This window comes from Vaginella massiliensis, assembly GCF_900089075.1.
Classification (GTDB): domain Bacteria; phylum Bacteroidota; class Bacteroidia; order Flavobacteriales; family Weeksellaceae; genus Weeksella; species Weeksella massiliensis_A.
Map to the genome: position 1 here is coordinate 229773 of NZ_LT593747.1, position 461373 is coordinate 691145.

Annotated in this window: 420 protein-coding genes, 8 tRNA genes, 7 pseudogenes and 2 riboswitches (2 of these 437 running past the window's edge); of the genes and pseudogenes, 224 read left to right on the forward strand and 211 right to left on the reverse strand. The window is 37.8% G+C overall.

Annotated elements, in window-relative coordinates; genetic code table 11:
• The 3 genes in view from BN8061_RS08465 to BN8061_RS08475 are tightly spaced (at most 18 nt apart) and all read right to left on the reverse strand, a layout consistent with a single transcriptional unit that may run on beyond the window.
• Positions 1-365, reverse strand: partial view of an undecaprenyl-diphosphate phosphatase gene (locus BN8061_RS08465; protein WP_068598383.1) — the 5' portion only. The gene continues 514 nt to the left of window position 1, outside the view; only the first 365 of its 879 coding nucleotides appear in the window; it begins with the start codon at positions 363-365; its stop codon lies off the left edge, out of view.
• Positions 366-374: 9 nt separating this feature from the next.
• A complete protein-coding gene (locus BN8061_RS08470) occupies positions 375-677 on the reverse strand; it encodes a DUF3098 domain-containing protein (RefSeq protein WP_068598385.1) in 303 nt (100 codons plus the stop codon).
• A gap of 18 nt (positions 678-695) precedes the next feature.
• Positions 696-1586, reverse strand: a complete 891-nt coding sequence (locus tag BN8061_RS08475) for a cell division protein FtsX (RefSeq protein ID WP_068598387.1) — start codon at positions 1584-1586, stop codon at positions 696-698.
• 94 nt (positions 1587-1680) lie between these two features.
• Here BN8061_RS08475 and rsmA point away from each other — a divergent pair, with 94 nt between their 5' ends.
• Positions 1681-2442, forward strand: a complete 762-nt coding sequence (gene rsmA / locus BN8061_RS08480; protein ID WP_068598389.1) for a 16S rRNA (adenine(1518)-N(6)/adenine(1519)-N(6))-dimethyltransferase RsmA — start codon at positions 1681-1683, stop codon at positions 2440-2442.
• A gap of 7 nt (positions 2443-2449) precedes the next feature.
• Positions 2450-3811, forward strand: a complete 1362-nt coding sequence (gene mgtE, locus BN8061_RS08485) for a magnesium transporter (RefSeq protein WP_394330305.1) — start codon at positions 2450-2452, stop codon at positions 3809-3811.
• A 144-nt stretch (positions 3812-3955) separates the two neighbouring features.
• Here the strand turns inward: mgtE and BN8061_RS08490 are convergent, their stop codons facing one another.
• Positions 3956-5107 carry a sensor histidine kinase gene (locus BN8061_RS08490; protein ID WP_068598393.1) on the reverse strand — a complete coding sequence of 384 codons (1152 nt, stop codon included), beginning with the start codon at positions 5105-5107 and terminating at the stop codon, positions 3956-3958.
• A gap of 155 nt (positions 5108-5262) precedes the next feature.
• On the opposite strand from BN8061_RS08490, the gene BN8061_RS08495 reads away from it, so the two are divergent.
• From BN8061_RS08495 to BN8061_RS08505, 3 genes are all read left to right on the forward strand, one after another.
• Positions 5263-8028 (forward strand): 2-oxoglutarate dehydrogenase E1 component, encoded by a 2766-nt coding sequence (locus BN8061_RS08495; RefSeq protein WP_068598396.1) that lies wholly within the window; start codon positions 5263-5265, stop codon positions 8026-8028.
• A gap of 14 nt (positions 8029-8042) precedes the next feature.
• Positions 8043-9275 (forward strand): 2-oxoglutarate dehydrogenase complex dihydrolipoyllysine-residue succinyltransferase, encoded by a 1233-nt coding sequence (gene odhB / locus BN8061_RS08500; protein ID WP_068598397.1) that lies wholly within the window; start codon positions 8043-8045, stop codon positions 9273-9275.
• A 211-nt stretch (positions 9276-9486) separates the two neighbouring features.
• Positions 9487-9981 carry a transposase gene (locus BN8061_RS08505; protein WP_068598399.1) on the forward strand — a complete coding sequence of 165 codons (495 nt, stop codon included), beginning with the start codon at positions 9487-9489 and terminating at the stop codon, positions 9979-9981.
• A 214-nt stretch (positions 9982-10195) separates the two neighbouring features.
• Here the strand turns inward: BN8061_RS08505 and BN8061_RS08510 are convergent, their stop codons facing one another.
• The 3 genes from BN8061_RS08510 to BN8061_RS08520 all read right to left on the reverse strand — a co-directional run bounded on the left by BN8061_RS08510 (position 10196) and on the right by BN8061_RS08520 (position 16159).
• Positions 10196-11329, reverse strand: a complete 1134-nt coding sequence (locus tag BN8061_RS08510) for an efflux RND transporter periplasmic adaptor subunit (protein ID WP_094745921.1) — start codon at positions 11327-11329, stop codon at positions 10196-10198.
• Entirely contained in the window at positions 11326-15642 is a 4317-nt protein-coding gene (locus BN8061_RS08515; RefSeq protein WP_068598403.1) for a CusA/CzcA family heavy metal efflux RND transporter, read from the reverse strand. The genes BN8061_RS08510 and BN8061_RS08515 overlap by 4 nt, the downstream gene beginning before the upstream one ends.
• A gap of 124 nt (positions 15643-15766) precedes the next feature.
• Positions 15767-16159, reverse strand: coding sequence for a hypothetical protein (locus BN8061_RS08520; protein ID WP_068598404.1), 393 nt, complete (start codon positions 16157-16159; stop codon positions 15767-15769).
• Positions 16160-16629: 470 nt separating this feature from the next.
• Here BN8061_RS08520 and BN8061_RS08525 point away from each other — a divergent pair, with 470 nt between their 5' ends.
• On the forward strand, positions 16630-16872 hold the full coding sequence (locus BN8061_RS08525) for a TolC family protein (RefSeq protein ID WP_094745922.1): 243 nt from the start codon (positions 16630-16632) through the stop codon (positions 16870-16872).
• Positions 16873-16928: 56 nt separating this feature from the next.
• Here the strand turns inward: BN8061_RS08525 and BN8061_RS08530 are convergent, their stop codons facing one another.
• From BN8061_RS08530 to BN8061_RS08550, 5 genes are all read right to left on the reverse strand, one after another.
• A complete protein-coding gene (locus tag BN8061_RS08530) occupies positions 16929-17930 on the reverse strand; it encodes an acyl-CoA dehydrogenase family protein (RefSeq protein WP_068598408.1) in 1002 nt (333 codons plus the stop codon).
• Positions 17914-18513: a nicotinamide riboside transporter PnuC gene (pnuC, locus tag BN8061_RS08535; RefSeq protein ID WP_068598410.1), complete on the reverse strand. Its 600-nt coding sequence runs from the start codon at positions 18511-18513 to the stop codon at positions 17914-17916. Before pnuC ends, BN8061_RS08530 begins: the two co-directional genes overlap by 17 nt.
• A 16-nt stretch (positions 18514-18529) precedes the next feature.
• Positions 18530-18634, reverse strand: a riboswitch (TPP riboswitch).
• 121 nt (positions 18635-18755) lie between these two features.
• A complete protein-coding gene (locus BN8061_RS08540) occupies positions 18756-19457 on the reverse strand; it encodes a formyltransferase family protein (protein ID WP_068598412.1) in 702 nt (233 codons plus the stop codon).
• A complete protein-coding gene (locus BN8061_RS08545; RefSeq protein ID WP_068598414.1) occupies positions 19444-20319 on the reverse strand; it encodes a BadF/BadG/BcrA/BcrD ATPase family protein in 876 nt (291 codons plus the stop codon). The genes BN8061_RS08540 and BN8061_RS08545 overlap by 14 nt, the downstream gene beginning before the upstream one ends.
• Positions 20320-20665: 346 nt before the next feature.
• The gene (locus tag BN8061_RS08550; RefSeq protein WP_068598416.1) at positions 20666-22453 is read right to left on the reverse strand and encodes an aminopeptidase P family protein; all 1788 of its coding nucleotides are present in this window, start codon (positions 22451-22453) and stop codon (positions 20666-20668) included.
• Positions 22454-22644: 191 nt separating this feature from the next.
• Between BN8061_RS08550 and mce the strand changes: the two genes are divergently transcribed.
• The 10 genes from mce to BN8061_RS08600 all read left to right on the forward strand — a co-directional run bounded on the left by mce (position 22645) and on the right by BN8061_RS08600 (position 29279).
• Positions 22645-23043 (forward strand): methylmalonyl-CoA epimerase, encoded by a 399-nt coding sequence (gene mce, locus BN8061_RS08555; protein WP_068598418.1) that lies wholly within the window; start codon positions 22645-22647, stop codon positions 23041-23043.
• Between the two features lie 77 nt (positions 23044-23120).
• A tRNA-Ile gene (locus BN8061_RS08560) sits at positions 23121-23194 on the forward strand.
• Between the two features lie 107 nt (positions 23195-23301).
• Positions 23302-23676: a hypothetical protein gene (locus BN8061_RS12030; RefSeq protein ID WP_068598420.1), complete on the forward strand. Its 375-nt coding sequence runs from the start codon at positions 23302-23304 to the stop codon at positions 23674-23676.
• Complete coding sequence (locus BN8061_RS12035) at positions 23643-23963, forward strand: hypothetical protein (RefSeq protein WP_204207200.1); 321 nt, start codon at positions 23643-23645, stop codon at positions 23961-23963. The genes BN8061_RS12030 and BN8061_RS12035 overlap by 34 nt, the downstream gene beginning before the upstream one ends.
• 304 nt (positions 23964-24267) lie before the next feature.
• Entirely contained in the window at positions 24268-25008 is a 741-nt protein-coding gene (locus BN8061_RS08575) for a DNA cytosine methyltransferase (RefSeq protein ID WP_262509383.1), read from the forward strand.
• A 1-nt stretch (position 25009) separates the two neighbouring features.
• On the forward strand, positions 25010-25219 hold the full coding sequence (locus tag BN8061_RS08580) for a hypothetical protein (protein WP_094745975.1): 210 nt from the start codon (positions 25010-25012) through the stop codon (positions 25217-25219).
• Complete coding sequence (locus BN8061_RS08585; RefSeq protein ID WP_068598426.1) at positions 25206-25973, forward strand: HNH endonuclease; 768 nt, start codon at positions 25206-25208, stop codon at positions 25971-25973. The genes BN8061_RS08580 and BN8061_RS08585 overlap by 14 nt, the downstream gene beginning before the upstream one ends.
• Positions 25974-26073: 100 nt before the next feature.
• Positions 26074-26505: a DNA cytosine methyltransferase gene (locus BN8061_RS08590; protein WP_317039023.1), complete on the forward strand. Its 432-nt coding sequence runs from the start codon at positions 26074-26076 to the stop codon at positions 26503-26505.
• Entirely contained in the window at positions 26505-27581 is a 1077-nt protein-coding gene (locus BN8061_RS08595; RefSeq protein ID WP_068598428.1) for an HpaII family restriction endonuclease, read from the forward strand. Before BN8061_RS08590 ends, BN8061_RS08595 begins: the two co-directional genes overlap by 1 nt.
• A 210-nt stretch (positions 27582-27791) precedes the next feature.
• Positions 27792-29279 (forward strand): type ISP restriction/modification enzyme, encoded by a 1488-nt coding sequence (locus tag BN8061_RS08600; RefSeq protein ID WP_068598430.1) that lies wholly within the window; start codon positions 27792-27794, stop codon positions 29277-29279.
• Positions 29280-29287: 8 nt separating this feature from the next.
• Here the strand turns inward: BN8061_RS08600 and BN8061_RS08605 are convergent, their stop codons facing one another.
• Both BN8061_RS08605 and BN8061_RS08610 read right to left on the reverse strand, forming a co-directional pair.
• Entirely contained in the window at positions 29288-30379 is a 1092-nt protein-coding gene (locus BN8061_RS08605; protein WP_068598432.1) for a DUF3810 domain-containing protein, read from the reverse strand.
• Complete coding sequence (locus BN8061_RS08610) at positions 30363-31331, reverse strand: bile acid:sodium symporter family protein (RefSeq protein ID WP_068598434.1); 969 nt, start codon at positions 31329-31331, stop codon at positions 30363-30365. Before BN8061_RS08610 ends, BN8061_RS08605 begins: the two co-directional genes overlap by 17 nt.
• Before the next feature lie 86 nt (positions 31332-31417).
• Between BN8061_RS08610 and BN8061_RS08615 the strand changes: the two genes are divergently transcribed.
• The 4 genes and pseudogenes from BN8061_RS08615 to BN8061_RS12215 form a co-directional block, all read left to right on the forward strand.
• Positions 31418-32461, forward strand: a complete 1044-nt coding sequence (locus BN8061_RS08615; RefSeq protein WP_068598436.1) for an endonuclease — start codon at positions 31418-31420, stop codon at positions 32459-32461.
• A 153-nt stretch (positions 32462-32614) separates the two neighbouring features.
• Positions 32615-33742 carry an endonuclease gene (locus BN8061_RS08620; RefSeq protein ID WP_068598438.1) on the forward strand — a complete coding sequence of 376 codons (1128 nt, stop codon included), beginning with the start codon at positions 32615-32617 and terminating at the stop codon, positions 33740-33742.
• A gap of 196 nt (positions 33743-33938) precedes the next feature.
• Complete coding sequence (locus BN8061_RS08625) at positions 33939-35570, forward strand: glycoside hydrolase family 10-like protein (RefSeq protein ID WP_068598441.1); 1632 nt, start codon at positions 33939-33941, stop codon at positions 35568-35570.
• Between the two features lie 109 nt (positions 35571-35679).
• Positions 35680-35805, forward strand: a pseudogene (locus BN8061_RS12215) (30S ribosomal protein THX); the annotation flags it as partial.
• 271 nt (positions 35806-36076) lie between these two features.
• Here BN8061_RS12215 and BN8061_RS08635 read toward each other — a convergent pair.
• Together BN8061_RS08635 and parS are read right to left on the reverse strand one after the other, a co-directional pair.
• Entirely contained in the window at positions 36077-36526 is a 450-nt protein-coding gene (locus BN8061_RS08635) for an RES family NAD+ phosphorylase (protein ID WP_068598444.1), read from the reverse strand.
• Positions 36523-36972 (reverse strand): type II RES/Xre toxin-antitoxin system antitoxin, encoded by a 450-nt coding sequence (parS, locus tag BN8061_RS08640; RefSeq protein WP_204207201.1) that lies wholly within the window; start codon positions 36970-36972, stop codon positions 36523-36525. The genes BN8061_RS08635 and parS overlap by 4 nt, the downstream gene beginning before the upstream one ends.
• 86 nt (positions 36973-37058) lie before the next feature.
• Between parS and BN8061_RS08645 the strand changes: the two genes are divergently transcribed.
• Positions 37059-37505 carry a hypothetical protein gene (locus tag BN8061_RS08645; protein WP_154662297.1) on the forward strand — a complete coding sequence of 149 codons (447 nt, stop codon included), beginning with the start codon at positions 37059-37061 and terminating at the stop codon, positions 37503-37505.
• Complete coding sequence (locus BN8061_RS08650) at positions 37506-38729, forward strand: TCR/Tet family MFS transporter (RefSeq protein ID WP_068598448.1); 1224 nt, start codon at positions 37506-37508, stop codon at positions 38727-38729.
• Here BN8061_RS08650 and BN8061_RS08655 read toward each other — a convergent pair.
• Positions 38726-40225 carry a GH3 auxin-responsive promoter family protein gene (locus tag BN8061_RS08655; protein ID WP_068598451.1) on the reverse strand — a complete coding sequence of 500 codons (1500 nt, stop codon included), beginning with the start codon at positions 40223-40225 and terminating at the stop codon, positions 38726-38728. The genes BN8061_RS08650 and BN8061_RS08655 overlap by 4 nt on opposite strands.
• A 9-nt stretch (positions 40226-40234) precedes the next feature.
• Entirely contained in the window at positions 40235-41020 is a 786-nt protein-coding gene (locus tag BN8061_RS08660) for a M23 family metallopeptidase (protein WP_068598454.1), read from the reverse strand.
• Positions 41021-41120: 100 nt separating this feature from the next.
• Between BN8061_RS08660 and porW the strand changes: the two genes are divergently transcribed.
• Entirely contained in the window at positions 41121-43511 is a 2391-nt protein-coding gene (porW, locus tag BN8061_RS08665) for a type IX secretion system periplasmic lipoprotein PorW/SprE (protein WP_068598456.1), read from the forward strand.
• 15 nt (positions 43512-43526) lie between these two features.
• On the opposite strand, the gene def (BN8061_RS08670) is transcribed toward porW, so the two are convergent.
• Together def (BN8061_RS08670) and BN8061_RS08675 are read right to left on the reverse strand one after the other, a co-directional pair.
• Positions 43527-44201, reverse strand: a complete 675-nt coding sequence (def, locus tag BN8061_RS08670) for a peptide deformylase (RefSeq protein ID WP_094745927.1) — start codon at positions 44199-44201, stop codon at positions 43527-43529.
• Complete coding sequence (locus BN8061_RS08675; protein WP_068598458.1) at positions 44198-44608, reverse strand: DoxX family protein; 411 nt, start codon at positions 44606-44608, stop codon at positions 44198-44200. The genes def (BN8061_RS08670) and BN8061_RS08675 overlap by 4 nt, the downstream gene beginning before the upstream one ends.
• Before the next feature lie 110 nt (positions 44609-44718).
• On the opposite strand from BN8061_RS08675, the gene BN8061_RS08680 reads away from it, so the two are divergent.
• From BN8061_RS08680 to ffh, 3 genes are all read left to right on the forward strand, one after another.
• On the forward strand, positions 44719-45528 hold the full coding sequence (locus BN8061_RS08680; protein ID WP_068598461.1) for a hypothetical protein: 810 nt from the start codon (positions 44719-44721) through the stop codon (positions 45526-45528).
• A 117-nt stretch (positions 45529-45645) separates the two neighbouring features.
• Positions 45646-46029: a hypothetical protein gene (locus tag BN8061_RS08685; RefSeq protein WP_235802722.1), complete on the forward strand. Its 384-nt coding sequence runs from the start codon at positions 45646-45648 to the stop codon at positions 46027-46029.
• Between the two features lie 135 nt (positions 46030-46164).
• A complete protein-coding gene (ffh, locus tag BN8061_RS08690; protein ID WP_068598466.1) occupies positions 46165-47541 on the forward strand; it encodes a signal recognition particle protein in 1377 nt (458 codons plus the stop codon).
• Positions 47542-47594: 53 nt separating this feature from the next.
• Here the strand turns inward: ffh and BN8061_RS08695 are convergent, their stop codons facing one another.
• The 7 genes from BN8061_RS08695 to gldJ all read right to left on the reverse strand — a co-directional run bounded on the left by BN8061_RS08695 (position 47595) and on the right by gldJ (position 55915).
• The gene (locus tag BN8061_RS08695) at positions 47595-48416 is read right to left on the reverse strand and encodes a flavin reductase family protein (protein WP_068598468.1); all 822 of its coding nucleotides are present in this window, start codon (positions 48414-48416) and stop codon (positions 47595-47597) included.
• 49 nt (positions 48417-48465) lie between these two features.
• Positions 48466-49713, reverse strand: a complete 1248-nt coding sequence (fahA, locus tag BN8061_RS08700) for a fumarylacetoacetase (protein WP_068598470.1) — start codon at positions 49711-49713, stop codon at positions 48466-48468.
• A 96-nt stretch (positions 49714-49809) separates the two neighbouring features.
• Positions 49810-50940, reverse strand: a complete 1131-nt coding sequence (gene hppD, locus BN8061_RS08705) for a 4-hydroxyphenylpyruvate dioxygenase (protein ID WP_068598472.1) — start codon at positions 50938-50940, stop codon at positions 49810-49812.
• Between the two features lie 28 nt (positions 50941-50968).
• Positions 50969-52126, reverse strand: coding sequence for a homogentisate 1,2-dioxygenase (locus BN8061_RS08710; protein ID WP_068598474.1), 1158 nt, complete (start codon positions 52124-52126; stop codon positions 50969-50971).
• Between the two features lie 274 nt (positions 52127-52400).
• Positions 52401-52934: a hypothetical protein gene (locus tag BN8061_RS08715; RefSeq protein ID WP_068598476.1), complete on the reverse strand. Its 534-nt coding sequence runs from the start codon at positions 52932-52934 to the stop codon at positions 52401-52403.
• A complete protein-coding gene (locus BN8061_RS08720) occupies positions 52931-54211 on the reverse strand; it encodes a UDP-N-acetylmuramoyl-tripeptide--D-alanyl-D-alanine ligase (RefSeq protein WP_068598478.1) in 1281 nt (426 codons plus the stop codon). The genes BN8061_RS08715 and BN8061_RS08720 overlap by 4 nt, the downstream gene beginning before the upstream one ends.
• Positions 54212-54271: 60 nt before the next feature.
• Positions 54272-55915 carry a gliding motility lipoprotein GldJ gene (gene gldJ / locus BN8061_RS08725; protein WP_068598480.1) on the reverse strand — a complete coding sequence of 548 codons (1644 nt, stop codon included), beginning with the start codon at positions 55913-55915 and terminating at the stop codon, positions 54272-54274.
• A gap of 152 nt (positions 55916-56067) precedes the next feature.
• Here gldJ and porU point away from each other — a divergent pair, with 152 nt between their 5' ends.
• The 6 genes from porU (at position 56068) to BN8061_RS08755 (ending at position 65173) form a co-directional block, all read left to right on the forward strand.
• Positions 56068-59925, forward strand: coding sequence for a type IX secretion system sortase PorU (gene porU / locus BN8061_RS08730; RefSeq protein ID WP_162270416.1), 3858 nt, complete (start codon positions 56068-56070; stop codon positions 59923-59925).
• 20 nt (positions 59926-59945) lie between these two features.
• Positions 59946-61118, forward strand: coding sequence for a type IX secretion system outer membrane channel protein PorV (porV, locus tag BN8061_RS08735; RefSeq protein ID WP_068598485.1), 1173 nt, complete (start codon positions 59946-59948; stop codon positions 61116-61118).
• 264 nt (positions 61119-61382) lie between these two features.
• Complete coding sequence (locus BN8061_RS08740) at positions 61383-61829, forward strand: Fur family transcriptional regulator (protein ID WP_068598487.1); 447 nt, start codon at positions 61383-61385, stop codon at positions 61827-61829.
• A 3-nt stretch (positions 61830-61832) separates the two neighbouring features.
• A complete protein-coding gene (locus BN8061_RS08745; RefSeq protein WP_068598489.1) occupies positions 61833-63494 on the forward strand; it encodes an OstA-like protein in 1662 nt (553 codons plus the stop codon).
• 11 nt (positions 63495-63505) lie between these two features.
• On the forward strand, positions 63506-63982 hold the full coding sequence (locus tag BN8061_RS08750; RefSeq protein WP_068598492.1) for a hypothetical protein: 477 nt from the start codon (positions 63506-63508) through the stop codon (positions 63980-63982).
• Positions 63983-65173: an aspartate aminotransferase family protein gene (locus tag BN8061_RS08755; RefSeq protein WP_068598494.1), complete on the forward strand. Its 1191-nt coding sequence runs from the start codon at positions 63983-63985 to the stop codon at positions 65171-65173. It begins immediately after the preceding gene.
• Between the two features lie 43 nt (positions 65174-65216).
• Here the strand turns inward: BN8061_RS08755 and BN8061_RS08760 are convergent, their stop codons facing one another.
• From BN8061_RS08760 to BN8061_RS08775, 4 genes are all read right to left on the reverse strand, one after another.
• On the reverse strand, positions 65217-65543 hold the full coding sequence (locus BN8061_RS08760; protein ID WP_068598497.1) for a single-stranded DNA-binding protein: 327 nt from the start codon (positions 65541-65543) through the stop codon (positions 65217-65219).
• A 231-nt stretch (positions 65544-65774) separates the two neighbouring features.
• A complete protein-coding gene (locus BN8061_RS08765; RefSeq protein WP_068598499.1) occupies positions 65775-67298 on the reverse strand; it encodes a T9SS type A sorting domain-containing protein in 1524 nt (507 codons plus the stop codon).
• A gap of 60 nt (positions 67299-67358) precedes the next feature.
• A complete protein-coding gene (locus tag BN8061_RS08770; protein ID WP_068598501.1) occupies positions 67359-67742 on the reverse strand; it encodes a DUF3037 domain-containing protein in 384 nt (127 codons plus the stop codon).
• Complete coding sequence (locus BN8061_RS08775) at positions 67720-68505, reverse strand: HipA family kinase (RefSeq protein WP_068598503.1); 786 nt, start codon at positions 68503-68505, stop codon at positions 67720-67722. Before BN8061_RS08775 ends, BN8061_RS08770 begins: the two co-directional genes overlap by 23 nt.
• A 41-nt stretch (positions 68506-68546) precedes the next feature.
• Here BN8061_RS08775 and BN8061_RS08780 point away from each other — a divergent pair, with 41 nt between their 5' ends.
• Positions 68547-69260 (forward strand): SanA/YdcF family protein, encoded by a 714-nt coding sequence (locus tag BN8061_RS08780; protein ID WP_068598505.1) that lies wholly within the window; start codon positions 68547-68549, stop codon positions 69258-69260.
• Here the strand turns inward: BN8061_RS08780 and BN8061_RS08785 are convergent.
• The 3 genes from BN8061_RS08785 to dnaA are packed head-to-tail and all read right to left on the reverse strand — an operon-like array spanning position 69246 to position 71845.
• Positions 69246-69959 (reverse strand): SAM-dependent methyltransferase, encoded by a 714-nt coding sequence (locus BN8061_RS08785; RefSeq protein ID WP_317038985.1) that lies wholly within the window; start codon positions 69957-69959, stop codon positions 69246-69248. The two genes, BN8061_RS08780 and BN8061_RS08785, sit on opposite strands and share 15 nt — an antisense overlap.
• A complete protein-coding gene (locus BN8061_RS08790) occupies positions 69956-70405 on the reverse strand; it encodes a low molecular weight protein-tyrosine-phosphatase (protein ID WP_068598507.1) in 450 nt (149 codons plus the stop codon). The genes BN8061_RS08785 and BN8061_RS08790 overlap by 4 nt, the downstream gene beginning before the upstream one ends.
• A gap of 12 nt (positions 70406-70417) precedes the next feature.
• A complete protein-coding gene (gene dnaA / locus BN8061_RS08795) occupies positions 70418-71845 on the reverse strand; it encodes a chromosomal replication initiator protein DnaA (RefSeq protein ID WP_068598509.1) in 1428 nt (475 codons plus the stop codon).
• Positions 71846-72330: 485 nt separating this feature from the next.
• Between dnaA and BN8061_RS08800 the strand changes: the two genes are divergently transcribed.
• Positions 72331-72861, forward strand: a complete 531-nt coding sequence (locus tag BN8061_RS08800; RefSeq protein ID WP_068599499.1) for an adenine phosphoribosyltransferase — start codon at positions 72331-72333, stop codon at positions 72859-72861.
• A 64-nt stretch (positions 72862-72925) separates the two neighbouring features.
• Here the strand turns inward: BN8061_RS08800 and BN8061_RS08805 are convergent, their stop codons facing one another.
• Genes BN8061_RS08805 through BN8061_RS08815 form a run of 3 tightly spaced genes read right to left on the reverse strand, consistent with a single transcriptional unit; the run spans position 72926 to position 75008 of the window.
• Positions 72926-73531, reverse strand: a complete 606-nt coding sequence (locus tag BN8061_RS08805; RefSeq protein WP_068598511.1) for a fumarylacetoacetate hydrolase family protein — start codon at positions 73529-73531, stop codon at positions 72926-72928.
• Positions 73528-74289 carry a 3'-5' exonuclease gene (locus BN8061_RS08810; protein WP_068598513.1) on the reverse strand — a complete coding sequence of 254 codons (762 nt, stop codon included), beginning with the start codon at positions 74287-74289 and terminating at the stop codon, positions 73528-73530. The genes BN8061_RS08805 and BN8061_RS08810 overlap by 4 nt, the downstream gene beginning before the upstream one ends.
• Positions 74286-75008 carry a CDP-alcohol phosphatidyltransferase family protein gene (locus BN8061_RS08815; RefSeq protein WP_068598516.1) on the reverse strand — a complete coding sequence of 241 codons (723 nt, stop codon included), beginning with the start codon at positions 75006-75008 and terminating at the stop codon, positions 74286-74288. The genes BN8061_RS08810 and BN8061_RS08815 overlap by 4 nt, the downstream gene beginning before the upstream one ends.
• A gap of 105 nt (positions 75009-75113) precedes the next feature.
• Between BN8061_RS08815 and BN8061_RS08820 the strand changes: the two genes are divergently transcribed.
• Positions 75114-76208 carry a putative type IX sorting system protein PorV2 gene (locus tag BN8061_RS08820; RefSeq protein ID WP_068598519.1) on the forward strand — a complete coding sequence of 365 codons (1095 nt, stop codon included), beginning with the start codon at positions 75114-75116 and terminating at the stop codon, positions 76206-76208.
• Between the two features lie 24 nt (positions 76209-76232).
• Here BN8061_RS08820 and uvrA read toward each other — a convergent pair whose 3' ends face one another.
• Both uvrA and BN8061_RS08830 read right to left on the reverse strand, forming a co-directional pair.
• Positions 76233-79028: an excinuclease ABC subunit UvrA gene (gene uvrA, locus BN8061_RS08825; protein ID WP_068598520.1), complete on the reverse strand. Its 2796-nt coding sequence runs from the start codon at positions 79026-79028 to the stop codon at positions 76233-76235.
• A gap of 117 nt (positions 79029-79145) precedes the next feature.
• Entirely contained in the window at positions 79146-79478 is a 333-nt protein-coding gene (locus BN8061_RS08830) for a DUF3060 domain-containing protein (RefSeq protein WP_068598522.1), read from the reverse strand.
• Positions 79479-79543: 65 nt separating this feature from the next.
• Here BN8061_RS08830 and prmC point away from each other — a divergent pair, with 65 nt between their 5' ends.
• The 4 genes from prmC to BN8061_RS08850 all read left to right on the forward strand — a co-directional run bounded on the left by prmC (position 79544) and on the right by BN8061_RS08850 (position 83545).
• Complete coding sequence (gene prmC, locus BN8061_RS08835) at positions 79544-80374, forward strand: peptide chain release factor N(5)-glutamine methyltransferase (RefSeq protein WP_235802723.1); 831 nt, start codon at positions 79544-79546, stop codon at positions 80372-80374.
• Positions 80375-80431: 57 nt separating this feature from the next.
• On the forward strand, positions 80432-80920 hold the full coding sequence (locus BN8061_RS08840) for a hypothetical protein (protein WP_154662299.1): 489 nt from the start codon (positions 80432-80434) through the stop codon (positions 80918-80920).
• Positions 80921-81040: 120 nt separating this feature from the next.
• On the forward strand, positions 81041-81601 hold the full coding sequence (locus tag BN8061_RS08845; RefSeq protein ID WP_235802724.1) for a GNAT family N-acetyltransferase: 561 nt from the start codon (positions 81041-81043) through the stop codon (positions 81599-81601).
• A 198-nt stretch (positions 81602-81799) separates the two neighbouring features.
• A complete protein-coding gene (locus BN8061_RS08850) occupies positions 81800-83545 on the forward strand; it encodes a DEAD/DEAH box helicase (RefSeq protein WP_068598528.1) in 1746 nt (581 codons plus the stop codon).
• Positions 83546-83633: 88 nt separating this feature from the next.
• Here the strand turns inward: BN8061_RS08850 and BN8061_RS08855 are convergent, their stop codons facing one another.
• A complete protein-coding gene (locus BN8061_RS08855) occupies positions 83634-85331 on the reverse strand; it encodes a B12-binding domain-containing radical SAM protein (protein ID WP_235802725.1) in 1698 nt (565 codons plus the stop codon).
• Positions 85332-85401: 70 nt separating this feature from the next.
• Here BN8061_RS08855 and BN8061_RS08860 point away from each other — a divergent pair, with 70 nt between their 5' ends.
• From BN8061_RS08860 to BN8061_RS08905, 10 genes are all read left to right on the forward strand, one after another.
• Positions 85402-86349 carry an LLM class flavin-dependent oxidoreductase gene (locus BN8061_RS08860; RefSeq protein WP_094745929.1) on the forward strand — a complete coding sequence of 316 codons (948 nt, stop codon included), beginning with the start codon at positions 85402-85404 and terminating at the stop codon, positions 86347-86349.
• Positions 86350-86441: 92 nt separating this feature from the next.
• Positions 86442-87413: a polyprenyl synthetase family protein gene (locus BN8061_RS08865; protein WP_068598533.1), complete on the forward strand. Its 972-nt coding sequence runs from the start codon at positions 86442-86444 to the stop codon at positions 87411-87413.
• Between the two features lie 3 nt (positions 87414-87416).
• Complete coding sequence (locus BN8061_RS08870; RefSeq protein WP_068598535.1) at positions 87417-88409, forward strand: GSCFA domain-containing protein; 993 nt, start codon at positions 87417-87419, stop codon at positions 88407-88409.
• Positions 88399-89169, forward strand: coding sequence for a TatD family hydrolase (locus BN8061_RS08875; protein WP_068598537.1), 771 nt, complete (start codon positions 88399-88401; stop codon positions 89167-89169). The genes BN8061_RS08870 and BN8061_RS08875 overlap by 11 nt, the downstream gene beginning before the upstream one ends.
• A 56-nt stretch (positions 89170-89225) precedes the next feature.
• Entirely contained in the window at positions 89226-89936 is a 711-nt protein-coding gene (pyrH, locus tag BN8061_RS08880) for a UMP kinase (protein WP_068599502.1), read from the forward strand.
• A gap of 9 nt (positions 89937-89945) precedes the next feature.
• Positions 89946-90500 (forward strand): ribosome recycling factor, encoded by a 555-nt coding sequence (gene frr / locus BN8061_RS08885; RefSeq protein WP_068598539.1) that lies wholly within the window; start codon positions 89946-89948, stop codon positions 90498-90500.
• 102 nt (positions 90501-90602) lie between these two features.
• The gene (locus BN8061_RS08890; protein ID WP_068598541.1) at positions 90603-93029 is read left to right on the forward strand and encodes a DUF5686 family protein; all 2427 of its coding nucleotides are present in this window, start codon (positions 90603-90605) and stop codon (positions 93027-93029) included.
• A gap of 138 nt (positions 93030-93167) precedes the next feature.
• On the forward strand, positions 93168-94616 hold the full coding sequence (gene asnS, locus BN8061_RS08895; RefSeq protein ID WP_068598543.1) for an asparagine--tRNA ligase: 1449 nt from the start codon (positions 93168-93170) through the stop codon (positions 94614-94616).
• A gap of 27 nt (positions 94617-94643) precedes the next feature.
• Positions 94644-96119 carry an RNA polymerase factor sigma-54 gene (gene rpoN / locus BN8061_RS08900; protein ID WP_068598545.1) on the forward strand — a complete coding sequence of 492 codons (1476 nt, stop codon included), beginning with the start codon at positions 94644-94646 and terminating at the stop codon, positions 96117-96119.
• 250 nt (positions 96120-96369) lie between these two features.
• Complete coding sequence (locus tag BN8061_RS08905) at positions 96370-97701, forward strand: MFS transporter (RefSeq protein ID WP_068599509.1); 1332 nt, start codon at positions 96370-96372, stop codon at positions 97699-97701.
• Here the strand turns inward: BN8061_RS08905 and BN8061_RS08910 are convergent, their stop codons facing one another.
• Both BN8061_RS08910 and pafA read right to left on the reverse strand, forming a co-directional pair.
• On the reverse strand, positions 97702-98535 hold the full coding sequence (locus BN8061_RS08910; protein WP_068598547.1) for a sulfurtransferase: 834 nt from the start codon (positions 98533-98535) through the stop codon (positions 97702-97704).
• Between the two features lie 62 nt (positions 98536-98597).
• Positions 98598-100238 carry an alkaline phosphatase PafA gene (gene pafA / locus BN8061_RS08915; protein ID WP_068598548.1) on the reverse strand — a complete coding sequence of 547 codons (1641 nt, stop codon included), beginning with the start codon at positions 100236-100238 and terminating at the stop codon, positions 98598-98600.
• A gap of 82 nt (positions 100239-100320) precedes the next feature.
• Here pafA and BN8061_RS08920 point away from each other — a divergent pair, with 82 nt between their 5' ends.
• Positions 100321-101721 carry an aldehyde dehydrogenase family protein gene (locus tag BN8061_RS08920; protein ID WP_068598550.1) on the forward strand — a complete coding sequence of 467 codons (1401 nt, stop codon included), beginning with the start codon at positions 100321-100323 and terminating at the stop codon, positions 101719-101721.
• A gap of 8 nt (positions 101722-101729) precedes the next feature.
• Complete coding sequence (locus BN8061_RS08925; protein WP_068598552.1) at positions 101730-102095, forward strand: cysteine-rich CWC family protein; 366 nt, start codon at positions 101730-101732, stop codon at positions 102093-102095.
• A 67-nt stretch (positions 102096-102162) separates the two neighbouring features.
• On the opposite strand, the gene BN8061_RS08930 is transcribed toward BN8061_RS08925, so the two are convergent.
• A complete protein-coding gene (locus BN8061_RS08930; RefSeq protein WP_068598554.1) occupies positions 102163-102642 on the reverse strand; it encodes a hypothetical protein in 480 nt (159 codons plus the stop codon).
• Positions 102643-102802: 160 nt separating this feature from the next.
• Here BN8061_RS08930 and BN8061_RS08935 point away from each other — a divergent pair, with 160 nt between their 5' ends.
• From BN8061_RS08935 to BN8061_RS08950, 4 genes are all read left to right on the forward strand, one after another.
• The gene (locus BN8061_RS08935) at positions 102803-106264 is read left to right on the forward strand and encodes a methylmalonyl-CoA mutase family protein (protein ID WP_394330301.1); all 3462 of its coding nucleotides are present in this window, start codon (positions 102803-102805) and stop codon (positions 106262-106264) included.
• A gap of 210 nt (positions 106265-106474) precedes the next feature.
• Positions 106475-107395, forward strand: a complete 921-nt coding sequence (gene miaA / locus BN8061_RS08940) for a tRNA (adenosine(37)-N6)-dimethylallyltransferase MiaA (protein ID WP_068598556.1) — start codon at positions 106475-106477, stop codon at positions 107393-107395.
• Positions 107396-107448: 53 nt separating this feature from the next.
• The gene (locus BN8061_RS08945; RefSeq protein ID WP_068598558.1) at positions 107449-108996 is read left to right on the forward strand and encodes a M20/M25/M40 family metallo-hydrolase; all 1548 of its coding nucleotides are present in this window, start codon (positions 107449-107451) and stop codon (positions 108994-108996) included.
• A 102-nt stretch (positions 108997-109098) separates the two neighbouring features.
• Entirely contained in the window at positions 109099-109863 is a 765-nt protein-coding gene (locus BN8061_RS08950; protein WP_235802726.1) for an isocitrate lyase/PEP mutase family protein, read from the forward strand.
• A gap of 33 nt (positions 109864-109896) precedes the next feature.
• Here BN8061_RS08950 and BN8061_RS08955 read toward each other — a convergent pair whose 3' ends face one another.
• From BN8061_RS08955 to BN8061_RS09005, 11 genes are all read right to left on the reverse strand, one after another.
• Positions 109897-110925, reverse strand: a complete 1029-nt coding sequence (locus BN8061_RS08955) for a WD40/YVTN/BNR-like repeat-containing protein (protein ID WP_068598562.1) — start codon at positions 110923-110925, stop codon at positions 109897-109899.
• Positions 110926-110984: 59 nt separating this feature from the next.
• Entirely contained in the window at positions 110985-112055 is a 1071-nt protein-coding gene (locus BN8061_RS08960) for an acyltransferase family protein (RefSeq protein ID WP_068598564.1), read from the reverse strand.
• Positions 112048-112659 carry an IMPACT family protein gene (locus tag BN8061_RS08965; protein WP_068598566.1) on the reverse strand — a complete coding sequence of 204 codons (612 nt, stop codon included), beginning with the start codon at positions 112657-112659 and terminating at the stop codon, positions 112048-112050. The genes BN8061_RS08960 and BN8061_RS08965 overlap by 8 nt, the downstream gene beginning before the upstream one ends.
• Complete coding sequence (gene ribD, locus BN8061_RS08970; RefSeq protein WP_068598568.1) at positions 112649-113689, reverse strand: bifunctional diaminohydroxyphosphoribosylaminopyrimidine deaminase/5-amino-6-(5-phosphoribosylamino)uracil reductase RibD; 1041 nt, start codon at positions 113687-113689, stop codon at positions 112649-112651. Before ribD ends, BN8061_RS08965 begins: the two co-directional genes overlap by 11 nt.
• A gap of 2 nt (positions 113690-113691) precedes the next feature.
• Positions 113692-115557, reverse strand: a complete 1866-nt coding sequence (locus BN8061_RS08975) for a DUF349 domain-containing protein (RefSeq protein WP_068598570.1) — start codon at positions 115555-115557, stop codon at positions 113692-113694.
• A gap of 66 nt (positions 115558-115623) precedes the next feature.
• The gene (locus BN8061_RS08980) at positions 115624-116349 is read right to left on the reverse strand and encodes a shikimate dehydrogenase family protein (protein ID WP_068598572.1); all 726 of its coding nucleotides are present in this window, start codon (positions 116347-116349) and stop codon (positions 115624-115626) included.
• The gene (locus tag BN8061_RS08985; protein WP_068598574.1) at positions 116346-117023 is read right to left on the reverse strand and encodes a VTT domain-containing protein; all 678 of its coding nucleotides are present in this window, start codon (positions 117021-117023) and stop codon (positions 116346-116348) included. Before BN8061_RS08985 ends, BN8061_RS08980 begins: the two co-directional genes overlap by 4 nt.
• Positions 117024-117044: 21 nt before the next feature.
• On the reverse strand, positions 117045-118352 hold the full coding sequence (gene murA, locus BN8061_RS08990; RefSeq protein WP_068598576.1) for a UDP-N-acetylglucosamine 1-carboxyvinyltransferase: 1308 nt from the start codon (positions 118350-118352) through the stop codon (positions 117045-117047).
• Between the two features lie 15 nt (positions 118353-118367).
• Positions 118368-119006, reverse strand: coding sequence for a DUF4290 domain-containing protein (locus BN8061_RS08995; RefSeq protein ID WP_068598578.1), 639 nt, complete (start codon positions 119004-119006; stop codon positions 118368-118370).
• Positions 119007-119101: 95 nt separating this feature from the next.
• A complete protein-coding gene (locus tag BN8061_RS09000; protein WP_094745931.1) occupies positions 119102-120769 on the reverse strand; it encodes a PNGase F N-terminal domain-containing protein in 1668 nt (555 codons plus the stop codon).
• Positions 120770-120780: 11 nt separating this feature from the next.
• A complete protein-coding gene (locus tag BN8061_RS09005) occupies positions 120781-121944 on the reverse strand; it encodes an acyl-CoA dehydrogenase family protein (protein ID WP_068598582.1) in 1164 nt (387 codons plus the stop codon).
• A 140-nt stretch (positions 121945-122084) separates the two neighbouring features.
• Between BN8061_RS09005 and amaB the strand changes: the two genes are divergently transcribed.
• Genes amaB through BN8061_RS09025 form a run of 4 tightly spaced genes read left to right on the forward strand, consistent with a single transcriptional unit; the run spans position 122085 to position 127010 of the window.
• The gene (gene amaB / locus BN8061_RS09010; protein WP_068599516.1) at positions 122085-123620 is read left to right on the forward strand and encodes an L-piperidine-6-carboxylate dehydrogenase; all 1536 of its coding nucleotides are present in this window, start codon (positions 122085-122087) and stop codon (positions 123618-123620) included.
• 19 nt (positions 123621-123639) lie between these two features.
• A complete protein-coding gene (gene lat / locus BN8061_RS09015; RefSeq protein ID WP_068598584.1) occupies positions 123640-124941 on the forward strand; it encodes an L-lysine 6-transaminase in 1302 nt (433 codons plus the stop codon).
• Between the two features lie 45 nt (positions 124942-124986).
• Positions 124987-125427 (forward strand): nuclear transport factor 2 family protein, encoded by a 441-nt coding sequence (locus tag BN8061_RS09020; protein WP_068598586.1) that lies wholly within the window; start codon positions 124987-124989, stop codon positions 125425-125427.
• A 59-nt stretch (positions 125428-125486) separates the two neighbouring features.
• Positions 125487-127010: a bifunctional GNAT family N-acetyltransferase/carbon-nitrogen hydrolase family protein gene (locus BN8061_RS09025; protein WP_068598588.1), complete on the forward strand. Its 1524-nt coding sequence runs from the start codon at positions 125487-125489 to the stop codon at positions 127008-127010.
• 33 nt (positions 127011-127043) lie between these two features.
• On the opposite strand, the gene BN8061_RS09030 is transcribed toward BN8061_RS09025, so the two are convergent.
• Together BN8061_RS09030 and BN8061_RS09035 are read right to left on the reverse strand one after the other, a co-directional pair.
• Positions 127044-128510: an alanine/glycine:cation symporter family protein gene (locus tag BN8061_RS09030; protein ID WP_068598591.1), complete on the reverse strand. Its 1467-nt coding sequence runs from the start codon at positions 128508-128510 to the stop codon at positions 127044-127046.
• Between the two features lie 122 nt (positions 128511-128632).
• Complete coding sequence (locus BN8061_RS09035) at positions 128633-130957, reverse strand: ATP-dependent helicase (RefSeq protein WP_068598594.1); 2325 nt, start codon at positions 130955-130957, stop codon at positions 128633-128635.
• A 446-nt stretch (positions 130958-131403) separates the two neighbouring features.
• Here BN8061_RS09035 and BN8061_RS09040 point away from each other — a divergent pair.
• Positions 131404-132282, forward strand: a pseudogene (locus tag BN8061_RS09040) (IS982 family transposase).
• Positions 132283-132308: 26 nt separating this feature from the next.
• Here BN8061_RS09040 and tamL read toward each other — a convergent pair.
• The 26 genes and pseudogenes from tamL to BN8061_RS09170 form a co-directional block, all read right to left on the reverse strand.
• Entirely contained in the window at positions 132309-134645 is a 2337-nt protein-coding gene (gene tamL / locus BN8061_RS09045; protein ID WP_094745976.1) for a translocation and assembly module lipoprotein TamL, read from the reverse strand.
• A gap of 15 nt (positions 134646-134660) precedes the next feature.
• Positions 134661-139658 (reverse strand): translocation/assembly module TamB domain-containing protein, encoded by a 4998-nt coding sequence (locus tag BN8061_RS09050; RefSeq protein ID WP_068598598.1) that lies wholly within the window; start codon positions 139656-139658, stop codon positions 134661-134663.
• 82 nt (positions 139659-139740) lie between these two features.
• Positions 139741-139902 (reverse strand): annotated as a pseudogene (locus BN8061_RS12450) (IS982 family transposase); the annotation flags it as partial.
• The gene (locus BN8061_RS09055) at positions 139871-140377 is read right to left on the reverse strand and encodes a hypothetical protein (protein ID WP_068598599.1); all 507 of its coding nucleotides are present in this window, start codon (positions 140375-140377) and stop codon (positions 139871-139873) included. The pseudogene BN8061_RS12450 and the gene BN8061_RS09055, both read right to left, overlap by 32 nt.
• Before the next feature lie 154 nt (positions 140378-140531).
• Positions 140532-141281 (reverse strand): M48 family metallopeptidase, encoded by a 750-nt coding sequence (locus BN8061_RS09060; RefSeq protein WP_235802727.1) that lies wholly within the window; start codon positions 141279-141281, stop codon positions 140532-140534.
• 291 nt (positions 141282-141572) lie between these two features.
• Entirely contained in the window at positions 141573-144890 is a 3318-nt protein-coding gene (locus tag BN8061_RS09065; protein WP_068598602.1) for a DEAD/DEAH box helicase family protein, read from the reverse strand.
• Positions 144891-144905: 15 nt separating this feature from the next.
• Positions 144906-145805, reverse strand: a complete 900-nt coding sequence (locus BN8061_RS09070) for an Abi family protein (protein ID WP_068598604.1) — start codon at positions 145803-145805, stop codon at positions 144906-144908.
• A 249-nt stretch (positions 145806-146054) separates the two neighbouring features.
• Complete coding sequence (locus BN8061_RS09075) at positions 146055-147383, reverse strand: restriction endonuclease subunit S (RefSeq protein WP_068598606.1); 1329 nt, start codon at positions 147381-147383, stop codon at positions 146055-146057.
• 79 nt (positions 147384-147462) lie between these two features.
• Positions 147463-149565, reverse strand: coding sequence for an HsdM family class I SAM-dependent methyltransferase (locus tag BN8061_RS09080; protein WP_094745932.1), 2103 nt, complete (start codon positions 149563-149565; stop codon positions 147463-147465).
• A gap of 100 nt (positions 149566-149665) precedes the next feature.
• Entirely contained in the window at positions 149666-154798 is a 5133-nt protein-coding gene (locus BN8061_RS09085; RefSeq protein WP_068598608.1) for a DEAD/DEAH box helicase, read from the reverse strand.
• The gene (locus tag BN8061_RS09090; RefSeq protein WP_068598610.1) at positions 154795-155631 is read right to left on the reverse strand and encodes a hypothetical protein; all 837 of its coding nucleotides are present in this window, start codon (positions 155629-155631) and stop codon (positions 154795-154797) included. Before BN8061_RS09090 ends, BN8061_RS09085 begins: the two co-directional genes overlap by 4 nt.
• Before the next feature lie 4 nt (positions 155632-155635).
• Positions 155636-157369: a GumC domain-containing protein gene (locus BN8061_RS09095; RefSeq protein WP_068598612.1), complete on the reverse strand. Its 1734-nt coding sequence runs from the start codon at positions 157367-157369 to the stop codon at positions 155636-155638.
• Positions 157356-158885: a hypothetical protein gene (locus BN8061_RS09100; protein ID WP_068598614.1), complete on the reverse strand. Its 1530-nt coding sequence runs from the start codon at positions 158883-158885 to the stop codon at positions 157356-157358. Before BN8061_RS09100 ends, BN8061_RS09095 begins: the two co-directional genes overlap by 14 nt.
• 315 nt (positions 158886-159200) lie before the next feature.
• A complete protein-coding gene (locus tag BN8061_RS09105) occupies positions 159201-159590 on the reverse strand; it encodes a hypothetical protein (RefSeq protein ID WP_154662300.1) in 390 nt (129 codons plus the stop codon).
• A 947-nt stretch (positions 159591-160537) separates the two neighbouring features.
• Entirely contained in the window at positions 160538-161125 is a 588-nt protein-coding gene (locus BN8061_RS09115) for a hypothetical protein (RefSeq protein WP_068598619.1), read from the reverse strand.
• 68 nt (positions 161126-161193) lie between these two features.
• Complete coding sequence (locus BN8061_RS09120) at positions 161194-161409, reverse strand: hypothetical protein (RefSeq protein ID WP_068598621.1); 216 nt, start codon at positions 161407-161409, stop codon at positions 161194-161196.
• Between the two features lies 1 nt (position 161410).
• On the reverse strand, positions 161411-162817 hold the full coding sequence (locus BN8061_RS09125; protein ID WP_204207202.1) for a DUF6965 family protein: 1407 nt from the start codon (positions 162815-162817) through the stop codon (positions 161411-161413).
• A gap of 3 nt (positions 162818-162820) precedes the next feature.
• Positions 162821-163048 (reverse strand): hypothetical protein, encoded by a 228-nt coding sequence (locus BN8061_RS09130; RefSeq protein WP_068598623.1) that lies wholly within the window; start codon positions 163046-163048, stop codon positions 162821-162823.
• Positions 163032-164435 (reverse strand): YfjI family protein, encoded by a 1404-nt coding sequence (locus BN8061_RS09135; protein WP_068598625.1) that lies wholly within the window; start codon positions 164433-164435, stop codon positions 163032-163034. Before BN8061_RS09135 ends, BN8061_RS09130 begins: the two co-directional genes overlap by 17 nt.
• The gene (locus BN8061_RS09140; RefSeq protein WP_068598627.1) at positions 164432-164749 is read right to left on the reverse strand and encodes a hypothetical protein; all 318 of its coding nucleotides are present in this window, start codon (positions 164747-164749) and stop codon (positions 164432-164434) included. Before BN8061_RS09140 ends, BN8061_RS09135 begins: the two co-directional genes overlap by 4 nt.
• A complete protein-coding gene (locus BN8061_RS09145; RefSeq protein ID WP_068598629.1) occupies positions 164739-165098 on the reverse strand; it encodes a helix-turn-helix domain-containing protein in 360 nt (119 codons plus the stop codon). The genes BN8061_RS09140 and BN8061_RS09145 overlap by 11 nt, the downstream gene beginning before the upstream one ends.
• A gap of 78 nt (positions 165099-165176) precedes the next feature.
• Entirely contained in the window at positions 165177-166052 is an 876-nt protein-coding gene (locus tag BN8061_RS09150; RefSeq protein WP_068598632.1) for a hypothetical protein, read from the reverse strand.
• A 21-nt stretch (positions 166053-166073) separates the two neighbouring features.
• Positions 166074-167231: a site-specific integrase gene (locus tag BN8061_RS09155; protein WP_068598633.1), complete on the reverse strand. Its 1158-nt coding sequence runs from the start codon at positions 167229-167231 to the stop codon at positions 166074-166076.
• 58 nt (positions 167232-167289) lie between these two features.
• Positions 167290-167850, reverse strand: coding sequence for a helix-turn-helix domain-containing protein (locus BN8061_RS09160; protein ID WP_094745933.1), 561 nt, complete (start codon positions 167848-167850; stop codon positions 167290-167292).
• Positions 167851-168109: 259 nt separating this feature from the next.
• Complete coding sequence (gene mnmE / locus BN8061_RS09165) at positions 168110-169501, reverse strand: tRNA uridine-5-carboxymethylaminomethyl(34) synthesis GTPase MnmE (RefSeq protein WP_068598638.1); 1392 nt, start codon at positions 169499-169501, stop codon at positions 168110-168112.
• A 279-nt stretch (positions 169502-169780) separates the two neighbouring features.
• Complete coding sequence (locus tag BN8061_RS09170) at positions 169781-171121, reverse strand: NAD(P)/FAD-dependent oxidoreductase (RefSeq protein WP_068598640.1); 1341 nt, start codon at positions 171119-171121, stop codon at positions 169781-169783.
• A 135-nt stretch (positions 171122-171256) separates the two neighbouring features.
• On the opposite strand from BN8061_RS09170, the gene BN8061_RS09175 reads away from it, so the two are divergent.
• The 12 genes from BN8061_RS09175 (at position 171257) to BN8061_RS09230 (ending at position 183509) form a co-directional block, all read left to right on the forward strand.
• On the forward strand, positions 171257-172336 hold the full coding sequence (locus tag BN8061_RS09175; RefSeq protein WP_068599521.1) for an NADH:flavin oxidoreductase/NADH oxidase: 1080 nt from the start codon (positions 171257-171259) through the stop codon (positions 172334-172336).
• The gene (gloA2, locus tag BN8061_RS09180) at positions 172333-172722 is read left to right on the forward strand and encodes an SMU1112c/YaeR family gloxylase I-like metalloprotein (RefSeq protein WP_204207203.1); all 390 of its coding nucleotides are present in this window, start codon (positions 172333-172335) and stop codon (positions 172720-172722) included. Before BN8061_RS09175 ends, gloA2 begins: the two co-directional genes overlap by 4 nt.
• Positions 172723-172725: 3 nt before the next feature.
• A complete protein-coding gene (locus BN8061_RS09185; RefSeq protein WP_068598645.1) occupies positions 172726-173883 on the forward strand; it encodes an MFS transporter in 1158 nt (385 codons plus the stop codon).
• Positions 173876-174835 carry an aldo/keto reductase gene (locus BN8061_RS09190; protein ID WP_068598647.1) on the forward strand — a complete coding sequence of 320 codons (960 nt, stop codon included), beginning with the start codon at positions 173876-173878 and terminating at the stop codon, positions 174833-174835. Before BN8061_RS09185 ends, BN8061_RS09190 begins: the two co-directional genes overlap by 8 nt.
• 145 nt (positions 174836-174980) lie before the next feature.
• Positions 174981-176261, forward strand: a complete 1281-nt coding sequence (gene brnQ / locus BN8061_RS09195) for a branched-chain amino acid transport system II carrier protein (protein WP_235802728.1) — start codon at positions 174981-174983, stop codon at positions 176259-176261.
• A 97-nt stretch (positions 176262-176358) separates the two neighbouring features.
• A complete protein-coding gene (hemW, locus tag BN8061_RS09200; RefSeq protein ID WP_068598651.1) occupies positions 176359-177483 on the forward strand; it encodes a radical SAM family heme chaperone HemW in 1125 nt (374 codons plus the stop codon).
• Positions 177484-177504: 21 nt separating this feature from the next.
• Positions 177505-178323 (forward strand): glutamate racemase, encoded by an 819-nt coding sequence (gene murI, locus BN8061_RS09205; RefSeq protein ID WP_068598653.1) that lies wholly within the window; start codon positions 177505-177507, stop codon positions 178321-178323.
• A gap of 73 nt (positions 178324-178396) precedes the next feature.
• Positions 178397-179632: an ornithine--oxo-acid transaminase gene (gene rocD, locus BN8061_RS09210; RefSeq protein ID WP_068598655.1), complete on the forward strand. Its 1236-nt coding sequence runs from the start codon at positions 178397-178399 to the stop codon at positions 179630-179632.
• A 90-nt stretch (positions 179633-179722) separates the two neighbouring features.
• A complete protein-coding gene (locus BN8061_RS09215; protein ID WP_068598657.1) occupies positions 179723-180685 on the forward strand; it encodes a hypothetical protein in 963 nt (320 codons plus the stop codon).
• 507 nt (positions 180686-181192) lie between these two features.
• Positions 181193-181972: an NYN domain-containing protein gene (locus BN8061_RS09220; RefSeq protein WP_068598659.1), complete on the forward strand. Its 780-nt coding sequence runs from the start codon at positions 181193-181195 to the stop codon at positions 181970-181972.
• A gap of 148 nt (positions 181973-182120) precedes the next feature.
• Positions 182121-182261, forward strand: a riboswitch (adenosylcobalamin (AdoCbl) riboswitch).
• A gap of 48 nt (positions 182262-182309) precedes the next feature.
• Positions 182310-182723: an acyl-CoA thioesterase gene (locus tag BN8061_RS09225; RefSeq protein ID WP_068598660.1), complete on the forward strand. Its 414-nt coding sequence runs from the start codon at positions 182310-182312 to the stop codon at positions 182721-182723.
• A 42-nt stretch (positions 182724-182765) separates the two neighbouring features.
• Positions 182766-183509, forward strand: coding sequence for a hypothetical protein (locus BN8061_RS09230; protein ID WP_068598662.1), 744 nt, complete (start codon positions 182766-182768; stop codon positions 183507-183509).
• Between the two features lie 111 nt (positions 183510-183620).
• Here BN8061_RS09230 and BN8061_RS09235 read toward each other — a convergent pair whose 3' ends face one another.
• Entirely contained in the window at positions 183621-184967 is a 1347-nt protein-coding gene (locus BN8061_RS09235) for a DEAD/DEAH box helicase (protein ID WP_068598664.1), read from the reverse strand.
• Between the two features lie 129 nt (positions 184968-185096).
• Here BN8061_RS09235 and BN8061_RS09240 point away from each other — a divergent pair, with 129 nt between their 5' ends.
• On the forward strand, positions 185097-185603 hold the full coding sequence (locus tag BN8061_RS09240; RefSeq protein WP_068598667.1) for a DUF6973 domain-containing protein: 507 nt from the start codon (positions 185097-185099) through the stop codon (positions 185601-185603).
• 48 nt (positions 185604-185651) lie between these two features.
• On the opposite strand, the gene BN8061_RS09245 is transcribed toward BN8061_RS09240, so the two are convergent.
• Positions 185652-187256, reverse strand: coding sequence for a S8 family serine peptidase (locus BN8061_RS09245; RefSeq protein WP_068598668.1), 1605 nt, complete (start codon positions 187254-187256; stop codon positions 185652-185654).
• A 74-nt stretch (positions 187257-187330) separates the two neighbouring features.
• Positions 187331-188245 carry an N-acetylmuramoyl-L-alanine amidase gene (locus tag BN8061_RS09250; RefSeq protein ID WP_235802729.1) on the reverse strand — a complete coding sequence of 305 codons (915 nt, stop codon included), beginning with the start codon at positions 188243-188245 and terminating at the stop codon, positions 187331-187333.
• 142 nt (positions 188246-188387) lie between these two features.
• Between BN8061_RS09250 and BN8061_RS09255 the strand changes: the two genes are divergently transcribed.
• From BN8061_RS09255 to BN8061_RS09280, 6 genes are all read left to right on the forward strand, one after another.
• Positions 188388-188471 (forward strand) — tRNA-Ser (locus tag BN8061_RS09255).
• A 42-nt stretch (positions 188472-188513) separates the two neighbouring features.
• Positions 188514-188588: transfer RNA gene (locus BN8061_RS09260), tRNA-Pro, on the forward strand.
• A 24-nt stretch (positions 188589-188612) separates the two neighbouring features.
• Positions 188613-188686, forward strand: a tRNA-Arg gene (locus BN8061_RS09265).
• 29 nt (positions 188687-188715) lie between these two features.
• Positions 188716-188799, forward strand: a tRNA-Ser gene (locus BN8061_RS09270).
• 19 nt (positions 188800-188818) lie between these two features.
• Positions 188819-188893, forward strand: a tRNA-Pro gene (locus BN8061_RS09275).
• Positions 188894-188917: 24 nt separating this feature from the next.
• Positions 188918-188991: transfer RNA gene (locus tag BN8061_RS09280), tRNA-Arg, on the forward strand.
• Between the two features lie 66 nt (positions 188992-189057).
• Here BN8061_RS09280 and BN8061_RS09285 read toward each other — a convergent pair.
• From BN8061_RS09285 to BN8061_RS09300, 4 genes are all read right to left on the reverse strand, one after another.
• The gene (locus BN8061_RS09285; protein ID WP_068598672.1) at positions 189058-190245 is read right to left on the reverse strand and encodes an ABC transporter permease; all 1188 of its coding nucleotides are present in this window, start codon (positions 190243-190245) and stop codon (positions 189058-189060) included.
• A 6-nt stretch (positions 190246-190251) separates the two neighbouring features.
• Positions 190252-190611, reverse strand: a complete 360-nt coding sequence (locus tag BN8061_RS09290) for a ribosome-binding factor A (protein ID WP_068598674.1) — start codon at positions 190609-190611, stop codon at positions 190252-190254.
• Positions 190612-190648: 37 nt separating this feature from the next.
• A complete protein-coding gene (locus BN8061_RS09295; protein WP_154662301.1) occupies positions 190649-191221 on the reverse strand; it encodes a hypothetical protein in 573 nt (190 codons plus the stop codon).
• Positions 191222-191483: 262 nt separating this feature from the next.
• Positions 191484-192587 (reverse strand): M28 family metallopeptidase, encoded by a 1104-nt coding sequence (locus tag BN8061_RS09300; RefSeq protein ID WP_068598678.1) that lies wholly within the window; start codon positions 192585-192587, stop codon positions 191484-191486.
• Between the two features lie 102 nt (positions 192588-192689).
• Between BN8061_RS09300 and BN8061_RS09305 the strand changes: the two genes are divergently transcribed.
• From BN8061_RS09305 to dnaB, 3 genes are all read left to right on the forward strand, one after another.
• Positions 192690-193868, forward strand: coding sequence for an acetyl-CoA C-acyltransferase (locus BN8061_RS09305; protein WP_068599524.1), 1179 nt, complete (start codon positions 192690-192692; stop codon positions 193866-193868).
• A gap of 132 nt (positions 193869-194000) precedes the next feature.
• Positions 194001-194954: an acetyl-CoA carboxylase carboxyltransferase subunit alpha gene (locus BN8061_RS09310; protein WP_068598680.1), complete on the forward strand. Its 954-nt coding sequence runs from the start codon at positions 194001-194003 to the stop codon at positions 194952-194954.
• Positions 194955-195044: 90 nt separating this feature from the next.
• Positions 195045-196625 (forward strand): replicative DNA helicase, encoded by a 1581-nt coding sequence (gene dnaB, locus BN8061_RS09315; RefSeq protein WP_068598682.1) that lies wholly within the window; start codon positions 195045-195047, stop codon positions 196623-196625.
• Between the two features lie 73 nt (positions 196626-196698).
• On the opposite strand, the gene BN8061_RS09320 is transcribed toward dnaB, so the two are convergent.
• The 5 genes from BN8061_RS09320 to BN8061_RS09340 all read right to left on the reverse strand — a co-directional run bounded on the left by BN8061_RS09320 (position 196699) and on the right by BN8061_RS09340 (position 205276).
• A complete protein-coding gene (locus BN8061_RS09320) occupies positions 196699-199314 on the reverse strand; it encodes a T9SS-dependent M36 family metallopeptidase (protein WP_068598684.1) in 2616 nt (871 codons plus the stop codon).
• A gap of 85 nt (positions 199315-199399) precedes the next feature.
• Positions 199400-200515 carry a molecular chaperone DnaJ gene (gene dnaJ / locus BN8061_RS09325; protein ID WP_068598686.1) on the reverse strand — a complete coding sequence of 372 codons (1116 nt, stop codon included), beginning with the start codon at positions 200513-200515 and terminating at the stop codon, positions 199400-199402.
• Between the two features lie 14 nt (positions 200516-200529).
• Entirely contained in the window at positions 200530-201078 is a 549-nt protein-coding gene (locus tag BN8061_RS09330; RefSeq protein WP_068598688.1) for a nucleotide exchange factor GrpE, read from the reverse strand.
• Between the two features lie 126 nt (positions 201079-201204).
• Positions 201205-203634 (reverse strand): TonB-dependent receptor plug domain-containing protein, encoded by a 2430-nt coding sequence (locus tag BN8061_RS09335; protein WP_068598690.1) that lies wholly within the window; start codon positions 203632-203634, stop codon positions 201205-201207.
• Positions 203582-205276, reverse strand: coding sequence for a M23 family metallopeptidase (locus BN8061_RS09340; protein ID WP_094745935.1), 1695 nt, complete (start codon positions 205274-205276; stop codon positions 203582-203584). Before BN8061_RS09340 ends, BN8061_RS09335 begins: the two co-directional genes overlap by 53 nt.
• Positions 205277-205614: 338 nt before the next feature.
• On the opposite strand from BN8061_RS09340, the gene BN8061_RS09345 reads away from it, so the two are divergent.
• From BN8061_RS09345 to BN8061_RS09365, 5 genes are all read left to right on the forward strand, one after another.
• Complete coding sequence (locus BN8061_RS09345) at positions 205615-205911, forward strand: hypothetical protein (RefSeq protein ID WP_068598692.1); 297 nt, start codon at positions 205615-205617, stop codon at positions 205909-205911.
• Positions 205911-206204, forward strand: coding sequence for a cell division protein ZapA (locus BN8061_RS09350; RefSeq protein WP_068598694.1), 294 nt, complete (start codon positions 205911-205913; stop codon positions 206202-206204). The genes BN8061_RS09345 and BN8061_RS09350 overlap by 1 nt, the downstream gene beginning before the upstream one ends.
• A gap of 263 nt (positions 206205-206467) precedes the next feature.
• Positions 206468-208039 carry a ribonuclease Y gene (gene rny / locus BN8061_RS09355; RefSeq protein WP_068598696.1) on the forward strand — a complete coding sequence of 524 codons (1572 nt, stop codon included), beginning with the start codon at positions 206468-206470 and terminating at the stop codon, positions 208037-208039.
• A gap of 295 nt (positions 208040-208334) precedes the next feature.
• Positions 208335-209309: a ribonucleotide-diphosphate reductase subunit beta gene (locus BN8061_RS09360; protein ID WP_068598698.1), complete on the forward strand. Its 975-nt coding sequence runs from the start codon at positions 208335-208337 to the stop codon at positions 209307-209309.
• Positions 209310-209335: 26 nt separating this feature from the next.
• On the forward strand, positions 209336-211045 hold the full coding sequence (locus BN8061_RS09365) for a ribonucleoside-diphosphate reductase subunit alpha (protein WP_235802730.1): 1710 nt from the start codon (positions 209336-209338) through the stop codon (positions 211043-211045).
• A gap of 53 nt (positions 211046-211098) precedes the next feature.
• On the opposite strand, the gene BN8061_RS09370 is transcribed toward BN8061_RS09365, so the two are convergent.
• Together BN8061_RS09370 and miaE are read right to left on the reverse strand one after the other, a co-directional pair.
• Complete coding sequence (locus tag BN8061_RS09370) at positions 211099-212133, reverse strand: Atu2307/SP_0267 family LLM class monooxygenase (protein ID WP_068598700.1); 1035 nt, start codon at positions 212131-212133, stop codon at positions 211099-211101.
• A gap of 90 nt (positions 212134-212223) precedes the next feature.
• Entirely contained in the window at positions 212224-212805 is a 582-nt protein-coding gene (miaE, locus tag BN8061_RS09375) for a MiaE family protein (RefSeq protein ID WP_068598701.1), read from the reverse strand.
• 93 nt (positions 212806-212898) lie between these two features.
• Between miaE and BN8061_RS09380 the strand changes: the two genes are divergently transcribed.
• From BN8061_RS09380 to BN8061_RS09395, 4 genes are all read left to right on the forward strand, one after another.
• Positions 212899-214116 carry a glycosyltransferase gene (locus BN8061_RS09380; protein WP_068598702.1) on the forward strand — a complete coding sequence of 406 codons (1218 nt, stop codon included), beginning with the start codon at positions 212899-212901 and terminating at the stop codon, positions 214114-214116.
• 55 nt (positions 214117-214171) lie between these two features.
• Positions 214172-214459 carry a GNAT family N-acetyltransferase gene (locus BN8061_RS09385; protein ID WP_068598703.1) on the forward strand — a complete coding sequence of 96 codons (288 nt, stop codon included), beginning with the start codon at positions 214172-214174 and terminating at the stop codon, positions 214457-214459.
• Positions 214460-214527: 68 nt separating this feature from the next.
• Positions 214528-215241 carry a CoA transferase subunit A gene (locus BN8061_RS09390; RefSeq protein WP_068598704.1) on the forward strand — a complete coding sequence of 238 codons (714 nt, stop codon included), beginning with the start codon at positions 214528-214530 and terminating at the stop codon, positions 215239-215241.
• A gap of 20 nt (positions 215242-215261) precedes the next feature.
• Positions 215262-215921, forward strand: coding sequence for a 3-oxoacid CoA-transferase subunit B (locus BN8061_RS09395; protein WP_068598707.1), 660 nt, complete (start codon positions 215262-215264; stop codon positions 215919-215921).
• Positions 215922-216130: 209 nt separating this feature from the next.
• Here the strand turns inward: BN8061_RS09395 and BN8061_RS09400 are convergent, their stop codons facing one another.
• From BN8061_RS09400 to BN8061_RS09410, 3 genes are read right to left on the reverse strand one after another with little or no spacing between them, the layout of a single operon-like run.
• Positions 216131-216466: a helix-turn-helix domain-containing protein gene (locus BN8061_RS09400; RefSeq protein ID WP_068598709.1), complete on the reverse strand. Its 336-nt coding sequence runs from the start codon at positions 216464-216466 to the stop codon at positions 216131-216133.
• A complete protein-coding gene (locus tag BN8061_RS09405; RefSeq protein WP_068598712.1) occupies positions 216459-216971 on the reverse strand; it encodes a hypothetical protein in 513 nt (170 codons plus the stop codon). The genes BN8061_RS09400 and BN8061_RS09405 overlap by 8 nt, the downstream gene beginning before the upstream one ends.
• On the reverse strand, positions 216971-217771 hold the full coding sequence (locus BN8061_RS09410) for a helix-turn-helix domain-containing protein (protein WP_068598714.1): 801 nt from the start codon (positions 217769-217771) through the stop codon (positions 216971-216973). The genes BN8061_RS09405 and BN8061_RS09410 overlap by 1 nt, the downstream gene beginning before the upstream one ends.
• Positions 217772-218103: 332 nt before the next feature.
• Between BN8061_RS09410 and BN8061_RS09415 the strand changes: the two genes are divergently transcribed.
• From BN8061_RS09415 to BN8061_RS09440, 6 genes are all read left to right on the forward strand, one after another.
• On the forward strand, positions 218104-218529 hold the full coding sequence (locus BN8061_RS09415) for a hypothetical protein (protein ID WP_068598716.1): 426 nt from the start codon (positions 218104-218106) through the stop codon (positions 218527-218529).
• On the forward strand, positions 218510-218920 hold the full coding sequence (locus BN8061_RS09420; protein ID WP_094745937.1) for a hypothetical protein: 411 nt from the start codon (positions 218510-218512) through the stop codon (positions 218918-218920). The genes BN8061_RS09415 and BN8061_RS09420 overlap by 20 nt, the downstream gene beginning before the upstream one ends.
• 522 nt (positions 218921-219442) lie before the next feature.
• A complete protein-coding gene (locus BN8061_RS09425; protein WP_068598718.1) occupies positions 219443-219724 on the forward strand; it encodes a hypothetical protein in 282 nt (93 codons plus the stop codon).
• Positions 219725-219730: 6 nt separating this feature from the next.
• The gene (locus BN8061_RS09430) at positions 219731-220594 is read left to right on the forward strand and encodes an RHS repeat-associated core domain-containing protein (protein ID WP_068598720.1); all 864 of its coding nucleotides are present in this window, start codon (positions 219731-219733) and stop codon (positions 220592-220594) included.
• A gap of 9 nt (positions 220595-220603) precedes the next feature.
• Positions 220604-221005 carry a hypothetical protein gene (locus BN8061_RS09435; protein ID WP_068598722.1) on the forward strand — a complete coding sequence of 134 codons (402 nt, stop codon included), beginning with the start codon at positions 220604-220606 and terminating at the stop codon, positions 221003-221005.
• A 49-nt stretch (positions 221006-221054) separates the two neighbouring features.
• Positions 221055-221933 carry a hypothetical protein gene (locus BN8061_RS09440; RefSeq protein WP_235802731.1) on the forward strand — a complete coding sequence of 293 codons (879 nt, stop codon included), beginning with the start codon at positions 221055-221057 and terminating at the stop codon, positions 221931-221933.
• 469 nt (positions 221934-222402) lie between these two features.
• Here the strand turns inward: BN8061_RS09440 and BN8061_RS09445 are convergent, their stop codons facing one another.
• The 6 genes from BN8061_RS09445 to BN8061_RS09470 form a co-directional block, all read right to left on the reverse strand.
• The gene (locus tag BN8061_RS09445; RefSeq protein WP_235802732.1) at positions 222403-222996 is read right to left on the reverse strand and encodes a hypothetical protein; all 594 of its coding nucleotides are present in this window, start codon (positions 222994-222996) and stop codon (positions 222403-222405) included.
• 133 nt (positions 222997-223129) lie between these two features.
• Positions 223130-223214, reverse strand: a tRNA-Ser gene (locus tag BN8061_RS09450).
• A 169-nt stretch (positions 223215-223383) separates the two neighbouring features.
• A complete protein-coding gene (locus BN8061_RS09455; protein WP_068598727.1) occupies positions 223384-224796 on the reverse strand; it encodes an efflux transporter outer membrane subunit in 1413 nt (470 codons plus the stop codon).
• A complete protein-coding gene (locus tag BN8061_RS09460) occupies positions 224796-227984 on the reverse strand; it encodes an efflux RND transporter permease subunit (RefSeq protein WP_068598729.1) in 3189 nt (1062 codons plus the stop codon). The genes BN8061_RS09455 and BN8061_RS09460 overlap by 1 nt, the downstream gene beginning before the upstream one ends.
• Positions 227985-227996: 12 nt before the next feature.
• Positions 227997-229235 (reverse strand): efflux RND transporter periplasmic adaptor subunit, encoded by a 1239-nt coding sequence (locus BN8061_RS09465; RefSeq protein WP_068598731.1) that lies wholly within the window; start codon positions 229233-229235, stop codon positions 227997-227999.
• Between the two features lie 11 nt (positions 229236-229246).
• Positions 229247-229720 (reverse strand): hypothetical protein, encoded by a 474-nt coding sequence (locus BN8061_RS09470; RefSeq protein ID WP_068598733.1) that lies wholly within the window; start codon positions 229718-229720, stop codon positions 229247-229249.
• A gap of 178 nt (positions 229721-229898) precedes the next feature.
• Here BN8061_RS09470 and BN8061_RS09475 point away from each other — a divergent pair, with 178 nt between their 5' ends.
• The 4 genes from BN8061_RS09475 (at position 229899) to BN8061_RS09490 (ending at position 231939) form a co-directional block, all read left to right on the forward strand.
• Positions 229899-230468: a YceI family protein gene (locus BN8061_RS09475; protein ID WP_068598735.1), complete on the forward strand. Its 570-nt coding sequence runs from the start codon at positions 229899-229901 to the stop codon at positions 230466-230468.
• Positions 230469-230478: 10 nt separating this feature from the next.
• The gene (locus BN8061_RS09480) at positions 230479-230982 is read left to right on the forward strand and encodes a YceI family protein (protein WP_068598740.1); all 504 of its coding nucleotides are present in this window, start codon (positions 230479-230481) and stop codon (positions 230980-230982) included.
• A gap of 102 nt (positions 230983-231084) precedes the next feature.
• Entirely contained in the window at positions 231085-231360 is a 276-nt protein-coding gene (locus BN8061_RS09485) for a Sec-independent protein translocase subunit TatA/TatB (RefSeq protein ID WP_094745938.1), read from the forward strand.
• Positions 231361-231363: 3 nt separating this feature from the next.
• Positions 231364-231939 (forward strand): phosphatase PAP2 family protein, encoded by a 576-nt coding sequence (locus BN8061_RS09490; protein WP_068598742.1) that lies wholly within the window; start codon positions 231364-231366, stop codon positions 231937-231939.
• 10 nt (positions 231940-231949) lie between these two features.
• Here BN8061_RS09490 and ligA read toward each other — a convergent pair whose 3' ends face one another.
• Positions 231950-233941 carry an NAD-dependent DNA ligase LigA gene (gene ligA / locus BN8061_RS09495; RefSeq protein WP_068598744.1) on the reverse strand — a complete coding sequence of 664 codons (1992 nt, stop codon included), beginning with the start codon at positions 233939-233941 and terminating at the stop codon, positions 231950-231952.
• A gap of 265 nt (positions 233942-234206) precedes the next feature.
• On the opposite strand from ligA, the gene BN8061_RS09500 reads away from it, so the two are divergent.
• From BN8061_RS09500 to BN8061_RS09525, 6 genes are all read left to right on the forward strand, one after another.
• Entirely contained in the window at positions 234207-234443 is a 237-nt protein-coding gene (locus BN8061_RS09500; protein WP_068598746.1) for a hypothetical protein, read from the forward strand.
• Between the two features lie 119 nt (positions 234444-234562).
• Entirely contained in the window at positions 234563-236812 is a 2250-nt protein-coding gene (locus tag BN8061_RS09505) for a RelA/SpoT family protein (protein WP_068598748.1), read from the forward strand.
• A gap of 142 nt (positions 236813-236954) precedes the next feature.
• Positions 236955-237932, forward strand: a complete 978-nt coding sequence (locus BN8061_RS09510; RefSeq protein ID WP_068598750.1) for an amidohydrolase family protein — start codon at positions 236955-236957, stop codon at positions 237930-237932.
• A gap of 57 nt (positions 237933-237989) precedes the next feature.
• Positions 237990-238913: a dimethylarginine dimethylaminohydrolase family protein gene (locus BN8061_RS09515; protein ID WP_068598755.1), complete on the forward strand. Its 924-nt coding sequence runs from the start codon at positions 237990-237992 to the stop codon at positions 238911-238913.
• Positions 238903-239838, forward strand: coding sequence for a citrulline utilization hydrolase CtlX (gene ctlX / locus BN8061_RS09520; RefSeq protein WP_068598756.1), 936 nt, complete (start codon positions 238903-238905; stop codon positions 239836-239838). The genes BN8061_RS09515 and ctlX overlap by 11 nt, the downstream gene beginning before the upstream one ends.
• Before the next feature lie 87 nt (positions 239839-239925).
• Entirely contained in the window at positions 239926-240411 is a 486-nt protein-coding gene (locus BN8061_RS09525; protein WP_068598757.1) for a hypothetical protein, read from the forward strand.
• 205 nt (positions 240412-240616) lie between these two features.
• Here BN8061_RS09525 and ung read toward each other — a convergent pair whose 3' ends face one another.
• Positions 240617-241282, reverse strand: a complete 666-nt coding sequence (gene ung / locus BN8061_RS09530) for a uracil-DNA glycosylase (RefSeq protein WP_068598758.1) — start codon at positions 241280-241282, stop codon at positions 240617-240619.
• A 44-nt stretch (positions 241283-241326) separates the two neighbouring features.
• On the opposite strand from ung, the gene BN8061_RS09535 reads away from it, so the two are divergent.
• Together BN8061_RS09535 and BN8061_RS09540 are read left to right on the forward strand one after the other, a co-directional pair.
• Complete coding sequence (locus BN8061_RS09535) at positions 241327-243474, forward strand: endonuclease MutS2 (protein WP_068599538.1); 2148 nt, start codon at positions 241327-241329, stop codon at positions 243472-243474.
• A gap of 59 nt (positions 243475-243533) precedes the next feature.
• The gene (locus tag BN8061_RS09540) at positions 243534-243848 is read left to right on the forward strand and encodes a hypothetical protein (protein WP_068598760.1); all 315 of its coding nucleotides are present in this window, start codon (positions 243534-243536) and stop codon (positions 243846-243848) included.
• Between the two features lie 71 nt (positions 243849-243919).
• Here BN8061_RS09540 and BN8061_RS09545 read toward each other — a convergent pair whose 3' ends face one another.
• From BN8061_RS09545 to BN8061_RS09570, 6 genes are all read right to left on the reverse strand, one after another.
• The gene (locus BN8061_RS09545) at positions 243920-244603 is read right to left on the reverse strand and encodes an HAD family hydrolase (protein ID WP_235802733.1); all 684 of its coding nucleotides are present in this window, start codon (positions 244601-244603) and stop codon (positions 243920-243922) included.
• 368 nt (positions 244604-244971) lie between these two features.
• Positions 244972-245988: an AMP-binding protein gene (locus BN8061_RS09550; protein ID WP_068598762.1), complete on the reverse strand. Its 1017-nt coding sequence runs from the start codon at positions 245986-245988 to the stop codon at positions 244972-244974.
• Positions 245989-245999: 11 nt separating this feature from the next.
• Positions 246000-247040 (reverse strand): o-succinylbenzoate synthase, encoded by a 1041-nt coding sequence (locus tag BN8061_RS09555; RefSeq protein WP_068598764.1) that lies wholly within the window; start codon positions 247038-247040, stop codon positions 246000-246002.
• Between the two features lie 71 nt (positions 247041-247111).
• Positions 247112-247792, reverse strand: coding sequence for a metal-dependent hydrolase (locus tag BN8061_RS09560; protein WP_068598765.1), 681 nt, complete (start codon positions 247790-247792; stop codon positions 247112-247114).
• Positions 247793-247829: 37 nt separating this feature from the next.
• Positions 247830-248750 (reverse strand): 1,4-dihydroxy-2-naphthoate octaprenyltransferase, encoded by a 921-nt coding sequence (gene menA, locus BN8061_RS09565; RefSeq protein WP_068598766.1) that lies wholly within the window; start codon positions 248748-248750, stop codon positions 247830-247832.
• Positions 248751-248828: 78 nt separating this feature from the next.
• Positions 248829-250082, reverse strand: a complete 1254-nt coding sequence (locus BN8061_RS09570) for an MFS transporter (RefSeq protein ID WP_068598767.1) — start codon at positions 250080-250082, stop codon at positions 248829-248831.
• Positions 250083-250268: 186 nt separating this feature from the next.
• Here BN8061_RS09570 and BN8061_RS09575 point away from each other — a divergent pair, with 186 nt between their 5' ends.
• Positions 250269-251975, forward strand: a complete 1707-nt coding sequence (locus BN8061_RS09575) for a T9SS type A sorting domain-containing protein (RefSeq protein ID WP_068598769.1) — start codon at positions 250269-250271, stop codon at positions 251973-251975.
• Between the two features lie 113 nt (positions 251976-252088).
• Here the strand turns inward: BN8061_RS09575 and BN8061_RS09580 are convergent, their stop codons facing one another.
• Genes BN8061_RS09580 through BN8061_RS09590 form a run of 3 tightly spaced genes read right to left on the reverse strand, consistent with a single transcriptional unit; the run spans position 252089 to position 255270 of the window.
• Complete coding sequence (locus BN8061_RS09580; RefSeq protein ID WP_068598771.1) at positions 252089-252922, reverse strand: 1,4-dihydroxy-2-naphthoyl-CoA synthase; 834 nt, start codon at positions 252920-252922, stop codon at positions 252089-252091.
• Positions 252923-252928: 6 nt separating this feature from the next.
• The gene (locus BN8061_RS09585) at positions 252929-253741 is read right to left on the reverse strand and encodes a WG repeat-containing protein (RefSeq protein WP_068598773.1); all 813 of its coding nucleotides are present in this window, start codon (positions 253739-253741) and stop codon (positions 252929-252931) included.
• A gap of 38 nt (positions 253742-253779) precedes the next feature.
• A complete protein-coding gene (locus BN8061_RS09590; protein WP_068598775.1) occupies positions 253780-255270 on the reverse strand; it encodes an aminotransferase-like domain-containing protein in 1491 nt (496 codons plus the stop codon).
• Positions 255271-255340: 70 nt separating this feature from the next.
• Between BN8061_RS09590 and BN8061_RS09595 the strand changes: the two genes are divergently transcribed.
• On the forward strand, positions 255341-257200 hold the full coding sequence (locus BN8061_RS09595; RefSeq protein WP_068598777.1) for a TonB-dependent receptor plug domain-containing protein: 1860 nt from the start codon (positions 255341-255343) through the stop codon (positions 257198-257200).
• 90 nt (positions 257201-257290) lie between these two features.
• Here BN8061_RS09595 and BN8061_RS09600 read toward each other — a convergent pair whose 3' ends face one another.
• Entirely contained in the window at positions 257291-257497 is a 207-nt protein-coding gene (locus tag BN8061_RS09600) for a hypothetical protein (RefSeq protein ID WP_068598779.1), read from the reverse strand.
• A gap of 133 nt (positions 257498-257630) precedes the next feature.
• Here BN8061_RS09600 and fumC point away from each other — a divergent pair, with 133 nt between their 5' ends.
• Positions 257631-259025 (forward strand): class II fumarate hydratase, encoded by a 1395-nt coding sequence (fumC, locus tag BN8061_RS09605; RefSeq protein WP_068598781.1) that lies wholly within the window; start codon positions 257631-257633, stop codon positions 259023-259025.
• Between the two features lie 80 nt (positions 259026-259105).
• On the opposite strand, the gene BN8061_RS09610 is transcribed toward fumC, so the two are convergent.
• Together BN8061_RS09610 and BN8061_RS09615 are read right to left on the reverse strand one after the other, a co-directional pair.
• Entirely contained in the window at positions 259106-259459 is a 354-nt protein-coding gene (locus BN8061_RS09610) for a YkvA family protein (protein ID WP_068598783.1), read from the reverse strand.
• 74 nt (positions 259460-259533) lie between these two features.
• Entirely contained in the window at positions 259534-259752 is a 219-nt protein-coding gene (locus BN8061_RS09615; protein WP_068598785.1) for a hypothetical protein, read from the reverse strand.
• Between the two features lie 101 nt (positions 259753-259853).
• Between BN8061_RS09615 and BN8061_RS09620 the strand changes: the two genes are divergently transcribed.
• Genes BN8061_RS09620 through BN8061_RS09630 form a run of 3 tightly spaced genes read left to right on the forward strand, consistent with a single transcriptional unit; the run spans position 259854 to position 262337 of the window.
• Positions 259854-260183 (forward strand): translation initiation factor, encoded by a 330-nt coding sequence (locus BN8061_RS09620; protein ID WP_068598787.1) that lies wholly within the window; start codon positions 259854-259856, stop codon positions 260181-260183.
• Between the two features lie 38 nt (positions 260184-260221).
• Positions 260222-261097 (forward strand): nucleoside phosphorylase, encoded by an 876-nt coding sequence (locus tag BN8061_RS09625; RefSeq protein ID WP_068598789.1) that lies wholly within the window; start codon positions 260222-260224, stop codon positions 261095-261097.
• A gap of 46 nt (positions 261098-261143) precedes the next feature.
• Entirely contained in the window at positions 261144-262337 is a 1194-nt protein-coding gene (locus BN8061_RS09630; RefSeq protein WP_068598791.1) for an MFS transporter, read from the forward strand.
• An 86-nt stretch (positions 262338-262423) separates the two neighbouring features.
• Here the strand turns inward: BN8061_RS09630 and BN8061_RS09635 are convergent, their stop codons facing one another.
• The 8 genes from BN8061_RS09635 to BN8061_RS09670 all read right to left on the reverse strand — a co-directional run bounded on the left by BN8061_RS09635 (position 262424) and on the right by BN8061_RS09670 (position 269696).
• Positions 262424-262711, reverse strand: a complete 288-nt coding sequence (locus tag BN8061_RS09635) for a hypothetical protein (RefSeq protein WP_068598793.1) — start codon at positions 262709-262711, stop codon at positions 262424-262426.
• Positions 262712-262925: 214 nt separating this feature from the next.
• Positions 262926-264539, reverse strand: a complete 1614-nt coding sequence (locus tag BN8061_RS09640) for a S8 family serine peptidase (protein ID WP_068598795.1) — start codon at positions 264537-264539, stop codon at positions 262926-262928.
• Between the two features lie 5 nt (positions 264540-264544).
• On the reverse strand, positions 264545-265144 hold the full coding sequence (locus tag BN8061_RS09645; RefSeq protein ID WP_068598797.1) for a WbqC family protein: 600 nt from the start codon (positions 265142-265144) through the stop codon (positions 264545-264547).
• The gene (lepB, locus tag BN8061_RS09650) at positions 265144-266715 is read right to left on the reverse strand and encodes a signal peptidase I (protein ID WP_068598799.1); all 1572 of its coding nucleotides are present in this window, start codon (positions 266713-266715) and stop codon (positions 265144-265146) included. The genes BN8061_RS09645 and lepB overlap by 1 nt, the downstream gene beginning before the upstream one ends.
• 7 nt (positions 266716-266722) lie before the next feature.
• The gene (gene dapB, locus BN8061_RS09655) at positions 266723-267433 is read right to left on the reverse strand and encodes a 4-hydroxy-tetrahydrodipicolinate reductase (RefSeq protein ID WP_068598802.1); all 711 of its coding nucleotides are present in this window, start codon (positions 267431-267433) and stop codon (positions 266723-266725) included.
• A 21-nt stretch (positions 267434-267454) separates the two neighbouring features.
• Complete coding sequence (locus BN8061_RS09660; protein WP_068598804.1) at positions 267455-268033, reverse strand: DUF5683 domain-containing protein; 579 nt, start codon at positions 268031-268033, stop codon at positions 267455-267457.
• Positions 268017-268916 (reverse strand): ParB/RepB/Spo0J family partition protein, encoded by a 900-nt coding sequence (locus tag BN8061_RS09665; protein WP_068598806.1) that lies wholly within the window; start codon positions 268914-268916, stop codon positions 268017-268019. The genes BN8061_RS09660 and BN8061_RS09665 overlap by 17 nt, the downstream gene beginning before the upstream one ends.
• Before the next feature lie 6 nt (positions 268917-268922).
• Positions 268923-269696, reverse strand: a complete 774-nt coding sequence (locus tag BN8061_RS09670) for a ParA family protein (RefSeq protein ID WP_068598808.1) — start codon at positions 269694-269696, stop codon at positions 268923-268925.
• Between the two features lie 403 nt (positions 269697-270099).
• Between BN8061_RS09670 and BN8061_RS09675 the strand changes: the two genes are divergently transcribed.
• The 3 genes from BN8061_RS09675 (at position 270100) to BN8061_RS09685 (ending at position 274137) form a co-directional block, all read left to right on the forward strand.
• The gene (locus BN8061_RS09675) at positions 270100-271491 is read left to right on the forward strand and encodes a type III PLP-dependent enzyme domain-containing protein (protein WP_068598810.1); all 1392 of its coding nucleotides are present in this window, start codon (positions 270100-270102) and stop codon (positions 271489-271491) included.
• 12 nt (positions 271492-271503) lie between these two features.
• Complete coding sequence (locus tag BN8061_RS09680) at positions 271504-272478, forward strand: deoxyhypusine synthase family protein (protein WP_068598811.1); 975 nt, start codon at positions 271504-271506, stop codon at positions 272476-272478.
• A 129-nt stretch (positions 272479-272607) separates the two neighbouring features.
• Positions 272608-274137 carry an IS1182 family transposase gene (locus BN8061_RS09685; protein WP_068596427.1) on the forward strand — a complete coding sequence of 510 codons (1530 nt, stop codon included), beginning with the start codon at positions 272608-272610 and terminating at the stop codon, positions 274135-274137.
• A 115-nt stretch (positions 274138-274252) separates the two neighbouring features.
• Here the strand turns inward: BN8061_RS09685 and BN8061_RS09690 are convergent, their stop codons facing one another.
• Positions 274253-274633: a PH domain-containing protein gene (locus tag BN8061_RS09690; RefSeq protein WP_068598813.1), complete on the reverse strand. Its 381-nt coding sequence runs from the start codon at positions 274631-274633 to the stop codon at positions 274253-274255.
• A gap of 94 nt (positions 274634-274727) precedes the next feature.
• Here BN8061_RS09690 and BN8061_RS09695 point away from each other — a divergent pair, with 94 nt between their 5' ends.
• Positions 274728-274907, forward strand: coding sequence for a hypothetical protein (locus BN8061_RS09695; RefSeq protein WP_041942005.1), 180 nt, complete (start codon positions 274728-274730; stop codon positions 274905-274907).
• A gap of 122 nt (positions 274908-275029) precedes the next feature.
• On the opposite strand, the gene BN8061_RS09700 is transcribed toward BN8061_RS09695, so the two are convergent.
• Positions 275030-275452 (reverse strand): hypothetical protein, encoded by a 423-nt coding sequence (locus BN8061_RS09700; protein WP_068598815.1) that lies wholly within the window; start codon positions 275450-275452, stop codon positions 275030-275032.
• 196 nt (positions 275453-275648) lie between these two features.
• Here BN8061_RS09700 and BN8061_RS09705 point away from each other — a divergent pair, with 196 nt between their 5' ends.
• Positions 275649-275852, forward strand: a complete 204-nt coding sequence (locus BN8061_RS09705) for a hypothetical protein (protein ID WP_068598817.1) — start codon at positions 275649-275651, stop codon at positions 275850-275852.
• A 107-nt stretch (positions 275853-275959) separates the two neighbouring features.
• On the opposite strand, the gene BN8061_RS09710 is transcribed toward BN8061_RS09705, so the two are convergent.
• From BN8061_RS09710 to holA, 4 genes are all read right to left on the reverse strand, one after another.
• Positions 275960-276184, reverse strand: a complete 225-nt coding sequence (locus tag BN8061_RS09710; RefSeq protein ID WP_068598818.1) for a hypothetical protein — start codon at positions 276182-276184, stop codon at positions 275960-275962.
• A gap of 9 nt (positions 276185-276193) precedes the next feature.
• Positions 276194-277045 (reverse strand): hypothetical protein, encoded by an 852-nt coding sequence (locus BN8061_RS09715; RefSeq protein WP_068598820.1) that lies wholly within the window; start codon positions 277043-277045, stop codon positions 276194-276196.
• A 203-nt stretch (positions 277046-277248) separates the two neighbouring features.
• Entirely contained in the window at positions 277249-278193 is a 945-nt protein-coding gene (gene trxB, locus BN8061_RS09720) for a thioredoxin-disulfide reductase (protein WP_068598822.1), read from the reverse strand.
• Between the two features lie 65 nt (positions 278194-278258).
• Complete coding sequence (gene holA / locus BN8061_RS09725) at positions 278259-279269, reverse strand: DNA polymerase III subunit delta (protein ID WP_068598825.1); 1011 nt, start codon at positions 279267-279269, stop codon at positions 278259-278261.
• Here holA and BN8061_RS09730 point away from each other — a divergent pair.
• On the forward strand, positions 279251-279721 hold the full coding sequence (locus tag BN8061_RS09730; RefSeq protein ID WP_068599543.1) for a type I restriction enzyme HsdR N-terminal domain-containing protein: 471 nt from the start codon (positions 279251-279253) through the stop codon (positions 279719-279721). The two genes, holA and BN8061_RS09730, sit on opposite strands and share 19 nt — an antisense overlap.
• On the opposite strand, the gene BN8061_RS09735 is transcribed toward BN8061_RS09730, so the two are convergent.
• The 9 genes from BN8061_RS09735 to BN8061_RS09775 all read right to left on the reverse strand — a co-directional run bounded on the left by BN8061_RS09735 (position 279712) and on the right by BN8061_RS09775 (position 287253).
• The gene (locus BN8061_RS09735) at positions 279712-280419 is read right to left on the reverse strand and encodes a ZIP family metal transporter (protein WP_094745939.1); all 708 of its coding nucleotides are present in this window, start codon (positions 280417-280419) and stop codon (positions 279712-279714) included. The genes BN8061_RS09730 and BN8061_RS09735 overlap by 10 nt on opposite strands.
• A complete protein-coding gene (locus tag BN8061_RS09740) occupies positions 280416-281153 on the reverse strand; it encodes a class I SAM-dependent methyltransferase (protein ID WP_068598829.1) in 738 nt (245 codons plus the stop codon). The genes BN8061_RS09735 and BN8061_RS09740 overlap by 4 nt, the downstream gene beginning before the upstream one ends.
• Positions 281141-281515, reverse strand: a complete 375-nt coding sequence (locus tag BN8061_RS09745) for a Fur family transcriptional regulator (RefSeq protein WP_068598831.1) — start codon at positions 281513-281515, stop codon at positions 281141-281143. The genes BN8061_RS09740 and BN8061_RS09745 overlap by 13 nt, the downstream gene beginning before the upstream one ends.
• 87 nt (positions 281516-281602) lie before the next feature.
• Positions 281603-282829: a porin gene (locus BN8061_RS09750; protein WP_068598832.1), complete on the reverse strand. Its 1227-nt coding sequence runs from the start codon at positions 282827-282829 to the stop codon at positions 281603-281605.
• A 92-nt stretch (positions 282830-282921) separates the two neighbouring features.
• Positions 282922-283434 (reverse strand): IS1096 element passenger TnpR family protein, encoded by a 513-nt coding sequence (locus BN8061_RS09755; RefSeq protein ID WP_068598834.1) that lies wholly within the window; start codon positions 283432-283434, stop codon positions 282922-282924.
• 6 nt (positions 283435-283440) lie between these two features.
• Entirely contained in the window at positions 283441-284859 is a 1419-nt protein-coding gene (locus tag BN8061_RS09760; RefSeq protein WP_068598837.1) for a CCA tRNA nucleotidyltransferase, read from the reverse strand.
• 33 nt (positions 284860-284892) lie between these two features.
• On the reverse strand, positions 284893-285447 hold the full coding sequence (locus BN8061_RS09765) for an L-threonylcarbamoyladenylate synthase (RefSeq protein WP_068598838.1): 555 nt from the start codon (positions 285445-285447) through the stop codon (positions 284893-284895).
• 70 nt (positions 285448-285517) lie between these two features.
• Positions 285518-286444: a glycosyltransferase family 2 protein gene (locus BN8061_RS09770; RefSeq protein ID WP_068598840.1), complete on the reverse strand. Its 927-nt coding sequence runs from the start codon at positions 286442-286444 to the stop codon at positions 285518-285520.
• Positions 286441-287253, reverse strand: a complete 813-nt coding sequence (locus BN8061_RS09775) for a glycosyltransferase family 2 protein (RefSeq protein ID WP_094745940.1) — start codon at positions 287251-287253, stop codon at positions 286441-286443. The genes BN8061_RS09770 and BN8061_RS09775 overlap by 4 nt, the downstream gene beginning before the upstream one ends.
• 53 nt (positions 287254-287306) lie before the next feature.
• On the opposite strand from BN8061_RS09775, the gene BN8061_RS09780 reads away from it, so the two are divergent.
• The gene (locus tag BN8061_RS09780; RefSeq protein ID WP_068598842.1) at positions 287307-288086 is read left to right on the forward strand and encodes a Kdo domain containing protein; all 780 of its coding nucleotides are present in this window, start codon (positions 287307-287309) and stop codon (positions 288084-288086) included.
• A gap of 6 nt (positions 288087-288092) precedes the next feature.
• On the opposite strand, the gene BN8061_RS09785 is transcribed toward BN8061_RS09780, so the two are convergent.
• Genes BN8061_RS09785 through BN8061_RS09795 form a run of 3 tightly spaced genes read right to left on the reverse strand, consistent with a single transcriptional unit; the run spans position 288093 to position 290650 of the window.
• Positions 288093-289004 (reverse strand): GYDIA family GHMP kinase, encoded by a 912-nt coding sequence (locus tag BN8061_RS09785; protein WP_068598844.1) that lies wholly within the window; start codon positions 289002-289004, stop codon positions 288093-288095.
• 1 nt (position 289005) lies between these two features.
• Positions 289006-289884: an ACP S-malonyltransferase gene (gene fabD, locus BN8061_RS09790; protein WP_068598846.1), complete on the reverse strand. Its 879-nt coding sequence runs from the start codon at positions 289882-289884 to the stop codon at positions 289006-289008.
• Between the two features lie 7 nt (positions 289885-289891).
• Positions 289892-290650, reverse strand: a complete 759-nt coding sequence (locus BN8061_RS09795) for a glycosyltransferase family 2 protein (protein WP_068599549.1) — start codon at positions 290648-290650, stop codon at positions 289892-289894.
• Between the two features lie 85 nt (positions 290651-290735).
• Here BN8061_RS09795 and BN8061_RS09800 point away from each other — a divergent pair, with 85 nt between their 5' ends.
• A complete protein-coding gene (locus BN8061_RS09800) occupies positions 290736-291560 on the forward strand; it encodes a glycosyltransferase family 2 protein (protein ID WP_068598848.1) in 825 nt (274 codons plus the stop codon).
• Positions 291561-291583: 23 nt separating this feature from the next.
• Here BN8061_RS09800 and BN8061_RS09805 read toward each other — a convergent pair whose 3' ends face one another.
• Positions 291584-292651, reverse strand: a complete 1068-nt coding sequence (locus tag BN8061_RS09805) for a glycosyltransferase family 9 protein (protein ID WP_068598850.1) — start codon at positions 292649-292651, stop codon at positions 291584-291586.
• Positions 292652-292739: 88 nt separating this feature from the next.
• Here BN8061_RS09805 and dnaG point away from each other — a divergent pair, with 88 nt between their 5' ends.
• Positions 292740-294671, forward strand: coding sequence for a DNA primase (dnaG, locus tag BN8061_RS09810; RefSeq protein ID WP_068599551.1), 1932 nt, complete (start codon positions 292740-292742; stop codon positions 294669-294671).
• Positions 294672-294783: 112 nt separating this feature from the next.
• On the opposite strand, the gene BN8061_RS09815 is transcribed toward dnaG, so the two are convergent.
• The 5 genes from BN8061_RS09815 to BN8061_RS09835 all read right to left on the reverse strand — a co-directional run bounded on the left by BN8061_RS09815 (position 294784) and on the right by BN8061_RS09835 (position 300725).
• Positions 294784-296313: an IS1182 family transposase gene (locus BN8061_RS09815; RefSeq protein WP_068598857.1), complete on the reverse strand. Its 1530-nt coding sequence runs from the start codon at positions 296311-296313 to the stop codon at positions 294784-294786.
• Between the two features lie 135 nt (positions 296314-296448).
• Complete coding sequence (locus BN8061_RS09820; protein ID WP_068598867.1) at positions 296449-296697, reverse strand: hypothetical protein; 249 nt, start codon at positions 296695-296697, stop codon at positions 296449-296451.
• Positions 296698-296760: 63 nt separating this feature from the next.
• Positions 296761-297258, reverse strand: a complete 498-nt coding sequence (locus tag BN8061_RS09825) for a DinB family protein (protein ID WP_068598872.1) — start codon at positions 297256-297258, stop codon at positions 296761-296763.
• A gap of 76 nt (positions 297259-297334) precedes the next feature.
• Positions 297335-299380 carry an insulinase family protein gene (locus tag BN8061_RS09830; RefSeq protein WP_068598874.1) on the reverse strand — a complete coding sequence of 682 codons (2046 nt, stop codon included), beginning with the start codon at positions 299378-299380 and terminating at the stop codon, positions 297335-297337.
• A gap of 16 nt (positions 299381-299396) precedes the next feature.
• Positions 299397-300725, reverse strand: coding sequence for a M16 family metallopeptidase (locus tag BN8061_RS09835; protein ID WP_068598876.1), 1329 nt, complete (start codon positions 300723-300725; stop codon positions 299397-299399).
• An 83-nt stretch (positions 300726-300808) separates the two neighbouring features.
• Here BN8061_RS09835 and BN8061_RS09840 point away from each other — a divergent pair, with 83 nt between their 5' ends.
• From BN8061_RS09840 to BN8061_RS09850, 3 genes are read left to right on the forward strand one after another with little or no spacing between them, the layout of a single operon-like run.
• Positions 300809-301609: a sulfite exporter TauE/SafE family protein gene (locus BN8061_RS09840; RefSeq protein ID WP_068598877.1), complete on the forward strand. Its 801-nt coding sequence runs from the start codon at positions 300809-300811 to the stop codon at positions 301607-301609.
• A gap of 4 nt (positions 301610-301613) precedes the next feature.
• Positions 301614-302210: a methyltransferase domain-containing protein gene (locus BN8061_RS09845; protein WP_068598880.1), complete on the forward strand. Its 597-nt coding sequence runs from the start codon at positions 301614-301616 to the stop codon at positions 302208-302210.
• Positions 302207-303619 (forward strand): MBL fold metallo-hydrolase, encoded by a 1413-nt coding sequence (locus BN8061_RS09850; protein ID WP_068598882.1) that lies wholly within the window; start codon positions 302207-302209, stop codon positions 303617-303619. Before BN8061_RS09845 ends, BN8061_RS09850 begins: the two co-directional genes overlap by 4 nt.
• A gap of 50 nt (positions 303620-303669) precedes the next feature.
• Here the strand turns inward: BN8061_RS09850 and BN8061_RS09855 are convergent, their stop codons facing one another.
• From BN8061_RS09855 to BN8061_RS09865, 3 genes are all read right to left on the reverse strand, one after another.
• Positions 303670-305424: an AMP-dependent synthetase/ligase gene (locus BN8061_RS09855; protein WP_068598884.1), complete on the reverse strand. Its 1755-nt coding sequence runs from the start codon at positions 305422-305424 to the stop codon at positions 303670-303672.
• Between the two features lie 121 nt (positions 305425-305545).
• Positions 305546-305791 (reverse strand): hypothetical protein, encoded by a 246-nt coding sequence (locus BN8061_RS09860; protein ID WP_068598888.1) that lies wholly within the window; start codon positions 305789-305791, stop codon positions 305546-305548.
• Between the two features lie 12 nt (positions 305792-305803).
• Positions 305804-307213: an MATE family efflux transporter gene (locus tag BN8061_RS09865; RefSeq protein ID WP_094745943.1), complete on the reverse strand. Its 1410-nt coding sequence runs from the start codon at positions 307211-307213 to the stop codon at positions 305804-305806.
• Positions 307214-307335: 122 nt separating this feature from the next.
• Between BN8061_RS09865 and BN8061_RS09870 the strand changes: the two genes are divergently transcribed.
• Entirely contained in the window at positions 307336-308301 is a 966-nt protein-coding gene (locus BN8061_RS09870) for an NAD(P)H-dependent flavin oxidoreductase (RefSeq protein WP_068598890.1), read from the forward strand.
• A complete protein-coding gene (locus BN8061_RS09875; protein WP_068598894.1) occupies positions 308301-309161 on the forward strand; it encodes an acyl-CoA thioesterase in 861 nt (286 codons plus the stop codon). The genes BN8061_RS09870 and BN8061_RS09875 overlap by 1 nt, the downstream gene beginning before the upstream one ends.
• A 93-nt stretch (positions 309162-309254) precedes the next feature.
• On the opposite strand, the gene BN8061_RS09880 is transcribed toward BN8061_RS09875, so the two are convergent.
• A complete protein-coding gene (locus BN8061_RS09880) occupies positions 309255-309623 on the reverse strand; it encodes a hypothetical protein (RefSeq protein WP_154662303.1) in 369 nt (122 codons plus the stop codon).
• 10 nt (positions 309624-309633) lie between these two features.
• Entirely contained in the window at positions 309634-309846 is a 213-nt protein-coding gene (locus BN8061_RS09885) for a hypothetical protein (RefSeq protein ID WP_068598896.1), read from the reverse strand.
• A 229-nt stretch (positions 309847-310075) separates the two neighbouring features.
• On the opposite strand from BN8061_RS09885, the gene BN8061_RS09890 reads away from it, so the two are divergent.
• Genes BN8061_RS09890 through BN8061_RS11915 form a run of 5 tightly spaced genes read left to right on the forward strand, consistent with a single transcriptional unit; the run spans position 310076 to position 312617 of the window.
• On the forward strand, positions 310076-310960 hold the full coding sequence (locus tag BN8061_RS09890; protein ID WP_068598898.1) for a hypothetical protein: 885 nt from the start codon (positions 310076-310078) through the stop codon (positions 310958-310960).
• Between the two features lie 4 nt (positions 310961-310964).
• On the forward strand, positions 310965-311567 hold the full coding sequence (locus BN8061_RS09895) for a hypothetical protein (protein ID WP_068598900.1): 603 nt from the start codon (positions 310965-310967) through the stop codon (positions 311565-311567).
• Between the two features lie 40 nt (positions 311568-311607).
• Positions 311608-311802, forward strand: coding sequence for a hypothetical protein (locus tag BN8061_RS09900; protein WP_068598902.1), 195 nt, complete (start codon positions 311608-311610; stop codon positions 311800-311802).
• Between the two features lie 3 nt (positions 311803-311805).
• The gene (locus BN8061_RS09905) at positions 311806-312447 is read left to right on the forward strand and encodes a hypothetical protein (protein ID WP_068598904.1); all 642 of its coding nucleotides are present in this window, start codon (positions 311806-311808) and stop codon (positions 312445-312447) included.
• A gap of 29 nt (positions 312448-312476) precedes the next feature.
• Positions 312477-312617 (forward strand): hypothetical protein, encoded by a 141-nt coding sequence (locus tag BN8061_RS11915; protein ID WP_154662304.1) that lies wholly within the window; start codon positions 312477-312479, stop codon positions 312615-312617.
• 280 nt (positions 312618-312897) lie between these two features.
• Here BN8061_RS11915 and BN8061_RS09910 read toward each other — a convergent pair whose 3' ends face one another.
• Positions 312898-313461 carry a DUF4126 domain-containing protein gene (locus tag BN8061_RS09910; RefSeq protein WP_317038988.1) on the reverse strand — a complete coding sequence of 188 codons (564 nt, stop codon included), beginning with the start codon at positions 313459-313461 and terminating at the stop codon, positions 312898-312900.
• Between the two features lie 173 nt (positions 313462-313634).
• Between BN8061_RS09910 and udk the strand changes: the two genes are divergently transcribed.
• From udk to BN8061_RS10000, 21 genes and pseudogenes are all read left to right on the forward strand, one after another.
• Entirely contained in the window at positions 313635-314255 is a 621-nt protein-coding gene (gene udk / locus BN8061_RS09915; RefSeq protein WP_068598908.1) for a uridine kinase, read from the forward strand.
• Positions 314256-314260: 5 nt separating this feature from the next.
• Positions 314261-314632 carry an FtsB family cell division protein gene (locus BN8061_RS09920; protein WP_094745944.1) on the forward strand — a complete coding sequence of 124 codons (372 nt, stop codon included), beginning with the start codon at positions 314261-314263 and terminating at the stop codon, positions 314630-314632.
• Positions 314622-315902: a methylmalonyl-CoA mutase family protein gene (locus BN8061_RS09925; protein WP_068598912.1), complete on the forward strand. Its 1281-nt coding sequence runs from the start codon at positions 314622-314624 to the stop codon at positions 315900-315902. The genes BN8061_RS09920 and BN8061_RS09925 overlap by 11 nt, the downstream gene beginning before the upstream one ends.
• A gap of 1 nt (position 315903) precedes the next feature.
• The gene (locus BN8061_RS09930; protein WP_068598913.1) at positions 315904-317073 is read left to right on the forward strand and encodes an RsmD family RNA methyltransferase; all 1170 of its coding nucleotides are present in this window, start codon (positions 315904-315906) and stop codon (positions 317071-317073) included.
• 64 nt (positions 317074-317137) lie between these two features.
• Positions 317138-319288, forward strand: a complete 2151-nt coding sequence (locus BN8061_RS09935) for an FUSC family membrane protein (RefSeq protein WP_068598915.1) — start codon at positions 317138-317140, stop codon at positions 319286-319288.
• An 85-nt stretch (positions 319289-319373) separates the two neighbouring features.
• Positions 319374-319877, forward strand: coding sequence for an ABC transporter transmembrane domain-containing protein (locus BN8061_RS12220; RefSeq protein WP_235802752.1), 504 nt, complete (start codon positions 319374-319376; stop codon positions 319875-319877).
• Between the two features lie 116 nt (positions 319878-319993).
• Positions 319994-320212 (forward strand): hypothetical protein, encoded by a 219-nt coding sequence (locus BN8061_RS12225; RefSeq protein WP_235802734.1) that lies wholly within the window; start codon positions 319994-319996, stop codon positions 320210-320212.
• Between the two features lie 10 nt (positions 320213-320222).
• On the forward strand, positions 320223-320372 hold the full coding sequence (locus BN8061_RS12230) for a hypothetical protein (RefSeq protein ID WP_235802735.1): 150 nt from the start codon (positions 320223-320225) through the stop codon (positions 320370-320372).
• A gap of 54 nt (positions 320373-320426) precedes the next feature.
• A pseudogene (locus BN8061_RS12235) lies at positions 320427-321085 on the forward strand (ATP-binding cassette domain-containing protein).
• 49 nt (positions 321086-321134) lie between these two features.
• The gene (locus BN8061_RS09945) at positions 321135-321812 is read left to right on the forward strand and encodes a hypothetical protein (RefSeq protein WP_068598917.1); all 678 of its coding nucleotides are present in this window, start codon (positions 321135-321137) and stop codon (positions 321810-321812) included.
• A gap of 105 nt (positions 321813-321917) precedes the next feature.
• Positions 321918-323315, forward strand: a complete 1398-nt coding sequence (locus BN8061_RS09950; protein WP_235802736.1) for a TolC family protein — start codon at positions 321918-321920, stop codon at positions 323313-323315.
• A gap of 7 nt (positions 323316-323322) precedes the next feature.
• Positions 323323-324312, forward strand: a complete 990-nt coding sequence (locus BN8061_RS09955) for an HlyD family secretion protein (RefSeq protein ID WP_068598918.1) — start codon at positions 323323-323325, stop codon at positions 324310-324312.
• A 3-nt stretch (positions 324313-324315) separates the two neighbouring features.
• Positions 324316-325500: an ABC transporter permease gene (locus tag BN8061_RS09960; protein WP_068598922.1), complete on the forward strand. Its 1185-nt coding sequence runs from the start codon at positions 324316-324318 to the stop codon at positions 325498-325500.
• A gap of 18 nt (positions 325501-325518) precedes the next feature.
• Positions 325519-327402, forward strand: coding sequence for an ABC-F family ATP-binding cassette domain-containing protein (locus tag BN8061_RS09965; protein WP_068598924.1), 1884 nt, complete (start codon positions 325519-325521; stop codon positions 327400-327402).
• Between the two features lie 110 nt (positions 327403-327512).
• Entirely contained in the window at positions 327513-328085 is a 573-nt protein-coding gene (locus BN8061_RS09970; RefSeq protein WP_068598927.1) for an RNA polymerase sigma factor, read from the forward strand.
• A gap of 6 nt (positions 328086-328091) precedes the next feature.
• Positions 328092-328289: a hypothetical protein gene (locus BN8061_RS09975; protein WP_068598929.1), complete on the forward strand. Its 198-nt coding sequence runs from the start codon at positions 328092-328094 to the stop codon at positions 328287-328289.
• 6 nt (positions 328290-328295) lie between these two features.
• Complete coding sequence (locus BN8061_RS09980; RefSeq protein ID WP_068598931.1) at positions 328296-329102, forward strand: mechanosensitive ion channel family protein; 807 nt, start codon at positions 328296-328298, stop codon at positions 329100-329102.
• A gap of 254 nt (positions 329103-329356) precedes the next feature.
• Complete coding sequence (rpsO, locus tag BN8061_RS09985) at positions 329357-329626, forward strand: 30S ribosomal protein S15 (RefSeq protein ID WP_068598933.1); 270 nt, start codon at positions 329357-329359, stop codon at positions 329624-329626.
• A gap of 141 nt (positions 329627-329767) precedes the next feature.
• Positions 329768-331951 (forward strand): polyribonucleotide nucleotidyltransferase, encoded by a 2184-nt coding sequence (locus BN8061_RS09990; RefSeq protein WP_068598935.1) that lies wholly within the window; start codon positions 329768-329770, stop codon positions 331949-331951.
• A 135-nt stretch (positions 331952-332086) separates the two neighbouring features.
• Complete coding sequence (locus BN8061_RS09995) at positions 332087-332539, forward strand: GNAT family N-acetyltransferase (RefSeq protein ID WP_068598936.1); 453 nt, start codon at positions 332087-332089, stop codon at positions 332537-332539.
• Positions 332540-332626: 87 nt separating this feature from the next.
• Positions 332627-333577, forward strand: a complete 951-nt coding sequence (locus BN8061_RS10000) for an isopenicillin N synthase family dioxygenase (protein ID WP_068598937.1) — start codon at positions 332627-332629, stop codon at positions 333575-333577.
• Between the two features lie 47 nt (positions 333578-333624).
• Here the strand turns inward: BN8061_RS10000 and BN8061_RS10005 are convergent, their stop codons facing one another.
• Together BN8061_RS10005 and BN8061_RS10010 are read right to left on the reverse strand one after the other, a co-directional pair.
• Positions 333625-333960, reverse strand: a complete 336-nt coding sequence (locus BN8061_RS10005; protein ID WP_235802737.1) for a rhodanese-like domain-containing protein — start codon at positions 333958-333960, stop codon at positions 333625-333627.
• A 1-nt stretch (position 333961) separates the two neighbouring features.
• Complete coding sequence (locus tag BN8061_RS10010; protein WP_068598939.1) at positions 333962-335971, reverse strand: M13 family metallopeptidase; 2010 nt, start codon at positions 335969-335971, stop codon at positions 333962-333964.
• Positions 335972-336081: 110 nt separating this feature from the next.
• Here BN8061_RS10010 and BN8061_RS10015 point away from each other — a divergent pair, with 110 nt between their 5' ends.
• Together BN8061_RS10015 and BN8061_RS10020 are read left to right on the forward strand one after the other, a co-directional pair.
• Entirely contained in the window at positions 336082-337038 is a 957-nt protein-coding gene (locus tag BN8061_RS10015) for an NAD-dependent epimerase/dehydratase family protein (protein ID WP_068598940.1), read from the forward strand.
• Between the two features lie 64 nt (positions 337039-337102).
• Positions 337103-338461 (forward strand): acyl-CoA dehydrogenase family protein, encoded by a 1359-nt coding sequence (locus BN8061_RS10020; RefSeq protein ID WP_068598941.1) that lies wholly within the window; start codon positions 337103-337105, stop codon positions 338459-338461.
• A gap of 105 nt (positions 338462-338566) precedes the next feature.
• Here BN8061_RS10020 and lpdA (BN8061_RS10025) read toward each other — a convergent pair whose 3' ends face one another.
• The 5 genes and pseudogenes from lpdA (BN8061_RS10025) to BN8061_RS12050 form a co-directional block, all read right to left on the reverse strand.
• Entirely contained in the window at positions 338567-339967 is a 1401-nt protein-coding gene (gene lpdA / locus BN8061_RS10025; RefSeq protein ID WP_068598942.1) for a dihydrolipoyl dehydrogenase, read from the reverse strand.
• Positions 339968-340177: 210 nt separating this feature from the next.
• Positions 340178-341191 (reverse strand): 3-oxoacyl-ACP synthase III family protein, encoded by a 1014-nt coding sequence (locus BN8061_RS10030; protein ID WP_068599564.1) that lies wholly within the window; start codon positions 341189-341191, stop codon positions 340178-340180.
• A gap of 381 nt (positions 341192-341572) precedes the next feature.
• Positions 341573-341935: a serine hydrolase gene (locus BN8061_RS12310; protein WP_204207204.1), complete on the reverse strand. Its 363-nt coding sequence runs from the start codon at positions 341933-341935 to the stop codon at positions 341573-341575.
• A pseudogene (locus tag BN8061_RS12315) lies at positions 341881-342384 on the reverse strand (serine hydrolase); the annotation flags it as partial. The gene BN8061_RS12310 and the pseudogene BN8061_RS12315, both read right to left, overlap by 55 nt.
• A 56-nt stretch (positions 342385-342440) precedes the next feature.
• Complete coding sequence (locus BN8061_RS12050) at positions 342441-342692, reverse strand: hypothetical protein (RefSeq protein ID WP_204207206.1); 252 nt, start codon at positions 342690-342692, stop codon at positions 342441-342443.
• Positions 342693-343186: 494 nt separating this feature from the next.
• Here BN8061_RS12050 and BN8061_RS10050 point away from each other — a divergent pair, with 494 nt between their 5' ends.
• Positions 343187-343744, forward strand: a complete 558-nt coding sequence (locus tag BN8061_RS10050; RefSeq protein ID WP_068598948.1) for a lipocalin family protein — start codon at positions 343187-343189, stop codon at positions 343742-343744.
• A 68-nt stretch (positions 343745-343812) separates the two neighbouring features.
• On the opposite strand, the gene pepT is transcribed toward BN8061_RS10050, so the two are convergent.
• On the reverse strand, positions 343813-345048 hold the full coding sequence (pepT, locus tag BN8061_RS10055; RefSeq protein ID WP_068599569.1) for a peptidase T: 1236 nt from the start codon (positions 345046-345048) through the stop codon (positions 343813-343815).
• A gap of 61 nt (positions 345049-345109) precedes the next feature.
• Here pepT and BN8061_RS10060 point away from each other — a divergent pair, with 61 nt between their 5' ends.
• Entirely contained in the window at positions 345110-345973 is an 864-nt protein-coding gene (locus tag BN8061_RS10060) for a beta/alpha barrel domain-containing protein (protein ID WP_068598949.1), read from the forward strand.
• 100 nt (positions 345974-346073) lie between these two features.
• A complete protein-coding gene (locus BN8061_RS10065; RefSeq protein WP_068599572.1) occupies positions 346074-347429 on the forward strand; it encodes a peptidylprolyl isomerase in 1356 nt (451 codons plus the stop codon).
• A gap of 191 nt (positions 347430-347620) precedes the next feature.
• Here the strand turns inward: BN8061_RS10065 and BN8061_RS10070 are convergent, their stop codons facing one another.
• The 4 genes from BN8061_RS10070 to BN8061_RS10085 form a co-directional block, all read right to left on the reverse strand.
• The gene (locus BN8061_RS10070) at positions 347621-348004 is read right to left on the reverse strand and encodes a hypothetical protein (RefSeq protein WP_068598951.1); all 384 of its coding nucleotides are present in this window, start codon (positions 348002-348004) and stop codon (positions 347621-347623) included.
• A gap of 9 nt (positions 348005-348013) precedes the next feature.
• Positions 348014-348715, reverse strand: a complete 702-nt coding sequence (locus BN8061_RS10075) for an NUDIX hydrolase (protein ID WP_068598953.1) — start codon at positions 348713-348715, stop codon at positions 348014-348016.
• 28 nt (positions 348716-348743) lie between these two features.
• Positions 348744-349214 (reverse strand): Lrp/AsnC family transcriptional regulator, encoded by a 471-nt coding sequence (locus BN8061_RS10080; protein WP_068598955.1) that lies wholly within the window; start codon positions 349212-349214, stop codon positions 348744-348746.
• 208 nt (positions 349215-349422) lie between these two features.
• Positions 349423-354078: a translocation/assembly module TamB domain-containing protein gene (locus BN8061_RS10085; protein ID WP_154662305.1), complete on the reverse strand. Its 4656-nt coding sequence runs from the start codon at positions 354076-354078 to the stop codon at positions 349423-349425.
• Between the two features lie 57 nt (positions 354079-354135).
• Between BN8061_RS10085 and tsaD the strand changes: the two genes are divergently transcribed.
• Both tsaD and BN8061_RS10095 read left to right on the forward strand, forming a co-directional pair.
• The gene (gene tsaD, locus BN8061_RS10090) at positions 354136-355155 is read left to right on the forward strand and encodes a tRNA (adenosine(37)-N6)-threonylcarbamoyltransferase complex transferase subunit TsaD (RefSeq protein ID WP_068598968.1); all 1020 of its coding nucleotides are present in this window, start codon (positions 354136-354138) and stop codon (positions 355153-355155) included.
• Positions 355155-355865: an RsmE family RNA methyltransferase gene (locus tag BN8061_RS10095; protein WP_068598970.1), complete on the forward strand. Its 711-nt coding sequence runs from the start codon at positions 355155-355157 to the stop codon at positions 355863-355865. The genes tsaD and BN8061_RS10095 overlap by 1 nt, the downstream gene beginning before the upstream one ends.
• Here BN8061_RS10095 and rmuC read toward each other — a convergent pair.
• Genes rmuC through BN8061_RS10110 form a run of 3 tightly spaced genes read right to left on the reverse strand, consistent with a single transcriptional unit; the run spans position 355862 to position 358845 of the window.
• On the reverse strand, positions 355862-357193 hold the full coding sequence (gene rmuC / locus BN8061_RS10100) for a DNA recombination protein RmuC (protein ID WP_068598972.1): 1332 nt from the start codon (positions 357191-357193) through the stop codon (positions 355862-355864). The genes BN8061_RS10095 and rmuC overlap by 4 nt on opposite strands.
• Positions 357194-357249: 56 nt before the next feature.
• Positions 357250-357957: a DsbA family oxidoreductase gene (locus BN8061_RS10105; protein ID WP_068598974.1), complete on the reverse strand. Its 708-nt coding sequence runs from the start codon at positions 357955-357957 to the stop codon at positions 357250-357252.
• Between the two features lie 18 nt (positions 357958-357975).
• Positions 357976-358845 (reverse strand): cupin-like domain-containing protein, encoded by an 870-nt coding sequence (locus tag BN8061_RS10110; protein ID WP_068598976.1) that lies wholly within the window; start codon positions 358843-358845, stop codon positions 357976-357978.
• Between the two features lie 114 nt (positions 358846-358959).
• On the opposite strand from BN8061_RS10110, the gene BN8061_RS10115 reads away from it, so the two are divergent.
• From BN8061_RS10115 to BN8061_RS10145, 7 genes are all read left to right on the forward strand, one after another.
• The gene (locus tag BN8061_RS10115; protein ID WP_068598978.1) at positions 358960-359400 is read left to right on the forward strand and encodes an META domain-containing protein; all 441 of its coding nucleotides are present in this window, start codon (positions 358960-358962) and stop codon (positions 359398-359400) included.
• 81 nt (positions 359401-359481) lie between these two features.
• Positions 359482-360222, forward strand: coding sequence for a lysophospholipid acyltransferase family protein (locus BN8061_RS10120; protein WP_068598980.1), 741 nt, complete (start codon positions 359482-359484; stop codon positions 360220-360222).
• A 5-nt stretch (positions 360223-360227) separates the two neighbouring features.
• Positions 360228-361226, forward strand: coding sequence for an acyl-ACP desaturase (locus BN8061_RS10125; RefSeq protein ID WP_068598982.1), 999 nt, complete (start codon positions 360228-360230; stop codon positions 361224-361226).
• A 130-nt stretch (positions 361227-361356) separates the two neighbouring features.
• Positions 361357-362595, forward strand: a complete 1239-nt coding sequence (locus tag BN8061_RS10130; protein WP_068598984.1) for an MFS transporter — start codon at positions 361357-361359, stop codon at positions 362593-362595.
• Entirely contained in the window at positions 362592-363158 is a 567-nt protein-coding gene (locus BN8061_RS10135) for a cob(I)yrinic acid a,c-diamide adenosyltransferase (RefSeq protein WP_068598985.1), read from the forward strand. Before BN8061_RS10130 ends, BN8061_RS10135 begins: the two co-directional genes overlap by 4 nt.
• Positions 363159-363764 carry a thiamine diphosphokinase gene (locus tag BN8061_RS10140; RefSeq protein WP_068598986.1) on the forward strand — a complete coding sequence of 202 codons (606 nt, stop codon included), beginning with the start codon at positions 363159-363161 and terminating at the stop codon, positions 363762-363764.
• Positions 363765-363787: 23 nt separating this feature from the next.
• A complete protein-coding gene (locus BN8061_RS10145) occupies positions 363788-364522 on the forward strand; it encodes an SIMPL domain-containing protein (RefSeq protein WP_068598988.1) in 735 nt (244 codons plus the stop codon).
• A gap of 79 nt (positions 364523-364601) precedes the next feature.
• Here the strand turns inward: BN8061_RS10145 and BN8061_RS10150 are convergent, their stop codons facing one another.
• Together BN8061_RS10150 and BN8061_RS10155 are read right to left on the reverse strand one after the other, a co-directional pair.
• Positions 364602-367223: a valine--tRNA ligase gene (locus BN8061_RS10150; protein WP_068598991.1), complete on the reverse strand. Its 2622-nt coding sequence runs from the start codon at positions 367221-367223 to the stop codon at positions 364602-364604.
• Between the two features lie 81 nt (positions 367224-367304).
• Positions 367305-367967: a metal-dependent transcriptional regulator gene (locus BN8061_RS10155; protein ID WP_068598993.1), complete on the reverse strand. Its 663-nt coding sequence runs from the start codon at positions 367965-367967 to the stop codon at positions 367305-367307.
• A gap of 98 nt (positions 367968-368065) precedes the next feature.
• On the opposite strand from BN8061_RS10155, the gene BN8061_RS10160 reads away from it, so the two are divergent.
• From BN8061_RS10160 to BN8061_RS10175, 4 genes are all read left to right on the forward strand, one after another.
• Positions 368066-370120, forward strand: coding sequence for a TonB-dependent receptor plug domain-containing protein (locus BN8061_RS10160; protein ID WP_068598995.1), 2055 nt, complete (start codon positions 368066-368068; stop codon positions 370118-370120).
• Positions 370121-370132: 12 nt separating this feature from the next.
• A complete protein-coding gene (locus tag BN8061_RS10165) occupies positions 370133-370588 on the forward strand; it encodes a thioredoxin family protein (RefSeq protein ID WP_068598997.1) in 456 nt (151 codons plus the stop codon).
• A gap of 110 nt (positions 370589-370698) precedes the next feature.
• Positions 370699-371067: a DUF1573 domain-containing protein gene (locus tag BN8061_RS10170; RefSeq protein ID WP_068598998.1), complete on the forward strand. Its 369-nt coding sequence runs from the start codon at positions 370699-370701 to the stop codon at positions 371065-371067.
• Positions 371068-371114: 47 nt separating this feature from the next.
• Positions 371115-371915 carry a glycoside hydrolase family 25 protein gene (locus tag BN8061_RS10175; protein ID WP_068599003.1) on the forward strand — a complete coding sequence of 267 codons (801 nt, stop codon included), beginning with the start codon at positions 371115-371117 and terminating at the stop codon, positions 371913-371915.
• A 96-nt stretch (positions 371916-372011) separates the two neighbouring features.
• Here the strand turns inward: BN8061_RS10175 and BN8061_RS10180 are convergent, their stop codons facing one another.
• The gene (locus BN8061_RS10180; RefSeq protein ID WP_154662306.1) at positions 372012-373646 is read right to left on the reverse strand and encodes an LIC_10190 family membrane protein; all 1635 of its coding nucleotides are present in this window, start codon (positions 373644-373646) and stop codon (positions 372012-372014) included.
• A gap of 239 nt (positions 373647-373885) precedes the next feature.
• On the opposite strand from BN8061_RS10180, the gene BN8061_RS10185 reads away from it, so the two are divergent.
• Together BN8061_RS10185 and BN8061_RS12320 are read left to right on the forward strand one after the other, a co-directional pair.
• Entirely contained in the window at positions 373886-376492 is a 2607-nt protein-coding gene (locus BN8061_RS10185; protein WP_068599007.1) for a copper-transporting P-type ATPase, read from the forward strand.
• Positions 376493-376580: 88 nt separating this feature from the next.
• Positions 376581-376712: a hypothetical protein gene (locus BN8061_RS12320; protein ID WP_262509384.1), complete on the forward strand. Its 132-nt coding sequence runs from the start codon at positions 376581-376583 to the stop codon at positions 376710-376712.
• A 33-nt stretch (positions 376713-376745) separates the two neighbouring features.
• On the opposite strand, the gene BN8061_RS10190 is transcribed toward BN8061_RS12320, so the two are convergent.
• The 6 genes from BN8061_RS10190 to nhaA all read right to left on the reverse strand — a co-directional run bounded on the left by BN8061_RS10190 (position 376746) and on the right by nhaA (position 380373).
• The gene (locus tag BN8061_RS10190; protein WP_068599009.1) at positions 376746-377180 is read right to left on the reverse strand and encodes a BamJ family beta-barrel-assembly machinery protein; all 435 of its coding nucleotides are present in this window, start codon (positions 377178-377180) and stop codon (positions 376746-376748) included.
• A 137-nt stretch (positions 377181-377317) separates the two neighbouring features.
• The gene (locus BN8061_RS11980) at positions 377318-377650 is read right to left on the reverse strand and encodes a T9SS type A sorting domain-containing protein (protein ID WP_094745947.1); all 333 of its coding nucleotides are present in this window, start codon (positions 377648-377650) and stop codon (positions 377318-377320) included.
• 279 nt (positions 377651-377929) lie between these two features.
• Complete coding sequence (locus BN8061_RS10195) at positions 377930-378238, reverse strand: NHL repeat-containing protein (protein WP_068599011.1); 309 nt, start codon at positions 378236-378238, stop codon at positions 377930-377932.
• A gap of 86 nt (positions 378239-378324) precedes the next feature.
• Positions 378325-378510 carry an NHL repeat-containing protein gene (locus tag BN8061_RS10200; RefSeq protein WP_068599013.1) on the reverse strand — a complete coding sequence of 62 codons (186 nt, stop codon included), beginning with the start codon at positions 378508-378510 and terminating at the stop codon, positions 378325-378327.
• Complete coding sequence (locus tag BN8061_RS11920; RefSeq protein WP_154662307.1) at positions 378491-378631, reverse strand: NHL repeat-containing protein; 141 nt, start codon at positions 378629-378631, stop codon at positions 378491-378493. The genes BN8061_RS10200 and BN8061_RS11920 overlap by 20 nt, the downstream gene beginning before the upstream one ends.
• A 404-nt stretch (positions 378632-379035) precedes the next feature.
• Positions 379036-380373: a Na+/H+ antiporter NhaA gene (nhaA, locus tag BN8061_RS10205; protein WP_068599015.1), complete on the reverse strand. Its 1338-nt coding sequence runs from the start codon at positions 380371-380373 to the stop codon at positions 379036-379038.
• A 267-nt stretch (positions 380374-380640) separates the two neighbouring features.
• Here nhaA and BN8061_RS10210 point away from each other — a divergent pair, with 267 nt between their 5' ends.
• On the forward strand, positions 380641-382392 hold the full coding sequence (locus tag BN8061_RS10210; protein WP_235802739.1) for a TrkH family potassium uptake protein: 1752 nt from the start codon (positions 380641-380643) through the stop codon (positions 382390-382392).
• 30 nt (positions 382393-382422) lie between these two features.
• Positions 382423-383118 (forward strand): potassium channel family protein, encoded by a 696-nt coding sequence (locus BN8061_RS10215; protein ID WP_068599016.1) that lies wholly within the window; start codon positions 382423-382425, stop codon positions 383116-383118.
• A 63-nt stretch (positions 383119-383181) separates the two neighbouring features.
• On the opposite strand, the gene BN8061_RS10220 is transcribed toward BN8061_RS10215, so the two are convergent.
• The gene (locus BN8061_RS10220) at positions 383182-383499 is read right to left on the reverse strand and encodes a cupin domain-containing protein (protein WP_068599018.1); all 318 of its coding nucleotides are present in this window, start codon (positions 383497-383499) and stop codon (positions 383182-383184) included.
• A gap of 191 nt (positions 383500-383690) precedes the next feature.
• Between BN8061_RS10220 and dcm the strand changes: the two are divergent.
• Both dcm and BN8061_RS10230 read left to right on the forward strand, forming a co-directional pair.
• Positions 383691-384927: pseudogene (gene dcm, locus BN8061_RS12420) on the forward strand (DNA (cytosine-5-)-methyltransferase).
• Between the two features lie 223 nt (positions 384928-385150).
• Positions 385151-385444 (forward strand): response regulator, encoded by a 294-nt coding sequence (locus BN8061_RS10230; RefSeq protein ID WP_068599019.1) that lies wholly within the window; start codon positions 385151-385153, stop codon positions 385442-385444.
• Positions 385445-385614: 170 nt separating this feature from the next.
• Here the strand turns inward: BN8061_RS10230 and BN8061_RS10235 are convergent, their stop codons facing one another.
• Entirely contained in the window at positions 385615-387144 is a 1530-nt protein-coding gene (locus BN8061_RS10235; protein WP_068599021.1) for an IS1182 family transposase, read from the reverse strand.
• 176 nt (positions 387145-387320) lie between these two features.
• The gene (locus BN8061_RS10240) at positions 387321-387758 is read right to left on the reverse strand and encodes a hypothetical protein (RefSeq protein WP_068599023.1); all 438 of its coding nucleotides are present in this window, start codon (positions 387756-387758) and stop codon (positions 387321-387323) included.
• 546 nt (positions 387759-388304) lie between these two features.
• On the opposite strand from BN8061_RS10240, the gene BN8061_RS10245 reads away from it, so the two are divergent.
• The 7 genes from BN8061_RS10245 (at position 388305) to BN8061_RS10275 (ending at position 396129) form a co-directional block, all read left to right on the forward strand.
• The gene (locus tag BN8061_RS10245; RefSeq protein ID WP_068599576.1) at positions 388305-389594 is read left to right on the forward strand and encodes an adenylosuccinate synthase; all 1290 of its coding nucleotides are present in this window, start codon (positions 388305-388307) and stop codon (positions 389592-389594) included.
• Positions 389594-390493 carry a fructosamine kinase family protein gene (locus BN8061_RS10250; protein ID WP_235802740.1) on the forward strand — a complete coding sequence of 300 codons (900 nt, stop codon included), beginning with the start codon at positions 389594-389596 and terminating at the stop codon, positions 390491-390493. The genes BN8061_RS10245 and BN8061_RS10250 overlap by 1 nt, the downstream gene beginning before the upstream one ends.
• A 22-nt stretch (positions 390494-390515) precedes the next feature.
• Positions 390516-391946 (forward strand): adenylosuccinate lyase, encoded by a 1431-nt coding sequence (gene purB, locus BN8061_RS10255; protein ID WP_068599025.1) that lies wholly within the window; start codon positions 390516-390518, stop codon positions 391944-391946.
• Positions 391947-392099: 153 nt separating this feature from the next.
• A complete protein-coding gene (gene queA / locus BN8061_RS10260; RefSeq protein WP_068599581.1) occupies positions 392100-393149 on the forward strand; it encodes a tRNA preQ1(34) S-adenosylmethionine ribosyltransferase-isomerase QueA in 1050 nt (349 codons plus the stop codon).
• A gap of 2 nt (positions 393150-393151) precedes the next feature.
• Complete coding sequence (rlmN, locus tag BN8061_RS10265) at positions 393152-394198, forward strand: dual-specificity RNA methyltransferase RlmN (protein ID WP_068599027.1); 1047 nt, start codon at positions 393152-393154, stop codon at positions 394196-394198.
• Complete coding sequence (locus tag BN8061_RS10270; protein ID WP_068599028.1) at positions 394195-395142, forward strand: hypothetical protein; 948 nt, start codon at positions 394195-394197, stop codon at positions 395140-395142. The genes rlmN and BN8061_RS10270 overlap by 4 nt, the downstream gene beginning before the upstream one ends.
• 54 nt (positions 395143-395196) lie before the next feature.
• Positions 395197-396129 carry a polyprenyl synthetase family protein gene (locus tag BN8061_RS10275; RefSeq protein WP_068599584.1) on the forward strand — a complete coding sequence of 311 codons (933 nt, stop codon included), beginning with the start codon at positions 395197-395199 and terminating at the stop codon, positions 396127-396129.
• A 27-nt stretch (positions 396130-396156) separates the two neighbouring features.
• Here BN8061_RS10275 and BN8061_RS10280 read toward each other — a convergent pair whose 3' ends face one another.
• Positions 396157-397416 carry a metallophosphoesterase gene (locus tag BN8061_RS10280; protein ID WP_235802741.1) on the reverse strand — a complete coding sequence of 420 codons (1260 nt, stop codon included), beginning with the start codon at positions 397414-397416 and terminating at the stop codon, positions 396157-396159.
• Positions 397417-397523: 107 nt separating this feature from the next.
• Here BN8061_RS10280 and BN8061_RS10285 point away from each other — a divergent pair, with 107 nt between their 5' ends.
• Positions 397524-398747: a CobW family GTP-binding protein gene (locus BN8061_RS10285; RefSeq protein ID WP_068599031.1), complete on the forward strand. Its 1224-nt coding sequence runs from the start codon at positions 397524-397526 to the stop codon at positions 398745-398747.
• A gap of 75 nt (positions 398748-398822) precedes the next feature.
• The gene (locus tag BN8061_RS10290) at positions 398823-399158 is read left to right on the forward strand and encodes a DMT family transporter (RefSeq protein WP_068599033.1); all 336 of its coding nucleotides are present in this window, start codon (positions 398823-398825) and stop codon (positions 399156-399158) included.
• Between the two features lie 542 nt (positions 399159-399700).
• On the opposite strand, the gene BN8061_RS10295 is transcribed toward BN8061_RS10290, so the two are convergent.
• Positions 399701-400516, reverse strand: coding sequence for a 2,3,4,5-tetrahydropyridine-2,6-dicarboxylate N-succinyltransferase (locus BN8061_RS10295; RefSeq protein WP_068599034.1), 816 nt, complete (start codon positions 400514-400516; stop codon positions 399701-399703).
• An 86-nt stretch (positions 400517-400602) separates the two neighbouring features.
• Here BN8061_RS10295 and ruvX point away from each other — a divergent pair, with 86 nt between their 5' ends.
• From ruvX to BN8061_RS10335, 8 genes are all read left to right on the forward strand, one after another.
• Positions 400603-401013: a Holliday junction resolvase RuvX gene (ruvX, locus tag BN8061_RS10300; protein WP_068599036.1), complete on the forward strand. Its 411-nt coding sequence runs from the start codon at positions 400603-400605 to the stop codon at positions 401011-401013.
• Positions 401014-401049: 36 nt separating this feature from the next.
• On the forward strand, positions 401050-401622 hold the full coding sequence (gene def, locus BN8061_RS10305; protein ID WP_068599038.1) for a peptide deformylase: 573 nt from the start codon (positions 401050-401052) through the stop codon (positions 401620-401622).
• Positions 401623-401645: 23 nt separating this feature from the next.
• Positions 401646-402248 (forward strand): DUF5606 family protein, encoded by a 603-nt coding sequence (locus BN8061_RS10310; RefSeq protein WP_068599040.1) that lies wholly within the window; start codon positions 401646-401648, stop codon positions 402246-402248.
• A gap of 3 nt (positions 402249-402251) precedes the next feature.
• Positions 402252-403019: a nucleoside triphosphate pyrophosphohydrolase gene (gene mazG, locus BN8061_RS10315; protein ID WP_068599042.1), complete on the forward strand. Its 768-nt coding sequence runs from the start codon at positions 402252-402254 to the stop codon at positions 403017-403019.
• 314 nt (positions 403020-403333) lie between these two features.
• A complete protein-coding gene (gene uvrB / locus BN8061_RS10320; RefSeq protein WP_068599044.1) occupies positions 403334-405322 on the forward strand; it encodes an excinuclease ABC subunit UvrB in 1989 nt (662 codons plus the stop codon).
• A gap of 31 nt (positions 405323-405353) precedes the next feature.
• On the forward strand, positions 405354-406124 hold the full coding sequence (locus BN8061_RS10325) for a DUF4846 domain-containing protein (protein ID WP_068599046.1): 771 nt from the start codon (positions 405354-405356) through the stop codon (positions 406122-406124).
• 70 nt (positions 406125-406194) lie between these two features.
• Positions 406195-407355, forward strand: a complete 1161-nt coding sequence (locus tag BN8061_RS10330; RefSeq protein WP_068599047.1) for a cysteine desulfurase family protein — start codon at positions 406195-406197, stop codon at positions 407353-407355.
• A 33-nt stretch (positions 407356-407388) separates the two neighbouring features.
• On the forward strand, positions 407389-407892 hold the full coding sequence (locus BN8061_RS10335; protein ID WP_068599048.1) for a CvpA family protein: 504 nt from the start codon (positions 407389-407391) through the stop codon (positions 407890-407892).
• A gap of 83 nt (positions 407893-407975) precedes the next feature.
• Here the strand turns inward: BN8061_RS10335 and BN8061_RS10340 are convergent, their stop codons facing one another.
• Entirely contained in the window at positions 407976-408713 is a 738-nt protein-coding gene (locus BN8061_RS10340) for a DUF2911 domain-containing protein (RefSeq protein WP_068599049.1), read from the reverse strand.
• Positions 408714-408761: 48 nt separating this feature from the next.
• Here BN8061_RS10340 and BN8061_RS10345 point away from each other — a divergent pair, with 48 nt between their 5' ends.
• From BN8061_RS10345 to hemL, 4 genes are all read left to right on the forward strand, one after another.
• Positions 408762-409106: a hypothetical protein gene (locus tag BN8061_RS10345; protein ID WP_317038991.1), complete on the forward strand. Its 345-nt coding sequence runs from the start codon at positions 408762-408764 to the stop codon at positions 409104-409106.
• The gene (locus tag BN8061_RS10350; RefSeq protein WP_068599051.1) at positions 409106-410002 is read left to right on the forward strand and encodes a 1-aminocyclopropane-1-carboxylate deaminase/D-cysteine desulfhydrase; all 897 of its coding nucleotides are present in this window, start codon (positions 409106-409108) and stop codon (positions 410000-410002) included. The genes BN8061_RS10345 and BN8061_RS10350 overlap by 1 nt, the downstream gene beginning before the upstream one ends.
• Before the next feature lie 14 nt (positions 410003-410016).
• Positions 410017-411066, forward strand: a complete 1050-nt coding sequence (locus BN8061_RS10355) for a glucosaminidase domain-containing protein (protein WP_068599052.1) — start codon at positions 410017-410019, stop codon at positions 411064-411066.
• 72 nt (positions 411067-411138) lie between these two features.
• Positions 411139-412419: a glutamate-1-semialdehyde 2,1-aminomutase gene (gene hemL, locus BN8061_RS10360; RefSeq protein WP_068599054.1), complete on the forward strand. Its 1281-nt coding sequence runs from the start codon at positions 411139-411141 to the stop codon at positions 412417-412419.
• 25 nt (positions 412420-412444) lie between these two features.
• Here hemL and BN8061_RS10365 read toward each other — a convergent pair whose 3' ends face one another.
• Positions 412445-412765: a DUF4286 family protein gene (locus BN8061_RS10365; RefSeq protein ID WP_068599056.1), complete on the reverse strand. Its 321-nt coding sequence runs from the start codon at positions 412763-412765 to the stop codon at positions 412445-412447.
• A gap of 92 nt (positions 412766-412857) precedes the next feature.
• On the opposite strand from BN8061_RS10365, the gene BN8061_RS10370 reads away from it, so the two are divergent.
• Positions 412858-414240: a dipeptidase gene (locus tag BN8061_RS10370; protein WP_068599058.1), complete on the forward strand. Its 1383-nt coding sequence runs from the start codon at positions 412858-412860 to the stop codon at positions 414238-414240.
• 130 nt (positions 414241-414370) lie between these two features.
• Here the strand turns inward: BN8061_RS10370 and BN8061_RS10375 are convergent, their stop codons facing one another.
• The 3 genes from BN8061_RS10375 to BN8061_RS10385 form a co-directional block, all read right to left on the reverse strand.
• Complete coding sequence (locus tag BN8061_RS10375) at positions 414371-416578, reverse strand: M12 family metallo-peptidase (protein ID WP_068599060.1); 2208 nt, start codon at positions 416576-416578, stop codon at positions 414371-414373.
• A 32-nt stretch (positions 416579-416610) separates the two neighbouring features.
• The gene (locus tag BN8061_RS10380; protein WP_005807145.1) at positions 416611-417519 is read right to left on the reverse strand and encodes an IS1595-like element ISBbi1 family transposase; all 909 of its coding nucleotides are present in this window, start codon (positions 417517-417519) and stop codon (positions 416611-416613) included.
• Positions 417520-417668: 149 nt separating this feature from the next.
• On the reverse strand, positions 417669-418424 hold the full coding sequence (locus BN8061_RS10385; protein ID WP_068599062.1) for an acyl-CoA desaturase: 756 nt from the start codon (positions 418422-418424) through the stop codon (positions 417669-417671).
• Positions 418425-418514: 90 nt separating this feature from the next.
• Between BN8061_RS10385 and BN8061_RS10390 the strand changes: the two genes are divergently transcribed.
• The gene (locus tag BN8061_RS10390; protein ID WP_068599064.1) at positions 418515-418964 is read left to right on the forward strand and encodes a DUF4442 domain-containing protein; all 450 of its coding nucleotides are present in this window, start codon (positions 418515-418517) and stop codon (positions 418962-418964) included.
• Positions 418965-419009: 45 nt separating this feature from the next.
• Here BN8061_RS10390 and BN8061_RS10395 read toward each other — a convergent pair whose 3' ends face one another.
• Together BN8061_RS10395 and BN8061_RS10400 are read right to left on the reverse strand one after the other, a co-directional pair.
• Complete coding sequence (locus BN8061_RS10395) at positions 419010-419828, reverse strand: enoyl-ACP reductase FabI (protein WP_068599066.1); 819 nt, start codon at positions 419826-419828, stop codon at positions 419010-419012.
• Positions 419829-419875: 47 nt separating this feature from the next.
• Positions 419876-420265, reverse strand: coding sequence for a YopX family protein (locus BN8061_RS10400; protein WP_068599067.1), 390 nt, complete (start codon positions 420263-420265; stop codon positions 419876-419878).
• A 74-nt stretch (positions 420266-420339) separates the two neighbouring features.
• On the opposite strand from BN8061_RS10400, the gene BN8061_RS10405 reads away from it, so the two are divergent.
• The gene (locus tag BN8061_RS10405; protein WP_068599069.1) at positions 420340-420861 is read left to right on the forward strand and encodes a class I SAM-dependent methyltransferase; all 522 of its coding nucleotides are present in this window, start codon (positions 420340-420342) and stop codon (positions 420859-420861) included.
• Between the two features lie 3 nt (positions 420862-420864).
• The gene (locus tag BN8061_RS10410; RefSeq protein WP_317038992.1) at positions 420865-421770 is read left to right on the forward strand and encodes a glycosyltransferase family 2 protein; all 906 of its coding nucleotides are present in this window, start codon (positions 420865-420867) and stop codon (positions 421768-421770) included.
• On the opposite strand, the gene BN8061_RS10415 is transcribed toward BN8061_RS10410, so the two are convergent.
• Positions 421721-422608: a DMT family transporter gene (locus tag BN8061_RS10415; RefSeq protein ID WP_068599071.1), complete on the reverse strand. Its 888-nt coding sequence runs from the start codon at positions 422606-422608 to the stop codon at positions 421721-421723. The two genes, BN8061_RS10410 and BN8061_RS10415, sit on opposite strands and share 50 nt — an antisense overlap.
• 122 nt (positions 422609-422730) lie before the next feature.
• Between BN8061_RS10415 and BN8061_RS10420 the strand changes: the two genes are divergently transcribed.
• Both BN8061_RS10420 and BN8061_RS10425 read left to right on the forward strand, forming a co-directional pair.
• On the forward strand, positions 422731-423528 hold the full coding sequence (locus BN8061_RS10420; RefSeq protein WP_068599073.1) for a TerC family protein: 798 nt from the start codon (positions 422731-422733) through the stop codon (positions 423526-423528).
• A 40-nt stretch (positions 423529-423568) separates the two neighbouring features.
• Positions 423569-424369 (forward strand): Cof-type HAD-IIB family hydrolase, encoded by an 801-nt coding sequence (locus BN8061_RS10425; RefSeq protein ID WP_068599074.1) that lies wholly within the window; start codon positions 423569-423571, stop codon positions 424367-424369.
• Here the strand turns inward: BN8061_RS10425 and BN8061_RS10430 are convergent.
• On the reverse strand, positions 424366-424719 hold the full coding sequence (locus BN8061_RS10430) for an arsenate reductase family protein (protein ID WP_068599077.1): 354 nt from the start codon (positions 424717-424719) through the stop codon (positions 424366-424368). The two genes, BN8061_RS10425 and BN8061_RS10430, sit on opposite strands and share 4 nt — an antisense overlap.
• 39 nt (positions 424720-424758) lie before the next feature.
• Between BN8061_RS10430 and BN8061_RS10435 the strand changes: the two genes are divergently transcribed.
• From BN8061_RS10435 to BN8061_RS10450, 4 genes are read left to right on the forward strand one after another with little or no spacing between them, the layout of a single operon-like run.
• Positions 424759-425157 (forward strand): DUF6146 family protein, encoded by a 399-nt coding sequence (locus BN8061_RS10435; RefSeq protein WP_068599596.1) that lies wholly within the window; start codon positions 424759-424761, stop codon positions 425155-425157.
• 27 nt (positions 425158-425184) lie between these two features.
• Positions 425185-426285, forward strand: coding sequence for a peptide chain release factor 2 (prfB, locus tag BN8061_RS10440; protein ID WP_068599079.1), 1101 nt, complete (start codon positions 425185-425187; stop codon positions 426283-426285).
• A 1-nt stretch (position 426286) separates the two neighbouring features.
• Entirely contained in the window at positions 426287-427654 is a 1368-nt protein-coding gene (gene trkA / locus BN8061_RS10445; protein ID WP_068599081.1) for a Trk system potassium transporter TrkA, read from the forward strand.
• Positions 427651-429186, forward strand: coding sequence for a TrkH family potassium uptake protein (locus BN8061_RS10450; RefSeq protein ID WP_068599082.1), 1536 nt, complete (start codon positions 427651-427653; stop codon positions 429184-429186). Before trkA ends, BN8061_RS10450 begins: the two co-directional genes overlap by 4 nt.
• A gap of 112 nt (positions 429187-429298) precedes the next feature.
• Here BN8061_RS10450 and msrA read toward each other — a convergent pair whose 3' ends face one another.
• Positions 429299-429826, reverse strand: a complete 528-nt coding sequence (gene msrA / locus BN8061_RS10455) for a peptide-methionine (S)-S-oxide reductase MsrA (RefSeq protein WP_068599084.1) — start codon at positions 429824-429826, stop codon at positions 429299-429301.
• Positions 429827-429850: 24 nt separating this feature from the next.
• Positions 429851-430315: an Lrp/AsnC family transcriptional regulator gene (locus BN8061_RS10460; RefSeq protein ID WP_068599086.1), complete on the reverse strand. Its 465-nt coding sequence runs from the start codon at positions 430313-430315 to the stop codon at positions 429851-429853.
• 312 nt (positions 430316-430627) lie between these two features.
• On the opposite strand from BN8061_RS10460, the gene metK reads away from it, so the two are divergent.
• The 3 genes from metK to menD all read left to right on the forward strand — a co-directional run bounded on the left by metK (position 430628) and on the right by menD (position 434471).
• Entirely contained in the window at positions 430628-431887 is a 1260-nt protein-coding gene (gene metK / locus BN8061_RS10465) for a methionine adenosyltransferase (RefSeq protein ID WP_068599087.1), read from the forward strand.
• 84 nt (positions 431888-431971) lie between these two features.
• Entirely contained in the window at positions 431972-432715 is a 744-nt protein-coding gene (fabG, locus tag BN8061_RS10470; RefSeq protein WP_068599089.1) for a 3-oxoacyl-[acyl-carrier-protein] reductase, read from the forward strand.
• A gap of 85 nt (positions 432716-432800) precedes the next feature.
• Positions 432801-434471 (forward strand): 2-succinyl-5-enolpyruvyl-6-hydroxy-3-cyclohexene-1-carboxylic-acid synthase, encoded by a 1671-nt coding sequence (gene menD / locus BN8061_RS10475; protein ID WP_068599598.1) that lies wholly within the window; start codon positions 432801-432803, stop codon positions 434469-434471.
• An 8-nt stretch (positions 434472-434479) separates the two neighbouring features.
• Here the strand turns inward: menD and BN8061_RS10480 are convergent, their stop codons facing one another.
• The 5 genes from BN8061_RS10480 to fsa form a co-directional block, all read right to left on the reverse strand.
• The gene (locus BN8061_RS10480) at positions 434480-435499 is read right to left on the reverse strand and encodes a PTS sugar transporter subunit IIC (RefSeq protein WP_068599091.1); all 1020 of its coding nucleotides are present in this window, start codon (positions 435497-435499) and stop codon (positions 434480-434482) included.
• Between the two features lie 72 nt (positions 435500-435571).
• Positions 435572-436216 carry an OmpA family protein gene (locus tag BN8061_RS10485; protein ID WP_068599093.1) on the reverse strand — a complete coding sequence of 215 codons (645 nt, stop codon included), beginning with the start codon at positions 436214-436216 and terminating at the stop codon, positions 435572-435574.
• Between the two features lie 12 nt (positions 436217-436228).
• Complete coding sequence (rimO, locus tag BN8061_RS10490) at positions 436229-437533, reverse strand: 30S ribosomal protein S12 methylthiotransferase RimO (protein ID WP_068599095.1); 1305 nt, start codon at positions 437531-437533, stop codon at positions 436229-436231.
• Positions 437534-437653: 120 nt separating this feature from the next.
• Complete coding sequence (locus BN8061_RS10495; RefSeq protein ID WP_068599097.1) at positions 437654-439066, reverse strand: L-serine ammonia-lyase; 1413 nt, start codon at positions 439064-439066, stop codon at positions 437654-437656.
• 178 nt (positions 439067-439244) lie between these two features.
• Positions 439245-439901 carry a fructose-6-phosphate aldolase gene (fsa, locus tag BN8061_RS10500; protein WP_068599100.1) on the reverse strand — a complete coding sequence of 219 codons (657 nt, stop codon included), beginning with the start codon at positions 439899-439901 and terminating at the stop codon, positions 439245-439247.
• 159 nt (positions 439902-440060) lie between these two features.
• Here fsa and BN8061_RS10505 point away from each other — a divergent pair, with 159 nt between their 5' ends.
• From BN8061_RS10505 to BN8061_RS10525, 5 genes are all read left to right on the forward strand, one after another.
• Complete coding sequence (locus tag BN8061_RS10505) at positions 440061-440852, forward strand: hypothetical protein (RefSeq protein ID WP_068599102.1); 792 nt, start codon at positions 440061-440063, stop codon at positions 440850-440852.
• Positions 440853-440892: 40 nt separating this feature from the next.
• Positions 440893-443001: a S9 family peptidase gene (locus tag BN8061_RS10510; RefSeq protein ID WP_068599103.1), complete on the forward strand. Its 2109-nt coding sequence runs from the start codon at positions 440893-440895 to the stop codon at positions 442999-443001.
• A gap of 87 nt (positions 443002-443088) precedes the next feature.
• The gene (locus tag BN8061_RS10515; protein WP_068599106.1) at positions 443089-444954 is read left to right on the forward strand and encodes a RecQ family ATP-dependent DNA helicase; all 1866 of its coding nucleotides are present in this window, start codon (positions 443089-443091) and stop codon (positions 444952-444954) included.
• 7 nt (positions 444955-444961) lie between these two features.
• Entirely contained in the window at positions 444962-445894 is a 933-nt protein-coding gene (gene fmt, locus BN8061_RS10520; protein ID WP_068599600.1) for a methionyl-tRNA formyltransferase, read from the forward strand.
• 142 nt (positions 445895-446036) lie between these two features.
• Positions 446037-446321 carry an HU family DNA-binding protein gene (locus tag BN8061_RS10525; protein ID WP_068599107.1) on the forward strand — a complete coding sequence of 95 codons (285 nt, stop codon included), beginning with the start codon at positions 446037-446039 and terminating at the stop codon, positions 446319-446321.
• A 51-nt stretch (positions 446322-446372) separates the two neighbouring features.
• Here the strand turns inward: BN8061_RS10525 and pdxH are convergent, their stop codons facing one another.
• On the reverse strand, positions 446373-447017 hold the full coding sequence (gene pdxH, locus BN8061_RS10530) for a pyridoxamine 5'-phosphate oxidase (RefSeq protein WP_068599109.1): 645 nt from the start codon (positions 447015-447017) through the stop codon (positions 446373-446375).
• A gap of 80 nt (positions 447018-447097) precedes the next feature.
• Between pdxH and BN8061_RS10535 the strand changes: the two genes are divergently transcribed.
• Positions 447098-447640: a YqgE/AlgH family protein gene (locus BN8061_RS10535; protein WP_068599111.1), complete on the forward strand. Its 543-nt coding sequence runs from the start codon at positions 447098-447100 to the stop codon at positions 447638-447640.
• Here BN8061_RS10535 and BN8061_RS10540 read toward each other — a convergent pair.
• From BN8061_RS10540 to BN8061_RS10550, 3 genes are all read right to left on the reverse strand, one after another.
• Positions 447637-448440, reverse strand: a complete 804-nt coding sequence (locus BN8061_RS10540; RefSeq protein WP_235802742.1) for an aminotransferase class IV — start codon at positions 448438-448440, stop codon at positions 447637-447639. The two genes, BN8061_RS10535 and BN8061_RS10540, sit on opposite strands and share 4 nt — an antisense overlap.
• A gap of 15 nt (positions 448441-448455) precedes the next feature.
• Entirely contained in the window at positions 448456-448839 is a 384-nt protein-coding gene (locus BN8061_RS10545) for an START-like domain-containing protein (protein WP_068599113.1), read from the reverse strand.
• 150 nt (positions 448840-448989) lie between these two features.
• Entirely contained in the window at positions 448990-449838 is an 849-nt protein-coding gene (locus BN8061_RS10550; RefSeq protein ID WP_154662308.1) for a DUF6515 family protein, read from the reverse strand.
• 217 nt (positions 449839-450055) lie between these two features.
• Here BN8061_RS10550 and BN8061_RS10555 point away from each other — a divergent pair, with 217 nt between their 5' ends.
• Positions 450056-451105 carry a nucleoid-associated protein gene (locus BN8061_RS10555; protein ID WP_068599116.1) on the forward strand — a complete coding sequence of 350 codons (1050 nt, stop codon included), beginning with the start codon at positions 450056-450058 and terminating at the stop codon, positions 451103-451105.
• Positions 451106-451207: 102 nt separating this feature from the next.
• Complete coding sequence (locus BN8061_RS10560) at positions 451208-452737, forward strand: IS1182 family transposase (protein ID WP_068597500.1); 1530 nt, start codon at positions 451208-451210, stop codon at positions 452735-452737.
• 135 nt (positions 452738-452872) lie between these two features.
• On the opposite strand, the gene BN8061_RS10565 is transcribed toward BN8061_RS10560, so the two are convergent.
• The 5 genes and pseudogenes from BN8061_RS10565 to lpdA (BN8061_RS10585) all read right to left on the reverse strand — a co-directional run bounded on the left by BN8061_RS10565 (position 452873) and on the right by lpdA (BN8061_RS10585) (position 458715).
• Positions 452873-453367, reverse strand: a complete 495-nt coding sequence (locus BN8061_RS10565; RefSeq protein ID WP_068599118.1) for a hypothetical protein — start codon at positions 453365-453367, stop codon at positions 452873-452875.
• Complete coding sequence (locus BN8061_RS10570; protein WP_068599120.1) at positions 453368-454552, reverse strand: sigma-54-dependent transcriptional regulator; 1185 nt, start codon at positions 454550-454552, stop codon at positions 453368-453370.
• 48 nt (positions 454553-454600) lie between these two features.
• A pseudogene (locus BN8061_RS10575) lies at positions 454601-456240 on the reverse strand (AMP-binding protein).
• 97 nt (positions 456241-456337) lie between these two features.
• The gene (locus tag BN8061_RS10580; RefSeq protein WP_013598725.1) at positions 456338-457153 is read right to left on the reverse strand and encodes a T9SS type A sorting domain-containing protein; all 816 of its coding nucleotides are present in this window, start codon (positions 457151-457153) and stop codon (positions 456338-456340) included.
• 173 nt (positions 457154-457326) lie between these two features.
• Complete coding sequence (lpdA, locus tag BN8061_RS10585) at positions 457327-458715, reverse strand: dihydrolipoyl dehydrogenase (protein WP_068599122.1); 1389 nt, start codon at positions 458713-458715, stop codon at positions 457327-457329.
• A gap of 241 nt (positions 458716-458956) precedes the next feature.
• Between lpdA (BN8061_RS10585) and BN8061_RS10590 the strand changes: the two genes are divergently transcribed.
• The 3 genes in view from BN8061_RS10590 to BN8061_RS10600 are tightly spaced (each overlapping or abutting the next) and all read left to right on the forward strand, a layout consistent with a single transcriptional unit that may run on beyond the window.
• Entirely contained in the window at positions 458957-459967 is a 1011-nt protein-coding gene (locus BN8061_RS10590; RefSeq protein ID WP_068599605.1) for a FecCD family ABC transporter permease, read from the forward strand.
• Positions 459964-460911, forward strand: a complete 948-nt coding sequence (locus BN8061_RS10595; protein ID WP_068599124.1) for an ABC transporter ATP-binding protein — start codon at positions 459964-459966, stop codon at positions 460909-460911. Before BN8061_RS10590 ends, BN8061_RS10595 begins: the two co-directional genes overlap by 4 nt.
• Positions 460904-461373, forward strand: the 5' portion of a protein-coding gene (locus BN8061_RS10600; RefSeq protein WP_068599125.1) for an SDR family NAD(P)-dependent oxidoreductase. 223 nt of this gene lie beyond the right edge of the window; 470 of the gene's 693 nt are visible here — the first part of the coding sequence; the start codon lies at positions 460904-460906; its stop codon lies off the right edge, out of view. The genes BN8061_RS10595 and BN8061_RS10600 overlap by 8 nt, the downstream gene beginning before the upstream one ends.

Below are 461373 nucleotides of genomic sequence, written 5' to 3' on the forward strand. Positions count from 1 at the left end.
CATTTGTCACAAAAAATAAGCACAATCCCGCCGATGACCAATACCGATGAAATGGCGATTTGGTTACCCAAAACCTCTTCGATCATATCATCGAAAAGATAACCGAGAATAAGTGCTGGAATCACTGCGATTGCAAGTTTTAGATAGAAATTGAGGTTAGAAAAATCGAAAAATTTTTTCCAATACAATACCACTACGGCCAAGATGGCACCAAATTGTATAGAAACCTGAAACATCTTCAGGAATTCGCTTTCTTCTAAACCCAAAAGTGCTGCTGTGAATCCCATGTGGGCAGTAGAAGAAATGGGTAAATATTCTGTAAGGCCTTCTATTATAGCGATAATGATGGCTTGTAAAGTATCCATAAATAGAGATTATTTGCTGTCTTTATTGGGTATTAATATGGCGTAGACTTCGATTGCAAAACCAAGAACAATCAAGATTGGCGCGAGCCTGATTCGGGTAAAAGAATAGATATTCTCGTTCCAATAAGTAGGGTCGTATGTGCCGTCTGGTCTGGTATTGGCATCGTGTCCCATCATCAAGAAAAATCCTAAAATGATGCATGCCACACCAATAAGCATGAAATGATAATTTTTTTTACCGAATAAAAAGGTAAAATCTGTATGTTTTTCAGCATCAGATTTTACGGTATTGATATTTTTGTTTATTCTCATATTTCGTCATCAAAAGTTTTAGTACAATTGATCTGTTTTCAGTTTCAGGTATCGCCAAGAAGCCAACAAGGTGCTCATTACTGCGATTATAACGCCAATGCCAATCAAGACCAACATCAAGTAGCCGTATTTTTCGTTCCACAAAGCATAGTTCACCGTATTGGCAAAATAATACCACAAACCAGCCAGCATGGCAATCGCGATGATAGCGCCAATTAAGCCCAATAATGCACTTTCTAGAATGAAGGGCTTCATGATGAAGCGTCTTCTAGCTCCAACCAATTGCATGGTTTTGATACTGAATCGTTTAGCGTAAATCTTCAAGCGCAATGAGTTGTTGATTAAGATAATCACAATGATCAAAAAAACAGTAGCAAATGCCATCAGCCAAAAGGTAATTTTATCGATGCTGTTGTAGACTTGCACCATCAATTGGTCGTCGTTCACGACTTCGTCGATTATAGGATTTGCTTGGATGATTGATTTTATACTGTCGATTTTCGTTGGGTCTACATAATCAGGTTTCAAGGTGATTTGCACAGAAGCCGGGTAAATATTTTCTTCGAACAACGAGGTGTCATCAATCCCCAATTCTTGTTTGGCAATTTTCGAAGCCTCTTCTTTACTGATGTATTTGGTAGATTCTACAAAAACATGTTGCGATTTCAACGAATCGATATAATTAGCCTGATTTTCTAATGTTTTGTCTTGTGCCTTCGGATCGTATTCATTCGTAAAAAAGGCTTCTAATTTTAGCTCTCGTTTAATATATTCAGCATAACTTTGAGCATTGATAATTATTAAACCAAATATTCCTAACAGAAGCAAAACTAATGAAATACTAATCACAACGGTGATATTGGATGAACGTAGTCTTTTCTTCTCGAATTTCTCGTTTGTTTTTGACATTTGAGCTAATTTTGGGGCTAAGATAAAAAAAACTTGATAGGAAAGAAAAGATTAGCAATCGAAGTTGGTTAAACTATTCATAAAATTTTGAGAATTGAAAGTAAGAGCAAAAAAACACCTAGGTCAACACTTCCTCAACGACGAGGATATAGCCAAAAAAATAGCCGATGGATTGTCTTGGAACAACTACCAAGAAGTATTGGAAATTGGTCCTGGAATGGGCGTGTTGACCAAATATATTCTCGAGCAGAAAAGAAAAATTTCGGTGGTAGAAATCGACACCGAATCGGTGGCATATTTGCAAGAAAAGTACCTTCCTTGGCATCCAGATTTTAAAATCTACGAAGAAGATTTCTTGAAAATGGATTTTTCCAAATTCTCTGATGCTGTTGCAATTCTTGGCAATTTTCCGTACAACATTTCTTCTCAAATCATCTTCAAGGTTTTAGAAGAAAGAACACAAATACCAGAAGTGGTTGGGATGTTTCAGAAAGAAGTTGCAGAGCGCATTGCTGCCCCAAAAGGGAACAAGGTTTATGGCATACTTTCTGTACTGGCTCAGGCCTATTACGAGGTAGAATATCTATTTACGGTTCACGAAAATGTATTCACACCGCCTCCCAAAGTAAAATCGGGTGTTATACGAATGACGCGTTACCGCGAACATTTGAATGTAGACGAAGCCAAATTTTTCGAAATCGTAAAGGCAGGATTCAACCAACGCCGCAAAACCTTACGCAATGCGCTGAAAACGGTTGGGATTCCAGAATATTTGAACGATCATGCGTTTCTCAATTTGCGTGCAGAACAATTGGGAGTAGAAGATTTTATAGAACTTACAAAATTGATGATTTAAGCTTATGATAAACAACGACAAGATGACAAAAGATTTCATTGGCGACTTGAGTGCGAAAATCCAAGCACAAAACGCCCGTGGAGTCAAAGAATTGATAGGTGATTTACACCCAGCCGATATTGCCGAAATTTTCGGTGAGCTTTCCACCGATGAGCAATCGTATGTCATCGATTTGTTGGATAACGAGATTTCGGCCGATATTCTTTTAGAACTAGAAGAAGAAGACCGCCGTAAAATCTTGCGCACATTCTCGGCCAAGGAAATCGCAGATGAGGTCATTACCGAAATGGATACCGATGATGCAGCCGACATCATCAGCGAATTGTCTGATCGCCAAAAGGTCGAAGTAATCTCCCAAATAGAAGACCAAGAACACGCCAAAGAAATCGTTGAGTTGTTAAAGTTTGACGACGATACTGCTGGTGGTCTGATGGGAAAAGAATTCATAAAAGTAAACAAAGACTGGTCGATACTGACTGCCGTAAAACAAATGCGTCGTCAAGCAGAAGAGATGGAACAGGTTTTCTCGATCTATGTCGTGGACGACGAAGACAAACTGCTCGGTATCCTGAGCTTGAAAAAACTCTTAACCACCTCTTCCAATACCAAAATAGAAGACGTCTACAACGACAAGATACAATACGTCAATACTTTTACCAAAGACGTAGAAGTTGCTAATATCATCACGAAATATGACTTATACGAAATCCCTGTGGTCGACGAGTTGAAGCGTTTGGTAGGTGTCATTACAGTCGATGATGTGATCGATGTCATTCGTGAAGAAGCCGAAGAAAACTACCAATTGGCAGCCGGTATTACTCAAAACGTTGACACCGACGACTCCATTTGGCGACTTACTCGTGCTCGAATTCCATGGTTGCTCATCGGGATGTTTGGTGGGATAGGTGCAGCCGGAATCATGAACGGACTGAATGACGAATTGGCTCAATATACCATTTTGCTAACCTTTGTGCCGCTTATCCAATCTACCGCTGGAAATGTAGGAATACAGTCTTCTGCCATCGTAGTACAAAGTTTGGCAAACGGCTCGCTGAAAAACAGCAGTGTAGTGAAACTTTTGAGCAAGGAGTTTTTGCTCGGATTGCTCAATGGACTCATCATTGCTGTCGTGGTACTCAGCATTAGCCATTTTGTTTTTGGGACAACCTACAAAATCTCTATTACCATCTGCTTGGCGCTGATCACCGTAATCATCAACGCGGCAATCATAGGTACTTTTATCCCGATGTTGTTGCACAAACGTGGTATGGATCCGGCCGTTTCTACGGGACCATTCATCACCACAAGTAACGATATACTCGGAGTTTTTATCTATTTTATGATTGCAAAAGTAATCTTAGGATTTTAGTTAGAATTAGTTAGAATAATTATGTTCGAATAATATATTTTTTATAAACTAAAACAATCAATATTTAATTTTTTTTACGGATTAAAATCAGATAGAAACAGTAAAGCATCCCTCCGATAATTGATAAGAAAAATTAGAAAATCTCTACTTTTTCAAGAGGATTGTAAATTCTGTTCCTTTTTCTTTAGACGAATGTTCGATATAGATTTTGCCTCTGTGGTAATCCTCTATGATGCGCTTGGCTAGTGACAAACCAAGTCCCCAACCTCTTTTTTTGGTTGAGAAACCAGGCTCGAAAACTTTTTTTTGCAATTTCTTGGGTATGCCAGCACCAGTGTCTTGCAGACTAATGCTCACCACATCTTCTCGATCTTCGAGGTACAACCCAATGAGTCCTTTGTTTTCCATGGCATCAGCGGCATTTTTGATGAGGTTTTCCAATACCCAACTAAAAAGCGGTTCGCTTAGGTTAACGAAAATCTCTTCGTCTGAGGTGTGAAAAGTAAACTCTATATTTTGCGAAAGCCTGTGGCGCAAATACTCCATGGTTTTTTTAGAAACCTCTACAATATTGGTCGTTTTCAGGTCGGTAATCGACCCGATTTTTGAGAAACGATCTGCAATTTGTTTCAGTCGGTTCACATCTTTTTCGATTTCATCTACCGAAGTTTGGTCTATATCTTCCATTTTCAACAACTCAATCCAACCCATGAGCGAAGACAGTGGCGTGCCAATCTGATGCGCTGTTTCTTTTGCCATTCCGGCCCAAAGATTGCTCTCTTCAGTTTTGCGAATCGTTCTGAAATACCAATAACTGAAAAGCGTGAAAATCGAAATCAGAAATACTAAAATGATGGGATAATATTGCAATTGATTGAGTAAGGAAGAATTTTCGTAATAAATAAAATTTTTACCCGCAAACAAATCAATTTCGATCGGATCGTGTGATTTCCTGATTTTTGTAAAGTATTTTTCCAAACGTTTTTCATCCTCAACAATCTCTTCTCTTATGTTTTTGGTATCGAGAATTTCGTTATTTTCATCGGCGAGAATTACCGGAATGGTCTGATTGTTTTCGATAATTGACAGTAGAAATTCTTGAGTATTCGAATCGATGAAGTCTGTGCCACCCATCAATTCAAGAGCTCTTGCATACGATTGAACCTTGATTTTTTCTTCCTGCTTCAGTCTATTGACAAAAGAAGTACTGATGTATAAGGTCCCACCGAAAAGAAGACTTATAAAAAGGAAAATCAACCAACGCGAGAGGGTGTTATTCTGAAACAAATTTTTCATCAAATCTTATTAAACAATAAAAAATATGCACCAAAAGTAAACTATTTATTTCATTATTTATTTTTTTTGATCGGACTGAAAAATGATAAATGTAATTTTTTTTAACGCATTATAAACCTTATTTTTGTCGTTCAAACTCAGAGAGAGTAAAATTTATGGATCGTTTTTCATTTTTAAATGCCGCTCATATCAATTATATAAGCGACTTGTATGACCAATATCTCCAGTATCCAGATAGTGTGGATGCCAGTTGGAGAGTTTTTTTTCAGGGATATGATTTTGCTAATCAAACCTATAATGGTGAACCATTGTTGGGAGATTCGCATCAATCTTCATCAAATTCAAATACCTCTTCGCAAATTCCAGAGAATGTTCAGAAGGAATTTAAAGTGATCAATCTTATCGATGCTTACCGCACAAGAGGGCATTTGTTTACCAAGACCAATCCTGTAAGAGATAGAAGAAAATGGGAACCCAACTTAGATTTGGCAAATTTTGGGTTGAGTGATTCTGACCTCAGTCTCACCTTCAATGCAGGCAGTGTTTTAGGGATTGGTGGTCCTCGCACCTTACAAGAAATTATCCAACATTTGCAAGAGATGTATTGCGAATCTATTGGGATTGAATATATGTATGTGCGTGATCCAGAGAAAATAAAATGGATACAAGAATGGTTGAATCAAAATCTCAATAGCCCACAATTGCCCAAAGAAGAAAAAAAACGCATCTTGCTCAAATTGAATGAAGCAACTGTTTTCGAAAACTTCTTGAATACAAAGTTTGTGGGACAAAAACGTTTTTCTGTAGAAGGAAACGAATCCCTCATACCAGGTTTGGATGCTTTGATCAACACCTCTGCCGACAAACATGGGGTAGAAGAAGTAGTTTTGGGGATGGCTCACCGAGGTCGTTTGAATACCTTGGCGAATGTCTTTGGTAAATCATACTCGCAAATCTTCAGTGAATTCGAAGGAAAACCATTCGATGACGATTTGGTGGCAGGTGATGTGAAGTACCATATGGGCTCTACCAACGACATCAAAACTGTTGGAGGTAAAGACGTCCGCATCAATCTTTGTCCGAATCCATCGCACTTAGAAACCGTAGATCCTATTGTCTTAGGGATTTCTCGTGCAAAGGTTGAACAAAATTACGACAACGATTATTCTAAAGTTTTACCAATCAACATCCATGGTGATGCCGCTATTGCAGGGCAAGGAATTGTCTATGAAATCGTTCAAATGATGAATTTAGACGGTTATAAAACAGGTGGAACTGTGCATATTGTGGTGAATAACCAAATCGGATTTACCACAAACTACTTAGACGGACGCTCGTCGACCTATTGTACAGACATCGCAAAAGTTACGCTCTCGCCCGTAATGCACGTCAATGCAGACGATGTAGAAGCTGTTGTACGTGCAATGCGTTTTGCTGCAGATTTCCGGGCACGTTTCCAACAAGATGTTTTCATCGACCTGTTGGGGTATCGTAAATACGGTCATAACGAAGGAGATGAACCAAAGTTTACACAACCCAAATTATATTCTGTAATTGCAAAACATCCGAATCCTAGAGAAATCTACAAAGACAAATTGTTGAAAGAAGGATCGATTGGAGAAAATATCGTTGCCGAAGCAGAAAAGGAATTCAAAGAGCTATTAGAAGAAAAATTCAACGAGTCAAAAAATATTGAGAAAAACACATTAGACCCGTTCATGCCAGAAGTTTGGAAAGATTATACCATTGCGTCTACCAACGAACAGATTTTTGCCAAACTCGATACCAGCTATCCTAAAGAAAAACTAGAAGAGATTGCAAAAGTGATCGGTTCGGTTCCAGAAGGTAAAAAGCTGATTCGCAAAGTGTCTCGTTTGATCGAAGCCAGAGCCAAAGGCGTTGCAGAAGACAAAGTCGATTGGGGAACTGCAGAATTGTTGGCGTACGGTTCGGTACTATTAGACGGAAACGATGTTCGATTATCGGGTGAAGATGTCGAGCGCGGAACCTTCTCTCATCGCCATGCGGTGATCAAAACAGAAGATACCGAAGAAGAAATCATTTTATTGAACAATGTAAAAGACGATCAAGGTAAATTCAGAGTTTACAATTCTCTTTTGTCAGAATATGGAGTACTTGGATACGATTATGGCTATGCCATGGCCTATCCGAAAGGACTCACCTTGTGGGAAGCGCAATTCGGTGATTTTGCCAACGGTGCACAAATCATCATCGACCAATACCTGTCGGCTGCAGAAGACAAATGGAAGCTACAAAACGGTTTGGTGATGTTGTTGCCACACGGATACGAAGGGCAAGGAGCAGAACACTCTTCTGCACGCATGGAAAGATTCTTGCAAATGGCTGCCGAAAACAATATGTTTATCGCAGATATTACCACGCCAGCAAACTTCTTCCACGCATTGCGTCGCCAAGTAGTAGCAGATTATCGTAAACCTTTGGTTGTATTCTCGCCAAAATCACTGTTGAGACATCCTGAAGTAATTTCGACCATGGACGAAATCGCCCATGGCGAATTCCAAGAAATTATTGATGATGTAACAGTTGATCCAGAAAAAGTTACTAAATTAGTTTTCTGTACAGGTAAATTCTATTACGAATTGAAAAAATATCGAGACGAAGTCAAAGATGAGCAAACCGCATTGGTGAGATTAGAGCAATTGTACCCAATTGACGAAACAAAAATCAATGCGATTCTTGCAAAATACAACAATCACAAACAATTGATTTGGGCTCAAGAAGAACCAGAAAATATGGGAGCTTGGGGATATATTTTACGTAAATTCAGAAAATTACCTTTCGATGTGGTAGCACCAGCAGAGAGCAGCTCAACCGCTCCAGGCTCTAGCAAAGCATCAGCCATCATCCAACAAAATACAATAGAACGAGTTTTTAAATAAAGATAATAAAGCTAATAGATATGTTAGAAATGAAAGTCCCTTCACCAGGGGAATCAATAACAGAAGTAGAAATCGCAACATGGTTAGTAAAAGACGGTGACTACGTAGAAAAAGATCAAGCAATTGCAGAAGTTGACTCAGACAAAGCAACATTAGAATTACCTGCAGAAGAAAGTGGAATCATCTACCTGAAAGCAGAAGAAGGAGATGTGGTAGAAGTAGGACAAGTGGTTGCACATATCGATACTGCTGCAGCAAAACCAGAAGGAGCAGCAAAAGCTGAAGAGAAAAAAGAGGAGGCTAAAGCAGAAGAGCCAAAAGCAGAACCTGCAAAAGAGGCTCCAAAGCAAGAAACGCCAAAAACTTATGCGAGCGGAACACCTTCGCCAGCTGCCAAAAAAATATTAGACGAAAAGGGAATTGATGCTGCGCAAGTTACAGGTTCTGGACGTGACGGTAGAATCACCAAAGAAGATGCCATTTCTGCAACACCATCTATGGGTACACCAACTGGTTATGGTTCTAGAGCAAGTTCATCAAAACGCATGTCGAGCCTCAGAAGAAAACTATCGCAACGTTTGGTATCGGTAAAAAATGATACTGCTATGTTGACCACTTTCAACGAAGTCGACATGTCAGAAATATTCCGTTTACGAGCAGAATACAAAGACGCTTTCAAAAACAAACATGGTGTAAGTTTAGGCTTCATGTCGTTCTTTACCAAAGCGGTAACGCGCGCATTAGAATTATTCCCAGAAGTAAATTCGATGATCGACGGCGACAATATCGTATCTTTTGATTACAACGATATTTCGATTGCAGTTTCTGGTCCAAAAGGTTTGATGGTTCCCGTATTGCGCAATGCCGAGAATTTGACTTTCCGTGGAGTAGAGCAGGGAATCAAAGACTTAGCAACCAAAGTACGCGATGGTAAAATCACACCAGACGAGATGACTGGTGGTACCTTTACCATTACCAACGGTGGAGTATTTGGATCTATGATGTCTACCCCAATCATCAATCCGCCACAATCGGCTATCTTGGGTATGCACAACATTGTAGAGCGACCGATTGTAAAAAATGGAGGAATCACCATTGCCCCAATGATGTACATTGCCATGTCTTACGACCACCGAATCATCGACGGTAGAGAGTCGGTAGGATTTGTAGTAGCCGTGAAAGAAGGGATCGAAGATCCAGTAAACGTATTGATGGGAGGTGACCCTAAACGTGCATTAGAATTATAAAATAGTATTTATTGGTTTTGTCCCGTCCTGAAAAATGATACAGGATTAAACAAATAAAAAAGTAAACGAAACCGTCTCACAACTGAGGCGGTTTTTTATATAAATAATGGATTGATTATTAGGTGATTAATAAAGAATTCACGATAGTTAACTACTTAATTGTCAGCGAAATGACCTATAGAATTAAAGAATATAACCCATCCGGGAGAAAATGATCAAACAATTAGAGGATATGTGGCAATACGCGCAGTGCGTTGCTGATGAAGAAGACCAAGATCCCGAGCCACCGGAGTTCAAAAAACTTGATCCAAAGAAAAAAGCCAACTCCCGTTGCATTCAAAAGAACTTTGCCCCGAACTTAAAGAAATACCAAGAACAAAAAAAGTTACTACAAGAACGCAACTCCTACAGCAAAACCGATCCCGATGGTTGTCCGCTCATAAGCCAGTGCTTCAAGGGGAAAAACAACACGACAGTAGAAAGGAACCATAAATTAGAATACCACAAACAAAAAGCAACAGAACTTCTCACATCCAAAATAGGCCAAATCAGACGAAAACAAAGAACTGCTGATGTCGAACCTACATTTGCCCAACTCAAACACAACCGAAACTTCAAAAGATTTCCCCTAAAAGGAATTGAAAAAGTGGAAATAGCGTTCGGATTGCATGCTTTAGCTCATAATCTGAAAAAGATGAGTGCGTAAACAAGAATAATCACTCATCTTTTTCTAAATTATTAAATAGCGTTGGTTTTTGACCTCAATTTTTTAATCATAAAAAAACCGTCCCGATTTTATAAACGAGACGACTTCTTTGTTTTTTAAAAGAGTAGAAGATCATCAATAGAGAATTGTTGAATTTAATTATCGATAAACGGTCTAAAAGATAAATCGCTTTAATCAAACTCAGAATTTTTTATCACTCTTCTTCGGTGTTTTTCATCGCCATAAGTAAGGCATATGCTCCTTTTGAAACATAGTTTTGGGTAGGATTTAATGGCGTTTCAATCGCTATTTTATTTTTTTCTGTCTTGCCTATTTTCACTTCTTTCATCCGATACGAATTGTTTTTTAGCGCTTCAAATACATAGTTTTTTCCTTCAAAATGCACCACAGAATCTTCGGGCAATGCTTGCACAGCCTGATTGGAAACCGTTAATTCTACCGTAAAATACATCTGAGAAATCAAGGGTTGTGGCAAAGCAGAATTCAGCCGAGCCAACACATTCACCGACCCGTCCGGATTTACTTCCTTTCCGATCGAAATTACCTTTGCTTCATATTTTTGTTCTGGGTTTTGATTGGTTGACGCCAAAATTTTCTGTCCGATTTGCAATGCAGTTAATTGATTTTCAAATGTTTTTATTTCCAATAATGGTGTTGAAGATTGGATAATTTCCAACAAAGGTTCCGAAGCTGAAACATATTGACCACGATTTACAGAAACCTCATTTATAACGCCCGAAACCGGCGAAACCACTGTCAAACTTCTTTTGATAGTATTTACAGAAACCGAATTGGGTGACAGATGTATCAAGTGTAATTTCTCTTCCAAAGCCCTTTTCTTGATCAACAATAATTTTCGTTCGGATTGTGCTTCTTCCAAAATTTTGGTGCTTGCTGCCTGCGCTTCATTCAGTTCTTTTTGTCGTTTAAAATTAGCCTCAGCCTTCTCCAACAAAGCTTTTGTTGTGAGGTATTCCTCTTGTATTTGCACATATATTGGATCTTCCAACACCGCCAAAACTTGTCCTTTTTTCACATATGTCCCCGGAATTACCTGGATCGATTTCACAAAACCGCCCAACATATGTGTCACCGAAACCCGGTCTTGTGGCAAGACTTGAGTTCTTGCGCTCAATTGTATCGTAGAATTCATGCCTACCGTTTCTACGATCACGGTTTCGATTGTGAGTTGTTTTTGTTGCGCTTGGGTTAACGTAATTTCTTCTCTATTTTCGGTTTCTTCAAGCGTATTTTGCTCTTCTTTTTGCGAGGTACAAGCACTGAAACTCATCCCGATAATCAGTGCCCAAATATAGTTTTTCATCATTCGTTTGCTAAAAAATTAAAAGTTATAACCGATTGATTTCGTTGCAAAAGCTGGTCTGCAAATTGATTTTGAATTTGAACCACTTGATCATTTTGCACCACCCAATCGAGATAATTGATTTCGCCGCTCAACAATTGTTGCGAAATGGTTTGTTGCAAAAGTTGCGTTTCTGGCCACTGAACCAATTGGTACGAACCAAGGACTTCGTCTAACGCGTCTATTTCGTTGCTGATTTGTTGCACTTGGTTCAACCAGTTTTTTTGTTCGATTTGCAATTGATTTTCTTGCATTTGCACCAAAACTTCTGCCGATGCTATGTTCGATCGAATGTTTCCAGAAAAAATCGGAACCGCCAAACCAACCATCATACCTTGGTAGCGTTTGTCATTCATTTCCTTAAAACTCTGATTAAAATAGCCTACCGAAAACTCCGGCAAACGCTTTGTTTTCTCCACCTCTACTTGCATATGAGTGGTTAGAAGTTTCTCTTTTTCTACTTCAATTTGTGCCGATGTTGTACCGATTTGTTTTTTGGGTAGAAAAAAATCTTGTTCGGTTTTGGGTTCGATAGAGGTTTTGATTTGCAACAAATTCTGAAGGTTCAACCGAATAGATTGCAATTGAGTTTCGATAAAAAGTGCTTCATTTTTCAAGTTCTGAAAACGAATTTTCGCCATCGAAACTTCTGCTCGATTGTTTTCTCCCTTCTCGAAACGCAAGGAAGCTTTCGCCAAAAAATCTTCATAAATCTTTAGATTTTTTGTGAGAATAGCTCGTTTCAATTGCCAATACTGCCAAGTAACATATTCTTCTGCAATGTTTTTTTCGAAAATTTGTTCGCTTAATTTTTCTTGTATTTTCGCCGTTTTGATTCGTTGCTGATTTACATTTCGTTGTTTCTGAAAATAAGTCGGAAACGGAATTTTCTGAGAGATACTAATTTTTTCATCAGACAAATCGCCATTGATTTTTCCGAATTCAACCGAAAAATCTGTAGGCGCTAACCCTAAATTGGCACGACTATTTTTTTCATGATAAGCGGTTTCAAAACGAGCTTGCTTCAAATGTAAATTCTGATTTTTTCCGACCGAAATCAATTCGTCGTACGTCATAATTTGTTGCGCGCTAAGCGAATTTCCTATCAAAATAAACAAGAAAATACTGAGCGATTTTAGCGGTGTTGATATTTTGGATTTCATATGAGTTTTTTCGAATAAAATGTATAAAATGGGTAAAACAAAAAGGGTGAGAAAGGTGGCAATCAATAAACCTCCGATGACCACCGTTGCCAACGGACGCTGCACTTCTGCTCCCGAACCCTGACTGAGCGCCATGGGTAAAAAACCAAGCGAGGCAACCGAAGCCGTCATCAACACAGGGCGTAAACGCGTACGAGTTCCCATCAGAACAACGCGCGGAATATTGTGAATACCTTGTGCTTTGAGACGATTGAATTCGGATATCAAAACAATTCCGTTGAGTACTGCCACGCCGAAAAGTGCAATAAAACCAACGCCCGCACTAATGCTGAAAGGCATGCCTCTAAGAACTAAAAAGTATATGCCACCAATCGAAGATAATGGAATGGCGGTATAAATCAATAAGCTGTATTTGATGGATTTGAAGGCAAAATACAACATCAGAAAAATCAACGCCAAGGCAATCGGAACTGCAATTCCTAAACGCGCTTTGGCTTGATTGAGGTTTTCGAATGCGCCGCCATAGGTTGCATAATATCCAAAAGGAAATTGAATTTTAGCGGCGACTTGTGCTTGTAAATCTTCAACAACGGTTTGCACATCTTTATCTTTCACATTGAAACCTACAATAATTCTTCTCTTGGCATCTTCTCGCTGAATTTGGTTTGGCGTGTTTTTATAATCCACTTCGGCAACTTGAGAAAGCGGAATTTGCAATCCAGTCTCGGTAGGAAGCAACAGATTTTGAATATCGGTTATGGATGCTCTACTCTTTTCATCCAAACGAACCGTTAAATCAAAACGTTTTTGTCCTTCGAAAACATTTCCAGCGGTTTGCCCTGCAAACGACATGTTAATAATCTTATTCGCATCGCCAATACTCAAGCCATGTTGAGCCAATAACGCACGGTTGAATTTTATCACCACTTGTGGCGTTCCGCTAACGGGTTCGATGTACAATTCGTATGCACCATCAACTTGCTGGATAACATTGCCCAATTTTTGCGCATAATGAGCCAAACTATCCAAATTTTCTCCAAAGATTTTTACCACTACATCTTGGCGCGCGCCCGTCATCAACTCATTGAAACGCATTTGTACTGGATATTGAAAACTTGTACTTAAACCAGGAACTTCTGCAACAGCAGCGCTCATTTTTTCGGATAATTCGGGAAAAGTTTTGGCAGATGTCCATTCTTTTTTAGGTTTCAGCACCACAATCATATCGCCGGTATCCATTGGCATAGGATCGGTCGGAATTTCACCACTTCCGATTTTGGTCACCACCATTTCGACTTCAGGAAAACGATCTTTCAGTATTTTAGCGGCTTTGTTGGTGTATTCTATCGTGGTAGATAAATTACTACCGGGCAAAACGCGCGCTTCTACGGCAAAGTCGCCTTCTTCTAAAGATGGGATAAATTCGCCTCCTAATCGGCTTAAGAGAAACAAAGCAAAAGCGAACATCAACACCACAGCAGACAATACGATTTTTCTTTGTTTGATGGCTTTCAGCAACCAATAATGATGAATGTTTTCTATCCTATTCATCACTCGATCGGAAAGATTGGGTTTGATTTTTTTCTTTTTACTCAACACCAAAGAAGTCATCATCGGCACGTAGGTCAAAGACAAAATAAAGGCTCCGACCAAAGCCAAAGAAACGGTTTGTGCCATGGGTTTGAACATTTTACCTTCGATACCTTGCAAAGAAAAAATCGGGAGATACACGATGAGGATAATGATTTGTCCAAAAACGGCAGAGTTTACCATTTTTTTAGCAGCCGATCCTACCGTAGCATTCATGTTTTGTGTAGAAAGTCGTTGATTTTTATCAAAATGTTTACTCAACATCAATTGATGCATCGCGGCTTCTACAATAATCACAGCGCCGTCAACGATCAAACCAAAATCAAGCGCTCCCAAACTCATCAAGTTTCCGCCAATTCCTAAAAAATTCATCATCATAATGGCGAAAAGCAACGACAGCGGAATGACTGAGGCAACGATGAAACCGGCCCGAAGATTTCCTAAAAATAAAACCAACACAAAAACAACAATCAGCGCACCTTCTAAAAGGTTGACCTGAACGGTATGAATAGTATTGTCGACCATTTTTTTACGGTCGAGAAAAGCTTCGATCACCACGCCTTCGGGCAATGTGTTTTGGATCATGTCGATCCGATCTTTTACCCGTTGCACCACTTCATTACTATTTTCTCCTTTGAGCATCATGACCACCGCGCCCGAAACTTCGCCCTGATCATTGTAAGTCATGGCGCCATAACGCGTTGCGTGGCCAATTCTAATTTCGGCTACATCTTTCAGCAATAAAGGCAAACCGCCCGAAACGCGTTTTACCGCAATATTTTCTATGTCTTGAATGGAACCAATCAAGCCTTCGGAGCGAATAAAAAGGGAGGTCGGACCTTTTTCGATATATGCACCGCCGGTATTTTGATTGTTCTTTTCTAAGGCATCAAAAACATCGTTTATGGTGAGATGATGCGCCTGCAAACGGTTCGGTTGTAAGGCAATTTCGTATTGTTTCAATTTTCCACCAAAACTACTGACATCGGCAACGCCAGGAACGCTCATCAATTGTTGACGAACAATCCAATCTTGAATGGTGCGTAATTCTGTAGCATCAAAACGATCTTCGTATCCTTTTTTCGAACGAACAACGTACTGGTAAATTTCTCCCAAACCAGTAGAAATTGGGCCTAATTCTGGCTCACCAATTCCGTCTGGGATTTCGTTTCGTACTTGCAGCAAACGTTCGCTCACTTGCTGTCTTGCCCAATAAACATCGGTCTGATCGTTGAAAACAATCGTTACCAAAGACAAACCAAACCGAGAGAAACTCCTCAATTCGGTAATTCCTGCAATGTTTGCCGTTGCTTGCTCGATCGGGAAGGTGACCAATCGTTCGATATCTTCTGCTCCAAAAGAAGGCGCAACGGTAAGAATTTGAACCTGATTGGATGTGATATCAGGTTGTGCATCAATAGGTAACTTCTTCACCTCGTAAATTCCGAAAACGAGTAAAGCAAGTGTAAAAAGACCTATGATGAATTTATTTTTGATTGAAAAATCAATGATTTTATTTAACATCATTTTCTTTTTTAACCCAGAAATAACTTCATTATCAGTAAGATAAATCAAACCGAATAATGAAATTTCTAGATAAATTAACTACTAAGTGAAATTTGAATTCTACCGAAAATAGAATTCTAAATTATGCGAAAATGTGTGGCTGTTTTGGCGGTTGCCAAATGGCTTCGAGATAAGAAGATGGAACGAATTGATCGGTCCACACAACTGTGGCTTGCGAATAAATTTCTATGTTGTGTTCGAGTATACTGAGTTGAAAATCAGGTACAAAACAAGGGTCGAGGTGAACGCGATCGACGGTCATGAAGGGTAATTTTTGATCCGTTTCCCAATCATCGTCCATTTCATGACCACCATAGTGTAAGACAATGAAACTCTTGAGTTCGGAGATCGACCAAAAGTTTTGGCTGTGTTCGATATAGTGCGAAAAGAACAGCGGAAGCTTGTACAGCTGCGAGAATTGCGAGGTAGAAGCCAACTGCAAAAAGGCAATCGTTATGATCAACCATCTTTTCATACGACAAAATTAGCGAGATTATCACAAAAAATGATAAGGAGAATGTCATGAAAAGGTTTTTTTAGAATTAGATTAAATATAGAGTTGGAATAGGTTAGTCTTTTATTCATACAATTCCATTAAAAATTCATAATAGGGCAGCCCCTTCGGGCGGGCTTTTGCTACTCGCTTTTGTTTTTTGAAATCCAAAAAAACAAAGAGCTCAAACACGCCGCTCAATCCCTGCTGCATTTCTGCAGGCTCAAAAAATCCTTTTCTATTAAAATTCTAATATTTTTCTAAAAGGTCTCTAATGCCTTTCCACACCGACCATCCGTAATTTTGCATTATAATAAAAACAACAAATGGAACACGATCCTAGTAGGTTTCATTTGGCAAAATAATGCAACGTTTTTAGAAGTCAGCAAGTCGAAAAAGCATACGATCAATTGGCGTTGGAAATCAAAACACAAGTGCAATAAGCTTACCGATTGTACCAAGGTCTGTCCAGACAAGTGCAACAATTTGATGCGAATTTATTGCAAGAAGCACAACACATTTTAGAGGCCAAAACCTATAGTTACCAACGCGGGAATACGTCTTTGCTCGAAGTGCTAGATGCGCAACGAGCGTACAACGAATTGCAAGAAAACTACCTACAAACGATGTTGAATTATGCAGAATCTTTGGTAGAATTAGAGCGCGCTGTTGGAATTTGGGATATCGATTTCTAAAATGTTAGCAGAAACCCTTGAACAAAAAATCAGTTCGAGAATACAAACTGATTTTTTTATTTTCTAAAATTGGCATGTTGCGTAGCCGTAAAAAAATCTCGAAATATTTGGTGCAAAACCTCATCGTTTTTTGTGGCCTTCATACCTAAAATCAAATATACATCCAGCATCAAATGGGTTAAATGATGTAGAACATCGGTGCAAAATTGATGCACTTCCTCTATAAATTCTACTGAAATAATCTTCTTATCCATCAAACTATTTTCGCTCTGTTGTGCAAAATTCAACAGCTTTTCTGAAGACTGATCTACAAAATCTTTCAGAAACTGAATCTCTTCATCGGATTTGTATTTCGCTGCTTCTTCGGCAAAATGCGCAGACATACCCAAATAATTTACCATCAAAGTCGCATCAGCAAACAAACGAAACGGCAAGTGACTGACTAAATCTTGGGTGTAAAACACATCATACACAAACGAATCTTCTGAAGAAATAGCCGCATTTTTCACTTCAAAAGCGTAGGTGTGTGTGGCGCGCATTCCCATAAAAGGCCAAGACGGATGAAGGTTTACTTTTTCTTTTGGGACGATAAACGAGCGAATAATCGGCTGCTGATTGTCATCAAGGCAAGCTTGTCCGTTTTCGGTGAGTTGTGCATTCAGGGTAAAATGCGAAAGATAGGTTGAGCCCGTCGCGTGAGTCCATTGACCATTTAGGATAAATCCAGAAGACGTTTTTTCGGCTGTTCCGCCTATCAAACCACTTCCGCCCACAAAAATATCAGGAGAAGAAAAAAGCTCTTTGGCTTTGGCAGGTAAAAGATTTCGGGCAAAATAATGAGCGCCAGAACATAAGGTTATTGTCCAACCGAAACTTCCGTCGATGTTGGCTAAAGATTGTAAAAGTTGTAAGCCATCAACAAAAGAAAGCTCTCGTCCGCCATAGATTTTGGGCACCCAAATTTGCAAATATTTTTGTTGATGAATTTCGGAGATAATTTTATCGGACAAACCCTCGGCAAGAAACAATTCGTTGCGCATTTCATTCACGGACAGCATGAGGCGAATTTTTTAGAATTTTTGACCATTTGAAATAAGCTGAAACTGCCACGATAAACAAAAAAGCACTCAAAACCGCGTAGAGGTAAAGATCTTTATGAATCATAAGCGGAATAGAAATGAGGTTACTGATGTTGAGTAAAATCCAATTTTCTATTTTGCGTTTTGCCATCAACCACATACCAGCCCAAGCGAATGCGCTCACGAGAGAATCCCACAAAGGCACATCAGAATTGGTAAAATGCGTAAGTGCGAAATAGAAAATGAGAAAGCTGACGACCACGATGCCCACTACTTTGGTCCAATCGTTTTTGGTAGAAGCCGAGATGGGCGTTTCGTGTTGTTGTTTGCCGAATTTCCAGAAAAACCAACCGTAAATACTCATCACCAAATAATAAATATTGAGGGTGAATTCGGCATAGAGTTTTGCGGTGAACATGACCCACAACGTGAGGGAAATTCCAGCAATTCCGAACAAATAATTAATCGGTTTGTTGAGTCGTGCCAAGAGCACTTGAGCGACAGAAAAGCCCACTCCGAGCCATTCTATCCAGGTGATTTTCGATAAAATTTCCTGCATGATTTTATTTTTTTACAGGAGATGATGTGTTTTCAATCCCTACGCCGGCATTATCCGGATCAGGTGTTGCACTCGGTGCATGGGTATCATCTCAGCCAATTTTTAGGCACCCCATTGAACAGGCAAAAGTCGGATAATTTTTAGGAATAAAAAAATGCTTTAGTCAATAATCATGAGCTATTTCGGTAGGAGAGAAGCCATTTGACCAAGTTTTTTAATTCGTTCTAAAAAAAATAATTTTAGAATCAAGCCTCAGCGAATCTACTTTTATACAGCTCGAAAGTTTTCATCAGATTTTCTTCAATTGCTTTTGGCATTCTGCGTGTAGCCTCATATTTCGTTGTGGCTAAGGATGGAAAATCATTTCGTTTCGGAATCAGATCCAAGGCTTCGATCAACATTTCGATTTCCATTTCGTATTGGCGATAAGCTACCGAATGAAATGTATCGTTGGCATAGATTGGCACATATTGCTGATCGATCAAGAAACCTGCATCGGCTTCTGTATCAACAAAATGCGTGGTTATGCCAATGCGTTCGTTTTTCATAATTGCCCATTTCAACGAATCCAATCCGCGTGTAAAAGGCAAATATCCGGGATGCGCATTGATCAATCGATGATTCAAAACCAATTCGTCTGGCAACAAACCAGCGCCTGCAATGATTACGAAATCGGCCTTCAATTCGTTCAGTTGTTTATTCAAAGTTTCGGCCGTTGTAGTCTCGAATGTATAACCTAAATTCTCGCAAAGTGTATTCGGCTTCACATCGATTGCTTTGCTTGGGCGATGCTGATACAAAGGTTTGAATGGATTTTCTCGATGCACAAAAGGCAATGCAAAAGCATGCACATCATGATAATTTTTGGCTTTTAATTGGAACAACACATCTTGGGATTTTCGGTGTGGTGTGTTGTAGGTGATTACGGCAATTTTAGGCTGTTGCATCGTCGTTCAAAAGGTATTTGATATGATAATTTACGAGATTGTCGATGGGCTTACGAATGATGTGCCCAACGCTTAAATGAAATTCGGCTGCTGCTGCTCTGATGATATTTTCGTAAAAATGGGCAATAGAGCCGATGAAATTCAGTTCGGAGCTACGCGCTTGTGCATAGGGTAAAATTTGGACTTCTAGAAAAGCACGCATCGAATCGTAGATCAATCGTTGGATATAAGGGTCTTGCTGATGTTCACCGGCAAATTCGCTAAAAGATGCCAAGTAGGCATTGGCAAATTGGTTTTGGTAAACTTTTTTGTTCAGTTCTTCTACCGTCAAATGATGATATTTCTCTTCGAAAGCTTTTGCTAAATGTTCGGGCATTTTTTTGTTGAAATACGCTCTGAGGATTTTTTTACCGATATGATTTCCGCTTCCTTCATCGCCCAAAATATAGGCGAGCGATTTGGTTTCTTCGTGTAAATTCTTCCCATCGAAATAGCAAGAGTTCGAACCCGTACCCAAAATACAAACCATGGCAGGTTTACCCTGATAGGCCGCATAGCACGCCGCCAACAAATCGTGGTTGCAAACGATGGTATGGGCATGAGTGAAAAAGTTGCTGAGTCCCAAGCGGATCACTTCTTTGTTGGTGAGGGTAGAGCACCCTGCTCCGTAAAAATAGATAGCTTTTACCCGATCTTTTACCTCACACAGTGTTGCGTTTTTGTTCAATTCTGCTGTCACTATATCCGAACTTACAAAATACGGATTCATCCCAATGCTGTTGGTCCTGAACAATTCTTTCTTTTCGTCGTTCAAGACTACCCAATCTGTTTTGGTCGATCCACTATCGGCAATTACAATCATGTTTTTGATTTGATTTTTCTTGGTTGCTAATTTAACAATTTCACATTTGATTACTTGCAGAGGCTAATTTATAAATTTTTCACCTATTTAGGTTGGGCAACACAGACAAGGTGTTACCAAAAAAGCGTGTGAAGTGCTCAATAAAACTTTGATCCAATTTATTTGCCACTACGCCAATGCGTTTTTCGTTGAGCAACATACTAAAACAAACAGTTTATTGTTTTGATTTAAATTTAAAACGTTAAAGTTGTTTTTTTTAGTACATTAAACAAAAGTACAACCGAAAAAAATGGTCTTACAAAAGACTGCGCCAGCCACAAAACTCAACGACAGCAATTCTTTTAGCTTAGTTTTTTGCGATTGTTCGACATTTGTTTTGTAGCCATGCCTTTTCATCGTTGGACAGCGAAGGAGCAAGCCGCTCGAATACCATCTTGTGATAGCGGTTGATCCAGTCGATTTCTTCTGCAGTCAACAGCTCGACATCCATCAAACTTTGATCGATGTAGCAAAGAGTTAAAGTTTCGAATTCATAAAATTCACCAAATACCGTTTGATCAAACGGTTTCACCAAAATCAAATTCTCTATCCGAATTCCGTAAGCATGATCTCGATAAAGGCCGGGTTCGTTAGAAATAACCATACCTGGCTCCAAAGTCGTGGAGTTTTCTTCCATTCGTATGCTTTGCGGTCCTTCGTGCACGCAGAGAAAATGCCCAATTCCGTGCCCTGTTCCATGCCCAAAGTTGTAAGCGTTTTGCCATAGAAATTGTCTTGCCAAAACATCGAGTTGCGAACCTCTGGTATTCTTCGGGAATTTGGCTTGTGATAGGGCAATCATCCCTTTCAATACCAGCGTATAATCTCTTTTTTCTTGGTCGCTTGCCTTGCCCAATTTCAAGGTTCTGGTGATGTCGGTTGTGCCTTCTAAATATTGTCCTCCAGAATCGATCAACAGCATTTCGTCGCGTCCAATTGTCGAAGACGAATCTTTTTTTGCACTGTAATGATTCATGGCCGCGTTGGGTCCGTAGCCACAAATAGTATTGAAACTTTCTCCCTGAAAATTCGCTTGCGCTTGCCTCAATTCTTTCAGTTTTTCACCTACCGTATATTCGATAATACTGTTCGAATCTACCTGCTCTTCTAGCCATTTGAAAAACTTGGTGAGCGCCACACCGTCTTTGATCATCGCTTTGCGAAAACCGGCAATCTCGGTTTCGTTTTTTATACTTTTCAACAATTTTATAGGCGAAGCCAAATCCACGATGCGTACCGTTTTGGGCAGACATTCGAATAAGGATTGATTCAAAACTTGTCCGTCTATCCAAACCGATGTTTGAGGGGCTAAATTTTCGAGATAGGCAGTAATCTCTTGATAATCGAAAAGCGAAATTTGCGCTTGGTCGATATACGAGCGACTTGCCGCGTCTAATTTTTGTTGATCGATAAACAACAAAGCCTCCGTTTTGGTCACCACAGCATAAGCCATCACCAACGGGTTGAATTTGATGTCGTTGCCTCTGATGTTGTACAACCAAGCCAATTCGTCTAATGCAGAAATCACCAAAACATCTGCATTTTGCTCGCTCATTTTGTTGCGTACCGAAGCCAATTTTTCGGCAACCGTTTTACCCGTAAATTCAGTATCGAACAGCATAACGGGATTTTGCGGCAATCCTGGACGATCGTTCCAAATGGCACCGATGAGGTTGATGGATTCGATTCGGATGTTTTTCGTTGCAAAACGTTGCTGATAATGCACGATGGTTTGATGCGAAAACAACCGCAAATCGAGTCCGACTGTATCATTTTCTTGCAAAACATTCAACAGCCAAGTCACGATATCGGGGGTTTCGGGTAGGCGATCTTTCATCAGCTCGAATCCTGTGCCAGCGAGTTGAATTTCGGCTTGTATAAAATATCGAGAATCGGTCCACAACAAGGCTTTATCCAAGGTGACGACCGCCGTGCCTGCCGAGCCCGTGAAACCAGAAATCCAGTTTCGTACTTGCCAATGTTTGGCTAAATATTCGCTGGCGTGCGGGTCTGTCCCAGGGATGATGGTTGCTTGAATTTTATTTTGTCTCATTTCTTGTCTCAATGCTTCGAGACGTTGCGCGATCGCATTCATTATTTCAAATTTTCTTTAGCATTCAACGATTAAAAAAAATGTAAGCAACCGCCTTGGCATTTGCTTGGTTTACAATGGGCATTTTGTGCTTACCTTCTTTTGTTGGGTAAATGTAAAAACTTTTTGAGGACAAAAGTGACGAAATTCGTCAAAATTGTATTGTGCTTGCTATCTTTGGAAAAACTAAAAACATGAAAATCGAACATATTGGCATTGCGGTAAAAAATCTTGGCTTTTCGAACGAGCTATTCGAAAAATTGATGGGAAAACCGCCTTATAAAGAAGAATTTGTAGAAGCCGAAGGGGTTCGCACTTCGTTTTTCGAAATTGGCGAATCGAAGATAGAATTGGTCGCATCGGAACGTGAAGGCAGCGCCATCGAAAAATTTTTAGAAAAAAACAGAGAAGGCATTCATCACATTGCGTTTGGCGTCGAAAATTTGGAACACGAAATCGAGCGTCTTAAAAATCAGGGCTTTACTTTTATCTCCGAAACGCCCAAGTTGGGAGCCGATAACAAACGAATTGTTTTTTTGCACCCAAAAAGTACAAACGGTGTGTTGGTCGAGCTTTGCGAAGATGTAAAATAATTTTGTTTTTTTAAAAATATGCTTTAATATTGCACTCGAATTGAGCCAATCTCCTCAGCGAAATACGCTCAAATTCTGGTCCCATAACTCAGTTGGTTAGAGTAGCTGACTCATAATCAGCAAGTCGTTGGTTCGAGCCCAACTGGGACCACTTCCTTAGAATCGGGCACTTGCGGCAACGCAGGTGCTTTTTTGTTTTGGGCATTTTACAATCTGCATTTTTTAATATCTTTGAAAACTAACTCGATTTTTGTAAAAATGACAACCCAACAATATATCGATAATTTAGACCGACTTTTTCAAACAGGTAATGCCCGAGAGCACTCGTATAGAGGTGATTTACAAAATTTGTTAAGTACTATTCTCCCCGATATTTTGGTAACAAACGAACCTGCAAGAATCGAATGCGGCGCGCCTGATTATGTGCTGACGAAAGGAAAGGCAAACATCCCGGTCGGCTATATCGAAGCGAAGGATATAGGTCTGAATTTGGATTCGAAAGCACTGAAAGAACAATTTGATCGATACCGCAATGGATTGTCAAATCTTATCATTACCGATAAGCGCACCCAGATTCAGGGACTTTATTCAGCTCTTGGTTGTCGGACGAGAGTACACAAGCCAATGCCGTAAAACGGGATACACCTGTAATGGTTGTTATCGGTAATCCGCCTTATAGTGGTGAATCTGCTAACAAAGGGAAATGGATTATGGACTTGATGGAAGATTATAAGAAAGAACCAGGAGTGAAAGAAAAATTAAAAGAACGTAATCAAAAAATGATTAATGATGATTACGTAAAGTTTATTCGTTTTGCGCAATACTTCATCAATAAAAATGTTACAGGCAAGCGTAAGAGCGACCGTGCTAACATCAAACTTTCGGACAGAAAGAAAATCCAACTGAAACATATTGACTAACTTTGTAGCTTAAAGAACATAAAAATTCGCTATCTTGCGAGTTACAAATTTAACGTGTATAATAAAGGATTTGAAAATGGATTTTAAAGAGAAAATATCTTTATAAACGTTTGGGAACAAGCAATTTAGAATAAAGCTTATTGAACCTGAGAACAACCAAAAGGCTGTTCTAACTCATTATTTACATAACTCAAAAAATGGAGTTTCAAGGTTTTATAAGAAAGATGCAATTGCATTTACCAAAGAAATTTTAGAACATAAATATCCTGAACACGAAATATCAAACGAAGCTGCGGAAGAAGCTTTGCAATATGGGATTTTTGACACTTTTGATGTTCCATTTCTTCCAATTGATAAACCAAAATTTAAATTTATAGACCTATTCGCTGGAATCGGAGGGTTTCGCTTGGCATTACAAAATTTAGGTGGAAAATGTGTATTTACAAGTGAATGGGACAAAGATGCAAAACGAACTTATAAAGCAAATTTTGGAGAAACTCCATTCGGAGATATTACCAAAGAAGAAACAAAACGATATATTCCTGATAATTTTGACGTTTTGTGTGCAGGTTTTCCGTGTCAAGCGTTTTCAATTGCAGGAAAGAGAGGAGGATTTGAAGACACAAGAGGAACGCTGTTTTTTGACGTTGCTGAAATCATCAAAAGAAAACAACCAAAGGCTATTTTTCTTGAAAACGTAAAAGGTTTGAGAAACCACAACGGAGGAAAAACTTTGGCTACAATTCTTAATGTTTTAAGAAATGATTTAGGTTATTTTGTTCCAGAACCCGAAATTGTGAATGCTAAAGATTTTGGAGTTCCACAAAATAGAGAAAGAATTTATATAGTTGGCTTTCATTCAAGTACGGGTGTAAATAAGTTTAATTACCCAAAGCCTTTGAATAAGAAAGTAGCTTTTGCAGACATTAAAGGAAATAATTATTTGGGCGTTTCCCTATCGGGTCGGGCTTTTCGTTTCAATCTTTTTGCTCGTTCCTCACAAAAAGGATTTCCACTGCAATCCCTAACGCAAAATGCAGCATAAAATGGAAGATTATCAAAAAATAACAAGAGAGGATTTTATGAAGTTTTTTCGTGATGATGAAAAATTAAACGAATTAACTGTTGATGACAGAATTGAAATTTTCAGAACAATTCTTCTAGGTAATTCTGATATTACAAAAGAATTATTAGATGATATATTAACTGATTATTCAGTTACAAACCTTGAAATAATAGATAATGGCGAAAAGTAATAATTGGACAAAAGAAGAAACAATTATTGCTTTTAATGTTTATTGTAAAGTTCCATTCAAAAGCAGTAGTAAAACCAATCCTACAATTATAAAATATGCTAATATAATTGGTAGAAGCCCTTCTGCATTGAATATGAAAGTGGGAAATTTTGGACGACTTGATCCTGAATTAAAAAAACAAGGAATAACAGGTTTGGTTAATGGAAGTAAGTTAGAAGAAGTTGTTTGGAATGAATTTAATGGAAATTGGGATAAATTGGCTTTCGAAAGTGAAAAGTTAATTGCAGAATTTCAAAACAGAACTATTGAAGAAATTGAAACAATAAACATTGAAAATTTACCAAAAGGGGAAGATAGAGAAACTATAATTAAAGCAAGAGTTAATCAAGGTTTTTTCAGAAGCACAATTTTATCATCTTACAATTTAAAATGTTGTATTACAGGCTTATCAATACCTGATTTTTTGGTTGCAAGTCATATAAAACCTTGGTCAAAAGATAAGGATAATAGAACAAATCCTCACAATGGACTTTGCTTAAATTCAATTCACGATAAAGCATTTGACAGCGGTTTTATAACAGTTACACCAGATTTTAAAATTTTAGTTTCCAACTATTTTGATGACTATTCTAATGATAATGCTGTAAATGATTTCTTCAAAAAGTATCAAAATCAGCCTATCATTTTACCCGATAGATTTCTTCCTTCAAAAGAATTCTTAGACTATCATTTTAACGAAGTTTTTATTAAGTAGTTCGCTTCTGCGTGAGGGATAGTAGCGAAAAGCCCACAGCGAGGAACGAGCGAGGACTTGTAGCGGATAGCCCGACCTTTTGTGCCTATTCTAAACCTCAATTGTTGCCAAAACTTTATGGCACAAAAGGGCACGCCCAAAATACTATCTGTCAACCCAATATCCACAAACATTAGAAAACCACAAAGCAAGACACGAAAGCAAAGGAAACGGCTTTGGTTACGCTATAATTCCCGATGATGGAATTAGTAATGCTATTGTAGTTGGAGGAATGGGGCGAGAAAGAAATTTGGTTTTAGACCATAGAATTACGGATTTTACACCAACAACACACATAAAAGGAACAGTAAACCGAGAAGGCATTAGAAAAATGACACCAAGAGAATGGGCAAGGTTACAAGGGTTTCCAGATAATTTTGTAATTCCCGTTGCTGACTCATCGGCTTACAAACAATTTGGCAACTCCGTTGCCGTTCCTGCAATCCAAGCAACTGCAAACGAAATATTAAAATTAATCGGCATTAAAAACTAATGATAACAGGAAATAAAGGAGAATGGAGTGAAATTTATACACTTCTAAAAGTAATTGCAGACAAGCAACTTTTTGCTGGAGACAGTAACTTAAACAAGATAGAAAATCTTATTTTCCCAATTATCAAAGTGCTTCGTGATGAATCAAATGGGACATTTGAATTTAGTTATGACAACGATTTGGTAATTGTAAAAAACAATAACGAAGAAATTAGAATTTCGATCAATGAGTTCAAAAAACAAGCATATTTTTTACTTTCAAAGCTCAAAGAAAAAACAAGTGCAACTTTTTCAATTCCTGAAATCGAACAATTTATAAATTCATTCAACAGTCATTCATTAAAGGCAAAATCAACTGTAAAAAGTGACATCAAAATTGTTATTCACGACCAAAGAACAGGAACAAATCCTGAACTTGGTTTTAGTATAAAATCTCAGCTTGGAGGAGCTTCTACTCTATTAAATGCGGGTAAAACAACAAATTTCATTTACAAAGTAAATAATTTAAATCTGTCAGCAGAGGAAATTGAAGAAATCAACGCTATTGATACAAGAAGTAAAATCAAAGATAGAATTGAAGAATTGAAAAAACTCAAAGTGAAATTTCAATTTAAAAATCCAGAAAGTTCCGTTTTTGAAAACAATCTTGTTTTAATTGATAGTGCTTTACCAAGAATCATTTCGGAGATTTTACTTTTGTTTTTTACTTCAAATTTTTCAAAAACTTCTGACTTGGTTTCTGAAATTTCAAAAGTAAATCCGCTTGGCTACAACTTGGAAAATAATCATCCTTTTTACACCTACAAAATCAAGCGTTTTTTGACAGACATCGCATTAGGAATGATGCCATCGAAAGTTTGGACAGGTGAACTTGATGCAACAGGTGGTTATTTAGTTGTGAAAAATGATGGAGAAATTTTGTGTTACCACATTTACAATCGAAACGAATTTGAAGACTACTTGTTTACAAATACAAAATTAGAAACTGCAAGTAGTAAAAGGCACGAATTTGGAACAGTTTACGAACAAAACGGACAGCTTTATTTCAAACTGAACTTACAAATAAGGTTTTTGTAAATTACGCCAGCCTGTAACAAAGGTTTTGCAAAAGAGCGGGTTAAGGGGTTAATTCAAGGTTAGTGCATTTAATCCGCAAAACCATTTTTATTTGCTTTTAAACTGTATATTAGCAAATATAAAAAATGGTTTTACTAACGTTTGTGCTAAATTGAAAGTTTAGTCTTTCTAATCCGCTCCTTCGCAAAGCCTCGAAACGGTAATGGTGTAATGGCTTTTATCAATCCACACGGTTTCTTAGATAACCCTACCTTTAGAGGAATGCGATGGAATTTATTACAAGAGTTTGATAAAATCTATACCATTGATTTACACGGAAATTCCAAAAAGAAAGAAACAGCTCCCGATGGCTCAGTCGATCAAAATGTATTCGATATTATGCAAGGGGTATCAATTAACCTATTTGTAAAAACAGGAAATAAAAAAGCGAATGAATTAGGTCAAGTTTTCCATTATGATTTATATGGAAAACGCGAGTTAAAATATGATTTTTTAAACGAGAATTCTATTCAATCAATTCCATTTAACACTTTAGAAAATATTGCACCAAATTATTTTATGGTACAAAATGATTTTGGTGCGCAAAAAAAATATGATAATGGATTTAAAATTAATGATTTATTTCAATTAAATAATGTAGGAATTGTTACAGCTAGAGATTCATTTACTATTCATAATTCTAAAGAATTAGTAAAACAAACGATTGAAAAGTTCCTTTCATTAGAAGATGAAGATGCAAGAGAGTATTTCAAGTTAGGAAAAGATGTAAGAGATTGGCAAGTAGGTTTTGCAAAAAATGATTTAAAAATGAATTTCAAGAATGATTCACAAATTATAAAAGTTTCTTATAGACTTTTTGATGATAAATGGAGTTTATATACTGGAAAATCAAAAGGTTTCCATTGTTATCCAAGAAATGAAGTTATGAAACATTTTTTAAATGGTAAAAATTTAGGGATATCACTTTGTAAACAATTTAAATCAGGTGAAACATATCAACATGTATTTATTACAAATAAAATTATTGAAAGTTCATTCGTTTCAAACAAAACAAGCGAGATAACATCAGTTTTCCCATTATATCTTTACAGCGATACAACTCAAACAAGTTTAGAAGAAGCACCAGAACGCACACCAAATCTAAATATGAAGATTGTAAATGAAATAGCTGTAAAATTAGGCTTAACTTTCACCAACGAAAAAGAAACAACAGAAGGGACTTTTGCGCCAATAGATCTATTAGATTATATCTATGCTGTATTGCATTCGCCAAAGTATAGAGAAACCTACAAAGAATTCCTTAAAATCGATTTCCCACGTGTGCCTTACCCAACAGATCAAAATCAATTTTGGGATTTAGTAGCATTAGGAAAACAAATCCGTGAAATCCATTTATTAGAATCTCCTAAAGTAGAAGATTTCATTTCTTACTATCCGGTAGAAGGTACAAACATTGTTGGTAAACCTAAATACGCAGAGGGTAAAGTATATATCAACGATACCCAATACTTTGACAATGTACCAGAAGTTGCTTGGCATTTCTATATCGGAGGATATCAGCCAGCGCAGAAATGGTTGAAAGACCGTAAGAATATAGAGCTGTCTTACGACGATATTTTGCATTACAACAAAATCATTGTTGCCCTCACCGAAACAGATAGACTAATGAAAGCAATCGACAACATTTGGCATTGGTAAGCCTCGCTTTAGTTTGCGTTTTTCCAGCGATAATATGCCGATACCAGCAATACATATCGGCTATAGGTTACAATACCATCTTGCTGATTGGCTTTGAGGTAAGCATCGTTGAGGTTGGCGAAAACGTCGTTGGCTACGCCGCTGTATTGGGCATGATGAGCCAGCTCGTGTTCGCGGTCGCGTTGCATACCGTCTGACAAGTTGCCCATGATTTCTTGTACAAATTCGGGATCCAGCGGCACAAGTTGACGCAAAACTGCCATCAAAGTTTTGTGGTGTGCCGAGTATTTGAAGTCGGCATCGTTCGACAAGTCGGCCATGATATACGCCATGAAATTGGCTTCGTTCTCGGGTGCATAACCAATCTGGTGTGCGAGTTCGTGAGCCATGGTAAACGGTCGGTTGAGGTCTGTTGCACGCGCATTGTAGTTGGCTTCTGCGGTGAATGGGTTGTAATAACCCAAAATTCCGAGGTAATTCGACAATTCGCTAAAGTACGAGGCTTTGATGTTGGGTTTTTCTACAAAGTATTGGCTGTTGAGAAAAGCTAAGTTGTACAAACTCAGCTGATGTTGCACAATAGCATGTTTCAGATCTTCGTCTGTAGAGCTCAACCGAAAAACGCCCTGTTGATTCTCTTTCACCAAGCCTCGGTAGTGTTTTGCCATCATCAATTCGTTTTCGGCAATTGCCTTCAATTCGGTGGCCGACACTTGTTCGATGTAAAACTCGGAGCTGAAAGATTTTTTGGCATAATTCAGTCCCCACGAGCAGTTGAAGAGTAGGTAGAATAAATTCAACATCAACAGCAGTGCAATTGTCGCTTCTTTGTACAAAATTTTCGAATTGAAAAACCAATGCCACGCGCCACGAATGAGCACATACAGCAAAGAAAAGCCGATGATGGCATAAAACCATTCGCCAATTGGGAAGCTGAATTTCGAAGAAAAATTGAGCAATTTTTGATTGTAAAGCGGGTAGAGGTATTGGGCATAAAATTGCAAAAACGATTGCGAGCTTTTGGCAATTTGTACCAAAACGAATTGTAGAATGAACAAAAGTATAAGAAAAACGATCTGTAGATTAAGCTTCTTTTGCATACCTCTCGGCTATAAAACTGATGATAAACAACTGAAAAGTATGGTAAATCATTACCGCCAGCAAATAGATTCCCACATTTTCGGTAAACAATACACTGGCAAATACCGAACCATGTACGAGCGATTTTTTGGTTCCACAGAATTGTATGGTGATTTGGTCGGCCCTGTCAAATCGCATTTTTCGTCCAATCCATCGACTGAAGTTGAAGACCACCACAAACAACAAAATCACCAATACCGCAATGAACAAGGTTTTGTCTAAGCCCAACAACCCAAAAGAACCGTCGTGAAAGGTGTGGGCGAAGCTGCTGTAAACGATGAACACAATCGTAAGTTTATCGAGTTTTGCAATGCGGTGATGATATTTTTTGTACCAATTTCGCAACCACGGTTGTAGAATAAGCCCCAGCACAACTGGCAAAACAATCTTTATAATGAGGTCGATAAAAATAGTTGACAACTGCAATTCGCCCTGTTTTTGGACAAACAAGCTCATCCACAACGGCGTAAGAATGATGCCGATGAGTCCCGAAAGGCTGGCGTTGAAAATTGCACTGCTGATGTTGCCCTTGGCAATAGACACCATAACGACCGAAGACGAAACCGTACTGGGTAGACACGCAAGGTAAAAAAGACTGATGAAAAGCAATTGGTAGGACGGATCTTGCGGAACCAACGGATAGAAAATCAAAACCAATAAGGGAAACAAGACAAATACCACGCCTTGAATCAACAAGTGCATCGGCCAATTTTTCAGGTCGTTGACGATGGATGATTTGTCCAACTTCAATCCGTAAAAAAAGAAAATAAAAACCACTCCCAAATCGATGAGCGTACCGAGATTTAGACCATTATATCCAAAATCAGCCAGTTGCGGAAAGAAATAGCCTACGCCGATAGCCGCAAAAAGTTGCAGGATGAAAGGATCTGGTATGTAGCTTGACCACTTCAAATGTTAAGGTTTCATTATGATTGTGCAAATCGACTTTCAAAGCTAATGAAAAGTATTAGTTTTGCACCCTTGAAAATATAAAAGTTATGAAGAAATTTTTACTATTGGTAAGTTTGGTGGTTGGTATCAGTAGTTTTGCTCAGCAAGAATATTACAACGAAATCGACCTTACCAAAAGAGGAGTAGCATTGAAAAAAGAACTCACCGATCTTTTAAAATCTACACACACCAGAGAATTGACTTACAAACAGATTTGGGACGCATTGAAGAAAACAGATTTGGATCCAACCAACTCTTCTCGTGTTATTTTGATATACGGTTACAATCGAGAGTCCAACGGTAAAGATGCGTATTACCGCGATGTGAATCAGAATGGAGGCCGTTCAACAGATTGGAATCGCGAGCACACCTATCCCAAATCGTTGGGAGTCCCAAATCTTGGTGAGGTTGGTGCTGGAGCAGATGCACACCACTTGCGAGCAGCCGATTCTCGAACCAATAGTACGCGCAGTAATTTGAAGTTTATCGACGGAAGCGGAAACGCCAGAAGAATATCGGGCGGATGGTATCCGGGTGATGAATGGAAAGGCGACATCGCGCGCATGATGATGTACATGTATGTACGATACGAAACCCAATGTTTGCCAAACAATGTTGGATTTGGTAGTACAACGGCTACACCCGATGGGATGATCGATTTGTTTCTGAAATGGAATGCAGAAGATCCAGTGTCTGAAATCGAAAGACAACGCAACGAATATTTGGGTAATATCGAGAATCCTTTTGCGCAAGGAAATCGTAATCCATTTATAGACAATCCGTATTTGGCAACTTTGATTTGGGGCGGACCAGCTGCCGAGAACCTTTGGGAGAACCTCAATGGCGTAGAATACATTCAAGATTTGAACAGTATTCAGGTTTATACCAAACATCAGAATATTTTGGTTTCGTCTAAAATCAACAAAATTTTACGCTTAGAGGTATATAATTTGAACGGACAAGCCGTACGCATTTATGACAACGTGAAGCAATTGAATACGATAGAGTTACCACACTTCGAGAAAGGAATCTACATCATCAATATCTTTGGTGAACAATTCCACACCAGCAAAAAAGTAATGGTACAATAAAACTCAATTTTATAAAAGGAAAGGGCTATTGATTCAATAGTCCTTTTTTTTTGTTGATTTTTTTAACATTACTAAATCTTCATATCGTTTGGATTTTAACGCTTTATCCTATTAAATTGCTTAACTTTACCACACTTTTTAGGATTAAAAAATATGAAAAAAATTATATTTTCTTTCGGATTATTGTTGAGTAGCGGATGGGCATTTGCCCAAATTCCAGCAACGTATTACAACAACGCCACAGCAGAGGGGTATACCCTGAAAACGCAGTTGAAAAACATTATTTCTGCAGGCTACAATCAACGATCTTATGACGCTTTGAAGTCATTGTACACCAACAACAGCGCGAAAAATGGTTTCAAAGACAAGTATTACGAAAACGACAATACGATTTTGGATATTTATTCCGAAAACCCAACAGGAAGCGATCCGTATAACTTCGTACCAGGACAAAAAGAATGCGGAAATTATTCAGGAGAAGGATCATGCTACAATCGCGAACATTTGATTGCGCAATCATATTTCAATCAAGCATTGCCAATGCGTTCAGACGCTTTTCATGTCTGGCCAACCGATGGATACGTGAACAACAGAAGAGGCAATTATCCTTTTGGTGTGGTGGCAAATGCGACTTGGACTTCTCGCAACGGCGGAAAACTTGGGGTGAATGCAAATGCTGGATATTCTGCTGGGTACAGTGGAATGGTTTTCGAACCGATAGACGAATTCAAAGGCGACATCGCTCGTGCATTTTTCTATTTTGCAACCCGCTACGAAGATCGCCTGCCAAATTTCTATAGCAATAGAACTTCTACCAACGTTGGGCAGATGTTCGACGGCTCTTCCAACAAATCATTTACCGATACTTTTTTTTCAATTTTGTACACTTGGCATATCATGGATCCGGTGAGCCAGCGCGAAAGAGACATCAACGACCTGATTTATTACGAGCATCAAAACAATCGTAATCCGTATATCGATCATCCAGAATGGGTAGAAAAAGTTTGGAAAACCAATTTGGCAGTAGACGACATTACCTACCAAGATCGCCACGATATAAGCGTTTATACCCAAGCCAATAAAATTGTGGTGCGATTAGAAAATGCTTCAAAAGCCATCGATCAAGTGACGGTGTACAACCTCAACGGACAGGTGGTGAAACAGGTGAAAAACACTGCAAAAGTAAAGGAGGTCAACGTAAGCATGGATTCCAAAGGGATCTTCATTATCAAAGTCGAAGGACAAGCCATGGAAATCAATAGAAAAGTTGTGTTGAATTAAGCTTCAATACGATTTTAGGTAAAAAATAAATCCGAGAGTGAACAGCTTTCGGATTTTTTTGTGTCGGAAATTGATTTTTTTATTATTCAACGGACTTTAATTCATTATTAATCAAAAAACTATAGGAGTAGGGCAAAAGTTCAGGTTAATTTAAATTTTAATGGTAATTTTGTAGATAATCCGATTTATATTTCACATGAAATTGAATAAATATATAGCCGTTGCAGGACTTTTTGCATTAGCCATGAGCTCGTGTACCACAACAAGAACGCATAAACCCATCTATCGCAAGATAGAGACCAAATCACCTGTTGTAACCGCTCCTGCGCCCGCAAGCTCTACAACACCTTCGACCTCTACAACACCTACAATCCAAACCCCAAAAGAAGAACCCAAGATTGCCAGTACATTGTACCGTGTGAGCTTGCCCGAAGTCAATCGCGAATTCAGGGCCGCGTGGATTGCAACCGTTGCCAACATCAATTGGCCATCGCGTCGCGATCTCTCTACCGATCAGCAAAAACAGGAAGCAATTCGCTTGTTGGATATGTTGCAAGAAGGCAATTTCAATGCCGTCATCTTCCAGGCCAGACCTTCGGCAGATGCCTTGTATCACAGCAATTACGAGCCGTGGTCGTATTTTCTCACAGGCGAAACTGGGCGTTCACCTTACCCATATTACGATCCCTTGGCGTTTTGGGTAGAGGAGGCGCACAAGCGCGGAATGGAGTTGCATGTTTGGTTGAATCCTTATCGAGCACATCATTCGAGTGGCGGAAGTGTCGGCAGCCAATCTATGGTAAACAAAATGCCCAATCATATCGTTCGGTTGAGAAATGGTATGTATTGGTTCGATCCGGCAAGTAGAGAAACCCAAAATCACGTATCGAATGTTGTACGCGATTTGTTGAAGAATTACGATATAGACGGTATCCATTTCGATGATTATTTTTATCCTTATGCTTCCTACAATGGTGGGAAAGATTTTCCGGATGATAAAACTTGGAACGAATATGTGCGAAATGGCGGAAAACTCACGCGTGCCGATTGGCGCCGAGACAATGTAAATCGATTCATCGAACGCATTTATAATGAAATAAAATCGGAAAAGAAATATGTAAAATTCGGAATCAGTCCGTTCGGAATTTGGAAGCCTGGCTATCCAGCTGGAATTACAGGTTCTTCGCAATACGACGAACTCTATGCGGATGCCAAACTGTGGTTGAACAAAGGTTGGATCGATTATTTTTCACCCCAACTGTATTGGCCTATCAATTCTACAGGGCAAAGTTTTCCAAAATTACTCGAATGGTGGAAATCAGAAAATACTTACAATCGTCACCTATGGCCAGGTCTGAATACGGTAGAGGTGAAAGCATCCGACCGAACTTCAGAGATTGTGAATCAAGTACAATTGTCGAGTCAGATCTTGCAAGACAACGTTGGCGTGATCCATTGGAGTATTGCCGGACTCATCAAAAATCCATCGATGTTGAACGCCCTGAAAAATGGTCCTTATGCCAAACCAGCACTCATCCCAAGAAGTACTTGGATTCATGCCGATCCTTTGGATAGACCAGAATTGAACTTGTCTAAACTTTCAGATAAAATTGCTGCACGATGGTCGAGTAATCAACAAAAAGATGTTTTCCGATGGGTTTTGTACAAACAATACAACGACGAATGGGAAACAGAAATCCTCGACCGATTTACCAATTCTACGATGATCAACACTCAAAAATTTGGCAAAAAACTAAAAGTTGTAGCCATAAAAGCTGTAGACCGATTGGGCAACGAAAGTGATTATTACGCCGAAGAAATCAATTGAAAATAGAGCCCTTTTCAGCAATAGTTTGATTGATAATTTGTTTAGGTTAATTTTTTTGTTTAAATTGGAATCCGTAACACATTATTTATTAATCCTTAATTGAAAATTTATGGGTAAAGGAGACATCAAGACAAGAAGAGGAAAAATCTCTAATGGAAGTTATGGCGTAAGAAGACCTCGAAGAGTTTACCGCTATGTAGATGAGGTAGAAGTAGAGGAAAAACCAAAGGCTAAAAAAACGGCCGAGCCGAAAGAAGAAAAACCAAAAGCTAAAAAGACGACTGCCAAAGAAAAAGGGGAGTCGACAGCAAAAACATCAACAAAAAAGAAAGAGGAATAACTCAAACTTTTTTAGTAAAAGAGAATGAGGCTGTGTCAGAAATACACTCAAGCACGTTCAGCAGAGCGGCGAAGTGAAGTGATACAGCTTCATTTTTATTTATTCTTTAGAACTTTGTTTTATCTCGGTGAATACACCAAAAAACTTTTATTGTAGACTTTTGGAGTTAAATAAATAAGCGTTGATCGAAATGATAATCTGTAATTTCGACGATTTTTACTTTTTCCATTTCAGGATGTGAAGGATTGATGAGGTAATTATACTCCCCGTCGATAACTGCCGAAGGAACCTTCAAAACCAAACCTTTGCTTTCTTTTACAAATTCATTACCAATCAGTTGTGTGGCGCGTATTGGCGGAATCGCATTCCATTTCTCAGGTAATTTTTCTAAATTTAGAATTCCGTTATCTGGAATTTCGATGCTAATCAATTGATAATCTTTTGGCACCATGCCCAAAGGAACGTGTACAGCAACTTCTACCGTACACAAAGCCCTGGATTCTGCCGTATAGACGAGCGGAATTCCTTTGCTATTCCACCTTCCACCTGCAATTTCGGCACCCTTACCCGAGAGGTCTCGGGCGTATGCTTTTCGGCTCAGACGATAGATTATCATGAGAAAATACCGTATTCGATTCGAGTGAGTTCGTCGTTGATCAAGTTGATACCGAAGCTCGTATCCATCAGGCTTTTGGGCGTGATGCCACCCAAAGCTACACTTTCGATATTCAACCATTTACTGAAGCGTCCCATCGTTTCGAAAATTTCTGTTCCACGTTTGATGAGCATCGTGATTTGTAAAATTTTTTCGGACTGTATAGAATCAAAAATTTTTTTATCGGTCTTGTATCGTAAAAGTGTTCGTTCTGAAATGTGTAAGAATTGCGCCCACTCAACAAGACTGAACGGACTGTTTTTTACAATTCGGTCGAATGTCGCATACCGTATCCCTTCTCTAGAAATGCTGATGAAATCATAAATCGATTTTTCTTCGATATTGTTGTAGGTGAGTTTCTCGTTGATGGTAAGCATATCGTGATATTTTTGATAAATATACGACAAATGTCTTAATTTTTTAGACAACAATCCTAAAAACTTTTCGGACCTAAAGTTTTCATTTCAAAGTTTAATGTAATTTTACACGCGAAATGATGATCGATAAAACAGAAATATTGTCCCATCTAAGAGCACATTTGAATCAAAAGTTGAATCGGATAAACAAATTGATTGACGATAAACGTGCCTCTAATACCGACACCAAAAGCAGCATGGGAGACAAGTACGAGACGGCTAGAGAAATGCTCAATCAAGAAGTAAATCAATTGTTGCAACAACAGCGATTGATCCTCGAGCAGCAAGAATTGCTTCAGTTGTTCCAGTCTAAAACGTCAACAAAAGTTGAGCAAGGTACCATTGTTTTTACAAGTTTTCAACCTTTGATTGTGGGAATTGGGTTGGGCGCAGTTGATATTTTGGGGCAATCGTATTTTTGTATTTCATTAGAATCGCCTTTAGCACAGCATTTGATAGGTCTCCAAGTTGGCGATCATTTTCAAATCAATCAGGTTCAACATCAAATTTTAGCCGTTTATTAAATGAAGCATCAAACCAAACAACCAGCCGTTGGGTTCATTTTTGCCACTATGCTGATCGATATTATCGGAATTGGGATTATCATTCCTGTTATCCCAAAATTGCTAGAAGAACTCATCCAGTCTGACTTGAGCGAAGCTGCAAAAATAGGCGGATGGCTTACATTTTCGTATGCATTTGTTCAGTTTTTGTTTGCTCCGCTGATTGGGAATATCAGTGATAAATTTGGGCGAAGACCCGTGTTGCTTACCTCCTTATTTGCCTTCAGTATAGATTACCTCATTCTTGCTTTAGCGCCTTCGATAGTTTGGTTGTTTATTGGGCGTATCATGGCCGGAATCACAGGGGCGAGTGCTTCTACAGCATCCGCTTACATTGCCGATATCAGTACATCAGAAAATAAGGCTAAAAATTTTGGTTTGATAGGAGCAGCGTTCGGAATTGGGTTTATCGTAGGACCCGTTATCGGTGGTTTTTTGGGGCAAATCGGTTCTAGAGTTCCGTTCTATGCGGCAGCAACATTGTGTTTTGTGAATTTTTTATGGGGTCTAATTTATCTACCAGAATCTTTACCCAAATCGAAACGTCGAAATATCGAATGGAAAGCGGCAAATCCCATAGGTTCACTCATTCGCCTGAAAAAATATCCTCAAATTATACTGCTGATCTCGGCAATGTTTTTCATGTATCTGGCTGGACATGCTGTGAATAGCAACTGGACTTTCTTTACGATGTACAAATTTGGATGGGACGAGCGTATGGTTGGCCTTTCGCTTGCAGCAGTCGGCATGTGTGTCGGATTGGTGCAGGGATTTTTGGTCCGGTGGTCGAATCCGAAATTTGGTAACGCCAAAAATATTTTAGCTGGACTTACCATTAATATGATCGGACTGATTTTATTTGGTTTTGCTGAACATTCGTGGTTGATGTTTGTTTTTCTTATACCATATTGTATCGGTGGGATTGCCGGACCTGCACTTCAATCAGAAGTGACCAGCTATGTCGATGAGGACGAGCAAGGACAATTGCAAGGAACCATTACCAGCATCAACAGTTCTACTGCAATTTTTGGTCCCGTTCTGATGACCAGTGTTTTTTATTATTTCACTCACGATCAGGCACCTTTCCATTTTCCTGGAGCTCCATTTGTATTGGCAGCATTTTTTCAGTTGGTTGCGGTGTTTTTATCCTATTTTTCACTCAAAAAACACAGCAGTTCTTTTTAGCGTTCGATCAAATCCAAGTCGTAAAAAGCATTGGCAATCGTGCGGTCATTCGACAGGCGAGGCACTTTATTTTGTCCGCCCAATTTTCCGATCGATTTCATATAGACCTGAAAGCCGTTTGGTTTTACGAAAGCGATTTTTAGAGTACGCAACACATTGCCATCGATTAAATCTTTGTAATAAGGATTCAGTTGTTTCATTCGATCATCCAATTCTTTTTCAAACTTTTCCAAATTTTCGGGTAGTTCTCCAAACTCAATCAGCCATTCATGATAAGGCAAACCTTCGGCAGGTGTAACCTCAGGAGCTACCGTAAATTCGATGATAGATGCGGGATGTTTTTGAATCGTTTGTTGCAAGGCAGTTTCCACTTCGTGTGCAATCACGTGTTCGCCAAATGCCGAGGTGTAATGTTTGATACGACCCGTGACGATGATTCGATAAGGTTGCAAGGAAGTAAATCGAATCGTATCACCAATCGAATATCCCCAAAGTCCAGCGGTCGTGTTCAGTACAAGCGCATAGTCTTGATTGAGTTTTACATCTTTTAACGCTATGCGAGTCGGATTTTCATCAAAAAATTCTTCTACAGGAATGAATTCATAAAAAATACCGTTGTCCAGCAAAAGCAACAATGATTCTGACTGTTGCGAATCTTGGTAAGCGATAAAACCTTCGGACGCGGGATAAGTTTGTATGCTGTCTATTTTTTTACCAATCAAGGCGTTCATTTTATCTCGGTATGGATCGTAGTTGACGCCCCCCGTTACAATCAGGCTCAAATTTTTGAAGATATTGAGCACTCTGGTTTCCTTGTTTTTATCCAACAATTTTTCGAAATACATGATCAGCCATGGCGGTATACCACTGATGAGGGTCATGTTTTCGTTTTGAGTTTCTTCTACAATCGTTTCAACTTTGGTTTCCCAATCTTCGATGCAATTGGTTTCCCAACTGGGCATGCGGTTTCGTTGTAAATATTGTGGTACAAAATGAGCAGAAATACCAGATAATCGCCCAATATTGATTCCGTTTTTTTCTTCCAAAACGGGGCTTCCTTGTAAAAAAATCATTTTACCATTGAGAAATTCAGCATTTCCTGTTTCGTGGATATACGCCAATAAAGCATTTCGAGCCGATTTGATATGCGTGGGCATCGAATCTTTGGTCAAAGGAATCATTTTTGCGCCAGAGGTTGTCCCCGAAGTTTTTGCCAAATACAAGGGTTTGCCAGGCCATAAAACATCGGCTTCGCCATTGGCTGTTGCATCGAAATAGCTTTTCAGGCCTTCGTAGTCTTGAACCGCAACCTGTTGTTTGAAGTCTTCGTACGAAGCAATTTTATCGAAATGGTGGTCTTTACCAAACCGTGTTTTTCTTCCATTTGCCATTAAATATTCGAAGACTTTTTCTTGTGTTTTGATGGGATTATTGATCCATTTTTTATTTTGTTTATCAACAAATTTTGCAACAAGTTTAGCCAAAAATGATTTCATCGATGATTGTTATTTGTTTAATGGGATGTATTTCTGTGGGTCTACAGCATTTCCGTTTAGCCAAAGTTCGAGATGCAAATGGGGACCCGTGGAAAGCTCACCCGTATTACCGACCGAACTTATGACTTCGCCTTGTTTCACTTTTTCACCCATTTTCTTGAAAACGTCTAAATTGTGTTTGTAGACCGATATAAACGAGTTGTGATGATCGACCAAGATGACAAAACCAGTTTCGGGCGTCCAATCGGTGAAAATCACCGTTCCGTCTGCAATTACTTTTACAGGTTCGCCCGATTTAGATACGATATCCAAGCCGATATGATTTTCTTCTTTGTTGAATTTTCCAGACACAAAACCCTCTACCGGCGCAACAAATGTTGTGTTGTTTTTCTTGTTTTTCGCTTCAATTTCTTTCAGCGTTTGTTCTTCTCGCGATTCGATATCGATGAGCAAGGGCAAAATGTTTTTTTGTTGTAAAGGTTTCAAATCGTCATAAAATTTTTTCTGATTCGTCAAATCTCGATTGTAGAGTTCCAGATTTTTATTAGCCCTTTCCAATTTAGAAATTTGCATTTTTTGGTCTGCGATCAACGAGTCGTTTTGTGCGACAGTTTGCTGAAATTGATGAATATTTTTTCGAACAATTTGGGTATAATAAAACAAGGCAGATATCAAAACCACGCTCAAAGCCAAGATTATTATACGATACACTTTAGAAATATCCAAGCCTGCAGAAACTTTAGTTTTTGATTCTGTATGCGTTGACGGTATGATATGCTGTTTCTGATCGTTCATAAATGCTTTACAAATATCCTAAATGTTTTATGAAATAAATACTTAGGATAACATTTTTTCAAATCTCACGTTTTTTAGTAGATTTGCTTTTATTGATCTTATGAAAAAAGTTTTACTCAGTTTAAGTGTTATTGCGGTTCTCGGAAGTTGTTCGGTAAAGAAAAACAATTTCAAAAATCGCACATTCCACAAGATGACATCATGGTACAATGCTTTGTTCAATGCCGAAGAAGAATTAGACAAAGTGAGAGAAGATCATCTCAAGACTTATGCCTACAATTGGAGTCAGATCTTGCCTGTAGATCCTGCTACGCATATCCCATACGAAAAAAAACAAACCCATAATGTAAATCCGAACCAGCCAACAAAAGTGGTGACCCCAACAGGTTTGGATGCGGTGGAAGAAAAAGCCATGCGAGTGATCGAAAAGCATTCGATGATGATCAATGGAGTAGAACACAACACCATGATTGGTCGAGCGTATCTCTTGATGGGAAAGGCGCGTTATTACAAAAAAGAATATTTTGAAGCTCTGGATGCGCTCAATTTCGTAAAAACTCAATTGCCCAATTCCAAATATGCCGAAGAAGCCAATGTTTACCTCACCTTGGCAGAACTAAAAGGAGGTAATTTTTATGAAGGGAGAGAGCAACTGGCGACCCTCTACGAAGAGGGCGTTTCGAAAAAGAATTTGCAATTAGAAGTTGCCAAGAATTTCGGGCAATACCTTATCGATACCCAAAAATATGATTTGGCAACAGAAGTGCTTACCCACGCCGAAGCGCTTGCCAAAAATAGACAAGAAAAAGCCAGAATCAATTTCATTTTAGGACAATTATACGCCAAGTTAGACGGAAAAGAAGAAGAATCAAGAGCCCATTTTATGCGGGCTTACGAGCTGAAACCTGGCTACGACATGGAAATAAAATCGCAAATTGCCATCGCCGAAAATTATAAAAAAGCCATTCACAACTACGACGAATACAAAAATCATTTTACATCAATTGCCAAGAAACAAGTCTATAAATCGCGTGTAAACGAATTGGATTATGCCATTGCCAAAGTTGCACTGAAAAATGAAAACTTAGAAGAGGCAGAGCATTATCTGAAAAAAAGTTTGAGTGAGAAAGAAAATTTCGAGCCGTTTACGCGTTCTCGAGCCTACGAAGCTTATGGCGATTTGTATTTCGACAAAGGGAATTATCTGTATGCTACGGCTTATTACGATAGTGCGGTAACGCAAAACGCTTTCGAAAACGAAAAAACACGAATCAATGTGCGCAACGAATCGTTGAAAAAGCTAATGGAAAAATACTATTTGGTGCAAAAAAACGATAGTATTCTGAAAATAGCTTCGATGACAAAAGAAGAGCAACAGACGTTTTTTCAGAAATATATCGACGATTTGAAGGCGAAAGAAGAACGCCAACGCCAATTAGAAGAAGAAATGCAAGCCAAAAACAATTCGTCTTCTGATTTTCTTTTCGGAAACAGACAAAGCAATTTTGCTTCGAATTTTGCCGACGAAAGTGGTAAATTTTACTTTTACAATGCAGGGTTGAAAGGCGAAGGAATCAATGAATTCAGACGAATTTGGGGAAATCAAACTTTGCGAGACAATTGGCGAAGCTCAGAAGGCGGAACATCAGCTTTGGAACAACGTGAGTTGGAATTAACTGGAAAATTGGAAGAAGGAAATCCGAGACGATTCGAATTGGATTTTTATATCGAAAAAATTCCAACACAAGCCAAAGTGCTCCACGATTTGAAAATCGAGCGAGATACAACAGAATTGTCGCTTGGGACAGCTTATTATGACCAGTTTCAGAACTCGAAATTGGCTTTGAATACGTTGGAACATTTGGTCGGTACACCACCCAAAAACATCGAGACCAAAGCCAACGCAATCTATCAGATGTATCGCATTGCAAAAGCCGAAAATCTTGCTTCGCAAGAGCAGTATAAAAATCAAATTCTCACCGAATTTCCGAATTCGCTCTACGCAGGCTATATCAACAATCCGATGGAAGATTATTTGACACCAGAAACCAAAGAAGCTCTGGCAGCATACGAAGTGGCTTATAACCTTTATCGCGATGGAAAATATGCCGAAGTAAAAACGAATGTAAAACGAGCGATTGAGCAATTTCCGACCCAAATCATCATTGCAAAATTTGCCTTACTCAATGCTTATGCTGTTGGGAAATCAGAATCTGAAGAAAATTTCAAAAATGCATTAGAGGTAGTAGCGGTTGCCTATGAGGGAACAGATGAGGCGAAGCAAGCCAAACGATTGTTGGAGAAGTTGAAAGCTGGGAAGCAAGGAACAAATGCAAATGCGCAAAAAGAAAACGCGCCAAAGGCTAATACTATAAATACTCCCAAAATACCAGACGTCGAAGTGGAAGACAACAGCTTGATCACGCCCGATCGAAATCCGCTACAAGAACCGCAAATAGACACGAGTGGCTCTACAGATGAGTTCAGATAATAAAAAAGCTTCAGTTTATTCTGAAGCTTTTTGCTCGTATAAAAGTTTGGTGTTTTTTTCGGCCAAATCAAATGTTTTTTGCTCCTGTTCTTTCAGACGATCTGGAAAAAGCTTGCCTAAGAGATGATCGTATTCGTGCTGAGCAATAACTGCTGTAAAACCTTCTAAAACTTCATCATAGAAATTCCCATTCAAATCGTAATACGTGATACGAACAGCCAAACTACGAATCACTTCGCCCGTAATATCGGGTATAGAAAGACAACCTTCGCGGCCTTCTCGTTTGATGTCGGAATACCAAATGATTTTCGGATTGATGAAAAACTCGAATGGCGCAGACGCCTTGTCGAACCGTTGAATCCAAAAAGCATTGCGGTTAATTCCGATTTGTGGAGCAGCAATCCCAACACCTCTAGAGTCTTTATCCTGCACCGTCACCAACATACGTTCGGCGAGTTTTTTTGTCGCAGGATCTGTTGGGTTGAGATCTTGATTTTGAGCACGTAAAATTTTGTAATCAATAGCATTCGTTGTTTGTAAAACCCTGAATTTCATTACGTTAGATTTTTGGTTAATCAATGCTAATTCGTTTTTGGTGTAATGTAAATGCTCAATCTCCATATTGGTGCTTTGAGCTTGAACAAAAAGTGCAGATGTAATTGTCAATATAAAACCAATTTTTTTTATCATTTTCTGTTGATTAAATAGTCTATTGAAATTCTTCCTGGTCCGCTTATCATCAAAGCCAAATAGTTCATCAGATAGAAAATTCCTAATTCTTTTTTTCCAAAATCATGCTCGGCGTGTACCACAAACACCGCAACAACCATGTTGATGATGAGCGGGATAAGTGCAGCTCTTGTCCACAAACCAAGGATTACAAAAAAAGCGCACACTACCTCTGCCAATACAGCCAGAATAAGGGAAAGCTCGGGGCTCAGCCCAAGAGGATCGCCAAATTGTATCGGGTCAGAAGAGATCAAGTTCATCAACTTTGGCATGCCGTGCGTCAACATCAATCCGCCAGCGCAAAACCTGATGATGAAAAAAGTCCAATTCACCTTGGTAGGATATTTTCCAACATAAAAAAATTTCATACGCATAATATTCTTCCCAAATATATTTCAATTCATAATTAATCAATCGTTGACTACAAAAAAATGCACGAATTTTGAGAATTTGACGTTAAAAATATAAAATTAGAAAGATGAAGAAAATATTAACACTCATTTTATGCGGATTTTCGATTTACGGATTTTCACAAACCGATCTTGAAAAAAATGATTTGAGAGGAAAAATTAAAATGTTGGAAGAAAAAAAATCCAAAGCCATGATTCGAATGAATCATGTCGAAGGCTATCAGCAAGAATACCACAAGAAAGTAGACTATAACATTGCTGGATTTTTGGTTTCTGAACAGTTTTTTGATGAAAAAAATTTGCCAACTTATACCGCGACCTATACCTATGATAGCGATGGAAAGTTGAAAGCAAAGGATATGGATTCTTATAACAATTTTCTGAAAATTGACGAACGTTACGAATACGACGGCCAAACCATAACCATCAAAACTACCGAAAATGACGTGCCTGTGTTGGAGAAAAAATTGCTCTATGAAGGCTCCAATCTGGTAGAGGATAGAAGTAGAAATCTCGAAGAGGAAGATATTTTTATCAACGAAAAAAACGAATACAACGCCAAAAATCAATTGATAAAAAAAACGGTAGATTACGATAACGGAAAATATGAAATCAACTATCGCTACAACGATTTGGGCTTGGTTGTAGAAGAAGAGATGAAAAGTGGAAATGCTTTGGTTTCTAAAAAAATAAGACAATTCAATGAAAAAGGCGATATGACTGCCGAAAAGATGTTCGATAAAGATTTGAAACTGAAATACGACGTCTCGATACTGTACGAATACGATGCGCAAAACAATTGGGTAAAACGTACGCATTACAACGCAAACCTCGACGCACCAATCACCAACACAACAAGAAAGATTGTTTATTATTAAAAAAAAATTAACACCATCTTAAAGATTTTATAAATTAATCGAACAGCAACGTTTCGGCAACATATTTGAAATTATTCAGGATGAGAATTTAAAAACTAAATATTTATGAAAAATGTAATGAAATTTTTAGGAATATGTTTATTTGCAATTTTTGCTTTTTCGTTTGTATCGTGTTCAGATGACGACGATCCAGCAGATAATGATTTTTTCATCGGGAGTTATACAGGTAGCATAGGATTTAATGACACGGCCAACGAAGATTTACCAATTGCAAGTACAGATGGTAGAGTAACAGTAGTGAAAATCGGAGACAAATACAACTTCGATTTCAGTAATGGTATTCCATCTGTTACTGGGATCGAATTTCGTAAGGATGGTGACAATTCTTGGATCAATGTAGACGGAACAGATATCAGCTACATCCGAATCAATGCAAAAAAATTGACCATGTTTTACAACAAAGGTACAAGAACTTGGACTGCCAATGTAGAGCGTAAATAAAGATGTGAAATAAAAAAGTAATGAAGCCTTCATCATGTGAAGGCTTCTTTTATTTCTGAATGTCCATCGCCCAACGAACTGGATTATTTTTGAGAGAATTATTATATTTGCACAACTTAGAAATTTAAGAAAAAAATGTTTCAGAATCTTCAAGATAAATTAGACAAGGCACTACATACACTGAAAGGTAAAGGACAAATTACAGAAGTGAACGTTGCCGAAACGGTGAAAGAGGTGAGAAGAGCCTTGGTTGATGCCGATGTAAGCTATAAAGTTGCAAAAGAATTTACTGATACTGTACGTAAAAATGCTATAGGTCAGAATGTACTCACTTCGCTGAATCCAAGTCAGTTGATGGTAAAAATTGTACACGACGAATTGGTCGCTTTGATGGGTGGAGAACATTCAGAATTGACGATTACAGGAAATCCGGCCATCATCTTGATTGCAGGTTTGCAAGGTTCTGGTAAAACAACTTTTTCGGGTAAACTAGCGAATTATCTAAAGACGAAGAAAACCAAAAAGCCATTGTTGGTTGCAGGCGACGTTTACCGTCCGGCTGCAATCGATCAATTGAAAGTGCTTGGTGAGCAAGTAGGAGTTGAAGTTTTTTCAGATGAAGGAAATAAAAATCCGGTAGAAATTGCTCAAAAAGCATTGGCTCAAGCAAAACAAAACGGAAACAATGTACTTATCATCGATACCGCCGGTCGACTGGCTGTAGACCAAGAAATGATGGACGAAATACGTCGAGTACACCAAGCAATGCAACCAACAGAAACATTGTTTGTAGTAGACTCGATGACGGGTCAAGATGCGGTGAACACTGCCAAAGCCTTCAATGATGTGTTGGATTATGATGGCGTTGTTTTGACCAAATTAGACGGTGATACACGAGGAGGAGCAGCATTGACGATAAAAACAGTAGTAGACAAACCCATAAAATTCATCTCGACAGGCGAGAAGATGGAAGCCTTAGACATTTTCTATCCTGCCCGTATGGCCGATCGTATTTTGGGCATGGGTGACGTTGTATCTTTGGTAGAGCGCGCTCAAGAACAATTCGATGAAGAAGAGGCAAAACGATTACAGAAAAAAATCGCAAAAAATAGTTTCGATTTTGATGACTTTCTAAAACAAATCCAGCAAATCAAACGCATGGGGAACATGAAAGATTTGATTGGCATGATACCAGGTGCTGGTAAAGCGATGAAGGATGTCGATATAAATGATGATGCATTCAAAGGTGTAGAGGCCATCATCTATTCGATGACTCCAGCAGAAAGAAAAAATCCTAAACTGATCGATAATTCGCGCAAAAAAAGAATTGCGAATGGTTCTGGAACAAGCATTCAAGAAGTGAATCAATTGTTGAAACAATTCTCAGAAATGGGTAAAATGATGAAGTTCATGAATTCATCACAAGGAAAACGCATGATGGAAATGATGTCTAAAAATATGCCTGCCGATGGTAGTTTGCCAAAATTACCCGGAGGTTTTCCTAAGTTCTAAAATTTAGAAAAAGTACTACATCATAAAAAAATCCACTCAACGAGTGGATTTTTTTAATCTTTTAGAATTTGCCAAGCTTCATCAATTTTATTTTGCAACAACATTTCTTTGGCTTTTTGATGTATAGCTTTGTCATCAGAAAAACGATTTCCTTCTAATTTTTCTACATTTGCCAACATTCCTAAATCATTGCCACTAAGTATTTTACTGTTTTTTATTTCAAGTGGTAGTTGATCTATTCCTATGCCTTTTGTTGCCAAAGGTTTTGGAACTTCGAACAAGTTTTCGGCGTTATTTCGAGCATAATAATTACGACCTAATCGCGCAACTAAATCTAATTTCTTTTGATCGAGATTGCCGTCTTGATCTAAAAATTCTTCTCGAATATGAATTTTCTTCACCTCGCAAATCACCAAATTTCCAGAACCACCTTCATTGCCAAGCGATTTTACTTCTTGTACCTTGCATTCGAAATTTACGGGGCATTCAACTATTAATTTCGGTTTTACCAAATCAGCGTCTTCCATGGTCAAGCCCGATTTTACAAATTCATTAACTCCTAAATCATATTCGGTAGACGATAACGAAACTTGCTGTACCATGTCGTAATTCACAATTCCGATCACGACTTCTGGCACTTCTAATACATTTTCTAAAGTATGTTTAGTGGTGTTGTCTCGCACTCGACGCGATGGTGAAAAAATTACAATTGGCGGAACCGTTGAAAACATATTGAAAAAGCTGAAAGGTGAGAGGTTGGGATGTCCTTCTTTATCTACAGTCGAAGCCAATGCTATTGGCCTTGGTGCAATGGCAGTTTGCATAATTTGCTGTAAAAGCACAGCTGGTGTTTCTGATGGTATAACGGTTTTCATAAAATGTTACATTTTTTCTTGAGTGTTTTTCGTTGGATGATGGAAAGGATTATTTTGCGGGTAAAATTTTCCCTGTAACCTCACCAAATCCAACGCGAACACCGTCTTTTTCTGCAAAGGCTTTCATTGTAATCGTATCGTTATCTTCGATGAATTTTCGTTCTTCACCGTTAGACAATTTCAAAGGGTTTTGTCCGCGCCAAGTCAGCTCGAGCATCGAACCGAACGAATTTGGAGAGCTTCCAGAAATGGTACCACTAGCATACAAATCTCCAACTTCTAAATTACATCCGTTTACGGTATGGTGTGCCAATTGCTGACACATATTCCAATACATGAATTTGAAATTGCTTTCGCAGATCAAGTTTGCCTGGTCATTTTCTGGTTGCAGATAGACTTCGAGGTTGATGTCGTAATTCTTCTCACCGTCAACTTTCAAATAATCGAGCACTTCGGGATCTTGCTGTGGCGATGCAGTTCTGAAGGGTTCTAAAGCTTCCAACGTTACCACCCAAGGCGAGATCGATGATCCAAAATTTTTACCCAAAAATGGCCCAAGCGGAACATATTCCCAAGATTGAATGTCTCTTGCCGACCAGTCGTTGAAAATCACCATTCCAAAGATATAATCTTCTGCATCTTTGGTTGACACTGAGTCTCCGAGATCGGTTTGTTTGCCTACAACAAAAGCCATTTCCAATTCAAAATCGAGTTGTTTCGATGGTCCAAATATTGGTTTTTCTGCATCGGCAGGTTTCGATTGTCCTTTTGGTCTGTGAATTTCGGTACCCGAGATGACGATAGACGAGGCTCTACCATGGTAGCCTACAGGCAAATGTTTCCAGTTTGGTAACAAAGCATTTGCAGGGTCTCGGAACATTTTTCCTACATTGGTCGCATGTTCTATGCTGCTGTAAAAATCGGTGTAGTTCGGAACGTGAATCGGCAACATCATTTCGACTTCTTCAAGCGAGAAAAAGGCTTGATCTTGCGTTTGTTGATCTTTCGCCAAATCAGAATTTTCTAACAAAAGCTCTTGAATTTTTAATCGCGTCGCTGTTGTTACCGATTTTCCCAATTCTATAAACTCATTAAGCACGACAGATTCGAATACGTTTTCTTCTAATTCTTCGATCGAATCGAAATAGCCCTGATTGTACAAATAAGACAAATCGATAATGGTATCACCGATTCGCGTACAGGCAGCAACAAATTGATTGTCGAAAACACCTATCCCAAAAGGGATGTTGTGAATACTAAAATCTGAGTTTGAATCGTAGGTTATGAATGATTTCATTTTAAATTTTTAAATGTAATGATTGGATAGTTTACTAATCTAAAAAGTTTTGCCAAGCGTTTTTAGACTTGGCAAAACCGGTATTTGATGTTCGAGTTATAAATTTCCTCTTCGGGCTTGTTCTTTTTCTAAAGCTTCGAATAATGCTTTGAAATTACCCGCTCCGAAACTTTGAGCACCATGTCGCTCAATGATTTCGAAAAATAAGGTCGGACGATCTTCCACGGGTTTGGTAAAGATTTGCAACAAATATCCTTCTTCGTCACAATCGACCAAAATCCCTAAATCTTGTAATTTTTTGATGTCCTCATCAATTTCTCCCACACGTTCCGGAATCATTTCATAGTATGCTTCTGGTGGTGCTGATAAGAATTCAACTCCTCGTTTCTTGAGTTCTGTAACGGTATGGATGATGTCTTTGGTTGCAACAGCAATGTGTTGTACACCTTCGTCTTCATAGAAATCCAAGTATTCTTCTACCTGCGATTTTTTAAGTCCTTCGGCTGGTTCGTTTATCGGGAATTTAGAATATCCATTTCCGTTCGACATTACTTTAGACATCAAAGCAGAATATTCTGTGTTGATTTGTTTATCATCAAACGATAAGATATTGACAAATCCCATTACGTCTTCGTACCATTTCACTACTGGTAACATGCGGTTCCAACCTACGTTTCCTACACAGTGATCGACATAGAGTAATCCAACATCGGTAGGGTTGTAATTTGATTCCCATTTTTCGTATCCTGGCATGAATGCACCTTTGTAATTTTTACGTTCAATGAACATGTGTACTGTTTCACCGTAGGTATAAATTCCAGACATTTTTACTTCACCAAATTCGTCTGTCAACGTTTGTGGTTCCATGTATACTTTTGCACCTCGTTTTGTGGTTTGTTCGAACGCATCATAGGCGTCATCAACCCAAAGGGCTAAAATTTTCACGCCATCGCCATGTTTTTTTGCATGCTCACATATTGGGCTGTCCGATTTCAAACCTGAAGTCAATACCAAGCGAATTTTTCCTTGTTGCAAAACGTAAGAAGCTCTATCGCGTACGCCTGTTTCTGGTCCTGCATAGGCTACCGATTGGAATCCGAATGCTGTCTTGTAATAATGGGCAGCTTGTTTGGCATTTCCTACATAAAATTCGATATAATCGGTACCGTTGATTGGTAAAAAGTCTTGTGCTTGTGCTATTTTTTCTGCAAATGTTTGTGTACTCATATTATTTTGTGTGTTTTAAATTATTTTTCTAGGAAAGCCAAGATTTGTAATAATCTGGATCTTCTATTGCTAATGCTTCCTCAGTAAGCATCAATGGTCTGAAAGGGTCAATCATGACGGCTAGTTCTTCGGTTGCTTTTTGCCCGATAGATTTTTCAACCGTTCCAGGATGTGGTCCATGTGGTATCCCTGCAGGATGCAAGGTAATCTGACCTCTTTCTACAGATTTTCTACTCATGAAATCTCCATCGACGTAATATAAAATTTCGTCTGAATCGACATTGCTATGGTTGTAAGGCGCCGGAATCGCAAGTGGATGATAGTCGTACAAACGCGGTACAAAACTACAAATCACAAAGCCTGCACCTTCGAAGGTTTGATGCACTGGCGGTGGTTGGTGCAAACGCCCCGTAAGCGGTTCGAAATTATGAATCGAAAAGCCCCAAGGAAAATGATAACCATCCCAACCAACGAAATCGAATGGGTGAGTGCCATATACATAGGGATAGATCAATCCTTCTTTTTTGATTAAAATTTTGAAATCTCCAAATTCATCAAAGGTTTCTAAATTTTTTGGTTTCTTGATATCGCGTTCGCAGAATGGCGAATGCTCCATCAGCTGTCCGAAATGATTTCGATAGCGACGTGGTGTTTCAATCGGACTGAATGATTCGGTGATGAATAATCGATTGTTGCGATCGTTGAAATGAAGTTGATAAATGATTCCGCGCGGTATCACCAAATAATCTCCATACTCGAATTCGATTTGTCCGTAACCCGTTTTCAAAACACCAGAGCCTTCGTGAATAAAAATCACCTCGTCGGCTTGCGAATTTTTGTAAAAATAATCAGTCATCGACTCTTGTGGAGCAGCCAACGAAATGTGTAAATCGTTGTTGACCAAAATAGGAACCCTCGATTCTAAATAATCTTTTTTGGGTTGAATATTGAACCCTTTGAGCGAGGTATGCTTGAGGTGCTTTTTGCGTGCTATTTTGGGTTCTACCGAATAGGGTTCATTGATCTCTTTGACCAAAGTTGGCGGATGACAATGATAAACCAGCGAATAGGTACTAGAAAAGCCATGCGTAGAGACCAATTCTTCTGCATAGAGGCTACCATCTTCTTTTCTAAAAACGGTATGACGCTTAGGCGGGATCTTCCCTAAAGTGTGATAAAATGGCATATTGTAATCTTATTTTTTGTGGTTCTTTTTTATTAATACTTTCTACACTTCACCTAGGTTCGAGGCAAGTCAAGTTACACGAAGGAGCTAAAAAGAGTATTGAGCAAATACTATTTTAGATAATAGCGCTGCTTTCAATTTGGTCATTCCTATTGTTTTTTGAGTCAAGCGTATCATAACGGCATGTTTCAAAATTGAAATCTACCAAATATAAAAAAAATAATTTGAATTTAAAAGATAAAAAAACCGCTTTGATCGAAACGGTTCTATAGGATTATTGTACTGCAAATTCTTTGTAAATCTTTAAGGAGTCTTGATATGACTTATTTACAATCTCCAACAGTTTAGGTTGTTCTGCTAAAAGGTGTTGGTATTTCGCATTGATTTTTTCTTTCAAACGAGTGTTTTTTAAAATTACCGATTTATATTCATTGTCATTTTTCACTTTCTTTTGATTCAATTCTCTGAATGATTTTCTGATTTTTCGAGCATACAATTCAGCAATATCAAACTGTAATTGTTTTTGAGCCAACATATCGGGGTCTTTTCTATTGATCCAAGATTTGGTCTGATCCATTCTGTTGACGATGGTATATCTTGGTACTTCATCTCCCTTTTGGCTTCTTGTATAGCTAAATTCGGTGTATAAATTGCCACCTGTGAGTTTTATATCTTTCGGCGCTTTGCCTTTAAAGTCATTATAATCTAATTTTTGATTTTCATTCCAAATCAAATATTGTTGTTGAACAAACGACCAGCAGCTTATTGCTACCATAAAAAATGCAATGAGTCGAATAATTTTAATCATACTATATTTTCTAACAAATCTAAGCGCATACCATGCGAACCTTTGATTAAAATATATTGGGTTTCGATGGGCTTTTGGGATAAGTAATTTTCTAATTCTAAACGAGTTGAAAATTGTTTTATTTTTTCATCCTCAAAAAATAGCATTTTAAAATGAGATCCGACCAAAAATATTTCATCAACATTCAAATCGATGGCTAATTTTGCGATTTTTTTATGATTTTCTAAACTTTCTTCGCCCAACTCGAACATATCGCCCAAAATCACAGTTTTGGAACCATTAAATTTAGAAAAATTATTCAAAGAAGCCTCCATACTGCTAGGATTGGCGTTGTAGGCATCCATTAAAATGGTGTATCGTTCTTTTTTTATCAATTGTGAGCGGTGATTGTTCGGATGATAATTTTCTATTCCTTTTTTGATGCGTTCATTCTCCACCTCAAAAATCTTCCCGAAGCTAATGGCAGCAGCAAGATTGCTCCAATTGTATTCTCCTGTAAGATTCGACTGTATGGTCAAATCTTCAAATTTTACAGCCAACAAATCGTTGGTGGTTTCTAGTAGTTTTATGTGATAATCTGCAGTCGTATTGCATGCAAATGTTATGGTGTCGATACCTTGTGTTTTTTCTTTTTGGATGGGATCTTCCGAATTTACGACTGCTTTTTTGTGATGATTTCTGAGGTAATCGTACAATTCAGACTTACCCTTAACCACGCCTTCGAATCCGCCAAATCCTTCGAGATGGGCGTGTCCAAAATTGGTGATGTAACCAAAGTCGGGTTGGGCTATAGAAGCAAGCAATTCGATCTCTTTTTGATGATTGGCTCCCATTTCGATCACCGCGATTTCTGCATCGGGTTTGATTCCAAGAATGGTTAGGGGAACGCCGATATGATTGTTGAGATTTCCTTGCGTATAATGAACCTTATATTTTTGTTGGAGTACAGCGGCAATCAACTCTTTGGTTGTCGTTTTACCGTTGCTTCCGGTAAGACCAACAAAAGGGATTTTTAAATATTCTCGGTATTCTCGAGCGAGATTTTGTAAGGCTCGCAATACATTTTCTACATAGACAATTCGGTCGTCTTCAAAATGTTGTTGTTCGTCTACTACAACCAACGAAGCGCCTTTCTCTAGAGCGTCTTGAGCAAAATGATTCCCGTTGAAATGCTCGCCTTTCAGGGCAAAAAAGATAGAGGCTGTTGGGATGTTACGTGTATCGGTTGTGATTGTTTTTAATTGTAAAAACGCTTCGAATAGTTTTGCTGATTCCATGGTGTAAAAATAAAAAAAACTCGAACAGTGTCCGAGTTTTTTTAGTTTATTCTAGCGAGATTATTTCGAACCTCTTTTCGTTCTTTTCGACTCAAAATTGCCTTTGTAATCTTGTGCAACGCGGAAACCGATCCAGCTTGTTGCTTCGGCTTGATGCAAGTATCGACGTTGTCCTGGATCTAGCCAATAGATTGGGTCTTTCCAAGAACCACCTTTTACTACGCGAACTTCATCAGAGATGTTGGTTGTTCTTGTTTGTGTATCTTTTTCCAAGATTACTTTTCCTTTTTCGTCAACTCTGAATTGGCGTTTTGGCGCGTTGTACATATCGCTGGTGTTTGCAACCGTCTCGGTAGTAACTCTTGTGTCCAACGATGACATGGCATCACCATCTCGGTAGTTGGTATAGTCGTATTCTACTTCTTTTTTATATGAACCTGGTAAACCTCTGTAAACCAATTTTCCATTGTTCAAGGTATCGAATTCGATGTCAGCTTCACCGTATTTTACGAAACCACCATTCGGGTCATCAATTGTGGTTTTGAATACGTTACCACGGAAGTAGTTGAAATCGTTGGCTTCGTCGTCTATCATTGGGCGATAAACATCTGCAGTCCACTCGGCAACGTTACCGTACATACCATAGAGTCCGAAATCGTTCGATGGGTATTTTTTCACATCGTTGGTAATTGCAGAACCGTCGTTTCCGTAACCTCCAATACCACTATAATCCCCGCGACCAACTTTGAAGTTGTCTAAGTATTGACCACGATGTTTACCTTTCACGCCACGCAGGTCGTTTTGTGCAACTTGTTTTCCTTTGTATTCGTTGTATTCACGATTTTCTGGTAAAGCCAAAGCTGCGTATTCCCACTCGGCTTCTGTTGGTAGGCGGAATGGTTGAACTTCTAACGAGCGTGTTCCACGATTTGCGTTCAAAATACGAGAGTTGGTGACACGATTTGGAATTTTAGATTCTCTTGCAATTCTGGTCGTGTCTATCGCATCTTGTACGTTGGTGTTGTTGTTTTTGTATTGCTCTGCGCTGAAGGTTTTATCTTTAAAGTTCCATTCTTCGTTTTGGTAGTAATCTTTACTCAAGATTCCTTTTTCCATCAATTTCGCTTCATTTGCACGGTCGGTTAACCAATCGCAATAGTTGTTGGCTTGTAACCAAGTCAATCCTACAACTGGATAGTAGCTAAACTCTGGTGACATTAAATAGTTTTCGGTAGAGAAACTATCTGCAGATAATTTGTTAGAAAAAACGGCTGGGTCTGGCAAAGCTCCTTCGTATATGGCTTTGTACATGGGTTCGTTTGTTGGGAAAACGACTTTCAGCCAAGTCAGGTACTCACGGTATTCGTAATTGGTAACTTCGGCTTCGCCAATGAAGAATGAACTCACTTGCATTCGGCGTGGCGAGTTGTTCCAATCTTTCATGACATCGTCTTTTACCAATCCCATAGTGAATGTTCCACCTTCTATGAAAACCATATTTTGCCATGGTTTTACATTGGGTTTTGTTTTGTTTCCGTTGAAAAACCATCCGCGTTGGTCGTTTACTTTGAAACCAGAGGTGCTGGTGAATTTTTTTGTTCCACCACCAGCTTTCTTTCCACTGCTGCTTCCACAACCGACGAAAATCATCATGCTCGCCGCAGTAAACAATACTGTTAATATTCTACCTTTTATCATTTTCATAGAATGCTTCTGTTCTAAATTCGAAAAATTATATGCAAATAAAATCAATTCAAATGAAATAAACAATTTTGATCTTGCTTTAGTTTAACGAAGACTTTTATTTTTTATTTTATAGAATGAAAATATATTTGACGAAATTTCGTTTTGAGGGTATGAGGAGAATATTTGTACTTTTTTTTAGTCTATTCGTTTTTTCGAATCTTTTTTCACAAAGCTTTACTTTACATTGGAAAGGACACCAAGAGGTTCCTTTGACCAATGGCGAGGTAAAATCGGTTTATAGCTTCGACAGCGACCAGAATTTTATGGTTGGCGAATCTTTTCGTCCTTATTTTATTCATACTGAAGTCAATAGTTCGCAGTTCGAATATCAGGTATCCGCTATTCAGAAAACCGAATTGAAAGGAAATGATCGAGGTTTTGTTGATTATTATCCAACCTCTTTGCGCGTTTTGCAACATCACTTTGAAGAAGGAAATCGCATAAATCATATGCTGAAGATTTATCCTTTTGTACAAGAAGGAAACAAATATTATAGAATTGATGGGTTTCGAATCGATAAAAAAAGTATTTCGAAAAGAAGCTCGAGGGCAAAAAGAGCCTCTACGAATAGCGTATTGAGTGCAGGCGATTGGTACAAAATAAAAGTAAACAAAACTGGAGTTTATCGATTGGATCGATCTTTTTTTCAGTCGAATGGAATTCCGACTTCGATAGATCCAAGAACGATCAAAATCTACGGTAATGGCGGTGCGCAATTGCATGCAAATCCGGGCGATTTTCGATACGATGATTTACAAGAAAATGCTATTCGAGTGGTTGGCGAAGAAGACGGAAGTTTTGATGCGAATGATTATGTGATTTTTTATGCACAAGGCGCGCATAACTTATATCGAGACCACAATACGACGCTCCAGAATTTATCGCATCGTTATCATCAGTTCGATGAAGACGCCTATTATTATATCACCGTGGGAGGTGATCGCGGAAAAAGGGTAACGGAAGATCGTATTGATGAAGCACCGTTGAAAAATTTTTCGAGTTTCGATGATTATGTTTTTTTCGAACGAGATTCGCTCAACATCAACGAAATGGGTAGGCAATGGGTGAGCCATCCGTTTTTCAACAAACCCAATCAGACTTTTGACTTGAAGTTGCGCAATCCGTTATCATCTTCGAATGCTTTTTTACGAGTAAGTGTAGTGGGGAAACTCGCTAAAAACAATACCATGCAACTCTCGGCTCTTGAGTTGAATGAGAATTTTCCGTCTTTTACCAATTCTCAGTTCGATCGAAAAGAAGTGCAATATGCCGTATCGCCTTCTGGGGCTAATTTCACGGTAAACCTGAATTATAACAACAATGCAAATCCGGCTGGTTTGGCATTTTTAGACAAAATATCGTTGGCTTATAAAGCGAATTTGAGTTTTGCCAATGAACAGTTCAATTTTAGATTTTTAGAGGAATTGGCAGCTGTCAATAGTTTTAATTTTTCGGGTATTGCCACCATCTGGAACGTGAGCGACCTTACCAATGCTCGCGAGGTGGTAGACAATAAATTCAGGCAAACAGAGGATTTTTTTAATGAGTTTGTCGCTTTCAACGAGGCAACTTTGTACCAAGATGTGCAGTTTGTAGAACGAGTGGTCAATCAAAACCTGCGTAGTCAGAAAGATGCGACGGCTGTTGTCATTGCGCCCGAAGAGTTTTTGGCAGAAGCACAACGTTGGGCAGATTTTAGAAGACGAAACGATAAAATTGAAGTGGCGGTAGCGACCACCAAACAAGTGTACAATGAATTCTCATCGGGTTCACGAGACGCATTTGCCATTCGCGATTATCTAAAATTTTTGAAAGAAAACAACAATCCCAACTTGCAATATGTTTTGTTGTTGGGAGATGCAACCTATGATCCTAAAAACAGAATCAATATCGGGAAGAATTATATTCCGACCTTTATTGGATTAAATTCATCAGATTTGAATACTACCTATTCGACAGACGATTATTATACCATGATTGGTGAGCAGGCACAAATTGTGCCAGCCAATCAGAACGATGTGGTAGAAGATTATATCTATCATGCCCGACATTTAGCCCTATCGATTGGACGTATACCAGCAGAAAATCTTAGCGAAGCTCGAGCGATGATCAGCAAGGTGATTTCGTATTACGAAACCATTCCAGGAAAGGGAACTTCTTTTGGCGATTGGCGTCTGAAAGTGATTACGGTATTGGATGATGAAGCAACGGGTAAAAAAGATATCGAAAATCCAAGATTGGATCGACAGTTCGACACAGTATTAAATCCAAGCAACAATGATTTAAATCCAAGCAACAATGATTATTACGTTGTAAAGAAATTGTATATGGACGGTTTCGAGCCAGAACAAACTTCGGCAGGAGTGCGGTATCCAAATGTAACGCAGGGTGTGGTCAATGGTTTTGAATTGGGTGCCAATTTCATTTCATATTTCGGGCATGGTGGTCCAAGTAGTTGGGCACAAGAGCGGGTGATTGCTTACGAAGACATCTCGAATCTCAGCAATTTCAATGTGGTATACAGCCGTTTGCCCATTGTTTCTACTATTACTTGTGATTTTACCGTTTGGGATTTGCCACAATATAATTCAGCAGGAGAAGCATTAGCCAAAAATCCGAACGGAGGCGCTTTGGTGATGCTCACGACAAATCGCCCCATTGGTATTGGGTATGGTCATGATATCAATGAGCATATCCTAAAAGAATTATTCAAAAAATCGGGTAATCAAAATGTACCAATTGCTGATGCATTGCGCAGCAGTAAACAAAACTATTCACCGCAATCATCCGACCACAAAGAAGTTGCCATTATTGGAGATCCGATGATCGCCTTGGCTCGACCAAAGTTAGACATTAGAATCAATTCTATAAAAGCCAACGGAGAAGAGGTTTCGCAATTGAGAGCGCTCGATTTTATAACCATCGAAGGAGAAGTGTTGAATGAAAACGATCAGGTATACCAAGGCTTCAACGGAACGGTCACCAACATCATTTACGAAAAAGAAATCACAAAACCATTTCTGCGCGTATGGAGTCCGGAAACCTTTAAAGAACAATCGACCATCATCTATAAGGGAAGTGCAAAAGTAGAAAATGGAAAATTTTTGATGGAATATTATATTCCGAAAGACATCAATTACGAAGTAGGAGAAAGAAAATTTGTATTCTACGCCCACAACAACGAGATCGATGCGGTGAAAGTAGAGCATTATAAATTGGGCGGTCTCAACGAAGACAATATGAATGATGACGAATTGCCACAAGGAAAATTGTACATGAACAACCTGAATTTTGCAAACGGCGGTATTACCGATCGCGATCCCTACCTGGTAGGATGCCTTACCGATAACATGGGCATAAGTGCAACAGGCGCATCTATTGGGCATGATATTGTCGCAACATTGGACGGAAATATCCAAAACTCATACGTGTTGAATGAATATTATGAGGGGGGTGATAACAATCCTTGTGTCAACAAAAATTTCAAAGATTATCAAAAGGGTCAAGTGGTGTATCAATTGAAGAATTTGGAATTAGGACAACACACAGTGACCTTAAAATTTTGGGACATCAACAATAATTCGAACACCGCTTCGTTAGATTTTGTAGTAATGGAAAACGGAAGTGGACAATTGCATATCGATAAGTTACTCAATTGGCCAAACCCTTTTACCAACAACACCTATTTTCATTTCGAGCACAATTGCGATAGTGAGTTAGAAGTGTTGGTGCAAATCTTTACCGTGTCGGGTAAATTGGTAAAATCCATCAAACAATATGTAACATCAGAACCCTTTAGAGAAGGGTATCGAACCAATAAATATGCAATTCCTTGGGACGGATTGGATGATTTTGGTGACAAAATCGGAAAAGGTGTTTATATTTACAAGGTTAATGTAAAAGGAGTGAACGGCGAGGTTTGCAAAGGAAGTGCACAAGCCGTAGAGAAATTAGTAATTTTGAAATAAAAGAGGAAATATTATAAAGCATGAAAAAATTTACCACAAGTTTAATGATCTTACTAGCAGGTGTTTCATTTGCTCAGAATGTAAATAATCCAGTGTTAACAGGTGCACCTTTTCTTCGTATCTCGCCAGATGCAAGGGCAGGAGGTTTGGGTGACCAAGGTGTAGCAACATCTGCAGATAATCATTCACAATATTGGAATGCTGCAAAATATGCTTTCAGTAAAGATTATTCAGGAGTAGCATTGACCTATACACCCTATATGAATAGTTTGGCAGATGATATCTTTTTGATGAATGCCACTTTCTTTACATTTTTAGGTGCTGAAGAAAGAAGTACCCTATCGGCGAGTTTGTACTACTTCAAAATGGGCGATGTTGATCTTTCGCAATTAGTGGGAGAAGACATCGTAGGTATGGGAACAGCCAAACCTAATGAATTCTCGTTCGACGTAGCGTATGGGCTACGCATGAGCGACAATTACTCTATGGCTGTAACGGGTCGTTTTATTCGGTCAGATTTGTTCAACGGCGTTAGCGACGGCACAGTTCAACCAGCCAATTCGTTTGCAGTAGATATCGCAGGTTTTTATGAGTCACCAACTATGAGCCTGAGCAACATCGAAGGTAAATTGCGTGCAGGATATCAAATCTCTAACTTGGGGCCAAAATTAGACTATTCGAACAGTGAAGAGAACGCTTCTTATTTGCCAACCAATCTAAGACTTGGAGTTGGATACGATTTCAAATTTGATGAGTACAACAAAGTAAGCGTTTCTACCGAATTTGCAAAATTGTTGGTGCCAACACCTCAATACGAATTAGACAATGATGGGGAGATTGTTCCAGGATCATATTACAGACCAAACAAAGGAGTTTTAGAAGGAGTATTCAGCTCTTTTGGTGATGCGCCAGGTGGCGGAAAAGAAGAGTTTCAAGAAATTACCTATTCGGTAGGTGCAGAATATTCTTACAACGATGCACTATTCGTTCGTGCGGGTTATTTTCACGAGAGTCCGTACAAAGGAGATCGTCAACACGTAACATTGGGTCTAGGGCTTAAATACAATGCATTCTCGTTCGACGCCTCTTATTTGATTCCTACCTCGAATACCAACAACGCATTAGAAAATACATTGCGTTTTGGTATCGCATGGAATTTTGGTGGAGAAACGCAAAATGTTTACGATTATTAATCATTATTCATATTATACAATTTTATTGTTCACAAAACAGTTTTCGTGTCACGCGAAAGCTGTTTTTTTATGATGGATGTTCAAAATTTTAGAAGTAAAGTTAACGATTGTCTGAAGTGTATTTTTCTAAACCTATTATACCAAATCAGCGTTTAGTGACAAACAAAGCTTGTCCAAAATGCCAACTACCCTTGCCAAAATCATAAGGTGCTAGGTATTCACGATTTACGGGAAGTTTACTATATTTACACAAATTTAGAAAGAGTGGAAGATTCAGTAAAAACAGATAATTACGAAATTGTAAAACAAGTATTTACAAAATTTTTAGAAGAAAAAGGACACCGCAAAACGCCTGAGCGATATGCCATATTAGAAGAGATCTACTATACAGATGATCATTTTGATATCGATATGTTGTACATCAAAATGAAAAACAAGAAATATCGGGTGAGTAGAGCAACGCTGTACAATACGATAGAATTGCTGATGGAGGCAAAATTGGTACGTAAACACCAATTTGGTGACCAACAGGCCCATTACGAAAAATCGTATTTCGACAAAAATCACGACCATATCATTCTTACCGATACGGGCGAAGTGTTAGAATTTTGCGATCCACGAATTCAGACCATCAAAAAAACAATCGAAGAGATTTTCAATATCACGATCGAGAATCATTCCCTTTATTTTTATGGGAAAAAGAATAGTTAACCGATGAGAATTTATTTCACCTTTTTGGTTCTATGCCTAGGCTTTATCATGGCTTTTGGGCAAGCTAAACCTGGGAAATCTAAGCTGAAGATTCTAAGCAACGAACGCATCGAAGTCGATAAAGACAAGTACAAAGGAAATCCTTTGCTGGTGGGCAATGTTGTATTGGAACACGAGGGCACAACCCTTGCCGCAGATAGCGTGGTCTATTACAGAGAAGATAATTTTGCAGTTGCTTGGTCCAACGTTCGCATCAATCAACAAGACAAAACGATTACGGCAGATTATGTAGAATACGATGGCAACACCACCATTGCCAAAGCCAAAGGAAACGCAAGGTTTACAGATCCAGCCAATACCATTACAGCGCAGGAGATGGATTACAATCGCACTACACAAATTGCCAACGCTCGTGGAAATGTAATCATGATCAATCCAGAACAGCGAATCGAAACCGAATGGATGGAATACAATCGACTTAGCGGTATTGCACGTTCTACCAGCTTTACGCGAGTTATAGGCAACAACGGCGATATTATAGAATCGCAACAGCTGATTTACAATACCAATACGCGGTCTTCAGATTTCGGAGCAGATGTTTACATCACCAATAAAGATTACCTTATATTCTCGAAAAGCATGTCGAACAACCAACAAACGGGGGTTACGACTTTTAGAGATTATAGTAAAATTACGAATCGGAAAAATCCAACGCAATACATCATTACCTCTAATGGTAATTTCAACAAAAATACGGGAGAGGCGAATCTCTATCAACAATCTCAGGTTTTTTCGGATGGAAAAATGCTCACAGGCGATACACTTTTTTATAACGAAAAAACGGGTTTTGGTCGCGGAAAGGGAAATGTTTGGATTGATGATCCACAGGAAAAACGATTCATCAGAGGCGATTACGCTGAAGCTTACCGATTTCTAGACTCGGCATTTGTGACGAAAAATGCTTACGCTGTGAGGGCGTTCGAAAAAGATTCTTTCTACTTGCATGCCGATACCTTGTTGGTAGTTCGCAGACCAGATTCTACCAGCCTTGTAAGAGCATTTCACAAAGTGAGATTCTTCAAATCTAACATCAACGGAAAAACCGACTCTTTGGTTTACAATCAGAAAAATGGCGTGTTGGAGTTGCTGAAAGATCCGATCGTTTGGAGTGGCGACAATCAAATTACAGGCGATGTGATTTATGGCTACACCAATACCGAGAAAGAAACCCTGGATTCGCTGTATGTTTTGGGCGCTGCTTTTGCTATAGCCAAGGTCGACTCACTCCAAGACAAAGAATTCAATCAAGTAAAAGGGCGAAAGATTTTGGCGTATTATCTCAACAACAATCTCGATTATGTAAGTGTAGAAGGCAATGCAATGGGATTGGCTTACATGGATGAAGAAGATCCGAAAACCAAAACCAAAGAACGCATAGGCATCAACCATTCTACTTGTGGCATCATCGAGGCAGATTTGGTCGGAAGAGAATTGCATATTGTAGCATGCCGAATACAATCGAACGGAAAATTATATCCCGAATCTCAATTTCCTGAAGAAATACGCTTCCTGCAAGGATTCAATTGGCGAGGCGAAGAACGGATGTTTCACTGGCGAGATATTTTCTTCGATTACGAATCCGCTCCAAAAAAAGATAAACCTTAACACAGAAATCCATGAAAAAAATTACATTACTCACTTTTATCGTGTTCCTGAGCAGTTGTTATTCTTATCAACTCATCGATCCGACCAAAGAAGTTGCAACATCTATGACCAAAGAAACACTCAATACCAACCCCAATATCAGCAAACGCTCGGCAATGCGGGCAGAGAAAATGGAAATAATGGGCGAAATTTCTAAGCCGAAAACAACCGAAACAAAAAGCGGTGATCTAAAATTATACATCAAACCAAACGGAATATACAAATTGACTGTACAACAAAAGCAGCATCATATTGTAGCGCAGAGTTGGATAGGCGATACCTTGGTAGCATCTCCAAAAGGCAAAGAAAAACAAACCCTCAAATTTCATAAGAACGACATCGATCAGACGCAAATGTACGATAGAAAATTCAGCAAGCGCAAATCCGACATCATTACGGTAGGCGCATATGCGGTAGCACTTGCTGGACTAATTTTTTTGATAATATAAATGAACGGATTAAAAGAACGATTTTTCAAATATCAGGCTCAAACCACCAATTTTGCTTCTGGTTTCGAAGTCGATTATGCCAAAGGTTCTTACATCTACGGCAAAGACGGAAAGGCGTATTTAGATTTTGTTGCCGGCGTTTCGGTCAATACGTTAGGACATTCGCATCCGCACATCAATCAAGCGATCAAAAATCAGGTCGATCGTTATATGCATGTAGCTGTTTACGGAGAATATGCGCAAGAAGAACCCGCAAAACTTTGTCAGCGACTTGTGGAGAACACAGCCGAAGGATTGGAGCAGGTTTACCTCGTCAACTCTGGAACAGAGGCGGTAGAAGCTTCGCTAAAATTAGCAAAACGTTTTACAGGTCGTCAACAAATCATATCATTTCACAAAGCCTATCATGGTAATACACATGGTTCACTAAGCGTTTCGGGAGACGAGCGAAAGAAAGCAGCCTTCCGTCCTTTGTTACCCGAAGTGTATTTTATTCATTTCAACGATGTTGATGATTTACAATATATTACCGAAAAAACTGCTGGAGTAATTCTAGAAACGATTCGTGGAGCTTCGGGGTTTAGATTACCTGAAAATGACTACCTGAAAAAACTGAAACAACGTTGCGACGAAGTTGGAGCATTGTTGATTTTCGATGAAATACAACCAGGTTTCGGACGCACGGGCAAATTATTCGCTTTCGAACATTATGGGGTCACGCCTCACATTTTGGCTATGGGTAAAGGCATGGCGAGCGGTTTGCCAATAGGCGCATTTATGAGTTCTAACGAAATTATAGGGACGCTAAAAGAAAATCCGCAATTGGGACATATCACGACATTCGGTGGGAATCCTGTGGTTGCGGCAGCAGCCAATGCCTTATTGGATGTGTTGTTGGAAACCGATATCATGCAAGATATCGAGCGTAAAGAAAAATTGTTTCGTACCCATCTGAATCATCCTAAAATAAAAACCATTCACGGTAGAGGTCTCATGTTGGCACCAGAACTTTCTTCGCCAGAATATGCTCTGCGCGTCGCTGCCGAATGCATGAACAGAGGGCTGATACTTTTTTGGTTGATGTACAGTATAGAAAATTTGCGCATCACGCCGCCGATCAATATTTCGGACGAAGATATCATAAAAGGTTGTACCATCATCCATTCGGTGTTGGACGATCTTGAGGAATAAAAAAATCGGCAAGTGAAAACTTGCCGATCTTTGTTTTTAAAAACTACAAAAGCAGCAATTCGTTTACCACGATTTCGGTGAAATTACGTTTTTCGCCTTTGGCGTCTTCATAATCGCGGTAAGTCAATTTACCTTCCACAGCAACTTCTTTCCCTTTGGTTAGATGTTTTTCTACAATTTCGGCAAGTTTGTCCCAAACGACCAAGTTGTGCCACTGCGTATTGGTGATTTTCTCTCCGCGAGCATTCACATACGACTCATTGGTTGCGATGCTAAAACGAGCTAACTTTTTGTTATTTTCAAAAACCTTCACTTCAGGAGCATTTCCAACGTTCCCGATCAATCTTACTGAATTTCTTAATGTTTGCATGGCGATAAAAATTTAATGTTATTGTGCTGCCAATTTACTAAATAAAATGATATAAATCAGTATTTTAACAAATTTTCAAGCAATCCTATAGCATTTGATGAAATGTTCGACTTACTGATTTTATTTTTAAGGTAGAAAATAGAGGTATAAAAAACATCGGTTGTTTTGGCGAATGCATCAACAACCGATGTTCAGAGTTCAATCGAAATAGTTAGTGTCTAGGCAGAGCGATTATTTTTTAATGAACTTTTGGCTAACTGTAGAAGTATTATTTTTTAGTTTTAAAATATATACTCCCGAAGCCAAATCAGCAACATTGATGGCTTTTTTGTTGGTCATTTTCGCACGTTTTACCATTCGACCGTTGCTATCGTAAATTTCGTAAGTGGTGTCTGTATTACTTAGCAAGCTCCAATTTACATTTAGTTCTTCTGAAGCCGGATTTGGGTAAATAGAAAATTCGGTTTTAGAGAAATCGGTAACTGCCAAAATATCGTTGGTATAGCGTGCAATGAAAAAATTTGTAGGGTCTACCATATTCGAGGTGTAACCCGATACTACAAGTTTGCCATCTGTTTGTAGGGCAATCGATGTAGCCATATCGCGCGTTTCCCCAACATTCGCAGTGACTTTACCTTGCGTGCCAAAAGTGTTGTCTAATTTTCCGTCTGCATCGAATTTTGCAATAGCAAAAACTTCGGATGTATTTTCATATCCTCGTCCCGATACCAAAATTTTTCCGTCGTCTTGTAACAACATATCGGTGATGTTGTTTTCACCATTTTCTACCCAGCGAACTTTAGTGTTTCCGCCAGTTCCGTATGTGGTATCCAAAGATCCGTTGGCGTTGAATTTTGATACCACAACCTCGTAGCGCAGAGGTCTTGTGTCGTAATATGAGTGGCTGCCAATATACATTTTTCCGTCGTCCAACAAGATTCCTCTTATTGCAAAATCGTGAGCAATGCCTATCGAAAGCATCATTGTGCCGTTTTCGCCAAAATTAAAATCGATATTGCCGTCTGCGTCATATTTGGCAAGACCTACTTTCCAATTGCTATAAGGATTCATTGCCATTCCGGTAACTAGAATCTCTCCAGTGCTGTTGACATGGATATCATTGACAGAACTCCATATTGGGAAGCTGGTGCGTACCCAGCCGTTTGTGCCAAAAGTGGTGTCTATTGTACCGTCTGCATTTACACGACCCATAGTAAATTGATCGTCTGCATCACCTGCAATGATGATTTTGCCGTCTGCTTGTAAATGAATCGAACTTCCTACCTCATTCATTCCATTGTTGTCGAGAACTGCAATTCCTTGATTACCGAAAGAAGTGTCGAATGAGCCGTCGGTATTGAGTCTCACCAATATAAGATCTCCGGTTGAATTATCCCATTGATATCCACTTAAAATAATTTTTCCGTCTGGTTGTACTATGCCATCTCTCGCAAAACTTTTCGGCATGGTTGTGGTAATGTTTAATTTTCCTTCGTTACCAAACGAGGTATCGATAGAGCCGTCTGCATTATAGCGGGCAACTGCCATTTTTCTGATGCTAGCAAATCCTGTGTCGCCCATTACGAGAATTTTGCCATCGGCTTGGAGTACGATTTTTTCTGCTGAATCGTAATCTGGACTGAAACTGTCTACTACAAATCCATTTTGCCCAAAGCTGCTGTCTAAATTTCCCGATTGTGCGTGCATCAAGATTGATGATAATGCAACTGCTAAATAAGTAAAAGTTTTTTTCATTTTTTTGTGTTATTTTTTTAAAGTGTTTAAAACTACAAATAAAAATTAAAATCTAATGGTCTAAATTACATATTCGTTAAATAAATGGTTCAAAGCTTCTTCCAAATCATTGGTTTTGCCCACGTGTGGTCGCGAGGTCTGGATCACCGAGCTTTTTACGGCAGTCAGCCACCGGAAACGTTCGGGCGAGACCAATTTGGCAATTTCGCTATTGTTACAACGCTGTTGAGCAATTTGTTGTAATCCCTTCAAATTATGTTCGATTTCATCTAAATCCAATTCGTGCTCAAAGGCATTGATTCGGTCGCGATTCAATCGATATTTTAGTTGAAGATAATCCGCTCTTTTAGAGAATAAAATAATCCCTACATTGATGAATTCTTCTCGTTCTACTTTGGGTACAACCCGAATTACCGCATACTCATATAAGTGATTTTCTGACATCGATTGCTGTATTTACAAAGTTAGACGAATGATTCAAACGGATTTTCAAAAAGTCTTTATACACCGATTTCATTTCTTCTTTATACTCGGGCTCATCATGGGTTTCCAGCCATTCGTAGGGGAGGAGATCAACAATTTTATTCAAAATTTCTCCAGATAATTTTGCCCGAAATTCTTCGTCTATCTCGTGTAATCGACTTGCTTGTTTCAACAATACATGATCTTTTATTTGCTCGAAATTACTGGTCGCATGTTCTTCCCAACCGTACCAAGAATGATGAAAATAAAAAGAAGCACCATGATCGATCAACCATAATTCTTTGTTCCACATCAGCATATTGGTATTGCGAAAGGTACGATCGACATTGGTAATAAAAGCGTCTAACCATACAATTCTACTCGCCAAATCTTCTCCAATCTGGTTTGCGCTTGGGTCGTAGGTGGTAGACCCAGATAAATAATGCAAACCCAGGTTGAGTCCTTGGCTGAATTTTAATAAATCCTGTATTTCTTCATCTGCTTCGGTTCTACCAAAATCTTCGTCTAAATTGACGAAAACTATTTCTGGTACCTTCAACCCCAAATATCGCGCGATTTCGCTCCCCAAAAGTTCAGAAATCAACATGCGAGGACCATGCCCAGCACCCTTGAATTTCAGTACGTATTTGAAATCGTCATCTGCTTCGATCAGAGCAGGTAAAGAGCCGCCTTCTCGCAAGGGTGTGATATATCGAGTGGTATTGACGGTGCGTATTTCTGGCATTGTTAACACGTTTTTATAATTATTTATAAAAATTTTAAAATTTGATTTTGACCTTAGGAAAAGTTTTTGCTTCCGAGCCCATGATGCAAAAGATTAATGATTACATACGTTTTTTTACAGACACTAAGTTAAGCTATTTTTTCAAAGCCATCACTTTTACACTTTTATTCCTCTTGGTAATCAATGGGGGAGTGAAGTTGTGTTCGAGAAACTATATTGTGCATCAATCGATTGCCTTGCACGAAGACGCCAAAGTGGCTGTTGTTTTCGGGGCGCGTTTCGAACGCGATGGGAATCCTTCTGTCATGCTGAAAGATCGTTTAGATTCTGCAATAGACCTGTATACATCGGGTAAAGTTGAATATTTGCTGCTGGCAGGCGAATCGTTAAGACCCAATTTGACGGAGGTAGATGTGATGGAAAAGTATTGCGTAGAACAGGGCGTGCCGGTAGAAAAAATCATCATCGATGGCGCTGCTTTGGATACTTATTCTACCGTTTATCGCGTAAAACACATTTACCGAATAAAGAAACCAATTTTCATTACGCAAGATTTTCACATGAACAGGGCTTTGTTCATTGGTCGGATGATGAATTTAGATTGTATTGGTTATACAGCAGATTTGCAGCCTTATAGAAGAGAGCATCATGATCGAATGCGCGAAATGGTGTCGAACGTAAAAGCTATTTTAGACGTGTCGCTCAATCGTATTCCGCCCTATGTCATCAAAGAACGCTCATCAATTGACTTGTAAAATAAAGATTGCAGGACGTTTATGAAAATCATATTTCCTGGTTTTCCATTCTTTTATGCTTTTGGTCACAACCGTTTCCGAAGGCAAAGTAAGGTCGCATGCCACACAAAGCAAGGTAGATGAAGCCAGTGTTTTGTTTAGATCTTCTATCAATTGGTTGTTGCGGTAAGGCGTTTCCATAAAGATTTGAGCAGTGCCGTGTAGAGCACTTTCTTTTTCTAATTGTAGAATTTTTTTCTTGCGCTCGTTTTTATCGATGGGCAAATAGCCATGAAACGCAAATTTTTGTCCATTCATACCCGAAGCCATCAACGCGAGCAGGATGGAAGATGGACCAACCAACGGAACTACCGGAAAGTTTACTCGCTGTGCTGCTTCTACCAATTTGGCACCAGGGTCGGCAACCGCAGGTAAACCCGCCTCCGAAATGATTCCGATGTTTTGATTTCGGCTCAGCAATTCCTCAATTTCGAGTAAATCTTCGCCTTCTGTATTTTTGTCAAGAATATAGATTTCGAGTTCAGCTTGTTTTTTTTCTGGACAAATGAGTTTGATGAATTTTCGGGCAGATTTTTCGTTTTCTACCACAAATAAATTTAATTTTCGAATGATTTCGATATTAAATGGTGGAATAGAACTTTGCGGATTTGCCTCTCCCAACAAACTGGGAATCAAATACAATTTTGCTTGCTCGATCACGATAATTTATATTTTTCGACGAGTCGATTGGTGGCATCGTCGATGAGTTGAAAAACATGAACAAAATCGCTTTCTCCTCCATAATATGGGTCGGGAACATCGTTTGGTTCGCCTAAAGCATCTTCTAAAAACAAGTGCAATTTGGACAAATGTTCTTCGTTCTGCGCCATTTTTTTCAGGTCGGAATAATTTTGCCCATCCATCGCAAAAATCAAATCAAAATCGTCGAACATCGCTGGAGTGAAATGTTGAGCGCGTTGTTGACTTATATCGACACCGTGTTGTTTTGCGACCAAAATAGATCGTTTATCTGGAGCTTCACCCACATGCCAATTTCCTGTTCCGGCAGATGCTACCTGTACATCATTGTTTACTTTATGTCGCAAAATGCCTTCGGCCAAAGGCGAACGACAAATATTTCCGAGGCACACCATCAAGATTTTCATGCTAAAAAAGTTTTAGAACGTGAGTTTTTTACTGATATCTTCGATATAACCTCTGAATATTTTATCGGTATCAGAGAGATTCGAAACCGTTTTGCAGGCATGCAAAACAGTTGCGTGATCGCGATTTCCGATTTTGTTCCCGATACTTTGCAACGAAGCTTTGGTGTATTTTTTTGCGAAAAACATCGCCAATTGTCTGGCTTGTACCACGTCGCGTTTTCGGGTTTTCGATTGCAATTGCTCGAGCGGGATTTTGAAATAATCACAAACGGTCTTTTGAATATAATCGATCGAAATTTCTTTTTTCGAATGGTTGATGAAATTTGCAAGTGTTTTTTCGGCCAATTCGAGCGTGATTTCTTTACGATTGAGGGTCGATTGTGCGATGATCGAATTCATAGATCCGATCAATTCTCTGGTGTTTGCTTTTACATTATCGGCAATATACTCCAATACTTCGTCGGGCATTTCGATACCATCTTTCACGATTTTGTGTTTGATGATGTCCAAACGCGTTTCGTAGTTGGGCATCTGCAATTCAGCATTCAATCCCCATTTGAACCTCGAAACCAAGCGTTGCTCAATATCGCTAATATCTACCGGAGATTTATCAGAGGTTAAGATAATTTGTTTTCCGTTTTGATGCAAATGGTTGAATATATGGAAGAATGCTTCTTGGGTTTTGGCTTTTCCAGCCAAAAACTGAATGTCGTCTACAATCAGAACATCGATCATTTGATAAAAATGTACGAAATCGTTTTGGCTACGATTGCTCACCGCATTGATGAACTGCATGGTAAACTTCTCGGTTGAGACGTACAAAACCGTTTTCTCTGGATGTAACTCTTTTATTTCTAGTCCTATAGCGTGACAGAGATGGGTTTTACCCAAACCCACGCCTCCAAAAATAAAAAGTGGGTTGAAAGATGTTCCACCAGGTCGTTTGGCAATGGCTTTTCCGGCCGAACGTGCCAAGCGATTCGATTCTCCTTCTATAAAATTGTCGAAAGATAAATTGTCGATCAGTTGCGAGTCTATTTTTATTTTTTGTAAACCTGGAATCACAAACGGATTGACCACCTTGCTCGTCTCCAAATTGAGCGGTGCATCTATTTCATTGGGTTTTACCTTTTCTTTATTGGTCGATGGAATTTTTACGGTATCGGGTCCGTTGATTTTATTTTTCTGATTGATCACAATACTGTAAACCAATTTTGCATCCTTACCCAATACTTTGTGCAAGGCACTTCTTAGAATAGCAATATAGTGTTCTTCTAACCATTCATAGAAGAATTTACTGGGAACCTGAATCGTCAATACATTCTCGACAAGCTTGATCGGTTGAATAGGAACAAACCATGTGTTGTAAGCATCCTCCGGAATGTTATCTTGAATATATGAGAGACACTTGTCCCAAACAGTAATTGCATTATTGTTCATTCTAAGTTCAAAAATTTACAGGTTAAACAGTTTATTGTAGCTTTATGTACTTGTCTTCGAGATGGTTGGTTTTTTCCATCTGTGCAGGCAAATATGTGGACAAAGTTTTAATAAAAAAAACATCTCAACTCTTGATTTAGACAAAAATAAATTGTATATAAATCTCGTTTTTTTGTCCCAATTTTCTTGTAATCGGCTACAGTAAATGGTTTGCTAAAGATACGAATTTTTTTATTCTCTTATAGTTTATTGATTTGTTGTTATAAGCCCTTGATAATCATTTGATATACTTGTTTTCAATCCCTTCAATTGATTTTATAATTTTTTTGTAATTATTTAAATATCAATTTTTTATAATGTTTATTTAAAGTAATTTATCAAAAATGTTAAAGTTTGTTTTTGACTTAATTTGTTAAATACACAAAAGTTTTATCATTTAAAATTTAACATTGCGTAAATTGCATTGAAATTAATCTTTTTTAATGATGAAAACCTTAGCTCAACGCATCGATGATACCTTGGTAAATGTAGCAGATTTTCCAAAACCTGGTGTGCTTTACAAAGACATTACTCCATTGTTTCTCAACCCAGATTTGTCCAACGATATCATTGCCGAATTTGTAGCAAGAGCCAAAGGTAAAATAGACGTTGTTTGTGGCATAGAAAGTCGCGGATTTTTGTACGGTATCCAGATCGCTCATCAGTTGGGTGTGCCTTTTGTTCTGATTCGCAAAGCCGGAAAATTACCTCCGCCCACGATTGCGCAATCTTATGATTTGGAATACGGTTCGGCAACAATCGAGATCAATAGTAATTATATCCAACCGCATGATCGGGTGATGATTCACGACGATGTGTTGGCAACGGGTGGTACGGCAGAGGCTTCGGCGAGGCTTATCGAGCAATGTGGAGCAAAAGTGTGTCAGTTCTCTTTCATCATTCAATTGGATTTCTTGGATGGCGTTTCGAAATTGAAATCTTTTACCGATGATATAGTGACGATGATTTCGTATTAATTTTTTTAGATCGCAGAGAAATAGTTTGTGAAAGGGCAAACGCAAATAAGCTGATAGTTACGTTTTACAAAACTTTTAGTTCAAATACTTGTGTATCATTTAAATAGCCTTTTATTATATCTTTAGAGGCTAAGGATCCAACGCCTTTTGGGGTTCCAGTAAAAATCATATCGCCTGTTTTCAAGGTCATGTATTTCGAGATTTCTGCGATCAGAACATCGTAGGTAAACAGCATATCTTGGGTGTTGCCTTGTTGCATCCATTCATCGTTTTTCTTCAAACCAAAAGAAAGATTGTCGATCGGAAGCGATTCTTTAGGGAAAAACTTCGAGACGTAAGCCGAATTGTCGAATGCTTTGGCTTTTTCCCACGGAAATCGTTGCGCTTTCAGTTCGGTTTGCACATCTCGCGCTGTAAAATCGATGCCTAGACCAACCTCTTCGTAATAGCGATGTGCAAATTGTGGTTGGATCATTTTACCAACTTTCGAAATTTTGATGACGACTTCTACTTCGAAATGAATTTCGTTGCTGAAGGGCGGAATAACGAACAAATCGTTTCGCATCAGTGCTGTATCGGGTTTCAAAAAAAACATCGGTTCCGATGGGATGTCGTTGTTCAGCTCCTTGGCATGTTCGGCGTAATTGCGACCTATACAGAAGATTTTCATTGGAAACTCGATTTTAATTTTATTCGGGTAAAAACTTTTTTGGTGTACAACGGAAAATCAGCATTCTGAATCCAACTGTAATAACCTGGATCCTTTTGAAAAACATCGGTTACGCGCTGCCCTTTGTATTTGCCAAAACTGATGATTTCTTCATTTTGATCATTCAATACAATAAAGCCTGCAAAATCTACCGATTTTCGCTGCGAAGAAAAATCGCTTAGAAACTGATTATCATTTTTCAGCTCATCGTATTTCGCAATTTGAGCCATCAAAATTTCATACGTCGCCAAGGTATCGGCTTCGGCAGAATGCGCATTTTCCAAATCTTTGTCGCAGTAGAAACGATAGGCTGCCGACAAATTTCGAGGTTCCATTTTATGAAAAATCACTTGCACATCTATCGGGCGATGTTTTTCCATGTCGAAATCGATATCATTTCGTAAAAACTCTTCTGCAAGCAACGGAATGTCGAATCGATTCGAATTGAATCCTGCCAGATCGGCATCTTTCATCATCTGCAGAATTTGTGGAGCGATTTCTCTAAATGTCGGAGCATCTTGCACATCCTCGTCATAAATTCCGTGAATCAAAGAAGCTTCGACAGGAATCGGAATTTGAGGATTTACGCGCCAAGTTTTTACTTCTTTTTCGCCGTTTGTCAAGGCTTTTACAATCGATATTTCGACAATGCGATCTTTCGCAATATTAGTTCCGGTCGTTTCTAAATCGAAGAAACATATATTTTTAGTTAATTTCATTTGATGATTTCCTTTCTGAAAATGATTGAAAATAATAGATACAATAGGATGATTAGCGGAATCGCAAAGATTTGAAACACGAGGATTCCAATCAGACTAATGATCAAAAAAATGTATTTATAATAATTATCTTTCCAAGACAACTCTTTGAATTTCAGGGAGAAAAGTGGAATGTTCGAGATTAATAAAAAACTACAACCAACGGTCAGAATCACCAACAACACCAAATCTACGGTAGGATGGAATAAACCTTGATTTTGTTGATGAATATAAAAAATAGAAAACAACAAAAGCGTATTGGACGGAGTTGCCAAACCTTTGAAATAGGTCGATTGCTCATCATCTAAATTGAATTTTGCCAAGCGCAAAGCCGAAAAAGCAGGAATCATCAACCCTAAAAGTGACAACCAACTGAGCGTTGCATTTCCTGTGTTGAATACCGTTGGCGAATCGTAATTGAGCAACAGCACCATCATCATCAGACCAGGAGTCAATCCGAACGAAATTACATCTGCCAAAGAATCCAATTCTTTACCCATTGGCGAGCTTATTCGCATTGCTCTAGCCACCAAACCATCTAGAAAATCGGCGATGAGCGAGATGATGATCATGAGCAAGATGAGCTTGATATTTCCGCCACTGATGACCAATATAGAAGCTAAAACTCCGCAACATAGATTGAGCAGCGTGAGCAGGTTGGGCAAATTGAATAATTTCATAAAACAGCTTTGTTGAGGCAAAAATACAAACTTTCGATGCAAGGCGCATAGAAATACAATAAAACCTTTATTTTTGAGTTTAGTTTAGCAAAGTAACAAATCATTTTGAAAAAGTTTATTTTCTTCATCGGCATTTTGACCTTTCATTCGGTTTCGGCGCAAACCGCCCGTAAATACTCCAACGAATTTTTGAATATCGGGGTTGATGCTCGAGCGTTTGGAATGGGGAATGCTGTGGTGGCAAATATTGGCGATGTGAATGCAGTTTATTGGAATCCAGCAGGTTTGACCGATGTCGTGCACGATATTCAATTTTCGGCAATGCACGCAGAATATTTCCAGTCGATTGCCAAATACGATTATTTAGCCGCGGCATTTCCGTTGCAAAACAATTCTACCTTTGCCGTTGCGCTGTATCGTTTTGGGGTTGATGATATTCTCAATACAACCGAATTGATCGATAATCAGGGAAATATAGACTACAATAAAATCTCGAAATTTTCGACTGCAGATTATGCCTTATCGGCGTCTTATGCGGGCTATTTTTTGGGGAATAAAGACATCCAAGTTGGTGCAAATGCCAAGTTGGTTTACCGCCATATTGGTAAGTTTGCCAATTCGTTTGGTTTCGGAATCGATTTGGGATTGCGCTACAAAACCGAAAATGGTTTTTACTTTGGAGCCATGGCGCGCGATATTACCACCACCTTCAATGTCTGGAAGATCAATTACGAAAAATTGGGATCAATCAGCATAGACGAACCTAATAGTACAGATGTTGTGACGGTAAACGATTTGCCAGCAGAAGATATCGAACTCACCTTACCGAAACTCAATCTCGGGGTAGCGAAACAATTTGAATTGAACGATCGATTCAAAATTTTGGGAGAGGTAGACCTTAATATGCATTTTCAAGAATCGAATGATATTTTTTCGATGAAAGGATTCAGTTTGTCGCCAGCGGCTGGTGTAGAAATTTCGTACGACGATATGATTTTTTTGCGTGGCGGTGTAAACAATTTTCAGAAAGAGATGCAGTTCAACGAAAAGTATAAAAATACCTTTCAGCCCAATGTCGGAGTAGGATTCAAGTACAGAGGAATCAACATCGATTATGCCCTTACCGATATTGGCGATCAGTCGGTTGCATTGTATTCCAACATTTTTTCGGTAAAAGTAGATTTATCAGAATGGCGATGAAAAACGTTCAATCAACGTTTTTCATCATAACTTATCTTTCAAAAACTCTCCAGTAAACGATTCTTTTACTTTTGCAATTTGCTCTGGCGTGCCTTCTGCCACCAAATGTCCTCCACGTTTTCCTCCTTCTGGACCCAAATCAATCACCCAGTCGGCAACTTTGATGATGTCCATATTGTGTTCGATGACAAAAACCGAATGACCGATTTCGATCAAAGCGCGCAAAGCTTTTATCAACTTCTGTATATCGTGGAAATGCAAACCCGTAGAAGGTTCGTCGAAAATAAATAAGGTGTTGTTTTTGGTTTCGCCTTTGGTTAAGAAATAAGCAAGCTTGATTCTTTGTGCTTCACCGCCCGACAAGGTGTTGGATGATTGTCCCAATTGTACATAGCCCAAGCCCACATCTTGCAAAGGTTTCAGTTTTTGTACAATCTTGTCTTGTTTGTTTTTGGTAAAAAAAGAAATTGCATCGTCTACGGTCATTTCGAGGATGTCGGCGATGTTCTGTTCGTCGTATTTTACCTCTAAAACTTCTTTCTGAAATCGTTTGCCATGGCAAACTTCGCATTCCAATTCTACATCGGCCATGAATTGCATTTCGATCGTGATGGTGCCTTCGCCTTTGCAATTTTCACATCGTCCGCCTTCGACATTGAAAGAAAAGTGCTTTGCTGAAAATCCCATGAGTTTGCTCGCTTTCTGATTGGCGTATAACTGACGAATGTCGTCATAGGCTTTCACATAGGTTACGGGATTGGATCTGGACGATTTTCCAATCGGATTCTGATCGATGAGTTCGATCGCTTTTATTGTCTTCACGTCGCCTTGCAACCTATCAAAATCACCAATTCTGTTTCCGTATTGGTCGAGTTGTCTTTGCAGAGCAGGAGTGAGGATATCTTTCATCAAAGTAGATTTCCCAGATCCGCTTACACCCGTTATCACCGTCAGCATATTGAGCGGAAAAGTGACATCAATATTTTTTAGATTATGCTCTCTTGCACCTTCAACCCGAATTGCATTTTTGATCGGAATTCTTTTTTTAGGAATTTCTATTTTCATTTTCCCGTTCAGGTATTGAGCGGTTAGGGTATTGGCTTTCAACAGCTGGTCGTAGGTGCCTTCGAATACTACTTCACCGCCATTTGTTCCTGCTTCTGGACCGATGTCGATGATGTAATCTGCTTCTTTTATGATGTCTTCATCGTGCTCGACTACAATCACCGTATTGCCCAAATCGCGGAGGCGTTTGAGAACACTTAAAAATCGTACGGTGTCTTTAGAATGCAATCCAATCGAAGGTTCGTCGAGTATGTACATCGAGCCTACAAGGCTAGAACCCAACGAGGTTGCTAAATTGATTCTTTGGCTTTCGCCACCCGATAAGGTGTTCGATGCGCGATTCAAAGTCAGATAATCCAACCCAACGTCTAATAAGAACGATAAACGGCTTTCTATTTCGTGTATGATGCGTTTTGCTACTTGCTTTTCGAAAGGGGTGAATTCTATCTGGTCGAAAAACTGTTTGAGTTCGTCTAACGGCAAATCGACTAGGTCGACTATCGACCTGTTGTTGATTTTTACCCATGTCGCTTCTTGGCGTAATCGTTTCCCTTTGCAACTTGGACACTTGGTTTTTCCTCGATAACGAGAAAGCATCACACGGTACTGAATTTTGTATTGGTTGCTTTCGACCATATCAAAAAATCCGTCTATACCTTCCCACGACTTATCTCCGTGCCAAAGGTAATCTTTTTGGGCTTCGGTTAATTCGTAATAGGGTTTGTGAATAGGAAAATCTTTCTTCGTTGCTTCTTTGATAAAATAATTTTTCCATTCGCTCATTTTCTCTCCTTTCCATGCTACCACCGCATCTTCGTAAACGGATAAATTTTTGTTCGGAATCACCAAATTCTCATCAATGCCGATTACTTTTCCGTATCCTTCACAAGTCGGACAAGCACCGTACGGATTGTTGAAACTGAAAAAATGGACATTGGGTTCTAAAAACGAAATGCCATCCATCTCGAATCGTGACGAAAATACTTGGGTCGAATGATGATCGAGATTCGAAAGGAGGAGTTCTCCGTTTCCTTCGAAAAATGCAACTTCGATGGCGTCGCCCAAACGATGATAAAAAGCCTCGTCGTCTTGGGTGTTGATGCGATCGATGACCAATTCTAATTTGTTTTGTGGCGTTGGTTGAAAATTGAATTCAATCAGATCCGAAATCTTCACCTGTTGGTCATCAACCATTATCCGATTGAATCCTTGCTGATTCAAGATATGAAGATGCTCGGTAAAACTTCGATCTTCTGGAATTTGCAACGCAATCAACAACAGCAATTTGCTCTGTAACGGCAATTGTTTGATGTAATCGATAACATCGGTTACCGAATCTTTTCTCACTTCTTTCCCAGAAATTGGCGAGTAGGTTCTACCGATTCGGGCGTAGAGTAATTTTAAGTAATCATATATTTCGGTCGTTGTCCCAACCGTTGAGCGTGGATTGCTGCTGATTACTTTTTGCTCAATGGCAATCGCGGGCGCAATACCTTTGATATAATCAACTTGTGGTTTGTTTAGTTTCCCTAAAAATTGCCGTGCATAAGAAGATAAACTCTCAACATATCGGCGTTGCCCTTCGGCGTACAAGGTGTCGAATGCCAAGGTCGATTTTCCAGATCCTGACATGCCCGTAATCACCACGAGCTTATTTTTGGGGATGGCTAAATCGATATTTTTTAGGTTATGCAGTTTGGCTCCTTTGATGAGGATAAACTCCTTCGGATCCAATTTGTCAAAGTCTTTTTTCATCAGTTTGCAAAGATAATCAATAATTCTTTCATCTTATTTCAAACCAAAAAAAAGCTCTTATAAAACAAAGAGCTTTTTGGGTTCTGACTAAAATGTATACGTTACAAATTCCAACTCTTACTGAGTCACGCTGTTATCACGTCCAATCAATTCAGATTTTAGTTTTTGATTTGGTGTCGAGGTGCCGGTATAAGAAAGGCTGTTGCCATCGCCATTGATATAAACGCCGTCTACTTTGCTTGCGCTTATTTTGTTGTGGGACCCAATCACTTTTATTTCTTTACAACTTCCTTTTATGGTCAGAACGTTTTTGCTTCCTGTAATGAAAACCATATTCTGATTGCATTCTAAGGTTTTTGTTTGGTTGTTGCCAATAACTTTTATGTTGTTACTTTGCCCAAAAGCAAATCCTGTCAACAGTACAAAGGCACTCATTAAAAATTTTTTCATCTTCATAAATATTTGAAACAAATCACTCGAAACTATAACAAGTTGAGTAATTTTGAAATATGGAAATGCAAAAACTTCGCCAACTTTTTCAGTCCGAATTACAACATGATTTTTCGGATGAAGAGATTCAGCTATTTTATCATTATTATTTGGATGATAAACTCGGCGTCAAATTAGCTGAAATCGAGCCGAATATTGATTTTTGCGAAGCAGAAATTTTAAAAGATCTCGAAAAACTCAAAAACAATGTGCCTTATCAACAAATTGTAGGGTTTGCCTATTTTTTCGATTTGAAAATTAAGGTGAATCAGCATACCCTCATCCCACGGCCCGAAACCGAAGAATTGGTCGATTGGATTGTGAAAGATCATCAAGAAAACCAAGCAATACGAATCCTTGATATCGGTACTGGAAGCGGCTGCATTGCCATTGCGCTGAAAAAAATGATGCCAAAAGCAACGGTGATTGGAATGGATATTTCGCCAGATGCCATCGAAATCGCTAAACAAAATGCAAAACTGAACGAGGCAGAGGTTGAATTTGTTGTACAAGACATTTTGTCACTTTCTCGTTTGGAGCAAGCTTTCGATCTGATTGTTTCGAATCCGCCTTACATTCGAAACTTCGAAAAATCGAGCATGCACCAAAACGTTCTGAAATACGAACCTTCTACTGCGCTTTTTGTATCAGACGAGCATCCTTTGGTTTTTTATGAAAAAATAGTACAATTAGCTCAGCGTGCTTTGCACAAAGATGGCGCACTTTATTTCGAGATCAATCAATATTTAGGAAAGGAAATGAAAGAATTAGTCGCGCCATATTTTGAGTTGATCGAACTCCAAAAAGACATTTCTGGAAACGATAGAATGTTGAAAACATCTAAAATAAAAAGATGATTTGGCTCAGTTTTTGAAACACGAACAGATGTTAATTAAAACTAAAATTAAGATAAAATGAAAAAATTAGTATTCGGAATCTCGCTAATGGGATTGGTTTTCGCAACCGCTTGTACCAATAAAGAAGAAAAAACAGTAATTACCGATGGTACTGGTGATTCTATAGAAGTATATACCGAAACAACTGTTGAACCTGCAATTACAGAAGCAGAAGCGCAAGCCAGAGTAGACCAAGCGCAAAAAGATTTGGACGAGGCAATTGCCAAAGGAGATAAAGCCGCAGAAGAAGCAGCACGCAAAACATTGGACGATGCAAAAGTTGCATGGGATAATGTAAAAACAGGTGTGAGCAACGTGGCACATGATGTAAAAGAAGGTGTGTCTGATGCTGCACAAAAAACAGGCGACGCCATAGAAAACACTGCAAAAGATGTAAAAGAAGCATCGAAAAATGCTGCTGAAGATGTAAAAGAAGCGACAAAAAAAGCAGCTGATGATGTAAAAGAAGGCTATAACAAAGCCTTAGAAGGTGCAAAAGCTAAATAAGAAGCAAGATTTTGCAACATACCCTACAAAACCGAACAAAAGTTTGTTCGGTTTTGTAATTTTCAGGAATCAAATTTGGCGAATGTCATTTTTCAGGTTTAACTTTGAATAAAAATATTAATGATGAAAATTCGATCGGCAACCAAAGGCGACGCTTCGGCTATTGCCCACTTGTTGTTCATGGCAATGGAAGATATTGTGTACGCGTTTATCAATCAGAAAAAACACGGAGAAGCTTTGGCGTTTTTAGAATATTTTGTGTCCAAAGAAAACAATCAATATTCTTACGAAAATATTTTTGTGGCAGAGGTAGAGGGCAATGTTGTCGGCGCAATCAATGTTTACGATGGTGGTAGGTTAGATGAATTGAGGCAACCAGTTTTGGAGCATCTCGAACGTCATTATTCCAACAAAATAACGGTAGAAGATGAGACCGAAGCCGGTGAATGGTACCTCGATACATTGGGTGTGAACCCAGAATATAGAGGGATGGGAATAGGCGGCAAGTTGATTCATCATGTGATTCAGCATTTTCGCGATTCTAAAAATTCTAAACTCGGTTTGTTGGTAGACGAAGACAATCCGAGAGCTTTTCAGCTTTATACCAAATTAGGATTTGCACAGCAAAAATCTAAAACTTTGGTAGGCAAAAGATTGAATCATTTACAATACACCTTATAGTTGTTTTGTAATTAAAATAATTGTTGTAAATTTGCACCGCCTTTTTCAAAGGAAGAAGGTCGGATGTTAAGAATTTCATTTAGGGATTTTTGGGGCTGCTTGGCCATTTTAATTTTTATTCTTCATATCCGTTGTTTAATTAATTAAATTTACCGGTATGAATGATAAATGGATTTATCCCGGTTACATGATGTAAAAATGATAACATTCAAAGATTTAGGTCTTCGACCCGAACTTCTTTCTGCCGTCGAAACGATGGGTTTTGTAAGTCCTTCACCAATTCAAGAAAAAGCAATTCCACAAATTTTGTCATCAGATCAAGATGTGATTGCATTAGCACAAACTGGTACAGGCAAAACTGCCGCTTTTGGTTTGCCTATTCTCGACCGTTTGGACATGAGCAAACGCAATGTACAGGCAATTATTTTGTGTCCAACACGCGAACTTTGCCTACAGATTACCAAAGAAATGGAAAGCTTTGCTTCGAATCTCAAAGGTGTTCGTATTCAGGCTGTTTATGGTGGCGCAGACATCGTAAAGCAAATCAAAGGACTCAAAGATCATCCGCAAATCGTTGTTGGGACACCTGGACGCACCATGGATTTGATCAACCGTTCTGCACTCAAAATTCATGACATTACTTGGACTGTTTTAGACGAGGCAGACGAAATGTTGAACATGGGTTTTCGTGATTCTATCGATGAGATTCTAGAGTCGACGCCACAAGAAAAACAAACCTTGTTATTTTCGGCTACTATGCCAAAAGAGGTAAGACGAATTGCGTCACAATACATGCAAAAACCAGTAGAAATTGCGGTGAGTAAGGTGAATATGGCATCTAGAAACGTAGAACACCAATACTTCATGGTGCGTTCTAGCGACCGTTATTTGGCACTGAAACGTATTTCCGATTACCACCCAAGTATTTACGGTATTGTATTTTGTAAGACAAGAAGAGAAACCAAAGAAGTTGCAGATAAATTGATGCAAGACGGCTACAATGCAGATGCATTGCATGGTGATTTGTCGCAATCACAGCGCGATCATGTGATGGAAAAGTTTCGCAACAAAAATATTCAATTGTTGGTAGCGACCGATGTGGCTGCCCGCGGAATTGATGTAAACGAATTGACGCATGTCATCAACTACAGTTTACCCGACGATCCAGAGGTTTATGTACACCGTTCTGGTAGAACAGGTCGTGCTGGTAACAAAGGGATTTCGATTATCATTGCGCACTCTCGAGAGGGGCGTAAAATAAAAGATGTCGAGAAATTCATCTCTTCACCTATTGAGTTGAAACGCGTGCCATCTGGTGAAGATATTTGCGAACGTCGCATGTTCAATTTGATCGAAAAAATTGAAAATACAGTCGTAAATGAAGAGCAAATCGAGCCGTATATGGAGACCGTTTACGATAAGTTGCAAGGGTTGGATCGTGATGAAATCATCAAACGCTTTGTTTCCACAGAGTTCAACGAGTTTTTGAACTATTACAAAAATTCGCAAGACATCAACGTAAAATCTGATAGCCGTGGCGTAGGACGTGAAAGAGGGCGTCGCTCGAACAAAAGCTTTACCCGTTTCTATATCAATCTGGGAGAAAAACATCGAGTGAAAGCTCCGAATTTGATTGGCATGATCAACGAATTTACAAGAAATCGAAACATAGAGATTGGTAAAATCGAAATCTTACGAAATTTCTCATTCTTCGAAGTAGATGAAGAACATACCGACACCATTTTGACTGCTTTTGATGGGCAAGATCGCGACGGTTACGAAATCGATGTACAAATTTCTAAACCAGAGCCAAGTAGATTTAGAGACAATGATCGCAGTGGACGCAGAGATCGCAAAGGTTCAGACAGCAGAGCCAAGTCAAACAATAACCGCAGCAATCGTAAATCTTTTAGTGGTGGGCGTCGCGATAGAGGAAGACGTTAATATGGTATTTTTCAATATCAATAGGAGTTAATTTGATAGGTGTTTTTCGAATAAAACACCTATTTTTTATTACACTTTCCAAAGTTTTTTATAAAGATTCTGAATATAAAAAACTTGTTTTGAACTGTTTTATACAACCAAATTCAGCTTGCGTGCGACCATCATATTTTACGATCATCAAGTTTTTTTCTCGACGAATGCGTTTGCTTTCCTTCCAATAATTCCAGTCAAAATCAATCGGAATTGCATGGTATCTAAAATTTTTATCCAATCTATACTCCGAAACCAAGCGCTTTACCTCAACTTTAGACAGCATCATACCTTGAATGGATGAGGGAATTGTTTTTGGAAAAATCGCATAGTCAATCACCGTCATATTGTGCAAGACAGGATCATCGAATGTAGAAATATAGTCGAACAAAGCATCATAAATTTGTGCAAGCGAATGCTTGTGTTCGTGATACTTTTGAGTGAAATATTGTCCTAACCCCATCAAAAAATCGAAAATTGAATGATGCAATGCAATATATGTCAGTGTATTGACGGCTCTAGGCTTATTCCAATAGACTTCTAATGCAACCTCTAGTTTAGAAATGTCATCCAATTCTTTTTTGCTCAAAAAATCGCTTTTTATGATCTGATAGGGTGGATTTGGATCGAATTCGTAACCGTAGTTTTCATATTTTTTGCGAACAGGAGTTCCTTTCAAAAATTTCAAAAAACCCAGTTGTAATTCGGGTGGAAAAAGTTTGAAAGTTTCTTCGAAACTATATTTCAAATCCGACATATATTCCAAAGGCAAACCCACAATCAAATCAAGATGCATTTCGATTTTATCTTGCAATTGCCGAATAACGTGTGCTGTTTTTTCGAAATTTTGTTTTCGACTTACCTCTAAATTACTCGCTTGATTTACGGTTTGAATGCCAATTTCGAATCTAAATAAACCTTTTGGAACTTTTTGATTGATAAAATCAATAATTTCTGGATGAACAATATCTGCTGTAATTTCGAATTGAAAAACATTTTCAGGCCGGTGATGATCTAAAATGAATTGAAATAATTCTAGTGTAAAAGCCTTTTTCACATTGAATGTTCGATCTAGAAACTTAATTGTTTTGCCATGTTGCATCAAATACAACAAATTCGATTTTATGGTATGCATGGGTAAATATCGAACTTTGTTGTCGAGGCTAGCCAAACAAAACTCGCATTTATAGGGACATCCGCGGCTGGTTTCGATATAGCAGACTTTGTGTTTCAGATTCTTAGGGTCATCATATTGGTAAGGATTTCGATTCTCTAAAAGGTTGATGTCGAATTGCAGGTGTGCTTTGTTGAATTTCACCTCGTTGTGAAGTTTGTAGACCAAATTCGGAACATTTTCCACCTGAGGATAGTGCTCTACAAATTGCTCAAATGGTATTTCACCTTCACCAACAATGATGTAATCAACATCGTTTCGAGCAATGATTTCATCAAACTCATAACTTACTTCTGGACCTCCTAATAAAATTTTTGTTGTAGGATTCAGAGCTTTGATCTTGGTACACACCTCTAAAGTTTGCGTGATATTCCAAATATAGCAACTAAAGCAAACTACTTCATATTTAGAACAAAAACGCGCAACTTCATCAAAATCAGATTTAATTGTAAATTCTTTCCAATCGATTTTATCTTGTTCTGAATTGAGGTCGTATAGCAAGCGAATTGCTAGATTCAGATGGATGTATTTTGCATTGAGCGTGGTAAGTAAAATCGGGTGTTCCATGGGTGCAAATTTCATGATTTTTTTTTATTGATTGGGATAGATAACAACATTTTCTAAACCGTATGCAATGCCTTATCTTTGTTTCATGGTTTATTCAATTTTAGATTTGGCTTACGTTATGAAGGGTGATAGCTTTCATCAAACCTTCGAGAAATCAGCCAAAGCAGCACGTTTTGCTGAAGATTTAGGCTATACACGATATTGGGTTTCTGAGCATCACAACATGCCCAATGTAATCAGTTCTGCCACGTCGGTACTTATCGGATATTTGGCAGCACATACCCAAAAAATCAGGGTGGGTTCTGGCGGCATCATGTTGCCCAATCATACGCCTTTGGTAATTGCCGAGCAATTTGGAACTTTAGAAGCGATGTATCCCAATCGTATCGATTTGGGATTGGGGCGAGCTCCAGGTACAGATATGAAAACGGCGACCATCTTGCGAAGAGGAGAAGCTGCTTTGCATTATGATTTCGAAGCGCATATCAAAGAACTGGAAAAGTATTTTGCAACCACCAACAATCAATCCGATGTGCGGGCATTGCCTGGTGAAGGAGCAGAGGTTCCGCTCTACATTTTAGGCTCGAGTATAGACTCGGCTTTTTTGGCAGCAAAATTGGGCAGACCTTATGCTTTTGCAGGGCATTTTGCGCCATCGCAGTTTTTTACAGCCTACGAGATTTACAAAGAGCACTTTCAACCTTCTTTTCATTTAGAAAAACCTTATATAATGTTGTGTGCCAATTGTATAGTTGCCGAGCAAGATGAAGAGGCACATTACCTTTCACGGAGCATGTTTCAGGCTTTTGCAAATATCATCAGTGATACTCGACAACCGATTTTGTCGCCAGATGAATGTGCATTGGATAATTTGGGAAGTCAACACCTAGATTTGTTGAAGAAAATGACGGCATTCACCTTTATAGGTTCACCAGAAACCGTGAAAAATCAGCTCAAAACCTTGTTAGAAGATACAGCGATTGACGAATTTATCGTGTCGACTAATATTTTTGATCATCGGATGAAATTATAATCATACCAACTGACGGCTGATATTTTTCGCCAATTATAAAAGTGTAGAATGACGATTAAACTTTATATTTGCTTTCTGTAATCAAACAAATCATGCATTCAATAGAAGAATTACATCAAATCATCAATCGATCATTTGATCGGTATACCATCAAACAAGAACCAAAAGAGTTATACGAACCGATTTCCTATATTCTAGATTTGGGAGGAAAGCGCATTCGACCATTGATTGTACTGATGGGGAATCAAATGTTTAATGGGGACCTAGAAATGGCAATAAAACCAGCGTTGGCTGTAGAATATTTTCATAATTTCACCTTGATGCATGACGATATTATGGATTCTGCTCCCTTGCGTAGAGGGAAAGAAACCGTACATCTCAAATACGATGTGAATTCTGCAATATTGGCAGGGGATACCATGCTCATCAAATCGTATGAGTTTTTGGAAGATTTGCCAGTTGGGATTTACAAACCAGTGAGCAAACTATTTACCAAAACGGCTTTGGAGTTGTGCGAAGGACAGCAGTACGACATCAATTACGAGTCGTTGAAAGACATTTCGTACGATGATTACATCAAAATGATTACAGGGAAAACCGCTGTTTTGGTTGGTTGTTGCCTCAAAATGGGCGCGCTCATTGCAAGTGCGCCAGAAGAAGAAGCCGAAAAATTGTATCAGGTCGGAATCAATTTAGGAATTGCCTTTCAGCTGAAAGATGACTATTTAGATGTTTTCGGAAAAGCGGTGAAAGTAGGTAAAAAACATGCTGGCGATATTTACGAAAACAAGAAAACCATTCTTTTTGTAACCGCAATGCAAGAGGCTTCGCCAGAAGAACGAGATGAATTGTTGTATTGGTATAATATAAAAGCCGAAAATGTAGACAAGATTTATGCGGTAGAAAAGCTTTTCAGAAAATTGAAGGTGAATGTAGCAATTTCTAAACTGATAAAAGAATACACCGAAAAAGCCAATCAATTGATTGATGAGATCAATATTCCAGATGAGCGAAAATTTTATTTGCGCGAGTTGAGTGCGATTTTAATCGATCGACAAGTTTAGACCATGCAATTTCGTACCGAAGTCAAGATTCAGAAAGCGCCTTTCAGTATTCAACATCACCATAAAGTGTTGTCGATAGGATCGTGTTTTGCCGAAGAAATCGGTCAACAATTACATCAAGCTAAATTTACTGTCGAGACCAATCCGTTTGGCAATTTATTTCATCCGTATGCCATCGAGAACGCTGTGGGACGCGTACATTCTCGTATTCATTATATTGCCAACGAAATTTTCGAGTACAATCATTTGTTTTTTTCGTGGGATCATCATTCAAGTTTTAGCAATCCTTCGAAGGTCGATTGCCTTACGCATATCAATCAGACCATCGATAAATTCAATGTTTTTGCGCGCAATGCCGATTTTTTTATCATTACCCTGGCGACATCTTGGGTGTATAAAATAAAATCAAACGGTTTAATTGTAGCGAATTGTCATAAATTTCCGCAACGAGAATTTCAGAAATTAATCCTCACAACACAAGAAATCTACGAATCGTTGTTGCGAACAGTGAAATTGATTCTGGATATTGCGCCCAACGCAAAAATCATTTTTACCGTAAGTCCCGTAAGGCATATAAAAGACGGAATTGTAGAGAATAATGTGAGTAAATCTCGCCTGATAAACGCTGTTTACCAATTGGTTTTGCAGTACAACGAGTTGCATTATTTCCCGTCTTACGAAATCATGATTGATGATTTGCGAGATTATCGATTTTATAAAGAAGATATGATTCATCCCAACCAATTGGCAGTAGATTATATTTGGCAAAAATTTCAGGAGACTTGGATGGATGAAAAAACGATACAACTCAATCAGCAAATTCATAAGGTGAATTTAGCCATGAATCATCGCCCATTCAACCCCAATACGCTACAGCATCAAAGTTTTTTGTATAACACTTGCAAAGAAATGAAACGGTTGAATTCGTTTCTGAAAAGTAATAACTTCGATAATGAAATCGAAATTTTAGAACAAAAAATAAGAAATGTTAATTGATACCCATACGCATTTATATTCTGATCAGTTTGATGAAGATCGAGCCGAAATAATTCAGCGAGCCTTAGATGCTGGTATAGAACGATTCTATTTGCCGGCTATAGATTCTACTTATACCGAAAAAATGTTGAATTTAGCGGCTATTTATCCCGAAAAATTGTTTCCGATGATGGGATTGCATCCAACATCTGTACATCCTGATACAGTGGAATATGAGCTGAATCATGTAAAGCATTGGTTGAATAGTAGAGAATTCAAAGCAGTGGGTGAAATTGGGATTGATTTGTATTGGGAAAAAGCTTATTTGCAAACCCAACAAGATGCATTTCTTACCCAAATCAATTGGGCAAAAGAGAAAGAATTGCCGATAGTTATTCATTGTCGAGAAGCTTTCGAAGAAATTTTCGAGGTGTTGGAACAAGCAAAAGACGATAAATTATTCGGTATTTTTCATTGTTTCACCGGAACCAAAGAAGACGCGCAACACGCCATAGATTTCAATATGCATTTGGGTATAGGCGGAGTGGTTACCTTCAAAAATGGAAAAATTGATCAGTTTCTCCACGAAATTCCTTTAGAAAAAATTGTACTCGAGACCGACAGTCCATATTTAGCACCAGTTCCGTATCGAGGAAAACGCAACGAGAGCAGTTATCTCACCAATATTGTAGATAAATTGGTCACTATTTATCGAAAAACACCTGAAGAAATTGCAACGATTACCACGCAAAACGCGCTTTCTATTTTCGAAAAAATCTAACGAAGTCCTTTAACATTTTGGCAAATCCTTTATATTTGCAAAGAAATCCTTTAAAAATGAAATATAAAAGAATACTCTTAAAACTTAGTGGCGAAGCCTTGATGGGTGAATTACAATACGGTATAGACCCCAACGTACTCAAACGATATGCAGAACAAATACAAGAAGTAAGTGATTTGGGTTGTGAAGTTGCAATCGTCATCGGAGGAGGAAACATTTTTAGAGGAGTTCAAGGCGTTGCGTCGGGCATGGATCGCGTACAAGGCGATTATATGGGGATGTTGGCAACCGTGATCAATAGCATGGCGTTACAAGGCGCTTTGGAAGATATTGGATTGAAAACCCGCTTGCAAACGGCAATTCGTATGGAGCAAATCGCAGAACCCTTCATCAAAAGACGTGCAACACGGCACTTAGAAAAAGGGCGAGTGGTAATTTTTGGAGCAGGAACAGGAAATCCATATTTCACTACCGATACCGCAGCGGTATTGCGTGCTATAGAAATCAATGCCGATGTAATTCTGAAAGGTACACGTGTTGATGGAATTTATACCGCTGATCCAGAAAAAGACCTAACAGCGAAAAAGTTCGATAAAATTTCGTACGAAGAAGTTTATACAAAAGACCTGAAAGTAATGGATATGACCGCCTTTACTTTGAGTGATGAAAATAATTTGCCTATTATTGTATTCGATATGAATACCAAAGGTAATTTGAAAAATTTGATATTAGGAGAAAACGTAGGTACATTGGTAACCAATAATTAAATCGCACTTATGGAAGAATTAGATTTGATCATAGATGAAGCAAAATCGCAAATGCAAAAATCATTAGACCACTTAGATGTAGCATTTGGCAAATTGCGTGCTGGTAAAGCAAATCCGGCAATGTTGAGTACTGTAAAAGTCGACTATTATGGAAGTTTAACACCTCTAAGTCAGGTTGCAAATGTAAACACACCAGACGCCATGACTTTGAGTGTACAACCTTGGGAAAAGAATTTGATAGGGGAGATCGAAAAAGCCATCGTCAACTCTAATCTCGGTTTTGCGCCATCGAATAATGGCGATATGATCATCATCAGCATTCCACCATTGACCGAGGAACGAAGAAAAGAACTCTCTAAAATAGCAAAAGCTGATGCAGAAAATGCGAAAGTAAGCATTAGAAATGCTCGAAAAGACGCCAACAATAATCTGAAAAATACCAAAGATATATCGGAAGATATGATTAAAGATTACGAAGGTCGCGTACAAAATCTTACCGATAAATACATCAAACTGGTAGATGAAGCTTATGCAAAAAAAGATGCCGAAATTATGAAGGTTTAATTACTTTTAATTTTAACATTCAAGCATTCGAAAATATTTGAAACCTAAGCAGCCATTGTGCTGCTTTTTTTAGTTACTTTACAAAAAAAATTATAACCAGGAATGAATAGATTTTTACTTTGTTTTGCGATTTTCATTTCTTCTTTTAGCTACAGCCAGCAAAGCATACGCGTGTTCGACGCGTCGGATGAATTTCGGGTGGCAAAGGCAAAAATTTTGACTGTTGAGAATGAGTTGATAGGGCTTACCGATCAGCGAGGTGAATTTGTTCTTCCAAAATACTATTCGAAACTCTTGATTTTTCAAGACGGATACGACACCCAAATCATTTCGATTGCCGAGAATCAAACCCTGATCGATGTTTTTTTAGAACCGCTATACATCGAGCTCGATGCTGTAGATTTGGTGAAAATCGATCAGAATATCAATGCTAAAAAATTGATAAATGAAGTCTTGCTCAAACAGAAGCAAAACGACGTTTCCAATGTAGAAAGCTATTTTTTCAAATCGTATACAAAATATTGGAGTGGAATCAACAAAGATTCGATACCCTATATTCAGAATCCTCAAAACTTAAGAGATTCGTTGAACAACCACTGGAAAAAAATTTTAGAAAAAAGTCATTTGTTCTTCGGCGAGCGCGCGATGGATCATAAATTTTCTAAGCGATACGGACGCAAAAACATTGTGCAATCGTCCCGTATTTCTGGATTCAATTCGCCTATTTACGAATACATGGCAATTCAGCCAGTTGCATTGCAATTCAATCAGCCAACGATAAATTTCTTTTTCAGAGATGTTCTAAACCCCGTATCTTACGAAGGTTTGGAGTATTATCGCTTTTCTATAAAAGAAAAAATCGAATTCAACAATCGTCCGACAACCATCGTTTCGTTTATTCCAAAAAAGCGTTCCAATGAAACGCAGTTCAAAGGGTTGATGTATATCGACGACCGAACGATGGCAATTGCCAAGTTCAAAGCAGAAAATTATTTATCAGACAATATCGCAGAAATCGATGCAGATTGGCAATATCGAAATGGTTTTTGGTTTCCCAAAAAACAAAAATTTGTATTGGATGCTGGGAATTTTGGTTACAATGCCAACGCAAATATCGATGGTGCAGAAGTAGAGGAGAAGAAAGAAAAGATTTTGGTGAATATGGAAATGATTATTTCTGATCTGAAATCTCCGCTATTGTACAATCGAAAAGAGTTTGCGGGTTATGAAAACGAAATTGCTTTCTATAATATGAATGAGCCAAAGCGCGATAAGGTATTGAATGATTATCGGTATTTTCCGTTGACCGAGATTGAGCAAAATACCTATCCGGTAATGGACAGTTTGAGTGGCGACGAATACCAAAACAAAGAGCGTTTGTTGCGTTTCATATCTACAGGCGGAAAGCTGAAATTCGGTAAATTGGATGTCGATACCACGAAATTTTTCGATTTCAATAATTATGAAGGTTTGCGCCTTGGAGCAGGAATTTCGACGAACGAAAGTTGGAGCGAAGATTATAATCTGAACTCTTATTTCGGATATGGATTCAAAGACGAAGCGTTAAAATTTGGTGTCGGAGCCAACGCTTTTGTCAATAAACCTTATTCTGGTCGATTGTTTTTCAATTACGCTCAAGACGTGGCGGCAGCTGGTAGAATACCGAATATTCTATTGAGCAATTACAATCGATTCATCAATAGAACGCTTACCAATATCTACAACGACGATTATTTTTTCTATCATCGGTATACGGTAGGTTATGAGCAAGATTTGTTCAGAAATTTTACTTTCAACTTCTCTACAAATTTCGACAAACAGAGTATAAATTTCGATTATGCCTATCGAGGCAATCAGGCTTCTTACAATTTGTTTTACACCCAATTCGGACTGCGGTGGGCGCCAAAAGACGAGTTTGTTCGCACGCCTTATGGCAAAGTAACGCTGAACAAAGGTATCTCGCAATTTTATCTCTATGCCACCAAGTACTGGAGCATTTTTGGAGGAGATTACGATCCTTTCAAAATTCATTTCTCTTATTACGATATTTACCAAAATTATTTTGGTGAAACGCATCTCAATATCAATACAGGAAAGGTTTTTGGCGAAGTTCCAATCACAACGATGTTCGAGGTGATGGGAAATGCAAAGCATGGTGGTTTTCCAAAAAATCTACAACTTGCCGGAATTCATAATTTCGAGACGATGCATCCGGGAGAATTCTATTCGAGTGAATATTTGTCTTTTCATGTCAAACATATTTTTGGAGGTTTTGCATTGTTCCGTAAGCAAATTTTTCCGATGTTTATCTACCGCGGTGCAATCGGATATATGGTTGACAAAGAAGATCATCAAATTCTGAATTTTAACGAGCTCAACCATTTTTACCAAGAGAGTGGAATTGAGTTTAATAATCTTATTTTCAACAACTTAGGATTCGGGGCTTATTATCGTTTCGGAGCTTATCAATATCCTGAATTCAAAGAAAACTTATTTTTGAAATTGACCTTTCGGATGAACTTGTTTTAGAATTTTCTAAAATAAAAAACAAAACAACTTCTGTATGAATGCATTAAGAAGAAATCCAAGATTAATAATCAAAAATTATGCCTTTCATTTTTAAAGGTAAATAAAACATTATAAATTTGTGAATATATAAAACGAATTATGCAATCATACGATGTCAATACCCTATTGCAAAAAGGGAAAGATTTGGCTTTACAAAAAGTTACGGTAAACGGATGGGTTAGAGCATTCAGAAGCAATCGGTTCATTGCGCTCAACGATGGTTCTACTCTCAAAAACATCCAAATTGTAGTCGATTTCGAAAATTTTGATGAAAATCTTATCAAACAAATTACGACAGCAGCTTCTTTGCGAGTTCAAGGAGAAGTCGTTGAAAGTCAAGGCAAAGGACAAGAAATCGAAATCATTGCAAAGGATATTAAGATTCTTGGGATAGCAAATTCAGACGACGTACAAGAAACGATTCTACAGCCCAAAGCGCATACTTTGGAAAAACTGCGAGAGCAAGCACATTTGCGTTTCAGAACCAATTTGTTTGCGGCAATCATGCGCGTGCGTAACAGTTTGATGTTTGCGATTCACAAATTTTACAACGAAAAAGGCTTTGTATACATCAATACGCCCATCATTACAGGTTCTGATGCCGAAGGTGCAGGGGAAATGTTTCGGGTAACCAATTTGGATCTCGACCATATACCGCGGGACGAAGAAGGCAAAATAGATTTTTCTAAAGATTTCTTTGGCAAATCGACAAACCTTACCGTTTCTGGGCAATTGGAGGGCGAGGCTGCGGCGATGGGACTTGGTAAAATTTATACTTTTGGCCCAACTTTCAGAGCAGAAAATTCAAATACTACTCGCCATTTGGCTGAATTCTGGATGATTGAGCCAGAAATGGCTTTTTACGATTTGGATCAAAATATGGATTTGGCAGAAGAATTCTTGAAATATGTTATCACTTATGCGATGGAGCATTGTAAAGATGACTTGGAATTTTTGACAGAGCGATTCGATAAAGAACAAAAACAAAAACCAGCTGAAGAACGATCAGATTTAGGTTTGATGGAACGCTTGAATTATGTTTTGAAGAATAAATTTGTTCGCCTATCTTACACAGAAGCAATCGAAATTCTAAAAGAATCGAAGCCGAATAAAAAAGGAAAATTCAAATATCCGATCGAAGGTTGGGGAGCCGATTTACAGTCAGAACACGAGCGTTATTTGGTTGAAAAACACTTCAAAATGCCGGTAATTTTGTTCGATTATCCACAAGAGATCAAAGCATTTTATATGCGTTTGAACGATGATGGAAAAACCGTGCGTGCAATGGATGTTTTGTTCCCAGGTATAGGCGAAATCATTGGCGGTTCGCAACGAGAAGAACGCCTAGAGGTCTTGGATCAACGCATTGCACAATTCGGAATCGACCAAGAAGAAATTTGGTGGTATCGAGACACAAGAAGATTTGGTAGCGTACCACACGCTGGGTTTGGACTTGGGTTAGAACGTCTGGTATTGTTTGTTACCGGTATGAGTAATATTCGCGACGTAATACCTTTTCCAAGATACCCGAAAAGTGCTGAATTTTAATAATTTAATTATCTTAAATTAAAGCTTATGTTGAAGCAGGAATTAAATCTAAAATTACAACAAAAATTATCTCCGCAACAGATTCAATTGATGAAATTGGTTCAGTTGCCAACCGTTGCATTCGAACAACGGGTAAAAGAGGAATTAGAAGAAAATCCTGCCTTGGATGAAGCTTCTTCGAGTTTCGAAGAAGAATACGAAAATGGAAGTGAGAGCGAATGGGAAAATGGGAACGAAGAGTTTCAAGAGAACAATGTAATTGACACCAGCGATATCAACATCGACGAATATTTGAGCGATGACGATATTCCAAATTATAAAACCTATACCAACAACTACAGCGACGACGATGAAGAAAAATCGGTGCCGTTTGCACAGGGAGATTCGTTTATCGATATATTAGTCAATCAGTTGTATACCAATCGCCTTACAGAAGAAGAATATCAGTTGGCAGAATTTCTTATCGGAAATATCGATGAAGATGGCTACATTCGTCGAGATCTAAAATCTTTGGTTGATGATTTGGCATTCTCTCAAAACATTATCACAGATGAGAAAACCTTAGAAAATTTATTGGTCAATTATATCCAAAAAATGGATCCTGTAGGTGTAGGAGCACGAGATTTACAAGAATGCCTGATGATTCAATTAGAAGCCAAATCACCAACAGAATCGGTAGAATTGGCCGAAAAATTAATCAGTGAATCATTCGACGCCTTTACCAAAAAACATTACTCGAAATTGATCGCTAAATACGATGTAGATGAAGATGAATTGCGCGATGCCATTAGCGAAATCGAACGCTTGAATCCCAAACCTGGGAAATCTTTTTCGAGTAGCAGTAAAATAGTTGAGCAAATCACACCAGATTTTACTATCACTATCGAAGATACAGAACTCAACTTGTCTTTGAATGGTCGCAATGTTCCTGAATTGCGTATCTCCAACGCTTACGCTGAAATGTTGGACACCTACAAAAAAACCGAAAACAAATCGGCCGAACAAAAAGAAGCCGTTCTGTTTGTAAAACAAAAATTAGATTCGGCAAAATGGTTTATCGATGCTGTACAACAAAGGCGAAATACCTTGATGGTCACCATGGAAGCCATCATGAAATTTCAGCAAGAATATTTCTTAACAGGCGATGAAACCAAGATAAAACCAATGATTCTGAAAGATATTTCTGATCTTATCGGTATGGATATTTCTACGGTTTCTCGCGTGGCAAATAGTAAATATGTACAAACGCCTTATGGAACTTTTTTGATCAAAGATTTGTTTTCTGAAAGTCTAACGAATGACGACGGCGAAGAGGTTTCTACAAGAGAAATCAAACGAATTTTGCAAGATGTGATTTTGGATGAAAACAAACGTTCACCGTTGACCGACGAAAAATTAACCGAAATCTTGAAAGAAAAAGGTTATCCGATTGCGCGTCGTACGATTGCAAAATATCGCGAACAATTGAATATTCCAGTCGCGAGGTTGCGAAAAGAAATCTAACGATAAATTAGACTGAATTTTAAGAATATAATCATTCGATTGAAGGTATAGTGTCTGACAAAATAGCAGAAAATCATTTCCGTTTAGTTTTTATCAGATGCTATATTTTTTTTGACTAATCCTTCCCGATTTTGGATGGATTTTGCAAAGTGGTGAGCGTTAATCTGTAGAAAGTTCACGAAAAATTAATCGATTTGTTGTTATTTTTTTGGTAGATTTAGACCAATTTTTCAATAGCGTCGAGACGAATATGATACAACAAATAGAGAAAGACAATCCGAAATTTATTAGAGCTTGGGTTTCCTACGATTGGGCAAATAGCGTGCATTCTTTGGTGATAGCTTCGGCAATTTTCCCGGTTTATTACAGTGCGATGACCACCAATAATTTGGGAGAGCAGATCAAATTTTTGGGACTTTATCCAGAGGCTACGTTCAATTTTTCTTTAGCAATCGCTTTCTTTTTTGTCATTATTTTATCTCCAATATTATCTTCTATTGCCGATGTAATCGGTAACAAAATCAGATTTTTACGGTTTTTCTGTTACCTTGGAGCTTTTTCTTGCATGGCGATGTTTTTCTTCAAAGATGCCAGTTTGGTGTGGTTGGGCTTGTTGCTCAATATTACCGCAAGTATTGGTTTTTGGGGTAGTTTGGTGTATTACAATGCCTATCTGCCAGAAATTGTTTCAGAGGCAAAAATGGATAAAGTTTCTGCCTGGGGCTATATGTATGGCTATATTGGCTCGGTAATCTTGTTGACCATTTGTTTGCTGATGATTATGTTTTTACCAGAAAAATCAGCAGATGGCGAGCTGACCGCTGTTGGGCAACAACAAGAATTGTTTTATACTCGTTTATCTTTTCTATTAACAGGAATTTGGTGGATAACGTTTGCCCAATATGCACTGCGAATATTACCCAATTCTCGAACCAATCAGCAAATTTCAGAAAATATCATTTCGATAAGTTTTAAAGAATTGGGAAGAACGTTTAAGAAATTGAACCAATTCAAAAATGTGCGCATCTTTCTAGGCGGATTTTTCTTTTATAGTCTGGCGATGCAAACCATTTTTCTGGTAGCAGCTTTGTTTGGTAGTTCGGAAATTGGTTTGGAAAGTGCTGAACTGATTTTGACAATCTTACTTATTCAGCTCGAAGCCATTTTAGGGGCTTGGTTGTTTTCATTTTTGTCGGGTATTATGGGAAATAAGAAAACCATTTTGGTGGGATTGCTCATTTGGATTATTACTTGTTTTATTGCTTATTTTATGACTAAAGATGATCCCAGTGTAAAAACAAAATTTTACCTGATGGCGGCTTTGGTTGGATTGGTAATGGGCGGTTTGCAAGCGTTGTCTCGCTCTACTTATGCCAAATTGTTGCCAGATACAAAAGATACCACAACCTATTTTAGTTTCTACGATGTGTTCGAAAAAGCAGCCTTGTTCTTTGGTTTGGTGATCTATGGCGTTTTGATCGAATTTTCTGGTAGTATGAAACTTTCTGCACTTGCTATGGGCTTGTCTTTTGCCATCAGTTTTGTGATTTTGTTGTTCTTCAGCATGGATAAATCAGAATAATCAAGACTTTGCAATGGGCAAGGATTCATCTTTTCCCCATTCGGACCAAGAGCCATCGTACACCCTGATATTTCGATATCCAACAACGTAAGCTGCCAAAGCCAAAATACAGGCTGTAACGCCAGAACCACAGGTGAAAATAAGTTCGTTTTCTTGGGATGAAATACGTTCGAAAGTTTTGATCAATTCAGCCGCTGTTTGGTATTGATTCTGATTCAACACGTCTTCAAAAAACAATGAATACGAATTCGGTATATGACCACTTCTCAGACCTTTTCTCGGTTCTAGACTTGTACCGTTGAATCTTCCAGGTGATCTAGCATCAATCGTGACCGAGTTTGCATTGTCTATTTGCTCCAATACATCTTTTGATTTTGCCAGCCATTGTTTCGCAAATTTTATTTCGATCTGACTGTTATTTTTCGGTTGTTGATGTTTTGTATCTACTTTATAATGGGCATTTTTCCAACTCATCAAACCACCATTTAAAACATAAACTTTATCAAACCCAAACAATTTCAGCGTCCACCAAGCCCGCGGCGACGAATAGACACCCCAACGATCGTAGACTACAATTGTCTTGTCGTAATCCAAACCTAAGGCTCTCGCATAGTTCTGAAAGGTTTTGGCATCAATAATGGTATGAGGCAAGTCGCTATGATGATCTGATAAACGCTGCTCGATGTCGAAAAAAAACGAGCCAGGAATCACCTCTAAGGGTTCATTTTTTAGCGTTGCATTTACCTTATCAATGGTTGCATCGAGTAGGATCAGATCGTTATGTTGAGTTAAATTGTAGAGTTGTTCGGCAGAAATTAGTACAGATTGGGTCATAAAAAAATACCTTTAAAATGACTTTAAAGGTATTTAATATTTTTGAAAAATTAATGCACGAGTTATTTTGCAAAGGCATCGCTTCTTGCGTCACCAATATTTCCGTTCGGAGCTTCGATTTTCAATAAAGAAGAAATGGTAGGCGCGATGTCGGTCATATAGACTTCATCGTACGATTTTCCGTGTTTTATGCCCCATCCCATCAAAACAAATGGAATGTGTGCATCATAAGAAGCCCATGTACCATGCGTAGTTCCCGTAGAATTTTGTTTTCCGCTATACCATTGAGGATCTACGATGTATTGGATTGCACCACTGCGTTTTTTATGATAACCGTTAACAATTCGTTCTCTCAATTTTTGTGGCACTGACGCATATCCAATTCTTTCAGTATCCACGGCAAAAGAAACACCATCAACTTTTTCCATAAATTTGATAATAGCATCTTTTAATTCGATTTCGTTAATTTTGTTTGCCTCTACGATAGGATAATTGAGATGAATTTGATAGTTGTATAACGAGCGAACCAATTCATCTGCACCAAATAATTGAGCCAAGTGTGCATTGAGGTTTTTCTTCACCTCGCCGATCTCGAAATAGCCCGCATTCCCTTTTTTGTCTTGGAAATAGCGTGGATTATGCGATGCTCCATGATCGGCAGTTAAGAAAACAAGGTATTCACCTTTACCAATTTGTTGGTCTAAATAATTGAAAAACTCTTCCAATTCACGATCCAATCGCAAATAAGTATCTTCAATCTCGATGCTATTGATCCCAAATTGATGCCCAATATAATCGGTAGATGAAAAACTCATCGCAAGAAAATCTGTAATTCCCTTTTCGTTTTTACCCAATTTCTCATGCTCGATGACTTGTTTTGCCAAATCTATGGTAATGGTATTTCCGTAAGGTGTGGTGCGAATCAGTCCGTAACCATTGTCTTTTTGTAACGCTTTTAGGTTGCGTGGGAAAGTAGGTTTTTTCTCGCCTTTGAAAGTTCCTTCATAAATATTGTCATCAGCATCGCTATTCACATAGGTTTTTATCGGATAGAGCGTATTCCATTCTTTCAGATAATGATCAGTAAATTTTGATTGGTTCAATTTCACCAACCAATTGGGTAGTTTGTCCATATAAAACGTACTGCTGATCCAATTTCCTGTTTCGCCATCGAACCAAAAAGCCGCATCTGCAAAATGTCCTGCAGGTAAGATTCCGCCTCGGTCTTTGATGGCAACACCAAATACTTTTGATCGAAAATTGGTTGCCAATTTCAATTGATCGGTTACGGTAGAAGTCAAGAGGTTTTTGGGAGACATTTTCCCAGCTTTCCCCGTCGATCCAACTCCGTTCACGCTGTCGTCTTGTGTACAATACATTTCTTCACCAGACAATTGCATGATAAAATCGTTACCCGCAATACCATGAATCGCTGGTACGCTACCCGTATAAATTGTAGCATGACCAATTGCAGTAAAGGTCGGAATATAATTGATGAGGGTATTTTCATAAGAAAAACCTTCGTTCAACAGTCGATTGAAACCACCTTTACCATATCGGTCTTGGTAACGGTATAGATAATCCCAACGCATTTGGTCAACCACAATACCGACTACAAGTTTCGGACGCTCTACTTGCTGCGAAAAGGCATTTACCGTCATTAAACTCAGGGCGAATCCTAAGAAAAATTTTTTCAAATTCATTTTAATCTTTTTTTACAAATTTAGGGTATAAAGCACGAATTAAAAGATTAAATTTGGTTTAAATCTCGAAAAACAAACCAGCATGTCATATCAAGAATCAATCGATTACTTGTACCAAATCCAAAAAGCGTCAAGACCGCAAATCGCGCAACTTACCATAAAAGCAAGAAAGCAGTTTTTGAAGAAGCTGAAAGAAGAAATCTTGGCTCATCAGCCACTGATTGAAGAGGCTTTGTTTTCAGATTTGCGAAAACATCCTACCGAGGCTGTGCTTACCGAAATTTTTCCGCTGATCACCGAAATCAAAGATTATCTGAAAAATTTAGAATCTTGGGCAGAAGAAAAATCAGTACCCAACAGCATCCATTTTATTGGAGCAGATGCCAAATTGATGTATGAACCAAAGGGCATGGTGCTCATTCTTTCGCCCTGGAATTATCCTTTTCAAATTCCTATTATGCATTTGATTGCCGCTGTAGCTGCCGGAAATGTAGTGCTGATAAAACCATCTGAATTCACGCCAAATATCAACAAGGTACTGAGAACAATTATCGAAAAAGTTTTTGAGCCCAAACACGTGGCGGTTGTAGAAGGAGCGGTAGATGAAGCCACTTATTTGTTGGCCAAAAAATTCGACCACATTCACTTTACAGGATCTCCAAAGGTTGGTAAAATTGTAATGGCAGCTGCCGCACAACATTTGGCGAGTTGTACATTGGAGTTAGGCGGAAAATCTCCGTTTGTAATCGATGATAAAATCAACCTGAATTTCGCCATCAAAAAACTGATGCTCGGAAAATTCATCAACTTGGGACAAACGTGTATTGCTCCAGATTACGTGCTCATTTCCAAACAAAGAAAAGATGAGTTGATACAAAAGCTAATTGCAAAAATAAAATCGACTTTCAGCGAGGATATTTCGACCGATGAAAATCTTGCGCGAATCATTAATTTGCAAAATCATCAACGTTTGGTGCAAATGCTCGACGATGCAAAATCAAAGGGGGCTACTGTTGATTTCGGTGGAAATTATTCCGCTGAAGATTTGTACTTTTCGCCAACTATCGTTTCGAATCTTAACCCTGATTCTCGTTTGTTGCAAGAAGAAATTTTTGGACCAATCATTCCGATTGTTTGTTTCGATTCCAAAGAAGAAATGGCAGCGTTCATCAACAAGAAAGAAAAACCCTTGGTGATGTATGTGATGAGCAATCAAAAAGCTTGGCGAAATTTTTTTGAGCAAAACACCTCTTCTGGGGCATTGTTATTCAACGATACGATGTCTTACATAATGCATCCCAATCTGCCTTTTGGCGGAGTGAATAATTCTGGAATGGGACAAGCCACGGGTAAATTTGGTTTTTACGATTTTTCGCATCAAAAGCCCGTTTTGCGTTCGAGCAGGATATTTTCGCTCACTCGTTTCATGCGCATGCCTTATCAAACATTTGTGAAGAAATTACTAAGTTTGTTGATGAAGTAAAAAATCTAATGAGTATAAAGAATTGTCAGCGTTGCCACCAAGATTTTGAATGTCTTGCAGACGATATCCAGAAATGCAATTGTAATTCCCTCGAATTGAAACCCGAAACACAAGCTTTTTTGGGGAAGACTTATTATGATTGTCTATGTGAGAAATGCCTCAAAACATTGGACGGTTATGCCGATTTAGCCAAGCAATATCCGTTTCCGCAAGACCGAAGCATGTACATACCCGAAGTGCATTATTATATCGAAAATCAGTATTGGGTTTTTACAGAATTCTTCCATTATCAAAAAGGTCGATGTTGCGGTAACAACTGCAGGCATTGTGCGTACGGATTTAAACAAAAAATAAAAAAAGGCGGTTTTTATTAATTAAAAAAACCTTCTGTACAAAAAATCCGAAGCTCGATCGAGTCTCGGATTTCTAATTTTTAATACATTATTTCAACACAAATTTGAGTCCGAATGAAAATCTACCTGCTTCAAAATTGGTATTATTCGATAAATTCCACCAAGGTTTCCAATCGAAATGCATCCCAAGTGGCGTAGAAGGTATTCTGTATTCCAACCCAACAGCAGGTCGAATTCCGAAATAGGTTTTATCGTGATTGCCATGGTCTACAAATGCTACTTGAGGCCCTACACCAGCATACCAACCCAAGCCATTGGCACCACTGATCGGGCTGTTGTACGAGTAATCTACCCCAACAACGGTGATGTGATTTCCAAATAAAACCTGTGCATTACCCGCATGTGGACCGTTGAAATTATGTTTGATTTGTGGTCCTACTAATGTTTCGCCATCTCCAAAATCAATTCCCAAACCCAACGCAGTTTTGTAGGGAGTCTGTGCGTGTGCGGTTTGTAATCCTAAAAAAATACTTCCCGCTAAGGATAATTTTAAAAATAAGTTTTTCATAATTTTTATATTTTTAAGGTCAAGTGTGCAAAAAGTCTACCGTTATTGGGTTTTTTACGAAATCAGCAAAATAAGTGTTTATTTTTCTAAAATAATAAGCTCGAAATAGGGAGATGAATAGCGTTTTACAGTATATTAGCCCTAATGAAAAAAATACAAAATGTCAGAAGTAGTTAACGATCAAAATAATACCAAGCAGATGCCTTTTCAACCGAAAATATACCAACCCAAAAATAAAGTCAGGGTTGTGACTGCCGCGGCTTTGTTTGATGGTCACGATGCCGCTATTAATATCATGCGCCGCATCATTCAATCTACCGGATGCGAAGTGATCCATTTGGGTCATGACAAATCAGTAGAAGACGTGGTGAACACAGCGATACAAGAAGATGCAAACGCAATTGCGATGACTTCTTATCAGGGTGGTCACAATGAATATTTTAAATATATGTACGATTTGCTTCAGGAAAAAGGAGCAGGACACATCAAAATTGTTGGTGGTGGAGGCGGAGTAATTCTTCCGACCGAAATCAAAGAATTGATGGATTACGGAATTACCCGTATTTATTCGCCCGATGATGGCCGTGAAATGGGTTTACAAGGGATGATCAACGATATGGTCGAGAAATCCGATTTTCCAACAGGTAATTTAGAGTTGCCCGAAGGTAAAGATGTGTACCAATCGTTACGAGACAAAGATGTTACAACCATTTCGCGTTTAATTTCTTTGGCAGAAAATAGAGAAGAAGACTTTCTGAAAGTTTTTGATTATGATAAAGTAACCGATAAATCGGCGCCAGTTCTCGGAATTACTGGAACTGGTGGAGCAGGAAAATCGTCGATGGTCGATGAAATTGTTCGCCGTTTTTTGATTGATTTTCCAGAAAAAACCATCGCTTTGGTTTCGGTAGATCCATCTAAAAAGAAAACAGGCGGTGCTTTATTGGGCGATCGTATTCGTATGAACTCGATCAATAATCCGCGTGTCTATATGCGTTCGTTGGCAACACGCCAATCCAATTTGGCTTTGTCTCGCTATGTAGAAGAAGCTTTGCAGGTTTTGAAAGCGGCTAATTTTGATTTGATCATTTTAGAAACTTCCGGAATCGGACAATCTGACACCGAAATTCTCGATCATTCAGATGCATCACTTTATATCATGACACCAGAATTTGGTGCGGCTACTCAATTAGAAAAAATTGATATGTTGGATTTTGCTAACATTGTGGCCATCAATAAATTTGATAAAAGAGGCGCTTTAGATGCTATTCGCGATGTGAAAAAGCAATACCAACGCAACCATAATCTCTGGGATGTAAATCCGGATGAAATGCCTGTTTTTGGTACGATTGCTTCTCAATTCAACGATCCAGGAACCAATCAACTCTACAAAGCCATCATCGATAAAGTGGTAGAAAAAACGGGTGCAGATTTGACTTCATCGTTTGAAATTACAAAAGAAATGTCAGAAAAAATATTTGTTATTCCTCCGGCAAGAACACGCTATTTATCAGAGATTGCTGAGAATAATCGCGCTTACGATGCCAAAGCATCTGCACAAAAAGAAGTGGCACAAAAATTATACGGAATTTTCAAAACCATCGAAACTCTTTCGGGAAAAATGCCGCAACTGACGCAACACGGAATTGAAATTATCGGAACCGAAAACGAAGAATTGTCAAAAGTTCTTTTGGCGGAATTCGATAAATTAAAACGAAATTTAGATCCTTTCAATTGGGAAGTGATCATTACTTGGGACGAAAAGGTAAATAAATACAAAAATCCAATTTATAGTTTCAAGGTTCGTGACAAAGAAATCAAAATAAAAACCCATTCAGAATCCTTATCACACTTACAAATTCCAAAAGTAGCTTTACCAAAATATGAAGCTTGGGGCGATTTGTTGCGTTGGGTTTTGCAAGAAAATGTACCAGGAGAATTTCCGTTCACTTCGGGCTTATATCCATTCAAACGCGAAGGAGAAGATCCTACCCGAATGTTTGCTGGTGAAGGAGGACCAGAGCGTACAAACCGTCGTTTCCACTATGTTTCGAAAGGAATGCCTGCCAAAAGATTGTCAACGGCGTTTGATTCGGTAACACTTTATGGAAATGATCCAGGGCACCGACCAGATATTTACGGAAAAATCGGAAATGCTGGTGTGTCCATTTGTTGTTTGGATGATGCTAAAAAATTATATTCTGGTTTTGATTTGTCGCATCCGATGACGTCGGTTTCAATGACCATCAACGGACCAGCACCGATGTTGTTAGGCTTTTTTATGAATGCAGCCATCGATCAGAATTGCGAAAAATACATCAAAGAAAATGAATTAGAAGCTGAAGTAGAAGCCAAAATAAAAGCGATTTACGAAGATAAAGGCTTTGAAAGACCAAGATACAATGGCGACTTACCAGAAGGCAATGATGGTTTAGGACTGATGTTGTTGGGCGTAACCGGTGATCAAGTTTTGCCAAAAGAAGTGTACGAAGAAATCAAAAAACATACTTTGGCGCAAGTGCGCGGAACCGTTCAGGCAGATATCCTAAAAGAAGATCAGGCGCAAAATACCTGTATTTTCTCTACCGAATTTGCTTTGCGTTTGATGGGCGATGTGCAAGAATATTTTATCGATCATAATGTTCGAAACTTTTATTCCGTATCTATTTCGGGTTACCACATTGCCGAAGCTGGGGCAAATCCGGTGACGCAATTGGCCTTTACATTGGCAAACGGCTTTACGTATGTAGAATATTATTTGTCGAGAGGAATGGATATCAATGCATTTGGACCAAACTTATCGTTCTTCTTTTCTAACGGAATCGATCCGGAATATTCGGTGATCGGACGAGTAGCAAGAAGAATTTGGGCGAAAGCATTGAAACAAAAATACGGCGCAAACGAAAGAGCACAAATGTTGAAATATCATATCCAAACATCTGGTCGATCGTTACATGCACAAGAAATTGATTTTAATGATATTCGAACAACTTTGCAAGCGCTTTATGCGATTTACGACAACTGTAACTCATTACATACCAACGCATACGATGAAGCGATTACGACGCCAACAGAAGAATCGGTACGTAGAGCGATGGCCATTCAGTTGATTATCAATAAAGAATTAGGATTAGCGAAAAACGAAAATCCAATACAAGGTTCGTTTATTATCGAAGAATTGACCGATTTGGTAGAAGAAGCCGTTTTAGCCGAATTTGATCGAATTACGGAGCGTGGAGGCGTTTTAGGTGCAATGGAAACCATGTATCAACGTTCGAAAATTCAAGAAGAATCGTTGTATTACGAAACCTTAAAACACAACGGAGATTATCCTATTATTGGTGTGAATACGTTCTTGAGTTCGACTGGTTCGAAGACTGTTATTCCGGCAGAAGTGATTCGGGCAACCGAGGAAGAAAAGCAATTCCAGATTCAGACCAAAGAAAACCTAAACAAACGCCAAGCAGAAGCGGTAGAAAAAGCATTAGAAGCAGTGCAAACAGCAGCAATCAACAACAAAAATATTTTCGAAGTTTTGATGGAAGCCACAAAAGTTTGTTCGCTCGGGCAGATTACATCCGCATTATTCGAGGTGGGAGGACAGTATCGACGAAATATGTAAAACGAACATTTCTAAAAATAAACGTTGAAAACCGAAGCTATTGTTTCGGTTTTTTTTTGATTTTTACCTAATATATTCTGTTCCAGTTTTTTGTTGAATGATTTTTATACCTAATAAAAAAAACAAGAAGTAAACAAACATTATAATTCCTAGGCTAGTAATTTTTAAATTCAAGTTTAGAGCTTAACTTGCAACGTATTTGAAATCTCAATGGAATCATCACAAACAAAATACCTCATTAGTATCGTTGGTCCTACGGCAATAGGCAAAACAAACCTTTGCATAGCTTTGGCAAAGCGATTTGATGCTGAAATTTTTTCTAACGATTCTCGCCAATTTTATCATGAAATGAAAATAGGAACGGCTGTTCCGACAAAAGAAGAGTTGAAAGCTGTAAAGCATCATTTTATACAACACACTTCCATTCATGACACCTATACGGTTGGAGATTTTGAACGCGACGCACTTCAAAAATTAGAACAATATTTTAGGAAGAAAACCATCGCTTTTTTGGTTGGAGGATCAGGATTATTCGAACGTGCCTTGACCGAAGGTTTAGATCATTTCCCAACTATTGATGCTGCGATTCGCACAACCCTGAACAAAGAATTCGAAGATTTAGGAATCGAGCCTTTGCAGCAAGAACTAGCCGAAAAAGATCCAGAATACTACGAGCAAGTCGATTTGCACAATGGAAAACGCGTCATTCGAGCTTTAGAAATCATACGCGGAACTGGCGAGAAATTCTCATCCTTCAGAACACAAACCAAAGCGAATCGATCTTTCGAAATCATCAAAATAGGATTAGAATTGCCCCGAGAAGAGTTGTATCAACGCATCAATCTTCGAGTAGATCAAATGATGGATGAAGGACTTTTGGAAGAGGCTAAATCATTGTACCCTTTGCGCCATCTGAATGCTTTACAAACGGTAGGTTACCGTGAGTTGTTCGACTATTTTGATGGGAAAATCGATTTGGAATTGGCGATAGAAGAAATCAAAAAGAATACTCGACGATTTGCAAAAAGACAGATGACTTGGTTCAAAAAGGATGAAGCTGTACAGTGGTTTTCGCCAAAAGACTTTGATTCGATTTTAGCTTATATCCAAAAACAAATTCATATCCGATAGAAAAATTTGTCAATTACAAATTTCTACATATTTTTAAAAAAAAAAATTAAAACATGAGTTTAAAAAATCATTTTCAAACCACAATTTTGGTTTGTGCTACGGCTTTCGTTACTGCACAAACACCTGATGCACAGCAAAAATTTATCGAAAACATACAACAAGAAGTCTATACTTCTACCCATCTAGAGCAGATGGCTTTTGAATTATTAGACGGTATTGGACCGCGATTGGTCGGAAGTCCACAAATGGAAAAAGCCAACGATTGGGCAATGGCAAAGTTCAAAGAATGGGGAGTTCGAGGCGAACGACACAACTATGGGCAATGGCGGGCGTGGGAGCGAGGTACCTCATCGGTTACCATGACCTATCCTCGAGTATTGTCGCTCAACGCAACCCAGTTAGCTTGGAGTCCGGCAACCAAAAAACCAGTAGAAGCAGAGGTTATCATTTTACCAAAAAATGCAAACGATTTTGAAGCTTGGACCAATCAGGTAAAAGGCAAAATTGTTTTATTATCACCCTATCTTCCATCTGGTAGACCAGACTATCAGTTGAAAGAATTTGCAACGCCAGAGACCTATGAGCGTTTGACGAATGAAGCGAAAGAGGCAAAAAAAAGGCACGATGATTATTTGAAAGCAATTGGATACAACCAAGCTCAATTGGCAGAATTTTTAGAATCGAAAGGTGCTGTTGGAATAGCGATTTCTAATTGGTCGGGTATAATGGGAGCCAACAGAATTTTTGATGCCAAAACAAAGAAAATCCCAATGATTGATATCGAATTCGAAAATTACAGCATGCTGTATCGATTGGCTTCGAACAACAAAAAAACAAAAATAAAACTAGACGTTCAGTCGAAAGATTTGGGCGTAGCCAAAACCTTCAATACGCTTGGATATATTGAGGGTAAAGAAAAACCCCAAGAATATGTGATTCTATCGGCACATTTTGATTCTTGGGACGGAGCACAAGGAGCAACCGACAACGGAACTGGCGTAATCACCATGATGGAAGTAGCTCGATTGATCAAAAAATATTATCCCAACAACAAACGAACCATCATTGTTGGCCTGTGGGGATCAGAAGAGCAAGGCTTGAACGGTTCTCGAGCTTTCGTGAAAGATCATCCAGAAATTGTGAAAAACACTCAAATAGTTTTCAATCAAGATAATGGAACAGGTAGAGTAGTCAATATCAGTGGACAAGGATTTGTAAATGCCTACGAATATTGGTCTCGATGGTTGAATGCTGTACCCAAAGAAGTGAGCAAACACATCGAAACAAATTTCCCTGGCATGCCGAGTGGAGGAGGTTCTGATCACTCATCTTTTGTCTCTGCGGGCGTTCCAGCCTTTATGTTGAGCTCGCTCAATTGGGGATATTTTGGCTATACTTGGCATACCAACAAAGATACTTACGATAAAATCGTTTTTGATGAGGTTCGCAACAATGTGGTATTGATTGCAAGCCTTGCTTATTTGGCGTCTGAAGAAGAAGGTTTAATCGATCGAGAAAAACGTGTCTTGCCAGTTGTCGACGGAAAAGTTGCGACTTGGCCAGAAGTGAAAGAACCCAATCGAAAAGGTCGTTTGGATTAATTCTTAGAACTTTAACAAATATTTAAAGCCTTGAAACCAGGTTTGGAATACATTTCTCTATACGATTATTGAGTATTTATTAATCTTAAAAATCATTCGGTGATGGTCGAAAAATTCAGAAAATTACATCAACAAGATAACCCACTTTTTATTGCCAATGTATGGGATGCTATAAGTGCCAAAGGCGCAGAGGAGGCAGGTTTTAGAGCTATCGGAACTTCGAGTCATGCAATTGCCAATGTTTTGGGCTACGAAGATGGCGAAAATATGTCTTTCTACGAAATGTTGTATATGATCGAGCGTATTGCCGCTTCTACAGACTTGTTGCTAAGTGCCGATATCGAAACTGGATTTACCAATGATCTTACGACACTCGCCGAAAACGTAGAAAAGCTGGTCGACGTAGGAGTAGTCGGAATAAACTTGGAAGACGGTAATATCGAATCTGCTGAACGCAAGTTGGATGATATGCAAGTTTTAGCGAATAAAATCAGCGCCATCAAAACTCACCTGAAATCCAAAGGGAAAGATATCTTCATCAACGCCCGCACCGATACCTATGTTACCGAACATCCCCAAGCACTCGAAGAAACATTGGTGAGAGTGAAGGTGTATGAAGAAGCAGGTGCCGACGGAATTTTTGTTCCGCTAATCAACACAGAAGAAGATATCAAAAAAGTAGTGGCAGCCAGCGCTTTGCCTTTGAATACCTTTGTTACCATTAAATCGTTGGATTATGCAGCACAAAAAGAATTAGACGTGAAACGAATCAGTAGTGGTAACGCAGTTCATGCAAAGGTTTCCGACTTTACTAAATATTTTTACAAACATTTGAATGATTCCAAATCATTTTATTTCTTGTTTTAAATATAAAAAAGCGACCGAAAGGTCGTTTTTTTTTTATAATAAAATTTTTCCCACATTTCCTTTCGGACCAACCAAAAGAATATATTTTTTGTCGGGCGATACTTTGCAAGTATTGTAAGCATCTTTGGTCAGGTATTTCCAATTGATACCATTGTCCGAAGTGTATTGTACACCTCCTGGTCCGCACACCGCAAATGTATCTTTGTTCACGATACTCACACTCGACAAATAGCCTTTGGGTATCGAATACATATTAGTGAATACTACTTTGTTATTTTCAATTTTGAATTTATAAAAGTTATTATCGTCTGCATTAGGCTTGGTATAATCTCCACCCACAAGAATTCCGAAATTCAATGTTGGGTTGTAATCCATGCCATAAATACCAGAAGTAGGACTGTTGGTTTTGTCTAACTGATACCCTTGGACTTCCTTTTTGGTATAGCGATAGAGTAGGGATGCTGCACCGCCAGAAACCAATAAAATCTGATGCTCATCGGCATACAAATTGCTTCCACTTGCTGCAAAAAAAGCTTCTTTTGGATTGGCCAATCGTAGGTATTGATTGTTCAATTTCTTCAAGATTGTCCATTCTTTGGTATTCGATGCATTGGCGTGGACAATAAAAGGCATTTTGCCATCGAGTGGATCTCCCACAACAAAGACATCTTTTGATTTTGGATGATAATACATGGCATCTAAAAATATACCTTTGGTCGAATTCTCGTAAACGGTTGTCCATGTTTTTCCACCATTTTTCGACTCTACAATATAAGCAGGCGAATCGATTGCCATGGCCAAATAATGTTGGGCTTGCAGTACTTCTATGTCTCTAAAATCGTGCTTAGTTTCGAGATGATGAACGCTCAACCATTCGATTGTTTTTCCTGCGTCATTCGATTTTCCAATGGTGTTGTTGGTGCCAGAAAATACAAAGGTATTGGCAGATTCGAAACTGATTCCTCTGAAACTTTCGGTGTTTTGGATAGGAAACTTTTCGTAAATTTGGGCTTGAAGCGCAGAAGTGATTATACAAAAAAAACTTATTTTTAGGATGTTCATCGTGCTATTTTTTAGATGCAAGTTAGGCGTTAAATCTTTATTTAAAACTGAAAAAACAATTAGGATGGAACTGTTTTGGATGCCAAATGTTGCTTATACTTTTTCTTGATCCATCGGTTAATCGGTTTTTCGAAATATTCGAAAGTAATAAAACTCAAAAACAACGAAACCAAAAAATAGATTCCAATCTTCACAAAATCGTTGACATTTACCAGCCAAAGGTTACCGTATTTGATGACAATCATGTGAATCATATAGAATCCGAAACTTATTTCGCCCAAATAGATCAGCCAGCGATGGTTGAGTATCCTCGAAATGAAGCCTTTTTCGATCGAAAACGTAACGATGATGAGCGACATGGGCAACCAATAATAAATGCCGTATCGGAAAACGCGATTCACATCTTGGTGAAAAATAAAGAACAGCAAAAGTACAAGAAAAGCGCAAGCCTCGATCAGGCTTCCGACCGTAAAATTAACATTTTTCAGAGCGTAAGAAAACCTTCGGTATTCGTTGTACAAAATAATTCCCAACAAAAAATCAAGACTTCTCACCAGCGGATTGATGTAATAAATTCCTTTTTCAAAATCAATATCAACATAAGGTGCCGAAAAGATAATGACCGGAATTGCAGCCAGCGGAATGTAACGGGTAAATTTGTAGCGATAGAGCATCATCACCAAAAAAGGAAAGAGGATGTAAAAGAAAAACTCGGTAGAAATACTCCAAGAAGGATTGTTGATAGAAAAGTAAATTTCTTGAATCGGAACGTAGGCTTGTAGCAAGAAAAGGTTGAGTAATGCAGCCAAGGGATTCCATAAATCTTGAAAAATAACATACGGAATCATGAGGGCAAAGGTGAGCAAATGCAAAGGGTAAATTCTTGCAACTCGATTGATATAAAAATTTTTTAGACTGAATTCGTGCGGTTTGTTGATTTTATTCTGATAATTCAACGCCAAAACAAAACCACTCAAAATAAAGAAAAATCCTACTCCCAAATACCCTTCGAAGAAGACTACATTTTTCAGCCAATTGTACCAGTGCAAATCGGTTTTTACAAAAGTCAAATGACTGAGAAACACAGCAAATGCAAAGAAAAAGCGTAGCGAGGTTAAAGAATTAATCATCGAGTTCGGTAAACTTTAATTGATACATCTCATCAAATTGGTTTTTGAATTCTTCCATCAAACTTGCTCGTACTTCCACTGTAAATCGACACTTTTCGGTAAATTCTCGGTTGATAATTTCACCTTTTACACGTTCGATGTTTCGCTCTACAATGCCTTGTTGATCGTAATTGAATTCTAATATAGCACTTTTTGTGAGATATCGGGTAATAATTTGTGCGTTTTCTATTGCCAACTGCGCAGCATATTTATAAGCTTTTACCAATCCTGGAACGCCCAATTTGGTTCCTCCAAAATAGCGAACAGAAACCACCAAAATATTGGTAAGCTCGGCCGATAATAATTGATTGTAGATGGGCAATCCGGCAGATCCGCTGGGTTCGCCATCATCATTGGCACGATAATTTTTCCGGTCTATGCCCAAGATATACGCATAACAATGATGGGTAGCATCGGGCCAACGTTCGTACAAATAGTCCAATTTTTGTTTAACTTCTTCTTCATTTCGAACGTAGAAGGCATAATTGATGAATTTACTTCCCAATTCTTTAAAAACGACTTCTTCTACGTCTTTTTCTATCGTTAGATACGCATCATCTCTCATTTCGAATTACCGTTAAATGATCATTCAGAATCGTTTTTTCTTGTATTATTTTACCCTTGATTTCTGGTGATTTTATCCCATCTTGCCAACGAATTGCTGATCTGAAAATTCTCGCCTCATCCCAAAGGTTTTGTTTTATAAAAGAATTTAGCGTTTTTACGCCTCCTTCTACAATGACCGATGTTATATTTTCTTGGTATAGTGTTTCGAGTATGGATGGGATGATTTCTTGCTCGAAATCTAATTTCACAAACGAAATATTGCCAAGCTCAGCCGATTTTATTTCATTAAAAATAATGGTTCTAAAATTCGTATCATAAAGGTGATGAGTTGTTGGAATTTCTAAGCTTCTATCGATCACCAAACGGATTGGGTATTGAGCATTGACCAATCGTGCATTGAGTTGCGGATTGTCTATAATGGCTGTTTTCGTGCCAATCAAAATGGCTTCTTCCTGCGTTCTCCACCAATGCACCAACTGTTTGCTGTAGATATTGGTAATCCATTTTTGTTCGTGTTGCACAGGCGCAAAATAGCCGTTGAAAGTTTCGGCCCACTTCAAGATGATATACGGTCGTTTTTTTTGGTGAAAGGTAAAAAAACGTTTGTTGAGTGTAAGACATTCTTCTTGCAATACCCCAACAATGACTTCTACGCCTTGTTCGCGCATACGCCGAATTCCTTCGCCATTCACTTGTGCAAAAGGGTCTACGCAACCCACGACAATTCGCGGAATTTTTTTTGTGATAATCAGGTCGCAACAGGGTGGGGTTTTGCCAAAATGTGCACAAGGTTCTAGGGTTACATACAAAGTAGAATCAGACAAAAGAGATTTGTCTTTTACATTTTCTATGGCATTGACTTCTGCATGCGGGCCGCCGTATTGCGACGTATAGCCTTCACCTATAATCTTGTTTTGGTGTACGATAATAGAACCAACAAACGGATTGGGGTAGGTGTTTCCCAATCCGTTTGAAGCAAGTTGTAAACAACGAGCCATAAAAAACTCGTGCGTAGGCTTATCAAACATTTTTATTCTTCGGTTGACTGTTCTTCTTGTTGAGCTTCGTTTGAGTTGTATTGGTATAATTTTTTGAGCTTTTGTTCCAAATCTGCCAACTTGCTTTTTTTCTCGCCGAGTTGTTGATAAACATTTTTCAGCAACGGATTGTTTTCATCTGTATCATTGAAAAACGAAATGTTGTTTTCCAACTGATTTACTTCTTTTTCCAACTCTTCGATGAGTTTGCGTGTACGGATGATTTCGTTGTCGATAAGATCAGCATTATTTTCTGATTTAGCTTTTTCGAAAATAGAATTCAAACGGTAATCTTGTAATGCCTCATCAGCGATGCCAAATTCTTGAACTTTGCGCTCCAACTCTTTTTGGAAAGCAGTGGCTATGTTCATTTTCTTTGCAGGCACTTTTCCAATGGCATTGAATTTTTTTTCTAACGCGATCAAAGCTTCAATATCCTTGGTAGTGTCGTTGACAGATGCCAAGGTTTTGAGTTGTGCTATGATTTGATTTTTAGCGGCTAAATTTTGCTCAAATTTTGCGGTTTCTTCTTCGTTCCTTTTTTTGTAACGGTCAAAAAAGTTATTACAAAGCAATTTGAACTCTTTCCAGACTCGATCTGATTGTTTGCGTGGAACATGACCAATGTTTTTCCATTCGTTTTGGATGCGTTTGATGACCTTTACCGAATTGTTCCAGTCGGTACTCTCGCTGTGTTGACGAGCAATCTCGATCAATTCTAATTTTTTCTTCAGATTGATGTCTTGCTCATTTTTCATGTTTTTGTAAAACGAGTTTTTTTTGTGGTTGAATTCTTTGGTCGTTTGTTTGAATTTATCCCAAACTTCGTTGTTTACATTTTTCGGAACTCGACCAATTTTCAAGAATTCTTCTCGTAATCCATTGATTCGTTTTATTGCAATTTGCCATTCGTTGTGGCTTTGTTCGTCTTTCTTCGCGATTTCGGCAATTTCGTCTATTATTGCGAGCTTGCGGGCATAATTATCTTCCTGCGTTTTCTTGATCATTTCATTCAGCTCGGCTTTGCGATCATGAATTTTATTGGTCAATTCCTTGAAACGATTCCACGTAGGTTCTCGATGCTCTTCTTGTACAGGTACAGCTTCTTCTTTCCACAACCGGTGTAAATATTGCAGTTCGTTGAGTGCCTTTTGTACGTTTTCTTCGCCAACCAATTCTTCTGCTCGCTTGATGATCGAATGACGAACTTCTAAATTGTGATTCATATCCATCTCGCGAAGTTCTTTGTTAAGGTCCAAATATTTGTAGAAATTATCGAGGTGAAAATAATAAGTTTTGAAAATATTATTGGCTTCCGAAGCTGGGATACGTCCGGCATTGTGCCAACGTGTTTTGAGGTCTCTAAATTTCTTGAACAACAAACTGTTTTGCTCATTAGGATCCTGATACAAAGCTTTGAGCTCTTCTACTATTGCTTTACGTATTTCGAGATTGTGTCGCTCTTGTTTTTCGTTTTCTTCGTAATACGCTGCTAATTGTTTTTTGTAATCATTGTAGATGAGGTAAAAGTCTCTTTTGAGTGGACTATCGAATCGGAAATCCAATTCATTTCCTCCATCGGCTAAGAATTGTTCTCTTTTTTCTGCTGCTTCCAAAGCGAGTTTGCTTGTTGCCGCTTCTCGTATTTGCAAAAAATGTTCTCTCAACTCTTGCACTGGATATGTTTTCAACAAGTGTTTTGCCTCATCCAAAATAAGGTCGAGACTTAACTTATCGTAATCCTTTGCAGGAATTATGGGTTGTAAATTTTCTTCTGTGGTCGATTCTACCTTGTACGATTCGTTGTTTTCGATGCTTTTTCCATCTGCATCATGCAGGTTATCCATTGCTGTTGCCATAACAAAAAGAGTTTAGTTGCTAACAAAACTAAAAAAAGTTTGGCAGAAAATCAACCTTTAACGTGATTATGAATTCCAAATATCCCAAGCTTTTTCAGCTTGTAGGTGCAACATTTCTAATCCGTTTTTGGTTTGAGCGCCTTTCGAAGTCCCATTTTTCAGAAATTGAGTTTCAATCGGATTGTAAATCAAATCGTAAAGCAAATGGTTAGAATTGAGTAGCCGATAAGGAATGTTGGGAGCGTCTGTGATTTGAGGAAAAGTTCCCAAAGGCGTGCAATTGACAATGAGGGTATGCGACTCGATAATGGCTGCGTCGATGTCGCCGAAATTCAGGTTTTCGTCTTCTTGTCGAGTTACCAAACGATAATCGATTCCCAACGTATTGAGTACATATTTTACCGCTTTTGCAGCTCCGCCGTTTCCAAGAATCAAGGCTTTTTGATGATGAGGTTTCAGCAGCGGCGTCAACGATTCTTTGAATCCGTATGCGTCGGTATTGTAGCCTATTTTTTTTGAATTTTTTATATGGATAGTGTTCACAGCTCCAATGACTTGCGCTTCATCACTTAACTCATCTAAATAAGTCAAAATTTCGGTTTTATATGGAATGGTAACATTCAGTCCGAGCAGTGATTTGTTGTTGAATAAGGTGGTTACTTCTTCAATTTTTTGCAGATCAAAAAGGCGATAATCATAGATTTCGAGATTTAAAATTTTAAACTTTTCCTGAAAATATTTTTCCGAAAAAGAATATGCAATATTTCGACCTATCAATCCCAATTGAATCATTTCGAATCTGTTTTCTTTTGAAGTCTAGCTTTGATTAGACGGATAATCAAAGGCGAGTTTGCAGCAATGATGATTCCGAAAATGAACAGTTCTAAATTCTCTTTTACGAAGGTAAACTGACCTAAAAAATAGCCTAATATCGAAATGGCACCCACCCAGAGAACAGCGCCTATGAAACTGTAGGTGATGAAGGTGCGGTAATCGAGTCGCGTTGTTCCGCAAATGAATGGGATAATGGTGCGTACAACCGGCATGAAACGTGCAATGATAATGGCTTTTTTACCATTTTCATTAAAAAAATCGGTGGCTTTGCTTAAATGTTGAGGTTTGATGTAGAATCGGTTTGGGTTCTCCAACAACCAATTTCCAAATTTTCGGCCAATGTAATAATTGACATTATCGCCCAATATTGCGGCAATCATGAGCAATGGAATGATGTATTCGATGTGCAAATGGTTTTGTTCGTCACTCGCAGCAATCATCCCAATTGCAAAAATCAACGCATCACCTGGCAGGAACGGCATGATGAAAGACATGATGATGAGTCCTGTTTCTGCAAAGATGATGAGGAACAAGATCACATAAATCCAATAGCCATAGTTGTTGATAAAATCCATAATGACTTTATCTGGACGATGAATAAAATTGGTGAAAAATTCAATTATACTTGACATCAAGTTTGTTGTGTTGGAAGATTAAATTCTAGTTATATCTGCCCCAATAGCTTTCAGACGTTCATCAATATTTTCGTATCCGCGGTCGATTTGATCGATGTTGTGAATGATGGTTGTTCCTTTGGCAGAGAGTGCTGCAATTAGCAAAGACATTCCAGCACGAATGTCGGGTGAGGTGAGCTCGGATGCTTTTAGAGGAGTTTCTTGATTGAGCCCGATAACCGTTGCCCTATGCGGATCGCACAAAATGATTTGAGCGCCCATATCGATTAGTTTATCGACGAAAAATAAGCGAGATTCGAACATTTTTTGATGAATGAGAACGCTGCCTTTAGCCTGTGTTGCGACGACCAAAATTATCGAAAGCAAATCGGGCGTGAAACCTGGCCATGGTGCGTCGGAAATGGTAAGAATAGACCCATCAATAAAACGTTCTATTTCATAATTATCTTGTTTTGGAATATAAATATCATCGCCTCTTCGCTCCAATTTTATTCCCAATTTTCTGAAAATATCTGGTATTATTCCCAAATTTTCCCAAGAGACATCTTTGATGGTGAGCTCCGATTTCGTCATAGCTGCCAATCCAATCCAAGAGCCTATTTCGATCATATCGGGTAAAACAACATGTTCTGTTCCACTCAAAGATTCAACTCCTTCTATGGTCAACATGTTAGAGGCAATACCCGAGATTTTCGCGCCCATTCGGTTGAGCATTTTACACAGCTGTTGCAGATAAGGTTCGCAGGCTGCGTTGTATATAGTTGTTGTTCCTTTTGCCAACACAGCTGCCATTACAATATTTGCAGTACCGGTTACAGAGGCTTCTTCCAACAGCATATAAGTGCCAGTGAGGCCGTCTTTTGCTTCTGCACCGTAGAAATCTTCTTCTGGATTGAATCTGTATTTCGCACCAAGGTTGAAAAATCCTTGAAAGTGCGTATCCAACCGTCTGCGACCTATTTTATCGCCGCCTGGTTTCGGCATATAAGCTTCACCAAAACGAGCCAACAGCGGTCCCATGAGCATGATAGACCCTCGGAGCGATGATCCATCTTTGCGAAAAGCTTCACTTTTTAGATAATCTAAATTGAGGTTGTTCGCTTGAAAAGTATAATCGCCTTTGCCATTTTTCTGAACTTTTACTCCCAAATTCATCAAAATTTCTATCAGTCGATTGACGTCTCGAATATCGGGAATGTTGGATATTCTTACTTTTTCATCGGTAAGTAAAACAGCACATAATACTTGTAAAACTTCATTTTTTGCTCCTTGAGGTCTAATTTCACCACTCAATGGTTTTCCTCCTTTTATCTTAAATATCGACATTTTGTAAAGCAGAAATTATTTTTTGTAATTGTGATTGTTACGGTTTTTGTTTTGATTTTTCTTGTTTTGATTTTGATATTGATGTGGAGATCGAGTTGCATTTATTCGATCTGCTGCGACCAAACTTTCTTCGGTATTTCTTAGATCAATTTTTCCTTCAGATAACTCGTATAAGTGATTGAAAATCACATCGTCTTCAACCGTGTCTTTATTCCAGGTCAGATAGCTTTTTTTCATCTGATTGGCAATTGCAAACACCAATCCTTCGCGTTTTTCATCATCTTCCCAAGTGAGGGCTACATCGATCATTTTGCGAATATTGTTTCCGTAATAGCGGTACTTTGCAATACTCACTGGGTAAGGAACTCGATTTGGTCTGCTGTTGATGGTGTTTTTAGCATTAGGAATCGGATAGGGCGATTTTACATCCAACGCAAAACCAGACATGATGAACATCTGATCCCACAGTTTGTGTTGAAAATCGGGAACATCTCGCAAATGCGGATTCATTTCTCCCATCACTTCGATGATGATTTGGGCAAAACCATTGCGTTCTTCTTCGTCTTCTATTGTCATGCAATGATTGACCATTTCTTGTATATGTCTTCCGTACTCGGGGATTATAAGTTGCTCTCTGGCTGTATTGTATTCCATAGAAAGATTTTCGATTGTCGAATTTAAGTTAACAAAATTACAATTTATATTTCGGAAAGCTCAATTGTTGTAAGATTTAATAAAATTTTAAAGATTTATTCGCCGATTAATACACCAGAAACCGACCAAAAACTAAAACTATTGCCTTCGACACCGCCTTGTGGTATTTTAATTTGTAAGGTATGTTTTCCTGCTTTGAGGTTTCCAATTGGGATGTAATACGGATTGGTCACTGTACCCGGGCACCAATTCGATCGGCTATAATCAGAAGAAGACAATCCGTTTTCGAAATTGCCCGATGCCGGATTTGCATTGCGGTAGCTGCCACACTCTGTTCGCCAAGGAATCAGGTTGAAGATTTCTTTATCATCGAGTTTGATGTGGTTTGGTTTTGGTAGAAATTCATCTCCATTTTCCCAACCGCCGTGTCCACTTGTTAGGTATCGCAATTGGGCATTTTTCAATTCTTCTTTGAGTTCGAATTCGACCACCAATCCTTTCGAATCTGCAAACATGCTTCCATATTCTTGTCCGCCCATTTCCATCACGTTCAAAGTATTGAATAAAGGGATGACTTTGGACGATGGAAACAATTTTTTCAGTCCATGATGTATCGTAATTTCTGCATCGATCATATGGCCGCCTTGGTCATAATTGCCGATAAAAACGCCGATATAAACCGTCTGATTCGATAAAAGCGTTCGCAATTCCGAAATATCTTGGCGATAATCTGCCTGACGAAGCCACGTTCTATCTTTGAGTTCGATATGATTGAATTTTTGTATGCCGAATGGCGTGAAAAAACGCATCAGCTCTACAATTGGTTCGTATTGATCTTTTCGCACAACTCCCTGATACTTTTTCCCATCTCCTGTGGAATAGAACGGAAGGGTGTTCACCCCCTTTTGCATTCCTTCTAAGAAATTGGGCGAATGCTGGGTAGGTATCAAAAAAATAGACCCCGTGCGATCGTAGGCATCACCGTTGGAATGTTGATTGGCTTCTAAGAAAATTTGCTGATTTTCGGTAATTTCTGGAAAGCTAATTTTTTTTACCGCAACAGTTCCGTTTGCAAACCGAAGAATTTTGGTGTCGGATGTCGAAGAAGGATCGAAATGAATTTTTTGATGGTCGAAAATAGGTATACTTGTGAATTTGCTTTTCCAAATAAGATTCGAATAATCGAGTGGGTCGAGGTAATACTCCTCCAGATTTTCAGCTAAAACTGGCACTGAGTTCGAGTTTTTTTCTTCTTCAATTTTGGCTACCCGAATCGAATAATTGTTGTTTCGCTCGTATTCGAGTACAAAACCGAGTGGCAATCCAATTCCGTTGGGTGCAGCTTCTATTTTCATATTGTCTACATACCACAGGTCTATTTTATTCGAATTGATGTTGATTTCGGCGTGTTTTGCCTTTATCCCAAGAATTCGTTTTGTTTTAGAGGTCTTTTTGAAATTAGACGCTCGAAAAGCAATGTTTTTTTTGGTCGAAATGATCGAATCTTGCGAAAGGTAGGTCATGTAATGCAAAATAGAATCATGTTTTTGGTAGATAATCAACTCCTGAGGGTATTGTTTTTTACCCTCAAGAGTCGCCTTAGTGGTCATGATGCTTTTTTGTTCATTGGCCCAAACGGCAATCGGATTTTCTTCTTCTATCGTGATTCCGTTCGAATACTTTTCGTAGAAGATTTTGTACGAATTTTGTCCGTAACCCCAAAATCCACATAGCAAGAGCAATGCAACAAATCTATTTTGCATGTTGTTTTTATTTAAAAAGCGTTGATTCCGGTGATGTCGTTTCCAGTAATCAACAAATGCACATCGTGAGTACCTTCGTAGGTAATTACCGATTCCAAATTAGCAGCATGTCTCATCATCGGGTATTCGCCAACGATTCCCATCGCACCTAAAATTTGTCTCGATTCTCTTGCGATATCCAAAGCCATTTTCACATTGTTGCGTTTTGCCATCGAGATTTGAGCTGGCGTTGCGCGGTCTTCGTTCTTCAACGTTCCTAATCGCCAAGCCAAAAGTTGAGCTTTAGTAATTTCGGTAATGAATTCTGCTAATTTCTTTTGTTGTAATTGATAAGACGCAAGGGGTTTGTTGAATTGTTGACGCTCCAAAGCATATTTCAGGGCGACTTCGTAACAATCGATTGCAGCGCCTATCGCACCCCAAGAAATGCCGTAACGAGCAGAGTTGAGGCAAGACAATGGTCCTTTCAGACTGTCAACGTCTGGAAAAATATTTTCTTCCGGAATTTCGACATCTTCAAAAACCAGTTCACCAGTTCTAGAGGCTCTTAGCGACCATTTGTTCATGGTTTCTGGTGTGGTGAAACCTGGCATACCACGTTCTACAATAACTCCTGCAATTTTGTTGTCTTCTGTTCTTGCCCAAACAACGGCAAGATCGCAAACGGGCGCGTTCGTTATCCACATTTTCGCTCCGTTCAGTACATATTTATCACCTACTTTTTTCAGACGAGTTTCCATTCCTGCTGGATTCGATCCGTGGTTAGGCTCGGTGAGTCCAAAGCAACCGATAAATTCTCCCGAGGCTAATTTTGGTAAGAATTTGCGTTTTTGCTCTTCAGATCCGTAAGTGAAAATTGGAAACATCACCAATGACGATTGTACCGATGCCGCCGAACGCACTGCAGAATCGCCCGCTTCTAATTCTTGCATAATCAATCCGTAGGAGATTTGGTCCAATCCAGCTCCGCCATATTCTTCTGGTATGTAGGGTCCCAAAGCACCAATTGCTCCCAATTTTTTCATCAAATCAGGAATTTCGGTGTGATCTTGAGCATGTTTGTCGATTACGGGTTTGATCTGCTCTCTCACAAAATCTTTTACGCTATTGCGAATCAATTTGTGCTCATCAGTCAATAAGTCATCAATTAAGTAGTAGTCTGTCGTATGATTCATATTTGTAATTTTGAGTGCTTAAAACTAAAAAGATTTATCCACTTGATAAAGGGTTTAAAGGAAATATTTACAAGTTTATCATTAAATTAAAAAGAAAATTAGTTAATTTGGTGAACTCAAAACAACAAATAAATAGTGAAATGACATTACAAAATGAATTGAAACAATTAGGATTAGCAGAAACAAATCTAGGTGGTTCTACTGGTCTTGATTGGTTTGCTAATGGCGAATTTATCACCTCTTATTCGCCGGTAGACGGAAAAGAAATCGGAAAAGTAAAATCGAACACCAAAGAAGATTACGAAAAAATCATACAAAAAGCCCAAGAAGCATTCAAGTCTTGGCGATTGGTTCCCGCACCGAAAAGAGGCGAAATCGTTCGTCAGTTGGGCGAGAAATTGCGCGAAATGAAACCTGTACTTGGTAAATTAGTCTCATACGAGATGGGAAAATCGTACCAAGAAGGTTTGGGCGAAGTGCAAGAAATGATCGATATCTGTGATTTTGCAGTTGGTTTGTCTCGTCAATTATATGGTTCTACCATCCATTCAGAAAGACCAGGGCATCGCATGTACGATCAATATCATCCTTACGGAATTTTAGGCGTGATCACAGCCTTCAACTTCCCAGTTGCTGTTTGGTCATGGAACACTTGTTTAGCATTGGTTTGTGGAGATGTTGTGGTTTGGAAGCCAAGCGAAAAAACACCTTTATGTGCAGTAGCATGTCAGAAAATATTAGCAGATATCCTACAAGAAAACAATTTACCCGAGGGTATTTCTTCTATCGTCACAGGCGATAAAGCAGTAGGAGAGTGGTTGTCTAAAGATGAACGTGTACCGTTGATTTCGGCTACAGGATCTACTCGTATGGGGAAAGAAGTGGCGGTGACGGTTGCGCAGCGTTTGGGCAAATCGCTTTTAGAATTGGGTGGAAATAACGCCATCATTGTTACGCCGAATGCCGATATTAAAATGACGGTGATCGGAGCTGTTTTTGGTGCAGTTGGTACAGCAGGACAACGATGCACCTCTACTCGTCGTCTGATCATTCACGAATCGTTGTACGAACAAGTGAAAAACGCTTTGGTAGACGCCTACAAACAACTGAAAATTGGAGATCCGCTCGATACCTCGAATCATGTTGGACCATTGATCGATAAAGATGCGGTGAAGATGTATCTGAATGCATTGGATCAAATCAAAAAAGAAGGCGGTAACATCATCATCGAAGGTAAAGTTTTGGAAGGCGAAGGTTACGAAAGCGGTTGTTATGTGCAGCCTGTAATTGCAGAGGTAGAAAATCATTTTGAAATTGTACAGCACGAAACTTTCGCACCGATTTTATATTTAATTAAATATTCAGGTGATGTACAACAAGCTATTGATATACAGAACGATGTAAAACAAGGTTTATCTTCTGCAATCATGACTGCTAATCTACGCGAGGCAGAATTATTCTTGAGTGCTTCGGGATCAGATTGTGGTATTGCGAATGTGAACATCGGAACTTCGGGAGCTGAAATTGGTGGAGCTTTCGGCGGCGAAAAAGATACAGGTGGCGGCAGAGAATCAGGATCTGATGCATGGAAATTTTACATGAGAAGACAGACCAATACGATCAATTACACCACCGACCTACCATTGGCACAAGGCATTAAATTCGATTTAGGATAATTAAAACAACGACTACAATATGAATACAATAGACTTTTCAAAAACAGTACACGATAGATTAGGACAACACATCTTGGCAGATGGCTATAATTTGGTAATGGATATCGAGAACTCTCATGGTTCTTATTTAGTAGACAAAAACGGCAAGCAATACCTCGATTTTTTCAGTATGTTTGCCTCTTCACCCATTGGATACAATCATCCGCATTTGGTAAAACATCAAGATTTTCTTGGTAAAATGGCGGTGAACAAATTGGCAGTTTCGGATATTTATACCGAAGAATTCGCCGATTTCGTCGACACTTTTGCGCGCGTGGCAATGCCAAAAGAATTGCAATACAGCTTCTTTATTTCTGGTGGAACATTGGCGGTAGAAAATGCTTTGAAAGCGGCATTTGATTGGAAAACTCGTTTGAATTTTTCTAAAAATATCGAAGTCGAAGCTGACCAAGTTATCCATTTCAAACAGGCATTTCATGGTCGTTCTGGTTATACATTGTCTTTGACCAATACCGAGGATCCTCGTAAATATCAATATTTTCCGAAGTTCGATTGGCCTCGCGTTCAGAATCCGAAATTGTATTTTCCGCAAACCGACGAAAATCTGAACACGACTATCGAAAACGAAAAATTGGCAATCAGCCAAATTCGTGAAGCATTGACACAACACAGCAATCGAGTGGCTTGCATCATTTTAGAAACGATTCAGGGCGAAGGTGGCGATAACTATTTCCGTAAAGAATTTTTGCAACAATTGCGAGAAATTTGCGACGAGAACGAAATTCTACTCATATTCGACGAAGTCCAAACAGGCGTTGGAATGACGGGAAAAATGTGGGCTTTCCAACATTATGATGTGATTCCGGATATTATTTCATTTGGTAAAAAATCTCAGGTGTGTGGAATTTTGGCAAACAAAGAAAAACTCGACCGTATACCGAACAACGTATTCAAAGAATCGAGCCGAATCAACTCAACTTTCGGAGGGAATTTTATCGATATGTTGCGTTTCAAATTAATTCTAGAAGTTATCGAGCAAGAGAATTTGGTTGAAAATGCACGCGTGCAAGGAGAGTATTTTTTATCACAATTAGAAGAACTCAAACAGCACAATCCTTCGATCTCGAATATCAGAGGAAAAGGACTTTTCATTGCTTTCGATTTAGAAGACAAAGAGCAGCGCAATCAATTCATCAGAGAATGTTTCGAGCGACAGTTGATGGTTTTGCCTTGCGGTGAGAAGACAATCCGTTTCCGTCCGCATCTCACGGTAAAACGAGAAGAAATCGACAAAGCGATCGACATTATAAAATCAATTTAAATTCAGTTTACAACCCGAAATCTTGATTTCGGGTTTATTTTTAATATGAAAAAATTCCTACCTTTTTTATGCCTATTATTTTCGATTTTTGGGCAAGCACAAACGCAGCAAGACAGCCTTGCGGTAATCGAAGCCATCGCCAAACTCGAAGAAGCTTTAATCCAAAAAGACACCCAAAAATTAGAGCAAATTTTGCATCCCAAGCTTAGCTTGGGACATTCGAACGCTTGGATAGAGGATAAGATGAGTTTGCTAGAGAACCTCCCGACAAATGCTGTTTTTTATAAAAAATTTTGCAGTTTAGGATCTTTGCAAATGCAATGGATAACGTCCAAAGTAGTTTGGGTAAGAAGGGAAATAATTGCAAAAGGAACGTATAAAATATTTGATTTCGAAATGAAACTTAATCTGTTGGAAATTTGGATCAAAAATGAAAACAATTGGCAGTTAGTCGCCAGACAAAGTGTGGAAATAAAACCTGAATAAACTAAATTTGGTAAATTTGTTGCAGCTAGAAAGAATCTGACAATTATAAAATACGATTTATGGATATTGAAGTGAGGCGGTTGACGATAGAAGATTACGAAGATCTTTTGCAATCTGAACAAGAAGCCTATAAAAATATTGAAGAAGACGATTGGAAAAAGCAAGACATTTTAGAATTACTCAAAATATTTCCAGAAGGGCAATACTGTGTAGAAGTAGACGGGAAAGTCGTGGCATCGGCATTGGCGATCATCGTAAACTCTAAGAAAACCAATTTTACCTCGTCTTACGAACAAATCACCTCGAACGGAAAGTTTACAAAACACGATCCGGAAGGCGATGTCTTGTATGGAATCGAAATTTTTGTTCATCCACAATATCGACAACTTCGATTGGGGCGACGCCTGTACGATAAACGCAAAGAGCTTTGCGAGGAAATGAACCTGAAATCCATCGTAGCTGGTGGGCGAATTGCGAACTATCATCAATATGCCCATGAAATTTCGCCCAGAGAATATGTAGAAAAAGTAAAACGCAAAGAAATATTAGATTCTACGCTTACATTTCAGTTGGCTAATGATTTTCACGTGAAAAAGATTTTGAAAAATTATTTGAAAGACGATTCAGAATCTTTGGAATACGCCACGCTTTTGGAGTGGAATAACATCTATTACGAACCCGAATTAAAATCAAGTTCGCCCACCAAACGCATCATTCGCTTGGGCTTGGTACAGTGGCAAATGCGCCCATTCAGAGATTTGCAAGATTTTTACGATCAAGTCGAATTTTTTGTGCAAACGATCAGTGCTTATGGATCAGATTTCGTATTGTTTCCAGAGTTTTTTAATTCGCCCTTGATGAGTCCGTACAACCACCTGAAAGAGGTCGATGCCATGATGCGTTTGGCCGAGATGACGGATGAAATTGTGAAGAAAATTCAAGAATTTGCCATTTCGTATAATGTCAATATCATTGCGGGTTCTATGCCAGTTTATGATAATGAATTGTTATATAACGCATCGTATTTGTGCCACCGCAACGGACAATTAGATTCGTACCGAAAGGTTCACATTACCCCAAACGAATTCAAATATTACGGGATGATGGGAGGCGATGAAATAAAGGTTTTTGAGACCGATTGTGGCAAGATAGGGCTGTTGATTTGTTATGATGTAGAATTCCCAGAATTGAGTAGAATTTTGGCAGATCAAGGAATGGAAATTCTTTTTGTTCCATTTATGACCGATACTCAGAATGGTTATACCCGCGTGCGAAGCTGTGCACAAGCCAGAGCGATAGAAAACGAATGTTATGTAGCTATTGCAGGCTCTGTAGGCAATTTGCCAAGGGTAAACAATATGGATATTCAGTTTTCACAATCGGCTGTTTTTACTCCTTCGGATTTTGCTTTTCCGACCAATGGTGTGAAATCGGAGGCGACCCCAAATACCGAAATGGTTTTGATTACCGACGTCGATCTTTATCATCTGAAAGAATTGCACGAATATGGTACTGTAAAAACTCTGAAAGACAGACGGCATGATTTGTATAAGGTGCATTTGAATAAGAAACAGTCAAAATAATTTAACTAGGAAAGTCACTGAAAAGTGACTTTTTTAGTTTTCATCTTTTAACTTTTCTTCCCAAAAATCAGCATTTTTTATCCCTAATTTTTTCGGGTCGAATATTGGCGATCGGACACCCGTTTTTAACTGGTTGCGATAGTCTTTCCAGATTTTCATCGCAAGACCACTCATCAGCAAAATTGCAATCACATTCACCCAAGCCATGAGTCCCACACCAATATCACCGACAGCCCAAGCGGTATCTGCCGTTTTGATTGTGCCGTAATAGACCGCTGTTAAAAAACCTATTCGCAAAATCCAAATCGCAATTCGTTTGTTTTTTTTCTTTAAAATGTAAGTGATGTTCGTTTCTGCGTAATAATAATACGCCATAATCGTAGTGAAGGCAAAAAAGAAAAGCGAAATGGCAACAAAACCGTTTCCGATTCTGGGAAAATGATTGGACACCGCGGCTTGTGTAAATCCTGTATAATCCACTCCTTTTAGATTTTCTACGATGAGATTTCCGTCTTCACCGTTGACGTTGTAGTGCCCAGTAAACAAAATCATAAATGCTGTTGCTGTACAAATGAATAGTGTATCGATGTAAACCGAAAAGGCTTGTACCAGTCCTTGTTCCACGGGATGATTGACTTCTGCAGCCGCAGCAGCATGAGGCGCAGTTCCTTGCCCAGCTTCGTTGGAGTAGATTCCGCGTTTGATTCCCCAAGCGATCGCCATTCCGAAAATTCCACTAAAGAGCGATTCTTGATTGAAAGCAGAACGAACGATTAGGCTTAAAACAGTCGGTAATTTCTCGAAATTCAGGAATATAATGACCATGACCATTAGAATATAAGCGCACGCCATAAACGGTACGATGAATTCTGATGCCTTTCCTAATCGTTTTACACCTCCGAAAATAATCAACGCCAACAAACCAATCACGAGTAATCCCGGATAATTTATAGGAATTCCTGCGAATTCTGTCGCCGGTATTTGGAATGCGTTGTTGAGCGAAGAAGAAATGCTATTCGATTGAACTCCAGGTAATAAAAATCCGCAACTCAAAATCGTGATTACAGCAAATACGATTGCATACCATTTTATTCCCAAACCTTTTTCGATGTAATAAGCCGGTCCACCGCGATATTCTCCGTCAATTTTTTGCTTATAAACCTGTCCCAACATCGCTTCTATGAAGGCAGATGCACTCCCCAAAAAGGCGATGATCCACATCCAAAACACCGCTCCAGGTCCGCCCATTGCAATTGCCGTAGCTACACCAATGATGTTTCCGGTACCAACACGCCCAGAAATCGCCAACGAAAATGCTTGAAAAGGCGTGATGCCACTTTCTGATTCGTTACCCGAAAATAGCAGTCGAAGCATTCGTTTGAAATACGTAATTTGTAAAAATCCTGTTCGGAAGCTAAAGTACAATCCAGCAGAGACACAAAGGAAAATGAGGGCTTGTGACCAAACCAGATTGCTAATCGAATTGATAATTTCGTCCATCTATGTGTTATTTGAATTGCTAAAATGCTAAAAAAAATCAAAACTTTTGTTCTAATCAGCGTAATTCCATAAAAAAAAGTTGAAGGATGCCTTCAACTTTCGGTTTTAATCGTTCTGAACAATTATTTCAAAATCTTCAACTTTGCAAAATTCAGCAAGAGTTTTTTCTCACCAGCATTGTCAAATAAAATGATTGCTTTTGCGTCTTGCGGCTCGCCTTGTATTTCTTTCACAATTCCTTTCCCAAAACGGTCGTGTACTACGACATTTCCGATTTGTAAGTTGAGATGATTCGCAGCATTTTGTGGCTTAGATTTTACTTTGTCGATTGGTTTTAGATTGGTTTTTTGTATTGGTTTCGGACGAGAAGCGTTTGGATTTTCGCGTGCAATCGTAGGTTTACGAGGAGCAGGAGTATCACCAAACAAGTCGGCCGATAGACCGCTCGCATTCGAAATTGGCAATCCAACATTCAAATTTAGCCAATCTAAATGATGATCGTCTATCTCTTCTAAAAACCGAGACGGTTCACTGTCGACAATTTTACCCCATCGAAAACGCGAAACAGAGTAGGTGAGGTAGGCTTTTTTTTCGGCTCGCGTGAGGGCTACGTAGAACAATCTTCGCTCTTCTTCTAGGTCTTGTCTAGAGTTGAGATTCATCATCGAGGGAAACAAGTTTTCTTCCAATCCGGCAATGAAAACGTGCGGAAATTCTAATCCTTTTGCCAAATGCACCGTCATTAAACTCACTTTATTCGGGTCGTCGTCTTCGTTGTCTGCATCGGTAGCCAAGGCGATATTCTCCAAAAATCCGCTAAGTGAAGGGTCGCCATCTTCCAACTGATTTTGTTCGTCTACAAAACCTTGTATCGAGTTCAAGAGTTCTTGTACGTTTTCTAACCTCGAGATGCCTTCTGGCGTATCGTCTTCTTTTAGCGTACTCAACATTTTGGTCGTCTTTGCCATATCCATGGTTACCTCGTAGACATCATGGTTTTTCAGCATGACTTGATAGCGTTGAATCAGCAATACAAAATCGTTCAGTTTGTTTGCCGTTGAAGTATTGATGCTGATGGTAGGCGCATAAAAATGTATATTTTCTAACACCTGAAAAACCGAAATTTGATGTTGATCGGCAGCGATGAGCAACTTAGAAATAGTCGTTTGTCCAATTCCTCTCGCCGGATAATTAATGACACGCAACAAGGCTTCTTCATCGTTCTGATTGATCAACAAACGCATATAGGCGACCAAATCTTTTATCTCTTTGCGCTGGTAGAACGAGATTCCGCCAAAAACGCGATAAGGAATTCCTTTTTTGCGCAAAGCCTCTTCGAGGGCACGAGATTGAGCATTGGTACGATACAAAATCGCAAAATCGCTGTATTTCAACTGCTGCGTCATCGAGTTTTCGAAAATACGCGAGGCGATATAGCGCGCTTCGTCTGCATCGGATAAGGCACGATAAACCGGAATTTTTTCGCCCTCTTCGTTGGCAGTCCAAACGTTTTTTTTGAGCTGATCTTGATTATGAGCAATGATCTGATTGGCTGCATTGACAATGATTTGGGTAGAACGGTAATTTTGTTCCAACGGAAAAACTTTGGCATCGGGATAATCTTTCTGAAACGATAATATATTTCGAATGTTCGCTCCGCGAAAAGCATAAATTGACTGAGCATCATCTCCCACAACACAAATATTTTCGTATCGTGACGCCAATGCTTTTACAATGAGGTATTGCGAGTGGTTGGTATCTTGGTACTCGTCTACCATGATGTATTTGAAGCGTTCTTGGTATTTTGCCAATACGTCTGGGAAGCGCGTTAAAATTTCATTTGTTCGCAACAGCAAATCATCAAAATCCATTGCGCCCGATTTGTAACAACGATCGACATAGGCTTTGTAAATATCGCCCATGCGTGGTTTCATCGCTTCGGTATCTGCCTCGATGAGTTGCTGGTTGTTGAAATAGGCACGCACTGTAATCAAATTATTTTTGTATTGCGATATTCTGCTCAGCACTTGTTTGGGTTTGTAAATGTCTTTGTCTAGCTGTAAGTCGTTGATTACTTTGGTCATAACGCTTACGGCATCTTGTTGATCGTAAATGGTAAAATTTGACGGATAGCCGAGTAGTGGAGCTTCGGTGCGTAAAATACGAGCAAAAACAGAGTGGAAGGTACCCATCCAAAGATTTTTGGCTTCACTCGCGCCGACCACCGCTGCAATACGTTCTTTCATCTCACGCGCTGCTTTGTTGGTAAAGGTAAGCGATAGGATATTGAATGCATCAACTCCTTTGTTCATCAGGTGAGCAATGCGGTAGGTAAGTACTCTTGTTTTGCCAGAACCAGCCCCTGCAATAATCATGACAGGACCTTCTGTGGTTTCTACAGCTTGTCTTTGAGGTTCGTTGAGTAAATCTAGATATTGTTGTTCCATTAGGGCAAAGATAATTCTTTGTCTTCAGATATAAAATGTTAGAATTTACTTGTTCGAATAATCGGTGCGATGAGCGTTAGAAAAAATGGCGTATTTTCTAGAAAAGCACTTGAAAGAAAGTTAACGACTTTATCTGCAAAAATATAAAAATATTCTCCGCATAATTTGCGGTGATTAAGGTGTTTTTTCTCTGCAAGAGTATTAAATAATCCTTTCTGCAACTTTGTCAATGGTACTGCGGAAAAGCTTTTGTGTAGCGATTACTTCCCGATGCAGAATGTAAAATTTCGTTTATTAATAGTAGTTTTAGAGTATTGAGGTGTACGAAAGTAGTACATAATTTATAATTATAAACCTGTTGTGCATTTAGGAATTAAAAAAGAAAAAGATTGTCCATTTGATTAAAAAAAACCGTATATTTAATTGATTACCAAGTCATTAAATATATCAACAATCTTATTCAAAACTACAAAATTATTTTAAAAGAATTGACACACACCTGTAAATATATTACTGCAAGTAAGCAAATAGGCTTCCAAAAATGTCTGATTAGGAACTTGTGGCACTCAACCTCACTGCAGAATATATGTCTATTAACTCTGAACTACAGTTATTTAGATACATTTCAGGGACTGATTTGGAGGAAAGAATTGAAAGGAGTGTCTACAATAGAAGGAAAAGAAAACTTTTTCCCTACATTGAAAAAATCAGAGAAACCTTGAGCAGCAAGTTTTCGGATTTCACCGATGTCTTTATTGTGGATTCCACGCCAATTGAAATCTGTAAAATAAGTCGGGCAAATCGTTCTGCAATCTGTTCCACGGATGAGATCAAACCTGCATATGGATATTGTGCCGCACAAAAATCTAGGTATTTTGGCTATAAACTTCATGCGGTTTGTGACAAAAATGGAATCTTCCACTCGTTTGATTTTTCCCCTGCAAATGTTCACGACGTGAACTATCTGCACGACATTAAGGAGAATTTTGAAAACTGCTTATTAATCGGCGACAGAGGGTACATCAGCAAAGAACTCCAACTGGATTTATTCAACTATTCCAAGATAAATCTTTCGGTTCCAATGCGTAAAAACCAGCATAATTTTGTGGAATTTTCCAAGACAAAACCAAAAATCAGGAAGAGGATTGAAACCAATATTTCGCAACTGTGCGGACAGTTCTTAATAAATATTAACCTCGCAAAAACCTTTCAAGGTTTGGCAACAAGAATAGTATCAAAAATAACTTCTTTTACCATGATTCAATATCTAAATTTTTTCGTTCTTCAAGAGAAGTTTGAATAAGTTAAAAATTAATTTGTGCTAAATGCACAACAGGTAAATTTAAACTGATTAAAAAGGATAACCAATCGCAATATTCAAAACTAAATTTTGTCGACGCCAATCTTTATTCCCAAAATCGATTTTATCGAACATCCAACGATCATTTTTCTCGTAGTAAGGTACCCGCAACGGCATTGCCAAATCTAGTCGAAGAAGCAGAATAGAAAAATCCAAACGCAGTCCAACGCCCGCTCCTACCGCCATTTCGCTCAGCCAATCTTTGGAAAATTTCGCTCCTGGGCGCGTTGCATCTTCATTGACCAGCCAAACATTTCCTGCATCTGCAAAAACACCTACATTCAAGAATCTATAAATATTGGCGCGATATTCCAGATTGGTTTCCAACTTAATATCTCCGGCTTGATCGAAAAATAATTGGCCGGTTTGCGTTCGCGGATCATAACTACCAGGACCTAAAGTTCTAGCCCGAAATGCGCGAATACTATTGCTACCTCCGGAAAAAAATTGTCGGGAAAACGGAACCGTAAGCGAATTTCCGTACGGATACGCAATTCCAGCAATTACCCGCGCGGCAACACTTTGTTTACTGGAAAGCTGATGGTAAAATCTAAAATCGTTTTCCATTTTGGCATATTGACTGAAAGGCACACCGAAAATCTGCTTTTCCTTGCCTTCTTTAGCATTAGCTCCGGTGATTAATCCTGTGAGATTCCCGGCCAAATCAACATAACCTCGATAGTACATCGTGTTGGTTTTAGGCAGCATCGTATTAGTGTAGGTGTACGAATAAGTTGGCCCGTAAATTAATTGCTTCTGGATTGCCTGCTGCAAATACGGTTTGTCCTGAATATAATTTTGGTAAACTTCGGTCACATTTTCAGGTGCTACCAAGGTAACATCTAGCAATTTCAATTCATGTTCCTTTCGGATATTTTCTTTCCATAGATATCCAAACGACGCATTGAAATTGTGCAAAGTGTACCATTTGCTACGGCTTACATATTCATAACCGATTCCGGCATTGGTACGCGGAACAAAAGCGCTTGAGGATTGAAAATTAAATGGTGTCAACAACCTTGGAACAGACAATTGAACATTCGCGCCCGCTCGATAGATATTGCCTTCCCCTCGTTCGTAAACGGAAGATCTCCCACCCATCTGCATATCAAAAGAACCGAAAACAGATGCCTTCAATTGCTCCGCACCTCGGAAAATATTTCGGTGAGTCCAATTGAGATTGATCTCTGAACCTGCATAATTTGCCGAATTGGTTTTACCTAAGGCTTCCGCTCTTAAAGATTGAAATTCCTTAGGAGTAAGCAAGTAATAGGCATCAAATTTATTCGTTAAGCTATCGGAAATTACAAATTCATTTTTTACAAATTTGAAAACTCCAAGACTGATCAATCGGTTCAAAGTCAAATTATGGTCCGCACGATTGTAGATGTCGCCTTTTTTAAAATACAGCGCCCTTTCAAACATGACCGGACGAAATTTTTTCTTAGGATCAACATAATAAAAATCCTTGTAAGCTTCAATGGAATCTATATTTACAGGGATTTTATATACATTTTCTTTCACATCGCGCAAGTTGTAATCGGCATACACAATTACATTATTGATGCTGAATTGTTTTTTGGCCAGTTCTGGCGTTTCCTCTTTCAATTTTACAGCAAGTTCGACCTCCGGTTTGCTGGTAACTGTACTGTCGGCCTGAACAATGATATTATCCGGATGAAAGTAATAAAAACCATTTTCCTTCATCCGATTATCAATTCTTTCACGCTCAGCTTTGATGACATCGAGGTCGAAAGGTTTCCCCTTTTTCAGTAATGTTTGATCTTTTACCAATTGAATTTCACGGTTAATTTTGGTGCTGTCTTCCGGAAATTTCACATCGCTGATGAGATATCTTGCTCCGGTTTTCACATCATAAACCACTTTTGCAGTTTTCCCATTGATAATGGTATCGTACTGAGCTTTCGCATTGAAATACCCTTTATTTTCAGAGTAGTTTTCAATTATATCTTTGTTAAATTCCCGGTCTACATCGCCCAAAAGAACAGGTTTCTGCCCCACTTTATTTTTCAGCCAATTGGTAATTCCTTTGTCTTTTTTGGGCTCCGGGGTAATATTGTAAATCCAAACACGCGGTCGCAAACCCAAAATTGAAGAATTGGGTTTTGGGGTGAGATTATCCTCCAAGCCGTCTTTCAATGAAGATTTTTCTTTTTTGGAAATCGTGTCATTAATGATATTAATTTTCGCTCCAGTGTAGAGTTTTTCGTTGGGTTGTAATCTTTCGGTTCCGCATGAAAAAAGAACTGCAGCGACAGAAATACCTGTTGCTATTTTAATATTTTTAAACTGAATTGTATTTCCCATAAATTTCATCATCAATTATTTGAATTCAACTGCGCTATTTTTCTGCATTGCTTTTTTGGTTCTTCGGATCTCACGGTTTTGTTTCGCTCGTTGGAAAATATCTTTGAATTCAGTATAATCCAAAGTGATGACAAACCCAACTCCAGTTTCGATAATTTGTCCTTGCAAAGCTACTTGATACTGATTTTTCCGATATGCACGAAGGGTATATCTGCCATCTTTCGATAAAGCGTAATCTGCAGTAATATTACCCGCAATATTAGTCATTTCCTCATTTTGGCGTGCTTCTCCTTCGATTCCGAAATTGCTTCCAACGGTGATCTTCAGGCGGTCATTTAATAGTTTCTTACTTAAATTTACATTTAAATCGGTTCTTGTATTTTTGTTTCCCGATGAATATTCTTCATAACTGTCAAAATCGAAGGTCAGATCTACACCAGCTATTAAATCCTGTGCAATATTATTGAGCTGCTGGGACAAGATTTGGCTCACACTCTGTCTCGCCATCGTTCCGGCAGAAATTCCGCTTTGACTTTGGAAAGGATTATCGCCTATGAAACGATTCAAAATCAACAGTGCAAAAACCTGTTTGTTGAGTTCCGATTCATCGCGACGGAGCTGGTTCAGCTTAGTTTCAACATTGTCGATGACCTCTTGATTAACCGCATTGTTATTTTCATCGGTTTGAATATCAAAAGTAATCACCGGTTTCAGCAATTCTCCTTTTAAAACCAATAACGTATTGAAAGGAATCCTCTGTTTATAGTAGTTCAGCTGATCTTCGGAAAGTTGCTGCTGCACCAAATCAATCGGCGCTGCATTGGTTTTATAAATCGCGGTAAAATCCAGGTTTGCGGTGGTTGGTTCGCCGGTCCAGGTGATGGTACTACCCTTTTGGATATCGAATTTTCTTTTAATCATGTTAAAAGACATTTCATACGCCCCACTTTCTACCTGATAAACGCCTACCAGCGTAGTTTTTCCCGATGGATCCACACCTCCCGTCAGTTCTGCTTCCCCTTGAAGTTTCACGAAATCTCCACTGGCTTTATCGATCAATAATGAAATTTTAGCTTCTTTGGTTAAAGAAATATTCACATTAACATCCATTCCTTTGATGCCGGTTTTCGCATCGATGCTGTCGGCTTTTATGGTTTTATTGAGGACAATTTGGTCCTGATCGATAAATTCCACAATACCTTCTCGATCTTTTATAGTAGGTGATGTTTGAGGAATCACAAAGGTAAAATCGGTTTTGTCGGTGACTGCTAATTTACCATCAACCTGTGGCAAATCCAAATTTCCGGTAATACCAAGATCGGCATCAATTGCCAAAATTCCAAACATCATCTTATCGTTATCCGGTTGAGAATCTACCGCCATGAAATCTCTTGCCCTAAGTTTTAAATCAAAAGCAAAGTCCTTGTAATTTTGGGTTAAAATGTCGCCATCAAAAGTCAATGCATTTCCTTGTGAATCCTTCACTTTAAAATCATCAAACACAATTCCTCTCGGTGCGAATCTTATCTCATCATCAAGATGTCTGAAATTGCTTCCGGTTTTCACAATTTCTAAACCAACATCATTGAATTTCAACTTCCCTAATATTTTCGGACTTTCGGTTTTCCCCGTGATGTCGAAATTTCCGGAAAGGTAACCTTCAGTATTTTCAATGGCATTTAGGGTAAACCCTTGAACCGATTTCATTTGCAGACGATTAATTTCCGCTTCTAAATCAAGAAGTTGCGATTCTATATCATAATCTCCGGTAATTTTCACATCATTTTCAAAACCAGAAAGTGCAACATCGGCATACAAAAGTTTTGCAGTTTTAGTATTCACCTTTGCTGCGATATTTCCGATTGGATTTCCATACATCACCAAATCTGTAACATTTAGATCCGAAGTGAAATTGAGGTTTTTATAATCCTTTAACCTCACGTTTCCATCGATGGTTCCTTTCGCCAAAAGAGAATCTTTTTTCAGCATTTCGGTGATGGTTTCTATTTTAAAATTTTTCAAATCAACATTCAGCGGGCTATTCGCGTTTTCATTTTCAGAATTTATGGCAAGACTGCTTTCCCCGTTGCTGAGCAAAAAATTGCGAGCGAAAATTCCATTATTTCCGAAACGCAGCACATTATCTGGCGCGACATTCCAGTTAGTGTAATTTAACTTTAAACCATCCGGATCCAAAGAAATTTGTGTTGCATTTTTAAGCGATTGGGCACTTCCGGCAATCAAAAATTGTTCAACATTTTTCTTGTCTTTTGTTGAAACTCGATATGTGATGAGATTGTTTGCAACGTTTCCGGTTGCAGCAAATTGATTTAGAGCCAATTTTTCACTTGAAATCTTCTGCGCCTTAAGCTGATATTGCAATGCGTCATTATCATTAGAAACTTTAAACGAAGCATTTTCAATTAAATTTTCTCCATATTTTAAATTCGGAATTTGCGCATCAACATTGATGTTTTGGGAATCTGCATTGTAATTTACGTTCATGGTAATGGTCTCAAAACTTTTGAGTTCCGGAACGAATTTTCTAATTAAATCATCATCTTTCAAAGTCGCCGTAAAATCGAAATATTGATGCGGATCGATTCGCTGCTTTTTCTTGCCCACATCATAGTAATTGCTCACTGTATTTTGCAGCGCACCGAAAATTTGCGATAGTTTGTATTTTCCGGTCATGGTAAAATCCGCAACTTGAGAATTGAAATATAAAGCGTTTGAATTCGCAGTAGTTTCAGCTTTCAGACGCATTTCCTGAATCGGTAAAACTTCTTTGGTGTCTGAAATTGCAAACTGATCCAAATTCAAATAACCATTCAAGAAATCAGGATTCAAATTGGTGAATTCGCCATCAATGTTTCCTGCCAAAATTAGCGGATCTTGGTAGAAACCTAATTTGTAAAGATCAAGTTTGGTGATCGTTCCGCCCAATTTTACGCTAGAATTTTTATCAGACAATTTTCCGGAGGCCAATAAATTGAGATTTGCATTGGGATCATGTGAGAGAAGATGAATATTATATTTACCAGAATTCAATTTGCCGGAAAGACCAACGTTTTGATAGCGGTAATTTTGATAATCAAATGCTGCCAAATTTCCTTTAAAATCCAAGTTTCCATTCTTAAAATTAAAGCTTCTTCCTTTTGCACTCAACCTTCCTCGAACAATCCCCAGGTCTTTATTTTGGATGATTTTTCCGATTTGCAAATTCGCCAAATTGGCATTAACAGCATACGTTTCTGCATTTTTTCTGCGCATATCGACCAGTGCGTTCAGCACAACATTTCCCAAAGTTGAAACCATTTTCAGTTTCGTATCGACCACTTTTGTTGTTCCGCGGGCGACTCCCGAAATAGCAAAATATGAAGGCAAAGAAATATTGGAAGGAACGGTATTTTTCGGCAAAATCTTCAATATAGTTTTTGCGGAGGAACCTAAATTTCGAATTTTCAAGTCATAAAATAACTTATTGGGATCGGTTGCATTTCTTACCACTCCAGAAAGCGCCAACTTCAAGTCACCCAATCCGGATGCTTGTAAATTGGCAATCTGCATCTCATTCATCGTTCCTTTTATCCTTGCGTCCAGATTGATAGTACCATTAGGATAAGTATTGAAAGGTGGTGTGTTTCGTAAATCCGGAGCGAAATTCAACAAATCTGCCAAACCAATTTTTGAATTGTAGATATTTGCTGAAATACTTACTGCACCAAGATTTGCGGATAATTGTTCGATGGAATTGTAATTTAAAACGATTTCGTCACGCAAGACCGTTCTGGAAGTTTCTAAATAAAGGTTTTTTAGGTATGCTTGCTTTTCGCCATACACAAAATCGGTATTGAATTTTCGTATTTCAAGGTTGTTCTTCTCCTTAATTTCAGCTTTTTTTACTGTTCCTGCGAACGTTCCATTCTGCATTTTAAAATCTCTCAAATCGAAATTCAGTTGAGAAAAATCGAGATGGTTGAAATCCATTCCCCAAGATTTTTTGGGCATCGCGGTATTGTTGTATGAAACCTTTACATCATCTAAAATAGCTTTACCTAGAAGCAGATCCAGCGATTTTTCGGCAGGTGATGGAAGATCAGAGTCTTTCGCTTCTTTTTGAGGTGCCGAGAACATTTTCGCATCAATATTTGCACCTTTCAAAAGAAATTGATCGACCTCATAACTCTGGTTTTCAATATCGAGTTTATTGATTTTTGTATTCAGTTCATTAAAGAGAATTTTGGCATAAGTTTTTGAATTATCGTCGCCATAATCTACATTAAAATTGGTGAATTTTATTCCATTTAATGCTAATTTCATTGGTTTTTTTGCTCGAAGCGAATCCGCCTTTTCATCAACCGTTTCTGCAACTTCTTCCAATAAATCTTGCTTCAATTTTAACTTCAATCCATCCAAAACAATATTTCCCACGGCATACGAATTGCGATCAAGATCGAAGGTTTTCACCCGGGTATCGAAATACTTGAATTTAAGATTAATATCATTCCTGGCTTGGTTATCTATAAATGAAACATTGATATTCTGCAACTTAATTTTGTCTAAAGAAATGACGAATGGCTTACTTTCACTTTCCTGCGAATCTTTTCGGGCAAAAGCATCGATAAAATAATCGAAATTAAAAGAACCATTTTTGTTTCTTACAACATTAGCTTTCACTCCATCTAAATCAATTGAAGTAAGATCGACGGTGTTTTTTAAAAGCTTGGGAATGTTTAATCCGACATCAAACTTTTTGGCATACAGCAACGTATCCACGGTTTGGCCTTGCAGATACAGATTTTCCATCACCAAACTATTCGGAAACGTAACATAGAACCGATCGAGAGAAACTTTGGTTTTTACCTTTTTCTCTAAATATATTACCAACCGGTCCTTTAAAAAATTTTGAATTACCGGTAATTGTAAGCTCAAAACACCTGCGCATAAAATTGCTACAAATATTCCGACACCGATGAGAATTTTTTTGAAGTATTTTTTTGTGTTTCCCAAACCTTTGTTTTTACAAAAATATTTAATCTTAAATGAAATATGTTCAAAATTTGCTAAAATAATTACACCACCTGTTGTGCATTTAGCACAAATTAATTTTTAACTTATTCAAACTTCTCTTGAAGACGAAAAAATTTAGATATTGAATCATGGTAAAAGAAGTTATTTTTGATACTATTCTTGTTGCCAAACCTTGAAAGGTTTTTGCGAGGTTAATATTTATTAAGAACTGTCCCGCCAATTTCTTCCAGAGAAGCAATCCGCATTTCTATTTCTTTTCGCGGATCGGTATCTTTATGGATGCGAAACATTTGGTTGAGGCCATCCACCAAGGCCGGTTTTGTTTTGTCGGCAAGCATCAGAAAAGCAGAAAATTTAAAATCGGGAAATGCTTTCTGCGCTACATATTTCTGAAAAGCCAAATCAAACAAGTAAGCTTTCCAGCCTCCGGCCATTCCTCCCTTTTTCCCCACAAAGGTGTAATCGTCCTTCGGATCATAAGATTTCGCTTTAACCTCGATCAGTTTTACGTTTGAACCTTTTTTATCTACAATATCGGTTCTTACGAACAGGTTTTCTGAGGCAAATGCTGCTTCGAAAAGGCAGATATTCCCCTGCTCAAAAGCTTTTTTGGTAGCATTGACGGCTTTGTCATATTCATAATTTTCAGCATCTACAAATCTGCCGGACGGATAAGAAAGCCGCGCCAGTGCTTCCACCTGAAAGCCGCCTTTTGCAGTGCTTCCAGAAACGGATCCTCTACTTTCTTATTGGCATACCCGCTGTTATCCGTAAAATACAGTTTGTTGGGGCATTCCAGGCCGAGTTTGAAACGGGATTTGGTGAGGGATATCATTAGCAATGTAAAATTCATTAATCAATGATTTCATTTCCTGCCACAGGAAGCGCATTAAGTTCACGCTGATATTCCCGCCAGTTGGGCATATACCGATCAAGTAACGCCCGGAATTCATCATTATGATTCCGAACTAAAAGATGTAATAATTCATGCAAAATGATATATTCCAGGTAAGGCCGGGGTTTTTTTGCAAGTTCGAGATTCAGGATGATCTTTTTCTTTTTTTCATTGCAAGAGCCCCATTTGGTCTGCATTTTTCTTATCTCCCAGCTTTCACACTGCAATCCCGTAATTTCCTCCCATTTCTTCAACAGTGCCGGCACGGTTGCCTTCAGATAGTTTCTGTAAAACTCGGTAAATACTCGCTGTTTAGTTTCTTTATCCGCTCCCGAACGGACATACAATTCCAAGTATTTTTTATTCTTTATTTTGATTTCTGCCTTTCCGGAATGATCGATTACTTTCAACAAATAACGTTTTCCATCAAAGAAATGGCTTTCGCCAGTGATATACTCTCTTGGCAATTCACGCTGCTGTTCCTGAAAAAGCTTCTGTCTTTTTTTTATCCAGTGAATTTTCCCAACCACAAATAGCCGTACGGCTTCGTCCGGAAGATCCGAAGGTGCAGAAACACGCACCCTTCCGTTCGGCGGATATACCGTCAAGTGCATATTCTTGATGTCTTTTTTTACAACATCCACCGTAATATTGGAAACTGTGAGCCGGTACTCGCTAATACTCATCCTGGTTTTTAATGATTTCAAAAATTTCATCAATGGAATAACCTTCCGGAAGATGATGTCTTATCGCAATTTTAATCTTCTTTTCCTTTATCGCATTACCCCGAAAACCGTCCATCTTACTGTACCGCACGGCTTCATCCATCAACACCGCCAGTTCCTCATCTTTTCCTAAGTTGTCGTACAGGGCCTGTTTGGCTTTAGTATTAATGGTTTCAGGATAATTACTATTAGTTTGCCAGTAAAAGATATAAAGGATTATTCTTGTAGAGAAATAGATATTTAAAAAGGAGCAAAATTTGCTCCTTTTGTATATTAATCCTCTGCTGCTATATGAATAGCTGTTTGTTGTTCTGGATATGGTTTAATTAAATATTTCTCAAAATCATCACATAATTGCGATAGTATATCTTTTGTTTCTCTTTTAAAGAATTCTCCCAAATCCTTGTTTTTAATCGTGAACTTACGATATAGCTTTGAGAAATCTTTTAATATTTCTTCGTGTGAAAATGAAGAACTTGTTGATGTCATTTTAGCTATTAAGCGTTTACCATCTGCATCTGACTTAATGTATTCAAAGAATAAAGTTATCTTTTCTTCAAAATCTTTGATTAATGCATCTATTTCTTCTTCTTCTTCTTGATTGCGTTTTTCTATAACCTTTAGGATGTTGTATTTAAACTTATTCGGTTTATCACTATCAGTCGGTGTAGGATTCTTGGTTTTAGATTCTTTCTGTTTGTATTCTTTTGGAGCGACAATCCCAATTCTGTTGTCAAAATAGATTTCTACATCATCAATAATTTCTTTTGTACCATTAATTTGGTTATAAATTACATTGTATCTATGCCAAAATTCTAAGAAAATATCTTCTGAATATTTTTTGTCCAACTCTATCACAAACTCTATCAAGTTTAGGATTTTGAAGTATTTCAGTATTTTAGATTTTATTGCTTTAGCCTCTTTTTCATTATTGCGAATAAATGTATCTAAATCATTTTCTAATTCTACAATAGTCTGTACTTCTAATTTCCCTTCTTTATAAGATTTAAAATTGGCAAAATGCTTTTTGAATAAATCTTCTGCTTTTAATTCTTTAAATATTTCTACTAATCTTTCTTCATCTCCTAATGGATCAAAATCTGAAACCACTACATTAGAAAAATGCTCAAAAGCTTCTTTTATATTTTTTACATTAATGTTTTTATAAGAGAAATCTACAATCTTACAATCGTTTTTATATTTCGCTGTACGATTAACTCTTGAAATCGTTTGAATAGCGTTAATTCCTCTAATTTCTTTATCTAAAAATAAAGTATGTAATTTAGGTTCATCAAATCCTGTTTGCAATTTATCTACAACGATGATAATCCCATTTTTAGCTATTTTAAAATTTTGTAAAACACGTTCTTCACTTAAACCACTATTTAAACCACTACAACTTTGATACTCTTGGCTATCTGAATAAACGATATATACAGGAGCATCTGCAAAGCGTTCGTATTTTGGTTGTTTGGTTATTTCAGCATAATATTTTGATATAAAGTTTTTATACTTAATAGCCGCTGGAATAGATGATGCAGAAAGCATTGCTTTGGCTTTTCCTCTTATTTGATGATAAACCGTAGTTACTAATCTTTCTACTATAAATTTTGAAATGGCTTCTATACGTTCAGTATTTAGATAAATTTTCTTTTTACGAATTGCATATTTCTTTCCATATTCATCAATACCTGTATCGGTGTCGTCAGGTATTAGGTCAAAACCATATCCCATATCTCTTTCAAATCCTTCTAAAAAATTATCCGGAAACTCAAAATACATTTTGGCTGAAACAGGAACAATCCCTCTAATTGGATTCAAAATATACCCATCATCAATAGCCTCTTTCATTGTATAACTATCAAAAGGAATCCATAATTTTTCAGCTTCTGCATAACGATTGTATTCACCAAATCTGGCTAATGTATGGTCGCTTGGTGTTGCTGTAAAACCAATGATTAAATTCTTTTTGGTACGCTGTTGTGTATAGGCATCATTATTATCGAAACTTGCTTGTAATTCGTCAAAAACGCTTAACATTTCTTCGTGTTGTGTACCACTATTGCTACGGTGTATCTCATCAATCAAAAATGCTATTCTTAGATTGGCTAAATTTTTAACAACCGTTTCATCTAATATGGTATTGACAGAACCAAACTTTTGTAAGTTGACTACTACAATTCTTTTGTCTGAACTTAAAGCATCAATAAAACTTTTGCGGTCTGTAGCTTCTATAAACATTGCTTTTTGAATGTTCATATTGTGCATTTTAGAATCTAATTGATCTCTTAACTGCAAACGGTCTACCACCAGCATTACTTTGTCGTACACATATTCGCCTTCTTTGCGTAAGTCTTTTAATTGTAATGCTGTCCAACCAATAATATTTGATTTACCAAAACCTGCTGCATACTGTAATAGTAACGAATACACATTTTTGTTGTTTTGGTATTTTAAACGCTTATTAACTAATTCTTGTACACGTTCTTCTCCAATTCCTTTTTCTCGTAATTCGGTTTCTAATTTTTTGATAAAATAGTCTGGTTCTTGCTCGTGTTTTAAAAATTCTTCTACTTTGGCTAAAACCTTATCTGTACCGAATTTTTGTTTAGGACGTGGCGAAATTAAACGACCGTCATTATGTTTGTATTCTTTGGTTTTGCTTCCATCTTTTTTGATTAACTCACGCTCGATAAAGTTGTAATACAGAATTTCTTTTTCTATCATTTTTTTATCGTACAAGGCTCTAAATACTTCTTCGAAACGTGCTAACTTATCCGCATTAGGATTAACTAATGGATAGGGTTTAAAGTCTTTCAGCATTTTCTTTTCGTAATCCGAAAAGTCATAATCACCTTTGGTATCGGTTGCTTTAATATCATCAAAAAACGTAGCTATGTTTCTGATGACAAAGGTATCTGATAAATCGGTAGCCGTGATATGAATTGCTTTTTCGAAAATATGTAAGAAGTCTTTACGAATGGTTTGCGAAATGTCGTTTTTATCGGCTATTACCAAATATTTTTGTGTAGCAGATAGGTAATCTTTCATTACTTTATGACGACCATTTTTACCTGCTGTTTGGTTGTTCCAATTGCTTTTCAGTTCGCTATAACCTAAATATATACCGTTTAAGAAAAAAGAGAGATCGGGACGAAATGAAAATCTCGTTTTACCTTCGTGTTTAAATACATAGGGTAACTCTTGTACAATGGTAAATATATTTTCATCGAATGATTTGTCTTCTTGCAATACACTTCCACTTGGATAAAACAGATATATCTTTACACCTTCAAAAGTAACTGACTTATTGGAATTGATAAATACCGCCATATTCATAGATGATTTTATTTTGTCATCTAAGAATGAAGTAAAAGCATCCATTAATTCTTTTTCGGAATCAAATTTTTTAAGCAATTTTTTATAATTGCTTTTGTTGAGTGAGGTTTCTGAAATAAAGTATTTTAAATCTTCTGTGATAAAAAATTTAGGAGAAACGGTATTGGCTTTTGCTTCTTTGTAACCTAATCCTTCTTTAATGTCCGTAAAGAAATGAATGATGTATTTATCTTGTAAGTCGAGTTCTTTCATAATTATAGTTCAAGGTTATTGGATAAATATTGGTTGGTTTTGCCAATGTGGTGGAAATCCCATTTTGTAAAATGGTACGTTAGGGAATTGTTGTATTAAATCTACTAATTCTTTTTTTAATGAATGCCCTGGAGATATTTTATCATTTAAATAAATCATTCCTGCTAATAACGGAAATATTTTCTTTAGATGATTTTGATTGGGTGTAAAATCTAATAATACTGTTTCCATATTTTTAGGCCAAGAATATTGCGTAATTAAAACTTTATTCCATAATCTACTATGATGTGCAACAATATTTCTAACTAATGTGATACTACGTAACCAACTTGAAAAATCTGCCGAACTTGATAATCCAAATTCATTGGCTATTGTAGATTTTGCAGGTGACTGATGTTGTAGGTTATCATAAATTTTAGAAAGTGTACCTAAGGTAACTACTTCTAATGCTTTCCACGCTTCGGGGTAATCGTTTTTATGATTTTTGTAGTGCGATTTCATAAATTCTTCACTACTACTTTTCATTTCACGATTGAGTTTGGATAAAAATTCTGCGTGTTGAACTTTGTTTGTAAAAATCGATTGATCAATATACCAACATTCACCATAAAGTAAAGCTAAATGATAGATAAGTTTAGTACGCAAAGCAATCTCGATACGTTCTATTGCATTAAAAACTAATAACCTGAAATGCCTATCGAAATTGTACAAATCAATTACATCTTCGAAATAAGAATGAGGAGCGAAATGATGATTGACTTTATCGTCTTGCATTTCCCACCAATATCCCTTTAGGCGATAATACGATATATTCGCTAAAAAATGAGGTGCATTGTTAATGTCACGAAATAACATATCGCGACTTTGCAACAATTGTATTTGACCTGATATAGTTCTCGGATTTTTACCTGCCATTGTGAAGATGGTATTTACGAACAGGTATAAAATAAGAAGACCCGCAAGCTGTTCTGATGGGAAGCAGTACGGGTACCGTTGATGCAAAGATACCCATAATTTTTGAATTGCAAAATATTTTCAAATTATTATTTAATCAGTGGCTTATTTAAAATTTGGAACACTAATTTAAATAAAAAAATTCTTATTTAAAATTTTGGCTATTTTTTTAAATAAGGACTTGGACTTTTTAAAAATTAGCAGGATTTTTTACTCTACCACTTTTATTTTACCGGTTACTACGTCGTTGATTAATGTTTTACGTAACTGTTTTAAGGTGTCTATTTGTTTTCCAATATTAATTACGATAGCATCTATAGTAGCTGTTTTATGGTCTAAATATTTGGCTATTTCCTCTTGTTCTGATTTGGGAGGAACAACCATCTCAATGAAAGATAAAATACCTTGACTAACATTTGGTTGTGTACCACCTACACTTAAACTTATTATATATTGCTTAATATTTAGTAATTGATAAAAATGAAATTTATTGAAATTATCATTTTTTAAATTTAAACAACAACAAGCTTGATTTGTTGTAGAGTCAATGTCCAATAACCCCATTTTCCCAATAGTTGCACCATACATCGCAATTACTAAAGTACCTTTCTTCTGAATTTTTAAATTTGGATAATCGTCAAATACCGTGTTGTTTAATTTTTTTTGAGTTGAATTTATTATACCGTCATTTAAATCTCCTGTATTTAACCAATTAATTGTACCATCTTCATAATAAGAAAGGTTACCTGAGGTTGGAGTTGCACCAGAAGACATAGATTTACATACATCCTTTAAACGTTTCACCTCCCAATGTTGTGGGATTTGCCCAATCCAAGAGATGCCGCTGTCTTTCATTTCGACTTCGCTCAATGACCGTAAACCTTTTGTAATGGTTTGGTTGATGAGTGTACGTTTTAATTTCTTATACGTTTCTATCTTTTGTTCTAAAAGCGATATTTTTTTATCTATTGCTTGTGTTTTCGCATCTAAATAATTGGCAATGGCTTGTTGTTCGTGGAAAGAGGGAATTAAGAAAACAAATCTTTCAAAAACATTTTGATATAAATGTAAAATAGTAGAACCGTTTTTATGATAGTCTATAAAATCTCTAAAAACATTAGAACTTAATACCCAATAAAAATAATCAACATTATAACTTTTCATTAATGGACGGGTTACAAAAACACCACTATTTAAAGTTGATTTTTTAGGTAAATCTTTAATTAATGCTATTTTCCCAATTGTGCCATCTTTGGTAATAAGTAGATCATCAATCTTTAATTGAATTTTTTTATCTTGATTATAACGATCTTCTTCTACACAATAACAGTTTTCCCAATCAATAGAACCATCTTTAAAATCAGTTCCTGTAACACAATACCAATCAGAATTTAAAATAAATTCATCACTTCTTAAGCCTTGCCAACCAATACGAGCTTTAACGTATGTGTTATTTTTTATACGTCCTAATTTCCACGATGATGGATATTCCTTAATCCAATGAAACTCAGATTGAGTTAAATTTTCATATTTCCTCATAACCCCAACTCATTTTGACAAGTTAATATTAATTGTTTTTTAATGGTCTTGTCGAACTCGCCTTTTAAAATTTTACAAATCATAAGGCAAGGCTCGTTTCAAGGTTAGCTAATTCGTTTTCTAAACTTTCTAATTCAGCTTGTAAATCTGCAATAGGCGTTAATTGTTCAGGTACATAGAAAATCTTGTTGAAATTGATTTCAACCCCAATCACATTGTCGCTGTATTCAAACGGACGCGTCACATACTTTGCCATAAAATCGGCAATTTGTTTTTGATTGTCTGCTTCTACGGGATGATACGGGATAATCTCGTAATCCTTCACCGTATCTTTTGTTAATTCAACGGTTATCTGGATAAACGCATCTTTGGTTTTTGTTGGTTTTTTATAGGCTGCTTTTACAAGAATTTTACCGTTACCTAATTCTTTGGCTTCGACAGGCTCAGCCACCGAAGTTGCTACAATCGTTTCTTTGTCTGCATCGTAGCTGTAAATCGCTTTTGGTGTATGGATTTTAAGATTCGATTCTTTATAGTCGATGCTATTGATTAATTCTTTAACCTCTTGATTGAAATATTCTTCTAAGCTGCTGTAAGAAGTTTTGTCAAATGTTGTGATTTCAAAATTGGTTAGTTCTTTTACTTCACCATCAAAGGTTACAAATTCTACTTTTGTAGGATTTAGTTTTATTGATTTTTCCTCTACGGTTTCACCTGCTCTGTTGATTTTAGTAGGCATTTGAATTGCCTTACCGTTTTCATCTACATTGGTTAAAATAATAGACTGTTTGTTGTAATAGAAATGCCATTTATCAAAGACTTTTGCCATTTCTTTACCATCTACAATAACATCTTCGAAATTGACAAAAGCATCTACAATTGCTTTTCGATTATCGGCATTCATCTGACGGCGTTTTTTACCTTTGGATTTCTTTAATAATTCCCATTGGTTGCTACCATCAATTAATATCACTTTATCTTTTCGATTGGCAGGTTTGTTTTTATTAAATACCCATAGATAGGTATAAATACCCGTATTGAAGAACTCGTCTTGAGGCATTTGGATTAAAGCTTCTACCCAATCATTATCAAAGAAATGTTTACGGATATTCGATTCACCAGAACCAGCATCACCCGAAAATAAAGTAGAACCATTGTGAACGATCACCCCAAACCCATTGTCATTTTCTAATTTCGATAAGATGTGTTGGGTAAATAAGAATTGCCCATCTGAGATAGAAGGTAAGGCGTGAAAACGACCTGTTTCGTCTGATTTTACTTCTTTTTCAAATCCTTTCCAATCCACACCATACGGCGGATTAGCTACTGCGATATTGAACGATTTATTGAAGAATTTACCTGTTTCTGTAATGGTATTCCCGTATTCGATGTAGGTATCTTTACGGAATCTACTCTCGATTTTAGCCAATGCGTACAAGGTATCGTTCCATTCTTGCCCATAAGTAGCCGTAGGACGATTGGAGATTTCTTGGATCTTGTCTTCAACTCCAAAAAGTAAGTTTCCTCCACCACAAGTGGCATCATAAATCGTTAAAAACTCATTGTTATCTTCAATCTTCGTTGCAATTAGTTCAGAGATTAAAGAGATAATATCATCAGGTGTATATTGTTCCCCAGCTGTTTCAGCCGAAATATCTGCCCATTTGCGTTTGATGTGTTCTTCTAAAGTGGTAATATCGGAGTTATTGAAAGGTAATAAATCAATCTCGCTCCACGCTTTTACGGTATTGAAAAGAATGCGTTTTTTCTTTAGTAAACCACTTACACCTGTAATATCTAAGAATTTTTCTTCTTCGTTCCCTTTATCAACTCCTAAAAGGTATTTGGTTTCAGCATCAAAAGCTTTTAAATAACCATCAAAATCTGTGTCGAACGCTTTATCGTTTTTACAAATGTCTTTTAACGTAATCCCTTTACGAATGACATAATCATTATAGCCAAGACCTTCTAATTGGAAAATCTCTACAAAGTCTTCTATATCTTCTATGCCTTCTTCTTCTCGTATTCTGTTGGCTTCACGAATTAATCTACTCTCTACCATGACTAAGGCAAAGAAGGGCATCATAAATTTAGGGAAATCGGATTGTTTGATTCCTGCACCGATTAGTAAATCGGCTGTTTTCCAAATGTCTGACTCGTATTTAAGTATGTTAATGCTCATTGTTTGTCATCTTATTTTTAAAGCTCCCAAATGTACTGAAATAACAGCGACTTGCTAATCGGAGCCTCCACCTTTATAATTCCCTCCATCAGACTCATGATTATATATCAAGTAAATGAATGAAATCATCAAATTGATCATTTAGTAATTCAGTTATAAAATTTTCACTCCAAAATGGATGTACAACCAAGTATTTTTTTCCATTATTTTGTTCGAAATAATACACATTATTTTTTCGTTGAAGCTTTGAATCATGTTTACTCAAGATTAACTGGGTCAAATAATTACCAAAATAATCTTGCCAATAAACTTGAGAATAATCTAAATTAACATTACTATCTTCAGACATCATCGCTAAATCTAAAGCATACCTCCAATTTAATAAACTATGATGATTTTGATTATAATAATCCCTTAAACAATCATAGCATGATGAAAAACAATCATGGCTATGTATTTCTTTTGTTAATGAATTATATATTTCTCCATCAGGCAATAAATTTGAAATGAAAACCTTTTGACTAATTTCTTTATCGGAATTACCATTTAAATGGTTAGTATAACCAGCTCCATTATCTGCTGTTTCAACTATAAAAATTTCGTGTTGACGAGTAGATGGAGAAATCCTATACCCTAAATTAAATTCTGAAATTTCAACATCTAGTTCACTACATATTGATTTACGAATTAAATATCCCCAGGAAAGAAAAATTGCTTTCTGATATACACTCGTAGGGTCCAAAGTATATTTATTATCTATTTTATGCAATTGTAATGTTAGAACCCCGGTTTTTTGAGTAGCAATTAAAGCATAGTTATTTTCATCTAAAACTTTAACATTTTTATCGTTAAGTAAATCTTTCACAACCCATCTATTGGTATTTCTAATTTTTCCTAATTTAAATAATTCACCATCGTTATCATTTATTTGGTGAACGATACCTTCGTCAGGTATCACATTAGATGAAACTAAGACATTCTTTAAAACAACTTTATTCGTTAAGTTTGAGTTTGGATCTAAAGATATTTCTCCTGCTCTCGAATTAAATTCAAAACGACCATCAAAGTCCTTAGCAGGATAGTCGTAATCTACGCAAAAGCCTTTCGGTGAAATAACATTTAATTCCTCCAATTCATATTCACATTGTGAACATTTTTTATTCTCCGTCCGTCTTGTATATACTGTTTTACAATTTACACATCGATAAACCCCACTTCTTAAAGAATGCGATAAGCCTTCTTCAACAACTCGACCTTGATTATAACAATAGGAAACTATTCCAACACTCTTTAAAATCTTCTTATCCTTTATAATTTCACCGCCTGGCGCAAATTCTGAAATAGCTAAAGATAGACCTCTAGAAACAGTATTTTCAGCAGGTAGAACCTTAGGAACTTTTTCATATAAAGATCTAACTTGAGTAGGAAATCCAAACATAGGTAGTATTCCAGCATTCGCAAGTTTTTCACTCAAATCAATCTGAGGAAAATCAATTGAATTTCCACAAATTTCATCTATTTTCTGTGGTAATTTCAAAACCTCATCATTATAGATTTTATCAGCTGACATTTCAACATTTGACCCGATCTTAAAGGTCTCAATAATTTGATAGACATCATTTCTTTCATTTTCAATAAAAGAAATCACTTTTTTCTTATTCAGCGGCCATTCGTAATCTTTTCCAAAGTTTCCATGAACATTTGAGGAATTAAAATTTTCGTTTTTAAAAGCTCTATTTAATATTTCTTTATATACAAAGCGTAAGAATATTTGCTCACGATTCATCTCTAAATAAGGATCAGCTGGTGTAGCAGAAACCATCCGATATGACTCGTTATAATGAGCTTGATCGTGTGAATTTCCTTTGGCTACAGTTAATGCAATTGAAACAGGACTCCCTCTACGGCCTGCTCGACCAACACGTTGTTGATAATTAAACCTCTGTGGCGGTACATTTCCCATCATCACTGCAGTTAGAGAACCAATATCGACCCCAGCCTCCATCGTAGTCGTAACACTCAATAAATCTATTTCTTCTACCAATTGATTTTCTTGTTCTAACAATCTTCCTTGAAATAAACGCTGACGTTTACGTCCTTCACTTGAATCCGTTTGACCTGATAATTCTTCGCAGTGAAGACGTAAGTTATCATTGTTCTGTAATTTAGCTAAATGCAGATAGTAATTATTAGCTAATATTCTATCAATTCTTTCTTTTTCAGCTATTTCTAAACTTGCATTGCAACAATTGGTACAGATATTCTGGAAATTAATTAATTGTAAATTACTACATGTTTTGCAAACATACGTGGGTTGTGGGTTCTCTTTTAAAACAAAATTTAAACCACTACCAGTCAAAACAAATTTATCATCCCTATTCAAACGACTTGCTTGTAATATAGCTAAGAATTCATTTTTAAAGGGATGACGATAACCTTTAAATCCTAAGCAGGCACGTGCATATTTCCATACTTTTTGTGGTATGGAAGTAAAATTAGTATTAGATTGAGAAGACTCTATTCGATAAGACTCACCTAATAATTTGATACAATTTGTAATAAATGAAATTGGATAAGAATAATCACCTTGTATAGAAGGTTTCAAATACCCAATATTTAAAGACTCGAATGACCTCCTACTACCTGCTAATAAACTTAAAATAATTTCATCATTCAACGATTTACGTAATTTTTGATAAAATGCAACATCCTCAAATTCTTTAAAATAATTGGCTTCAAAATCTACTTGAAGATGCCATGGGAGTCCATTGGAATCCCTTAATAGGGAATCTCTGGGACCACCTGGATTAATCCCCTGTTTTAACAAAGAAAATGCAATTTTTCCAACGATATTTACTATTGAGATCCCAGTTTTTGAATATTCGTTGATTTTTTTCTGTAAATTAATAAATTCGTTATCATCGGATTCAAATGAGTGATATTCTAAAATTTCAGAATACAACTCCTTTATAGTTGTATTAACGTGTCTTCTTAAATAATTACCTTCTTCTTTAGTTACCTTCTTTTCCAATGATTTCATTAAAAGTTCATAATCTTTAGATTCATCAGAAAGATTTTTTAATAAAAAATAACGCACCAAATCTTTATAATGATCCATCTCAATCCCTGCTGCAAGTTTAGCTGCAGCTTGCCTACTATCTGAGAATAATACTAATTTGGCAGATTTGGGATCTTTCTTTTGTAAGGAACGCATTAAACCATCTGCCATCAATTGATTGATCTTTTGAACACCTGTATAATGACGATGTATTGGTGTTAATGAATTTTCTTCCAAACGATCTTCTCTTAAACTTGTACCACAACATACACAAACATTTGGATATTTTGCTTGATAATCATTATTTACATTAAAAACTAATGCATTTCCTCCTATTCTCCCTAGTGACCATTCATTTGACTGGTAATCAATTGTAATAAATTTCCATTTGGATAATTCTTTGTTAATCTTCTCGTCTACATCATCAGGGTTAATTTTACTATTAATGTTGTTGTAAATTACACGACTGATAAATCGATCTTTATCTAAAGTTGGGGTTTGAATAAGCGTGTAAATATTAGAATTACTCAGAGATTCTTTATCTATCCAAGATTCTAAATAGATTTCACCACATTGTCTACAATTTAATAATTCCAATACAACTGAACCACAACCACACTTGGTCTGTGGTCTTTTATACAATTTACCTACATTACGTCCTTCAAACTGAAAATGTTCTTCTACTTGATTACAACTAGGATTTACACAAGCCCATAATCCATCCACATTTCGAAAGAATAAATGTGTACGTATGGGTTGTAAAGAATTCCCATTATCATCTTTTAATACAGTTAATGCTACTAAAATTTGTTTTAGTGCTTCGATTGCAACACCTATTTCGTCATTTGGAAAAAGTAATTGAGCTAACTTATTAGCTTCCTCAGGTTTATTTAAATGAGATTTTAGATGATTTAAAAGTTGATGTTTTTTAAATAATAAATCTAAGTCTTCACTTTCTAATTCCTCCAGCTTCAAAAAATCATTTGCTGAAAGAATGTCTTTTATAGGTGGTGTTTCTATTTTTTGATCTTTTACAATAGTAAAACGTTCACTAATATGCTCTTCATTAACTCCAAAAAAACCTGAAAGGAATTTTTTTACACGAGGCGTATCCTGCATCGAAGCGCTTGAACACAAAAATTGCAATTGTTTTGAATCTGGCTCTAATCCAAGTCGATGCAATAATAATCGTATCAAATAGGCTACTTCTGTTCCACTCGTACCACGATATGAATGTAATTCATCAATTACTAAATGAAAAACATGATTTTCAGACTCTTCTAACCATTTTTTAGTTTCTTCAAAAATCCTCTCTTCTTCCTTACGATTCAGCATAATATTTAACATACTGTAATTCGTAATTAATATATCTGGTGGATTATCTTGTATTGACCAACGATCACACAATTCAATTTCTGGATAATCTCGATTTGGTATGTCTAGTAGATAATCAGAAGTATTTTTCTTATCGTGCTCTACTGATTCTTTTACAGATTTCCATTCTTTATCTAATTGTTCTAAAGCTTTTCTATTTTGTGTAGATCGTTTTTTTCGATCACCTGCTACAGGAGTCAAACCTGTATAACGTGCAAAAGTTATATAATCTCCATTTAATGATTGATCAAACCAATCAATCACCTCAGAAGTGGACAATGTCCGTCTTAAACGTCTCATTTGATCTTCAGCTAAGGCATTTAAAGGATAAAGTATCAACCCTCTTACAGCGGGATGCGATGCCTTTTCTTTTGAAGAATTAATCTTTTCATTTAGAATATCATAGAATAACGGAAAAAGGAAACATTCTGTTTTTCCTGAACCAGTTCCAGTAGTAACAATTAAATTTTTACGATCAATGGAAGCTGTTTTGAAGGATTGATATTGATGTACATACAATTCACTTTTCTGATTACCAAAATTTGGAAACAATCCTTTTCTTACAAACGAAGCAAAACGTTGATCAATTTTTAATTCATCACAAATATTTTCTATAGTATCGTAGCTTTCATACTTCGGTGTAAATTCAATAATCGGATACTTAGTAATAGTTTCATCAGAATTAAGTAAATCATTACGTTCATCTTCCAACTTCTTGTTACTAAAAAATAAACTTGTATCTATATATTTTTGGTAGGTAGTTTTTAAATCATCCCAAATTGAAAATAAATTTTCTTTCATAGTATTGTATAAGATAGTTTTAATGGTTTTAAAATTTGATTTACCTGCTTTTTATTCAAACAAAATTGATTAAATGCGGGAATTTCACCTTTGTTTAAAACATGTGTGATAAATAAGGTTTTGTATATAAAATTAGGAAGTGTTATACTCTTTTCAACTGATAAAATTTGAGTAATAGAATCCAATGTGAAAATGGTTTTATTAGTTAAAACTAACCGAATAAATAGTATTTTTTCAGTTTCATAAGGTTTTATTTTATAATACCTATTTGCAAAAACTAATAGATACTCAAAATATGCATCATTATGTATGAAACGTTTATATAATGCAGTATCCTCCCCATACACCTTTTCATTTCTCCATTCATTTTTAACTGAATCAAATTTTTGCAATTTCACATAAGAACTAAAATTCTGTAAATCAATTGGCTTCCATTCTTTTATTATTTTTTTTAATGGTTGAAATTGATGCGTGTAGTTATCTAAATTAAATACTACATTATATGGATTATCCATCCAATTTATATCCTTAAAAACAGTTAAACCTAAGTATTGACTATAGACTTTTTCAGGATTTTCCTTTAAAAATGATGCGGGTAAATTTACACCTAAACTATAATCACCTTTTGAATCTGAATATATTTTTGAGGCTGTTAATCCGTAACTGTTTTCATCAACTTTATCAATTAATCCCATTCGTAATAATTCATAAAAAGGGTATAATTGAGAAGGTTGATTTTCGTCTCTCAATAAATTTTTAATCTTTTCAAACTTGAGCGATGTTTTTCCTAAAGCATAATTATAGACAAATACATCATATAAAAAACTAATCATAACTCTAGAAATATTGTTCACTATAATCTTGTACAGCTCTATTGAATGTAATGTTTTTTAAATCAATAACTTCATTTGTAGGAAACTGAATAAGGTTAATTGATGAAAGATTTGGTAAACATTTCCAGTTTCTAAATGTCGATGGATTTAAATCAAATCCAAAGTCATCAATTTCTTCATCCGTAGGAATTAAAATGATGGTAAGATTAGAAGGCATAATATGTACTCCATCTACTGTCATTCTAATTCTATTGGTAATATCTAATATTGGTTTACCATAGCATTCGAAGCTGGCAATATTAAAATCCTGCAACACATAAAAATAATGATATTTCTCATCTGTGGAAGCTTGTTTAATAACAGATAATAATCCGTTATCTTTCCATAACTTAAACTTCAACCAATCAGCTTCAGCATGTTGAATTGCAATTTTTGCATCTCCTACATGAGCCAATAAATTAAGTACAAATTCGACGCTTTTCGCAAGCAAGAATCTATTATCCTTTAATAGAATTAATCCATCTTCATATTTATCTTGATTTGGAAAACGAAAATTAAATTCATCTTTCAATTCATCATAAAAGTCATCCAAATCTGTAAATACTGGAGAACCATTAAGATAAGATACAAATTCAACTGGATTTATATCTTCATCAATAGTAGAACCGTTTGAGAAAATTTGTGGCTGAAGATTCGCCATTATTTTAATGGTAGTAACAATTTCGTCTTTTTTAGATTCTATTATCTGAATTTGGTCTTTTACATCTTGTAATTTTTGTTGTTCATCTTTAACTAATTCTTCATAAGATACTAAATCATTTTTCTTCTCTTTTAGCAAACTTTCAACAGCAGCTAAACTATCTTCTAAACCCTTCTTAAAATAAGCTTCAAAATCCTCCTTATGCTTATTAATCGAATTTTTCACTACTTCAGCCCAATCTTTATTTTCCCCCAATTTATATAGTTGTTCAAAAGATAAAGTTAATTGGTTTAAATATTTCTCAGCACGTTTTAAACGGACAGCATCCAATCCAATTTGTTTATTATTAATTGATGAAATCTGCGCCCCTACTTTTAAGATTAAATTCAAATCTGCACGATCAATCGCAATCCTATCTTTTAAAAACTCAACCAATTGTGCTGGGGTACTACAATCAATCGATTTAATTTTAGTATGTGGTTCTTCAATTAAATACAGATAGTCTAAATCTTCGTCCTCAATTAATTCTTCTATATGATATTCAAAAGCATTAGTTTCTTTCCCTATAACCGGCAATACTTTTTTATTTTCAACCTTAAATGGCCCAAAAATATCTGTACTGTCACACAAATAAATTCGTGAAAAATAATCAGGAATTAAATTTCTTGAAAATAAGAATTTAGAAATATTTTCTAAATCTAAATAATCTTCTGCAATATAATCAGTAGGAATATCAATAACTGGAACTCCTATTTTATTTACTTTTTTTAAACCAACATATATATTTCTATTTTCAGAAATTTCAAAATTTATCTTAGAAGGAATAATTTCAATCAAATCTTTTACTTGAACATTATCTCCATATTCATATATCTTATTTGAATAAATAACTCCTGAAGTATGAAAAATCTCTTGCATTCTATCTGGATCATCAATGTATTTATTATCCACTTCAACTCCAATTACTTTACAGTTTCCACCGTTTCCATCGTACGAACGGTCTAATGTTATAGCTATAATTTTATTAATATTGTCCATCTTTGTATTGGCTTAGTGCGTTAATTAAAATGTATTTCGAGGTTGATTTGCGTATTTTCCTATTATTGTTCGTTAGTGTTTTCATCCATTGATTAATAGAAAATTCATCCTCTTCAGCATTATTAACTGCTTCAATTCCTAGCCCACTCATACTTCCATCAAGCGAATATTCTAAAGCACTTAAATCAAGTTTAAAATCGGATTCTAAAATATTATCCATAAGTTTAACTCCGGAAAGAACCTCAAATGAATAGGTAGTATATCTATTTACTTTAATCTGATATTCCCCTGGTGAATTTGGTTGATTTTCAATTACACGTTTATTATTACAATACAAACGATACGGAGTACTATCAATAGATACTAATCGAGGAAGTTTTGAAAATAGATATTGTCTTTTTGAACTAATTTTTGTTCCAATAATTTTTATGGGGTACTCTCGTAATTGATGCTTTATTAAACAATTAGGGATTTGGTCTTTTATCTCAATTTTTACACAATAAAAATTGAATGGAGCCGAACGAAGATTGATCTTTTCTCCGTTTTTATTTAATAATTCATTGTTAATGCTCTGAGATGATGTTATTATAACGAAAAATGAATTTTCTTCTATATGATTAGATTTGTTAAATTCTGTTGTATAAACTTCATCTTGTTTGAAAATAGCAAGATGATTCTCATCTAATAAATAATTATAATTTTCAAAAACATCAAAATCTTCATCATATATCACGACATGATTACTATCTATTTTAGCAATATAATTTTCTGAAGATTTTTTTTGAGGGGAAACACGAATATTAAAGTTCAACCATTCTAAAGAATTATAGAAATCAAAAACTTGCCTTCTTTTTATTTTTTCTTCATTTTCTTTGAGAGAATTCAAATTATTTGGCCTTTTTAGCTGGCCATAAAGTCGAGACCTATATTTCTTGAATTCCGATATGAAATTTTCATAATCAATCGTTTCATAATTGGTATAAATATGATTATAAAAGTTGCGATACTCTTTTAAATCTTCGTAATTCAACACACATTGTGATTCTGGGAATTGCGTATATCTACCAGCATGAGATTTTGGATATGGAAGATCTAAGAGTATTTCTTTTTGCTCAAAAAAACTTTTAGCATGTAGCCAAATTTTTTCTTGAATATTCAATTTATCATTATACTTTTCCGCAAATAATTGATTTAATTTTTTTTTAGAACTTATATCAGTTATAGTTATAAATCGATCCCTAAAATTTGCAGCTGTTACATTGCCGTCATTTTGCATCATAAAAACAGCATGACATTGCAATGCTAACAAACCAAAGTACTTAGGTATACTATTATCAAATTTTAACAATAATGACCAATCATATTCTTTTATCTCTTTGAAGGTATGAATATATCTAACATCTTCTATTAAATCTTCAAAATCACTTTTAGGAATAGTCAACGTATTATATTCACCTGGAATTAAACTCTCTATATAATAAGAATATACATTTCGATTAAATTGGCGATAATCCATAGTTAACAGTGTAAATTAAAATACTAGAAAATCATATTTAGATTAGAGCAAGGTGAATTGTCTTTCACATCATGCAAATCTTCCTCTATCCCTGATATTATTATACGCTTGATAAAATTATATCGATTGGAAAAAAATGTGAAATTAATAAAAGGATAATGATCAGTTTCGACCAGAAGGGCAGTTGATTTCATCATAGCGAAAGAGTTAAATATCTGCAAATTAATACACTTACAACAATAAATAAAATTTTATACATAGATTTTTCTCTACTCTTAATTCAACTTAGCCAAAACCATTGCCCTTAATCCCCCCCTACCAACACTCCAAAACAGAAATCCCCAATGACTTACCATCACTAAGCCGAATAATCTCATCTTTTTCCTTCCGATAAAACCTGCAACCCGCTACTGCCAATAAAAATTTACTTCTTTCAGGAATACCAGACAGCTCAAAATGCAATGAACCTACTTCAGAATCTCTTTCTAATCGGATGGAATTCGCCGGATGCAATACATTATGATGCTCTAAATCGGTTTCCAAAATCGCATAATTCAATTCAATCCCATCTGCATCCTGACGCCAACCAATTTTCCCCGGATCTACATCGTAAATATTCAACTGAAAACTTTCAGGATTCACCTCAAAACGAAAAGGCAAAACCAAAGCCAGACGTAAATCGGGCGTATATTCAAACTCACGCAATATTTTCTTACCCTCCTGCGTATTGCGCCCTGTGAAGCTCGATGCGCCCCTCGCTTATTCACAACATCTAAATCCCTTAATTTTAAAAACATAGAAAGTAATTCCCAATGAAAATTGGGATTATCCCAACCATAATAAAAGGGAAAAAGCACCCGTCGAAAAAACTTGCTGACATGAGAAGCATGCCCAAATTCTGAATTAAAATCCCGCACAATCTGCATTTTGGGACTCTTCTTAATTGCTTTCTTATTAAACCCACCACCGGCCTCTCGGGCAACCGGCTCACCGTTCAGATAATAAAAATTAATTCCGCCAATAGGGTAACGACAAGCGGAAAATTTCCAATTTGCTTTGCCATGATAAAATAATTTTTTTAAATAAACATTAGGGGAAAACCCATCCAGCACTAAGATATAAATTTTTAGAATCCAACTAATACTCAGCCCCCTACGCATTACCGATCTCAAACCTAAATTGTAAAACGAATCATAGAATACCATTCCAGAAAAGAGTAAAAACCTATCAAAACCCAAGATAACCCGACAGAGGTTCCAGTCAAATCCCTATTTATACCATGCTTATGCCATGCTATCCCCCTATTTATACCATGCTTATACCATGACTATACCATACTATGATAACTCTTTTAAGAGTCTAAAAGAATAATAATTCTGAAAAAAATTAGATGAAGAAAACATAAAAAGCAATTTAATCCCAATTCTATCAGAGACAAATCCTTGTATAAATTTAATAAATAAAATCCAGAATCCCACCAACAATACTACTTTCCGATACAAAAAGTAATTAATATTGATTATCAACTATTTACGTTTTTGAGGTACAAATAAGGTACATTACTACATTAAAAAGCTCCTTTCGGGGCAAAATTACAGTTTTCATTTTGAGTACTTCCAAGACGGTAAATAAGAAACTTTTCGCCTAACATTTCAACTTAACATAAGGCGTTCAATTTCGTGGTATGGTATGCTTTCAGCTTTTTGTATCTGTTCCATTAATCGCAAATACTTTTTGGTGGGCTTTCCTGCATAGGTCTTTTTAAAGTGCTTTTGGCATAATTGGCTGTAAAGGTCATCTGTTTTGAAATACGCCCCTAATGTTTTATCCAGTTGCCTGTACTTCTTACTTTGGGTTTGTGTTTGGTACATACAACCGTTAAAGGCTTCACGGTGTAAAAAGTAACCGCCTATTGAATACAGTTTACGGCAACGCTTCTTTGTTTGTGGGCAAAGGAAATACCAAATAAGCCCCTTACCTAAATTAGACGGCATAGAAACCAATCTTACTTTGTAGTTTCGAGGTTCATCCCTGTACTTGTAATCCAGTTCAATGTATGGTTGTTCGCTGTGGGTGTTTACTCTTATTGAAATACTACCTATCGGGTTTCCGTTACTGCTCCAGTTGAGTGTACCGCTTTTTATCTGTTCAGGGTTGAGGTACTCCCATTCTTTTAGCTTAGAAATACTTATTTGCAACGCTTCATTGTATAGGGTTGGGAATGTGTGGGGCTTTGGCATTTGAAATTTATTTTGAAAATGAAACCTAAATCATTAAGCAACTTTGCACTATATTGAACTATAACAGTTTAATCAAACCAATTATTTTTTTTAGGTTCGCCCAACGTATGTTTTACGCTTTCTGTTTTTGGCAATACATACGGCATAAGTTTGCAAAGTATGTTTAGCCGTTGCACGGGGTCAAGTTCTTTAAGTGTTTCAGGCAACTGTTCCAGTTCCTTTTGCATTAAATCTTTAAGGGTTTCACGTAACCCCGTTGTTAATACTTTTTCTTTTGTGTTCATATCAATTAAAATTTGTTATTAATACTTGTTTCAGTTCCTGTAATCTGTTCAGGTAGGGTAAAAAGGTTCGTTTGCCGTTATTCGCTTTTACGGTGGCAAAGTGGCTTTCAATGAATAGGGAACAATCCGTTATTGTGCTGCACCCGTTCAGCTTTACGGGTTGGGTTGGTAGTTCAATACTTGCAAAGTAGTTTTCAAGTTCTGCAATATCATTGCTCCAGTTTTCGGGCTGTTCTCTTATTGGTTCAGGTTGGAATACCTCAACTTTTGGCAATGGCTCAACGTGTGAAAAAATAATGTTTTGTTGGTGGGTAACTTTAGTAACTTTAGTAACTTTTTCAGGTTCGGGCTGTGGTTGTTCCTGAATGTTCCTTTTCCTGAATAGTCGCCAATCCTGTTTTATTAAATAGTCTGCAATGTCTTTACCTTGCTCTTTGTCCTGCTGTGGTGCTAACTGTTCTAGTAAGTCCGAAAATATAAAACGTGTTCCGGGTAAACGGCTTTCGTATTCTTTGGCTTTTGTTTCCCATTCTTTAAAGGTGTTACCGTCTTTTGAAAGGTCGGGAAATACATACACAAAACGCCCCTGTAATACTTTCAGCTTGTCAAACGAAAAACTGCTTTTATTGTAAACTGCCAACCAAATAAGGCTTTCAGGTGTTTCAGGCAAACCAAAATACAACGTACCGTAAACGGCTGTTTTTGGGGCTTCAACTAATGCAACGGGGTTGCTGTGGTACTTGCTTAAAAGGTGTTCGCCAAATAAACAGGAAATTCGTTTATCCTGTTTTGTGTACGCTACCAACCATTCAGGTAACGGCTTATTGTTTCGGGTGTGATGCTTATCAATTATTGAGTGTAAAAAGTCCGTGCCTGTGGTGTGGTTCTGTTCGTCAAACTGCTTTACCTGAACGGCTCTTACATTGCCATTTATATCAATAAAAGGAAATGTATTTGCTCCTGAACGGTAGCCGTTTTGTACCGTACCCAAATGATACAATGAAATAACCTTTTCAATGTCTTGCACTTCAAAAGGAAAGGCAACCCGTGTAAGTAGGTTTTGAATAAATATATTCTGTTCATATCCTGCACGGGTACGGTTGAATACCTCAACGGGAACAAACGCCCTTTTGGGCTTATTTACGGGCTTATTTATTCGTTTTGGTTGCTGTGGTTTCCAGTCTGTTTTATTGCCTTGTTCCTGCTCCCAAATTGCTTTTGCGTACCCGTCCAAATATGGGTTGAGGTGGTACGAACATTTACTTTCACGGTCGCAACGTCCGTACTGTTCGGGTAAATAGTCGCCTGTTTCTGTATCAATGTACAGTACAAACGTCTTTTTGTTACAGTCGGGGCAATGGTGTTTTTTACTGCCTTTTTCTAAAGTGTATCGGTGTTCTGTATTCATTTTCTAAAATTGTTGTTTGGCATAAGTGGCACAAGTGGCACAATTCAATAATAACAAGGCTTTCAGGCTGTTTTTAAGTGGCACAAACTTGGCATAAGTGGCACAAACTATTTTTGAAAATGCCAGTTGTGCCAACGTTGTGCCAACAAAATGCCATATCAAACCCTTATGAATAAAGGAAAGTGTCAATAATGCCACAAATGCCACGATATTTTTAAAATAACTTTTCATATTCGCCTTGTCTTATCCATTTGAAAACTTCTTTGTTATTCAAAAACCGCTTAAAAGTCCGTTCAGCCATTCCCATACTTTCAGCAACCTGTACGCCCTCACTTGTTGTAAAAGTGTCGGGCAACGCTATGTAAAGGGTTTGTTTGTCGGTTGGTAACTTATCTAATGGACTTGCATTTGATACAATAGAATGTACCTTTATAGCTGTTTTTTTGAAGTAATCAACCAACTTTAAAGCCCCTTGTACGGCTTCCATTCCAATAGCTTGTTTATTGCCCTCATTACAGGCATACCGTACCATTTGAAGTATTAAAGCCAATCGAACAGCGTACATTTCTATTTTGGCATTTATACCGCTTATAGCTTCATTTTCGTGCTTATTGCTTTGGTCTGTTAGTTCCCTTTGCCATTCAAATAAAAGTTGTTTTGCTTCGGGTTTAAACCTCAATATTTCGGGCTGTGGGTTGTTGGTTTCGTCCTGAATTATTGAAACGTCCAAAAGGTTTGAAATAATGGTTTGCCAATTCTCAACTATTTCAGGGTTTAATTCTGTTTCGCTCCAGTATTCTTTTTTCAAATTATCGGGGACAACAAACAGCAACCTATCTAAAAAACCGTTTTCGGTTCTATTGTCTGCTAATTCATTAAGTACGCCCGGTTGTATTGTTCCGGCAACTGAAATAAAGGGCAACGGTATGTAAGTAGGTTCGCTTGTTTTTCGGTTTATCCTTATTGGTTTACCGCTCCAAACACTTAACCAAAATTGTTCTTCACTTCCTTTGTTGTATCGGTTGAAATTCTTAAACCAACTTGCTAACTCATCTGCATAAACGCCAATACCTCTTTTATTGAATTTATGCACCTCTGTAAGTGCTTCGGGTGTAAAGTCGGTAACTAAATGCTGTTCCCAAATTGGCTTTACAGGTTCGTTATAACCTTGCTGTTCCCTTTCTTTTTTGGTAAGGGCTGAAATAGTATCATATTCCAGTTTTTCGCTTTGGTATTTCTGAAACTTTAAATTGTCCCGTTGCTCAATTGGTTTCAATGCAAAACTAATTGGGTGGCTTTTGTTCGTTCCTGCACGTCCAACAATGGAAAGGTATAAAACAGCGTTTTCCTGCCAACCTTTCATTATTTCAACTCTGTGGGTGTTACCTATGGAAACAGAAACAGCGTACAGTATTGAAGCCCCTATAAAGTCAATAGGAAAATTCAGGCTTTCATTTGTGGCTGTAATTATTTCCTGTATCGGTTCGGGAAATACCTCAACCGGGAAAGGGTTTTGTTTCGCTTTCTGTTCAGCTTCAACGGTCTTTTGTAGTTCCTCAACGTGGTTTAAGATAGTAGCCGGGTTGTTGAGGTCATCAAATACGGGGTTTAGTTTCATAGCTTAACAGTATTTGAAGGTTCAACAATAGCCGGGAACAAATCGGGGTTGGTGGTGTAAAACCCTGCACGGTGTTTTGAAATTGGGCAAATGCCTTTCCGTACTATACAAATACGGTTTTCTTTTTCCCATTCAGCAACGTAACGGCAAATATTAGCCCTCAAAATGCCTGTTTCAATAGAAACCATTAACATAGTTTTGGGCTGCCTGTAAAGGGCTGCAAATACCCTTTCCATTTGTGCCTGAAAATGCGTACTTTTGCCTTGTCCTTTATGCGAAAAGACTTTAGGGCTGTTCAGTTGGTTACTTTCCATTGTTCAGCCCTTTTTTAGTGTTCAATAAATACGCTTTGGCTTCCTGCTCAATTTCAGCGTTTGACTTTTTACGCCCCTCTTTAAGATAGTCCAGTAATTCAGTACGGGAAAAGTACAGGCGTTTGCTTCGCTTCATTACAGGCAATTCGCCTTTACTTACCTTGCTGTAAATGGTGGGTACTGTAAGGTTTAGAAATTGTGCAGCTTCCTGAACGGTTAAGAGTTGTTCAGGTTGTTCGGTGGTGGGTTGTTCCTGTTTTTCAATTAACAGGCGTTTGAGTTCGCTAACTTCTTTTGTTAGCATTGTTACCGCTTCGGGTAACTTGTCAAATGTTAAATTTTCAGTCATATCGAAAGTATTTTTGTTTGTAATACTTTGCGAAATTCTGAAACGGGAATACGGTTAATTTACGGTAAAAATGCGTGTTTACGGATATTGATATTTATTAGCTATTTGCATAAGTTTCTTTACCTCATCATTGTTTCTAACAGCTTCAAAGTTTCTTTTTTTGTCCTCTGAATATGGGTTAAAAGCACTTCGGTAAAAATCAAATAAGGTTTCAGGGTATGGGCTGCTTTTATGCAATTCTTTAAACAAATACCTAAAGGCTAACTGAACAAATGTTTTATTGGTGTTTACTACTTTAATAGGTTCTGAAATTTCAGGTACTTTAAAGTCATTTTCAAAATACCAAATTGTCCATTCAATCAGCTTTTCAAAATCTGTATCGTTCAATATCTGTTTATGTTTTCGGGGGCAATTCCCATTAAAAAACCCAAAGTGCTTTTTAATCTTTTCCGAAAGTTCTGTTTCCTTTGGTTCAGGTTTTGGCTTTGTACTTTGTTGAGGTGGTAAGGCTTGTATTTCATTAACTAAATCAGAGTAAATTTGCTCTCTTTTCCGTTGTAAGAACTTTTGGAAATTGATTAACTCGATATTTATTTCCTTTTCCGAAATATTACTATCAATACTTTTCAAGGTTCGTATTAATTTATCGGTAACAGGCTGAAACATTGTAACGGTATCAAAAAACCAATACTGTTTTTTATAGTTTTCAATAATCTTTAAAGCATTTTCAGTATTGATATTTTCTTTGCTCATTAAACATTTCAATTCGATGATTTTATTTTCAGGAATAAACGGGTATTCAATTTGAAAATCATTTATCAGTTTTAAAAAAATATCGGGCTTTAACATTAAACTGTAAAGTCCCTTTTCATGTTCTACAACTGGTTCAGGTTCTATTGTTAAACAGTATTGCAACTGAATAAAAAATAATTCTGCTTTCTTTATAAAATCCATTGTCTTTTATGCTTTAAATGGTTACATATCTAATTTAATTTTGTCGGCTGCTTTACGTTTGGTGTCGTCCACAATCTTAGCGTATATCTGCGTGGTTTTTAGGTCTTTATGTCCTAACATTTTTGAAACGGTGTAAATGTCCGTTCCGTTAAACAGTTGCAAGGTTGCGAACGTGTGGCGAAAACAATGAAAGGTTATATTCTTTGTTATTCCTGCTGCTCCAATCCATTGAAACAGGTGTTTGTTATGGTAGGCTGAATATTTAAGCCCCTCAAATACGGGTTTATCCTGTGGCATATCCTTTGGGTTTTCTGTACCCTCTGTAAAGCTGTACGCTTGTTCTGAAATGGGCAATACCTCAACGCCTTTGGTTTTCTTTTGGTTAAAGTTCAGGAAATACCCTTGCCCGTTTATGTATTCCAGTTCGCCCCAAGTCATTTTTTGAATATCTGAAAACCTCAACCCGGTAAGGGCTGAAAACAGGGCTGCACGTTTCAATAAAACATCATTGCACGGTGTTTTTACAAGTTTATTCAGTTCCTCAATGGTTAAGTATTCCCGTCTTGTTTCGGCTGCCTTAATTGGGCTTATTTTGGCGTTCAGGTCGGTTTGTAGTATGCCGTCTTTATAGGCTTGTTTCAATGTAGCTTTTACCTTATTGAAATACGAAACGGCTGAATTTTGTGAAAGGGTTGTTTTATCACTCTTTTTACTTTTGGTAGTTAGTAGGTATTCTTTGAAGTCCTCTAAAAACTTTTCGTTGAGGTCGGCAAACTTCAATTTACCGTTGGTAAATGCTTCAATGTAATTGAGTGTTGAAACCCAGTTATCGTGGTTACTTGCTTTACGTTTGTTGGCTAACTTTCTGAAATACTCAATAAAACATTGTTCGCCCAATTCCTTTTTGCGTAACTGCACTTTTTCGTATTCGCTGTAAATTTCAGGCTTGTTTAAGAAGTTTTCACGCTTTTGGCGTATGCTTTCGCCTATTTTCAAGGTTTCAGTATTGTGCTGTTTGTCAATCGGTGTTTTAGGTTTCTCAAAAATGTAAAGCCCTAAAAACTCCCTGCGTGTGGGCTTGCCTGTTTCGGGGTGTGGTATCGGTGGGTAAAAGTCAAGGTACAGGCTTTTACGCCCCTTGCTTATTTTCTTTTGTCTTAAACTTACTTTTGTTGCCATTGTCTTTTATGCTTTGTGAAAATAGTGAAAAACGTGAATGTTTAAAAACAATCTTTTTTTATGGGCTAAATAAATTATCTATGTCCGTTTTGGAATAGTAGGTAATCCCGTTTAGTTTCAGTCTTTGAATATTGTGTTTATTGCCATAATTGTAAATCGTGTTTCGGGAAACCTTGTATTTTTCAATAATTTCACCCATTTGATAACATTGTTCGGGGGTTAATACTTTCGGGGCTTTTTTTTTAGTTTGTTCAAAAAGTTGTTCTATGTCTTTACGTCTTATTCGGGTTAATTTTTTATTGAGGTTCAAGGCGTGTATTTCGTTCGTTTCAATCATTCTGTAAATAGTTTGTTTACTGCACCCAAACAATTTCGCAACCTCTGCAACGGTTAAAAACTCTTTTTCTTTAATGGTGGCAAGGTCAAAGGCTTTTATCTTTGGTTTTAGTTTCTGTTTAGTTTCCTGTTCTACTTCTTTTTTTAGCTCCTGCCTTTTTCTCAACTTATAATTTCGTGAAGCGCATTTGTGCGAACAAAAACGAGTGGTTCGCTTTTGTGCTTCAAACATTTCAGCACAATGTTCGCATTGCTTCAATATTGTAAAATTTGCCTTACTCATTTCACCCTTTATTTTGTACGTTTTTGTATTAAAGTGTTTAAAAGTATATTAAAGTGTTCCACTATTTCGCCTAAACGAGGTACAAAAAAAGCCATTTTACTGACTTTTACCCGATGAGGTACAACAAAGGTACAAATTTATACCTAATAAACGCATAAAATCACAAAATAAATAATAACTTAGCATCAAATAAAAAGCCCTATTTAAAAGGCTTATCAGTGGTTTTTAGTATGTTTTATAAATGTTTGTTTTGTAGCGATTACTTCCCGATACAGAATTTTCCGAAAATTGTTCCCAAAATATCTTGGTCAACATCGATTTCGCCAGTGATGGTACCCAAATATTCCAGGGCTTCGCGTATGTCCATCGCCAACAAATCGCCTGGTAAACCTTGTTGCATGCCTTGTCTTATTTTCTGAATCTGTGCCAATGTTTTTTGCAAAACGTCTAAATGGCGAGAGTTCGAAACAATGGTTTCGTTGGCGTTGTTGAGGAGTTGAACCTGAGCAAACAACTGCTCTTTGAGCAAGTCGATGTTGTGTTTTTCTTTGGCAGAAATCTCTAAATGGATCACATCTTTGAACTCGTCTTTTATTGCCTGCGGAATTACTTCTCTTGTGTTGTCAACATCGATTTTATTGGCGATATTGAAGACGATTTTCCCTTTGGAAACAAGCGCTTCCAGTTGGTTGGCAATTTGGTTATCTGCCATGATGTTGGAATCGTACAGGTACAAAACAATGCTGGCTTTGTCTATTTTTTCAAAGGTTTTTTCGATTCCGATTTGTTCTATTTTGTCGCCTGCTTCTCTAATTCCAGCGGTATCGATGAATCGGAAACCAATTCCGTTGATATACAAGGTTTCTTCTATGGTGTCGCGGGTGGTGCCTTCGACATCCGATACGATGGCTCTTTCTTCGTTGAGCAACGCATTGAGCAGAGTAGATTTCCCTGCATTAGGAGCTCCCACAATGGCAACTGGAACGCCGTTTTTTATCACATTTCCATAAGCAAACGAGTCGGCCAATTTTTTCAAGATATTTTGTAAATCGTTCAACAATTCGTTGAATTGGTCACGGTTGGCAAACTCGACATCCTCTTCAGAAAAATCCAACTCCAATTCTATGAGTGCAGCAAAATTTACCATCTGTTCGCGCAACTCTTTGATCTGAGTCGAGAATCCGCCACGCATTTGTTTCATGGCGATTTCGTGCGACGCTTTCGAGTCAGAGGCGATGAGGTCGGCTACGGCTTCGGCTTGTGTGAGGTCCATTTTACCGTTCCAAAAAGCCCTGAACGTATATTCGCCCGGATTGGCATTTCGTATTCCATTCTTATTCAAAACCTCTAAAACTTTTTGCTGAATATAGACCGAACCATGCGTAGAAATCTCGACTACATCTTCGCCAGTGTAGGAGTGAGGTCCTTTGAAAACGGTGAACAAAGCCTCGTCTATATAGGTATCGGCATCCAAGACATAGCCCAAATGTACCGTGTGCGAATCGACTTCGGTCAGTTGTTTCGATCCAAATTTTGACCGAAAAAGGGCGTTTACTTTTTCGATGGCTTGGGGTCCAGAAATACGTATTACGGCTATTGCGCCCATTCCGTTGGCGGTGGCTAAAGCGCAGATGGTATCATTAGAAATCATATCGAAAGTTTGGAGTTTGTATGACAAATTTACACATTTTTTGCCGTGCGAGCCAAAGGAAAACGACTAGCACGAATTAAGGTATGATGAAGAATATTTTTTTTAAAAATTTAGAAATAGCTGTGATGTTTTTTTTAAAAAAAATTAGGAATGTTGAAAGAGAGGAGTGGTATAAAGGAGAAACTCAGCATCAAACTTTTCAGAGTTTCTTTGATTGAATACATTAAAAAAATCCCCGAAAACTCAGGGATTAATTATTGGAAGTTTTGGTTTCTGTTTTTAGTTTACCTTTTCGATTTCGCCCGTTTCTTTATTTTTGGTAAACTTGCGGTATAGCTTAATGTTCATTTTGTAATCTTTTTTCGTTGGACGATAAATGATACGAAGCGTAGTGTCGTTGGTAAAATAAGATTGCGCCCAATTGAAAAAGATAAAGAATTTGTTTTTCACGCTCAGAATCAGCATCAGGTGTAAAAACATCCAAACAAACCATGCCAATCGACCTTGGAACGAAAATTTTGGCAAATCGACCACGGCTCTATTTTTCCCAACCGTTGCCATCGATCCTGGATCTTTATACTCGAAAGGCGTCATTTGTTCGGGCTGAATACCTTTGGCGTATTTTTTAAAATTATCGGCAAGATTCAAAGCTTGATTAATCGCTACGTTTGCCAATTGCGGATGACCATTCGGGTAATTGGGCGTTTCCATGTAGGCAATGTCACCAATTGCAAACACATTTTCGAGTCCTATTACACGATTCAGCCGATCGACTGGAATGCGATTGCCGCGTTGCAATTGTTCTTTCTCGAGCACGCCTGTGGGTACATTTCCTGTAACGCCGGCAGCCCAAATGAGGTTACGCGTTCTGATTTTGCGTCCGTCCAACAACTCTATGGTATGCCCATCGAAGTGAGTTACCCGAGCATTGGTCCAGACATTTACGCCCATTTCTTCTAAAAATTGTTTAGATTTCACCTGAGACTCTTTCGACATTGGCCCCAGTAATTCATTCCCGCCTTCGATCAAATACACATTTACTCTAGAGAAATCCATATCGGGGAAATCTTTGGGCAAAACATGCGTTTTGAGTTCGATAATCGAACCAGCGAGTTCTACACCAGTTGGACCGCCACCCACGACTACGATATTCAGAATTTCTTCTAATTCATCTGGCGTAGAAGAGTAGGCACTCTCGAAATTGGTCAATAATCTATTCTGAATGGTGATGGCTTCGTAGGTAGATTTCATCGGGAAAGCATTTTCCTCGATCTGTTCGTTGCCAAAGAAATTGGTAGTACAACCGGTGGCAATTACCAAATAGTCGTATTCGAATTGTCCAATGGTGGTTTCGACGATGTTTTGATCTTTCAAGATGTTGAGCACTTTTGCCAAACGCACCGATACATTTTTACTTTTCTGAAAAATTTTTCGCAGTGGAAAAGAAATACTAGAGGGTTCTATCCTGGCAGTTGCCACTTGATAAAACAAGGGTTGAAATTGGTGAAAATTATACCGATCGATGATCGTAACCGAGTAATTTGGGTGATTGTTGAGTTTTCGTGCCAAGCGTACTCCCGCAAATCCAGCCCCAATGATTACAATTTTTTTTCTTTCCATTACACTCAAAAATTTAGTTGTAAAATTAGAAATTTTCTATGGGCTTAAAAAATTTGATGGCGATGATTATTAAATATGAAATGATGCAGAGTTTTTAGAATATGTCTAATTTTGTGTTCTAATTCTATGCAAGACATGGCAACATTATTCGAAACTTTTGAAATCAATCCTCACCTCATTCTCAAAAACCGAATCGTTATTCCGCCGATGTGTCAATATTCGGCAAAAGATGGATTTGCCAACAATTGGCATTTGGTTCATTTGGGAGCAAGGGCAGTGGGTGGTGCAGCTGCCATCATACAAGAAGCAACCGCGGTTTCTCCAGAGGGTCGAATTTCTTATGGTGATTTAGGTATTTGGAAAGACGAACATATTGCTGCATTGAAGCCGATTACCGAATTCCTCCGCAGCCAAAACTGTGTACCAGGCATTCAACTCGCTCATGCAGGGCGCAAAGCCAGTACCGAAATTCCTTGGAAGGGCAGGAAACAGCTACGACCCGACGAAAAAAATGGATGGCAAACCGTGTCGTCTTCTTCCTTGGCATTTCAAGAAGGTGAAGTTCCGCCTTTGGCGCTCACCATTGCACAAATACAAGAAGTCATCAACGATTTTGCAGAAGCTACTCGCAGAGCGGTTTTGGCAGGATACGAAATCATCGAAATTCATGCTGCGCACGGTTACCTGATTCATCAATTTTTATCGCCGCTCATCAACCAGAGAGAAGATCCCTATGGCGGTTCGTTCGACAATCGAATTCGGCTGTTGCTCGAAATTGTAGATGCAGTAAAACAATATTTAACCACTCAATCGCTTTGGGTGAGGATTTCTGCTACCGATTGGGCTGAAGATGGTTGGGATTTGGAGCAGTCGATTGCGCTGTGCCACAAGTTGAAAGAAGCAGGCGTTGAAGTGATGGATATTTCGAGTGGAGGAGCAGTGGTACATCAAGAAATAAAAGAAGAAAAAAATTATCAAGTACCTTTTGCTAAAAAAATCAAAGCACAAACTGGGATGATTACCGCAACGGTCGGATTGATTTTTGAGCCAGAACAAGCCGAAGAAATCATCAAAAACCAAGAAGCTGATCTTGTGATGATTGGTCGTGAATCGTTGCGAGATGCCGAATTTGCGTTGAATGCAGCCAAAAAATTGGGTGTCGATATCAATTGGCCGAATCAATACCTGCGAGCTAAAACCAATCGTTTTTTATGATGAAACTAAAAGCAATTCATCATCTGGCGATTATCGTATCGGATTGGGAAAAAGCACTGCATTTTTACTGTGACCTTTTAGGTTTCAAGATTGTCCAAAAACATTTTCGTGCAGATCGCAATTCGTATAAAATCGACCTGAGTTTGAACGATCGCTACCTCATCGAGCTGTTTACATTCGACAATCCACCGGCGAGACTCACCCAACCCGAAGCGACTGGTTTGCGTCATTTGGCATTTGAAGTAGAAGATATTATAAGTTATTATAACTATTTAAAAACCAATGGAGTAAAATTGGAAGAAATTCGGATCGATCCCTATACTGAAAAACGTTTTTTCTTCGGTTTCGACCCCGATAATTTACCTTTAGAATTTTACGAATCTTAAAGTATGAACAAAAGCATTTTGGCATTGGCCATCGGAGCCTTGGGTATCGGCATGACCGAATTTACCATGATGGGCGTTTTAGAAAATTTTGCAAACGATTTGGCGATATCCATTCCGCAGGCAGGGCATTTTATTTCGATTTATGCATTGGGCGTTTTCATTGGTGCGCCTGTTTTGGTTATGTTGACATCGAAACATCCTCCCAAAAAAGTCTTGATGTTTTTCATGATGTTGTTCTTTGTTTTTAATTTGATGTTTACCATTGCGCCTAATTATATCAGCTTGTATATTGCCCGTTTTTTTTCGGGCTTACCACACGGCGCTTATTTTGGGGTCGGCACTGTGGTAGCAGCTTATCTGGCACCCAAAGGCAAAGAAGCTTCTTATATCTCATATATGTTTGCCGGACTCAGTTTTGCCAATCTTGCTGGTGTACCCTTGGGAACTTTTATTGCCCAATTATCCAGTTGGCGAATATCTTTCGGGCTGATTGCGCTCATTGGTCTTTTGGCTATCTTGGCTATCCATTTTTGGGTTCCGACCATTGTGGTGGATAAAAACGTTTCGCTGAAATCTCAATTATCATTTTTCAAAACTTGGAAAGCTTGGACTTTGATTGTGATGATCTCCATTGGAACAGCAGGCCTGTTTGCTTGGATCAGTTATATCTCACCTTTGGTAACAAAAGTAGGCCGATTGCCCGAATCACAATTGCCAATCATCATGATTTTGGTCGGTTTGGGAATGTTCATCGGGAATCTTGTCGGTGGTAAATTATCAGACCGCATTTCGCCCAACAAGGCGGCTATTACGAGTTTTACTCTTATGTGCATCATTCTAATAATCAATTACTTCATGGCTGGAATTGGTGTTATGAATTATGTCTTATCCTTTCTCACAGGACTCATTGCGTTTACGGTTGGCTCTCCAATCCAAATGATGTTGATCAACAATGCAAAAGGCGCCGAAACCCTCGCAGCATCTGCTGGACAAGCGAGTTTCAACCTCGGAAATGCCTTGGGAGCTTACCTCGGAGGTTTGCCTATCATTTTTGGGTATGGGTATCAATCGCCACTTGTGGTAGGAGCGATTATGGCGATAAGTGGAGCGTTAATAGCAGTGATTTTTTATAAACTAAATAACAAAACAAATCATGTTTAAGAAAAAAATAGGAGAGACCAATCTCACAACAGCACCCATAATCTTCGGCGGAAATGTGTTCGGCTGGACTTTAGACGAGAAACAATCATTTGCAATACTCGATGAGTTTTTTGCGTTAGGATTTAATGCAATCGATACGGCAAACAATTACTCGTATTGGGTAGAAGGAAATGCAGGGACAGAATCTGAGGCGATTATTGGAAAATGGTTGAAAACGAGAGGAAATCGTGAGCAACTTGTGCTGGCAACAAAAGTTGGAGGACGAAATCTTATCCAAGACAAACCCAACACCACGAAAGAGCACATCGTCAAAGAGATAGAAGATTCTTTGAGACGACTTCAGACCGATTATATCGACTTGTATCAGACGCACTACGACGATGAAAACACAGCTGTAGAAGAAACATTATCGGCTTATGATCATTTGATAAAAGAAGGCAAAGTTCGTTACATTGGAGCTTCGAATATCACAGCCGTTCGATTGCAAGAGAGTTTGGACAAATCAGAAAAATTCAATCTGCCACGCTACAACACTTTACAACCAGAATACAACCTTTACGACCACGAAAAATTTGAAGAATTTCTGCTTCCAGTGTGTGAAAATCATAACATTGCAGTGATTCCTTATTATTCTTTGGCAAGTGGATTTTTGACTGGTAAATATGCCAGTGAAGAAGATTTAAATAAGAGTGTTCGAGGAAAAGACATCAAGAAATACCTTACACCCAAAGGTAAAGAGATTTTAGAAGCCTTGCATTTGATGAGCGAAAAACATCAGGTATCCAATGCTGCAATTGCACTAAATTGGTTGATGAACCAAAAAATGGTGGTTGCTCCCATAGCTTCGGCTACAAAAAGCAGTCACTTGCAAAGTTTTGTAGAGGCAACAAAGATACAATTATCGAATGAAGATTTGATGTTGCTTACCAATGCTGCCTCACATCATCGTTGATATTTTAGGTATAATGAGGTAGGATTTGAAGTTTTGTATAAAAAACTCAGAATTTCTCTCCTTTTATATATTGCAGATTAAATAAAATTATTGCATTTTTAGACACAATTAATGCACATATATGAAAAAAAATAAACTACTTCCTATGTTCACCTTAGGCTTTGCGCTTTTTGCAATGTTTTTTGGAGCTGGGAATTTAATTTTACCACCTTTCATCGGGTTGGAAGCAGGCAGTTTTTGGGTTTACGCCATTATAGGTTTTGGAATTACAGGTATTTTAGGACCGTTTTTAGGGTTGTTGTCCATCATCAAAACAGGTGAGTCGTTTACAGATTTAGGAAACAAGGTTCATCCTTATTTTTCGATAATTTTAGGCTCGGCCATCATGTTGTGTATTGGGCCTTTGATTGCTGTACCCCGCACAGGTTCACTCACTTACGAAATGGCATTGTTGAAGTTTTTTCCTACGATGAAACCTTTCATAGGTTCGTCTATTTTTTTCACAATCACGCTTTTGTTGTGTTTGTCGAAATCCAAAGTTGTAGACATCATCGGCAATGTTCTCACACCAGTATTGCTCGTAATTTTAGGCTATCTCATTATCACTGGCATTCTCAATCCGCCCAATACTCAACTTCATTCCAATGCAGATGCAAACGCTATTTTTACTTTTAGTTTTATAGAAGGCTATCAAACGTTGGATGTGTTGGCTTCTGTGATTTTTGCCGGAATCATCATTGCTGCCATCAAATCCAAAGGCTTCGAAACGCCCAAAGAACGCACGACAACAGCCCTATACGCAGGCATTATTGCCATTGTTTCACTTTTCTTTGTATACGGTGGTCTGATCTATTTAGGGGCAACTTCTGGCTACGAAAGCGAAGAAATTTCTAGACCGGTATTGCTCAACCATATAGCGCATACCCTATTGGGGAGTTCTTCGTCTTTTTTGCTTTCGATTTGTATTGCCTTGGCGTGTCTTACCACTGCAATTGCTCTTACTGGCGCTGTTGCTGGATTTTTCGAACAGATCACGAAAGGTAAAATTCCGTATAAAGTTGGGGTTTTTGGCTGCACAATTTTGGCTTTTGTTTTATCGATACAATCGGTTGACGAGATTATTGCTTTTGCGGTTCCGATTTTATTATTCGTTTATCCCATCATTTTCATCCTTATTCTCATCGAGGTTTTTGTAGGAAAGTTTATCAGAACCAAAGCGCCTTATTTTGCTGCAATCTTGGTCACGACGCTTATTACAACTTTAGGTTTATTAGAAAATGTAGGCTTGTCTAACGAATTTTTCATCCGTCTGAGAAATGCTTTACCATTACGAAAATACGAGCTCGAATGGTTGATTCCTTCTGCTGTGACTTTGATTATTTTTATGATGTTAGAAAGGTTGAAATCAAAAAAAATAAAGCATTAAATTAAAAAAAAACTGTCAACTTCGAAAGTGATATTTTATTTTTTAAAAATTGGTTGATGAAGCTTTAGCTTCTAATTTTGCAGATTAAAATCTAATTTTGAGCGGACTATATTTTCATATTCCTTTTTGTAAGCAGCGGTGTTCTTACTGCGATTTTCATTTTTCGACCAATCGAAAATATCAAAATCAAATGATCGATGCCATTTGCAAAGAAATTGTTTTGCGAAAAGCCGAGATTTCATCGCCAATCGAAACCATCTATTTTGGTGGCGGAACGCCAAGTTTGCTCACACAAGCGCAGCTTCAATCCATTTTCGAAGTGTTGCAAAACGAATTTGACCTTTCACCATTGCAAGAAGTCACGCTGGAAGCCAATCCAGACGATTTGCATACCGCATTCATCCGTCAGCTCAAAAATTCACCAATCAACCGCTTTAGTATCGGAATTCAATCTTTTTTTGACGAAGATTTAGCGTACATGAATCGAGCTCACAAAGCAAACGAAGCGCTGAATGCAATAAAAAAAGTGCAAGACGCAGGGTTCGAAAACATTACCATCGATCTCATTTATGGTGCGCCAACGACAACCGATGAGATGTGGCAGCAAAATCTAGACTTCGCCATTGACTTAGGGATTCCACATATTTCTTCGTATGCGCTTACGGTTGAGCCGAAGACGGCGTTAGAATATCGAATCCGAAACAGATTGAGTTTGGCAATCGATGAAGAGCAACAAAACCGACAATTCTCGATGCTGCAGAAAACACTGAAAGAAAATGCGTATGAACATTACGAAATTTCAAACTTTGCCAAAGCTGGATTCCAAGCCTTGCACAATGGCAATTATTGGAAAGGAAAACCTTATTTTGGGTTTGGACCTTCGGCTCATAGTTTTGATGGTAAATGTAGAAAATGGAATATTGCAAATAACGCCAAGTATATGAAAACTATTGCAACAGAATCTTTGCCTAATAAAGTTGAACTGCTGAGTGAAGTAGAACGGTATAATGAATACATTATGATATCATTAAGAACCAATAGAGGGATAGATGAAGATTTTGTGTATGCTAATTTTCCAGCTTATATTGTAGAAGAATACAATAAAGAAAAAACTAAATTGTTGAACGAAAAAATAATTGTTCAGCAAGCTCAATTTGTAAGAATTCTGGAAGAAAATAGATTTTACACCGACGGAATAGCGGCGAGCTTATTTTACGTTTAAAAATTGTTTATTTTTGTACCCATGTATGATAATCGCCCCATTGGTGTTTTTGATTCTGGAGTTGGCGGATTGAATTTTGCCAAAGAAATAAAACGTCTTTTACCGCAAGAAAGTTTAATCTATTTCGGAGATACGAAGCATTTACCGTACGGTGAAAAATCTCCTAATACCATAAAAAATTATGTCAAAAGAATTACCGCATTTCTGAAAAAAGAGAATTGTAAAGCAATCTTAATAGCTTGTAATTCTGCGACAGCCAATGCGTTAGACGAGATCAAAGAAGTGGCAGGTGACGATATTTTAGTGGTCGATGTAATCAAACCGGTAGCAGAAAAAGTGGCCTTCGAATTGAGAAGTAAAATCGGGGTGATTGCGACCAAAGCGACTGTAGGATCTAACTTTTACAAAAAATCGATTCGCAAATACAACAAACACATCCAGGTCGTAGAATTCGCAACCCCATTGCTGGTTCCGGTAATCGAAGAAGGATTTTGCAATACCCCAATTTCGAGGTCTATTCTCGAAGCTTATCTGAAAAATAAAAAACTCGAAGGTATCGATTCGTTGATTTTGGGTTGTACACATTATCCGTTGTTGGAGAAAGAGATAGAACAAGTATTTGAAGGGAAAGTTCAAATCATCGATTCGCCGCTGATCGTGGTGAATTATCTTTATCACCAGTTGCAACAGCGACAATTATTAGCACAAAACGAAGCGCCTACTTACGCCTTTTATTTATCAGATTATACCGAAAACTTCAATAGAATTTCGAAACGCTTTTTTGGAAATAAAATAGCGTTGATCGAGAAAAATTTAGACAACATTTTGGAAGCTTTATAAATAATATTACTTTTTTTTTTAAATCGACGATTGTATTTGTATTTTTGAAACCAAAACATTTTATACACATCAAATGAATACATTTACCTCTCAAGAACTGATTGATTTAGAAGAAAAATACGGTGCTCATAATTACCATCCGATTCCGGTAGTTTTGGATAAAGGAAAAGAGGCTAAAGTTTGGGATATCGAAGGTAAAGAATATTTTGATTTTTTATCGGCTTATTCAGCTGTCAATCAAGGGCATTGCCATCCAAGGATTGTCAATAAAGCAAAAGAGCAATTAGAAAAATTGACCTTAACCTCTCGTGCTTTTTATAACTCAGAATTAGGAAAATACGAACAATACGTTACGCAATTATTCGGTTTCGACAAACTATTGCCTATGAACTCTGGAGCAGAAGCGGTAGAAACTGCCCTAAAGATTGCTCGAAAATGGGGATACGAAGTAAAACAAATTCCGAATGACGAAGCCATAATTGTAGTCTGCGACGGCAATTTTCATGGTAGAACAACCACCATTATTTCGTTTTCTAATGATGAAGAAGCGAGAAAAAACTTCAACCCTTATACCAAAGGATTTATTTCGGTAGAATACGGTAACCATGATGCTTTGGCAGAAGTATTTGCTACGCATGGTGACAAAATTTGTGGATTTTTGGTAGAACCAATTCAAGGAGAAGCAGGTGTTTATGTGCCACCAGCAGGATACCTCAAGGCATGCGAAACCCTTTGTAAAGAGCATAATGTCTTGTTTATTGCAGACGAAATCCAAACGGGAATTGCGCGTACAGGTAAAATGCTTGCTATTGATTATGAAGAAGTAGAAGCATCGATGTTGATTCTAGGGAAAGCCTTGTCGGGTGGCGTATATCCTGTATCGGCAGTATTGGCAAATGATGACGTAATGAATGTAATAAAACCAGGGCAACACGGATCGACCTACGGCGGAAATCCATTGGCTTGTGCCATTGCGCAAGAAGCATTGCAAGTAGTACTTGATGAAAATTTAGCAGAAAAAGCATTCGAATTGGGGAATTTCTTTCGAGATGAGATGCAAAAAATGGTTGACGAGTTTGCGTTATTCAAAGCCATTAGAGGAAAAGGATTACTCAATGCCTTGTTGATAAACGATACTCCAGAAAGTGAAACTGCATGGAATTTCTGTGTAGCATTAGCCAAAAATGGTTTGTTGGCAAAACCAACACATGGCAATATCATTCGTTTTGCACCACCGTTGGTCATTACAAAAGATCAACTAATCGAGTGTATTGAAATCATCAGAAAGACAGCTCAAAATTTTAAATAATAGAAACTCAATAAATTAAGGTACAAAATTTGCACTGGTCCTAGTCATGAAAATTTTTATGAACGATAACTATCTAAAAAAACAAGAAATATGAAAAAATATATTACACTTTTCAGTTTAGTATTCCTATTTGTTTTTGTAATAGATGGTCATGCTCAAACTCCTACAAATCTTGCTCAGTCACATCAAATTCAGAAAAATGTAGATAATCTAATTACGCTCGATGGTAATTGGGTTATCAAAAAGGAGAAAAATACGTTCTATGTTTACGGGAGTTCCATTACCAATCATAGTCTAAAACCTTCATCATACCTCAAATTAACTCTTTATTTGCTATCGGAAGAAGAGTTGAACAATTCCAATTTCGGTAAAAAAAATAAGATTGGAGATTTGAATGTGGGGAGAATAGGTGGTAATGGATCAAAAATTCAGAATGTCTATATTCAGTTTGAGGAGAATCTTTTAAAAAAGTTTGAGAGTGGAACGTATTATCCTGTCCTAAAATTGAATAGTAATTTAGCAGACATTAAGATATTGAATGCCATAGATTTGAATGATGGTAAAATTGAAGAGAAAAAAATGTTAGCAACAACACATCCTTCTGACAGAGTAAATGAAACAACTGCAACTCAAGAAATCAACAAAGTTGAGTTTGCGCCAATAGAATATAGACCGTTTTACCTGACCGTTGTTAAATTGGAAGGACAATTGCAACTGAATATCGATTATAAAAATTTTATGGTAAATTTAGGTGGTGAAGAAGCTCTCTTAAAAAATATCTCATCATCATCTTCAAAACCTATACGTTTGAGACTGTCTTTAGTCGAGAATTATTTACCAGGTGTAGCTGCAAAAGGCTACAATGTGGCCGAATTTGAAGTGGACCCTTTAGAAGCTGGAACGGCTCTGACTAATTTTACCTTTAAATCGAGCCTTCAGAATCTAGTTCCAAAAGGTTCTTACAACCCAATTATTCAGGTCGTAGAAAAAGAAAATAATCATTATATTTTTAACTCAATCTATATTTTTGACAAAAAACTTGAAATAAACTAATTGAAAACAAAAAATAAACTTAAACCTAGGTGATTTTGTAAAAAGTATTATTTATTTTATTAATGAGTAACAGAATAAGATTGTAAACCATGATTCGAAGCCTACGAACGAACTGAAAATTTCGTTGTATTATATAACCCAATTGTATGATGGAGAGTCTGAATTCTAAGGTTTTGAGATTTTTAATGTTGCTTTTGATCCTATAAAATCAAGATCATATATTAGTGAACCAGTCATAAAATCAAATTATTTTAACAAAGTACCACAAGAATCTTATTATTTGGTATTGATGTTGACAGAAAAAGATGCCGCTGATGGTTTTTTTAAAATGAAATCTTTTAGATTATTCGAAAATCAATTCAATTTTGATTAAAAAACCATTAGTTACTAATTCTCGAGCGTTAATGAATTTCATTAACGCTTTTTATTTCATCTATTATCTAAAATAAACGATCAAGAAGAAGGATAATCCTTACCTTAGATGAAACTAATTTCGGAGATAAAAATATGAGTGAAAAAAAATTTAATATAGCCATTTTGATAGATGGCGATAATGCCCAAGCCAAATTGTTGAAAGAAACAATTGAAGAAGTTTCTAAATACGGGAAAGCCACCATCCGCAGAATTTATGGAGATTGGACATCCAATAGCATGAATTCTTGGAAATCGTTGATCAATCAACATTCGATCAATCCAATTCAAAAATTTTCTTATACCACTGGAAAAAATTCAACCGATGGTGCGCTGATTATCGATGCAATGGATATTTTGCACAGCAAAAATGCCGATGGATTTTGCATTGTTTCTAGCGACAGCGATTACACTGGTTTGGCAAAGCGCATTCGAGAAGAGGGCTTATTTGTTATGGGAATAGGTGAGAAGAAAACGCCAGAATCGTTTGTAAAATCGTGTGATATTTTCACCTTTACCGAAAATATTTCTCCAAAACCAGAGAAGAAAAAAGAACCTGAAATAAAGGTGAAAAGCAAATCAACGACTTCATCAACGAGAAGAATCAAAGTTGCGCCAATCACTACAAAAAAGACAAGCTTCTTATCGGATAGGGATCACGAAACCATCGAAAAAGCTTTTGATATCTCGACCGGAGAAAGCGAAATTGCACATATCTCAACCGTGGGAGCAAACATTCGAAAGATAGATCCGAGTTTCGATACCCGAACTTATAATTTTGGGTCGTTGACCAAATTATTCGAAAACTTGGAGGAATACGAAGTGATTCGAAACGAGGTCGGTTCGTTGAATCATCCTTTGGTAAAACGAAAATAGCAAGCTTAATTAATTGATTAATTAGCTGAAAATAAAATTATTAATAAATTCAACCAAAGCAGAACTTTTTTTTAAAAACATTTAAGCTTTCTTCCTAAAATAGGCATCTATAAGGTCTTTGCCAGAAAACAAATTGATTCGAAAATAAAAAAATGTATATTTGCCTGTTCGAAAATGGAATTGGGTGTAAATCCTAAACTGTCGCGCAACTGTGAAGAACCAAGTTCTAAGTCAGGTCTTTTTTCGAATCATTTAGACAATGCTTTCGCGGTTAAAGTAATTACTATTATTCTACGAAAGTATAGTTTATTCCGTTTAAAAATTAAAAAAATAAACTATGCAAGATCAAGTACTTGAAGACAAAATGATTCTTCACAAAGAGAGAATCGAGAATTCTAAAACAGTGATTTTCAGAGCTGTTTTCCCTGGTGATACCAATCACCACAACACCATGTTTGGGGGTAATGTGTTGAGTCTTATGGACGAAGTTTCATTTCTTACGGCGACTCGTTTTGCCAAAAAACCTATCGTTACGGTAAGTAGCAACAAAATCAATTTTACGCATCCGATCCCAAGTGGCACCATCATCAAACTACAAGGAGAGGTAGTGAAAATAGGCAATACCAGCGTCGATGTGAAGGTTGATTTGTGGGTAGAAAGTATGTATCAAGAAGGAGTGCAACATGCTATAAGCGGAACTTTTACTCTGGTTGCCATCAACGAGAATAAAAAACCTGTTCCAATTATTTAATTTTTTGATGCTAAACCATTTTATAGGTCTTAAATTTGTCTCATGTTAAAACGAGATAAATTAAAAATTGTTCGTAAATGGTATTCCAACGCCAAGACGACCATTGACAACATCAACAAAGTAATCGATTTTTTTGAAGATGAATTGCTGGTGGAGACCAATACGGTAATGTTTGCCGATAGCATTTGTAGCGACGATGTCAACAGTATTCAATTCCCGATTCGTGCCAAAGAATTCTTAGGACCCTTTAAATTGGGCGGACTTAGTGGTTTTCCTTTTGCAGGACTCAGTGGGATGAAGGCTTTCTCGAGCCACGTGCCCGAAAATGGGGCAGCATTCATATATTATGGTCCTCATATTGGGATTACCAAAGAAGGTGTTTTGGGCGAAATCAATCGGCACGGACAATTCTACAACACCAGCTGTTGTGGTGCTTCTATAGGTGCTTTGCAAAATTTGAAGGCTCATAAAATCGAGAAGGATTATTATGATGATTTAGATTATCAAATCAATACGATCGAGCAGATTATTTTACCAGAAGAGGAAAGAATTTTTCGAGCAGAAAATTCAATTTTCGAGGCAACCGAGGTGATTTACGAAGCCATTGACAAACGAATAAATGAACTGGTCGCAAACACGCAATTCAATTGTCGGTACATTGTGCTCAACGGAGGTGTAATGGTGAATAGCGATGCCGATATGGGATCTTTTACCTCCAACAAGCGATTCGATATCATCAATGTAGAAACTGGCGAAAGATCGAGTTCTTTGGATTTTCTTAATTAAAATTTACATTTTTAGCCCGAATCTTTTTTTATCCTCATTATCAGAAAGGTTTGAATCTGATTGATTTGGGTTAGGGCTAAAAATGCTATACGGGTAATAAAGTTAGAATTTTTACTTTTTATTCTTCCGTGCTTTTTGCTTTTGTTGACCTCTATTTTTAGGCTTGGTTTTCGCTGGTTTTCGTTTAGAGGGACCACCCCAATTTACCTTTTTGTTCTTATCTTTTTTCTCATGGAAAGCATCGCCTCTTTCTTGAATTTTGATTTGGATCGGATTTTTCATTTTGACAACCTCTTTCTCAAATGCTAATTTGATCGGATTGATTTTAACATCCGCAGGAAAATCATTTTCTTCAATCTTTTTGTCCATCAGATTTTCTATTTCCACAATCAACGGCTGTTCTTTTTCGCTCATATAAGCGATTGCTTTTCCAGTTTTGTCGGCTCTTCCGGTTCGTCCGATTCGGTGGATGTATTGTTCTGGAATTTCTGGAATTTCGAAATTGATAACATGACTCACATCGGGGAAATCCAAACCTCTTGCCATGATATCGGTGGTGATAATTCCACGGTAATCTCCATCTCTGAAGCGTTCCATTTCTCGCAACCTGAAGTTTTGTGACTTGTTGGAATGGATGACACCAAATTCAGATTCAAATGATTCTTCTAACCGATTGAAAATAAGATCTGCATGTTTTTTGTTGTTCGAAAAAATCAGAACTTTTTCCAAAGAATCATCCGTTTTTAGCTGATGGATCAAAAGATTCAATTTGGTATTAAAGTTTTCGACCTGAATTTTTGTTTGATCGATTTTCTCTAATGGAGTTCCAGATTTTGCTAAAGATATTTCGATCGGCGACTTGAAGTATTCATTCAGCATTTCGTCGACCAAATCGGTCATGGTTGCCGAAAATAAAATGTTTTGTCGTCTCTCGTTCATCATGGTAAACAAATGCGTGAGTTGCGGTCGAAATCCTAAACTCAACATTTCATCAAACTCATCGACTACCAATTTTTTCATCTCTTTGAAAGACAAAACATTGTCGATTGCCAAATCCAAAACTCGACCAGGTGTACCGACCAAAATATCAAGACCTTCGTAGACCAAAACTTTTTGCGTATTGATGTTTACGCCACCATAAATCCCAAGAACACGTACATTCATATACGTGGTTAACTGCTCTAGAAAATCGCAAACTTGCACGACCAATTCGCGAGTCGGAACCAAAATTACAATCTTGGGCTGATCGGTTTTCGAAAATGCATATTGCTTGAGCAATGGTAGGAGGTAGGCAAGCGTTTTTCCTGTACCTGTCTGCGCAATTCCCATGACATCTCTTCCGGACATAATGGGCGAAAAGGATTTTTGCTGAATGGGTGTCGGATTTAGCAACTTCAAATCTTCTATAGCCTTGCTAAGCTGTTTCGGCAAATCGAATTGATCGAATGTGTTCTCCATTTGGCAAAGATAAAGGTTTAATACTGTAAATCATCCAATTTATCGATGAGAAGTCAAGAAATTTAACCTTTAAAATAGTCGGACAGCCGTTTATTTGCAAACTCAACTTTATTTTTATACTTTAGTTTGATGACACTTTTCAAAATCATAAAAAACTTATCTTTTCGTAAAACTCAGCGTTTGTTTTTGGCGATGTTGTCCAAGCCTTTATTTTTGATTCCGACCGTATTGGCTACGGTAGAATCTATTATTTATTCTGAATTGTATTTTGATGAAAATCATAGCGGTAGAGGAGTTGCTAATGCTTTTCGACACGCGTCTTGGACAGTGTTGATTGCCAAAAATGTAGAATGCCTCACCACGAAACAGAAAGCGATGGATTGGGCAGAATCGATCACCAATTTGCACGAAGAAGTTTTTTATAACACCAATGATTTCGATCGTTTGATGGATTTGCACAACAACGAAATCGGAAGAAAATTTTATATTGAACATTCTAAAGAAGAAAAACTGCCAAAGCGAAAATTGATGAAGAAATTAGTAGAAAAGAGTCAACACGCTATTGGTCTGGAAACTGCTTCAGAAATATCTTCGAATATTGATGAGTTGGTTTTCCTTAAAAATTGGAACAAATAAAAAAGACCAGTTTTTGACTGGTCTTTTAGCGTTATTCTTTTTTTTGAATTATTTTCTACCTGCATATTTTTTTTCGGCCAATTGTACCGCTTTGTAAGCATCTACAACACCACCCGTCACAGAATAATCTGTCAATTGATCGTTTTTGTTGACCGATTGCAAAATAATTTCTTTTACTTCTTTTACGCTGAGTTTAGGATAATGTGCCCAAACCAAGGCCGCAACACCAGCAACAACTGGCGATGCCATCGATGTTCCACTGTTCGATTGGTATTTGCCTTCGCGAGTAGGTACCGCAGAATAAATATCAGACCCAGGAGCAAAAACGTCTACCGATTTTTTACCATAGTTCGAGAAGCTTGATTTCAGAACTAGAGGATCAACCGTGCTAGCGCCTACGGTAATGACATTGTGGGCTATCACTTCGCCTTTATCGTTGAAAATAGTTGGGAAATTATTTTCTTCATCGACATTCAAGTTTTCGTTACCTGCAGCTTTTACCAAAAGCACGCCTTTAGACTCTGCATATTTGAATGCGTCCCAAACCAATTCTTTTTCTGGAGAATAGGCCTTACCAAAAGACATGTTCAGAATTTTTGCACCGTTGTCTACCGCGTAGCGAATGGCATTTGCAACGTCTTTGTCGCGTTCGTCACCATTTGGCACCGTGCGCACACTCATTATTTTAGCATATCCATCTCCAGCAATACCGTCGATCCCAATATGGTTGTTGCGTTTTGCGGCAATGATACCCGCTACATGCGTACCGTGATTCGAGTCTGGTCCGTCTACATCTGCATTACCGTATAAATGCTCGGTTTTATTTGCATAATTATCGCCAACAACCGCACGGAAATCATCTTTCAGATTCAAATGGTAGTTGATTTTATCTGAATAATATTTCACCCCTTCTTCGAGGTCTTTCAATATATCATTCGAAAAGTCTTTCAGCTTGCGATTGTTCCACACCTCTTCACTTACCATACCAAAAACCAATAAAGCATCTTGATAGGGTTCGAAAGTTTTTCTGTTTTTTTGTAGGTTTTCTTGTGTAAGAATAATGTCGCCGTGTTTAGCTGCCAATGTTTGCAGTGGTTCTTTAATACGATTGAGTATTTCTTCAAATTGTGCAGTATAGAGTTTGGCTTCTGCTAATTCGGTTTCGTACTTTTGTTTGAGTTCTTTGTATAAATTATATTTTTCAGGAAATTTTTTCTGATTTGATTCTGCGTTTTCACCCGTAAATAGTGGAATCAATTCTCTATAAATTCTCACGAATTCTAATGTATCCCCATCTACATTTCCATTAGCACCACCAATGAAATTCCAACCATGAATATCATCCACATACCCATTTTTGTCATCATCTTTACCATTACCAGCTTTTTCTTTTTGGTTGGTGTAGATATTGTCTTGGAGGTCTTCATGCGTCACTTCTATTCCAGAATCTAAAACTGCAACAGTAATGTTGCTTGGTTTTCTTTTTTTTGCTTTCAGAAAGTCTAAGGCTTTTTGGGTATTTACCCCATAGACACCTGTGTCTTCCAAACTTAGATGTTGCCAAGACTTCAGATCTACCTTTTCGTCTACTTGTGAATATGCAGCGGTAGATAACATCAGAGCCAGTCCGAGACTGAATACTATTTTTTTCATAAATTAAATTCTAAGATTTTTCAATTTGTTGCAAATGCTGTGCAAATTGTTACAAAAAATTGATTTATTAACTTTTATTTAGAATATTTTTTATTCAAAGCCTGTAAAATTGCCCAAGTTTCAGCATCAAGTAGCCCATCATATTTCTCAGGTCTGAAGTGGTATTGAAATGCCTGAATTACTTTTTTGGTCTGATCGTCCCAAAATCCGGTTACCGAAATGTTGTAGCCGTATTTATTGAGGTCTCGTTGCACCTGTTGGATAAAGGCAAACGAATTGATATCGTATGGGTATTGATACAAAAACATTTCTTTGTCATAATCTTCATACCACGCACCCACATTGTATTCTTTGTACAATCTTTTCCATGGGAATGTTGGTCCTGGATCATGTTTTCTTCCTGGGGCAACGTCAGAATGACCGACTACATTGGTGGGCTCTATTTTGTATCGTTCTACGATATCTTTACACAGTTGTGCAACTTTCTTGAATTGGTGTTCTGGATAATATCTGAAATCAATACCACCCAATTTATTATCATTCGACTGGTTTACTATTTCTATTCCAATAGAAGAAAAGTTGATATTGTCGAGTGTTTTCCATTTGCTCACACCCGCGTGCCAAGAGCGTTTCGTTTCATCTACTATACCATATATTTCATCATCATAGCCATCTCCAACGATATAATGTGCGCTCACTTCTTTTTGGGTAAGCACACGTAGCGAAGTCGCTTCATCTAAAGAGGTATAATGTAAAACTAGGTGCCGAATTCGTTCGTCATGTCCATAAGCTGGATAATAATTGGTGTTGATTTTATAATGATCTAGTTTAGCAAAACGAGCGATTTCAGGTTTTTCTGTTTTTTGATTAATGAAAATAGTATCACGGATTACTTTGGTTATGGTATTCGTCTTCGTTTTCACTGTTTTTGTTCCACAAGATGACAGCAACATCATCCCCGCAACACTTGCCAATAGCAATTGTTTCATATTCATATTCTTATAGTATTACGTTAATTCTGAGACACCAAAAGTAAAGTATTTTTTTTATAATATTTCTTAAAAGACTTGTAAAGAATGAAATCTCCCTTTATATTTGCAACCGCTTTTGAGATGAACATTTCAAAGTATAGGAGAGGTGCCAGAGTGGTAATGGAGCAGATTGCTAATCTGTCATCGGGAAACCGATGCCAGGGTTCGAGTCCCTGTCTCTCCGCAGTAGTTCTTTATTTTTTTGTAACGTTTTTTCTATAAAATACGGGGTGTAGCGTAGCCCGGTCATCGCGCCTGGTTTGGGACCAGGAGGTCGCAGGTTCGAATCCTGCCACCCCGACTTTTTTATTAGAAAATTTGGATTGGTCGCGTAGCTCAGTTGGATAGAGCATCTGCCTTCTAAGCAGACGGTCAGGGGTTCGAATCCCTTCGCGATCACAAGATAGATAACGTTATAGTGTAGCATAGGAGAGGTGCCAGAGTGGTAATGGAGCAGATTGCTAATCTGTCATCGGGAAACCGATGCCAGGGTTCGAGTCCCTGTCTCTCCGCTTTTTTTTTAAAGAATTACGGGGTGTAGCGTAGCCCGGTCATCGCGCCTGGTTTGGGACCAGGAGGTCGCAGGTTCGAATCCTGCCACCCCGACTTTTTTATTAGAAAATTTGGATTGGTCGCGTAGCTCAGTTGGATAGAGCATCTGCCTTCTAAGCAGACGGTCAGGGGTTCGAATCCCTTCGCGATCACAAAAAAAATACCTGATTATGATGAAAATAATCAGGATTTTTATTTTTTAGCGTTTCATTTTACGGTTATTTCACCTGTCTAGCCATCAACCAACTTACAAAACTTCCGATTCCCATTACGGTAAGCATCACAATGAGATAATTTTTTAGGGCAAATTCGAAAGGAAAAGGAATCAACGGCCCAGCATACACCAAGGGATAATGTATTTGGATAAAGCCAAGTATCGTTGCTATGATAAGTCCGATAACCATAGCAATGGCGGTAATGATCAATCCAGTGTAAAAGAAAATAAGTCTAACGCCAGATCTTGTAAGCCCGAAACTAAACATGGTTTTTATCTCTTCTTTCTTGTCTAGTATAATGATGATGATGGTTCCTGCTAGATTGAAACAAGCGATGATGATGACTAAGGTGAAAATGAGATAGATGATCAAATTCTCGATGTTCATCACCTTGAGGAAAGCCGAATCTAAATCTTTTCGTGTCTGTACCAAATAGGCCGAACCTAAACTTTCGGCCAATGTTTTTTTATAATACGAAAGGTCTTTAGTTCCTTTGGTTTTGACTTCAATTGCATATGCATCTTCGGGCGATAAATTGAGCAATGTTTGCCCTACGGTTAATGGGCCAAAGATGTATTTATCGTACTGATCGTTCCAAAAAAATACCCCAGCATTATAAGTTTCCAACGAAACAAACGCATCTTCTTCGCGTTTAAGAATATTGGTGCCCGGTTTTGGCATGATGAGTTTTACAGGGATTTGTCCGTCTACAAAAAGTTGCAATCGTGATGCAATGCCCTCAGAAGCGATAATTTCTTTGGGGGCTGCATCATAGTGGAAAACACGACCCGCAAACACAGCAGTATCAATTCTAGAATTTTTCAGAAATTGCTCATCGACGCTCTTTAGATAGGCAATATCTTCGAAATCTTTGTGTTGGATGTATACTTTCTCTTCGATTACTTTAGCAAAAGAAACGACATTGGCATTGTTTTTCAACTGTTTTTCGACTTCTTCAATTGCAGGGAGAACCTTGCCTTTTGCCGGACTAATCTTGATTTCTGTATTCACATTGCTGTAGAATTTCAGGTTCATCGTTTCTAAGCCCGAGAACACCGACAAGATAACAAATAATGCTGCGGTAGCGACCAAGATGGCAATCACTGCAATCGAGGTGATGATGTTCACCGCATTGGTATTAGCGCTCGAAAAAAAATAACGGCGAGCAATGTAAAACGGAATATTTCTCATTCGAAATTATAAAATAGGATTGTTGCCTTTGCCTTGTAATGCTCGGTCTATCTTATCGATTTCGTCAAGTGTATTGTCCAATTTGAAGATCAACTCTGGCGTAATACGCATTTGTTTCGAAGCGCCTCTAGATAAAATCCCTCTAAAAGTTGGAGTTTGTGTTATGATTTCTTTCAAAATATCGTCTTTCTTATCATTGGGGAAGATGCTCAGGTAGATTTTGGCAACACCCAAGTCTGGCGAAACATTCACCTCTGTAACGCTGATCAAATTTCCGGGGTAAAATTCTACCGCCCATTTACGAAAAGCTTCTGCTAATTCTTCTTGAAATAATTTACCGACTTTCTGTTGTCTATTGCTATCCAAAATTTATTTTTTTAAGGTACAAAGGTAGGCATTTATCTCAAAAATTGCTCTTTGTTGCCTTTTCTATTTCAAATCTTTTATTCAGTTTCAAGGTGTATAAGAGGTAAGTCTCCACTTGTTTTTGCTTTTTTACTTCAAGCTGTTTTATTGGAATTTTTAATTCGAACGCCTCATCATAGTCAACCAAATATTTCTTTTTGTTCAATTGATAAATTAATCGATACCAAGCATCTATAGGCTGATGAATCAGAATATATTTGGGGTAAAGATGCTCCAAATTGGGTTGATAAATGATTGGAATTTCGAGCATTTCTAAATCGATTTTTCCTTTGCAGTAGATTTTTATTTTATTTTCACAAAAACTTTGCTCATCAACCCAATAAGGATGAAGCAGTTTTATACCATATTCGTCAAAAGAAATCTCTTCAAATTGTATCGATTGCGAATCCAACCACACTTCCAAATCTACCGTAGGGGCAAATTGTTTTTTAAGGTCGTCGATGATATAGTTGTATAACTCATGCTTTATCTGAAAAACGTTTTTTTCTTGAGCCGATAGACAGATAACAAAAAAAGTAGCGAGTAGAGCAAAATATGTTTTAATGTTCATCTGATTTTCAATTTGATCATTTTTGGACAAATCACCCAATAATAAACGTAAATTTGATTAAAAATTAGGTCAAAAATGTTAAATTTTTGATAAAAGTAGAAATTTAACCTTGTCTAAATACTGATTTGAATAAAATGTTTTATAAATTCGCACCTCAAATAATTTATTCATAAAGTTAGGTTTTACGTTATGTAAACATAACTGAGAGTTTTTATAGTAGTTTAGGTTGGTTAATAATCCCCTTTTTCGGGGATTATTTTTTTTAGATCCTTTCTACAAAATCGATAAGCAATTGTTTTATTTCGGCAAATTTATCCAAACTCAACGATTTGTAATCGTCTCGAGGATCGTGATAATAACTTTTGGCACCCAGCGTATAAATGTAAAAACTCTTGATGCCCAATGCATGAAAAAAGCAATGATCCGAATTGCAGGCTTCGCCACGAGTTTTAATTTGCGGCACATATTTATTTTCACGATTGATGCTTTGCAAAACCTCCAATTCTTTTGCGTGAATCGTACCATTTACAACTTGTATTCCGTCTTCTCCAGTACCCAAAATATCGAGATTGATGAGCATTTTTATCCTGTTCAAATCAAACAGCGGGTTTTCTACAAAATACTGTGAGCCAATCAAGCCGGCTTCTTCTGCAGCGAAAGCTATAAAAACTAGGGTATGTTTTGGTGGTTGCTTGCCAAAATGTTTAGCCAAACCCAAAAGCATGCCTACACCGCTTGCATTGTCATTCGCGCCAGGGAAAATCACCTGTTGCACCTTACCCAAATGATCGTAATGCGCTGTAATTACGATGAGGCTATCTTTCTCTTTCCCCTCCAAATATCCAATGATATTTTGCGCTCGAAATTTTGGATTGAAACTCGATTTTACTTCTGTTTTGGTCATTTCGTGATGCAGGTTTTTCCATTTTTCATCGATGATCAAGGTGGTCGAATCGCTTTGTGAAGTGCTCAGACTTGCTAGTTTTTGAGCGTTATCGTAAATGTATTTTACTTTATTCGTCGCGTTTTCTTTGGGATGAGAAGCAGAATTTGGATAAACGATATAATCTATTCCGTACAACAATGGTTGATGATTGAATTCTAATGTTGCCTCTTCGATGTAATTGATCGGAAACTCGAACTCCTGAAAATAATTTTGGTCGAAAGATTTCAATTTCATTTTACCAAATTTCTTTGCAAGAAAAAAAGCGGCTTTTTGCATGCCATTGTCTACATATCCGCGACCAGAAAAATTTTTCGAAGTTAAAGTTTTGATGGCTCGTTTTTCGAAATTGATATTTTGAGCCGACACAACACCTTTTCCGAAAAAGAAAAGCAGCAGCAGAAGATTGAGAAAATATTTCATTGAATTTCTGAATTAAACACAAACAAATTTGATTAAAAAAAGCCAATAAATTATCCTATATTGCAGGTCAATAATTTAAAATTCAGAAAAAAACACATCAAAATGAAAGAAGTAGTGATCGTTTCAGCTGCGAGAACGCCAATGGGTTCTTTTTTAGGAAGTTTGTCGAGCGTACCAGCAACCACTTTGGGTTCTATCGCCATCAAAGGAGCATTGGATAAAGTAAATTTAGACCCTTCGTTGGTAGACGAAGTTTATATGGGAAATGTTTTGCAAGCGGGCGAAGGGCAAGCACCAGCAAGACAGGCCATGATAAAAGCAGGAATACCAAATTCGGCTCCGGCAACCACTGTAAACAAAGTATGCGCTTCTGGATTGAAAGCGATAATGTTGGCAGCGCAAGCGATTCGCTTGGGCGATGCAGAAGTTGTAGTCGCGGGAGGTATGGAAAACATGTCGATGGTACCTTTTTACTCACCAAACACCCGCACTGGAAATAAATATGGTAATACCACTTTATTGGACGGAATTGTAACCGATGGTTTGCAAGACGCCTACAACAAAGAAATGATGGGAACATGTGGCGATGCCTGTGCAGAAAAACACAACATATCGCGCGAGATGCAAGATGAATTTGCCATCAACTCATATAAAAAATCAGCGGCGGCATGGGAAGCTGGAAAGTTTGATAATGAGGTGGTTCCAGTAGAAATTCCACAACGCAGAGGCGAACCAGTAGTCGTAAAAGAAGACGAAGAATACAAAAATGTACGTTTCGACAAAGTACCAGAATTACGCCCTGTATTCTCGAAAGACGGAACAGTGACGGCAGCGAATGCCTCAACCATCAATGATGGTGCTTCTGCATTGGTTTTGATGTCTGCCGAAAAAGCCAACGAATTAGGTTTGAAACCATTGGCAAAAGTAGTTGCCTATGCCGATGCGGCGCACGAGCCAGAATGGTTTACCACTGCACCAGCAAAAGCGGTAGAGAAATTACTTGCAAAAGCAGGCACGAGCGCAGCAGATGTAGATTTTTGGGAGTTCAACGAAGCTTTTTCTGTTGTCGGAATTGTAAACGCACAATTGTTAAATATAGATTCGTCTAAAATTAACGTGAATGGTGGAGCAGTTTCTCTTGGACATCCACTAGGAAATTCGGGGTCTAGAATTGTGGTAACCTTGTTGAATGTTTTAGCGCAAAACAATGGTAAAGTAGGCGTTGCAGCAATTTGTAACGGAGGAGGAGGAGCCTCTGCTTTGATGATCGAACGAATTTAATTTCAATAGAATATAAAAGAGCATTTTCAAGATGATGAAAATGCTTTTTTGTTTCAACAAATTTCTGAACTTAGTTTAGATAAAACCTTTTATCTTTGTAAGATTAGAATGCTAAAATGCTAATAAGTCATTATGGAATACTTAGAATTTGAACAACCTATAAAAGATTTGATGGATCAACTTCAAAGTTGCCAAGTTGTGGGAGCAGAAAGTGGTGTGAACATCAAACAAGCGTGTGTAGAAATAGAGATTGCGATAGAACAAAAGAAAAAAGAAATCTATGGGAATCTCACTCCGTGGCAACGAGTGCAATTGTCTCGTCATCCGTCAAGACCTTATACCTTAGATTATATCTACGGAATCACCAATAATAATTTTGTCGAAATACATGGTGATCGAAACTATGCAGACGACAAAGCAATGGTGGGCGGTATGGGAAAAATAGGAGATCAGACCTATATGTTTATCGGACAACAAAAAGGAAAAAACACCAAAGAAAGACAATACCGCAGATTTGGTATGGCAAATCCAGAAGGCTACCGCAAGGCTTTACGGTTGATGAAGTTGGCAGAGAAATTCAATATTCCGATTGTAACGTTTATCGATACTCCAGGTGCTTATCCAGGATTAGAAGCCGAAGAACGTGGACAGGGTGAAGCCATTGCCCGCAACATCTACGAAATGCTAAAAATTACCGTACCCATCATCACTATTGTAATTGGTGAAGGTGCAAGTGGTGGTGCATTAGGAATTGGCGTCGGGAATAAGGTATTCATGTTAGAAAATACTTGGTATTCTGTCATTTCACCAGAAAACTGTTCGACTATTTTGTGGCGATCTTGGGACTATAAAGAACAAGCAGCCGCTCAAATGAAATTGACGGGACCAGATATGCTAGAGTTAGGATTGATCGAAGACATCATCAAAGAACCATTGGGAGGAGCGCACTACGACCCGAAAACCACTTACGATACGGTACGTGAAAAAATTGTTTCGACCTACAATGAGCTTAAAAAACTTTCGACAGAAAAATTAACGAAACAACGCCAAGACCGATTTATTGCTTTTGGGGAGTACAGCGAATAAGTTGTTAACATTCAATCAACAAAACAATCTTTATAAATTACGAGATAATTAACCATGATTATCTCGTTTTTTAGTTAATTTTGGTCATCTATGGAACAACTAAATCAAGAACATAAAACAATTTCTAAAGCAGCAAATATCATCGGTCTAGAAAAGGCAAAACTACCACCACAGGCAGTTGAGTTGGAGCAAGCCGTTTTGGGTGCCATGATGATTGATAAAAAAGGTTTGGATGAAATCATCGACATTTTGTCACCAGAAGTTTTCTACAGACCAGAACATCAAGCGATCTATGCCACGATTCAGAAATTGTTTAATGATTCGCAACCGATAGATTTGTTGACCGTTTCTAATGAATTGAAAATCAACGGAAAATTAGATCTTATAGGTGGGGATTATTATTTGATACAACTCACCCAAAAGGTCTCTTCTGCAGCCCACGTCGAATATTATGCCCGTGCGATTCAAGAAAATTACATCAAACGTAAATTAATCGAAATTTCATCAGAAGTGATCCAAAAATCTTATGACGACACTTCAGATGTGTTTGATTTATTGGATTTTACCGAAAGTAAATTATTCGAAATTACTGAAGGCGGTATAAAAAGAAGTTATGTCGAAGCACGTTCGTTGGTACACGAAGCGATCGATAAAATCAAAGTCATGTCGACCAAAGAAGGGATGAGTGGTTTACCCTCTGGATTTACCGAAATCGATAAAATTACTTCGGGGTGGCAAGAATCAGATTTGATTATTCTTGCTGCACGTCCTGGTATGGGGAAAACGGCTTTTATTCTCTCGATGGCAAAAAACATGACGGTAGATTTAAAAATTCCAGTGGCTGTATTTTCTCTGGAGATGTCATCGGTACAGTTGATTACCCGTATGATTTCTGGTGAAACAGGTATTTCTGGTGAAAAATTGAGAAAAGCACAATTGGCAGATTACGAATGGAAACAGCTTTTTACCAAGGTAAAAGGATTAGAAGAAGCTCCACTGTATATCGACGATACACCTGCACTCTCGATATTCGATTTGCGAGCCAAAGCGAGACGGCTGGTTTCGCAACACGGTGTAAAAATGATTTTGATCGATTATCTACAATTGATGACGGCAGGAGGGAAGGCAAATGGTAATCGTGAGCAAGAAATTTCGATGATTTCACGATCTTTGAAAGCCATTGCAAAAGAATTGAATATCCCTGTAATTGCTCTATCTCAGTTGTCACGTTCTGTAGAAACGCGCGGTGGGAGCAAAAGACCTTTGTTGTCTGACTTGCGCGAATCTGGAGCTATTGAGCAAGATGCCGATATTGTTTCGTTTATCTACCGACCAGAATATTACAAATTAGACGTTTGGGATGATGATGATGCAAGCCCTTGCGCTGGTCAAGCAGAATTTATCATTGCAAAACATAGAAATGGTGCTTTGGAGAATGTGCGTTTGCGTTTCATCAACGAGCAAGCAAAATTCACCGATCTCGATCGGTCTAGTTTTTCTGACGAAGTTACCATACAGAGCTCGATGAATAAGACAAAAGAATTTGGAGCAGATAGTGATTTTACTTTCGATAGTGCCATCAATTTACCAACTGGTAATCCGCTAGATTCGTTTTCTGGTTTAGACGATTTCAAGACTACCGACGAGCAAGATGATCAATTTCCGTTTTAAAGATTTGATAAGATTAATAATAAAAAAACTCCAAGATTTCTTGGAGTTTTTTGTGGTTTAAACGATTAGCAAATTATTTTTTGATCAATTTCTTTGTCACAATCTCTTTGCCTGTGTCTATTTTCAAAATATAAACACCCGCGTCTAGTTTAGAAGTGTCCAATTGCGTTCTGCTAGCGGCAACTTTTAGGGTTTGAGTTGCAACTTTTCGACCGGTAACATCTAGCACTTCAACATGGATAGTTGGGCCGAAAGTAGTATCAGAAATGTAAACAACGTCTTTTACCGGATTTGGGAAAATTTGTAAATCGGTTGAGCTAATTTTCGCTGTTGATAATTCACAATTCAGAACATCTGCTGGTGGCATATCGAATGCTGCAGTACCATCGGTTCTAGAGTTTGCGCTTCCTTGGTTTGCACTGTACCCTAATCCACGTCGAGCAAATGCAGACCAAATCTCACATTTGTTTTCGCCATTGTTGTTCGCTTCGTCTGCTGCCAAAATTGCATCGCGACCATCGACAAATCCTGGGTTACACGGTTGCATTTTCAATCCATCCATTACCAATTGCAAGGCAATATTATTTCCAGCAGTTCCATTGTAAATATCTGGTGAAAAACCATATTTATCAATCAGATCCCAGGTGAAATCCCACAACATGGTTGCCCAAACATACCCCGTACGGTGCGGAGAATCGGCATTACCATAATTTTTGATATAGGCATAAGTAGAAGGGTTTACCGACATATCGGTAGAATATTTTGTTGGTCTTATTCCGCCACCTTGTGTGGTTTGATTGATTGCAAAAGTTCCAATTCCTCTAGCTTTGGATCTGGTGTCGCCTGGTTGCATAGTCAATATCAAAGCGAAATAATCGCTCCATCCTTCTCCCATCTGTTCCAAGTTAATCAGACAAGAACTGCTCGAGAGTGGTCCCGTAAGACGGGTAGAAATTCCATGTCCATACTCATGCGCAATGATTCCGTTATCTAATGAACCATCTATATACGGTGTGTCTGATTCGTTTAATCTACCGCTAACAGTAGTTCCGCCCGATAAAGTGCTGATGAAACTTGCTCCATCGTTTTGTTTTACCATCACCGATGGAATAGTAATCGTACTATCGGTACCGCCCATCACGATTGGATCTCCTGCAGCATTATTCACCATGATTACAGCTTTTGCTCCTGCGTTTTGTGCGTTTTTCACTTTTGTCACAAAATCACAATTTCCGCGTTGGATAACGGCAATATTGCCTGCAATATCTGTTGCGTTCGATAAGGTTGTACAGCCTTCATATGTGCTGCTGTCTGAAGTTGTTCTTGCGATAACAAAGTTTCCACTAACTGTTTGATCTAACGAAGGGCCAAAACTAGCTTTCACACCTTGGTAATTACCTGCGATAGCAGACGGCGAAGTCACCGATACCAAATATTCTACATAAGACGCTGGCGGATTCCATAAAAACATGGCCATTCTCGCCAAATATCCATCCGGATAAGTTGCAAATGTAGCATTGTTCAGTACACCTTCGTTGTATCGGGTTTGTGCTAAAGCTATGACCTCATCGTTCTCGGCACCTCCTCTTTCAAAGTTTCTTTTCTGGAAATTTCCATTCACTTCATCAAATCCGTAATTATACATGATGTCGTGCATCATATTGTTCATATAGAACAAATTGGTTGTTGCAGCATCTTTTGATTTGAAAGGATGTGAATTATGATTATAATCAAAATTAAACTCATAATTATCATTTCCTTTTACTTTACCGTCTAAGGTCACCGAATAGGCACTGTACGAATTGTAGCCAACAGACGAATGATCGTGCGAGGCACGTACATTGTTACCATAAGTCGAGGGTTCTAAGGTTCCAGCATATTTGTGCCAACCCTCTGGCGAAGCGGTGGTATTGGCAATTGCCGAATAGCTGTTGATACTCGAGCTTCCCGCGTTTGGCGCTTCTATTGGCAAGGCAAAAACTTTGTATTTTGGGTCTGAGCTGTCCATGGCAAATTCTGCCGTCAACCAACTGTAGTCTTGGCTATTTTGATCTTCTTCGAAATTGGCAAAGGTGTGTGGATGAAAATCACACGATAGGGTAACGCTGTGCTCGTGTAAAACTTTCCCAGTATTTACATCAACCAAAACCATATGCCCATCATTCGATTTTTCGGTTTTTACTTGTACCATAAATTCCTTTACCAAGTGATAAACCTGATCGGTATGCAAGTAATAATAGATTTTAGAATCGAACTCGTCGTATACGTAAACGCCTTGGTTTTTAATGGTTTCGTCTTTCTTAATTACATAAGTACTCAGATTGAAATATTGTCCGACTTTGTCCAATAAATCTGCAGTGCTCAATTGATTTTTCTGACTTGCGAATTGGTTCGATTGCAAGTTCAGGCTTTCTTTACCAGCAAAATGCAAGACATTATTTTCTTTGAATGTAAAATTTCCATAGGCATTGTAAATCGGAATTCCCTCATATTCGAATTGTACGAATACTCGTTCTGATTTGTTTTTTGCGTTCGGAATTGTCTCTACAATAGAAAAGTCTAAATTTGATACTGTAGAGGTGAATTGATTTTGATTTAAAAATTGTTGGATCTGTGTTTTATAATCTTGTGCAAATGTTGGAACACTCAATAAAACGACAGATGATAAAAGTAAAAATTTCTTCTTCATGTGTCTAATTTTGGTAAAAGTAAACTTTTCGGTAACATTTACCCAATTTTAATCATAAAAAAAACCTTCGAATGAAGGTTTTATATTAATTGAACATTTCTTTTACACGATCGAAAAAAGATTTGTTTTGTTTACTTGGGTCGGGCGAGAAGTGTTTGTCGTCTCTCATTTTTTCGAAAAATTCTTCTTGTTCTTTCGAAATTTTTTCTGGTGTCCAAAGGTTTACATGTACAAATAGATCACCTTTACCATAACCGTTAAGGTCTGGTACTCCTTGACCTTTGAGGCGTAAAACTTTACCAGATTGCGTTCCTTTGTCAATCTTTATTTTTACTTTTCCGTTGACGGTTGGTATTTCTTTAGACCCTCCTAAAACCGCATCGGGTATAGAGATGTACAAATCATAATGTAGATTGTTGCCATCTCGTTTCAAGAGATTGTGCTCTATCTCTTCTACCAAAACAATCAAATCTCCTGGAATTCCGTCAAATGGAGCGTCGTTTCCTTTTCCTCTTACTTGGAGCTGGATTCCGTCGCGTGCTCCAGCTGGAATTTTAAGGTCGATTGTTTCTTCTACTTTTATCAAACCTTGATTGTTTGCTCCAGGTGGGATATGGTCTGCAACTTTACCTATGCCGTGGCAAGTGCTACAAGTTGTTGCCGATTGCATCTGCCCAAATGGCGTATTCATCACGCGAACTTGTTGTCCTGTACCGTTACAAGTCGGACAAGTCTTAGAGGTTGTGCCTTCGGCTTGTTTTAGGCGTTTTACTTTTATTTTCTTATCCACACCATTGACCATTTCTTCTAGCGTAAGTTTTACCCGAATGCGAAGGTCTGTCCCTTTCACACGGCGAGGTCCACGCGATTGACTGCCACCGCCAAAACCACCAAATCCGCCACCGAAGATATCGCCAAAATGCGAGAAAATATCTTCCATGTTCATTCCGCCACTGCCTCCAAATCCGCCGTTGTCGCCAACTCCGGCATGACCGTACTGATCGTATCTTGCACGTTTGTTTTCGTCGCTCAATACTTCGTAGGCTTCTGCAGCTTCTTTGAATTTTTCTTCGGCTTCTGTGTCTCCCGGATTTTTATCTGGATGATACTTCAACGCCATTTTGCGGTAGGCTTTTTTGATCTGATCTGCCGATGCCGATTTATCTACTCCTAATATTTCGTAATAATCTCTTTTAGACATAATTTTTTTTTAGATTACATTCCTACTACCACTTTGGCATATCGAATTACCACATCGCTCAACAAATATCCTGTTTCTATTACATCTACAATTTTGCCTTTCAGTTCTTCTGTTGGTGCAGGAATTTGGGTAACGGCTTCGTGAAAATCGGTGTCGAAATCATCTCCAGCATTTACTTCGATTGGTTTTAGTCCTTTTTGGCGTAGCGTATCGAGCAATTTGGTCTGAATCAATTCAACTCCTTTGTAAATGGCTTCGTCTGTACCAGATTCTATGGTAGGCAATGCACGCTGAAAATCGTCGAGCACAGGCAATAATGCCAAAATGACTTCTTTGTTGGCAGTTTTGAATAGTTCGATTCGTTCTTTATTTGTTCTTTTTTTGTAATTATCAAACTCTGCGAACAAGCGTAAATATTGATCTTTTTCTTTTTGTATTTGTTCTTTAATTAGATCAAGTTCTTTGTTATCAGTAGTTTCCTCTACATTTTCTTGTGAAATATTTCCTTGATTCACTTCTTCGTTATGATCTAATTCGTTATTTATATTTTGTTCTGACATCATGCTTTGTTTTTGTTCGTGGTCTTAATTTTCAAATAGTTTGCCAACTGTTTTTTTATGTCTTATTGTCATAAAAAAAAACATCCTTCGATTTGAAGGATGTCAGAAAATTTGTTTTTCTAATTATTTTTAAAATTTAAAATTAATCTTTGCATTGAAAAACCTACCCGTCAATCGGTTGGGAACCGAATAGACTTGGGTGGTGTTTACGTCTCGAACCCAAGTATTGCTGATTTCGTTTCGAATATCGAAAATGTTGAACACATCCAATCCGACCGATACTTCTTTGAAGTTTCGCCAGAAATCTGTTTTAGGCTTTAGATCCTTTTCGTTGATGAATTCTTTGACAAATCCAATATCTACTCGCTTGTAATCGTTCAGAAATTCTTGATATTGGTATGGATCTGCGTATTGAGGCGAACCCATTGGTAGACCAGAAGCGTACACAAAATTTACATTCACCTTAAACGACGGGAACATCGGCATATAGTCTTGAAAAAATGCTGTTGCTCTGAAGCGTGGATCGGTCGGCAGGGAGATATTTCCGCGATTGTCGATATTTTGATAAGCGCGAGCATAAGAAACCGAAAACCATGAATCTACCCCTGGCACAAATTCACCAAATAAGCGCGCATCAATTCCGTAAGCATATCCTTCCGAATTGTTGTTGGCTTGGTAGCGAACTCTTACATTGTCTACGTAATATGGATTGAGGTTGTTCAAAAGTTTATAATACACCTCTGTCGTCAATTTGAATGGTCGATCCATCATCCTGAATTCATAATCGCTTCCTAAAATAAAGTGAATCGATTGTTGCGCTTTCACTTTGTCGTTCAACGTGCCGTCTAATCTTCGTATTTCACGATAAAAAGGCGGTTGATAATAAATACCCGAAGCGAAACGGAACAGGATGTCGGCATCCCAATCTGGTTTTATGGCGATTTGTGCTCTCGGACTGATGTTGAATTCTTCGTTATAATCCCAATAAGTTGCACGCAAACCGGCATTGATCATCACTTTGGAACGATTCCAAAAGAATTTCGAGCTGTATTGTGCATAACCAGAAAATCGATTAGTCTTCAAAAAGTTTCTGGCGTTTACGGCATAATGCAAATCTAAACTATTGGTCTGGTTCGGAATCGAATAGCCTACAGAATCCAAAACTTGCCATTCGCTCAACTGATCGCGCACATCTTCTTGTTGGTATTTTATACCCCATTCGATGTCGTTGTTGACATTCAATTTGTATTTTCCTTTGTGTTGTATTCCGTAGACCAATATATCGAAATTGTTTCGTGCATGATCGATTTGCGACCCTACATCGTAGGTTTGCGTTGCATTACCATTTTGATCAACTTCCGAAATAAGATAGGCTCCATGAATATCAAAATATTCTTGCTCTTTGGAATGAAAACCAAAAAAATCAACCGCTAGATCCAACTTCTCGTTGGCTTTATAATTGAATTGTAGATTTCCGGTTTCGGTTTGGAATTGATCATCTTCGCGTCCGTCGTAGAAAACCGTCAGCAACAAAGGATTGGTCAACGATCCAAAATAGGTTTCCCGCGTGTTGGGTTCCATTTCGTAAGTAGATTTGGTAAGCGTTCCCAAGAAATTTACATTCCATTTATCATTGATTTGATAATTCAAAAAAGTTTGAACATCGAAATATTTCGGATTGAAATCGGTATCGCCATCCAGTGTATTCAGAATCAAATTACGGTTTTGGTAACGACCACCAACTATTGCAGAAAATTTTCTGTCGTTTGTGCCGTGTCCCAAAGTAAGACTTCCGCCCATCATATTGGCCTCGAATTGCCCTTCGAAACGATGCGGACGCTTGTAATAAATATCCAAAACCGACGACATTTTATCGCCATATTTTGCTTCCCAACCTCCTGCAGAGAAATTTACGCTTTGGGTCATGGTTGGATTCACAAATCCCAAACCTTCTTGTTCGCCAGCCCGAATCAATTGTGGGCGATAAACCTCCATCCCGTTTACATAGATTAGATTTTCGTCGTAATTACCACCACGAACCATGTATTGCGAACTCAATTCGGTATTGGATGAGACATACGGTAGCGTTTTCAACAAATCGGTAACACCCCCTGTAAGGCTTGGTCCTGCAGCCATTTGGGCAGGATTGAGCGCTATACTTTGCAAAGCAACGGGTCGTCGTTGAAAGCTGACTTCTGCAACTTGTAATTCTATTCTTTTGTTCGGATCTTCAACCAAACGAACGATCAGTTCTCGGGTTGCATGATCTGCCAATTTCAGGCGTTGTGTAAAGGGTAGTCTACCTTCTTGTGTAATAGTTACGAACACCTCTTCGTTGGAAGGGATTTCGATGATAAAGTTCCCTTCGTTATCAGAGTAGACTTCTTTGTCACCCACTGTAACAACCACATCTTCCAAGGGAAAGTGATTTTCGTCTATAATTTTTCCTTTTACATTTGCAGTTTGGGCGTAGAGCAATCCTGATAATAAAAATACACCAAGCGAACTAATCGTTCTTAGTGATTTGAGCTGTGTAAGTTGCAATATTGTTTTTTTCATCCTTCACGGTTAATTCTAATTGGTGCGAACCATTTTCGACACCTTCTTTATTCAGATCTATGGTTAGCAAATCTACTTTTTTATCATATTCTGCCAAAATCCATTTCTCATTTATATAGGCTTTATATTCTTTTATTCCAGATTGTGTGTCTTTTATCTTGAAACGGATAATACCATTTTTCGAAGAAAACACACTTCCGTTTTTTACATTTATCGGGTTGATACTTGGTTTAGTGACATCTAAATCAATCGAAAACACTCCGAAATCACGCGTTTCTCCAACGAGTTTTCCATTTTTCAATTCGGTTTTGATGTAATCTTTTCTCCAACTTCCACGTTTCATGTATTCTCTAACAATCATGGCTTTGTCGAGCTGAGCAGTCGGAATGGTATTGCTCGGATCTATTGTAAGCGTATAATAGGAGTGGAGAGGCATATAATAATCGCCGATATGGTATTTTCCGTTTACTTTTTGGTAGGATAGCGAGGTGTCGTGGTAAAATACACCTTCCGGAAAATAGATTTCAATTTCATCTTTTGCAAACTCATTGTTTTGGTTCCAGCTCATCCGAGTTTCACCATCGGTTGTTTTGGCTACATCTGGTCTAGCTTTGCCATTCAGACTGAAGGTTGATGAAGTCGAGTTTCCTGCATAATCGGTGACTACCATTTTTATTTTGTAGGTTTTATCTTCGAGTTTGAGGGTGCCATAATCTTTTAGATTCGAAAATAATCTCAAAGGATTTCCTTGTTGCACGTGCGATTGATAAACCCAGCTATTGTTTTTCTGAATATCTTTGAAGTCGCAAACGCTATTGATTGCTCGAGTTTCGTCAAACGCAAAACGATTTGCGGTAAAGCCATAAATCTGCTCATCGTCTACGAAAATATCGATTTTGTACGTTCCGTTGTTATTCTTAGCGCCGTTGTGTTTATCATAAGTTTTGATGCCGAAACCTATCCGACCTTCAGCATTCACAATTCCGCCGGGCGCAACACTGCTTCGAGCATTTTTACCATTCACGCTGCCTTCTATCGGATAGACGTACATTGCGACTATAGAAGGTTTTGAGCTGTCTGGAACGTCAAACCCAAAAAAGAACGGATTGATTGGTTCTTCTGTCTTGGTATCGCGAATTTCGAAATGCAAATGCGGACCTCCAGAGCCTCCAGTATTCCCCGAAAACGCAATCAAATCACGCTGCGAAACTTTCAATTCGTTTACTTTCGGATAAATTTCGACCGCAAAAGATTCTTTCGCATACTGGTGTTTTCGCACATATGCCGCAATTTCGTCGTTGAAGCGTTGCAAATGTGCATATACCGTTGTATAACCATTCGGATGATCGATGTAGAGCGCGTTTCCGTAACCCGTTGGCGAAACGTTGATTCTAGAAATATAACCATCGCCAACTGCAAAAACGTGCAAACCTTCTCTTTGTTGAGTTTTGATGTCCAATCCGCTGTGAAAATGATTGGTCCGGAGTTCTCCAAAATTTCCAGAAAGATAATTCGTAATGCCCAATGGATTGATAAAATCGCCTTTTGGATAAGAATCTACTGGTGGTAGAGCTTGTTTGTTTTGCGAAAATCCAAGCTGTGACAGCATGATCAAACTCAGGACAAAAATTTTCTTCTGCATTTTAGTACACTTATAGATCGAATTCGTTAGTCAACAAATATATAAATATTCAATTTCATTCCTTTATCACGATACCATAATATTTAATAAACTTTCATTTTTTTTCTTACGATAAAAAACGTCAAGTGTATAAGTTAAATCTCATTTTGAATATAAAAGGATGAAAGTTTAATATAATAAAACAACAAAGCATCATGAAAATTAAAAACAAAAAAACGTCATAAAGGTTTAAAAACAAGAATCTTATAGAAAATTTTCAGAAACCTTTGGAATATTATTGTTAAGCTACCGAAAAAATATTAAATTTGCATTCAAAGCTAGATTAAACTGATCACTCTATGAGCGTTGAAAATTTAGGATTCAAGAAGTTAGAAGCTAAAGTTTTGGCAATTTTAGAGCATCATCAAAATATACTAAATGAACGGGATGAATTGCAAAAAGAATTGGCAATTTTGAAAGAGAAGATGAGTGAGATACGTTCACAAAATATTGCTTTAATAGATCAAGTCAACCATTTGAAAATGACGAATGCGATGAGCGGAAATCAGGAACACCGTAAAATGATGAAGCTCAAAATGAACAAATTAATCAAAGAAGTTGATGCTTGTATTGCACAAATAAAAAATAAAAATTAATGTCGACGCAGCGAATAAAACTGATCATAGCCAGTAGACACTATCCGCTCACGATTGCATCGGAAGATGAGGAATTGGTGCGCAACGCTGCAAAAGAAATTAATGAAACCATTCGATTGTTTGAAGAAAAATACGCCGTAACAGACAAACAAGACGTCTTGGCGATGGTTGCGATACAGTATGCGATAAAAGATTTTAAATGGCAACAAAAAGCCGAAGGAGCCGATCAAATTCCAAACAATGAAATTGAAAGATTGATTGAGAGAATTGATCACGCTTTGGCAAAAAAATAAAGAGAAGTTCTCATTGTCTAATAAATAGACAATACATCATATTCCTACATTAGTTCTAGCTATTTGGTTAACTCAACACTTATATTGTTAATGAGTGAACACCGTCCGGAAAGCGGGCCGCAACCCTCGGGTTCATCGATCACCGATTGATGACAGCGGATTATTGACTGGCGGAATAACTCTAATCCTGTTTTTGGGAGTTAACGCAATACACGTCGAACTAATGTAGGTTTTTTTTTATATTATTAGTAACATCAATAACTATGGACGGATTAACAATTTTAATTGGAATTATTACCCTTCTAGTTGGTGCTGCAATTGGTTATTTTTTATCAAAAAAATCAGTCGATAAAGAAAATCAATTATTAATAGATCAAGCGAAAAATCAAGCCGACACTATTATCAAAGAAGCCCAAAAAGAAGGAGAAGACATCAAAAAAGAAATAATTTTTCAGGCAAAAGAAAAGTTTTTAGAATTGAAATCAAAACACGAAGAAACGGTCAATCAGCGCGAGCGAAAAATCTCTGAACACGAGTTTAAGCTCAAAGAACGCGAAGATCGTTACAAATCGGATTTGGTTGATTTACAAAAAGCAAAAGACGATTTGAAGTCTGAAGTTGGAAACTTGAAAGCTCGTACCGAAAAATTGAATATCAGACAAAAAGAAGTCGATACGATGCACAAAAAACAAGTAGAGGTTTTAGAAAAAATATCGAATTTCTCTGCCGATGAAGCCCGCGCAGAACTGATGGAAATTTTGAAAGATGAAGCCAAAACAAAAGCACAGACACACATCCAAGACATTATGGAAGAAGCAGAGCTCAATGCGAAAAATGAAGCCCGTAAAATTGTCATTCAAGCTATACAACGCATTGGTACAGAGCAAGCGATAGAAAATGCTGTGTCGGTTTTCAACATCGAATCAGACGAGATCAAAGGACGCATTATTGGACGAGAAGGGCGGAACATTCGCGCCCTAGAAGCTGCTACAGGTGTAGAAATTATTGTAGATGATACGCCAGAGGCAATCATTCTTTCTTGTTTCGATCCGGTGAGACGAGAAATTGCACGTTTATCATTGCATCGATTGGTGACCGATGGGCGAATTCATCCAGCTCGTATCGAAGAGGTTGTCGCTAAGACCACCAAACAAATAGAAGATGAAATCATCGAGGTTGGTAAAAAAACCGTGATGGATTTGGGTATTCATGGTCTACACAAAGATTTAGTAAAAATCGTTGGACGCATGAAATACCGCTCTTCTTATGGGCAAAACTTATTGCAACACTCGAGAGAAGTTGCCCATATTGCAGGCACGTTGGCAGCAGAACTCGGGCTCAATGCAAAATTGGCAAAACGTGCAGGACTATTACACGATATTGGTAAAGTTCCAGAACAAGAATCAGAGTTACCACACGCTATTTTGGGCATGCAATGGGCCGAGAAATATGGTGAGAATGCCGAAGTGATCAATGCAATTGGGGCTCACCACGACGAAATAGAAATGACTTCGCTTATTTCGCCAATTGTTCAAGTAGCCGATGCCATATCTGGAGCAAGACCTGGTGCGAGACGTCAAGTGTTGGAATCCTATATCCAACGTTTGAAGGATTTAGAAAACACTGCATTGAATTTTGATGGAGTAGACAAAGCCTATGCAATACAAGCAGGACGTGAATTGCGAGTTTTGGTAGAAAGCGAAAAGGTAGACGATGTCAAAGCAGCCGAATTATCGTTTTTGATTTCTGATAAAATTCAGAACGAAATGACCTATCCTGGTCAGGTTCGGGTAACGGTAATTCGCGAGACCAGAGCAGTGAATATCGCACGATAAGAAACCTTAGATACCATGTTGAAAACCGCTCTAAATGAGCGGTTTTTTTAGCTTTATAATTAAAAGTTATAAAAATGTAAATATTTGATTATCAAAAAAATAATAACTTGTTGATAACCTTTCGAATATTTAACCAGTTCCGTTTGTCCAGAATCAAATACTTGTCCTAAATTTGGTGTTGCCGATAAACAATAAGAAAATTCTCAACCAACCGTTAAGCTATTTTCGATATTGATTTCAGTAAAAAAAAATTGAAAAATTACTTAAAAACAATACTTAATACTCATTGAATACTATGTCAATTTTTGATAAGCGAATTAATTATAAACCATTTGAATATCCAGAAGTTTTAACCTTTACAGAGGCGATAAACAAAGCATTTTGGGTACACAGCGAAGTAGATTTTACGGCAGACACCCAAGATTTTCACTCTCATCTTACCCCAATAGAACGCACAGCCGTTAAGCACAGTTTGTTGGCAATTGCACAAGTAGAAGTGGCGGTAAAAACGTTTTGGGGTGATATTTACGACCATTTTCCGAAACCTGAGTTCAATGGCTTGGGCGCTACTTTTGCCGAGTGCGAATTTCGTCATTCAGAAGCCTATTCTAGATTATTAGAAGTATTGGGATACAATGATGAGTTTCAAAAATTAATGGAGATTCCCGTGATCAAAGAACGTGTTGAATATTTATCGAGTGTGTTGAAAAACACAAAATCTGCCGATAATAAACAATATGTCATCGCCTTGATTTTGTTTACCATTCTGATCGAAAACGTTTCATTGTTCAGTCAGTTCGCCATTATACTCTCTTTCACCCGTTTCAAAGGTTATATGAAAAACGTTTCGAATATTATCGCTTGGACTTCTGTTGATGAACAAATTCATGCAAATGGCGGAATTTATATCGTGAACAAAATACGCGAAGAATTCCCAGACTTTTTCGATGCATCAACGGTAGAAGACATCCGAAATGTAGTAAAACATTCGCTCGAGGTAGAAGAGCGCATTCTCGACTGGATTTTTGTTGATGGAGAGTTGGAAAACATCAAAAAGAAAGACTTACTCAATTTTATGAAATATCGAGTAGACGACAGTCTGGTGAAAATTGGTATCGAAAAAGTATTCAATATTTCAGCAGAACAATATCAACCAATGGCATGGTTCGAAGAAGAAGTTTTTGCCAACAGTTTGGACGATTTCTTTGCCAAAAGACCAGTAGATTATACCAAACACGACAAAAGTATTACTGCAAACGATTTATTTTAACAACCCCTATATCTAAATAAAAAACTATGGACACACCACTTCGTACGTTACCAATAGATGACACAAGCGAAAGCCTATTCGAAGGAAATGCACCAAAACTTTGGTGGAAAAATTCTGAATCTGAACAGATCTTGAACCGTGGATACTTGTTGAAAGGTGAAACGGTAGAAGGCGCTATTGACCGTATTACAGCAGCAGCAGCTAGACGTCTGTATAAGCCAGAGTTACAAGAGTCATTTAAAGAAATGATTGAAAGGGGTTGGATGAGTCTGAGTTCGCCAATTTGGGCCAATATGGGAACAGAACGCGGCTTACCTATTTCTTGTTTCAACACACATATCCCCGATAGCATAGAAGGCATTACGCACAAGTTGGGTGAGGTCATCATGCAAACCAAAATTGGTGGTGGAACTTCTGGATATTTTGGGGAGCTGCGCGAGCGAGGTTCGGCAGTTACCGATAACGGAAAAAGTAGTGGAGCAGTAAGCTTCATGAAATTGTTCGATACAGCGATGGATACAATTTCGCAAGGTGGTGTGCGACGTGGAGCTTTCGCTGCATATTTGGATATCGATCATCCTGATGTTGAAGAGTTTTTACAAATCAAATCCATCGGAAATCCAATCCAAAATTTGTTTACGGGCGTTTGCGTACCCGATTATTGGATGCAAGAGATGATCGATGGCGATATGGACAAGCGTCAGATTTGGGCAAAAGTCTTAGAATCGCGTCAAGAAAAAGGCTTACCTTATATTTTCTTCTCCGATAACGTCAACAGAAATAAACCGCAGGTGTACAAAGACCACAATATGCGCATCAACGCAAGTAATCTTTGCTCAGAAATCATGTTGCCATCGTCGATAGACGAATCCTTTATCTGCTGTTTATCATCAATGAATTTAGAGTTGTACGACGAGTGGAAAGACACCGAAGCTGTGCGATTGGCAATTTTCTTCTTAGATGCAGTTTTACAAGAATTCATCGAAAAAACCGAAGGAAATTATTATTTATCTGCAGCAAATCGATTTGCAAAACGTCACCGCGCTTTAGGTTTAGGTGTTTTGGGATGGCATTCTTACCTCCAAAAAAACATGATTCCGTTCGAAGGGATGGAAGCCAAATTGCGTACAACAGAAATTTTCAAACATATCCAAACCAAAGCCGATAAAGCATCAGAAGAATTGGCTCGTATTTATGGAGAACCAGAATTGTTGAAAGGCTATGGCCGACGAAATACGACAACGCTGGCTATTGCGCCAACGACTTCTTCGTCTGCAATTCTCGGACAAACTTCGCCAGGTATAGAACCGTTCTCATCGAACTATTACAAAGCTGGTTTATCGAAAGGGAACTTCATGCGCAAAAACAAGTACCTGAAAAAATTGTTAGAAGAAAAAGGCTTAGACAACGAGGATGTTTGGCGTGGCATTATGCTCAACGGTGGCTCGGTACAACACATGAGTGAGCTGAACGAAAACGAAAAAGCGGTTTTCAAAACCTTTAAAGAAATTTCTCAATTAGAGATTGTGCAACAAGCAGCAATTCGCCAGAAATTTGTTGATCAATCACAATCATTGAACCTCAATATTCCAGCCGATTTACCGGTAAAAGACGTCAATCGATTGATGATAGAAGCTTGGCAACTGGGCATCAAAACATTGTATTATCAACGTTCGCAATCAGTTGCAAAAGAATTAGTATCAAACTTGGTGAGCTGCTCTAGCTGCGAATCATAGAAAGATAGATTTTAATTAATAATTGAAAAGCTTTCCTAGCCAGGAAAGCTTTTTTATTGAAATGCAGCTTTTACTTTTGGTAATATTTTATCGCCATAGATTTCGATCGATTTCATCATTTGCTTGTGCGACGGACTGCCAACATCTAGATGTGCAGAAAAACGCGTAAGCCCAAATTTTTCAATAATCGAAATAATTTTCTCTATCGACTCTTCGGCGTCCCCAACAATTAAATGCCCATACGGTTGACGACCAAAATCATAATGGCTACGCTGATAAGGTGGCCAATTTCTCGATTTGCCTATTCGATCCATCTGTGCACTATAAAACGGGTAAAACCAATCGGCAATATTTGGAGAATGCTCACCAAAAAATGAATGCATATGAACTCCAATTTGATAGTTCTCTGCTGGATGCCCACTGTCATGATACGCCTGATGATACAACTCGACCAAACCCTCGAAATTTTGCCATTCTCCTCCAATAATCGCAAGCATGACGGGAAGTCCTAATTTTCCAGCTCTTATGATCGATTGTGGTGTACCACCAACCGCAATCCAAATTGGCAACTGCTCTTGTTTTGGTTGTGGATAGATGGACTGATTAACTAATGGTTTTCTGAATCTGCCAGACCAATTCACGACTTCATGAGTGTTGAGTTGTAATAATAGATCTAATTTTTCAGAAAAAAGTTCGTCATAATCCTTGAGTTCGTAGCCAAAAAGCGGAAACGATTCGATAAAAGAACCTCTGCCAGCCATAATTTCGGCGCGCCCGTTTGAAAGCAAGTCAACCGTCGCAAAATCTTGGTACAACTTGACTGGATCTGTCGAGCTGATTACCGAAACTGCGCTACCCAACTTTATTCTTTTGGTCACAGTAGCCAATGCCGCCAAAATAATTTCGGGCGATGCAACAGCATAATCTTCTCGATGATGTTCACCAATTCCAAAGAAATCAATGCCCAATTCGTCCATCAATTTCACCTCTTCAACAATTTCTTGCAAACATTGCTGTGGCGATTGTATTTTTCCTGTGATGCGGTCTATTTGGAGGTCTCCAAACATCCCAATTCCCATTTCTAGCATAATGAATTATTTTACTCCAAGTTCGGGATAATTGATCGATTGTGCATTGATATAGGTTAAGTATTGAAAAAGTCAGATGCAGGCTTGGTTTTAGCCATGGATAGCTTCTTTATCACCGTAACTTTTGATGAGTTCGCCTTCAAACTCGAGCCATTCTTTCCAACGTTTTTCTACATCGACATCGGTGCTGTATTTTCTAGCAAAATTCAAAAATGTGGTGTAATGATTGGCTTCGGAAACCATCAGATCATAATAAAACTTTTTCAGTTCTTCGTCTTTGATGTTTTGTGACAAAACTCTGAATCTTTCACAACTTCTGGCTTCAATCATAGCAGCAAACAGCAAACGATCTATAAAAGCCATGTTGCGAGAACCGTCTTTTTTGCAAAATTTCAACAATTGACCAACATAATCATCCTTGCGCTCTCTGCCCAAAGTATAGCCTCGTTCTTTGATGATGTTGGTAACCATCTGAAAATGTTGCATTTCTTCGATGGCAATCTCGGTCAATTCTTCCACCAATTCTGCGTGTTCAGAATTATTCGTAATCAAAGTTATGGCGTTGGTCGCTGCTTTTTGCTCGCACCAAGCATGATCTGTTAAAATTTCTTCTAAATTTTGTTCTGCAATATTGGCCCAACGGGGATCGGTTAATAATTTTAATCCTAACATGATTGTGATTTGTAGTGACAAAATTACAAATAAATTGACAAGAAAACTCCAAATTACACCCTATCCTACCCAGATAAAGCTTATTTTTACCACATGTCAGTTAGGAAAGTTTTGTTCATCGGTTTGGTCTGGCCAGAACCCAGGTCTTCGGCGGCAGGTTGGCGAATTCTTCAACTTATCGAATTGTTTCGAGTGATGAACTATCAAATTCATTTTGCGTCTACTGCACAGAAAACACCGTATTCCTATGATTTGGCAAAAGATGGTGTAATCGAACAATCAATTTTGTTGAATGATGCCAGTTTCGATGATTACATAAAAAAACTGAATCCAGAAATGGTGGTTTTTGATCGCTTCATGGTCGAAGAGCAATTTGGTTGGCGCGTGAAAGAACAATGTCCGACAACTATTCGAATTTTAGATACAGAGGATTTGCATTTTGTGCGGCGGTCGCGAGAATTGGCTTATAAGAAAGATGTTGCGGTAGATTTTAGCAACAGCGATGACTTCAAACGCGAAATGGCAAGTATTTATCGATCAGATTTGTCGTTAATTATATCGGCTTTCGAGATGGAATTGTTACAAAATGAATTTAAATTAAATGCAAATCAATTGTGTTATTTGCCTTTGTTAGAAAAGCCGAATGAAACCTATTTGCCTGAATTTGAGAAGCGAAAAGATTTTTGTTTTATCGGAAATTTTATACACGAGCCAAATTATCAAACCGTAATTCTGCTCAAAAAATTGTGGCCGAAAATCCGTAAAGCTCTTCCGAAAAGCGAATTGCATATTTATGGTGCGTATGCGACGGCTAAAGTGAAGCAATTGCATCAGCCGAAAGATGGATTTTTGATCAACGGTAGGGCAGAAGATGCCCGAGAAACATTGCAACATTACCGATTATTGCTTGCGCCCATTCCGTTTGGAGCAGGCCTCAAAGGCAAATTCATCGATGCGATGGCTGTGGGCACGCCCAATATTTGCTCGAGTATCGGGGCAGAAGGAATTGTTCATGATGAGTGGGCTGGAACGGTGACAGATACCGATGAAGAATTTATTGAAAAAAGTGTAGCCTTGTATCAGGATAAGAAACAATGGCTCGAAAAGCAAAAAATTGGAATTAATATTTTGAGGACTAATTTCGATTTTGACCATTATAAAAATAAATTTGAAAAGCAGATAGAAGATTTAAGATTAAATATTACTAAATTTAGAAAACAAAATTTTGTGGGAGAAATCCTTTGGTTCGAGAACAATTTGGCTACAAAATATTTGGCTAAATGGATAGAAGAAAAAAACAAAAAGCCCTAACCCGAATCAAAAATTTCGGAACAAAAGCAAGTCAAACTTAAAAATCAAAACAACGATGTCAGTATCATTTAAAAAAGAAATCAACGGAAACAAAGGAGAATTCATCGCAATATCGAACGAACAGCAAGTAGGATTTGTAACGTTCTCGGTTGCGGGTGAAGACAAAATAATCATCGATCATACCGAAGTGCAGAAACAATTCAAAGGTGAAGGGATTGGCGCTCAACTTATCGAATTTGCCGTGAATGACGCAAGAAATAACCATTACAAAATTTCGCCCCTTTGTCCTTTTGCAAAAGCTGAGTTTGAAAAACATTCAGAATACCAAGATGTTTTGGCATAGCGCGAAAAGAGCGTACAAAGTTTATAAAAAAGTAGTATTTTTAGCTAGAAAATCAAACGACAAAAATAATGATTAATAAAAAAGTAAACTCTGTAGCGGAAGCTTTAGCTGGTGTAGAAAGCGGAATGACATTGGCGATAGGTGGCTTTGGATTGTCTGGAATACCAGAAAATTTAATTCAGGGATTGGTCGATAAAAAAATCAACAATCTTACCTGCATCAGCAACAATGCTGGGGTAGATGATTTTGGATTGGGCCTATTGTTACAACAAAAACAAATCAAAAAAATGATTTCTTCCTATGTTGGAGAAAATGCAGAATTCGAACGACAAATGTTATCGGGAGAGTTGGAGGTAGAGCTCATACCACAAGGTACTTTGGCAACTCGATTGATGGCCGCTGGTTATGGAATGCCTGCAATATTCACACCGGCAGGAGTCGGAACCGAAGTTGCAGAAGGTAAGGAATCTCGCAAATTTACTTTTCATGGAATAGAAAAAGAATACCTTTTAGAATATGCCTTCGAGCCAGATTTTGCGATTGTAAAAGCTTGGAAAGGAGACACTGCTGGTAACTTGATTTATAGAGGAACTTCTGGAAACTTCAATCATCCAGCTGCCATGTGCGGTAAAATTACGATTGCCGAAGTTGAAGAATTGGTAGAGCCAGGAGAACTCGACCCGAATCAAATTCATACTCCAGGTGTTTTTGTTCACCGAATTTTACAAGGTGAACGTTATGAAAAACGCATCGAACAGCGTACAACTCGTCCCAAAAAATAATACCATAAAACCAGAGAAAAATGTTAGACAAAAACGGTATTGCAAAACGTATTGCAAAAGAAGTAAAAGACGGATATTATGTAAACTTAGGAATTGGAATCCCAACGTTGGTTGCGAACTTTATTCCAGATGGTATAGATGTGGTGTTGCAAAGTGAAAATGGACTATTGGGAATGGGACCATTTCCTATAGAAGGAGAAGAAGATGCCGATTATATAAACGCTGGTAAACAGACCATTACAACATTACCTGGATCTGTATTTTTTGATTCTGCTTTAAGTTTCGGAATGATTAGAGCTCGTAAAATCAACCTGACGATTTTGGGTGCGATGGAGGTTTCGGAAAATGGCGACATTGCCAATTGGAAAATTCCAGGTAAAATGGTAAAAGGAATGGGTGGAGCAATGGATTTGGTGGCTTCTGCCGAAAATATAATTGTTGCCATGCAACACGTCAACAAATATGGCGAATCGAAATTGTTACCTGAATGCACCTTGCCATTAACAGGAATTCGATGCGTGAAAAAAATTGTAACCGAATTGGCTGTGTTGGATGTTTTACCAGAAGGAGGTTTCAAATTATTAGAACGCGCACCAGGTGTTAGCGTAGAAGAAATACAAAAAGCAACAGCAGGTAAATTGATTGTCGAGGGTGATATTCCCGAGATGAAACTCGATTAGAGCAGATCAAACTACATCGTATCTGCAATTGACATTTGCAAATTATTGCACGTTGTATGATTCGAATAGAAAGTTTTATGAGACTTTAATAAAAAATAATATTCCTTACTTCAAATGAAAGTAAGGGATTTTTTTTGCGGAGAGAGGGATTCGAACCCTTGCAATCCTGCTATTGAAAATCAACACGTTAAGTATCGGATTAGTATAAATTATTGTTGTTTTTTGTGCAGTTTTTGTGCAGTTGGATCAATTGTAAGTCTGCTTTCTATTTCTTTGAATATATCAGAATTTAATTTTTTAAGATCCTGAAAATCCATTTTATCAAGTCCAAAATCTAACTTACTATATTTGCCAGTTAATAAATAATTGAGATCGATACCTAATTTTAAATGCAGTAGCTCCAATTTAGAATTAGTTAATTCGCCTAAACCATTCTCAATTCTATTATACTGACCTTGTGACATATTAAGGATTAAACTTATTTCTCTTTGCGTCAAATTACGCTTCGTTCGTTCGAATTTTAAACGAATTGCAGTATCATTCATTCGTGCTAATATTTTTGAAAACTCCATTTGTTATACTTTTGTTCTCAAGCCCGTTAGAACCCCCACTCAATAGTCCTGAAAATCTTCCTGATATTTTTCTATCTTTAAATTCAGTTACCAAAAATTCTCCATTACATGGATTACAACCCCAATACTCTGAACCTATATTCATTGTAATTGTCAAGTCATTGCCTGAATATTTTTTTCCAACTATTAACGGATTCGAATTTCGAACATCTATAAAAAGATCATCGGCAGTTTCTTCAGATTGATTTGGCGATTTACTTATGTTTGAAATAATAGTGTTCATGCTATTATATGGAGCATACCATGTCCATCCGATGTAATGATCATGTTTGTAACTAATTACATTATAAAACTTTTGATTATCAAAATCAAACTCCAACACAGGTGAGTCTTTTAAGTCTTTATTATGCTTGTAATTGTCAGAAATACATCCAATAAAAGCAAATGACAGTGTTGAAAATAATATTAGTTTTTTCATTAGTAAAAGTATTTGTTGTTTCTTTTTCGTTTTAAGTCAATAACATAAAACAAAGCTTGCACTTCGTCCAAATTCAAATCAAAGTCTGGCACCATTTGATTGTATGAATGACAGGTAATGATTCCATTTTCTACATCATGATTAGAAATATTCTTTAATAATGGATAAGGATTTCTCGTAGTGTATATTACCCATTCAGGGAATTCAAATATTTTCAATTTAGAACGCCAATGATCACGCTTCAATTCACGAGTTAACAAAATATCATCAGGCAGGATGGCTGTTAATGGATTGTCAGAAGTCATACTGTCGTTAATAGTCTTGAAGCAAACATAATTGCCTTGCATTGGCTTGTCAACAATAAATGATTCTACTTCTGGATATGATGTAATGTATTCAACATCTTGATAGTAGTCCAAAAAGCTCGCTTGAGCTGCTGCATTTAACATAGGCACAATCATTTGATATTTTCCATTCGGTACAGGAATAAACTGTACGCCAAAATTATTTGTATAGATTTCATTTTCAGTCACAATAATATCCTTTTGCCATTCAGGTAAATGATTATCAACAGTGACAGCCTGCATGTCTACAATTTCATCAGGAGGAAAAACACTATAAAGCTTATCTGCAAAATCTTTTGTCAAAGGAACCTTGCCAGTTGTAATCTGAGAAATATAACTCTGACTTGAATCAATCATGTTTCCTAATTCAGTTAGATTCTTGAAGGCTTTTCTTTTTTTTAACTGGCTTATAAACTCTTTGAAAAATTCTAACGAATATATTTTATCAGAATTCATATTATTATTTTTTTATTATAATATATTATATACAGTTATAATATTTATTATATTTGCAAATACAATGTACAATAATACACTCGCGATATAATAAAATATAAGTTAAAAAATAGTTAAAATGAAGAATCAAGTATTACTTAGTCCCGTTCAGAAGAAAAAATTAAGAAGGGATATAATGATGGTCAGTGATTATAAAAAACTGTATGTAAGTGTTCCTTCAGCGAATCAACTGAAAACGATAAGGCTTCAATCGATTTGATACAGACAGTTGAAGGTTTGCGCATGGAACTAAAAGGGATGGAGAAAAAGCTGTAGTAGCTTTCTTTGGAGTAATGGCTGCACCTGCGGTATTAGGAGAAGTTGTTGTCTACGGATCTATTAAAGTTGTTGCTGCAAAAGCGATTGTCAGTACAACTGCACAAATATCTACCTTTGAAAATTTAGAAGACTTTAAAGCTTTTGATGTCGCAGATGTAGCTGCAGATACTTTTCTTATTCCAGGGGTATCGGGAGCCGTTGGTGGCGCAATAGATTATAAACCTTTAAAAGGTGGTTTAAATATTAATTCTGATGCTAATACAATTATTGTAAATAGTGCAACGAGTTTAATTTCAGGAGGTATGGGTTCAAGATTTAATTCGGCTGTATCTCAAATGCCAACTGCAACACAAGCAGCTACTGAAGCAATGATCAGTTTACCAACTGCAATAATAGAACAACAAGCTAATAAATCATATAATGAATATCGAAATAAATAAAACTAAATTATTTTTAATAATTATTGTTATTATGTTTCTAATAGTAAGTTTAATGGGTACTTATTTAAGAAATGATCTTAAAAAAAATTATATATATACCATAGCGACGATTGATGGAGTTTCTATTTTCGGACGTAGTACCACAAATAGTGTTAATTTTAAGTATTATTATAATAATGAGATGAAAATTAGTAGTTATAGTTTTCCAAATGATAGCACAAGATATTATAAGTCACAAATAGGAAAAAGGGTTTTAGTAAAAATGAGTGATAAAGAGTGGTCATATATGTTATATTCAATTAATAAATTATATATTAATAAACCTGTTCCAGATAGTATAAAAGAAGCTCCATCAGAAGGATGGAAAGAATTACCTACTTGGGCAAAATAAATAAATTCACAATACCACAAAAGGCAAATGTTTGTTTGCCTTTTGTAATTTCATAAGGTTGCTACATTTTTCTGAAAGAAATCCTTAAATTTTTTCTTAGTCAGCATAGTTTCAATCATACCAAAAACAATCGTTTTGTCTTTTTCTTCAAGCTCAGAAATAAGTCAAACCTGTTCGTTTGCAGTTTTATCTTCAAGCGTTATTTCTGTAGGAACTTCATTACCCATGTGTACAATTTGGTCAATCGTAATTCCATAAAATTTAGCAAGTTTATCTAACAAATCAACAGCGAGGGATTTACCGATGGCACGAACGCCGGTGATGACTATACGTACGAAGAAAACGATTTTCGAGAAAAAGTTTTAATAAAAGTTTTTAGAAGAAACCGAACGAAGTTCTTTAATACAAGATTTAAACAAAAACATTACCGAAATAAAATACAATCACCTAAATTTACCTACAGAAGTTATTTGGAACAGCAACAAAAGGATACATTACGCCTACGATGCAAACGGTGTAAAGTTGAGAAAAATTGTAACCGATGGTACCAAAGTGACCACCACAGATTATTTAGGTGGATTTCAATACAAAAACAATGATTTACAATTTTTCCCAACATCAGAAGGCTATGTAAATGTGGTGACCAATAAAGTTAGTGGCGGCAGAACTTATAATTATGTTTACAACTATGCAGATCACTTAGGGAATGTACGGGTGAGTTACGCTTGGGATGAAACTGCCCAAAAGCTAAAAATCTTAGAAGAAACCGAGGAACGAGGTTCGCCGAATACCAATAAAAAATAAAGTGATATGAGGCAAAACCACACAGCTACGCTGGCAAGTTTCGATTTGGAAATTCTCAATTTCCAAAATCTCACTCGTCCTTTTGGTTTGAAACACAGAGGCTATACAGATTTGGTACAAGTGCCTGTGGAAATAGGTGTCGGTGTAGGAGTTGAACCTGGAGGAATAGGTGTTATATCTACCGACTATTCGGGGTCTCATTCTTATAATTATAAGTACAATGGTAAAGAGTTAGAAGACGCAATGAATTTTAATATATATGATTACCATGCTAGAATGTATGATCCGGTAATAGGAAGATTTTTGAGTGTGGATCCGTTGGCGGAACATGCTTATGAATTTTCACCGTATAATTACGCATATAATGATCCTATAAACTATATAGATAGTGATGGAGAATTACCAATGATTGCAATGGGAGCAATAAGTGCGTTCATAGATTTGGCCAGTCAAATTATAGCTATTTCTATAACAAATCCTGAGATGTCTTTTGAACAAATGATAACTTCAGAAGTGAATTATTATAGTGTAGGTGGATCATTTATAACTGGAATGCTTGGTGGGGGAATGGGAAATGTTCAAAAATTAGGTAAACTTTGGGGGCAACTAGAGAAGTCAGGTGTTTTAGACAAAGCCTTAGATGGTAAAAATGCTTTAAATAGTATCTTTCCACAAATAGCGCAGGGTGCAATTATAAATACAACTACTGCAACATTATTTCCAAAAGGAAATGATAACCAAGGAAGTGAAAATAAAAAACAAGGTATTCTCACTGTTGGTACTGCGACCATTACAAATCCAGGCTGGGAAACAGGAGGTTCAGGTTCTTCAGGAAGTGGTAGTGATGGAAGTTCAAAAGATGGTAATTAATATAAAATTATGAGTAAAACAATACAATTTCATATCGGGATGATAATTGCGGCTGCATTCTTTCTGCTAATATCATATCTGCCTTATAACAGTAGTGTAAGAGCATTGCAAGATCAGCATTTGATTGAAGTGGAAATAGATGATGTAAGTTGCAGAAGCTATAAGTCAAAAAGTGGGTTTTATTTTTATTATAAAGAAAAATACCATCATGTCGATATATTGGGAAAATCTTGTAAAGGATTAAGAGATGGAGACAGTTACAAATTGCTTTATGATAAAGAAGGAGATAAATTTAAAGATTTAGGATATGCTTTGATGATTAGAAATCGATTAAAATATTATATTATATTTTTTCTTTTAACTTTAATTCCTTACCCATTAATTTATAATAAATTCGTTAAAAAGAGTTAGTTTATACGCAATAGATATGCGTATGTACGACCCTACAATTGCTCGGTGGATGGTACATGACCCTGTGGTACATCACGGTATGTCGCCTTACAATGCTTTCGACAACAACCCTGTCTATTGGGCAGACCCAAGTGGTGCGGATTCACAAGGAGGTGGTGATGAGAGCAACATTGGAGATACCAAAATGGCTTTTGGTGTTACCGCAGGACAATTAGGGCAAGTATCTAAAATAGAATACTGGTCTGCCTCTGGTGATACAAGTAGTGGGAATGGAAGTCAGAGTGGGATAAAAAATGAAAATAATAAAGGAAATGGTAATAATGTTTTTAAAAAAGTTGGTAAATGGATTGGTGGACTTTTTAAGGGTAAACATAAAACTCCCTCTTCAAATGGTATATCGATAGGGGCAGCAGAACTGATAAGTGTTGAAGTGCCAGAAACTACAATTACTCAATATGATCCAAGTAGTGCATCATTTTTATCAAAATGGTCTAAAAATAATAGTTTTTTAGAGAAATTATCTTATAACCTTATTAACGATGCTTATGTTACAAGTCAAGTGTTTTTAAATATTCCAGGAATAGAATTGTCTGATGAATCAAATAGAAATCCATTTACTGGAGCCAACTACACTAACATGGATGGTTCAGCTAATTATCAACAAATGAAAAGTTTTGCCAATACTTCTGCAAACTTTGTTCCAGTGGAGCGTTCAGCAAGTATAGGAAAGTTTACTGCAACAGGTGGTTTGGGATTTTTAGCAGAAAAGGCTGTGCCACATGCTCCTCATTTTGGTCCTGTTTTGAAAGGAGTGTATATAAATAAATATACGGCACCAGTATTGAATTTTGGTATTAATCAATGGAATAATAGAATACCAACAGGTAGTTTTATAATAATGGGAACAAAAGGAGTGGGTAATCAATAAAAAAAAACGATGGATACCATATTAGAAATTTTATTTGGTAGAACGCTTATTAGATTTTTAGGTATATGGATAAGGTATTATATACTACGAATATTTAATAAAAACCTAACAATAGAACAGTTAAAAGGAAAAGATGATGAAGGTTTTTTTTACAATGATTTTATAAATTCAATCATTGGATTTATAAGTTTTGCTATTATAGCAATAGGATTTGCTTATTTGTACTACACGTATTTGGATTAAGAAAGTGAAATAATATTGACACTATCCTATAAAGTGTGTAAGTTAAAAAGTTGGGCTTAGATTTTATAATCTGAGCCTTTTTTCAAAAATAAGCATAAATTGGTTGGTAAACTTCCCTGTTTTTGTAGCCTTCCCTATTTTCAGACAGTGAATAAATATAATTTTACCACTCCTTTAAATCTAACTCACAAATAGAAGAATTATTTGTGAGTTAGATAATTTTGGCTTACCTCCCTCTTCTACGCGTTTGGTTTTCCTCTTGTTGCAGTTCTTCTTCTCTTTCTGCATTTGCATCTTGATACAAATCGGGATCATTTACATTTAGATTAATTTTGCTGTTACCCTCTTTTTGCTCTTGCTTTTGTGGTCTTGAAATACTGTTCACATTATTAATTTCGTTTGAAACAATATTCATATCAACTGTAATCTCTTTTGCTATCTCAGGGAATTTATCAATTTTATCTTGTAAAAAAGACTGAAGTTTTTGCAATTCAATTTTATACTTATTTGTTTCTAAATCACTGTTTTTAGCGATAACAATTTCAGTTATTTCTTTGATGTCTTTTACTAAATCCAATTCTAAGGTTTGATTAGATTTTTCATCGTAAATAAATGCTTTTTGTTCGAAATTAAACTTATTATCATTGGTTGAAATGTTTTTAATTTCAGCATATTCAATGTTGTTTTTGCTGTTTTCCAAAACATCTTTCATTGATTTGTCACGTTCAAAAAGATTGATATTTAATTTGGTGTTATTTTCGGAAAATTGAAAAGTGATCCTTTTAGTTTCATTGTCGGCTACAATGGTTCCTCCATTCAAAAACCCCTGAACATCATCAGCGCTCAGTTTTTATACTTAATTCAATATAGGTAATAATAAAACACCCAATCTTACATTTTGGGTGTAAAATTGGGTGTCTGTGTTTTAACTAACTAATTGTCAGCCTTTATTGCGGAGAGAGAGGGATTCGAACCCCCGGAGGTGTGACCCTCAACGGTTTTCAAGACCGCCGCATTCGACCACTCTGCCATCTCTCCAGACGCAGTCTATTGCGTTATTGCGACTGCAAATATATAATCAAAATTTAATATTGCAAATATTTTTTTGAGATTTTAAACGAAAATTCAATCCCCGTACTTTTTCTATCCTAAATAAAAAAAGACCAATAATTTATTGGTCTTATCCAGTGTTTATTTTTTTTGATTGTTATTCCAATCCTCCACCTAATGCGCGATACAAATCGACCATGGCTTGTAACTTTGTCAATTTGGTGTTGACGATGCTCAAATCTGCACTTAATGCAGCATCGCGTGCTGTAATCACCTCTAGATAGTTTGCCATACCATAGTTCAACAATTCTTCAGAAAAAGTAACGGACAGCTTATACAAATTGGCTTCGTTTTCTTTGATGCGCAATTTATCATTCGCTGCTTTCAATGTATACAAAGCATCCGAAACCTCTTTACTCGCATTCAGAATAGCGTTTTTATAATCGAGTAATGCTTGTTCTTGTTGAGCTAAAGCTACTTCTTTTTGGGTTCGGATAGAACGTTTGTTGAAAATTGGCTGCGTAAGTCCGGCAATCACATTTGCAAAAAGCGAATTGGTATCGAATAGTTTGTCCAAGTCGACTCCTTGTACGCCACCAGAAGCCGATATAGTAAGTGCTGGATAAAAATTTGCTTCGGCAGCATTTACTTGATGAAAAGCCGACATCAGCGCAAACTCAGCAGCCTTTACATCAGGTCGATTTTCGAGTAAATCTGCCGGAACACCAACTGCTAAATCTGTTTTTATTTCCTGTTTTGCTAAGCTAGATCTGGCAATGCTTCCTGGGTTTTCACCGATCAAAATACTGATAGTGTTTTCTAACAATTTTATAGAATTGTTGATGTCGATGATCAACGCTTCGGCATTGAGTTTCTGAGCTTCGGTTTGATTAACGGCTACCTGAGTTACATTTCCGGCTTCTTTCAAAGCTTTTGTCGTCTCGAGGCTTTGCGTTCTGTTTTGCACAGTGGTTTCAGCTACCTTTTTCTGTTCGTCGAGGGCAACTAGCTGATAATATGCATTGGCTATAGCCGAAATAATACTGGTCTTTACTGCCTGATGCGCTGCCACCGTTTGCAAATAATTTGCTTCTGCAGCTCGGTGTTGGCTTTTTATCTTTCCCCAAATATCGGCTTCCCAAGACATCGATCCAGAAAGTTCGTATTGTGAAAAAGATTGACTGCCCGTAATCCTCCCAGATTGGGTGTTGGCCGAGGTTTCGGTGTACATGTATTGTGGTCCAACCGCAATACTTGGTAAATACGAAGCTTTACCTTGTTTCAGATAAGCTTCGGTAATGGCGATGTTTTGCAAAGCGGCTCGTATATCCAAGTTGTTGTTGAGTCCTTTTTCGATCAGAGTCTGTAATTGTGGATCGGTAAAAATCTCTCGCCACGCAACTTTAGCAGCTGAAACCTCATTGTTTTTGATCATTTCATCTGTTCTAAAATTCATTTCGGTAGAAATTACTTCTTGTGGACGGTTGTAATCTTTGGCAACAAAGCAAGATTGAATGCTCATCAATCCAACTGCCAAAAGGCTTATTTTTATAATTTTATATTTTTTCATTATTCTGCAGTTTTAGGATCGATATATGTAACATTTTGATTCGAATCGAAATTATCGTTTTGTGGTCGATCAAATTTTACTGGCGCTATTTTCTCTTGAATGGTTTGGAAAATCACGAATAAAACTGGAATTACAAAAACTCCTAAAATGGTACCGATCAATAATCCGAACGCAGCACCTGTCCCAATCGAACGATTTCCTATAGACCCAACCCCAGAGGCAAATACCAGCGGCATCAGCCCTAGAATGAAAGCAAAAGATGTCATCAAAATTGGTCTTAAACGAGATTTTGCACCTTCTATTGCAGCTTGTACAATGCTCAATCCATGTCGTCTTCTTTGGATAGCAAACTCCACAATCAGAATGGCATTTTTTGCCAACAATCCAACCAGCATGACTAGCGCAATTTGGAAATAGATGTTGTTTTCTAAGCCTGCAATCCATTGACTGAAGTAGGCTCCCATCACCCCGAAAGGTAACGAAAGCAACACGGCCAATGGCAACACATAACTCTCATACTGTCCGCTCAAAATAAAATAAACAAAGACAATACAAAGCATAAATATCAATAAGGTTTGGTTACCTGCGTTGATTTCTTCACGAGTAAGCCCCGTAAAGTCGATGCTATAATTAGACGATAAATTTTCTGCAGCAACTTCTTGCACGGCTTTGATGGCATCACCACTAGAATATCCTGCATTTGGTGCACCTGATACGTTGGCCGATGTAAACAAATTGTAGCGATTGATCGATTGAGGACCATAGACCCGATCTAGTTGTACAAATTGTGAAATTGGAGCCATTTGTCCCGAACTAGTTTTTACAAAGATTTTGTTGAGACTCGAAGCATCGGCGCGATCTTGCGGTAAAGATTGAATCATCACTCGAAATTGTTTACCAAATTTGATGAAATCAGCCGCATAAATTCCTCCAACATATCCTTGCATTGTAGAGAGAATCTGACTCACCGAAACACCCGATTGTTTAGCTCTTTCTACATTGATGTTCATTTGGTATTGCGGGTAATTTGTATTCATCGATGATTGTGCATATTGAATTTCTGGACGTTGCATCAATGCTCCTAAATATGCTTTGGTGGTTTGATCTAAATCTTGTATAGATCCACCAGCACGATCTAAAACCTTAAGTTCGAATCCCGACGATATCCCATATCCTGGAATAGGTGGCGGTTGGAAGAAAATCGCATTGATATCTGGAATTTGTGCTGCGATTCCAAACATTTTACCAATGATACTTTGTACAGCCAAATCGTCACTTTTTCGGGAATTGAAATCTTTGAGTTTGATCATCGCAATACCGTAATTAGAACCTTGACCAGAGATCAAACTGAATCCCGATACAACGGTTACGGTTTCAACTCCATCAACCTGCATAGCTTGTTTCTGAAAGATTTGTTGAACTTGCGTCACACGGTCTGAAGAAGCACCTGCAGGCAATTCGAAGTTACCCATGATAAACGATCGGTCTTCGTTCGGTACAAATCCAGACGGCATTGCCTTGTTGATAAAGAATATCGCTACAACCGCAGCAGCTAACAAACCAAACGAAATCCATTTGTGTTGGAACAAAAAGTTGAATGATTTGGTATATCTACGGGTGATATTTTCGAATCCTTCGTTGAATTTATCAAATCCTTTTCGAACGATGTTTTTCTTCTCACCAGGTTTATTCGAATGTGGTTTAAGGAATAAGGCGCACAGAGCTGGACTCAAGGTCAATGCATTGACAGCCGAAATGATAATCGCTACAATAAGCGTAATTCCGAATTGTTGATAGAATACTCCCGTAGGACCAGAAATAAAAGTTACTGGCACAAACACCGCAGCCATCACCAAGGTAATCGAGATGATTGCTCCTGTAATTTCGTTCATGGCACTCAACGTAGCGGGCAGAGCCTCCAGGTGTGTTTCTTCCATTTTTGCGTGTACAGCTTCAACCACCACAATGGCGTCGTCTACCACAATACCAATGGCGAGTACCAATGCAAATAAGGTCAACAAATTCAACGAGTAACCAAATAAATTCAAAAAGAAGAATGTACCAATGATCGATACTGGTACTGCAATAAGCGGAATAAGGGTAGAACGCCAATCTTGAAGGAAGATATAAACCACAATAAATACTAAAATAAAAGCTTCAATTAAAGTGCTTACAACTTTTGATATAGAAGCGTTTAAGAATTCGTTGGTATCAAAATTTATCGAGTAATGCATTCCGCTAGGAAGATCTTTTTCGATTTTAATCAATTCCAATTTTATATTATCGATGATCTCTTGAGCGTTAGAACCTGGAGTCTGATAGATCGCCATAGCAACCGAAGGATTCCCGTTCATCAGCGATTTTCCAGAATAGTTCAATGAACCCAACTCTACTTTTGCCACATCTTTCAGACGCAAAACACTTCCATCGGACATAGATTTTATTACAATATTTTCGTATTGTTCTACCTCGTTATATTTTCCTGGATAGGTGATGATGTATTGGAAAGATTTCCCTTCATTTTCACCCAATTGTCCAGCAGCAGCTTCTAATGATTGTTCGTTGATTGCAGCAGTAATTTCTGAAGGGATCAATCCATAATTTGCCAATTTGTTGGGATCCAACCAAACACGCATCGAGTAGTTACGAGATCCAAAAGCAGAGGCATCACCAACGCCGTTGATTCTTTTGATTTCTGGAATTACATTGATATTCAAGTAGTTTTGAATATACAATTGGTCGTACAATGGATTATCTGAATAAAAAGTCAAGAACATCAATGCTGATGTTTGTTGTTTTTGGGTCGTCACCCCAGATCTTGTAACCTCTGTAGGCAAAAGTGGAGTGGCACGCGAAACTCGATTTTGTACGTTTACCGTGGCAATATCAGGATCGATATCTGATTTGAATATCACATTGATCGAAGCGGTACCGTTGTTGGTTGCAGTAGAAGTAATGTAATCCATTCCTTCTACACCATTGATTTGTTCTTCGAGCGGGATAATCACACTTTCCATTACGGTAGCAGCATTAGCACCTGTATAGCTGGCGCTAACTTGCACGGTTGGTGGTGCGATATCAGGATATTGTGTGACTGGCAAAGCCGTCAGTCCAAGAATTCCTAATATGACGATGATGATAGAAATAACCGTAGACATTACGGGTCTTTCAATAAATGTTTTTAACATATTTTCAGTTTCTTAGAATAGTTTTTTTATTGAGTTTACAATCGAATCAAAGTTGGCAGGCACTGGTTTTACGGCCGTTTTGTCTTTTACCTTATCTACACTTTGTGCAACGATTTTTTCACCTTTTTTCAGTCCATCTTTTACGATTACCATATTATTAGCACGATCTTCAACTTCGATCATGGTTTGTCTTGCTGTATCTTTTTCTACTTTGTAGATATAGACATAACCTTGTTGCTCAAATGTAGAACTTTCTGGTACCACAACAGCATCAACATAGGTTTTAGGAATGCGAATGGTTCCGGTATTGCCATTGCTCAAGATTTTATCTGCGTTGGAGAAAGTTACACGGAATTGTATGGTTCCTGTTGTAGGATCAATTTGTCCTGTAACGGCTTGTATCCTTCCTTTTTCTGGATAGATATCGCCGTTTGCCAAAACCAATTCTACAGCTGGCATATTGTTGAGCTTTTCTTGAAGCGATTTTCCTTCTGTTTTGATGATGAAATTCAAATATTCTGCTTCATTCATCGAAAAATAAGCATATACTTTACTGGTGTTCGACACGTTGGTCAACGGAACTTGATCTGTTGGTCCAACCAAACTCCCTTCTCTGAAGTTAATCGCTCCGACAACACCACTTATCGGACTTCTCACGACCGAATAATTGATGTTGGCATTCACTTCATTCAATCCGGCTTGTGCTTGCGATTGACCAGCTTGTGCTTGTGCTAATGCAGCTTGTGCTTGGTTGTGAGCGGCTTGCGCCTGTGCTAGACTAGCCTTAGCTGTTTCGAGTTGAACATTAGAAATGATGTTTTTTTCGACCAAGGGGATGAGCTTGTTCACTTCAACCTGAGCAGCCTGAACTCGAGCTGAAGCTGCATTTACATTAGCCTGAGCCGCTTTTACATTGGCAACAGATGAGGCGACTCCAGATTTTGCAGCATTGGCACTCTGCGTCAACACGTTGGTTTCTAGTTTGAAGAGCGGTTGACCAGCACTTACATATTGTCCTTCGTCTACGTATACATTGGTTACATAACCTTGTATTTTTGCACGTACCGCATTGTTGTTTATACCTTCGATTGTTGCAGGAAATTCGCTAAAACTTTCAACAACTTTTGTCGGTACTTCTACCACTGGATAGGGCATTGGACCTTGTGCCTGCATGGCGTTTTGATCGTTTTTGTTACAAGAGCTTATGATCGAGGCTGTGATGCCCATCAAAAGATAATATCTTTTTTTCATGGATTATTATATTAGATTTTGTATTTATTCAATTGTTCTATTGTATCGTTTACCAAAATTCTTTGTTGGTGCATGTAATTTTTTATGATGGCAAGCGCCTCTTCATTTTTCAATTTGGTGATGCCTTTCCGCTGTTTATAAAGCTCAATTTTATCTAACGAAATGATTGTTTTTTCTACTTGTTCCAAAACTTCTCGCAAATGATTCGAAAAATAGTAGGGATTGGGTCTGAAATAGCGTTTTCTTTTGTCTTCTTTGTAGATAAAATCGACTTTATCTGTTTCGATCAAAAATTTCAAACTACACGATATCGAACTTTTACTCGCTCCGAAATGTTCTACCAATTCATCAAAAGAAACTCCATTTTCGTCTACATCGGTTATCATGTAAACAAAAATTCTTGCTGTAAGTGGTGGAAAATCATAGTTTTGAATAAAATTATCTTCAATTTCTGAAAGAAGCTTTTCGGCATCTATATTTGACATCAATGTAAAATTTTTCGACAAATTTATATTATAGTTCGGTAACTACCAAACCAACTTTTTGTTAGATTTTCGTTAAAAAATATTAAAACAACCAAACCAAATCATTAAATACACAATAAGGTTTTATGGCGTACATTAATGGCTAAATTTTTGCTATCTTCAAATAAAACATATTGCAATGAAAAATTTATTATTTAGCCTATTTCTTTTGATGAGTTTTCAGGTTTTTGGGCAAACCATTACGTTAGACAAAGCTCATGCACGATTACAATTTTATGCTACACATCTCACCATTTCTAGCGTAGACGGTAAATTTACTGATTTTGATGTGCATGTAAAAGATTTTGATGCGACCGATTTATTAAAAGCTAAATTTCATGTTTTGGCAAACCTAAATTCTGTCGATACAGGCATAGAAGCTCGAGATACACATTTGAAATCTGCAGATTTTTTTGATGTGGCCAAAAACAAAAACCTAGAATTTACTTCTACAAAAGTCACTAAAATCAAAGGCAATGCTTATGCGCTATCAGGAAATCTCACATTGAACAATATCACCAAACCTGTAAATCTGAAGCTTGTATACAACGGAAAAGTAAACAATAGCATGAATAAGAAAAACACTCACGGTTTTACGATCGAAGGGAAATTGAATCGCTTAGATTTTGGTATTGGTAACAATTTTCCAGAGGCTGTGGTGGGTAATCAAATCAATATTGTATCGAATTTAGAATTTGTAGAAAATTAAACTTTAGATTATGTCAACAAAATGGACAATAGATAAAACAAAATCAACCGTATTTTTCACCATCGAATCAGCAGCTATCGGCGAAGTAAAGGGACATTTTACCAATTTTCATGGAGATATCGTTGCCGAAGATCAACAATTTAATCGAGCTGATTTTACATTTGCGATAGAGGTAAATTCGCTCGTTACGGGGATAGAGGAGCGAGATCAGCACTTGTTGTCTGAGGATTTTTTCGATGTGAAAAATTTCCCACAAATCATTTTCATTTCAGAACGCGAAGGAATCGAGTCGAATGAATTGATGGGGAAACTCGAAATAAAAGGCGTGAAAAAAGACACTACTTTTGTTACAAATTTAGAAGAATTGGACGATGCTCATAATTTGTTGAAGTTACAATGCGAGGTCAATCGCAAAGAATTCGGGCTCACTTGGGAAAATCCCGACACGACCAATTCGATAGCCGAATCGGTTCTTCTTACTGCAGAATTGCACTGTATAAAAAACTCCGATTAAACCTAAAATATCTAAATAAGATTGAAAACCGTTGATGCTTTCAGCGGTTTTTTTTGTATAATATTGAGCGAGAATAATTAAATTTGCCTTGTGAATACATTAATGATACTTCCGAATTTTATTAGTTTCCAAGAGATTGTGGTCATTCTTTTGGTTTCAGTCATCATTTTTGGCCCGAAAAAAATTCCAGAAATTGCACGAGGGTTAGGACAGGCAGTACGCCAACTGAAAGACGCTACAGAGAATATAAAAGAAGAAATTATGCGTCCAGTTGAGGATTTAGACCCAACAAAAGAAATTCGCGAAACCATAGAAGAAGCCAAAGAAGAAATAGACAGCACCGTAGACGATGCGCTTGGCGGCTCTATAAAACGATAATCGATGCAAGAACTCATATCTCTCGATCACGAACTTTTCAAGTATCTCAACAATTTAGGGCAATCCAACTGGGATGCTTTTTGGTTAGTGGTGACCAATAAACTCACGTGGATTCCTTTGTACATTGGTCTTATTGTGTACTTGTGCAGAGTTTACAAATGGCAACAAGTGCTGTATGTTTTGATTCTGACTGCATTATTAATTGTGGCGGCAGATCAATTGGCCAATGTTTTCAAAAATGGTTTCGAACGCTTTAGACCTTGTCATACACCATCGTTGCAAGGAAATTTCAGACCGGTTGACTGTGAGGGCAGAGGGCGGTACGGTTTTTACTCTGCACATGCGGCAAATCATATGGCGCTGGCGTTTTTCATCGGTTCGATTTTTAGAAATAAAATTAAAATACTGTTGCCCATTTTGGTGATTTGGGCACTGTTGATCGGATATAGCCGAATATACGTTGGGGTACATTTTCCAGGAGATGTTTTGGTTGGATTCTTTATTGGATTGCTGCTTGGCGTAATTTTTTATAAAATCTATCTTTACTTTTTACCGAAAGTTATGAAGTCAACCAATTAAAAATCAATGTTTAATCATTAATCATCTTCAGGAATTCTTCTTCTGTAAGAATTTCAACTGTTCCCAAATCTTGTGCTTTTTTCAGTTTGCTTCCAGCTTTTTCTCCGGCAACAAGATAATTCAGATTTTTACTCACACCAGAAACATTTTTCCCACCAAATTGTTCGACCATTTCTTGCGCTTCATCTCGAGTAAAACGTTGTAAACTACCAGTAAAGAGAAAAGTTTTACCCGCCAATTTTGTAGAAACTTGCACTTGATTTTCTACTAAAGCCAATTGTAATCCAGCAGTTCTAAGTCTTTCTATCATAGCTAAATGAGCAGGATTTGCAAAGTACGCCTGCACAGACAAGGCGATTTTTTCACCAATATCTTCAACGCTAGTCAATTCATCTATTGTGGCGAGTTTCAAGCGGTCGATATCCTTAAAATGTTTCGCCAATTTTTTGGCAACTGTCACCCCAACATGGCGAATACCCAAAGCGTACAGCAAGCGATCGAAAGATTGCTGTTTCGATTTTTCTATAGAATCGATGATGTTTTGTACCGATTTATCTGCCATGCGATCTAAGGGTAAAATTTGATCTTTTGTCAAGCTGTAAAAATCTGCTACATCATTTACCAAGCCGGCTTGGTGCAGCAAAATAGCTGTTTCGCTACCGATGCTTTCGATGTCCATCGCTTTTCTGGAAACAAAGTGCTCCAATCGGCCAATGATTTGGGGTTGGCAAGAGGTTTCGTTGGGGCAATAGTGCAAAGCTTCACCTGCTTGTCTCACCAATTCTGTACCGCAAGACGGGCAGTGCGTAATGTAAGTTATGGCTTGGATTTCGGGATCTCTAACATCGGTATTCACTCCAATTATTTTCGGGATGATTTCACCTCCTTTTTCTACATATACCATATCACCAATTCTTACATCAAGTTTTCTGATGATGTCTTCGTTGTGCAACGAGGCTCTTTTGACGACTGTGCCCGCCAACAAAACAGGTTCTAAATTGGCAACAGGCGTTACGGCACCCGTGCGACCAACTTGATAATCGATGCTCAAAAGTTTGGTTTCGGCAACTTCTGCTTTGAACTTGTACGCTGTAGCCCATCTTGGCGATTTTGCTGTATTTCCTAACTCTTCTTGTTGTGCAAAATCATTTAATTTGATAACAATTCCGTCAATTTCAAATGGTAATTTTTTCCTTTCAACTTCCCAATAATCAATAAACTGAATGATTTCATCTAAAGTTTTACATAACTTAGAAGTATTCGGAATTTTAAACCCAAATTCTTTAGCTTTTTCGAGCATTTCCCATTGAGTTTTGAAGTTCAATTGTTTTCCGACAAAAGCGTACGGAAAGCATTGCAATCCTCGTTTTGCTACTTCGCTACTATCTTGTAGTTTCAACGAGCCAGAAGCTGTATTTCTTGGATTTGCGTACAGCATCAATCCTTTGTTTTTACGTTCTTCATTGATTGCATTGAATTGCGCTATTGGTATAGTGATTTCACCGCGCATATAGAACTTTGGTGGATAATCGCCTTTCAATTTCAGAGGAAGCGAAGAAATCGTACGGATATTATTGGTAATTTCGTCACCAGCTGTTCCGTCGCCGCGGGTAACCGCTTGGGTCAATTCACCATTTTCGTACAAAATAGAGATAGAAGCGCCGTCATATTTCAGTTCGCATACAAATGCTACATTTTCGAAAGATTTTCGGATGCGTTCGATCCACAATTCAATGTCTTCGATAGAATACGAATTATCGAGCGAATACATGCGAAATTCATGCGTTACGGTTGGAAAATTTTTAGTAACCATTCCGCCAACGCGAACAGTAGGCGAGTTGGCATCGAAATATTCTGGATGCTCGGTTTCTAACTTTTGCAATTCTTTCAGCTTCAGATCGAATTCGAAATCTGATATTGTAGGGCGGTCTAAAACATAATAATTGTAGTTATGCTGATTTAACTCTTCGCGTAGTGCCAAAATTCTGTCGTGAATATCCATAGTTGTATTCTTGTATAGCAAAGATAATTCGTTGGGCGTAAGAAGCACAATTTTTTAAATAATTTCCATTCAAAATAGAATTAGGAATATTAATTGCATAAGCATAAACAGGTCGAGGCTTGCACAATTAAAATTGTTGAAGTAATTTTTGATTTTTGTCGAGCATTAGCCATAAATCAACATTTTTCTATTTATTTTTAAACTTATTTTATCTAATTTAGTTGATTGAAAATTATTTGAAACTATACTGAATAAAACATATATTATGAATAATTTATTAGACGTTATCGATACAAAATCGAAAGAATTTGAAAATACAGTATCTGTTGCAACCACTGGTGCTGCAGCGGGAATAGCAATTTCGAAAGCCATTGAGAAAAATCAGAAGGTTGGTGCAATTCTAGGAATCGGTTTAGGATTATTGGTTTATACATTGTTCAAACCGAATAAAAATGAAGAAGTTATCGTTTTAGACGATTTCGAAGAAGAGCTGGCTTGCTAGTATATTGTAAGTTTTCAATTGGGTAATTTTCTCACGATCATCGTGCAGTATTGCCCAATTCTTTTCAGCCAACCAAAATAGAACGTATATTTAGTTATCTTAACATTTAACAGAACGCTATGTCGCAAACTTTTGTTATTACAGAAGAACAATTAGAACAAGAAAATATAGAAATAGCACGTCGATATAAAGAGATGCTAAAAAATACGTATGTCTCGTTGTCTGAAGAGGATAAAAAACTCATTCGAAGAGCATTCGATTTGGCTGTTGATGCGCACAAAGATCAGCGTCGCAAATCGGGCGAACCTTACATTTATCACCCAATAGCAGTGGCCAAAATAGTTGCCGATGAGATTGGTTTGGGTGCCGTGTCGATTGCGGCTGCACTCATGCACGATGTGGTAGAAGATACCGATTATACGTTGGAAGATATCGAAAGATTATTCGGAAAGCGTATTGCTAAAATTATAGACGGACTCACCAAAATTTCTGTTCTCAACAAACAAGACGTTTCTATACAATCTGAAAATTATAAAAAACTACTCCTGACCTTGTCCGAGGATGTGAGAGTAATTCTAATCAAGATTGCCGATCGCCTGCACAACATGCGTACGCTAGACAGTATGCGAGAAGATAAACAATTGAAAATCGCATCGGAGACGGTCTACATCTATGCGCCGTTAGCTCATCGGTTGGGGATGTATAATATAAAATCTGAGTTGGAGGACTTGAGTTTACGGTATACCAATTTGGAAGAATATCAGAGTATTGAGCAGAAATTGACCGAATCTCAAGAACAACGAGAAGCTTATATCAAAAACTTTACACAATTGGTTTCCGAGCGATTGAAGGAAGAAGGATTGGAGTTTGAAATAAAAGGAAGATCAAAATCCATCAACTCTATTTACCGTAAAATGATAACGCAAGGCATTCCGTTCGAAGAAGTTTTCGATCTTTTTGCCATTCGAATCATTTATCGATCGGATCGTAAGAATGAAAAATTCTTAGCGTGGAAGATTTATTCGATCATCACCGATATTTTCACGCCCAATCCGAAACGGATGCGCGATTGGATTACAACGCCAAAATCTACTGGTTACGAATCGTTGCACATCACCGTTATTGGCCCTATGGGACGTTGGGTAGAGGTACAAATTCGTTCGGAACGAATGAACGAAATTGCCGAAAAAGGGATTGCAGCACATTACAAATACAAAGAGAAAAACTTTGAAGATGATGAATCTCGTGTCGATCGTTGGATACAGCAAGTACGCGATATGCTGGAAAACAATGACACCCAAGACGCGATAGAGTTCATGAACAACTTCAAATTCAACCTCTATGCGAAAGAAATCTATGTTTTTACGCCAAAAGGAGATTTGCATTCGCTGCCAAAAGGTGCTTGCTCGTTGGATTTTGCCTATGCTATACACTCCAATATCGGCGATCGATGTTTGGGAGCAAAGGTAAATGGCAAGCTCTATCCGTTGAGTCATGAATTGCAAAGTGGAGATCAGGTCGAGATTTTGACTTCTACTCAACAAAAGCCAAAAATCGAATGGTTGGATTATGTGGTAACCAGCAAGGCACGTTCTAAAATCAAAGCTTCATTAAACTCAGAAAAACGAAAAATTTCGGAAGAAGGAAAAGAAATTTTGATTAGAAAACTGCGCCATCTAAAGTTGGATTTTAGTGAATCGATCCTGAATAAAATACAAAGTTTCTTCAAGCTTACCAACAGTCAAGATGTATTTTATAATGTTGCAACAGGTGTTATTAGCAACAAAGATTTGAAACGATTTGCCGATTCAATGACTGGTTTTACAGGTATTTGGAATCGAATCAGGAAAACTACGCTTCCGTCTATATCTACAACTTCAAAAGAAGTAAAAACCGAAGACAAAAGCAAACTCGATTTGTTGGTTTTTGGACCAGATGAAGAACGATTGGATTACGAATTGGCAGCTTGTTGCAACCCGATACCAGGAGATAAAGTTTTTGGATTCATTACCGTTTCCAAAGGAATAAAAGTTCATAAAAGCGATTGTCCCAATGCGATTTCGCTGCGGGCAAATTACGATTATCGCGTAATCAAAGCGACATGGGTAGATTCTACCAAACGTGAATTTAAAGCTATTTTGATTTTAGACGGTTTAGATCGCCCTGGAATGATCAGCGATATTACGTTGGTGATTTCCAAAAACAATTCCATCAACATGAACAACCTTAATTTCTCGGAGAACGCAGGCGTTTTCACGGGAGTTATTTCGTTACAGGTAAAAAACAAAGACCAATTGGAACAAGTGATCGAAGAGCTCAAAAAAGTCGAAGGCGTACGAAATGTAAAACGAACTTATAAAAAGGAATAAACGATAAAAAAATCCAATCAGCTTGCTAATTGGATTTTTTAAATTAGAAATAAAGTTGCAAAGTTAATCAAATATTTCAATAAATAGTCTAAGGTTGATGCTGATAAATCAGCCTATTTTTGCAAACAAACGAAAACAAAAGATGTCACATACAAACTACAATCCGATCGAAGAAGTTCTAGAAAAGATAAAAGCCAACGGAGGTTGGGTAAATGCACATTCACATTTGGATCGAGCATATTCGCTTACAGCAGAAACATTTACATTATCCAATTCATACCTCAAAGAAAAATGGCATTTGGTCGATGACATGAAACGCAAATCAACGGTAGACGATATTTACTTTCGTATGGAAAAAGCGATTACGTTCATGCTCGAACAAGGAGTGCAAGCAATAGGTTCTTTTATCGATTGTGACGAGGTAATCGAAGATCGATCTATACAAGCAGCACAGCGATTGAAAGATAATTACGGAAAAGATATCCAGATTCGATTTGCCAATCAGGTATTGAAGGGCGTGATCGATCCCAAAGCGAGAGAATGGTTCGATTTATCGTCGGATTTTGTTGATATTATAGGCGGATTACCAGCCAAAGATTATGGGCAAGAAGAAGAGCATTTAGACATTTTGATGTCAACAGCCAAAGCAAAAAATAAATTGGTTCATGTGCATGTGGATCAATTCAATACCGATGAAGAAAAAGAAACCGAACAATTGGCGCGCAAAACCATTGAGTTTGGTTTGCAAGGAAAAGTTTCTGCCGTGCACTCGATTTCGGTGGCAGCACATCCACGAAAATACCGTTACGAATTGTACGATTTGATTAAAGAAGCAGACATGAACGTCATTTCTTGTCCGACAGCTTGGATCGATCACAATCGAACCGAACGTTTGGCACCTTCGCACAACTCGGTAACGCCCGTAGATGAGATGGTTCCAAGAGGCATCAATGTTGCGTTCGGAACAGACAATATCAACGACATTTATAAGCCGTATTCTGATGGACATTTGCTTACAGAATTGCGCGTGATGTTGGAGGCTTGCCATTATTACGACGTAGATTCTTTGGCTAAAATAGCAACAACAAACGGGCTGAAAGTTTTAGGATTAGATAAATAATACTATATTCGTAAAACTTCCGAACGGAAGTGAAACTACAATTTCTACAGCTTAACTATGCAAATACAAATAAAAAACGAAACAGACCAATTGAGGACTGTTGTATTGGGAATAGCAAAAGATTTGGGCAATAAACCACTACTGAACGAAGTTTTCGATGCCAAATCATACGAATCTGTACAAGAGGATATTTATCCTGACGAGGCAGATTTGATAGAAGAAATGGCACAATTCGAAAGCGTACTTCTAAAGCATGGAGTAGAGGTGTTGCGTCCAGAAAATTTACCAAACGTCAATCAAGTTTTTGCCAGAGATATCGGATTTGTTATTGAAAATACTTTTTTTCTTTCGAGTATTATTCCCGATCGATTGGAAGAGCAAAACGCAATTTCATTCATCCAAGAAAGTTTGCAACCCGAACAATTCATTCGAGTGCCAGAAAATCTCTATGTAGAGGGTGGCGATGTGTTGGTGTGGAACGATTATCTATTTGTCGGAACATATCTTGGCGAAGATTTCAAATCGTATAAAACGGCAAGAACCAAATTTGAAATTGTCGATTATTTGCAACAATTTTTCCCGAATAAAAAGATAGTTGGATTCGATTTACATAAAAATGATACCGATCCAAGAGTTGGAATTTTACATTTAGATTGTACTTTTCAACCCGTGGGCAAAGACAAAGCCATCATTTACAAAGAAGGTTTCCGCGACCCAGCTCAATACCAATTTTTAGTCGACCTATTCGGAGAAGAAAATCTGTTTCACGTAACCCAAGAAGAAATGTATTGGATGAACCCGAATGTGTTCTCAATTTCACCAAACGTTGTGGTATCTGAAAGAAATTTTACCCGACTCAACACTCATATGCGAGAGCAATGGCAAATTCAGGTAGAAGAAATAGCCTATAGAGAAGTCTCTAAAATGGGCGGATTATTAAGATGTTCAACTTTACCATTATACCGAAACAATGAAATCTAAACAATATACCAATACCATTTTGATGGTAGAACCTGTGGCATTTTATTTTAACGATCAGACTGCCGTAAACAATTATTTTCAAAACAAACCAGACGTCACACCAGACGAAATACAAACAATCGCACTCAACGAATTTAGAAATATGGTGAAAAGCTTACGGTCTAAAGGCGTGAACGTTATCACCATTCAAGATACACCAACGCCACATACACCCGATTCTATTTTCCCAAACAATTGGATTTCGACGCATGATAACGGCGATGTAGTGTTGTATCCGATGTTTGCAAAGAATAGAAGGGTAGAGCGTAGAGAAGAAGAAGTGTTGAGCTTGCTAGAAGAACAAGGTTTTACCGTTCGCGATATCATCGATTATTCAGAAGCCGAAGAAGATGAAATCTTTTTAGAAGGAACGGGCAGTATAATCCTCGATCGCGAAAATCAAATTGCCTATGCTGCCATTTCAGATCGTACAGACGAAGAATTGTTTATCGAATTTTGTGAAGATCTAGAATACACACCCATTCATTTTACAGCAAACCAAACGGTAAATGATCAGCGTTTACCTATTTACCATACCAACGTCATGATGTGTGTTGGAGACGAATATGCCATAATTTGTTTGGATACAATCGACGATAAGAAAGAAAAATCTTTGGTGGTAGAGATGTTGAACCAAACTTCAAAAGAAATCATTGCCATTACCGAAGAACAAATGCATCAATTTGCTGGTAACATGCTGCAAGTAGAAGGGTTGGGACAAAAATATTTGGTGATGTCGAAAACGGCATTTGAGTCGCTGACAGCGGAGCAAATAAAGAAGATAGAACAATACAATCCCATCATCGCAGTTGAAATCGACACCATCGAAAAATTGGGCGGAGGAAGCGCAAGATGCATGATGGCAGAGATTTTTTTACCAAAATAAAACATTGATTAACAATTGGTTAATGTGTTTTTCAGTAGAAAAACAATCTAAATATTTGATATTCAATGAATTTTGTTAAATTTGAATATGGGAAATTCAGATTTAACAGTACTTAATGAATACCTTAGCGATCATGATGCTAATATCGATGTGCACAAATTTGTGGTGTGCAACCAGTTGATAAAGCGCAATGATCGCTATTGTATACAAATCAAAGAGTATGATTTTGATCTTTTTGTAAATACGTTTAAGGATTATTGCATAGAAGATTTAGAATTGATGACCATCGACGATCATGATCAAGATCGAATCCATAAAAATTATCAAGCAAAATTTGCCGATTTTGTAGACGATCAAGAATTTTGCAATCAACACCAAATAATCAATTTCAGTGGTTATTTCACCGAACTTGATTTTTATTTTTTTACTGAAAATGAAATCTTATATCTCCATTATATCGAGAATAATAAACTGCAATTTACCATCGATCAAATGTATCATTTCATTCCGTGCGAGCTCCGAAACCGATTGATTACTCAGTTGCTCATCAACATAAGATTTGAAATCGTTTAAGATTTTAATTCAACAACACGAGTTATTATTTTCGATAAAGTTTTCCTATAATATATATTATGTTAAATAGAAGTTCTGATTTGAGGACTTCATTTAAAACTTTCCCATTTAAACCTATCTCGTTTTCGGTCATGTGAAATGAATTTGCAGCATCTTCCTCAATTATTTTAAATTTTGCAACCCAAAAACAAACTGAAATATTTTACTACCACTCAATCTCATCAAGACCAATGGATTGGAAATATTGATTTGCTTTAGAAAAATGCCGATTTCCAAACCATTTTCCTTGATTCGCACTCATCGGCGATGGATGCCCCGAGCGTAAAACCAGATGTTTCGATTCATCAATTTTCTTTCCTTTTTTTTGTGCATGATTTCCCCAAAGCAAAAAAACCACGTGATCTTTTTCTTGTGAAATTTTCTCAATTACAGCATCGGTAAAGGTTTCCCAGCCTCTACCTTTATGACTCGCGGCCGCTCCTTGCCTTACCGTGAGCACATCGTTCAACAAAAATACACCTTGATCAGCCCAACGCTCCAAATTACCAGAAATCGGAATCGATTTGGAAAGATCGTGATGCAATTCGCCAAAAATATTGCGTAAACTCGGTGGATGCGGAATACCATCTGCAACCGAAAAGCACAATCCGTTGGCCTGCTGTGGACCATGATAAGGATCTTGCCCAATGATGACGACTTTTAGTTGATCAAAAGGCGTTCGGTCGAATGCTGCAAAAATTTTAGACTTGGGCGGATAAATGATTTGTGTGGCATATTCAGCTTTTAAAAAATTTACCAATTCGCTAAAATACGGCTTTTCGAATTCGTCTCGCAAAACTGTTTTCCAACTTTTTTCAATTTTCACATCCATACCGTATGATTAAGATTCGTAAAAATATCGCTAATTTTGCAGCAATGCAAATCAGTAATCAAACCCTAAAAGATTTAGAATTTCCTGCTGTACAACAAGGAATCGCCGATTTTGTCTACACCGAAAAAGTAGCCAGTAAAGTTTTTGATTTAAAACCATATGAGAACAAATCAGCTTTGCTCAACGATTTACACGCTACGAACGAATATTTGGCGAGTTTCGATAGCGGAAATGCCCTGCCCTTTTCTGAGTATTTTGTTTTGGACGAATTTTTAAAACGCTTAGAAATTGAAAACTACTATTTACCCGCCGAAGAATTTTTCAAAATAAAATCGAATTCGCTTCAGGTAAAAGAGATCAAAAAACATCTTGCCAGCTTCGAAGAATATCTGCCAACCTTGTTTGCCAAAGCCGAAACTGTGCTTTACGAAAAAGAGATTGTGAAGATTATCGATCAAGTTTTCAATAAATTTGGTGAGGTAAAAGACGATGCTACTCCAGAACTGAAGCAGGTTCGAACCAAAATCAAACAGCTCAACGCTCGCATCACCGAATTGTTCAATAAGTCGATGGCGCATCATACCCAATTTTTGGATGATATTCGAGAATCGGTCATCGGTAATCGACGGGTATTGGCGGTGAAATCTGCACTTCGAAGAAGTGTAAAGGGACAGTTTTTGGGAACTTCGAAAACGGGATCAATCTCTTTTATCGAGCCCGAAAGTGTTCTAAATCCGAGACGAGAATTGGATGAATTACGAGAAGAAGAAAAGCATCTCATCATTCAGATTTTATTGAAGTTGACCGCCGAAATTGCGGTTTATAAACCGCTCTTAGAAACCTATCAAGAATTTTTAGAATACCTCGATTTCACTCAGGCTAAAGCCAAGTTTGCACAAACTATGCAGGCAGTTTTGCCGAACATTTCCGATAAATTGACGCTCAATCTCATCGATGCGTACCATCCGTTATTATACCTCAATAATTTGAAGCGTAAAGAAAAAACCATTCCGCAAACCTTACGCCTAGACGAGCATCAGCGCATCATCATCATTTCTGGACCAAATGCTGGTGGAAAATCCATTACCTTGAAAACGGTTGGACTCAACCAAATCATGATTCAATCTGGAATTTTGATTCCGGTACATCCGAAAAGTGAAGTTGGATTTTTTGATAAAATTTTTACCGATATTGGCGATAATCAATCCATAGAAAATCACCTTTCGACCTACAGTTATCGATTGAAACAAATGGCTCATTTTCTGAAATATGCCGATGACAAAACCTTACTTTTGGTCGATGAGTTCGGTACAGGTTCTGACCCTGATTTGGGTGGAGCTTTGGCAGAAGTTTTTTTTGAAGAATTTTACGAAAGAAAAGCTTACGGAATTTTCACAACGCATTATACCAACATCAAACTTAGCGCCGAGAAACTTCCCGAAGCAATCAACGCCAGCATGTTGTTCGACAAACATTCGTTAGAACCGTTGTATCGATTAGAACTTGGGCAAGCCGGCAGTTCGTTCACTTTTGAAGTGGCAGAAAAAAATAAAATTCCGTACCGTCTTATAAATCGTGCGAAGAAAAAAGTTGAAAATGACAAAGTGCGATTAGACAAAACCATTCTCAAATTGCAACAAGAGAAATTCGAGATTCAGAAAACCAAAAATGAGGTCGAAGAACTCAAAGAATCGCAAGAAGTGAAACAAGAATTATTGGAAGAGACCCAAGACAAAATTCAGCAAAAACTATACGATTTTCAGCAGTTGTACGATAAAGAACAAAAAACTTTGATGATGGGAAAACGCATCAATGAAATGGCGGACAACTATTTGAAAAGTAAAAATAAAAAACAACTGATTTCGAATTTTCTGAAAATAATTGAGATTGAAAATTCTAAAAAAACGAAAGAAATTCAGCAACAACGTAAAATTGAAAAAATTATCGAAAAGGAAGTCAAACGCGAACTGAAAGTGAATGAAGAAACCATTTCGAAGCAAAAAGAAAAAATTGAGGCAAAAGAAAAACAAGCAACGCAACAAAAAATAAAAGCGCTGAAAGTGGGAGATCGAGTGAAAATTCATGGTTCGAATAGCGTGGGAACTATCGAGAAAATAAAGGACGAGACCTTGTTTATCAATTATGGAATTTTCACTACGCAAATTTCTGTTAACGAAGTTTATAAAATCTAATTGCTTTTAAGGCATAGTGTTTGAGATTATAAAAACGGTAACCATAAAGAAATGCTACGATGAAAGAAAAATTACAATACCGATACGCAGCTCCAGCAACAGCTTTGGAAGAGCTAGAAAATCAAGGTTTTACAATAGATTACAATGTTCAGCGCGATGAAATTACCAACAATCCAGAAGATTTTGAAATCGTATTTATCTATCGATACGAGGGAATGACCAATCCGGATGATGAATCGACCGTTTATGGAATCAAACGATTATCGAAAGACGAAAAAGGATTTTATGTTGTGGGCAATTTATCTTTGGATCCCGAAAAAGCTTCAAAAATCTTGTTGGATTTAGAAATTAAACGCCGATCGACTGAAAGTTAAAAAAATAGATTTTTAATCTAAAGCTGCTTTTCACAAGTAGCTTTTTTTAGTTTTACAATTTATGAAATTAATTAATAATCAAAATGTGGCGATAATTTTTCTGGATACAACTCTTCGTACTTATCCACAATAATGTTTGCAATGCTATAGTCTTGCAAATGAGTGTTTTTGCTTCGGTATGCTGCACAAAAAATGCCAGCACCTTTAGCAGCTAAAAATCCGTTTGTCGAATCTTCGATTACCATGCAATTCGATTTATCGTGGTCAAAAAACTTTGCGCCAATTTCAAAAATTTCAGGATTTGGTTTAGATTCCATCAACTCATCGCCACTCACTTTAGCAAGAAAATATTTTCCGATATCGAATTTTTCGAACACCCAATTGATGGTGTTCATCGACGCGGAAGAAGCCAAAACCATCTGAATACCGTGATTTTGGTAGACCTTAAACAAATCTTCTACACCAGGTAGAAGCGCAAATTCTTCGTCGTGCTCGAAGATCGATTTAAAATATGCACGTTTTCGGCGAACAAGTTCTTCTTCAAGGTCGGGCAAATTAAAATCGCGAATGACTTTTGCAAAGACATTTTTAGTCGATTCGCCCGTACAAGTTGCAAAATATTCAGGTGTCATGTCAATTCCTAGCTCATCAAACACACGATAGTATGCCTTGGTATGCAAGGGTTCGGTATCGACAATTACTCCATCCATATCGAACAAGACCGCTTTTAGTCGCCTATCTTTTTTATTCATCATTTGCTGTTTGTTTTAATTTTCTCAATCTTAATTTTTCTTTATAAAAATCTTTGCTGCTGGCATACATTTCTTTTTCAAAAGTTGCGTATACATTGCCTTGGGCATCTTTTATGTTGAGTGGTTTTATTAAACTAATTTCGTTTTTGGCTTGTATTTCTGCTTTTATATCGGCTATTTCTTCATCTTAAAATGGTATTCGATATAGACTGTTCGCCTCACTGGTGGCTTGAATTTTGCCATAACCGACTGGTTGAATAAAAATTTCAACCATTGATGTTTTCGAGGACTTTTGTCTAATATTTCAGATATTTTTTGATAAAGTAGCATGTTGTTATTTGGGTTTAATAGAGTTGAAATAAGGTTTAAGTTTAAAATACTTTACGTTTGATTTTACCAGAAGTTGTACGCTCGAATTGTTGGACGAAAATGATTTCTTTTGGACGCTCAAACTTCGAAAGGGATGCCTCAGCAAAATCCAGTTTCGTAGGCTTACCTTCTACAACGAGCAGCAATTTTTGCCCCAATGATTCATCCTCACGATAAGAAATATAAAAATCTTGAGCTATAAAAGGTTTCAATTTATTTTCGATTTGTTCTGGAAACAATTTTATACCTCCAGAATTGATAACATGATCGGCTCTACCCAACCAAAGAAAATGTTTTTCATCCAAAATGGTGACCACATCGTTGGTAACCAAAATTGTTTTTTCGTAGGGTGTCGCAATCGTCAAACAGCCACGGTCGTCCTGCCCTATTGTAATTTCATCAAACACTTCGAAAGCATCGTTTAGCTGCTGATTTTTTTTATTGGCTATTTTCTTAAAAGCAATATGCGTAATGGTTTCCGTCATCGCATAGGTTTCGTAAATATCGTTTTCGGTAGACAACAACTGTGCTTTCACGGTAGAACTCAAAGGTGCTCCCCCAATGATAAGCTTTTGGATAAAAGGGATGAAATCTAGGGATTTTTCTACTTGCATGGGTGTCAAGGCAACGAAATCTAAATGCTTCAGGTGAGGATCTAATGCTAAAATAGACACCCATTTGATTTGAGATTTTGGTTCAATGCAAATCAACTTCAAGCCTAAAACAATCGCCCTTACGACCATCATTTTGCCCGCAATATAACTCATCGGTAACGCCAAGAGTGCTGTATCGGCCTTTTTCAGATCGAGATATTTCCCCGTAAGTTGAGCACTTTTTATCATGTTCGACTTCAGCAAGTCAAACTTTTTTGGCTTTCCGGTAGAACCAGAAGTCTGAACCTGAATGGTAGAATTAGAATCGTACCATTGTTTTAGAAAATCAACAATCGACTGCTCGAAATCAGATTTTATTGTGAGCTTATTGTGGTTGAAATTAGGTTGAGAAAAGTCTAAAACCATGTAATGATTGTTTAATTTTTGTTTCGAAACAATTGATCTCCAATCACTTGTAAACGAGAATCAAAATTATTGGTAAACAAACCTCCTGTACCCAAACCTTGTGGCATTGTTGGATACAAAATCGCTGTCCATTGGGCAATTGCATTCAGTCCTAAATTGCTTTCTAGAGCCGAAGTTATCCAAAAATCAATGCCCAGCTGATCGCAACATTCGATCCACTCGAGAGAACCTCGAATTCCACCTACCAAACTGGGTTTCAGAATGATGTACTGTGATCGTATTGTGGCCAATAAATTGTATTTTTCGTGACGACCAAAAACTCCGATCAACTCTTCATCCAAGGCAATTGGTACAGGAGTTTGAGCACACAACTTAGCCATCTCCTCGATTTGATGAGCTTTGATGGGCTGTTCGATCGAATGAATTGCCAAGGGCGCTAATTGTTCCAAAACCTTTTGCGCTTCGGTAAAACTGAATCCGCCGTTTGCATCGACGCGTATTTCGAGTTTTTCTGCCGGAAAATGTGTTCGCAATTCTTTCAAAATTTGGTATTCAGCCTCCCAATTCACTCCGATTTTTATTTTGATGCACCGGAATCCTGCTTTCAATTTTTCGTCGATTTGCGCTTTCATGAAATCGACTTCTCCCATCCAAATCAGCCCATTAATTAAAATCCCATTTTCACCATTTTTGAATGCCGATTCGAACAAATCTGGATTGTATGGATCGTTGTAATCGTCGTTGTATTGGTTGAACCTAAACGACTGATATACTTGTTCTAAACCAAATTGAATCGAGGGAAATTCTCTCAATTCTTCCCACAAATCATCGAGTGATTTTTGCGGATATTGCTCGCAAGCCCACTGCAATTTTTCTTCGTAATTGGGGACGTCATCTGCACTCAATCCTTTGAATAATCCGCATTCTCCGAGATAGACTTTTCCGTTGGTTTCTAGTTTCAAAATATAAGTCAATTTCTCTGTCAGCACGCCACGAGACGTTCCACCTGGTTTTTTGAATTTTAAAATATACGGTTCAAAACTGAGTTTCATTTTTTGGTCGATTTTAGTATAAAAAACGGCTGAATGCTCAGCCGAAAATTAAAAAATTATGATGATGAATTTTAGATTTCTAATGCCTCACCAATCGGTAAAATAATTAAGGTTTTACCAGCGTCTGCAAATGTTGATTTTGCTTGTTCTACATCAATTTTGATTGGCGGAAAGGTGTTGTAATGATAGCCCAAAACACGATCGAGCTGTAGGTATTCTGCTGCAATTACCGCATCATCCACGCCCATTGTAAAATTATCACCAATTGGCAAAATGCCTAAATCTAGTTTGCCGATGGTTTCCGGAATTAATTTCATTTCGTATGTCAGAGCGGTATCCCCAGCAATGTACAATCGTTTTGTTTTGTTTTCGATGATATATCCATTTGGATTTCCACCGTAAGATCCGTCTGCAAACGAACTCGAATGAAAGGCAATGGTCGATTTCAGCGCACCAAAATCAAAAGTATATTTTCCGCCTGTATTCATCCCATGGGTCTCAAAACCTTTGGCTGCATAATAAGAGGCAATTTCGGCGTTCGAAATGATTGAAGCATTTTTTTGTTTCGCAAGCTCTTCTACATCGTAAACATGGTCTTGATGCGCATGAGTCAAAAGAATATAATCGGGTTGTAACTGTTTGAAATCAATATTTTTAGCAAGCTCATTTGGTGTAATAAAGGGGTCTACAATTATTCTTTTACCCTCTATTTCTATCAACAAACTTGCATGCCCTAAATAAGTAACTTTCATAATCTAAGTTTTTGTTGTGAACGAATATACTAAATAATTAACGAATGACGGTATCGATAAATTGAAATCCGATTAAACCATAACCTAATAAAATGGCGAAAAATAAAGCCAACAGAGCAATAGGTTTCAAAAATTGATCGAAATCTTTCGGCTCGGTTACCCTCATGATTTGGCGACGAATATTCCCCGAAAGGAGAAACAAAACCAAAAAAACGAGTCCGCTTAGCCGATTGGGTTTCAAGAGCATTACAAAAGAAACTCCGAGAAGAAAAGGTAAATTCATCAACACAATTTGATAGATTTTCGCATTTTTTATACCCATCCGCGCGGCCAAAGTCATTTTGTTGTTTTTCATATCGTTTTCAATATCTCGCATATTGTTCATGTTGAGCACCGCAACGCTCCAAAATCCGATGGCTGCAGCAGCCAAAAGATTCACCCATTGAAACGATTTAGAATATAAAAATTCGCCACCCAAAACTGCAAGCAAACCAAAAAATATAAAAACAAAAAGATCGCCCAAACCTAAATATCCATAAGGCTTTTTACCCATGGTATAACCTATTGCAGCTAAGATACTTGCAAGCCCCAACCCAAAGAAAAGGTAGAGCTCATTGATGAAATTGGGAACGAATGCCACATACAATAATGCACAAATACTGACAATTGAAATGACCACCATGATGATGATTGCAGTTTTCATTTGATTGGGCAAAATTTCACCAGAAGCAACCGCCCTCTTCTCTCCTACACGATGAGTATCTGTACCTTTTATCGCATCGCCATAATCGTTGGCATAATTGGATAAAACCTGAAAACAAAAGGCTGTGAAGAGTGATAATAAAAAAATGTCGATTTGGAAAGTTCCATTGAATTTTGCTATAAATCCTGCCAAAATTAGTCCGCTAAGCGAGAGTGGCAAGGTGCGTAATCGAGCTGCTTGAATCCATTTTTTCATAGATTGCAAAGATAATTAAGATAATGATGGAATGAGAATTTCTGACGATAAAAAGTGTTGCATCGATTCGATAAATTTTTAAGTATCCAACGCTACTTTTCGGATTGGTTTAATGAAAATGGCAATAATAATTACCGTAAGCAAGGTCATCGAACCACCAAAAATGATGGCCGGCAACAAGCCCAAAAAAGTTGCGGCAACACCACTTTCTAAAGCTCCCAATTCGTTGGACGAACTTACGAATATTGAATTCACTGAAGAAACTCTCCCTTTGAGATTTTCGGGTGTTTTTACTTGTAAAATGCTTTGTCTTATCACCATCGAAATAGCATCAAAAGCGCCTGCTAACATAAGGATAGCAAAGCAAAAGTAAATGTTTCGGCTAAGCCCAAAGCCAATGATACAAATGCCAAACATGGCGACAGCGCCGAGTAATTTTGGACCAACATTTCCTTTCAAAAACCTTGAAAAGGTAGACAATAAAAACATCATGATCAACGATCCAATTCCGTGTGCCGAACGCAAAAAACCAAACACTTCCGAACCCTGATTGAGCACTTTGTCTACAAATGCAGGCAACAAAGACTCTGCACCACCAAAGAAAACCGCAAACATATCCAAGCTGAGAACAGCTAAAATAACTGGCGTTGTCCAAATGAATCGCAAGCCTTCTTTGATGCGTTGCATGGGCGATTCGGTCGATTCAGATTCGGTAATATTGGCAGGTTTTGGGTTGATAAGCAAAATCATCACCATCGAAATACACATGATGACAAATGCAGTAATGAGCGAAAATTTGATCCCGAAGTTTGCCAAAAGCAAGCCGCCAGAAAGCGGTCCTAAAACCGAACCAATCATGAAAGCTGATGACGAAATTGGGATAGCTTTGGGATAATTTTCTTTGCGAACAACCAAGGCCAACATTGCAAACAACGAAGGACCAGAAAAAGCACGCGTAAGTCCTAATATGAAAAACACAAAATAACAAACCCCAAGATAACCATAAACTCCAAACACAGCTCGCACCGATTCGAGGTTGATAAGCATGAGCACAAAGGAAGAAATCATATAGCTGATAATACTGAAAACCAGTATCTTACGTTTGTCTACTTTATCTACCAATTGTCCTGCATAAAACGCCATGATGAGAATCGGAAAAAATTCGAATAAACCAATTAAACCCAAATAAATTTCTTTCTGTGTCAATCTGAATATCTCGTACGCAACCGAAGTACTCTGGATGAAGAGTGCAAAAATCAAGGAAAAACGTAAAAAGATAAACGGTATAAATTCTTTATTTCTCCATACAGATGGAATATTATCTTGCGGCATATAATATTTTTAGAAATATAAAAATACATTGAAATTAGCTTTACTTCATCATTCCAAAAAAATAATCATGAGAAACTTCTTTCCTTCTACTCCAAAAGCTGAAAAAAATTAGCTTAAAAAAAAGTTATGAAAATTTTTTTAAATCCTAATCTATATTTAATTTAGACCAGTTAAAAATATAATATTATGAAGAAATTTTTTACCTTAGTATTATTGCTGCCACTTGCACTGAAAGCACAAAAATTCGAAGAAGTAAGCACCCATTTGTCAAACTTTTACTACTCTTCTTGTGATACAGGTGATATTGACGGAGACGGATTTTTAGACCTTGTTCACAATGGTGCAGTTGATTCTGACAACAATGGCTCAGTAGACACCACAAAAAATTTTGTGTATAAAAACAACAACGGAAACTTTTCGCAATTTTATGATTTTGGTCAAAATGCTACGCATTTAGGCGGAATAAAATTTATCGATTTTGATAACGACGGATTGTTGGACATTGTGTCAACTGGTCTTAGTTATATGGATGTAGTTAATTACCAACAGTATCTTTATCGCAATACTGGAAATGGATTTGAGTTTGTAGAAAATATTCCAGGGAAAGTATACAGTTCTATTGAAGTTTTTGATTTTAACCATGATGGAAAACAAGATTATGCTATAAACGGAGTGCAATACCTAGACAAAGAAGGTTTCGTATATAATTTAGATTTATTTACAAACAAAGGAAACGGGTTCGATCAAATATTTGGCTGGTTACCAGGCACACAAAACGGAAGTTTCAAAATCATGGATCTCAACAACGACAAGCTTTTAGATGCAGTGGTTTTTGGTTTTGATGAAGAAACAGAAGCTACCTTTACAATCTACATTAACAATCAAGGAACATTAGAGGCAAGCCAAACTCTAAGTGGTGTAGCAAACGGAAAAGTGGCTTATGCAGACTTCAATGCAGATGGATTTCTAGACTTGGTTGTTACCGGGGTAGATGCAAACTATGATTTATACCTCGCCGTATTATGGAACGATGGCAACGGCAATTTTACCATAACTGTCATAGAGAATGAAGGTCTCGGACAATCTAGTATACAAACAGGCGATTTGAATAACGACGGTTATTACGATTTTGTGCTCATCGGTGATGATAAATTCTTTGACGGCTCTGTAAAAATATTCACTTACGACCCGTCAACCAATAGCTTTACCAAAGCTAAAGATACTGGTTTGTACAATTTGGGCGGTACTGGTCATATTACGTTGTTTGATTATGACAACGACAACCAACTCGATATTCTCATGTCAGGTTTTGCTTGGGAAGAAGAAAATTATCCTGCACTTACCAAGCTGTACAAAAACATCAGCACAGAAAAAAATCTTCCACCTTCGCCACCAACCGATTTGCAACTGAGTAAAACCGATAATAAATACAGTTTTTCGTGGTCTGGTGCAACAGACGATAAGACACCTACCAAAGCACTGAAGTACGAACTAAAAGTTGGCACTTCATCTGGCGCGGGAGATATTGCAAAGTATGTAGTGACGACGCCTTATTGGTTTTTAGAGCTTGACGAAGCTTATGAAAATCTCTATTGGAGCGTGAAAACGATCGATGCCTCAAATGCTTATTCCGAGTCGTCTAAAGAAGAAAATCTAGGTTTGATTAGCAATCAAAAAGAGGTGATAAAAGTTTATCCTAATCCAGCATCAGATAAAATTCACATCCATGCGGAAAACATCGAGGCAGTCGCTTTGTACGATCTGAAAGGTGCTGAGATAAACGTAAAAATTAAAAACGGTATTATCAACATTGCACATTTGGAAAAAGGAATTTACATTTTGAAAATCTATAGCGATGGAAAATTTTATACCGAAAAAATCATTAAAGAGTAAGGCTAACTTTTCATAATTATTTATAATTTTCATCAAAGCCGGTTGTTGTCCTATTATCAGACAATGACCGGCTTTTCTGTTGAATGATTTTTTTGTGAACTTAAAAAAAATGCTTATCTGAATCTAGAAAAATCTCGTTTTCTTTTCTCTAAAAATGCATTTCTACCCTCCTCGGCTTCTTCTGTCCCGTAGGCAAAACGTGTGGTTTCACCAGCAAAAATTTGCTGTCCGACCAATCCGTCATCGACCAAGTTGAAAGCGTATTTCAACATTTTTATAGCGGTAGGTGATTTGGTTAAGATTTCTTGTGCCCAATCGAAAGCGACTTGCTCCAATTCGTTGTGCGGTACCACTAGGTTTACCATTCCCATTTCGTAAGCTTCTTGTGCAGAGTAGTTTAGACCCAAAAAGAAAATTTCGCGAGCACGTTTTTGTCCAACTTGTCTTGCCAAATATGCCGAACCATAACCAGCATCAAAACTTGCGACATCGGCATCGGTTTGTTTGAATATGGCGTGTTCTTTAGAAGCCAAAGTCATATCGCAAACCACATGCAAAGAATGTCCACCACCTACAGCCCAGCCATTGACTACCGCCACAACAACTTTGGTTGAGAAACGAATCAATCGTTGAACCTCCAAAATATTCAGTCGGCCAATACCATCGCTTCCTTCATAGCCTTTTTTTCCTCGCACCCGCTGATCGCCTCCCGAGCAAAAAGCCCAACCGCCATCTTTGGGCGAAGGTCCCTCACCTGTCAACAAAATTACACCAACTTCTCTGTCTTCTTCTGCCAGCTGAAAAGCGTCCAACAGTTCGAACACCGTTTTTGGTCTAAAAGCATTTCTCACCTCTGGTCTGTTGAAGGCAATTCGCATCACGCCATCGCATTTCTTAAAGGTGATGTCTTCGTATTCTTTTACCGTTTGCCAATTGATATTTGCCATGTTTTTTTATTTTTCAATAACCCCTAAACGACGTAAAATTTTCAGATCGTATGGGTTTGGTTTATACTTCGCTTTTCTGATGAAATGGGTGAAATTCTCTAAAGTTCCAATCTGATAATTGACGCGTACAATTGGTTTTCCATCTTCGAAGTGCGTAATCGGAATTTCGGATACACATCGGGCAATAATTTTTCCTTCTAAATTGATCAAGCCAAACTTTATCAAATGATAATCTGGCGTCCCGAAATAGGGATAACGCGCCAAAATATCCGGTCGTTCTACTTTGATTTTAGATTTTTGCCCCATAGTTAAAAGTCCGTCCCCTATCGACATCAAATATTCCCATTCAAAAGGCATTATTTGTTGGTTTTGTTTGTTGATCGCTCCCCACTTTTGATTTTTCATCACGCCTGCATGTCCAAAACGAAAATCTGAACAGCCATCGTATTCTACCGGAATTACGATTTCGTTCGATTTGTTGATGAATCCCCATTTATCGCCAATTTTCACTGCGCATAAATCATCTATAAAGTCAGAGGTCAAATCATATTCCAACGGAATTACGATTTCTTCTTTGGCATTTACAAATCCCCATTTTCCGTCTTTCGTTACGCTGTAATTGCCCTCGAACGCAGGCACAATCTTATCATAGCTAAGGCTGAGAATCACTTCGCCTTCTTGGTTGATAAGACCGTATTTCTGATCTTTACTCACCAATCCATGCCCATTTCTATCGAATACCGTGATCTGATGCCAAGCGGTATTTTCGTCGTGCATCGTTGCATTGAACTGGTCTACTTCATTTGGTTTTAACTTCATTGTTTTTCTTCCATTTGATTGAATTGTCAAAGATATAATTATTTTATTTTCGATAGAATAATTGCTTGCTTCAATATGGCAACTATTTCTTGTATTTCGTCCAAATTTGTATGTCCGAAACCTATTCTCATCGCCGAAATATGCTGATTCTGATAAAGGATATGCTGTGGTATGAACAATTTCAGGGCTTTGGCATTTTGTTTCAATTTCATCAGGTTGAGGTTGTTTTTAAATTCAATCCAAACGGCTAAACCTCCGCTTGGCAAAGTAAATTGCACTTCGTTTGATAATTCTTTTTTCAATGTTTTGGCCAAAAAATCTCTTCGTTCTTGGTAGATTTTATTAGCTTTTTTCAAATACCGATGAATATTGCCCTCTTCAATAAGTTCGCCCAAAACCTGTTCCATGAGTACATCTCCTTGCCTATCCAAGATATTGAGGTATTTTTTGGTTTCTAAAATAAAATCTTCTGGCGCAACTAAAAATCCGGTTCTGAAACCTGGCGCCAATGATTTACCAAAAGAACCGATGTAGATTACTCGTCCAAGCTGGTCGGCACTTGCCAAAGGCAAAAGTGGATGGCGATCGAAATGAAAATCATAATCGAAATCGTCTTCTAAGATTACAAAACCATATTTTTCTGCCAATTCGAGCAAGGCAATTCTTCGAGCAGCACTCAAGGTCACGGTTGTAGGATAATGGTGATGTGGCGTAAGATACAGCATTCTTACCTTTTGACGCTCGCAAATTATTCGCAAAGCGTCCACATCCAAACCTTCTTCGTCTACTGGAACGGTGAGTACATTAGCTCCTTTTTGATTGAAAATCATATTCGGAACATAGTAACTTAACGCGGCAACGACCACCACATCTTTGGGTTTGAGGATGATTTCGGTTGCAATATAAATACACATTTCCAAGCTCCGGGTAACGGTAATTTGGTTAGATGAAACATGCAAGCCTCGCGAAAGATTCAGAAAATTGCTTAGATTTTTCCTGAAATAAAGATTGCCGTTGAGCGAGGTTTGAGCAAAGGACGAGCGATTGGTTTTTCTATTCAGATTCGAAGAATACAAACGCGAAGACAATGCAACTTCAGTCAGTCGAATATCGGGTATGCCATCGTTGATGCTCAAAAGGTTTTCTTCGTTTTCTGAAGGAAAATCTAATACATTCGATTTTTCGAACTCGAAACCACATTGCGTGGCATAGAGTTGTAAGGAAGCATTTTTGGGTCGAAATCGTTTTTTTTCTTTTTCAGATTTAGTCAGGATAAAACATCCTATATTCGGAATTTTTTCGATCCATCCTTGCGCTTCCAATTCGTCATAAGCCTTCACAATAGTATTTCTATGCACCGCGAGCTTTTTACTCATTTCTCGGGTTCCAGGCAAACGATTACCGTGCAACAAAAACTGTCGCTGAATGGCATTGATCAGTTGATTGGCGATTTGCAAATATATTGGAGTCTTGCTTGCCAAATCAATTTGCACTAACGATTGTATCGGAATTTCTACCGGACTACTCATAATCTATAAACTGGCACCTTTCAATAGTACGGCAAGATAGTATTTTTGGCCCGAAAATTAATTATAGAACATGAGAAAAGTAGTTTGTACACTTACAACACTTATGAGTGCGTTGGTTTTTGCTCAGTATACACAAGATACCATTCAGGTAAACGAAGTCACTGTCAACAGCAATCGATTCCATACGCCTTTGTCTAAAGAAAACCGCAATGTAAATGTCATTACCCGAACCGACATCGAGAAAATGCCAGCGCGAACGCTACAAGAAGTTTTACAATATGCCAATGGTGTAGATCTTCGTCAACGTGGCGTTTTTGGTTCGCAAGCAGATATCAGCATCGACGGCGGAAGCTTCGAGCAAACTTTGGTTTTGGTAAACGGTGTGAAAATTTCTGATCATCAGACAGCTCACAATACGCTCAATTTACCCCTACCAGTAGAAGCGATAGAGCAAATCGAAATCGTGAGAGGGCCTGCGGCTCGAGTTTACGGTAATAATAGCCTTACGGGAGTTATCAACATCATTACCAGAAAACCTAAAAAATCTGGACTTTTCGTTCAAACGCATTTCGGTACTAATTTCAAGAAAAACGAAGAAAAAACATCAGAAAATTACCATCTGAGAGGCGTGCAATTGGGCGGAGCCATTTATCAAGACAAACATCAACATCTGTTGTTTGCTTCGCACGACAAAAGTAACGGGTATAGATACAACACCGCTTTCGAAAACAACAAAATATTCTACCAAAATCAAATCGAGTTGAATAGCGAAAACAAATTGCAAACCAGCTTGGGATATGTAAAAAATGGGTTCGGGGCGAATGGTTTCTATGCGGCACCAGGCGATAAAGATTCAAAAGAATTTGTAGAAACTTTCTTGGCTGCCATCCAAACCCAGCATCAGCTAAACGATAGATTTACCTTGAAACCGCAAGTGTATTATCGTTACAATTTTGATGATTATCGCTACCTGAAACACAATCTCAACAGAGCAAGAAGCAAACACTATTCGAATGCGGGTGGTGCAGAAGTCAACGCCACTTACCTTTTGACTAAAGGAATGTTGGGATTTGGTGTAGAATATAGACACGAACAAATAAAATCTACGGCAATTGGCGATCACACCAGAGACAATTTTGGATTCTATGGAGAATATAAGGTAGATTGGACCGAAAGATTCAACACCAATATTGGTTTTTATACCAATTACAACAGCAGCTATGATTGGCAATTTTTCCCAGGGATAGACCTAAGTTATCAACTGGTTGACGGACTGAAATGGATAGGAAATCTAGGCAGTAGCCAGCGCATTCCGTCGTTCACCGATTTGTACCTAGATCAGCGACCAGGCAACATTGGAAATCCAGAAGTAGAACCCGAAAAAGCGTTTCAGGCAGAAACTGGTTTCAAATGGAACAAAAACGGTTTCAATGCAGAAGCTTTTTATTTTCATAGAAAGATAAACGATTTTATCGACTGGGTACGTCAAGATTCCAACGAGCCTTGGCAAGCCAATAATTTTGGTAATCTCCAAACCAATGGGGTAAACATCAGAACCAATTATGCGTGGCATTTTGCACAAAACAAATCATTGAATTTTGGTCTGAGTTATTCCTACTTAGACAGTGAATTCACGCAGCTTGCCAACGAATATGCATCCAAATACAAAATAGAAAGCCTCAAACATCAGTTTACAAATACTTTAAATTTTTCCATTATCGATTTCTCATTGGGCGTGACAAACCGTTATCATACACGCTACTCAGGAGACTCCTATTGGGTGACAGACGCCAGAATGAGTTACCGTCTGAAAGATCTGACATTTTACTTAGACGGGCAAAACATTTTTGGTGCCGAATACCGCGAGGTTGGAGCTATTCCACTCCCGAGCCAATGGTTTACAATCGGTGTAAAGTTTCTTAATTTTTGATAAAATGCCTAATAAAAAAATGAGAAACAGAAAAAACGTCTTGGCTATGCCAAGACGTTTTGTATTTGAATAAAATAATAAGCTAATTCGTTATTTTTTGTACAATACCGTAACTCCTTCTTGATTTGGTAAAGTAGGTCTTACAGGCTGTGCGGTAACAATTCCTTTTTTCTCTTTTTTCACGTTGTCTAAGAAGAACGGAACCCAAGACAATGCCATGGTCGATAAAAAGATGATACCCCAAAAACCACATAGAGCAATGATCAAAAACACTAAAAATCCAAAAAACTGTATCATGATGACTTATTTTTACGTGAACAAATTTATAAAATTAATTTTTAAAGTAAAACTAATAATTATCACTTTCTAAAGAATTTTCAGTTTCATAACTTTGTGTCAATTCATTAAAAACTAAAAAAAAATCAGAAAAATGGAATATAGAATCGAGAAAGACACCATGGGAGAAGTAAAAGTTCCTGCCGATAAATATTGGGGTGCTCAAACCGAAAGATCAAGAAACAACTTCAAAATTGGACCTGCAGCATCGATGCCGCACGAAATCATCGAAGGCTTTGCTTACCTCAAAAAAGCTGCAGCTTATGCCAACGCAGAATTAGGCGTTCTTCCAGTAGAAAAACGAGACGCAATTGCTGCTGTATGTGACGAAATTTTAGCTGGGAAATTAGACGATCAATTTCCATTAGTTATCTGGCAAACCGGTTCTGGTACGCAATCTAACATGAATTTGAACGAAGTGATTGCAAACCGCGCTCAGGTTTTAGCAGGTCAAAAAATAGGCGAAGGTGAACCTATTTTAAAAGCAAATGATGATGTAAACAAATCACAATCATCAAACGACACTTACCCAACCGGAATGCACATTGCCGCCTACAAAGCAGTGGTCGAAATCACGATTCCGGGAGTTGAAAAATTAAGAGATACCTTGGCAAAAAAAGCCGAAGAATTCAAAAAAGTTGTGAAAATTGGGCGTACCCATTTAATGGATGCAACCCCACTTACTTTAGGACAAGAAGTTTCGGGCTATGTTGCACAATTAAATCATGGTCTGAAAGCCTTGAAAAACACACTTCCACACCTGTCTGAATTGGCTTTGGGCGGAACTGCAGTGGGTACAGGATTGAACACACCAGACGGATACGATGTTTTGGTAGCCAAATATATAGCCGATTTTACGGGGCATCCGTTTGTAACGGCAGAAAATAAATTTGAAGCCTTGGCTGCTCACGATGCTATTGTAGAATCGCATGGCGCATTGAAACAATTGGCTGTTTCGTTGAACAAAATCGCCAACGACATCCGCATGTTAGCTTCTGGACCTCGTTCGGGAATCGGAGAAATTTTTATTCCAGAAAACGAACCAGGTTCATCGATTATGCCAGGAAAGGTAAATCCGACCCAATGCGAGGCCTTGACCATGGTGGCGGCACAAGTAATGGGGAACGATGTCGCGATTACGATTGGTGGTACACAAGGGCATTATGAGTTAAACGTTTTCAAACCGTTGATGGCTGCAAACTTCTTACAATCTGCGCGTCTTATTGGAGATGCTTGCGTTTCGTTTGATGAACACTGCGCTCGAGGAATCGAGCCGAACTATACAAGAATTAAAGAATTGGTAGACAATTCGCTCATGTTGGTTACGGCATTGAACACCAAAATAGGTTATTACAAAGCTGCAGAAATTGCACAAACTGCTCATAAAAATAATGCAACCCTTAGAGAAACGGCGATTGCATTGGGCTATGTAACAGCTGAAGATTTCGACGCTTGGGTGAAGCCAGAAGATATGGTAGGTAAAATTTAATAGTATTATTAGAGTAAAAAATCCGCTCAATTGAGCGGATTTTTTATACAATTCCAACCTCTACCGATTGGCTTTTTTTATTATTCGATAATCTTCGCGTCTTCCACATCTGCATATCGGGCTTGGGTCATTTCCCAATTGAGGTATTTCATAATTTCTTTGTTAAAATATTTGAAACCGAACATCAAAATACCTAAATCATCAATCAAACCGAAAGGTCCCAACAACATTTCGGGTAGAAAATCTATCGGAGAAATAAGATAAAGCAACACAAAGGCAGTAATCATCAAATTGGACCAACTAGGATTGTAGTTGCCTTTTGCAACGTGACCTGCCATACGAAAAGCTGCTCTCACTTTGTTTACAAAAGATTTGTCTTGTTTGGCTTGCATTGCTGCTGCTCCTGCTAATTTGAAAAATTTTGTTTTGTTCATTTTCAGTTAAAAAGAATTAAATCTTCTGTATAATATTCAATTCACGTGCCAAGAAATAAATCTGTCAGTTCTAATTATTTATCACCTTCTTGAAGTTTTTTTTCTATACAAAAAATCCATTCGGTTTTACGGTTATAAAACTCCTCTTCTGCCATCATACGATAGACTTTTTTTGTTTCCTCGTACTTTTCTTTATCCATTGTTTCGGGGTTGAACGCAGGTAATTGTTGGACCTCGACAACTATTTTGGTCGAGTGACCTTTGTAATGTAATTCTTTTTCTATTTTTTCCATGCCATGACAAAATTTCTATACAAATTTAGGATTAAATTAAGACGACGCAGCCAGATTGTTTTGTAATTTTACCAACCAAGTTTTTGACAATATTTTTCTTTATGGATTTGCAAGACCAATTACGAAATCTCTTTCCAGATCATCAGTTTTCGGAAGAAACAACAGAAGAAACAAGCGAACATCAACTTTGGATGCAAGACGAGCCACTGAGTTGTAAATACGAAAAGCGAAAAGGTAAACCAATTACCATCATCGATGGCTACACTGGTGCAGATGAAGACTTCAAACAATTGGCAAAAGAAATCAAAACCTTTCTTGGTGTTGGAGGAAGTTTTAAGGATGATCAGATCATTATCCAAGGAGATTATCGTGACAAAATCATGAACATGTTGAAAGAGAAAGGTTTCAAGGTGAAAAGAGTTGGGGGATAAATTGTAAATTAGTTGTTTATTATAATTTGTATTTGAAAATGAGTAAAGCATCTTCAGAATTAATTTTAAATCCAGATGGTAGCATTTACCATTGTAATATAAAACCAGAACATTTGGCAGATTTGGTTATCACGGTGGGCGATCCGAATCGGGTAGCCAGAGTTTCTCAACACTTCGATACCATCGAACATAAAGCATCTAAAAGAGAAATCATTTCGCATACTGGGACTTATAAAGGAAAGCGCATGACGGTGATTTCTACTGGTATGGGAACAGATAATATCGATATTGTTTTATCGGAATTGGACGCCTTAGCCAATATCGATTTGCAACGTGGCGAAGAAAAAGAAGAATTTAGAAAACTTTCGATTGTAAGAATCGGTACTTCGGGTGCGCTGCAAGAAGACATTCCGGTAGATTCTTATGTGATTGGATCGCATGGATTGGGCTTAGACGGTTTGTTGCATTATTATGTTGGTAGTGAAAAAGTGATGAATCCTGCAATCGAAGATGCCTTTATACAACATGTAGATTGGTCTCCCAACAAGGCAAGACCGTATGTTGTAGAAGGCTCAACTTCTTTATTCGATTTGTTGTCATCAGATCAGACGCATCATGGTATCACGGCGACCGCTTGTGGTTTTTATGGACCGCAAGGAAGATATTTGCGCCTAGAACCAAATCCAGCTGATATAAACGAAAGGCTTACCACCTTCAGCCATGGAGATTTTAGAATTTCTAATTTCGAAATGGAAACTTCTGCTATTTATGGTTTAGCCAAAATGATGGGACACGAAGCCTTGTCGATCAATGCCATTGTTGCCAACCGTATAAGAGGCGAATTTTCTAAAGATACCTACGCAACCATAGACCAAATGATTGTCTATGCGTTAGAAAAATTAGCAAAATTATAATGCCAACCGATACAGTAAGTATCGGTTTTTTAATGTTGTTTGAATCATGCCTCGAGTTATCGAAAAACCTAAATTATGGACAAGCAGTTTTATCTTTGCTTGTATAGCTAATTTATTAACGGGGGTAGCTTTTTACCAAATCAGTGTTACGCTTCCTTTTTATATTTTAGAACATTTTCATGTTGACAAAGCCAAGATGTCGTATATTTTGTCGTCTTACGTTTTGGCAGCTCTTTTCATCCGATTTTTTTCGGGTTTTATCGTCGATAATTTTTCGCGCAAAAAGGTGTATTTAATTTCTTTTATTGCCTTTGTCTCGCTATTTTTCGGTTATACCATTGCCTCTAGTATTGTATTTCTTTTTGTCTTACGATTTTTTCATGGGCTCACTTGGGGAATGATCACCACGTCTAGCAATACGCTTGCGATAGATTTATTGCCCTCTAAAAGACGAGGAGAAGGCATCGGATATTATGGTCTGATGTCTACATTAGCCATGTCTGTTGGACCAATTTGCGGAATGTATATTTACGAAAAATATCCGTTCAATTACATCTTTTATTCTGCACTTATTTTCGGTTTTGTAGGAGTTATATGTGCTATTTTCATCAAAAATCCCGAAAAAGAAAAGAAATTATCACCTGATAAAAAGAATCGAACTCCCCTTACACTCGATCGTTTTATTTTGTTGAGCGCTATTCCTTTGGCTGTCAATGTATTGCTGTTAGAGGTGATTTATGGTGCTTTGTACACCTTCGGAGTGATGTATGGAAAGGAAATCAACATACCTGGAGCCAGCTATATGTTTTTGAGTATCGCGATTGGAATTGGTCTTTCTAGGGTTTTCAGTGGGCAGTTGATCGATAGAGGTTGGATAAATGAAGTAAACCTGACTGGAGTAACCCTCATTGCTTTGGGATTTTTCTTTATCGCTTATCCCGTTTTAGACTGGCTTTATTTTTTCGGGGCGTTTATCATCGGATTGGGTTTTGGTGTTTCGATTCCCGCTTTTCAGACGCAATTCATGAACATGACGACGGCAGATAAAAGAGGCTCTGCGAATTCAACATTTTTTATTGCTATTGATCTCGGAATTGGTATCGGTATGGTTGCATCAGGAAGTATCGCTACGATTTTTGGATTTCAGAAACTATTTTTGTTTTCTGGGATTTTGGGACTCATCGCTATTGCCTACTATTATTTCATCGCGATAAAAACATACAATAGCCGTAGACTTTAGGGCGAGAACAAAAAAACTGGTATTGCTACCAGTTTTTTGATCTTAATCAATTAAAATCAAAGAATTGTAAAAAAAGAATAGAGAAATTAATCCATATAGTTAATCTGATTTAAACTTTGAACTTTATTGTTATGTCTTGAAATGAGGAAATAAGTCAAGATTAAATATACAGGCCACAAAACCACTAATGCAACTCCTGCTGTATAGAAAGCCGCAAAAATCGTAAATAGCAATAAAACTATCCCAAGCGGAACAGCGTAATACATCAAGCCTAATGGCCCGAAGAGCAAGGTAAACAACAAGGCGCTTCCCATGTTTTTGTGTTCGAGAATCTTAGGCTCCTTTTTACTCGATTTTGTCTTAATTTCTCTCATTCTTGTTTAATGGTATTGATTATGAACTTACCCAAGTTAATCTTTTTTTTTAAATTAAGAACATTTTGTAATATTATTTAGAGAGTAATTGTTCAAAATTTGTATAAAAATCAATATTTTTACAATTTTATTAAAAATAAAATAATTAAAAAGCGTAAAAAGGAATAAAAAAATCCGTTCTGTGAACGGATTTCAAAATTAGTCTTGTTGAATCTTATTTCAACCTGCGTTGTTTATAGATTTCTTCAGCTCGTTTTACTGCATTATAAGCGTCTACGACACCGCCACTTACTGAAATATCTTTTAGTTGATCGTTTTTGTTTACAGTTTCCATGAGTATATTGCGAATATCTTCTGCAGATAATTTTGGATAGTGTGACCAAACCAAGGCTGCAACGCCAGCAACTGCAGGTGACGCCATCGAAGTACCGTTCAAGAAACGATATTCTGAAACTCCGGGATAGGTAGCATAGATTTCGGCTCCAGGTCCAAAAACATCTACCGATTTTTTTCCAAAGTTAGAAAAACGCGCTTTCAAACTGTCTGAATTTCTTGTGCTTGCCCCAACAGTAAGTACCGATTTGCTCACCGCAACACCATTGTCGTTGAAATTTGTTGGATAATGGATGTGAACATCGATGTCTTCGTTGCTGTTACCGGCTGCTTTCACAATCAAAACATTGCGATCAGAAGCATATTTGAACGCATCCCAAACGATTTTTTTATCTGGCGAATAGGCTTTACCAAACGACATATTCAAGATTTTAGCACCGTTATCCACTGCATAGCGAATAGCATTTGCTACGTCTTTGTCGCGCTCGTCACCGTTTGGTACCATGCGAACACTCATGATTTTCACGTGGTTACCTCCAGCTGTACCTTCGTTACCAATTTTGTTGCCGCGTACTGCTGCGATGATTCCTGCTACATGCGTACCGTGCGAAGCTTCTGGACCATTAGAGTCAGCATTACCATAAAATTTTTCGTTTACATTGGCATAATTATCAACTTTCAATTCGGCACGTGGATCGAGATTCAAATTATAATGCGCATTTACAGCTGATAAATATCGTTCGTATTGCGCTTTTGCAATCCCCAAATATTTAGCCGAAATTTCTTTCATGGTTTTTCCTTCCCATTCTTTTGGTTCCATTTCGTTGAAAACCCAAAGCGTTTGCAAAACATTTTCATCGTCGGTATCGAAGTTTTTCAAGACTTCTTCCGTGAGTTTTGTTTCACCAAAAATATTGTTCAGTTTTGTAAATCCGGGTTCTAGGTTTTTCATTTTTGCTTCGGCAATTGCCAAATTGTATTTTGATCTCCCTAAGTCTGAATTGAATTCTTTTTTAATTTTCTGATATTCGGCATATTCTGCAGGAAATTTAGCTTCGTTCGATTTGTTGGTTGCTGTATTAGGCGTTTCGAATAAAGCTTGATATTTTTTGTACAAACGAGTACTTTCTAAGGTATCATCGTTGTAGTTAACACCGTATTGATTTCCTAAAAAAGACCATCCGTGCACATCGTCTATGTAGCCATTTTTATCGTCATCTATTCCATTTCCCGGAATTTCTTTTGGGTTCACCCACATGTTGTCTTTTAAATCTTCGTGGTAATGTTCCACTCCAGAATCCAATACGCCAACCACCAATTTTTGCGGTTTGCGTTTGTTTTGTTTCAAAAAGTCCAAAGCCTTATCGGTGTTCACACCATAAACGCCTGTTGTGGTAAAATCTGCATGATACCATGATTCTTTAGGAACTTCTGTCTGTCCATAGGTAAACTGTGCCGAGAATAAAATCCCAATTGCTAGAATAAATTTTTTCATATTTTTTATACTTCTAATTGTTTTAAAAAATTGCTTGATGCAGGTCCTTCATTAAATAACAAATCCAAAATACTCAAATTATGTTCAAATTCGAATTTATCGCCAAAAACTTGGTAATAAGGTGGAATCTGAGTGGTATTTTTTTTGGCGTTAAAACGCGTTCTATAATCGTCGTTTTCTGCCAAAACCTCGTAGCCATTGGTCAACTCAAAGTTGAGCTCCAACTTCAATTTCTCGTTGATGAAGGCTATAGTTTTGAGGTTGATATCTAACAAATATTTCTCTTTTCTCTCGAAAAGTGGTGTCACATCATCCTCATAAAATTCAAAATAAGGCGAGCTTTTGTAAGCTGCGATCAACGATTTCAGGTGTTCTTTTTGCCAATCGTAATCATATGACGGCTGAATGTCTTTCAATACTCTTTTTCCATTATGTAAAATCGGAATGCCGAGCATGAGTGGACCGTTTGCTCCCAACACATAACAGCGATTACGGTAGGTTTGTTTCTGAAAATTTTCGAACTGTTCTATGCGAAATGTTTCATTCTGAGCCAAATTGGCAAAATAATCGATTGGTCCAAAATAAAAAGCTGAAAACACCTTCATTAATCAAATTTTTTAGCTTCTTTTTTACGTTTTCTATCTTTGTAAAAATCATATCCCAACCATAAAAATAGGGCAATTAAGACATAGATTCCGTATGATTTTTTGTTTGGATTGTCGTTGTTGATCGAGGTAAAGGCTCTATCCCACAAGAATTTTTTTGGCGCTGGCTCGAATATGCCATTGGCATTCATCCAAATCAAAATTGGACGCCCAATGATGTGATCTTCTGGTACATAGCCAAAGAAACGAGCATCTAAAGATTGATTTCGGTTGTCTCCCATCATGAAGAAATAATCTTGTTTGATGGTATATTGTTTGGTAGGTTGATCGTTGATCGTGACGTTGAATTTTCCGTTTGCAGAGTCGACCACCAAACGATTCTGTTCGTATTTGCGAATGATGTTCCAATACTGTGGCAAGTTTTCTTTAGTCAATGTAATCACATCGCCTTTTTTGGGGATATATAATGGTCCATATTGATCTTCGTTCCAATGCTTGTTTACTGGGAAAATAGAATTGGTAGAATCGATCTGGGTTTGATTACTGCCTTTGTAACGAATATTATGAAATCCGACCGGATTTGAAATCTGATCCACAGAGATCACATTGGTATTTTTTCTGAAAGATGATACAATTTTATCATCCAAACCAAAAAAGATGTACACGTACTGATTTCCTTCTTGTTTGATGTTATAATCATTACGAATCAGTCCGAAATCATCGTACAACAATTTTTCGCTAAAAGGCGCTTTTGTAATCACTTGATAAGCATGTTGTACCAGGGCGTCTTTTTTGGGGATAAATTTCTGTCCGTTCACATACAATACACCATTCGAAATTCGGATAGTATCACCTGGCATACCAACCAAACGTTTTACATATGCATCTTTACGATCGATTGCGGTGAACAGAGAATCGGTTGGATAGTTGAAAACTACAATATCATTGGCTTTCAAATCTCGCCATCCTGGTATTCGCATATAAGGCAATCTCACCTTGTTGATGAACAAATTTCGGTTGATAAATTCTGAATAAGGAATTCCTAAAGGCGTAATCGGTACACGCGCTCCATAGCTTACTTTTTCTACAAAAAGCGCATCACCAATTTTGATGGTATTTTCCATAGAACCAGTGGGAACAATCATCGGTTGTACAAACCAGTTGTGTATAATTGTCGCCAAAACTATGGCAAAAATCAAAGACGAAACTATGGTAGATTTTCTTTTTTCGGGACCGATGTATTTTGGTTTTTCTACATAATTGAGGTAGCCTGTGTACAAACCTAAAGTCATCACCATGATTACTTTATCTTTTAGCTCGATTTTGCCGAAACTATCGCCTAAATCGACAAAGAAAATCAGCCAAAAAATTGGTCCTACAATTGGAAGGTAGAAAAGGATGATCCACCATTTTGGTCGCTCGATGATTTCCAAACCTTTCCAAACGTTGAGAAAAGGGACAAAGGCATGCCAAGATTTTTTACCTGCCAACGAATAAAGATTAAAAGTTAATGCTCCAAAGATGATATTGAAGATGATAAAACCTATTAACCAATAAATTAATAAATCCATATTGTTTTTATTTTTGTGTTAAACCTAGCACATCTTTCATGCTGAAAATTCCTTTTTTATCCTTGATCCATTCTGCTGCAATTACTGCACCCAAAGCAAATCCTTTTCTGCTATGAGCCGTGTGCGTGATGCTGATGGTATCAACATCCGAAACGTATTCTACCGTATGCGTACCCGGCACCTGATCGATTCGTTTTGCTGTAACGGGAATCGTACCCTCAGACCGCTTATCCAACGACCAATTTTCATATTGAGAATGATTGATAATGGTTTCGGCTATGCTGATTGCGGTTCCACTTGGTGCATCTAATTTTTGCGTATGATGAACCTCTTCGATTTCGATTTGATATTGATCGCGATACGGATTCATCAGTTGAGCTAAATGAGCTGTTACTTCAAAAAACAAATTGACCCCCAAACTGAAATTGGATGCTGTAAGAAACGTACCATCTTGTTGCTTTACCAAGTCGGCAACTTCACCGTACCGATCAAGCCAACCTGTTGTACCAGAAACAACTGGAATCCCCATATAAAGTAATTCTTTAATATTATCTACCGCAACATCTGGCTGGGTAAATTCTATCGCCACCTCTGCTCCGTTGATCTCTTCCGAGGTTGGGGTATGATTGAGTTTTGCCACCACTTCATGCCTTCTTTCGAGCAGAATTTCTTCGATGGCTTTACCCATTTTACCATATCCTATTAGTGCTACTTTCATCTAATGTGTTACAATTTGTTTTTAAAATTTAAAATTTAATGCAATTCCATATTGTGTTTGCATCAAATACGAATCGTAATTGATCATTGGATTTATTGCTAAATCTGGATCTTTATTTATCCCAAACAAATGGGCGTCTACCGATGCGTCTATGATATTGAGGACGTAGACCAAAGCCGTGAGGCCAATCGCATAATCGCGATATCGGCGTTTGTCATCTTGGATTCTTCCCAACTGCTCTGCCGACAGGCGATCGTAACCCGTAGGGATGTCATCTAATCTTCCCTCTAAACGAGCAATATAATAACCTTTGAATTTTTTGTAATCGTTGTTGAAATAGATCGTAAACCCAACTCCTGTTCCCAGTAAACCCCATACGATTGGCGCTTTCCATACTTTTTCGTTATAGATTTGCCCTAAACCTGGTGCTACTGCCGAATAAAGTGAGGCCTTGATCGGACTTTTCATATTCAGATAGTCGATTTCTTGAGCAATGGTATCGGCTACAATCGTTGAAGGGGGGTCTTCTTCTAATTGAGAAAAAACGACACCGCTCCAAGCAACAAAAAAGCAAATCAGCAGCTTATGAATTGTTTTCATCTAAGAATTTTCTCAATCGTTCGAATTCGTCATCTGAACTAAAATTGAGGATTATCTTTCCTTTTCCATTTTTAGCTCGTTTTATTTCAACCTTTGTACCCAAAGAATCGCCAATAGATTTTAAAGCCGCTTGGTATTCGTCTGGTAATGCAGGCGTTGTATTTTCTTTTTTTACTGGACCTTTTTTCAGGTTTTTAATCAAGTTCTCGGTCTCGCGAACCGATAGATTTTGTTGGATGATGCGCTCGTAAATTTTAAATTGTTCATCCAAATCTTCAACAGCAATCAAGGCGCGACCATGTCCCATCGAAATCATCCCGTCACGAATTCCGGTCTGGATGATGGGGTCTAATTTCAACAATCGTAAATAATTAGTAATCGACGAGCGGTCTTTTCCCACACGCTTGCTCAATTCTTCTTGTGTCAACTTGATGTCTTCGATCAGCTGTCTGTACGACAAGGCAATTTCGATGGCATCTAAATCTTGACGTTGAATATTTTCGACCAATGCCATCTCCAACATCTCTTGATCGTTTGCCAAACGCACATAGGCTGGGATGGTTTCTTTTTCTGCTAATTGCGAAGCTCTGAAACGTCTTTCACCCGAAATCAGCTCGTATGTTCCGTCTGCTTTTTTGCGCACCGTAATAGGCTGTATAACGCCTAATGACTGAATCGAAGTTACCAAATCGTCTAAAGCTTCTTTATCAAACTTGGTTCGCGGTTGCCACGGATTGGCTACAATTTTGCTCAACTCGATTTCGATGATATTCCCTACCAATCGCTTTGCGCCTTCGTCTGAAGCCGAATTTACGGTAGGTTCGTCTTTCAACAAAGCAGAGAGTCCGCGACCCAAACGGTTATTTTTATTCGGTTTTGCCATTTTATATTATACAGTATCGTTATTATTGATTAATAATTCACGTGCTAAATTAAGGTAATTTTCTGCACCTTTGCTTCCGGCATCATATTGTATGATGGTTTCGCCAAAACTTGGTGCCTCCGACAAACGAACATTTCGTTGGATCACCGTTTTGAATACCATTTGTGGAAAATGATTGTTCACTTCGTCTACCACTTGGTTCGATAATCGCAACCTAGAATCGTACATGGTCAACAATAAACCTTCGATATCCAATTCTGGGTTGTGGTGTTGTTGTACACCTTTTATTGTATTCAACAATTTTCCCAAACCTTCCAAAGCAAAGTATTCGCACTGTATCGGTACGATAACAGCGTCTGCTGCAGTAAGCGCATTCAGGGTTATCAATCCCAGAGATGGCGCACAATCGATGATGATATAGTCGTATCGATCGCGAATCTCTTTCAGTGCGTTTTTCAGCATATACTCTCGTTCTTCGTAATCTACGATCTCGATTTCTGCGGCTACTAAATCGACATGTGCCGGAATTAAATCTAAATTTGGCGTTTCGGTCGATACAATCGCATCAGAAGCCAAAATTTGATTTTCCAAGACTTCGTATGTGCCTTGCGCTACGGTTTCTGGGTCTACACCAAGCCCCGATGTCGCATTGGCCTGTGGATCGGCATCGATCAGTAAAACTTTCTTTTCTAATACTCCTAATGAAGCAGCTAAATTAACGGCTGTTGTGGTTTTTCCTACTCCACCTTTCTGATTGGCTATTGCAATTATTTTACCCATATTTTAGATTGAAATCGATTTCAAAAATACAACAAATCAACGATTGACTTCTTAAGGATTCTATAAATTTATAAACAAGAGTTTAGTTGTTTGATAATTAATCAACTACAAAATTACAATCGAATTTATTAATAAATCCTTAAACTATCTTAATATCTTATCAACGCTGAAATTTTTCGTTTATATTTGCAATTCATTGTATAGAACAAACTCAAGTAAGATTGGGTTTTAATTAATTTTTAAAGTTTAATCATTTTTAATCACTTTTGAATTGAAAAAACTATTGGTTTTCACGCACAAAGAGGTTTTACTTTGTCCTCAGAGTTTAGGTAAAACACAACGTAGAAACGTAGAAAAACACCTCAAATTTATCTAATTTATAATTCTAACGACAACAGTAAAAATGAAAACAAAATACATCGATTTAATCACCCAATCTTTTGATTTCCCGCAAGATGAATTCGATTTAGTTGGAGAAGATTTACACTTCAATGGTATCGATCTGATGGGATTGATCGAAGAATACGGTACTCCACTGAAATTCACTTATTTACCCAAAATTTCTCAGAACATTCAGCAAGCAAAAACTTGGTTTAACGAAGCGCGTGAGAAATTGAATTATGAGGGCACTTACAATTATTGTTACTGTACCAAAAGTTCGCACTTCAAACATATCATCAAAGAAGCCTTGAAAAATGACATCCATATTGAGACGTCTTCGGCATACGACATCAACATTGTAGAAAGTTTGTTGAACGAAGGACTGATGAATCACGACCAGTATGTGATTTGTAACGGTTTCAAACGAGAAGAATATGTAGAAAACATCGCACGACTGATCAACAATGGACATCGCAAAACCATTACCGTGATCGATAATTACGAAGAGGTTGACTTGTTTTCTGAAGCAATTGAAGGCGATTTCGAAATCGGAATTCGTATTGCGTCTGAAGAAGAGCCAAAATTCGAGTTTTATACCTCGCGATTAGGAATCGGATATAAAGACATCGTACCATTCTATCACAACATGGTAAAACCAAATGATCGCATCAAATTGAAAATGCTTCATTTCTTTATCAATACCGGAATCCGAGACAACTCGTATTATTGGAACGAACTGGTGAAATGTCTACGCGTGTACATCAACTTAAAAAAAGTTTGTCCAGAGTTGGATTCATTGAACATTGGTGGCGGATTCCCTATCAAAAATTCGTTGGCATTCCAGTATGATTATGGCTATATGGCCGAAGAAATTTTGGGGCAAATCAAAAAATATTGTGACGAAGAAGGCATTCCTGTGCCTAATATTTTTACAGAATTCGGATCGTTTACCGTTGGCGAAAGCGGCGGTATGATTTACAAAGTATTGTATCAGAAGAAACAAAACGACCGCGAATATTGGGACATGATCGACTCCTCTTTCATGACTACCCTACCCGATGCTTGGGCAATTTCGAAACGCTTCATCATGTTGCCCATCAACCGATGGAGCGATCCCTACGAACGCGTTTTGTTGGGTGGTCTGACCTGCGATTCCGACGATTATTACAACTCCGAACAGCATGTAAATGCCATCTATTTACCCAAATACGATTCGGCAAAACCGTTATACATTGGCTTCTTCAATACAGGAGCTTATCAAGACAACATCTCTGGTTTCGACGGTGTACACCACTGCCTTATTCCGCAACCCAAATACATCTTGATCGATGAAAATTACGATGTAAAAGTCTTTTCGGAAGAACAAGATTATCAAAGTGTATTGAAAAAATTAGGATATAATATAGCAACATAAAAACAAAACAAAATGAGTAAAGGACCAATTAGTCAGTTTATAGAACATCAATACCGTCACTTCAACGCTGCTGCGCTTGTCGATGCGGCAAAAGGTTATGAGCAACATTTGCTAGAAGGCGGTAAAATGCTGATTTCGCTTGGTGGCGCTATGTCAACCGCCGAGTTGGGAGTTTCTTTAGCCGAAATGATTCGCCAAGATAAAGTGCATATCATCTCGTGTACAGGTGCCAACTTAGAAGAAGATGTGATGAACTTAGTGGCACACAATCACTACAAAAGAATTCCGAACTGGAGAGATCTAACTCCAGAACAAGAGCGCGAATTGCTCGACACTCATTACAATCGCGTTACTGACACTTGCATACCAGAAGAAGAAGCGTTTCGCCGTTTACAACAACATTTAGAAGATGTTTGGCACGCAGCAGAAGAAAAAGGTGAACGCTATTTACCACACGAATTTTTGTATCAGGTAGTGAATTCTGGCGTGTTGGAACAATATTACGAAATCGACCCTAAAGATTCTTGGATTGTAGCCGCTGCCGAGAAAAACCTACCAATCGTTTGTCCGGGTTGGGAAGATTCTACAACAGGAAATATTTTTGCATCGAACGTAATCAAAGGAAATTTGAAAGCCTCTACAGTAAAATCGGGTATCGAGTACATGATTTACCTTACCGAATGGTATCGAGCAAATTCGGATGGTAAAGGCGTTGGATTCTTCCAAATCGCTGGTGGTATTTCGGGTGACTTCCCGATTTGTGTAGTGCCGATGATGTACCAAGATTTGGAATGGACAGATGTGCCGTTCTGGTCGTATTTCTGCCAAATTTCAGATTCAACAACTTCATACGGTTCATATTCTGGAGCGGTACCAAACGAAAAAATCACTTGGGGTAAATTGGATGTTGACACACCAAAATTCATGATCGAATCGGATGCTACCATCGTTGCACCATTGGTGTTTGCCTACGTTTTAGGACATTAATAAAAAAGGAATTAACAATCAGAAAGAAGCCGTCTCACAACTGAGGCGGTTTTTTTATATAAATAATGGATTGATTATTAGGTGATTAATATAGAATTCACTATATTTAACTACTTAATTTTCAGCGAAATGAACTATAGAATTAAAGAATATAACCAATCCCAAAACTGGTTATTTCCACCTTCGATAGAAGAATTAATTCCGACTAATCATCCAGTAAGAATCGTAAACAACGTAGTTGAGAAGATAGACTTAAAACCTCTTTTAGAAACTTACAGTCGGGAAGGTCATCCTAGTTATCATCCTAAAATGATGCTCAAAGTGATGGTTTACGCTTATATGGACAATATTTATTCCAGTAGAAAGATCGAAAAAGCCCTCAATGAGAACATAAACTTTATGTGGCTTTCTGGTAGAGAAAGCATCGACCATAATACGATAGCCCGATTTCGAAGCAATAAGTTAAAAGCTGTATTCAAAGACATTTTCAAACAAGTGGTATTGCTTTTGGCAGAAGAAAAATTAGTGAGTCTCAAACGAGTTTATACAGACGGCACCAAAATAGAATCGGTAGCTGGAAGATACACCTTTGTCTGGGGAAATTCCATCAAGACCAATCGGGAGAAAATGATCAAACAATTAGAGGATATGTGGCAATACGCGCAGTGCGTTGCTGATGAAGAAGACCAAGATCCCGAGCCACCGGAGTTCAAAAAACTTGATCCTGAAAAAGTCCAACAAGCCGCAGATAAAATCAACCGAATCCTAAAAGAAAAGTCTGACGATCCAAAGAAAAAAGCCAAATCCCGTTACATCCAAAAGAATTTTGCGCCAAACTTAAAGAAATACCAAGAACAAGAAAAGTTACTACAAGAACGCAACTCCTACAGCAAAACCGATCCCGATGCGACCTTTATGCGCATGAAGGACGACCACATGCAGAACGGACAATTAAAACCCGGCTACAATGCACAAATCAGCACCGAAAACCAAATCATCGTCAACTATACCTTACATCAAGACACCAACGACATTCATACTTTAAAACCTCATTTAGAAAACCATAAAAAACTCTACAATGAGCTTCCCGAAGAACTCACCGCAGATGCAGGATACGGAAGTGAAGAAAATTACGAACTTTTGGAGGACAAAGCAATCAAAGCCTTTGTAAAGTTCAACACCTTTGACCAAGAACAAGGCAAATCAAAGAAAAGAAAAAATCCCAAACCCTTTGAACGAGACTCACTCTATTATAATGAAGCGCAAGATTTTTATGTATGCCCGATGGGACAACGTATGGAAAAGCGCGGTGAGCGAAAAGTCCAAACAAAGTCAGGATATAAGCAAACCTATAGTTGTTATAGCGCTAAAAACTGCAATGGATGTCCGCTCAGAAGCCAGTGCTTCAAGGGGAAAAACAACAGGACAGTAGAAAGGAACCATAAATTAGAATACCACAAACAAAAAGCAAGAGAACTTCTCACATCCGATATCGGAGAAATAAGAAGAAAACAAAGAACTGCTGATGTCGAACCTACATTTGCCCAACTCAAACACAACCGAAACTTCAAAAGATTTACCCTAAAAGGAATTGAAAAAGTGGAATTAGAGTTCGGATTGCATGCTTTAGCTCATAATCTGAAAAAGATGAGTGCGTAAACAAGAATAATAACTCATCTTTTTCTAAATTATTAAATTGAGTTGGTTTTTGACCTCAATTTTTTAATCATAAAAAAACCGTCCCGATTTTATAAACGAGACGGCTTCTTTTTGTTTACTTCAAAGTGCGTTGAGCAAGAACCCTTTGTACTTCGTACACGTTCACACTTTTGTTGAATTTTTTACTGACGCTTGGCTTATCTTCACTCGATATCCAAATTTTCAATTCTGCATCCAAATCAAAGTTACCAGCAGTTTCTATTGAGAATCTCGAAATACTGCTGTATGGTAAGGATAGATATTCAATTTTCTGCCCCGTCAAACCTTGTTTATCAATTAAGATTAATCTTTTGCTGGTAAACATAAATACATCTCTGAACAAAGAAAAACCAATATCGATGGTTTCGCCTTCAATTAAAATTGCTTGATAATCGCTGTAGAGTTTTTCTGGTGTTACAGTACCTGCGTTGCCTAATAGTTTGTCAAATAATCCCATAAGTTAAATTTTAATAGGCTGAAATATACTATATTAATTCTGATTGGATTGTAATTTTTGCAAAAAGTAGAAAAAAAAGGTACTTTTGCTTTCAATGAGCCGAAAAGCAAGATTAAATATTCGCAATCAACAAATTCGAGAAGACTTTGATCGCTTGGTGGATAAGAATCCGCAATGGCGAGTGGATGCTTGCGTGAGCGAACTGGCAAAGAAATGGTTTTTGTCCGAGCGAACAATAGAAGCTATATTGCGAGGTGAGGGTTGTTATTCATAAGGTTTTTGAAAAGCGTTTAAATCAATTTTAAACGCTTTTTTATTGGTATTTAAATTATTTTGTATATTTGTAGAGGATTAAGGCCAGGAATTTATTCCACCATAATCCCCAAAGTTCAGCTTTTAAAAGCTGAACTTTTTTAATTCATCGTCTAATATTATCCAGACTTCTTTTATTATAATTTCTTTTTGGTGAGATTTTAATAATTTAATTACAGAATTATATTCACTCTCAATATTTACACCGTCAAAAAGGTGTGTGTAATTTTTAGGAAATTGAAGTATAACAATTTCACAATTTTGCTTATTAGCATATTTCAGCTTGTCAACAATATTGTTTTTACCCAAAACGCCATTTTTTCCAATGACGGTTTTGATATCCATTATTTTCCCATTTATAATACCGTCAGGCGTTTTAACCCCAATTTCTTTTCTTTCAGACTCTAAAATAACCCCATGTCCTTTTCGATATAACAAGGCTGAAGCTTCTTTCTCAAAATGACCATATTTGTTATTGAAATTATGTTCTTTATGAATAGCTTTCATTCCGCCAGATTGTTTATCAAACGCTACATCAAAAAACTTACGCTTACCTATAAAAATAATTCAAAACATTATATCAATAAAGATTCACTGATTCTGAAGCATTTAAGCGAATTGTATCCTTCCAAATAGAAGAAAAACACCAAATCAAAAAGTTTATCAGCTTGTGGTGCATGATTCTTCACAATGGAATAAACATTTGACGAAAGCAGAGGACGAAATCAAAGGAAATTCTTTTTCGGCTACATCGACTTCCATTAATTTCGAAAATTCTACGTTCGATCAAATCGCAAAAAACCTTAGCGCACGCTATAATCATCGTTTTGAGGCGGAACGTGATTTTTCGAACGGATTTACCATAAGTTTGCCACCAATAATTTTTCTAAATTGGAAAAAACTTTGATAAAAGATGACGGAATCGCATTAAAGGAAACTGAAAAAGAAATCGAATACCTTTTCGTCCATGTTGAAAAATAAGCCTAAACTTCTTTTCTCGCGCATGCTCAAACGCTAATTTATCGTAATCTCATCGGGCAACATCGCATGCGCCGAAACTTCGTAAAACATTATCGCCAAGAATTGCAGATATTCGGCGTGATTGTACTCTTCGTGCACCATGTCGTCAACCTTCATTTCGTAATAATTTTCGAGCAAATCTTGCAACTCCAGAATAAAAGTCTGCCTAGAAATCGATTGATTTTTGAGTCTTTTGAAAATAAATTGATCAGAATTCAAAAATTCTTCTCAAAAATCATAAATGGGCGATTTTCGAATATTCAGGGCATTGAACATCATCTGCGAAATCATCTGCCCTCTGTTTTCTTCCTCAAATTTCCATTCGCGGCGGAGGTTTACCGAATTTGGCTTCAGAAATAAATAATGATGAAATGCGTGAATATGACGAGCAATCGCTGTATTCGTATCCATGTAGAAAAACTGCAAAATGGTCGAAAACAAATGATTGGCATTCAGACGATTTTGATCGTAAATAAAGAAAAAAGGAAACTTAAACAATGCTCTATACAATGGTGGAAAAGCATGGAGAATGGTCGAAAACAACAAACTTATTCCCTCAAAATCTTTTTGTTGTGCTATCTTATAATACGCCAATCCAGCTTTGTAACTATCTTCGTCGTCGAGCCTTGCCAAATTGAGATACCTGCCCAAAGCACGAAACATCTCGGTAATAATTTGATGATTATGCCCTACGGTAAACTTTTTTTCTTTGAATTGCTCGACCAATTCATCTACCAAAGTATAAGTTGCTTGATGTTTCAAACGCTCTTTCAAAACGCCCGTTTTGCCTTGTATTTGTTCAAGATAAATAGAATTGATGGTGTATAAAATATCGCCCAAAGGCTGAAAATTGAGTTCAAACAAATGTTGATCGTTTTCGTTCGGAACCGCATAACTGAACACTAATTGATTGAACGCTTCATTCAACTTTTCTTGATTCTGATGCAAACTCATCAAATCGTTTACGTTATTACTTACCATAGAAGCCGACAAGAAAAACAAGAATCCTCTACGCAGATGGTCATCAAATTCACAACGATTCAGAACCTGATCAAAGTATATTTTAAATGGAGCGGTCATAAATGAAAATTTGTGTAAATGTAAAGGATTATTTGATTTTGAGGAATGGTATTGATGCTAAAATAAAAAAACTTGCTTGTCGATGGATGATGATACAAGGTTGCATCAAAAAGAAAAGACAAAAATCCATAAAAAAAGCCATTCTGCTTAGAACGGCTTTTGTATTGAGGTGAAAAAATCCTCGAAAAAAAACATTATTAATTTTAGAAAAATTCTGCAATATAGCGTTCTGCGTCCAATGCTGCCATGCAACCAGATCCAGCCGCTGTAATCGCTTGTCTGTAAATGCTATCTTGTACATCGCCTGCTGCAAAAACACCCGGAAGATTAGTTGCCGACGATTTGCCTTGCGTCACGAGATAACCTGTGCTGTCCATCTCCAACTGCCCTTTGAAAAGTTCGGTATTCGGAGTGTGACCAATTGCAATGAAGACACCGTCTACTACCAACTCGCGCTCTTCGTTGGTCACATTGTTCACCACTTTGGCTTTTTCTACCACCATATTTCCTTCCAAACCAACAAGTTCGTGATTGTACAACACCTCGATGTTCGATGTTTGATTTACGCGATCTTGCATAGCTTTAGAAGCTCTCATCTCGTCTTTTCTTACCAACATATACACTTTGTTGCAGAGTTTAGCCAAGTAGGTTGCTTCTTCTGCTGCAGTATCACCACCGCCAACCACGGCTACATCTTTTCCCTTATAGAAAAAACCGTCGCAAGTTGCACAAGCAGAAACTCCGCTACCGGCATATTTCTTTTCGTCTTCTAGTCCTAAGTATTTTGCCGAAGCCCCGGTAGAAATAATCACAGTTTTGGTTTGAATTTCGTTGCCACCACTCGATTTCAGCAGATGAAGTTGCCCTTTTTCTTTTGCAAATTTCACTTCGGTAATGTATTCATAATAGACTTTTGTACCAAAACGTTCGGCTTGCTTTTGCAAATCTGCCATCATTTCTGGTCCTGTAATTCCTTCGGGATAACCTGGGAAATTTTCTACATCGGTTGTCGTTGTCAACTGCCCTCCAGGCTCCATACCAGTATATACCACGGGATTAAGGCTCGCTCTTGATGCGTAAATTGCTGCCGTATATCCAGCAGGTCCAGAACCTATAATGACGGTGTCTAATATGTTTTGTTCACTCATTTTTATTTTTTTTTCAAATATATTATTTCTCGTGCAGATTCGCTACGAATTACGATAATCTTCGATTATGTGTGCATTATTTTTATCACTAATTCTAATAACAATTCTGAGGATAACACATTGCCCGTGCTGTTGACGCCTTTGCTTTTCAGATCATATTCTCTGATGTGCGAAACGATACGCGTTGCGGATTTTAGCGGATAATTGCGCGCTGCCAAAAAGAATTCTTCTACAAAAAAAGGATGAACACCTAATTCTTTGGCTGCATTCGCCTTGGATTTATCGGTAAGGCTGTGCAAAATGATGATGTTCTGAAATAGATTGAAAATCGATGTAATGGTCAAAACTAATGGATTATCTTTCGGATTTTTTTCAAAATATTTAATAATTCGCATTGCTTTCGATAAATCTTTTTTTACGATGGCACTTCGCAATTCGAAATTATTATAATCTTTACTGAAACCGATATTTCGTTCAATCAATTCGGGGGTTATCGTGTTTCCTTTTCCTACAATGGTAGTCAATTTGTCTATTTCATTATCCAAACGAGACAAATCGGCACCTACAAATTCTGCCAATAGAAATTTAGCCTTGGAATCGATCATAAGTTGCGCTTCTGCTACGCGTTTCTCGATCCAAGCTGGGACTTCGTTATCATAGAGTTTTTTGAACTCGAAATAATATCTAGACGCATTGATTGCCTTATACAATTTGGTTCGTTTATCGAGCGTTTTGCCTTTATAATTGATAACCAAAACCGTAGTTGGTTGCGGATTTTCTGCATAGGCAGTCAGCTGATCGATGCTTCTAGACAGATGCTGTGCTTCTTTCACGATCACCAAAGCCCGTTCGGCTCCCATTGGGTATTGCTTGGCAAGACCAATCAGATTGCCCATATCGGTATCCTGCCCATATACTATGGTTTGGTTGAATCCCTTCTCTTGTTCGCTCAACACATGCTCTTCGAGCGATTTGGTAACTTTGTCGATAAAAAAAGGTTCTTCACCTGCCAAAAAATAGATCGGTAAAAACTTTTTATTATTAATATCTTTGAGCAATGAATCTATCGAACTCATCGTTGGAACTTGTACAATTAAATTTTCCCGAAAATTACCAAATAAGATTGAAACAAACCGAAGGGAAATGGTTTATCTTTTGTATGATCCGAAAAAAATGGTTGGTCTATACCCCCGAAGAGTGGGTAAGACAGCATGTATTACACTTTTTGACCAAAGAAAAAAAGTTTTCAACATCGAATATAAAACTAGAGCAAATTGTTGATATAAACGGGATGAAAAAGCGATCAGACATTACCATTTTCAGAAAAGATAAGCCAATGGTAATGGTCGAATGCAAGGCTCCTCATATTACTATCACCCAAGAAACGTTTGATCAATTGGCGCGATATAATGCACAAATCGGGTCGGAATACCTCATGATCACCAATGGTTTGAATCATTATTATTGTAAAATCAATTATGAAGAAAAACAATACGAATTCCTTCGCGATTTGCCTTGCTATACATGATGATGCGGCAATAAAATGACGCTTGCCCACGCCAAAGCAAACCCCAAAATCATCATGGTGAATTTCTGCAAGTTGAATCTATGTCCGGCGGTAGCTTCGAACAAAATTACGGTCGAAATATGCAAAAATATCCCACAAACCAATGCGCTTATCGGGTTGGCATATTCGCTGATCAAGGTATATTTACCCAACACAAACCCCAATGGAGCAGCGATTGCAAACAACACAATCAGCCCGTAGACCATGGATTTTCGTTCGAGCCGTGACCTCAAAGCTTGAAAAAGAATGATGGAAACCGGAATATTGTGTACAAATATTGCCCAAAGAAAATGATGAGAACCTTCGTTCGCAACAGGAATTCCCTCTATGAATGAATGCAAAAATAATCCTATAAAAATACCTTTCGGAAAGGTTGATTGCTCCAAATGTACATGCCCATGCTCGATTCCTTTGCTGATCGTTTCTAATATATATTGCACCAAAACCCCTGCTAAAATCCACATCCCAATCTGATGTGTCGTATGCGTCGCAATGGATTGAAGAAATACATGAGGTAAAATCTCTAACACTGTGATTCCTAAAAAGAAAGCTCCGCTAAAAGCCAGTAACAATTTTATGTTTTGGGAAGGAATACGGATGAGATGCGAGAGGGCAACGCCCAAAAATACACTGCTGATCAATACTAGAATCTCCATCATTTCTTGAAGATTAAAATTAATCTGGGTGAATTTTTGTGGTCGAATTCATGCAGTTGATAATCACCAAAACATGACAAAAGTTGAAATTCGACCGACTTTGCAATCTCTACAAATTGCTCTAAGCGAATCACTTTGACCAATTCTTGATAATGAAAATCCTGATGATCTGCATGAAACCGAATATCCTTTCGGATATAACCCTGCACAACCGATTTTTCGATCAAGAAATTGATGCCTTCTATGGATTTTTCTTCGCTTGGAATTAGCTCTGCGATGGCTTTTTCAACATTCAGATAATCCAATACAAAAAGTCCATTATTTTTCAATTGCGCATAAACCGATTCGAAAACCCGGTCGTGCTCTTCCGAACTAGCAAAATAGCCAAAACTGGTAAACAAATTTACAATGAGATCGAATGCTGCTGGTTTATAAATTGTTCGCATATCGTGCACATCGAATCTCAATCGTTCGTTTTCGAATTGTTTTGCCCATCGAATACTATTTTCAGACAAATCCAGTCCTGTTACATCATAACCCAATTGATTCATAAAAATGGAATGTCGTCCCTTGCCACACGCCAAATCCATTATTTTGTAATCTTTAGGCAAAGCCAAATTAGTCATCAAATTGCGTATGAATTCTTCTGCTTCGTCAAAATTTCTATTCTTGTACAACAAATGGTAATAAGGCGTATTGAACCATGTTGCATACCATGCTGGTTTTATTTCTTGCATTTTGGACATATTCCGGTGATAAGACAATTGGTTTGTAAAATGGTAAAATCTTCCTCCAGATCAAGTTCGATTCGATTGGCAATGCAAACCATTTGATTGCATCGAACACAATGAAAATGATGATGTGAAGTTTTTGTACACGAAGAGGTGTTTTGCTGCAAAACAAAAAAAGCCTTGCCACACCCATCGGTGATTTTGTGCATAATACCGTCTTCGCAAAATCGATTAAGGATTCTGTAAATCGTCACCTTGTTCATCATACCTTCCATCATGCTTTCGACTTCGTCCTGACAAATCCCGGCTTGTCGATCGCGAAACAAATTGAGTATCAATTCTTTTTGTGGAGTATTTCGGCGTTTCATGAATCCTTAATGCAATTGATTTGCAATAATACAAAAAAATGCTTTCGATAAGAAAGCATTTTCGTATAATTTAATGAGATGATTAGCTTAAATACCAATTTCGATTTGGATGCGAGCAAACCAATTGTACTTGTTCGCTGCATTGAAATATTTCTCTGTTTCGTAAGTCAATTCTGCTTGCAATTTGAATGCGTGCTCCCAAATATATTTGGTAACTCCAATACTGTATTGGTCTAAATTTGGTCTGAAAGGATGAATAGCTTCATCAACTTTTTTAGTCGAAAAACGACCGATCAGCTCATAATTATTTTGAAAAATATAACTCGTCTGAAAATCGAGTCCATGCCCTGCCCTTACATAGTTGAAATCTGTAGCATCTTCTGGGTTATAAGTAAAAAGATCATCTGCCATACGATTCATATAAGCCGCCTGAAAGGCAAAACCTTGATATTTGAACATCAAGTCTAAAAATAACGATTGGATATCGCGTTTATCAAACAACATATCGCCGCGTTGCCCTTGTGTTCGTCGGGCATCATCGTTGTAGCTATAGGCTGCAGAGAGCATGAGTTTTGGTGTAGTTTCGCGTTTTACGTCACCTTCGAAATTGGAACCATCGTTTAGAAAAGCTCCGAACGGAAACAACTCAACTTTTCCTGTATAAGCGAGTCCCGTACCTTTGAAATCGGTCCAGTTTCTACCCTCTCCCGTTGAGATTGCGCCACGAATGGTGTACGAAAAATCTTTTCCTGTACGCTTGCTGTACTGAACTTGCGCCCCAAAATCGCGATCGATATTGAACTCAGAGTTATTGATCGAGCGATCGGTCAATTGCAAAGCACCAGAAGAATTGGAGCGTTGTCTATTCCCAGGTAACTTGGTTTGTCCAAACCCAAAACTCCAATTTTTATTGGGTTCGTAATTGATCATTGCATCTCGAATAATGTTGATATTTCCCCCATCATTTAGCTCACCAACATCCTCTGGTGCAAAAGAAAGTTGCATGCTGTATTTAAATTTTGGCGAACCAACATATCCGTCTAATCTCAACCTCAATCTGCGAATTTGACCATCTAAAATTCCTTTTTCGCCTTCGTCTTTGGCATACGTTGCCCGATTCTGCATTCTGAATCGAATATTTACTTGGTACAAACTATCGGGTGAGGTCATTCCCAGTCCTTTACCGTAGCTGTAATAGGGTAACATCGAGGCATCGTAAACGTCCATTCTATTGATTTTGATCGAGTCTGTGGTTTGTGCTTGTAACGTACCGAAAGTCAAAGCAATAAAGAAAAACAAGAATTTAAATTTCATAAGGGATTAGATTTATTTTGCAAAAATAGCAAATATAAAAGCTTGTGAAACACAAGCTTTAAAATTGATATTATTTCTAAAAAGATATTTTTTTACAAATCATCCATATCCAAATCATCGTCTATTTGCAGATCGTCGAAAGAGTCGTCGCCCGCCATGATATCGTCTTCTTCTTCCATGTCGAGTACTTCTAAATCTTTTTTAGGAGCTTTCAGAGGCATTGCACCAAAACGGTAGACGGTAAGTGGATAGTTGAGTACTGCTGGCTTGTCTTCGATCGCAATCAATTCTACAAAGAATGTCCACAAGTCGAAATAATCGTACACAAAGATCATTCGATCGCCCACTTTTGTGAAGGCTTCTTTGATATAAAAATCTGCCATGGTTTCGTCTGTTCCGTCATCCGACATGTCTTCCAACGGAATTTCTTTTCCTTGTTCCCACTCTTCATCAGACTCATAAAATGATGCCAACTCATCTCCTTGCAAACTGAATGCGCTGATAATTCCTTTGTAAAGGGTAAATAAAGTTTGTTTTTCTTTAATCTCTATATCCCTAAATACATCCTCCTTTGTATCTAGGATTACACGAATTTTATAAATCACTGCCTATTATTTTATCGTTTTCAAATTTAAGTTTTTTCCATATTCCACCATATAATTATAGGCAGAATTGTAATTATTTTCGATTTCGCCGTCTAATATCGCTTCTTTGATGGCGTTTTTCAAGATTCCTACTTCTTTACAAGGTGGCAAACCGTAGAGCTCCATGATTGTTTCACCACTGATGGGCGGTTGAAAATTGCGGATGCGATCGCGTTCTTCTACATCTTTTATTTTCTCTTCTACCAACTCGAAATTGCGAATGTATCGCTTTTGTTTCTTTTCGTTTTTGGTGGTGATATCGGCTTTGCACAGCGTCATCAAATCTTCGAGACTATCGCCTGCATCGAACAGCAATCGGCGAATGGCAGAATCGGTTGCTTCTTCGGATATGACTGCAATGGGTCGAGAGCTCATCATCACCAATTTCTGCACATATTTCAGGTCGGAACCCAATGGTAATTTCAAACGTTTGAAGAGTTTATAAACCATTTTCGAACCTACAAATTCGTGCGAATGAAAGGTCCATCCTATTTTCTTATCGAATCGCTTGGTTACTGCTTTGCCGATATCGTGTAGCAATGCTGCCCAACGCAACCACAATTTATCGGTGTGTACCGAAATATTATCGACCACCTCCAAGGTATGATAGAAATTATCTTTGTGCCGCTGCCCTTCTATTTCTTCTATGCCTTTGAGGGCGGTGAGTTCTGGTAAAATATAGTCTAATAAATTGGCTTCGTCCAACAATTTCAATCCGACCGATGGTTTTGGCGTCAGCATTATTTTATTGAATTCATCCATGACGCGTTCGAACGAAACAATGGCAATACGATCTGCATTTTCTTTTATCGCATTGAAAGATTGTTCTTCTATGTTGAATCCTAATTGCGTTGCAAAACGTATCGCACGCATCATACGAAGCGGATCGTCTGAATAAGTGATTTTTGGGTCTAAAGGAGTTCGGATAATTTTATTTTGGATATCATCTAAGCCATTAAATGGATCTATCAAGGTTCCGAAATCGCGCTGATTCAACGAAATAGCCAAAGCATTGATGGTGAAATCACGACGTTTCTGATCGTCTTCTATTGTCCCATCTTCTACAAAAGGCTTTCTAGAGTCTTCTGAATAGCTCTCTTTACGCGCACCCACAAATTCCAAATCGTTATCTTCGTACTTGAACATTGCTGTACCAAAACGTTTGAAAACCGATACTTTAGACGTTTTTCCTAAAGCTTTAGAAACTGCCAAAGCGAGTTCTATCCCACTCCCAACCGTAACAAAATCGATATCTTTCTTCTGCGTGCGTTGCATGATAAAATCTCGTACATAACCTCCGATGACATAAGTGTCATGTTGCATTTGCGTTGCAGTTTCACTTATCACGTCGAAGATTTTATGTTGTACAGCTTGTTCTAGATTCATGCGACAAAGGTAAAAGATTTTAGAAAGTTTTGCCTATTGGCGAATAATTTTTACTTGATGATCTTTTCCTAGTTTTATAATGGTTGAAGCTTCGCTTTTCGGTACGAAATAGTGCACTTCATCCAACACCAAATCAACCTTTTGTATAATCGCTGGATCTACTTCGTCTATTGTTCTTGGCGAAGGTTGCCCAGAAATATTGGCAGAAGTCGATACGATTGGCGCCTTGAGTGCCTGAATAATCTTGATGCACAAAGGATCTTTGGTCAATCGAATGCCGATGGTGCGATCGGCAGCGATAAGTTTTTGGGGTAGACCTTTTGGATCGTCGTAGATTATGGTCAGCGGTTTTTCGTTGTAATCCATCAGATCCCAAGCCAATTCTGGGACATCGACTATCGATTGCAAACGGGCTGGCGTGTCTACCAACACAATAAAAGATTTAGCATCTGGTCTTTTTTTGAGGTCGTAGATTTTCTGAATTGCTTCTTCGTCCATTGCATTGCATCCCAACCCCAAAATAGTATCGGTCGGATACAACATGGTTTTACCCTCTTTCAATTGTGTTACTATTTCTGCTATCGTCATGTGCTGTTGTCTAGTCTGGCAAATGTCTCAAATATTATCTAGATACAGCGACAACGCAACTTATTTTTTTTCAGTCTATTTCTTTGTTAATTTGTTTGTGTTTTAATGATAACGAAAGAGGCATTCCCTGCAGACTTGCTTTGAATAGTGGAAACTTTTTGGGCTGTATGAGGCTAGAAAAGAAATATTTAATACCAAAAATCATCAAAATTAGACGAGAAGCCAACCAACCTTGATGTTTGCGAATGACATAAATTAGCGATATTTTTTGTTCCAATTTTGTGGCTAAAGAGTTTTTGGTACTCAAACCGTGTACATGTTTGTAGCGTATGGTCGGAATCATCACTGTTTTTTTACCTATGTTTTTCATTCGTCGCGAAAGGTCTGTTTCTTCATAATACAAGAAAATATTTTCGTCGAAACCTCCTATGTTATCAAAATCGTGCCGACGCATCAACATAAAAGAACCTGCTACATAATCTGCCGCGATTGGTTGTTGGTAAACTTTATACCGCCTCGGAAATCGCTTTTTGTTGAACATTTCTAAGATTTTCCTACCAAAAATCTTCCTTTGCCAAGAGGCAAAATGGTCTATTGTTGGCACAAACTGTAGATTTTCGTTTACAGATTGCGGCGAAACAATTCCGACGGCCGGATGCTCATCGAGATAACCCTTTAGCACCCAAAAACAATCGTCCAATAGTTCGACATCGTTGTTGATAAAAGCCACATATCGACTAATAGAAGTTGCCTGATAACCAATATTGTTTCCTTTTCCGAATCCTGTATTGATATTGCTTCTGACGAGTTTTAGGTTGGGATTTTTTTGTTCTTTTATAAAATTTTGTAAACGCAAAAAATCTTCCTTTTCCGATGCATTATCTACAATGATAATTTCATATTTCAATCGAGTTGTTTTTTCTATAATACTCTTTATCAATACAATAGTTGCCTGACTTGTATTGTAGTTGATGCTTACGATGCTTAAGTCTATCATTCCAAATACTGATCTATGCCTTTTGGCGAAAATGTTAGTTGTTGATCTATCGTTTTTTGTTGTATTTTGTTATTTTGATCCAAAAAAACTTTGCTCTGCTCGTGATGATAAATATGATAGACTATCCCAGAGAATTTGAGGCGTTTGGCAAAAATTCCAGCGTTGTGCATCCTCAAAACCAATTCAGAATCTTCTCTACCCCAGCCTGTTATCTCTTCGTTATAACCATTCACTTTAATGAAATCTTCTCGCCAAAAAGAGAAATTGCATCCGCGCATTTTAGATGAAAAATTAGCGTGTTTATTTTGCTGTTGTGCCAAAAAGGGAATTCGTAGCGTACGACCTCTTTTTTTTATTCCTCTCGAAAAAAAATGAAAATTCAAATTTTTATTTAGAAAAAGATCATTCAGTTTACTTTGCTGAATATTGACCCGAGATCCATAAAGATAAGTATTTTTTTGAGCTAACGATAGGTGATCTTCTACAAATTTCGGATGCAAAATTACATCTCCATCTATATTGATGATATAATCTGAAGTGGCTTTGGCAATGGCTTTATTCATGATTTTTGCTTTTCTATTTCCTTGATCTTCTTGCCAAACATGCACCACTTTATTAGGATACTTTTTTTTGAAATTATCGACAACAGTTTTCGTATCCTCCCCCGAACCATCATCTGCAATGATCACTTCGTTGGGCAAATAGGTTTGATTTAGAATGCTTTTCAATACCAATTCCAATGCTTCTGCCCAATTGTAGGTCGATAAAACCAAACTTGCACTTGTCTTCATACCTACAAAAATAAACATATCTTCGATAAAAAGTTTTTACATTTGCTTAAAAAGAGAACAATAGCCATAAAATGAGCAGAAAAATTGTGTTGAATACCGCCGCCGAAACCAATAGAAATGTGATAGAAAATGCCATTGATGATTTTGCTAACAATCGAGACTATTTAGCGAAAGGCAGCAGGAATTCGATCAAAAAAATCAGACTAAAAAACGGTGAAATTTGCACCATAAAAGCATTTAAAATTCCCAATTTTTTCAATAAAATTATTTATCGTTTTTTCAGAGATTCGAAAGCGAAACGCTCTTTCGATTACGCTAACTTACTGATTGAAAAAGGTTTCAAAACTCCGACTCCAATTGCTTATGCAGAAAACAGAACTGGCTTATTTTTCTTAGATGCTTATTATTTTTGTGCGTTTTTAGATAACGATTTCACTTATAGAGAAGTGGTTCATACGCCCAATTTTCCTGATTTCGAGAATGTTTTGAGGCAGTTTACCCAATTCACTTTTGCCCTACACCAAGCCGGTATAGAATTCCTCGATCATTCGCCCGGAAACACGTTGATCGTGGACCATAAAAATGGCACCTACGATTTCTATTTGGTTGATCTCAACCGTATGAAATTTCACGATTCGATGACTTTGGAGCAGCGGATCAATAATTTTGTAAGGCTCACCCCTCACCGTGAATCGGTAGAAATCATGGCTAAAGAATACGCCAGACTTATGCAACTACCCGAAGAAGAAATTGTAGAAAAAATGTGGGCTGGAACCGAAAAATTTCAGGAAAAATTTCACAAAAAACAGGCACGCAAAAAACGTTTGAAAAAATTATTTGGAAAACAATAGCAAAACTCAAAAAACCAACTCGCGATAAGGAATGATGGTGGTATATCCTTTGTTGGCTAAATAATCGTACATGCCCGAACGATAAGTCATCATGACAAAATCGCCTCCCCAAGCACCCAAACTTTTCACCTCTCCTTCGTAATCTGGGAATAATGCGTCTTTCACTTTCGGCAATTGCATAAACGCACCTAATTGTGTTTGATAATCGTCCAAAATAATTTCTAAATCTTCTAAAGTGGAGACATTTTGCAAATCGATTACCATTTGATTCAATCGCTGAATGAGTTGTTTATCTTTAGGTTTGTTTTTATAATGGTTGCCAACAACGGCTTGGGTATCTTGCTTTTTGTTGAGATAAACAAAATAAAGCTCATCTAAAAAATTCCATTTCAAAGAAATTTCTTGAACGATATTGGTAGGTGAATTTTGAAAAATAATCGGGCTGAAATGTCGGGCACACGCCACATCGTAACCACTGGTTTTGAAGGTCTTGTGGTTCAGCTCAAAAACATCAATATCCATCCATTGTGACAACAAATCCAAGAGTGTAGAACTGCTTCCCAAACCCCATTCTTGCGGATATTCTAACTTTGTTTCGAGGCAATATCGCTTATTTTTTTCAAAAAAATGAGGTTTTAATTCAAGAGCTTGCTTTAGAATATGCAGAAGCGATTCGCCCAACTTCCTATCTGTACAGCTAATTATTCCAAAGCTAATCAGATCGATTTCAGCCGAAAACCACAAAGTCTCATCAGCTTTTTTGGCCGTCCATTCTAGTATCGAATTGGATGAGCTCGACGCTTCAATTACAGAAAGGCATTGCCCACGTTTGGTGGGCAATGCCAAAGCTTTGGCTCCATCGGTTACAATATATTCACCAATGAGTAGTAATTTTCCGTTGGCACGGTAAGTTTTCATGTTATAATTGAGCAGAAGAAGTGTTTACTTCTCGATTAATTTTCTTTATCAATCCTTGTAATGTATTTCCTGGACCAACTTCTACAAAATCGGTTGCGCCATCGGCAATCATATTTTGCACCGATTGTGTCCACTTTACTGGAGCAGTAAGCTGAGCTATTAAATTTTTCTTCAACTCTTCTGGATTGGTTACTGCGGTTGTTGTTACATTCTGGTAGACTGGACATATTGGTTGACCAAAAGAAGTTTCTTCTATCGCTTTTGCCAATTCTTCTTCTGCAGGTTTCATCAGAGGCGAATGAAAAGCACCGCCAACAGGCAACAATAGCGCTCTTTTAGCACCAGCTTCTTTCAATTGTTCGCAAGCCTTTTCTACCGCAGGTATTTCACCCGAAATCACCAACTGCCCTGGACAATTGTAGTTTGCTGCGACCACTACACCTTCAATTTCTTTACAAATATTTTCTACAACGCTATCGTCTAAACCAAGGATTGCTGCCATAGTAGAAGGTGTAGCCTCACAAGCACTTTGCATTGCCATGGCTCTTTTGTAGACCAATTTTAGTCCCGCCTCGAAATCCAAAACCTTTGCCGCAACCAAAGCAGAAATCTCGCCCAACGAGTGACCAGCAACCATAGCTGGCTCGAAATCGGGTAGGCATTTTGCCAAAATTACCGAATGTAAAAATACTGCAGGCTGAGTAACTTTGGTTTGTTTCAGGTCTTCTGCATCTCCTTCGAACATAATTTTGGCAATGTCGAATCCTAAAATTTCGTTGGCTTTATCGAATAATTGTTTGGCTTCTGTATGATTATCGTATAAATCTTTGCCCATTCCTGTAAATTGGGCACCTTGACCAGGAAAAACGTATGCTTTCATCATCGATTTATTTTATGTTTTTTATCAATTTGTTTAAATAATAATAGCGTAAATATACAGCTTTTGCATTAAGATAAGCCAACTGTAAACCAGCACAACCGTCTAAAATTCCCAACTTTATAAAATATTGTATAAAAAACCTTACACTTGGTTTGATATAGAAATGAAACGCTGTTGGTTTTAGGTTTTCTTTATGTAACTGACTCGCCTTCAGCCTAGAATAATAATCGAGTTTCACCTTATAGGTATTGATGTTGGTGACAGAATAATGATGCAATGTCCCTTGCAAGACCTCAGATTTTCCGTCGACAATCAAGCGTTCGTGCACGAATGTTTTGTCGTCGTATCGGCAAAATCGTTTATCGAACAATCGGTAGGCTTGATCGAGATTGAGCCCAGAAAAATGAATGGGTTTACCCAAAAAATAGAATTTTCTTTTGATCTTGAATGCGACACTTCCATTAGGATGCTGCACACGATGTTTTATCTCTTCTTCTAAAGCAGGCGTTATAAACTCGTCTGCATCTAGAAAAAGTACCCAAGAATGTTGCGCCAGCGAGAGTGCATAATTTCTTTGGTTGGCAAAATTGTCAAAAGCTCTCTTATAGAATCTAACTTTCGGATTTTTTAAGGCAATTTTCTGAATTTCATCGGTGCTGTAAGAGTCTACAATTACAATCTCGTCTACAAAATCTAACTGATGCAGATAATCCTTAATCCATTGAGCCTCATTGTATGCGATGAGCAACGCAGAAATTTTCTCCATTACAATTGCAATATTATGCAAAAATGTTAAAAACATTAAGAAAAATAAATTATATTTATGCTGTTGAATAAAAACACAAGACCACATGAAGAAATTCTCTACAAGCGTTATCGTAAGCACCTATAATCAACCGCTGTGGTTAGAAAAAGTTTTGATTGGGTATATGCAACAAGATTTTAGAGATTTTGAATTGATTATAGCAGACGATGGTTCAACCGAAGAAACCAAAGCGCTCATCGAGCGTTATCGAAACAAAACATTTTTCCCTATAAAACATGTGTGGCAAGAAGATTTAGGTTTCAGGAAGACTTTAATATTGAACAAAGCCATCATGGCGAGCAACTCAGACTATTTGATTTTTACCGACGGAGATTGCATTCCGCGAAAAGACTTCATCACCACGCATATTGCTTATAGGACTCATAAACATTACCTTTCGGGCGGATACATCAAACTAAATCGCACTGTTTCTAACGAAATAAAGAAAAGCGACATCGAAAATCAATTATGTTTCGATAAAAATTGGCTGATAGAAAAAGGACAGAAAAACAATTTTAAACTCGCCAAACTTCATCGAAGTCCATTGCTCAAAAGCATCATGAACCGCATCACGACCACGGCATCAACTTGGAACGGACATAATTCTTCTGGTTGGAAAAAAGATATTTTAGCCGTAAATGGTTTCGACGAACGCATGGTTTATGGCGGCGAAGATAGAGAATTGGGCGAAAGATTGTACAACAACGGAATAAAAGCCAAACAGATAAGATTCTCTGCGATTTGCGTGCATTTGGATCACGATAGAAATTACGAAAAACCTTCTGGCTGGAAAAAGAACAACAACATCCGAGAAAAAACCGTAACAGAAAAAATTACGTGGACCAATTACGGTATACAAGAAAAATTATAGTTTTTTACCCTATCAGTTTTTCGCTACTTTTTTTGATGTCTTGTTAAAAACTCGCTCAATTGATTGGTGAAAAACTCGGGTGAAAAATCTTGGTACAATTCGGCGAATTGTTTTTTTAGACGATGCTCGCTCTTGCCTTCGATCAGTTGAGGATCAAAATCTTTTAGATGCACGCCCACATGCTTTATCCCATCATCTAAGATGCTCCAAATTTCTTTTGGCACCCAAGGCGAAAAAATGGTAAAAGTAGGTTTGTTCAAGGCTTTAGAGATATTCACTGCGCCGCCGTCATTTCCGACCAAAACATCACAAAAATTCATTAATACAATAAAATCTCGTAAGCCTTTTCCTTGAATAGCAGTGTTGATTTTGGCTTGGGTTTGAGGCAAACACGCTTCGAAAATCTTTTTTGCCTCTGCCTGTTGATTGGGTAGAATATTAAACAAAATGGTTATATTATCTTGTTTTGCAATTGTATCTAAAATTTTCACCATATACGCCGAAGGGTAAGATTTGTTTGGAGAACTGCCAAACAAACTCACCATGCAAATAGTCGTTTCTGCAATAGTTTCTACCATCTTCTTCCCCATTTCTAATTCGCGATTGTTCAAAAAGATTTTTGGTAAATAATCCATTTCGGCTTCGTCCATAAAGGGTTTTAGAAGTTCTAATCTTCGCTCGATTGCCAAGCCTTTTGATGTTTTTTTATGTTCTAAATAAGGTAATTTTGTATTATAGACACCCAATCTATTTTTTTCTTTATACCCAATTCTTTTTTTTGCACCCGAATAAAAAGTAATCAAATTACTGCCAATTTTACCATACGCATCGATCACCACATCGTATTCCGAAGCGCGAATGCTACGCAAAAAATCGTAGAATTCTAGCAAATTATTCTTTTGCAAATCACCAAAAATTACCAATTGGTCTATGTTGGGATTGCCTTGTAATACTGGCAACGTATTGGGTGCAACCAGATAATGTATAGCGGCATTCGGAAATTTATTCTTCAGATTATTACAAATCAGAGTGCTGATGAGCACATCGCCGATCATTTTTTCTTGTATGACCAAAATTTTCTGATGATTCATGGTGTAAATGTATAAATAATGTCGATATATTAGTCAAATTAACCTGACTTCGATACCTTTGTTAGACAAAAAAAATATTTTTACAAACGTGATATCGCAATCGAGTATAGATCAAATTTTCAATACAGCGCGTGTAGAAGAGGTAATTGGTGATTTTGTACAACTGAAAAGAACGGGTGCAAATCTCAAAGGACTTTCGCCATTTACCGACGAAAAAACGCCTTCGTTTGTGGTTTCACCTGCCAAGCAAATCTGGAAAGATTTCTCTACTGGCAAAGGAGGAAATGTGGTAACTTTTCTGATGGAGATCGAGCAATACTCCTATCCAGAGGCGTTGCGATGGTTGGCAAAAAAGTACCAAATCGAAATCGAAGAAGACAATACCTTCGACCCCGAAAGAGACGAGGTTGCCAAAAACAAAGAAAGTCTATTTTTGGTTACAGAAGCTGCCAATCAATTTTTTCAACACCAATTGCACGAGACAGAAGAAGGAAAAGCGATTGGTTTAAGCTATTTTAAAGAAAGAGGTTTCTCGAAGTCGACGATTGAAAAATTTCAGTTGGGCTACTCGCCTGCTTCTTGGGATGCATTTGCCCAATACGGCGAAGCGAAAGGCTATTCTAAAAAAGTCTTAGAACAATCGGGTTTGGTGGTGTATAAAGACGATAAAAAATTCGACCGATTTCGCGAACGAGTCATATTTCCGATTTTTAGCTATTCTGGAAGAACCTTGGGGTTTGGTGGACGAATTCTAAGGAACGATCGCAAAAATGCAGCAAAATACCTCAACTCACCCGAAAATGATATTTACCATAAGAGTAAAATTTTATACGGACTATTTCAGGCAAAACAACGCATTGTTAAAAACAACGAATGCCTTTTGGTAGAAGGCTATACCGATGTTATTTCTTTGCATCAGGCGGGTATAGAAAACGTGGTTGCCAGCTCTGGAACGGCGCTTACCAAAGATCAAATTTTACTCATCAAACGCCTTACGCCCAATATTACCATTTTGTATGACGGTGACGCAGCGGGAATAAGAGCTTCTTTCAGAGGAATCGACCTGATTTTGGAGCAGGAAATGAATGTTAGGGTTTTGCTTTTTCCTGATGGAGAAGACCCGGATTCTTTTGCGCAAAAGCATAGCGAAGAAGATATTAAAAGTTTTATAAAGGAAAATTCAACCGATTTTATCCGATTCAAAGCTAAAATTTTGATGGATGAAACAAAGAATGACCCCATAAAAAAGGCAGCTCTCACACGAGATATTGTACAAAGTATATCGCTCATTCCCAATCTTATACAACAAGAAATCTACATAGAAGAGACCGCCAAGTTGATGCAGTTGAGCAGCGAAGTTTTGTTCAAAGAATTGGCGCAACACAGCAACAGACAAAAGGTTTCGGCATCGAAAAAACAAACCCAAACTTCTACTAATCTTAGCGTTTCGAAGTCGAATGTGAAAGAAGTGGTTGACCCGATTTCGGTAATAGAAGAAAAAATAATCCAACTGATATTACAGTTTGGCGATAAGGTCATTTCGCTCAGAGATGAAAACAACGACAGCTACGAAACCACGGTAATCGAAGAAATCATACAACAATTGAGTGTCGATCAATTGCAATTGCAAAATCCTTTTTACCAAAAAATTTTAGACGAAGTGATGTTTGGATACGAAAACGATGAGTTGCGCACAGGAGATTTTTTTATAAAAATGATGGATGAAGAAATTACTAATTTTACATCTAAGGCACTGATTTCCCCCTATCATGTAAGTAAAAACTGGAAAGAAAAACAACAGATTTTCATCAAAGATATTGAGCATAATGTAGACCGTGAGGTACGCGATACTTTGCTCAATTTCAAGAGTTTATACATTCAAAATCAAATCAAAAATCTTTTACCGTTGACCCAAAGTGAAGATTTTGACGGTCAGGCTCGAGTAGAACTTTTGGAAAAGGTGATGAAGTTGACAAAGATTAAAAATTATCTGAACCATTTTCTGAATAGAATTGTATAAAAAAGAAGCCGTCTCGTTTATAAAATCGGGACGGTTTTTTTATGATTAAAAAATTGAGGTCAAAAACCAACTCAATTTAATAATTTAGAAAAAGATGAGTTATTATTCTTGTTTACGCACTCATCTTTTTCAGATTATGAGCTAAAGCATGCAATCCGAACTCTAATTCCACTTTTTCAATTCCTTTTAGGGTAAATCTTTTGAAGTTTCGGTTGTGTTTGAGTTGGGCAAATGTAGGTTCGACATCAGCAGTTCTTTGTTTTCTTCTTATTTCTCCGATATCGGATGTGAGAAGTTCTCTTGCTTTTTGTTTGTGGTATTCTAATTTATGGTTCCTTTCTACTGTCCTGTTGTTTTTCCCCTTGAAGCACTGGCTTCTGAGCGGACATCCATTGCAGTTTTTAGCGCTATAACAACTATAGGTTTGCTTATATCCTGACTTTGTTTGGACTTTTCGCTCACCGCGCTTGTCCATACGTTGTCCCATCGGGCATACATAAAAATCTTGCGCTTCATTATAATAGAGTGAGTCTCGTTCAAAGGGTTTGGGATTTTTTCTTTTCTTTGATTTGCCTTGTTCTTGGTCAAAGGTGTTGAACTTTACAAAGGCTTTGATTGCTTTGTCCTCCAAAAGTTCGTAATTTTCTTCACTTCCGTATCCTGCATCTGCGGTGAGTTCTTCGGGAAGCTCATTGTAGAGTTTTTTATGGTTTTCTAAATGAGGTTTTAAAGTATGAATGTCGTTGGTGTCTTGATGTAAGGTATAGTTGACGATGATTTGGTTTTCGGTGCTGATTTGTGCATTGTAGCCGGGTTTTAATTGTCCGTTCTGCATGTGGTCGTCCTTCATGCGCATAAAGGTCGCATCGGGATCGGTTTTGCTGTAGGAGTTGCGTTCTTGTAGTAACTTTTCTTGTTCTTGGTATTTCTTTAAGTTCGGCGCAAAATTCTTTTGGATGTAACGGGATTTGGCTTTTTTCTTTGGATCGTCAGACTTTTCTTTTAGGATTCGGTTGATTTTATCTGCGGCTTGTTGGACTTTTTCAGGATCAAGTTTTTTGAACTGCGGTGGCTCGGGATCTTGGTCTTCTTCATCAGCAACGCACTGCGCGTATTGCCACATATCCTCTAATTGTTTGATCATTTTCTCCCGATTGGTCTTGATGGAATTTCCCCAGACAAAGGTGTATCTTCCAGCTACCGATTCTATTTTGGTGCCGTCTGTATAAACTCGTTTGAGACTCACTAATTTTTCTTCTGCCAAAAGCAATACCACTTGTTTGAAGATGTCTTTGAATACGGCTTTTAACTTATTGCTTCGAAATCGGGCTATCGTATTATGGTCGATGCTTTCTCTACCAGAAAGCCACATAAAGTTTATGTTCTCATTGAGGGCTTTTTCGATCTTTCTACTGGAATAAATATTGTCCATATAAGCGTAAACCATCACTTTGAGCATCATTTTTGGATGATAACTAGGATGTCCTTCCCGACTGTAAGTTTCTAAAAGAGGTTTTAAGTCTATCTTCTCAACTACGTTGTTTACGATTCTTACTGGATGATTAGTCGGAATTAATTCTTCTATCGAAGGTGGAAATAACCAGTTTTGGGATTGGTTATATTCTTTAATTCTATAGTTCATTTCGCTGAAAATTAAGTAGTTAAATATAGTGAATTCTATATTAATCACCTAATAATCAATCCATTATTTATATAAAAAAACCGCCTCAGTTGTGAGACGGCTTCTTGAGGTTTAATTTTTAACTTCGGACCTCCATCATAAATGATGCTTTCCTCTATTTTTACGCACTTTCTTGTGCTTTTTTTGCTGTCCAGGCGCAAATGGTTTTGCCGATTTGGTTCCGTAAACTTTCTTTGCCTGACCTGGAGGCAAATTTTTATGCTTTTTGTTTTGATATACATTCGATTTTTTGTGCGTTGTTTTGGTACGATGCACTTGATGCGTACAAGCAAACATTGTCAAACTAAAAACAACAAAAAGCAAGCTTCTCACTAAATTCTTCATACTGTGTTAGGTTATCAATTCTCATTCGCTATCGATAAACCATATTCTGTGCCAAATTTATAATCAAGAAGATTTCTCGTCTGCCGAAGGGCCATAAATTCCAGGCAACGGAATATCCAAAAGTCGCATATAAACGGTGAGTTGACCGCGATGATGAATTAAATGATTCTGAATGATGAAACGAAAACTTGCTACTTTTGGCATTTGTGCTATCAGGTGCTCACCTGCCATCAATTTCCAGTCGGCATCCCAATCTGACGCAGAAAATTTTTCTAATACCAATTTACTTTCCTCCCGAAAAGACTCCAATTTCGTTATAAGTTGTGCGACATTGTCGATTTTAGAGGGTTGATAATCTTTGTGAAAGTCGTATACCTCTTTCGTAATTCCTTCTACAACCCAGCCGTGCAATTCTACTATATGATTTGCCAATTCGCCCAATGTCATGGATTTTGGATGCGGTTTGTAGGTCAAATGTTGATCTTCGATTTTTTCTAATAATCGTTTTGTATTGGTGATTTCTCGATCGATTTCGATCATGTTGAGTGGTGTAAGTTCCATTTTATCAATTTTTTATAAATATAAAAAAATCCGAGCATTCATACCCGGATTTTTTTCAATCATTTTTTATGCTTTCTTATTTGAAATCAGCATCTGAGACATTTTTGTTGACAACAATTTTATCGAATGTTGCCACCATCGTTTGTCCACCACCAACAATCTCTTCTTTGGTTGGGAATAAAATGCCATCGAAGGCTTTGTATTCGCTATAGATTGTAGCAGTATCTACGGCACCCATTTCAGTATCTATCACCATGCTCACTTTGTGCAACAAGCCTGTCTTGGTGTCGTAATATTCGGTGCGATTTGCATCTTTTATCACTACTTTGTAAACCTCTTTACCGTCTAAGGTTTCGATGCCTTCTACGACAGCCTTGGTGAAATTAGAAGATAATACTGGGAAATTTGCATTGTATCCTTTCAACGATTTCACCTCCGATTCTCCAAATTCTTTCTTTTGTCCCATTTGCGACATATAGCCTTTGGTGCCATCGAACATGGTTTTGATTTCCATTCCCATTATTTTTATCGTACTCAGCGATTTGTCTGGGTTCGAAGTTTTTACCGTATATTCACCTTTCATACCCATCAACTCGAGCGCACCCATTTTATTTACCGTTTTCACTTTTTCAACATTCGCTTTCCCTCCCACGGCTTTTAAGAAGTTTTCTGCGATTTGCTGAGTTGTGGTATCGGTTGTTTTTTTGCTCGTAGCCGGATCAGCCATTTTATTTCCATAACTATCGTAGAAATTCACTGGGTAATTCAATGCTTTCAATCCCTCGCTTATTTCGCTTGCCTTGCCCGTTACGATAATTTTTGCTTGGTCTGGTCTGAAATATTTTTTAGAAACGCGTAAAACATCATCCACGGTAACTTTGTTGATGTTTTTGATATAATCTGCATAAAAACTGTCTGACAAGCCTTCTGTTTTCTTTATTAATGCTTGGCTGGCAACGGTTTCTGGTCTTTCTAATGATAAAACGAAATTGCCTAAGAATTTAGCTTTTACATTTTCTAAAGTTTCTTGATCTACTTTTTCTAACGTCATCGATCGGATCTCTTTCATAGTTTCTACCACGGCTTTGTCGGTGACTTCGTTGCGTACGGTTGCGTTGGTCGAGAAATTCCCAATGTATCGAGAATCCGACACGCCTCCGCGTGCACCATAGGTCCAACCATTTGCTTCGCGCAAATTCATATTCAGTTTTGAATTGAAATCTCCACCCAAAATAGTAGATGCAACCAACACTGCATAGTAATCTGGGTCTTTTTTGGTCAGATTCACAGGATACGATACCGCCACGACAGATTGTACGGCATTTGGCATATTGACCACATCAACTTCTGTTTTCTTTACCTCTTCAACCTTGGGCAAGTCAGCAATTTTCAGATTAACTTTTTTCCATTTGCTTAAATGTTTTTCGGCTAATTTCTTTGCTTTTTTCGCATCGATATCTCCCACAAAAATCAAATAGGCATTGTCTGGACGATAATAATTGGTATAATAATGCTGCACATCGGTCAAGGTGAGTTTTTCGATATTTTCTTTAGAATCGTATTCCGAAAACGGATGAGCAGCACCGTAAGTTAGCATTTTACGAACCCGAGATGCCGCCACATCTACGCTTTTCTCATCAGCTTTCAAACCTTCAAGATAACGATTTTTTACCGATTCGAATTCGTTTTGTGTAAAATTTGGATTGATGACTCCGTCTGCAAAATAACCGAAAACTTCGTCAAAAAAACGAGTAAGCGATGAAGCAGATGCTCCACTACCCCAATAATTCACTCGAGCTCCTAATTGATCGATTTTTTGGTTGAAATCGTCTTTCGAGATGCCTTTGGTTCCTGTTCCTAACATTTCACCAAGTAAATTTTCAACTCCTTTTTTAGAACCTAACGCAAATGGTTTGTTGTCTATATTCAAAGTTGCACTCACGTGAGGTAATTTATGATTTTCGACTACAATTACCGTGAGTCCATTACTCAGTTTGAACTCGTGCGATTTTCCTAAATTTACGGTAGGCGATGGTCCTGCTTTTGGCATCGGACGATCGATCTGTGCACTAAGCGATACGGCTAAAAAAGCAAAAGCAAGTGATAATATTTTTGTTTTCATTTGATTTCTTTGTTAATTATTTTTTAGTTTCTGCATTATCGGCCTGTGGTAAATAATTTACAATCACACGCTGATTTTTCCCTAAATATTTTTTTGCCACATTTTGGATATCTTGTCTTGTCACCGAATGGTACATATCCAATTCGGTATTCACTTTATTGGTATCGCCTTGCAGCATGTAGGCATCTGCCAAAGCGTGTGCAATATTCTCTACTCCAGAACGTTGGGCAACAAAATTATTTTCTACTGTATTTAATAATTTTTGATAATCTTGCTCAGAAATCAAATTATTTTGAACCTTTTCGATATCTTTCTGAATCTCGTTTTCTAATGTTTCTAACGATACTTTACCTTGCGGCAAAACGCCAATGGTGTAAATTCCGTAATCTTCTTGTTGACGATTGAAGGCAAAGATTTGCAAAGCTTGCTTGGTTTCGTCTACATATTTTTTGTACAAAACAGAACTTTTACCACCGGTGAGGTAGGTCGACAACATGTCCAACGCATAGGCGTCTTTAGATTTGTTGTCAGAGGTGCGATAGTTGATTGCCAATAATGGAATCTGAATGTTAGAATCGTATTCTGTAACGCGTTTTTCTTTGGTAATTGGATCTTCTTTCGGGAAAGATTTTTTCACCTCTGCACCACGAGGAATAATGCCAAAATATTGGTCGATCAATTTTTTAACTTCGTCTTTTTTGAAGTCACCAGCAACCACCAAAACGGCGTTGTTTGGCACATAATACTTTTTGCTAAAATACTGAAAATCTTCTAGTTTGGCACTGCTCAAATCTTCGAACGAACCGATCACACTCCAACGATAAGGATGTTTATCGAAAACGTGAGGTGACAAAGATTCACCGTAAGCAAAACGACCATAAGGCTGATTGTCTAAACGTTGTCTTTTTTCTTCTTTTACAACCTCTTTTTGGGTTTCTACTCCAATATCATTAATGATGGGTTGCAACATACGATCAGATTCCATCCACAAGCCGATTTCTAAATTATTCGATGGAAATGTTTCGTAATAATAGGTTCTATCTGCTGTTGTATTCGCGTTGTTTCTTCCGCCATGCGAAGAGACTATTTTGAACCATTCACCTCTTTGAATGTTATGCGTTCCTTCGAACAACAAATGTTCAAAAAAGTGCGCAAATCCAGTTTTACCAACTTGTTCGTCTTTTGATCCTACGTGGTACATCACTGATGTAGTGACAACCGGAGCCGTATTATCTTGATGTAAAATCACATGCAATCCATTTGATAATGTATATTCTTCAAATTCTATCTTCTGAGCGAATAATGAAGATCCTACCAAAACTAGCGATAGTAATAATTTTTTCATTTTTAATACTTAATTTCTTTACTAATTAGTTCTAAAGATACTACTCTTTGTTACAAACAAATCGTAAATTCGACAAAAAATTTATGAGCTTAGAAGAAATCATTGGTTTTGTAAGTGCATTATTCATCGGCTTGGTCTTAGGACTCATGGGTGGTGGCGGGTCTATATTAGCGGTGCCTGTTCTCGCTTATTTGTTTGATTTTGACGAAAAAGTTGCTACCGCCTACTCCCTATTCATTGTGGGTTCTACGAGTTTGGTTGGCGGCATAAAACAGGCTATCAACAAAATGGTCGATTGGCGTGCTGTTTTTATATTCGGGATTCCTGCAGTGGTCGGTGTTTCTATCGTCCGGTTGTTTGTAGTGCCCAATTTGCCCGAAAATTTATTCAAGATTGGAGATTTTATGGTCACAAGACGAATGGGTATGTTTGGTCTTTTTTCTGTTTTGATGCTTTTCGCCGCCATTTCTATTCTCAGTAATCGACAAGGACCACTTCGAAAACAAAAATCCAAATTTCACCCCTTACTTCTGTCAGAAGGTTTTTTCATTGGTAGCCTTACGGGTTTGGTTGGTGCTGGTGGCGGTTTCTTAATCGTGCCTGCACTCATGGTAATTGCTCAATTAGAAATCAAAAGAGCCGCGGCGACCTCTTTATTCATCATTGCAACCAATTCGCTCATCGGTTTTTTTATTGGCGACGTGATGCATTTGGAAATAGATTGGCTTTTTCTGTTGGAATTTGTGAGTATTTCGATGATTGGAATTTTGATAGGAACCTACTTAGCCAAAAAAGTTTCGACTCCGAAAATGAAAAGAATGTTTGCGTTTTTCATCATTGCCATGGCGATATTTATCTTTATAGAGGAATTTATTTTAAACTAAAAACATGAAAAAATTTGATGCAATTTTTTGGGATGAAAGGTATAGAAACAATCTTACCCAATGGGATGCTCGAACCATTACGACACCCTTGCAACACTACATCGATCAGCTAGAAGATCAGCACCTCAAGATTTTGATCCCAGGTTGTGGCAATGCACACGAAGCAGAATATTTGGTGAGTAAAGGTTTTCGCGATATTACGCTGTTGGATTACTCATTGGTTTTGGTTGAAAAGTTAAAAGAGAAATTCAAAAACACTCCAGAAATCTGCATCGTAAACGAAGATTTTTTCGACCATGAAGCTCGATATGATTTGATTTTGGAACAGACCTTTTTTTGTTCCCTTCATCCAACGCAACGAAATCATTATGTTGAAAAAATAAAACAATTATTGAAACCCAACGGAAAATTGGTTGGCGTATTATTTGGAATAGATTTCGGTAAAGATCATCCACCTTTTGGAGGAACAATTGAAGAATACCGCAGGTATTTCGAAAACGATTTCGAAATTATAAAACTCGAAGAATGTCATAACTCTATCAAACCTCGAAAAGATACAGAAATTTTCATAAATTTGCAATATAACACTTACAAACCATGATAATAGAACAAATCTATACCGGATGCTTAGCACAAGGAGCCTACTATATAGAATCTAATGGTGAGGTTGCCATCATCGATCCTTTGCGTGAAACCCAGTCGTATATCGACAAGGCAAATGCTCATCATGCTAAGATAAAATACATTTTCGAAACTCATTTTCATGCAGATTTTGTTTCAGGACATGTAGATTTAGCCCAAAAAACAGGTGCGACCATTGTATATGGACCAACGGCAAACCCCACATTCGATGCACATATAGCACATGATGGCGAAACGTTTCAGTTGGGAGATGTCAGCATTACAGCAATTCATACTCCTGGCCACACCCTAGAGAGCACGACCTATTTATTGAAAGACGAAAACGGAAAAGAAACGGCAATATTTACTGGCGATACACTATTTATAGGTGATGTAGGACGTCCAGATTTAGCTCAAAAATTAAACAACGATCTTACTCAAGAAAAGCTCGCTGGCATGTTGTACGATTCGTTGCACAACAAAATTTTACCTTTGGCAGATGACATTATAGTATATCCTGCTCATGGTGCAGGCTCGGCTTGTGGTAAAAATATGAGCAAAGAAACCTTTGACACCTTAGGCAATCAGAAGGTAAAAAATTACGGATTGGATGTCAATTTGTCTAAAGAAGATTTTATAAACGAACTCATCGATGGGCTTTTACCTCCGCCTTTTTACTTTCCAGAAAATGTACGATTGAATATCAACGGTTATGAATCTTTGGATACGATTCTCAATCGTGGAAAGAAAGCTTTATCGGTAGAAGAATTTGAACAAATTGCAAACGAAACGCAAGCTTTGTTATTGGACGTTCGTGATCCGCAAATCTTTGCTGCCGGATTTATTCCAAATTCAATCAACATAGGGCTCAAAGGACAATTTGCTCCTTGGGTTGGCACTTTGATAAAAGATTTGAAACAGCCAATTTTGCTGATCACCGATAAAGGAATGGAAGAAGAAGCTATCATGCGTCTTGCACGTGTTGGTTACGACAATGCAATTGGTTATTTGGATGGCGGATTTGACGCGTGGAAAGATGCAGAAAAAGAATTTGACGAAATCGTATCGATTACGCCAGAAGAATTTGTAGAATTGGTCGACGAAGGAGAATTGAAAGTGCTAGACGTTCGTAAACCTGGAGAGTACAATGCGGCTCATATAAAAGATGCAACTTTGGCTCCGCTAGATTTCATAAATGAAAGCATGAATCTTGTAGACCCAGAGGAGACCTATCTGGTACACTGCGCTGGTGGCTATCGTTCGATGATTTTCACTTCTATTCTGAGAGCTAGAGGTTACGAAAATCTAATAGACGTAGCTGGTGGCTTTGGTAAAATAAAAGAAGTACCTGGCGCTAATATTGTAACAAATGCTTGTTCGATGAACTAGAATATGCAATAATAATATTGATAAAAAAGAGAGCCAAAAGGCTCTCTTTTTTATCTTCCGTACAATTCTTCGTATTCTTTTTTGTATTTATCCAAGATATTTTTTCTTTTCAACTTCAGTGTTGGGGTTAATTCTCCTGTGTCAACAGACCATTCATCCGCAACAAGCGCAAATTTTTTCACCTGTTCCCAATGTCCTAATCCTTTATTTAGAGTGTCTACTTCTTTCTGAATCGTATCGATTACTGATTGATTTTTTATCAATTCTTCACGAGATAATTTATCACCAAACTGAATGAATTTTTCAAAAGCAGGCAGAATAAAGGCAGTCGGCATTTTTTCTCCTTCACCCACCACCATTATTTGTTCGATATAAGGTGATTGCTTCATCAGGTTCTCGATCAGTTGTGGTGCAATGTATTTACCTCCAGAGGTTTTGAAAATTTCTTTTTTGCGATCTGTAATTTTCAACAAACCATTTTCCAAAACACCAATATCCCCTGTTTTGAAGTATCCGTCGGCAGTAAAGGCTTCGGCTGTTTTTTCTTCATCTTTATAGTAGGCTTTCATCACATTAGGTCCTTTTACAAGAATTTCACCGTCATCGGCAATTTTTACATCAACACCTTTGAGCGGAGCTCCTACCGTTCCGATTCCAAACATTCCTTTTTCCATCTTATTTACAGAGATTACCGGAGAAGTCTCGGTAAGTCCGTAACCCTCTAAAATTGGGATTCCAGCTCCCCAGAAAATATGGTTGAGTCTCGAAGCTAATGCCGCAGAACCCGACACCATCACGCGCAATTCTCCTCCTACTCCTTCTTTCCATTTACTGAAAACCAATTTGCTTGCAAGTGCATGTTTTAGTCGATACATGAATCCATAATTTTTGTAAGGCTCGTAGTTTTCGACCAGTTTCAACGACCACATGAAAATTTTAGTTTTCAATCCGCCAGCAGCAGCTCCAGTAGTGTAAATTTTATCGTACACTTTTTCTACCAATCGTGGCACCACAGTCATGACATGTGGTTTTACTTCTTTCATATTCTCACCCAAAGCATCGATACTCTCGGCATAATAGATTCCGATATTTTTGTATTGATACAAATAGATCAGCATTCTCTCGAATACGTGATTGATTGGCAAGAACGATAAGGCGCGCGCATCTTTCGGGAAATCTGGAACTCGCTCATCACTCATCAAAACATTGCTTACGATATTTTCGTGTGTCAAGACTACTCCTTTTGGTTTTCCGGTTGTTCCAGAAGTATAAATGATGGTCGCCACATCGGATGGTTTCACCAATTTTTTCAGTTCGTCTACTTCGGTTTGTGTTGATGAATCTTTTCCTAAGTCTAAAATTTCTGACCAGTTTGCGGCGCCAGCAACTTCGTCAAAAGTATAAATCCCCGAAAGAAGTGGCACATTTGCCTTGGCATTCAAGACTTTTTCGTACAATTCTTTATCCGAAACGATACAAATTTTACAATCTGAATTCGACAAAATATATTCGTAATCAACTGGGGACAATGTCGGATACAATGGCACCGAAATTGCTCCAACTTGCTGTATACCAATATCACAGATATTCCATTCGGTTCTATTGTTAGAGGTTACGATTGCAATTTTATCTTGCGGTTTTATTCCCAACTTCAACAAACCTCTACTGAACGTGTTTGCCTTGTTTACATATTCTTTCGTAGATGTTTTCACCCACTCGCCATTGATTTTGCTCACGAGTGCGTCTTCTTTTGGGTTATTTTCTAATTGGTTATAGATAAAATCAAATAAACGTGTAAATTTCATTTAAACTCAGTGTTAGTATAATTCGATTCGCAAAATAATATTTATTTTTAAATATTTTTAAAAATATCATCAAGAAATCTAAAAAATGACTTTTTCTTTTGGTACAAAAGTTATGGCGCTGTTAATCGATATCATCAGCTTCATCATACAAATCCATTTCGCGATCAAAAAAAACATAAGCTTGCTCTACCAAAGCCGTCATTTCTTCTTCGAATACTGCGTCTGAATCTTCTTCGTTCAATTCTTCGAAAAATTCGACATCTTCGTTCTCAACATCCAAAAGAAATCTAGGATATTCGGTATGCAAAATGAAAATCTTTTCTGGAAATTCTGAATTGTCTGCGATTAAAAATTTTGGTAATTCCATATTGTATGCTATTTATAAATTATGTTCTAAAATCATTTTTCGAGTTTGTGTGTGGTAACGGTAAATCAGCTGAATTGCCACTACGGTAAGTCCAACACCAAGACCAATCCACACGCCCAAAGCTCTCATCTCGAAATGTATTGCTAATATAGCACATATCGGGATGGTAATACCCCAATAGGAGACAAAAGAAATTATCGAGGGTTTTTTCACGTCTTGCATCCCCCTCAACGCTCCGAGGACAACCAATTGCAAGCCGTCTGACAGTTGGAAAAATGCTGCGACGATGAGCAATTGACTTGCCAATTCAATCACGTTGTGTTCGTTGGTATAAATTTGGGCTAATGGCGTTCTGAATAGGATAAAAAGTAAACCAAAGATTGTCATCATCGTCAATACCATAATCACACAAGACCAACCGGCTTCTCGCAAAGTTTTATAATCCTTCAAGCCCAATTGATTTCCTATCCGAACGGTTGCTGCCACACCAAAGCCCGTACACATCATAAACGTTGTAGAGGCGAGATTGATCGCAATCTGATGCGCCGCGAGATTGATCTTTGCCAAATCTAGATCTTCTGCCGTATTCATAAACGTATAACCGCAAATAAAGGCAGCAACGGAAAAAGCACTCATCTCGAAAAAAGAGGTTAAGCCCGTTGGGATGCCTAATTGGATTATAGGTCTGAAATATTTTTTCGAAAGGTTTTTGAAACTGATGCGTTGTAAATAATATTTCGTTTTTTTGAAACGTCGGAGGATGAGAATCAAAATGATCAACATTAAAATTCTAGAACAAAAGGTTCCCCAAGCAGCGCCAGCGACCTCTAAACGCGGGAATCCCATATTACCGTAAATCCAACCGTAGTTGAGAAAAACATTGAAAACATTCCCGATGATGGTCGCAAAAGTGATGGGCAAAGTCAACGATAAGCCTTCAGAAAATTGCCGATACGTCTGAAAAATCATCAACGGAATCATCGATAAGGTCATGATGGTGAGATACGGTATGGCGATGTCTACCACCTCGGTAGGTTGTTTCAGAAAATAAATCAGCGGTTTTGCAAGGGTAATCAAAATCACCAATAAGATTGCCAAAACAACATTTAAAATCAAACTATGAATGAAATAATTCGACACTTCTTCTTCGTCTTTTTTGGCATCTGCCGCTGCTATCAATGGGGAAAGCGCAAAGCTAAACCCAAAGGCAAAAACCAACAGCATCATGAACAAAGAGTTACCCAATGTTACTGCTGCCAACGACACTTTGGACAAGGTAGGATCTATCACATAATCGAAAGTTGTTCCCAGTTTTCCCACCATGACACTGTCTACTACATTCACCATAATTTGCCCTGCTTGGGTAATCATCACAGGCACAGCCAAATTGATATTCCGTCGGATATGTTCTTTAAAATTCAAAACATTCTTTTTTACTATTGCTTTCGAGGCACTAATCTACAGAAAAGTGAGCAAAGATAGATTTGTAAGTTCATTAAATAAATATAATTTTCTAAATTGCGTCGAACAAAGCATTATATAAAATGACGATAACAGAATTTAAAGAACGTTTGACAATCCCTGTCATTTCATCGCCAATGTTTTTGGTCTCCGGAACTCAATTGGTTATCGAGGCATGTAAAAACGGAATTTGCGGAACTTTCCCTTCGCTCAACGGACGCACGGTAGAAGATTTCGAAAAAATGTTGATCGAAATCACCACCGAGCTCAAGAAATTTGAAGAAGAAACGGGCAAAAAAGCCGCACCTTTTGGCGTGAATATCATTGTAAATCATACCAATCCGCGTATCCAATCAGATTTGCAACTTTGTGCCCAATACAAAGTTCCTTTGATCATCACTTCTCTTGGAGCTGTAAAAGAAATTGTAGATGCAGTACACGGTTATGGAGGCTTGGTTTTTCATGATGTAATCAAAAAACGCCATGCAGAAAAAGCAGCAGAAGCTGGTGTAGATGGCATCATCGCTGTAACTGCTGGTGCAGGTGGTCATGCTGGTTTGGCAAATCCGTTTGCATTGATCGACGAGATTAGAACCTTCTACAAAGGCACCTTACTATTAGCTGGCGCATTGAATAATGGCGAGGATGTCTTGGCAGCACAAACCATGGGAGCCGATTTTGCCTATATGGGAACACGATTTATTGCCACTAAGGAAGCCAATGCCGACGAAGAATACAAACAAATCATTTTAGAATCTGATATCGAAGACGTGGTCTATACCGACGGGATTTCGGGAGTGAATGCTAACTTTTTGAAAAAAAGTATCGAAAAAGCTGGCATCGACATTACGCAAGAAAAAGAAGAAAACTTCTCGGAACTCATTGGTACAGATGGGCACAAAGCTTGGAAAGACATTTGGTCTGCCGGACAAGGAGTTGCCGGAATACAAGATGTACCAACAACTGCAGACCTGGTCGGCAGATTGAAAACAGAATACAAAAACGCGCTCCTCAAAAACCAAGAGCGATTAGAAAAATTAGGATATTAATGAAAACTACGGATGAGCTTATCGACCTGCTGTCTCTCACAGAACGTGAAGAAAATATATACATAGGACACAGCAACTTCATGGGAAGCCGCAATGTATTTGGTGGTCAAGTGGTAGCCCAGGCTTTGAATGCCGCCTACAATACCGTACCCAAAGATCGCTTTTGCCATTCGTTGCACAGTTATTTTATCTTAACAGGCGACCTCAACAAAGAGATTGAATATCACGTAGCGCGATTGCGCGATGGTGGGAGTTTTACCACACGTTACATCAGTGCAAAACAAGACGATAAAATCATTTTTGTGATGGCGGCTTCGTTTCAATTGTTACAAGAGGGTTACGAACATCAAATCGAAATGCCTCAGCTGAAACAGCCAGAAGAATTGATGAGTTGGAGCGAAATCTTCAATCAGTTTGGAAGTTTTTTGCCCAAGAAACTATTCGATTTTATCGGAGCAGAAAGACCTATCGAATTCAAACCGGTAGAATTGGATAATCCGTTCGAAAAAGTAGATCATCCGCCCGTTATGAATGTTTGGGTGAAATTCAAGGAGCTCAAGCAAGACTATTCGCTACAAGATTTACAAGAACTCATTGCTTATGTGTCTGACTATAATCTTCTTGGTACTGCCTTGAAACCGCATGCCTCGCAAGCGCATTTTGGCAATACCCAAATGGCAAGCCTTGATCATTCGATTTGGTTTCATCGCAAACCCGATTTATCCGATTGGATTTTGGTGTCGATGGACAGCCCAAGCGCTTCGGGTGCTAGAGGCTATACCAGAGGAAATCTATTCAACCGAAACGGTGAACTCATTGCCTCTATTACGCAAGAAGGCTTGATAAGACCGCTCGAATAAATTCCTTCTTAAAAAATATTCAAGTCTATACTGTCCCCAAAAAGTCAAGCACGATTGGGGACTTTTTTTTAATCTTAACTTTTTAAATAAGTTTTATTGCAATTTTCTGGCAGGTAGATTGAAAAACTTTACAAAAACTATCGAACCTATCCCATACAAGAATATATCAACAAAATCTGTTGTGAAACCTTTGTTTAAAATAGGAAAAATAAACTCGGCCAAAACACTCACGAGCAGCCAAACCAAAAAGATGATTATCTTTGGCAAAATATGATGTTCGTCAAACCCAAAAACAAGTCGTCTCTCCCACAAAATAGCGTGTAGCAATAGAGGCATCAGCAAAAGTGGGTCTAAATAATTGTCGAGCAAATCAAGCCTGATGTGAAGAATTTTCTGACTTATTTGGTGCGAAACAAACAGTACGATTGCCACCACAAACCACGGCCTGAAAATCTGCTTCAACAACATTTAGTTATAGAGTAACCAAGAAAATAAGCGAAAAAACAAAAAAGAAAACTGGTGACAAAATAATGGCCAAAATTGCGATTGGCACCCGCCACACGAGTTGTAAAAAATCATAATCTTGATTTTCTTTGTCTTTGGTCGCCCAGCGATAGATGTCTATATAATAATCTTTGATAACTTGTTTCAGTTGCTGTAGATAGCTTTGATTTTCATTTTTCATGTGCATTGCCTCGTATCACGATACAAAGATACACAAAGCAATTAAATTGTTTTTTTGGAGTTTTTATTCGGGGATTCTGAGTTTGCATTTTTCGGGGATATTTACAAATTTTTAAATCAATTTCGAAAAAAAAACATTAAAATTTTATAAATTTGTATCCATAAGGTTTTTAAAACAGATTTTATTTGAAAATATATATGTAAAACTTATTTAAAATAAACTGAAAAAAATGCTACTGAATGATATTAGAATGAAATTTATTCGACCTTTCTTATTTATTGTATTGGCCAATTTTTCCCATGCACAGGTGGGTATAACAAAGAAAAGTGAAATTGATATACACGAATATGCGATGCTTCACCTAGATGGAGAAGACGACAAAGAGCATAGAGGACTCTTGCTACCTACAGTTGAAGAATACAATGATCTACCTAAAAACAACCCTGAAGAAACTGATGAAGAAATGACAGGTTTATTTTTTTATGATAAAAATTGGAATACACCATTTGTCTACACGGGTGAAAAATGGTTAAATGAGGGTAGAGCAGATTACAAAGCAGATAAAGCCAGATTCTATACCAATGCTATAAAAGATAATGAACAATATGTTGCATGTGCTCTATTATTGTTCTGTGGTAATCATGAAGGATTGAAATTCGACATGGTTGATTATGACAATTTAGGCATAGAACGCAGTACTGCCACAATTAAATATGGAGGTATTAATTACTATTTTCCTGATGCTAAATTTACAGTAACTCAAGGTGGGCTATACGAAATCATGATTCAAGTCCCTACAACAGTTGGGAATGTGGTTGACTTGACTTCAGGTATTGAATATAGGTTGTACTACGGTTACAAAGACGATTCGGGAGAGATAATAGAAGAAAAAATAAGCTCATTTAGCCCTTCATCATATGGTATTCTAGGAGTTGGAGGTGGTTATTCTACTGCATATACCAGAGTAACACTCAGAATGAATCCAGAAGATTATATTGTTGCTCAAATTCACTCTCCTGGTGCTGGTGTATCAGTTGTTGCTACATTAACCGCACATACAGAAGGAACAGAACATAATCCACGCGAAATAATTTTCACCAAAATTAGCGAATAAGATAATGAGAAATTTAAATAGTTTTTTAGTGTTTGCAATAGCTTTTTTAGCACAAACACTTGTTAATGCACAAGTCGTTATTTCTAATGGTGTAAATGACCCTCATTCACATGCTTTGTTGCAAATTGTTGGTGACGGTAAAGGTTTGATTCTACCAGTGGTAGATGATTATACCCAATTACCCAATTATGACGAAGAAAATGACACCTTCCTACCTAATACCGAAGACAAAGGATTATTGGTGTATTCTAAAGAAGAAAAAGATATCATGCATTTCGATGGTGAAAAATGGGAAGTTTTAAGTAAAAAATCCTTATTAAGTAGTCGATATGTGAGTATTTTATCATCAAATAAAGAAGATATCGTAATTGTGAATGCTCTTGGTATTACGAAATATAAAACTTTAGAATTTAATGTAAAAAAGGATGAATCAAAATTTTCATTCAACAATCTTGATTTGGAATTAGGTCCAGAAGGTGAAATAATCTTCAAAGAAGATGGCATCTATCGTATCAACGTATCAGTAAAAGGAAAAGCTACAGGAGGTCTCTCTGTAGGAAATACAGCAACCGTATTAGCGTTGAGGGCTAATTTTTTTTGGAAATAATGAGGATAAATGGGAAAATCTTCAACAACACGAATACCTCATGGATGGACTTGTGATTACAGTAGGTAAACGAGATATGGTAAATTCATTCACTATAGATAAGAGTTTTAAAGCGAATGACAAAATACGCCTAGATTTGGGACTCAAACCAGATACAGGTCTTACTGTCGGTGTTGGTGCTACGTATATCCCAAGCGATCCAGATACATTTATTTATATCGAAAAACTAGATTAAAAGATGAAAAATATTGTAAATCTAATAAGCATAATTACAATGCTAACTTGTGCCTCTGCACAAGTAGTAATCGGTGATATAGATTACGAGAATGATCATGCAATTCTTAGCTTAATCAATCCATCAAGTAACAAAGAAAAAGCAAAAGGTTTGATGTTGCCAATAGTAGACTCCATCTCGCTGTTACCATTGTATGATGCTACCCAACCCGATTTTTTTAAAGATGACCCTTCTATGGAGGGTATGATTATGTATGTGAAAGAGAATGAAACAGTCATGGTCTACGATGGTGAAAAATGGAAGACAACTTTAGATCATTCATACACACCAAAAACAAGAGCAAGCATGCAACCAGGAACCTCTATAGATGTTGTTTGTGTTCTGGTAGGTTGCAACACAGCATCTGTTCCTTTCCATAACTATAGTGAATCTGATATAGACGAATTAGAAATCATTGACCCAAAAGGTGAAGGAGATACCTTCAGTAATTTTACTATTAAAGAAAAAGGAATTTACAAAGTAATGGTAAGCCTAAGGATCAAAACTTCTGGACTTCACGTGAGCTCCCCTTTATTAGCTTTTGTTGCAAAAAAGCCGATTATGTTATCGCGACAAAAGACGTACCTATTGCGGATGCCCTCTTAATTCATGCTGGTGCAAACCGAGTAGGCGTTATGGAATTCATAGCAATGTTCGACGAAGGAGACGTGTTGAGTTTAGATGTAAAAGGTGCAGTTTCTATCGCAACGGTTGCAGATGTTTATACGATTGTTCCTGGCGAACGTAGCTATATACAAATAGAAAAAATAGATTAAACTTTTGTATATTTAATCAATCAAGATAGAAAATAATCTTTTATATCTCAATTTTAAAACTAATATTCTTAAACATTTAGCTAATGCGGAGTGAACCCAATTTCATTTGGCATTTTTTATACACTTAGAATTTCTCCAGACTTTACTTTATTCTGTAATTTTACAAGATAGAAAAGCATGGTTCAACCATAATACATAGTAAAAAGCATATTGTAGTCCATTGCTCTATTTATAGCTTTATTCTTACGAATTACAAATATGCACGATCGGGTTGAATGGGCTAAACTTCACGAGAGCGTCTTTTAAGTTTTCTGTAAAGAATCACCACAAAGCACAAAACAATCAGCGTAAAAACAAATGCCAAAGGTGCCCAAATAATAGAAGTCAAACTCAGTACAGTTGCGCCGGCAGTCTCTCCAGAATTCACCAAAAAATTTCCAGTACCTGCAGTCGTGGTTGTCGAGACGGCTCGTGCTGTTGCCGTTGCCGAACTTATCGCCACTGCCGTTCCACCACCTGCAATGATGGCTAATGACCAATTGGCAACTTCGCTCATATCGGTAAGATTCGCTGCCACCATCAAGGTTCCGGCCACCGCTGCCAAAGGTACACTGATCATGTCTAGAAAATTATCGACCAACGGTATGTAATAGGCAACGATTTCGACCAACATGGCAACGCCCAAAGTTACCATAGCCGGCACACTGCCAATCCAACGCCAACTTTCGTCCAAATTCACATAATCTGCGCCAAAATAAGCCGCAACACTCAATACAAAAAGCGGTAAGAAAATTCGAAAACCAGAAGCCGCAGCAAGTCCAATTCCTAAAAATAAGGATATCAATGTTGAAAAATTTATAAAATCCATTGTTCAAATTACTTAGATCGAAGATACTATTTTTTGACAGCATTTTTCGAATTTTTTTCATCCAGCGTTCACAATTTATTCGCATTATAGACAAAGTAAAAATCAAAAAATCGTATCTTAGCACAACTTTTATAATTATACATTTCATCATGCTTATCATTGGAATTGCAGGCGGTACAGGTTGTGGTAAAACCACGGTAGTCAACAACATACTCAACAACATCAACACCGAAAGTGTGATTGTGATTTCGCAAGACAATTATTATCGCGACAACGAGCATCTTCCTTTCGAAGAACGAAGCAAAGTCAACTTCGATCATCCTCGTTCTATCGACTTCGAATTGTTGGTAGAGCATATAAAAGAGTTGAGAAAAGGGAATTCGATCGAGCAACCCGTCTACTCATTCATCACGCATTCTCGAACCAAAGACACCATTTTGACGCATCCTAAAGATGTAATAATTGTAGAAGGAATTTTGGTATTGACCGATGCCGAACTTCGCGATTTGTTCGATGTAAAAATATTTGTTCATGCCGATTCAGATGAACGACTCATTCGCAGAATTCGCAGAGACATCCAAGAAAGAGGTCGAGATTTGGATGAAGTACTCAATCGTTACCAAAAAACATTGAAGCCAATGCATCAGCAATTTATCGAACCATCGAAAAATTATGCCGACATCATCATCCCAAATATGAAAAAGAAAAACGAAGTTGCCATAAAATTACTATCTTCGGTAATCAAAGAACGTCTAAACCCTAATACCTAATCGAGATGTCTGAGCAAGAACAACAAGATTTTTTCGATGAAGTCGAAAAAGCCAACGCCAAATGGTACACCCGTTTTTTCAACAAATACCTGATTGTTGGAAGTATTTTTATTATTTGGATGATTTTTTTTGATCAAAACTCGTTTCTCATTCATCAACAATTAGATAAAGAAATAAAAAGTTTGGAAAACGACGAAGATTACTACCGAAAGCATTTGGAGGCTGAAACCGAAAAATTAAACAACCTAAAAAATAATCCATCCGAATTGGAAAGAATTGCAAGAGAAAAACACTTTTTGAAGAAAAGCAACGAGGACATTTTCATCATACAACAAGAAGTTATAGAAAAACCAGATTCTTTACAACATGAAAAATAATTTCTTTGACCAATTTCCGACCATCACCGATAAAGAATGGAAATTGAAAGTACAGACCGAATTGAAAGGGTTGGAATACAACCAAACTTTGGTTTGGGGAACACGAGACGAAATCAACGTAAAACCGCTCTATACCAAAAACGATATCGATTACGAAAACATACAACCTCTACCCCGAACTGCAAAAGACTGGAAAATCATTTCGACCTACAACAACGATGCAAAACAAGACTCTAGTTTTTTGTACGGCTATGTTATCGATAGCCAAACAGCAATCGATAGCAAACTACCAAATTACCTAGATTTGTTTGTCTCTTTGCCGGCAAACGAGCAGGCAGATTTGGGAGCTTTGACGTCACTAGAAAACCTCACCTATTTGGATTATGACCCTTTTGGTTACCTTGCCCAAAACGGGATGTGGCCAGATGACAGCAAACAATCAACCCTCGATAAGCTTCGCAAAATAGCGATCATCGATAAGTTCGAAAAAAACATCAGCATACAAGCCGATGTTTACCAAAATGCAGGAGCAAATCACCTACAACAAATTGCTATTGCAGCGGCGCATGCGGTAGAATACATCGAATTTTTGGGTAAAGAAATCATCCCGAAAATCTATTTCAAATTTGCAGTTGGCAGCAATTTCTTTTTCGAAATTGCCAAACTTCGGGCTTTTCGCTTCTTATGGAAACTCATCACAGACAAATACGAGGTAGATGAAAACGCGTTTCTATTTGTAGAAAATTCCAAAAGAAACAAATCGACTTTAGATATTTACAACAACATTATACGGTCTTCGTTAGAAGCCAATTCTGCCATATTAGGCGGTGCAGATGCGATCAACATTCATGCGTACAACGATTTAGAAAACGCAAGCGCGTTTGGTGATGAAATCGCAGCCAAGCAACAACTTTTATTGAAAAAAGAATCGTTCATGGATCAATTTACAGACCCTGTCGCTGGTAGTTATTTTATCGAAAGCCTCACCAATCAATTTGTAGAAAAATCGCTCGAAACTTTCAAAACGATTCAGCTTTATGGTGGATTTATCAACGCTTTGGAAAACGAAACCATTCAAGACATGATTTATACTTCAGACAAAAAAGAGAAATCAGATTTTGCAGAAGGAAAATTGAGTTTGATTGGTGTAAATAAATATCCAAATCCCAACGATGTAAAAAAAATAAAATCGCAAGAAAGGATTATTCGTGACGCCTTATTCGTACCAATCATCCCTACCCGATTGGCAGAAAAATTAGAAAATCAATAAAGTGAATTCGGAAATATTAAACCCTGAATTTCAACAATATTTACAATCGATAGAAAAGGAAAATCCGCAACGTTTTTCGTTGAAAAAATCTCCTTTTTCATCGATCAGCTCGGCAGAAATTGCACAACAAGTCAAGGGAAAACAAGTTGCCCAACACAAATTCCCTTCGCTCTACGCAACACCAGGCATTTATTATCCGCCGAGCGTCAACCTAGAACAAGCCAGTTCTGAGCTTACAGCCAACTACAAAGCAACCATTGTAAAAGGAAAAAAGCTCATCGACCTCACCGCTGGTTTTGGCATAGATTGCTTTGCCTTTGCCCAAAATTTTGGCGTAGTAACGCATGTCGAACAAAACAAGGAATTGAGCCAAATTGTGGCAGCGAATGCAAAAACCTTAGGCTTGAATATAAAATGCTACCATGGTACGTTTCAGGAGTATTTTATCGAAAATTCACACGAGAAATTCGATTGTATTTACCTCGATCCTGCCCGGAGAGACGCTGGTGGTCGAAAATTCATTTTAGAAGATTTGGAACCGAATATTCTGGATTATTTAGACGAATATTGGCAGAAAACCGATCAAATTCTTCTAAAACTTTCGCCGCTTTTAGACATCAGTTCGACTATTCATCAATTGCAACATGCAAAACAAATCCATATTGTAGCGGTAAAAAATGAAGTGAAAGAAATGTTGGTAAAATTGGATAAATTTTATCTCGGAAACAACCCCGAAATCGTTTGTATAAACCTCAAAACGAAACAAGATATTTTTAAATATAGATTTGAAGATGAGTCAGTTGCAGACATTAATTATACCGATAGTTTACATTACATTTATTCTCCAAATGCTAGTATTTTGAAAGCTGGCGCATTCAAATTGGTTGGAAAAAAATTCAATTTGTCCAAACTTCATCAAAATACACATCTCTATACTTCGGATTTGTTGATAGAAGAATTTCCTGGAAAGATTTATGAGGTCATCAAAATTATAACTCAACCAAAAAAAGAATTGTTGTCGATGAAAGTCAATAGCATAGCAAAAAACTTCAATCAGCCAATCGATGTTTTGAAAAAGAAATATAAGTTGATTGATGGTGGCGAAAACACCCTTATTTTTTGTAGAACGTTTTCGGGATTTCAGATATTTTTAACAAAAAGAATCCGATAATTCTGTTTTTTCATTCTTTATTTCATCTGTACTTCTCTATTTTTGTATCAAAAGATTTTGAATTTTGACTTTAAAGAGGAATATAGAGAATTTTATCTATGGTGAAGCCCTGTCTGACGGGCTCAAAACCTCTTTCTGTATTCTTATTCCACCGCTTATTTGCAGCTATTTTGGTCATTTATCTTTGGGTGTGAGTATTAGCTTAGGCGTTATTTTGGCTCATATCCCCGACATTCCTGGTCCGATACGCGATAGGCGAATAAGTATGTTGCTCACTACGGTGCTTATTTTTATCATTTCTCTGCTCACCAAATTGTCTATTCAAAGTCCGCTTTTGTTGGGCGTGATGCTGATTTTGGTTTGTCTTTCGATGAGTTTGATTGCGGTTTTCGGACAAAAAGCGAGTTCGATTGGCTTAGCCGCCATGCTAGCAATGGTGATGAACATGAACGATTTTCGCACCGTAGGCACACCACTCGAGCATGCGCTTTTCATTTCGTCTGGTGCATTGTGGTACACCGTAGTAAGTTTGAGTATTTCGACATTTAGGCCGTATAGAAAGGCGCAACAAGCACTTTCTGAATGCATTATGCAAGTGGCAGATTACATCAGAATTCGAGCTTCTTTTTATGATGTCGATAGTGATTTGGACGAAAAAATCTCACTTTCTTTGGTGAAACAAGTCGATGTGAGCGAAAAGCAAAACGTAGTTAGAGAATTGATCTACGCCAACAAAAAATTGGTAAAAGACTCGACTTCTATTGGGCGATCGATTGTGTTTATTTTTTCTGATTTGAATGATATTTTCGAGATTGTGAGCAGTTCGCATTATGATATGAACAAGTTGCGAATCGAGTATAAAGACGAAAAAATCTTGAAAGTCATTTACAAATTTTTGAATCGCATCGCCAACGAACTCGATTACATCGCCTACTGCATCAACTCGAACAAAATTCCGGAACAGAAAATTGATTTTTCTAAAGAACTCGAAAAACTAAACTCGGCAATCGAAACCCTTGAAAAACAAGGCGAAAATATCTACGTTTTTTCGAGAATTTACATCAACCTCAAAAAAACGGTGTCTAAGATTCAGTACATTTATCGTTTTACACATTCGACCGAATTCAACGAAAACAAAAAGAATCCGCTAGAGCATTTCGACCAATTCACTATCAAAGAAAGCTATCGGGTGCGTAAACTCGTCAACAATCTCAACATCAGTTCTCCGCACTTTCGTCATGCAATACGCCTTACCGTAACGGCATTGTTGGGCTATTTGATTACGCTATTCTTTTTGCATTCACACTATTCGTATTGGCTTATCATGACCATTTTGGTGATCATGAAACCTGGTTTTTCTGTAACCAAAAAAAGAAATTATCAACGGATACAAGGAACTATTTTGGGCGGAATTATAGGAATTGCCATCGTGATGTTTATCGACAATCATACTGTGGTTTTTGGTCTAATGATCCTCTTGATGTTGCTCAACTATACCTTTATTAGACACCGATATGTTATTGGTACAATGTTTCTTACCTCTTTTTTGATGCTGTCGCTGACAATCATTTCGGGTAAAAATTCTATCGAGATTATCGAAGAACGATTACTCGACACTTTGATTGGTGGATTTCTTGCATTTGCAGCGAGCTATGTCATTTTACCAAACTGGGAAAGTTCTAATTTTCAAGAAAAATTGCGCAACAATCTTATCGCAAATTACAATTTTCTGTACTATTGTTATGCCCGATTTATGAAAAATGAGGTGAGCGAAACCGATTACAAACTGGCTCGAAAAGCATTGTTTGTGAATATGGCCGATGTGACATCGATTTTCCAGCGGATGATTTCGGAACCAAAAGGAAAACAAAAATTCGCAAAAGAACTCAACCAGTTTACCATTTACAATCACATGTTTACTTCGTACGCTTCGGGAATCAATTTCATAGTAAAACAAAATCATGATTATCAGCTCAGCGAAGAGCAACTGAAAACCATTCGAAAAACTTTAGCACAAATGTTGCAGAGTATTCGATTGTTCGGACCATACGAAAACACCTTGAAATACTCGACTTTAGAACCACAAATCACCATTACAAAATCTAATATTGAAAATTCTGAATCGCAAAGCATTGATGATTTGATCGATAATTTGTACGATGTAAGTTCAGATTATTATAAATTAACCAAAAATATCATAGAGATCAACTCCTGATGAATATTTTCAACCTCTTCAAGAAAATACGACCTTTCGTAAAACCCTATCGAAAGTTGGTCATTGCAACGCTTATTTTGACCTTATAAGCTCTTTTGCAGCGCAGGTAAACGCACTCACGCTACAATATACCGTAGACATCATAAATAGCTTGGTAGAAAATGGAAAAAGACTTGCCGAAGGATGGAATATCCTTGTTACCATATCGGTCATTCTCTTGTCTAAAGAAATCATCAATGCTTTTGTAACTTTTGGACAGAATTTCTATGGCGAAAAATTGAGAATCCTCGTATCGCAAGATTGGGCACAAGCGATCATCGAAAAAATTCTCATCTATCGCATGGCATTTTATACCAACAACGACAACCAAGCAGGAAAATTACAAACACGCATCGATCGAGGGATCGAAAACCTTACGCACTTGGTACAGAATTTCTTTATCGACATCCTTCCGCAATTTGCCAACGCTTTCATGGCGCTGTACCTCATGTTCAATGCGAATTTATATGTAGGATTGGTCGGATTACTCATCCTACCAATTTATTTTTTCATCACCCAACGACAAGCCAAGATACTCAGGGGATGGTGAAGAATTCTAAGAGGTTTTCGCGAATAAAAATCACAAGGTATCATCTCAATTATCGATTCCATTACCGTAATCAAATTTTTTAACCGTGAAGAGATTGAAGGTAAAAGCAATTAGAGTTGCAAAAAAGCCTGACCAGCAATCAGATGCATACCCGAAAAACAAGTTTTTTGTTCGACGGATTGAAATCGTTTATCGAGCAATTTGGTGTGGTTCTCATCATCATTCTCACCGCTTATTTTGTGCTTCAGGGCAGTATGTCGATTGGGATGATGATGTTTCATATCTTACTGTTCAACAACGTTTCGGCTCCGATAAGGCAATTGCACCGAATTTAGGATGAAATGAATGACGCGCTTATTTATTCTGAAAGTTAATTTCGGAATTTTAGATTCCGATAATGAAATCGAAGATTCGGGTAAATACATTCCGAAAGAAATAAAAGGTGAATTTGTTGTAGAAAATGTCGATTTCACTTATCCAAACAGCTTCAAATAACTGAAAAACACCAACTTAACCATTAAACCCAATAAAATCACCGCTTTGGTCGGATTGTCTGGAGCGGGAAAAAGTACCGTATCAATTTGTTGGATGAGTTTTATCAGCCCTATTCGGGTAAAATTTATATAGACGGAGTCGACCTCAACGAATACGACACTCATTATCTAAGGGATAATATCGGACTTGTACTGCAAAAAAATCACGCTTTCAACGGAACGATCGAAGAAAATATTGGTTACGGAAAAACAGAGACAACAGAATCCGAAGTCATCGAGGCAGCAAAAAAAGCCTATTTTCACGATCAAAACATGGAGTTGCCAGAAGGCTATCAATCCAAAGCCTTACGCCTATCTGGCGGTCAACAACAACGCATTACCATTGCTCGGATGTATCTGAAAAATCCACCCATTATCTTTTTAGACGAGCCTACCGCAAGTCTAGATGCCATCGCTACAGAGCAGATAAAAAACAGTTTGGACGCCATCAAAAAAGATCGAACCGTGATTATTATTATTTCGCACAGCATTTCGCAAATCATAGATGCCGATTATCGGTATGCAATGAAAAAAGGTGAAGTGGTCGAACACGGAACCCAAGAAGAAGCCTACGAACAACAGGGTACTTACAAAGAAATTTTCGATGCCATGGCTCGAAGTCTGAATATCGAAAAAATTGCCAAAACCTATGACAATCAAGAAGAAAATTGTTAAACTAATCAATTTTAATTGTATCTTTAAACTTTGTAATTTATATTTCTTTATGAAAAAAGTAATTTTCCTTTTACCGCTTTCGATAATTTTTTCTGCACTTATTGGATGTGGCACGAAAGAATCTTCAACCTCAGGCACAAACATTGTTAGCCTACAAGAAGTAAACGAAAAATTAGACTCGATCGATGCTAACCTCTTCGAAAACATCTCAGGTAAAAGCGGCTTGATTCTCGTCATCGACGATTTAGGAGTTTTCAAAAGCAACTCGCAAGAAATATTGGCAGAAAACATTTCGATATCGAACACATTCAACGAGACCTTGGCAAGCATCAACAAGAAGTATAAACCACGCGCCAAGATAGAAGAAGCTATAAAAAAAGTATTTGCAACACAGCAAAGAGAATTTACATTTCTCGAAGACACAGCTACAAATGACATCGCAAAATTGGCATCGAATAATATGCTAGACGACATCATCAAAATTCAGGTAAAATCTGGTATTGCCCAATCGATGGACAACAAAGAAATAAACAAAAATCTAGCGGGTCAAACCTATATTTACCTCACAGTTTTTGATGGAAAAACTGGACAAGTCAAGTTTCAAGAGACTATTGGAGGAACGCAATTTGTAGACGAGCAATCCAATGAGACGTTGGAAAACAAGATTGCTAAAGCGATTATTTCGTCGCTCGATCAATCCATCCAATCGATAGAAAATAAAATCTAAGAGCTTGGATGAACCAACGATCATTTCCTTGCTCGCGATTTTGGTTTGAATCCCTTTATAAAAAGTTTGGTACGATTTTTTCTCGATCCGAAACTCGTATAATTTATGCAAAAAAACAAGATGTTTTCTACCTATAAACTTTCAATTTTACCCATTTTGTTTTCGATGAATTTACACGCACAACAATTCATCGATCCTCAACTCAAAAAACCTATAAATGCTGCCATAGAGAACAATTACGAAATCCAAAACAAGCAATTAGAGGTTCAAAAAAACGACTATCAACTTCTAGAAACCAAAGGGATTCTCTCACCACAGCTCAAAGCAATTGGTGGGGCGGCGTACATGCAAGCCTACGGCGTCTTGGATGTCCCTTCGAAGCATATCAATATCATTGATGTTGATCTTTTTGAAAAAGAAAAAAAATTCAAAACCTCCAATGCGCTTGCACATGTCGGACTCATGGGATCACAGGTGATTTTTTCGGGATTGCAAGTCACCAACGGATTGAAAGCTTTGGAAGAAAAAAGATTGGCTTTGGATGACCTGGTCTACGCAAGCAAAGAAGAAATCGCCAACGAAATACTAAAGAGCTATGACCAATTGATGCTGCTGAAACAAGTAGACAGCCTGATCGATAATTCGCAAAAAAGATTGGACAAAGAACGGCAAAAAGTACAGCAAGCCATACAAAACGGCTTAGCAATACCCTACGATAGAGAAAAAATAAAATTGGCATTATTGGAATTAGAATCGAAAAAAGTTGAACTAAAAGGCTCTAAAATATTGCTCTACGATAAGCTCAAAATGCTTACACACCTGCCCTTAGAAGAATTGCAAGCGATAGAATACCCTTTGCAAGAAATCAATATTTTGCACCAAACGTATGATTTGTCTAAAAAAAGAGAACTCAGCGCCTTGCAACACTCCAAAAAAGCCTATGAATTCCTGGTAGAAAAAGAAAAAGGAAGTAAACTACCTCAAGTTTTTGCCTTTGCTGGACTCAATTACACCACGCTCTTTGCCGGAAAAACCGTACTAAAAGATGTAAGCACAACTGGAGATGTGACGCTGAAAATGAATGAGTTATCCTTATTTCCTAATTTTATGATCGGAATAGCAGCCAAATGGGATATTTTCGATGGAAATCAGAATAAAAACAAGTTGCAACAAGCTCGCATAGAACTCAATTTGCAAGAAAACAAATACAAAGAAGCCGAAGAAAAATTGAATCTTTTGCTCAAAAAAAATAGAGTAGATTACGAAACAGCACAAGAAAAACTAAAAGTGAGCGATCAACAGCAAAGCATCGCCAAACAAAATTTAGCAATTGCATCTAAAAGATTTCAGCAAGGACTCATAGATGTTACCGAAAGATTGGCTGCCGAAAACGATTATTACAAAGCCAATATGGCCTATTATACACAGCTGGTAGAACAACGCAGTTATAGCTACGATTTGCTACAAACGACCGGACAATTATTAGAAAAAATTTTAGAATAAGAAAAAAATGAAAATCAAATTATATACCCCAATTCTACTCCTCGGATTACTCACGCTAGCAGCATGCAAATCGGATAATAAAAATGCCATAAACGACGACAATATCTTTCAAGGTAAGACCGAAAAAGATCAAATTTCTATCGTAACCAAGGTCGCAGGAAAAGTAGAACAAGTCTTAGCCGAAGAAGGAAAAAGTTATAAAAAAGGAGATTTGCTTTTCGTTTTAGACATTCCGGAAGTCGATGCCAAAAAAAATCAGGCCGAAGGAGCCGTTAGCTCAGCACAAGCCCAATACGAAATGGCAAAAAAAGGCGCAACAGATAATCAGATAAAACAACTACGTGCCAAAGTTGCTGGTCTAAAAGAACAATATGATTTTGCCCAAAAGTCGAATAAAAGAATGCAAAATATGCTTCGCGATAGTCTGATCTCTCAACAAACCTACGACGAAGTGTACGCAAAATACCAAGGAGCGAAAAACCAATATTTGGCTGCAGAAGCCGAATTGGCCGATGCCATACATGGCGCCAGAATAGAACAACAACAAATGGCACTTGGACAAAAAGAAAGAGCCATAGGCGCACTACAAGAAGTAGGGGTTGCCGAACAAGAAAAACACATAAAAGCACCACAAGACCTGAGCATAGAAAGTATCAACCTGAAATTGGGCGAATTGGCTTTGCCTGGCTATGCTATAGCCAACGGTATATTGGATTACACCACGTATTTTCGTTTTACAATACCCGAAAACAAGATAGGAAAAATATCACAAAACCAAACCGTAATCGTTACAGTACCGTACAAAGACAACCTCAAAATAAAATCGAAAGTTGTAGCCATAAAAGCACTTAGCAGCTACGCCAACATCTCTACAGCTTACCCAGATTTCAATCAACAGCAAACCTTATACGAAATAAAAGTAGTTCCTTTAGACGCCTCACAAGCAACGCAGATTCTTTCTAAGGCCAATGTTTTATTGAATTTGAACGATAAATAACCTATGAAAACCCTATTTCGTCTCATCTTAAGAGAATTCAAATTATTTTTTACAGATCCCGTACTGCCCATCCTTTTTTTGGGTGCCCCGATAATGTACGGTATACTCATAGGAAATGTTTATAAAAAAGGGAGTGTAACCGATTTACCCATCCTAGTAGTAGATGAAGACAACACAACCACCAGTCATCGAATAATCGATATGCTCAACGAAAACGAATCGGTAAGAGTTGCAGAAGTTTTGCCCACAACATTCGATACTAAAAACAAGGCTTTAGAATTAGGTGCTGACGTGGTTTTAGTTATCCCCAGAAATTTTCAGTCAGATTTACAACAAAAAAAATTACCCGAGATTGTCTATTTTGTAGACGGATCCAATACCCTCACCTCGAACACTGCAGCCATTGCCATAACCACCGTACTCTCTACCTTGAAAGCGGGCATCACCATAGAAACCATGCGAAAACAAGGCGTGCCAGAATATCAAGCAAGCCAAAATTACGAGCCTTTCAAAACGACCATGATAAAGCAAAATATACGAAGCGGAAATTACCTCTACTTCATGCTGCCAGGCGTTTTACTTACCGTATTGCAACAGGTTTTGCTCTTGGGTTTGGCGCTTTCGTTTGCAGCAGAATTCGAGCGTGGAACTTTCTCAGAACTCATTAGTCAGACTGCCAATCCTTTGAGTCTTATTTTTGTAAAAATATTTCCCTATATCTTCATGTCGATATTTATTTTCATCCTCTATTATTTTTATGGAGTATGGTACGATATGAAATTAGACGCAAGTTTTTGGCCGTTTTTCTGGAGTTCAATCGTGTTTATTTTAGCGGTTTGTTTTTTAGGAATTTTGGTGAGTATCGTTTTGCCCACCCAACTCAAAGCCACAGAAGTGCTCATGGTTGTGGCAACCCCAAGTTTTATTCTGAGTGGTTTTACCTGGCCCATGAGTCAGATGCCCGCGTGGATACAAACCATTGCCGACACTATTCCGCTGACCCATTACCTGAAAATTTTCAGAATATTATTCATAACAAAAGGCGATCCCAAACTCATCCATCAATCTTTGCTATATTTAGGCATTATTGCTACAATTTGCTTTGTCTTATCTTTGCTTATATTGAGTATAAAAATAAGGAAGGCAAGAAAAACCCTTTTAGCTCAAAAAAAAGAAACCCAATCATAAATTAGAGGCACAAAAATAATGAATTTTCTGACGGTAGAAAATCTGACCAAAACCTACGGCATTCGAACCTTATTCAACCAAGTGAGTTTTCATGTAAACGAAGGCGATCAGATTGCTTTTGTTGCGAAAAATGGTAGCGGAAAATCTACGCTCCTCAATATCATAGTTGGCTTAGAAACCGCCGACGAAGGCGAAGTACGAGTTGGCAAAGATGTAAAAATCTTGATGTTGGACCAATCCGATGATTTCGACAATGATTTACTTGCAGAAGAATACATTTTCAATCACTCGAACGAGGTATTGGATTTGGTGCATCGGTACGATGAAATGATCATGAATGACCCTTCGAATCCGCAATTGATGGACCTAATGACTCAGATGGATTTGATGGATGCTTGGAAAGTAGAACCCGTTATCAAAGAAATTTTATCAAAACTGAAAATTGATTTTCTTCATCAAAAAATAGGAAAACTCTCGGGCGGTCAGCGCAAACGAATTTCGTTGGCAAAATTTCTAATCGATTTGAGTTTCGAGAGTGGTTATGTACTGCTCATCCTCGACGAGCCCACCAACCATTTGGACATCGAAATGGTAGAATGGCTCGAATATTTTTTGAACAAAGAAAACAAAACCCTTATTCTGGTAACACACGATCGGTATTTTTTAGATGCAATTTGCAACAAGATATTAGAGCTAGAAGACCAGACTCTCTACGTGCATTCGGGTAATTACGAAACCTATGTTACCAACAAAGCATTGCGCATAGAAAACGCCAATGCCAACATCGATAAAGCGAAAAATCTTTACCGAAAAGAAATCGAATGGATGCGCCGACAACCCAAAGCCAGAACCACCAAATCGAAATCTAGAATCGATGCTTTCTACGAAACAGAAGAAGCCGCGAAACGAATAATTATCGATCAGAAAATAAAACTCGAAATGGTGATGACGCGACTTGGGCAAAAGATAATCGAGATGGAACACGTATTCAAAGCATTCGGCGAGAAGAAAATATTAGACGATTTTTCTTACATTTTTGCTCGAGGCGCGAAAATCGGTTTGGTCGGTAAAAACGGAGTCGGAAAAACCACCTTTCTCAAGATGCTAGAAGGCGAAATCGAACCAGATTCTGGTCGCATAGAACGAGGCGAAACGTTGAAAATAGGACACTTCAGACAAGATGGAATTTCGTTCATCGAAGAGCAGCGCGTCGTAGAATTTGTAAAAGACATTGCCGATTTTTTTCCTTTGGCAAATGGTAAGCAATTGCGAGCAGAACAATTTTTAGAAATGTTCTTGTTCTCACCAGAACAACAGCATACGCCCATATCGAAACTGAGTGGTGGAGAGAAAAAACGCTTACAATTGTTAGCAGTGCTCTACCCCAATCCAAACTTTTTGATTCTAGATGAGCCAACCAATGACCTCGATTTACCAACGCTCACGGTTTTAGAGAATTTTCTGAATGAGTACCAGGGCTGTTTACTCATCGTGTCGCACGATCGCTATTTTATGGATAAGGTGGTAGATGAGCTGATGATATTCGAAGGCGACGGTAAAATAACACGGTATATGGGAACCTACACCGAATATTTTATCGAAAACAAAAACAAGCCAGCGACCGAAAGCAAAGAGAAAAAAACAAAAACCGAAGCTCAAAAAACAATCGACACACCAGCTTCACAAGAAAACAAACCTCGTAAGTTAAGCTATAAAGAGCAACGAGAATTGGAGCTAATCAATGAATCGCTGCCCATTCTAGAACAGCAAAAAGCAGAACTTACGGCTCAACTTTCCAACACAGCTTTGTCCTACGAAGAAGTAACAAAGATTAGTCAAAAATTAGAACAAATCATACAAGAATTAGATGAAAAAGAAATGCGCTGGTTAGAACTGAATTAGTTCAACCGAAATTTATCCAATTGATTTTCAGCGAAATAATTTATTTATAAAAAAAAATCAATAAAACGATGTGACTTTTTTATAATATCGGTGTCATAAGTATAGAGTAAATGGAAATCGATTCGAAGAATTTAACAGACATAACCGATCACGAGTTGATCAAAATGATTGTAGCGACCAAAGACCCCCAGGTTTTTGGTGTTCTATATGATCGTTATGCCGAGAAAGTATTTCATAAATGCATCGGTTTTGTAAGCAATACAGACGAAGCACAAGATCTGACACACGACATCTTTCTCAAACTCTATATAAAACTGAAAAGTTTTAATCACGAAGCGAAGTTCTCGACTTGGCTTTATACATTGGTTTACAACCATTGTGTAAATTATTTACAACGAGAGCGAAAAAGCGACAAAGAGGAGTTATTTGACACTGAAAACTCAGAAGAACAAGAAGGTTATGAAGACATCGAAGATCAAGCAATTTACAACTTGAAATTCGAAAAACTTCAGCAAGCACTTGAAAAACTTGACGTGAACGATAAAATGATTTTATTGATGAAATATCAAGACAATTTTTCTATAAAAGAAATTTGTCAAGCGTATGAATTATCTGAAAGTGCAGTAAAGATGCGACTCAATAGAGCAAAAACAAGACTGATAAGTATCTATAACAAAATCTAAAACATCGTGGAAAATCCGTTCAAAGAAATTATCCAAAACGAAAAGTTATCAGATACTTTGAAACAAAAAGTTCTCGATGACATCCATCTCATCAACCTATCGCTAAATATAGCCGAATTGTACATTGTGAAATTTCCTAAAGTTGCAAACGATTTTTTAGATCTTTCAGATTCCAAAAAAAATAAAAATAACAAGAAATCATAAAGGATTATGGATTTAGATTTACAAATACTGAATGAATTGAATCAGATTTTTATAGCTTACGCACCAAAATTCGTAGGCGGATTGATCTTTATTATCGCATGTTTTATCGTGTACAAATTGGTACTCTATATTGTGAAAAAGATTTTAAAAATTTCTAGATTAAATGCCCTCAACGGGAAACTCAACAACAACGATATTCTAAAAAAATCGAGCATAACGCTCAACCTCGAAAATATTATTTTAAAAGTTGTAAAATGGTTTCTCATCCTGATTATATTAATTGTTGGAGCTGATTTTTTTGGACTGACGATCGTTTCACAACAGATTTCGAACCTTATCGCCTATCTACCACAATTGATCAGTGCAATCTTGATATTCGTACTTGGTTTTTATTTTGCAAGTAAAATAAAAGACATGCTGCAAACCATCTTGAAATCGATGGATATCAAAGGTTCTAATATAATAAGCAACATCGCTTTTTATTTTATCATCATTTTTATCAGCATCACCGCGCTCAATCAAGCAGGCGTCAATACCGATATCATCACCAACAACCTGACCATTATTTTGGGAGCGATTTTGCTCACCTTCACGATCGGTTTTGGTTTAGGATCGCGGAAAATCATACACCTTTTGTTATTAGGTTTTTATACCAATAAAAACTTTGCCGTAGGACAACGAATCAAATACCGAGACGTAGAAGGAACAATTATAGCCATCAACAACATCACGCTAACCTTAAAAACAAAAAACGAAACCATACTTATTCCAATAGAAAAATTGAATAATGAAGAAATAACTATAGTAATATAAATTGAGGTAATGATCTGAAAACTTCCTTTAAATCAAAAACTAAACCTATTAATCAACCAACACCCAAATAAACCTTATCCTAACCAACCATCATTATATTACTCATAACATTTTTTCAAACCAACCAACTTAACTTAATTTTTTAGAAGGCGATAGAAAAATCTATCGCTTTTTTTATTTATTATTGTATGATATTCAATAAATAGTTGTAAATTTGCAACCGCATACATAATAATCATTTAAATAATATTGGAATGTATTTAACTAAAGAAGTAAAAAGCGAAATTTTCGCAAAACATGGAAAATCTGCTAACGATACAGGATCAGCAGAAGGTCAAGTAGCTTTGTTCACATACCGAATCAACCACTTGACTCAACACCTAAAACAAAACAAAAAAGATTTCAACACCGAGAGATCTTTGGTAAAATTGGTAGGTAAGCGCAAAGCTTTATTGGATTATTTAAAGAAAAAGGATATCAACAGATACCGTGCAATTATTGCAGAATTAGGAATTCGTAAATAATTCTTTCCAAAAAAAATTAAAAAAGGCAATTGTAAAATTGCCTTTTTTATTTATTAACATTACATTTATAGACTTATACATATATACACGCTGAGGCAAACGGTCTCAGCATTTTAGACGAATTTAATTTTTACAAGACGAATGATTCCACAAGCAATCACCGAGAAAATTACTCTTCAAGACGGAAGAGAAATCTCAATTGAAACTGGTAAATATGCTAAACAAGCAGACGGATCAGTCATCGTACGCATGGGCGACACCATGCTATTGGCAACAGTAGTTGCAAACCAAGAAGCAAATCCGGGAGTAGACTTCTTACCCCTAACCGTTGATTACCGCGAAAAATTTTATGCCGGCGGTAGAATCCCAGGAAATTTCTTTAGAAGAGAAGCAAAACCATCGGACGACGAGGTATTGACCATGCGTTTGGTAGACCGCGTATTACGCCCGATGTTTCCGGAAGATTTTCATGCCGAAGTTCAGGTGATGATCTCGCTCATCTCTTACGATAAAGATGTAATGCCAGAGGCTTTAGCAGGTTTGGCAGCTTCGGCAGCAATCGCCATCACCGATATACCTTTTACCCTTATTTCAGAAGCCCGAGTAATTCGACTAGATGGAAAATTGATGATTAATCCTTCTGTAGAACAATTGTCGCGAGCAGATTTGGACATCATGGTTGGTGCTTCTAAAGATTCTGTGGTAATGGTCGAAGGCGAAATGAACGAAATCTCTGAGCGCGAAATGTTAGAAGCAATACAGTTTGCCCACGAAGAGATCAAAAAACAAATTGCGGCACAAGAAAGTTTGGCAGAAAAAGTTGGAAAATCTTTCCCAAAACGTGAATACAACCACGAAACACATGACGAAGAAATTCGTGCAAAAATTTGGGAATATGCCTATAATCGTTATTACGACATAGCCAAAACACCATCAGAAAAGCATGAAAGATCTGAAAAATTCAAAACTGTTGTAGATGAATTTTTAGCGCAATACGAAGAAGATTTAGAAGAATTAGAACGCGTTACACCATTGGCACAGGTCTATTTTCATGATGTACAAAAAGAAGCTGTACGCCAATTGATTTTGAACGAAGGAGTTCGCCTAGATGGCCGCGATCCTAAAACCATTCGCCCAATCTGGACAGAAGTAGATGTTTTGCCCGGATCGCACGGCTCTGCTGTATTTACACGTGGCGAAACTCAAGCCATGGCAGCCGTTACCTTAGGTTCTTCTAGAGATGCAAACGTGGTAGACGGCGTTGTCATGAATCACGAAGAACGCTTCTTTTTACATTACAACTTCCCTCCTTTCTCTACGGGCGAAGCGCGCCCTTTAAGAGGAACATCACGTCGAGAAGTGGGACACGGAAATTTGGCTCAAAGAGCTTTAACAAAAATGTTACCAGACGAAAATCCGTACGTAGTACGTTTGGTATCAGAGGTATTAGAATCGAACGGTTCTTCTTCTATGGCAACCGTGTGTGCTGGTACATTGGCATTGATGGACGCGGGTATCCCAATCAAAAAACCAGTTTCGGGGATTGCGATGGGATTAATTACCGACACCAAAACAGGCAAATGGAAGGTACTTTCTGACATTCTTGGCGACGAAGACCATTTGGGCGATATGGATTTTAAAGTAACTGGGACAAAAGACGGAATTACCGCTTGTCAAATGGACATCAAAGTGCAAGGTTTGTCAATGGAAATCATGGAAAAAGCGCTTGAACAAGCTCGTGACGGACGCTTGCATATCTTAGGTAAACTGACCGATACTCTTGCAGCTCCACGACCAGAATTGAAACCAAATGCGCCTAAAATTGCGCTAATGGAAATTCCAAAAGAATTCATTGGAGCAGTAATCGGACCTGGCGGAAAAATCATTCAAGAATTACAAAAAGAAACCGATACCGTAATCGTATTGACCGAAGAAGATGAGGTTGGACGAGTAGAAATCAATGGTGTGAATCAGGAAAACATCAACAAGGTTATCGAACGTATCAAACAAATTGCTTTTGTACCCGAAGTTGGATCATCGTACGAAGCATTCGTAAAATCTATAAAACCTTTTGGTGCTTTTGTAGAAATTTCAAAAGGAATCGAAGGATTGGTTCACATATCAGAAATTGAGCACAAACGATTAGAAAAAGTAGAAGATGCTTTGAAAATTGGAGACAAAATTAAAGTAAAATTCTTGGGCTACGATGATAAGAAAAAAATGAAATTATCGCGTAAAGCTTTACTCCCAAAACCTGAGCGTACAGAAAAACCAAAAAAAGATGATGCGCCACCAAAAAGTGATCAAACGCCTACAAGCCACTAACATCATTTTTGTATAAAATCAACCTCTCATTCGAGAGGTTTTTTTATATTTAATATTTTAAAAAAATTAATCAGAATCGAATGGAAATTAGAAAAGATGTTTCCATCTGTAAACTGATTGAATCCTTAGAATCAAATGACAGAAACAAACATTCGAAAAGCAACCAAAGAAGATTGCCCTCGCCTATTAGAATTGATCAGAGAGTTAGCGTTGTACGAAAAAGCAGCTGAGCAAGTCACGGTAAGCCTCGAAGAAATGGAAGCTGCCGGATTTGGAGAAACGCCAGTTTGGGAAGCATTTGTTTTAGAAAAAAACAAAAAAATCATTGGTATGTCGCTTTTCTACACCCGATATTCAACTTGGAAAGGACGCCGATTGTACCTCGAAGACCTTATTGTAACAGCGTCTGAAAGAGGATTTGGTTACGGAAAAATGCTGTTGGATAAAACCATCGAACATGCCCGAACAAACAATTTTTCTGGTATGATGTGGCAAGTACTCGACTGGAATCAAAATGCTATTGATTTTTATAAAAAATACGACACCCATTTCGACGAGGAATGGCTCAATGTTTCGATAAATTTTTAGACCACAACCCAAATAAAATCATCCCTTCATTTATCAGAGAATATCAATATTTCTTTAACTTTGTCTTACATTAATAATTACAAAAAAATGCAAAACATTCCTAGTGTTGACTTGCGTGATTTCCTATCGGATGACCCGGTACGTAAACAAAAATTTGTAAATGAAATCGGAAAAGCCTACGAAGAAATTGGATTCGTAGCACTCAAAGGGCATTTTCTAGATCAAAATTTGGTCGATGCACTCTACAAAGAAGTGAGAGATTTTTTCAATCTTCCACTCGAAACCAAAACCAAATACGAAATCCCTGGGATTGGTGGACAACGCGGCTACGTATCTTTCGGAAAAGAATCTGCAAAAGGTCGTAATACAGGTGACTTGAAAGAATTTTGGCACACCGGACAATTTGTAGAAAACGATCCAAAATTAGAGGCAGAATATCCGCCAAATGTTACGGTAGAAGAATTGCCAAACTTCAATGAAGTGACCAAAAAAGTTTACCAAATGCTAGAAAAAACTGGTGTTTACGTTTTGCGTGCATTGGCTTTGTATCTCGGTTTGGATGAAATGTATTTTGATAAATATGTGAAAAACGGAAATTCTATCCTCCGACCAATCCATTATCCGCCAATTTTAGACGAACCAAAAGATGCGGTACGCGCTGCAGCTCACGGCGATATCAATTTGATTACCTTGCTCATGGGCGCACAAGGAAAAGGATTACAAGTGCAAAATCATGACGGCGAATGGATAGACGCCATTGCTGCTGATGACGAATTGGTGATCAATGTTGGGGATATGTTGTCTCGACACACCAACAACAAACTGAAATCGACCATACATCAAGTCGTAAACCCGCCAAGAGAACTGTGGGGAACTTCGCGTTTTTCTGTTCCATTTTTTATGCATCCGATAAGCGAAATGCCGTTGAATTGCTTAGAAAATTGTATCGATGAAGACCACCCAAAACAATTCGAAGATATTACTGCAGGTGAATTTCTCACCGAACGATTAATTGAATTAGGATTGATAAAAAACTAAAAAAGACCGCTTTCGCGGTCTTTTTTTCTTAGTTATGAGGGATGGTTTTAACTGTTCAAAACCTCTTGCACATCGGCAAATCCGCCACCGTTGTAAATATGCTCGATTCCGTTTTCTTGTAGAAATTGAGCAATTTTACCCGAGCGGTTTCCACTTCTACAAAATACAACAATAGGTTCTGAGAAGTTTCTGAATTCTTCCAATCGAGCAGGCACATCGCCCATTGGGATATTGATTGCGCCTTCTACAACCCCTTCTGTTTCCAACTCGAAAGGTTCACGAACGTCTACCAAGGTAGCATTCTCGTTTTTTATAGCTTCTACTGTAGTCATCTTGATTACTTTTTTGCGTTCTTTTAACCAGTTTTTTATCTTATCGTACATTTTACCAAATTACAATTCTATCTTTTTTCGGTACGAACATTTTATCACCTTCCTTGATATCAAAGGCTTCATAAAATGCATCGATGTTGACCAATGGACCAAATGCTCTGAAATAACCAGGTGAATGCGGATCGGTTTTCACCTGATTGACCAAGGCTTCTTCCGTTGCTTTGGTACGCCAAATGGTTGCCCAAGACAAGAAGAATCTTTGTTGTTGTGTAAATCCATCGATTGGTGCTATGGTTCCTTTGTCTTTGAGGTACAACATTAAAGCATCGTAAGCTACTGCTGCACCACCCAAATCACCAATGTTTTCACCAAGGGTGAATTTTCCATTGACAAAAGTTCCTTTTACAGGTTCGTATTTATCATACTGATCTGCTAGTGCAGCCGAAACCGTTTTGAATTTTGCCAAATCTTCATCTGTGAACCAGTTTACAAGATTACCATCTCCATCGTATTTTGCTCCAGAGTCGTCAAATCCATGTGAGATTTCATGTCCGATTACGGCTCCTATTCCACCAAAATTTACAGCCGGATCGGCTTTGTAATTATAGAATGGCGGTTGCAGAATAGCTGCCGGAAATACAATCTCGTTCGACGACGGTCTGAAGTAGGCATTTACCGTTTGTGGTGACATTCCCCAACGTGATTTATCTACTGGTTTGCCAACATCTTTCAGGTTGTCATTAAATGAGAATTGACGTAAAATCAGCACGTTTTCAATTAGATTTTTACCATTAATATCTAGTGCAGAATAGTCTCTCCATTTATCTGGGTAACCTATTTTTACGGTGAATTTGTTTAATTTTTCTAAGGCTTTCACTTTCGTTTCATCCGACATCCATTCGAGGTTTCTGATGTGCATATCAAATGATTTGAACAAGTAATCGATCAATTCTTCTGCATTGGCTTTTGCTTCTGGCGGGAAATTGTCTTTTACATAAATTTTACCCAAAAGTTCGCCTACTCGACCGTTCACAAAGGCAAGCCCTCTTTTTTCTAAAGCTCTTTGTTCTTTTTGCCCTGATAGTTTTTTACCGTAGAATTCAAAATTCAATTGATCCAACTCGGCAGTTGAGTAACCAGAAAAGCTATCCAACAATTGGAAAATCATGTATTCTTTGATTGTTGGCAAGTTTTCTTGCGTCAGAATGTTATTGAGCGCTTCGAAATATTTCACCTCCGAAATGATCACTTCATCAACATCGACGCCGTAGGCCTTCATGAATTTCTCTAGGTCAACGACTTTCACCAATTGCTTGAGGTCTTTTACTTTGTATGGATTGTATCGTTTTTCTGGATCTCGAGATTCTACAACCGTTTTTAGATTAGAAGCAATCATTTTTTCGAAATCCACCACTTTCGCCCCTTTTAAATCACGAGTTTTAGACCCAGAATAAGGATACAATTTGTTGATATATGCGGAATAATCTGACAAGGTCTGACGGTTCTTTTCGTCATCTACCTGATAATATGTACGCCCCAAACCTAATGCTCCACCGCCAAGATAAACCGCATTATTGTTCGAATCTTTCATGTGTGGTCCTGCATAAAAAGAATAAAATGGGTTGAAACCTAAAGGCGCAACCTCGGTCAGGTAAGCCTCTAATTCTTTGATGTTTTTGATCTTATTGATTCGATCTATATATTTATGGATCGGAGCCAATGCTACTTTGTTTCGTGTATCAAAATCTATATACGATTGATAGAGATCTGTAATTCTTTGTTCGTCAGAGCCTTGAGGATATTTTTTACCCAATAATCCATTCAACAATTCCAACGAAACTTTATCTGTATTTTCGCGCAATTCATCAAAACTTCCCCAACGACTTCTATCGGACGGAATTTCAGCAGTTTTCATCCAATTTCCGTTTACAAAACTGTAAAAATCGTCTTGCGGACGAACCGAAGTATCCATATAATCTAAACGGATTGCTTGGTTATCATGCTGAGCCATAGCCGAGATAGAAGCAAGTGCCGCTCCAGCCATTATCAGTTCTTTTCTCATTTTCAGTATGTTAATTTACTATTTATAAAACTACGTTGTACAAACTTAATAATTTTAGAATTAAATCGGGATAAATACTATCTTTGATTTTGCAAACAAACAACAGCATTATGGAAAGTGAAACGATATTGATTACAGGTGCTCTCGGACAAATTGGATCCGAACTCACCGAAAGATTAATCAAAGAATATGGCAAAACGAATGTAATTGTAACCGATATAAAACCAAAAGAGGAACTCCAAATCGACTGTGAATACGAGCAGTTAGACGTTTTGGATGCCGATAAAATAAAACATTTGGTAGAAAAATACCAGATTACTACCGTCTATCATCTCGCTGCCCTGCTGTCGGGTACGGCAGAGAAAAATCCGGCTTTGGGATGGAAGTTGAATATGGATTCTTTACTTAGCTTTTTGGATTTAGCGAAAGACAAAAAAATCAACAAACTATTTTGGCCCTCATCTATCGGTATTTTCGGACCCGATACCCCAAAAGACAATACGCCTCAAAACACCATTCACACCCCAACTACCGTGTACGGAATTTCGAAATTAGCAGGCGAATATTGGTGTAATTATTATTTCGAAAAATATGGAGTCGATGTGCGCAGTGTGCGTTTCCCAGGGCTCATTTCTTGGAAAACGCCAGCTGGCGGCGGCACCACAGATTATGCGGTTGATATTTTTTACAAGGCTATCGAAGAAGGGAAATACACCTCGTTTTTGAACAAAGGAACTTACCTCCCGATGTTGTATATGGACGATGCGATTGATGCAATTCTACAATTGATGAACGCACCGAAAGAAAGCCTCAGCATCAGAACATCGTATAATCTGGGCGGATTGAGTTTTGAACCCGAAGAATTGGCGAATGCCATCAGAAAATATCTACCAGATTTCACCATTGCTTACGAACCCGATTTCAGACAAGCTATTGCAGATTCTTGGCCGTCGAGCATCGATGATCACGTTGCTAAAAAAGATTGGAATTACGCACCCAAATTCGATTTGGATGCCATGACCAAAACCATGCTGGATAATTTGAAACAAAAATTAGCTAAAAACTAATCTACTTTATTGCCTCTTTTTTTTCGGAATATTCTTTGCTCGTATCATTGCAAAACCGGCAACTATGGCTAGATTATTCTCAAAATTAAGAGGCATTATACAATTGGCTCAGCAGGTCGATTTTGAGCAATTGAATGAAATATCTTCGCAAGTCGATCTTCCTCAACTGATTCATAACTTTTCGAAACTCGATAAAAAACAAATGAATTCATTGGTAAAAATGATGAATTCATCCGACAAAAAAAGAGAATTACCCCAAATAGACGGTGATTTCTACGATGTTTTTCATACCCTAACACCCGAACATCGTGCCATACAATTGCAAGTACGAGAGGTGATGGAGACCAAAATAAACCCCTTGGTAAACGACTATTGGCTACGAGACGAATTCCCATTCGAGATCATTCCCATCTTTCGAGAGCTCAATATCACTGGCGTTACCTTCGAAGGCTATGGCTGTCCAAATCTTCCGTTTTTGATGGAAGGCGTCATCGCACACGAAATGGCTCGTATAGATTCATCCATTGCTACATTTTTCGGTGTTCAATCTGGCTTGGCAATGGGTTCTATTTATATATGCGGATCAGAAGCACAAAAAGAAAAATGGTTGCCCGAAATGCAAAAACTCAACAAAATTGGTGCTTTCGGACTCACCGAACCTGAGGTTGGCTCTGGCGTTGCAGGAGGCTTGACGACCACTTGCAAAAAAACAGAAAACGGTTGGATTTTGAACGGACAGAAAAAATGGATAGGAAATGCAACCTTCGCAGATTTAATTATCATTTGGGCTAGAGATTTGCACGATGATCAAGTGAAAGGTTTTGTGGTAGAAAAAAACACACCTGGATTTTCGGTTGAAAAAATTAAAGGTAAAATGGCTTTAAGGATTGTTCAAAATGGACTCATCACGATGACGGATTGTTTCGTGCCAGATGAAAACAAACTCGAACACGCCAATTCTTTCAAAGACACCTCCAAGGTATTGCGCATGACTCGCGCTGGTGTTGCTTGGATGGCAACTGGTTGCGCACGTGGTGCTTATGAGAGCGCTTTGGATTATACCCGAAAACGTGAACAATTTGGTAAACCAATCGCCTCTTTTCAGTTGATACAAGGTCACTTGGTCGAGATGTTATCGAACCTTACAGCCATGCAGACTTTAGTTTTTCGATTATCCGAAATGCAAGATGCTGGTCTTTTGAAAGATGAACATGCCTCGTTGGCAAAAGTTTTTTGTACCCTTCGTATGCGCGATATTGTGTCACGAGCTAGAGAAGTAATGGGCGGAAACGGAATATTACTCGATCACGACGTGGCAAGATTCGTGGCAGATGCCGAAGCAATCTATTCGTACGAAGGAACCAAAGAAATCAACTCGTTGATTGTAGGACGTGCCATAACTGGTTTTTCGGCTTTTGTGTAATGGGGTGAAAAAAAGAAATAACACCTTTTACATGAGTATTTAAATAAAAAAAGCTACTCATTTCGAGTAGCCCAAAATTCTAAAATTATTATGAAAACAAACTAATTATGCATGAATTGGACGATTATCGGTAGCAGCCAAAGCAGCTTCTTTAATCGCTTCTGCAAATGTTGGGTGAGCATGAGACATGCGTGTCAAATCTTCTGCCGATGCACGGAACTCCATTGCTGTAACTCCTTCTGCAATCAAATCTGCAGCGCGTGCTCCTATCACATGGAAACCTAAAATCTCATCGGTGTTTTTATCTGCCAAGATTTTTGCAAATCCGTCTAGATCCATCGAAGCACGAGCTCTACCCAATGCTCTGAATGGGAAAGTTCCTACTTTATAATCAACGCCCTCTTCTTTCAATTGTTCTTCTGTTTTTCCAACTCCGGCAACTTCTGGCCAAGTATAAACAACTCCAGGAATTAAATTATAATTGATGTGTGGCTTCTGACCAGCCAATTGTTCAGCAACCAAAACGCCTTCTTCTTCGGCTTTGTGTGCCAACATTGCCCCAGCAACAACATCGCCAATAGCGTAGATATTCGGAATATTGGTTTGTAAATGTTCGTTGGTTTTGATGCGACCTCGCTCATCAACTTCGATTCCAACATTTTCTAATCCTAACGATCCTGTATAAGCTCTACGACCAACCGCTACTAACGCATAATCTCCTTCCAAAACAATTTCTTCGCCTTTCTTGTCTTCTGCTTTCAAAGTAACTTGATCTCCTGTGTTTTCTACCGCAGTTACTTTGGTCGAAGTGTAGAATTTCATGCCTTGTTTTTTCAATACCTTGGTCAATTCTTTAGATAAAGCTCCATCCATACCAGGAATTATACGATCTGCAAATTCCACGACCGAAACTTGTGCACCCAAACGCAAATAAACCGATCCCAACTCCAAACCGATAACTCCGCCCCCAATCACAATCAAATGATTTGGCACTTCTTCTAATGATAAGGCTTCGGTAGAAGTGATGATTCTTTTTCCGTCGCAAGGCGCAAAAGGCAATTCAGATGATACAGAACCTGTTGCGACAATCGTGTATTTCGCTTCGATTTCTTGAGTCGAGGCGTCTGCTGCTGTAATGGTAATATGCGTAGCGTCTTTGAACGATCCGGTTCCTTCGTAAAGATCAATTTTGTTCTTATCCATTAAGAATTTGATCCCCGCTACTGTCTGCTCGACTACTCCTTGTTTACGAGCAATCATTTGTGCAAAGTTTACTTTTGGTTCATCGATTTCGATTCCATGCTCTTTGAAATGAGTTTTTGCATCGTGAAAATGATGAGATGAATCTAATAAAGCTTTCGATGGAATACACCCAATATTGAGGCAAGTTCCTCCTAAGCTTTGTTTTTCTATGATCGCTGTTTTGAAACCCAATTGAGCGGCACGAATTGCGGCTACATATCCTCCAGGTCCTGAACCAATTACGGCTACATCGTAAGAATTCATATACTGATTTTTTTTGATTTTATAATTTAAAGAAACAAATATAAAGATTCTCTAACGGATTAGGGTAGAATTGTGGTTGAAATTTGTTAGTTGTGAGTTTTGAATGATGAGTGATAAGTGATGAGTCATGGGTGATGAAATATTTTTTTTAAAAAAAACTCTTCAAAACAGGTTCGAAGAGTCTTTATATCCAATTTATATCAATCAATTTTAGAAATTCATCAAAACAGATCCCCAACTAAAACCACTACCAAAGGCAGTTAACAGCAAAAGATCGCCTTTATTCAGTCGGCCTTCTTGCTTGGCTTCGCTCAAGGCAATTGGGATAGACGCTGCGGTGGTATTCCCGTATTTCATAATGTTGTTGAAAACCTTTTCGTCTGGTAAACCTAATTGTTTTTGTACAAATTGCGAAATGCGCAGGTTTGCTTGATGCGGAATAAACAAATCCAAATCTTCTGGGGTCTTCCCGGCATCTTTCAACGCTTCTTGAATTGATTCTGGGAAACGCGTAACGGCATGTTTGAACACATAATTACCATTCATATAAGGATAAATCTCTTTCTTAGTAAGTCCGTTATCTTCTTCTAACATCACATCGCTCCATCCGTATTTTGTACCTGGGAAAAGCACGGCCAATTCTTCGGCATATTCCCCTTCTGCGTGCAGGTTGGTCGCGATGATTCCGCGATGATCATCCTCAGCTGCCGATACTACAACCGCTCCTGCTCCATCTCCAAATATCACCGACACCCCGCGTCCATCATCCGAAAAATCCAATCCGAACGAATGAACTTCTGCACCGATTACCAAAATATTTTTGTATTGTCCGGCTTTAATGAATGCATTGGCAGTAGAAAGTGCATAAATAAATCCAGAACATTGATTGCGAATATCCATTGCGCCAATCGTATCACAGCCCAGTTGGCGTTGAACCAAAACACCATTTCCAGGGAAATAATAATCTGGAGAAAGGGTCGCAAAGAGTATGAAATCGATATCTTTTGCCGTCATCCCGGCGTCTTCTAATGCATTTTTTGCTGCGATTACGCCCAAATCTGATGAGGTCACTCTCGATTTGGGTGCAATATGTCGCCTTTCTTTTATCCCCGTTCTCTCGGTAATCCACTCATCGTTTGTGGTCATCAATTTTGCTAAATCATCGTTGGTTACGACTCTTTCTGGTACGTAATGTCCAACTCCTTTTATTACTGATTTTATCATCATTGTTACACGTTACAATTTTGCAAATTTAACATAAAATCAACGGATGTGGATTAAGTTTTTATCAGAATTTCAGTTTGATTAATTTCGAAATGATAAATTATCGGTAAAAAAAAAACAGTTTTTAAATTATAAAATGACAGATCATGCAACTGAACTTGGTCTATCAATCGCCTCAGTCCTTTTAATTTTTTCGCTGTTTCTAACACTGAATTTAAATCGTTATCATTACCATCTTTCATGTATTTCTAAAAATTTTCATAAATTTTTGCTTTTAGTTTACAGGCTTTGCATAATCTGAGATTACATTTTTAAATTACTTTTAGTGAAGTTTGTAATAATCTCATGCATGCTTTTAGTCCGTTGTGAACTGGGATGATGTTAGCTGACGTTATTTTTTTCCGTTTGGTTTATCAATTCAAAGCATAATTTGTCAATATTGCTCGCTTTTATATGATAAGCAGAAAGGTTTGAAAGTATTATTATCGCTGTTTTATCGTTGGTGTTTAGAATCATAGAAGAAGAATACCCTCCAGTTCCTCCATTATGCCAAAATAAATCTTCTCCATTATTAGATTTCAAAATATGCCAGCCTAAACCGATTTTCATATTTTCGTTTACTTCAAAAGTCGGTATTCTTGCTAAAGCAAGTTCTTTATTTTTGGGATCGAATTGTGCTGCTGCAAATTTTACCAAATCTTCTGTTGTAGATAAAATTCCGCCTTTCCAAATAATACGTCCCATTCCCAATTAGGCGTAATTTCTCCATTAGGATTTTGTCCTTTTACCAGTTTGTCGTTTAAATTTTTAGAGCTGGTAAATGAATTGTTCATTTTGTAATGATCAAAAACTTTTTTTTGCAATAGTTTTTGGAAAGTTGTGTTTTGTGATAATCCAAGCGTGTAACCCAATAATCCGGTTCCTAGATTCGAATACGCATTAGTTTTGATATGCTCTAGTTTCAAAAAATTTTTCAGATATTCTTCGATTTGTTTTTTTCCGTAGTTTTTGTACGGATTGGCTTGGTCTGATAAATCCAAATTTTCGGGCAAACGAGGCAATCTCGAAGTATGATTGGCTAAATCTTTGAAGTTCAGATTGATATTATCTTTAAATGGAAATGAGTAATACGGATTTATTTCATCGGTCCAATTGATTTTTTTTTCTACTACAAGCGAAGCCAAAACGGTTGACGTAAAACTTTTGTAATAGACCCGATTTTGAAAACTTTATTTTGATTTTCGATTGGTTATATTGTGTCGTTTGTTTTAATTATTCCGTAATTATTTACCTTTCCGTTTTGTAAAACTGCAATAGAAAGTTGGGTGTTGTAGGGAAAATCTTTTACTTGTGAAAAAATAATTTCGGAAATTTCTTTTGGATAATTGTTCAGATAATTTATAATATTATTCGTTGTTTGTGTTGATTCTTCATAAGGTTGAATAAAAAGACCATTTACAAAATTTTCGTTGTCAAGTGAAATATTGACGGCTAAAACCATTTTTTCGAATTTGGTTTTGAAGGTTGCACAAGTTCCTTGTTGATATTCTATAAATTCTTTGTTTTCAATTTTAGCGACTTGGTTTTTAAGTCCTTTTTAAAATTCGACCGGTTGCTCAAGAGGCAAGGCTTCTTTCATTTCAGTCGAAAAAGTATTGAAAATTTCTTTATATTTTTCTGAATTATAATTTTCTTGAAAATTTTCAATCGCAGCTTTGTAATTTTCGGTTTGAGCAAATATTGGATTCAACATCATAATATGGTTAAAATAGATAAAAGATATTTCATACGGCTATATTTTTCAAAATTTTTAAATCAGAAAAAAGGTAATAAATTCGATGGTGATAAGGGTAAAAATAAAATAAAAAAAATTCCCTCCATCAAAATAATATTCAATATTTTTTTAACATCAATACGCAATAATCTGCAGCAATCTATTTTGGTACAATTTTTTATCTTCATAATATTGCAAACACAAAAAATGTAGAGGTAAATATGAACAATAAGAAAAAAGTTGCATTAGGATCATTGCTCTTAGGAGTAATCGGGACGGGAGCTTATCTTATCAACAGTAGAAAGGAGAAGAAAAAGGTAGAATTCAAGACCGTTCAGGCGTTTGAATTGAAAAAATTTTTGGGGCGTTGGTACGAAATTGCCCGAATTGATTTCAAATACGAGAAAAATTTGAGCAATTGTATAGCCAAATATATCATAAACGATGATGGATCTTTTGTTGTCATCAATACAGGTTACGACAAGAAGAAGAAAGTTTGGAAAAAATCGGAAGGGAAAGCGAAGGTTGTAGATGAAAAAAATGGTAAATTGAAAGTTTCTTTCTTTTCTTTTTTTTATAACGCTTTGAATGTAGTTGACATAGACGAAAATTACCAAAATGCGTTACTTGCAGGTAAAAATCATGATTATTTATGGATTTTATCTCGTGATAAAGAAATAGACGACTCGGTGCGAGAACGTTTTCTGACCAAAGCAAAATCTTTGGGATACGACACCAATCGATTGCTTTGGACCTCACAAGTTCCCATAGAGAGTTAAGACGCAAAAAATCTTTAAAACAAAGAAGCCTCTAAAATTAAGTGTTTTTAGAGGCTTCTTTTTAGGATTTATTGTTGAGCGGTAAGCTCTGCAATTCTCACAATTACTTCTACCGCTTTTTCCATAGACTCTACAGGCACGTATTCGTATGGCCCGTGGAAATTATGTCCTCCTGCAAAAATATTAGGACATGGTAATCCCATGAAAGACAAACGAGAACCGTCTGTACCACCACGAATTGGTTTTATATTTGGGGTGATTCCGCAATCTTTCAAGGCTTGTTCTGCAATTTCTACCGAAATAAATTTTTCTTTTACCTTTTCGATCATGTTGTAATATTGATCGGTTACCTCTACTGTAATCACTTCATGATCGAATCGAGCTTGAATTTCTTCTGCTATTTGTTTGAACAAAGCTTTGCGAGCCTCGAACTGCTCCATATCGTGATCGCGAATAATGTAAACCAGTTTAGCATCACTCACATCTCCCTGCATGTCAGCTAAATGGAAAAATCCTTCTCGACCTTCTGTCAGTTCTGGCACTTCATCGAAAGGCAATTGCGAAGCAAATTCCAATGCAATATTAGACGCATTGATCATTTTATCTTTCGCATAACCTGGATGCACCGATTTACCTTTTACGGTTACAATACCAGAAGCTGCATTGAAGTTTTCGTACTCTAGTTCTCCAATTTCTGATCCGTCCATGGTGTAGGCCCATTCTGCTCCAAAACGCTCTACGTCGAAGAAATCTGCTCCACGTCCGACCTCTTCATCCGGGGTAAAGCCAACGGCAATTCGACCATGTTTTATTTCGGGGTGAGCAAGAAGATATTCGGCAGCGGTTACAATTTCGGCCAAACCTGCCTTGTCATCTGCTCCCAACAAGGTGGTTCCGTCGGTGGTGATGATGGTTTGACCTTTGTATTGAAGCAATTCGGGAAATTCTGATGGCGAAAGTACCATCTTCTCATTCAGCTTAATATCTCCTCCGTCATAATTTTTCCAAATCTGTGGTTTTACATTTTCACCTGAAAAATCTGGCGAAGTGTCCATATGCGCTACAAATCCGATTGTTGGAATTTCCTTTTCTAGATTTGAGGGAACATAACCAAAAACATATCCATTGTCATCAATCGAAACATCTTCTAAACCTAAATCGATTAATTCTTGATGGATATATCTTGCCAAATCCCACTGACGTTCTGTACTCGGAAACTGTTCTACAAAGGCTTCACTAGTGGTATAAACACTCACATATTTCAAAAATCGGTTAACCAATTTTTCTCTCCATTCTGTTTGCATTGCTTTTTTTTTCGTAAAATTAACAAAATATCTACCTTTAGGGTGCAAAACAACAAAAAAAATGAACAGCGAAAAGAATTTTAAAATTATCGAATGCCCGCGTGATGCCATGCAAGGAAGAAAAAATTTCATCCAAACCGGACAAAAAATAGATTATCTGAATTCTCTTCTTCAAGTTGGTTTTGAGATGATCGATGCCGGAAGTTTTGTTTCTCCGAAGGCAATACCGCAAATGGCAGACACCCATGAAGTGCTGAATTCCATAGACCGAGAAAATAGCAAATCGAAAATCTCTGTGGTGATTGCAAATCGTAACGGAGCAGAAAAAGCGGTAGCAGAAAAAAATGTCGACGTATTGGGCTACACCTTTTCGATCTCAGAAAATTTTCAACAATTCAACACCAACAAAACCAGAGAAGAAGCTTTTGCGCTTGCCAAAGAGATACAAGAAATTGCTCAAGAAGCCAATAAACAATTGATGGTTTATTTTTCGATGGCATTTGGTAATCCATACAACGAAGCCTACGATACCGCACTTGTTTTGGATTGGGTAAAACGATTTGCAGATTTAGGCATTACATCTATCAACCTCTCAGACACGGTTGGCTTGGCCGATCGAGCAACCATAGAATCCTTGTTCAACAATTTGATTCCGGCTTACCCAGAAATCGAATTCGGAGCGCATTTCCATACCGTATACGATTATTGGTACGAAAAAGTAGACGCAGCCTATGCAACTGGATGCAGAAAATTTGATGGTGCTATAAAAGGGCTTGGCGGTTGTCCAATGGCAAAAAGTGATATGGTCGGGAATATGCCAACCGAGAAACTCATCAATTACGCTACCGAGAAGAATGAAGACCTGGGATTGAATCTGTTGCATTTCGAATCGGCGTGGAATGTTGCACTGAAAACATTTGGTTGAATATAAAAATCGTTAAAACAATAATAAAAAATAGCTTGGTAAGCAAAAGAAAGCTAAATTTGCTCGCTAAGAATAAAAAGAGACCTTTATAAAATTGAATATGAAATACGTAGGAATAATTTGTACTTTGATCATGAACTTCTTTGCAATGCAAGTGATGGCACAAAATAATACTCCCACTCGCCTGGCAAAAATAGAAGGAATTGCGGCAGTTGTTGGAGAGGAAGTAGTCTTGGATACCGATGTAGAACGCGATTTCCAGATGGCCAAAGCACAAGGAATAGAAGTGAAAGATCGTTGCGAATTTTTGAACAACATGCTTCTCGAAAAAGTTTTGATCGACCGAGCAAAACAAGACACTTTGGTTACGGTAACCAACGACGAAGTACAACGCACAGTAAAAGCTCAGATCGATAATTTCACCCGACAAATTGGCTCTGAAAAAGATGTAATCGATTATTTTGGATTTAAAACAAAAGCCGAGTTGGAAAACGAACTGCAATTCTACGTACGCGACAACATCTACGCAAGAGAAAAACGCAGCCTAGTGGTCAAAGGTTTAGACGCTACGCCAGAAGAAGTTCGCGTGTTCTTCCAAGAGCATAGCGCTGAGTTACCCGATGTTAAAGATCAATACGCCCTTAGCCATATTATATTGTATCCAGAGATCGAGCCAGAGAACGAGCAAAAGATCATAGACGAGCTCAACGAAATCAAAAAAGAAGTAGAAGAAGGCGCTAGTTTTGCAACAAAAGCTATCTTGTATTCGGAAGATCCAGGTTCATCGTCAAACGGTGGACAATATCTGAAGGTAAAACGCGGTACAATGGTAAAAGAATTCGACGCCGTTGCATTCAACCTAGAAGAAGGTGAAATTTCTGAGCCTTTCAAGACCGATTATGGTTATCATATCATACAACTCGAGAAACGTAAAGGTCAAGAATTAGATTTACGCCACATCCTCATTACGCTAAAACCTACCGAACAGGAAATCGAAAAAACCGTCAACAAATTGGATTCGATCCGATTGATGATAAACGAAGGTAAAATAAGTTTCAAAGATGCGGCATTGCGTTTTTCTGATGACAAATACACCAAATACAACGAAGGTAACTTGATCAATCCGCAAAGTGGAGAAGATCGATTCGAACGCAACGAACTCTCAACCAATCTTTCTAATAACCTCATAGGGTTGCAAAACCAAGAGTTATCAGAGGTATTTGTGGATGATTACGAAAACAAAAAAGTGATTCGTTTGATACGCCTCAATGAATTCATCCCAGAACATAAAGTAAATTACGCACAAGATTATTCGTTGTTGAAGCGTTTCGCAATTCGATACAAAGAGCAAGATGTCTTGATGAATTGGGTGCGCAAACAGGTTCCGCATACTTTTGTGAAAATTGGTGATGATTACAAATCATGCGATTTCGAAATCAACTGGGAAACTAAATAAACCATCTAGTAGTGATGAAAATACAAGTCCAATCTTTTCGGTTGGACTTTTTTTATGATGAAAATTCAGCAAGAAAAAAGAAGTCCAATTCTCAAAAAAAAATGTCAGCCCAAGCTTTTCTCTTAGGCTGACACGAATTTGTTTTTTATAGAACTGCTTTCGAGGCGTTTTTATTTGTACTTATTTTTATATCATTTAAAAGTTTTCCAATGCGGATAAAGGATCGCTAAGCCATATCCGAAAAAGAAAAACAAGGCAAAAAGCGTAAGCAATGTGCCATCGGGCATGAATTCTGGTTGAACACAAGTAGCTAGAAAAAGTGAACCTAATACTAAATAAACTCCAATTTTGCGGTACATATAGGTGAGCCCCAAACCAACCAGACTGATGATAGCAAAAATAATGGTCGTAATAGGATACCAACTGGGCATTTCTGGCGCCTCGACATTGAGGAAATCTCTAAAGAGATAATCATTGGTTACATACAACATGATACCTCGATACAGCAAACTTGCCAAAATAAGCAACATAATGACCATCAATACATTGAACCAAACTGTTCTTTTCTTTTCCATATAATAATTTTAAAAAAGGAAATCATATCCTTTGAGACTTAACCTTTCAAATTTTTCGGCATCGAAGCTATACAATTTTGCTATTTTTCGATGTTCTTTTGGGTCGGTTGTGTTACCGGTTTCGAAGATCAAATTCGAATTGAAAATCTTTTTTCTAAAGTTACGTTTATCCAAATCTCTATCCAAAGCTTTTTCGTACAAACTTTGCAACTGTGCAATTGTAAATTCTTTGGGCAACAAATTAAATCCGATTGGTCTACGTTTTACCCGACGCTTTATCCGTTCTTTGGCGTAGCTTACAATTTCGTTATGATCGAATGCCAAATCTGGTATATCGTTGTATTTCACCCAAACGCCACCACGCTCTGCGACCTGTATTTCTATTTCTGGCGTTAGCTTTAGAAGGGCATAATAGGCTACGTTGATTACTCTACCCAGCGGATTTCGAAACACTTTCACAAATGCCTTGAGCTGCTCGATATACAAATTTTGAGGATTGATCCCGATGCGTTCGTGCAACATTTCGCGAATGATCATTTCGTTGGTTTCGTTTGGCGCAACATATTTACTCGGCAAAGACAAAGCGTTTTGGTACGGTTCATCTTTTTTGCGGTAAATGAGGATTTTGAGGTCCTCTCCATCAAATCCGAATAAAACCAAAGCCGAACTCATCGCGATGTCGAAATAGCGTTTTCTTTCTTCCTCGGTCATGACGAAATGTTATTTTTTTATAGAAAAATCACTCGAAAATCGAATGCATCAAACGATTCTTATCGTTGAATGATTCTTCTAGAGAGATTGTAGATTCGGTGCGCAATACGTCGTCTATCTGATCTATTCTGTAGATTACTTCTTTAGCATCAGAGATGTCTCTGGCTCTTATTTTACAGAAAATATTGTATTTGCCCGAAACCACATGCACTACGGTAACGTTCGGAATTTTGTACAATTCGTCTATTACTTTTTGGGTTTTGTTGGTTTTAGTCAAAAGGATTCCGACATACGCCACAAACTGATACCCCATTTTCTCGTAATCGATGATTAAGGTAGAACCTTTTATGATGCCTGCTTCTTCTAATTTTTTCACCCGAACATGAATTGTTCCGGCAGAAACATTCATTTTTTTAGCGATTTCGGTAAATGGCATTCGTGTATTATCGATCAGAAACATGAGTATTTTTTTGTCAACTTCATCAATTAAATAATTCATTTTAGTGTTTTTTGATTTTATTATTAATATGATAAATAAAATTGATTTATTTAGCAAAATTATAAATAAATGTATTATTTATCCAAAAAAACATTATATGATATATTTAATATTTTAGCTTTGTTTTTCACAAAGTTCTGATGAGCTTTCACTTTTGTTTGTTTGCTTGAGTTTATTGATTTTCATATTCAATAAACTCTTTTTTTTATTAGAATCGCACCAAACCATTTCGTTTAGATTTTTTATTTTCTAAATACTTTTTGTCGCTTACTTCTTGCGAATCTGCCTTGCGAAACGATAACGGTTTTGGCTCATTGACCAAGGTATCCAACTGAAATTTGAGGTAAACCGAATCTGAAATATTGGTAGGATTATTTATTTTTTTAGTTCGTAAATCGTTGATAAAATTTACAGAATCTTGGATTTGTTCTTTTCGCTCATCTCCTCTTACACGTTTGAAAACCTCACCAAACGTGTCGAAAGAGGTGTTGTATGAAATCCCCGCACCAAAACTCTGGTTGAGCTGATTGACGTTTCCGGCCTGTACACCAAAGGTTGTTGGGCGCGTAAACGCATTGAGCATAAGCGAACCATTGTTCAGACGAGAAATATCGTATTGCAAATTCATATTCCCATCAAAATTCTCTTGGTATTCGTTGGTTACTGCCATACCATAAGACCCCGAAATACGCAAACGGTTGTTGATTTGGTACGAGAGTGAATACCGCAATTTGTCGTTGGTATAACTTTGATCAGAACCGTCGATGTATTGAATGTCTAATTCTACACCACCCAACAACGAGGTGAGCGCGCCGGCGATTGCCGACAGCCCCAAATCGGCTCCACTATCGATCAATCCCGATTCTAAGCTCGAGGTGAGGGTGGCGGTGTTACCAAACTTACCAGTCATCAAAATATAGACGAATTGCATTGTTTCTTCGTCTGGATTGTTGGAGAATCGAGATGCCAACTGGGCATTCATATCCGAACTACCGCGCGGAATCTCAATACCATAATTGATTACCGGACTACTCAAGTTTTCTTGAATTTCGATGATTAATTGTACATCGTATAGTTGAGACAGCCCCACACCTAAATATTCTCCCACATTCGAAACTGTACGCTCGTAAACGGCGGTAATATCGAGGTTGGCGTCTAACGGATTTCCAGAGAAATTGATGCTGCTTCCTTTGCGTATGCTAAAGTCTTTGTTGAGCAATGGAATTCCTGATTGTCTGAAACTGTAGGTTCCAGATTCTATGACATAATTTCCATCGATATTGAATCCAGCGTTATCCAATTTCACACTCAAACCTTCTGCTGTACCACGAGCGGTTGCCATATCGTTGGTCGCGGCATCGAGTACCAAGTTGATTTTGGCGGTAGGATAAGCATTCACCAACATGTCGATCGACATTCCTTTTGGTGCCGTACGTTCTTCTTCTGGCACTTCTTCGATATCTTGTTCGGGTACAAAACGAACCAAACGTTTCTTTTCTTGTTCAATTACTGTGCTACTGGTATTGATGGTGAGCTCAGAATTTTCTTTGATATCAGCTCTTGCTACAATATCTAAACCTGCAACGGGTCCGAAAATATCGAAATATCCATCGGCAAACACTCGTCCGTAGAACAAGTCATTGTCCTTCATGGTGGTATTCATGACCAATAAATTGTTCGATGTGAACGACAAGTTGAGGAACCATTCTGAGAAACCTCTGAATAAGATTGCGCCATCAACCAAACCTTTTGTTTTATAAAATGTATCGGTAAAGGTAATATTATCGAGCATTATCGTACCTTGACTGCCACCTTCTTTGGCTACGTGAATGGTATTGGTACCTGCAAAGAGGTAATCGGTTCCGAGGTATAGGAATTTGAAGCCTAAATCTCGTACGCGCATATCGCCTTCGAAATTTGGCTCGGTAATTTTACCAGTAAAATCGACTTCGCCCGAAATGGCTCCTCGCATATTCGCAAAAACCGACGATAAAAATCCTTCAACAAATCCGATATTGAAATCGTCGAAGTTGGCAACCAAATTCAGCTCAGGCGTTTCTGGATTGTTATCGATGAATCCGTTGATGTACAACGACTGTATCAGACCTTGTTCCAAAGATAGCTCCACATCAAACACATTTTGCACATTGTTGTAACCACCATTGAGAGCCAAATTTCCTAATTGGTATTCATTCAGCTCTAGATTATCGATGGTCATCGCCAAGGTAGGTTTCAATTCGTTATGGGTTCGTATCACATTCACGTCACCATTGGCAACACCATCTACACTGATGCCTTTCAAAAGATCTTTCGGAATAAGCTGCGACAGTACCAAGTTTTGGAAATTTCCGTCGAATTTGAAATCTTCATTATTATTATAAACACCACTTACCAATAATTGCTGATTGGCGTAATTGAGCGAGATATCCTCTACGGTCATGCGTTTGGTATTCATATCGAGGATTATCTTATTGGTATCGGGTGAATTTTCTTTATTGATGGTCCACACGGTTTCTTCTAAGTTGAAAGTAGAAGGCGCAAAACCAAATTCTAGAATATGACGGTCTTGTAAGGTATGGAATAAATTCAGATCAAATTTCATCGGGTTGTCGATGGCGCCTACGTTGAAGTTGGCGTTGATCATCAACGTGTCGTTTTTAGGAATCGAATTGATATCGATTTCTCTTACCGCTATGGTATTGATGAGCAAACTATCGACCTTTGCATTGATCATATTTTCGTCTACTGTCGTGTCCAAATTCAACAAGGCATTATAAGCTTTAATATTGCCATATGCGATAGCATCGGAGTCTATATTTGCCTGAAATGTATTTTGGTCGCTATTGATATACGCCTTCACCGAAGTGTCTGGCGCAATAACAATATCTGGATTGAAGTAGGCTAAAATGTTATCTTTGATGAGTAAATCTACCGTGAATTCTTGGTTGGGCGAAACTTGTTTTGCTCTGAACGATGGCACGATCGGCACCAAGGTATTGTTTACGGCATCTGCAATTTCGGTCAGGACAAAGCGTCCGTTGATTTCTCCTTGTATATATTCTGGAATATTGACGTTTAGGTTTTTAATTCCATTAGAAATTTTAGAATCTATAAAAGCCGAAGCGACATTCAAAGTATCGGTTTTAGAACGGAAATACACATCGTGTATGGCTAAAGTTCCTACAAAATCATTGAGGTTGGTAAGCGAGAAATCGCCTTTCAGCACTCCTCTAATTATAGCTCCGATATTCTTGGTTAAACCTAAATAATCGAGGTCGATGTAATTGAGTGTGGTATCAAAGTTTAATCGATACGGTTTACCGCTAAAGTCTATATGACCGTCAAAATCGGCTTTTAGGTGCGGGTCGTTGATAAGAAATTTTCCATTGTAGGTATAATTTTTCAACAAACCGTTCACGGTAAGATTTTGATAACGTTTTCCCATCAAATCAAGATAGGTTAATTTCCCATTGACATCGAGTTTGATGTTGGCCAAATCTGTGCCTACACCATCAAAGTTCAAACGTCCAGAGGTGTAGCCTAAATCTTTTACTTCTGTAATTTGGCGCAAATTGAGGTTGTTGGCATCAACTGTACCTTTGTATCGCAAATTTTTCGAATCAGAATAATTAGAGATCAACGCATTGATATTGGCTCTTCCCAAACCGGTAATAGCATTCCCTTTGATCAAAATATTTTGCGGGTCGAGGTCGATATTCCCATCATAATTCATCGAACCAAATCGATCGATGAATACTGGTAAATTGCTGGCGATGAAAGTGGGCAATAATTTTTTGAGTTTCTGATAAGATGTTCGCACCTTCAATTGATTGCTATTCATTCGCAAATCACCATCCAACATATTGGTCAGCTGAAGGTTACGTGCAGCAATATAATTATCTTCACCAACCAATTCCAAATTGGTAAAAACCATTTTGTTCAATGGGCCATAAACTTTACCAAAAATATGAACTGTTGAATTTTTATCGAAATTTGTAGCAAAATAGCGAATATCTTTGAAATTAACATACGAACCATTCTGTATGTCTGCATTCCAAACGACTTTGTTCACAAAATCGCTCAATGCGTTTTCGGCAGAAGTATCCAACAGCAAATCGCCTTTCAGATTCGAATCATTGGTTTGCAACGAAAGCTCGTCTACTCGAATTTCTTTTTGGTTGTAAACCGCCTTCCCCGAAAGATTTTTCACCACATAATGTTCACCTCTTCGCATGGTTTCGAACGCTAATTGTTTCACATCTGCCGTGATATCGCCATCGACCATAGAAAAATCTCGGATGTCTGCATTCAATTTTTTTGCATCTACCCAAACCTGATCTTGTGGCAATTTGTTTTCGTTGCGCAACAACAATTCACCATTTTTTATGATCAGATTTCCGTCCAAGGTAAAGGGCGAAGGTTCTTTTTCTTCTTTACTCGAAAATGAATTGATGAATTTCATAAGATTGGCAATCGAATCTCCTTTATAGGTGATGATCTGAAATTTTGGTTCGTTCAACTGTATTTCATCCAAATCGATTTTATTCTCTTTGTTGATGACGAGATTGTTGAGCAACGACCAAATATTCATGCTCGTCTCCATCTGTTTTACCTGTAAGAACTCCAAACCGCGATCATCTTTGGTGCTCAAACCATTGAGATAGATTCGACCAAAAAAATCTATATCAACACTCTCCAGTGCAATTTGAGTATGGAATGTTTTGTTGAGTTCGACCACTGCTTTTTTCGCTGCCCAAGTTTGCACAGCCGGAATTTGAATAGCTATGGTGAGCGACAACATCAACGTAAGTATGACGATGAATAACACCAAAATCACTCTTCCTATTCTTCTTACTATTTTCAATGCTTTTTTATTTCGATATTTGCACCGTAAAAATAATTATTTTTTTTGTCCTACGAAATGCAAATTAGAAACATGATACTTGCCATTGAATCTTCGTGCGATGACACTGGTGCTGCAGTTATTGCCAACAGCAAAATTCTCTCCAATGTTGTTGCCAACCAAGAAATTCATCAAAATTATGGTGGAGTTGTTCCCGAATTGGCTTCTCGCGCGCATCAGCAAAACATTGTCCCAGTGATCGATCAGGCTCTGAAAAAAGCGCAGATTTCCGCAAAAGAGCTCAAAGCAATAGCCTATACTCGCGGTCCTGGATTGATGGGTTCTCTCTTGGTCGGCAGCAGTTTTGCTAAATCTTTGAGCCTATCGCTCAATATTCCGCTTATCGAAGTCAATCACATGCAAGCCCATGTTCTGGCACATTTCATAGAAGATGCGAATGATTGTAAACCTACTTTTCCTTTTCTGTGCCTTACCATCAGTGGCGGACACACGCAAATCATCAAAGTGAATGATTTTTTTGATTTTGAATTGATTGGAGAAACCATAGACGACGCCGCTGGCGAAGCCTTCGACAAAGCGGGTAAAATCTTGAATCTCCCCTATCCTGCGGGACCAATCATCGATCAGAAAGCAAAATTAGGAAATCCGAATCGCTTCATATTTTCGAAACCAAAAGTAGATGGCTACAACTTCAGTTTTAGCGGACTCAAAACGGCTATTCTTTATTTCATTCAAAAAGAAACCAAAGAAAATCCTCGTTTCATCGAAGAGAATATCTTAGATATTTGTGCTTCTATACAACATACCATTGTAGAAATTTTGATGGAGAAATTGAAAAAAGCAAGTGATGATTTCGGTATAAAACAGATTGCCATTGCTGGCGGCGTCTCGGCAAATTCGGAAATTAGAGCGCGATTGAAAGAAGCTGAAAAGAGTCTCGACTGGACGACATACATCCCGAAATTTGAGTACACCACAGACAATGCAGCGATGATTGCCATGGTGGGACAACTGAAATATGAACGTGGCTTGTTTGGTGAAATTACCGATCGTTCAACTCCAAAATATACATTCTAATGAAATTATTTATTGGTGAAATCGTAGAAAAAACAGCCTACCTCAACGAAGAAGAAAGTCATCATTTTGCCAAAGTTCTTCGGGGTAAAGAAGGCGACATCGTGCATGTTACCGATGGCGAAGGAAGTTTGGCCGAAATCGAAATCTATTCGATTACCAAAAAAAGAGTTGAAGGAAAAGTCTTGAACATCAAGCGAGAATTCGAAAAGAAAAACTATCAACTGCATATCGCCATTGCTCCTACCAAAACCATAGAACGCCTGGAGTTTTTCTTGGAGAAAGCAACCGAAATTGGGATAGATGAAATTACATTTTTGCAAACTTTTCATTCTGAGCGTAAAACCATCAAACGTGAACGCCTAGAAAAAATCGTACAATCGGCAGCAAAACAATCGCTCAAAGCCTATCTACCCAAGGTAAACGATATGGTAAAATTCAACGATTTTATAAAACAAAATTTCGAAGAGGCGACGCGTTGCATTGCCCATTGCCAAACTGTTGTGACCCGAATTTCTTACAAGACATTACTGCAATCAAAACCCAATAATATCGTGTTGTTGATCGGCCCAGAAGGTGATTTTTCGAACGAAGAAATTGCCTTGGCAGAAAGCAACGGTTTCACAGGAATCAGCCTAGGTCATCAACGCTTTCGTACAGAAACAGCTGCTTTGCAGGCGGTATTTGCAACCGATTGGAGTTTGAGCGATTAAGGCTTGTCGTCGTTTTCGCTCCACTCATCTTGTTCAAAACCAGCGTTTTGATTGAGTTTTTGCGCAATCTTTTTTTGATTTTCAGATGAGGGTAATTCTTGTATTTTTCGCAATTCTCGCTCGATTGCTCGCGTTCTCACACCTGCATGATCGATGGTATTCGAGGCTTCTTGTAGCTTCTTTTTGGTCTTTTCTAAAATAGTTCCGAATTTCACAAATTCGGTTTTCACCACGCTCAACAAATCCCAAACTTCCGAGCTTCGCTTCTCGATTGCCAAGGTTCTGAAACCCATTTGCAAACTATTGAGTAATGCGCTCAAGGTTGTGGGACCTGTAATGGTAACTTTGTACTCTTTTTGGATTTGTTCGAACAATCCTGGAATTCGCAATACTTCTGCATACAAACTCTCAAACGGTAAAAACATAATCCCATATTCTGTTGTATTGGGCGGATCGATGTATTTTTCTCTGATGTCCTTAGCATTTTTGAGGATCGCCGTACGAAAAGATTTTTTCAGCTGTTCTATTCGTTCAAGATTTCCTTCTTCGTATGCATCGACTAGCGCTTCATAATCTTCCTTTGGAAATTTGGAATCGATAGGCAACCACAATACTTTTTCGAGGTTTTGATGATTCGGCATTTTGATGGCAAATTCTACAATTGCTCCGCTGTTGGATTTGGTTTTTACGTTTTTCTCGTATTGCTCATTGGTGAGCAAATCTTCTAAAATATTCGCTAATTGATATTCACCCAAAACTCCTCTCGATTTTACATTGGTCATTACTTTTTTGATGTCGCCGACACTATTGGCAAGCGTTTGCATTTCACCTAAACCTTTGTGCACCAACTCCAAACGTTCGCTGATAATGGTAAACGAATCATTGAATCTCTTCTCGAGGGTCGATTGTAATTTTTCGTCAACGGTTTGGCGCATTTCTTCCAATTTCTTGTGATTATCTTCTTGAAGAATCGTGAGTTTTCTTTCGACGGTTTCTCTTATTTTTTCTAGTTTGGTTTCGTTTTCGATACGGATTTGCTCTTGTTTGGCATTCAAATCCAAAAACTTTTCGCGTTGCAACGCATTGAGTTCTTTGATATGGTATTGAAATTTCTCTTCAAAAGAATTCAGATTTTGACTGAGTTCTGTACGATTATGCAAAAATTCGGTGCGTAACAATTGATCGAAATTGGTCAAAGACGATTGAATTTTGTTGAACTCTATCAAATGATAATCTGTTGCCTGATTTGTTTTTTTACTGAAAAACCAATAAAATGCAATTGCGAGTAAAACAATCAACAAGAATATGCATAAATAAATCCAAACCATAAAAACATAGAAAATTAAAAATCAATATATTATAATCAATAATTTAAAATACAACTTTAATCACAATTACCATTAATATCGCAACTGAAACCTTTGGAATTTTGGAGTTCAATCGATGGATTTTTCTCTTTCCATTCACCGAAAGATTTTTCTAAAGTTTCTAAAAACACCTCAGCTGGTTGCGCTCCTGAGATGCCATATTTTCTATCGAAAACAAAAAACGGAACTCCGCGCACGCCAATATTTTGGGCCTCTTGAATATCTTGTTTCATTTGGTACAGATAGATTTCATCATCAAAAGCATTTTGCAATTCTTCTTTGTCCAAGCCTATTTCCACTCCCAATTCTGTGAGGATTTTTGGGTCTGCAATATTTTTCCCATCGGTGAAATACGCCTCGAACAATCGCTCTTTCAATTCATCGGCCAACCCTTTGGTTTTGGCAAACTGAATCAATCGATGGGCTTGGGTTGAATTTGCCGTGATGATTTTTTCGAAATCGAAATTCAAACCTGCATCTTTTGCCATTTGCGTTATATTGGCGAGCATTGTCGCAACTTGCTCACGACTCATTCCTTTACGCTGAACCAAATAATCGATTTGATTTTCTGTAGAATTTGCTGGAATCGTTGGATCCAACAAAAAACTCTTCCACTCGATTTCAAGCTGATTCTGGTTGTCAAATTTCGACAAAGCCTCTTCGAAATGTCGTTTGCCGATGTAACAAAAAGGACACATCACATCGCTCCAAATTTCTATTTTCATCTGATTTTTTATTATAAATTAACTTTTATATTTTCTCGACTCTGATCGACGAAAAGCCCATTCTTGTTTGTATTTGATCCATTTTTCTTTGCCAATTTTTCGACAAATTTTATCGGTATAGCGCATAATAAAGACATGATACAACATGTCCAGAAAATTACTCAACCGCACTGGACTTGGCATCTCTCGCAACGACATCGAAAAACCTGGCTCTAAATACCGATTATAATGCCACCAACCTTTGGGAATGTACAACAAATCGCCATGTTCCATCATCACTTCGAAACCTTTCGCATTTTTCAGAGCAGGATATTTTTCGTAATCTGGATGGTCGTAATCGATGGTTTCGATGGTGTGCACCGAAAGTGGAACTTTGTACAGAGCCTGAGATTGCTTTTGGTCGAACAACAAAATTCGTTTTTTCCCCTCGAAATGGATATGAACGAAATCGCTCATATCTACATCATAATGCATCAAAACATGTGCCTGATTGCCTCCAAAAAACAAAGTAGGAAGTCGTTTGAAAAATTTAATCCCGAGATCTGGATAAGTAAAATTTTTCAACAATTCGGGTAGACGATCGGTGATGATGTAGAAAAAAATGCGTTTATCGCTAGACGATGTCTGGATTTCGTCGAGGTATTCGTCCATCTTCATGTATGTAGCAGGAGCATCAGAACTTTTGTTGGCATCTGCAGGTTTGTTGTCGTATATCGGAACTTCTTGCCCTTTAGTTTTAGCTTTTATGTAATCGAAATTCCATTTATCAAAGGCTTGCCATTGTTTGGCATAAGCTTTAATGAGCAACGGAATTTGCTTTTTACGATATTGCTGTATAAAATCTTCCTTGGAAATAGCATCGACTTCTTCTACCCTTTCTAAAATCATAAATGTAGATTTTCTGGATTAAAAGTATAAAAATATAAACAGTTTACCGCACAAAATATTGTTTTTGGCTTACAATTTGAACATTCTAGAAAAAAATTATAAAACTTGATGATAATGAAAAATATTAAAATTGGTATTTTGAGTTTAGGTTTAATGGCTTTCGGACTGAGTTCTTGTGCTACAACCAACCAAGCAGAAAACAACCAAGAAAAGACCACCAATCTCTCGCTATTTGGCTCGTGGACATTGACCGACATCAAAGGTCATAAAATGAATGAAGCATTCCCCTCGAAAACACCAGCCATAACTTTTGAACCGATAACCAAAAAATTTACAGGAAACTCTGGTTGCAACAACATTTTCGGAAGTTTCACCACTAGCAATAATCATATTAGCTTTGGAAATGCAGCCTCTACAAAAATGTACTGCGAGGGCGTAAACGAAGATGCTTTTTTATCTGCATTCAATTCGGTGACGAGTTATACAATCAAAGGCAATACGTTGACCTTACTCGACTCGAATCAGCAAACGGTATTGAAATTTATGAAGAAATAACAGCAAAATAAATTGCTGTTATTTTGTTATTTTCTGCATCCATATCCCAATTTGAGCTACATTTGTAGGAAAAAAAATTTCTTGAAGTCTATAATTTCATATCCACTTACCATCATATTTTACATAGCATTTGGTTTCACTTTGTTGTTATTTCATGTTATCCAGATGATAGCATACCATTTATTTGGCTATCAAGGTCATCACAACAGTGTAAAAGCCATGAATTGGACATTGATGCAATGCACCAAAATATTGGGAACCTCTTACAGCTTTTCGGGCAAAGAAAAAATCCCCAAAAATGTGCCCATCGTATTTGTATCCAACCACCAAAGCATGTACGATATTTCACCTATCGAGTGGTATTTAGAATCATTTCATCCGAAATTCATCAGTAAAAAAGAATTAGGCAAAGGCATTCCTTCGGTGTCGTACAACTTACAAAAAGGAGGCTCTATCCTCATCGATCGAAAAAATGCAAAAGAATCCTTGGTACGAATCAAAGCTTTGGCGCAATACATCAAAAAGAATAATTATGCTGCTGTCATCTTTCCCGAAGGGACTCGAAGCAAAGATGGAATACCGAAACCTTTCAAAGAAAGTGGACTGAAAATTCTTACCAAATATGCCAACAACGGCTATATAGTTCCCATCACGCTCAACAATTCTTGGAAAATGCAACAGCGAAACTTCCCGATGAATTTAGGCGTCAGCATCACCTTAGACTGTCATGAACCCATTGTCATTTCTGGGACAGATTTTGATGAGTTATTAAACCAAACCGAATCTGTGATCAAAAGTAAAATTATTCACCCAAAAAACTAAAAACAATGTCTATCTATAATGTAAGAAAAGAAGTCATGTTGTTGATCGAGAAAGACGTAGATCGATACATGGATCAATACCTGATTCCGGTAGAAAAGATTTGGCAACCCTCAGATTTTCTACCCGATTCGCAAAGTGATAATTTCTACGACGAAATAAAAGAACTGCGAGAATTGGCTAAAGATTTACCCGATGATTTTTGGGTAACATTAGTTGGCGATACCATTACAGAAGAAGCCTTACCAACGTACGAATCATGGTTGATGCAACTAGACGGTGTGCATCGCCAAGACGGCGAATACCAAGAAAATGGCTGGGCAAAATGGATAAGACATTGGACAGGTGAAGAAAACAGACATGGCGATATTTTGAATAAATATTTGTATCTCTCTGGAAGAATCAATATGCGAGAAGTAGAAATATCTACACACCATTTGATCAACGACGGATTTGATATTGGGACGTCGCACGATCCTTACCGAAACTTTGTTTACACGAGTTTTCAAGAGTTAGCGACATACATTTCTCACAACAATGTAGCCAGAATTGCGAAACAATACGGAGCAAAAAACATTGCCAAAATGTGCAAAATAATTGCAGGCGACGAAATGCGTCACCACCTAGCCTATTGCGAATTTGTGAGAAGAATCTTCGAGGTAGACGCAAGCGAAATGATGTTGGCAGTACAATACATGTTCAAACTAAAAATTGTGATGCCTGCGCATTTTCTCAGAGAATCGGGCGATGCGATCGGTAAACTATTCGAGCCATTCTCCGATGCCGCTCAGCGATTAGGTGTATATACAGCTTTTGACTATATCGATATTATGGAAAAATTAATCGGAATGTGGAAAATAGACCAAATCACAGGGCTCACGCCAGAGGCAGAAAAAGCACGTGATTTCATCATGAAATTCCCAAGTCGAATGAGAAGAATTTCTGAACGAATTAGAATTCCTGAACATGGACCACAATTCAAATGGTTGATTCCGGCAACGGTCTAAAAGCCTTGTACCATCAAAAAAATCATGTGGTTTTCGCTTCGGGGATAATCACATTTTTTTATATTTTGCATAATTTTATAAACAAATCAACAAGAACAGGTGAATTTCATCTCCTACCTATCCATAAAAAATGAAAAAAATAGCGTCACTTTTTATTAATTCCTACAAAGGCTTGTCCAACGAATCTTGGATGCTCGCCGTGGTAATGCTCATCAATCGTGCTGGCTCTATGGTTTTACCTTTTTTGGGAATTTACATGACCGATGTTTTAGGATTCAGTTTTCAACAAGTTGGCTTTGCCTTGAGTTGTTTTGGTATTGGATCGGTCATCGGATCCTATGCTGGCGGTTGGCTAACCGATAAATTGGGTGAATTCAAGGTGCAGACCACGAGTTTGTTTCTAAGTGCCCCCATGTTTCTACTGTTGATTTTTTTCAAATCATTCGAAAGCATATCACTCATTATCTTGATACAGAGCATTATAAGCGAAACATTCCGACCTGCCAATTCGGTGGCCATTACCAAACATGCCAAGCCTAAGAATATTACCCGATCTTTCTCGCTCAATCGAATGGCGATCAATCTCGGATTTTCGATTGGCCCTTCTTTGGGCGGAATTTTATCGGGGATTTCATATGATTTTCTATTCATATTCAATTCATTAACCTATCTCTTAGCAGGTTTGGTATATTATTTCTATTTCCGAAATAAAAAACACAAAAATTCGACCGAACAGGCCGAATCGGTTGACATCAAAATCTTGAAACAAAAAGAACGCTCGCCTTATCGCGACTGGATTTTCATAGCGTTTTGCCTATTTTGTACCTTTTTCAGTATTGCGTTTTTTCAGTTTTTCAATACTCTTCCACTTTTTTACCGAGAAGTGGCACAACTCTCGCCTACTGTCATCGGTCTAATTTTGGGCTTTAATGGTCTGTTGGTGGTGTCGTTGGAGATGATTTTGGTTCATTATACCGAAAAAAGATTTACCGTCACTCAAATCATTGCAGGAGGTTCTATACTCTCTGCTCTTTCTTACACTTTTATTGGAATCGATCATTCTTTGATTTTCATTTTTCTGAGTATGATTTTTTTGAGTGTGGGCGAAATTCTAGCGCTCCCCTTCATGTCTACGGTGACTGCAATGCGCTCTGGCGTTTACAACAAAGGAGCCTATATGGGACTCAACGGAATGTCTTTTTCGCTGGCTTTTATCATTGCGCCAACCCTTTGTACCTATATCGCTGATCGATACGGATTCGATATCTTATGGTTCGGAAGTGCTATCATGCTTCTTTTCACAGCGATAGGATTTTATTTAATTATTCCTAAATTGTTTACCAATTCGAAACAAAAAACAACGATATGAAAATCTATACCAAAACAGGTGATCTGGGAACTACCAGCTTGTATGGCGGAACCAAAGTGTCGAAAAGCAATTTGAAAATTGATTCGTACGGCACTGTCGATGAACTGAATTCTGTCATTGGCCTTGTGCGTAGCTATGCCATTCCGGATTCGTATATAGACCAACTGATTGTGATACAAAAAGACTTATTCAACCTTGGAGCAGAGCTTGCAACACCAGTAGAGAAACTGATGCTTGCCAATGGTAAACCTCGCTTGAGTGCCGTTATCGAAACTGCTGACATCGAAAAATTGGAACATTGGATAGACGAGATTGAAGAAAGTTTGGAACCACTCACTCATTTTATCTTGCCTGGCGGTAGCCTTTGTTCTGCACAAGCACACTTTGCACGCACTGTTTGCAGACGAGCAGAACGCATCACGGTTGCCTTGCGAGAAGTGGAGGAGATTCGGGTCGAACTAGCTCAATACCTCAATCGCTTGTCAGACTATCTTTTCACTTTGGCTAGAGCTTTGGCTAAAATAGATGGAATCGAAGAAGTAAAATGGATACCTGGAGAATAAATGAAAGTTGCATTATTCATAAATGGTGAACCGCCAAATTTCAAGATAGACCTTCGACAATACGACTATATCCATTGCACAGACGGAGCTTTGCATTACCTTTCGATTTGGGGCATCGATCCCGACATTATTTCTGGTGACTTTGATTCTGGTGTCGTAGACGAAAATAATGAGGAAATAGAAATTATTTCGACCCCAGACCAAAATTTTACAGATTTCGAAAAAGCCTTGCAAATCCTATACACCAAAGGCGCCGAGACGGTTCATGTCTACGGAGCAAGCGGAAGGCAACAAGATCATTTTTTAGGAAATCTTTCGGGTGCTTATCGTTTCAAAGACAAAATGACTTTAATTTTTTTTGATAATTACAGTTATTATTTCTTTGCAGATAAAAAACTCGAATTAGACGGATATAAAAATCGAACAATCTCACTCTACCCTTTTCCAGAAGCTACCAATATCGTGACCAAAGGTTTGGCATATCCTTTGTCGTATGAATCATTGAATATTTTAAACAGAATCGGCACACGCAATGTTGCCACCGAAGATCGGGTAACCATTGAATACGAATCTGGCGACCTGATTGTTTTTGTAATGAATGATTAAACCATAAATTAAATCCAATAAAAATGAAAAACTATTATATCATCACCTCTGCTATTGCTGCCGTAGCCATCATTTTAGCTGCATTGTTTTTGGGCAGTTCTTACAAGTATAAATACAAATCACAAGACCGAATCAATGTGGTCGGAAATGCCAAACAAGATTTTGAGTCGGATTTGATTGTCTGGAGCGGGAGTTTTATGAAAAAAGATTACGACCTGAAAACGGCTTCCGAAGCCCTGAATAGTGACAAAGTTACCGTGCTGAATTACCTAAAAAACAAGGGAATAAAAGAAAATGAAATTACCTTTGATGCCGTGCAAATCAACCGAGATTTCAATTACATCACCCGAGAAGACGGTTCATCTTACCGAGAATTTACGGGCTATGAATTGACGCAATTTGTGACCATAGAATCTAAAGAAATAGACCGGATTGAAAAAGTATCACGAGAGATCACCGACCTCATCTCACAAGGTATAGAGCTCAACTCTAGTCAGCCAAGTTATTATTACAGCAAACTAGAAGATTTGAAGTTGGAACTGATAAAAAAAGCATCAGAAAACGGACGACAACGCGCCGAAAATATTGCCTCTGAATCGAAAGCGTCTCTCGGAAGTTTACGAAATGCCGACTTAGGAATCTTTCAAATCACAGGGCAAAATTCTAACGAGGATTATTCTTATGGTGGCGCATTCAACACCACATCGCGTGCCAAAACAGCGAACATCACCGTAAGACTGAGTTATCAAGCAAAATAATATTACCCAAAAAACAAAAAAATCCATCATGGCTGATGGATTTTTTTATGATGGTAAAAAGAATTGAATCTGCAAAAGTTTATAACGCTGCTAATTGTTCTTCGATCTGAGCAATTTTGGCTAAGGCATCGGCTTCTTTTTTGCGCTCAGTGTTGATTACTTGCTCTGGTGCACCGTTCACAAATTTTTCGTTTGATAATTTTTTACGTACAGAATTCAAAAACCCTTGATTGTATTCCAGTTCTTTTTGTAATTTTTTACGCTCAGCTTCCACATCGATCTTATCCGACATCGGAATCATAAATTCTAATGTACCCACACGGAATCCGAAACCTTTTTCGGGTTTTTCAGCTGTATTGAAGTTAGCAACATTTCCTAATTTAGAAAATACATCAACATAAATTTCGCTCGTTGCTTGTGCGTCGGCAAAAACCTCTAACGCTTCTTTCGGTGACATTCCTTTTTCTGATCGCAAGCCTCGTATTGCTGTGGTGGCTTCTTTGGTATTTTCGAAAACTCTAATAACCGTTTCGTCGAAAGTCGTTACTGCCGGATATTGTGTAATTATCAAGGCTTCTTCCTTTGTTCTTTCTGCAATCAAATGCCAAATTTCTTCGGTGAGAAAAGGCATAAACGGATGTAACACTTTGAGAACATTTTCTAAAAAACTAATGGTTGCCTCGTATGTTTTACGGTCAATTGGTTCACCAAAGGCTGGTTTGATGACTTCTAAATACCACGAACAGAAATCGTCCCAAATCAATTTATAAATACTCATCAGAGCGTCTGACAAGCGGTATTGGTTGTAATTGTTTTCGATCTCTGCAAAGGCTTGTTGAAAGCGGTTTTCGAACCAAGTAATTGCGGTGGCTTGGGTAGAAGATTGTTGACAATTTTCATCTATTTCCCAACCTTTTATCAATCGGAAAGCGTTCCAAATCTTATTGGCGAAATTTCGTCCTTGTAAACACAATTCTACATCGAACGGCAAATCGTTTCCGGCTGGAGCGGTGAGCAACATTCCCATGCGTGTAGCATCTGCTCCGTATTCTTGCATCAGGGCTATGGGATCTGGTGAATTTCCTAGAGATTTAGACATTTTTCTACCCAATTTATCCCTTACGATTCCTGTAAAATAGACATTTTCGAAAGGTTTTTCGTCTAAGAATTCGTAGCCTGCCATGATCATTCTTGCTACCCAAAAGAAAATAATATCTGGTCCCGTTACCAAATCTTGCGTTGGGTAGTAATAATTAATTTCTTCGTTGTTTGGATTATTGATACCATCGAAAACCGAAAATGGCCAGATCCAAGATGAAAACCATGTGTCCAAAACATCATCAGATTGTTTTAGGTCAGACAAGTTCAACTCGGGATTATTGTTTTTTTCTCGTGCCAAGGTCAAGGCTTCTTCTGGCGTCATGGCAACCACAAAATCTTCGCTACCTTCACCGTAGAAATAAGCTGGTATTTGATGTCCCCACCAAAGTTGTCGAGAAATATTCCAATCGGTAATATTTTCCATCCAATTGCGGTAGGTATTTTTGAATTTTGGCGGATGAAATTTTATTACATCATTCATTACATTATCCAATGCAGGTTTGGCCAAATCGGCCATCTTCAGAAACCATTGATCAGAAATTTTTGGTTCGATAACGACTCCTGTGCGTTCTGAAGTTCCTACATTATTGGTGTAATTTTCTACTTTTTCGAGGAGGCCTTTTTCTTCTAATTCTTTTTCAATTTCTTTTCGAACTTTGAATCGGTCCATTCCTTGATAATGCAAACCGTTTTCGTTGAGTTTAGCATCATCGGTAAAAATATCAATAAAATCTAGATTATGTTTTGTTCCTAAATTATAGTCATTATGGTCATGTGCTGGTGTTACTTTTAGGCAACCTGTACCAAATTCTAAATCGACATATTCGTCTTGAATAATTTTTATTTTTCGGTTGACAATCGGTACGATTACTTCCTTGTCCTTTAGCCATTGGTAACGTTCATCTTCTGGATGGATGCATACTGCTGTATCACCAAAAATAGTTTCTGGGCGCGTAGTTGCTACAACGATATATTGATCGGTTCCCTCTACCTGATATTTGAGATGGTATAATTTCCCGTTTTTTTCTTTATAAATTACCTCTTCGTCAGAAATATTAGTTTTAGCTTCTGGATCCCAATTTACCATGCGATAACCGCGGTAGATGAGTCCTTTATTGTACAAGTTCACAAACACTTGTTGCACCGCTTTGGATAAGCTTTCGTTCATAGTGAATTGCGTTCTATCCCAATCACACGATGCGCCCAAAGTTTTCAGTTGTTCTAAGATGACACCGCCATATTCATGGGTCCAATCCCAAGCGTGTTCCAAGAATTTTTCGCGGCCGATATCAAATTTAGAGATGCCTTGTTCTTTGAGTTTGGCAACCACTTTTGCTTCTGTTGCAATGGAAGCATGATCGGTCCCTGGCACCCAACAAGCATTGTAGCCTTTCATGCGTGCTCTGCGTATCAGTACATCTTGTATAGTGTTGTTTAGCATATGTCCCATATGCAGAACTCCGGTAACATTGGGTGGCGGAATAACGATGGTGTACGGTTCTCTGTGATCTGGTGTAGAACGAAAATATTGATGCTCTAACCAATACTTATACCATTTTTTTTCTACGGTTTGGGGAGAATATTTAGATGCTATTTCCATGTAATTGTTTTTCTTTCTAAATTCTAAGATTGCGAGTGTAAAAATAGATATTTATGTTGTTTTTTCGGTAGGATGGTTTTTTTATTTTTCACTGACCAACAAACTTGAGGTTACTTGATGGCTAAAGACTTCTTTTTTGTTGTTTTTCAGGATTTCTATCGTCATCGTTCCATCGTAGGCTTCTACTGCCAAAACTTTGATTTGGTCGTTGAGTTGAATGTTTTTTGAATTGAGGAATTTTAGAAAATCTTCTGAAGAATTGGTTACCGCCACTATTTGTACAATGGTATCGCAAGGTATAGAAGATAGTTTATTATAATTCAACGGGATCAAATTTCCTTGCTTATCTGGAATTGGTGAGCCGTGCGGATCGATTTTTGGGTAATTTAACATCTGATCCATTTTGTCAAAAAATAAAGTGCTCTGTATATGCTCTATTTGCTCGGCAACTTCATGGACTTCTTCCCAACCAAAGCCCATTTTCTCTACTAAGAACATTTCGGTTAATCGATGTTTACGAACAATTAAAGCAGCTTTTATCAATCCTTTTTGGGTTAACCTCAAAGGTTTGTAACTGGTATAATATACCAATTCTTTTTCGGCCAACTTTTTCATCATACTATTTACCGTTGGCATTTTAATATTGAGCCACTCACTCAATTCTTTCACAGCCACCTCTTCTACTCCATTTTTCGACAAATGAAATAAGGCTTTTAGGTAGTTTTCTTCGATTGATGAATTCATGAAACAAAGATAAAAATAACAATTTGCATTTACCATTATTAGTTTATTAAATAATAATTGTTAGATTTGTCTAATAATTTAATTTTACAATAATAAATATGAAGTTTTACTCAATTCCGATTTCTTTACTTTTCGGCGCGTTTGTTTTTGCACAAGAGCCGATTATGGATACGATTCCAGAAAACGACAACAATAATCTCGATGAAGTAGTGATTACAGGAACCATGAAACCGATGAAAAAATCGGATAGTCCGGTACCCATTGAAATCTATACACCAGCTTTTTTCAAAAAAAATCCTACCCCTTCTCTTTTCGATGCTGTTCAGCTAATCAATGGTGTGCAACCACAACTCAATTGCAATGTTTGTAACACGGGCGACATCCACATCAACGGGATGGAAGGTCCATACACCATGGTTTTGATTGACGGAATGCCAATTGTTTCTTCACTCTCTACGGTTTATGGTTTGAGTGGAATTCCGAATAGTTTAGTCGATAGAATAGAAGTTGTCAAAGGTCCTGCTTCTTCCTTGTACGGTACAGAGGCGATGGGTGGGATAATAAACGTTATTACCAAAAACCCAAGCACAGCACCAACGCTTAGTCTTGATGCCTTTACCACAACTTGGTTAGAAACCAATATTGACGGAGGTTTCAAAGCGAATATTGGCGAAAAAGCTCATAGTTTATTGGGTTTTAATTATTTCAAATTCGGAGAAAGAAAAGACAATAACCACGACGGTTTCACCGATGTCACACTTCAAGATCGCATTTCGGTTTTCAATAAATGGACGTTGCAAAGACCTGAAAACAAAACAGCAAGTTTGGCTTTGCGCTATTTGTATGAGGATCGCTGGGGCGGTGAAACAAATTGGAAAAGGAAACTTCATCGTGGAGGCGAAGAAGTATATGGCGAAAGTATTATGACAAACCGGGTAGAAGCAATTGGGATGTATCAATGGCCAACCAAAGAAAAAATATTTTCACAATTTTCTTACAACTGGCATCAGCAGAATTCTTTTTACGGCCCCGAATCTTATCAGGCCAAACAACAAGTTGTTTTCGGACAAACCTATTGGGACAAAACCATCAATCAACACAGTTTACTCTTGGGTGCATCCTACAAATACACCTATTATGACGATGATACACGTGGAACCGGTTGGTATGATGAGCACGATAATCTCCTAAAAAACAATCCAAATAAAACCCCGATTTTCGGAATTTTTATACAAGATGAATGGACTTTGAACCCTGAAAATAAATTGCTTTTAGGTTATCGGTATGATTATGATCAAACCCACAAAAGTATTCATTCTCCGCGAGTGGCTTATAAATTCTCACCCAATCCACACCACACTTTGCGCGCGAGTTTTGGTACAGGATTCCGTGTTGTCAACGTCTTCACAGAAGATCACCGAGCATTAACAGGCGCAAGAACTGTGGTTTTTGAGAACGAACTGAAACCTGAAAAATCATACAATGGGAACCTAAATTATGTATTCAAACTACCGACAAATTTTGCCGGATTGAATTTTGATTTAACTGCTTTCTATTCATATTTCACCAATAAAATTATTGCCGATACCGACACCGATCAGACAAAAATTATATACGATAATTTAGACGGACATGCTATCTCGCAAGGTATTTCTCTGAATGTTGAAGCAGCCTTCGAATTTCCCCTCAAATTAATGCTTGGCGGAACTTACATGGATGTTTTTGCCAAAGAAGAAGGTGAAAAAGAAGTACAATATCATGCGCCAAAATGGTCGGGAAATTTCTTGGCTTCTTACACTTTCCGAAAAGGATTTTCAGTTGATTTCACCGGTGTTTTCAATGGTCCGATGAGATTACCTCGTGTAGAAAATGATTATAGACCCGAATATTCTCCTAGCACGTTGATAGCTAATTTACAGATTACCAAAAAAATGGCTTCAGGCTTAGAAATTTATTTCGGAGCTAAAAACCTCTTCAATGTATTACCGAAAAATGATGCGATTGCTCGTTGGTGGGATCCATTCGGTGAACCCGGAAATGGGGTAACTCCTCCTCCAGGCAGAACCGATGTCATCTTCGAACCGAACGATTATAGCTATACACCAATGCAAGGAATTAGAGGCTTTGCAGGAATTCGTTATACCATATTTTAGTTATTTTGTAGGATGAAAAACATCACTTTCCTCATTACTCTATTTGGGATGATTTGGGCAAATGCACAACAGGATTTAGCACAATTGAACGCTGCCTTTGCTCAAAATCCTAAGCCCATTATCATACAATTTTCGACAGATTGGTGCGGCTATTGCTTGTTGCAGAACAAAAAAATAAAGCAAAATCCCCAGCTTTTAGAGATGTTAGAAAACGAATATTATTATCTACAACTCGATGCCGAAAGCAATACGACTTACCATTTTCTGCAAAGAGATTTTCTGCCAAATCCTTCTTATCCGCTTCATAAAACGCACAGTTTGGTAGCGGCTTTTTTGCAAGAAAATGAATCTGTTGCCTACCCTTTTTGGGTGATGCTGTCAATAGACCTTCTGATAGAATGGCGTTATACTGGATATTTAGCACCCAATAAATTGCACGAAATTTTAAACAATAATTCAAACCGATAAGCATAGCCAACGATTAAAGATTTTTTTTGGAACGAATTTTGAATTTTATAACATCATTAAGAAAATTTTCTAAGAATTTTTTATACATTTGATAAAGAAAAAATCGTAAAATGAAAAAATTATTAATAGTAACTGGCTTAGTTTTTGGTTTTGCAAACGTATCTGCACAAACAGTATCGTTGGATAAAGACAACATAGAATTTGGTGAAGTAAAAGTAAATACCAAAAATAAGGCGCAAATTGTGGTGACCAACACAGGCGACAAACCGTTGAAAATCGAAAGAGTTCAACCATCTTGCGGGTGTACAGTTCCTTCGTTCACCAAAGAAGAAATCTTGCCAGGTAAAACAGGTAAAATCGATGTAGAATACAACTCGGGTACTACTTCTGGAGCTTTCAATAAAACGGTTACGGTTTATTCAAACGACCCGGCTTCGCCAAGAAAAGTTTTCAGAGTGAAAGGTACTGCTGTAAATTAAAAAAATAATTTATAACTTTAAAATCTCGCATAAAGCGAGATTTTTTTATGCCTAAATCGAAAAAAAATAACCAAAATACCAAAAAAGTACTCTACACCATTGTGGTCGTATTTTGCTTGATTATGGGCTTGTATTTGATTGTTTTTCTCAGGAATACTGGCTCTTCCAATCAACATCTCATGGACTACGATATCCACAATTTGGAGTTGTTGAATAGTCATCGAGACAAAGTTTTTGGCATTGATATATCGCAATACCAAGGCGAAATTCAATGGCGTAAAGTGAACAAAATCAACAATCAATTTCCAATCAATTTTGTAATCATCAGGGCTACAATGGGATCGGATGGAAAGGATGAAAAATTTGATAGAAATTGGAAATTGAGTAAAAAACAGGGTTTTACGAGAGGTGTTTATCATTATTATCGACCCAACGAAAATTCGAATCTTCAGATTCTGAACTTCATCTCGAAAGTAGAACTCGAAGCCGGTGACCTCCCTCCTGTTTTGGATATAGAAGAGAGACCAACGACGCAATCGATGGACAGTTTACGTTCTGGACTGAAAAAATGGTTGACTGCAATAGAAGATTATTACGGCGTTCGCCCAATCATTTATTCATCCGATAATTATTACAAACATTTCCTAGAAAAAGAATTCTATGATTATCCTCGCTGGATTGCAAATTATAATTTTTGGATAAAATCGCCCGAACCGACTTGGAATTTCTGGCAGTTCTCTGAAAAAGGTACGGTAAACGGAATCAAAACAAAGGTTGACCTCAACATCTTCAACGGGAATATTTACGACCTCGACAATTTGACTGTTGATGAAAATACCCTTAAATAAAATTTCGGATTTAATGAGAATCGGCAAGTTTATAAGCTTTAAGCATAAAAATAAGGCGTTGAACAACCTGAAAAACAAGTATCAGAAAAGTCTCGATCAGCGGAATTGAGGCTGTTTTTTGAACAGTTCATCGAGTTGCGATGCTATTTTTTCGTCTATTGGAATCGATTGATAACCTTTCTTCAAGTTTTCTGATTCAATCGGCACGGCATAATAACCTGTTTGATACCAATCTTTTAGAATATAATAATTCAGCGTATTCACAGGATAATTTCCCAACAATTGGCGATTAACGTAAAAATAATGTGTACCATTTAATTCAATTTTTTCTAAGCTATATACCTTAGACTGAAATTGATAAGGCTCGAACCAAAATTTACGAAAAGAGGTGTTGAAACGATTTGTTTGCGTCCATTTTTGCAATTTCGGCACGGGTGAAAAAATCACAACCAGAACTCCAAACACCGCAACCATCAAACTCAAATTTATCCAGAGCGTACGTATTCTGCTTAAATAAATCAGCATGAATAAACTCAGAATCAACACATCCAAATTCAATCGATATTGTGGCGAAACAAGTAAGACAACAATTGTTTTCAGCAAAAGCATCACACTCAAAAATAAAAGAATCGAATGCTTTTTGTAATAAGTCAAAAAAATACAACCTATCATCAACAGCAAGGTGCAAAGGTGCAAAAAAGACGTTTCACCAGCATTGAGCATCACGTTGCGGTAATACTCTACAGTTGACATCTCCATTACTTCTTGCCAACCAAAATAACCAGAAAGCGGATTGTACCGACCATATAGACCAGACAAATGGTAAGTTTCTACAGGGATCGACCATGACCACTGCTGAATATTGAAAAATCCTACGGGGAAAAAAGGATTACTCGACAACCAAATTTGCTTGAAAAAATGAAGCAAAACCAAAAACGTTGCAAAGCTAAAATCTCGTACATCAAACTTTAGTTTTCGCATCAGATACAACCCAAAAACAGCGAGAATCAAGATAAATGCCGTAGGTTTTATACAAAAAATAAAGACCGAAAAAGTCATCCAAAAAGAAAAATGATTGCGATTGATCAGCATTTGATGAAACCAAATTAGACTCAAAATATAGACAGGCAAATCGGTAGACAAACTGCTACAAAGCAAGAGAAAAAAGGGTATAAAAAGATAAAGTCGCTGTTCATTTACTGTTGAAGTGTAAATCAAAAATACAACTAACAAAACGCCGTTGAGCCCAAAATAAACATCCAAACTATTATCAAATCCTGCCTGCAAAATATGCCACAAACTCGTCTGAGCAAGCACCAATTCAAAATTTCCAATACCTTTTACCAAGCCCAATTGGTTCAAATATTTTACCGTTGGGAGATAATACGAATAATGGTCGTATAAAATTGGTTTTTGAACTGAAAAGTACAAGGTAAATCCCAACATGATGTAAAAAACTACTGTTGGTTTGATATTGAGCATTGCCCTGTAAATTGACTCTCTATAAATCCAACTGAGCACAAGACCAGCGATGGACAAAGGCACTTCTACCCTTTCGTCTAAAGGAACAAAGAACCCCAACAACAAGAAAACCGTCGCAAGCAACAGTATACCAAAAATGAATTGGATGGCTAGATTACGACTCTTCTGCCCGATAATTTGTTGCAATGCGTCACCATATCCTAAACAGACAAAAAAAACGATAAGATAGATAAATAACTGTAAAATCACCGAGTAAAGTTAGCCAATTTGATCATTGGGCAAAATAAATTTTTGGTTTGATTTCATGTGCTTTAGACGAGTAAAATTGCCCAAATTTTTGATAAAATCAACGCCGAATGTTTTAGAAATGGCAGTTTTTGTACCTAAAATTCTAATCAAAATGATTTATTCGTCGATTAAAACTTCCTATCTGCATTTAACAAAAATCTAAAATAAATTCAAGAACTTTGTTAAAAATCAAAAAAAAAATGAACAGCCAATATACCTTAAAAGGTTTAAGCAATTTCGAAAGCAAAAAAGCGGTCGAAACTGCCTTGAACACCATCGAAGGGCTCACTGCCAAAGTTTTTTTACCCGATCAAGTTTTTTTTACAAGTGAAATCGAACTCGATTTGGATCTGATACAACAAACCTTAAAAAACATAGGAGATTATGAATTGGTAACCGAGCAAGACGACATACCGCCCCATATCCGCGCCAACACTTCACCCAGCAACCAATACATTTGCCCCATGTTTTGCGAAGGCGATTTGATCCACACAGAACCTGGCAGATGCTCGGTTTGTAATATGTTTTTATTACCAATAGAACAGGTAGATCGAGATAAACCATACGAACACGGAGCTCACCAGCATCAGCATTTTTCTGAAGAAAATGCCGGTAAATATTACTGTCCGATGATGTGCGAAGGCGATAAGGTTTACGACGAAATGGGCTCTTGTCCAGTCTGTGGAATGAATTTAGAAAAAATTCCAGATCTCACGCATCGGGTAGAATATACTTGCCCTATGCACCCCGAAATTGTTTCAGCCAGCCCAGGAAGTTGTTCGATTTGCGGAATGGATCTCGTACCGAAAGAACCACAAGAAGAGGTCGACGAAACTTACCAAGAACTGAAAAAGAAATTTTGGATTTCGGTTGCCTTCACTTTACCTATTTTCATCTTATCGATGGGTGAAATGATTCCGGGAAATCCCGTCGGAAAAATCATTTCGCCACAGCATTCTGCCTTAGTGCAATTGGTTTTATGCTTACCCATTATATTTTATACAGCTAGTACGTATTTTGTGAGAGCTTACCACTCTTATAAAAACTGGAATCTCAACATGTTTAGCCTCATTGGTTTAGGCACTTCAGCGGCATTCCTTTACAGTTTGATTGCGTTATTCTTTCCAAATTCATTTCCAGAAGAATTCAAAACGCATCACGGTATGGTCGGATTATATATCGAATCGGTAGCGGTAATCCTCACCTTGGTTATTTTAGGTCAATTGATGGAAGCCAAAGCGCATTCTAAAACCAACAAAGCCATCAAAGAGCTCATCAAACTCACGCCTCACGAAGCGACTTTAGTGGTTAATGGCGAAGAACAAAAAGTAAGCATTCACGACATCAAAATTGGAGATCAGCTCAAGGTAAAACCAGGAGAAAAAGTTCCGATCGATGGCAGCATCATCAGCGGAAATACCGACATAGACGAATCGATGCTCACTGGCGAATCGGTAGCCGTTTCGAAATCACCAAATGACAAAGTAATTGGTGGCAGCCTCAATGGTTCTGGAAGTTTTGTAATGCAAGCAGAAAAAATAGGTCAAGACACCCTCTTGGCAAAAATCATCCAGATGGTCAATTCGGCAAGTCGTACGCAGGCTCCTATTCAACGTTCGGTAGACAAAATTTCAAAAATATTTGTTCCTACAGTTATCATCGTCGCTGTACTCACATTCATTGCATGGTGGATTTTGGGCACCGATAATCGGTTGAATTTTGCTTTTGCCAACACTATTGCCGTTCTCATTGTTGCTTGTCCTTGTGCATTGGGGCTTGCAACGCCCATGTCGGTAATGGTTGCGGTAGGAAAAGGCGCAAAAAATGGAATACTCATCAAAAATGCCGCTTCTTTGGAGCAGCTCAACCAAGTGAACGTTTTAGCAATCGATAAAACAGGAACCATTACCAATGGTAAACCCAGCATCGCGAAAATCATCTCAACAGGAAAAATGAGTCAAAATCAACTTTTGCAATATGCCGCAAGTCTCAATCAAAACAGTTCGCATCCTGTGGCAAACGCCTTTACCACCAAACTGAAATCTGAACAATTAGACCCCTTATATGTAACTCATTTTCAAAACATTACAGGAAAAGGTGTAAAAGGAACGATCGATAATCAACCGCTAATTTTAGGAAATGCAACCTTGATGACCGACCTGAATATTCCGATAAATCAATTTCAAAATAATGATAACACCACCTCTTTTTTGGTCATTAATAATCAACTCGAAGGATATTTTGAATTGCACGATGAGATAAAAACCACTTCAAAAGGCGCTATTCAAGACTTACAGCAAGAAAATATAGAAGTCGTCATGCTCACGGGCGACAACTACAACACCGCCAAAAAAGTAGCCAAAGCAGTTGGCATTACGAGTTTTGAAGCCGAAGTTTTACCGCAAGATAAACAGCAATTTATCCAAAAACGCCAAAAAGAAGGTAAAATAGTCGCCATGGCTGGCGACGGAATCAACGATGCGCCAGCTTTGGCACAGGCAGACGTAGCGATTGCAATGGATTCTGGAACCGATGTGGCGATAGAAAGTGCCGACATTACTTTGTTGAAAGGCGATCTAAATGGCGTAAAGAAAAGCATTCGATTGAGCCATGCGATGATGAAAAATATCCATCAAAATTTAGGTTTTGCTTTTATTTATAATATTATTGGAATCCCCATTGCGGCCGGAATTTTGTATCCGTTTTTCGGAATTTTAATGTCGCCCATGATCGCTGCAACTGCCATGAGCTTGAGCTCGGTTTCGGTGATCCTCAATGCCACCAGACTGAATCAAGTGAAATTATAAACGTTAAAAATTTGATAATAAACATTTTAAAATCCCACAATTCAACTGAAATGTAATATATTGTATACTGAATTTCAAAACAAAAAAAATGGCTAAAAAGCAAGCAGAAAAAAAAGAAGCATTTGTGCTCGAAGATCAAGTAAATAAACTGAAAGATCCATTTCATCGAAATCTAATTCGAAACAATCGATTGAAACAAAAAAGACGCAAAAGATGCTAACAAAAAAATCCATCGTTTGATGGATTTTTTTGATTACAAAATGCCCAACAATTCTACTTCGAAAATCAGTGTGCTATTGGGGCCAATTGCTTTAGAAATTTGCTCTTCACCGTAAGCCAATTCCGCCGGAATTACCAATTTCCATTTGCTACCAACAGGCATCAATTGTAAAGCTTCTGTCCATCCGGCAATCACACGATTGAGCGGAAAAGACGCAGGTTTTTGACGCTGAACCGAGCTGTCGAATACTTCATTGTGTATCGTAGTTCCGTGATAATGACACAAAACTGTATCGCTTTCTTTCGGTTTCGGTCCATCGCCTTCTACCAAAATTTGGTATTGCAAACCGCTTTCAAGAGTTACAACTCCTTCATGTTTTGCAAATTCTTCGCGAAAAGCATTCCCTTCGTTTTTATTCTTTTCTGCCAATTCTTTTTTTCGTTTCAACAATATTTCTGCAACGCCCATGATTTTTTTTACAAAAGTATAAAAGTTTAATAGTTTATCATATCAAAAAATAATCTGTTCACTTCGTACAGCAAGCAGATATTTTCTTCTAATCCATACAATCTGAGCAAGTTTTTCAGCTCATCGTTTTTGTTTTCTTATTGGATAAACAATTTTTCGGTTATGCGTTGGTTAGCGGTCGTTATCCGAACAAAATAAACGCCTTTCGGAAGCGCAGAAGTCGCTATTTTGGTTGTCGTATTGATGTTTTTTTTTTCTAAAATTATTTGCCCCGATACATTTAAAAGTTGTAACAAAGATGTTTCTTTTGAGGGTAGATTTACCACAAAATAATCTTTGGCAGGATTGGAATAAATTGATGCTTTTGCAATTTCGAAATCGTTGATTTGCAGATTGTCGTTGGTGTATTTGCCACCACAAAAGAAGAATTTTCGCTCAGTATTCCACCTGCAATCAACAATTTTCCGTATTAGTCGATGGTTACAAAACCTCCTTTCTCCAAGCCATTGTTATAGTCCAAAACAGAATACCCAGCTTGCACATCAAAAGTTGTATCTATTGCTCCATTCTTTGTAAAACGAGCAATAAATAAATCGCTTATCGCAGGATTTTATTTGGTTAAATACCCCCGAAAGAACGATTTTTTCATCGTTCTGAATCGTCATTTCTTGCAGATAATTTTTCCAATTGCTCATTTTTAGCGTTGCGAAAACATTTGTACCAAAAGTAGGGTCGATATTTGCATCTGCTTATAGGCGGAAAATCAGAATATCGTATTGTAGAAAAGGGATAATAGAAACCCAAGTATGCCTTGCAACCAGGATATTTCCGTTGTCTAATGCAGCTATTTTTGAACTAAAATCGTGTCCGCTACCAAATGAAATAATTTTCGCACTCAAATCACCAAAAGATTTATATTTTGTTCCGTTTGCGTTGTAGCGTAAAACGGTCGAAATATAGCTCGAGTTATAAAATGATTGTCCAGCAATGAGAATTTTTCTATTGTTGTCGATAGCGGTATCTTTTACAAATCCGTTCAAATAACCTTCATAGATCACGTAGCCATTCGCACCAAAAGAGGAATCTAATGACCCGTCTGTATTTTACCGCAAAAGGCTAAATTGGTCATCGATATACCCGCCCGTCACAATTTTCTGTCTGATTGTAAAGATGCAGCTTCGGGCAAATTTTGCTTTCCGTCGGCATCAAAAACTACCATTCCGTTGTTACCAAACGATTCGTCTAAATTTCCATTTGCATCGAAACGCCAGAGCACTTCATTCGAAATTCCGTTATACAGTACGATCTTCCTACAACAACAATTTTTCATTATTTTTTGTTGCAAAACCTTCATCCCTTAATAGCTCAGCACCTAGCGCATAAATATAAGAGCCGTTGTTTGCAAAATCGGTATCGAGTGAGCCGTCTGTGTTGAGGCGTGACATTACCATTTGCCATTTGTTTGAGTAATAATGGCTTTGGATTCTAAAAATACGTCGGAAAGAGGCGCCACTGTCTTTACGACATCGACACCAAATGTTGGGTCTAAAGTTCCGGCAGAATGCTATGCTTGCACCATAGTCAAAAAAAAGACTGTAAGCAGAAGAAAGAGTACATGATTTTTCATAAAAAATCGAATTTTAGTGTCTAATTTTTTTTTAATAAACGCAAAGGGTTTGAAGTTTTTATGAATTCACCGCCGAGTTATATCTAATAAATACGAGTTTTATCTAATAAATAATAGCTGACCGAAACGATAGCGCACTTCAGTTTTGAGAATAGTATTCGTTAGCAAGTTTTTTTTGGTATAAAACAACGAGACTATCAATCGGTAAGAATATAGAAAATTCAGGATTTATTTTGCTTGTTTCTTTCCGGTTCTAGAAAGAATAAGAAAGCCGACAAGTCCACCAATGAGTGAAGCTGCGATAATTCCTAATTTGGCCTGATCTGGATAATCTGGATGCTTGTTGACGTCAAAAGCTAATTCGGTAACAAATAAAGACATCGTAAACCCAATAGACGCCAGAAAAGCTACGCCCAACAGTTGAGTCATGGTCATTCCTTCTGGTCTAGAAACGATTTTTAGTTTTATAATCAGCGCAATCAGACCAAAAATACCAATGACTTTTCCTACAATCAAACCAGACGCTACACCCAAAGTTACCGCACTAATATCACCCCCAAACGAAATAGGAATTGCAGCATTGCACAAAGCAAAAATTGGCATCACAATAAAGCTTACAAAGCTATGCATACCATGTTCTAACCGTTGCGACGGCGGTAATGCATCTTTGGTCAGGCTTCGCATTTCTTCAACGATATGAATTTGGTCTCCTGTGAGGTTTGGATTTTTATCATCTGGATCTACAGCAAAAAATCTTTCTCTTAACTCATTCATTTTATACGAAAAATACCCTTCGTTTATTCGGGCATTTGCTGGAATTGCAAAAGCGGCTAAAACCGAAGCAATAGTAGCGTGTACGCCAGAGAGTAAAAAAGAAAGCCATATCCCTCCTATTCCAATAATTGCATAGAAAATAGGGCTTTTGAACCCTAATCTATTACAGATTAGTAGCAAAATAAACAAGGCAATTCCGATCGATAAAAACATCAAATTTAGGTTCGAAGTATAAAAAAGCGCAATCACCAAAACAGCACCCAAATCGTCTACAATTGCCAAAGCTGTCAAGAAAACTTTAAGCGAAAGTGGAACTTTGTCTCCTAAAAGGTACATAACCCCCAACGCAAATGCAATGTCGGTTGCCATGGGAATTCCCCAACCGTGCGCCGCATCTGTATCGCCGTTGAAAAAGGTATAAATAAGCGCCGGAAACACCATTCCGCCAATTGCAGCGATGATCGGAAGCATTGCTTGTTTGGGCGATGATAGCTCGCCATTTGTGAGCTCGCGTTTCAATTCTAATCCTACCACAAAAAAGAAAATTGCCATCAAACCATCGTTTATCCAGTGATGAAGCGACATTTTGAGCTCGAAATCGCCAAAAGAAACCCCTATCCGATGTTGCCACAACTCGTGATACCACTCTGCCCAAGGAGAATTGGCAAAGAAAATTGCGGTGACAGCAGCTATAAACAGAACCAAACCTCCGGTTGTGGATTTATTGATAAACTGATTGATGGGTTTTACGATGTATTTTTCGACTGGACTAAGATTTAAATTTTGCTCCATTGTTCATTTTAAAAGTAAGATTCACAAAAATAAAAGAATTCTAAAAATAGTCCAAAGAACTTTAGCTTAAATCAACGTTAACAATTTATTCGAATACTTGCATTCGGCATGAAAGTGTTATAACCTGAGATTTGATAAACAATTTTTTCCTTTAGAAATTTTATAATTTTAAAAATCCTGCAGCATGAAGATTTAATGAAAATTAAATGAATTAGATTCTATATTTGCAAAAGGTTTTAATCCTACGTTTTTAAAATTTTCATTCGGATGATCATATGGAATAAACTTTCTGAAATCTTTAAAAGTCGCGAATTGGGCATCGTTTTGTCGGCCACTTATGTTTTGGCAATTGTAATTCTGATTGCCATGCTTGGCTTTGGTTTCCCTGCAAAATATTATCCGTATATCAATTATTTCTTTGTTGCTATTTTGCTCATTGGTGTGGTAAAAACCAGCCTAAAAAATATAATTTTTACAGAAAAATTGGTGCCAAGGGTTCTAATCTTCGACTTGTTAAGCATTGCTATTATACTCTATTGTTTGTATCAACAATTCTTCGAATATTCATTTTCCTATGTGAGCAAATATTTGCAGTTTGCTATTGTACTCAAGCTTATCAGAGAAATTGCCCTGCCCCAACTCAATATTCGAAAATCGAAAATTACAGCGCCACAGCTTTTTATTGTGAGCTTTTTATTTCTTATTTTCAGTGGTTCTGCATTGCTCATGTTGCCCAATGCTACCACACAACCCATACGATATTTAGACGCGTTGTTTACGGCTACCAGTGCGGTTAGCGTTACTGGGCTCACCGTGGTCGACACTGCAAGTTTTTTCACTCCTTTTGGTCATTTACTGATCATGTTGCTCATACAAGCCGGCGGATTGGGGATTTTGACTTTTGCTGGATTTATCACTTATTTTTTCAAAGGGCAATCGACCTACGACAACCAAATTGCGCTTGGGAGCATCGCCAATCATGATGTAATGAGCGAGGTTTTCGAATTTATGAAAAGAATTATCATCCTCACTTTTGGAATCGAATTTTTTGGAGCTATCGTAATATTCTTTTCGGTAGAAAATGCTGATTTTTCACTGGGACAACAACTGTTTTTCAGCGCCTTTCATGCCGTTTCGGCTTTTTGTAATGCGGGTTTTTCTACGCTGCCCAACAATGTGATGAACGATAAACTTATTTTCAATTATCCTTTCCAATCGGTGTTGATTGTTCTAATTTTTTTGGGCGGAATTGGTTTTCCCATCCTCATCAATATCCTACGTTATATCCGCTATTTTGTACAAAAAATAATCGGAAAATTCATCAAAAAAACGCCAAACAACAAGAGTTGGGTGTTTAGTCTAAGTTCCAAAGTAAACCTGATTACCTCGCTTTCGATCATGATTATTGCGACCATCATTTTGTTTTTCGAGGAATATTATCAAACGCTAGAACCGCATCAGGGTTTCGGGAAATTGGTCTCGGCAACGTTTCTTGCCACTACGCCCAGAACAGCAGGTTTCAATCATATAGATTTTGCAGAACTTCATTTTTCATCTACGCTTATCGTGATTTTTATTATGTGGATTGGAGCTTCGCCTGCCGGAACTGGGGGCGGAATCAAAACCAGTACTTTTGCTATTGCGGTAGTCAATTTTCTGAATATTGCACGCGGAAAATCGAAAATAGAAATCTTTAAAAGAGAACTCAGCCCAGTAAATGTACAAAAAGCTTTTGCGGTAATGACACTCTCTTTTTTGGTGATCGGAATTGGGATTTTTCTAATTACCAGGTTCGACAATCATCTGAATTTGATCGATGTAGCATTCGAAGCTTTTTCGGCATATTCTACCGTAGGGCTTTCGAGGAATATCACGCCGCAGCTGAGTAGCGAAAGCAAAATAGTCGTCATATTTTTGATGTATATCGGAAGGGTTTCTATGATGATGGTGTTGATGGCGTTTTTCAAAAAAACAACTTCAGAAAATTACCGTTATCCTACCGATGAAATTTTGATTTAAAAAATTTATAAAAACCTTTTACAAAAAAACATGAGAATAATTATTATAGGATTAGGAAACTTTGGTGAATCACTAGGGCAGAAAATGGCAAAATTGGGGCACGAAGTGATTGGCGTAGATAATAAAATGACAAAAGTAGACTCGCTGAAAGATAAATTATCGTACACCATTTGCATGGATGCAACAGACGAAACCGCCGTGCGAAAACTCCCGATAGACAATACCGATATCGTAATTGTGAGTATTGGCGAAGACGAAGGAGCCAATATTATGGTGACGGCAATTTTCAAGAATATGAATGTAAAAAGACTCATAAGCCGCGCCATAAATCCTCTTCACGAAAATGTTTTGCAAGCCATTGGCATTACAGAAATCATAAGACCCGAAGCCGAATCGGCAGAACGATGGACCAAAAAACTAAATGTACAAGGAGTACTCGACTCGTTCGAACTCAACAAAAAATTTAGCATTATCGAGGTTGAAACACCCAAAGAATTGGTCGGAAAAACCTTTGACGAAATACAATTCAAGAAAAATTACAATATCCTTGTCCTGACCATTATTCAGCAAAAAGAAGAAGCAAGTTTTTTGGGACAGCACAAAATTGTACCCGAGGTGAAAGGTTTCCCTTCATCAACCACCGTAATAGAACCTCGCGATGTGTTGGTAATCTATGGTGCAAACGACGACGTGTACAAGTTTCTGAAAAAATACGCCATCCACTAGAATGCTAAAATATAAATTGTAATATAAAAGGCTTCTCGTCTATTTTACTCACGAGAAGTTTTTTTATACCGATTTGGTATTGATGCTTAGCCTTACTATGCTATCTTCTTCTGCAACAAGATCATGAAACAAATTGGCGTCCAAGGCGATCATCATTCCTTTTTCCAAGATAAATCGTTCGCTATCTTCCAATCCGAAATCAATTTTTCCTTCTAAAACCTGCACCACAATTGGGTGAGGCGCTTTATGTTTTTTCAATTCTTGTCCTTTTCTGAAACAGATACGCACTTCTTTGGAATGCTCGATTTTCAAGATTGCTTTGAGAACAGGATTTTGTTCTCCATACACCAAATCGTCGTAAAATGAAGCAGTTGTTGCCATAAATATTCGTACTTAATTTTCTCTGTACAATGTACGCTTTTTTCATCAGTTTAAAAATATAATCGACCAACAAATCGGGAAAGTTGATTTAATAATCTTAAATCTTATGAGTATATACTTAAAATTATATTTTTAAAACCGTTACTTTTTACTAAAATTATAATCATTGTCTAACGCTGTACAGTTGGGTTATGAATGATTATATAACAATTTCTGAAGTAGCAAAATTGCTAAACAAAAGTACGAAAACACTGCGTCGTTGGGATGAGGAAGGATAATTGTAGGCAGTTCGTGAACCCATAAGCAACTATAGGGTTTATAAAAAGAAGAAGTCGAAACTTTGTTTGCAGAATTTTTAAACAATGATGTTCAAGATCATGTTTCGAATTTTGTTGAACCAGAAAACAACTATACTGTTCTAGAATTATTTGCTGGCGCAGGCGGCTTGGCTGTTGGGCTATAAAAACCTGGTTTACACTATGTTGCACTAAACGAAATTGACAAACACGCTTGCGAAACGCTACGAAAAAATCGACCGAATTGGAATATTGTAGAAGACGATATCAAAGATTTTGACTTCTCAGAATACCATAATAAAGTAGATGTCGTGACTGGAGGTTTCCCTTGTCAGGCTTTTAGTTATACTGGGAAAAGATTGGGTTTCGAAGATGCAAGAGGTACTTTGTTTTATGAATTTGCTCGCGTTGTAAAAGAAGTAAATCCACCGATTTGTGTTGGCGAAAATGTGAAAGGACTTTTGAATCACGATAACGGAAACACCTTGAATGGGATGATTTCGGTATTGGATGAAATTGGCTACAACGTAGCCCCGGTTGAGGTTTTGAAAGCAGTAAACTACAAAGTCCCACAAAAACGTGAACGTCTGATTTTGGTCGGAATTAGAAAGGATATTGATTTGAAATTCGAATATCCAAAACCTTATAAAAAAATATATAATCTTGTAGACGCACTAAAAAAAGGAGAATTGTTGATGCTGATGTACCAAAATCACCTGGTTCAAAATACCCAGAAAGTAAAAAATGGGTTTTAGATTTGGTTCCGCCAAAAGGCTATTGGCGCGATTTACCAGTAGACATTCAAAAAGAATATATGGGAGCGAGTTTCTATCTTAGGGGCGGAAAAACGGGCATGGCAAGACGAATTGGTTGGGACGAACCTAGTTTGACTTTAACTTGTAGCCCAGCACAAAAACAAACCGAACGATGCCACCCAGACGAAACGCGTCCATTTACGTTTAGAGAATATGCAAGAATACAAACCTTTCCAGATGATTGGGTGTTCGTTGGTCCTATGGCTCAACAGTACAAACAAATCGAGAATGCGGTTCCAATAAATTGGGGTTGTGAAGTTGGCTACTCAATTGTTGGTTTTTTGAATGCTTATTACAAGTTATCAAATCCCAAATAATAGCTGTAATTCTCAAAAATGATTTGATCGAGAATAGAACGTATAGATTTTTCAGTTTCGGATGTGATTTCGTCTAAAGCCGAATTTTCTTTTATCGACCTATCTTTTTCGACTGATTTTAGATAATCATCAACCACCACCCTTCTATCAAGACAACGTACACTTCGCAAGACAACATTACCAAATAATTGTAAATTTGTAATTCTTAAAAAGGTAAATAATTTTGAATAAAGTATTGATTATAGACGACGAAGAAAAACTGAGAAATCTGCTTTCTAAAATTATCAGTTTAGAAGGGTTCGAGGTTTTTCAAGCACCTACTATCACATTAGAATTGAAAAGATTAGAATCGAACGATATCGATGTGGTCATCTGCGATTTGAAATTGCCAGACGGAAATGGAATAGAAACAGCGAAAATCATAAAAAAACAAACATCCAGAAGTAGAAGTTATTCTTCTTCCCGCTTATGGCACAATTACAGACGGCGTGCAAGCCATGAAAAACGGCGCTTTTGATTATATCACCAAAGGCGATGACAACAATAGGAGTAGGCGTATAAATACTTTTCTGTAGTAGAGAAGCCGTCTCGTTTATAAAATCGAGACGGTTTTTTTATGATTAAAAAATTGAGGTCAAAAACCAACTCAATTTAATAATTTAGAAAAAGATGAGTTATTATTCTTGTTTACGCACTCATCTTTTTCAGATTATGAGCTAAAGCATGCAATCCGAACTCTAATTCCACTTTTTCAATTCCTTTTAGGGTAAATCTTTTGAAGTTTCGGTTGTGTTTGAGTTGGGCAAATGTAGGTTCGACATCAGCAGTTCTTTGTTTTCTTCTTATTTCTCCGATATCGGATGTGAGAAGTTCTCTTGCTTTTTGTTTGTGGTATTCTAATTTATGGTTCCTTTCTACTGTCCTGTTGTTTTTCCCCTTGAAGCACTGGCTTCTGAGCGGACATCCATTGCAGTTTTTAGCGCTATAACAACTATAGGTTTGCTTATATCCTGACTTTGTTTGGACTTTTCGCTCACCGCGCTTTTCCATACGTTGTCCCATCGGGCATACATAAAAATCTTGCGCTTCATTATAATAGAGTGAGTCTCGTTCAAAGGGTTTGGGATTTTTTCTTTTCTTTGATTTACCTTGTTCTTGGTCAAAGGTGTAGAACTTTACAAAGGCTTTGATTGCTTTGTCCTCCAAAAGTTCGTAATTTTCTTCACTTCCGTATCCTGCATCTGCGGTGAGTTCTTCGGGAAGCTCATTGTAGAGTTTTTTATGGTTTTCTAAATGAGGTTTTAAAGTATGAATGTCGTTGGTGTCTTGATGTAAGGTATAGTTGACGATGATTTGGTTTTCGGTGCTGATTTGTGCATTGTAGCCGGGTTTTAATTGTCCGTTCTGCATGTGGTCGTCCTTCATGCGCATAAAGGTCGCATCGGGATCGGTTTTGCTGTAGGAGTTGCGTTCTTGTAGTAACTTTTCTTGTTCTTGGTATTTCTTTAAGTTTGGCGCAAAATTCTTTTGGATGTAACGGGATTTGGCTTTTTTCTTTGGATCGTCAGACTTTTCTTTTAGGATTCGGTTGATTTTATCTGCGGCTTGTTGGACTTTTTCAGGATCAAGTTTTTTGAACTCCGGTGGCTCGGGATCTTGGTCTTCTTCATCAGCAACGCACTGCGCGTATTGCCACATATCCTCTAATTGTTTGATCATTTTCTCCCGATTGGTCTTGATGGAATTTCCCCAGACAAAGGTGTATCTTCCAGCTACCGATTCTATTTTGGTACCGTCTGTATAAACTCGTTTGAGACTCACTAATTTTTCTTCTACCAAAAGCAATACCACTTGTTTGAAGATGTCTTTGAATACGGCTTTTAACTTATTGCTTCGAAATCGGGCTATCGTATTATGGTCGATGCTTTCTCTACCAGAAAGCCACATAAAGTTTATGTTCTCATTGAGGGCTTTTTCGATCTTTCTACTGGAATAAATATTGTCCATATAAGCGTAAACCATCACTTTGAGCATCATTTTAGGATGATAACTAGGATGACCTTCCCGACTGTAAGTTTCTAAAAGAGGTTTTAAGTCTATCTTCTCAACTACGTTGTTTACGATTCTTACTGGATGATTAGTCGGAATTAATTCTTCTATCGAAGGTGGAAATAACCAGTTTTGGGATTGGTTATATTCTTTAATTCTATAGTTCATTTCGCTGAAAATTAAGTAGTTAAATATAGTGAATTCTATATTAATCACCTAATAATCAATCCATTATTTATATAAAAAAACCGCCTCAGTTGTGAGACGGCTTCTTTCATTATATCAGTTTGATATTCATCAATATAGAACACCTCTACCCTTTTGATATTAGAAACGCATTAAGGTTAATTCGTTGGATAAGTTACCGTTTTCGTACAATCACCTATTCCCCCACCACATGGGCTACATTTAACTCCGCTAGCATCTGGCACACAACCATTAGAAGTAGCGCAAATTTTACTTGTACAAGTTATTCCATCTTCGATCAAGCTGTTGTTTGAAGCATCGTATTTCAACAAGGTTGTAGCGGTGTACTCATTGTCAAAAACCGTTCTCAAATAAAATTTACCATCAATTTCTACAACAGATGATTCCAAAACCTTTTCACTTCCATCGAAACCATCCAATAAATCAGCTGATTTTAATTCATATTTTAATTTATTGACGATGGAAGTTCTGTGATTTTCATCTAGTTCTGGATTCTTTTTACCGTCATCGGAATGTGTACAAGATAAATTAGCTAAAAGAATTCCTGAAAATAAAATTTTAAAAATTGTTTTCATATTGTCTTTTTTTTATGCTCATTTATGGTCACGAGCGGTTATCGACCCATTGGCAAAATTTCGATCATCATTTCAATGATACAAACGATTTTCTCTGTTAGCGATTGACTTTTAGGCATTGTTTATACGTCTTTATAAAATTTAACCCAATTGTTTTTTATCGTTTAAAATTCATTTCAACACTGAAGAAATGATCACCAACGGCTAACAGTTTAACCACACTGGCAAAGAAAACCAACGTCTACTCTAGCCCGAAAAGCAAAACTGCTCGCTTATTTTCACAAGTTAATAAAAAAATTTTATAAATAAAAGAGTTTTGAATGAGAAAATTGTGGGATTTCAAAGAAAACCTTTAGCAGGCTACTTTCACATCTTTCGAAAATACTACGCTCAAACAATCAATATACCTTTAAGGAAAATAGTCTATTTTAGAACCGAAATAAGTTATTCTATTTTTAAAGAAAACTTTTCAGAAATAATTGGAAGAGGCTTAACATTAACTTAAATTTGCAACAAACAAACACAAAACAAAATAACAATACTTGCATGTCAACAAATGTAGTGGTCGGCCTACAATGGGGCGACGAAGGAAAAGGAAAAATCACCGATGTCTTGGCAGAGAAATCGGATTATGTAGTTCGCTATCAAGGTGGTAACAACGCTGGACACACGGTGTATGTGGGCGACGACAAATTTGTCTTGCACCTTTTACCCTCTGGGGTATTGCAATGCAAAGGAAAATGCATCATTGCCAATGGCGTGGTGGTCAACCCAGAAGCTTTCTTCAACGAGATAGAAAAACTAGAGTCGAGAGGTCTCAACACCGATCATGTTTTCATCAGTCGACGAGCACACATCATCATGCCTTATCATATTCTTTTGGATGAATATCGAGAAGAATTTGCTGGTCTAGACGGACAAATCGGAACTACCAAACGCGGTATTGGTCCATGCTACGAAGACAAAGTGGCTCGAGTTGGAATCAGAGCGATCGATTTATTGAATCCGGATATTTTAGCTGCCAAAATCAAAGAAAATTTGGTGGTAAAAAATGCACTTTTCGAAAAATTATTCGAAAAAGAACCGCTGAAATTCGAAGATATTTATCAGAAATACCTCGATTATGGCGAAAAATTAAAATCCAGAATCATCGATTCAGAATTAGAAATCAACCAAGCCATAGACGAAGGTAAAACAGTACTTTTCGAAGGCGCACAAGCACTGATGCTGGATATAGATTTTGGTACCTACCCTTTTGTTACCTCATCTTCTCCAACCACTGGTGGTGTTTGTGTGGGCGCAGGCGTACCTCCGACCAAACTACAAAACATGATTGGGGTCTCTAAAGCCTATTGTACACGGGTAGGAAACGGACCTTTCCCAACCGAATTGGACAACGAATTGGGCGAACAAATTCGTCAAGTTGGTCACGAATTTGGTGCCTCTACCGGAAGACCAAGACGCACAGGCTGGCTAGATTTGGTAGCACTGAAACACGCTTGCATGATCAACGGCATCACCCATTTGGTCATCACCAAACTCGATGTATTGTCTAATATCGACACCATCAATATTTGTACAGCCTACAAAACAGAAGACGGTAAAATCATCGACTATTTCACCTCTTCTACCACCAAACTAGACTTGTACGAACCCATTTACGAATCTTTACCAGGCTGGCAAGAAGACATTACCAAGATCAATTCGTTCGACGAGTTGCCGCAAACTGCCCAAGATTACATTCATTACATAGAGCGTTATCTGGGCATCGAGGTTTATTTGGTCTCTGTAGGGCCAGAGCGGTCGCAAAATATTATTAGAACAACCTTGTTTTAATGCAAAAAAAGTCTGATGTTTATCGGACTTTTATTGTTTTTGTCATGAACGAAATTCTAAAAAAAATAGCTTCATCGCCTCTACAGTTCGACGAGGCATTTCCGGTCGAAGGTGGCGATATCAACGATGCCTTTCGATTAGAAAAAGATGGGCACTATTACTTTTTGAAATTGAATATCGCCGATTCGTTTCCCGAAATGTTTCGCAAAGAAGCCTATTCGTTAGACTTTTTAGGAAAGATCAACGACCTAAAAATTCCTAAAACAATCGCCGTCGGAATTTCGGAAGATAATTATCAGTATTTGATTTTAGAATGGATAGAAAAAGTAACTCCTACTCCCCGATCTTGGCAAAATTTAGGACAGGATTTGGCAAAAATTCATCGACAAACTCACGAAACATTTGGTTGGCAAGAAGATAATTACATCGGCATCATTGTGCAAAACAACGCTCCAAAAACAAAATGGAGTGATTTTTATGCCGAAAATAGGCTGTTGCCTCTAACCAAAATGCTGTTCGATGAGAAACTCATCACCAACAAAGATGCTCAGCTTACCGAACAAATTTGCAAACGCTTAGATGAAATTTTCCCAAACGAAGCGCCTGCACTTTTACACGGTGATTTGTGGAATGGCAACATTTTACCAACGCATCAAGATCGGGTCGCTTTCATCGATCCGGCTTGTTACTTTGGGCACCGAGAAATGGATATAGCCATGACCAAATTGTTTTCGGGTTTCGATGAAAATTTCTATGCAAGTTATCAAGAACATTATCCCTTAGAGCAAAAATGGGAAGAACGAATTCCGTACGCACAACTATTTCCTTTGATGATTCATGCACTTTTATTCAAAGGATATTATATAAACGAAGTGCAAAATATGTTGAAAAAGCTTTAAAAAAACAAAATACCACGACATCATGAATAAATATCAAAATCCGCTAGAAAGTCGTTATGCAAGCGACGAAATGTTGTACAATTTCTCACCCGAAAAAAAATTCACCACTTGGCGTAAATTATGGATTGCTTTGGCAGAAATCGAAAAAGATTTGGGTTTAGATATCACAGACGAACAAATAAATGAACTGAAAGCAAACGAAACCCATATCGATTATGCAAAGGCAGCCGAATACGAAAAGAAGTTTCGCCACGATGTGATGGCTCACGTACACGCCTACGGAGACGTAGCTCCAAAAGCAAAAGGAATTATTCACTTGGGGGCAACCTCTACTTTTGTTGGAGATAATACAGATTTGATCCAAATACGCGACGGATTCGAATTGGTAAAAAAACAATTGGTCAACGTCATCAACGGATTAGCCAAATTTGCAAAAGAATACAAAGACTTGCCTACCTTAGGGTTTACCCACTATCAGCCAGCGCAATTGAGCACAGTTGGCAAACGCGCTACGCTTTGGTTGCAATCTGTTTTGTTAGATTTGGAAGAATTAGAATTCAGAATAGAAACCTTACGTTTTCGAGGTGTAAAAGGCACCACAGGTACAGCAGCCTCGTTCAAAGAATTGTTCAACGGCGATTACGAAAAAGTAAAAAAACTAGATTTGGAGTTATCGGCAAGATTTGGCTTCAACAATGTTTTTGCAGTGTCTGGACAAACCTATGATCGAAAAATAGACGCACAGGCGTTAGAAATCTTGGCTAATATTGCCCAATCTGCACACAAATTCACCAACGATTTGCGCTTGTTGCAAAACCTAAAAGAAATCGAAGAGCCATTCGAAAAAAATCAGATCGGCTCATCGGCAATGGCATACAAAAGAAACCCAATGCGTTCTGAGCGAATAGCTTCTTTGGCTAAATTTGTAATTTCACTTGCCTCATCGCCCCAAATGGTAGCCGCAACCCAATGGTTCGAGCGCACCTTAGACGACTCTGCCAACAAACGCCTTTCTATTCCGCAAGCTTTCTTAGCCATCGATTCTATCTTGCTCATATGGAACAATATTTTGGAAGGCTTGGTCGTTTACCCCAAAATTATCGAAAAACGAATACAAGAAGAATTACCATTCATGGCAACAGAATATATCATTATGGAAGGGGTAAAAAACGGTGGAGACCGCCAAGAACTTCACGAAATCATCCGTACACATTCTATGGAAGCAGCTAAGCAAGTGAAAATAGAAGGAAAATCGAACGATCTCATCGAACGAATCTTAAACGATGAAAACGTGAAAATTGACAAACAAAAATTATTGGAATTGATGAACCCGAAGAATTTCATTGGTTTTGCACCCGAGCAAACAGAAGAATTCTTGAAAACAGAAGTCGAGCCAATTTTAGAAAAATATAAAGATCTTTTGGGTAATCTCAATACCGATCTGAAGGTATAAACCTAACGAAGCTGTTTCCACTGCGAGGCAGCTTTTTTGTTTCTAAAAATAATAAAATTAAAAGAACAAAGCGAATAAACAGACCAATTATAAGATAAACTTGACAAACGGGTATCGGATATCGTATATTTGTAAAAATTTTGTCTTATGAAAATGAAAACTTCCGATTTCGATTTCAAATTGCCACCAGAATTGTTGGCAGAAAGACCTTCGGAACAACGCGACGAAGCACGATTGATGGTGATACACCGCGATACTGGAAAAATAGAACATCGACTCTTCAAAGACCTTATCGACTATTTTGACGAAGGCGACGTGATGATTCGTAACAATACAAAAGTATTTCCTGCACGATTGATGGGAAATAAAGAAAAAACAGGAGCACAAATAGAAGTGTTCTTATTACGTGAACTCGACCCAGAAACTAGACTATGGGATGTTTTGGTCGATCCTGCTCGAAAAATAAGAATTGGAAACAAATTATTTTTCGATGATGATGATACATTGGTTGCAGAAGTTGTCGACAACACCACTTCACGTGGGCGAACCCTGCGTTTCTTATTCGATGGATCGTACGAAGAGTTCCGCTCGAAACTAAAAGAAATCGGTGAAACTCCACTTCCAAAATACATCAAGCGTGAAGCCGACAGCGAAGACATAGAGCGCTACCAAACCATCTATGCCAAAGAAGAAGGCGCAGTGGCAGCTCCTACAGCAGGCCTACACTTTTCTAAACATTTATTGAAACGATTAGAAATCAAAGGAGTAGATTTTGCAGAGCTGACCTTGCACATCGGATTAGGAACTTTCATGCCTGTAGAGGTAGAAGATTTGTCGAAACACAAGATGGAATCTGAGCAAGTCATCATTCCCCAAGAATCGGCAGACATCGTCAATCGAGCGATCGATAACAAAAGAAAAGTTTGTGCCATCGGGACAACCTCGATGCGTTCAATCGAAAGTTCGGTTTCTGCAGATGGTCATTTGAATCCTTTCAATGGTTGGACCAATAAATTCATCTATCCACCATACGATTTCAGTATTGCCAACTGCATGATCACCAATTTTCACACTCCAAAATCGACCTTGTTGATGATGATTTCTGCATTTGCAGGACACGAAATTACCATGAAAGCATACGAAGAAGCTGTAAAAGAAGGATACAAATTCTACTCTTATGGTGATGCGATGCTAATATTATAAGCGTGAATACAGCAAAAAAAGATATTCGAAAACTCTCACAAGAAGAGTTAGAAACCTACTTCAACTCGATTGGCGAAAAAACATTTCGTGCCAAACAAGTCTACGAATGGCTTTGGAAGAAAAATGCGCATCAGTTCGATGACATGACCAATCTTTCTAAATCGTTACGAGAAACCTTGGGCGAACAATTTATGATTCAACCAGTTGAAGTAGATCTTCTACAAAAATCGAACGATGGAACCATCAAAAACGCTGTGAAATTGCACGATGGCAACATCGTAGAATCTGTATTGATCCCAACCGACAACCGAACGACCGCTTGTGTCTCTTCGCAAGTTGGTTGCAGCCTCGATTGTACATTCTGCGCTACAGCTCGACTGAAACGAATGCGAAACCTTACCGCGGCAGAGATTGTAGATCAAGTGGTCATTATAGACGAAGAAAGTAAACGATACTTCAATCGACCGCTGAGCAACATTGTGTTCATGGGGATGGGCGAACCCTTGCTTAATTATAATGAAGTAATCTCGGCAATAAAAAAAATTACAACAGATGAAGGTCTGGGCATGTCACCAAGAAGAATCACACTCTCGACTTCGGGTATTCCGAAAATGATCGAAAAACTCGCTGACGAAGATCTCAAAATAAAATTAGCTGTATCGCTACACGCCGCTCGAGAAGAGGTGCGAAACCTCATCATGCCTTTCTCGGTTAAATTTCCACTCAGCGAATTGGCTCAAAGCCTCGAATATTGGTACGCAAAAACCAAAAGTAAAGTTACCTTTGAATATATCGTGTGGAATGGTATAAACGACAAAAAGGAAGATGTAGAGGCGCTTGTAAAATTCTGCAAAAGAATTCCGTCGAAAGTAAACATTATCGAGTATAATGCCATAGACGACGGGCAATATCAACAAGCCTCAGAAAAAGCAATGAATCTCTACATCGATACTTTAGAAAAAAACAATATCGTAGTCAACGTTCGTCGTAGTCGCGGTAAAGATATTGATGCAGCGTGCGGACAATTGGCAAACAAATCGATCGAATGATGAAGAAACTAGCAACTCTTATTACCTTTATTGCGTTTCAGCTCCATGTTTATTCCCAAAAAATAGATTCGATATACATCGAAACCAATCAGTTGAGATCGCTTGTATTGCCTGAAAAAATCATAGAGATTTCGGCATTAGAATTCGACCAGCAATCAACTCCAGATACACCATTATTTTGGGCTTTGAACGATAGCCACAATGCCAATGAAATCTACCTTTTCGACGGACTTACTGGCGAGGTCACCAATACCGTAATTTTAGACGGCGTACCCAATACCGATTGGGAAGAAATCACCCAAGACGAAGACTTTATCTACGTCGGCGATTTTGGAAATAATTTAGGAAATCGTAAAGATTTAACCATTTATACCCTAGACAAAAATCTAATCGACTACAGCAAAGCGACGCAGACGGTAACGGTAGATAAGATTGAGTTTTATTATCCCGAACAAGACACCTTCAAAATAAAAAATCGAAAAAACGATTACGATTTAGAAGCATTTTTTGCCTATAATGGCAAACTCCACTTGTTTTCGAAAGAATGGGCGAGTCTAAAAACAACGCACTACACATTAGACCCAAAAATAAAAGAAAAACAAGCTGCAAAGAAAATCAACACTTTCCATACCCAATTTTTGGTCACAGCTGCCCATATAAGCGAACATCCAGCCACCAAAGGCGTGTATTTGCTGGGCTACACCAAAGAAGGCATTGCCTTTATCAATTGGTACGATTTGGAAGAAGGAAACGAAGATTTCTTATCGGCAAAAAACATAAAAGTTATTCCGTTTGGTTTTGCGAGTGATTTAGGGCAATTAGAAGGCATATCGGTCAACCCACAACGGAACGAAGTTTGTGCAAGTGGTGAAGAATTAAATTTCAGAGGAATGTATGCAAAGCAACAATTGCATTGTTTTCCTGCCAATTTACTAATCAAATAACGAGCAATTTTGAGCAAAACGAGTCAACTCATCAAAGAACCTATTGCTGAGGAAATGAAAATTTTCGAAGAAAAATTCTTCGAATCCATGAAAAGCAATGTTGCCTTATTAGACAGAATTACCTATTACATCGTTCGCCGAAAAGGAAAACAAATGCGTCCGATGTTTGTATTTCTCATCGCCAAAATGCTCGGTACAATTGATGAAAAAACCTATCGTGCCGCTTCGTTTATCGAACTCATCCATACCGCAACCCTCGTGCACGACGATGTAGTGGATGATAGCCATTTGCGAAGAGGATTTTTCTCACTGAATGTCTTATGGAAAAATAAAATTGCCGTGTTGGTTGGCGATTATTTTCTATCGAAAACTCTGATTATCTCTACCCGAAACAAAGATTTCGACCTACTGGAAACGGTTTCGGTTGCCATACAAGAATTATCGGAAGGTGAACTTTTGCAAATCGAAAAAGCTCGAAAATTAGACATCACAGAAGAAGTTTATTTCGAAATTATCCGTATGAAAACGGCAACGCTCATCGCTGCTTGTTGCAAAGCGGGCGCACTCTCAGTAGGTGCTGACGAAGAAACGGCAAGCAAACTTCATCGTTTTGGCGAGTTGGTTGGTATCGCTTTTCAGATAAAAGATGATTTGTTCGACTATACGACCTCAAACGCTATTGGCAAACCGGTAGGAATTGACATCAAGGAACAGAAAATGACGCTTCCGTTGATTTATACCTTAAACAATACCACGCCCGATAAAAAGAGATGGTTGATAAACTCTGTAAAACGGCATAATACCAATAAAAAACGAGTTCGAGAAATCATCGATTTTGTAAAGGGAAACGGCGGCATCGAATATACCCAAAAAATGATGAAACAGTATGCTGATGAGGCTTTGAAAATCTTAAAAGAATTCCCAGATAACGAGGCTAGACGTTCATTAGAATTGATGGTACAATATGTAATGGAAAGAGAAAATTAGGCTTCGGTTAAAAAAACACGAAACAACTCAATCCTTTTTATGGAGTTCTATCACGGTGATTTCGGGCCAAATCCCAATACGCCCCGGGAAGAAATGATACCCCAATCCTCTATTCACATATAAATACCGACCCGCATTTTCGTACAATCCAGCCCATTGTTTATAAATGTATTGAGAGGGCGACCATTTGATTCCTAAATCGGGAACCTCAATTCCCATCTGCATGCCATGCGTATGCCCCGAAAAAGTAAGGTGATAATGCAACGGATCATTTTTTATCACGTGTTCCCAATGAGACGGATCGTGAGTCATCAGAATTTTAAAATCTTTTGCATCGATTCCTTTAGTTGCTTTTGGCAAATCGGCGAGTTGTATAAAACGATGTCCCCAATTTTCTACTCCAACGAGTTGAATTGATGCGCCATTTTTTTCTAATGCAACATGCTCATTCAACAACAGGTGGAAGCCTATTTTCGCATAAGCTTGTTTTATTTTTTCGAGGTTGGCACGTTTGGCTGCTTCGCTTTCCCACTGTGTATATTCGCCATAATCGTGATTCCCCATTACGGCAAAATTACCAAACGGCGCTTGTTTTATTTCATTCAGAATTGGAATCCATTGATCGACTTCATCCCCAAAATTATTCACCAAATCGCCCGTAAACAGTATCAAATCGGCATTTTGCGCATTGATGAGCTTCACGGCTTCTACAATTTTATCCCGATCTCGACTCAAAATACTGCCTGTATGAAGATCAGAAATTTGAAGAATTTTCAGTCCATCAAAAGCAGAAGGCAAATCGCCAAAAGCAATTTTTTTGAGGTGAAGATGAAAATTGAATCGTCCCAATGAAATACCATGAATCACGCCCAAAAACGGAACCGCGGCCAGGGCAAGCGCTGCTTTTGCCACGAATGTTCGACGCTCGGGAAAATAGCGTTCAACTTTTTTGGGTCTTACTGTATAATTGAAAAGCGCGATAAAACCATTCACCACATCCTGGAAAAATACGGGCACAAAAACAAAGAATTTTGGTAAATACAACAAGACAAATAAACCCACCATCAACTGGAAACCGAATGTTTGACCCGCCGATAATTTCAAATTAAATGCCTGATATACAATAATTCCGATAATCGAAATGGTTGTAATCAAATAAATAAGTTTTGGAACAGTTTTGTTCTCAAAAGCAATTTTTACAGTACGATAAGTATAAAGTTCGACGACAATTGCTAAGATGAGAAATGGAATAAGTCGTTCTATCAAATCTTTGAAAATTTGTGTCAAAATTACCGTATTTTGTTGCAAAGTTTTCAGATTCTTTCGAGTTTTAACAATTATTTATAAAAGTAATTTCGCACAAAAGTCACTATCTTAACTCCAAATTAGCAAACATGGAAAATCGCATACCCGTAACGGTTTTATCGGGCTTTTTAGGAAGCGGAAAAACAACTTTACTCAATCATATTCTACACAATAAAGAAGGACTGAAAATTGCGCTCATTGTAAACGACATGGGCGAAGTGAACATAGACGCCAAAATGATCATGAACGATAATCCGCTGTTGGCATCGGATGGAAAAATGATCGAATTGTCGAATGGTTGTGTATGTTGTGAGTTGCAAGACGATCTGATTTTGGCTATTGAAAAAATCGCCAACGAAAAGAAATTCGATTACCTGGTGATCGAATCGTCTGGCATTTCGGATCCCGCTCCTATTGCGCTCTCGCTCGATTTTGTGAGTCCAGACGGAAAGATTAATTTACAAAACAAGGTTCGATTAGACACCTTGGTAACCGTGGTTGACGCATACAATTTTTTCAACAACTTCGGTACCGATGAAGTGATTTATGATCGTGGATTGACTGCGGACAAAAATGATAATCGCCCGATTGTAAATTTGCTCATAGACCAAATAGAATTCTCGAACGTTATCGTGCTCAATAAAACCGATTTGGTTGAGGAAGAAGAATTGCTAAAAATCAAAGTTCTTCTCGAAAAATTGAATCCGGGAGCAAAAATTATACCTTCTACTTTTGCCAACATCAACATCGAAGAAATTCTAAATACCAATTTGTTCGATTTCGAAAAAGCACAAGATATGGACGCTTGGGTGCAGGCAATCGAATCGGTAGATCATTCAGAACACCATCAGCACGATTGCGCAGGAGAAAATTGCACGCATCACGATCATTTACATGAAAAATTTGGTATAAAATCATTTGTTTTTCGTTCGCAAATACCCTTTCATGCCGAGCGATTTTTATCTTATCTCAACAATCAGTTTCCGAGCACAGTCTACCGCACGAAAGGATTGCTATGGCTTGCAAATCGTCCAGACGATGCCATTTTTCTGAGTCAAGCTGGCGGAAGTATACGCATCGATCCGGCTGGCGTTTGGTGGTCTGCAATGCCCGAAGAAGAGCGAAAACAATTTGCAGATTACCAAATCAATAAGGAAGATATCGAAAAAAAATGGTCTCCACTTTGGGGCGATCGAATCATCGAATTGGTCTTTATCGGATTTGATATGAACCAACAAAAAATTGAAAAAGAATTGGCTGCTTGTCAGCTGAATGAAGATGAAATTGCGAAATGGCAAACCCAATGGAATTGAGTTGCAATGCCAACAATTTCATAATAAAGCTATTAAAATCAAAAAACAAATTCAACAACCATCAACAATTAATTCATGAATTGGATTATTTTAATCGTCGCAGGTTTTTGCGAAGTCGGATTTACATTTAGTTTAGGAAAAGCCAAAGAAGCAACCGAAAAATCTACCGAATACCTTTGGTACGGTATGTTTTTACTTTTCTTAATCACCAGCATGGCACTACTGATCAAAGCGACTCAACATTTGCCATTGGGTACAGCCTACGCCGTTTGGACTGGGATTGGAGCCGTTGGCACCGTCTTGATGGGCATTTTCTTTTTCAAGGAGCCAATCAATTTTTGGCGTCTATTTTTTATCAGTACGCTGATTGCCTCTATCGTTGGCCTAAAGTACGTTTCAAGTCAAGGTTAAAAAACTTTAACTTTATTTTAACTGATTTTATTCTGATTTAATTTGTTTCGTATATGATTTTTGTCATATATTTGTAATAGAAATCAATTCAATTAAGTTTGAGTGATTTTCATTAAGTTTTACTTAAGGAGAGTCTGAAGACAATTTAGACTCTCTTTCTCTCCGAGAGTCGTTCAATTTATATATTTAAAAGTTTTGATATGAAACTGTCCGTAGTAAAGTTGCTTGCAAAAATGAGTTTCTTAAGAAAATTCATATAGCGTAAATGCATTTTATTACTTATTTATTATCAATGTTTTGTATCAAAGAAATGGTCTGAAAAGATCAATTCGAGAGAATCCTAAAGCAATTTGGGATTCTTTTTTTTTTATCCAATTTCACGAAAATCAGAAATAGCGAATTGGGCATCAAGGCTAATTATTTAATGTGCATTTCACGTACAACTTCCTACCATCATACAAAAAAAAACTGCCACCTCATGCTGATTTGTTACTCAGTAATCAACATATTGAGACAGTTTCTCGATGAATTTTAGTTGAAAATTATACCGCTACATTGTATTCGCGCAACGCGTCGTTCAACGATGTTTTGAGGTCTGTAGAGGGTTTTCGTTTTCCGATAATCAATGCACATGGAACCTGAAATTCACCAGCTGCAAAATTTTTGGTATACGAGCCCGGGATTACAACAGATCGTTCTGGCACATAGCCTTTGATTTCTACAGGTTCATCACCCGTAACGTCGATGATTTTGGTAGAAGCCGTGAGTACGACATTCGCCCCTAATACTGCTTCTTTACCAACCCTTACTCCTTCTACCACAATGCATCTAGAGCCGATAAACGCATTGTCTTCGATGATGACAGGCGCTGCTTGCAAAGGCTCTAACACACCTCCGATTCCTACACCTCCAGATAAATGTACATTCTTGCCAATCTGTGCGCAAGACCCAACCGTAGCCCAAGTATCTACCATAGTTCCCTCGTCTACATAGGCACCAATATTGACATAAGACGGCATCAAGATCACACCCGATGAGATGTAAGCCCCGTAGCGCGCAACAGCATTGGGCACAACGCGAATTCCTTTCTCGGCGTAATTGCGTTTCAGTTCCATCTTGTCGTGGTATTCAAAAATTCCGGCTTCTAGCGTCTCCATTTTCTGGATCGGGAAATACATCACCACAGCTTTTTTCACCCACTCGTTCACTTGCCAAGAATCACCATTGGGTTCTGCACATCTCAATTTACCTTGATCAATAAGCTCAATCACCTCGCGTATAGCATTTTGAGTATCAGTTTGTTGCAACAAATCTCGATTATCCCAAGCTTGCTCAATTATAGATTTTAAATTTTCCATTTGGTCTAAATATTTTTACAAATATAATGGCTTTATTAGGTAAAAAGCGACGGGAACGATAACTTTGCTATATTAACCTATAAATTATGGCGAGAATACTTGCTCTAGACTATGGCGGAAAACGCACTGGCGTAGCAACTACAGACGAAATGCAGCTCATCGCAAGCCCAATAGACACCATAGAAACCAACAAATTGATGGATTTTCTGACGCAGTATATTGCACAAGAAAAAGTATCGGATTTGGTCATTGGATTTCCACAAAAGCTAAACGGTGAGCTGAATGATATTGAAAAAGAGATCTTAGAATTCATCAAAAAATTCAGTCAAAAGTTCCCGAATATTACAATTCACCGCGAAAACGAAATGTTTACCAGTAAAATGGCTTCGCAGGCTTTGATTTCTGGCGGAATGAAGAAGAAAAAACGACAAGAAAAAGGCTCGCTCGACAAAATAAGTGCGACAATTATCTTACAATCGTTTTTATCAAGAAAATAAGAATTATATCTTTGCAAAAATTTTAGGTAGAAAAACATGGTCTTACCAATTATCGCTTATGGCGACCCTATTTTAAGAAAAGTAGCTTCTGATATTGATGAGCAATATCCGCATTTGGAAGAGTTGATTGCCAACATGTTCGATACCATGTACGATTCGAATGGAGTGGGATTGGCTGCCCCACAAATCGGAAAAGATATTCGGCTTTTTGTGGTTGATTGCTCACCGTTTGCTGAAGATGAAGACTATGAAGATGAAAAGGAGAAGATAGAAAATTTCAAAAAAGTTTTTATAAATCCAAAAAAAATCGAAACCTTTGGCGACGAATGGAAATTTAGTGAAGGATGCTTGAGCATTCCAGGTATTCACGAAGAAGTTTCGCGACCTGAATCGATTACCCTAGAGTATTACGACGAAAATTGGAACAAAAAAACCGAAACTTTTTCGGATATTCGTGCCCGAGTCATTCAACACGAATACGATCATTTGGAAGGAAAACTATTTATTGATTATATTTCGAACTTCAAAAAAAAGTTGATTAGTAACAAATTAAAGAATATTTCGAAGGGAAACATTTCGGTACATTACAAAATGAAATTCCCTTCATAGCGCTATTTTAAACATATACAATTATGGATTTAACAAGAGTTATTGCGATTTCTGGTAAACCAGGTTTATACAAATTAATCTCTCAAACACGCAGTGGATTTGTAGTAGAAGATTTAGACAAAGGTAGAAAAATGAACATTGCGGCAAACTACAATGTAAGTTTGTTGGACAACGTAGCGATTTATGGTGTTTCGCAAGAACATCCTTTAGCAGAAGTATTCTTCAGAATCTACAAAAAAGAAAACGGCGGACCAGCAATCAATCATAAAGAATCTGGTGCAAACCTGAGAGCCTATATGGAAGAAGTTTTACCAGAATATGATGCAGAACGTGTATATGATTCTGATTTGAAAAAATTGTTCCAATGGTACAATTTATTACAAAGCAAAGGACTATTGAATATTGATGTAGAAGCAGTAGAAAAAGCCATTGCAGAACACCAGGCACAAATGGAAGAAACACAAAATGAAGAAGCAGTAACGACTGAAGAAGCTCCGAAAGAAGAGAAAAAAACAAAAACAACGAGAGCCAAAAAAACCGAGGAAGTAGCTGAAGAAAAACCAAAGAAAAAACCAGCTGCTAAAAAAACTACCAAAAAAGAAGACCAAAAAGAAGACAAAGAATAATACATGAACAATTCTCGCAAGCAGCAATTAGAAGCATTCGGTCGTCTATTGGATATCATGGACGAATTGCGAGAAAAATGCCCTTGGGATAGAAAACAAACTAGCGAGACCTTGCGTACACTTACCATTGAAGAAACGTACGAACTCTCTGACGCTATTCTCGCCCAAGAGACCGATGAAATAAAGAAAGAACTAGGTGATCTCATGCTTCACCTAGTTTTTTATTCTAAAATAGCCCAAGAAAAAAATCAGTTCGACGTAGCCGATGTCTTGAATGGAATTTGCGAGAAATTGATTCATCGTCATCCCCATATCTACGGCGAAACGCAAGTGAATTCTGAACAAGAAGTTCTCGAAAATTGGGAAAAACTAAAGCTGAAAGAAGGAAACACTTCTGTCTTAGCAGGTGTTCCAAGCTCGCTCCCCGCAATGGTAAAAGCCTACCGAATTCAAGAAAAAGTAAAGGGCGTTGGATTCGAATTCGAAAACACTGAGCAAATTTGGGACAAAGTAAAAGAAGAAATTTTTGAATTTGAACAAGAGACCAATCTCGCTGCAAAAGAAGAAGAATTTGGCGACGTTCTCTTTTCTTTGATAAACTACGCCCGATTTGTTGGGATCAAACCAGACGATGCGCTTGCCAAAACCAATTCGAAATTTATCGAGCGATTTCAGAAATTAGAAAAAATTGCTCGAGAAAAAGGATTAATTTTAGGAGAAATCGACCTCGAAACTTTGGATTCACTCTGGGAAATTGCAAAAAAATCCTAGTGTAAAAATACACCAAACGCAAGGCATTCTTTCGCCTATCAGGTTATAACAGAACATTTCCTCGAATCATCAATTTAACTTATAGACACCAACAAAAAATACCATAACAAAAACCGCTGCCCTACAAAATCTCGGTCTATATTTGTCCCATCATTAGATAGTGGTTTTCATTATTGTAGTGAAGAGAGTTTGTTTTAGAATAAACTATTTCTCATTTTTTTGTGGTTTTGATGAAAAGGTAACAATCGTCGTTACCTTTTTTATTTTCAGCCAATCTATAACACATTATGAATATCTCTTTGTAATTTTGCCTTATGCAATTCGAAATCAATTCAAATTTTCTACCTACTGGTGACCAACCCAAAGCGATTGATTCTTTGGTAAAAGGAATTCAGCACGGCGATCGATACCAAACCCTTTTGGGCGTGACAGGTTCAGGAAAAACTTTTACCATTGCCAATGTTGTAAAAGAAGTACAAAAACCTACGCTCGTTTTGGCTCACAACAAAACCTTAGCAGCGCAGTTGTACATGGAGTTCAAAGAATTTTTCCCAAACAATGCGGTCGAATACTTTGTATCCTATTACGACTATTATCAGCCAGAGGCTTACATCCCAACATCTGGAACCTATATCGAAAAAGATTTATCGATCAACGAAGAGATCGAAAAACTTCGGTTGAGTACGACTTCGTCTCTCCTATCGGGTCGACGAGATGTTTTGGTCGTTGCATCGGTTTCTTGTCTGTACGGAATTGGTAATCCGACCGAGTTTCACAAGAATGTAATCAGCCTAGAGGTCGGACAAGTTTTATCCCGAACGCATCTTCTGCATCAGTTAGTTCAATCATTATATTCTAGAACAGAAGCCTTGCTGATGCGCGGTAATTTTAGGATAAAAGGCGATACTGTAGACATTTTTCCTGCCTATGCAGACGAGGGAATTCGAATTAGTTTTTTTGGTGATGAAATAGAAGAAATTCAAATTTTCGACATCGAGACAGGGCAGTTGAAATCGAGTTTAGAAAGAATCAACATCTATCCTGCCAATCTATTTGTAACGTCAAAAGATACGCTGAATGCAGCCATACACAACATTCAATTAGATTTGGGCAAACAAGTCGAATACTTCAAAGAAATCGGAAAACACCTCGAAGCAAAACGACTGCAAGAACGAACCGAATTCGACCTAGAAATGATAAAAGAATTGGGCTATTGTTCGGGAATCGAAAACTATTCTCGTTACCTTGATGGTCGCGAACCCGGAGCTCGGCCATTCTGTTTGCTCGATTATTTCCCAAAAGATTATTTGATGGTGATCGACGAGTCGCATGTTACGGTATCACAAGTGCATGCCATGTATGGTGGCGACCGATCTAGAAAAGAGAATTTGGTAGAATACGGGTTTCGATTACCAGCAGCGATGGACAATAGACCATTGAAATTTGAAGAATTCGAAGCGCTTCAAAATCAAGTAATTTTTGTTTCGGCAACGCCAGCAAATTACGAATTACAAAAGTCGGAAGGCGTAGTGGTAGAACAAGTGATTCGTCCGACCGGGTTATTAGACCCCATCATAGAAGTTCGTCCGTCTCAAAATCAGATGGATGATTTGATGGAAGAAATTCAAAAACGAATCGAATTGGACGAACGCGTTTTGGTCACAACGCTTACCAAAAGAATGGCAGAAGAGTTAACCAAATTTCTCACAAAATACGGAATCAGAACCAATTACATACACTCGGATATCGATACGCTAGAACGAGTAAAAATCATGGCAGATTTGCGTGCTGGCTTGTTCGATGTCTTGGTTGGTGTCAACTTGCTCAGAGAAGGGCTGGATTTACCAGAGGTCTCGCTGGTCGCGATTTTGGATGCCGACAAAGAAGGTTTTTTGCGAAGCAATCGATCGCTGACCCAAACCGTTGGACGTGCTGCACGAAATGTAAAAGGATTGGCAATCATGTATGCAGATAAAATCACCGATAGCATGCAACAAACGATAGACGAAACCAATCGAAGGCGAGCAATACAACATCAATACAATTTGGATCATCATCAAACGCCGCAAGCGCTCAACAAAAAGATTGTGTCGATCAATCAAAACGCCGAGCAATTCGAACTCAATCCTTACGAACAGAAACGGGTTTCGAATTTTGCAGCAGAAGACAAAATGAATTATTCTGAAGAAGAAAAAGAACAATTGATCGAAAAATTGACCAAAGAGATGGAAGATGCGGCTAAAAATCTAGATTTTATCAAAGCTGCAGCCTACAGAGATCAAATCAATTTATTAAAAAATTAACATTGGTACAAATCTTGCGGAATAGGTCGACATGAAAAAATGGTTAATTCTTTCTTGGGGTCTTTTATTTTTAGGATGTTCTACAGTGAATGATGTTTTTAATGAAGGAATTTTTGGTTCGGACTCCAAAGCGACAAGTTTAGTGAATATTCAAACCAATCAAATCGTCAACAACCGTATTCCGTTGCCTACAAGTTTTATTCGAATTCTTGCCGCAAACGATTATGCCTATTTTATTTCCCGATTGAATTTCAAACCTATAAAAAATTTCACCCAAGAAGACGATTATATCGCAACGGTAAATACACGATTGGTCAACAAAAAGAAACAGTTCAATACTAATGCTGCGTACCGTTTGTATTATGAATACCTGTTTCAGGAAAAAAACTATAACGCGATAAAATTCAGCGATTATAAAGAAATTCAACCCTTTACAGCTTATTCTTCAACCAAATCGTACGAAGATTTTTTGGCGTATTTGAAGTATGCTTTTCAATATTTAGACAACAGTTCGCTCGAAAATGACACCCAAAACATTTCTTTAAAAAACATTCAGATTGGCGATATGTTTTATCACTATTCCTATCCCAAAAGCAATGTAGTACTCGTTCTTGACCTTGCCGAAGATACTCACGGAAATAAAATAATGCTGTTGGGACAAAGCATTGATGCGTCGAATGCCATACACATCATCAACAACAAGAATAATCCCGAAATTTCACCATGGTATTATGTAAAAGAAGGTGAAATTCTTACGCCAGAGTGGCGATTTTACAGCGAAGATTTGGTAAGATTTAAATAGTTGTCATTCATTTTCTTTACCACTTAGAATTTCTTACTTTTGTAGGAAGTTTGAAAATTAAATAAAGATCATGCAAAAGGTATATTTAGATAATGCAGCCACTACTCCACTAGATCATGCAGTGATAGAAGAAATGGTGAGCGCCATGAAAAATTGTTTTGGTAATCCCTCTTCGACCCATATTTTTGGGAGAGAAGCAAAAGCACTGATTGAATTATCGAGAAAAAAAATTGCGAATTATCTCAATGTAAGTCCGGCAGAAATCTATTTTACCTCATCGGGTACAGAATCCAACAACACCATTATACGTTCTTGCGTACAAGATTTGGGCGTGCAACGCATCATCACCACCACGCTTGAGCACAAATGCGTGCAAGAAACGGTAAAAGATATGGAATGCAAAACGGATGTAGAAATCGTACGACTCGATGTACAAAAAGATGGAAACATTGATTACGAGCAGTTCGAAAAGTTAATCCAAGACCAATCGAAGAAAACCCTCGTCTCGTTGATGCATGCCAACAACGAAATTGGGAATTTGTTAGACATTAAACGCATCAGCAAACTTTGCAAAGAACACGATGCCCTTTTCCATACCGATACCGTACAAACAATTGGGCATTATCACCTCGATTTTGAAGATTTAGGAATTGATTTTGCTTCGTGTTCGGCACACAAAATTCATGGTCCAAAAGGAGCCGGATTTTTATTCGCTCGAAAATCATCTCCCATCAAAGCTTTGATTACGGGTGGAGGACAAGAACGAAACATGAGATCTGGAACAGAAAATGTTTACGGCATTGTTGGACTTGCCAAAGCTCTGGAACTTTGCATAGAAAACATGGAGTCTTATCAGCAAAAAATAAAATCGTTGAAACAATACACTATCGATCAATTGAGAAAAGCCATTCCAGCGATTGATTTCAATGGGAACAGCGCCGATTTGGAAAACAGCCTTTATACCGTACTCAATCTGAAACTTCCTTTTGTAGATTCGCTTATCGGATTCGAGTTGGAGTTGGCGGGCATTGCCGTTTCACAAGGTAGCGCTTGCAGTTCAGGTGCCGCTAAAGTATCGAATGTGATGGCTTCTCTGTACACCGAAGAAGAATTGCAACATTTTACGCCATTGCGAGTTTCATTCAGCCATTTGAACACCGAAGAAGAGATTGATATTTTGGTAGAAAAATTGAAACAAATTGCTCAAAAGCACGAAAAAGTAACGGCTTAATTTTTTTTTCTGAATCTGAACGATTTCAACATATTGGATTTAGTCATTGGGATTGCGCTCGTGTTTGGAGCAATCAGAGGATTTGCTAAAGGTTTCATCGCTCAGCTTGTCGGACTTTTAGGCATCATCGTTGCCTTGTTCATGAGTCTGAAATTTTACAAACTCCTAGAAGCGATTCTGCTGCCATTAGAATGGGTATCCGAAACCTTTATTTCTATTGTTGCTGTTGTTGTCACCTTTGGTCTCATTTACCTAAGCATTCATGTGGTGTCGCGCTTGATTCAAAGATCAATCGAGACGGTAGGTTTGGGATTTGTGAATCGAATTGCTGGAGCTTTTTTGGGAGTGGTATTCTACATCCTGCTCTCTTCCACCCTATTGTTGGTGATTGAGCCTGTTTTGGATTTTTTTTATCCAGAAGTTAAAGAAAACAGTTTGCTCACAGAACCGCTCACCACGGCAAGTCGAGAAATAAAAGAGCTTTGGGCGGAAAATAAAGAGCATCTGCTCAACCAAAAAAGAAACACAGAATCTTAGCCCAAAAAAAGCTGCCTCAAAACATTAGTGAGCTTTACAGAGAATTCGCTATTATTTTGAAACAGCCTTATTAGAGAAGCCTTTTATTTTAGCTTTTTATTGATTTTTTCTAAGAGTTCGGTAAAGTATGTCGGAACGTTTTCGCCCGATTTTGCAATCGCATTCTGAACCATTTTTTTAGCCTGTTGCAATTCAATTCCTTTCATAAAATAATAATTCGCCGCTGAATACAAGTCACGAGCCGACGAATTTTCATTTACCTTCGAGCGGATTTCGTCTAAAGCTGTCTGATGAGTAGGCGTCGTAATCGTAAGCGTCAACATAGTATCTCCCCAAGAAAGATTCAACTTTGCTTCTTCTGTCGTTACATCAGAAAAATCGATGGTGAACGATTCTACAAAAGCATTTGCTCTGTAATGACGCGTTTTCAGTTTAAGAGCAACCTCGTTTTCATCCCATTTCTCGGGATTTCCCCAGTTGTCATTCTTTTTATAAAAATAAACTTCTACAAATTGCCGATCGAATTTGGTGTAAATCGAATACTTACCTTTGGGCAAAGCCTGACCGTCGACCATAACGTCGGAAGAAAAGTCTAAAGTCGTATTTTCGTTGGCACCTGTACGCCAAATCTCGTTGTAAGACACAACACCTCCCAAAATCGTTCTATCTTTCACATTTGGTCGGCTATAAGCTAGATCAACCGTGGTGAGTCCGATCGTTTGTTTCACCTGCGAGAACGAAGATTCTCTTGGCAAATTCAACTGTGCAAATGATAAGCTAGATAAAAAAAGAGCGGTAATCAGCATGGTGTTTTTTAGCATAATTCTAGGTTTTAAAATCGTATTTAATTTAAAGTAAAAATACTAATTTTGTCGAAAGTTTTTGTAATGTTGACGATTGTTTCCAAACATTTTCTTCGTAAAAATGTAGTTGCCATGACTGTTTTCCCGTTTATCCTCGTGCGCGATAAACAGACAAAATTCAACAAAAAAACCATGAACCACGAGACCATCCACATCGTACAACAATTAGAGCTTTTTTGGTTTGTATTTTTCATTTGGTATTTTGTCGAATATGGCTTACGCATCCTTCAATACAAAGACCCAAACTTAGCATACCGCAACATCAGTTTCGAGCGAGAAGCTTATGCCAACGATCAGAATTTGGATTATCTCAAAACTCGAAAACTATTTTCATTTCTAAACTATTTATAATGAAATGGATCGATAAAAGCAGTCGAATTGATGAACTCAATCATCCTTTGCTCCAACAGAAAAAAATCAGTCTTGGCATTTTACGAGAAGACCTTATCCATCCTACCATCTCGGGAAACAAGTATCGTAAACTGAAATACAATCTGTTGCAAGCAGCTCAACTGCACAAAAAAAGCTTGATTACCTTTGGTGGCGCCTACTCAAACCACATTGCGGCAACTGCGGCGGCGGGCAAATTATATGGCTTCGAAACGGTAGGAATTATTCGGGGCGATGAATTGGAAAACCATGCCCAGCTAAACCCAACGTTAAGTGCTGCAGTAGAAAACGGAATGCAGTTGAAGTTTATCGATCGCGAATCGTATCGAAAAAAAAATGAGCAAGTTTATTTAGAGAATTTACTAGCCGAATTCCCACAATCGTACATCATACCCGAAGGCGGAACAAACCGTCTGGCAGTGCAAGGTTGCGAAGAAATTTTGAACCAAACAACAACATCGTATCACTATATCTGTTGTGCTGTAGGAACGGGCGGAACGATAAGCGGAATTTTGAATAGCGTGGAGAAAGATCAAAAAGTTTTGGGATTTCCAGCGCTGAAAAATGCTGATTTTCTACACAATGAAATCAAAAAATTTTCGTTAAATATTAATTATGAATTGATTAATGCTTATCATTTCAATGGATATGCTAAAATTTCGGAAGAATTGATTAATTTTGTAAAGAATTTTTATAATTTAACCAAAATTCCTTTAGATTTAATCTATACTGGAAAGATGATGTTTGGATTGTGGGACATGATCCAGCGAGATTGTTTTCAACCCAAAACCAAAATTTTAGTCATCCATACAGGAGGAATTCAAGGAAATAAAGGATTCAAGTTTGAGTTTGTCTAACCAAATCGTGACACATGAAAAAGATTTGTTTACTAGTAATACTTCTATTTCAGACTGCAATTTTTGCCCAAGAAAATCGAGATATTGAATACATCCGTAAATATGCTTATCTCGCTGTGCAAGAACAACAATTATACAAAATACCAGCGAGCATCAAATTGGCACAAGGGCTAATTGAAACTGGAGGCGGACAAAGCCGACTGGCAGAACAAGGTAACAACCATTTTGGAATAAAATGTAAAACCGAATGGACGGGCAGAAAAATCTATCATAACGACGATGCCATAGGCGAATGTTTTCGGGTATACGATGACCCCGAACAAAGTTACCGCGACCATTCTATTTTTTTGGCAGAAAGACCCTATTACAAAAACCTGTTTACGCTCGACTTATACGATTACAAAGCTTGGGCATATGGGCTGAAAAAAGCTGGTTATGCCACCAACCCTCGCTATCCTTCTATGCTGATTTCGAGAATAGAAAAATATAATCTCGATCAGTTCGACCGTATTTCTGTTGAGGATGTGTTGGTGAAATTGGTCGATTTGTATGGTGCATTCGAACCTGCAATGAATTCGTATATTGTAAGAAATAAAACGCAAAAAAATTCAGCAGCACCACAAATGGCAAAAATCGAAACTGCTCCAAAAACTCCTAAAACCGAAGAATTAACCTATAAAGAAAAAAATATCATTTTCAATTCTCAACCAGAATTGGCTTCATTACGCCTGAAAAATCATCCCAACAATATTCGTTATGTAACGGTGAAAGAAGGGGAAAGCATCAACGATTTGGCGAAAACTTACAAAATCGAAATCGAGAAATTGGCTGAATACAACGAAATTACACCAAACACCACACTCAAAGCGGGACAAATAGTATTCCTAAACAAGAAAAAAAGCCAAGGCTACAAATCGAATTATGTTGTAGAAGCTGGTGACGATATGTATTCTATATCACAACGATTTGGCGTGAAAATCATCAATTTGTACAAATACAATCGCATGTCACCAGGCACACAACCCAAAGTTGGACAACTGTTGAATTTACAAAAAAGATCATGACAAAAACCCTCTTGAGAGGGTTTTTTAATTGCTGATTAATACCGAAATTTACATCGAAAATTTTTCAAAACTATGTTATACCAAAGAAGTAGCGCCTTGTTTGCAGAGGCACAAAATTATATTCCTGGAGGTGTAAACTCACCAGTACGAGCATTCAAATCGGTGGGTGGAACGCCGCTGTTTATAAAAAAAGCCAAAGGTGCTTACATTACAGACGAAGACAATCGCGACTATGTCGACTTTATCAACTCTTGGGGTCCAATGATTTTGGGACATACTCACCCAGAGGTGTTAGCTGCAACAGTAGAACAAATGAACAATGGTTTTTCGTTTGGTACACCAACAGAGCTCGAAACCGAAATCGCCAAACTCATCACTGCTGTAGTACCAAATATTGATATGATTCGAATGGTGAATTCAGGTACAGAAGCCTGTATGTCTGCCATACGATTGGCTAGAGGTTTTACCCAACGAGATAAAATCATAAAATTCGAAGGATGCTATCATGGGCATTCCGATGCCTTTCTGATCAAAGCAGGATCGGGCGCTGCCACTTTTGGCAATCCCAACTCGCCAGGTGTAACACAAGGTACAGCAAAAGACACTTTGCTTGCACGCTATAATGATATTGAATCGGTAAAAAAAATATTTGAAGAAAACGAGGATGAAATAGCGGCCATCATTATAGAGCCTATTGCTGGAAATATGGGGTGCATTGTACCAGAAGAAGGATTTCTCGCAAGCCTTAGAACACTTTGTAATCAAAAAGGAACTTTGTTGATTTTTGATGAAGTGATGACTGGCTTCCGTTTGAGTTTGGGAGGAGCGCAACAACGTTTGGGAATAGAAGCAGATATTGTAACTTTTGGTAAAGTAATTGGTGGCGGATTTCCTGTGGGCGCATTTGCTGCTCGTAAAGAGATCATGGAACACCTTGCGCCACTTGGTCCTGTTTACCAAGCCGGTACCTTGAGCGGTAATCCTATTGCGATGCGAGCTGGTTACACCACCTTGAATATCTTGAACAAAGACCAAAATCTCTATGATCGAATAGATAAAACGACCGAAATATTAGATAAAGAAATTACCAATATCCTTAGCGAAAAAGGAATTGCACACCAGACCAACCGATTCGGGTCGATGATGTCTGTTTTCTTCACAGACGAAAAAGTGATCAACTTTGATGATGCCCAAAAAGCAAATCATTCTACGTTTAATAAATTTTTCCATCATATGCTGAAAAATGGCATTTATCTCGCCCCCTCGGGTTACGAAACTTGGTTCATCTCCGACGCTATTAAAACAGAAGAAATAGACAAAACCTTAACTGCAGCACGTAGTTTTGAGGCATAAAAAAAGGAGCAGTTACGCTCCTTTTTTAATTCGCTTCGAAATCTCTCAAATGTTCCATTTCTGTTTCAAATGAAAGAACTTTCGTACCAAACTTCTTTAGACTTTCTGTTTGCAAATATGGCAATATATCTTTTTTAAACTGCATTAATTTCGCTTGGTTTTCACAAAATAATTGCATAGAATAGGAGTCCACACCCTCTTGCTGGTTGGTGAGTAATTTCGTCAACCTTGCTCCCTGAAAATGTTGATGTTCTAGATGTTTTGCAATATGTTCGTCCTGAAACCAATCTAACCACTCGTTGGCGATTTCACTCTCTACAAAATAGGTTGTATTGTAAATGATCATGAATATTTTTTTACAAAGATAATTATTCTGATTCATAGCCCCTAATTGTAGATTTATTGCTAATTTTAAGCCAATATTCTTAATTCAAAATAATGGAAAAGACACAACAATTTATTCAAGAAAACAAGCAACGATTTCTCGATGAATTAATTGAACTTTTAAAAATCCCCTCAATCAGTGCAGACCCTGCTTATACACAAGATGTTTTGGATACAGCAGAAAAGGTTGCCGAATTTCTAAGAAAAGCCAATGTCGACAATATAGAAATTGCTGAAACAGAGGGATACCCTGTAGTTTATGGCGAAAAAATTATAGACCGCAATTTACCAACAGTTTTGGTTTATGGGCATTACGATGTGCAACCTGCAGATCCGCTAGAACTTTGGGAATCTGGGCCGTTTGAGCCAGTGATCAAGAAAACAGAAATTCATCCAGATGGTGCAATTTTCGCTCGAGGTGCAGCAGACGACAAAGGTCAATTCTTTATGCATGTAAAAGCAATCGAAGCGTTGATTGCGACCAACGAACTGCCTTGTAATGTAAAATTCATGATCGAAGGCGAAGAAGAAGTCGGTTCTCCAAGTTTGGTGAATTATGTTAAAAACAACAAAGAAAAGTTGAAAAATGACGTCATCTTGATTTCAGACACCTCGATTATCTCCAACGATCAACCCTCAATCAATGTTGGATTGCGCGGGCTCGCTTATTTGGAGGTAGAAGTAAAAGGAGCAGATCGCGATATGCATTCGGGAGTTTACGGTGGCGCTGTGCCAAATCCGATCAATGTTTTGGCAACTATGATTTCTAAATTGATCGATGAGAAAGGGCATATCACCATTCCTGGTTTTTACGATAATGTAATAGAACTGACCGAAGAAGAGCGTGCCGAAATGGCTAAAATTCCATTCGACTTAGAAGAGTATAAAAAATCGATTGGTATAAAAGATATCCAAGGCGAAGATGGATTCTCTACCATCGAGCGCGCTTCTACCCGACCAACTTTAGATGTAAACGGAATTTGGGGTGGCTACATTGGCAAAGGAGCAAAAACAGTAATCCCTTCGCATGCCTATGCCAAAATTTCGATGCGTTTGGTTCCAGGTCAAGACCACGAAGATATAGCTAGAAAATTTGCAGAATACTTCCCAACCTTGGCTCCGTCTTCTGTAGAAGTGAAAGTAACGCCTCATCATGGTGGAAAACCTTATATTTTACCAACCTCGCACAAAGGCTATATTGCTGCGAAGAAAGCATTGGGCGAAACTTTCGAAAAAGAAGCCATTGCAGAACGTGGCGGAGGATCAATTCCGATTGTAGCCTTGTTCGAAGAAGAATTAGGTTCTAAATCGGTTTTAATGGGATTCGGATTGGATACGGATGTGATTCACTCACCGAACGAACATTACGGATTGTTCAATTTCTATAAAGGAATCGAAACCATTCCGTATTTCTATAAATATTTTGTACAAGACTAAAAAGTCAATTCATCAATCATGAAAATCCGAAGCCATTGGCTTCGGATTTTTTTTTATTAAACACAAAATAAGTAAAACAAAAAAAGTCAGCACAAAGTGCTGACTATAATAAAATTGAGTTGGTTGATGCTTATTTTTTTACAACTTTGAATGAAGTTGATCGTCCATCAAAATTCACAACTACTACATAAGAACCTGCAGGCAATTGTTTCATCGAAATATTGGTCGAAAATACATTGTTGAATGATTTAGCTAAAACTTTTTTACCGTCTAATGAGAAAATCTCGATCGATTTTACGGCAACTTTAGACACAAAGTTCAACTCATCTTGCACTGGATTTGGATAATAACTGAAATCAACCGTTTTGGCATTATCATTTACACCCAGCGTTGAACAACTTACATTTGCAGTCCACCCACTAAGCTGAACACCATTGTCTGAGGTGAATTTAAAGGTCAATGCACCTTGTTCGTTTGTAGCTTCGAAAGTTGGTAAGTTGGTAGACAAATTACCCGAAAGACCTGCCGATGGTGATAATTCTTCTGCATCGGTATTCAATCCGTCATATACTCTCATGATGTCGTTCCCTGCTTCTGTTTTGAAAGAGGTGAATTCTACTTTCAATTTCGATCCAGCTTGATGAGGAACAATGGTTCTAGTCCAATTCTCATTTGGAGTATAGTTGCCATTAGGGCCTCCGAAATCTACAAACTGTAGATCATTATTACAAAAATCTCCAGCTGTGGTGAAGATAAGGTCTACACCAGATGGATTGGTCGTATCACATGCTTTTCTGACACGTAAACGGTAATAGGTATTGGGTTGTAAGTCTGTGAATGTAAATGTATTAGAGTTTTCTTGTGTAGACCATGTAGATGGAATTGCTTGGTTATATCTAGACAATTTATAATTCCAATCGATTACTTCATTATTGGTCAGATTGATCTGAATTGTCGCGCCGTTTTCTGTAACATTTGTCACCTGATATTCTGGATGATAGGTAATACAAACATTATCCAAATCTGTTGGTAAACAAGTACGTGAGTTGATGAAATCTATGATTCTTTGACGCGGTTGCGGTCCAAATCCGTTATTCAAGTTGATTCCTACAGATTGCAAATGGCAGTAACTCATTATGGTTCCACCGTTCGTTGGTAATCCTGGATTTGCACAGTTTCCTTCTAAGGTATAACAACCATCGATCGCTGTATTGTTACCATTCCACGCACAAGCATGGGTGTGCTGAGAACCTAAGTTATGCCCGAATTCATGGGTGATAACCATGATATTCCAAGAATAATTCGGAAAATCGTAATAAGTATGATTAATGTCTGAATAAGAATAATTGTTGGATGTACACAAAGCGTTGAGATACGCAATACCACCAAGTCCACCTGGATCTACTCCTATCAATTGACCAACATTTGCATCAAAAGAAGCTCTCGTTTTTCTAAATTTTTCGAGGTAAGCCAAAGAACTTGTTCCGATATTTTGGTACGGATCCTGCGTTGTCCAAACCATTACACTTCTCATCACAACTTGAATATCGTCGTTTGCATACAACAATTGTACGTTGTTGTACATCGCAGATAACCAGTCCAACACATTGTCGATATTTCTTTGACGATATTGGAAGATGTTGTAATCGACCTCGAAATACATGGTTGGGATACGATTGTTGTCAAAATTTGAAGACGATTTGCCAGCAGTATGATGGTGCGCAACATCTTGATTTTCTAATACTTGATCTGCCCCACAAAACGCTCCTAATTCTTCTCTTGGCAAAAATTTATCAGAATACATCACATATTCTGTTGCGTTTTTCTTCATTGTACCATCTTCGTTGGTCAACGCTCCCAAGTTCAGGTTGCCGTATTCTTCAGAAGTAATCACGCCAATCACCTCATTTTCGAAAAGGCTGATTCCGACCAAAGAGTTCAAATCTCCTTTGATTATCCCTTTGTAATATTTTCCTGGTTTGTAGTGATGAACCTTATAATTTTCATCTGTTACCTTAAAATCCTTGTCGAATACTTGAGTATTCTCGGTCAATTCTAAAACAATTTCTTTTCCATTGTATGGCAAAACCAATTCTATATTCGTCGAAGCTTTTTTAGAAAAGTTCTGCAACGCCGCTAAATCAAGCGTAAGAAATTGTGCATCCTTTACGGTTGCTTTTTTATTCGAATTGGTTGAACTTGAAAATAAATTTACCTTCTGAAAGGTAGCTTTCTGTGTTTTTAGATTTACGATTTCCTTTGCGATAGGTTTGTATTGAGCCATAGAAAAGGAACCTAAAAATAAAAACAATCCAGTTAAAATAGTAGATTTTTTCATTTTTAAGATTTAAAATTTTTCTGATTATCCGTTTATGCACCTGTTATATTCGCAATTACTAGTCTGTCAAAGAGTTTGTCTCCAAAATACCGTCTGTTTAATTTGTAAATAAACTCGTTGAGATACAACTGTAAGTATTTCCTTTTGATTTTATGGTAGTTGCCCAGCAATGTCCGTTTTGCATTACTGATTGCGATATGCACCCATTTGAGTGTTTCCTTGGTGGTTTTGGCGTCTGATTTCTCGGTGACGTGCAATTCCACCAGATCGGAGATGTCAACGTAAGAAGTGCTTTTGTCCGAAAATACGATGGCATCATCCTCCATGCAGTCCCTGACCACGCCGTTGATTCCTTCACTTTGATGGCTATCCAGTACCCTGGCCTTGAAATAACGCACATGCTTCTCCTTTTTGCCCGTTTCGATATCTTCCAACGGGGTGCTTTCGGCCATCACCGCAACGTTCTGCTTTCCCTCGGCTCCCCGGCCACGTGTACCCTTGCCTCGCTCGATTTCCTTACTGGCCACCGAAAAGTAACCCTCATCCAGTTCTATCATCCCTTCCAGTGTATACCTTGCATCCCGGTTGCCCATCGCCCTGCGGAGTTTGTGTACCATCGCCCATACCGGTTCGTAACGCTTCAATCCTAATTGCTTCTGGAGTTCGTTGGTGGAGAATCCCTTTTTTGTGCAACTCATCAGGAACATCGTTTTGTACCACACCAGAAACGGCAGCTTGGAGCTCTCCATGATCGTACCGCTGCGCAACGAGGTGCGGAAACGGCAACCTTTGCATTCATAACTCCATTTACCCTGTAACCAATAATGGGAAGTGCCCCCGCATCGCTTGCAGACAACCCCTTCCTTATCACGCTGCTCCTTGAAATGCAAACGACAATCTTCCTCCGAACCGAAATGAGCCGTAAAACTGAATATGTTCATAATCCCTGCTTTTTGAGCGCTAATATACTAAAAATATTAGGTGTGTTTGCGGAGAATCAGAAAAATTTTAAAGTGAGTGGCTAATTTAATAAATAAAAGCATGATTTATATCAACCATGCCGTATTAAATTCTCAATTTTTTCAAATCTTTACATATAATCGGTATCCAATTTGCCTTTTTTGAACTGGATAATCCCAACCTTTTCCATCATCCAAATACAAGGATACATCGGATCGAATTCCCATTTTTTGACAGCAAAGTTGGGTCGTCCACCAAATTTATGATGATTGTTGTGCAAACATTCGCCCCACATCAAAAAATCTATCGGAATCAGGTTGGTCGAAGTGTCATTGACATCGAAATTGCGGTAACCATATTTATGCGAAAACCAATTGACCACAACACCATGCACCGGACTCATGAGAATTTGTATGGGCAACAATACAAAATAGGTCCAGAGCGGAGCACCCAAATTCATATATATCAAGATATAAACCACCGCCCACATGAGACGAATGATGTTGTTTTCGGCAACTTTATCAAAAGCTCTCCAAGCTGGAACGCCTTTTTTGAATTTTGACAAAACCTCTACTTCGTTACGATCTATTTCGTTGTATACCAATCGAGTACGCCACATCATATTGAATAGATCTTTGTCGAAAATTGGCGAATGAGGGTCTTTTTCGGTATCGGCATAAGCATGATGCATTCTGTGCATTACACCATAGGCATACGGACTGAGGTAAGACGAACCCTGAAAAATAAACGATAGCACATGAAACACCTTCTCCATAAACGGACTCATCTTGAACATGCCGTGTGCAGCATAGCGATGATGAAAAAATGTTTGAAAGAAAAGCGATGCGTACCAATGAAAAATAAAGAATATGATAACTCCTGTCATTAAATCAATTTTAAACCTTTACAAAAATAATAGTAAAATAGTTATATCTTGCTAACTTTAATCATGAACTCGATAAAATAATTAAAATCAATGAATCAAGAATTTTTCAAACAGATGATGATTTCGCAAATTCCAATCGCATGGATTGCGGGAGTACGCTTAGAAAATTTTGAAAACAACAAAGTACAGACCTATGTCGAACTCGATTTCCTAAACCAAAATCCGTTCAACAGTATGTTTTGGGCCGTTCAAGGGATGGCGGCAGAACTTTCTACTGGTCTCATGTTGTTGACTAAGGTACAGGCAAGCGGAGAGAAAATTTCTACCTTAGTGGTTCATCAAGAATCTACATTCTCTAAAAAAGCAGTTGGCAAAATCGTCTTTACCTGCGATCAAGGTGCATTAATTGATGCAAAAATAAAAGAAGCGATCGACACTAAAGAAGGAGTAAGTTTTCAACTCAACTCTACTGGTGTAGACGAAGCTGGCGACGAGGTGGCGAAATTCACATTCACTTGGAGCATCAAAGTAAAGGCATAACAAAAAAATCCGTTTCAAAGAGAAACGGATTTTTTTAGATTATAATTATTCTGCGTCGGGTTCAAATTTTTCGATGACTTCTTGCGAAACGCCTGTGTTGCTGTATCCACCATCGTGGAACAGGTTTTGCAACGTCACTTTACGAGTGAGATCGGAGAACATCACAACGCAATAATCTGCACAGTCTAATGCAGTAGCATTCCCAAGTGGTGAAATTTTTTCAGCATAATTGATGAATCCGCCGAAGCCTTTTACGCCTTGCCCTGCTGTGGTTGGCGTTGGAGATTGCGAAATGGTATTAACGCGTACGCCTTTTTCTTTACCCCAAAAGTATCCGAAACTACGCGCAATCGATTCCAAATACGCTTTGTTATCTGCCATATCATTGTAATTTGGGAAAACTCGCTGAGCCGCGATATAAGTGAGCGCAAGAATACTACCTCCCACGTTTAGGCAATCTTTATCCCAAGCCATTTTCATCACACGATGAAACGATACAGCCGAAATATCCCAACCTTTGGTCAACCAATCGTAGTTGACATCGGTATAGGGTTTTCCTTTTCTTACGTTCACACTCATCCCAATCGAATGAAGAATAAAGTCAATTTTACCAAATTTGGCGATGGCTGCATCAAACAATTTTTCTAGATCTTCCATCGAAGTAGCATCTGCACCAATGACTTCCGAATTAGTTTTTTCTGCCAAAGCGTTCAATTCTCCCATGCGAAGCGCTACTGGAGCATTGGTCAAAATAAATTCTGCACCTTCTTCGTGGCAACGTTCTGCAACCTTCCAGGCAATTGAATTGCTGTCCAATGCACCGAATATGATTCCTTTTTTTCCTTTTAATAAACCGTAAGACATAGTTCTATTTTTTCTTGTTTTCAAATGTAATTAAAAATAATGGAATGTTAAAAATCTATTTGTGATTCGAATCCGTGAGAAAAAACGTGCGACACCACCTCCAACTTTTCGTGTTCGAACAATCGATAGTCTGACAATTGTATGGGAGTTGCTACCTCGTATTCTTCATCTACAATCACTGCTGCATTAGTATTATTGAATTTTATGATTCCTCTTCTCCACCCTTGTGACTCTCTCAACAAATACAAAACCACATCACCTTCAAATATCACACGATGTCTTTTATCTTTTATACCAACCGAGATATCGACTTGATCGAATTCTAATCGCTCGCTGTGCCAATGAAAATCGTTGTAAGCCTTGTACAAAATGCCATCTTCTGACTCCCTGGAGTATCCCATCACTCGATTTCCCTTTCGCAATCTATACCATTTCATTCGTCAAAATTATTCTTTATTTTTTTATAATTAAGGTTGAATTAAAATCGAATATTGATTTAACTTTGTACGAAATGTATAAAGTTTATCCCGAAAAAAGATACAACGAAACCCTAAAATTGCTCCAACAGTTTGCGCCGTCGCAAGCTAAAATTTTAGATGTAGGCGTTGAAAATCCTTTTACGCATGTGATGCGTGAACATGGCTATTGGGTAGAAAATACCAAGGGTGAAGACCTCGATTTTCATCCAGAAGTTTTGCAAGATTTTGATGTTGAATTTGTTACAGCACTCGAAATTTTGGAACATTTGGTCAATCCGCTGGGTGTTTTGACCAATTTACCTGCCGATAAATTATTGGTTTCGGTTCCGCTCAAATTATGGTTTTCTCCCGCATATCGAAACAAGCACGATGATCGTGATGTGCATTACCACGAATTCGAAGATTGGCAATTCGATTTTCTACTCGAAAAAGCCGGTTGGGAAATCAAACATCGACACAAATGGACGCATCCAGCAAAAAAGTTAGGATTTAGACCCATTCTTCGATATTTTTATCCTCGTTATTATGCAATCTATGCCGAACGCAAAAAATAATCGATGGTGAAATATTCTATTGTCATCCCGGCACATAATGAAGAGCAATACATCAGAATTACCCTCAATTCGTTGGTGAATCAGACGGTTTTGCCCTATCAAATCATTGTGGTTGATGACCATTCTACCGATCGCACAGCCGAGATTGTGCAAGAATACACCACAGCTTATGCATTTGTAAAATTGTTGCAAGTAAAATCGACCAACGAACATCAACCTGGGAGCAAAGTGATTTTAGCTTTCGAAAAAGGTTATAAACTGTTGGATAAATTGTTTGATGTGATTGTAAAACTGGATGCCGATTTGGATTTACCGACTGATTATTTCGAACAAATCTTGAAAGTTTTCGAGCAAAACGAAAAAGTTGGGATGGTTGGCGGACATGCCTATATCGAAAAAAATGGCGAATGGAAGTTGGAAAGCCTCACCGATAAAGATCATATTAGAGGAGCCTTCAAAGCCTATCGAAAAGAAACATTTGATGCAATTGGCGGTTTGAAACCTCAAATGGGTTGGGATACCGTAGACGAATTACTTGCAAAGTACAATGGTTGGGAAGTAAAAACAATTCCTACTTTGAAGGTAAAACACCTGAAACCCACTGGTGCCAATTACAACAAAGGTGCGCTGCAAAAGCAAGGCGAAGCCTACTATACACTGGGTTATGGACTGATGATTAGCATGATTGCCGCAGCAAAATTGGCAGTCAACAAAGGTAAAATTTCGTATTTTTTTGGGTATATGAAGGGTTATCTAATGGCAGCTAAAAAACGAATACCCAAAATGGTCGATAAAAAACAAGAGCAATTTATACGGCATTATCGTTGGAAAAACATCCGAAAAAAAATTAAGAATCTAATCATTTGTTCAAACGCTTTGCTCTTCTTTTGTGTTTCAAAATTCCATTGACTATAATGGCTAAAATCATCACCAAGGTTGCAAAATAAAACATAGGCGACATTTGTTCGGAATCGCCAAAAATAAGGTAGGCTAAAACAATTCCATAGATCGGTTCTAGATTTACATTGAGCATAATCGTATACGGACTGATGTACTTGAGCAAATCAACCGCTTCGATCTGGGCAAATGCTGTAAAAACAATCCCCAACAAAGCCAGCCATCCGAAATTCGCCCAACTTATCGTGGCAATTTCTTGAATTGCGTTGGGTTGAAAAATAGGAATCATCAACGTAATGCATGCAAAACCTCCCAACATTTCGAATAAAGTAATATTGATTGGATCACTATTTTGCTGAACTTTTGCATTCAGCACCGAAAACAATGCAGATAAAAAACTCGTGAAAATTCCCAACACTATCCCCAACACATAGTGCGGATTTGCCTGAAAAATCATCATAACACAAACGCTCACAATAATGGCGATAATCACCTCTTGAACATCTATTTTCCTTTTGAAAAAAATTGGCTCTAAAAACGAGGTGAATAAAGCACCCATAGACAAGGTACTCAATGCCACCGAAACGTTGGAAACTTTTATCGATAAATAGAAAGCAAACCAATGAAAAGCGATAATGAATCCTATACCTACAAAACTCAACAATTGACTTTTGCATGCTTCGATTTTTACTCGTCTAAATTTCAGGTACAAAAAAATCGCCACGGCAGCAATTCCCATACGAAACCAAACCATTGGCAAAGCCGAAATGGTAACCAGTTTACCAAAAATGCCCGTAAATCCCCACAATAAAACCAAGAATTGCAACCGCAGTTGGGTTTTCGAAATCATGCCCTATATTTTTATCAAATGTACGCATGTTTCACACTCGAAATTTAAATTATATTTAAATTTTACATCTCCTCAATTAAGATTGATAAAAATAATATCTTTGTAAACTAATCATCAATTTCATGGATTTTAGTATCTTTTTGACAGCCGAAGGATTAATCGCTTTAGGCACCCTTACACTACTAGAGATTGTACTGGGAATCGACAACATCGTTTTCATCTCGATCTTATCGGGTAAACTTCCACAACATCAGCAAAAAAAAGCGCAACGATTGGGTTTGGCACTTGCCATGTTTCTACGCGTTGGCTTGCTTTTTTCACTCACTTGGGTCATGTCGTTGACTGCTCCTATTTTCAACCTCGGACATTTGATAGGAATAGACGATGCAGACTGGTTAGAAAAATTAGCCATTTCGGGTCGAGACCTCATCCTACTTATCGGAGGTTTGTTTCTGATTTATAAATCGACCACCGAAATTCATCATAAATTAGAAGGACAAGAAGAAAACAATACCGATGTCAAGGCACATTCTTTTACAGGTACGATTATTCAAATTCTGATCTTAGACCTTGTTTTTTCGTTAGATTCTGTGATTACCGCAGTTGGCATGTCGCAACATATCGAAATTATGATTGCTGCGGTAATCATCGCCGTACTCATCATGATGCTTTCGGCAACAACGATCAGTGATTTTGTAAACAAGCATCCAACCGTAAAAATGTTGGCGTTGTCTTTCTTACTTTTAATTGGTGTATCTTTACTCGCAGAAGGCTTCGATCAGCATATTTCAAAAGGTTATATCTATTTCGCAATGGGCTTCTCTATGCTCGTAGAATTTTTGAATTTGAGAATGCGAAAAAACGAAAGAAAACCAGTGGAATTGCGCAACACACCTTTGAAACAGAAAATTAAAAACTAAATCGGTTAAAGCCTCTCAACGAGGCTTTTTTTATACAAATATGAAAGGAAAAATAAAATTGGTTGTTTCGGATATGGATGGAACATTGTTGAATGATCAGCACGAATTGCATCCAGATTTTTTTTATTTATACGAAAAATTAAAAGTTCAAAACATCCTATTTGTGCCTGCAAGCGGACGACAATATTACAGTATTTTGCATTATTTCGAGCCTATAAAAAACGAAATTGCCATCATTGCAGAAAACGGAAGTTATGTTACCTACAAAGACGAGGTTTTGTTTACCGATGAATTGGGCCAGCAAAAAGTCCGAGACATCATTCTTGCAATAAGAAAAATATCTGGAGCCAACATTGTGGTTTGTGGCGCAAAACATGCGTATGTAGAAAGTAAAGAGGAAAACTTCAAACAAATTTTTGCACAATTTTATTATCAAAATCAGTTGGTAGAAGACGTTCTGACTGCCCTGCAAGATGATCGCATCATCAAAATTGCTGTTCATCATCCGATAAATGCAGAAGAATACCTCTATCCAGCATTGGCAAATTTTAATCACGAACAATTGAAAGTAGTGGTTTCTGGACCGTATTGGATAGATATCATGAATGTCAAAACCAATAAAGGCAATGCCTTGCAAAACCTACAAAAAAAACTTGGCATAAAGCCCGAAGAAACCCTGGTTTTTGGCGATTACCTCAACGACCTCGAAATGTTGCAAAACGCCACCTATAGCTATGCGATGGACAACGCGCATCCGCTTGTGAAAGCGCAAGCAAAGTACACTGCCAAATCTAATAACGATTATGGGGTAATCGAGATTTTACGACAACTAGTCGATTAATTTTCTTTCAAAAATTCGGTCAATTTTTCTATTGGTCTGGCGATTACTGCTGCCTGAGATGTCGCAACGATTGGTCGCTGAATGAGTTTGGGATAAGCAACCATTGCCTCTAAAATTTCATCATCCGATAAATCTTTTCCTTTGAAATGATCTTTCCATTCGTTTTCATTCGTTCGGACCAAATCAATAGGCTTTAATCCTAATAGTTTGATGAGCTGATGCAGTTCTGATTTGCTCAATGGGTCTTTCAAATATGCTCTTACTTCATAATCAACATGATGCTCATCTAAATATTGAATAGCCGCTCTACTTTTTCCGCAACGTGCATTATGCAAAACTTGGTATTTCATTTTAAAAAATTTTGCTTAAATTTAATCAAAATTAATCGAATGAGACTTCCTATTCTTATCCTCATATTATGCACAAGCATTTTCGGCTGCAGCCCAACTCACGAACTTTCGAACACCGTGACTGAAAAAAACGAGTTGAAATTTGAAGCAGACGAAGACGGCGAATATGATCTTATTGTATTCGATCCGCAATACGAAACGTTTTTAATTTCGATTGCAAAACCCAAAACTTTCTTTACCAAACAATTTTATAAAAACAAAAATGCCCTTTACGTATCGGAATGGAACAGCCGGCACGCACAACCATTTCTGTACAACTCAGATTTGTATGCGGTACATATCGATTATGATTACACCAAAGATTACGGATTGAATTTGGAATACAAACTCTACAATTTCTTTAAATTTATCGAGTGGAAGTACAAAGTAAGATTATAAATAGAAAGGTTTTTTTACATTTGCACTATGTTTAATACAGACCATTTCAAAGACCTACAAAAAAGGACGAGCGATCTATATACCTATTTAGAAATCGAGCAAAAACGCATCGAAATCTCGAACGAAGAGGAGACAGCTGCTTCACCAGAATTTTGGAACGACCCGAAAGCTGCGGAGGCTTTTATGAAAACGCTTCGCGGTAAAAAAAAGTGGGTAGAAGATTTTGAACAAGTCGAATCGGCAGTGAACGACCTAGAAGTGCTCATCGAATTCAATCGAGAGGGAGAAGTAGAAGACGAAGAAGTCCAATCCCAATACGAGAAGGCATTACAGCTGTTAGAAGCCATCGAATTCAAAAATATGTTATCAGACGAAGGAGATAACCTGGGTGCGATATTACAAATAACTGCGGGCGCTGGCGGTACCGAATCTTGCGATTGGGCAAGCATGCTGATGCGCATGTACATGATGTGGGCAGAAAGTCACGGTTACAAAGTAAGAGAACTCAACTTTCAGGCTGGTGATGTAGCCGGCGTAAAAACCGTAACCCTAGAGATCGAAGGAGATTATGCCTTTGGTTGGCTCAAAGGTGAAAATGGTGTACACCGTTTGGTTCGCATTTCACCATTCGATAGCAATGCCAAACGACATACGAGTTTCGTCTCGGTATATGTTTCGCCTATCGTAGACGACACCATCGAAATCGAAATCAACCCATCGGATATCGAATTGCAAACTTCGCGTTCTGGTGGTGCGGGAGGACAAAATGTAAACAAGGTCGAAACCAAAGTACAACTTACCCATAAACCTACCGGAATTGTAGTTGTTTGCCAAGTAGAACGTTCGCAATTAGCAAACCGCGAGCGTGCGATGGAAATGTTGAAATCGGAATTATACAAAATAGAACTCGATAAAAAAATGGCAGCTCGGAACGAAATCGAAGCCAATAAAATGAAGATCGAATGGGGTTCGCAAATCCGAAATTATGTCATGCATCCGTACAAACTCGTAAAAGATGTTCGAACCGGAACAGAAACTGGGAATGTAGATGCGGTAATGAATGGCGAAATAGACGAGTTTCTTAAATCTTTTCTGATGCTGATGGGTCAGAAAGAAGAAAAAATCTAATATGAGAATCATCATAGGTGGTGCTGGCGAAGTAGGTTTCCATTTGGCAAAACTTTTGTCCAACGAAAGACTCGACATTATTGTAATGGACACCGATAAAGATCGATTAACCTACATCGAAAATCAATTAGACGTTCTTACCTACAGAGGCGATGTCACCTCCTTCAAATCGCTTCGCGAGGTCGATGTAGAGAGTGCCGATATGTTCATCTCGGTAAGTCAGCTCCAAAACACCAACCTTACCAGCGCACTGATTGCCAAAAAAATGGGAACAAAACGCACCATAGCACGTATCAGCAACCCAGAATATCTACAACGAGAAAACCAAATAGCAGTACAACGCTTCGGGATCGATGCGCTGATCTCCCCCGAATCGTTGGCAGCAAACGAAATAAAGAATCTAATAGACGAATCGGCTTTTAACGAAATGCATTCGTTCGACAACGGATTAGTTAATTTATTTGGAACGGTATTGGATCAAGATTGTAAAATAATCGGTAAGAAATTTAAAGAAGTTTATCTAACTGCAAAAGGTGGCGCAGAGCGACTTTTTATGCCCATTGCCATCATTCGTTTTTCTTCTAAAAACGGCTACGAAACCTTGATTCCTGAAGAAGAAACCGAATTCAAAATCAACGATCAAGTTTATTTTATTTCTAAAAATTATGCAACCATTGAGTTGTACAAACTATTAGGAAAAAAACAAGATTATTTTCAAAACACCATTATACTCGGAGGTGGAAGCATAGGCAGAAAAACCGCTCTACTTCTTAAAAAAGATAAACACAATGTAAAAATTATCGAAAAAGATCGAAATAAAGCATTCGACCTTGCCGATGAGTTTACTAATATCTTGGTCATAAACGGCGATGGTAGCGATGGCGATTTGTTGGATGATGAAAACATTGCAGAAGCCGATGCTTTCATCGCGGTTACAGGCTCGTCTGAAACCAATATCATGTCTTGCTTACTGGCAAAATCTAAAGGCGTAAGAAAAACCATTGCATTGGTCGAAAATATCGATTACATCCACCTGAGTCAAGAAATCGGAATCAGTGCCTTTATCAACAAAAAACTTTTGACGGCCGATAGCATTTTCCGATACATCAGAAAAGGACAAGTTTTGGATGTTTTTGGGATCTCTGATTTGGATGCCGAAGTTTTGGAATTTCGAGTAGAAGAATATTCCAAAGCCAATAATCGAACCATCTCTGAATTAAATTTCAATAAAGAAGCGGTGATAGGTGGTATTGTACGCAAAGGTGAAGCCATTATCCCCACTCTTGATTTTGTCTTAGAAAAACACGACCATGTCATCATCTTTTCTTTACCCAACGCTCTGAAAAAAGTAACACAATACTTTCAATGAAAACCTTCAACTTCAAAATTGTATTCTATCTGAGTGGTATTCTATTGCTGATGAATACATTTTTCATGTTTTTGTGTGTTATTTTCAGCTTAATCTGGGAAGACGGGCTGAGCCTTGGATTTTTGTTTTCGGCAATCATTACGGGTACCATTGGCGGATCGATGTATTTTTCGACCAAAAAAACCTTGCGCGTTGTACGCAAACGTGAGGGGTATTTAATTGTTTCGGTAGGCTGGCTTTTGCTCATTCTTACCGGCACACTCCCCTACTTTTTTTCTATTCCCAACTTGCCCTTATCGGTCTACTATTCAAACGAAATCACCACCCTGAATTTGTTCTACGAGACCGTCTCTGGCTACACGGCAACAGGCACTACCATTTTCAACAATATCGATTACCTGCCCAAAAGTATTTTGTTTTGGCGAAGCCTCACGCATTGGATTGGCGGTATGGGCATCATTGTGCTCACCATTGCGATTTTACCTATTTTGGGGATTGGTGGTATGCAATTGTTTTCGGCAGAATATACTGGTGGAGTTTCTCCAGACAAAGTGCATCCGAGAATCGCAGACACTGCCAAGAATCTTTGGTTCATTTATATCATGCTGACTTTTGTAGAGGTTGTTTTGCTCTATTTTGCAGGTATGAACCTCTTCGATGCGGTTAACCATTCTTTCAGCACCTTATCGTCTGGAGGTTTTTCGACCAAAGATAACGGCATTGCTTATTGGCGAAATAATGTGCTGATTCAATACATCCTCGCATTTTTCATGATGTTGTCTGGAACCAACTTCATTATATTGTATTTTCTATCGCGATTGAAGTGGCGACAGGCATGGAAAAATGAAGAGTTCAAAACCTATCTTGTACTAGTTGCAATGATCAGCATCATTGTTGCATTCGTTACCTATTTTCATTATTACAAAAACGAGACGTTCAGTTTTTACAATTTAGAGAAGGCATTACGTTTTGCATTTTTCCATACGACGTCTATCATCTCTACCACTGGATTTGTTGTATCAGATTACACGATGATTACGCCTTTCGTTACCCTTATTTTCTTTTCATTATTTTTTGTTGGAGGTTCTGCGGGCTCTACAGCTGGTGGTGTAAAAATTATAAGACAAATCATCTTACTGAAAAATAGCATAATCGAATTCAAGCGACTGTTACACCCAAATGCCGTAATTCCGGTACGATATGGCGGGAAGGCTATCTCCCGAAAAATAGTTTACAACATCCTCGCTTTTTTTGTCATGTACATGTTTATTTGGATATCTAGTTCTATTTTGTTTTCGTTGTTGAATGATAATTTGGTGAAGGATTACGAAAGTATCATCTCGAGCTTGTCTGTTTCTGCCTCGGCACTAAGCAATGTTGGTTCTGGCATTGGAGTTTATGGTCCAGCGAATAATATGGAAGGCTTGACCGATGCAGCTAAACTATTGTGTAGTTTTCTGATGATTATCGGGCGATTAGAAATTTTCACATTTCTAATCATATTCACGCCTTATTTTTGGAAGTCGAACTAAAAAAATATTGCTTCCACCACAAAGGCAAAAGCAATATAAAAGATTTAAGATTTATATAAATAGTTGGTTTCAATATTATAATCAAAACTTATACCATTATTATAAAAATCGATTATTTTTTTAACAACTCTTTGTATTTTATTAAAAATTTCTTCACTTTTTCGCTCACAACCGACTGGCAATAAGGGTTGTTGGGGTTATTTATAAAATATTGTTGGTGATAATCTTCTGCTTTATAAAAATCTTTCAAAGGTTCTATAAGCGTGGTAAATTTCACTTCTGCAGAGGCTTCATATTTTTGTTTAGACTGTTCTGCCAACTTTTTTTGTTCTTCGGAAAGATAAAAAATGATCGATCGGTATTGCGTCCCCACATCATTCCCTTGCCTATTGAGTTGGGTTGGATCGTGTACATTCCAAAAAATTTCTAAAAGTTTCTCATACGATATCACACTGGGGTCGAAAACAATTTTCACCACCTCGGCATGGTTTGTATTTCCTGTGCAAACATCTTCGTAAGACGGATTGGCTACATTACCTCCTGCATAGCCCGATATTGCTTCATCTACGCCATTCAACAATCCAAAAACGTGCTCTACACACCAAAAGCAACCTGCTCCAAAAACTGCTATTTCTTTCATTTATATATTAAGTTAATAATCAAATTATATCTTTACTTGATAAGCCAAACTGTCTTTCAATTCGCTGATCACAAATGTACTATGCGTGCTACCAATACCCTGAATATTGGTCAATCCATTTACCATAAATTCACGATAATCGTCCATGTTATTGAAAGCCATTTTGATGATATAATCGTAATCGCCGCTTACATGGTAACAACATAGAATTTCTTTCCTTTTCAAAATATCTTGCTCAAACGCTTTAATATTGTCGTGCGTATGCTCTTTGAGTTTGATATGGCTCAACACCAACAATTCTTTGTTGATGAGTTTGCGATTGATGATCGCCACATACTTGTCGATTATTTTATTTTTTTCTAATTTCTTGATTCTCTCGTGAATTGCAGTAGAAGATAAGTTCAACTTATCTGATAATTGTTTATAGGTGATTTTACTGTCTTCTTGCAGATAATCAAGAAGTTTTGCATCTATTTCATCTATTTTCATCTGTGTTTAAGTTTGATCGTTGATATTTGTATAACAAATTAAAATCATTTTATTAATATTTCACAACTAAGAACGCTATTTTATAGATTATTATTCTATATTGACTAAAATAATGACTCGCAAAACAGAGTTTTATTCTGTAAACGAACAATTTCTGAATAATATTTTTCAGAGCATCGACAATTTGTTTGGAAAACCTTATATTTGCTGAAAATTTTCAGGGAGGAAAGATTTGTCTGATTGCAACCTCATAAAACAAGCGCTAAACCAGAATAGTCTTCCCTTCTATTTTCAAAAAAATAATTATTCATTATGTCATATTTATTCACCTCAGAATCAGTTTCAGAAGGGCATCCAGATAAAATTGCAGATCAGATTTCCGATGCTATTTTAGACCATTTCATCGCATTCGATAAGATGAGTAAAGTAGCTTGCGAAACTTTGGTGACTACAGGTCAAGTAGTATTAGCTGGAGAAGTAAAATCACAATCATACATCGATTTACAAAAAGTAACTCGAGATACCATAGCCGAGATTGGGTACACGAAAAGCGACTACATGTTCGATGCAAATTCTTGCGGAATTTTATCGGCCATACACGAGCAATCACCAGATATCAACCAAGGTGTTGAGCGATCTACAGAAGAAGAGCAAGGAGCCGGCGACCAAGGAATGATGTTCGGATACGCCACCAACGAAACCGAAAATTACATGCCGTTGGCATTGGCTTTGTCTCATAAATTGTTGGAAGAATTATCGAACATTCGCAAAAACGAAACCGATCTTCTACCCTATCTACGTCCAGACGCCAAGGCACAAGTAACCATAGAATATGATGACAACAACAAACCTGTTCGAATAGATACTATCGTCATATCTACGCAGCACGACGATTTTGCAAACGAGCAAGCCATGCAAGAGAAAATCTACAACGATTTGGTCAACATCTTGATTCCTCGCGTCAAAGCATCCTTACCAATCCACATCAGAGATTTATTCAACGAGGATATTACCTATCATATCAACCCAACAGGGAAATTCGTGATTGGTGGCCCACATGGTGATACTGGACTCACTGGTCGAAAAATCATCGTGGATACTTACGGTGGAAAAGGTGCGCACGGTGGTGGTGCTTTTTCTGGTAAAGACCCGTCTAAAGTAGACCGTTCTGCTGCCTATGCTGCACGCCACATTGCGAAAAACTTGGTTGCTGCAGGAGTTGCTGACGAGGTTTTGGTGCAAGTATCCTATGCAATTGGGGTAGCAGCACCAGTATCTTTATTGGTCGACACCAAAGGTTCTGCAAAAGTAGGCATGAGCGACGGCGAAATCTCAAAAATCATTTCGGAGCTTTTCGATATGCGACCATTTGCGATCGAACAACGTTTGAAATTGCGCAATCCTATCTACAAAGAAACCGCGAGATATGGTCACATGGGACGTGAGCCTCAGACCGTTCACAAAACCTTCAAATCTGCCAATGGCGTAGATGAAATCAAAATGGAGGTTGAATTGTTTACGTGGGAAAAATTAGATTTTGTCGATAAAATTAAGGAAGCTTTCAAATTATAATTTTAAAACAAGAATATTTTCAAAACCGGCGTAATTGTCGGTTTTATTTTTTATATTTATTTTCGTTGAAAATTATTTAGACACATGAAATTATTGGAAGGAAAAGTTGCCATTGTCACCGGTGCAACCCGTGGAATTGGGAAAAGCATAGCCGAAAAATTCGTACAACAAGGCGCAACTGTTATTTTTACCTATGCCTCTTCGGTGGAAAAGGCACAAGCCTTGGAAAATGAATTAGGAAACTATGGAACGATCAAAGGTTTTCAGTCAGATGCGGCAGATTACGATGCTGCGCAACAATTGGTCGAAGATGTTCTGGCAGAATTCGCTAGAATCGATATCGTGGTCAACAATGCGGGTATTACGCGAGATAATTTGTTGATGAGAATGTCGAAAGAAGACTTCGAAAAAGTTATTCAAGTCAACCTGAATGCCGCATTCAACCTCACCAAAGCAGTCATCAAACCCATGATGAAACAACGTCAAGGCTCGATCATCAACATGAGTTCGATTGTCGGAATCAAAGGAAATGCTGGGCAAGCCAATTATGCCGCTTCGAAAGCCGGACTTATTGGATTCTCGAAATCTGTTGCCTTAGAATTGGGTTCTCGCAACATTCGTTGCAACGTGATTGCACCCGGATTTATCGAAACCGAAATGACCGAAGTACTTGATCCTAAAACAGTTGAAGAATGGCGAAACGGAATTCCATTGAAGCGAGGCGGACAGCCAGAAGACGTTGCCAATGCTTGTATCTTCTTGGCGTCTGAGCTTTCGAGCTACGTTACCGGACAAGTATTGAGTGTCGATGGTGGTTTGCATACCTAAAAACTCCTTTACATCATAACACAATAAGGTTTTGATTTGGTACATTTGTATCGTCAAAACCTTTTTTAATCTAGAATCGAACGATTTGAAAAAAAAATCCAATCTCCTCAATGTACAATTGGTTGCAGAAACATTTGCTGCAGCTGGCATTTCGCATATAGTAATATCACCAGGTTCTCGTAATGGTGCATTGACCATGCAATTTGCAAACGACCAACGATTCGAAACCTTTTCTATAATCGATGAGCGTTCTGCAGCTTTTGTTGCGCTGGGAATGGCACAAAGATTGAAAAAACCTGTGGTGATTTGTTGTACATCGGGTTCGGCAGCTGCCAATTATTATCCTGCAATTACCGAAGCTTTTTATCAAAACGTGCCGATTATCGTACTTACAGCAGATCGACCAGAATTGTTTGTCGATCAGTTCGATGGGCAAACCATTCGGCAACGAGACCTCTACCAATCACATAGCTATTACAATACTCAACTGAGTGAGTTGGACGATACCGAAACGCTCACCGAAAATATGTTGAAGCTAAAAGATGCCATTACCAAAGCCATTCATCATCAAGGTCCGGTGCATATCAACATGCCTTTTTCTGAACCTTTTTATGGCTATACAACAGAGCAATTAATTGATTTCGAAAATATTAACATACCCAAAAGACAATTCGATGAGATTGATATTTTTGCTTTAGCTCGCGAATGGAACACGGCTTCGAAAAAAATAATTTTAATCGGATTGCATTCGCCAGATGACATATTCAATGATTTGATGATAAAATACGCCGATGATCCTTCGGTGGTGATTCTTACAGAAGTTACGTCGAATACGCACCATCCTCGCTTCATCAACAAAATAGATCAGTTAATTTTTTCGCTGTCTGAAGAGGAATTGGAAATTTTGAAACCCGAAATTTTACTCACCATAGGACAAAATATCGTATCGAAAAAAATCAAAGCTTTTTTCAGGAATCACCGTCCAGCACAACATTGGCACCTAGACGAGCATTGGCATCCCGACACCTTTCAGTTGCAGAATAAAAAATTGATCGCCGATAAAAATGAATTTTTGAGTGAATTCATCCATTACATCAATCCAAAAACATCGGCGTATTACAACGATTGGAACGACATCAGAATTCAAAAAGAACAAAAACACCAAGAATTTTTAGACCAAACAAACTATTCTGATTTAAAAGTTTTTGAAAAAATTATTCCTACCTATCCAGAAAATGCGGTAATCCATTATGGAAATTCTTCTGTAATTCGATACGCATTACTCTTCGATCATCCTGCACATCTCGATATTTACTGCAATCGAGGAACAAGCGGTATAGACGGCTCGACTTCTACCGCAGTTGGTTCTTGTATGGTAAGCAATCGGCTAACGGTTGTGGTCACGGGTGACATCAGTTTTCTATACGACTCTAATGCATTATGGAACAAATACTTACCCAAAAATCTACGCATCATCCTGATCAATAATGGCGGTGGAAATATTTTCCGTTTCATTCCTGGGCCAAATGAAACCGATGTGGTCGAAGAATTTTTCGAAACCAAGCACCACATCAAAGCGTATGGTTTGGCAGAAACTTTTGGGTTGGATTATTGGCTGATTGAGGATTTAGAAGGATTTGATGAAACGATGGCTGCATTTTATCAGGATTCTGGACGCGCAAAAATTCTTGAAATCGACACGATGCGAATTCCTAATGCCGAGATTTTGAGAAATTATTTTAGAAATCTTGGCTAAGCGTACAACTACGATTTTAGTTTCATATCGCCCTCTTTTATCCAATTGTATTTTTTCAAAACAAGATAAAAACTATAACTCAGCACTGCCGGAAGTATAAAATGCAACAAACCGATGGAGGTTGCAATATGTGTAGCAGAGAATTTAGCTTTCATGGCATTCCACGTACCAATTTGTCCAACCAATCCGCAAGTTCCCATCCCCGACTCGAGTGCAGTATTTTCCATAGACATCCACATGGTCGCCATCGGTCCCAAAATAGCCGAGGCAAAAACTGGAGGGAGTAAAATATGCCAATTCTTGTAAATGTTGGGCATTTGCAACATGCTTGTTCCCAAGCCCTGAGCCAAAAATCCTTGAAATCCATTATCACGAAAACTGATTGTTGCAAAACCAATCATCTGAGCACAGCAGCCTACCGTTGCCGCACCGGCAGCCAATCCGTCTAACTCGAGCATCAAACACAAGGCAGCAGAAGAAATGGGCAAAGTGAGCACAATGCCTACGACAACCGCTACTACCATGCCCATCACAAACGGATTTGCGTTGGTGCTGGCGATGATGATTTGTCCGATCCACTGCATGAGTAGTTGCACAGTAGGCCCGAGAAGTTGCGCGATGAGCACACCTGTCAATACGGTGACAATGGGCGTAATCACAATGTCGATTCGGGTTTCACCTGAAACCAATTTTCCGATTTCTACTGCGATGATACTTGCAATAAAAACTCCCAAAGGTCCTCCTAATTGATAGGCGGCTAATCCCACAACTGCAGCAGAAAACAACACCAACTGTGGCGCCCGCAAGCTGTAAGCAATTGCCAATGCAATCGCTGGTCCCGTAGCTTGATTGGCGATAGGCCAAACCACTTGGTTGAGAAAGGGAATCGAAAATTCTTCACCAATGGTTTTGAGAATCGTACCAACCAAAAGCGTGGCAAACAAACCGTAAGCCATTGCACCCATGGCGTCTACAAAATAGCGTTTTGCCGAGATTTGGATATTTTTTTTCAAGAGGAAATCTTGCATATTGTTGAGCTATGAATTTTTAAATATAAAAAAAAGCGGACTTCGTCCGCCAAAAAAATAAGTAGTTGACTGTTATTTTTTAGTAATTCTGATGTCTACTCGTCTATTTTGAGCTTTGCAAACTTCGGTATCATTTGCCTCACACAAAAAATGCTGAGCTCCATAACCTTCGGCTTCGATTCGAGTCGCTGCAACGCCTTTAGATACCAAAAGATTTGCTACTTTTTCTGCACGCTCTTGCGAAATTTTGGCATTCACAATAGAGTCGCCAACATTGTCGGTGTACCCTCCTATTTTTACGGTTGCCGATGGATAAGCTTTTAAGATTTTGGCCAAATTATCGACTTGGGTAGCCGAAGTTTCGGTGACATTGGCTTTGGCAGTTTCGAAATAAATTCGATCCAGCGTAATCCATCCTTTAGTTTTGTCTTCCGAAACTTTGAAATCGGCATCATTCAATTGCGAGACCAATTTGCTTTCTGTCGACAATTCTCCAACATTCAGTGTGTCGTTGTTTGGTAGCACAACATCGGAAAATTCACCCAATTGATACACATAATTGTTGTTTTCATCTAAGTTTAAATTTTTAGAATTTTCGGTTTTCACCGTTGGTGCAACTGCATTTGTCGAATTTTCTTTTTGATCTAAATCGCAACTACAAGAGGTAACAAAAATTGCAGCTGCAACCAAGGTTAAAGAGATAATTTTATTTTTCATGGTTTTTTATTTTTAATCTATTAATTTACCAATTAAATCGAATTCATAAGCATCGATGATTTCCACGTTTACAAATTCGCCAATAGGAAGGTAAGTTTCTCGTGCATCGATCAAAACTTCGTTATCTACATCTGGCGAATCGTATTCGGTACGACCAATATAGTTATTTCCTTCTTTACGATCGATGATGACACGAAATTGTTTTCCTATTTTTTCTTGGTTGAGTTCGTAAGAAACCTGGGTCTGAATTTCCATTATTTCTTCTACTCTTTTTTCTTTCACCTCTTGCGGCACGTCATCTTCCAGTTGATAGGCGTGCGTATTTTCTTCGTGCGAATAGGTAAAACATCCCAATCGATCGAATCGTTGTTCTTGCACCCAAGCTTTCATCTCTTCGAAATGCTCTTCTGTTTCGCCAGGATAGCCTACAATCAGCGTTGTTCTGATTGCCATATCGGGAACTTTTTTGCGGAATTTAGCCAATAGTTGATTGGTTTTTTCTTTGGTTGTCCCTCTACGCATCGATTTGAGGATGTCGGTCGAAATGTGTTGCAACGGAATATCGATATAATGACATACTTTGGGTTCGTTTTTGATGACTTCCAAAACATCTTCTGGGAAACCTGATGGAAAAGCATAATGCAAACGAATCCATTCGATGCCTTCTATTTTCACCAATTCTTTGAGCAAGTCTGCCAAGGCTCTTCTCTTGTAAAGATCTAAGCCATAATAAGTTAAATCTTGCGCAATCAAAATTAATTCTTTGGTTCCTTTGGCTGCTAATTTTTTAGCTTCGGTTACCAAATTCTCGATTGGTTTTGAAATATTTCCACCTCTCATTAGTGGAATCGCACAGAATGAGCACGGACGATCGCAACCTTCGGCAATTTTAAGGTAGGCATAGTGTCGAGGTGTTGTGGTTAATCGTTCGCCCACTAATTCGTGTTGATAATCGGCTCCGAGCGCTTTTAACAATAATGGCAAATCTCGCGTCCCGAAATATTGATCTACGTCAGGTATTTCGGCCTCTAAGTCGGGTTTGTATCGTTCTGACAAGCAACCTGTTACAAATACTTTTTCAACCTCTCCTCTATTCTTCAAATCAACATATTCGAGAATGGTATTGACACTTTCTTCTTTGGCATTGTCGATAAAACCACAGGTATTGATCACCACAATATCGCCTGCATCTTCGTGTACCACCTCTTTTCCATTTGCTTGTAATTGTCCCATCAGCACCTCTGAATCGTATACATTTTTGGAACACCCCAGCGTTACGATATTGATTTTTTTCTTTCCGACCGATTTCGTTCGCATTCTTATTGAAATTTAGCTTGCAAATTTACAAAAATTCGCCGATTCATGATTGTTGATTGTGCATGATTTGATGAATAAAAAAATCAGCAAATTGCTGATTTCCATTTTAATTTTTTCTTTCTAACAGTCGGCTACATTTACCGTCACTGCCAAACCACCTTCTGAGGTTTCTTTGTATTTATTATTCATGTCCTTAGCCGTTTCCCACATGGTGTCTACCACTTTATCGAGCGGCACTTTTACATCGAACGGATCGGTATCCAAAGCCAATTCTGCGGCATTTATCGCTTTTATTGCGCCCATTGTATTGCGTTCTATACAAGGGATTTGCACCAATCCTCCGATAGGATCACAAGTCAAGCCCAAATGATGTTCCATGGCGATTTCGGCTGCAATGGTCACTTGTTCTGGAGTACCGCCGAGAAGCTCGCAAAGCGCGGCTGCTGCCATGGCAGAAGAAACTCCAATCTCTGCTTGGCATCCTCCCATAGCTGCCGAAATTGTCGCTCCTTTTTTGAAAATACTTCCGATGACACCTGCAACCATCAAAAATTGTTTGATTTCTTTCTCTCCTGCTTTGTGGTTGTCGATGGTCAAATAATACATCAACACAGCTGGGATCACGCCTGCACTACCATTGGTGGGGGCTGTAACCACGCGTCCCAACGAGGCGTTTACCTCATTTACCGCCAAGGCATAGCAACTCACCCATTTGAAAATCTGGCGAAATGCTATTTTTGTTTTTCGTATCGCTTGAATCCATTCCCAAGGATTTTCATACGGTAAATCGCTTTTGAGCTTCTCATGCAAATCATAGGCTCTTCTGCGCACATTTAGTCCGCCTGGTAAAATTCCTTCGGTATGACAACCGATGTAAATACATTCGAGCATAGTGTTCCAAACACGCATCAACTCGGCATCGATTTCATCATCTGTTCGGATTGTGCGTTCGTTTTCTCGCATCAATTCCGAGATAGACAAGCCAGAGGTTTTGCAGAAATTGAGCAATTCTTCTGATGTGTTGAACAAGTAAGGAAAATCGCAAGTTACCTCTTTATTTTCTTGTTCATCTCCTTTGGTAATAAATCCACCACCGATAGAATAGAAAATAGATTCGTATTTTCCTTGATCGAAATATGCTGTAAACTTCAATCCGTTGGCATGATAATCCAAGAATTCTCGATTGAAGACCACATCCAATTCAGGATCAAAATCGATCCAATGGCTTTGGTTGAAATGCAATTGTTTGTTGAGTTGGATGTGTTCGATAATATTTTGAATATCATCAACTGGTATGTACTCTGGATCTGTACCGCTCAAGCCGAGCATTACAGCATAATCGGTTGCATGACCTTTTCCTGTAAGCGACAGTGATCCGTAGAGATCGACCACCACTTTTTTTACTTCTTGAATTTTATTTTGTTCGGATATTTCTTTAAGAAAAGCTTCGGCAGCACGCCAAGGCCCTAAGGTATGCGAAGAGGATGGTCCTACTCCAATCTTCAGCATATCGAAAACAGAAATGCACTCCATACTTAATTTACGTTTATATTTTTTCCTAAATCAAAGATATTCTAAATTATCTGGAATCTCGCATTTCATCACAAAAAAGCGAGCCGAAAGCTGTTAATAAAATGTAAAATAAAAAAATGCTCATCAATCGAGAAGATCGATGAGCATGATGGCGATGATAATAATTGGTATTTATACTTTATTGATTTCCTTTGGCATAATCTGCTAAAAACTGAGCCAAACCTGAATCGGTTAACGGATGTTTCAACAAGCCTAAGATAGAAGATAAAGGTCCAGTCATGACATCTGCACCAATTTTTGCACAGTTTACGATGTGCATGGTATGACGAACAGAGGCGGCGAGAATTTGTGTTTCGAATAGATAATTGTCGTACACCAAGCGAATTTCTTCGATCAAATTGAGTCCGTCGGTTGAAATATCGTCTAATCGACCCAAAAATGGCGAAACGTAGGTTGCACCAGCTTTTGCTGCCAACAAGGCTTGTCCGACAGAGAAAACCAACGTCACATTGGTTTTGATTTCTTTTTCGGCGAAATATTTACAGGCTTTTATTCCGTCTTTAGTCATAGGGATTTTTACAACAATCTGAGGATTGAGTGCTGCCAATGCTTCGCCCTCTTTTACCATTCCTTCGAAATCTGTTGCAATTACCTCTGCAGAAACATCACCATCTACAATGTCGCAAATCGCTTTGTAATGGTTCAAAATATTTTCTTCTCCAGTGATGCCTTCCTTTGCCATCAGCGATGGATTGGTCGTTACACCATCTAAAATTCCTAAATCTTGAGCTTCTTTGATTTCAGCTAAGTTCGCAGTATCAATAAAAAATTTCATGTTTTTGTTTGTTGTATCGTTGCACAAAAATAACGTAAATTGTTGGGAAGTTTCTCAATTATTTCAAATAATTATCAGCATCTAAGTTAAAATCGCTATGAATTTTTAATTCGTCTAAATCGTAGAAAAAAATTATATTTGATTAAAAGAAAAATAAACATGAAAAAAGTTTTAACGATTATAGGTCTATTGAGTCTGAGCTCTGGATTTGCACAAAAATTGAGCGATTATCCATACATCATTATTCCAGAAAATTTTGAGGATTTTGAAAATAATCAGTTTCAGTTAAAATCGAGATTGAGTTATTTTTTGGGTCAGAAAAATTATACCATTCTCAGTAACGATGCCAGCACCTGGCCAAGCGAAGTGCAAGAAAATCCATGTCTTGCCACCACCGCAAATATGAAGAGAGTAAAAAGCATGCTCACCAACAAACTCGAACTGAGTTTCAGTAATTGTGAGCATCAAATTATCGAGCAGATGGTCACGACTTCGAAAATCAAAGAATACGACAAAGGCTATCAAGAAGCGCTGAAAATGGCATTGAACAAGATCGCACCACAACAAGCCAACGTAAAAAATCTGGAACATCTCGCTACAAAAAAACTAAAAGTAGTGCAGAAAAAAGAAACTTTTACACCTCCCGTACAAAAGCCCGAAACTCAAGCTGTAAGCGTTAATCAACCCGTAACAAACGACGCTCAACTCTACAAAATGGGTGACAATTCGTATAAACTGATCAACGCAACTAAAGGAACTTATTTGTTGGTGAATGCAACTTCGGATGAATTATTTGCCCGTTTGATTGAGACCGATGAGAAAGGAAAATACCAAGCCGTCATCCTCGATCGTAACGGCGAATACGTCACCAACGCTTATGAAAACGGAAATGAAATCATGGTCGAATTAAAAGAAAATGGAAGATTGAAGTTGGTTCATTTCATTAAATAATTTATCAAAAAAATAAAAAAACAAGCAAGGGACATTCATCATGCGTCAACATCTTTATACCATCACAACAATTTGCTTTACTTTTGCTCAACTAAATGCACAAGATATGCAAGCTCCGAAAGCAAAAAAAACAGAAAAAAAATTAAGTATACACGGCGATACACGAATCGATAATTATTATTGGTTAAACGATAGAGAAAATCCGGAAGTTATCGATTATTTGAAAGCAGAAAATGCTTACACAAAGGCGATGCTAAAGCCTACAGAAAAATTACAAGCCGAGCTGTTTCAAGAAATCAAATCGAGAATAAAAGAAGATGATTCTTCGGTGCCTTATAAATTGAACGGTTATTGGTATGAAACTAAATTTGAAAAGGGCAAAGAATATCCGATTTATCAACGATACAAAGAAAACCTAAGCGCACAAGCAGAGGTAATGTTCGATGTCAATCAAATGGCAGAAGGACACGCTTATTATCAATTGGGCGGAATAAACATCTCGCCCAACAATCGATATGCTGCGTTTGGGGTAGACAATGTGAGCCGTAGAATTTATACCATTCAAATCAAAGATTTATCGAGCGGTAAAATCCTGAAAGATAAAATAGAAAATACCACAGGTTCATCGGTTTGGGCAGCCGACAACAAAACTTTATTTTATACCCGAAAAGATGCAACCCTGAGGGCTTACCAAATATGGAAGCATACCGTGGGAACCGATCAAAGCGAAGATGAGTTGGTTTATGAAGAAAAAGACGAAACCTTTAATGTCTATGTTTACAAATCAAAATCTAGAGCCTACATTATCATCGGCTCTTCTAGTACCGTTTCTGATGAATACCGATTCATCAAAGCCGATGAGCCCAATGCAAAATTTCAGATCTTTCAGCCCAGAGAGCGCAATTTAGAATATTCGATCGAGCATTATCAAGATAAATTTTATATTCAGACCAACAAAGATAACGCACTGAATTTCAAAATCATGACTACCCCAATCAACAAAACAACTAAGGAGAATTGGGTAGAATTTATTCCTTACAGAAAAGATGTTTTGATCGAAGGATTCGAAGTTTTCAAAGACTTTTTGGTTGTGGAAGAACGCAAAAACGGATTGACACAAATGAACATTCGCTCTTGGGATGGAAAAGAAAATTATTATCTACCATTCAAAGAAGAGACTTACAACGCAGGAAGTTCGGTAAATACAGATTTTGACACTCATTTGTTTCGATATTCTTATACCTCACTCACCACGCCAAATTCGGTAATCGATTTCGATATGGTCAACAAAACCAGCGAGATCAAAAAAGAACAAGAAGTGTTGGGAGGGTTCGATAAAAACAATTATACCTCAGAAAGAATTTGGGTCGAAGCCCGCGACGGAAAATTGGTACCCGTCTCTATAGTGCGCAGAAAAGACACCAAACTAAATGCATCAACCCCACTACTCCTCTATGCTTATGGCTCATACGGCTATTCGATGGAAGCCTACTTTAGCTCGTCTCGTCTAAGTCTATTAGACAGAGGATTCGTCTACGCCATTGCCCATATAAGAGGTGGAGAAGAAATGGGTCGCGAATGGTACGAAGATGGCAAAATGCTCAACAAGAAAAATACTTTTTACGACTTTATCGATGTTGCAAAAAACTTGATAGAACGCCATTATACTTCGGCAAAACATTTGTACGCCATGGGCGGATCGGCTGGAGGTTTGTTGATGGGAGCTGTAATCAATATGGAGCCACAACTTTTCAATGGAGCCATTGCACAAGTTCCATTTGTTGATGTGGTGACCACCATGTTGGATGATAGCATCCCACTTACCACAGGAGAATATGACGAATGGGGAAATCCAAACGAAAAAGTATATTACGACTATATGAAATCGTATTCGCCATACGACAATATCGAGGCTAAGGATTATCCTCATTTATTGGTTACAACAGGTTTACACGATTCTCAAGTACAATATTGGGAACCTGCAAAATGGGTTGCCAAATTACGCGATCTGAAAACAGATCAGAATCTGCTCTTACTTGAAACCAATATGGATACGGGGCACGGAGGCGCATCTGGACGATTCGAGAGTCTGAAAGAAGTTGCTTTAGAATATGCCTTTCTCTTGCTACTCGAAAACAAAATCAAATAAACGAAATGAATCCCGTGAATTATAGCGGGATTTTTTTTTACACTTATACTAAAACATTTAGTATATTTAACTTCAAACAACGAGTATTTGGAAGCCAAATCTATTTTAAAACAATATTGGAATTTCGACGAATTTCGCTCGCCCCAGCAAGAAATTATCCAAAGCATTTTGTCGCATCAAGACGTTATTGCCATTCTGCCCACTGGTGGCGGAAAATCGATTTGTTATCAAGTTCCAGCACTGCTCATGAGTGGGATTACGTTGGTGATTACACCGCTCATTGCCTTAATGGAGGATCAAGTAAAAACACTCCAACAAAAGAACATTGCTGCCCAGTTTATCACCAACGAAATGGACGTGTACCAGATCGCAACCATTTTAGAAGGCTGCCAGCGACAAGAAATCAAACTCTTGTACATTTCCCCAGAACGGTTGCAAAGCAAGCGATTTATCGAACGATTGCAAACCTTCGATCTCAGCCTTATTGCCGTAGATGAAGCGCATTGTATCTCGCAGTGGGGGCACGATTTCAGACCGGCATACCGTAAAATAGCCGCGATTAGAGTCGATTTTCCGAATACGCCTATTTTGGCCTTGACGGCTACCGCTACGCCAATTATTACAAAAGATATCGAACAAAATCTCGAACTGAAAAATCCTCAGATTTTCAAATCTTCTTTAATTCGAGAAAATCTCACTTATTTTGTACGATTATCAGAAAATAAAAAACAAGACTTGCTCTATTATCTCCAAAAATTTCCGGGCAGTAGCATTGTTTTTTGCAAGACCAGAAAGCAAACGTATGAGATTGCAACTTTCTTGATCGATCACGGCATCGATGCCGATTATTTTCATGCGAAATTGGATCCGCAACAAAAAAAAGAAAAACAAGCGCATTGGACACAGAGCAATCAACAAGTTATGGTTTCGACAAATGCGTTTGGTATGGGAATTGACAAACCCAACGTTCGTACAATTTTTCATTTAGATTTACCCTCGTCTATCGAGGCTTATTATCAAGAAGTTGGACGAGCAGGGCGAGACGGCTTGCCTGCACAAGGAATTTACCTTTTCAACCCAGAAGACATTGTCATAGCAGAAAAAATATTCAAGTCGAAACTTCCAACCAAAAATGAATTCGTCGAAATCGGAAATTTACTTTTCAGTTATTTGCAAATCGCCGAAGGTGAAATTCCACCACAATTAATGTCGCTCGATGTCCCTTTTTTCGCAGAAAAATTCAATTTAGATGTGAAGAAAGTTTTCAATTTTATCCATTTCTTACACAACAAAGAACTGATTTTTCTAAAAGATTTCACCCAGAATAGTACCATTCAAATCTTGGTGTTACCAGAAGTGATTGCGCATCATTATCAATATCAAATACTTTTGGAATACCTCGAGCGAAATTATCCCGGAATTTATACCATTCCGAAGGAGGTTTACGAACTGAAAATTGCATTCGACACCCATATGAACCTGAGTGAAGTACGCCAACAATTACACGCCATGTATCACGAAGGAATTATCGATTATTCGGATCGATTTCTCACGCGAATCAAATTTTTACAACCACGCGAAACCAATGTACTCAAAAACAATTGGTGGAAGCAATACGAAGAAATTCAACTCAACAATTGGAAGAAACTTGAAGCCATTTCGTTCTATGCAGCCCAACACGAATACTGTAGAGAACGCATGATTCTCTCTTATTTCGGCGAAAAATCTACTCACAATTGCGGCAACTGCGATGTCTGCACCGCCAACCAACAAGGAAATCCAATAGACGAAGCGCAATTATTGGCTTTTTTGGGAGAAGAGGTAAAAAATATCGATGAAATTTTGATGCATTTTATAAATTCGCCAAAAGAAAAAGTGATTGCAGAATTGCAATACTTGTTAGACGAAATGAAAATAATAAAAATTGGATTGGATCAATTCAAAAAAAATTAAAAAAATTATGCGAGTCGTATTCATGGGAACACCCGAATTTGCCAAGGCTTCTTTACAAGAAATACATGAAAATAGCCAACATGAGATAGTTGGCGTAGTAACAGTGCCAGATAAACCTGCGGGTCGAGGACAAAAAATTCATGAATCTGAGGTAAAAAAATATGCAGTAGCTCAAAACCTAAAACTTTTACAACCCGAAAAACTACGCAACGAAGATTTTCTTGAAGAACTAAAATCGCTCCAAGCCGATGTATTTGTTGTTGTTGCATTTCGCATGCTGCCGCAAAGCGTTTGGAGCATTCCGCCCAAAGGAACTTTCAACCTCCATGGCTCATTATTACCGCAATACCGAGGAGCTGCCCCCATCAATTGGGCAATCATCAATGGGGAAAAAGAAACCGGCGTCACCACATTTCTTATAGACGAAAAAATTGATACGGGTAAAATGTTGTTGAAACAAAGTATCGAAATTGACGAGCATGAAAATGCCGGAACTATTCACGATCGGCTCATGGAAATTGGCAAACAATTGGTAGTAAAAACATTGGATGGTTTGGAGAACGACACCTTGCAGGCCATGCCACAAATCGAAATAGAGGAGCTAAAACCAGCACCCAAAATTTTCAAAGAAGATTGTAAAATCAATTGGAAACAAAGCATAGAAGCCATTCACAATCAGATACGAGGGTTGAGTCCGTATCCGGCTGCATGGACGAAAATCAATGGGAAATCGGCAAAAATTCTAAAGGGAAAAATCAGCACCGAAACTATTTTGGGAGAGCCCTATCACTTGCAGTACAACAAAAATCAGTTATTTGTCCTTTTACCAGACGGCGTTTACGAAATAGAAGAAATTCAACCCGAAGGAAAAAAACGAATGCTTGCAATAGATTTTATCAATGGATTGCAAAACGTAACTCAATTAGTATTAGAGTTTTAATTTTTTTTCATAAATTGCCATAGTTTTATCCGAAAAAATCGAAATATTAAATTTTCACTTTTTTTCGACCTAAAACTTGCATAAACATTGGGAAAGTTTATATTTGTGTATAATTTAAATTTAATTTATAAATATTAAGACTATGAACAAATCAGAATTAATCGATGCAATGGCTGCTGATGCAGGTATCTCTAAAGAAGCTGCAAAAAAAGCATTAAATTCATTCACTTCAAACGTTACAGCTGCTTTATCGAAAGGTGATAAAGTTGCTTTAGTTGGTTTTGGTACATTCTCTACATCTGAGAGATCTGCTCGTACAGGGATCAACCCACAGACTAAAAAAGAAATCAAAATTGCTGCTAAAACAGTAGCAAAATTCAAAGCTGGTTCTGAATTATCAGCAGCAGTAGATAGCAAAAAGAAATAATAATTTAACTTTTTGATGATAATAAACTCCTTTCCAACGAAAGGAGTTTTTTTATGGTGCTAAACGCTTCTTTTGCCAGCAATTATCAACTTTTTGATAAAGAATTCGGTCGTGCAGACGGCTTGGTCTTCCTTGCCAAAATTCTATCCGAACAGGGCGAACCAAAAAACCACCCCAGTGCGGAGGTCGAGGAATCGCCACGCCATCGAACTTTTGCTGATAAAATGCAATGGCTTTTTCGAAATCATGATGCTCCTCTATTTCTTCACTTTGCGGTGAAACCCAAGCGCCAATCTGGCTGTCTCGCGGTCGCGTAGCAAAATATTCGTCAGAATTTTGTTCGCTCACCTTCTCTGTAATGCCCTTGATGATGACTTGCTGTTGCAAACTTGGCCAAAAAAAACTCAAACAAACATGCGGATTGGCTTCTATCGACTTTCCTTTTTCGCTGGTATAATTCGTAAAAAAAACAAATCCTTCGGAGTTGAATTCCTTTAGCAATACCACCCGGCTGCGAGGAAAACCATCGAGCCCGAGGGTCGATAAAGTCATCGCATTTGCTTCATCGATTGCTTTTGATTGATCGGCTTGATGATACCAAACGTTAAATTGATCCAAAGGATTATCTTCCAATGTGTTAAAATCAATAGAATTTTGGTTGTATATCTTTCTTTTGTTTGATAAATCTTGTTTCATTCAATTTTTTTTATTTAATTAGTACAGCAGATTTCTAATTTAGATTACCAGTCTCAAAAAATAATTCACAAGTGAACGCAATGAAAATACAAAAAGGTGATATTCTAATTGCAAAACCAACCTTAGCCAACGACATTTTTACACGCAGCGTAGTCATCATTACCGAACATGGTGAGAATGGTTCTGTGGGGTTCATTCTGAACAAATCTTCGCATATACCACTCAACATTTTCGTCTCACAGATGAATTCTGAACTCATTGTTTACGAAGGTGGACCTGTAGACAAAGATAATATTTATTACTTACATTCTCGTCCAGATTTGATTTCGGATAGTGAAAAGATTTGCGACAATATCTATTGGTCTGGAAATTATAACGATGTGAGAAATGCGGTGAACAATGGTAAAATTGGCGACGACGAAATCCGATTTTATTTGGGTTATTCGGGGTGGACTACCGATCAACTAGAAAGTGAGCTGAGTTTGAATGCGTGGATTCACATTCGCGAGAAGATCGATATTTTCAGAGATTGGGAGGTCGATTTGTGGAAAAATCAAATGAAAAAATTAGGAGGAGAACATTTACTTTGGGTAAATGCTCCCGCAGATCCTAGTATGAATTAATTCAATAATGCCAGCAATGTTTTGGCTTTGGTGGTTTCGAATGTTTTCTTTCTATTTTGGGTAAAAGATTGCAACCCAACTCCGTCTTGCAACACAAATATTTCATCGGCTTTTTGCATTTCAAAAGGAAATATTTCGGTTTCTATTACCTCAAAATCATTTTGTTTTTTCAAATTATTGATGAAATAATCGCGCAATACACTTTTTTTGACACCTTCTGAATTTTTTGGCGTTTTGATTTGGTTTCCTTGTATGAGGAAAATTGAACCGTAGAGACTTCTCGCCATTCGTTTCTCATGATTGATGAGCACCAAATCTGCAAACTCATTTTCTTGGGCATAGATACGGGCGATATTCTCTTCGGGATGCAGAATATTGTTGAGACTGAAAAACGATTCGTTGATCATATAATCTTTGTAAACATCGATCTCGGCTGGCTCATCGTTATATTCCCAACTCACATTCGAAGAGATAGATTTTATAAAATATCCTAAACTTTCTTGCTCATCCAAAATTCTGTAACATACAAATTGCAGTTGGGCATTTTGTAACGCGTTCCGATCGATTACAATTTGTATCTGCTGTTGAAAAAACTCGGGAGTAAAGCTAAGCGGAATTTTCATGCGCATGATGCGCGCTGCAGCCATCAGGTTGAAATAATATTCTTCCCAAAGGTGAATTTTTCCTTCTAAGATTCGCAACGAAATAGCGACAGCATCACCCGATGAGATAATGCTGTTGTTGGTATTGAATATTGGTTGGTGCTGGTCTATAAGTTGACCATTGAAATTGATAAACAAGGGTATTGACTTTTTTTAGATTGAACCTAAAACTTTTTTTAAATCTTCGATTTGACTTTCCCAAAGTTGCTTCGACTCTTCTACTTCATCGCTCTCGGCAAAATCTGTAATCACCAGCGATACATCGTTGGTAAGCTCATCTACAACAATATTCAACTCGAAAAAATATTTAGTATCTTCATCATCTTCCCACTGAAAACGAACGTAAGAATCTTGTTTCAATTTCATTAGAAAAGCACTTTCTTCATGACCATCCCAAATAAAAGTATACTTCTCACCTCTCGAATTTACATTATCTGCAAACCATTCTGATAATCCAGACGGATTGGAAATGTAGTTGTACAACAGCGAAGGTGAAGATTTAATGGCAAACTCTATTTGATATTTTGTTTTCGGCATACAGTAAATTTTCAGGTCGCAATATATTAAATGAAAGCTATTCGCCAAAAAAAAATGCAAAATTTTGACGATTATTTATTTCGAGACGTTTTTTATCGAAAAAGGGAGCCTAAAAAGACTCCCCAATCCAACCAAATATAGAAACCAAATCTAATCTAAATATCCCACCACTTGATAGGCATATCCCCAACCATCGTAAATCTTTTCGTACAACACGCCTGCAAATTCGTAAAGCAAATGACCGTTGTAATTGATGCGCTCGTATCCTGCTGGTAAGGCGTCTACAATTGCCCCATAAGGCGGTTCTGCTACATAGTAATAATTTCTTTTTTGGGTATAATAAACGCCTTCGTAGAAATAATACATCACATTGTTGTAGTAGAAATTATAATAACCCGCCGGAATCATACTTATTCTGAAACCTACCGGAGGCATAAACCGTATGTAGCGATTGTTCCAAGGTCGGTAATAAATTCCATTGTAACCGTAGAAATTATAATTGTTGTAATGATAATGATGATAATTGTTTACTTGCGTAATGTAATTGACATAGTTTCGATCTTCGTATTTTTTAGAATTGTTGAAACGAATCACATTGCGACTTGCCGTATTATCTACCCTCAACACTCTTCTGTTGTTTTCATATCTCACCGAAACACCATCCAAGTTCGATGCGCGTTCTGTATTTCTTGCTGTACTTCTGTCCACATCATTTGTGCGAATGCTACGATTTGTAGTCGAACGTTGTGTTTGCGCCACTCTCGGATTGTTGGTTGTTGTAGTTCTGCCAGTTGTACTTCTTATTGTTCTAGAATCGTTGGCAACTTTCGCAGTGTTGTTGAAGCTCGCATTCGGACTGTTGCTCACACCCGAATTTCGTTCTATCGAGGCAGCAGTCGATCTAGGATTCGAACGCTCACCACGTGCAGTCTGTGCATTGACAAAAAATCCGCCAAAAAGTGCTAAACTGAATAAGGTAAATTTGAGTGTTTTCATCATTTTATAATTTTAATAAATTAATCTTCACTTGTCTTAATTTCTAATTGCATGCCAAACTTTCTGACATTTGCTCAAAACTTAAAAATTAAAATTGAAAATTTACATAAGTATTTGATTTATAATAAAATACATTCAATAAAATTGTTTAACAATCTTGTGAATAAAATGATTTCGTTTTCCTTTGTTCAACCCTTATCTTTGTAGCCAATTTGGAGTTATGATTGATTTTAAGAATGCTTATTTTTCGTATTTATCGCTTCAGAAAGTGGGGCATAAAGTGCGAGAAGAAAAAAATATTTTTGCCTCACAAGCCTTGGAAATGGACGAGAAAAAGGAAGAAGATTTGTTTCCGTTTCTCACGCAACCGTTCAAAAAATCATTAGACGCTCATCATTTTTCGCATTATACCGAGAAATTAGAATTCAATGTGGTGCATCAGCTCGTGAGCGAAATGTTCGAAGAAAATCTTGATTTTATCAACTTTTCGAATGAAATTCATCAACATTTGTACGAGAAATCATTGCATCCGCAAATAAAATCTGGCGAACTTTTTATTGCTTATTTCGAAAATGTAATTTTTGGAGAGATTACTACGCAAGCAATCGGAATTTATAAATTAGAAAACAAGAAAAAATACATCCGCTTCGATGAATCGAAAGAGATCGATTACACGATACAAAAAGGTTACAAACTCGACAAAATAGACAAAGCTGCTTTGATTGTGAATACGCAAAAAGACGACGGATTTATCGTATTTTCGGTCGATGATTTGCAAAACGAATCGGAATATTGGAAAAAAAACTTTTTAGAAATTTTGCCCGTCAACGATAACCGATACCAGACCAAACACTATTTGCAGTTGATGAATCATTTTGCAGAAGAGGTTGTTTTGGATCGCAACGACAAACATGCACAAGCCAACTTTCTTGCGCAAACCATCAATGCGCTGACTATGAACGAATTTGTATCGGATGAATTGTTGCAACAAACGGTTTTAGCACCTTTTGAGTTGGTCGATGAATATCAAAAATTCAAACAGCAATACGCAGAGGATTTCAAAATCGATTTCGAGTCGGCGTTTGAGGTGAACAAGCCTTTGCTGATCAAAGAATCTAAAAAAATCAAGAGCGAAATAAAATTGGATACCAACATCCATATCAAGATCGATTTGATGGCGGTTGATGCGGCTGAAGAGTACATAGAAAAAGGATACGACGAAGAAAAAAGAATGTTTTTTTATAAAGTCTTTTACAATTCCGAACAATGAAGCCGTCTCACAACTGAGGCGGTTTTTTTATATAAATAATGGATTGATTATTAGGTGATTAATATAGAATTCACTATATTTAACTACTTAATTTTCAGCGAAATGAACTATAGAATTAAAGAATATAACCAATCCCAAAACTGGTTATTTCCACCTTCGATAGAAGAATTAATTCCGACTAATCATCCAGTAAGAATCTTAAACAACGTAGTTGAGAAGATAGACTTAAAACCTCTTTTAGAAACTTACAGTCGGGAAGGTCATCCTAGTTATCATCCTAAAATGATGCTCAAAGTGATGGTTTACGCTTATATGGACAATATTTATTCCAGTAGAAAGATCGAAAAAGCCCTCAATGAGAACATAAACTTTATGTGGCTTTCTGGTAGAGAAAGCATCGACCATAATACGATAGCCCGATTTCGAAGCAATAAGTTAAAAGCCGTATTCAAAGACATCTTCAAACAAGTGGTATTGCTTTTGGCAGAAGAAAAATTAGTGAGTCTCAAACGAGTTTATACAGACGGCACCAAAATAGAATCGGTAGCTGGAAGATACACCTTTGTCTGGGGAAATTCCATCAAGACCAATCGGGAGAAAATGATCAAACAATTAGAGGATATGTGGCAATACGCGCAGTGCGTTGCTGATGAAGAAGACCAAGATCCCGAGCCACCGGAGTTCAAAAAACTTGATCCTGAAAAAGTCCAACAAGCCGCAGATAAAATCAACCGAATCCTAAAAGAAAAGTCTGACGATCCAAAGAAAAAAGCCAAATCCCGTTACATCCAAAAGAATTTTGCGCCAAACTTAAAGAAATACCAAGAACAAGAAAAGTTACTACAAGAACGCAACTCCTACAGCAAAACCGATCCCGATGCGACCTTTATGCGCATGAAGGACGACCACATGCAGAACGGACAATTAAAACCCGGCTACAATGCACAAATCAGCACCGAAAACCAAATCATCGTCAACTATACCTTACATCAAGACACCAACGACATTCATACTTTAAAACCTCATTTAGAAAACCATAAAAAACTCTACAATGAGCTTCCCGAAGAACTCACCGCAGATGCAGGATACGGAAGTGAAGAAAATTACGAACTTTTGGAGGACAAAGCAATCAAAGCCTTTGTAAAGTTCAACACCTTTGACCAAGAACAAGGTAAATCAAAGAAAAGAAAAAATCCCAAACCCTTTGAACGAGACTCACTCTATTATAATGAAGCGCAAGATTTTTATGTATGCCCGATGGGACAACGTATGGAAAAGCGCGGTGAGCGAAAAGTCCAAACAAAGTCAGGATATAAGCAAACCTATAGTTGTTATACCGCTAAAAACTGCAATGGATGTCCGCTCAGAAGCCAGTGCTTCAAGGGGAAAAACAACAGGACAGTAGAAAGGAACCATAAATTAGAATACCACAAACAAAAAACAAGAGAACTTCTCACATCCGATATCGGAGAAATAAGAAGAAAACAAAGAACTGCTGATGTCGAACCTACATTTGCCCAACTCAAACACAACCGAAACTTCAAAAGATTTACCCTAAAAGGAATTGAAAAAGTGGAATTAGAGTTCGGATTGCATGCTTTAGCTCATAATCTGAAAAAGATGAGTGCGTAAACAAGAATAATAACTCATCTTTTTCTAAATTATTAAATTGAGTTGGTTTTTGACCTCATTTTTTTTATCATAAAAAAACCGTCTCGATTTTATAAACGAGACGGCTTCGGGTCATTATTATGTTATTCTAATTTTTTATTCTCCCGATTTGATGTTGAAAGATTGTCGCATTTGATAGGCTTCGATGATATCTTCGATCGGATAATTGAACCAATCGATTTGTTTTTTGATTTTCTGATTTTGGTCCAAAAACAACCAAGTCGTGAATTTCATTGCCGGAATTTTCATGCCTTGATACTCGTATGGATTGAAAAAACCGTCGGCAACGATCATGGTATCATTCGACACGAGCTGATTGACGGTGAGCACTTTTGAATTTTCATACACCATTTGATGATCATTCCAACTGAAATTATTCAGAATCAAATCTTGCGATGAGATTGGAGCCAAGCCGGTTTGTAATACAACGTTTTCGTATTCTATTGTATCGTTATAAAAAGATTTGAAAGCATCGAAATCTTTGCGCGCAGCGTAGAGTTCAAAATATTTCTCTCCAATTTCGTGCTTATCCTTGGTTCGACATGCGACAAAAAAGAACAAAGCGATCACAGAAAAAACAATCTTTCTCATCTATTTGCGTACAAAAGCTTCGACATCATGCTTGGTTACTGGATTGTTGGAAAGAATCAGCAAGCGTTCTACCACGTTGCGCAATTCACGTATATTCCCAGTCCAGTCGATTTCTTTCAAGGCTTTGTAAGCAGAATCATCAAATGTTTTTGCTTGCATCCCTTGCGATTCTGAAATCGATAATACAAAATGTTCTACCAGAGCGGGTATATCATCTTTGCGATCGTTGAGGGCTGGCACTTCTATAATAATTACTGCCAAGCGGTGATACAAATCTTCTCGAAACCTGCCCTCTTCTATCTCTTTGCGCAGGTCTTTGTTGGTCGCCGCGATTACGCGTACATTGACATCGATTTCTTTTTCGCTCCCCACCGGTGAAATTTTACCTTCTTGCAAGGCTCTGAGCACTTTGGCTTGAGCAGACAAACTCATATCACCAATTTCGTCTAAGAATATTGTGCCGTTGTTTGCAAGTTCAAATTTTCCTTGTTTATCTTTTACCGCCCCAGTAAACGAACCTTTTACATGGCCAAACAATTCACTCTCGATAAGCTCGGCAGGGATTGCAGCACAGTTGACTTCGATGAGCGTTTTTTTGTTTCGATCACTTTTCTCGTGAATCTGATGTGCCACCAATTCTTTTCCCGTTCCGTTGGGACCTGTAATCAATACGCGAGCATCGGTTGCAGCCACTTTGTCGATCATTTCTCGAATCTTGTTCAATGGCTCCGATTCCCCTATCATCGTATACTGTTTGCTTACTTTGCGTTTGAGTGCTTTGTTTTCTGATTTGAGTGCCGTATTGGTTTTTACCAATGATTTGTGGTTTAACGCATTACGTACCGTATTGAGTAGTCGATTGAGATCTGGTGGTTTTGAGATATAATCGTATGCACCTTTCTTGATACAATCTACGGCGGTTTCGATATCACCATGACCAGAAATCATTACAAAAGTAAGATCGGGATGTTGTTCGAGTGCTTCTGTTAGTACTTCTACTCCATCTTTTTTTGGCATTTTGATATCGGAAATGATTAAATCATATTCTACTTCATTAATTTTCTCAAGGGCAATCTCACCGTTCTCTGCTTCATCTACTTCGAAAGAAGAGTCCTCATCGAGTAAAATATTTTTCAGTACGTTGCGGATGGCTTTTTCGTCTTCGATGATTAATATTTTTGGCATGTTGTATTTTTAATTTTGCCTTCCAAATATACGTAATTTTCTGCGAGCTTAAGAAGCTTTAATGCGTTCTACGTTTTGCAATCCCAATTCTTCAACAGCAATCTCTCTCATTTCTACCTTTCTTATTTTTCCTGAGACTGTCATTGGAAATTCGGTAACAAACTTCCAGTACTTCGGGCGTTTATAGTGTGCAATGGACATACAAAATTCTTGTAATTCATCTTCCGAACAGAGTTCATTTTCTTTTATTTTTACCCAAGCCATGACTTCTTCACCAAATTTTTCGCTTGGCACGCCAATCAATTGTACGTCTGATATTTTAGGGTTTTGGTACAAAAAATCTTCGATTTCTTTTGGCGAAATATTTTCACCGCCTCGTATGATCAAATCTTTTATACGCCCCGTGATGTTGATATAGCCCTCGTGATCCATAGTAGCCAAATCGCCCGAATGCAACCAATTGTCTTCATCTTTTGCCCTTGCAGTAGATTCGGGATTGTTCCAATATTTCTTCATTACCGAATAGCCTCTTGTGCACAATTCGCCTTGTTGACCTCGTGGTAAAATATAGCCAGTTTCTGGATCTATAATTTTTATTTCGAGATGATCCATTACTGTTCCCACGGTGCTCACTTGTTTTTCTATGAGTGTACCTATTTTAGTCTGAACCGATACTGGCGAAGTTTCGGTCATCCCGTAACAAATAGAAACTTCTTCCATGTGCATGAGCGTTTTTACTATTTTCATGATTTCGATTGGGCAAGGAGAACCTGCCATGACTCCTGTACGAAGTGTGGAAAGGTTGTAACGTTCGAAATCGGGCAAATCCAACTCGGCAATAAACATGGTGGGTACGCCGTATAAAGAAGTACAGCGCTCTTGCTCTACTGTTTGCAGCGTTTTGGCTGCGTCGAAACTCTCACTCGGGATTACCATGCAAGCTCCGTGCGAAACACAGGCTAAATTGCCTATCACCATACCTAAGCAATGGTAAAATGGTACTGGTATACAAACCCGATCAATTTCTGTATAATGTAATCGAAGTCCAATGAAGTAGCCATTGTTGAGAATGTTGTGATGCGTAAGGGTAACACCTTTCGGAAATCCGGTTGTACCAGAGGTATATTGAATGTTCACCGCATCGTCGAATTGGACGATGGATTCTGCTTAGTCTAATTGAAACTTGCTGACTTTCTTCTTTTGTCCGAGAAAAGTATCCCACTGCTCTTCGAAAATGACGATATGCTCCAGTGATGGTGTTTTGTCTTTCACCTCTTCGAGCATATTTTTGTAATGACTGGTTTTAAACTTTAGCGAAGCAAACACAGCGTTAATCTCGGATTGATTCAGTACATATTCCAATTCGTGTACACGATAAGCCGGATTGATGGTCACCATAATCGCACCGATTCTTGCGGTAGCAAATTGCAAGATTACCCATTCGGCTCTGTTGGGCGCCCAAATTCCAACCCGATCACCATTGACAATTCCCATTGCCAACAATGCTCTTGCGGCATGTTCGGTGACTTCATAAAACTGAGTGTAGGTGTAGCGAATGTTCTGATCTACCGAGACCAATGCATCTTTGGTAGGATATTTGGCTACGATTCGTTTTGGTTATCGCCAATAGTTTCTCCTAAAAGCGGCACGTTCGATGGTCCGCTTGCGTATGAAATTTCTCTTATCATTTTTTTGTGGTTTGTGTATGAATATAATTAACATACTTCTAAACCACAAAAAAAGCCTCATAAAAATGAGGCTTTATAGATTCTTAAATATTTATGCTTATTTTTTCACAACCTTTGTAGTTGAAGAAGTACCATTGGTTGTTGTTTTCACGAAGTAAATTCCTTTTGCTAATGAAGATACATTAACTGTTTGTTTTCCATTAACTTCGAAAGTTTTCACAATTTGTCCGTTTGTGTTATACACTTCTACTGTTGCTTTTCCTTTTACATCAAATGAAGCTGTATTTGTCCACAAAGTGTTCAATACAGTTTTTTCTGGTGTAAGCGTGTAAACATTCATGTTCATATCCCATAATTGGATATTGTCTATGTCTAGCGCATAATCTACGTCTTTACCAATTTTTAAAGCAAAAAAGTCTTTGTCTAAGTCTGTAACATTCAAATCTGTTTTGTCTGATAAGTCTAATGTTACTTTTACCCAATTACCATTTGTATTGATAACACCTGCATATTGGTTATTTGCTGAAGAAACAACGGTGGTATCCGCAGACAAATCTCCTACGTTGTATGGATAATATGTACCATCTACTTTATAAATATTTAGTGATAAAGTTTTTCCTGCTGTTCCTTTTACCCAAAAAGTAATTTGTTTTGGTTGTGAAGTAAGTTTGCTACCTAATCTTGAGGTAAAAACATAGTCATTTTTTTGTGTATTAGTTGTAATGTTTAATGAATTTGACCCATCAACTCCTTTACCAACACCCTGTACTGCATAAGCTTTTATCCCGTATGAATTTACTCCACTTGTAAACTCTTCCCAATTTTCAAAATCACTCCCAGGTATTGCGTTTACTTGTGCAAAAGAGAATGTAGAAAGAGCAGCAACTGCTATTAAAGAATAGATTTTTTTCATGATTTTTTATTTTTTTTAATTAATATTAACCCTTTTCTTTTGAGATACAAATGTACAACTATTCGGCAAACGATTTGTTATTGTAAAAATTGATTACAATAATTTAACACAGAAAAGGGCAAGAAAATTCTTGCCCTTTTACATACTATTATAATTTCTAATATCAATTTATATTAGATATGGATTGCATGTCCGTATGCATCCTCTACAGCTTCCATAATTGCTTCTGCCATAGTAGGGTGTGCATGAACAGACTTCATTATTTCATGCCCTGTAGTTTCTAGTTTACGAGCCACAACAGCTTCGGCAATCATTTCGGTAACTCCATCCCCAATCATATGACAACCCAACCATTCACCATATTTAGCATCGAATACAACTTTCACAAAACCATCTGTTGCACCATTGGCTACAGCCTTACCATTGGCAGAGAATGGGAATTTTCCTACTTTCACTTCATAGCCAGCTTCTTTCGCTTTTGCTTCGGTAAGCCCAACTGATGCAATCTCTGGAGAGCAATATGTACAACCCGGAATATTACCGTAATCGATTGGTTCTACGTCTAAACCAGCAATTTTTTCTGCTGCTAAAATTCCTTGGGCAGATGCCAAATGCGCCAAGTCGGCACCTTTTACCACATCACCTATGGCGTAATATCCTGGAACAGAAGTTTGGCAATAATCGTTGATCACAATTTTCCCTCTTTCTGTTGCGATGCCTACTTCTTCTAATCCAATGTTTTCGGTATTCGGAACAACGCCTACTGCAGATAGTACCACTTCAGCTTCGATCACTTCTTCGCCTTTGGCTGTTTTGATGGTAGCTTTTACCAGCTCGCCCGAGGTGTCTACTTTGGTCACTTCTGAGTTGGTAAGGATTTTGATACCAGCTTTCTTAAAAGATAATGCCAATTGTTTAGAGACTTCTTCGTCTTCTACTGGAACAATTCTTGGCAAAAATTCTACAATGGTAACTTCTGTACCCAAACTGTGGTAGAAATGTGCAAACTCTACGCCTATGGCACCAGAGCCAACCACAATCATCGATTTGGGCTGTTTTTCCAATGCTAATGCACCACGGTAACCAATCACTTTTTTACCGTCTTGTGGCAATGCTGGCAATTCTCGTGAGCGCGCTCCGGTTGCGATGATGATATTTTCTGCTTGATATTCTTTAGATTCAGATGCTGTTTTTACCAAAACTTTTTTGCCAGGCAATACTTTAGCTTCACCTTTTATGATGTCTATTTTATTCTTTTTCATCAGGAATTGTACACCTTTGCTCATTCGGTCTGCAACTCCTCTACTTCTTTGTACCACATTTGGGAATTCGAAACCAATATTTTCTGGTAACTTGATTCCAAATTCTTGGGCGTTGTTGAGGTATTTGAATACTTGGGCGCTCTTGAGCAAAGCTTTTGTTGGGATACATCCCCAGTTGAGGCATATTCCGCCTAATTCTGCTTTTTCTACAATGGCAACTTTTTTTCCTAATTGCGACGCTCTGATTGCGGCAACGTATCCGCCAGGCCCACTTCCTATAACTATAATATCGTAATTCATGTTCGAAATTTGTGCTAAATTAAAAATTTACTGGTGAAATTAAAAATTTCAGATTAATGAGATTTGTATTGATTTGATTTGATGACAAAATATGTTGATTTTCTTAAAATTATTTTTCTAAATACAAACAAAATTAATTTTTTTCTCATTCGAATTTTTGATTCAAAACGTTAAAAAAAATCGTTGATTTTCATAAATTCTTTTCCAACGAACTTTATTATCTTTGCTCGAAAGCGATTTTGTGAAAAAACAACTGATTTTAGTGGGGTTTACGATACTCATTCTCGGGTTGATTTTGCTTAATCTATTCCTCGGAAAAGCCACTATAAAATTTGATGCTGTCTGGATGACTTTCTTGGGCAAATCGCCAGACGAGATGACTCAAAATCTTATCCTACACTACCGATTGCCCAAAACCATCACGGCAATTTTGGTGGGGATTGCTTTGCCCGTAGCCGGATTTCAACTGCAAGAATTATTCAAAAATGAGTTGGCAGAACCCAGTGTTTTGGGCATTTCGGCCATGTCTGGCTTGGGCGTTGCAATTGTAATTTTTCTATTTTCTACGCTGGGTTTTCAGCATTTGTTGAACGATTCTTGGATCATCATTTTTGCGGCAATGCTCGGGGCTCTTTTAGCCTTACTCATCATCGGAAGTTTTGCCCATCGCATCAAATCTTCAGCAATATTGATTATTCTGGGCATGATGTTATCTGGATTGTCGGTAGCTTTCATTGGTATTTTGCAGTACTTTGCGCCATCAGAACGCATAAAAACCTATCTCATTTGGAGTTTTGGAACTTTAAGTGCTTTGAGCTGGACTCAAATTTCAATATTTGCACTTTGCGTTTGCATTGGAACTTTCTTAGCGTGTCTCACCCTCAATCGACTTACAGCACTGTTGCTAGGCGAAACCTATGCACAAACATTGGGCGTGAACATCAGGCAATTGCGCTGGACAATTCTTATTTCAACCGCCTTGCTTACGGCTGCAGTTACCGCATTTGCTGGACCAATTTCTTTTATCGGATTGGCAGTCCCTCATCTTTGTAGAAGCTTATTGAAAACTGCCAACATGAAGTTGCTTTTTGGTTCGATAATACTGCTTGGTATAAGTTTGATGCTGTTTTTCAGTGCTTTATCAGATATGTTTCCGTTTGGTACATTACCCATCAATATCATCACTTCGTTGTTTGGTACACCAATCGTGATCAGTATTTTGTTGAAAAATTCTAAATCCTTAAACCCATGAAAGAATTGATACTGAAAAACTTATCGATAGGATATGCCAACAAACCCATTGTTGAAGGTATAAATCAAACGGTTGATCGCCCTAAATTTATAACGATTTTAGGTGCGAATGGCACGGGGAAATCGACCTTGTTGAAAACTATTTTAGGAATAGAAAAACCGCTCAAAGGTAATTTGTACATGGGAAATGAATCGCTTTCTGACGCAAAATCGGCCACTCATGCCGAATATTTTGCAACGGTATTTTCTAAATTGCCCATCGTACCCGAAATTTTGGTAAGCGAACTGATTCAAATCAACGGAAAAAATGCAATCGAAAACAAACCTTCTACGCTGGAAGAAATACAAAAAATCGCCCACAAGATAGGCATTCATCCCCTACTCGATCGATACGCCAACACGTTGAGCGACGGACAATTGCAATTGGTCATGATGGCTAGGGCGTTGCAACAAAAAACAGCATATATCATAATGGACGAACCGACTGCTCATCTGGATTTGGGCAATCAGTACAAAATTTTTGGGCTGTGTGCGAATTTGGTCGAAAACGAAAGAAAAACCATCATCATGGTGACCCATGAGGTTGATTTGGCTTTGCAATTTGCCGACGAAATTTGGTGGATCGAGAACCATCGGCTCTATGCTGGAATTCCAGAAGAAATAGCATTTGAGCATCGGATTTTGTCTAAGCTTTCGAACGAAATTTTGGCATACAATTCCGTGCAACAGACCTATACCGTTGCCACAGCGCATAAAAAAACAATTGGCGTTGTAGGCGATGATGAAATGGCTTTTTGGCTGAGAAAAGCCTTAACTCGAGATGGGTATAAAATAGTGAACAATGGAAACGAAATTATTCGGGTCGATCAAAATATAATAACCTACAAAGAACAAACTTTTTCGTCGATACAATCGATTTTAGAACATTTGAAATATCATGAGTAAAACAATTATTATAACTGGAGCAAGTCGCGGAATTGGGCGCGAATTGGCGATACAACATTTGGCATTGGGCAATAGAGTCATCGCCATCTCGAGAAACTTAGCGAAACTCGACGAGCTTGCAAATTTTGCAACGAATAATCAATACCAAAGCATCGCCATGGACCTTAGTAATTACGAGGAGATTGGCAAGATTCCAGAGCTACTTGCAGACGTAGAAAAAGCAGACGTTTTGTACAATAATGCCGGACTGTGCATCAACAAAGCATTCGAACAGGTTAGCGAACAAGATTTGACCCAATCTTGGCAAGTGAATTTTATGGCGCCTTACCGCCTGATTCAAGTTTTGTTGCCAAAATTTGATCAAACATCGCATGTGGTGAATATCTCGACCATGGGCGCCGTGCAAGGTTCAGTAAAATTTGCAGGATTATCTGCCTATTCGTCATCCAAAGCGGCTACGGC

What these genes read in the sequence shown, in the direction of transcription:
- BN8061_RS08470 (WP_068598385.1), bottom strand. Translation starts at nt 677, where the DNA reads ATGAGAATAAACAAAAATATCAATACCGTAAAATCTGATGCTGAAAAA.
- BN8061_RS08475 (WP_068598387.1), bottom strand. Translation starts at nt 1,586, where the DNA reads ATGTCAAAAACAAACGAGAAATTCGAGAAGAAAAGACTACGTTCATCC.
- BN8061_RS08490 (WP_068598393.1), bottom strand. Translation starts at nt 5,107, where the DNA reads ATGAAAAATTTGTTTCAGAATAACACCCTCTCGCGTTGGTTGATTTTC.
- BN8061_RS08495 (WP_068598396.1), top strand. Translation starts at nt 5,263, where the DNA reads ATGGATCGTTTTTCATTTTTAAATGCCGCTCATATCAATTATATAAGC.
- BN8061_RS08505 (WP_068598399.1), top strand. Translation starts at nt 9,487, where the DNA reads ATGATCAAACAATTAGAGGATATGTGGCAATACGCGCAGTGCGTTGCT.
- BN8061_RS08510 (WP_094745921.1), bottom strand. Translation starts at nt 11,329, where the DNA reads ATGATGAAAAACTATATTTGGGCACTGATTATCGGGATGAGTTTCAGT.
- BN8061_RS08515 (WP_068598403.1), bottom strand. Translation starts at nt 15,642, where the DNA reads ATGTTAAATAAAATCATTGATTTTTCAATCAAAAATAAATTCATCATA.
- BN8061_RS08520 (WP_068598404.1), bottom strand. Translation starts at nt 16,159, where the DNA reads ATGAAAAGATGGTTGATCATAACGATTGCCTTTTTGCAGTTGGCTTCT.
- BN8061_RS08530 (WP_068598408.1), bottom strand. Translation starts at nt 17,930, where the DNA reads ATGCTGTCCGTGAATGAAATGCGCAACGAATTGTTTCTTGCCGAGGGT.
- BN8061_RS08540 (WP_068598412.1), bottom strand. Translation starts at nt 19,457, where the DNA reads ATGCAACAGCCTAAAATTGCCGTAATCACCTACAACACACCACACCGA.
- BN8061_RS08545 (WP_068598414.1), bottom strand. Translation starts at nt 20,319, where the DNA reads ATGATTGTAATTGCCGATAGTGGATCGACCAAAACAGATTGGGTAGTC.
- BN8061_RS08550 (WP_068598416.1), bottom strand. Translation starts at nt 22,453, where the DNA reads ATGAATGCGATCGCGCAACGTCTCGAAGCATTGAGACAAGAAATGAGA.
- mce (WP_068598418.1), top strand. Translation starts at nt 22,645, where the DNA reads ATGAAAATCGAACATATTGGCATTGCGGTAAAAAATCTTGGCTTTTCG.
- BN8061_RS12030 (WP_068598420.1), top strand. Translation starts at nt 23,302, where the DNA reads ATGACAACCCAACAATATATCGATAATTTAGACCGACTTTTTCAAACA.
- BN8061_RS08580 (WP_094745975.1), top strand. Translation starts at nt 25,010, where the DNA reads ATGGAAGATTATCAAAAAATAACAAGAGAGGATTTTATGAAGTTTTTT.
- BN8061_RS08585 (WP_068598426.1), top strand. Translation starts at nt 25,206, where the DNA reads ATGGCGAAAAGTAATAATTGGACAAAAGAAGAAACAATTATTGCTTTT.
- BN8061_RS08595 (WP_068598428.1), top strand. Translation starts at nt 26,505, where the DNA reads ATGATAACAGGAAATAAAGGAGAATGGAGTGAAATTTATACACTTCTA.
- BN8061_RS08600 (WP_068598430.1), top strand. Translation starts at nt 27,792, where the DNA reads ATGGCTTTTATCAATCCACACGGTTTCTTAGATAACCCTACCTTTAGA.
- BN8061_RS08605 (WP_068598432.1), bottom strand. Translation starts at nt 30,379, where the DNA reads ATGCAAAAGAAGCTTAATCTACAGATCGTTTTTCTTATACTTTTGTTC.
- BN8061_RS08615 (WP_068598436.1), top strand. Translation starts at nt 31,418, where the DNA reads ATGAAGAAATTTTTACTATTGGTAAGTTTGGTGGTTGGTATCAGTAGT.
- BN8061_RS08620 (WP_068598438.1), top strand. Translation starts at nt 32,615, where the DNA reads ATGAAAAAAATTATATTTTCTTTCGGATTATTGTTGAGTAGCGGATGG.
- BN8061_RS08625 (WP_068598441.1), top strand. Translation starts at nt 33,939, where the DNA reads ATGAAATTGAATAAATATATAGCCGTTGCAGGACTTTTTGCATTAGCC.
- BN8061_RS08635 (WP_068598444.1), bottom strand. Translation starts at nt 36,526, where the DNA reads ATGATAATCTATCGTCTGAGCCGAAAAGCATACGCCCGAGACCTCTCG.
- BN8061_RS08645 (WP_154662297.1), top strand. Translation starts at nt 37,059, where the DNA reads ATGATGATCGATAAAACAGAAATATTGTCCCATCTAAGAGCACATTTG.
- BN8061_RS08650 (WP_068598448.1), top strand. Translation starts at nt 37,506, where the DNA reads ATGAAGCATCAAACCAAACAACCAGCCGTTGGGTTCATTTTTGCCACT.
- BN8061_RS08655 (WP_068598451.1), bottom strand. Translation starts at nt 40,225, where the DNA reads ATGAAATCATTTTTGGCTAAACTTGTTGCAAAATTTGTTGATAAACAA.
- BN8061_RS08660 (WP_068598454.1), bottom strand. Translation starts at nt 41,020, where the DNA reads ATGAACGATCAGAAACAGCATATCATACCGTCAACGCATACAGAATCA.
- porW (WP_068598456.1), top strand. Translation starts at nt 41,121, where the DNA reads ATGAAAAAAGTTTTACTCAGTTTAAGTGTTATTGCGGTTCTCGGAAGT.
- def (WP_094745927.1), bottom strand. Translation starts at nt 44,201, where the DNA reads ATGATAAAAAAAATTGGTTTTATATTGACAATTACATCTGCACTTTTT.
- BN8061_RS08675 (WP_068598458.1), bottom strand. Translation starts at nt 44,608, where the DNA reads ATGAAATTTTTTTATGTTGGAAAATATCCTACCAAGGTGAATTGGACT.
- BN8061_RS08680 (WP_068598461.1), top strand. Translation starts at nt 44,719, where the DNA reads ATGAAGAAAATATTAACACTCATTTTATGCGGATTTTCGATTTACGGA.
- BN8061_RS08685 (WP_235802722.1), top strand. Translation starts at nt 45,646, where the DNA reads ATGAAATTTTTAGGAATATGTTTATTTGCAATTTTTGCTTTTTCGTTT.
- ffh (WP_068598466.1), top strand. Translation starts at nt 46,165, where the DNA reads ATGTTTCAGAATCTTCAAGATAAATTAGACAAGGCACTACATACACTG.
- BN8061_RS08695 (WP_068598468.1), bottom strand. Translation starts at nt 48,416, where the DNA reads ATGAAAACCGTTATACCATCAGAAACACCAGCTGTGCTTTTACAGCAA.
- fahA (WP_068598470.1), bottom strand. Translation starts at nt 49,713, where the DNA reads ATGAAATCATTCATAACCTACGATTCAAACTCAGATTTTAGTATTCAC.
- hppD (WP_068598472.1), bottom strand. Translation starts at nt 50,940, where the DNA reads ATGAGTACACAAACATTTGCAGAAAAAATAGCACAAGCACAAGACTTT.
- BN8061_RS08710 (WP_068598474.1), bottom strand. Translation starts at nt 52,126, where the DNA reads ATGCCATTTTATCACACTTTAGGGAAGATCCCGCCTAAGCGTCATACC.
- BN8061_RS08715 (WP_068598476.1), bottom strand. Translation starts at nt 52,934, where the DNA reads ATGATTAAAATTATTCGACTCATTGCATTTTTTATGGTAGCAATAAGC.
- BN8061_RS08720 (WP_068598478.1), bottom strand. Translation starts at nt 54,211, where the DNA reads ATGGAATCAGCAAAACTATTCGAAGCGTTTTTACAATTAAAAACAATC.
- gldJ (WP_068598480.1), bottom strand. Translation starts at nt 55,915, where the DNA reads ATGAAAATGATAAAAGGTAGAATATTAACAGTATTGTTTACTGCGGCG.
- porU (WP_162270416.1), top strand. Translation starts at nt 56,068, where the DNA reads ATGAGGAGAATATTTGTACTTTTTTTTAGTCTATTCGTTTTTTCGAAT.
- porV (WP_068598485.1), top strand. Translation starts at nt 59,946, where the DNA reads ATGAAAAAATTTACCACAAGTTTAATGATCTTACTAGCAGGTGTTTCA.
- BN8061_RS08745 (WP_068598489.1), top strand. Translation starts at nt 61,833, where the DNA reads ATGAGAATTTATTTCACCTTTTTGGTTCTATGCCTAGGCTTTATCATG.
- BN8061_RS08750 (WP_068598492.1), top strand. Translation starts at nt 63,506, where the DNA reads ATGAAAAAAATTACATTACTCACTTTTATCGTGTTCCTGAGCAGTTGT.
- BN8061_RS08755 (WP_068598494.1), top strand. Translation starts at nt 63,983, where the DNA reads ATGAACGGATTAAAAGAACGATTTTTCAAATATCAGGCTCAAACCACC.
- BN8061_RS08760 (WP_068598497.1), bottom strand. Translation starts at nt 65,543, where the DNA reads ATGCAAACATTAAGAAATTCAGTAAGATTGATCGGGAACGTTGGAAAT.
- BN8061_RS08765 (WP_068598499.1), bottom strand. Translation starts at nt 67,298, where the DNA reads ATGAAAAAAACTTTTACTTATTTAGCAGTTGCATTATCATCAATCTTG.
- BN8061_RS08770 (WP_068598501.1), bottom strand. Translation starts at nt 67,742, where the DNA reads ATGTCAGAAAATCACTTATATGAGTATGCGGTAATTCGGGTTGTACCC.
- BN8061_RS08775 (WP_068598503.1), bottom strand. Translation starts at nt 68,505, where the DNA reads ATGCCAGAAATACGCACCGTCAATACCACTCGATATATCACACCCTTG.
- BN8061_RS08790 (WP_068598507.1), bottom strand. Translation starts at nt 70,405, where the DNA reads ATGAAAATCTTGATGGTGTGCCTCGGAAATATTTGTCGTTCGCCTTTG.
- dnaA (WP_068598509.1), bottom strand. Translation starts at nt 71,845, where the DNA reads ATGAACAATAATGCAATTACTGTTTGGGACAAGTGTCTCTCATATATT.
- BN8061_RS08800 (WP_068599499.1), top strand. Translation starts at nt 72,331, where the DNA reads ATGAAAACCTTAGCTCAACGCATCGATGATACCTTGGTAAATGTAGCA.
- BN8061_RS08805 (WP_068598511.1), bottom strand. Translation starts at nt 73,531, where the DNA reads ATGAAAATCTTCTGTATAGGTCGCAATTACGCCGAACATGCCAAGGAG.
- BN8061_RS08810 (WP_068598513.1), bottom strand. Translation starts at nt 74,289, where the DNA reads ATGAAATTAACTAAAAATATATGTTTCTTCGATTTAGAAACGACCGGA.
- BN8061_RS08815 (WP_068598516.1), bottom strand. Translation starts at nt 75,008, where the DNA reads ATGAAATTATTCAATTTGCCCAACCTGCTCACGCTGCTCAATCTATGT.
- uvrA (WP_068598520.1), bottom strand. Translation starts at nt 79,028, where the DNA reads ATGAAAAAAGACTTTGACAAATTGGATCCGAAGGAGTTTATCCTCATC.
- BN8061_RS08830 (WP_068598522.1), bottom strand. Translation starts at nt 79,478, where the DNA reads ATGAAAAAATTTTTAATGAGTGCCTTTGTACTGTTGACAGGATTTGCT.
- prmC (WP_235802723.1), top strand. Translation starts at nt 79,544, where the DNA reads ATGCAAAAACTTCGCCAACTTTTTCAGTCCGAATTACAACATGATTTT.
- BN8061_RS08840 (WP_154662299.1), top strand. Translation starts at nt 80,432, where the DNA reads ATGAAAAAATTAGTATTCGGAATCTCGCTAATGGGATTGGTTTTCGCA.
- BN8061_RS08845 (WP_235802724.1), top strand. Translation starts at nt 81,041, where the DNA reads ATGATGAAAATTCGATCGGCAACCAAAGGCGACGCTTCGGCTATTGCC.
- BN8061_RS08850 (WP_068598528.1), top strand. Translation starts at nt 81,800, where the DNA reads ATGATAACATTCAAAGATTTAGGTCTTCGACCCGAACTTCTTTCTGCC.
- BN8061_RS08855 (WP_235802725.1), bottom strand. Translation starts at nt 85,331, where the DNA reads ATGAAATTTGCACCCATGGAACACCCGATTTTACTTACCACGCTCAAT.
- BN8061_RS08860 (WP_094745929.1), top strand. Translation starts at nt 85,402, where the DNA reads ATGGTTTATTCAATTTTAGATTTGGCTTACGTTATGAAGGGTGATAGC.
- BN8061_RS08865 (WP_068598533.1), top strand. Translation starts at nt 86,442, where the DNA reads ATGCATTCAATAGAAGAATTACATCAAATCATCAATCGATCATTTGAT.
- BN8061_RS08870 (WP_068598535.1), top strand. Translation starts at nt 87,417, where the DNA reads ATGCAATTTCGTACCGAAGTCAAGATTCAGAAAGCGCCTTTCAGTATT.
- BN8061_RS08875 (WP_068598537.1), top strand. Translation starts at nt 88,399, where the DNA reads ATGTTAATTGATACCCATACGCATTTATATTCTGATCAGTTTGATGAA.
- pyrH (WP_068599502.1), top strand. Translation starts at nt 89,226, where the DNA reads ATGAAATATAAAAGAATACTCTTAAAACTTAGTGGCGAAGCCTTGATG.
- frr (WP_068598539.1), top strand. Translation starts at nt 89,946, where the DNA reads ATGGAAGAATTAGATTTGATCATAGATGAAGCAAAATCGCAAATGCAA.
- BN8061_RS08890 (WP_068598541.1), top strand. Translation starts at nt 90,603, where the DNA reads ATGAATAGATTTTTACTTTGTTTTGCGATTTTCATTTCTTCTTTTAGC.
- asnS (WP_068598543.1), top strand. Translation starts at nt 93,168, where the DNA reads ATGCAATCATACGATGTCAATACCCTATTGCAAAAAGGGAAAGATTTG.
- rpoN (WP_068598545.1), top strand. Translation starts at nt 94,644, where the DNA reads ATGTTGAAGCAGGAATTAAATCTAAAATTACAACAAAAATTATCTCCG.
- BN8061_RS08905 (WP_068599509.1), top strand. Translation starts at nt 96,370, where the DNA reads ATGATACAACAAATAGAGAAAGACAATCCGAAATTTATTAGAGCTTGG.
- BN8061_RS08910 (WP_068598547.1), bottom strand. Translation starts at nt 98,535, where the DNA reads ATGACCCAATCTGTACTAATTTCTGCCGAACAACTCTACAATTTAACT.
- pafA (WP_068598548.1), bottom strand. Translation starts at nt 100,238, where the DNA reads ATGAATTTGAAAAAATTTTTCTTAGGATTCGCCCTGAGTTTAATGACG.
- BN8061_RS08920 (WP_068598550.1), top strand. Translation starts at nt 100,321, where the DNA reads ATGTCATATCAAGAATCAATCGATTACTTGTACCAAATCCAAAAAGCG.
- BN8061_RS08925 (WP_068598552.1), top strand. Translation starts at nt 101,730, where the DNA reads ATGAGTATAAAGAATTGTCAGCGTTGCCACCAAGATTTTGAATGTCTT.
- BN8061_RS08930 (WP_068598554.1), bottom strand. Translation starts at nt 102,642, where the DNA reads ATGAAAAACTTATTTTTAAAATTATCCTTAGCGGGAAGTATTTTTTTA.
- BN8061_RS08935 (WP_394330301.1), top strand. Translation starts at nt 102,803, where the DNA reads ATGTCAGAAGTAGTTAACGATCAAAATAATACCAAGCAGATGCCTTTT.
- miaA (WP_068598556.1), top strand. Translation starts at nt 106,475, where the DNA reads ATGGAATCATCACAAACAAAATACCTCATTAGTATCGTTGGTCCTACG.
- BN8061_RS08945 (WP_068598558.1), top strand. Translation starts at nt 107,449, where the DNA reads ATGAGTTTAAAAAATCATTTTCAAACCACAATTTTGGTTTGTGCTACG.
- BN8061_RS08950 (WP_235802726.1), top strand. Translation starts at nt 109,099, where the DNA reads ATGGTCGAAAAATTCAGAAAATTACATCAACAAGATAACCCACTTTTT.
- BN8061_RS08955 (WP_068598562.1), bottom strand. Translation starts at nt 110,925, where the DNA reads ATGAACATCCTAAAAATAAGTTTTTTTTGTATAATCACTTCTGCGCTT.
- BN8061_RS08960 (WP_068598564.1), bottom strand. Translation starts at nt 112,055, where the DNA reads ATGATTAATTCTTTAACCTCGCTACGCTTTTTCTTTGCATTTGCTGTG.
- BN8061_RS08965 (WP_068598566.1), bottom strand. Translation starts at nt 112,659, where the DNA reads ATGAGAGATGATGCGTATCTAACGATAGAAAAAGACGTAGAAGAAGTC.
- ribD (WP_068598568.1), bottom strand. Translation starts at nt 113,689, where the DNA reads ATGTTTGATAAGCCTACGCACGAGTTTTTTATGGCTCGTTGTTTACAA.
- BN8061_RS08975 (WP_068598570.1), bottom strand. Translation starts at nt 115,557, where the DNA reads ATGGCAACAGCAATGGATAACCTGCATGATGCAGATGGAAAAAGCATC.
- BN8061_RS08980 (WP_068598572.1), bottom strand. Translation starts at nt 116,349, where the DNA reads ATGATTCAATTGGGATTGATAGGTCGAAATATTGCATATTCTTTTTCG.
- BN8061_RS08985 (WP_068598574.1), bottom strand. Translation starts at nt 117,023, where the DNA reads ATGTCAAGTATAATTGAATTTTTCACCAATTTTATTCATCGTCCAGAT.
- murA (WP_068598576.1), bottom strand. Translation starts at nt 118,352, where the DNA reads ATGTCGATATTTAAGATAAAAGGAGGAAAACCATTGAGTGGTGAAATT.
- BN8061_RS08995 (WP_068598578.1), bottom strand. Translation starts at nt 119,006, where the DNA reads ATGGAATACAATACAGCCAGAGAGCAACTTATAATCCCCGAGTACGGA.
- BN8061_RS09000 (WP_094745931.1), bottom strand. Translation starts at nt 120,769, where the DNA reads ATGCAAAATAGATTTGTTGCATTGCTCTTGCTATGTGGATTTTGGGGT.
- BN8061_RS09005 (WP_068598582.1), bottom strand. Translation starts at nt 121,944, where the DNA reads ATGAATCATACGACAGACTACTACTTAATTGATGACTTATTGACTGAT.
- amaB (WP_068599516.1), top strand. Translation starts at nt 122,085, where the DNA reads ATGACATTACAAAATGAATTGAAACAATTAGGATTAGCAGAAACAAAT.
- lat (WP_068598584.1), top strand. Translation starts at nt 123,640, where the DNA reads ATGAATACAATAGACTTTTCAAAAACAGTACACGATAGATTAGGACAA.
- BN8061_RS09020 (WP_068598586.1), top strand. Translation starts at nt 124,987, where the DNA reads ATGAAAAAATTCCTACCTTTTTTATGCCTATTATTTTCGATTTTTGGG.
- BN8061_RS09025 (WP_068598588.1), top strand. Translation starts at nt 125,487, where the DNA reads ATGGATATTGAAGTGAGGCGGTTGACGATAGAAGATTACGAAGATCTT.
- BN8061_RS09030 (WP_068598591.1), bottom strand. Translation starts at nt 128,510, where the DNA reads ATGGACGAAATTATCAATTCGATTAGCAATCTGGTTTGGTCACAAGCC.
- BN8061_RS09035 (WP_068598594.1), bottom strand. Translation starts at nt 130,957, where the DNA reads ATGGAACAACAATATCTAGATTTACTCAACGAACCTCAAAGACAAGCT.
- tamL (WP_094745976.1), bottom strand. Translation starts at nt 134,645, where the DNA reads ATGGGAAATACAATTCAGTTTAAAAATATTAAAATAGCAACAGGTATT.
- BN8061_RS09065 (WP_068598602.1), bottom strand. Translation starts at nt 144,890, where the DNA reads ATGAAAGAACTCGACTTACAAGATAAATACATCATTCATTTCTTTACG.
- BN8061_RS09070 (WP_068598604.1), bottom strand. Translation starts at nt 145,805, where the DNA reads ATGGCAGGTAAAAATCCGAGAACTATATCAGGTCAAATACAATTGTTG.
- BN8061_RS09075 (WP_068598606.1), bottom strand. Translation starts at nt 147,383, where the DNA reads ATGAGGAAATATGAAAATTTAACTCAATCTGAGTTTCATTGGATTAAG.
- BN8061_RS09080 (WP_094745932.1), bottom strand. Translation starts at nt 149,565, where the DNA reads ATGAGCATTAACATACTTAAATACGAGTCAGACATTTGGAAAACAGCC.
- BN8061_RS09085 (WP_068598608.1), bottom strand. Translation starts at nt 154,798, where the DNA reads ATGAAAGAAAATTTATTTTCAATTTGGGATGATTTAAAAACTACCTAC.
- BN8061_RS09090 (WP_068598610.1), bottom strand. Translation starts at nt 155,631, where the DNA reads ATGATTAGTTTTTTATATGATGTATTTGTCTATAATTATGCTTTAGGA.
- BN8061_RS09095 (WP_068598612.1), bottom strand. Translation starts at nt 157,369, where the DNA reads ATGGACAATATTAATAAAATTATAGCTATAACATTAGACCGTTCGTAC.
- BN8061_RS09100 (WP_068598614.1), bottom strand. Translation starts at nt 158,885, where the DNA reads ATGGATTATCGCCAATTTAATCGAAATGTATATTCTTATTATATAGAG.
- BN8061_RS09115 (WP_068598619.1), bottom strand. Translation starts at nt 161,125, where the DNA reads ATGCCAAAGCCCCACACATTCCCAACCCTATACAATGAAGCGTTGCAA.
- BN8061_RS09120 (WP_068598621.1), bottom strand. Translation starts at nt 161,409, where the DNA reads ATGAACACAAAAGAAAAAGTATTAACAACGGGGTTACGTGAAACCCTT.
- BN8061_RS09125 (WP_204207202.1), bottom strand. Translation starts at nt 162,817, where the DNA reads ATGAATACAGAACACCGATACACTTTAGAAAAAGGCAGTAAAAAACAC.
- BN8061_RS09130 (WP_068598623.1), bottom strand. Translation starts at nt 163,048, where the DNA reads ATGAAAAGTTATTTTAAAAATATCGTGGCATTTGTGGCATTATTGACA.
- BN8061_RS09135 (WP_068598625.1), bottom strand. Translation starts at nt 164,435, where the DNA reads ATGAAACTAAACCCCGTATTTGATGACCTCAACAACCCGGCTACTATC.
- BN8061_RS09140 (WP_068598627.1), bottom strand. Translation starts at nt 164,749, where the DNA reads ATGGAAAGTAACCAACTGAACAGCCCTAAAGTCTTTTCGCATAAAGGA.
- BN8061_RS09145 (WP_068598629.1), bottom strand. Translation starts at nt 165,098, where the DNA reads ATGACTGAAAATTTAACATTTGACAAGTTACCCGAAGCGGTAACAATG.
- BN8061_RS09150 (WP_068598632.1), bottom strand. Translation starts at nt 166,052, where the DNA reads ATGGATTTTATAAAGAAAGCAGAATTATTTTTTATTCAGTTGCAATAC.
- BN8061_RS09155 (WP_068598633.1), bottom strand. Translation starts at nt 167,231, where the DNA reads ATGGCAACAAAAGTAAGTTTAAGACAAAAGAAAATAAGCAAGGGGCGT.
- BN8061_RS09160 (WP_094745933.1), bottom strand. Translation starts at nt 167,850, where the DNA reads ATGAGTAAGGCAAATTTTACAATATTGAAGCAATGCGAACATTGTGCT.
- mnmE (WP_068598638.1), bottom strand. Translation starts at nt 169,501, where the DNA reads ATGATTTCTAATGATACCATCTGCGCTTTAGCCACCGCCAACGGAATG.
- BN8061_RS09170 (WP_068598640.1), bottom strand. Translation starts at nt 171,121, where the DNA reads ATGGAAAGAAAAAAAATTGTAATCATTGGGGCTGGATTTGCGGGAGTA.
- BN8061_RS09175 (WP_068599521.1), top strand. Translation starts at nt 171,257, where the DNA reads ATGGCAACATTATTCGAAACTTTTGAAATCAATCCTCACCTCATTCTC.
- gloA2 (WP_204207203.1), top strand. Translation starts at nt 172,333, where the DNA reads ATGATGAAACTAAAAGCAATTCATCATCTGGCGATTATCGTATCGGAT.
- BN8061_RS09185 (WP_068598645.1), top strand. Translation starts at nt 172,726, where the DNA reads ATGAACAAAAGCATTTTGGCATTGGCCATCGGAGCCTTGGGTATCGGC.
- BN8061_RS09190 (WP_068598647.1), top strand. Translation starts at nt 173,876, where the DNA reads ATGTTTAAGAAAAAAATAGGAGAGACCAATCTCACAACAGCACCCATA.
- brnQ (WP_235802728.1), top strand. Translation starts at nt 174,981, where the DNA reads ATGTTCACCTTAGGCTTTGCGCTTTTTGCAATGTTTTTTGGAGCTGGG.
- murI (WP_068598653.1), top strand. Translation starts at nt 177,505, where the DNA reads ATGTATGATAATCGCCCCATTGGTGTTTTTGATTCTGGAGTTGGCGGA.
- rocD (WP_068598655.1), top strand. Translation starts at nt 178,397, where the DNA reads ATGAATACATTTACCTCTCAAGAACTGATTGATTTAGAAGAAAAATAC.
- BN8061_RS09215 (WP_068598657.1), top strand. Translation starts at nt 179,723, where the DNA reads ATGAAAAAATATATTACACTTTTCAGTTTAGTATTCCTATTTGTTTTT.
- BN8061_RS09220 (WP_068598659.1), top strand. Translation starts at nt 181,193, where the DNA reads ATGAGTGAAAAAAAATTTAATATAGCCATTTTGATAGATGGCGATAAT.
- BN8061_RS09225 (WP_068598660.1), top strand. Translation starts at nt 182,310, where the DNA reads ATGCAAGATCAAGTACTTGAAGACAAAATGATTCTTCACAAAGAGAGA.
- BN8061_RS09230 (WP_068598662.1), top strand. Translation starts at nt 182,766, where the DNA reads ATGTTAAAACGAGATAAATTAAAAATTGTTCGTAAATGGTATTCCAAC.
- BN8061_RS09235 (WP_068598664.1), bottom strand. Translation starts at nt 184,967, where the DNA reads ATGGAGAACACATTCGATCAATTCGATTTGCCGAAACAGCTTAGCAAG.
- BN8061_RS09240 (WP_068598667.1), top strand. Translation starts at nt 185,097, where the DNA reads ATGACACTTTTCAAAATCATAAAAAACTTATCTTTTCGTAAAACTCAG.
- BN8061_RS09245 (WP_068598668.1), bottom strand. Translation starts at nt 187,256, where the DNA reads ATGAAAAAAATAGTATTCAGTCTCGGACTGGCTCTGATGTTATCTACC.
- BN8061_RS09250 (WP_235802729.1), bottom strand. Translation starts at nt 188,245, where the DNA reads ATGAAACAATTGCTATTGGCAAGTGTTGCGGGGATGATGTTGCTGTCA.
- BN8061_RS09285 (WP_068598672.1), bottom strand. Translation starts at nt 190,245, where the DNA reads ATGAGAAATATTCCGTTTTACATTGCTCGCCGTTATTTTTTTTCGAGC.
- BN8061_RS09295 (WP_154662301.1), bottom strand. Translation starts at nt 191,221, where the DNA reads ATGAACATTAAAACATATTTTGCTCTACTCGCTACTTTTTTTGTTATC.
- BN8061_RS09300 (WP_068598678.1), bottom strand. Translation starts at nt 192,587, where the DNA reads ATGAAATATTTTCTCAATCTTCTGCTGCTGCTTTTCTTTTTCGGAAAA.
- BN8061_RS09305 (WP_068599524.1), top strand. Translation starts at nt 192,690, where the DNA reads ATGAAAGAAGTAGTGATCGTTTCAGCTGCGAGAACGCCAATGGGTTCT.
- BN8061_RS09310 (WP_068598680.1), top strand. Translation starts at nt 194,001, where the DNA reads ATGGAATACTTAGAATTTGAACAACCTATAAAAGATTTGATGGATCAA.
- dnaB (WP_068598682.1), top strand. Translation starts at nt 195,045, where the DNA reads ATGGAACAACTAAATCAAGAACATAAAACAATTTCTAAAGCAGCAAAT.
- BN8061_RS09320 (WP_068598684.1), bottom strand. Translation starts at nt 199,314, where the DNA reads ATGAAGAAGAAATTTTTACTTTTATCATCTGTCGTTTTATTGAGTGTT.
- dnaJ (WP_068598686.1), bottom strand. Translation starts at nt 200,515, where the DNA reads ATGTCTAAAAGAGATTATTACGAAATATTAGGAGTAGATAAATCGGCA.
- BN8061_RS09330 (WP_068598688.1), bottom strand. Translation starts at nt 201,078, where the DNA reads ATGATGTCAGAACAAAATATAAATAACGAATTAGATCATAACGAAGAA.
- BN8061_RS09335 (WP_068598690.1), bottom strand. Translation starts at nt 203,634, where the DNA reads ATGAAAAAAACAATATTGCAACTTACACAGCTCAAATCACTAAGAACG.
- BN8061_RS09340 (WP_094745935.1), bottom strand. Translation starts at nt 205,276, where the DNA reads ATGCAGAAGAAAATTTTTGTCCTGAGTTTGATCATGCTGTCACAGCTT.
- BN8061_RS09345 (WP_068598692.1), top strand. Translation starts at nt 205,615, where the DNA reads ATGAGCGTTGAAAATTTAGGATTCAAGAAGTTAGAAGCTAAAGTTTTG.
- BN8061_RS09350 (WP_068598694.1), top strand. Translation starts at nt 205,911, where the DNA reads ATGTCGACGCAGCGAATAAAACTGATCATAGCCAGTAGACACTATCCG.
- rny (WP_068598696.1), top strand. Translation starts at nt 206,468, where the DNA reads ATGGACGGATTAACAATTTTAATTGGAATTATTACCCTTCTAGTTGGT.
- BN8061_RS09360 (WP_068598698.1), top strand. Translation starts at nt 208,335, where the DNA reads ATGTCAATTTTTGATAAGCGAATTAATTATAAACCATTTGAATATCCA.
- BN8061_RS09365 (WP_235802730.1), top strand. Translation starts at nt 209,336, where the DNA reads ATGGACACACCACTTCGTACGTTACCAATAGATGACACAAGCGAAAGC.
- BN8061_RS09370 (WP_068598700.1), bottom strand. Translation starts at nt 212,133, where the DNA reads ATGCTAGAAATGGGAATTGGGATGTTTGGAGACCTCCAAATAGACCGC.
- miaE (WP_068598701.1), bottom strand. Translation starts at nt 212,805, where the DNA reads ATGTTAGGATTAAAATTATTAACCGATCCCCGTTGGGCCAATATTGCA.
- BN8061_RS09380 (WP_068598702.1), top strand. Translation starts at nt 212,899, where the DNA reads ATGTCAGTTAGGAAAGTTTTGTTCATCGGTTTGGTCTGGCCAGAACCC.
- BN8061_RS09385 (WP_068598703.1), top strand. Translation starts at nt 214,172, where the DNA reads ATGTCAGTATCATTTAAAAAAGAAATCAACGGAAACAAAGGAGAATTC.
- BN8061_RS09390 (WP_068598704.1), top strand. Translation starts at nt 214,528, where the DNA reads ATGATTAATAAAAAAGTAAACTCTGTAGCGGAAGCTTTAGCTGGTGTA.
- BN8061_RS09395 (WP_068598707.1), top strand. Translation starts at nt 215,262, where the DNA reads ATGTTAGACAAAAACGGTATTGCAAAACGTATTGCAAAAGAAGTAAAA.
- BN8061_RS09400 (WP_068598709.1), bottom strand. Translation starts at nt 216,466, where the DNA reads ATGAATGATACTGCAATTCGTTTAAAATTCGAACGAACGAAGCGTAAT.
- BN8061_RS09405 (WP_068598712.1), bottom strand. Translation starts at nt 216,971, where the DNA reads ATGAAAAAACTAATATTATTTTCAACACTGTCATTTGCTTTTATTGGA.
- BN8061_RS09410 (WP_068598714.1), bottom strand. Translation starts at nt 217,771, where the DNA reads ATGAATTCTGATAAAATATATTCGTTAGAATTTTTCAAAGAGTTTATA.
- BN8061_RS09415 (WP_068598716.1), top strand. Translation starts at nt 218,104, where the DNA reads ATGGCTGCACCTGCGGTATTAGGAGAAGTTGTTGTCTACGGATCTATT.
- BN8061_RS09420 (WP_094745937.1), top strand. Translation starts at nt 218,510, where the DNA reads ATGAATATCGAAATAAATAAAACTAAATTATTTTTAATAATTATTGTT.
- BN8061_RS09430 (WP_068598720.1), top strand. Translation starts at nt 219,731, where the DNA reads ATGAGGCAAAACCACACAGCTACGCTGGCAAGTTTCGATTTGGAAATT.
- BN8061_RS09435 (WP_068598722.1), top strand. Translation starts at nt 220,604, where the DNA reads ATGAGTAAAACAATACAATTTCATATCGGGATGATAATTGCGGCTGCA.
- BN8061_RS09440 (WP_235802731.1), top strand. Translation starts at nt 221,055, where the DNA reads ATGGTACATGACCCTGTGGTACATCACGGTATGTCGCCTTACAATGCT.
- BN8061_RS09455 (WP_068598727.1), bottom strand. Translation starts at nt 224,796, where the DNA reads ATGAAAAAATATAAAATTATAAAAATAAGCCTTTTGGCAGTTGGATTG.
- BN8061_RS09460 (WP_068598729.1), bottom strand. Translation starts at nt 227,984, where the DNA reads ATGTTAAAAACATTTATTGAAAGACCCGTAATGTCTACGGTTATTTCT.
- BN8061_RS09465 (WP_068598731.1), bottom strand. Translation starts at nt 229,235, where the DNA reads ATGAAAAAAAGATATTATCTTTTGATGGGCATCACAGCCTCGATCATA.
- BN8061_RS09470 (WP_068598733.1), bottom strand. Translation starts at nt 229,720, where the DNA reads ATGTCAAATATAGATGCCGAAAAGCTTCTTTCAGAAATTGAAGATAAT.
- BN8061_RS09475 (WP_068598735.1), top strand. Translation starts at nt 229,899, where the DNA reads ATGAAAAATTTATTATTTAGCCTATTTCTTTTGATGAGTTTTCAGGTT.
- BN8061_RS09480 (WP_068598740.1), top strand. Translation starts at nt 230,479, where the DNA reads ATGTCAACAAAATGGACAATAGATAAAACAAAATCAACCGTATTTTTC.
- BN8061_RS09485 (WP_094745938.1), top strand. Translation starts at nt 231,085, where the DNA reads ATGATACTTCCGAATTTTATTAGTTTCCAAGAGATTGTGGTCATTCTT.
- BN8061_RS09490 (WP_068598742.1), top strand. Translation starts at nt 231,364, where the DNA reads ATGCAAGAACTCATATCTCTCGATCACGAACTTTTCAAGTATCTCAAC.
- ligA (WP_068598744.1), bottom strand. Translation starts at nt 233,941, where the DNA reads ATGGATATTCACGACAGAATTTTGGCACTACGCGAAGAGTTAAATCAG.
- BN8061_RS09500 (WP_068598746.1), top strand. Translation starts at nt 234,207, where the DNA reads ATGAATAATTTATTAGACGTTATCGATACAAAATCGAAAGAATTTGAA.
- BN8061_RS09505 (WP_068598748.1), top strand. Translation starts at nt 234,563, where the DNA reads ATGTCGCAAACTTTTGTTATTACAGAAGAACAATTAGAACAAGAAAAT.
- BN8061_RS09510 (WP_068598750.1), top strand. Translation starts at nt 236,955, where the DNA reads ATGTCACATACAAACTACAATCCGATCGAAGAAGTTCTAGAAAAGATA.
- BN8061_RS09515 (WP_068598755.1), top strand. Translation starts at nt 237,990, where the DNA reads ATGCAAATACAAATAAAAAACGAAACAGACCAATTGAGGACTGTTGTA.
- ctlX (WP_068598756.1), top strand. Translation starts at nt 238,903, where the DNA reads ATGAAATCTAAACAATATACCAATACCATTTTGATGGTAGAACCTGTG.
- BN8061_RS09525 (WP_068598757.1), top strand. Translation starts at nt 239,926, where the DNA reads ATGGGAAATTCAGATTTAACAGTACTTAATGAATACCTTAGCGATCAT.
- ung (WP_068598758.1), bottom strand. Translation starts at nt 241,282, where the DNA reads ATGGATGTGAAAATTGAAAAAAGTTGGAAAACAGTTTTGCGAGACGAA.
- BN8061_RS09535 (WP_068599538.1), top strand. Translation starts at nt 241,327, where the DNA reads ATGCAAATCAGTAATCAAACCCTAAAAGATTTAGAATTTCCTGCTGTA.
- BN8061_RS09540 (WP_068598760.1), top strand. Translation starts at nt 243,534, where the DNA reads ATGAAAGAAAAATTACAATACCGATACGCAGCTCCAGCAACAGCTTTG.
- BN8061_RS09545 (WP_235802733.1), bottom strand. Translation starts at nt 244,603, where the DNA reads ATGATGAATAAAAAAGATAGGCGACTAAAAGCGGTCTTGTTCGATATG.
- BN8061_RS09550 (WP_068598762.1), bottom strand. Translation starts at nt 245,988, where the DNA reads ATGGTTTTAGACTTTTCTCAACCTAATTTCAACCACAATAAGCTCACA.
- BN8061_RS09555 (WP_068598764.1), bottom strand. Translation starts at nt 247,040, where the DNA reads ATGAAACTCAGTTTTGAACCGTATATTTTAAAATTCAAAAAACCAGGT.
- BN8061_RS09560 (WP_068598765.1), bottom strand. Translation starts at nt 247,792, where the DNA reads ATGAAAGTTACTTATTTAGGGCATGCAAGTTTGTTGATAGAAATAGAG.
- menA (WP_068598766.1), bottom strand. Translation starts at nt 248,750, where the DNA reads ATGAAAAAATGGATTCAAGCAGCTCGATTACGCACCTTGCCACTCTCG.
- BN8061_RS09570 (WP_068598767.1), bottom strand. Translation starts at nt 250,082, where the DNA reads ATGCCGCAAGATAATATTCCATCTGTATGGAGAAATAAAGAATTTATA.
- BN8061_RS09575 (WP_068598769.1), top strand. Translation starts at nt 250,269, where the DNA reads ATGAAGAAATTTTTTACCTTAGTATTATTGCTGCCACTTGCACTGAAA.
- BN8061_RS09580 (WP_068598771.1), bottom strand. Translation starts at nt 252,922, where the DNA reads ATGGCAAATATCAATTGGCAAACGGTAAAAGAATACGAAGACATCACC.
- BN8061_RS09585 (WP_068598773.1), bottom strand. Translation starts at nt 253,741, where the DNA reads ATGAAGTTAAAACCAAATGAAGTAGACCAGTTCAATGCAACGATGCAC.
- BN8061_RS09590 (WP_068598775.1), bottom strand. Translation starts at nt 255,270, where the DNA reads ATGAGTAGTCCGGTAGAAATTCCGATACAATCGTTAGTGCAAATTGAT.
- BN8061_RS09595 (WP_068598777.1), top strand. Translation starts at nt 255,341, where the DNA reads ATGAGAAAAGTAGTTTGTACACTTACAACACTTATGAGTGCGTTGGTT.
- BN8061_RS09600 (WP_068598779.1), bottom strand. Translation starts at nt 257,497, where the DNA reads ATGATACAGTTTTTTGGATTTTTAGTGTTTTTGATCATTGCTCTATGT.
- fumC (WP_068598781.1), top strand. Translation starts at nt 257,631, where the DNA reads ATGGAATATAGAATCGAGAAAGACACCATGGGAGAAGTAAAAGTTCCT.
- BN8061_RS09610 (WP_068598783.1), bottom strand. Translation starts at nt 259,459, where the DNA reads ATGAACAAAACAAAATTTTTCAAATTAGCAGGAGCAGCAGCAATGCAA.
- BN8061_RS09615 (WP_068598785.1), bottom strand. Translation starts at nt 259,752, where the DNA reads ATGGAAAAAATAGAAAAAGAATTACATTACAAAGGTCACTCGACCAAA.
- BN8061_RS09620 (WP_068598787.1), top strand. Translation starts at nt 259,854, where the DNA reads ATGGATTTGCAAGACCAATTACGAAATCTCTTTCCAGATCATCAGTTT.
- BN8061_RS09625 (WP_068598789.1), top strand. Translation starts at nt 260,222, where the DNA reads ATGAGTAAAGCATCTTCAGAATTAATTTTAAATCCAGATGGTAGCATT.
- BN8061_RS09630 (WP_068598791.1), top strand. Translation starts at nt 261,144, where the DNA reads ATGCCTCGAGTTATCGAAAAACCTAAATTATGGACAAGCAGTTTTATC.
- BN8061_RS09635 (WP_068598793.1), bottom strand. Translation starts at nt 262,711, where the DNA reads ATGAGAGAAATTAAGACAAAATCGAGTAAAAAGGAGCCTAAGATTCTC.
- BN8061_RS09640 (WP_068598795.1), bottom strand. Translation starts at nt 264,539, where the DNA reads ATGAAAAAATTTATTCTAGCAATTGGGATTTTATTCTCGGCACAGTTT.
- BN8061_RS09645 (WP_068598797.1), bottom strand. Translation starts at nt 265,144, where the DNA reads ATGAAGGTGTTTTCAGCTTTTTATTTTGGACCAATCGATTATTTTGCC.
- lepB (WP_068598799.1), bottom strand. Translation starts at nt 266,715, where the DNA reads ATGGATTTATTAATTTATTGGTTAATAGGTTTTATCATCTTCAATATC.
- dapB (WP_068598802.1), bottom strand. Translation starts at nt 267,433, where the DNA reads ATGAAAGTAGCACTAATAGGATATGGTAAAATGGGTAAAGCCATCGAA.
- BN8061_RS09660 (WP_068598804.1), bottom strand. Translation starts at nt 268,033, where the DNA reads ATGAAAACAATTCATAAGCTGCTGATTTGCTTTTTTGTTGCTTGGAGC.
- BN8061_RS09665 (WP_068598806.1), bottom strand. Translation starts at nt 268,916, where the DNA reads ATGGCAAAACCGAATAAAAATAACCGTTTGGGTCGCGGACTCTCTGCT.
- BN8061_RS09670 (WP_068598808.1), bottom strand. Translation starts at nt 269,696, where the DNA reads ATGGGTAAAATAATTGCAATAGCCAATCAGAAAGGTGGAGTAGGAAAA.
- BN8061_RS09675 (WP_068598810.1), top strand. Translation starts at nt 270,100, where the DNA reads ATGAAAACAAAATACATCGATTTAATCACCCAATCTTTTGATTTCCCG.
- BN8061_RS09680 (WP_068598811.1), top strand. Translation starts at nt 271,504, where the DNA reads ATGAGTAAAGGACCAATTAGTCAGTTTATAGAACATCAATACCGTCAC.
- BN8061_RS09685 (WP_068596427.1), top strand. Translation starts at nt 272,608, where the DNA reads ATGAACTATAGAATTAAAGAATATAACCAATCCCAAAACTGGTTATTT.
- BN8061_RS09690 (WP_068598813.1), bottom strand. Translation starts at nt 274,633, where the DNA reads ATGGGATTATTTGACAAACTATTAGGCAACGCAGGTACTGTAACACCA.
- BN8061_RS09695 (WP_041942005.1), top strand. Translation starts at nt 274,728, where the DNA reads ATGAGCCGAAAAGCAAGATTAAATATTCGCAATCAACAAATTCGAGAA.
- BN8061_RS09700 (WP_068598815.1), bottom strand. Translation starts at nt 275,452, where the DNA reads ATGAAAGCTATTCATAAAGAACATAATTTCAATAACAAATATGGTCAT.
- BN8061_RS09715 (WP_068598820.1), bottom strand. Translation starts at nt 277,045, where the DNA reads ATGACCGCTCCATTTAAAATATACTTTGATCAGGTTCTGAATCGTTGT.
- trxB (WP_068598822.1), bottom strand. Translation starts at nt 278,193, where the DNA reads ATGAGTGAACAAAACATATTAGACACCGTCATTATAGGTTCTGGACCT.
- BN8061_RS09730 (WP_068599543.1), top strand. Translation starts at nt 279,251, where the DNA reads ATGAATCTATCGAACTCATCGTTGGAACTTGTACAATTAAATTTTCCC.
- holA (WP_068598825.1), bottom strand. Translation starts at nt 279,269, where the DNA reads ATGAGTTCGATAGATTCATTGCTCAAAGATATTAATAATAAAAAGTTT.
- BN8061_RS09735 (WP_094745939.1), bottom strand. Translation starts at nt 280,419, where the DNA reads ATGATGGAGATTCTAGTATTGATCAGCAGTGTATTTTTGGGCGTTGCC.
- BN8061_RS09740 (WP_068598829.1), bottom strand. Translation starts at nt 281,153, where the DNA reads ATGCAAGAAATAAAACCAGCATGGTATGCAACATGGTTCAATACGCCT.
- BN8061_RS09745 (WP_068598831.1), bottom strand. Translation starts at nt 281,515, where the DNA reads ATGAAACGCCGAAATACTCCACAAAAAGAATTGATACTCAATTTGTTT.
- BN8061_RS09750 (WP_068598832.1), bottom strand. Translation starts at nt 282,829, where the DNA reads ATGAAATTTAAATTCTTGTTTTTCTTTATTGCTTTGACTTTCGGTACG.
- BN8061_RS09760 (WP_068598837.1), bottom strand. Translation starts at nt 284,859, where the DNA reads ATGAATCTAGAACAAGCTGTACAACATAAAATCTTCGACGTGATAAGT.
- BN8061_RS09765 (WP_068598838.1), bottom strand. Translation starts at nt 285,447, where the DNA reads ATGACGATAGCAGAAATAGTAACACAATTGAAAGAGGGTAAAACCATG.
- BN8061_RS09770 (WP_068598840.1), bottom strand. Translation starts at nt 286,444, where the DNA reads ATGATAGACTTAAGCATCGTAAGCATCAACTACAATACAAGTCAGGCA.
- BN8061_RS09775 (WP_094745940.1), bottom strand. Translation starts at nt 287,253, where the DNA reads ATGTTTATTTTTGTAGGTATGAAGACAAGTGCAAGTTTGGTTTTATCG.
- BN8061_RS09780 (WP_068598842.1), top strand. Translation starts at nt 287,307, where the DNA reads ATGAGCAGAAAAATTGTGTTGAATACCGCCGCCGAAACCAATAGAAAT.
- BN8061_RS09785 (WP_068598844.1), bottom strand. Translation starts at nt 289,004, where the DNA reads ATGAAAACTTACCGTGCCAACGGAAAATTACTACTCATTGGTGAATAT.
- fabD (WP_068598846.1), bottom strand. Translation starts at nt 289,884, where the DNA reads ATGAAAGCATACGTTTTTCCTGGTCAAGGTGCCCAATTTACAGGAATG.
- BN8061_RS09795 (WP_068599549.1), bottom strand. Translation starts at nt 290,650, where the DNA reads ATGGAGAAAATTTCTGCGTTGCTCATCGCATACAATGAGGCTCAATGG.
- BN8061_RS09800 (WP_068598848.1), top strand. Translation starts at nt 290,736, where the DNA reads ATGAAGAAATTCTCTACAAGCGTTATCGTAAGCACCTATAATCAACCG.
- BN8061_RS09805 (WP_068598850.1), bottom strand. Translation starts at nt 292,651, where the DNA reads ATGAATCATCAGAAAATTTTGGTCATACAAGAAAAAATGATCGGCGAT.
- BN8061_RS09815 (WP_068598857.1), bottom strand. Translation starts at nt 296,313, where the DNA reads ATGAACTATAGAATTAAAGAATATAACCAATCCCAAAACTGGTTATTT.
- BN8061_RS09820 (WP_068598867.1), bottom strand. Translation starts at nt 296,697, where the DNA reads ATGAAGAATTTAGTGAGAAGCTTGCTTTTTGTTGTTTTTAGTTTGACA.
- BN8061_RS09825 (WP_068598872.1), bottom strand. Translation starts at nt 297,258, where the DNA reads ATGGAACTTACACCACTCAACATGATCGAAATCGATCGAGAAATCACC.
- BN8061_RS09830 (WP_068598874.1), bottom strand. Translation starts at nt 299,380, where the DNA reads ATGAAAACAAAAATATTATCACTTGCTTTTGCTTTTTTAGCCGTATCG.
- BN8061_RS09835 (WP_068598876.1), bottom strand. Translation starts at nt 300,725, where the DNA reads ATGAAAAAATTATTACTATCGCTAGTTTTGGTAGGATCTTCATTATTC.
- BN8061_RS09840 (WP_068598877.1), top strand. Translation starts at nt 300,809, where the DNA reads ATGAGCTTAGAAGAAATCATTGGTTTTGTAAGTGCATTATTCATCGGC.
- BN8061_RS09845 (WP_068598880.1), top strand. Translation starts at nt 301,614, where the DNA reads ATGAAAAAATTTGATGCAATTTTTTGGGATGAAAGGTATAGAAACAAT.
- BN8061_RS09850 (WP_068598882.1), top strand. Translation starts at nt 302,207, where the DNA reads ATGATAATAGAACAAATCTATACCGGATGCTTAGCACAAGGAGCCTAC.
- BN8061_RS09855 (WP_068598884.1), bottom strand. Translation starts at nt 305,424, where the DNA reads ATGAAATTTACACGTTTATTTGATTTTATCTATAACCAATTAGAAAAT.
- BN8061_RS09860 (WP_068598888.1), bottom strand. Translation starts at nt 305,791, where the DNA reads ATGGAATTACCAAAATTTTTAATCGCAGACAATTCAGAATTTCCAGAA.
- BN8061_RS09870 (WP_068598890.1), top strand. Translation starts at nt 307,336, where the DNA reads ATGACGATAACAGAATTTAAAGAACGTTTGACAATCCCTGTCATTTCA.
- BN8061_RS09875 (WP_068598894.1), top strand. Translation starts at nt 308,301, where the DNA reads ATGAAAACTACGGATGAGCTTATCGACCTGCTGTCTCTCACAGAACGT.
- BN8061_RS09885 (WP_068598896.1), bottom strand. Translation starts at nt 309,846, where the DNA reads ATGAAAAATGAAAATCAAAGCTATCTACAGCAACTGAAACAAGTTATC.
- BN8061_RS09890 (WP_068598898.1), top strand. Translation starts at nt 310,076, where the DNA reads ATGCTACTGAATGATATTAGAATGAAATTTATTCGACCTTTCTTATTT.
- BN8061_RS09895 (WP_068598900.1), top strand. Translation starts at nt 310,965, where the DNA reads ATGAGAAATTTAAATAGTTTTTTAGTGTTTGCAATAGCTTTTTTAGCA.
- BN8061_RS09900 (WP_068598902.1), top strand. Translation starts at nt 311,608, where the DNA reads ATGGATGGACTTGTGATTACAGTAGGTAAACGAGATATGGTAAATTCA.
- BN8061_RS09905 (WP_068598904.1), top strand. Translation starts at nt 311,806, where the DNA reads ATGAAAAATATTGTAAATCTAATAAGCATAATTACAATGCTAACTTGT.
- BN8061_RS11915 (WP_154662304.1), top strand. Translation starts at nt 312,477, where the DNA reads ATGGAATTCATAGCAATGTTCGACGAAGGAGACGTGTTGAGTTTAGAT.
- udk (WP_068598908.1), top strand. Translation starts at nt 313,635, where the DNA reads ATGCTTATCATTGGAATTGCAGGCGGTACAGGTTGTGGTAAAACCACG.
- BN8061_RS09920 (WP_094745944.1), top strand. Translation starts at nt 314,261, where the DNA reads ATGTCTGAGCAAGAACAACAAGATTTTTTCGATGAAGTCGAAAAAGCC.
- BN8061_RS09925 (WP_068598912.1), top strand. Translation starts at nt 314,622, where the DNA reads ATGAAAAATAATTTCTTTGACCAATTTCCGACCATCACCGATAAAGAA.
- BN8061_RS12230 (WP_235802735.1), top strand. Translation starts at nt 320,223, where the DNA reads ATGACGCGCTTATTTATTCTGAAAGTTAATTTCGGAATTTTAGATTCC.
- BN8061_RS09945 (WP_068598917.1), top strand. Translation starts at nt 321,135, where the DNA reads ATGAAAAAAGTAATTTTCCTTTTACCGCTTTCGATAATTTTTTCTGCA.
- BN8061_RS09950 (WP_235802736.1), top strand. Translation starts at nt 321,918, where the DNA reads ATGCAAAAAAACAAGATGTTTTCTACCTATAAACTTTCAATTTTACCC.
- BN8061_RS09955 (WP_068598918.1), top strand. Translation starts at nt 323,323, where the DNA reads ATGAAAATCAAATTATATACCCCAATTCTACTCCTCGGATTACTCACG.
- BN8061_RS09960 (WP_068598922.1), top strand. Translation starts at nt 324,316, where the DNA reads ATGAAAACCCTATTTCGTCTCATCTTAAGAGAATTCAAATTATTTTTT.
- BN8061_RS09965 (WP_068598924.1), top strand. Translation starts at nt 325,519, where the DNA reads ATGAATTTTCTGACGGTAGAAAATCTGACCAAAACCTACGGCATTCGA.
- BN8061_RS09970 (WP_068598927.1), top strand. Translation starts at nt 327,513, where the DNA reads ATGGAAATCGATTCGAAGAATTTAACAGACATAACCGATCACGAGTTG.
- BN8061_RS09980 (WP_068598931.1), top strand. Translation starts at nt 328,296, where the DNA reads ATGGATTTAGATTTACAAATACTGAATGAATTGAATCAGATTTTTATA.
- rpsO (WP_068598933.1), top strand. Translation starts at nt 329,357, where the DNA reads ATGTATTTAACTAAAGAAGTAAAAAGCGAAATTTTCGCAAAACATGGA.
- BN8061_RS09990 (WP_068598935.1), top strand. Translation starts at nt 329,768, where the DNA reads ATGATTCCACAAGCAATCACCGAGAAAATTACTCTTCAAGACGGAAGA.
- BN8061_RS09995 (WP_068598936.1), top strand. Translation starts at nt 332,087, where the DNA reads ATGACAGAAACAAACATTCGAAAAGCAACCAAAGAAGATTGCCCTCGC.
- BN8061_RS10000 (WP_068598937.1), top strand. Translation starts at nt 332,627, where the DNA reads ATGCAAAACATTCCTAGTGTTGACTTGCGTGATTTCCTATCGGATGAC.
- BN8061_RS10005 (WP_235802737.1), bottom strand. Translation starts at nt 333,960, where the DNA reads ATGTACGATAAGATAAAAAACTGGTTAAAAGAACGCAAAAAAGTAATC.
- BN8061_RS10010 (WP_068598939.1), bottom strand. Translation starts at nt 335,971, where the DNA reads ATGAGAAAAGAACTGATAATGGCTGGAGCGGCACTTGCTTCTATCTCG.
- BN8061_RS10015 (WP_068598940.1), top strand. Translation starts at nt 336,082, where the DNA reads ATGGAAAGTGAAACGATATTGATTACAGGTGCTCTCGGACAAATTGGA.
- BN8061_RS10020 (WP_068598941.1), top strand. Translation starts at nt 337,103, where the DNA reads ATGGCTAGATTATTCTCAAAATTAAGAGGCATTATACAATTGGCTCAG.
- lpdA (WP_068598942.1), bottom strand. Translation starts at nt 339,967, where the DNA reads ATGAATTCTTACGATGTAGCCGTAATTGGTTCAGGACCTGGAGGATAT.
- BN8061_RS10030 (WP_068599564.1), bottom strand. Translation starts at nt 341,191, where the DNA reads ATGATAAAATCAGTAATAAAAGGAGTTGGACATTACGTACCAGAAAGA.
- BN8061_RS12310 (WP_204207204.1), bottom strand. Translation starts at nt 341,935, where the DNA reads ATGGGACGTATTATTTGGAAAGGCGGAATTTTATCTACAACAGAAGAT.
- BN8061_RS12050 (WP_204207206.1), bottom strand. Translation starts at nt 342,692, where the DNA reads ATGGTTTTAGCCGTCAATATTTCACTTGACAACGAAAATTTTGTAAAT.
- BN8061_RS10050 (WP_068598948.1), top strand. Translation starts at nt 343,187, where the DNA reads ATGAACAATAAGAAAAAAGTTGCATTAGGATCATTGCTCTTAGGAGTA.
- pepT (WP_068599569.1), bottom strand. Translation starts at nt 345,048, where the DNA reads ATGCAAACAGAATGGAGAGAAAAATTGGTTAACCGATTTTTGAAATAT.
- BN8061_RS10060 (WP_068598949.1), top strand. Translation starts at nt 345,110, where the DNA reads ATGAACAGCGAAAAGAATTTTAAAATTATCGAATGCCCGCGTGATGCC.
- BN8061_RS10065 (WP_068599572.1), top strand. Translation starts at nt 346,074, where the DNA reads ATGAAATACGTAGGAATAATTTGTACTTTGATCATGAACTTCTTTGCA.
- BN8061_RS10070 (WP_068598951.1), bottom strand. Translation starts at nt 348,004, where the DNA reads ATGGAAAAGAAAAGAACAGTTTGGTTCAATGTATTGATGGTCATTATG.
- BN8061_RS10075 (WP_068598953.1), bottom strand. Translation starts at nt 348,715, where the DNA reads ATGACCGAGGAAGAAAGAAAACGCTATTTCGACATCGCGATGAGTTCG.
- BN8061_RS10080 (WP_068598955.1), bottom strand. Translation starts at nt 349,214, where the DNA reads ATGAATTATTTAATTGATGAAGTTGACAAAAAAATACTCATGTTTCTG.
- tsaD (WP_068598968.1), top strand. Translation starts at nt 354,136, where the DNA reads ATGCAAATTAGAAACATGATACTTGCCATTGAATCTTCGTGCGATGAC.
- BN8061_RS10095 (WP_068598970.1), top strand. Translation starts at nt 355,155, where the DNA reads ATGAAATTATTTATTGGTGAAATCGTAGAAAAAACAGCCTACCTCAAC.
- rmuC (WP_068598972.1), bottom strand. Translation starts at nt 357,193, where the DNA reads ATGGTTTGGATTTATTTATGCATATTCTTGTTGATTGTTTTACTCGCA.
- BN8061_RS10105 (WP_068598974.1), bottom strand. Translation starts at nt 357,957, where the DNA reads ATGAAAATAGAAATTTGGAGCGATGTGATGTGTCCTTTTTGTTACATC.
- BN8061_RS10110 (WP_068598976.1), bottom strand. Translation starts at nt 358,845, where the DNA reads ATGATTTTAGAAAGGGTAGAAGAAGTCGATGCTATTTCCAAGGAAGAT.
- BN8061_RS10115 (WP_068598978.1), top strand. Translation starts at nt 358,960, where the DNA reads ATGAAAAATATTAAAATTGGTATTTTGAGTTTAGGTTTAATGGCTTTC.
- BN8061_RS10125 (WP_068598982.1), top strand. Translation starts at nt 360,228, where the DNA reads ATGTCTATCTATAATGTAAGAAAAGAAGTCATGTTGTTGATCGAGAAA.
- BN8061_RS10130 (WP_068598984.1), top strand. Translation starts at nt 361,357, where the DNA reads ATGAAAAAAATAGCGTCACTTTTTATTAATTCCTACAAAGGCTTGTCC.
- BN8061_RS10135 (WP_068598985.1), top strand. Translation starts at nt 362,592, where the DNA reads ATGAAAATCTATACCAAAACAGGTGATCTGGGAACTACCAGCTTGTAT.
- BN8061_RS10140 (WP_068598986.1), top strand. Translation starts at nt 363,159, where the DNA reads ATGAAAGTTGCATTATTCATAAATGGTGAACCGCCAAATTTCAAGATA.
- BN8061_RS10145 (WP_068598988.1), top strand. Translation starts at nt 363,788, where the DNA reads ATGAAAAACTATTATATCATCACCTCTGCTATTGCTGCCGTAGCCATC.
- BN8061_RS10150 (WP_068598991.1), bottom strand. Translation starts at nt 367,223, where the DNA reads ATGGAAATAGCATCTAAATATTCTCCCCAAACCGTAGAAAAAAAATGG.
- BN8061_RS10155 (WP_068598993.1), bottom strand. Translation starts at nt 367,967, where the DNA reads ATGAATTCATCAATCGAAGAAAACTACCTAAAAGCCTTATTTCATTTG.
- BN8061_RS10160 (WP_068598995.1), top strand. Translation starts at nt 368,066, where the DNA reads ATGAAGTTTTACTCAATTCCGATTTCTTTACTTTTCGGCGCGTTTGTT.
- BN8061_RS10165 (WP_068598997.1), top strand. Translation starts at nt 370,133, where the DNA reads ATGAAAAACATCACTTTCCTCATTACTCTATTTGGGATGATTTGGGCA.
- BN8061_RS10170 (WP_068598998.1), top strand. Translation starts at nt 370,699, where the DNA reads ATGAAAAAATTATTAATAGTAACTGGCTTAGTTTTTGGTTTTGCAAAC.
- BN8061_RS10175 (WP_068599003.1), top strand. Translation starts at nt 371,115, where the DNA reads ATGCCTAAATCGAAAAAAAATAACCAAAATACCAAAAAAGTACTCTAC.
- BN8061_RS10185 (WP_068599007.1), top strand. Translation starts at nt 373,886, where the DNA reads ATGAACAGCCAATATACCTTAAAAGGTTTAAGCAATTTCGAAAGCAAA.
- BN8061_RS12320 (WP_262509384.1), top strand. Translation starts at nt 376,581, where the DNA reads ATGGCTAAAAAGCAAGCAGAAAAAAAAGAAGCATTTGTGCTCGAAGAT.
- BN8061_RS10190 (WP_068599009.1), bottom strand. Translation starts at nt 377,180, where the DNA reads ATGGGCGTTGCAGAAATATTGTTGAAACGAAAAAAAGAATTGGCAGAA.
- BN8061_RS10200 (WP_068599013.1), bottom strand. Translation starts at nt 378,510, where the DNA reads ATGAAAAATTGTTGTTGTAGGAAGATCGTACTGTATAACGGAATTTCG.
- BN8061_RS11920 (WP_154662307.1), bottom strand. Translation starts at nt 378,631, where the DNA reads ATGGTAATGTCACGCCTCAACACAGACGGCTCACTCGATACCGATTTT.
- nhaA (WP_068599015.1), bottom strand. Translation starts at nt 380,373, where the DNA reads ATGGAGCAAAATTTAAATCTTAGTCCAGTCGAAAAATACATCGTAAAA.
- BN8061_RS10210 (WP_235802739.1), top strand. Translation starts at nt 380,641, where the DNA reads ATGATCATATGGAATAAACTTTCTGAAATCTTTAAAAGTCGCGAATTG.
- BN8061_RS10215 (WP_068599016.1), top strand. Translation starts at nt 382,423, where the DNA reads ATGAGAATAATTATTATAGGATTAGGAAACTTTGGTGAATCACTAGGG.
- BN8061_RS10220 (WP_068599018.1), bottom strand. Translation starts at nt 383,499, where the DNA reads ATGGCAACAACTGCTTCATTTTACGACGATTTGGTGTATGGAGAACAA.
- BN8061_RS10235 (WP_068599021.1), bottom strand. Translation starts at nt 387,144, where the DNA reads ATGAACTATAGAATTAAAGAATATAACCAATCCCAAAACTGGTTATTT.
- BN8061_RS10240 (WP_068599023.1), bottom strand. Translation starts at nt 387,758, where the DNA reads ATGAAAACAATTTTTAAAATTTTATTTTCAGGAATTCTTTTAGCTAAT.
- BN8061_RS10245 (WP_068599576.1), top strand. Translation starts at nt 388,305, where the DNA reads ATGTCAACAAATGTAGTGGTCGGCCTACAATGGGGCGACGAAGGAAAA.
- BN8061_RS10250 (WP_235802740.1), top strand. Translation starts at nt 389,594, where the DNA reads ATGCAAAAAAAGTCTGATGTTTATCGGACTTTTATTGTTTTTGTCATG.
- purB (WP_068599025.1), top strand. Translation starts at nt 390,516, where the DNA reads ATGAATAAATATCAAAATCCGCTAGAAAGTCGTTATGCAAGCGACGAA.
- queA (WP_068599581.1), top strand. Translation starts at nt 392,100, where the DNA reads ATGAAAACTTCCGATTTCGATTTCAAATTGCCACCAGAATTGTTGGCA.
- BN8061_RS10270 (WP_068599028.1), top strand. Translation starts at nt 394,195, where the DNA reads ATGATGAAGAAACTAGCAACTCTTATTACCTTTATTGCGTTTCAGCTC.
- BN8061_RS10275 (WP_068599584.1), top strand. Translation starts at nt 395,197, where the DNA reads ATGAAAATTTTCGAAGAAAAATTCTTCGAATCCATGAAAAGCAATGTT.
- BN8061_RS10285 (WP_068599031.1), top strand. Translation starts at nt 397,524, where the DNA reads ATGGAAAATCGCATACCCGTAACGGTTTTATCGGGCTTTTTAGGAAGC.
- BN8061_RS10290 (WP_068599033.1), top strand. Translation starts at nt 398,823, where the DNA reads ATGAATTGGATTATTTTAATCGTCGCAGGTTTTTGCGAAGTCGGATTT.
- BN8061_RS10295 (WP_068599034.1), bottom strand. Translation starts at nt 400,516, where the DNA reads ATGGAAAATTTAAAATCTATAATTGAGCAAGCTTGGGATAATCGAGAT.
- ruvX (WP_068599036.1), top strand. Translation starts at nt 400,603, where the DNA reads ATGGCGAGAATACTTGCTCTAGACTATGGCGGAAAACGCACTGGCGTA.
- def (WP_068599038.1), top strand. Translation starts at nt 401,050, where the DNA reads ATGGTCTTACCAATTATCGCTTATGGCGACCCTATTTTAAGAAAAGTA.
- BN8061_RS10310 (WP_068599040.1), top strand. Translation starts at nt 401,646, where the DNA reads ATGGATTTAACAAGAGTTATTGCGATTTCTGGTAAACCAGGTTTATAC.
- mazG (WP_068599042.1), top strand. Translation starts at nt 402,252, where the DNA reads ATGAACAATTCTCGCAAGCAGCAATTAGAAGCATTCGGTCGTCTATTG.
- uvrB (WP_068599044.1), top strand. Translation starts at nt 403,334, where the DNA reads ATGCAATTCGAAATCAATTCAAATTTTCTACCTACTGGTGACCAACCC.
- BN8061_RS10325 (WP_068599046.1), top strand. Translation starts at nt 405,354, where the DNA reads ATGAAAAAATGGTTAATTCTTTCTTGGGGTCTTTTATTTTTAGGATGT.
- BN8061_RS10330 (WP_068599047.1), top strand. Translation starts at nt 406,195, where the DNA reads ATGCAAAAGGTATATTTAGATAATGCAGCCACTACTCCACTAGATCAT.
- BN8061_RS10340 (WP_068599049.1), bottom strand. Translation starts at nt 408,713, where the DNA reads ATGCTAAAAAACACCATGCTGATTACCGCTCTTTTTTTATCTAGCTTA.
- BN8061_RS10350 (WP_068599051.1), top strand. Translation starts at nt 409,106, where the DNA reads ATGAAATGGATCGATAAAAGCAGTCGAATTGATGAACTCAATCATCCT.
- BN8061_RS10355 (WP_068599052.1), top strand. Translation starts at nt 410,017, where the DNA reads ATGAAAAAGATTTGTTTACTAGTAATACTTCTATTTCAGACTGCAATT.
- hemL (WP_068599054.1), top strand. Translation starts at nt 411,139, where the DNA reads ATGTTATACCAAAGAAGTAGCGCCTTGTTTGCAGAGGCACAAAATTAT.
- BN8061_RS10365 (WP_068599056.1), bottom strand. Translation starts at nt 412,765, where the DNA reads ATGATCATTTACAATACAACCTATTTTGTAGAGAGTGAAATCGCCAAC.
- BN8061_RS10370 (WP_068599058.1), top strand. Translation starts at nt 412,858, where the DNA reads ATGGAAAAGACACAACAATTTATTCAAGAAAACAAGCAACGATTTCTC.
- BN8061_RS10375 (WP_068599060.1), bottom strand. Translation starts at nt 416,578, where the DNA reads ATGAAAAAATCTACTATTTTAACTGGATTGTTTTTATTTTTAGGTTCC.
- BN8061_RS10380 (WP_005807145.1), bottom strand. Translation starts at nt 417,519, where the DNA reads ATGAACATATTCAGTTTTACGGCTCATTTCGGTTCGGAGGAAGATTGT.
- BN8061_RS10385 (WP_068599062.1), bottom strand. Translation starts at nt 418,424, where the DNA reads ATGACAGGAGTTATCATATTCTTTATTTTTCATTGGTACGCATCGCTT.
- BN8061_RS10390 (WP_068599064.1), top strand. Translation starts at nt 418,515, where the DNA reads ATGAATCAAGAATTTTTCAAACAGATGATGATTTCGCAAATTCCAATC.
- BN8061_RS10395 (WP_068599066.1), bottom strand. Translation starts at nt 419,828, where the DNA reads ATGTCTTACGGTTTATTAAAAGGAAAAAAAGGAATCATATTCGGTGCA.
- BN8061_RS10400 (WP_068599067.1), bottom strand. Translation starts at nt 420,265, where the DNA reads ATGAAATGGTATAGATTGCGAAAGGGAAATCGAGTGATGGGATACTCC.
- BN8061_RS10405 (WP_068599069.1), top strand. Translation starts at nt 420,340, where the DNA reads ATGTATAAAGTTTATCCCGAAAAAAGATACAACGAAACCCTAAAATTG.
- BN8061_RS10410 (WP_317038992.1), top strand. Translation starts at nt 420,865, where the DNA reads ATGGTGAAATATTCTATTGTCATCCCGGCACATAATGAAGAGCAATAC.
- BN8061_RS10415 (WP_068599071.1), bottom strand. Translation starts at nt 422,608, where the DNA reads ATGATTTCGAAAACCCAACTGCGGTTGCAATTCTTGGTTTTATTGTGG.
- BN8061_RS10420 (WP_068599073.1), top strand. Translation starts at nt 422,731, where the DNA reads ATGGATTTTAGTATCTTTTTGACAGCCGAAGGATTAATCGCTTTAGGC.
- BN8061_RS10425 (WP_068599074.1), top strand. Translation starts at nt 423,569, where the DNA reads ATGAAAGGAAAAATAAAATTGGTTGTTTCGGATATGGATGGAACATTG.
- BN8061_RS10430 (WP_068599077.1), bottom strand. Translation starts at nt 424,719, where the DNA reads ATGAAATACCAAGTTTTGCATAATGCACGTTGCGGAAAAAGTAGAGCG.
- BN8061_RS10435 (WP_068599596.1), top strand. Translation starts at nt 424,759, where the DNA reads ATGAGACTTCCTATTCTTATCCTCATATTATGCACAAGCATTTTCGGC.
- prfB (WP_068599079.1), top strand. Translation starts at nt 425,185, where the DNA reads ATGTTTAATACAGACCATTTCAAAGACCTACAAAAAAGGACGAGCGAT.
- trkA (WP_068599081.1), top strand. Translation starts at nt 426,287, where the DNA reads ATGAGAATCATCATAGGTGGTGCTGGCGAAGTAGGTTTCCATTTGGCA.
- BN8061_RS10450 (WP_068599082.1), top strand. Translation starts at nt 427,651, where the DNA reads ATGAAAACCTTCAACTTCAAAATTGTATTCTATCTGAGTGGTATTCTA.
- msrA (WP_068599084.1), bottom strand. Translation starts at nt 429,826, where the DNA reads ATGAAAGAAATAGCAGTTTTTGGAGCAGGTTGCTTTTGGTGTGTAGAG.
- BN8061_RS10460 (WP_068599086.1), bottom strand. Translation starts at nt 430,315, where the DNA reads ATGAAAATAGATGAAATAGATGCAAAACTTCTTGATTATCTGCAAGAA.
- metK (WP_068599087.1), top strand. Translation starts at nt 430,628, where the DNA reads ATGTCATATTTATTCACCTCAGAATCAGTTTCAGAAGGGCATCCAGAT.
- fabG (WP_068599089.1), top strand. Translation starts at nt 431,972, where the DNA reads ATGAAATTATTGGAAGGAAAAGTTGCCATTGTCACCGGTGCAACCCGT.
- BN8061_RS10480 (WP_068599091.1), bottom strand. Translation starts at nt 435,499, where the DNA reads ATGCAAGATTTCCTCTTGAAAAAAAATATCCAAATCTCGGCAAAACGC.
- BN8061_RS10485 (WP_068599093.1), bottom strand. Translation starts at nt 436,216, where the DNA reads ATGAAAAATAAAATTATCTCTTTAACCTTGGTTGCAGCTGCAATTTTT.
- rimO (WP_068599095.1), bottom strand. Translation starts at nt 437,533, where the DNA reads ATGCGAACGAAATCGGTCGGAAAGAAAAAAATCAATATCGTAACGCTG.
- BN8061_RS10495 (WP_068599097.1), bottom strand. Translation starts at nt 439,066, where the DNA reads ATGGAGTGCATTTCTGTTTTCGATATGCTGAAGATTGGAGTAGGACCA.
- fsa (WP_068599100.1), bottom strand. Translation starts at nt 439,901, where the DNA reads ATGAAATTTTTTATTGATACTGCGAACTTAGCTGAAATCAAAGAAGCT.
- BN8061_RS10505 (WP_068599102.1), top strand. Translation starts at nt 440,061, where the DNA reads ATGAAAAAAGTTTTAACGATTATAGGTCTATTGAGTCTGAGCTCTGGA.
- BN8061_RS10510 (WP_068599103.1), top strand. Translation starts at nt 440,893, where the DNA reads ATGCGTCAACATCTTTATACCATCACAACAATTTGCTTTACTTTTGCT.
- fmt (WP_068599600.1), top strand. Translation starts at nt 444,962, where the DNA reads ATGCGAGTCGTATTCATGGGAACACCCGAATTTGCCAAGGCTTCTTTA.
- BN8061_RS10525 (WP_068599107.1), top strand. Translation starts at nt 446,037, where the DNA reads ATGAACAAATCAGAATTAATCGATGCAATGGCTGCTGATGCAGGTATC.
- pdxH (WP_068599109.1), bottom strand. Translation starts at nt 447,017, where the DNA reads ATGAAACAAGATTTATCAAACAAAAGAAAGATATACAACCAAAATTCT.
- BN8061_RS10535 (WP_068599111.1), top strand. Translation starts at nt 447,098, where the DNA reads ATGAAAATACAAAAAGGTGATATTCTAATTGCAAAACCAACCTTAGCC.
- BN8061_RS10545 (WP_068599113.1), bottom strand. Translation starts at nt 448,839, where the DNA reads ATGCCGAAAACAAAATATCAAATAGAGTTTGCCATTAAATCTTCACCT.
- BN8061_RS10550 (WP_154662308.1), bottom strand. Translation starts at nt 449,838, where the DNA reads ATGATGAAAACACTCAAATTTACCTTATTCAGTTTAGCACTTTTTGGC.
- BN8061_RS10555 (WP_068599116.1), top strand. Translation starts at nt 450,056, where the DNA reads ATGATTGATTTTAAGAATGCTTATTTTTCGTATTTATCGCTTCAGAAA.
- BN8061_RS10560 (WP_068597500.1), top strand. Translation starts at nt 451,208, where the DNA reads ATGAACTATAGAATTAAAGAATATAACCAATCCCAAAACTGGTTATTT.
- BN8061_RS10565 (WP_068599118.1), bottom strand. Translation starts at nt 453,367, where the DNA reads ATGAGAAAGATTGTTTTTTCTGTGATCGCTTTGTTCTTTTTTGTCGCA.
- BN8061_RS10570 (WP_068599120.1), bottom strand. Translation starts at nt 454,552, where the DNA reads ATGCCAAAAATATTAATCATCGAAGACGAAAAAGCCATCCGCAACGTA.
- BN8061_RS10580 (WP_013598725.1), bottom strand. Translation starts at nt 457,153, where the DNA reads ATGAAAAAAATCTATTCTTTAATAGCAGTTGCTGCTCTTTCTACATTC.
- lpdA (WP_068599122.1), bottom strand. Translation starts at nt 458,715, where the DNA reads ATGAATTACGATATTATAGTTATAGGAAGTGGGCCTGGCGGATACGTT.
- BN8061_RS10595 (WP_068599124.1), top strand. Translation starts at nt 459,964, where the DNA reads ATGAAAGAATTGATACTGAAAAACTTATCGATAGGATATGCCAACAAA.